At 66.6% G+C, this 457,859-nt stretch carries 414 protein-coding genes, 2 tRNA genes and 7 pseudogenes (2 of these 423 running past the window's edge); 217 read left to right on the forward strand and 206 right to left on the reverse strand.

Annotated elements, in window-relative coordinates; genetic code table 11:
- The 15 genes from atpA to AB4851_RS16025 all read right to left on the reverse strand — a co-directional run.
- Positions 1-1,259, reverse strand: the 5' portion of a protein-coding gene (gene atpA, locus AB4851_RS15955; RefSeq protein ID WP_414443535.1) for a F0F1 ATP synthase subunit alpha. It extends 283 nt beyond the left edge of the window; only the first 1,259 of its 1,542 coding nucleotides appear in the window; the start codon lies at positions 1,257-1,259; its stop codon lies beyond the left edge, outside the window.
- A 44-nt stretch (positions 1,260-1,303) separates the two neighbouring features.
- Entirely contained in the window at positions 1,304-1,843 is a 540-nt protein-coding gene (locus AB4851_RS15960) for a F0F1 ATP synthase subunit delta (protein ID WP_414443534.1), read from the reverse strand.
- Positions 1,844-1,845: 2 nt separating this feature from the next.
- Positions 1,846-2,316, reverse strand: a complete 471-nt coding sequence (locus AB4851_RS15965) for a F0F1 ATP synthase subunit B (protein WP_414443533.1) — start codon at positions 2,314-2,316, stop codon at positions 1,846-1,848.
- Positions 2,317-2,446: 130 nt separating this feature from the next.
- The gene (gene atpE / locus AB4851_RS15970; RefSeq protein WP_013696170.1) at positions 2,447-2,716 is read right to left on the reverse strand and encodes a F0F1 ATP synthase subunit C; all 270 of its coding nucleotides are present in this window, start codon (positions 2,714-2,716) and stop codon (positions 2,447-2,449) included.
- 76 nt (positions 2,717-2,792) lie between these two features.
- Positions 2,793-3,644: a F0F1 ATP synthase subunit A gene (atpB, locus tag AB4851_RS15975; protein ID WP_414443532.1), complete on the reverse strand. Its 852-nt coding sequence runs from the start codon at positions 3,642-3,644 to the stop codon at positions 2,793-2,795.
- A gap of 152 nt (positions 3,645-3,796) precedes the next feature.
- On the reverse strand, positions 3,797-4,324 hold the full coding sequence (locus AB4851_RS15980; RefSeq protein ID WP_414443531.1) for an ATP synthase subunit I: 528 nt from the start codon (positions 4,322-4,324) through the stop codon (positions 3,797-3,799).
- 255 nt (positions 4,325-4,579) lie between these two features.
- Positions 4,580-5,710, reverse strand: coding sequence for an SLC13 family permease (locus AB4851_RS15985; RefSeq protein WP_414450619.1), 1,131 nt, complete (start codon positions 5,708-5,710; stop codon positions 4,580-4,582).
- A 7-nt stretch (positions 5,711-5,717) separates the two neighbouring features.
- Positions 5,718-6,605, reverse strand: coding sequence for a ParB/RepB/Spo0J family partition protein (locus tag AB4851_RS15990; protein WP_414443529.1), 888 nt, complete (start codon positions 6,603-6,605; stop codon positions 5,718-5,720).
- A 38-nt stretch (positions 6,606-6,643) separates the two neighbouring features.
- Positions 6,644-7,414, reverse strand: coding sequence for a ParA family protein (locus tag AB4851_RS15995; RefSeq protein WP_414443528.1), 771 nt, complete (start codon positions 7,412-7,414; stop codon positions 6,644-6,646).
- A 56-nt stretch (positions 7,415-7,470) separates the two neighbouring features.
- Positions 7,471-8,160: a 16S rRNA (guanine(527)-N(7))-methyltransferase RsmG gene (rsmG, locus tag AB4851_RS16000; protein ID WP_414450620.1), complete on the reverse strand. Its 690-nt coding sequence runs from the start codon at positions 8,158-8,160 to the stop codon at positions 7,471-7,473.
- Entirely contained in the window at positions 8,157-10,127 is a 1,971-nt protein-coding gene (mnmG, locus tag AB4851_RS16005) for a tRNA uridine-5-carboxymethylaminomethyl(34) synthesis enzyme MnmG (protein ID WP_414450621.1), read from the reverse strand. The genes rsmG and mnmG overlap by 4 nt, the downstream gene beginning before the upstream one ends.
- A gap of 160 nt (positions 10,128-10,287) precedes the next feature.
- Positions 10,288-11,037: an ABC transporter ATP-binding protein gene (locus AB4851_RS16010; protein WP_414450622.1), complete on the reverse strand. Its 750-nt coding sequence runs from the start codon at positions 11,035-11,037 to the stop codon at positions 10,288-10,290.
- Positions 11,034-12,833: an ABC transporter permease subunit gene (locus tag AB4851_RS16015; RefSeq protein ID WP_414450623.1), complete on the reverse strand. Its 1,800-nt coding sequence runs from the start codon at positions 12,831-12,833 to the stop codon at positions 11,034-11,036. The genes AB4851_RS16010 and AB4851_RS16015 overlap by 4 nt, the downstream gene beginning before the upstream one ends.
- A 4-nt stretch (positions 12,834-12,837) precedes the next feature.
- On the reverse strand, positions 12,838-13,893 hold the full coding sequence (locus AB4851_RS16020) for a branched-chain amino acid ABC transporter permease (protein ID WP_414450624.1): 1,056 nt from the start codon (positions 13,891-13,893) through the stop codon (positions 12,838-12,840).
- 127 nt (positions 13,894-14,020) lie between these two features.
- A complete protein-coding gene (locus AB4851_RS16025) occupies positions 14,021-15,178 on the reverse strand; it encodes an ABC transporter substrate-binding protein (protein WP_414450625.1) in 1,158 nt (385 codons plus the stop codon).
- Between the two features lie 411 nt (positions 15,179-15,589).
- Between AB4851_RS16025 and AB4851_RS16030 the strand changes: the two genes are divergently transcribed.
- Positions 15,590-15,823 carry a hypothetical protein gene (locus AB4851_RS16030; RefSeq protein WP_414450626.1) on the forward strand — a complete coding sequence of 78 codons (234 nt, stop codon included), beginning with the start codon at positions 15,590-15,592 and terminating at the stop codon, positions 15,821-15,823.
- Between the two features lie 234 nt (positions 15,824-16,057).
- Here the strand turns inward: AB4851_RS16030 and AB4851_RS16035 are convergent, their stop codons facing one another.
- The 6 genes from AB4851_RS16035 to AB4851_RS16060 all read right to left on the reverse strand — a co-directional run bounded on the left by AB4851_RS16035 (position 16,058) and on the right by AB4851_RS16060 (position 22,923).
- Positions 16,058-17,032 (reverse strand): branched-chain amino acid ABC transporter permease, encoded by a 975-nt coding sequence (locus AB4851_RS16035; RefSeq protein ID WP_414443521.1) that lies wholly within the window; start codon positions 17,030-17,032, stop codon positions 16,058-16,060.
- A complete protein-coding gene (locus tag AB4851_RS16040) occupies positions 17,032-17,916 on the reverse strand; it encodes a branched-chain amino acid ABC transporter permease (protein WP_414443520.1) in 885 nt (294 codons plus the stop codon). Before AB4851_RS16040 ends, AB4851_RS16035 begins: the two co-directional genes overlap by 1 nt.
- Positions 17,917-18,016: 100 nt before the next feature.
- A complete protein-coding gene (locus tag AB4851_RS16045) occupies positions 18,017-19,219 on the reverse strand; it encodes an ABC transporter substrate-binding protein (protein WP_414443519.1) in 1,203 nt (400 codons plus the stop codon).
- A gap of 86 nt (positions 19,220-19,305) precedes the next feature.
- Positions 19,306-20,067, reverse strand: a complete 762-nt coding sequence (locus AB4851_RS16050; RefSeq protein WP_414451869.1) for an ABC transporter ATP-binding protein — start codon at positions 20,065-20,067, stop codon at positions 19,306-19,308.
- 38 nt (positions 20,068-20,105) lie between these two features.
- On the reverse strand, positions 20,106-20,885 hold the full coding sequence (locus AB4851_RS16055; protein WP_414443518.1) for an ABC transporter ATP-binding protein: 780 nt from the start codon (positions 20,883-20,885) through the stop codon (positions 20,106-20,108).
- A gap of 346 nt (positions 20,886-21,231) precedes the next feature.
- Positions 21,232-22,923 carry a GMC family oxidoreductase gene (locus AB4851_RS16060; RefSeq protein WP_414450627.1) on the reverse strand — a complete coding sequence of 564 codons (1,692 nt, stop codon included), beginning with the start codon at positions 22,921-22,923 and terminating at the stop codon, positions 21,232-21,234.
- A 135-nt stretch (positions 22,924-23,058) separates the two neighbouring features.
- Here AB4851_RS16060 and AB4851_RS16065 point away from each other — a divergent pair, with 135 nt between their 5' ends.
- Complete coding sequence (locus AB4851_RS16065; RefSeq protein ID WP_414450628.1) at positions 23,059-23,958, forward strand: LysR family transcriptional regulator; 900 nt, start codon at positions 23,059-23,061, stop codon at positions 23,956-23,958.
- Positions 23,959-24,186: 228 nt separating this feature from the next.
- Positions 24,187-24,717 (forward strand): class IV adenylate cyclase, encoded by a 531-nt coding sequence (locus AB4851_RS16070; protein WP_414443515.1) that lies wholly within the window; start codon positions 24,187-24,189, stop codon positions 24,715-24,717.
- An 83-nt stretch (positions 24,718-24,800) separates the two neighbouring features.
- Here AB4851_RS16070 and AB4851_RS16075 read toward each other — a convergent pair whose 3' ends face one another.
- Positions 24,801-25,292: an Lrp/AsnC family transcriptional regulator gene (locus AB4851_RS16075; protein ID WP_414443514.1), complete on the reverse strand. Its 492-nt coding sequence runs from the start codon at positions 25,290-25,292 to the stop codon at positions 24,801-24,803.
- Between the two features lie 139 nt (positions 25,293-25,431).
- Between AB4851_RS16075 and phhA the strand changes: the two genes are divergently transcribed.
- Both phhA and AB4851_RS16085 read left to right on the forward strand, forming a co-directional pair.
- The gene (gene phhA / locus AB4851_RS16080; RefSeq protein WP_414450629.1) at positions 25,432-26,343 is read left to right on the forward strand and encodes a phenylalanine 4-monooxygenase; all 912 of its coding nucleotides are present in this window, start codon (positions 25,432-25,434) and stop codon (positions 26,341-26,343) included.
- A 37-nt stretch (positions 26,344-26,380) separates the two neighbouring features.
- The gene (locus AB4851_RS16085) at positions 26,381-26,746 is read left to right on the forward strand and encodes a 4a-hydroxytetrahydrobiopterin dehydratase (protein WP_414450630.1); all 366 of its coding nucleotides are present in this window, start codon (positions 26,381-26,383) and stop codon (positions 26,744-26,746) included.
- Between the two features lie 232 nt (positions 26,747-26,978).
- Here AB4851_RS16085 and AB4851_RS16090 read toward each other — a convergent pair whose 3' ends face one another.
- Positions 26,979-27,209 carry a DUF3717 domain-containing protein gene (locus tag AB4851_RS16090; RefSeq protein WP_414443511.1) on the reverse strand — a complete coding sequence of 77 codons (231 nt, stop codon included), beginning with the start codon at positions 27,207-27,209 and terminating at the stop codon, positions 26,979-26,981.
- 107 nt (positions 27,210-27,316) lie between these two features.
- On the opposite strand from AB4851_RS16090, the gene AB4851_RS16095 reads away from it, so the two are divergent.
- Positions 27,317-28,009: a response regulator gene (locus AB4851_RS16095; protein WP_414443510.1), complete on the forward strand. Its 693-nt coding sequence runs from the start codon at positions 27,317-27,319 to the stop codon at positions 28,007-28,009.
- Between the two features lie 116 nt (positions 28,010-28,125).
- Positions 28,126-29,694, forward strand: a complete 1,569-nt coding sequence (locus tag AB4851_RS16100; protein ID WP_414450631.1) for a sensor histidine kinase — start codon at positions 28,126-28,128, stop codon at positions 29,692-29,694.
- An 82-nt stretch (positions 29,695-29,776) separates the two neighbouring features.
- Here the strand turns inward: AB4851_RS16100 and AB4851_RS16105 are convergent, their stop codons facing one another.
- The 7 genes from AB4851_RS16105 to mnmC all read right to left on the reverse strand — a co-directional run bounded on the left by AB4851_RS16105 (position 29,777) and on the right by mnmC (position 38,939).
- A complete protein-coding gene (locus AB4851_RS16105) occupies positions 29,777-30,346 on the reverse strand; it encodes an SET domain-containing protein (protein ID WP_414450632.1) in 570 nt (189 codons plus the stop codon).
- 269 nt (positions 30,347-30,615) lie between these two features.
- The gene (locus AB4851_RS16110) at positions 30,616-31,728 is read right to left on the reverse strand and encodes an NADH:flavin oxidoreductase/NADH oxidase (protein ID WP_414450633.1); all 1,113 of its coding nucleotides are present in this window, start codon (positions 31,726-31,728) and stop codon (positions 30,616-30,618) included.
- A 192-nt stretch (positions 31,729-31,920) separates the two neighbouring features.
- Positions 31,921-32,631 (reverse strand): glutamine amidotransferase, encoded by a 711-nt coding sequence (locus AB4851_RS16115; RefSeq protein WP_414450634.1) that lies wholly within the window; start codon positions 32,629-32,631, stop codon positions 31,921-31,923.
- A gap of 40 nt (positions 32,632-32,671) precedes the next feature.
- Positions 32,672-33,313 (reverse strand): MarR family winged helix-turn-helix transcriptional regulator, encoded by a 642-nt coding sequence (locus AB4851_RS16120; protein WP_414450635.1) that lies wholly within the window; start codon positions 33,311-33,313, stop codon positions 32,672-32,674.
- A gap of 515 nt (positions 33,314-33,828) precedes the next feature.
- Complete coding sequence (locus tag AB4851_RS16125; protein WP_414443505.1) at positions 33,829-34,944, reverse strand: YbdK family carboxylate-amine ligase; 1,116 nt, start codon at positions 34,942-34,944, stop codon at positions 33,829-33,831.
- A gap of 57 nt (positions 34,945-35,001) precedes the next feature.
- Positions 35,002-36,216: a cation:proton antiporter gene (locus AB4851_RS16130; RefSeq protein WP_414450636.1), complete on the reverse strand. Its 1,215-nt coding sequence runs from the start codon at positions 36,214-36,216 to the stop codon at positions 35,002-35,004.
- Positions 36,217-36,965: 749 nt separating this feature from the next.
- Positions 36,966-38,939 (reverse strand): bifunctional tRNA (5-methylaminomethyl-2-thiouridine)(34)-methyltransferase MnmD/FAD-dependent 5-carboxymethylaminomethyl-2-thiouridine(34) oxidoreductase MnmC, encoded by a 1,974-nt coding sequence (mnmC, locus tag AB4851_RS16135; RefSeq protein ID WP_414450637.1) that lies wholly within the window; start codon positions 38,937-38,939, stop codon positions 36,966-36,968.
- 30 nt (positions 38,940-38,969) lie between these two features.
- Here mnmC and AB4851_RS16140 point away from each other — a divergent pair, with 30 nt between their 5' ends.
- Both AB4851_RS16140 and AB4851_RS16145 read left to right on the forward strand, forming a co-directional pair.
- Positions 38,970-39,269, forward strand: a complete 300-nt coding sequence (locus AB4851_RS16140; protein ID WP_414450638.1) for a hypothetical protein — start codon at positions 38,970-38,972, stop codon at positions 39,267-39,269.
- Positions 39,270-39,319: 50 nt separating this feature from the next.
- Positions 39,320-39,598: an HU family DNA-binding protein gene (locus AB4851_RS16145; protein WP_006401505.1), complete on the forward strand. Its 279-nt coding sequence runs from the start codon at positions 39,320-39,322 to the stop codon at positions 39,596-39,598.
- Positions 39,599-39,688: 90 nt separating this feature from the next.
- Here AB4851_RS16145 and AB4851_RS16150 read toward each other — a convergent pair whose 3' ends face one another.
- Both AB4851_RS16150 and AB4851_RS16155 read right to left on the reverse strand, forming a co-directional pair.
- A complete protein-coding gene (locus AB4851_RS16150) occupies positions 39,689-40,999 on the reverse strand; it encodes a GTP-binding protein (protein ID WP_414450639.1) in 1,311 nt (436 codons plus the stop codon).
- A gap of 274 nt (positions 41,000-41,273) precedes the next feature.
- Positions 41,274-41,729 carry a lytic transglycosylase domain-containing protein gene (locus AB4851_RS16155; protein WP_414443501.1) on the reverse strand — a complete coding sequence of 152 codons (456 nt, stop codon included), beginning with the start codon at positions 41,727-41,729 and terminating at the stop codon, positions 41,274-41,276.
- Positions 41,730-42,097: 368 nt separating this feature from the next.
- Between AB4851_RS16155 and gspD the strand changes: the two genes are divergently transcribed.
- From gspD to gspF, 3 genes are read left to right on the forward strand one after another with little or no spacing between them, the layout of a single operon-like run.
- Positions 42,098-44,443, forward strand: a complete 2,346-nt coding sequence (gene gspD / locus AB4851_RS16160; RefSeq protein WP_414450640.1) for a type II secretion system secretin GspD — start codon at positions 42,098-42,100, stop codon at positions 44,441-44,443.
- A complete protein-coding gene (gene gspE, locus AB4851_RS16165) occupies positions 44,440-45,921 on the forward strand; it encodes a type II secretion system ATPase GspE (protein ID WP_414443499.1) in 1,482 nt (493 codons plus the stop codon). Before gspD ends, gspE begins: the two co-directional genes overlap by 4 nt.
- Before the next feature lie 4 nt (positions 45,922-45,925).
- The gene (gene gspF, locus AB4851_RS16170; protein ID WP_414450641.1) at positions 45,926-47,143 is read left to right on the forward strand and encodes a type II secretion system inner membrane protein GspF; all 1,218 of its coding nucleotides are present in this window, start codon (positions 45,926-45,928) and stop codon (positions 47,141-47,143) included.
- A gap of 136 nt (positions 47,144-47,279) precedes the next feature.
- Here gspF and AB4851_RS16175 read toward each other — a convergent pair whose 3' ends face one another.
- Positions 47,280-47,690 carry a hypothetical protein gene (locus tag AB4851_RS16175; RefSeq protein ID WP_414443497.1) on the reverse strand — a complete coding sequence of 137 codons (411 nt, stop codon included), beginning with the start codon at positions 47,688-47,690 and terminating at the stop codon, positions 47,280-47,282.
- 151 nt (positions 47,691-47,841) lie between these two features.
- Here AB4851_RS16175 and gspG point away from each other — a divergent pair, with 151 nt between their 5' ends.
- Genes gspG through AB4851_RS16215 form a run of 8 tightly spaced genes read left to right on the forward strand, consistent with a single transcriptional unit; the run spans position 47,842 to position 53,803 of the window.
- On the forward strand, positions 47,842-48,303 hold the full coding sequence (gene gspG / locus AB4851_RS16180) for a type II secretion system major pseudopilin GspG (RefSeq protein ID WP_414450642.1): 462 nt from the start codon (positions 47,842-47,844) through the stop codon (positions 48,301-48,303).
- A gap of 51 nt (positions 48,304-48,354) precedes the next feature.
- Positions 48,355-48,846, forward strand: a complete 492-nt coding sequence (locus AB4851_RS16185) for a GspH/FimT family pseudopilin (protein ID WP_414450643.1) — start codon at positions 48,355-48,357, stop codon at positions 48,844-48,846.
- 2 nt (positions 48,847-48,848) lie between these two features.
- Positions 48,849-49,259 (forward strand): type II secretion system minor pseudopilin GspI, encoded by a 411-nt coding sequence (gene gspI, locus AB4851_RS16190; RefSeq protein WP_414443494.1) that lies wholly within the window; start codon positions 48,849-48,851, stop codon positions 49,257-49,259.
- Positions 49,237-49,902, forward strand: coding sequence for a type II secretion system protein J (locus tag AB4851_RS16195; protein ID WP_414443493.1), 666 nt, complete (start codon positions 49,237-49,239; stop codon positions 49,900-49,902). Before gspI ends, AB4851_RS16195 begins: the two co-directional genes overlap by 23 nt.
- Positions 49,899-51,032, forward strand: coding sequence for a type II secretion system minor pseudopilin GspK (gene gspK / locus AB4851_RS16200; RefSeq protein WP_414450644.1), 1,134 nt, complete (start codon positions 49,899-49,901; stop codon positions 51,030-51,032). Before AB4851_RS16195 ends, gspK begins: the two co-directional genes overlap by 4 nt.
- A gap of 23 nt (positions 51,033-51,055) precedes the next feature.
- Positions 51,056-52,474 (forward strand): type II secretion system protein GspL, encoded by a 1,419-nt coding sequence (gspL, locus tag AB4851_RS16205; protein ID WP_414450645.1) that lies wholly within the window; start codon positions 51,056-51,058, stop codon positions 52,472-52,474.
- A complete protein-coding gene (gene gspM / locus AB4851_RS16210; protein ID WP_414443491.1) occupies positions 52,471-52,977 on the forward strand; it encodes a type II secretion system protein GspM in 507 nt (168 codons plus the stop codon). Before gspL ends, gspM begins: the two co-directional genes overlap by 4 nt.
- A gap of 55 nt (positions 52,978-53,032) precedes the next feature.
- Positions 53,033-53,803 (forward strand): type II secretion system protein N, encoded by a 771-nt coding sequence (locus tag AB4851_RS16215; protein ID WP_414450646.1) that lies wholly within the window; start codon positions 53,033-53,035, stop codon positions 53,801-53,803.
- A 119-nt stretch (positions 53,804-53,922) separates the two neighbouring features.
- On the opposite strand, the gene AB4851_RS16220 is transcribed toward AB4851_RS16215, so the two are convergent.
- Together AB4851_RS16220 and AB4851_RS16225 are read right to left on the reverse strand one after the other, a co-directional pair.
- Positions 53,923-55,467, reverse strand: a complete 1,545-nt coding sequence (locus AB4851_RS16220; protein WP_414450647.1) for an efflux transporter outer membrane subunit — start codon at positions 55,465-55,467, stop codon at positions 53,923-53,925.
- A gap of 248 nt (positions 55,468-55,715) precedes the next feature.
- A complete protein-coding gene (locus tag AB4851_RS16225) occupies positions 55,716-55,979 on the reverse strand; it encodes a multidrug ABC transporter ATPase (protein WP_414450648.1) in 264 nt (87 codons plus the stop codon).
- Between the two features lie 170 nt (positions 55,980-56,149).
- Here AB4851_RS16225 and AB4851_RS16230 point away from each other — a divergent pair, with 170 nt between their 5' ends.
- The gene (locus AB4851_RS16230) at positions 56,150-56,653 is read left to right on the forward strand and encodes a MarR family winged helix-turn-helix transcriptional regulator (RefSeq protein WP_414450649.1); all 504 of its coding nucleotides are present in this window, start codon (positions 56,150-56,152) and stop codon (positions 56,651-56,653) included.
- 112 nt (positions 56,654-56,765) lie between these two features.
- On the opposite strand, the gene AB4851_RS16235 is transcribed toward AB4851_RS16230, so the two are convergent.
- On the reverse strand, positions 56,766-57,710 hold the full coding sequence (locus AB4851_RS16235) for a LysR substrate-binding domain-containing protein (protein WP_414450650.1): 945 nt from the start codon (positions 57,708-57,710) through the stop codon (positions 56,766-56,768).
- A gap of 138 nt (positions 57,711-57,848) precedes the next feature.
- Here AB4851_RS16235 and AB4851_RS16240 point away from each other — a divergent pair, with 138 nt between their 5' ends.
- The 11 genes from AB4851_RS16240 (at position 57,849) to AB4851_RS16290 (ending at position 69,418) form a co-directional block, all read left to right on the forward strand.
- Positions 57,849-58,406, forward strand: coding sequence for a CidA/LrgA family protein (locus AB4851_RS16240; protein ID WP_414450651.1), 558 nt, complete (start codon positions 57,849-57,851; stop codon positions 58,404-58,406).
- A 17-nt stretch (positions 58,407-58,423) separates the two neighbouring features.
- Positions 58,424-59,161 (forward strand): LrgB family protein, encoded by a 738-nt coding sequence (locus AB4851_RS16245; protein ID WP_414450652.1) that lies wholly within the window; start codon positions 58,424-58,426, stop codon positions 59,159-59,161.
- A gap of 319 nt (positions 59,162-59,480) precedes the next feature.
- Positions 59,481-59,981 (forward strand): flagellar basal body-associated protein FliL, encoded by a 501-nt coding sequence (gene fliL, locus AB4851_RS16250; RefSeq protein ID WP_414450653.1) that lies wholly within the window; start codon positions 59,481-59,483, stop codon positions 59,979-59,981.
- Positions 59,982-59,999: 18 nt separating this feature from the next.
- On the forward strand, positions 60,000-60,998 hold the full coding sequence (gene fliM / locus AB4851_RS16255) for a flagellar motor switch protein FliM (RefSeq protein ID WP_414450654.1): 999 nt from the start codon (positions 60,000-60,002) through the stop codon (positions 60,996-60,998).
- Positions 60,991-61,437, forward strand: coding sequence for a flagellar motor switch protein FliN (fliN, locus tag AB4851_RS16260; RefSeq protein ID WP_414450655.1), 447 nt, complete (start codon positions 60,991-60,993; stop codon positions 61,435-61,437). Before fliM ends, fliN begins: the two co-directional genes overlap by 8 nt.
- Positions 61,434-62,057 carry a flagellar biosynthetic protein FliO gene (fliO, locus tag AB4851_RS16265; RefSeq protein ID WP_414450656.1) on the forward strand — a complete coding sequence of 208 codons (624 nt, stop codon included), beginning with the start codon at positions 61,434-61,436 and terminating at the stop codon, positions 62,055-62,057. The genes fliN and fliO overlap by 4 nt, the downstream gene beginning before the upstream one ends.
- Positions 62,058-62,060: 3 nt before the next feature.
- On the forward strand, positions 62,061-62,873 hold the full coding sequence (gene fliP, locus AB4851_RS16270; protein ID WP_414450657.1) for a flagellar type III secretion system pore protein FliP: 813 nt from the start codon (positions 62,061-62,063) through the stop codon (positions 62,871-62,873).
- Between the two features lie 8 nt (positions 62,874-62,881).
- Positions 62,882-63,154: a flagellar biosynthesis protein FliQ gene (gene fliQ / locus AB4851_RS16275; RefSeq protein WP_414443478.1), complete on the forward strand. Its 273-nt coding sequence runs from the start codon at positions 62,882-62,884 to the stop codon at positions 63,152-63,154.
- 16 nt (positions 63,155-63,170) lie between these two features.
- Positions 63,171-63,950 (forward strand): flagellar biosynthetic protein FliR, encoded by a 780-nt coding sequence (fliR, locus tag AB4851_RS16280; protein ID WP_414443477.1) that lies wholly within the window; start codon positions 63,171-63,173, stop codon positions 63,948-63,950.
- A 366-nt stretch (positions 63,951-64,316) separates the two neighbouring features.
- Positions 64,317-66,341: a site-specific DNA-methyltransferase gene (locus tag AB4851_RS16285; protein ID WP_414450658.1), complete on the forward strand. Its 2,025-nt coding sequence runs from the start codon at positions 64,317-64,319 to the stop codon at positions 66,339-66,341.
- A gap of 44 nt (positions 66,342-66,385) precedes the next feature.
- On the forward strand, positions 66,386-69,418 hold the full coding sequence (locus AB4851_RS16290) for a type III restriction-modification system endonuclease (RefSeq protein ID WP_414451870.1): 3,033 nt from the start codon (positions 66,386-66,388) through the stop codon (positions 69,416-69,418).
- 397 nt (positions 69,419-69,815) lie between these two features.
- Here the strand turns inward: AB4851_RS16290 and AB4851_RS16295 are convergent, their stop codons facing one another.
- Both AB4851_RS16295 and AB4851_RS16300 read right to left on the reverse strand, forming a co-directional pair.
- Positions 69,816-70,634, reverse strand: coding sequence for an anti-sigma factor family protein (locus tag AB4851_RS16295; RefSeq protein WP_414450659.1), 819 nt, complete (start codon positions 70,632-70,634; stop codon positions 69,816-69,818).
- A complete protein-coding gene (locus AB4851_RS16300; protein ID WP_414450660.1) occupies positions 70,631-71,146 on the reverse strand; it encodes an RNA polymerase sigma factor in 516 nt (171 codons plus the stop codon). The genes AB4851_RS16295 and AB4851_RS16300 overlap by 4 nt, the downstream gene beginning before the upstream one ends.
- A gap of 202 nt (positions 71,147-71,348) precedes the next feature.
- On the opposite strand from AB4851_RS16300, the gene AB4851_RS16305 reads away from it, so the two are divergent.
- The 3 genes from AB4851_RS16305 (at position 71,349) to AB4851_RS16315 (ending at position 73,485) form a co-directional block, all read left to right on the forward strand.
- Positions 71,349-72,440, forward strand: a complete 1,092-nt coding sequence (locus AB4851_RS16305; protein ID WP_414450661.1) for a catalase family peroxidase — start codon at positions 71,349-71,351, stop codon at positions 72,438-72,440.
- Positions 72,437-72,973, forward strand: coding sequence for a cytochrome b (locus tag AB4851_RS16310; RefSeq protein ID WP_414450662.1), 537 nt, complete (start codon positions 72,437-72,439; stop codon positions 72,971-72,973). Before AB4851_RS16305 ends, AB4851_RS16310 begins: the two co-directional genes overlap by 4 nt.
- A 200-nt stretch (positions 72,974-73,173) precedes the next feature.
- Entirely contained in the window at positions 73,174-73,485 is a 312-nt protein-coding gene (locus tag AB4851_RS16315; protein ID WP_414450663.1) for a hypothetical protein, read from the forward strand.
- Positions 73,486-73,495: 10 nt separating this feature from the next.
- On the opposite strand, the gene AB4851_RS16320 is transcribed toward AB4851_RS16315, so the two are convergent.
- From AB4851_RS16320 to dnaA, 5 genes are all read right to left on the reverse strand, one after another.
- On the reverse strand, positions 73,496-75,763 hold the full coding sequence (locus AB4851_RS16320; protein WP_414450664.1) for a DUF2357 domain-containing protein: 2,268 nt from the start codon (positions 75,761-75,763) through the stop codon (positions 73,496-73,498).
- A gap of 3 nt (positions 75,764-75,766) precedes the next feature.
- Positions 75,767-78,511, reverse strand: coding sequence for an MrcB family domain-containing protein (locus AB4851_RS16325; RefSeq protein ID WP_414450665.1), 2,745 nt, complete (start codon positions 78,509-78,511; stop codon positions 75,767-75,769).
- A 215-nt stretch (positions 78,512-78,726) separates the two neighbouring features.
- Positions 78,727-81,204: a DNA topoisomerase (ATP-hydrolyzing) subunit B gene (gyrB, locus tag AB4851_RS16330; RefSeq protein ID WP_414450666.1), complete on the reverse strand. Its 2,478-nt coding sequence runs from the start codon at positions 81,202-81,204 to the stop codon at positions 78,727-78,729.
- A gap of 249 nt (positions 81,205-81,453) precedes the next feature.
- Positions 81,454-82,560 (reverse strand): DNA polymerase III subunit beta, encoded by a 1,107-nt coding sequence (gene dnaN, locus AB4851_RS16335; protein ID WP_414443464.1) that lies wholly within the window; start codon positions 82,558-82,560, stop codon positions 81,454-81,456.
- A gap of 196 nt (positions 82,561-82,756) precedes the next feature.
- Complete coding sequence (gene dnaA / locus AB4851_RS16340) at positions 82,757-84,334, reverse strand: chromosomal replication initiator protein DnaA (protein ID WP_414450667.1); 1,578 nt, start codon at positions 84,332-84,334, stop codon at positions 82,757-82,759.
- Between the two features lie 419 nt (positions 84,335-84,753).
- Here dnaA and rpmH point away from each other — a divergent pair, with 419 nt between their 5' ends.
- The 4 genes from rpmH to yidC all read left to right on the forward strand — a co-directional run bounded on the left by rpmH (position 84,754) and on the right by yidC (position 87,397).
- The gene (rpmH, locus tag AB4851_RS16345; protein ID WP_004198824.1) at positions 84,754-84,888 is read left to right on the forward strand and encodes a 50S ribosomal protein L34; all 135 of its coding nucleotides are present in this window, start codon (positions 84,754-84,756) and stop codon (positions 84,886-84,888) included.
- A gap of 73 nt (positions 84,889-84,961) precedes the next feature.
- Positions 84,962-85,372, forward strand: coding sequence for a ribonuclease P protein component (rnpA, locus tag AB4851_RS16350; protein WP_414451871.1), 411 nt, complete (start codon positions 84,962-84,964; stop codon positions 85,370-85,372).
- A 94-nt stretch (positions 85,373-85,466) separates the two neighbouring features.
- Positions 85,467-85,733 (forward strand): membrane protein insertion efficiency factor YidD, encoded by a 267-nt coding sequence (gene yidD / locus AB4851_RS16355; protein WP_414443462.1) that lies wholly within the window; start codon positions 85,467-85,469, stop codon positions 85,731-85,733.
- A gap of 8 nt (positions 85,734-85,741) precedes the next feature.
- Complete coding sequence (gene yidC, locus AB4851_RS16360; protein WP_414443461.1) at positions 85,742-87,397, forward strand: membrane protein insertase YidC; 1,656 nt, start codon at positions 85,742-85,744, stop codon at positions 87,395-87,397.
- A gap of 149 nt (positions 87,398-87,546) precedes the next feature.
- Here yidC and AB4851_RS16365 read toward each other — a convergent pair whose 3' ends face one another.
- Both AB4851_RS16365 and AB4851_RS16370 read right to left on the reverse strand, forming a co-directional pair.
- The gene (locus AB4851_RS16365) at positions 87,547-87,969 is read right to left on the reverse strand and encodes a transcriptional regulator (RefSeq protein ID WP_414443460.1); all 423 of its coding nucleotides are present in this window, start codon (positions 87,967-87,969) and stop codon (positions 87,547-87,549) included.
- 371 nt (positions 87,970-88,340) lie between these two features.
- Positions 88,341-88,763 carry a transcriptional regulator gene (locus tag AB4851_RS16370; protein ID WP_414451872.1) on the reverse strand — a complete coding sequence of 141 codons (423 nt, stop codon included), beginning with the start codon at positions 88,761-88,763 and terminating at the stop codon, positions 88,341-88,343.
- 348 nt (positions 88,764-89,111) lie between these two features.
- Here AB4851_RS16370 and mnmE point away from each other — a divergent pair, with 348 nt between their 5' ends.
- From mnmE to AB4851_RS16455, 17 genes and pseudogenes are all read left to right on the forward strand, one after another.
- Positions 89,112-90,506: a tRNA uridine-5-carboxymethylaminomethyl(34) synthesis GTPase MnmE gene (mnmE, locus tag AB4851_RS16375; protein WP_414450668.1), complete on the forward strand. Its 1,395-nt coding sequence runs from the start codon at positions 89,112-89,114 to the stop codon at positions 90,504-90,506.
- A gap of 167 nt (positions 90,507-90,673) precedes the next feature.
- Complete coding sequence (locus AB4851_RS16380) at positions 90,674-91,909, forward strand: tyrosine-type recombinase/integrase (protein WP_414450669.1); 1,236 nt, start codon at positions 90,674-90,676, stop codon at positions 91,907-91,909.
- 104 nt (positions 91,910-92,013) lie between these two features.
- Positions 92,014-92,289: a hypothetical protein gene (locus AB4851_RS16385; protein ID WP_414450670.1), complete on the forward strand. Its 276-nt coding sequence runs from the start codon at positions 92,014-92,016 to the stop codon at positions 92,287-92,289.
- On the forward strand, positions 92,282-92,653 hold the full coding sequence (locus AB4851_RS16390; RefSeq protein WP_414450671.1) for a hypothetical protein: 372 nt from the start codon (positions 92,282-92,284) through the stop codon (positions 92,651-92,653). The genes AB4851_RS16385 and AB4851_RS16390 overlap by 8 nt, the downstream gene beginning before the upstream one ends.
- A 229-nt stretch (positions 92,654-92,882) precedes the next feature.
- Positions 92,883-93,203 (forward strand): hypothetical protein, encoded by a 321-nt coding sequence (locus AB4851_RS16395; RefSeq protein ID WP_414450672.1) that lies wholly within the window; start codon positions 92,883-92,885, stop codon positions 93,201-93,203.
- A gap of 12 nt (positions 93,204-93,215) precedes the next feature.
- On the forward strand, positions 93,216-93,680 hold the full coding sequence (locus AB4851_RS16400; RefSeq protein WP_414450673.1) for a hypothetical protein: 465 nt from the start codon (positions 93,216-93,218) through the stop codon (positions 93,678-93,680).
- A 185-nt stretch (positions 93,681-93,865) separates the two neighbouring features.
- The gene (locus tag AB4851_RS16405) at positions 93,866-94,537 is read left to right on the forward strand and encodes a hypothetical protein (RefSeq protein WP_414450674.1); all 672 of its coding nucleotides are present in this window, start codon (positions 93,866-93,868) and stop codon (positions 94,535-94,537) included.
- 132 nt (positions 94,538-94,669) lie between these two features.
- A complete protein-coding gene (locus AB4851_RS16410) occupies positions 94,670-94,879 on the forward strand; it encodes a helix-turn-helix transcriptional regulator (protein ID WP_414450675.1) in 210 nt (69 codons plus the stop codon).
- A gap of 10 nt (positions 94,880-94,889) precedes the next feature.
- Positions 94,890-94,985: pseudogene (locus AB4851_RS16415) on the forward strand (hypothetical protein); the annotation flags it as partial.
- Between the two features lie 35 nt (positions 94,986-95,020).
- A complete protein-coding gene (locus tag AB4851_RS16420; protein WP_414450676.1) occupies positions 95,021-95,788 on the forward strand; it encodes a toprim domain-containing protein in 768 nt (255 codons plus the stop codon).
- Entirely contained in the window at positions 95,778-96,905 is a 1,128-nt protein-coding gene (locus AB4851_RS16425; protein WP_414450677.1) for a helicase RepA family protein, read from the forward strand. Before AB4851_RS16420 ends, AB4851_RS16425 begins: the two co-directional genes overlap by 11 nt.
- 311 nt (positions 96,906-97,216) lie before the next feature.
- On the forward strand, positions 97,217-97,600 hold the full coding sequence (locus AB4851_RS16430; RefSeq protein ID WP_414450678.1) for a single-stranded DNA-binding protein: 384 nt from the start codon (positions 97,217-97,219) through the stop codon (positions 97,598-97,600).
- A gap of 30 nt (positions 97,601-97,630) precedes the next feature.
- The gene (locus AB4851_RS16435) at positions 97,631-98,062 is read left to right on the forward strand and encodes a DUF5681 domain-containing protein (protein ID WP_414450679.1); all 432 of its coding nucleotides are present in this window, start codon (positions 97,631-97,633) and stop codon (positions 98,060-98,062) included.
- Entirely contained in the window at positions 98,031-98,288 is a 258-nt protein-coding gene (locus tag AB4851_RS16440; protein ID WP_414450680.1) for a hypothetical protein, read from the forward strand. Before AB4851_RS16435 ends, AB4851_RS16440 begins: the two co-directional genes overlap by 32 nt.
- Positions 98,285-99,238, forward strand: coding sequence for a phosphoadenosine phosphosulfate reductase family protein (locus AB4851_RS16445; RefSeq protein WP_414450681.1), 954 nt, complete (start codon positions 98,285-98,287; stop codon positions 99,236-99,238). The genes AB4851_RS16440 and AB4851_RS16445 overlap by 4 nt, the downstream gene beginning before the upstream one ends.
- Positions 99,239-100,177: 939 nt before the next feature.
- Positions 100,178-101,092, forward strand: coding sequence for an integrase domain-containing protein (locus tag AB4851_RS16450; RefSeq protein ID WP_414450682.1), 915 nt, complete (start codon positions 100,178-100,180; stop codon positions 101,090-101,092).
- A 284-nt stretch (positions 101,093-101,376) separates the two neighbouring features.
- Positions 101,377-102,426: a restriction endonuclease gene (locus tag AB4851_RS16455; RefSeq protein WP_414450683.1), complete on the forward strand. Its 1,050-nt coding sequence runs from the start codon at positions 101,377-101,379 to the stop codon at positions 102,424-102,426.
- A 34-nt stretch (positions 102,427-102,460) separates the two neighbouring features.
- On the opposite strand, the gene AB4851_RS16460 is transcribed toward AB4851_RS16455, so the two are convergent.
- Positions 102,461-102,997 (reverse strand): hypothetical protein, encoded by a 537-nt coding sequence (locus AB4851_RS16460; protein WP_414450684.1) that lies wholly within the window; start codon positions 102,995-102,997, stop codon positions 102,461-102,463.
- Positions 102,998-103,192: 195 nt separating this feature from the next.
- On the opposite strand from AB4851_RS16460, the gene AB4851_RS16465 reads away from it, so the two are divergent.
- From AB4851_RS16465 to AB4851_RS16480, 4 genes are all read left to right on the forward strand, one after another.
- Positions 103,193-103,444, forward strand: coding sequence for a hypothetical protein (locus AB4851_RS16465; protein WP_414450685.1), 252 nt, complete (start codon positions 103,193-103,195; stop codon positions 103,442-103,444).
- Between the two features lie 179 nt (positions 103,445-103,623).
- Positions 103,624-104,307 (forward strand): DUF433 domain-containing protein, encoded by a 684-nt coding sequence (locus AB4851_RS16470; protein WP_414450686.1) that lies wholly within the window; start codon positions 103,624-103,626, stop codon positions 104,305-104,307.
- On the forward strand, positions 104,304-104,708 hold the full coding sequence (locus AB4851_RS16475; protein WP_414450687.1) for a hypothetical protein: 405 nt from the start codon (positions 104,304-104,306) through the stop codon (positions 104,706-104,708). The genes AB4851_RS16470 and AB4851_RS16475 overlap by 4 nt, the downstream gene beginning before the upstream one ends.
- A 317-nt stretch (positions 104,709-105,025) precedes the next feature.
- Positions 105,026-105,268, forward strand: a complete 243-nt coding sequence (locus AB4851_RS16480) for a hypothetical protein (RefSeq protein WP_414450688.1) — start codon at positions 105,026-105,028, stop codon at positions 105,266-105,268.
- A gap of 28 nt (positions 105,269-105,296) precedes the next feature.
- Here the strand turns inward: AB4851_RS16480 and AB4851_RS16485 are convergent, their stop codons facing one another.
- On the reverse strand, positions 105,297-105,467 hold the full coding sequence (locus AB4851_RS16485; protein WP_414443457.1) for a hypothetical protein: 171 nt from the start codon (positions 105,465-105,467) through the stop codon (positions 105,297-105,299).
- A 197-nt stretch (positions 105,468-105,664) separates the two neighbouring features.
- Here AB4851_RS16485 and AB4851_RS16490 point away from each other — a divergent pair, with 197 nt between their 5' ends.
- Complete coding sequence (locus tag AB4851_RS16490; protein ID WP_414450689.1) at positions 105,665-106,219, forward strand: YaeQ family protein; 555 nt, start codon at positions 105,665-105,667, stop codon at positions 106,217-106,219.
- Between the two features lie 16 nt (positions 106,220-106,235).
- Here the strand turns inward: AB4851_RS16490 and AB4851_RS16495 are convergent, their stop codons facing one another.
- Entirely contained in the window at positions 106,236-106,646 is a 411-nt protein-coding gene (locus AB4851_RS16495) for a VOC family protein (RefSeq protein ID WP_414450690.1), read from the reverse strand.
- 489 nt (positions 106,647-107,135) lie between these two features.
- On the opposite strand from AB4851_RS16495, the gene ada reads away from it, so the two are divergent.
- The 4 genes from ada to AB4851_RS16515 all read left to right on the forward strand — a co-directional run bounded on the left by ada (position 107,136) and on the right by AB4851_RS16515 (position 111,477).
- Positions 107,136-108,224 carry a bifunctional DNA-binding transcriptional regulator/O6-methylguanine-DNA methyltransferase Ada gene (ada, locus tag AB4851_RS16500; protein WP_414451873.1) on the forward strand — a complete coding sequence of 363 codons (1,089 nt, stop codon included), beginning with the start codon at positions 107,136-107,138 and terminating at the stop codon, positions 108,222-108,224.
- Positions 108,221-109,219, forward strand: a complete 999-nt coding sequence (locus tag AB4851_RS16505; RefSeq protein ID WP_414450691.1) for a DNA-3-methyladenine glycosylase family protein — start codon at positions 108,221-108,223, stop codon at positions 109,217-109,219. Before ada ends, AB4851_RS16505 begins: the two co-directional genes overlap by 4 nt.
- 150 nt (positions 109,220-109,369) lie before the next feature.
- Positions 109,370-110,983 (forward strand): glutamate--cysteine ligase, encoded by a 1,614-nt coding sequence (gene gshA / locus AB4851_RS16510; RefSeq protein ID WP_414450692.1) that lies wholly within the window; start codon positions 109,370-109,372, stop codon positions 110,981-110,983.
- Positions 110,984-111,213: 230 nt separating this feature from the next.
- Positions 111,214-111,477 (forward strand): DUF3761 domain-containing protein, encoded by a 264-nt coding sequence (locus AB4851_RS16515; RefSeq protein WP_414450693.1) that lies wholly within the window; start codon positions 111,214-111,216, stop codon positions 111,475-111,477.
- Between the two features lie 18 nt (positions 111,478-111,495).
- Here AB4851_RS16515 and AB4851_RS16520 read toward each other — a convergent pair whose 3' ends face one another.
- The 5 genes from AB4851_RS16520 to AB4851_RS16540 all read right to left on the reverse strand — a co-directional run bounded on the left by AB4851_RS16520 (position 111,496) and on the right by AB4851_RS16540 (position 116,867).
- Entirely contained in the window at positions 111,496-112,236 is a 741-nt protein-coding gene (locus tag AB4851_RS16520) for an SDR family oxidoreductase (protein WP_414450694.1), read from the reverse strand.
- Positions 112,233-113,549 (reverse strand): FAD-binding oxidoreductase, encoded by a 1,317-nt coding sequence (locus AB4851_RS16525; RefSeq protein WP_414450695.1) that lies wholly within the window; start codon positions 113,547-113,549, stop codon positions 112,233-112,235. Before AB4851_RS16525 ends, AB4851_RS16520 begins: the two co-directional genes overlap by 4 nt.
- 2 nt (positions 113,550-113,551) lie before the next feature.
- Positions 113,552-115,057 carry a UbiA family prenyltransferase gene (locus AB4851_RS16530; RefSeq protein WP_414450696.1) on the reverse strand — a complete coding sequence of 502 codons (1,506 nt, stop codon included), beginning with the start codon at positions 115,055-115,057 and terminating at the stop codon, positions 113,552-113,554.
- Between the two features lie 18 nt (positions 115,058-115,075).
- Entirely contained in the window at positions 115,076-116,305 is a 1,230-nt protein-coding gene (locus AB4851_RS16535) for a glycosyltransferase family 87 protein (protein WP_414450697.1), read from the reverse strand.
- A gap of 486 nt (positions 116,306-116,791) precedes the next feature.
- Positions 116,792-116,867 (reverse strand) — tRNA-Lys (locus tag AB4851_RS16540).
- 225 nt (positions 116,868-117,092) lie between these two features.
- On the opposite strand from AB4851_RS16540, the gene AB4851_RS16545 reads away from it, so the two are divergent.
- The gene (locus tag AB4851_RS16545) at positions 117,093-117,974 is read left to right on the forward strand and encodes a patatin-like phospholipase family protein (protein ID WP_414450698.1); all 882 of its coding nucleotides are present in this window, start codon (positions 117,093-117,095) and stop codon (positions 117,972-117,974) included.
- A 97-nt stretch (positions 117,975-118,071) separates the two neighbouring features.
- Here AB4851_RS16545 and AB4851_RS16550 read toward each other — a convergent pair whose 3' ends face one another.
- Entirely contained in the window at positions 118,072-119,088 is a 1,017-nt protein-coding gene (locus AB4851_RS16550) for a D-2-hydroxyacid dehydrogenase family protein (protein ID WP_414450699.1), read from the reverse strand.
- A gap of 401 nt (positions 119,089-119,489) precedes the next feature.
- Between AB4851_RS16550 and AB4851_RS16555 the strand changes: the two genes are divergently transcribed.
- A complete protein-coding gene (locus AB4851_RS16555; protein ID WP_414450700.1) occupies positions 119,490-120,542 on the forward strand; it encodes a LysR family transcriptional regulator in 1,053 nt (350 codons plus the stop codon).
- Positions 120,543-120,648: 106 nt separating this feature from the next.
- Here AB4851_RS16555 and AB4851_RS16560 read toward each other — a convergent pair whose 3' ends face one another.
- The 3 genes from AB4851_RS16560 to dprA form a co-directional block, all read right to left on the reverse strand.
- Positions 120,649-123,309 carry a DNA topoisomerase III gene (locus AB4851_RS16560; RefSeq protein WP_414450701.1) on the reverse strand — a complete coding sequence of 887 codons (2,661 nt, stop codon included), beginning with the start codon at positions 123,307-123,309 and terminating at the stop codon, positions 120,649-120,651.
- Between the two features lie 204 nt (positions 123,310-123,513).
- Positions 123,514-123,894 (reverse strand): thioredoxin family protein, encoded by a 381-nt coding sequence (locus AB4851_RS16565; RefSeq protein ID WP_414450702.1) that lies wholly within the window; start codon positions 123,892-123,894, stop codon positions 123,514-123,516.
- Positions 123,882-125,198, reverse strand: a complete 1,317-nt coding sequence (gene dprA / locus AB4851_RS16570; RefSeq protein WP_414451874.1) for a DNA-processing protein DprA — start codon at positions 125,196-125,198, stop codon at positions 123,882-123,884. Before dprA ends, AB4851_RS16565 begins: the two co-directional genes overlap by 13 nt.
- A 218-nt stretch (positions 125,199-125,416) precedes the next feature.
- On the opposite strand from dprA, the gene def reads away from it, so the two are divergent.
- The 4 genes from def (at position 125,417) to htpX (ending at position 128,817) form a co-directional block, all read left to right on the forward strand.
- A complete protein-coding gene (gene def, locus AB4851_RS16575) occupies positions 125,417-125,920 on the forward strand; it encodes a peptide deformylase (protein WP_414450703.1) in 504 nt (167 codons plus the stop codon).
- Between the two features lie 23 nt (positions 125,921-125,943).
- The gene (gene fmt, locus AB4851_RS16580) at positions 125,944-126,927 is read left to right on the forward strand and encodes a methionyl-tRNA formyltransferase (protein WP_414450704.1); all 984 of its coding nucleotides are present in this window, start codon (positions 125,944-125,946) and stop codon (positions 126,925-126,927) included.
- 239 nt (positions 126,928-127,166) lie between these two features.
- A complete protein-coding gene (locus AB4851_RS16585; protein ID WP_414450705.1) occupies positions 127,167-127,817 on the forward strand; it encodes a LysE family translocator in 651 nt (216 codons plus the stop codon).
- 142 nt (positions 127,818-127,959) lie between these two features.
- Entirely contained in the window at positions 127,960-128,817 is an 858-nt protein-coding gene (gene htpX / locus AB4851_RS16590; protein WP_414450706.1) for a zinc metalloprotease HtpX, read from the forward strand.
- A 60-nt stretch (positions 128,818-128,877) separates the two neighbouring features.
- On the opposite strand, the gene AB4851_RS16595 is transcribed toward htpX, so the two are convergent.
- Entirely contained in the window at positions 128,878-129,009 is a 132-nt protein-coding gene (locus AB4851_RS16595) for a hypothetical protein (RefSeq protein WP_414450707.1), read from the reverse strand.
- 293 nt (positions 129,010-129,302) lie between these two features.
- On the reverse strand, positions 129,303-131,708 hold the full coding sequence (locus tag AB4851_RS16600) for a glycosyl hydrolase 2 galactose-binding domain-containing protein (protein WP_414450708.1): 2,406 nt from the start codon (positions 131,706-131,708) through the stop codon (positions 129,303-129,305).
- On the opposite strand from AB4851_RS16600, the gene AB4851_RS16605 reads away from it, so the two are divergent.
- The gene (locus AB4851_RS16605) at positions 131,616-132,167 is read left to right on the forward strand and encodes a hypothetical protein (protein ID WP_414450709.1); all 552 of its coding nucleotides are present in this window, start codon (positions 131,616-131,618) and stop codon (positions 132,165-132,167) included. The two genes, AB4851_RS16600 and AB4851_RS16605, sit on opposite strands and share 93 nt — an antisense overlap.
- Here AB4851_RS16605 and AB4851_RS16610 read toward each other — a convergent pair.
- From AB4851_RS16610 to AB4851_RS16625, 4 genes are all read right to left on the reverse strand, one after another.
- Positions 132,125-133,084 (reverse strand): DUF1839 family protein, encoded by a 960-nt coding sequence (locus tag AB4851_RS16610; RefSeq protein WP_414451875.1) that lies wholly within the window; start codon positions 133,082-133,084, stop codon positions 132,125-132,127. The two genes, AB4851_RS16605 and AB4851_RS16610, sit on opposite strands and share 43 nt — an antisense overlap.
- A 62-nt stretch (positions 133,085-133,146) precedes the next feature.
- Positions 133,147-134,205 carry an amino acid--[acyl-carrier-protein] ligase gene (locus tag AB4851_RS16615; protein WP_414450710.1) on the reverse strand — a complete coding sequence of 353 codons (1,059 nt, stop codon included), beginning with the start codon at positions 134,203-134,205 and terminating at the stop codon, positions 133,147-133,149.
- Positions 134,206-134,209: 4 nt separating this feature from the next.
- Positions 134,210-135,577 carry an acyl-CoA dehydrogenase family protein gene (locus tag AB4851_RS16620; RefSeq protein WP_414450711.1) on the reverse strand — a complete coding sequence of 456 codons (1,368 nt, stop codon included), beginning with the start codon at positions 135,575-135,577 and terminating at the stop codon, positions 134,210-134,212.
- Positions 135,574-135,819 carry an acyl carrier protein gene (locus AB4851_RS16625; RefSeq protein ID WP_414450712.1) on the reverse strand — a complete coding sequence of 82 codons (246 nt, stop codon included), beginning with the start codon at positions 135,817-135,819 and terminating at the stop codon, positions 135,574-135,576. Before AB4851_RS16625 ends, AB4851_RS16620 begins: the two co-directional genes overlap by 4 nt.
- 656 nt (positions 135,820-136,475) lie before the next feature.
- On the opposite strand from AB4851_RS16625, the gene rsmB reads away from it, so the two are divergent.
- From rsmB to AB4851_RS16670, 9 genes are all read left to right on the forward strand, one after another.
- Positions 136,476-137,933: a 16S rRNA (cytosine(967)-C(5))-methyltransferase RsmB gene (gene rsmB, locus AB4851_RS16630; RefSeq protein ID WP_414450713.1), complete on the forward strand. Its 1,458-nt coding sequence runs from the start codon at positions 136,476-136,478 to the stop codon at positions 137,931-137,933.
- Positions 137,930-138,523 carry a DUF4390 domain-containing protein gene (locus AB4851_RS16635; RefSeq protein WP_414443436.1) on the forward strand — a complete coding sequence of 198 codons (594 nt, stop codon included), beginning with the start codon at positions 137,930-137,932 and terminating at the stop codon, positions 138,521-138,523. Before rsmB ends, AB4851_RS16635 begins: the two co-directional genes overlap by 4 nt.
- Entirely contained in the window at positions 138,513-140,918 is a 2,406-nt protein-coding gene (esaS, locus tag AB4851_RS16640; protein ID WP_414450714.1) for a sensor histidine kinase EsaS, read from the forward strand. The genes AB4851_RS16635 and esaS overlap by 11 nt, the downstream gene beginning before the upstream one ends.
- Complete coding sequence (esaR, locus tag AB4851_RS16645) at positions 140,919-141,608, forward strand: response regulator transcription factor EsaR (RefSeq protein ID WP_414443434.1); 690 nt, start codon at positions 140,919-140,921, stop codon at positions 141,606-141,608.
- Positions 141,609-141,669: 61 nt separating this feature from the next.
- Positions 141,670-141,745 (forward strand) — tRNA-Phe (locus tag AB4851_RS16650).
- Positions 141,746-142,053: 308 nt separating this feature from the next.
- Positions 142,054-142,788, forward strand: a complete 735-nt coding sequence (queC, locus tag AB4851_RS16655) for a 7-cyano-7-deazaguanine synthase QueC (RefSeq protein WP_414443433.1) — start codon at positions 142,054-142,056, stop codon at positions 142,786-142,788.
- 76 nt (positions 142,789-142,864) lie between these two features.
- Positions 142,865-143,497 carry a 7-carboxy-7-deazaguanine synthase gene (gene queE, locus AB4851_RS16660; protein WP_414450715.1) on the forward strand — a complete coding sequence of 211 codons (633 nt, stop codon included), beginning with the start codon at positions 142,865-142,867 and terminating at the stop codon, positions 143,495-143,497.
- 19 nt (positions 143,498-143,516) lie between these two features.
- A complete protein-coding gene (queD, locus tag AB4851_RS16665; protein WP_414443431.1) occupies positions 143,517-143,969 on the forward strand; it encodes a 6-carboxytetrahydropterin synthase QueD in 453 nt (150 codons plus the stop codon).
- A gap of 315 nt (positions 143,970-144,284) precedes the next feature.
- Entirely contained in the window at positions 144,285-145,151 is an 867-nt protein-coding gene (locus AB4851_RS16670; RefSeq protein WP_414450716.1) for a tetratricopeptide repeat protein, read from the forward strand.
- Positions 145,152-145,244: 93 nt separating this feature from the next.
- Here the strand turns inward: AB4851_RS16670 and rodA are convergent, their stop codons facing one another.
- From rodA to AB4851_RS16695, 5 genes are all read right to left on the reverse strand, one after another.
- Positions 145,245-146,393 carry a rod shape-determining protein RodA gene (gene rodA, locus AB4851_RS16675; protein WP_414450717.1) on the reverse strand — a complete coding sequence of 383 codons (1,149 nt, stop codon included), beginning with the start codon at positions 146,391-146,393 and terminating at the stop codon, positions 145,245-145,247.
- 11 nt (positions 146,394-146,404) lie between these two features.
- Positions 146,405-148,672: a penicillin-binding protein 2 gene (gene mrdA, locus AB4851_RS16680; RefSeq protein ID WP_414450718.1), complete on the reverse strand. Its 2,268-nt coding sequence runs from the start codon at positions 148,670-148,672 to the stop codon at positions 146,405-146,407.
- 84 nt (positions 148,673-148,756) lie between these two features.
- Entirely contained in the window at positions 148,757-149,269 is a 513-nt protein-coding gene (gene mreD / locus AB4851_RS16685) for a rod shape-determining protein MreD (RefSeq protein WP_414443428.1), read from the reverse strand.
- A complete protein-coding gene (gene mreC, locus AB4851_RS16690; protein ID WP_414450719.1) occupies positions 149,266-150,390 on the reverse strand; it encodes a rod shape-determining protein MreC in 1,125 nt (374 codons plus the stop codon). The genes mreD and mreC overlap by 4 nt, the downstream gene beginning before the upstream one ends.
- Before the next feature lie 184 nt (positions 150,391-150,574).
- On the reverse strand, positions 150,575-151,618 hold the full coding sequence (locus AB4851_RS16695; RefSeq protein WP_414443426.1) for a rod shape-determining protein: 1,044 nt from the start codon (positions 151,616-151,618) through the stop codon (positions 150,575-150,577).
- A gap of 389 nt (positions 151,619-152,007) precedes the next feature.
- Here AB4851_RS16695 and gatC point away from each other — a divergent pair, with 389 nt between their 5' ends.
- The 5 genes from gatC to AB4851_RS16720 all read left to right on the forward strand — a co-directional run bounded on the left by gatC (position 152,008) and on the right by AB4851_RS16720 (position 157,178).
- Positions 152,008-152,307 carry an Asp-tRNA(Asn)/Glu-tRNA(Gln) amidotransferase subunit GatC gene (gatC, locus tag AB4851_RS16700; RefSeq protein ID WP_414450720.1) on the forward strand — a complete coding sequence of 100 codons (300 nt, stop codon included), beginning with the start codon at positions 152,008-152,010 and terminating at the stop codon, positions 152,305-152,307.
- Between the two features lie 71 nt (positions 152,308-152,378).
- Positions 152,379-153,869, forward strand: a complete 1,491-nt coding sequence (gatA, locus tag AB4851_RS16705) for an Asp-tRNA(Asn)/Glu-tRNA(Gln) amidotransferase subunit GatA (RefSeq protein WP_414450721.1) — start codon at positions 152,379-152,381, stop codon at positions 153,867-153,869.
- A gap of 4 nt (positions 153,870-153,873) precedes the next feature.
- The gene (gene gatB / locus AB4851_RS16710; RefSeq protein WP_414450722.1) at positions 153,874-155,346 is read left to right on the forward strand and encodes an Asp-tRNA(Asn)/Glu-tRNA(Gln) amidotransferase subunit GatB; all 1,473 of its coding nucleotides are present in this window, start codon (positions 153,874-153,876) and stop codon (positions 155,344-155,346) included.
- A gap of 146 nt (positions 155,347-155,492) precedes the next feature.
- Positions 155,493-156,332, forward strand: coding sequence for a PPK2 family polyphosphate kinase (locus tag AB4851_RS16715; protein ID WP_414450723.1), 840 nt, complete (start codon positions 155,493-155,495; stop codon positions 156,330-156,332).
- A 75-nt stretch (positions 156,333-156,407) separates the two neighbouring features.
- Positions 156,408-157,178, forward strand: a complete 771-nt coding sequence (locus tag AB4851_RS16720) for an exodeoxyribonuclease III (RefSeq protein WP_414450724.1) — start codon at positions 156,408-156,410, stop codon at positions 157,176-157,178.
- A gap of 89 nt (positions 157,179-157,267) precedes the next feature.
- On the opposite strand, the gene AB4851_RS16725 is transcribed toward AB4851_RS16720, so the two are convergent.
- Positions 157,268-158,326 carry an NAD(P)-dependent alcohol dehydrogenase gene (locus tag AB4851_RS16725; RefSeq protein WP_414443420.1) on the reverse strand — a complete coding sequence of 353 codons (1,059 nt, stop codon included), beginning with the start codon at positions 158,324-158,326 and terminating at the stop codon, positions 157,268-157,270.
- Between the two features lie 221 nt (positions 158,327-158,547).
- On the opposite strand from AB4851_RS16725, the gene AB4851_RS16730 reads away from it, so the two are divergent.
- Positions 158,548-159,498, forward strand: coding sequence for an AraC family transcriptional regulator (locus AB4851_RS16730; RefSeq protein ID WP_414450725.1), 951 nt, complete (start codon positions 158,548-158,550; stop codon positions 159,496-159,498).
- Positions 159,499-159,735: 237 nt separating this feature from the next.
- Here the strand turns inward: AB4851_RS16730 and AB4851_RS16735 are convergent, their stop codons facing one another.
- Genes AB4851_RS16735 through metX form a run of 4 tightly spaced genes read right to left on the reverse strand, consistent with a single transcriptional unit; the run spans position 159,736 to position 163,804 of the window.
- The gene (locus tag AB4851_RS16735; protein ID WP_414450726.1) at positions 159,736-160,737 is read right to left on the reverse strand and encodes a M48 family metallopeptidase; all 1,002 of its coding nucleotides are present in this window, start codon (positions 160,735-160,737) and stop codon (positions 159,736-159,738) included.
- Positions 160,727-162,037, reverse strand: a complete 1,311-nt coding sequence (locus AB4851_RS16740; protein ID WP_414450727.1) for an AmpG family muropeptide MFS transporter — start codon at positions 162,035-162,037, stop codon at positions 160,727-160,729. Before AB4851_RS16740 ends, AB4851_RS16735 begins: the two co-directional genes overlap by 11 nt.
- Before the next feature lie 10 nt (positions 162,038-162,047).
- Positions 162,048-162,662, reverse strand: coding sequence for a methionine biosynthesis protein MetW (gene metW, locus AB4851_RS16745; protein WP_414450728.1), 615 nt, complete (start codon positions 162,660-162,662; stop codon positions 162,048-162,050).
- Positions 162,659-163,804: a homoserine O-succinyltransferase MetX gene (gene metX, locus AB4851_RS16750; RefSeq protein WP_414450729.1), complete on the reverse strand. Its 1,146-nt coding sequence runs from the start codon at positions 163,802-163,804 to the stop codon at positions 162,659-162,661. Before metX ends, metW begins: the two co-directional genes overlap by 4 nt.
- A gap of 312 nt (positions 163,805-164,116) precedes the next feature.
- Here metX and AB4851_RS16755 point away from each other — a divergent pair, with 312 nt between their 5' ends.
- From AB4851_RS16755 to AB4851_RS16765, 3 genes are all read left to right on the forward strand, one after another.
- On the forward strand, positions 164,117-165,340 hold the full coding sequence (locus AB4851_RS16755; RefSeq protein WP_414450730.1) for an Ig-like domain-containing protein: 1,224 nt from the start codon (positions 164,117-164,119) through the stop codon (positions 165,338-165,340).
- Positions 165,341-165,775: 435 nt separating this feature from the next.
- Positions 165,776-167,875, forward strand: a complete 2,100-nt coding sequence (locus tag AB4851_RS16760; protein WP_414450731.1) for an Ig-like domain-containing protein — start codon at positions 165,776-165,778, stop codon at positions 167,873-167,875.
- Positions 167,876-168,383: 508 nt separating this feature from the next.
- The gene (locus tag AB4851_RS16765; RefSeq protein ID WP_414450732.1) at positions 168,384-173,687 is read left to right on the forward strand and encodes an Ig-like domain-containing protein; all 5,304 of its coding nucleotides are present in this window, start codon (positions 168,384-168,386) and stop codon (positions 173,685-173,687) included.
- A 67-nt stretch (positions 173,688-173,754) separates the two neighbouring features.
- Here the strand turns inward: AB4851_RS16765 and AB4851_RS16770 are convergent, their stop codons facing one another.
- Complete coding sequence (locus AB4851_RS16770) at positions 173,755-173,916, reverse strand: hypothetical protein (protein ID WP_414450733.1); 162 nt, start codon at positions 173,914-173,916, stop codon at positions 173,755-173,757.
- 216 nt (positions 173,917-174,132) lie between these two features.
- Here AB4851_RS16770 and AB4851_RS16775 point away from each other — a divergent pair, with 216 nt between their 5' ends.
- Complete coding sequence (locus AB4851_RS16775; RefSeq protein WP_414450734.1) at positions 174,133-178,638, forward strand: Ig-like domain-containing protein; 4,506 nt, start codon at positions 174,133-174,135, stop codon at positions 178,636-178,638.
- A 374-nt stretch (positions 178,639-179,012) separates the two neighbouring features.
- Positions 179,013-183,530 (forward strand): Ig-like domain-containing protein, encoded by a 4,518-nt coding sequence (locus AB4851_RS16780; protein ID WP_414450735.1) that lies wholly within the window; start codon positions 179,013-179,015, stop codon positions 183,528-183,530.
- Between the two features lie 78 nt (positions 183,531-183,608).
- Here AB4851_RS16780 and slmA read toward each other — a convergent pair whose 3' ends face one another.
- From slmA to argB, 3 genes are read right to left on the reverse strand one after another with little or no spacing between them, the layout of a single operon-like run.
- On the reverse strand, positions 183,609-184,322 hold the full coding sequence (gene slmA / locus AB4851_RS16785) for a nucleoid occlusion factor SlmA (protein WP_414450736.1): 714 nt from the start codon (positions 184,320-184,322) through the stop codon (positions 183,609-183,611).
- On the reverse strand, positions 184,289-185,101 hold the full coding sequence (locus AB4851_RS16790) for a pyrimidine 5'-nucleotidase (RefSeq protein WP_414451876.1): 813 nt from the start codon (positions 185,099-185,101) through the stop codon (positions 184,289-184,291). The genes slmA and AB4851_RS16790 overlap by 34 nt, the downstream gene beginning before the upstream one ends.
- An 8-nt stretch (positions 185,102-185,109) precedes the next feature.
- Positions 185,110-186,009: an acetylglutamate kinase gene (gene argB / locus AB4851_RS16795; RefSeq protein ID WP_414443409.1), complete on the reverse strand. Its 900-nt coding sequence runs from the start codon at positions 186,007-186,009 to the stop codon at positions 185,110-185,112.
- Positions 186,010-186,258: 249 nt separating this feature from the next.
- Here argB and AB4851_RS16800 point away from each other — a divergent pair, with 249 nt between their 5' ends.
- The 3 genes from AB4851_RS16800 to AB4851_RS16810 are packed head-to-tail and all read left to right on the forward strand — an operon-like array spanning position 186,259 to position 188,383.
- Positions 186,259-186,516, forward strand: a complete 258-nt coding sequence (locus AB4851_RS16800) for a hypothetical protein (protein WP_414450737.1) — start codon at positions 186,259-186,261, stop codon at positions 186,514-186,516.
- A gap of 12 nt (positions 186,517-186,528) precedes the next feature.
- On the forward strand, positions 186,529-187,812 hold the full coding sequence (locus AB4851_RS16805) for an ATP-binding protein (protein WP_414450738.1): 1,284 nt from the start codon (positions 186,529-186,531) through the stop codon (positions 187,810-187,812).
- A 28-nt stretch (positions 187,813-187,840) separates the two neighbouring features.
- Positions 187,841-188,383, forward strand: coding sequence for a response regulator transcription factor (locus AB4851_RS16810; protein WP_414450739.1), 543 nt, complete (start codon positions 187,841-187,843; stop codon positions 188,381-188,383).
- A 91-nt stretch (positions 188,384-188,474) separates the two neighbouring features.
- On the opposite strand, the gene hslU is transcribed toward AB4851_RS16810, so the two are convergent.
- The 8 genes and pseudogenes from hslU to dapF all read right to left on the reverse strand — a co-directional run bounded on the left by hslU (position 188,475) and on the right by dapF (position 196,894).
- A complete protein-coding gene (hslU, locus tag AB4851_RS16815) occupies positions 188,475-189,821 on the reverse strand; it encodes an ATP-dependent protease ATPase subunit HslU (RefSeq protein ID WP_414450740.1) in 1,347 nt (448 codons plus the stop codon).
- 10 nt (positions 189,822-189,831) lie between these two features.
- A complete protein-coding gene (hslV, locus tag AB4851_RS16820; RefSeq protein WP_414450741.1) occupies positions 189,832-190,368 on the reverse strand; it encodes an ATP-dependent protease subunit HslV in 537 nt (178 codons plus the stop codon).
- A 269-nt stretch (positions 190,369-190,637) separates the two neighbouring features.
- Positions 190,638-191,054: an RNA polymerase-binding protein DksA gene (gene dksA, locus AB4851_RS16825; protein WP_414443404.1), complete on the reverse strand. Its 417-nt coding sequence runs from the start codon at positions 191,052-191,054 to the stop codon at positions 190,638-190,640.
- 566 nt (positions 191,055-191,620) lie between these two features.
- Positions 191,621-192,718, reverse strand: a pseudogene (locus tag AB4851_RS16830) (CobW family GTP-binding protein); the annotation flags it as partial.
- Positions 192,719-192,881: 163 nt separating this feature from the next.
- The gene (locus AB4851_RS16835; RefSeq protein ID WP_414450742.1) at positions 192,882-194,138 is read right to left on the reverse strand and encodes a class I SAM-dependent rRNA methyltransferase; all 1,257 of its coding nucleotides are present in this window, start codon (positions 194,136-194,138) and stop codon (positions 192,882-192,884) included.
- A 176-nt stretch (positions 194,139-194,314) separates the two neighbouring features.
- Complete coding sequence (gene xerC, locus AB4851_RS16840; RefSeq protein WP_414450743.1) at positions 194,315-195,235, reverse strand: tyrosine recombinase XerC; 921 nt, start codon at positions 195,233-195,235, stop codon at positions 194,315-194,317.
- Positions 195,236-195,246: 11 nt separating this feature from the next.
- The gene (locus AB4851_RS16845; RefSeq protein WP_414450744.1) at positions 195,247-195,957 is read right to left on the reverse strand and encodes a DUF484 family protein; all 711 of its coding nucleotides are present in this window, start codon (positions 195,955-195,957) and stop codon (positions 195,247-195,249) included.
- Between the two features lie 70 nt (positions 195,958-196,027).
- Positions 196,028-196,894 (reverse strand): diaminopimelate epimerase, encoded by an 867-nt coding sequence (gene dapF / locus AB4851_RS16850; protein WP_414450745.1) that lies wholly within the window; start codon positions 196,892-196,894, stop codon positions 196,028-196,030.
- 361 nt (positions 196,895-197,255) lie between these two features.
- Here dapF and AB4851_RS16855 point away from each other — a divergent pair, with 361 nt between their 5' ends.
- Positions 197,256-197,558: a HigA family addiction module antitoxin gene (locus AB4851_RS16855; RefSeq protein ID WP_414450746.1), complete on the forward strand. Its 303-nt coding sequence runs from the start codon at positions 197,256-197,258 to the stop codon at positions 197,556-197,558.
- A gap of 27 nt (positions 197,559-197,585) precedes the next feature.
- Here the strand turns inward: AB4851_RS16855 and AB4851_RS16860 are convergent, their stop codons facing one another.
- The 4 genes and pseudogenes from AB4851_RS16860 to AB4851_RS16875 form a co-directional block, all read right to left on the reverse strand.
- Positions 197,586-198,626: a porin gene (locus tag AB4851_RS16860; protein WP_414450747.1), complete on the reverse strand. Its 1,041-nt coding sequence runs from the start codon at positions 198,624-198,626 to the stop codon at positions 197,586-197,588.
- Positions 198,627-198,766: 140 nt separating this feature from the next.
- Positions 198,767-200,125 carry a C4-dicarboxylate transporter DctA gene (gene dctA / locus AB4851_RS16865; protein ID WP_414450748.1) on the reverse strand — a complete coding sequence of 453 codons (1,359 nt, stop codon included), beginning with the start codon at positions 200,123-200,125 and terminating at the stop codon, positions 198,767-198,769.
- A gap of 91 nt (positions 200,126-200,216) precedes the next feature.
- Complete coding sequence (locus tag AB4851_RS16870) at positions 200,217-201,140, reverse strand: hypothetical protein (RefSeq protein WP_414450749.1); 924 nt, start codon at positions 201,138-201,140, stop codon at positions 200,217-200,219.
- A 37-nt stretch (positions 201,141-201,177) separates the two neighbouring features.
- Positions 201,178-201,957, reverse strand: a pseudogene (locus tag AB4851_RS16875) (amidohydrolase family protein); the annotation flags it as partial.
- Between the two features lie 217 nt (positions 201,958-202,174).
- Here AB4851_RS16875 and AB4851_RS16880 point away from each other — a divergent pair.
- Entirely contained in the window at positions 202,175-203,434 is a 1,260-nt protein-coding gene (locus tag AB4851_RS16880; protein WP_414450750.1) for a LysR family transcriptional regulator, read from the forward strand.
- Here the strand turns inward: AB4851_RS16880 and AB4851_RS16885 are convergent.
- Positions 203,428-204,417, reverse strand: a pseudogene (locus AB4851_RS16885) (lipid A biosynthesis lauroyl acyltransferase); the annotation flags it as partial. The gene AB4851_RS16880 and the pseudogene AB4851_RS16885 overlap by 7 nt on opposite strands.
- 162 nt (positions 204,418-204,579) lie before the next feature.
- Between AB4851_RS16885 and metK the strand changes: the two are divergent.
- Positions 204,580-205,770 carry a methionine adenosyltransferase gene (gene metK, locus AB4851_RS16890; RefSeq protein ID WP_414450751.1) on the forward strand — a complete coding sequence of 397 codons (1,191 nt, stop codon included), beginning with the start codon at positions 204,580-204,582 and terminating at the stop codon, positions 205,768-205,770.
- Between the two features lie 274 nt (positions 205,771-206,044).
- Here the strand turns inward: metK and AB4851_RS16895 are convergent, their stop codons facing one another.
- The gene (locus tag AB4851_RS16895; protein WP_414450752.1) at positions 206,045-206,404 is read right to left on the reverse strand and encodes a hypothetical protein; all 360 of its coding nucleotides are present in this window, start codon (positions 206,402-206,404) and stop codon (positions 206,045-206,047) included.
- Positions 206,405-206,746: 342 nt separating this feature from the next.
- On the opposite strand from AB4851_RS16895, the gene AB4851_RS16900 reads away from it, so the two are divergent.
- The gene (locus tag AB4851_RS16900; protein ID WP_414450753.1) at positions 206,747-207,517 is read left to right on the forward strand and encodes a phytanoyl-CoA dioxygenase family protein; all 771 of its coding nucleotides are present in this window, start codon (positions 206,747-206,749) and stop codon (positions 207,515-207,517) included.
- 94 nt (positions 207,518-207,611) lie between these two features.
- Here the strand turns inward: AB4851_RS16900 and AB4851_RS16905 are convergent, their stop codons facing one another.
- The 4 genes from AB4851_RS16905 to AB4851_RS16920 form a co-directional block, all read right to left on the reverse strand.
- Positions 207,612-207,818 (reverse strand): DUF3185 family protein, encoded by a 207-nt coding sequence (locus AB4851_RS16905; protein WP_414450754.1) that lies wholly within the window; start codon positions 207,816-207,818, stop codon positions 207,612-207,614.
- A 165-nt stretch (positions 207,819-207,983) separates the two neighbouring features.
- On the reverse strand, positions 207,984-208,172 hold the full coding sequence (locus AB4851_RS16910; RefSeq protein WP_414445672.1) for a hypothetical protein: 189 nt from the start codon (positions 208,170-208,172) through the stop codon (positions 207,984-207,986).
- A gap of 139 nt (positions 208,173-208,311) precedes the next feature.
- Positions 208,312-209,229 carry a DMT family transporter gene (locus tag AB4851_RS16915; RefSeq protein ID WP_414450755.1) on the reverse strand — a complete coding sequence of 306 codons (918 nt, stop codon included), beginning with the start codon at positions 209,227-209,229 and terminating at the stop codon, positions 208,312-208,314.
- A 373-nt stretch (positions 209,230-209,602) separates the two neighbouring features.
- Positions 209,603-210,874 carry an MFS transporter gene (locus AB4851_RS16920; protein WP_414450756.1) on the reverse strand — a complete coding sequence of 424 codons (1,272 nt, stop codon included), beginning with the start codon at positions 210,872-210,874 and terminating at the stop codon, positions 209,603-209,605.
- A 384-nt stretch (positions 210,875-211,258) separates the two neighbouring features.
- On the opposite strand from AB4851_RS16920, the gene AB4851_RS16925 reads away from it, so the two are divergent.
- Entirely contained in the window at positions 211,259-211,471 is a 213-nt protein-coding gene (locus tag AB4851_RS16925) for a hypothetical protein (RefSeq protein ID WP_414443388.1), read from the forward strand.
- Positions 211,472-211,510: 39 nt separating this feature from the next.
- The gene (locus AB4851_RS16930; protein WP_414450757.1) at positions 211,511-212,542 is read left to right on the forward strand and encodes a serine/threonine protein kinase; all 1,032 of its coding nucleotides are present in this window, start codon (positions 211,511-211,513) and stop codon (positions 212,540-212,542) included.
- Positions 212,543-212,608: 66 nt separating this feature from the next.
- Here AB4851_RS16930 and AB4851_RS16935 read toward each other — a convergent pair whose 3' ends face one another.
- Together AB4851_RS16935 and AB4851_RS16940 are read right to left on the reverse strand one after the other, a co-directional pair.
- On the reverse strand, positions 212,609-214,027 hold the full coding sequence (locus AB4851_RS16935) for a coniferyl aldehyde dehydrogenase (RefSeq protein WP_414450758.1): 1,419 nt from the start codon (positions 214,025-214,027) through the stop codon (positions 212,609-212,611).
- A 41-nt stretch (positions 214,028-214,068) separates the two neighbouring features.
- Positions 214,069-215,745 (reverse strand): isovaleryl-CoA dehydrogenase, encoded by a 1,677-nt coding sequence (locus AB4851_RS16940; RefSeq protein ID WP_414450759.1) that lies wholly within the window; start codon positions 215,743-215,745, stop codon positions 214,069-214,071.
- A 218-nt stretch (positions 215,746-215,963) separates the two neighbouring features.
- Here AB4851_RS16940 and AB4851_RS16945 point away from each other — a divergent pair, with 218 nt between their 5' ends.
- The gene (locus AB4851_RS16945) at positions 215,964-217,616 is read left to right on the forward strand and encodes a GMC family oxidoreductase (RefSeq protein ID WP_414450760.1); all 1,653 of its coding nucleotides are present in this window, start codon (positions 215,964-215,966) and stop codon (positions 217,614-217,616) included.
- A 10-nt stretch (positions 217,617-217,626) separates the two neighbouring features.
- Here the strand turns inward: AB4851_RS16945 and AB4851_RS16950 are convergent, their stop codons facing one another.
- Genes AB4851_RS16950 through fliF form a run of 6 tightly spaced genes read right to left on the reverse strand, consistent with a single transcriptional unit; the run spans position 217,627 to position 224,498 of the window.
- Entirely contained in the window at positions 217,627-219,075 is a 1,449-nt protein-coding gene (locus AB4851_RS16950) for a flagellar hook-length control protein FliK (protein ID WP_414450761.1), read from the reverse strand.
- 18 nt (positions 219,076-219,093) lie between these two features.
- The gene (gene fliJ / locus AB4851_RS16955) at positions 219,094-219,555 is read right to left on the reverse strand and encodes a flagellar export protein FliJ (protein WP_414450762.1); all 462 of its coding nucleotides are present in this window, start codon (positions 219,553-219,555) and stop codon (positions 219,094-219,096) included.
- Between the two features lie 2 nt (positions 219,556-219,557).
- A complete protein-coding gene (gene fliI / locus AB4851_RS16960; protein ID WP_414450763.1) occupies positions 219,558-221,033 on the reverse strand; it encodes a flagellar protein export ATPase FliI in 1,476 nt (491 codons plus the stop codon).
- Positions 221,034-221,040: 7 nt separating this feature from the next.
- Complete coding sequence (fliH, locus tag AB4851_RS16965; RefSeq protein WP_414450764.1) at positions 221,041-221,724, reverse strand: flagellar assembly protein FliH; 684 nt, start codon at positions 221,722-221,724, stop codon at positions 221,041-221,043.
- A complete protein-coding gene (gene fliG, locus AB4851_RS16970; RefSeq protein ID WP_414443379.1) occupies positions 221,717-222,712 on the reverse strand; it encodes a flagellar motor switch protein FliG in 996 nt (331 codons plus the stop codon). Before fliG ends, fliH begins: the two co-directional genes overlap by 8 nt.
- Positions 222,702-224,498, reverse strand: coding sequence for a flagellar basal-body MS-ring/collar protein FliF (gene fliF / locus AB4851_RS16975; protein WP_414450765.1), 1,797 nt, complete (start codon positions 224,496-224,498; stop codon positions 222,702-222,704). Before fliF ends, fliG begins: the two co-directional genes overlap by 11 nt.
- A gap of 289 nt (positions 224,499-224,787) precedes the next feature.
- Between fliF and fliE the strand changes: the two genes are divergently transcribed.
- The 5 genes from fliE (at position 224,788) to AB4851_RS17000 (ending at position 227,919) form a co-directional block, all read left to right on the forward strand.
- Complete coding sequence (gene fliE / locus AB4851_RS16980) at positions 224,788-225,129, forward strand: flagellar hook-basal body complex protein FliE (protein WP_414450766.1); 342 nt, start codon at positions 224,788-224,790, stop codon at positions 225,127-225,129.
- A gap of 145 nt (positions 225,130-225,274) precedes the next feature.
- On the forward strand, positions 225,275-225,712 hold the full coding sequence (gene fliS / locus AB4851_RS16985) for a flagellar export chaperone FliS (RefSeq protein WP_414443376.1): 438 nt from the start codon (positions 225,275-225,277) through the stop codon (positions 225,710-225,712).
- The gene (locus tag AB4851_RS16990) at positions 225,709-226,041 is read left to right on the forward strand and encodes a flagellar protein FliT (protein ID WP_414450767.1); all 333 of its coding nucleotides are present in this window, start codon (positions 225,709-225,711) and stop codon (positions 226,039-226,041) included. The genes fliS and AB4851_RS16990 overlap by 4 nt, the downstream gene beginning before the upstream one ends.
- 58 nt (positions 226,042-226,099) lie before the next feature.
- Positions 226,100-227,590, forward strand: a complete 1,491-nt coding sequence (locus AB4851_RS16995) for a flagellar hook-length control protein FliK (protein WP_414450768.1) — start codon at positions 226,100-226,102, stop codon at positions 227,588-227,590.
- Positions 227,587-227,919, forward strand: coding sequence for an EscU/YscU/HrcU family type III secretion system export apparatus switch protein (locus AB4851_RS17000; RefSeq protein ID WP_414443373.1), 333 nt, complete (start codon positions 227,587-227,589; stop codon positions 227,917-227,919). Before AB4851_RS16995 ends, AB4851_RS17000 begins: the two co-directional genes overlap by 4 nt.
- A gap of 286 nt (positions 227,920-228,205) precedes the next feature.
- Here AB4851_RS17000 and AB4851_RS17005 read toward each other — a convergent pair whose 3' ends face one another.
- Positions 228,206-229,840: a rhomboid family intramembrane serine protease gene (locus tag AB4851_RS17005; protein WP_414450769.1), complete on the reverse strand. Its 1,635-nt coding sequence runs from the start codon at positions 229,838-229,840 to the stop codon at positions 228,206-228,208.
- Between the two features lie 367 nt (positions 229,841-230,207).
- On the opposite strand from AB4851_RS17005, the gene AB4851_RS17010 reads away from it, so the two are divergent.
- The 5 genes from AB4851_RS17010 (at position 230,208) to AB4851_RS17030 (ending at position 234,854) form a co-directional block, all read left to right on the forward strand.
- Positions 230,208-230,939: a PepSY-associated TM helix domain-containing protein gene (locus tag AB4851_RS17010; RefSeq protein WP_414450770.1), complete on the forward strand. Its 732-nt coding sequence runs from the start codon at positions 230,208-230,210 to the stop codon at positions 230,937-230,939.
- Positions 230,940-231,260: 321 nt separating this feature from the next.
- Positions 231,261-233,537 (forward strand): glycosyl hydrolase 108 family protein, encoded by a 2,277-nt coding sequence (locus tag AB4851_RS17015; RefSeq protein WP_414450771.1) that lies wholly within the window; start codon positions 231,261-231,263, stop codon positions 233,535-233,537.
- Positions 233,538-233,542: 5 nt separating this feature from the next.
- Positions 233,543-233,689, forward strand: coding sequence for a putative peptidoglycan-binding domain-containing protein (locus AB4851_RS17020; protein WP_414451877.1), 147 nt, complete (start codon positions 233,543-233,545; stop codon positions 233,687-233,689).
- Positions 233,686-234,351: a hypothetical protein gene (locus AB4851_RS17025; protein ID WP_414450772.1), complete on the forward strand. Its 666-nt coding sequence runs from the start codon at positions 233,686-233,688 to the stop codon at positions 234,349-234,351. Before AB4851_RS17020 ends, AB4851_RS17025 begins: the two co-directional genes overlap by 4 nt.
- A gap of 86 nt (positions 234,352-234,437) precedes the next feature.
- Positions 234,438-234,854 carry a hypothetical protein gene (locus AB4851_RS17030; RefSeq protein ID WP_414450773.1) on the forward strand — a complete coding sequence of 139 codons (417 nt, stop codon included), beginning with the start codon at positions 234,438-234,440 and terminating at the stop codon, positions 234,852-234,854.
- Between the two features lie 89 nt (positions 234,855-234,943).
- Here the strand turns inward: AB4851_RS17030 and AB4851_RS17035 are convergent, their stop codons facing one another.
- The 6 genes from AB4851_RS17035 to AB4851_RS17060 all read right to left on the reverse strand — a co-directional run bounded on the left by AB4851_RS17035 (position 234,944) and on the right by AB4851_RS17060 (position 240,886).
- On the reverse strand, positions 234,944-236,347 hold the full coding sequence (locus AB4851_RS17035; RefSeq protein ID WP_414450774.1) for an amino acid permease: 1,404 nt from the start codon (positions 236,345-236,347) through the stop codon (positions 234,944-234,946).
- A 204-nt stretch (positions 236,348-236,551) separates the two neighbouring features.
- The gene (rqpR, locus tag AB4851_RS17040) at positions 236,552-237,217 is read right to left on the reverse strand and encodes a response regulator transcription factor RqpR (protein ID WP_414450775.1); all 666 of its coding nucleotides are present in this window, start codon (positions 237,215-237,217) and stop codon (positions 236,552-236,554) included.
- Between the two features lie 9 nt (positions 237,218-237,226).
- Positions 237,227-238,066: a sensor histidine kinase gene (locus AB4851_RS17045; protein WP_414450776.1), complete on the reverse strand. Its 840-nt coding sequence runs from the start codon at positions 238,064-238,066 to the stop codon at positions 237,227-237,229.
- 426 nt (positions 238,067-238,492) lie between these two features.
- A complete protein-coding gene (locus tag AB4851_RS17050) occupies positions 238,493-239,263 on the reverse strand; it encodes a ferredoxin--NADP reductase (protein ID WP_414450777.1) in 771 nt (256 codons plus the stop codon).
- A 246-nt stretch (positions 239,264-239,509) separates the two neighbouring features.
- Entirely contained in the window at positions 239,510-240,319 is an 810-nt protein-coding gene (locus tag AB4851_RS17055) for an endonuclease/exonuclease/phosphatase family protein (protein WP_414450778.1), read from the reverse strand.
- A 3-nt stretch (positions 240,320-240,322) separates the two neighbouring features.
- Entirely contained in the window at positions 240,323-240,886 is a 564-nt protein-coding gene (locus AB4851_RS17060; RefSeq protein WP_414451878.1) for a hypothetical protein, read from the reverse strand.
- A gap of 372 nt (positions 240,887-241,258) precedes the next feature.
- Here AB4851_RS17060 and AB4851_RS17065 point away from each other — a divergent pair, with 372 nt between their 5' ends.
- From AB4851_RS17065 to AB4851_RS17105, 9 genes are all read left to right on the forward strand, one after another.
- On the forward strand, positions 241,259-242,239 hold the full coding sequence (locus tag AB4851_RS17065) for an AAA family ATPase (protein ID WP_414450779.1): 981 nt from the start codon (positions 241,259-241,261) through the stop codon (positions 242,237-242,239).
- A gap of 206 nt (positions 242,240-242,445) precedes the next feature.
- Positions 242,446-242,754, forward strand: a complete 309-nt coding sequence (locus AB4851_RS17070; protein WP_414443365.1) for a high-potential iron-sulfur protein — start codon at positions 242,446-242,448, stop codon at positions 242,752-242,754.
- A 182-nt stretch (positions 242,755-242,936) separates the two neighbouring features.
- Positions 242,937-244,250, forward strand: a complete 1,314-nt coding sequence (locus AB4851_RS17075; protein WP_414450780.1) for an MFS transporter — start codon at positions 242,937-242,939, stop codon at positions 244,248-244,250.
- A gap of 289 nt (positions 244,251-244,539) precedes the next feature.
- Positions 244,540-246,156 (forward strand): ABC transporter substrate-binding protein, encoded by a 1,617-nt coding sequence (locus tag AB4851_RS17080; protein WP_414450781.1) that lies wholly within the window; start codon positions 244,540-244,542, stop codon positions 246,154-246,156.
- A 119-nt stretch (positions 246,157-246,275) separates the two neighbouring features.
- Positions 246,276-247,286, forward strand: a complete 1,011-nt coding sequence (locus AB4851_RS17085; RefSeq protein ID WP_414450782.1) for an ABC transporter permease subunit — start codon at positions 246,276-246,278, stop codon at positions 247,284-247,286.
- Positions 247,287-247,290: 4 nt separating this feature from the next.
- Positions 247,291-248,202, forward strand: coding sequence for an ABC transporter permease subunit (locus AB4851_RS17090; RefSeq protein WP_414450783.1), 912 nt, complete (start codon positions 247,291-247,293; stop codon positions 248,200-248,202).
- Between the two features lie 2 nt (positions 248,203-248,204).
- Positions 248,205-249,200, forward strand: coding sequence for an ABC transporter ATP-binding protein (locus AB4851_RS17095; RefSeq protein ID WP_414450784.1), 996 nt, complete (start codon positions 248,205-248,207; stop codon positions 249,198-249,200).
- Positions 249,197-250,213, forward strand: a complete 1,017-nt coding sequence (locus AB4851_RS17100) for a peptide ABC transporter ATP-binding protein (protein WP_414443359.1) — start codon at positions 249,197-249,199, stop codon at positions 250,211-250,213. The genes AB4851_RS17095 and AB4851_RS17100 overlap by 4 nt, the downstream gene beginning before the upstream one ends.
- Complete coding sequence (locus AB4851_RS17105) at positions 250,206-251,354, forward strand: TraB/GumN family protein (protein ID WP_414450785.1); 1,149 nt, start codon at positions 250,206-250,208, stop codon at positions 251,352-251,354. The genes AB4851_RS17100 and AB4851_RS17105 overlap by 8 nt, the downstream gene beginning before the upstream one ends.
- Positions 251,355-251,835: 481 nt before the next feature.
- Here AB4851_RS17105 and pxpA read toward each other — a convergent pair whose 3' ends face one another.
- Genes pxpA through pxpB form a run of 3 tightly spaced genes read right to left on the reverse strand, consistent with a single transcriptional unit; the run spans position 251,836 to position 254,389 of the window.
- A complete protein-coding gene (pxpA, locus tag AB4851_RS17110; RefSeq protein WP_414450786.1) occupies positions 251,836-252,588 on the reverse strand; it encodes a 5-oxoprolinase subunit PxpA in 753 nt (250 codons plus the stop codon).
- 32 nt (positions 252,589-252,620) lie between these two features.
- Positions 252,621-253,736, reverse strand: a complete 1,116-nt coding sequence (locus tag AB4851_RS17115; RefSeq protein WP_414450787.1) for a biotin-dependent carboxyltransferase family protein — start codon at positions 253,734-253,736, stop codon at positions 252,621-252,623.
- On the reverse strand, positions 253,733-254,389 hold the full coding sequence (gene pxpB / locus AB4851_RS17120; protein WP_414450788.1) for a 5-oxoprolinase subunit PxpB: 657 nt from the start codon (positions 254,387-254,389) through the stop codon (positions 253,733-253,735). The genes AB4851_RS17115 and pxpB overlap by 4 nt, the downstream gene beginning before the upstream one ends.
- A 134-nt stretch (positions 254,390-254,523) precedes the next feature.
- On the opposite strand from pxpB, the gene AB4851_RS17125 reads away from it, so the two are divergent.
- Positions 254,524-255,060, forward strand: a complete 537-nt coding sequence (locus AB4851_RS17125) for a winged helix DNA-binding protein (RefSeq protein WP_414450789.1) — start codon at positions 254,524-254,526, stop codon at positions 255,058-255,060.
- A 58-nt stretch (positions 255,061-255,118) separates the two neighbouring features.
- Here AB4851_RS17125 and AB4851_RS17130 read toward each other — a convergent pair whose 3' ends face one another.
- Positions 255,119-255,721 carry a 5-formyltetrahydrofolate cyclo-ligase gene (locus AB4851_RS17130; RefSeq protein WP_414450790.1) on the reverse strand — a complete coding sequence of 201 codons (603 nt, stop codon included), beginning with the start codon at positions 255,719-255,721 and terminating at the stop codon, positions 255,119-255,121.
- A 20-nt stretch (positions 255,722-255,741) separates the two neighbouring features.
- On the opposite strand from AB4851_RS17130, the gene AB4851_RS17135 reads away from it, so the two are divergent.
- From AB4851_RS17135 to AB4851_RS17150, 4 genes are all read left to right on the forward strand, one after another.
- On the forward strand, positions 255,742-257,694 hold the full coding sequence (locus tag AB4851_RS17135; RefSeq protein ID WP_414450791.1) for a transglycosylase SLT domain-containing protein: 1,953 nt from the start codon (positions 255,742-255,744) through the stop codon (positions 257,692-257,694).
- A gap of 125 nt (positions 257,695-257,819) precedes the next feature.
- Positions 257,820-258,785, forward strand: a complete 966-nt coding sequence (locus tag AB4851_RS17140; RefSeq protein ID WP_414450792.1) for a complex I NDUFA9 subunit family protein — start codon at positions 257,820-257,822, stop codon at positions 258,783-258,785.
- Between the two features lie 223 nt (positions 258,786-259,008).
- Complete coding sequence (locus AB4851_RS17145) at positions 259,009-259,638, forward strand: glutathione S-transferase family protein (RefSeq protein WP_414450793.1); 630 nt, start codon at positions 259,009-259,011, stop codon at positions 259,636-259,638.
- A 58-nt stretch (positions 259,639-259,696) separates the two neighbouring features.
- Positions 259,697-260,944: a multifunctional CCA addition/repair protein gene (locus tag AB4851_RS17150; RefSeq protein ID WP_414450794.1), complete on the forward strand. Its 1,248-nt coding sequence runs from the start codon at positions 259,697-259,699 to the stop codon at positions 260,942-260,944.
- A gap of 124 nt (positions 260,945-261,068) precedes the next feature.
- Here the strand turns inward: AB4851_RS17150 and AB4851_RS17155 are convergent, their stop codons facing one another.
- The 3 genes from AB4851_RS17155 to flgA form a co-directional block, all read right to left on the reverse strand.
- The gene (locus AB4851_RS17155; protein WP_414443348.1) at positions 261,069-261,509 is read right to left on the reverse strand and encodes a flagella synthesis protein FlgN; all 441 of its coding nucleotides are present in this window, start codon (positions 261,507-261,509) and stop codon (positions 261,069-261,071) included.
- 69 nt (positions 261,510-261,578) lie between these two features.
- A complete protein-coding gene (gene flgM, locus AB4851_RS17160) occupies positions 261,579-261,911 on the reverse strand; it encodes a flagellar biosynthesis anti-sigma factor FlgM (RefSeq protein WP_414450795.1) in 333 nt (110 codons plus the stop codon).
- Positions 261,912-262,040: 129 nt separating this feature from the next.
- Positions 262,041-263,510, reverse strand: a complete 1,470-nt coding sequence (gene flgA, locus AB4851_RS17165) for a flagellar basal body P-ring formation chaperone FlgA (RefSeq protein WP_414450796.1) — start codon at positions 263,508-263,510, stop codon at positions 262,041-262,043.
- A gap of 215 nt (positions 263,511-263,725) precedes the next feature.
- On the opposite strand from flgA, the gene flgB reads away from it, so the two are divergent.
- From flgB to AB4851_RS17230, 13 genes are all read left to right on the forward strand, one after another.
- Positions 263,726-264,214, forward strand: a complete 489-nt coding sequence (gene flgB / locus AB4851_RS17170) for a flagellar basal body rod protein FlgB (RefSeq protein ID WP_414450797.1) — start codon at positions 263,726-263,728, stop codon at positions 264,212-264,214.
- A gap of 39 nt (positions 264,215-264,253) precedes the next feature.
- On the forward strand, positions 264,254-264,679 hold the full coding sequence (gene flgC, locus AB4851_RS17175) for a flagellar basal body rod protein FlgC (RefSeq protein ID WP_414443344.1): 426 nt from the start codon (positions 264,254-264,256) through the stop codon (positions 264,677-264,679).
- A gap of 74 nt (positions 264,680-264,753) precedes the next feature.
- Positions 264,754-265,521 (forward strand): flagellar hook assembly protein FlgD, encoded by a 768-nt coding sequence (locus AB4851_RS17180; protein WP_414443343.1) that lies wholly within the window; start codon positions 264,754-264,756, stop codon positions 265,519-265,521.
- Between the two features lie 35 nt (positions 265,522-265,556).
- Positions 265,557-266,804 carry a flagellar hook protein FlgE gene (gene flgE, locus AB4851_RS17185; protein WP_414450798.1) on the forward strand — a complete coding sequence of 416 codons (1,248 nt, stop codon included), beginning with the start codon at positions 265,557-265,559 and terminating at the stop codon, positions 266,802-266,804.
- A 31-nt stretch (positions 266,805-266,835) separates the two neighbouring features.
- Entirely contained in the window at positions 266,836-267,588 is a 753-nt protein-coding gene (gene flgF, locus AB4851_RS17190) for a flagellar basal-body rod protein FlgF (protein WP_414443341.1), read from the forward strand.
- Positions 267,589-267,613: 25 nt separating this feature from the next.
- Positions 267,614-268,402: a flagellar basal-body rod protein FlgG gene (flgG, locus tag AB4851_RS17195; protein ID WP_414443340.1), complete on the forward strand. Its 789-nt coding sequence runs from the start codon at positions 267,614-267,616 to the stop codon at positions 268,400-268,402.
- 18 nt (positions 268,403-268,420) lie between these two features.
- A complete protein-coding gene (flgH, locus tag AB4851_RS17200; RefSeq protein ID WP_414443339.1) occupies positions 268,421-269,095 on the forward strand; it encodes a flagellar basal body L-ring protein FlgH in 675 nt (224 codons plus the stop codon).
- A gap of 5 nt (positions 269,096-269,100) precedes the next feature.
- Positions 269,101-270,306 (forward strand): flagellar basal body P-ring protein FlgI, encoded by a 1,206-nt coding sequence (locus tag AB4851_RS17205; RefSeq protein ID WP_414450799.1) that lies wholly within the window; start codon positions 269,101-269,103, stop codon positions 270,304-270,306.
- Entirely contained in the window at positions 270,306-271,295 is a 990-nt protein-coding gene (gene flgJ, locus AB4851_RS17210) for a flagellar assembly peptidoglycan hydrolase FlgJ (protein WP_414443337.1), read from the forward strand. Before AB4851_RS17205 ends, flgJ begins: the two co-directional genes overlap by 1 nt.
- A gap of 299 nt (positions 271,296-271,594) precedes the next feature.
- On the forward strand, positions 271,595-272,347 hold the full coding sequence (locus AB4851_RS17215) for a flagellar brake protein (RefSeq protein WP_414450800.1): 753 nt from the start codon (positions 271,595-271,597) through the stop codon (positions 272,345-272,347).
- A 121-nt stretch (positions 272,348-272,468) separates the two neighbouring features.
- Positions 272,469-274,460, forward strand: coding sequence for a flagellar hook-associated protein FlgK (gene flgK, locus AB4851_RS17220; RefSeq protein ID WP_414443335.1), 1,992 nt, complete (start codon positions 272,469-272,471; stop codon positions 274,458-274,460).
- A 14-nt stretch (positions 274,461-274,474) separates the two neighbouring features.
- Positions 274,475-275,704 carry a flagellar hook-associated protein FlgL gene (gene flgL, locus AB4851_RS17225; RefSeq protein ID WP_414450801.1) on the forward strand — a complete coding sequence of 410 codons (1,230 nt, stop codon included), beginning with the start codon at positions 274,475-274,477 and terminating at the stop codon, positions 275,702-275,704.
- Positions 275,705-275,951: 247 nt separating this feature from the next.
- Positions 275,952-277,256: a solute carrier family 23 protein gene (locus AB4851_RS17230; RefSeq protein ID WP_414450802.1), complete on the forward strand. Its 1,305-nt coding sequence runs from the start codon at positions 275,952-275,954 to the stop codon at positions 277,254-277,256.
- Positions 277,257-277,289: 33 nt separating this feature from the next.
- Here the strand turns inward: AB4851_RS17230 and AB4851_RS17235 are convergent, their stop codons facing one another.
- The gene (locus AB4851_RS17235; protein WP_414443332.1) at positions 277,290-278,168 is read right to left on the reverse strand and encodes a transcriptional regulator GcvA; all 879 of its coding nucleotides are present in this window, start codon (positions 278,166-278,168) and stop codon (positions 277,290-277,292) included.
- Between the two features lie 103 nt (positions 278,169-278,271).
- Here AB4851_RS17235 and AB4851_RS17240 point away from each other — a divergent pair, with 103 nt between their 5' ends.
- The 3 genes from AB4851_RS17240 (at position 278,272) to AB4851_RS17250 (ending at position 279,957) form a co-directional block, all read left to right on the forward strand.
- Positions 278,272-278,877 (forward strand): chromate transporter, encoded by a 606-nt coding sequence (locus AB4851_RS17240; RefSeq protein WP_414450803.1) that lies wholly within the window; start codon positions 278,272-278,274, stop codon positions 278,875-278,877.
- Entirely contained in the window at positions 278,874-279,401 is a 528-nt protein-coding gene (locus tag AB4851_RS17245; RefSeq protein WP_414443330.1) for a chromate transporter, read from the forward strand. The genes AB4851_RS17240 and AB4851_RS17245 overlap by 4 nt, the downstream gene beginning before the upstream one ends.
- A gap of 181 nt (positions 279,402-279,582) precedes the next feature.
- Positions 279,583-279,957: a glyoxalase superfamily protein gene (locus tag AB4851_RS17250; RefSeq protein WP_414450804.1), complete on the forward strand. Its 375-nt coding sequence runs from the start codon at positions 279,583-279,585 to the stop codon at positions 279,955-279,957.
- Between the two features lie 167 nt (positions 279,958-280,124).
- Here the strand turns inward: AB4851_RS17250 and AB4851_RS17255 are convergent, their stop codons facing one another.
- From AB4851_RS17255 to AB4851_RS17270, 4 genes and pseudogenes are all read right to left on the reverse strand, one after another.
- Entirely contained in the window at positions 280,125-281,432 is a 1,308-nt protein-coding gene (locus AB4851_RS17255; protein WP_414450805.1) for a sel1 repeat family protein, read from the reverse strand.
- Between the two features lie 3 nt (positions 281,433-281,435).
- Complete coding sequence (locus AB4851_RS17260; RefSeq protein WP_414450806.1) at positions 281,436-283,352, reverse strand: phospholipase D-like domain-containing protein; 1,917 nt, start codon at positions 283,350-283,352, stop codon at positions 281,436-281,438.
- 163 nt (positions 283,353-283,515) lie between these two features.
- Positions 283,516-283,714: pseudogene (locus tag AB4851_RS17265) on the reverse strand (hypothetical protein); the annotation flags it as partial.
- Positions 283,715-284,019: 305 nt separating this feature from the next.
- Positions 284,020-284,097: pseudogene (locus AB4851_RS17270) on the reverse strand (IS5/IS1182 family transposase); the annotation flags it as partial.
- A gap of 248 nt (positions 284,098-284,345) precedes the next feature.
- On the opposite strand from AB4851_RS17270, the gene AB4851_RS17275 reads away from it, so the two are divergent.
- Positions 284,346-285,470, forward strand: coding sequence for a porin (locus AB4851_RS17275; RefSeq protein WP_414450807.1), 1,125 nt, complete (start codon positions 284,346-284,348; stop codon positions 285,468-285,470).
- A 269-nt stretch (positions 285,471-285,739) separates the two neighbouring features.
- On the forward strand, positions 285,740-287,101 hold the full coding sequence (gor, locus tag AB4851_RS17280; protein ID WP_414450808.1) for a glutathione-disulfide reductase: 1,362 nt from the start codon (positions 285,740-285,742) through the stop codon (positions 287,099-287,101).
- A 342-nt stretch (positions 287,102-287,443) separates the two neighbouring features.
- On the opposite strand, the gene AB4851_RS17285 is transcribed toward gor, so the two are convergent.
- Both AB4851_RS17285 and AB4851_RS17290 read right to left on the reverse strand, forming a co-directional pair.
- Positions 287,444-287,776, reverse strand: coding sequence for a DUF4148 domain-containing protein (locus AB4851_RS17285; RefSeq protein WP_414450809.1), 333 nt, complete (start codon positions 287,774-287,776; stop codon positions 287,444-287,446).
- Positions 287,773-288,075 carry a DUF4148 domain-containing protein gene (locus AB4851_RS17290; protein WP_414450810.1) on the reverse strand — a complete coding sequence of 101 codons (303 nt, stop codon included), beginning with the start codon at positions 288,073-288,075 and terminating at the stop codon, positions 287,773-287,775. The genes AB4851_RS17285 and AB4851_RS17290 overlap by 4 nt, the downstream gene beginning before the upstream one ends.
- Positions 288,076-288,410: 335 nt before the next feature.
- On the opposite strand from AB4851_RS17290, the gene AB4851_RS17295 reads away from it, so the two are divergent.
- The 4 genes from AB4851_RS17295 (at position 288,411) to AB4851_RS17310 (ending at position 291,775) form a co-directional block, all read left to right on the forward strand.
- Complete coding sequence (locus tag AB4851_RS17295; RefSeq protein ID WP_414450811.1) at positions 288,411-288,653, forward strand: hypothetical protein; 243 nt, start codon at positions 288,411-288,413, stop codon at positions 288,651-288,653.
- A gap of 273 nt (positions 288,654-288,926) precedes the next feature.
- A complete protein-coding gene (locus AB4851_RS17300) occupies positions 288,927-289,604 on the forward strand; it encodes a response regulator transcription factor (RefSeq protein ID WP_414443319.1) in 678 nt (225 codons plus the stop codon).
- 100 nt (positions 289,605-289,704) lie between these two features.
- Positions 289,705-291,018, forward strand: coding sequence for a sensor histidine kinase (locus AB4851_RS17305; protein ID WP_414451879.1), 1,314 nt, complete (start codon positions 289,705-289,707; stop codon positions 291,016-291,018).
- A 64-nt stretch (positions 291,019-291,082) separates the two neighbouring features.
- Positions 291,083-291,775, forward strand: coding sequence for a response regulator transcription factor (locus AB4851_RS17310; RefSeq protein WP_414443318.1), 693 nt, complete (start codon positions 291,083-291,085; stop codon positions 291,773-291,775).
- 92 nt (positions 291,776-291,867) lie between these two features.
- Here AB4851_RS17310 and AB4851_RS17315 read toward each other — a convergent pair whose 3' ends face one another.
- Together AB4851_RS17315 and AB4851_RS17320 are read right to left on the reverse strand one after the other, a co-directional pair.
- The gene (locus AB4851_RS17315; RefSeq protein ID WP_206125583.1) at positions 291,868-292,023 is read right to left on the reverse strand and encodes a hypothetical protein; all 156 of its coding nucleotides are present in this window, start codon (positions 292,021-292,023) and stop codon (positions 291,868-291,870) included.
- Between the two features lie 142 nt (positions 292,024-292,165).
- Positions 292,166-292,465: a hypothetical protein gene (locus tag AB4851_RS17320; RefSeq protein WP_414450812.1), complete on the reverse strand. Its 300-nt coding sequence runs from the start codon at positions 292,463-292,465 to the stop codon at positions 292,166-292,168.
- A gap of 330 nt (positions 292,466-292,795) precedes the next feature.
- On the opposite strand from AB4851_RS17320, the gene AB4851_RS17325 reads away from it, so the two are divergent.
- Positions 292,796-293,971: a porin gene (locus AB4851_RS17325; RefSeq protein WP_414450813.1), complete on the forward strand. Its 1,176-nt coding sequence runs from the start codon at positions 292,796-292,798 to the stop codon at positions 293,969-293,971.
- 242 nt (positions 293,972-294,213) lie between these two features.
- Here AB4851_RS17325 and AB4851_RS17330 read toward each other — a convergent pair whose 3' ends face one another.
- The 15 genes and pseudogenes from AB4851_RS17330 to AB4851_RS17400 all read right to left on the reverse strand — a co-directional run bounded on the left by AB4851_RS17330 (position 294,214) and on the right by AB4851_RS17400 (position 309,289).
- Positions 294,214-295,521 carry a chloride channel protein gene (locus AB4851_RS17330; RefSeq protein WP_414450814.1) on the reverse strand — a complete coding sequence of 436 codons (1,308 nt, stop codon included), beginning with the start codon at positions 295,519-295,521 and terminating at the stop codon, positions 294,214-294,216.
- A 75-nt stretch (positions 295,522-295,596) separates the two neighbouring features.
- A complete protein-coding gene (locus tag AB4851_RS17335) occupies positions 295,597-295,992 on the reverse strand; it encodes a MarR family winged helix-turn-helix transcriptional regulator (RefSeq protein ID WP_414450815.1) in 396 nt (131 codons plus the stop codon).
- A gap of 229 nt (positions 295,993-296,221) precedes the next feature.
- A complete protein-coding gene (locus AB4851_RS17340; RefSeq protein ID WP_414450816.1) occupies positions 296,222-297,061 on the reverse strand; it encodes an alpha/beta hydrolase in 840 nt (279 codons plus the stop codon).
- Between the two features lie 73 nt (positions 297,062-297,134).
- Complete coding sequence (locus AB4851_RS17345; RefSeq protein ID WP_414450817.1) at positions 297,135-298,058, reverse strand: alpha/beta hydrolase family protein; 924 nt, start codon at positions 298,056-298,058, stop codon at positions 297,135-297,137.
- The gene (locus tag AB4851_RS17350; protein WP_414450818.1) at positions 298,055-298,462 is read right to left on the reverse strand and encodes a hypothetical protein; all 408 of its coding nucleotides are present in this window, start codon (positions 298,460-298,462) and stop codon (positions 298,055-298,057) included. The genes AB4851_RS17345 and AB4851_RS17350 overlap by 4 nt, the downstream gene beginning before the upstream one ends.
- Positions 298,463-298,896: 434 nt before the next feature.
- Complete coding sequence (locus tag AB4851_RS17355; RefSeq protein WP_414450819.1) at positions 298,897-299,208, reverse strand: hypothetical protein; 312 nt, start codon at positions 299,206-299,208, stop codon at positions 298,897-298,899.
- Positions 299,209-299,320: 112 nt separating this feature from the next.
- Positions 299,321-299,842 (reverse strand): hypothetical protein, encoded by a 522-nt coding sequence (locus AB4851_RS17360; RefSeq protein WP_414450820.1) that lies wholly within the window; start codon positions 299,840-299,842, stop codon positions 299,321-299,323.
- Between the two features lie 43 nt (positions 299,843-299,885).
- Positions 299,886-300,158 (reverse strand): annotated as a pseudogene (locus tag AB4851_RS17365) (transposase); the annotation flags it as partial.
- Positions 300,159-300,324: 166 nt separating this feature from the next.
- Positions 300,325-300,567, reverse strand: coding sequence for a hypothetical protein (locus tag AB4851_RS17370; RefSeq protein WP_414450821.1), 243 nt, complete (start codon positions 300,565-300,567; stop codon positions 300,325-300,327).
- 321 nt (positions 300,568-300,888) lie between these two features.
- A complete protein-coding gene (locus AB4851_RS17375; RefSeq protein WP_414450822.1) occupies positions 300,889-302,457 on the reverse strand; it encodes an efflux transporter outer membrane subunit in 1,569 nt (522 codons plus the stop codon).
- Entirely contained in the window at positions 302,450-303,640 is a 1,191-nt protein-coding gene (locus AB4851_RS17380; protein ID WP_414450823.1) for an efflux RND transporter periplasmic adaptor subunit, read from the reverse strand. Before AB4851_RS17380 ends, AB4851_RS17375 begins: the two co-directional genes overlap by 8 nt.
- On the reverse strand, positions 303,630-306,875 hold the full coding sequence (locus AB4851_RS17385; protein ID WP_414450824.1) for an efflux RND transporter permease subunit: 3,246 nt from the start codon (positions 306,873-306,875) through the stop codon (positions 303,630-303,632). Before AB4851_RS17385 ends, AB4851_RS17380 begins: the two co-directional genes overlap by 11 nt.
- Before the next feature lie 314 nt (positions 306,876-307,189).
- Positions 307,190-307,864, reverse strand: a complete 675-nt coding sequence (locus AB4851_RS17390) for a response regulator transcription factor (protein WP_414443306.1) — start codon at positions 307,862-307,864, stop codon at positions 307,190-307,192.
- A 10-nt stretch (positions 307,865-307,874) separates the two neighbouring features.
- Entirely contained in the window at positions 307,875-308,798 is a 924-nt protein-coding gene (locus AB4851_RS17395; protein WP_414443305.1) for a LysR family transcriptional regulator, read from the reverse strand.
- A gap of 116 nt (positions 308,799-308,914) precedes the next feature.
- Positions 308,915-309,289, reverse strand: a complete 375-nt coding sequence (locus AB4851_RS17400) for a hypothetical protein (protein WP_414443304.1) — start codon at positions 309,287-309,289, stop codon at positions 308,915-308,917.
- A gap of 337 nt (positions 309,290-309,626) precedes the next feature.
- Here AB4851_RS17400 and argG point away from each other — a divergent pair, with 337 nt between their 5' ends.
- From argG to AB4851_RS17440, 8 genes are all read left to right on the forward strand, one after another.
- Positions 309,627-310,979: an argininosuccinate synthase gene (gene argG, locus AB4851_RS17405; protein ID WP_414450825.1), complete on the forward strand. Its 1,353-nt coding sequence runs from the start codon at positions 309,627-309,629 to the stop codon at positions 310,977-310,979.
- A 179-nt stretch (positions 310,980-311,158) separates the two neighbouring features.
- Entirely contained in the window at positions 311,159-311,710 is a 552-nt protein-coding gene (locus tag AB4851_RS17410) for a hypothetical protein (RefSeq protein WP_414450826.1), read from the forward strand.
- A gap of 256 nt (positions 311,711-311,966) precedes the next feature.
- A complete protein-coding gene (locus AB4851_RS17415) occupies positions 311,967-312,416 on the forward strand; it encodes a MarR family winged helix-turn-helix transcriptional regulator (RefSeq protein ID WP_414450827.1) in 450 nt (149 codons plus the stop codon).
- A gap of 106 nt (positions 312,417-312,522) precedes the next feature.
- Positions 312,523-312,894 (forward strand): DUF779 domain-containing protein, encoded by a 372-nt coding sequence (locus tag AB4851_RS17420; RefSeq protein WP_414443300.1) that lies wholly within the window; start codon positions 312,523-312,525, stop codon positions 312,892-312,894.
- Between the two features lie 365 nt (positions 312,895-313,259).
- The gene (locus AB4851_RS17425; RefSeq protein WP_414443299.1) at positions 313,260-314,804 is read left to right on the forward strand and encodes a Rieske 2Fe-2S domain-containing protein; all 1,545 of its coding nucleotides are present in this window, start codon (positions 313,260-313,262) and stop codon (positions 314,802-314,804) included.
- A gap of 73 nt (positions 314,805-314,877) precedes the next feature.
- A complete protein-coding gene (locus tag AB4851_RS17430; protein ID WP_414450828.1) occupies positions 314,878-315,915 on the forward strand; it encodes a PDR/VanB family oxidoreductase in 1,038 nt (345 codons plus the stop codon).
- 147 nt (positions 315,916-316,062) lie between these two features.
- Complete coding sequence (locus AB4851_RS17435; protein ID WP_414443297.1) at positions 316,063-316,905, forward strand: class II aldolase/adducin family protein; 843 nt, start codon at positions 316,063-316,065, stop codon at positions 316,903-316,905.
- Positions 316,906-316,998: 93 nt separating this feature from the next.
- Positions 316,999-318,312, forward strand: a complete 1,314-nt coding sequence (locus AB4851_RS17440; protein WP_414450829.1) for an MFS transporter — start codon at positions 316,999-317,001, stop codon at positions 318,310-318,312.
- Between the two features lie 82 nt (positions 318,313-318,394).
- Here the strand turns inward: AB4851_RS17440 and AB4851_RS17445 are convergent, their stop codons facing one another.
- The 4 genes from AB4851_RS17445 to AB4851_RS17460 all read right to left on the reverse strand — a co-directional run bounded on the left by AB4851_RS17445 (position 318,395) and on the right by AB4851_RS17460 (position 321,499).
- Complete coding sequence (locus AB4851_RS17445) at positions 318,395-319,057, reverse strand: GntR family transcriptional regulator (protein ID WP_414443295.1); 663 nt, start codon at positions 319,055-319,057, stop codon at positions 318,395-318,397.
- A 120-nt stretch (positions 319,058-319,177) separates the two neighbouring features.
- Positions 319,178-319,726: a hypothetical protein gene (locus tag AB4851_RS17450; protein ID WP_414450830.1), complete on the reverse strand. Its 549-nt coding sequence runs from the start codon at positions 319,724-319,726 to the stop codon at positions 319,178-319,180.
- 198 nt (positions 319,727-319,924) lie between these two features.
- The gene (locus AB4851_RS17455; protein ID WP_414450831.1) at positions 319,925-320,386 is read right to left on the reverse strand and encodes an N-acetyltransferase family protein; all 462 of its coding nucleotides are present in this window, start codon (positions 320,384-320,386) and stop codon (positions 319,925-319,927) included.
- Positions 320,387-320,512: 126 nt separating this feature from the next.
- Positions 320,513-321,499 carry a helix-turn-helix domain-containing protein gene (locus AB4851_RS17460; protein WP_414450832.1) on the reverse strand — a complete coding sequence of 329 codons (987 nt, stop codon included), beginning with the start codon at positions 321,497-321,499 and terminating at the stop codon, positions 320,513-320,515.
- Positions 321,500-321,699: 200 nt separating this feature from the next.
- Here AB4851_RS17460 and AB4851_RS17465 point away from each other — a divergent pair, with 200 nt between their 5' ends.
- From AB4851_RS17465 to AB4851_RS17475, 3 genes are all read left to right on the forward strand, one after another.
- Complete coding sequence (locus tag AB4851_RS17465) at positions 321,700-322,500, forward strand: SDR family NAD(P)-dependent oxidoreductase (RefSeq protein WP_414443289.1); 801 nt, start codon at positions 321,700-321,702, stop codon at positions 322,498-322,500.
- Between the two features lie 70 nt (positions 322,501-322,570).
- Complete coding sequence (locus AB4851_RS17470; protein ID WP_414450833.1) at positions 322,571-324,109, forward strand: amino acid permease; 1,539 nt, start codon at positions 322,571-322,573, stop codon at positions 324,107-324,109.
- A gap of 282 nt (positions 324,110-324,391) precedes the next feature.
- Complete coding sequence (locus tag AB4851_RS17475) at positions 324,392-325,297, forward strand: proline dehydrogenase family protein (RefSeq protein ID WP_414450834.1); 906 nt, start codon at positions 324,392-324,394, stop codon at positions 325,295-325,297.
- A 219-nt stretch (positions 325,298-325,516) separates the two neighbouring features.
- On the opposite strand, the gene AB4851_RS17480 is transcribed toward AB4851_RS17475, so the two are convergent.
- Both AB4851_RS17480 and AB4851_RS17485 read right to left on the reverse strand, forming a co-directional pair.
- Complete coding sequence (locus AB4851_RS17480) at positions 325,517-326,653, reverse strand: alpha/beta fold hydrolase (protein ID WP_414450835.1); 1,137 nt, start codon at positions 326,651-326,653, stop codon at positions 325,517-325,519.
- 134 nt (positions 326,654-326,787) lie between these two features.
- Positions 326,788-328,080, reverse strand: coding sequence for an NAD(P)/FAD-dependent oxidoreductase (locus AB4851_RS17485; protein ID WP_414450836.1), 1,293 nt, complete (start codon positions 328,078-328,080; stop codon positions 326,788-326,790).
- Between the two features lie 112 nt (positions 328,081-328,192).
- Here AB4851_RS17485 and AB4851_RS17490 point away from each other — a divergent pair, with 112 nt between their 5' ends.
- Entirely contained in the window at positions 328,193-328,870 is a 678-nt protein-coding gene (locus AB4851_RS17490) for a TetR/AcrR family transcriptional regulator (RefSeq protein WP_414450837.1), read from the forward strand.
- Positions 328,871-328,878: 8 nt separating this feature from the next.
- Here AB4851_RS17490 and AB4851_RS17495 read toward each other — a convergent pair whose 3' ends face one another.
- A complete protein-coding gene (locus tag AB4851_RS17495) occupies positions 328,879-329,772 on the reverse strand; it encodes a LysR substrate-binding domain-containing protein (RefSeq protein ID WP_414450838.1) in 894 nt (297 codons plus the stop codon).
- A 159-nt stretch (positions 329,773-329,931) separates the two neighbouring features.
- Between AB4851_RS17495 and AB4851_RS17500 the strand changes: the two genes are divergently transcribed.
- Together AB4851_RS17500 and AB4851_RS17505 are read left to right on the forward strand one after the other, a co-directional pair.
- Positions 329,932-330,372, forward strand: a complete 441-nt coding sequence (locus tag AB4851_RS17500; protein ID WP_414443282.1) for a DMT family transporter — start codon at positions 329,932-329,934, stop codon at positions 330,370-330,372.
- A complete protein-coding gene (locus AB4851_RS17505) occupies positions 330,369-330,848 on the forward strand; it encodes a DMT family transporter (RefSeq protein WP_414450839.1) in 480 nt (159 codons plus the stop codon). Before AB4851_RS17500 ends, AB4851_RS17505 begins: the two co-directional genes overlap by 4 nt.
- Positions 330,849-330,865: 17 nt before the next feature.
- Here the strand turns inward: AB4851_RS17505 and AB4851_RS17510 are convergent, their stop codons facing one another.
- A complete protein-coding gene (locus tag AB4851_RS17510; protein WP_414450840.1) occupies positions 330,866-331,834 on the reverse strand; it encodes a DMT family transporter in 969 nt (322 codons plus the stop codon).
- A 91-nt stretch (positions 331,835-331,925) separates the two neighbouring features.
- On the opposite strand from AB4851_RS17510, the gene AB4851_RS17515 reads away from it, so the two are divergent.
- Complete coding sequence (locus AB4851_RS17515; RefSeq protein WP_414450841.1) at positions 331,926-332,717, forward strand: AraC family transcriptional regulator; 792 nt, start codon at positions 331,926-331,928, stop codon at positions 332,715-332,717.
- A 12-nt stretch (positions 332,718-332,729) separates the two neighbouring features.
- On the opposite strand, the gene AB4851_RS17520 is transcribed toward AB4851_RS17515, so the two are convergent.
- Both AB4851_RS17520 and AB4851_RS17525 read right to left on the reverse strand, forming a co-directional pair.
- Positions 332,730-333,674, reverse strand: coding sequence for a LysR family transcriptional regulator (locus tag AB4851_RS17520; protein ID WP_414450842.1), 945 nt, complete (start codon positions 333,672-333,674; stop codon positions 332,730-332,732).
- A 94-nt stretch (positions 333,675-333,768) separates the two neighbouring features.
- Positions 333,769-333,978 carry a hypothetical protein gene (locus tag AB4851_RS17525; protein WP_414450843.1) on the reverse strand — a complete coding sequence of 70 codons (210 nt, stop codon included), beginning with the start codon at positions 333,976-333,978 and terminating at the stop codon, positions 333,769-333,771.
- Here AB4851_RS17525 and AB4851_RS17530 point away from each other — a divergent pair.
- Genes AB4851_RS17530 through AB4851_RS17540 form a run of 3 tightly spaced genes read left to right on the forward strand, consistent with a single transcriptional unit; the run spans position 333,977 to position 336,847 of the window.
- Positions 333,977-335,419, forward strand: a complete 1,443-nt coding sequence (locus AB4851_RS17530) for an NAD-dependent succinate-semialdehyde dehydrogenase (RefSeq protein WP_414450844.1) — start codon at positions 333,977-333,979, stop codon at positions 335,417-335,419. The genes AB4851_RS17525 and AB4851_RS17530 overlap by 2 nt on opposite strands.
- 52 nt (positions 335,420-335,471) lie before the next feature.
- Complete coding sequence (locus tag AB4851_RS17535; protein WP_414450845.1) at positions 335,472-335,819, forward strand: carboxymuconolactone decarboxylase family protein; 348 nt, start codon at positions 335,472-335,474, stop codon at positions 335,817-335,819.
- Positions 335,820-335,854: 35 nt separating this feature from the next.
- A complete protein-coding gene (locus AB4851_RS17540; RefSeq protein ID WP_414450846.1) occupies positions 335,855-336,847 on the forward strand; it encodes an NAD(P)H-quinone oxidoreductase in 993 nt (330 codons plus the stop codon).
- A 28-nt stretch (positions 336,848-336,875) separates the two neighbouring features.
- On the opposite strand, the gene AB4851_RS17545 is transcribed toward AB4851_RS17540, so the two are convergent.
- The 5 genes from AB4851_RS17545 to tssC form a co-directional block, all read right to left on the reverse strand.
- The gene (locus AB4851_RS17545; protein WP_414450847.1) at positions 336,876-337,157 is read right to left on the reverse strand and encodes a PAAR domain-containing protein; all 282 of its coding nucleotides are present in this window, start codon (positions 337,155-337,157) and stop codon (positions 336,876-336,878) included.
- Between the two features lie 29 nt (positions 337,158-337,186).
- Complete coding sequence (tssE, locus tag AB4851_RS17550; RefSeq protein WP_414450848.1) at positions 337,187-337,618, reverse strand: type VI secretion system baseplate subunit TssE; 432 nt, start codon at positions 337,616-337,618, stop codon at positions 337,187-337,189.
- 12 nt (positions 337,619-337,630) lie between these two features.
- Positions 337,631-338,275: a DotU/TssL family secretion system protein gene (locus tag AB4851_RS17555; protein ID WP_414450849.1), complete on the reverse strand. Its 645-nt coding sequence runs from the start codon at positions 338,273-338,275 to the stop codon at positions 337,631-337,633.
- The gene (tssK, locus tag AB4851_RS17560; RefSeq protein ID WP_414450850.1) at positions 338,272-339,618 is read right to left on the reverse strand and encodes a type VI secretion system baseplate subunit TssK; all 1,347 of its coding nucleotides are present in this window, start codon (positions 339,616-339,618) and stop codon (positions 338,272-338,274) included. Before tssK ends, AB4851_RS17555 begins: the two co-directional genes overlap by 4 nt.
- A 68-nt stretch (positions 339,619-339,686) precedes the next feature.
- The gene (gene tssC, locus AB4851_RS17565) at positions 339,687-341,069 is read right to left on the reverse strand and encodes a type VI secretion system contractile sheath large subunit (RefSeq protein WP_414450851.1); all 1,383 of its coding nucleotides are present in this window, start codon (positions 341,067-341,069) and stop codon (positions 339,687-339,689) included.
- 246 nt (positions 341,070-341,315) lie between these two features.
- Between tssC and AB4851_RS17570 the strand changes: the two genes are divergently transcribed.
- From AB4851_RS17570 to tssJ, 8 genes are read left to right on the forward strand one after another with little or no spacing between them, the layout of a single operon-like run.
- Positions 341,316-343,787, forward strand: coding sequence for a type VI secretion system Vgr family protein (locus tag AB4851_RS17570; RefSeq protein ID WP_414450852.1), 2,472 nt, complete (start codon positions 341,316-341,318; stop codon positions 343,785-343,787).
- Entirely contained in the window at positions 343,788-344,666 is an 879-nt protein-coding gene (locus AB4851_RS17575; protein WP_414450853.1) for a hypothetical protein, read from the forward strand.
- Between the two features lies 1 nt (position 344,667).
- The gene (locus tag AB4851_RS17580) at positions 344,668-345,912 is read left to right on the forward strand and encodes a glycosyl hydrolase (RefSeq protein WP_414450854.1); all 1,245 of its coding nucleotides are present in this window, start codon (positions 344,668-344,670) and stop codon (positions 345,910-345,912) included.
- A gap of 9 nt (positions 345,913-345,921) precedes the next feature.
- Entirely contained in the window at positions 345,922-347,076 is a 1,155-nt protein-coding gene (locus tag AB4851_RS17585; protein ID WP_414450855.1) for a hypothetical protein, read from the forward strand.
- Position 347,077: 1 nt separating this feature from the next.
- Complete coding sequence (locus AB4851_RS17590; RefSeq protein ID WP_414450856.1) at positions 347,078-350,638, forward strand: ImcF-related family protein; 3,561 nt, start codon at positions 347,078-347,080, stop codon at positions 350,636-350,638.
- Between the two features lie 16 nt (positions 350,639-350,654).
- Entirely contained in the window at positions 350,655-352,469 is a 1,815-nt protein-coding gene (tssF, locus tag AB4851_RS17595; RefSeq protein WP_414450857.1) for a type VI secretion system baseplate subunit TssF, read from the forward strand.
- Between the two features lie 14 nt (positions 352,470-352,483).
- Complete coding sequence (gene tssG, locus AB4851_RS17600) at positions 352,484-353,530, forward strand: type VI secretion system baseplate subunit TssG (protein ID WP_414451880.1); 1,047 nt, start codon at positions 352,484-352,486, stop codon at positions 353,528-353,530.
- 44 nt (positions 353,531-353,574) lie between these two features.
- Positions 353,575-354,219, forward strand: a complete 645-nt coding sequence (tssJ, locus tag AB4851_RS17605; RefSeq protein WP_414450858.1) for a type VI secretion system lipoprotein TssJ — start codon at positions 353,575-353,577, stop codon at positions 354,217-354,219.
- Positions 354,220-354,378: 159 nt separating this feature from the next.
- Here tssJ and glmS read toward each other — a convergent pair whose 3' ends face one another.
- The 5 genes from glmS to AB4851_RS17630 all read right to left on the reverse strand — a co-directional run bounded on the left by glmS (position 354,379) and on the right by AB4851_RS17630 (position 360,004).
- A complete protein-coding gene (glmS, locus tag AB4851_RS17610; RefSeq protein WP_414450859.1) occupies positions 354,379-356,196 on the reverse strand; it encodes a glutamine--fructose-6-phosphate transaminase (isomerizing) in 1,818 nt (605 codons plus the stop codon).
- A 92-nt stretch (positions 356,197-356,288) separates the two neighbouring features.
- Positions 356,289-357,650 (reverse strand): bifunctional UDP-N-acetylglucosamine diphosphorylase/glucosamine-1-phosphate N-acetyltransferase GlmU, encoded by a 1,362-nt coding sequence (gene glmU / locus AB4851_RS17615; protein WP_414450860.1) that lies wholly within the window; start codon positions 357,648-357,650, stop codon positions 356,289-356,291.
- A 132-nt stretch (positions 357,651-357,782) separates the two neighbouring features.
- The gene (gene ttcA / locus AB4851_RS17620; protein WP_414443268.1) at positions 357,783-358,760 is read right to left on the reverse strand and encodes a tRNA 2-thiocytidine(32) synthetase TtcA; all 978 of its coding nucleotides are present in this window, start codon (positions 358,758-358,760) and stop codon (positions 357,783-357,785) included.
- Complete coding sequence (locus AB4851_RS17625; RefSeq protein WP_414450861.1) at positions 358,757-359,161, reverse strand: dihydroneopterin aldolase; 405 nt, start codon at positions 359,159-359,161, stop codon at positions 358,757-358,759. Before AB4851_RS17625 ends, ttcA begins: the two co-directional genes overlap by 4 nt.
- A 60-nt stretch (positions 359,162-359,221) precedes the next feature.
- Positions 359,222-360,004, reverse strand: a complete 783-nt coding sequence (locus tag AB4851_RS17630) for an SDR family NAD(P)-dependent oxidoreductase (RefSeq protein ID WP_414450862.1) — start codon at positions 360,002-360,004, stop codon at positions 359,222-359,224.
- A gap of 13 nt (positions 360,005-360,017) precedes the next feature.
- Here AB4851_RS17630 and AB4851_RS17635 point away from each other — a divergent pair, with 13 nt between their 5' ends.
- Together AB4851_RS17635 and AB4851_RS17640 are read left to right on the forward strand one after the other, a co-directional pair.
- Positions 360,018-361,208, forward strand: a complete 1,191-nt coding sequence (locus AB4851_RS17635; RefSeq protein ID WP_414450863.1) for a class I SAM-dependent methyltransferase — start codon at positions 360,018-360,020, stop codon at positions 361,206-361,208.
- An 8-nt stretch (positions 361,209-361,216) separates the two neighbouring features.
- The gene (locus tag AB4851_RS17640) at positions 361,217-361,411 is read left to right on the forward strand and encodes a DUF2905 domain-containing protein (RefSeq protein WP_414450864.1); all 195 of its coding nucleotides are present in this window, start codon (positions 361,217-361,219) and stop codon (positions 361,409-361,411) included.
- A 42-nt stretch (positions 361,412-361,453) separates the two neighbouring features.
- Here the strand turns inward: AB4851_RS17640 and AB4851_RS17645 are convergent, their stop codons facing one another.
- From AB4851_RS17645 to AB4851_RS17670, 6 genes are all read right to left on the reverse strand, one after another.
- Complete coding sequence (locus AB4851_RS17645) at positions 361,454-361,675, reverse strand: hypothetical protein (protein ID WP_414443263.1); 222 nt, start codon at positions 361,673-361,675, stop codon at positions 361,454-361,456.
- Between the two features lie 223 nt (positions 361,676-361,898).
- The gene (locus AB4851_RS17650; protein WP_414450865.1) at positions 361,899-362,807 is read right to left on the reverse strand and encodes a carbohydrate kinase family protein; all 909 of its coding nucleotides are present in this window, start codon (positions 362,805-362,807) and stop codon (positions 361,899-361,901) included.
- Positions 362,804-364,084, reverse strand: a complete 1,281-nt coding sequence (locus AB4851_RS17655) for an AGE family epimerase/isomerase (protein WP_414450866.1) — start codon at positions 364,082-364,084, stop codon at positions 362,804-362,806. Before AB4851_RS17655 ends, AB4851_RS17650 begins: the two co-directional genes overlap by 4 nt.
- Positions 364,081-365,118, reverse strand: coding sequence for a LacI family DNA-binding transcriptional regulator (locus AB4851_RS17660; RefSeq protein WP_414443260.1), 1,038 nt, complete (start codon positions 365,116-365,118; stop codon positions 364,081-364,083). The genes AB4851_RS17655 and AB4851_RS17660 overlap by 4 nt, the downstream gene beginning before the upstream one ends.
- 339 nt (positions 365,119-365,457) lie before the next feature.
- Positions 365,458-367,311, reverse strand: coding sequence for an EAL domain-containing protein (locus tag AB4851_RS17665; RefSeq protein WP_414450867.1), 1,854 nt, complete (start codon positions 367,309-367,311; stop codon positions 365,458-365,460).
- Positions 367,312-367,550: 239 nt separating this feature from the next.
- Positions 367,551-368,552: a bile acid:sodium symporter family protein gene (locus AB4851_RS17670; RefSeq protein WP_414450868.1), complete on the reverse strand. Its 1,002-nt coding sequence runs from the start codon at positions 368,550-368,552 to the stop codon at positions 367,551-367,553.
- A gap of 394 nt (positions 368,553-368,946) precedes the next feature.
- Between AB4851_RS17670 and AB4851_RS17675 the strand changes: the two genes are divergently transcribed.
- The 3 genes from AB4851_RS17675 (at position 368,947) to AB4851_RS17685 (ending at position 372,059) form a co-directional block, all read left to right on the forward strand.
- The gene (locus tag AB4851_RS17675; protein ID WP_414450869.1) at positions 368,947-369,471 is read left to right on the forward strand and encodes a peptide-binding protein; all 525 of its coding nucleotides are present in this window, start codon (positions 368,947-368,949) and stop codon (positions 369,469-369,471) included.
- A gap of 361 nt (positions 369,472-369,832) precedes the next feature.
- Positions 369,833-370,909, forward strand: coding sequence for a porin (locus AB4851_RS17680; protein ID WP_414450870.1), 1,077 nt, complete (start codon positions 369,833-369,835; stop codon positions 370,907-370,909).
- A 181-nt stretch (positions 370,910-371,090) separates the two neighbouring features.
- Positions 371,091-372,059, forward strand: coding sequence for a LysR family transcriptional regulator (locus AB4851_RS17685; RefSeq protein WP_414450871.1), 969 nt, complete (start codon positions 371,091-371,093; stop codon positions 372,057-372,059).
- 99 nt (positions 372,060-372,158) lie between these two features.
- On the opposite strand, the gene AB4851_RS17690 is transcribed toward AB4851_RS17685, so the two are convergent.
- Positions 372,159-373,118: an NAD(P)H-dependent flavin oxidoreductase gene (locus AB4851_RS17690; protein WP_414450872.1), complete on the reverse strand. Its 960-nt coding sequence runs from the start codon at positions 373,116-373,118 to the stop codon at positions 372,159-372,161.
- A gap of 290 nt (positions 373,119-373,408) precedes the next feature.
- Between AB4851_RS17690 and AB4851_RS17695 the strand changes: the two genes are divergently transcribed.
- The gene (locus AB4851_RS17695; protein ID WP_414450873.1) at positions 373,409-374,305 is read left to right on the forward strand and encodes an alpha/beta fold hydrolase; all 897 of its coding nucleotides are present in this window, start codon (positions 373,409-373,411) and stop codon (positions 374,303-374,305) included.
- Between the two features lie 287 nt (positions 374,306-374,592).
- Here AB4851_RS17695 and AB4851_RS17700 read toward each other — a convergent pair whose 3' ends face one another.
- The 6 genes from AB4851_RS17700 to AB4851_RS17725 form a co-directional block, all read right to left on the reverse strand.
- Entirely contained in the window at positions 374,593-375,111 is a 519-nt protein-coding gene (locus AB4851_RS17700; protein WP_414450874.1) for a DUF2778 domain-containing protein, read from the reverse strand.
- A gap of 2 nt (positions 375,112-375,113) precedes the next feature.
- On the reverse strand, positions 375,114-375,599 hold the full coding sequence (gene tssD, locus AB4851_RS17705) for a type VI secretion system tube protein TssD (RefSeq protein WP_414450875.1): 486 nt from the start codon (positions 375,597-375,599) through the stop codon (positions 375,114-375,116).
- Between the two features lie 430 nt (positions 375,600-376,029).
- Complete coding sequence (locus AB4851_RS17710) at positions 376,030-376,224, reverse strand: DUF1289 domain-containing protein (protein WP_414450876.1); 195 nt, start codon at positions 376,222-376,224, stop codon at positions 376,030-376,032.
- Positions 376,221-376,727 (reverse strand): YbaK/EbsC family protein, encoded by a 507-nt coding sequence (locus tag AB4851_RS17715; RefSeq protein ID WP_414443251.1) that lies wholly within the window; start codon positions 376,725-376,727, stop codon positions 376,221-376,223. Before AB4851_RS17715 ends, AB4851_RS17710 begins: the two co-directional genes overlap by 4 nt.
- Before the next feature lie 39 nt (positions 376,728-376,766).
- On the reverse strand, positions 376,767-377,693 hold the full coding sequence (locus AB4851_RS17720) for a hydroxymethylglutaryl-CoA lyase (protein ID WP_414450877.1): 927 nt from the start codon (positions 377,691-377,693) through the stop codon (positions 376,767-376,769).
- A gap of 98 nt (positions 377,694-377,791) precedes the next feature.
- On the reverse strand, positions 377,792-378,748 hold the full coding sequence (locus tag AB4851_RS17725; RefSeq protein ID WP_414450878.1) for a 2-hydroxyacid dehydrogenase: 957 nt from the start codon (positions 378,746-378,748) through the stop codon (positions 377,792-377,794).
- 215 nt (positions 378,749-378,963) lie between these two features.
- On the opposite strand from AB4851_RS17725, the gene AB4851_RS17730 reads away from it, so the two are divergent.
- A complete protein-coding gene (locus tag AB4851_RS17730) occupies positions 378,964-379,608 on the forward strand; it encodes an RBBP9/YdeN family alpha/beta hydrolase (RefSeq protein ID WP_414450879.1) in 645 nt (214 codons plus the stop codon).
- A gap of 130 nt (positions 379,609-379,738) precedes the next feature.
- On the opposite strand, the gene AB4851_RS17735 is transcribed toward AB4851_RS17730, so the two are convergent.
- A complete protein-coding gene (locus tag AB4851_RS17735) occupies positions 379,739-380,167 on the reverse strand; it encodes a hypothetical protein (protein ID WP_414450880.1) in 429 nt (142 codons plus the stop codon).
- A 127-nt stretch (positions 380,168-380,294) separates the two neighbouring features.
- Entirely contained in the window at positions 380,295-381,650 is a 1,356-nt protein-coding gene (locus tag AB4851_RS17740; RefSeq protein WP_414450881.1) for an MFS transporter, read from the reverse strand.
- 95 nt (positions 381,651-381,745) lie between these two features.
- Between AB4851_RS17740 and AB4851_RS17745 the strand changes: the two genes are divergently transcribed.
- A complete protein-coding gene (locus AB4851_RS17745) occupies positions 381,746-382,705 on the forward strand; it encodes a LysR substrate-binding domain-containing protein (RefSeq protein ID WP_414450882.1) in 960 nt (319 codons plus the stop codon).
- Between the two features lie 253 nt (positions 382,706-382,958).
- On the opposite strand, the gene dapA is transcribed toward AB4851_RS17745, so the two are convergent.
- Positions 382,959-383,852, reverse strand: coding sequence for a 4-hydroxy-tetrahydrodipicolinate synthase (dapA, locus tag AB4851_RS17750; protein WP_414450883.1), 894 nt, complete (start codon positions 383,850-383,852; stop codon positions 382,959-382,961).
- Between the two features lie 127 nt (positions 383,853-383,979).
- Positions 383,980-384,177, reverse strand: coding sequence for a hypothetical protein (locus AB4851_RS17755; protein ID WP_414450884.1), 198 nt, complete (start codon positions 384,175-384,177; stop codon positions 383,980-383,982).
- A gap of 135 nt (positions 384,178-384,312) precedes the next feature.
- On the opposite strand from AB4851_RS17755, the gene AB4851_RS17760 reads away from it, so the two are divergent.
- Both AB4851_RS17760 and AB4851_RS17765 read left to right on the forward strand, forming a co-directional pair.
- Entirely contained in the window at positions 384,313-385,332 is a 1,020-nt protein-coding gene (locus AB4851_RS17760) for a sulfate ABC transporter substrate-binding protein (protein ID WP_414450885.1), read from the forward strand.
- 296 nt (positions 385,333-385,628) lie between these two features.
- Positions 385,629-389,237 carry an indolepyruvate ferredoxin oxidoreductase family protein gene (locus tag AB4851_RS17765; RefSeq protein ID WP_414450886.1) on the forward strand — a complete coding sequence of 1,203 codons (3,609 nt, stop codon included), beginning with the start codon at positions 385,629-385,631 and terminating at the stop codon, positions 389,235-389,237.
- A gap of 57 nt (positions 389,238-389,294) precedes the next feature.
- On the opposite strand, the gene AB4851_RS17770 is transcribed toward AB4851_RS17765, so the two are convergent.
- Positions 389,295-390,974 carry a Na+/H+ antiporter gene (locus AB4851_RS17770; protein WP_414450887.1) on the reverse strand — a complete coding sequence of 560 codons (1,680 nt, stop codon included), beginning with the start codon at positions 390,972-390,974 and terminating at the stop codon, positions 389,295-389,297.
- Positions 390,975-391,252: 278 nt separating this feature from the next.
- Here AB4851_RS17770 and AB4851_RS17775 point away from each other — a divergent pair, with 278 nt between their 5' ends.
- Positions 391,253-392,557: an EAL domain-containing protein gene (locus AB4851_RS17775; protein WP_414443238.1), complete on the forward strand. Its 1,305-nt coding sequence runs from the start codon at positions 391,253-391,255 to the stop codon at positions 392,555-392,557.
- An 80-nt stretch (positions 392,558-392,637) separates the two neighbouring features.
- Complete coding sequence (locus tag AB4851_RS17780) at positions 392,638-393,348, forward strand: copper homeostasis protein CutC (protein WP_414450888.1); 711 nt, start codon at positions 392,638-392,640, stop codon at positions 393,346-393,348.
- A gap of 72 nt (positions 393,349-393,420) precedes the next feature.
- Here the strand turns inward: AB4851_RS17780 and bioB are convergent, their stop codons facing one another.
- The 10 genes from bioB to aceK all read right to left on the reverse strand — a co-directional run bounded on the left by bioB (position 393,421) and on the right by aceK (position 404,825).
- Positions 393,421-394,500 carry a biotin synthase BioB gene (gene bioB / locus AB4851_RS17785; protein WP_414450889.1) on the reverse strand — a complete coding sequence of 360 codons (1,080 nt, stop codon included), beginning with the start codon at positions 394,498-394,500 and terminating at the stop codon, positions 393,421-393,423.
- 36 nt (positions 394,501-394,536) lie between these two features.
- Complete coding sequence (gene bioD / locus AB4851_RS17790) at positions 394,537-395,253, reverse strand: dethiobiotin synthase (protein WP_414450890.1); 717 nt, start codon at positions 395,251-395,253, stop codon at positions 394,537-394,539.
- Positions 395,250-396,455: an 8-amino-7-oxononanoate synthase gene (gene bioF / locus AB4851_RS17795; protein WP_414450891.1), complete on the reverse strand. Its 1,206-nt coding sequence runs from the start codon at positions 396,453-396,455 to the stop codon at positions 395,250-395,252. The genes bioD and bioF overlap by 4 nt, the downstream gene beginning before the upstream one ends.
- 138 nt (positions 396,456-396,593) lie before the next feature.
- Positions 396,594-397,937: an adenosylmethionine--8-amino-7-oxononanoate transaminase gene (bioA, locus tag AB4851_RS17800; protein ID WP_414450892.1), complete on the reverse strand. Its 1,344-nt coding sequence runs from the start codon at positions 397,935-397,937 to the stop codon at positions 396,594-396,596.
- A gap of 519 nt (positions 397,938-398,456) precedes the next feature.
- Positions 398,457-399,752, reverse strand: a complete 1,296-nt coding sequence (locus tag AB4851_RS17805; protein ID WP_414450893.1) for a dienelactone hydrolase family protein — start codon at positions 399,750-399,752, stop codon at positions 398,457-398,459.
- Positions 399,753-399,869: 117 nt separating this feature from the next.
- Positions 399,870-400,298 carry a YchJ family protein gene (locus tag AB4851_RS17810; RefSeq protein ID WP_414450894.1) on the reverse strand — a complete coding sequence of 143 codons (429 nt, stop codon included), beginning with the start codon at positions 400,296-400,298 and terminating at the stop codon, positions 399,870-399,872.
- On the reverse strand, positions 400,295-400,972 hold the full coding sequence (locus tag AB4851_RS17815) for an SDR family oxidoreductase (RefSeq protein WP_414450895.1): 678 nt from the start codon (positions 400,970-400,972) through the stop codon (positions 400,295-400,297). The genes AB4851_RS17810 and AB4851_RS17815 overlap by 4 nt, the downstream gene beginning before the upstream one ends.
- Before the next feature lie 55 nt (positions 400,973-401,027).
- Positions 401,028-402,221 (reverse strand): acetyl-CoA C-acetyltransferase, encoded by a 1,194-nt coding sequence (locus AB4851_RS17820; protein ID WP_414450896.1) that lies wholly within the window; start codon positions 402,219-402,221, stop codon positions 401,028-401,030.
- Positions 402,208-402,984: a carbonate dehydratase gene (gene can, locus AB4851_RS17825; RefSeq protein WP_414450897.1), complete on the reverse strand. Its 777-nt coding sequence runs from the start codon at positions 402,982-402,984 to the stop codon at positions 402,208-402,210. The genes AB4851_RS17820 and can overlap by 14 nt, the downstream gene beginning before the upstream one ends.
- Positions 402,985-403,025: 41 nt before the next feature.
- On the reverse strand, positions 403,026-404,825 hold the full coding sequence (gene aceK / locus AB4851_RS17830) for a bifunctional isocitrate dehydrogenase kinase/phosphatase (RefSeq protein ID WP_414450898.1): 1,800 nt from the start codon (positions 404,823-404,825) through the stop codon (positions 403,026-403,028).
- A 305-nt stretch (positions 404,826-405,130) separates the two neighbouring features.
- Here aceK and AB4851_RS17835 point away from each other — a divergent pair, with 305 nt between their 5' ends.
- Positions 405,131-406,219 (forward strand): MBL fold metallo-hydrolase, encoded by a 1,089-nt coding sequence (locus AB4851_RS17835; RefSeq protein WP_414450899.1) that lies wholly within the window; start codon positions 405,131-405,133, stop codon positions 406,217-406,219.
- Positions 406,220-406,272: 53 nt separating this feature from the next.
- Here AB4851_RS17835 and AB4851_RS17840 read toward each other — a convergent pair whose 3' ends face one another.
- The 5 genes from AB4851_RS17840 to argS form a co-directional block, all read right to left on the reverse strand.
- Positions 406,273-407,862 carry an ABC transporter substrate-binding protein gene (locus AB4851_RS17840; protein WP_414450900.1) on the reverse strand — a complete coding sequence of 530 codons (1,590 nt, stop codon included), beginning with the start codon at positions 407,860-407,862 and terminating at the stop codon, positions 406,273-406,275.
- Positions 407,863-408,102: 240 nt separating this feature from the next.
- Positions 408,103-408,885 (reverse strand): SDR family oxidoreductase, encoded by a 783-nt coding sequence (locus tag AB4851_RS17845; RefSeq protein WP_414450901.1) that lies wholly within the window; start codon positions 408,883-408,885, stop codon positions 408,103-408,105.
- A gap of 28 nt (positions 408,886-408,913) precedes the next feature.
- Entirely contained in the window at positions 408,914-409,555 is a 642-nt protein-coding gene (locus AB4851_RS17850; RefSeq protein WP_414450902.1) for a thiol:disulfide interchange protein DsbA/DsbL, read from the reverse strand.
- Positions 409,556-409,609: 54 nt separating this feature from the next.
- Positions 409,610-410,410 (reverse strand): SPOR domain-containing protein, encoded by an 801-nt coding sequence (locus AB4851_RS17855; RefSeq protein WP_414450903.1) that lies wholly within the window; start codon positions 410,408-410,410, stop codon positions 409,610-409,612.
- Positions 410,411-410,497: 87 nt separating this feature from the next.
- Entirely contained in the window at positions 410,498-412,282 is a 1,785-nt protein-coding gene (gene argS, locus AB4851_RS17860) for an arginine--tRNA ligase (protein WP_414450904.1), read from the reverse strand.
- 200 nt (positions 412,283-412,482) lie between these two features.
- Here argS and AB4851_RS17865 point away from each other — a divergent pair, with 200 nt between their 5' ends.
- Both AB4851_RS17865 and AB4851_RS17870 read left to right on the forward strand, forming a co-directional pair.
- Complete coding sequence (locus AB4851_RS17865) at positions 412,483-412,806, forward strand: DUF1840 domain-containing protein (protein ID WP_414443215.1); 324 nt, start codon at positions 412,483-412,485, stop codon at positions 412,804-412,806.
- 250 nt (positions 412,807-413,056) lie between these two features.
- Positions 413,057-413,527, forward strand: a complete 471-nt coding sequence (locus tag AB4851_RS17870) for a PAAR domain-containing protein (RefSeq protein ID WP_414450905.1) — start codon at positions 413,057-413,059, stop codon at positions 413,525-413,527.
- Between the two features lie 19 nt (positions 413,528-413,546).
- On the opposite strand, the gene metH is transcribed toward AB4851_RS17870, so the two are convergent.
- The 5 genes from metH to AB4851_RS17895 form a co-directional block, all read right to left on the reverse strand.
- Entirely contained in the window at positions 413,547-416,264 is a 2,718-nt protein-coding gene (gene metH / locus AB4851_RS17875) for a methionine synthase (protein ID WP_414450906.1), read from the reverse strand.
- Between the two features lie 79 nt (positions 416,265-416,343).
- Complete coding sequence (locus AB4851_RS17880) at positions 416,344-417,414, reverse strand: homocysteine S-methyltransferase family protein (protein ID WP_414443211.1); 1,071 nt, start codon at positions 417,412-417,414, stop codon at positions 416,344-416,346.
- A gap of 214 nt (positions 417,415-417,628) precedes the next feature.
- Positions 417,629-417,886 carry a DUF3567 domain-containing protein gene (locus tag AB4851_RS17885; RefSeq protein WP_206127732.1) on the reverse strand — a complete coding sequence of 86 codons (258 nt, stop codon included), beginning with the start codon at positions 417,884-417,886 and terminating at the stop codon, positions 417,629-417,631.
- Between the two features lie 239 nt (positions 417,887-418,125).
- Positions 418,126-419,409, reverse strand: coding sequence for a DUF3108 domain-containing protein (locus AB4851_RS17890; protein ID WP_414450907.1), 1,284 nt, complete (start codon positions 419,407-419,409; stop codon positions 418,126-418,128).
- 185 nt (positions 419,410-419,594) lie between these two features.
- Positions 419,595-420,425, reverse strand: coding sequence for an IclR family transcriptional regulator (locus AB4851_RS17895; RefSeq protein ID WP_414450908.1), 831 nt, complete (start codon positions 420,423-420,425; stop codon positions 419,595-419,597).
- 148 nt (positions 420,426-420,573) lie between these two features.
- Here AB4851_RS17895 and AB4851_RS17900 point away from each other — a divergent pair, with 148 nt between their 5' ends.
- The 5 genes from AB4851_RS17900 to rfaE2 all read left to right on the forward strand — a co-directional run bounded on the left by AB4851_RS17900 (position 420,574) and on the right by rfaE2 (position 425,692).
- Positions 420,574-421,566, forward strand: a complete 993-nt coding sequence (locus tag AB4851_RS17900; protein ID WP_414443208.1) for a fumarylacetoacetate hydrolase family protein — start codon at positions 420,574-420,576, stop codon at positions 421,564-421,566.
- 137 nt (positions 421,567-421,703) lie between these two features.
- On the forward strand, positions 421,704-422,531 hold the full coding sequence (locus tag AB4851_RS17905) for a PhaM family polyhydroxyalkanoate granule multifunctional regulatory protein (protein WP_414450909.1): 828 nt from the start codon (positions 421,704-421,706) through the stop codon (positions 422,529-422,531).
- A gap of 30 nt (positions 422,532-422,561) precedes the next feature.
- On the forward strand, positions 422,562-423,845 hold the full coding sequence (locus AB4851_RS17910) for a patatin-like phospholipase family protein (RefSeq protein WP_414450910.1): 1,284 nt from the start codon (positions 422,562-422,564) through the stop codon (positions 423,843-423,845).
- Positions 423,846-424,245: 400 nt separating this feature from the next.
- On the forward strand, positions 424,246-425,115 hold the full coding sequence (locus AB4851_RS17915; RefSeq protein ID WP_414445667.1) for a ferritin-like domain-containing protein: 870 nt from the start codon (positions 424,246-424,248) through the stop codon (positions 425,113-425,115).
- Positions 425,116-425,206: 91 nt separating this feature from the next.
- Entirely contained in the window at positions 425,207-425,692 is a 486-nt protein-coding gene (gene rfaE2, locus AB4851_RS17920) for a D-glycero-beta-D-manno-heptose 1-phosphate adenylyltransferase (RefSeq protein ID WP_414450911.1), read from the forward strand.
- Between the two features lie 19 nt (positions 425,693-425,711).
- On the opposite strand, the gene AB4851_RS17925 is transcribed toward rfaE2, so the two are convergent.
- From AB4851_RS17925 to AB4851_RS17940, 4 genes are all read right to left on the reverse strand, one after another.
- Positions 425,712-426,065, reverse strand: coding sequence for a hypothetical protein (locus AB4851_RS17925; protein WP_414450912.1), 354 nt, complete (start codon positions 426,063-426,065; stop codon positions 425,712-425,714).
- Positions 426,066-426,232: 167 nt separating this feature from the next.
- Positions 426,233-427,093 carry a type III pantothenate kinase gene (locus tag AB4851_RS17930; RefSeq protein ID WP_414450913.1) on the reverse strand — a complete coding sequence of 287 codons (861 nt, stop codon included), beginning with the start codon at positions 427,091-427,093 and terminating at the stop codon, positions 426,233-426,235.
- Positions 427,090-428,031 carry a biotin--[acetyl-CoA-carboxylase] ligase gene (locus AB4851_RS17935; RefSeq protein ID WP_414450914.1) on the reverse strand — a complete coding sequence of 314 codons (942 nt, stop codon included), beginning with the start codon at positions 428,029-428,031 and terminating at the stop codon, positions 427,090-427,092. Before AB4851_RS17935 ends, AB4851_RS17930 begins: the two co-directional genes overlap by 4 nt.
- A gap of 210 nt (positions 428,032-428,241) precedes the next feature.
- Positions 428,242-428,799, reverse strand: coding sequence for a hypothetical protein (locus AB4851_RS17940; protein WP_414450915.1), 558 nt, complete (start codon positions 428,797-428,799; stop codon positions 428,242-428,244).
- 208 nt (positions 428,800-429,007) lie between these two features.
- Between AB4851_RS17940 and AB4851_RS17945 the strand changes: the two genes are divergently transcribed.
- From AB4851_RS17945 to AB4851_RS17990, 10 genes are all read left to right on the forward strand, one after another.
- Positions 429,008-430,285, forward strand: a complete 1,278-nt coding sequence (locus tag AB4851_RS17945; RefSeq protein WP_414450916.1) for an MlaE family ABC transporter permease — start codon at positions 429,008-429,010, stop codon at positions 430,283-430,285.
- Entirely contained in the window at positions 430,282-431,208 is a 927-nt protein-coding gene (locus AB4851_RS17950; protein WP_414450917.1) for an ABC transporter ATP-binding protein, read from the forward strand. Before AB4851_RS17945 ends, AB4851_RS17950 begins: the two co-directional genes overlap by 4 nt.
- 16 nt (positions 431,209-431,224) lie before the next feature.
- Complete coding sequence (locus AB4851_RS17955; protein WP_414450918.1) at positions 431,225-432,172, forward strand: MlaD family protein; 948 nt, start codon at positions 431,225-431,227, stop codon at positions 432,170-432,172.
- Between the two features lie 193 nt (positions 432,173-432,365).
- Entirely contained in the window at positions 432,366-432,995 is a 630-nt protein-coding gene (locus AB4851_RS17960) for an ABC-type transport auxiliary lipoprotein family protein (protein WP_414450919.1), read from the forward strand.
- 40 nt (positions 432,996-433,035) lie between these two features.
- The gene (locus AB4851_RS17965; protein WP_414450920.1) at positions 433,036-434,232 is read left to right on the forward strand and encodes a VanZ family protein; all 1,197 of its coding nucleotides are present in this window, start codon (positions 433,036-433,038) and stop codon (positions 434,230-434,232) included.
- 106 nt (positions 434,233-434,338) lie between these two features.
- The gene (locus tag AB4851_RS17970) at positions 434,339-434,659 is read left to right on the forward strand and encodes a (2Fe-2S) ferredoxin domain-containing protein (RefSeq protein ID WP_414443195.1); all 321 of its coding nucleotides are present in this window, start codon (positions 434,339-434,341) and stop codon (positions 434,657-434,659) included.
- Between the two features lie 34 nt (positions 434,660-434,693).
- Positions 434,694-435,326 carry an alpha/beta hydrolase gene (locus tag AB4851_RS17975; protein WP_414450921.1) on the forward strand — a complete coding sequence of 211 codons (633 nt, stop codon included), beginning with the start codon at positions 434,694-434,696 and terminating at the stop codon, positions 435,324-435,326.
- Between the two features lie 342 nt (positions 435,327-435,668).
- On the forward strand, positions 435,669-436,976 hold the full coding sequence (locus AB4851_RS17980; protein WP_414443193.1) for a D-alanyl-D-alanine carboxypeptidase family protein: 1,308 nt from the start codon (positions 435,669-435,671) through the stop codon (positions 436,974-436,976).
- Between the two features lie 202 nt (positions 436,977-437,178).
- Positions 437,179-438,087: a D-amino acid aminotransferase gene (locus AB4851_RS17985; protein WP_414450922.1), complete on the forward strand. Its 909-nt coding sequence runs from the start codon at positions 437,179-437,181 to the stop codon at positions 438,085-438,087.
- Positions 438,088-438,120: 33 nt separating this feature from the next.
- A complete protein-coding gene (locus AB4851_RS17990) occupies positions 438,121-438,432 on the forward strand; it encodes a YbeD family protein (RefSeq protein ID WP_414443191.1) in 312 nt (103 codons plus the stop codon).
- Here AB4851_RS17990 and AB4851_RS17995 read toward each other — a convergent pair.
- Positions 438,429-439,535, reverse strand: coding sequence for a transcriptional regulator GcvA (locus AB4851_RS17995; protein ID WP_414450923.1), 1,107 nt, complete (start codon positions 439,533-439,535; stop codon positions 438,429-438,431). The two genes, AB4851_RS17990 and AB4851_RS17995, sit on opposite strands and share 4 nt — an antisense overlap.
- Positions 439,536-439,636: 101 nt before the next feature.
- On the opposite strand from AB4851_RS17995, the gene AB4851_RS18000 reads away from it, so the two are divergent.
- The 6 genes from AB4851_RS18000 to AB4851_RS18025 all read left to right on the forward strand — a co-directional run bounded on the left by AB4851_RS18000 (position 439,637) and on the right by AB4851_RS18025 (position 444,827).
- Positions 439,637-439,963 carry a DUF2917 domain-containing protein gene (locus AB4851_RS18000; RefSeq protein WP_414450924.1) on the forward strand — a complete coding sequence of 109 codons (327 nt, stop codon included), beginning with the start codon at positions 439,637-439,639 and terminating at the stop codon, positions 439,961-439,963.
- 83 nt (positions 439,964-440,046) lie between these two features.
- Complete coding sequence (lipB, locus tag AB4851_RS18005; RefSeq protein ID WP_414451881.1) at positions 440,047-440,802, forward strand: lipoyl(octanoyl) transferase LipB; 756 nt, start codon at positions 440,047-440,049, stop codon at positions 440,800-440,802.
- The gene (gene lipA, locus AB4851_RS18010) at positions 440,795-441,778 is read left to right on the forward strand and encodes a lipoyl synthase (protein WP_414443187.1); all 984 of its coding nucleotides are present in this window, start codon (positions 440,795-440,797) and stop codon (positions 441,776-441,778) included. The genes lipB and lipA overlap by 8 nt, the downstream gene beginning before the upstream one ends.
- 218 nt (positions 441,779-441,996) lie before the next feature.
- Positions 441,997-443,031: a taurine ABC transporter substrate-binding protein gene (gene tauA, locus AB4851_RS18015; protein WP_414443186.1), complete on the forward strand. Its 1,035-nt coding sequence runs from the start codon at positions 441,997-441,999 to the stop codon at positions 443,029-443,031.
- A gap of 24 nt (positions 443,032-443,055) precedes the next feature.
- Entirely contained in the window at positions 443,056-443,853 is a 798-nt protein-coding gene (locus AB4851_RS18020) for a taurine ABC transporter ATP-binding protein (RefSeq protein ID WP_414443185.1), read from the forward strand.
- Between the two features lie 95 nt (positions 443,854-443,948).
- On the forward strand, positions 443,949-444,827 hold the full coding sequence (locus AB4851_RS18025) for an ABC transporter permease subunit (protein ID WP_414451882.1): 879 nt from the start codon (positions 443,949-443,951) through the stop codon (positions 444,825-444,827).
- A gap of 226 nt (positions 444,828-445,053) precedes the next feature.
- Here the strand turns inward: AB4851_RS18025 and AB4851_RS18030 are convergent, their stop codons facing one another.
- Both AB4851_RS18030 and AB4851_RS18035 read right to left on the reverse strand, forming a co-directional pair.
- On the reverse strand, positions 445,054-447,093 hold the full coding sequence (locus tag AB4851_RS18030) for a gamma-glutamyltransferase family protein (RefSeq protein ID WP_414450925.1): 2,040 nt from the start codon (positions 447,091-447,093) through the stop codon (positions 445,054-445,056).
- Positions 447,094-447,273: 180 nt separating this feature from the next.
- Positions 447,274-448,179, reverse strand: coding sequence for a LysR family transcriptional regulator (locus AB4851_RS18035; protein WP_414450926.1), 906 nt, complete (start codon positions 448,177-448,179; stop codon positions 447,274-447,276).
- Between the two features lie 149 nt (positions 448,180-448,328).
- Between AB4851_RS18035 and AB4851_RS18040 the strand changes: the two genes are divergently transcribed.
- From AB4851_RS18040 to AB4851_RS18065, 6 genes are all read left to right on the forward strand, one after another.
- Positions 448,329-450,476: a 3-hydroxyacyl-CoA dehydrogenase NAD-binding domain-containing protein gene (locus tag AB4851_RS18040; protein ID WP_414450927.1), complete on the forward strand. Its 2,148-nt coding sequence runs from the start codon at positions 448,329-448,331 to the stop codon at positions 450,474-450,476.
- A gap of 72 nt (positions 450,477-450,548) precedes the next feature.
- Positions 450,549-451,742: an acyl-CoA dehydrogenase family protein gene (locus tag AB4851_RS18045; protein ID WP_414450928.1), complete on the forward strand. Its 1,194-nt coding sequence runs from the start codon at positions 450,549-450,551 to the stop codon at positions 451,740-451,742.
- Between the two features lie 16 nt (positions 451,743-451,758).
- Positions 451,759-452,883, forward strand: a complete 1,125-nt coding sequence (locus AB4851_RS18050; protein WP_414450929.1) for an acyl-CoA dehydrogenase family protein — start codon at positions 451,759-451,761, stop codon at positions 452,881-452,883.
- A gap of 423 nt (positions 452,884-453,306) precedes the next feature.
- Positions 453,307-454,593, forward strand: coding sequence for a dicarboxylate/amino acid:cation symporter (locus AB4851_RS18055; protein ID WP_414443176.1), 1,287 nt, complete (start codon positions 453,307-453,309; stop codon positions 454,591-454,593).
- 1 nt (position 454,594) lies between these two features.
- Positions 454,595-456,631, forward strand: a complete 2,037-nt coding sequence (locus AB4851_RS18060) for a sensor histidine kinase (RefSeq protein WP_414450930.1) — start codon at positions 454,595-454,597, stop codon at positions 456,629-456,631.
- A gap of 42 nt (positions 456,632-456,673) precedes the next feature.
- Positions 456,674-457,859, forward strand: partial view of a sigma-54-dependent transcriptional regulator gene (locus AB4851_RS18065; RefSeq protein WP_414450931.1) — the 5' portion only. 179 nt of this gene lie beyond the right edge of the window; only the first 1,186 of its 1,365 coding nucleotides appear in the window; the start codon lies at positions 456,674-456,676; its stop codon lies beyond the right edge, outside the window.

Raw genomic sequence — 457,859 nt, forward strand, 5'->3', positions numbered from 1 at the left:
TGCTTGCGCGTGGCGGCGTCGAGGTCCGAGGCGAACTGCGCGAACGCAGCCAGCTCACGATACTGTGCGAGGTCGGTACGGATACCGCCCGACAGCTTCTTCACGACGTTCGTTTGCGCAGCGCCACCGACTCGCGACACCGAGATACCGGCGTTGATTGCCGGACGGATGCCTGCGTTGAAGAGGTCGGTTTCCAGGAAGATCTGGCCGTCCGTGATCGAGATCACGTTGGTCGGCACGAATGCCGTGACGTCGCCTGCCTGCGTTTCGATGATCGGCAGCGCCGTCAGCGAACCCGTCTTGCCCTTCACTTCGCCGTTCGTGAACTTCTCGACGTACTCTTCCGAGACGCGAGCCGCACGCTCGAGCAGACGCGAGTGGAGATAGAACACGTCGCCAGGGTACGCTTCGCGGCCCGGCGGGCGGCGCAGCAGCAGCGAGATCTGGCGATAGGCCCAGGCTTGCTTGGTCAGATCGTCATAGATGATCAGGGCGTCTTGACCGCGATCGCGGAAGTATTCGCCCATCGTGCAACCGGCGTACGGTGCGAGGTACTGCATGGCAGCCGAATCCGAAGCCGATGCCGACACGACGATCGTGTACTCCATCGCGCCCGTTTCTTCGAGCTTGCGCACCACGTTCATGATCGACGAGGCCTTCTGGCCGATCGCGACGTAGATACAGACGAGATCCTTGCCCTTCTGGTTGATGATCGTGTCGATCGCGACGGCGGTCTTGCCCGTCTGGCGGTCGCCGATGATCAGCTCACGCTGGCCGCGGCCGATCGGCACCATCGCGTCGATCGACTTGATGCCGGTTTGCACCGGCTGCGACACGCCGTGACGCCAGATCACGCCCGGGGCGATCTTTTCGATCGCGTCGGTCGCCTTGGCGTTGACGGGGCCCTTGCCGTCGATCGGGTTGCCGAGCGCATCGACCACGCGGCCGATGAGTTCCGGACCGACCGGCACTTCCAGGATGCGCCCCGTCGTCTTGACGATGTTGCCTTCGCTGATGTGGCCGTAGTCACCCAGAATCACGGCGCCGACCGAGTCGCGCTCGAGGTTCAGCGCGAGGCCGAACGTGTTGCCCGGAAATTCGAGCATTTCGCCTTGCATCACGTCCGACAGGCCGTGGATGCGCACGATGCCGTCCGTCACGGAGATCACGGTGCCTTGATTGCGAACGTCGACGTTCGCTTCCAGGCCCTGGATCCGGCTCTTGATCAGCTCGCTGATCTCAGAGGGATTGAGTTGCATATTCGCTCCTGATGTTCAATTCTGTTGCGTGCCGGCTGCGGCGCTCAAGCGGTCAATGCGGCTTGCATGCTCGCGAGCCGCGCGCGGACCGAGGTATCGAGCACTTCGTCACCCACCGTCACGCGCACACCGCCGATCAGCGACGCGTCGATTTCAACCGTGGCTTTCAGCGTGCGACCGAACTTCCGTTCGAGGCTTGCGACCAGCTCGGCGAGCTGCGCGCCTTCGAGCGGGAACGCGCTGACGATGGTCACGTCCGCCGCGCCGTCACGCGCGTTCTTCAGTGCGTCGAATTGCTCCGCGATTTCAGGCAGCAGCACGATGCGATGATTGTCGACCAGCATCCGCACGAAGTTCTTCGCTTCCGCACTGCCGGCGAGCGGCGACTTCACCGCGGCGAGCAGCAGTTCGGCGACCTGTGCGCGCCCGACCTTCGGGTTCGACGCGACAGACAGCACTTCGGGCAGTTGCGCAACCTGGGCCAGCTCTCCTGCGAGCGTGGACCAGGCGGCGACGTCACCAGCCTCGGCCACGCGAAACAGCGCTTCTGCGTAAGGGCGGGCAATGGTTGCAAATTCGGCCATGATCAGAGCTCGGCTTTCAGTTGAGTCAGCAGTTCGGCGTGGGCCGCCTGATCGACTTCGCGCTTCAGGATCTGTTCGGCGCCCTTGACCGCCAGCGTCGCGACATCCGCGCGCAGCAGTTCACGAGCCTTCACGATTTGCTGTGCGGCATCGGCTTTCGCCTGGGCAACGATGCGAGCGGCTTCCGCCTGCGCATTCGTCTTGATTTCTTCGGCAACGGCGAGCGCGCGCTTTTCAGCGTCGGCGATTCGCTGCTGGCCGTCGGTGCGAGCCTGCGCGAGTTCCTGGTCCGCGGCCTTGTGTGCCGCTTCGAGTTCCGCCTTGCCCTTTTCCGCGGCGGCCAGGCCGTCGGCGATCTTCTTCGCGCGTTCGTCGAGTGCGTTGATCAGCGGCGGCCACACGAACTTCATCGTGAACCACGCGAGGATCAGGAACACGACCATTTGCGCAAACAGGGTTGCGTTGAGATTCACGGTGTTTCCTTAGTCTGCTATCCGGGAAAATGAAACGGTGAGGCGCTCATCGAGTTGCATCCGATCAGCGCCCGGGATCTCCGTTCCGCCCTGCGCCCGCTATGTGCAAGCGCAAAATTTCCGGTGAACCTTAGCCTGCGAGCTTCGACAGGAGCGGGTTCGCGAATGCGAACAGCATTGCCACACCAACACCGATCAGGAATGCAGCGTCGATCAGGCCGGCCAGCAGGAACATCTTCGTTTGCAGCGGGTTGATCAGTTCCGGCTGACGTGCGCAGGCTTCGATGTACTTGCCGCCCATCAGGCCGATACCGATACAGGCGCCGACGGCACCCAGGCCGATGATGATGCCGATACCGATTGCGGTCAGACCCTGAATGTTGGCGATGAAAGCTTGCATGATCACTCCTATTTGAAAAGACTTGGAACTAGAGATTTAAAAAACCGAAAAACGAAACTGCCTGCCCGTCACGCACTCAGTGCGTTTCGTGCGCCTGGCCGAGATACACCAGCGTCAGCATCATGAAGATGAATGCCTGCAACAGAACAATCAGGATGTGGAAGATTGCCCAGACGCTGCCCGCGATCACATGGCCGACGAAACCAAGAACCGTTGCATCGCCGCCGAAGCTCCAGATACTGCCCAGCAGCGCGATCAGCAGGAACACCAGCTCACCTGCGTACATGTTGCCGAACAGCCGCATGCCGAGCGAAACGGTCTTGGCGATGTATTCGACGATGTTCAACGCGAGGTTGGGGATCCACAGCGCCCAATGCGCGCCGAACGGTGCCGACACCAGCTCGTGGGCAAAACCGCCGACGCCCTTGATCTTGATGCTGTAGTAGATCATCAGGACGAACACGCCCAGCGCGATGCCGAGGGTGCCGTTCAGGTCCGCGGTCGGGACGATGCGGTGATAGGAGATCACGCCGGACAAGCCGAGCAAGTTGATCACGCGGCCCGGCAGGTCGACCGGCAGGAAGTCGAGGGAGTTCATCAGCAGCACCCAGACGAACACCGTCAGCGCGAGCGGCGCGATGAACGTGCGGTTGCCGCGAACCACGGCCTTCGATTGGTCTTCGACCATTTCGACGACCATTTCGATCAGGCACTGGAAACGGCCCGGTACGCCCGGCGTTGCCTTGCGTGCTGCGAGACGCAACACGAGGATGGTCACGAGGCCACACACGATCGACCAGAACAGCGTGTCGAGATTCCATACGTGGAAATCGACGATCGACGTCTGATGCGCGGTGGAGAAGTTCTGCAAGTGGTGCGCAATGTACTCGGACGGATCCAGAGCGTGCGTGCCTTCGCTAGCTGCCATAGTCGTTAATGCACCCAAATTGTCGAAAATCGTTGTTTTACGTATTACCGCAAAGATTTATTGCGGGAACACGAGAGCGCAACTTCCGGTCAGACCTGCGATACTTGCTTATGCTGCATCGCAACGTGTGTTCCGGTTTGCCGCAAAATGCCTTACCGCCAGGCGAGCGCGAGCCAGTATGTCTTCAGCGCAACGAGGTAGGTGACGAGAAGCGGCACCCAGTGCACGTCCGGAAACCGGACCGCCACCGCGGTGAACATCGCGATCGTCAACCCCAGCTTCAGCGCCTCGCCGAACATCCAGCCCATCACCGTGTTCGCGCCGCCGAACCGCAGTCTCGCTGCGAACACCGCACTCGGTACCCAGCCAATCGCTCCGCCCAGCAATGCCGATTGCGCAGCAGCACCCGGCGACTTTGAAAACAGCCACCACGCCAGCGTTGCAACCAGGGACAAGACCATTTGCGCGATCACCACCCGAAACGGGGTGACACGCGATGGCCGACTCACATCCGGACCGAACAGCGCTTGCGCCTCGGCCCGTGTGAGCGGAACGATAGTGTTATCTTGCTGCTCGACATCCCACTCGTCTGCCCGTGGGACGCCGTGCTGCTGCCCGGCAGCGACATGCTGCGCGTGGGGATGTTCGTCGTGCCTGTTGTTCGGCGCCTGACTCGCCATCGCCATCTTCCGCAAAATCGCCGTAAGCCTTCAGCTTTCCACAAGCTTTCAGGGCTACCGTGCTAACAAATCCCGGCGATTGTAAGCGATAGCCGCACGCGATTCAAGGTTTTGGACGCGACAAAAACACGATGAAAACGACATGCGACGCACGGAAAATCGCGTCATTTTCTGACGTCTGATAACAGTTGAAAGAAAAAGCCCGCAGCCGGCTTTCCGCGCAATGTCGGCCGCCCGGATCGACCGCGGCTTATCTCAGACGAGATGCAGCCACAACGCGCCAAGCGCGTACGCGATCAAGCCGAACGGCACGCAGACCAGATGAAACGGCCCCCAGATGCCGGGCGTTTTCGCGAGCCGCACCGCGATCAGGTTGGCGAGCGAGCCGATCGCAAAGCCAAACCCCCCCACGCTGACGCCGAACGCGAGCGCGCGCCAGTTGCCGCCGAACTCCGAAAGCAGGATCGCGGCCGGCACGTTGCTGATGCCCTGCGACAGCACGGCGCCCGCTGTATAAAGGCGCAGCGGGGCATCGAGCCCGAGTTGCGCGACCGCGCCGTGCACGGCCGGCAGCGCCGCCGCGCCGCGCAGCACCACGAACATCAGCACGAAAATCAGCAGCAGCAGCCAGTCGATCCGCAGCACGGCGTCGCGCCGGGTCGCGGCCAGCACCAGCGCCACCGCGATCACGCCGGGCACCGCGAAGTGCAAATCGGCCGCCACCACGAACGCCGCGAACAGCACCGCGGCCGTCAGCGCGAGCGGCCGGCGCACCGGATTCGGCTCGCTGTCGCCCGAAAAATCGAGCGGTTTGGCGCGGAACAGGCACGCGGCCAGCACCAGCAGCATGGCCATCGTAATCAACGCGAGCGGTGCCAACTCGATCACGAAGCGACCAAATGACGCACCACTGCGCTGCCAGAGAAACAGGTTCTGCGGGTTGCCGAGCGGCGTCGCGATCGAGCCGGCGTTCACGGCGATCGCCAGGCAGATCACGAGGCGCTTGATCGGCAGCGGTGTGAGCCGCTGCAGCGACACCACCAGCGGCACGGCGACGAATAGCGCCACGTCGTTGGTCAGCCAAGTGGCGAGCACGGCGGCGAACACGATCAGCAGGATCGCGAGCGAACGCTCGGTGCGCACGCGATGCACGATCCGATGCGCGAGCCACATCAGGAAGCCCGACAGTTCGAGCGCCTTGGTCACCATCAACAGGCCGGCGAGCGTCGCGACCGTCTGCCAGTCGACCAGGCCAGCGAGCGCAGCCAGCGGCTGCGGCCGCGCGATCTGCAGGATCACCAGCGCGACGACGAGGATGGACAGCACCGGCTCGCTCGCGACGAACGCGAGCCATTTGCGCGGGGCCGCCCCGCTCACCTGATTCATCGGCACCTCAGGCGGCGATATTGCCGCGCAGGCGCAACAGGATGCCTTCGAGCGCGTCGAGATCACCGAAGTCGATCGTCAATTGCCCGCGGCCACGGCGGCCCAGCTTGATCTTGACGTTCGAGGCGAGCATGTCGGACAGCTCCTCCTCGAGCCGGCGCGTATCGCGGCCGCCATCTTCCTTCGACTTGGCCTTCAGCGTCGGCGCTTCCTTGGTGGTGTGCGCAACGAGTTTCTCGGTTTCGCGCACCGACAGGCGGCGGTTGACGACCTGATGCGCCAGCGTGATCTGCGTGGCGGCATCGACGGCCAGCAACGCGCGCGCATGGCCCATGTCGAGGTCGCCGGCGAGCAGCATGGTCTGCACCGGCGTGGCCAGGTTCAGCAGGCGCAGCAGGTTCGACACGGCACTGCGCGAGCGGCCCACCGATTCGGCGGCCTGCTCGTGCGTGAAGTCGAATTCGTCGAGCAGACGCTGGATGCCATGCGCCTCTTCGAGCGGATTCAGATCCTCGCGCTGAATGTTCTCGATCAACGCCATGGCCGCCGCGGCCTGGTCGCTCACATCCTTGATCAGTACCGGCACTTCCTTCAGGCCGGCCAGACGCGAGGCGCGGAAACGCCGCTCGCCCGCGATGATCTCGAAGCGGTCGACGCCGACCGGACGCACCAGGATCGGCTGCATCACGCCCTGCGCGCGAATGCTCGACGCCAGCTCCTGCAGCGCGCCCTCGTCCATCCGCGTGCGCGGCTGGTATTTGCCGGCCTGCAATTTGTCGAGCGGAAGCGTATTGGGCGCCCCCTCGATCTTCACGGCTTCGGTGATGTCGGCGCTGCCGCCGAGCAAGGCTTCGAGCCCGCGTCCCAGACCTTTCTTCTTTGCTACCGCATTCATCGACTTTCCCTCGTTCGATAGTCCGCTGGAACGACGCGTCAAAGCGCCTGCACTCGTTCGATCATCTCGGCGCCGAATTGCAGATACGCCTGCGCGCCACGCGATGCGCGATCGAACACCACGCCCGGCAGCCCGTAGCTGGGCGCCTCGGCGAGGCGCACGTTGCGCGGGATCACCGTATCGAACACCTTGTCGCCGAAGTGCGCCTTCAACTGGTCCGACACCTGCTGCTGCAACGTGATGCGCGGGTCGAACATCACGCGCAGCAGACCGATCACCTTCAGCTCGCGATTCAGGTTCGCGTGGATCTGCTTGATGGTGTTGACCAGATCGGACAGGCCTTCGAGCGCGAAGTATTCGCACTGCATCGGGATCACCACGCCGTGCGCCGCGCACAGGCCGTTCAGCGTCAACAGCGACAACGCCGGCGGACAATCGATCAGCACGAAATCGTATTGATCCTCGATCTTCTCGATCGCGGCCTTCAGTTGACGTTCGCGGTTCTCGACGCCGACCAGCTCGATTTCCGCACCGGCCAGCTCACGGTTGGCCGGCAGCACGTCGTAGTCGAGCGACTCGGGGCGCACGCGCGCCTGCTCGATCGACACACCATCGACGAGCACTTCATAGACGGTCGATTCGCACGTCGCCTTGTCGATACCGCTACCCATGGTGGCATTGCCCTGCGGGTCCAGGTCGATCAGCAGGACACGCTGTTGCTGGGCTGCGAGGCTCGCGGCGAGATTGACCGTCGTGGTCGTCTTGCCGACCCCACCCTTCTGGTTGGCCACACAGAAGATTTTTGCCATCGTTGGTTTGTCCCTCAATCAAAACATCGGATGCGGCGTAGCGCACCCTTCATCATTCAATGTGCTTCGGCAACGCCGACTTCGATCAGATGTCGCTCGGCATCGAGCGCCGGCACCGCAAGCCGGAAAATCTGGCGGACTTGCGCGCCTTCAGGGAGGCGAGCCATTTCATCGTCCGGCTGGACGCCCTTCATGGCCCAGATCGCTCCGCCCGGCGCCACCAGGTGCCGCGCGAGCACGACGAAATCCGACAGATCGGCAAACGCGCGGGACACGATCACGTCGAATTGGCCCGGCACTTCATGGCCGGGGCGCAGCGTCTCGACGCGGCCGGTGACCACCGACAGGTTCGCGAGCTTCAGCTCGGCCTTGGCCTGCGTCTGGAATGCGGACTTCTTGTGGACGATATCGTTGAGCGTGACCTGCCAGTGCGGGAACACGATGGCCAGCACGATGCCGGGCAGGCCACCGCCCGAACCGACGTCGAGCGCCGTCCTCGCCTTCAGCTCGCGCAGATGCGGCACGATCGACAGCGAATCGAGGATGTGCTGAATCATCATCTGCCGCGGGTCGCGAATCGCGGTCAGGTTGTAGACCGCGTTCCACTTGCCGAGCAGTGCGACATAGTCGAGCAACTTCGTCACCTGTGCCTCGTCGAGCGCGATATCGAGTGAGGCAAGCCCTTCGGTCAGCAGCGCATGAAGCGTATCGCGGGAGCCCCCCGCCATCGGGTTACGCCCCGTCATTGCTGCGTCGGGACGTTGTTGCCCCCTGCTTCACCGGGCGTCAAGCCGGCTGCCGTACCGCGACGGCCGAGGCCGCGCTTCAGATGCACCATCAACAGCGAGATCGCAGCCGGCGTAATGCCGGAGATCCGCGATGCCTGGCCAACCGTTTCGGGGCGATGCTGCTCCAGCTTCTGACGCGCTTCGAACGACAGGCCGCGCACTTCCGCGTAATCGATGCCTTCCGGCAGGCGCGTGTTCTCATGCGCCCCGTTGCGCTCGATCTCGCCGGCCTGACGCTCGATATAGCCCTGGTACTTGATGCCGATCTCGATCTGCTCCTCGATCTGGGCGAGCAGCACCGGATCGTCGGCCAGGGCCTCGGTCGGTCCGCATTCACCACCGCGCAGCCCGCACACGCCGGCATAGCTGATACCCGGGCGGCGCAGCAATTCGGCGAGGCTGTATTCGTGATCGATGGCCTTGCCGAGCAACGCTTCCGCTTCATCGGCCGGCAACGTCTTCGGTGTCACCCAGGTCTTGCGCAGGCGTTCTGTTTCACGTGAAACAGCATCGCGCTTGCGGCAGAACGCATCCCAGCGCGCGTCGTCGATCACACCCAGTTCGCGGCCCATTTCGGTCAGGCGCATGTCGGCGTTGTCTTCACGCAGGCTCAGGCGGTATTCGGCGCGGCTCGTGAACATCCGGTACGGCTCGGATACACCTTGCGTGACCAGATCGTCGACCAGCACTCCAAGGTAAGCCTGATCGCGACGCGGGCACCACGCGTCCTTGTCCTGTGCGTAGCGGCCAGCATTGATGCCGGCCAGCAGACCTTGCGCAGCCGCTTCCTCATAGCCGGTCGTGCCGTTGATCTGGCCCGCAAAGAACAGCCCTTCAATGACCTTGGTTTCCAGCGACGCCTTCAGGCCGCGCGGATCGAAGTAGTCGTACTCGATCGCATAGCCGGGGCGCAGGATATGCGCGTGCTCCAGCCCGCGCATGGAGTGCACGAGGTCGAGCTGCACGTCGAACGGCAGGCTGGTGGAGATCCCGTTCGGGTAGAACTCGTTGGTGGTCAGCCCTTCCGGTTCCAGGAAGATCTGGTGCGAATCCTTCGAGGCGAAACGGTGGATCTTGTCTTCGATCGACGGGCAATAGCGCGGGCCGACGCCGGCGATCACGCCCGTGTACATCGGCGAGCGGTCGAGGCCGCTGCGGATGATGTCGTGCGTGCGCTCATTGGTATGCGTGACCCAGCATGGCATCTGGCGCGGATGCATCTCGGCGCGGCCGAGGAACGAGAACACCGGCACCGGATCGAGATCGCCGGGTTGCTCTTCGAGCTTCGAGAAGTCGATCGAGCGGCCGTCGATACGCGGCGGCGTTCCGGTCTTGAGGCGGCCTTGCGGCAGCTTCAATTCCTTGAGGCGCGACGACAGCGTGACCGCCGCCGGGTCCCCTGCCCGCCCACCGGTGTGGTTGTTCAGGCCGACGTGGATCTTGCCGTCCAGGAACGTGCCCGCCGTCAGCACCACGGCGCGTGCGCGGAAGCGGATGCCGATCTGCGTCACGGCGCCCACCACGCGCTCGCCCTCGACGATCAAATCGTCAACGGCTTGCTGGAACAGCCAAAGGTTCGGCTGGTTTTCGAGGCGGCTGCGGATCGCCTGCTTGTAGAGCAGACGGTCGGCCTGTGCACGCGTGGCACGCACGGCCGGGCCTTTCGAGGAGTTCAGGATTCGGAACTGGATGCCGGATTCATCCGTGGCGATGGCCATGGCACCGCCCAGCGCATCGACTTCCTTGACCAGATGGCCCTTGCCGATCCCGCCAATCGACGGGTTGCAGCTCATCTGTCCGAGCGTCTCGATGTTGTGCGTCAGCAGCAGCGTTTTCACGCCCATACGCGCGGACGCCAAAGCGGCTTCCGTACCGGCATGACCGCCGCCAACGACGATCACGTCAAATTCAGTGGGATAAAGCATTGCGGATTTCGCGTCAGAACGATCGCGAACCTAGAGAGAAGTATGGGGCGGATTATAGCGGGTTCGCTTTTGGCCCGAATATCGTCCGAACGGACGAGGCTCAAAAATCGCTGTGTTTCACGTGAAACACGCCGCATTTTTCCAACAGGGCGGCCACCGATCAGCCCGGTTTTCGGGCCAACCCGAGATAGCTGTCGATGACGCGGGGATTCTGCGCCAAGTCGGAAGCCGGCCCGTCGAGCACGAATTCGCCGGTTTCGAGCACATAACCGTGATCGGAAATCTGCAGCGCCGCCCGTGCGTTTTGCTCGATCAGAAGAATGGCGACGCCTGTGCCGCGCAGTGCGCTGACGATGTGGAAGATCTCCTTGATTATCAACGGCGCCAAGCCAAGGCTCGGCTCGTCGAGCATCAACAGATCGGGCTTGCCCATCAGCGCGCGGCCCAGCGCAAGCATCTGCCGTTCGCCGCCGGATAGCGTGCCGGCCGCCTGCCTGCGTCGCTCCTTCAGGCGCGGGAACAGCGCGAACACGGGGTCAAGTTGATCGAGATAACGCGCCTCGCCCGCCTGCTTGCGGCGATATGCGCCCAGTACGAGGTTGTCCTCAACCGTCATCGAGCCGAACAGCTCGCGCTTTTCAGGCACCAGACACATGCCGCGCGCGACGCGCTGCTCGACGGGCAATGTCTCCACCGCTTCGCCGCAATAACGCACCGCACCGCTCGCCCGCCCGGTGGCCGGCAACGCGCCCATGATCGCGTTCAGCAGCGTCGACTTCCCTGCCCCGTTCGGGCCAATCACGCTGACGATCTGCCCCGCCGCGACGCGAATCGACGCGCCGTGCAGCGCCTCGACCTTGCCGTACCGCACCGAGAGGCCGTCGACTTCGAGGATCGCGGTCGCCATCATTCCACTCCACCGAGATACGCTTCGAGCACTGCAGGATCGCTCCGGACTTCGTCGGGCACGCCTTCCGCGATGCGCGTGCCGAACTCCATGACGACGAGCCGATCGGCCAGATTCATCACGAAATCCATGTCGTGCTCGACCAGCAGCACGCTGATGCCCTCGTCGCGCAACCGGCGCAGCAGTTCGGCCAGCTGCTGTTTCTCCTGGTAACGCAGCCCGGCGGCCGGTTCGTCGAGCAGCAGCAGCGTCGGATCGCAGCACAGCGCGCGAGCAATTTCGACGATCCGCTGCTGCCCCAGCGCCAGGCTGCCCGCCTCCTCGTCCATCTGCGCGCCGAGCCCGACTCGCCGCAATTGCGTAGCCGCCTCGGCCAGCAGGCGTGCTTCCTCATGCGCGTTGAGCCGCGCGATGCTGCGCCAGACCCCGGCCGAGCCACGCAGGTGCGCGCCGATCGCGACGTTCTCCAGCACCGTCATGCTTGGCAGCAGCTTCACATGCTGGAAGGTGCGGCCGATCCCGCGCCGCACGATTTCACGTGAAACCATCGAATCGATCCGCTCACCACGGAAGCGAATCGTGCCGCCTGTCGCGCGCGAGACGCCCGTGACCAGGTTGAACGTCGTGGATTTGCCCGCGCCGTTCGGGCCGATCAGGCCGACGATCTGTCCCGCTTTGACCTCGAAACTGATGTCGTTGACGGCGACCAGGCCGCCGAACGTCTTGCGTATCCGCTCCACTTCGAGCAGCGGCTCGCCGAGCGCAGGCTGCGCGCGACGCGGCAACGGTTCGGCCGATTCCAGCGCCCTCGCCCGTTGGCCGCGCGACGGCAACCAACCGGCCCAGCACCGCACGAGAAACGGCCATGCGCCATCGCGCGTCGTCTGCAACAGCACCACCATCAGCACGCCGAACACGATGATCTCGAAGTTGCCGTCCTGGCCGAGCAGCCTGGGCAGCAGCGATTGCAGCCAGTCCTGAAGCACGGTGAGGATGGCCGCGCCGAGCAACGCGCCCCAGACATGCGCGGCACCGCCCACCACGGCCATGAACAGGAACTCGATGCCATGGTTCAGCCCGAACGGGGTCGGATTCACGGAGCGCTGCAAGTGCGCGTAGAGGAAACCCGACACGGCCGCCAGCACGGCCGCGTAGACGAAGATCGTCACGCGCATCCAGGCGGTATTTACGCCCATCGCCTCGGCCATCGCGGCACCGCCGCGCAGCGCGCGGATCGCCCGGCCGGGCCGGCTGTCCAGCAGATTGCGCACCGACACCACGGCCGCCAGCACCACGAGCCAGATCAGGTAATAGAAGCTGCGTCCGGTGTCGAACGTGAGGCCCGGCACGTGCAGCGCCGGAATGCCGTTGATGCCGTCGTACTTGCCGAGCCACGCCAGGTTGCCGAACAGGTAGAACAGCGCGAGGCCCCAGGCGATCGTGCCGAGCGGCAGGAAATGGCCCGACAGCCGCATCGTCACGGCGCCGAGCACCAGTGCGATAAGTGCCGTCAACACCACCCCGGCGGCCAAACCGAGCCACGGCGAGAGGCCGCAGGCGGTGCTCAGATAGGCCGTGGCATACGCACCGATGCCGACGAACGCGGCCTGCCCGAAGCTTGTCATGCCGCCGATGCCGGTCAGCAGCACGAGGCCGATCGCGACGATCGCATCGAGGCCGATGGTGTTCAGCAGCGTGATCCAGAACTCGGGAATCCGCAGCGCCCCGGGCAGCACCGGCAACGCGAACAGCACGAGCACGAACGCCACGAACAGGCGATGGCGATGCAGCGTCTTCATCGCGTCAGCCCTCCTCGTCCTCGCCCTGCGGCGACGTCAGGCTGCGCCAGAGCAGCACCGGAATGATCAACGTGAACACGATCACCTCCTTGTACGCGCTGGCCCAGAACGACGAATACGATTCGAGCAGGCCCACCAGCACCGCGCCGGCCGCCGCGAGCGGGTAGCTGACCAGCCCGCCGATGATCGCGCCAACGAAGCCCTTGAGCCCGATCAGAAAGCCCGAGTCGTAATAGATCGTCGTCAGCGGCCCGACCAGAATCCCGGACAGCACGCCGAGCGCCGACGACAACGTGAACGCGAGCCGCCCGGCCTGGGTCGTGCCGATCCCGACCAACTGCGCGCCGAGCCGGTTCACCGAGGTCGCGCGCAGCGCCTTGCCCGAGATCGTGCGGCCGAAGTACAGGGCCAGCGCGGCGATCATCGCGAGCGCCGTGACGATCACCACCACGCTCTGCACCGAGATCGTCTGCGTGCCGAATGCGAGCTGCGCATCGGAGAACGCCGCCGTGCGCGAACCTTCCGCGCCAAACATCACGAGGCCCAGCCCCACCATCGCGAAATGCACCGCAACCGACACGATCAGCAGCACCAGCGTGCTCGCCTCCGCGATCGGTTGATAGGCGAGCCGATAGACGAACGGCCCCATCGGCACGACGATCGCCAGCGTCAACGCGATCTGGGCCAGCATCGGCAACGCCGTTGCGGCCATTGCATGCGCCACGGCAAACACGGCGACCGGCATCAACACGCAACGCCCGGCCAGCGTCGTCAACGTGCGGCCGAGCGCATGGCGGCGTTCGCGATGCCGGATCAACGCGGCCACGTCGAGCACGAAGCAGGCGATGCCAAGCACGACGAGCAGCCAGCAGGTCGCCGGCACCTTCTGCGTTTGCAACGCAGCCAGCGTCAGCGCGCCAAAAGCCACGAACTCGCCCTGCGGGATGAAGATCACGCGCGTCACGGAAAACACCAGAACCAGCGCCAGCGCGAGCAACGCGTAGATCGCGCCGGTCGTGATGCCGTCCTGCGCGAGAATCAGCGCTATCGAAAGATCCATGCGATCGAATCCGGTTGGGTCGGAAATCGGCGATAGAAACGGCAGCAAACACGGAAGCGAATACAGGAATCGCCCGCCAGGCAAGGCGCGCACCGCAATGTTTCACATGAAACATCGCGGCAGCCGATCAATCGGCCTGGAGCTTCCACTTGCCGTCGACGATCTGCACCATCACGCGGGCGCGGGCATCGAAGCCGTTGTGATCGGCCGGCGTGGTGTTGAACACGCCGTGCGACGCAGGCAGGTTGCGGAGGTTTTCGAGCGCCGTGCGCAGCGCTTCACGGAATGCCGGCGTGCCCGGCTTGCCGGCCTTCAGCGCCTCGGGAATCGCCCGCTGCAACATCAGCCCGGCGTCCCACATATGGCCGCCGAAGGTCGACAGCGAGCCGGCACCATACGCAGCCTCATAGGCCGCCTTGTAGGCCAGCGCGGGTGTCTTCACGGCGTTCGAATCGGGCAATTGGTCGGCAACCAGCACCGGGCCGGCCGGCAGCAGTTCGCCGTCGCAATCCTTGCCGCAGACGCGCAGGAAATCGTTGTTGGCCACGCCATGCGTCTGATAGACCTTGCCCGCGTAGCCGCGCTCCTTGAGCGTCCTGGCAGGCAGCGCGGCCGGCGTGCCGGCCCCGGCGATCAGCACCGCGTCGGGCCGCGTGGCGAGCAGCTTCAGCACCTGCCCGGTGACCGAGGTGTCCGGGCGGTTGTAGCGCTCGTTGGCGACAACGCGAATGCCGTTCGCGGCGGCCGCCGCCGTGAACACGGTCGACCAGCCGTCGCCGTAGGCATCGGCGAAGCCGATAAAGCCGACCGTCTTCACGCCGTGCTTGGCCATGTAGCCCGCGATCGCGTCGGCCATCAGCCGGTCGTTCTGCGGCGTCTTGAACACCCACGCGCGCTTCGCGTCCATCGGCGCGATGATCTGCGCGCTGGCGGCCAGCGAGATCATCGGGGTGCGGCCCTGCGCGGCGACGTCGATCATGGCCAGCGAGTTCGGCGTGATCGTCGAACCGACGATTGCATCGACGTGATCCTCGTCGATCAGCTTGCGGGTGTTCTGCACGGCGCGACTCGAATCCGATGCGTCGTCGAGCACGATGTAGCGGATCGCCTGCCCGCCGATTGTTTTCGGCAGCAGCGCGACCGTGTTCTTCTCGGGGATGCCGAGCGACGCACCCGGCCCCGTGGCCGACACCGACACGCCCACCGTCACCTGCGCCACCGCAGCCGTCACGCCGCATGCCAGGCCCGCCGCCAGCAGCGTCAGCGTCCATCGCTTGATCGTCATGCCCTGTCTCCCCGCGTTGTTCGTTCTGGTCGATATCATCGTGCCGGCCGTCGCCCTGCTCTCGGCGCAATCGACGGCCATCGTTCGGCGCGACGGCCCATCGCGCGGGCAATAAAAAGGCGCGTTACGAAGCACGCGCCCTGTTCGATCGATCGCCGCTGTCACGATGCCGGCCGGCTTTGCAAAACGTTCGACGCAGCGACCAGCAGATCGCAGATGGATCACGTAGCGACCGCTCCAGCGCCTCGCCACGGCCCTCGCGACACGCGCCGAAGATCTTCCCATCGGCGGCCCGGCAAGCCCGCGCCAACCCGTCTCCGCCATCCGCCGAGGCACCCTGCCGGATCACGCCCACGACGAATCCGGAGCGATGCGCAGACACACCGGAAACCCCACGCGTTACCCAATCGAATGGTTCGCGAAAGCGAGTGTAGCGGCCGCCACGCGCGCGCGACAAACCGGGTAAACGGCAAGAAGCTGAAACCGGAGAACGAGCGAAAACGGGGGAAATTCAGGGAAACGAAGAAAAAACGGAAGGGGAACGAAACAGGAAGGAATGCCGGAAAACCGGATGCGCAAACCGCCGCGCCAAATGAAAAAGCGCTGTTGGATTCCGTCCAACAGCGCTTTGGGGCCGGGCACTGAGTGCCTCGATTGTCTCCTCGTTCTCCACCTGCAAAATCGGGTTCGCGGTGCAGCAGAACAGGAACGAAGATTAAACAAGCGTGGAATTACGAGCAACCTAGCATTTACCCCTATGGTGCATCGCCGCACGGAAATTGGGCACAATTCCCGGCAACGAGGCGTCCATTTGACGGGCGTTCGCGGCCGTTTAACGCGGCACGCACCGCGCGCCAGTCGCCGCTTTGACGCTGCGCATCACGACGTCCGGAGCGGCTTCACGCGCGCCACGATCTCGCCGACGATACCGCGCCGGAACGCCAGCACGCAGGCGATGAAGATCAACCCGGTGACGATCGAGGTCGATTCGCCGAGCGAGCGGAACCAGTCCACGCCGGTGACCGAGGCGAGCCAACTGCCGATGTCGCCGAGCCGCTCCTCCAGCGCGACGATCAGCGCCGCGCCGAGCAAGGGGCCGAACAGCGTGCCCATGCCGCCCACCAGCGTCATCAGGATCACGAGGCCGGACATGGTCCAGTACGCGTCGCCGAGCGTCTCGAAGCCGAGCACCACCACCTTCAGCGCGCCGGCCAGCCCGGCCAGCGCCGCCGACAGCACGAAGGCCAGCAGCTTGAAGCGGTCGGTGTCGTAGCCCAGCGAGATCGCGCGCGGCTCGTTCTCCTTGATCGCCACCAGCACCTGGCCGAACGGCGAATGGACGATCCGCACGATGCCCATCGCCGCGAACGCCACCACCACCAGCACCACGTAGTACAGCGTCAGGTCCTGCGACAGATCGAGCAGGCCGAACAGCCGGCCGCGCGCCACGCCCTGCAGGCCGTCCTCGCCGTGCGTGAACGGCGCCTGCAGGTAGACGAAGTAGATCATCTGCGCGAACGCCAGCGTGATCATCGCGAAATAGATGCCCTGCCGGCGAATCGCGAACAGGCCCACCACCAGCCCCACCAGCGTGGCCGCCGCGGTGCCGGCCGCCACGCCCAGCTCGGGCGTGAAGCCGAGCGTCTGGATCGTGTAGCCGGTCAGGTAGCCGGCCGTGGCGAGGAACATCGCATGGCCGAACGACAGCAGGCCGGTATAGCCGATCAGCAGGTTGAAGGCGGCCGCGAACAGCGCGAAGCACATCACCTTCATGACGAACAGCGGATAGGCGCCGATGAACGGCGCGCACGCGAGGCCAATCAGCAGCAGGCCGTAGAGCACTTTTCTCTGCATCATCTTTCCTTGCCGAACAGGCCCGCCGGGCGAACCAGCAGCACCAGCGCCATGATCACGAACACCACGGTGGCCGATGCCTCGGGATAGAACACGCGCGTGAAACCCTCGATCACGCCGAGCAGCAGGCCGGTGACGATCGAGCCGAGGATCGAACCCATCCCGCCGATCACCACCACGGCGAACACGGTGATGATCATCGATTGCCCCATCAGCGGCGAGACCTGGATCACCGGCGCGGCCAGCACGCCGGCGAACGCGGCCAGCGCCACGCCGAAGCCGTAGGTGAGCGTGATCATGCGCGGCACGTTCACCCCGAACGCCTCGACCAGCTTCGGGTTCTCGGTGCCGGCGCGCAGGTACGCGCCCAGGCGCGTCTTCTCGATCACGAACCAGGTGACGAGGCACACCGTCAGCGAGGCCACCACCACCCAGGCGCGGTAGTTCGGCAGGTACATGAAGCCGAGATCGGTCGCGCCGCTCAGCAGCGCCGGCACGTCGTACGGTTGACCCGACGCGCCGTAGATCGAACGGAACACGCCCTCGATCACCAGCGTCAGGCCGAAGGTCAGCAGCAGGCCGTACAGGTGATCGAGCCGGTAGAGCCAGCGCAGCATGGTCTTTTCGATCAGGATGCCGAACAAGCCGACCACCAGCGGCGCGATCGCCAGCATTGCCCAGTACGGCAGCCCGAAATAGTTGAGCCCCATCCACGCGAGCATCGCACCCAGCATGAACAGCGCGCCGTGCGCGAAATTGATCACGTTGAGCAGCCCGAAGATCACCGCGAGCCCCAGGCTCAGGATCGCGTAGAACGAGCCGTTGACGAGGCCGAGCAGCAACTGGCTCAACATCGCCGACAACGGAATGCCAAAGATGTTCATCGAATCTGCCGTCTGTTAGGGGTGCGCAACACATGCGCCGCCGGCTCACCGTGGTGGCCGGCGGCGCACGCGCATCACCGGACGCTGCGAACGAGCCGGCTTACTTCCACAACGCGCAGCGCGATTCCTGCTTGGTGCCGTAGGCCTGATCGCCCGGGATCGTCGCAAGGATCTTGTAGTAGTCCCAAGGTTCCTTCGATTCCGACGGCTTCTTCACTTCCATCAGGTACATGTCGTGGATCATGCTGCCGTCCTGGCGCACGTAGCCCTTCGCGTAGAAGTCGTCGATCTTGGTCTTCTTCAGTTGCGCCATGATCTTGTCGGCGTCGGTCGAGCCCACCGCCTGCACGGCCTTCAGGTAGTTCGTCACCGAGGAATAATCGGCGGCCTGCAGGCTCGACGGCATCTTCTTGGTCTTCGCGAAATAGCGCTGCGCCCACTTGCGCGAGGCGTCGTCGCGGTTCCAGTACCAGCTGTCGGTCAGCACCAGGCCCTGCGTGGTGTCGAGGCCCAGGCTGTGGATGTCGTCGATGAACACCAGCAGCGCGGCGATCTTCATGCTCTTGGTGATGCCGAATTCCTTGGCGGCCTTGATCGCGTTGACGGTGTCGCCACCCGCGTTGGCCAGGCCGAGGATCTGCGCCTTCGAGGCCTGCGCCTGCAACAGGAACGACGAGAAATCCGACGCCGACAACGGATGGCGCACCGCGCCGAGCACCTGCCCGCCGTTGGCCTTGACCACGTCCGAGGTGTTCTTTTCCAGCGCCTTGCCGAACGCGTAATCGGCGGTCAGGAAGAACCAGGTCTTGCCGCCCTGCTTCGTGACGGCCGAGCCGGTGCCCTTGGCGAGCGCCATCGTGTCATAAGCGTAATGCACCGTGTACGGCGTGCACTGCTCGTTGGTCAGCGTGTCGGCGCCGGCGCCGATGTTGATGTACACGCGCTTCTTCTCGGCCGCGACCTGGTTCATCGACAGCGCCGTGGCCGAATTCGTGCCGCCCACCAGCAGGTCGAGGCCGTCGCGGTCCATCCACTCGCGCGCCTTCGAGGCGGCGATGTCGGCCTTGTTCTGGTGATCCGCATACACCAGCTCGATCGGCTTGCCGTTCACCTTGCCGCCGAAATCCGCGATCGCCATGCGGATCGCTTCGAGGCCGCCCTGCCCGTCGATATCGGCATACAGCCCGGACAAATCGGTGATGAAGCCGATCTTCACCGCATCGGCCGCGTGCGCCGGGCCGGAAGCGGCCGCGGCGGCGAACGCGGTGACGAGACACGCGCGCGCGAGGGTCCTCAGTTTCATTGACGTCTCCTGGTGTGATGCATTTGTGGTTGTGGTTGTAGAGCGCGACCGCCGCCGCGCGTGGCGGCCGCGGCGCGCCCGGCACGTCAGACGCCGAGCAGCGCGTGCAGCACGGGCATCTTGCCTTCGAGTTGCGCCGCCTCGAAATGCTCGACGATGCGGCCATGCTCCATCACGTAGAAGCGGTCGGCGAGCGGCGCGGCAAAGCGGAAGTTCTGTTCGACCATCACGATCGTGTAGCCGCGCGCCTTCAGCGCGACGATCATGCGCGCGAGCGTCTGCACGATCACGGGCGCGAGGCCCTCGGAAATCTCGTCGAGCAGCAGCAGGTTGGCGCCGGTGCGCAGGATGCGCGCCACCGCCAGCATCTGCTGCTCGCCGCCCGACAGGCGCGTGCCCTGGCTGTGCCGGCGCGTCGCCAGGTTGGGAAACAGCGTGTAGATCTCGTCGAGCGACATCGCGTTCTCGCGCGGCCCGACCGCCGGCGGCAGCAGCAGGTTCTCCTCGCACGACAGGCTGGAAAAGATGCCGCGCTCCTCCGGGCAATAGCCCACCCCGCCGTGCGCAATGCGGTGCGTGGGCAGCGCGATGGTTTCGCGGCCCGCGATCCGGATCGAACCGCGCCGCCGGCCCGTCAGGCCCATGATGGCGCGCAGCGTGGTGGAGCGGCCCGCGCCGTTGCGGCCCAGCAGCGTGACCACCTCGCCGCGCCCGACCGTCATCTCCACGCCGTGCAGGATGTGCGATTCGCCGTACCACGCTTCGAGATCGTGGATCGCCAGCGCCGGCACCGCCTGCGCGTCGACCACCTTCATCGACGCATCGAAGGCCGCGGCCTCGCCGTGCATCGAGCCGGCCAGCGCCGGTTCCCGCCGTTCGCCCGCGCTCATCCGTGCGCCCCCGTCAGCGCCGCGTCGGCGCTGCCCATGTAGGCCTCGATCACCAGCGGATTCTTCGATACTTCGGCGTACGCACCTTCGGCCAGCACCTCGCCGCGTTGCAGGACGGTGATGGTGTCGGAGATGCCGGCGATCACGTTCATGTTGTGCTCGACCATCAGGATCGTGCGCCCGGCCGATACTTTCTTGATCAGTGCGGTGACGCGATCGACGTCCTCGTGGCCCATACCCTGGGTCGGCTCGTCGAGCAGCATCAGTTCGGGCTCCATGGCAAGCGTGGTGGCGATCTCCAGCGCGCGCTTGCGGCCGTAGGCCAGCTCGACGGTGCGCACATGCGCGAAATCGGTCAGGCCGACCTGGGTCAGCAGATCCATCGCGCGATCGTCGAGCCGGCGCAGCGACCGCGCGCTGCGCCAGAAATGGAACTCGCTGCCAAGCGTGCGCTGCAGGCCGACGCGCACGTTCTGCAAGGCAGTCAGATGCGGGAATACCGCCGAGATCTGGAACGAGCGGATGATGCCGCGCCGCGCGATTTGCGACGGCCGCTCGCGCGTGATGTCGAGGCCGTTATAGACGATCTGCCCGGCGGTGGGCTTCAGGAATTTGGTGAGGAGATTGAAGCAGGTGGTCTTGCCCGCGCCGTTCGGGCCGATCAACGCGTGGATCGAGCCGCGCCGCACCCGCAGGTTGACGCCGCCGACCGCGGTGAAGCCGCGGAATTCCTTGGTCAGCCCGCGCGTCTCGAGAATCGTGTCGCCGAGAATCATGTCCGCTTCCGTCCGATATGACGCGAAACACCGCAAAAATCTCGCACGAGCCACTGCGCCGCCGCACGTCGATGCGGCCTGCCCCCGAGCCAGGCGCCGGCATCCGGTATCGACGCGCGTGCGTCGGCACGCATGCCTGCTGCGCAGCATTGTCGCGCCGTTGGTGCAGTGCATTCATCGGGATTTGCACTGAGAGATCGCGTTATGCGCGGGCGCGCCGGTTGCGATGGCGCGCCGCGGCATTGCCGGAAACCTCGATTGCGGGACGGATTGTGGTGGGCTATCGCGGGCGCGTTCAGCGTTCAGCGTTCGGCGTTCGGCGTTCGGCGTTCGGCGATAGCGTCAATCAGACGGCAGCGACCGACGACGCGATAGCCCCCGTCGGCGCGATCACGTTCTCGACAGCGGCCCCGCCACGCCGGTCCGCTCGAATCATCTCGCTCGCGCGTTCGGCGATCATCAACGTCGGCGAATTGGTGTTGCCCGACGTGATCAACGGCATCACCGATGCATCGACGACGCGCAACCCCGCCACGCCACGCACGCGCAGGCGGCTGTCGACCACGGCCTGCGGATCGTCGGCGCGGCCCATCCGGCAGGTGCCCACCGGATGGAAGATCGTGGTGCCCACCGCGCCGGCCGCCTCGGCCAGTTCGGCCTCGGTTTGATAGCGCGTGCCCGGCAGGATTTCCTCGGGCCGGTAGCGCGACAGCGCCGGCGCGGCCGCGATGCGGCGCGTCAGGCGCAGCGCGTTGGCGGCCACGCGCCGGTCTTCCTCGGTCGACAGGTAGTTCGGCGCGATGTGGGGCGCCGCGAACGGATCGGACGACGCGATATGGATGCTGCCGCGCGAGCTCGGCCGCAGGTTGCAGACCGATGCGGTGAACGCGTCATAGCGATGCAGCGGCTCGCCGAAACGATCGAGCGACAGCGGCTGCACGTGATATTCGAGATCGGCGCGCGCCATCGACGGATCGGAGCGCGTGAACACGCCGAGCTGCGACGGCGCCATCGCCATCGGCCCGCTTTGCCGCAACAGGTATTCGGCACCGATCGCGAGCTTGCCCCACCAATGCGCCGACAAGGTATTGAGCGTGCGTACGCCCGACACGCGAAACGCGCTGCGCAACTGTAAGTGGTCCTGCAGATTTTCGCCGACGCCGGGCAGATCGCATTGCACCTCGATGCCGAGCGCGCGCAGGCGCTGCGCGTCGCCGATGCCGGACAGCTCCAGCAGCGCCGGCGAATTGACCGCGCCCGAGGCCACGATCACCTCGGCGCGTGCATGCGCCACGAACGCCTGGCCGCCGCCGCGATACGCCACGCCACGGCATCGTGCGCCCTCGAACACCAGCCGCTCGGCCTGCGCGCCGGTGATGATGGTGAGATTCGGGCGCGACAGCGCGGGCCGCAGGAACGCCTTCGACGCGTTCCAGCGCACGCCGCGTTTCTGGTTCACCTCGAAGTAGCCGACGCCGGTGTTGTCGCCACGGTTGAAATCGTCGGTGGCCGGCACGCCGGTTTGCTGCGCGGCCTGCGAGAACGCTTCGAGGATCTCCCAGCGCAGCCGCTGCTTCTCGACGCGCCACAAGCCGCCCGCCCCGTGCGCGTCGCTCGCGCCGCCGTGATGATCCTCGCTGCGCCGGAACACCGGCAGCACCGCATCCCAGGCCCAGCCCGCGTCGCCCGTCAGGCGCGCCCAATCGTCGTAATCCTCGCGCTGGCCGCGCATGTAGATCATGCCGTTGATCGACGACGACCCGCCCAGCACGCGCCCGCGCGGATACGACAGCGCGCGGCCGTTGAGGCCGGCTTCCGGTTGTGTCTTGTAGAGCCAGTCGGTGCGCGGGTTGCCAATGCAGTAGAGATAGCCGACGGGGATATGGATCCAGTGATAGTCGTCCTTGCCGCCGGCTTCGAGCAGCAGCACCGACACGTCGGAATCCTCACTAAGGCGGTTCGCCAGCACGCAGCCTGCCGTGCCCGCGCCGACGATCACGTAATCGAATTCACCTTCGAGCGTGCGGGGGGATGTCACGATCTGTCTCCTTTCGTTTTTGGCGCTGCACGTGCGGCTTGCCGGCAGCGAATGCATCGAAGCGTACCCGCGCGCCGCGATTCGAATCCAATGAGTTATGCTGAACAGCTTTATAAGCCGCGCTAATATCGCTCGATGGATCTGATCCTGCTCCGTGCGTTCGCCACGGTGGCCCGCGAAGGCAACCTGACGCGCGCCGCCGCCCGCCTGTGCCTGACGCAGCCCGCCGTCAGCCTGCAGATCAAGCATCTGCAGCTAACGCTCGGCGTGGTGCTGTTCACGCGTACCTCGCGCGGCCTGGTGCTCACGCGCGACGGCCAGGCGCTGCTGCCGCACGCGGAGCGCGCGCTGTCGGCCGCCCACGACGTGCAACGCGCGGCCAGCGCGCTGCGCCAGGAAGTGCGCGGCCGGCTGCGGATCGGCACCGTGCTCGACCCCGAATTCCTGCGTTTGGGCGGCTTTCTGCGACAACTCGTCGAAACCTATCCGCAGATCGAAACCGAGCTGCGCCACGGCATGTCGGGCTGGGTGCGCGAGGCCGTGCGGGCGCGCGAGCTCGATGTCGGCTATTCGATCGGCCGCCCCGACGACGACGATCCGCTCGACGGCGTGCTGTTCCACACGCTGACGCTGACCCGCTACCAGTACCGCGTGATGGCGCCGGCCGGCTGGAAGGAGCGCGTGCAGCGTGCCCGCGACTGGCGCGCGCTGGCCGCGCTGCCGTGGATCTGGACGCCGCCCTCCTCGGCCCATCACCGGCTGCTGTCGCGCCGCTTCGCCGAGGCCGGCGTGCAACCGGTGAAGGTGGCGGAGGTGGATCAGGAACCGTCGATGCTCGATCTCGTGAAGTCCGGCGTGGGTTTGTCGCTGGTACGCGATTCGATCGCGCTGCGCGAGGCGCATGCCCATGCGCTGGTGATCGTCGAGCCGGTCAGCGTGCCGACCGAGCTGACCTTCATGACGCGGGCCGATCGGCGCGAGGAACCGGTGATCGCCGCGGCACTGCGGCTGGTCGAGCAACAATGGGCCGGATAGCGTCGAAGCCCCGTCGGGCGGCGCTCCGCCTGCGCGTTATCAACAATTTCCTCACCTTTAAACGGTGAGGATAAAAAACAAAAACCACTCACCGTTCCGGATTTTTCCTCACCTTTCGCGGCGCGCGTTTGCCCTGCCGTTCGTCAGGCGTCACGCCACGGACCCGGAGTTTTTGTTAGATTCATCACCCACCCAGGCGATTCGATCGCCAAGACCGAGGAGAACTGCATGGCACGCAACATCGAGATCAAGGCCCGCGTCAGCGACTTTGACGCCCTGCGCGACAAGGCGGCATCGCTCGCCACCGACGCCCCGCTGTTCTACCGTCAACAGGATTTCTTCTACGACGTGCCGCGCGGCCGGCTCAAGCTGCGCCGCTTCGACGACAACACCCCGCCCGAACTGATCTTCTACCAACGCGACGACCGCGACGGCCCGAAGGTGTCGTACTACACGCGCAGCCCGGTCACGAACCCCGAAGCGATGCACGCGCTGCTGGCCACCGCGCTGACCACGCGCGGCATCGTCAGCAAGGAACGTCACGTCTATCTGGTCGGCCGCACGCGCATCCATCTGGATCGCGTCGACGGGCTGGGCGATTTCATCGAACTGGAAGTGCTGCTGGCCGAGGATGACGAGGAAGCCGGCGGCGAGGCCGAGGCGCACGAAATGTTCGCCAAGCTCGGCGTGCCGGCCGAGGCGCTGGTGGCGGTGGCCTATGTGGACCTGCTGAACGCGCCGGAGGCGGCCGCCGCCTGAACCCGGCAACAAGGCAATAAAGCAGCAAGGCAATGACCGGGTGGGGCCGCCCCCGCCCGGTGCCACGATCCGGCGCGCCCCGCTCAGGCGGGCGCCGCGCCCGGCTCCAGGTGCGACAGCGGCAGCGGCCCGTTGCGCTTGAAGGTGGTCAGCACGATGTTCGAGCGCACGCTGTCCACGCCCGGCACGCGCATCAGCTTCTTCATGACGAACGACGACAACGCGTTCAAATCCGGCGCCACGATCCGCAGCAGATAATCCGCATCGCCCACCACCGCGTGGCATTCGAGCACCTCGGCCAGCAGGTCGATCTCCTGCTGGAACTGCTCGATGATCGAATCGCCGTGATGCTTGAGCTTCAGGCTCGTGAACGCGGTCACGCCCAGCCCGAGCCGCTCGGGGCGCAGCACCACGCGATAGCCGTCGATCACGCCGGCCGATTCGAGCCGCTGCAGGCGGCGGCCGATCTGCGATGGCGACAGCGGCACCTGCTCGCCGAGCTGCTGGTGGGTGGCGCGGCCAAAGCGCTGCAGCACGTCGAGCAGCGCCAGATCGAAGTGATCGAGTTCTAACATGAAAATTCTCCGCACGAATTCCGATTTAGATGCGCGATTATCGCATTAACTCGTGATTTCACGTCGAGATTGCGCCCATCCCGCGCGTTGTCCGCTCTACACTGGCATCCATCGTCACCGCTTGAACAGAGAGCCAGCCATGTCCACCGTCGTCACCGCGAAGCTGCAGGAGCAGTTCGACGCGGGTCTCGAAACCCGCGCCGATTTCACGATCGATCAGCCGCTCGAGCGCTACAGCCGGGTGGATCACGCGGTGTGGGCAACGCTTTACGCACGTCAGACCGCCCTGCTCGAAGGCCGCGCGGCCGACGCGTTCGTGGCCGGCATGAAGCGCCTGACGCTGCCGGCCGATCGCGTGCCGTCGTTCGAGGACGTGAACCGCCAATTGAAGCCGGCCACCGGCTGGGAAATCGTCGCGGTGCCGGGCCTGGTGCCCAGCGACGTATTCTTCGCACACCTTGCGAATCGCCGCTTTCCCGTGACCTGGTGGATGCGCCGCCCCGACCAGCTCGACTACCTGGAAGAACCGGATTGCTTCCACGATCTGTTCGGCCACGTGCCGCTGCTGATCGATCCGGTGTTCGCCGACTACATGCACGCCTATGGCCAGGCCGCGCTGGCCGTGGCCGACGATCCGGCCGCGCTGGCGCTGCTCGGCCGGCTCTACTGGTACACCGTGGAATTCGGCCTGATCCGCAGCCGGCAGGACCCGGACACCTTGCAGATCTACGGCGCGGGCATCGTGTCGAGCCGCGGCGAATCGGTCTACAGCCTCGAAAGCGATACGCCGAACCGGATCGGCTTCGACCTCGATCGCGTGATGCGCACCGCCTATCGCATCGACACGTTCCAGAAGACCTACTTCGTGATCGACGATTTCGAGCAGCTGTTCGCGCTGGCCAAGGTCGATGCGCGCGCGCTGGCCCGCCGCCTGGCCGAGTTGAGCGAACACCCGGCCGGCGCGGTGCTCGATGGCGACCACGTGTTCCATCGCGGCACCGGCGAAGGCTGGGCCGAGCATGCCGATACGAGCGATCGCGTCGCGGCCTGAAGCCCGATCAAATCGGGCATCGCGCAAATATGGAAGAATGACCGGATCGGCGCGCCGCCCCTGGCAGGCGCGCCCCATCCGCAAACGAGGCCATCCCATGATTCACAAGCTCACATCGGAAGAACGCAAGACGCAGCTCGCCACGCTGCCCCATTGGTCGTCCATCCCCGGGCGCGACGCGATCCAGCGCAGCCTGCGTTTCGCCGACTTCAACGCGGCGTTCGGCTTCATGACGCGCGTCGCGATCAAGGCGCAGGAAATGGATCACCATCCCGAGTGGTTCAATGTGTACAACCGCGTCGACATCACGCTGTCCACGCACGATGCCGACGGCCTGACCGAACGCGACATCGCGCTCGCGCGCTTCATCGATCAGGCCGGCAGCGAGGCCCAGCTCGGTTGATCAGGGGACCGAACCTTCGCGCCCAACCCGACACCTTGCCGACAGGCACCTGACATCCCCAAGACAAACTGCACGGGCCGCCATGCGAGCGTCATACTGATACGGTCCCGACGTTCCGCATCCTTCATACGAACCGGCGCGTGGCAAGGTGCAAAAACAGAACGCGCGTCAACGCCGAAGCGTGGACGCGCGTTTCTTGATTCAGAAAGATTGCGCGAAGCGGTGCCGGCTGTCAGTTTTCCAGGCCGTTCGTGAGGCGCGTGTAAGACTCCCAGGCACGACGTGCGATGGGGTCCAAACCTTCCAGTTTCAGTGCGCCTTGCCGCTGTACAATCAGCAACGCATACGGCCTGGAAAGCGCGCTCGCTTCTTCGCACAATCTGAGTTCGTCGCCGCTGGACGGCGAACGGGCGCGCCAGAAATTGATCGCGGCTTCGAGTTCGTAGATCGAGATGTCGGACATAGTTGGAATTTCGTTCGCTAGCCGCCTTGCTGTCGTCGGCCACGCGACATGCTGTTGGAAACGGCGTCGTGCTGTCCCACCCAACCCATTGTACTTGAGCGAATCTCATGCGACTCCTCCTCATCGAAGACGACCGCCCCATCGCACGCGGCATCCAGAGCAGTCTCGAACAATCCGGCTTCACGGTCGACATGGTTCACGACGGCATTTTCGCCGAGCAGGCACTCGCCCAGAATCGCCATGAGTTGGTGATCCTCGATCTGGGCTTGCCCGGTATCGACGGCATGACGCTGCTGTCGCGCTTCCGTCAGACCAATCGCCACACGCCGGTGATCATCCTCACCGCCCGCGACGAGCTGAACGATCGCGTGCAGGGCCTGAATTCGGGTGCCGACGATTACATGCTCAAGCCGTTCGAACCGGCCGAACTCGAGGCGCGCATCCGCGCCGTGATGCGCCGCAGCGGCCCGCACAGCGACATGCCGCGTCCGGAAGTCTCGCTCGGTGGCGTGCGCCTGTCGGGCGTCGATCGCCGCATCTTCAACGACGACAAGCCGCTCGAACTGTCGCCGCGCGAATTCGCCGTGCTCGAAATGCTGCTGCTGCGCCACGGCCGCGTGGTCAGCAAGGCCCAGTTGCAGGATCACCTGACGCACTTCGGCGGCGATCTCGGCGACACCGCGATCGAAGTCTATGTGCACCGCGTGCGCAAGAAGCTCGAACAGTGCCGCGTGGAAATCGTCACGGTGCGCGGCTTCGGGTACCTGCTGCAGGAAATCCGCCAGCCGGCCAGCGTCTGACGCCCGGCCGCCCCGGGAGCGCAGGCGGCATGCCCGCCGCGTTCATGCCGGCACGCTTGCGAACACCACGCCCGGCCCTTTCGCCGGGCGCTTCTTTTTGATGGTTGACCGACGCGATGTCCACTGACCCGGCCGCTTCCAGCCTGCGCCGCTCGCTGCTGCGCCGCCTCGCCGCCCCGCTGTCGATGCTGGCGCTGATGAGCGGCCTGATCGCCTATTGGCTCGCCTGGCAGTACACGCAGCACGTGATCGATCGCTCGCTGGCCGATCTGGCCACCGCCATCTCCAAACAGATCCAGATCGCCGGGCCGGACGCGCCGTTTACCGTGCCGCCGCTCGCGCAGGCGATGTTCTCCGATCCGGCCGAGCAACTGATCTACCGCATCAGCGACGGCGAGCACGAACTCGCCGGCGATCCGCGCCTGCCGCTGCAAGGCACCAGCGTGCGCCGCATGCACTACGCCTACGTGTTCGAGGCCGATTACGAAGGCCAGGCCGTGCGCGTGGCCCAGGTGCGTGTCGAGCAGACCGACAACGGCAATCCGATGATCGTCGAGGTCGCGCAGCCGGTGCGGCACCGCTACCAGATCGCCGCCGAATTCCTCGTGGCGATCATGATGCCGTTGCTGTTGCTGCTGCTGGCCGGCTGGGGGATCGTCTGGCGCGTCGTAAACCAGCAGTTGGGGCCGCTCACGCATCTGGCCGATTCGCTGAACCGGCAGACTCACACCTCGCTCGAACCGGTCGACGAAACCGACGTACCGCTCGAAATCCGCCCGCTGACGAGCGCCATGAACGCGCTGCTCGGCCGCCTGAAGACGGCGCTCGATGCGCAGCGCAAGTTCATCGCCGACGCCGCGCACCAGTTGCGCACGCCGCTGACGGCCGTGAAGCTGCATGCCGAGCAGGCCGCCATTGCGCGCGATCCGCAGCAGACGCTGACCGCCGTGCACGAACTGCGCGCGGCAGCCGATCGCGCGGTGCGGCTGTCGAATCAGTTGCTGTCGCTGGCGCGCGCCGAGCCTGGCGAACAGGCGGCCCGTTTCGTGGAAGTGGATCTGGCCGCGCTGGCGTTCGAGACGGGCGCCGAATGGGTGCCGCGCGCGCTCGCCGCGCACGTCGACCTCGGCTTCCAGACCTGCGACGACACCGCCGCCGCATCTTCTCCGGACTGCCAATCGATTCACGGCGACGACGCGGATGCCGACGACCTGCCGCCCGACGAATTCGACCTGGCCAATGTGGAGCCGCTGATGGTGCGCGGCAACCCGGTGCTGCTGCGCGAGGTGATTGCGAACCTGCTCGACAATGCACTGAAGTACGTGCCGCTCACACGCCCGGACGGCGCGCGGATCACCGTGAACGCCGCGCAGGTCACGCTGCCGAACGGGCGCATCGCGGGCGAGATCGTGGTGGAGGACAACGGCTCGGGCGTGCCGCAAGGCCAGCAGGCGGACCTGTTCAAGCGCTTCTTCCGTGGCGATGCGCAGAGCGGCAACGGCGTGGAAACGGGTGCGGGCCTCGGCCTCGCGATCGTCTACGACATCATCGCGATGCATGACGGCGACGTGCTGTATGCCGATGCGCCGGAAGGCGGCTCGCGCTTCATCGTGCGGATTCCGCTGGCGAGCAAGCCGGAGGCGGCTGCGGCCAAGGCCACCGATTCGCCGGCACAACACGGCTGAACGCTGAAAATCGGCCCGCAAAAACGCATGACGGCGCATCGCGCGCCGTCATGGATTGATTGACTGTCAGCCGCCCGGGCGCTTACTTCTTCTTCGCGCCCTTCTCCTTGCGCTCGGCCTTTTCGGCTTTTTCGGTCTTCTCGGCCTTCGCTTCCTTCTCGGCCTTGGCCTTCTTCGACTTCTTCTTTTTCTTCTTGTCCGAGTCGTCGTTGACGGCCAGCAGCGTGCCGCGGCAGGTGCTCGCGCCGCAATGGCACGCGTACTCGCGCTTCAGTTCCTTGGTCAGCTTCTCGTCGATCACGAGGCCGTAGTCGTAGAACAGCTCCTCGCCGGCTTCGAGGTCGCGCAGCGCGCGGATATGCACACGGCCGGCGGTTTCCTCGGCTTCGCAGTTCGGCGCGCAAGAGTGGTTGATCCAGCGTGCGCTGTTGCCGTCGACCTTGCCGTCGATCACGTCGCCGCCTTCCAGCGCAAAGTAGAACGTGTGATTCGGATCGCTCGGATCGTGCGGATGACGGCGCAGCGCCTCCTTCCAGGAGATCCGCTCGCCTTTGTATTCGACCACGCGCTCGCCCGTCTTGATCGGCGCGGCCGCGAATACGCCCTTGCCGTGAACGCCGGAACGGCGCACGACGATCCTGCGTGAACTCATCGATGAATCCTTGTGAAGACGATGGATAACGCGAAGGCGGCGGCAAGCCGGCCGCCGTCCGCATGCGGCGCGCGATCTGCGTCGCGCGCGCGGAGCCGTCGAAGCGACGCGCCCGCGACGGGCCAACCGCATGCTACACGTTCGCGCTTGCTTCGTTCAACCGATCATGCGCGAACGGCATGGATCGGCGCGAATCGACACGACAACAGGCAGCTTGTCGTGTCGATCCGGCCCGCGTTGCGCGGGATGATGGGGAGGTGCGGCAGGCTTCAGCGCTGGCCGAACGCCACGTCGCCGAACAACGCCTTCTGCTCGCGCGGCTGCGAGCGCCAATACTGCGGCGGAGCCGTCACGGTCGCGCCGAGTTCCGCGGCCGCATGCCACGGCCAGCGCGGGTCGTAGAGCATCGCGCGGGCCAGCGCGACGAAGTCGGCATCGCCGTCGGCCACGATCTTTTCGGCCTGCGCCGCTTCGGTGATCAGGCCGACCGCGAATGCCGGCAGGTCGGCCGCATGACGCACGGCGCGCGCGAACGGCACCTGATAGCCCTGCGACAGCGGGATCTTCTGCAGCGGCGACACGCCACCCGACGACACGTCGATCCAGTCGCAACCGCGCGCCTTCAGCGCCTTCGCGAATTCGATGGTTTCGTCGAGCGTCCAGCCGCCGTCCACCCAATCGGTGGCCGATACGCGCACGCCCACCGGCCGGTCGGCCGGAAACGCGGCGCGCACGATATCGAAGATCTCCAGCGGGAAACGCATGCGGTTTTCGAGCGAGCCACCGTATTCGTCGTCGCGCCGGTTGGCCAGCGGCGACAGGAACTGATGCAACAGATAGCCGTGCGCGGCGTGCACTTCGAGCGCGTCGACGCCGAGCCGCGCGGCACGCCTGGCGGTAGCCTCGAACGCGCGGCGCACGCGATTCAGCGCGGCCGTGTCGAGCGCGAGCGGCGGCGTTTCGCCTTCCTTGTGCGGCACCGCCGAGGGCGCATGCGGCAACCAGCCGCCGTCCGCCACCTCGATCAACTGGCCGCCTTCCCACGGCGCCTGGCTCGATGCCTTGCGGCCCGCGTGGCCGATCTGCATCGTGACGCGGATCGGCGAATGCTGCCGAATGGCGGCCAGCAGCGGCACGTAGGCGGCCTCGGTGGCGTCGTCCCACAAGCCGAGATCGCCCGGCGTGATGCGGCCATCCGGTTCGACGGCCACCACTTCGGTGCACAGCATCGATGCGCCCGACAGCGCGAGGCTGCCAAGGTGAATCGTGTGCCAGGCGGTGGGCTCACCGCGTTCGGCCGAGTACTGGCACATCGGCGAGACGACGATGCGATTCGGCAATGTGATGCCGCGCAGGGTAAAGGGAGAAAACAGGACGCTCATCGCAGGCTGGCTCGCTACAAGGGGGCGGAAGCGATCGAGGTTAGCACGCAGCGCACAAGGCTGCTGACGCCGCTCCGGGGAGGCGACCGAGGCCTGCCCCTGTCGAATGGCTGACGAAGCCGCCAGCGGCCCCTTGAAGCAAAACGGCACGCGCTGGCGTGCCGTTTCGTGAGGGATGCCGAGGATCGTCGTTCAAAGCCCGACCGCGCCGAGCCATTCCGAGAACATGCGCGCGGCGGCCGGCATGAGCACGGGGCCATGCAGCGCCGTGGCCGCACGCAACTGCCTGGCATCGACGCCGGACGCCGAGCCGATTTCGCTGGCATGGCCGATCAGCCAGGCCTCGAAGGTTTCGGTCGATATTTCCGGGTGGCATTGCAGCGCGAGGACATGCTGCCCCCACGAGAACGCCTGATGCGCGCAGTCGGGCGTGGCGGCCAGATGGATCGCGCCGGGCGGCAGATCGAACGTATCGCCGTGCCAGTGCAGCATCGAGGTGTGTTCGCCGGACAGATGCCGCAGCGGCGACGCTTCGCCGGCCGCCGTCAACGTGAGCGGCGCCCAGCCGATTTCCTTCACCTTGCCCGGATAGACCCGCGCACCGAGCGCTCGCGCGATCAGTTGCGCGCCGAGACAGATGCCGAGCGTCGGCAACCCGGCCTCGATGCGCCGGCGGATCAGTTCGACGAGCGGCGCGGTGGTCGGATAGAGATCGTCGTCGTAGGCGCTGATCGGCCCGCCGAGCACCACGAGCAACGACGGCTCGCAGGCGTCGAGCACCTCGACGCGCGACGTGCCGACATCGACATAACGGACACGCCGGCCGCGTTCGCCGAGCACGCGCTCGAAGCTGCCGAGATCCTCGAAGTGGACGTGGCGGATCGCCACGACTTCTGCATTCATCAAACCGGGCTCCGTCTGGCGCGCCACGCGCGGCGCCTTTTTACAGCTGCGCGAATATCTTCCAGGTTTTCTTCTGCGTCAGTGCGTCCGCTTCTTCATGCACGGTGCAGTCGAGGCGCAGATCGCTGTCGGCCATCGTCAGGTCGAGCAGCGAGCAACGGTACGATGCCTTGCGGCCGGTTTTACCCGGCTGAAAATGCTTGCAGGTCACGCACATGCGGTGTTGCGGCGCCTGGCCGGCCACCTGCAGCTCGCGCATGACCTTCAGCAGCGCGCGGTACAGCGCGCCTTGCTCGTCGCCGCCGAGCACGCCCACGGCCTTCGACAGAAAATCCGGCCATTGCAGCGCCTTCTTGGCCGCGGTGCGGCCGCGAGCGCTGAGGCGAACGGCGAGTGCGCGGCCATCGTCGAGCGCACGGCGCTTTTCCACGAGACCCTTGGTTTCGAGCGTGCTGACCGCATCGCTGGTGGTAGCCGCGGTCAACTGGGTTTCCCGGGCGATCTCGCCGAGACGCATCGGGCCCTTGCGCTGCAGCAACAGCACCAGGATTTCACCTTGCGTCGGCGTCAGACCGGCGCCTTCCGCCCAATTCCATGCTTCGCTTCGCATGGCCGTACTCAATCGCAACAGGCTGTGGGTCACACGACCCGCTGCCTCGTTCCCGTAAACACCTTCGCTCATAGTCTTTTCGCTGTTGCCGGCCTCGGTTCGAACCGACGGCCTTTGTGGGGAGATCCGTGTCCAGCCTGCCATCGAGAATCGAGATGCAGTGTCCGGAACGGCGCACCGATGCCCGTTCACCATGACTGATACGCCATGAACCGGCCTGCGAACGCGATGCTATCCGGCACTGTCGTTCGCAAAGCCGACATTCTATGCGAGAGCAGAAAATCGCACAGCTAAGTTATCCAAATAAGTCTGTGGATAAAACCCGGATAACCGAAGCGTTTCGCTGTGCCATTAAGAACGACTCTCATGTGCACGTCGGGCGACTGCTTTCAATCGACAAACAACGGTGTGCCGGCGGGGGAAGACGCGATCGTGCGCGAGACGCGCAGAGCCTTGAGTTTGCTGGGAAAGCGCCGGTTATCCACAAGCGCCCGATGAGAATTACTTCAGACTACTACATTTGTTCGACCGGCCCGAAAGCCGGTCGGACTTTCTGCCGCAGATACCAGCGGCGGAAATAGTCTTTTTCACTCGCGCCAGCGCAAACATTGCTGACGAACTGTCTCGTTAAGCGACTTTTCCTGCTTGAACACGGTGCGCAACCACGATGCGTCATTTACACGCGCCTTCGCCTGCGCGCCGATTTCGTCGAGCGCGGCACGCGAGCCGAGCGCGGCCGCATGCGGTGCGAGACGGTCGAGCGTATCGAGGATGTCTTCGGCGATGGTGCGGCGCTCGCCCGTTTGCGGGTTCACGCAGGTGCCGTCCAGACCGAAGCGGCAGGCCTCGAACCGGTTGAACGTGTAGACCAGGTAATCGTCTTCGGACAGCTTCAGCGGCTTGTCGAGCAACAGGTAGCGCGCCAGCGTCTGGATGTAGCAGGCGATCGCCGCGGCGCGATCGACCGACAGCGGCGTATCCATCACGCGAACCTCGATCGTGCCGAAGCCCGGCTTCGGGCGGATATCCCAGTAGAAGTCCTTCATGCTGTTGACCACGCCGGTGTTGACCATCTTCGAGAAGTACTCCTCGAAGCCATCCCAGGTCAGCGTGTACGGCGCGCGGCCCGACATCGGAAACGCGAACACCGAATTCAGGCGTGCTGAATGAAATCCGGTATCCACGTTCTGCACGTACGGCGACGACGCCGACAGCGCGATGAAATGCGGGATATAGCGCGACATCGAATGCAGCAGGAACAACGCGCTGTCGGCATCGGGGCAACCGATGTGCACGTGCTGGCCGAACACCGTGAACTGCTTGGCCAGATAGCCGTACAACTCGGACAGATACTGGAAGCGCGGCGCGTCGTAGATCTGCCGGTCGCTCCATTGCTGGAACGCGTGCGTGCCGCCGCCGGCGAGACCCACGTTGAGCTGGTCGGCCGCCTTCACGAGCACGTCGCGAATCGTGCGCAATTCGCCGAGCGCCTGCTCGTGCGAATGGCAGATGCCGGTCGACAGCTCGATCATGCTTTCGGTGATTTCCGGCGTGATGTTGCCGGGATGCGGCTCGTTTTCGATCAGCCGCATCAGGTCCGACGCCGCTTTGGTCAGGTCGTAGTTGTGCGTGTTGACGATCTGGATTTCCAGCTCGACGCCGAACGTGAACGGCTCGGAATTGTTGAAGGTTTCGAGTGCCATGGCAAATTCCGGATAACGGGTTGGGTGCCGCCGCGATCGTGGCCGCGACGGCGCCGATCAGTTGTCGTCGCGCCGTTCGCCCACCGCCGACAGGCTGCGATAGACGAAGGCCGGACCGACGAGCTGCAGCAGCACGATCGAACACATGACGACCGCGCGCAGGTGCGGATCGAAGTTCGGATAAGACTGATAGGTGTCGTCCACCAGCAAGTAGGCCAGCGCCGACATCGGCGCCAGCGACAAGCCGAGCGCCACGCCCTGCTTCACGTTGATGCCGCTCTTCTTGGCGAACGCCACCACGCCGATCAGCTTCGCGACCAGGCGCGTGGCGATCAGCACCAACGCGATCAAGCCGCCCGTGGCGAGGTCGTGCCAGGTGAACGAAGTCAGCGTCAGCACGAACAGAATGACGGTCAGCAGCCAGCCGGCCGTGCCGAAATGCTCGGGCCAGAGTTGCGGACGCACCTCGAGATTCTTCACGACGATGCCGGCCAGCAGCAAGGTCAAGACGGTCGACAACTTGAGCGCCTGCGCGACCGCGATTGCCAATACCACCAGGCCGAACAGCGCGACGAACGAATGCTCGTCACGCATGACCGGCGCGATGTGACGGAACAGGTAATTGCAGGCGCGTGCGAGCAGGTACGCGAGGATCATCGAACCGGCGATCAGATACAACGGTTGCAGGATCGTCGCGAACACGTTGCCGAATTCCTCCTGGTGCAACCAGCTCGTCAGCAATTTCGTCAGGACCACCGAATACACGCTGTTGAGCGCCGTGAGCGTGAGCAGGCGTTGCGACACCTGCCCTTCCGCGCGCAGTTCGGTCTTGAGCTGGATCGCCATCGCCGGCGAGGTGGCCACCGCGATGGCGGCCAGCACGATCGACACCATGGCCGGCACGTTGAGCACCAACAGCACGGTCAGCACCAGCGCGAAGGTCAGCGTGGCTTCGGCCACGCTGGTGGCGATCAGCCAGGGGTTGCGGCGAATCCAGCGCAGGTCGAGCCGGCTGCCGAGTTCGAACAGCAGCAGCCCGAGCGCGACGTTGATCAGCAGGCGCGCGGTATTGCTGGTGCTGGCGTCGATCGCGCCAAACCCGGCCGACCCGGCGATCAGCCCGATGACGGCGTAGCCGGTGACGCGCGGCAGGCGCCACGCACGGTAACAGAGTTCGCCACAGAGGCCTGCCGCGAACAGCGCGATCCCGGCCCAGAACACGGCATCGGGAACAAACGGCCAATTCGGTAGAAACGAGAATGCCGACTTCATCGAGGTGAATTCTCCTATGCGAAGGCAACCGGCTGCGACGCTGGGTCGAGCGTATCGAACGAAATGGCGCGCTGGCTTGGCTGGTTGCCCCGTTGTTGTTGGTCTGGATCAGGGCGTCATGACACGGGATTTCCCGAATCGCGACGCATGAGGACGCTGCTCGGGAGATGGCCGATCTGACTGCCGGCCTGGCGTGATGGAAACAGCGCGATCTCATCCTCAGATTCCGATTCGCTAGAACTGTTCCTGATGTGCCGCGCCGGTGGCATTCCGGTGCGGCGCAGTGGTGTCCGATTGTGCCACATCTATTTCGCACCGGATCGGATTTATCCGAAGCCTGGCCGCTCGGTAGATGCCATGGGTTTATAACCACAGGTTTACTTGTATGTATACGTAGTAGTAGTTAACAAGGGCATCGATTTTCTGTGGATAACCCCGGTAAACCTCACAGATTCATGGGCTTGCCAAACTCAAAAACCCCGCACAGCCTGTGCGCTCGCACAGCGATTCACAGAACAACTTTTGCTGTGCTGTGGGGCGAACCCAAGTTACCCCGTTTACGTCCACTGTGGTTACACAGGGAACTCACGGGGAAATCACGCGCTTATCCACAGATGCCGGTGGATAAGCTGCCGCGCACAGGTGCAGTTTTCGGGGCGGCTGTGCCGGATCGGGCTGTGGCAAACGGGAATGGGTGAAGATGGAAAGCCGGCGTGCCGCACCATTGGCGCGGCCGGAAGGTGGGGATCTCAGCCGGCGCGGCCCTGGCGCAGGGCGCGGAGCAGGAAGCGTGCGGGGTCGATGGCTTCGGCCAGTTCGCGTTCGATCGGCCAGGGTTCGCCGTCGAGCTGCGAGGCGATCAATTCTGCGCAGAGCGCGGCCCAGATGAAACCGCGCGAGCCGAAGCCGAACGCCCCATAGAGGCCTGCCGCGCGTGGCACATCGCGTGCCTGCGCGCCGGACAGCGAGGCGGCTTGGGCTGCCGCTTCGGGCTCGTCGCCAAGCTCGCCGGTCATCGGCAGACGATCGCTCGCCACGCAGCGGAACGCGACGCGGCCCGCCAGCGCGGCCGGATCTGCAATGACATCGATATCGACGTGGCTGCATGGCAGCAGTGCCGCGAGCCGGGCGAGATTGTCTCGATGATCGCCGGCGCGCAAGGCTGGGTCCGCGTCGTCGGGATCGTAGGTCGCGCCGGTCAGCGCGGTGCCGTCGGCGAACGGGATCAGATAGCCGTCGCCAATCACTGGCAGCGCAACGTCAGGGGCGACGCCGGCCGGCAGCAGGCTCAACTGGCCGCGCACGATCTGCACCGGGGCATGATGCAAGCGCGCGACGCGGGGCGCATCGGCCGCGTTGGCGACGATGGCCACGGATGCCTCGGCCAGCGTTGCGCCCGCCGCATCGACAGCGCGCCATCCGCCGCCGTCGCGGGGCACGAGCTGCGCGACGTCCACACCGTGCAGGCGCGTCAGCCGCTCGCCGGCCATCGCGCATGCGGCACGCGCAAGTGCCGCCGGATCGAGCGAGCCGCCGTGCGGAAAGAACCATCCGCCATGAGCAACATCGGTGCGCAGGCGATCGGCTGCTTGCTCACGCGTGAGCAAGACGGCCAGTGTTTCCGGCATGTCGAGCGCGTCGGCCGCGGCCTGCATGCGAGCGAATTCGTCATCGTCGCAGGCCAGTTGCAGCAAGCCGTTCGCACTGCGCGAGAAGTCGTGATCGGCCGCCTCGAACGCGCGCCAGCGCGACAGCGCATACAGATAACCGGCGCGCGACAGCCTTGCGCCGAAGTTGTCGTCGATCGCGACGAGCGGATGAAACACGCCGGCCGGATTGCCCGAGGCTTCGCATGCGACAGCGTCGTGGCGCTCGATCAGCGTGACGTGCCAGCCGCGTGCGGCAAGACGTTCGGCGAGCGCGCTGCCGGCCAGCCCCGCGCCGATCACGATTGCGTCGCGGGTGCTCGCGTCATGCGCGCGCGGTGGCTCGTGACGACGTACCTTCCAGCGTGGCGCGAAGGTGCCCGCGCAGGCTTCCTCTCGACACGAAAAGCCCGCATTTTGCAGGGCCTTTCGCATTTCATCGTCGATCGTATCGACGGTGAACGTTGCGTTCTCATCGGCCAGTTTGGAGAGCGCGCGACACGTCATGGCCGCGCCTGCATTCCGATTGTTCCGGACTGCGAAGGTATTGACATGGAACGCATCGGCGCGCAACACGAGCGACGACAGCATCGCCTCGGTGTCGCCGAACGCGAGCGTCAAGATCACACGCCCGGCATCGAGTTCGAGCCGATGCAGGCCCGGGGTGAGCATTGGCCACGTATCGACGAGCGTATCGATCAAGCATTCGACACCCGCTTCCCTATTGGTTGCGCTCGCAACCAGATATTTGGCAGCCCGATGCAGATCCTCGCGTGAAAACGGGTGCGACTCGATTGCTACGTAGTGCAGACGTTCGCCGCGCGCCGGATCGGCACGCCAGGCGGACCAGGTGGAGAGGAACTGCAATCCGGCGCCGAAGCCGGTTTCGACGATCGTGAAGCTGCGCCGGCCGCGCCAGCGTTCGGGCAGCCCGTTGCCGTGCAGCAAGCCGCTGCCGGCTTGCGCTGGCGCAGGGTGCGCATCGGCCGCGGCAGGCTGCAACTCGCCGTGAAACGATGAAACGAGCGTGCCGTTTTCAAGGCGCTGAAGCGTGGCAGGGATCAGTCGGTCGGTCATGCGAAACAATCGAAATGGGCCGGCATCGCCGTGGAAGCCCCGCCCCGCCTGGCGTTGGCAAAAACCAACGTCATTGCGCAAGGCTGGGTTCGCACGCTTGACAAGGCCGGGCGGTGCGCTGCAAAAATGCGGGCAACGGCGCTGGAATCCGGCAAAATCCGGATGAAAATCTTTGAAACCCTTGTCGTTATTGGGTTTGCGCTGCGCTATCATAGCAAGCGCCGTAAAGCGGAAGCGCCTCAGGCGCCTTCGCTGTTACGAGGCGCGGCGCAGTCCGACTGCGCCCTGCCGTCGCCGCGAACTGCGATGCTACGGTGGGCGCACTTATAATCGGCGCGTCTGCGCTGTTCGTGTCAACCTAACCTGAGAAAGGAACCTTAATGAACAAACAGGAACTGATCGACGCCGTCGCCGCACAGACGGGCGCCAGCAAGGCACAAACCGGCGAAACGCTGGACACGCTCCTCGAAGTGATCAAGAAGGCCGTGTCGAAAGGCGACGCGGTTCAGTTGATCGGCTTCGGCAGCTTCGGCTCGGGTAAGCGTGCAGCACGTACCGGCCGCAACCCGAAGACGGGCGAAACCATCAAGATTCCGGCTGCCAAGACCGTCAAGTTCACGGCTGGCAAGGCATTCAAGGATGCAGTGAACAAGCGCTAAGTTCTGCGTTTGTTAACGGAAAAACCCGCCTTCCAGGCGGGTTTTTTTCGTCCCCGGCATCACGGCCCGGGGTGCGGCGACGCATCGCGTTCAGTGGCGATGGACGATTTCACCGTCGTGATCATGACCATGATCGTCGTCATGATCGTGCTCCTCGATGTCCCACGCAGGGAACGGATCGGGCAGCGCGTGCCAGGCATCGGGGCCGGCCGCGAATTCGATTTCGTCGAGCAGGCAGGCGTCGAATTTCGCACGCCACGCGTTCGTATCGAGGCCCACGCCGATCAGCACCAGTTCCTGGCGGCGGTCGCCGATTGTCGTGTCGTCCGGATCGCCATGCCAATCGGCGGCGATTTCGTCGAGCAGCGACGGATCGTCGTCCGGCCATTCGCTGCGATCCTGCGCGGCCCACCAGAGCCCCGCCGGCCCATGACGGCACACGCCGCCGGCCTGCGACAGCGAGCCGCCGACATCATGGCGCGTCGCCAGCCAGAAGAAGCCCTTGCTGCGCAGTACCCCCTTCCACTCGTCGTGCAGCAGCGTCCAGAAACGCTGCGGATGAAACGGCCGGCGCGCGCGATACACAAAATGACCGATGCCGAATTCGTCGGGCGTGCCATGCGCATGGGCGCCGTCGCAGGCGTCGCTGCAATCGCCGTTGTGGCGATGTTCGAGCGAGGTGAGCCAGCCCGGCGCGTTCGCGGCGGCCTCGAAATCGAAGCGCCCGGTGCCGATCACCTCGGACACCGGCACGACGCCGAAGCGGCTCACCACCTGATGCGCACGCGGATTGAGGCTGGCGAGAATCCGTTGCAACTGCGCGAGTTGATCCGCTTCCACCAGGTCGGCCTTGTTGATCACCAGCACATCGCAGAATTCGATCTGCTCGATCAGCAGTTCGACCAGTTGGCGATCGTCGTCGCCGGCAGTGGCCAGGCCGCGATCGGCGAGGCCTTGGTCGGAACCGTAATCGCGCAGGAAATTGAACGCGTCGACCACCGTCACCATCGTGTCGAGCCGCGCGACATGTTCGAGCGAATCGCCGTCGTCGTCGACGAACGTGAAGGTTTCGGCGATCGGCATCGGTTCGGCCACGCCGGTCGATTCGACCAGGATCGCGTCGAAACGGCCCTCGGCGGCCAGCCGGCGGATTTCCACCAGCAGGTCGTCGCGCAGCGTGCAGCAGATGCAGCCGTTCGACATCTCGACCAGCCGTTCCTCCACGTGCGACAACGCCGCCTTGTCGTCGACGAGCGCGCCGTCGATATTGACGTCGGCCAGGTCGTTGACGATCACGGCAACGCGCAGGCCGTCGCGGTTGGCGAGCACGTGGTTCAGCAGCGTGGTCTTGCCGGCGCCGAGAAAGCCGGACAGCACGGTAACGGGCAACGGCGAGTTCATGGCGATGGATACCCCGGAAAAAGACGAAAGCAGCCGAGCGCGCGCAGGCGTGGCGGCATGAAAGCCGCATTGTGCATCAAACGCGCGGGCGGGCGGGGACGCCGGGCTGGCTGGGGAGCATCGGCAGAAGAAGCGGGAGAGGAAGCGGCAGAAAGAAACGGGCTGAACGAAGCGGATGAAACGAGGAATACGGCAGGCGAAATCGGTGGGTGGCTACCGGCAGACGGCGGCTCGGCGGTGCGTTCGCACTGTGGCCGTACCGCACCGCTCGCCCTCAGTGCGGCTCGTTCGCCGTCGGCAGCAGACGCCATTTGGCCAGGATCGCCGCGATCTGCCGAGCGTATTTATCGCGCAACGACGGCGTTTCGGAGTGGTAAGCACCTACCGCGGCCCAGGTGTTGCCGAACTTGTTCATCTTCTGGCGCAGGTGCCACGCCGCGATGTAGACGTTCTTGCACGGCTGCATCAGCGTGTCCTTGGTGATCCCGTATTGGGATAGCCGCGACAGATGGATCGAGTTGATCTGCATGATCCCGTAATCGGTCGAACCGTTCGCATTCCGGTTGATCGCGTCGGGTGTGTTGTGGGATTCCTGCCACGCGATGGCGCGAAGGATCAGCGGATTGACCTTCTGATACTTGGCGGCCTCGTCATAACAGTCGGCATGCGCGGGGGCGCTGAAGCCGGCTGCGGCAAGCCACGACACGAAGAGAAAACACCTAATTTGCATTAGGAAGCCTTCAAATAGCTGAAAAAACGGGAAATCGGGGCGGGAAAACCCCCAACGCGGAAAGCGGGCGCAGGCGCTGCGCCGCCCGTATCATACCGGTGCCCTGGCGCATCCCGCCACCGTCCGCAGCGGGTGTTGCGGGCAGCGAACACGGTTTTTTCCAGGGCCTTTTATTTGGAATTCTTGCGAAAACTTGCCGAAAGAAATACGACTCGCAGCAGCCGGGATGATCTGGCTGAAAAAAGCGAGAGGTCTCTCGGACCAATGTGATATTTCGGACACGAAAAGCTGATAATGTCCGTTTTTTGTTTTCCGCAATCACGCTCTACCGTCTGATACGGCCTTACCCGGCATCGACTACCCACCTCATGACAACCACTCGTTTTGCTATGCGGCGCGCTGCAAAAGCGCTCGTCGTCGCCGGAATCGTCGCGTCCCAGATCGCGGTCGCGCACGCCCAGGTCACGCTCAATTTCGTCAATGCCGATATCGATCAGGTGGCCAAGGCCATCGGCGCGGCCACCGGCAAGACGATCATCGTCGACCCGCGTGTGAAGGGGCAGTTGAACCTCATCTCCGAACGATCGGTGCCCGAGGATCAGGCGCTCAAGACGCTGCAATCGGCGTTGCGCATGCAGGGTTTCTCGCTGCTGCAGGACCACGGCGTCCTGAAGGTCGTGCCGGAAGCCGACGCCAAGCTGCAGGGCGTGCCCACCTATATCGGCAATACGCCGCGCGCCACCGGCGACCAGATCGTCACGCAGGTGTTCGAACTGCATAACGAATCGGCCAACAACCTGCTGCCGGTGCTGCGCCCGCTGATCTCGCCGAACAATACCGTGACGGCGTATCCGGCCAACAACACGCTGGTCGTCACCGATTACGCCGACAACGTGCGCCGTATTGCCCAGATCATCGCGGGCGTGGACGGCGCGGCCGGCAACCAGGTCGTGGTGATGCCGCTGCGCAACGCCAACGCGATCGACGTGGCCAGCCAGCTCGGCAAGCTGCTCGACCCGGGCTCGATCGGCAATACCGATGCCACGCTGAAGGTCAGCGTCACGGCCGATCCGCGTACCAACGCCATCCTGCTGCGCGCCTCGAACGGCTCGCGGCTGGCCGCGGCCAAGCGGCTCGTGTCGCAGCTCGACGCGCCGAGCGGCGTGCCGGGCAACATGCACGTGGTGCGGCTGCGCAATGCCGACGCCGTGAAACTTGCAAAAACCTTGCGCGGCATGCTGGGCAAGGGTGACAGCAGCAGCTCCAGCTCGACGAATGACGCCAATTCGTTCAATTCGGGCGGCGGCTCGGGTGGCGGCAGCAACTTCTCGACGGGCACGTCCGGCACCGCTCCGCTGCCGTCGGGTTCGTCCTCGCTGGGCTCCGGTTCCGGCTCGGGCAGCAGCTTCGGCGGTGGCGGCAGCGGCAGCGGCAAGAACGACGGCTTCCTCAGCAGCGACAAGGACAAAAGCGACGACAACCAGCAGGGCGGCATGATCCAGGCCGACGCCGCCACCAATTCGCTGATCATCACCGCGTCGGACCCGGTCTACCGGAACCTGCGCGCCGTGATCGACCAATTGGACGAGCGTCGCGCGCAGGTCTATATCGAGGCGCTGATCGTCGAACTGAATTCCACGACCTCGGCCAACCTGGGCATCCAGTGGCAGGTCGCGAACAACGCGCTGTACGCGGGCAGCTCGCTCGGCACCAACGTGTCGGGCCTCGGCAACACCATCACCGGCCTGACGTCCGCGGCCGCGACGGGCTCGGCGAGCGGCATCAGCGGTGGCGCTGCAGCGGCGGCCTCGCTCACGCCGGGCCTCAATATCGGCTGGCTCAAGAACATGTTCGGCATCACCGGCCTCGGCGCGCTGCTGCAGGCGTTCTCCGGGTCGAGCGACGCGAACGTGCTGTCCACGCCGAATCTGGTCACGCTCGACAACGAGGAAGCCAAGATCGTGGTCGGCCAGAACGTGCCGATCGCCACCGGCTCGTACTCGAACCTGACGAGCGGCAACAGCAACAACGCGTTCAACACCTTCGACCGCCAGGACGTGGGCCTGACGCTGCACGTGAAGCCGCAGATCACCGAAGGCGGGATCCTGAAGCTGCAGATCTACACCGAGGATTCTGCGGTGCTGCCGAGCACCTCGAGCAGCGCCAGCACGATCGGCGTGCCGACCTTCACGAAGCGTTCGATCCAGTCCACCGTGCTGTGCGACAACGGCGAGATCATCGTGCTCGGCGGCTTGATGCAGGATAACTACCAGGCCGGCAACAACAAGGTGCCGCTGCTCGGCGACATCCCCTGGATCGGCCAGTTGTTCCGTTCGGAAGGCAAGCAGCGCTCGAAGACCAACCTGATGGTGTTCCTGCGCCCGGTGATCCTGAGCGATCAATCCACCACGCAGGCGATTACCGCGAACCGCTACGACTACATCCAAGGCGTGCAGGGCGCGTACAAGTCGGACAACAACCTGATCAAGGATCGCGACGATCCGGTCACGCCGCCGATGCCGATCGGCCCGAGCGACGGCGGTTCGCCGGCCGCGAACCTGTTCGACCTGTCGCGCATGACGCGCCGTCCGGGCTATCCGGCGAATCCGGCCAGCGCGCCGGCCGCCACCGCGCCCACCTCGGGCGTGGCCGCGCCGGTGGTCCAGCCGGTGCCCACCCAGGGCGTGACCACCCAGCCGGGAGCGCAGCCGTGAACGACGCCGTCCGGGACGCCCAGAGCGACGCCGGCCCGTCGGCGATCGCCGCGCGCCTGCTGCCCTACGGCTTCGCGAAGGCCGGCCAGATCCTCGTCGCGCAGCAGGACGGCGAGGCGATCGAAGTGTGGATCAGCGATCGCACGACCGATGCGGCGCTGGCCGAGGTTGCCCGCAATTTCGGTGCGCTGACGGCGCGCCGCCTGCCCGCCGACGAGCTTGCCCAGGCGATCAACACCGCCTACGCGCGCCAGGACGGCAGCGCGGCGCAGGTGGTGGGCGAGGTGGAAGGCGAGGTCGATCTGTCGCGCCTGATGCAGGACATCCCCGAGGTGGAGGACCTGCTCGAATCGGAAGACGATGCGCCGATCATCCGCATGATCAACGCGCTGCTGACGCAGGCCGCGCGCGAACAGGCGTCGGACATCCACATCGAGCCGTTCGAGAACGCCTCGGTGGTGCGCTTCCGCGTGGACGGCACGCTGCGCGACGTGGTGCGCCCGAAGAAGGCGCTGCACGGCGCGCTGATCTCGCGGATCAAGATCATGGCGCAGCTCGACATCGCCGAGAAACGCCTGCCGCAGGACGGCCGGATCACGCTGCGGGTGGGCGGCCGCCCGGTGGACGTGCGGGTGTCGACGCTGCCGACCGGCCATGGCGAGCGCGCGGTGCTGCGCTTGCTCGAAAAGGATTCGAAGCGCCTCAATCTCGAAGCGCTCGGCATGGGCGGCGATACGCTCAGGCAGTTCGACAAGCTGATCGCGCGGCCGCACGGCATCGTGCTGGTCACCGGCCCGACCGGCTCGGGCAAGACCACCACGCTCTACGCGGCGATGTCGCGGCTCGAAACCGCCACCACCAACATCATGACGGTGGAAGATCCGATCGAATACGACCTGTCCGGCATCGGCCAGACGCAGGTGAACGAGCGGATCGGCATGAATTTCGCACGTGCGCTGCGTTCGATCCTGCGTCAGGACCCGGACGTCATCATGATCGGCGAAATCCGCGACCTCGAAACCGCGCAGATCGCCGTGCAGGCCTCGCTGACGGGCCACCTGGTGCTGGCCACGCTGCACACCAACGACGCGGCGTCCGCCGTCACGCGTCTGACCGACATGGGCGTCGAGCCGTATCTGCTGGCGTCGTCGCTGCTCGGCGTGCTCGCGCAGCGGCTGGTGCGTCAGCTGTGCCCGCATTGCAAGGCGCCGCGCGAGGAAGACGGCCGCATCCGCTATCACCCGGTCGGCTGCGAGAAATGCGGCCATTCGGGCTATTCGGGCCGGCGCGGCGTGTACGAGCTGCTGACGCTCGACGACGACATCCGCTCGCTGGTCCACCGCAACGCACCCGATTCGGAGATCCTCGCCTCGGGCCGCGCCCGTGGCATGCGCACGCTGCGCGACGACGCGGAGCGCTGGATCGAGCAGGGCAACACGTCGCTCGAGGAAGTGCTGCGCGTGACAGGAGGCGCATAGCGCGATGCCGGCATTCCGTTTCGAAGCAATCGACGCAGGCGGCCGCCCTCAGAAAGGCGTGATCGAGGCCGACAGCGCGCGCGCCGCGCGCGGCCAGTTGCGCACCCAGGGCCTCACGCCGCTGGTGGTCGAGCCGGCCGCCAGGCGCACGGCCGGGCAGCGCAAGCAGCGCCTGTCGATCGGCCGCAAGATGTCGCAGCGCGAGCAGGCGATCCTCACGCGTCAGCTCGCCAGCCTGCTGACCGCCGGGCTGCCGCTCGGCGAGGCGCTGGCCGTGCTGACCGAGCAGGCCGAGCGCGATTACATCCGCGAACTGATGGCGGCGATCCGCGCCGAGGTGCTGGGCGGCCATTCGCTGGCCAGCGCGCTGGCGGAGCACCCGCGCGATTTCCCCGAGATCTACCGCGCGCTGGTCGCGGCCGGCGAACACACCGGCAAGCTCGGCCTCGTGCTGTCGCGCCTGGCCGACTACATCGAGCAGCGCAACGCGCTCAAGCAGAAGATCGTGCTGGCCTTCACCTACCCGGGCATCGTCACGCTGATCGCGCTCGGCATCGTCACGTTCCTGCTCAGTTACGTGGTGCCGCAGGTGGTCAACGTGTTCGCGAGCACCAAGCAGCAGTTGCCGGTGCTGACGGTGGTGATGATGGCGCTGTCCGCGTTCGTGCGGAACTGGTGGTGGGCGATCCTGATCGGCGTGGCGCTGGTGATCTGGGCCGCGAAGGCCACGCTGTCGCGCGAAGGCCCGCGTCTCGCGTTCGACCGCTGGCTGCTCGGCGCGCCGCTGGCCGGCAAGCTGGTGCGCGGCTACAACACGGTGCGCTTCGCGAGCACGCTGGCGATCCTGACCGCGGCCGGCGTGCCGATCCTGCGCGCGCTGCAGGCCGCGGGCGAAACGCTGAGCAACCGCGCGATGAGCCGCAACATCGAGGACGCCATCATCCGCGTGCGGGAAGGCACCTCGCTGTCGCGCGCGCTCAATCACGTCAAGACGTTCCCGCCGGTGCTGGTGCACCTGATCCGTTCGGGCGAGGCCACCGGCGACGTCACGACCATGCTCGACCGCGCGGCCGAAGGTGAGGCGCGCGAACTCGAGCGCCGCACCATGTTCATGACGAGCCTGCTCGAACCGCTGCTGATCCTGGCGATGGGCGGCATCGTGCTGGTGATCGTGCTGGCTGTGATGTTGCCGATCATCGACCTGAACAACATGGTGCAGTGAGGCGGCGGCAGGCAGGCGGAACGCGTGGAGCAAGCAAAACGGGCCGCACGATGCGGCCCGCTTGCGGAATGAACGGCAGGCCCTGATGCGGGCTGCCCCGACGGCAACGCCGGGGTGGCATCAGGGCAACGGCGGCTCAGCGAACGTAGATGGTGGCGCCGGGCGCGTTGGCCGGCAGGAAGATTTCGGTGTGCGCACCGTTGCGGTCGATCACGATCGAGCGCGCGCGGACTTCGGCGAGCTTGGTGCCCTGCATGATGTTGCTGCCCAGCGTGATCGCGCGGGCCGGGTCGCCGCCCGCGCCAATGATCGCGGCGGCACCCTGACGCAGCGAGAGGATGCCGAACAGGTGGATGTCCTGTACCGGGTTGTGCGTGAGCTGCCCGCCGAACAGCGCGGCAGCGTCCTCCGTGCGCAAGGGTGCGCGCGCGGCGGCGGCGGGTAGTGGGGCCTGATGCGCCGAGAGCGTGATGGCCCAGTAAGTGGCCGTCGCGCACAAAGCCGCGAAGAGGGCGAGGGAGAGGATCCGGATCGAGAGCGCGTTCATGCGGGCTATTGTACGGACGATTATGTGAAATTTGCGTTGGGTGAAAGCCCGAAGCAGGGGCCGTCTTACAATGCGGCTTCGCTGCGCGGGCGGTGTGCCTGCCGGCGCCATTCAATATTGACTGACTGTTTTTGAAAGAGAGGTTTCACCCATGCAAACGTGGATCAATCGCCGCCCGCAAGCCGCGCATCGCCCGAACGGCCAACGCGGTTTCACGCTGATCGAGATCATGGTCGTGATCGCGATTCTCGGCATTCTCGCGGCGCTGATCGTGCCGAAGATCATGAGCCGCCCGGACGAAGCGCGCCGGGTCGCCGCCAAGCAGGACATCGGCACCGTCATGCAGGCGCTGAAGCTGTATCGCCTCGACAACGGCCGCTACCCGACCCAGGAGCAGGGCCTGCAGGCGCTGACCGCCAAGCCCACCACCGATCCGGTGCCGAACAACTGGAAGGACGGCGGCTATCTCGAACGCCTGCCGAACGACCCGTGGGGCAACCCGTACAAGTACCTGAACCCGGGCGTGCACGGCGAAATCGACGTGTTCAGCTACGGCGCCGATGCGAAGGAAGGCGGCGAGAACAACGACGCCGACATCGGGTCCTGGCAGTAACGTCCCGCCCGCGCGGCCGATCGATACCGTTCCTTTTACCCTTCGTTTGTCATGCGAACCCCCGGCACTGCCCTGCTGCGTTCTCCGCCCCGGCGGATGCACGGCTTCACGCTGCTCGAGATGATGGTCGTGCTCGTGATCGCGGGGATCCTCGTGACGGCGGCCACGCTGACCATGCGGCGCAATCCGCGCACCGACCTCCACGAGGAAGCGGTGCGCGTCTCGCTGCTGCTCGAAAGCGCCGGCGACGAGGCCCAGGTTCGCGCCCGGCCGATCGCCTGGCAGCCCACCGAGCACGGCTTCCGTTTCGACATCCGCAGCCAGGACGGCTGGCGCACGCTGCGCGACGACCTGTTGCGCCCGCGCGACTGGGATGGCGGCGTGACCGGCGCGAGCATCGATTACCCGGGTTCCGATACACAAGTGAACCGGATCGTCTTCGGCACCGAACCGATCGACGTGCCGGTGCGCGTCACGCTCTATTCCGCGATCGGCAGCGCGACGATCGTCGGCACCGGCAACGGCCGCTACGAGGTGCGCTGACCATGTCCGCCCGGCTCACCCCTGCACCGCGCCGCGCCTCGCGCGCACGCGGCTTCACGATGATCGAGGTGCTGATCGCGCTGGCCATCATCGCGATCGCGCTGGCCGCGTCGATCCGCGCGGTCGGCACGCTCGCCAGCAATGCCGGCGCGCTGAACGACCGCCTGCTGGCAAGCTGGAGCGCCGACGACGTGCTCGGCCAGCTGCGGCTCGCGCACGCCTGGCCCGAGGTCGGCGAGCAAACCTTCGATTGCTCCCAGGGCAATCTCGAACTGAGCTGCACGCAGCGCGTCAAGACCACGCCGAACCCGGTGTTCCGGCGCGTCGAGGTGTCGGTCAGCAAGACCGGCGAGAAAGGCGTGCTCGCGCAGATGGTGACGGTGGTGGCGAATGAAACCAATCGTTCGCTCTGAGCGCCGCGCGCGCGGCTTCACGCTGATCGAGCTGCTGATCGCGATCGCGATCATGGCGGTGCTCGCGCTGCTGTCGTGGCGCGGGCTCGATCAGGTGATCCGCGGCCGCAATCACGTGGAAGCGGTGATGGAGGACGAGCGCACCTTCGCGCAGATGTTCGACCAGATGCGCATCGACGCGCGCCGCGCCGTCAGCGACGACGAAGCCGGCCAGCCGGCCGTGCGCGTGTCCGGCAACACCTTGCAGATCGTCCGCTATTTCGACACGCCCGGCGGCGCTCCGCGCCTGCAGATCGTGCGCTACCTGATCGCGTCGGGCCGCGTGGTGCGCCACGCCTCGCCGCCCATTTCCGACGCGCGCGTGCTGCGCGGCATGCTCGGCAGCGACAGCCTCGACGGCTGGAGCAGCGTGCCGCTGATGCGCGGCGTCGGCTCGATCACGGCGCGCATCTACGTGCCGAAGGTCGGCTGGACCATCAACATGCCGAGCGCCGACGACGCGCTCGCCAAGAACAACCAGGCGATGAAGCAGCCGATCGTCGGCAACGGGCCGCCCGAGCGTTCGGTCACGGGGCTCGAGGTCGGCATCGGCGCCACCTCGCTGCACAAGCCGATCCGGCGCGTGTTCCTGATCGGGGAATGACGATGCGCACCTTCCGGCCGCTGCCGCCCTCCTCTGCTGCCTTGCCCGCCCGGCCCGGTGCACGCCGCCAGCGCGGCGTCGCGATCATCAGCGCGCTGCTGGTGGTGGCGCTTACCGCGATCCTCGTGTCGGGCATGCTCTGGCGCCAGCAGGTGCAGATCCGCCGCATCGAGAACCAGCGCCTGCTGATGCAGGCGCAATGGGTGGCGCGCGGCGCGCTCGACTGGACCCGCATGATCCTGCGCTCGGAAGGCGACACCTCGCCCGGCGTCACGTACCTGGGCGGCATCTGGGCGGTGCCGATCGCGAAGACCCGGCTGTCCGATTTCCTCGGCAAGATCGGCGTCACCGATGTCTCGGGCGACGACGACACTTATCTATCCGGCGACATCGAGGACGCGCAGGCGCGCTTCAACCTGCGCAACCTGGTGACCACGCCCGCGCCCGGCGTGCTGCAGCTCAACGCGTCGGCGATCGGCACGCTCAAGCGCTTGCTGACCTCGCTGTCGATCGATTCGCAACTGGCGCTGCGCATCGCGCAGCAGATGCGCGCCGCGCTGCGCAATTCGGCCACGCGCTTCCAGATGGCCAACGCGCCCGGCACCGCCGGCGTGCCGGTGCCGACCGGCGGCAATACCAATTCGGGCCAGCCCGACCCCGGTTTCGAGGACGACGACGGCGGCACCGACGCGAGCCACGGCGCCTCGCCGATCGTGCCGATCAGCGTGGCCTCGCTGCTCGACGTAAACGGCGTGACGCCCGAGGTCGTCGAGCGGCTGCGGCCGTTCGTGACGGTGCTGCCCACCGTCACGCCGGTCAACCTCAATACCGCGCGCGCCGAGGTGATCGCGGCGCTGCTGCCGGGGCTGTCGGTGTCGTCGGCGCAGACGCTGGTGGCGCGCCGCGAGAACGTGTTTTTCCGCAACGTCGGCGACGCCCAGCTCGCGCTGCAGGCCACCGGCGTGCCGAATACGCTGCTGGATCCCACCCAGATCGACGTGACCAGCAGTTATTTCATCGTTCACGGGCATATTGAGCACGGGCGCGCGGAGATCGACCGCAATTCGCTCGTGTATCGCGATTCGATGACGCACACCACGCGCGTCGTGCGGATATCCGATCAGCTATAACAACGCCATCCGGGAGAGGTGTCTTGAGCACGTTGATTGTTGTTTTGCCGCCGCGCGAACCGGCCGTGCCGCTGCCGGAGTGGCAATGGCCCGAATTGTCGTTCGCGCTCGTCGACAAGGCCGGCCATACGCAACGCGCGGGCCGTGCATCGCTGGCGTCGCTGCCGCATGCCGCCGCCACGGTGCTGGTGGTGGCCGCGCGCGACCTGCTGCTGCTGGCCGCCGCCGTGCCCGCCGTGAAGGGGCCGAAGCTGCGCCAGGCGCTGCCGAACATCGTCGAGGACTACCTGATCCAGGACCCGCAGGCGTGCCATATCGCCGTCGATCCGGTTGCGTTGCCCGATGGCCGGCGCGTGCTGGCCGTGATCGACCGCGAGTGGTTCCGCTTCGCGATCGAGGCGTTCAAGGCGGCCGGCCATCGCGCGATCCGCGCCGTGCCGGCCACGCGCTGCCTGCCGCTGCCCGACGGGGCGCCGCTCGCGCCCGCCGCCGAGCCGGTGCCGGCCGCCGGTGAGGATGACGATGCGCACGGCATCACCGAAGCCGCCGTGATCTCGCCGGCCGAAGCGCCGGCGGTAGTGGCGGCCCACACCGGCGCGAACGGCGAGCCGCTGCGGGTGCCGATCGTGGCCGCCATCGTGGCGCGCATCGATTCGATGCCGGTGGATGCGGCGCTGTCGATCGCGGCCGCGCCGCGCGTCGAACTCGCCATCGCGCGCGGCCTGCTTGGCGAAGGGCTGACCGCGCCGGCCGCCTCGGCCGGTTCCACGCTGGCCGCGCTGACCGCCGGGGCACCGTTCGAGCTGTATCAGCTCGGCGCGCCCGGTGCGGAGCCGCAACTCGCCTCGATCACCCCGCAGGCCGCGCCCGACGCGATTCCGGGCACCACGCCGCTGCCGTTCGACGCGTTCGCGCGGCGCGCGCGCGAAGCCCGCTTCAACCTCTGCCAGTTCGATTTCGAAGCGATGCCGTGGCGCTTCGACCGGGCCACCATTTCGCGCCTGAAGCTGCCGGCCGCGCTGGCGGCCGTCACGCTGGTGATCGCCGTGATCGGCATCAACATCCACTGGTGGCGGCTGGCGCACGAGCGCGACGCGCTGTCGGCGCAGATCACCGAAACGCTGCTGACGGCGTTCCCGAAAACCACCGTGGTGCTCGATCCGCCCGCGCAGATGACGCGCCAGATCGACCAGTTGCGGGTGGCGGCCGGCGAGCTGTCGCCGAACGATTTCCTGGCGCTGGCCAGCGGCGTGGCGCGTTCGCTCGGGCCGCTGCCGGCCAACGGCATCGCCTCGCTCGATTATCACGACCGCCGGCTCGACGTCGGCTTCAAGCCCGAGGTGAAGGTCGATCCCGATTTCGGCACGCGCCTCGCGCGTAACGGCCTGACGGGCGAGATCGACAGCAGCACGGGCAAATGGACCATCCGGAGCGGATCATGAAGGCGGAGTTGACCGAAACCCTGACCCAGTTCTGGGACGAGCGCAATTCGCGCGAAAAGATGTTGCTCGGCTGGGGCGGTGCGTTGCTGGTGGCGTACGTGCTGTATTCGCTGCTGTGGGCGCCGGCGCAGGACAACAGCGAGCGCATCGCGCACGCGCTGCCGGCGATGCGCCTGCAACTGGCGCAGATGACCGAGCAGGCCAACGAGGCGCGCTCGCTGGCCGCCGCCGCGCAGGGCGTCGCGCCCACCGGCGTGGCGCTGCGCGACGCGCTGAACGGCTCGCTGACCGACCACGGCATCACCGCCGCGCAGGTGCAGGTGGTGGGCAACGGCGTGCAGGTGCAGTTGAAGAACGTGGCGTTCCCGATCTGGACGCAATGGGCCGACGACGTGCGCAAGCAGTTCAAGGTACAGGTGGGCGAGGCGCATGCCACCGCCCTGAAGGAAGACGGCCAGGTGGACCTGACCGTCGTGATGCAACCGTCGAGCGTCAACAAGTGAAACCCATGGAAGCACGCAACCCAGCCCGCGGCATGATGTCGGGAGCGGTAAGCCAATGAGCTTGTGGAGGCGAATTCGCGCGGCGCTGCCGTGGTGCCTGACCGGCGTGCTGGCGATCGGCGTGGTGATCGTCGCGCTGCTGCCCGCCGCGTGGGTCACGCCGCAGTTCTCGCGCGCGACCGGCGGGCACGTCAATCTGGTCGATCCCGACGGCTCGCTGTGGCACGGCTCGGCCACGCTGCTGCTGGCGCCGGGCAGCGACCGCAGCACCTCGACGCTGCTGCCGGGCCGGATCGAATGGCGCACCGCGTTCTGGCCGCTGTTCACGGGCCGCGTGCAGATGCAGATGCGCCAGACCCAGGCGATGCCCGATCCCGTCACCGTCAACGCCACGCTGCGCGGCGCGACCGTGTCGGCCGGCGCGATGGCCGTGCCGGCCTCGCTGCTGGCCGGGCTCGGCACGCCGTTCAACACGCTCGACCTGCAGGGCGACGTGCGGATCGACTGGAGCGACTGGCGGCTGTTCGGCCAGGACGTGTTCGGGCGGCTCACCGTCACCATGCACGACGTCAGCTCGCGGATCTCGATCGTCAAGCCGCTCGGCTCGTATCGCGCCGTCTGGCAGGCACAGGGGGCGAACTCCACGCTCGATCTGTCCACGCTGAACGGGCCGTTGACGCTGGAAGGGCACGGCACGTTCGCGGGCGCCACCTCGGTGTTCAACGGCACGGCCGAGGCCGACGAAGCGCATCGCGAGAACCTCGCGGGGCTGCTGAACCTGCTCGGCAAGCCGATCGGCCCGGGCAAGGTCACGCTGACGTTCTGAGCAGGATGCGCCCGGCGGTGCAAGGCGGCCGGGCGATGCAAGAGGAAAAGACAGGAACACGGCGCGGCGGTGCGCAGGCCGCCGCGCCCGGCCTCACCGGGCCGACGTCATGCGGGCGTTCAGCCCTTGGCGGCCGACGCCGACGAGGCGGCCACCGGCGCGGCAGCCGGCGTTGAAGCCGAGGCCGGTGCGGGTGCGGCCACGCCGCCCGTCTCGCGATCCATCTGCGAGACGTCCCATCCGCCGCCCAGCGATTTCACGAGATTCACCGACGACACCATCCGGCTGCCCGACAGCGTGACGAGCTTCTGCTCGGCCGTAAACGCCGTGGTTTGCGCCGTCAGCACGCTCAGGAAGGCCACGGTGCCGGCCTTGTACTGGTTCGTGATGATGTCGAGCGCGTGTTGCGCCGATTCCACGGCCTGGCGCTGCACGACGATCTCGTTGGCGAGGATGCGCTGCGAGGCGAGGTTGTCCTCGACGTCCTGGAACGCGGTCAGCACGGCCGCGCGGTATTCGGCGACGGTCTGGTCGTAGCTGGCGCGCGCGGCGTCGGTTTGCGCGGCGCGCAGGCCCGCGTCGAACAGCGTGGCGGCCAGTTGCGGGCCGACCGTCCAGACTCGCGACGGCAGCGAGAACAGTTGCGACCAGGCCGAGCTTTGCACGCCGCCGGTGGCCGACAGCGTGAGGGTCGGGAAGAACGCGGCGATGGCCACGCCGATCTGCTCGTTGGCGGCGGCCGCGCGGCGCTCGGCGGCGGCCACGTCGGGCCGGCGTTCGAGGATCACCGACGGCACCACGGCCGGGGTGGCCGGCGGTTCGGCCGTCAGCGGCATCGGCCCGAGCGCGAAGCTGGAGGCCGGCACGCCGATCAGCGTGGCGATCGCATGCTCGAATTGCGCGCGGGCGATGCCGTTGTCGATCGCGGCGGCCTGCGCCGACTGGAGCTGGGTTTGCGCCTGGATCACGTCCGAGCGCGCGGCCACGCCCTGCGCATATTGGTTCTGCGTCAGTTGCAGCGAGCGCTGGAAGGCGGCGACGGTGTCGTCGAGCAGCTTCTGCGCGGCGTCCGTTTCGCGTAGCTGGAAGTAGGTTTGCGCAAGCGTGCCCTGCGCCGACAGTCGCGCATTCGCCAGATCGGCGGCGGCGGCCTGCTGGCCGGCCTTCTCGGAACTGACGGTGCGGCTGACCTTGCCCCACAGGTCGGGCTCCCACGAGGCGTCGAGGCCGGCGCTGTACGCGGTGCTGTTGCTGCGGCCGGTGGTGAAGCCCTGCGTGGAGCCGCCGGGGCTGGACGAACGGGTGCCGCCGAAGGTGGCGCCGAGCGTCGGGAAGTAGGCCGCGCGGGCCTGCGCGACCTGCGCGCGGGCCTGCCGGTAGGCTGCGGCGAATTGCGCGATCGACTGGTTGGCGGCGTCGAGCTTGGTCATCAGGTCGTCGAGCTGCGGATCCTGATAGACGCTCCACCACGCGCCGCGATCGGTGCGGTCGTCCGGTTGCGCGACCTTCCAGCCGTCCGGCGCTTCCTTGTACGCGGCCGGGATCGACACGTCGGGGCGATGGTAGTCGGGGCCGACCGCACATCCGGCGAAGAGCGCCGCGACGGCGGCGGACACGGCGATGCGCAGCGCATGACGTGACCGCGAGGGGAAAACTGGCTGCATGGACTGGATTCCTGTCTGGGCGCCGCCCGCTCGCGGGCCGGCGAACGATGCGGCTACCGGCGCGGCGGCGGCCGGCCTGGCCGGAATGGTAACTGACGAATGCGGCAAAAACGAACCGGAAAGCCGTAAGGGTAAAGGCTGGGTGCGTGCGCAGGTGTTACCGGGAGGGAGGGCGTGGTTACAGGCGATTACGGCGCAGAAAGGTCGGCCGGCGGGGCGGGCCGCGCCGGCGGGTGGGCGTCAGCGCGTCAATGTACGGGATGGGGCGGCTGCGGCGGTGTGACAAGCGCGAGTAGGCGCTGCCACGACGACGGCTCGTCGGCCGTCGCCTTGCCGTCCCGCGCGCGCTGGCGCCGCTGCTCGAACCAGGCAAAACCGAGCGCCGCCAGCGAGCCGCCCGGCAGCACCAGCATCGCCACCATCAACGCGAGCTTCCAGCCGCGCGGCGAGCGGGCGAGCAAGGGACGGGCGTAACGGCGCAGGGCGCTGGCGATCGGGATCAGGAACGGCATGACGAACTTCCTCGGCGAATGGCTCAAAGGCGGTTCAGGCAAGAGTGGGCTGGGTGCTCGCGGATGTCTGAAACGAAAGAATGATTGCCTGAAATAATATTGACCATGCAATCAATTTTCAAGATACTGGGCGAGAATTTATCTCGGAAACAACACTTTTCGCCCGCGCGATGACCCTCCTTTACGATCCCCGCAGCATCGATTTGGAAACGAGCGTCGGTTTCTACCTGACGCGCGCGCGGCAGGCGTTCGTCGAGCGGATGGATCACGCGCTCGCGCCGCTCGGGCTGACCGCGCAGCAGATCGGCGTGATGTTGATGCTGGCGCGCGGCGAGGCCGGCACGCCGCTCGAACTGTCGCGGCGGCTTTGCTACGACAGCGGCTCGATGACGCGCATGCTCGACCGGCTCGAAAAGAAGGGGCTGCTGGAGCGCCGGCGCAGCGCGGCGGACCGCCGCGTGATCGAGCTGGCGCTGACCGAGCGCGGCGCGCAAGCCGCGCAGGCGCTGCCGGGGCTGGTGGCCGGCGAGCTGAATGCGCAGCTGACGGGTTTCTCGGCCGACGAGTTGCACACCATGACCTCGCTGTTGCAGCGTTTCATCGCGAATACGCCGGAAACGGCCGCTGCGGCGGCTGTGACGTTGACCACGCCGGACGCGCCCGTCGGAGCCTGAGAAGCATCGAATCCCGGCTGCTGGCCTGGCCGTAATCGACCGTTTTCCCGCTGGTTCATCCTTGCCACGGCAGCAATCGACCTGACATGGGCCTGGCGCCGTATCGCCGCGCTTATCGCCGCCCGCCGTCCTGCCCCCAGATCCGCAGGCTGTCGAACGCCAGATCGCTGCCCGGATCGGCCGGGCCGACCTCGCGCGCCACCTCGAGCCAGGCGCGCGCCGCATGCGACAGGTATCCGCGCTTGAGCCAGCCCACCGCGATCGACCACTGGATTTCCGGTTCGACGATCGGCCGGCAACTGAACTGGGCCGGATCGAGCCGGCGGCAATACGGCTCGGGCAGCAATGCGATGCCCACGCCGGCATGCACCAGCGCCGCCATGAAATCCCAATGCCCGCTGCGGCTGACGATCGACGGCGTGAAGCCGGCCTGCGCGCAGGCGTCGAGCACGGCCTGGTGCAGCGCGAGCGCCTCGGCGTAGAACACGAACGGTTCCTCGGCCAGATCGGCCAGCGCCACCGTATCGTCGCGATCCCAGCGCGCACCGCGCCGCGCCACCAGCCAGAGCGGCGCGCGCACCATGCGCAGCACGTCGAACACGGCCGGATCGACCGGCTCCAGCACCCCGCCCAGTTCGAGTTCGCCGGCCGCGAGCGCCGTCTCGATGGTGCGCGCGCCCTGCTCGTAGAGCTTCAGTTCGATGTTCGGATAGCGCTGGCGGAACGCCGCGATGGCGGGCGTGAAGGCGGCGCCGCCGAGCGGCGGAATGCCGATGGTCAGCTCGCCGCGCCCCAGTTCGGCCAGATCGTCGAGTTCGGCCTGCAACTGCGCCTGCGCGGCAAGCACGTCCTGGCCGCGCTGGTAGACGATCCGCCCGGCGTCGGTCAGCGTCATCTGGCGGCTGTCGCGCAGCAGCAGCGGCGAACCGACCTCGTCCTCCAGCGCCTTGACCATCTTGCTGATGGTCGGCTGGGTCACGAACATTTGCTCGGCCGCCGCCGTGAAGCTTTGCTGGCGGACCACCTCGACGAAATAACGCAGCGCACGCAGTTCCATCACGCCTCCGGTGAACGTCAGGGTTCCCGGCCGGGGAATTCCGATCCGGAATGGTTTTGATGGGAACAAGTCATTTTATTTATGACAGCGCCAATCCTATACTCGCCCCATCCCATCGATCAAGCCGCACCCGACGTCATGCCGAAGTTCACGCCCGCCACCGTTTCATCGGCGCCCGCCGCCGAGCCGACCGCCCCCGTGTGCTCGGCTCCGGCCGGGGCGCTGCGGCGCGGGCTGCGCATCGTCTGGCAGGCCGGCGCGCTGGCCGCGCTGTGGGCCGTGCTCGATCAACTGGTGCGGGCGTTCTCGCTGCCGATTCCGGCCGGCATTCTCGGCATGGCGGCGGTGCTCGCGCTGCTGATGTCGGGCCGCCTCGCGCCGGCTGCGGTGAAGGACGGCGCGAACTGGCTGCTCACCGACATGCTGCTGTTCTTCATCCCGGCGACCGTCGCGGCCGTGCAGTACGGCGGGCTGTTCCGCGCCAACGGCTGGCAGCTTGCGCTGTTGCTGGTGGTCGGCACGGCGTTCGTGATGTGCGTGGTGGCGCTGGCCGTCGAGCAGGCCGCGCGCCTGGAACGGCGGCTCGAACGCGGTCGACGCGCGCGCGCGGCACGCCAGATCCGCAAGACCCGTGAAATCCGCCAGGCGCGGGAGGCCCGCGAAGCGCTTGCCCAGCGCGCCCGGCCCGCTGCCTGAGCCGCCCGGAGCCCGTCATGAGATTCGATCTCGTCGATCTCGTCGATTTCTCCGCACTGTCGCCGGCCGCCAACGCCGCGCTCTCGGCCGCCTGCTTCGTCGTGACGATCGCGCTCTATCTCGGCGCGAAGCGGCTGTACCGGGCGCGCAAGACGCTGCTGTTCTCGCCGCTGGTGGCGGTGCCGGTGCTGCTGGTGGCCGCGCTCGCGCTGACCGGCCTGCCCTATCCCGTCTACTTCCACGACACGCGCTGGCTGATGTGGCTGCTCGGGCCGGCCACCATCGCGTTCGCGGTGCCGATTCACGAATACCGGCACCTGATCCGCCGCCACTGGCTGTCGCTGTCGGTGGGCGTGGTGGTGGGAATCGTCGCGGCGGTCGGTGGCTCGCTGCTGCTGGCCAAGCTGCTGCACCTGTCGCCCGAACTGCAGCGCACGCTCGTCACGCGCTCGATCTCGACACCGTTCGCGATCGCCGTGTCGGACCGCCTGCACGCGCCGCACGACCTGACCGCGCTGTTCGTGATCGTCACCGGCGTGTGCGGGATGCTGATGGGCGAATTCATGCTGGCCGTGCTGCCGCTGCGCTCGCGGCTCGCGCGCGGGGCGCTGTTCGGCGCCGCCGCGCATGCGATCGGCACCGCCAAGGCGCGCGAGATCGGCGGCGAGGAAGGCGTGGTGTCGAGCCTGACGATGATGATCGCCGGCGTGGCGATGGTGCTGATCGCGCCGCTGCTCGCGCATTTGCCGATGTAGGTGTGCGCGGCGGGGTTGGGCGGGTGCGGGTTTTGCCGCCCGGCCCGTCCATGTCACCGGATCGCGGCCGATTTACGGCTGACTCCCCGAACGCCCCGTCCAACCACCCGCCCGCCCCGCCCCAGCGAGCCCGAACGCCCGCCCCGCCTCGCTCCCGCAACCCGCCCCGCTTCCGCGCCCACGGCCTTCATCGGGGCTGCCGCGCCCGCCCCGGTTCGACAAACCGGCGAGATAGGCGCAAATCCCCCCTCTGTTCGTCACATCGCGCGACCGGTTGCCCCCTGACAATCCGGCTACGAGTCAACCAGTACGCACGCCCATGGCCACCACCACCGCATCCGCCGCATCCGAACGCCCGCCCACCGGCAAGTTCAAACGCATCATCCTGTTCGCGCTGATCGGCATCGCCCTTGCCGCCGCGGGCGGCGCCGGCGCGTGGTTCTTCCTGTCGAAGCATCCGGCTTCGGCATCGAACGTTCCGCCGTCCCCGCCGCCGCCGCTGGCGACGCCGGTGTTCTTCCCGCTCGAATCGATGACGGTGAACCTGCAATCCGACGACGGCCTGCATTACCTGCGCGTCGGCCTGACGCTGAAGCTGACCGACGCGACCGCGCAGGAATACCTGACCCAGCACATGCCGGAGATCCGCAGCCGGATCCTGCTGGCGCTGTCGAACAAGCATCCGGAAGACCTCGCGTCGCTGGACGGCAAGCGCGCGCTGGCCGACGAGCTGCGCAAGCTGATCGAACAGCCCACGCAGCCGGGCAATCGCAGCGCTCGCGTCGACGAGGTGCTGTTCACCGATTTCGTCGTCCAGTAACGCCGCCAAGGGAGCGCCATGGGCCACGAAGAATTCATGTCGCAGGAGGAGGTCGATGCCCTCCTCAAAGGCGTAACAGGCGAAATCGACTCGAGCGACGAACCCGTCGATCGGGCCAGCGTTCGCCCGTACAACCTGGCGACGCAGGAACGGATCGTCCGCGGGCGCATGCCCGGCATGGAGATCATCAACGATCGCTTCGCGCGTTTGCTGCGGGTCGGCATCTTCAACTTCATGCGCCGTACGGCCGAAATTTCGGTCAGCCAGGTGAAGGTGCAGAAGTACAGCGAATTCACGCGCAACCTGCCGATCCCGACCAACCTGAACCTGGTGCACGTCAAGCCGCTGCGCGGCACGTCGCTGTTCGTGTTCGACCCGAACCTGGTGTTCTTCGTGGTCGACAACCTGTTCGGCGGCGACGGACGGTTCCATACCCGGGTCGAGGGCCGCGATTTCACGCAGACCGAGATGCGCATCATCAGCAGGCTGCTGCATCTGGTCTTCGAGCATTACACGGCGGCCTGGAAGAGCGTGCGGCCGCTGCAGTTCGAGCACGTGCGCTCGGAGATGCACACGCAGTTCGCCAACGTCGCCACGCCCAACGAGATCGTGATCGTCACGCAGTTCTCGATCGAGTTCGGCTCGACCGGCGGCACGCTGCACATCTGCATGCCGTACTCGATGATCGAGCCGATCCGCGACGTGCTGAGTTCGCCGATCCAGGGCGAGGCGCTCGAAGTGGACCGCCGCTGGGTACGCGTGCTGTCGCAGCAGGTGCAGGCCGCCGAGGTCGAATTGGCCGCCGATCTGGCCGAACTGCCGACCACGTTCGAACGGATCCTGAACCTGCGGGTGGGCGACGTGCTGCCGCTCGACATCGGCGACGCCGTGACGGCCAAGGTCGACGGCGTGCCGGTGATGGAATGCGGTTACGGGATTTTCAATGGGCAATACGCGCTGCGGGTGAACCGGATGATCAGCGCAAGCGACACGATGAAGGAAGGTGGATATGACTGAGCTGAACCCGACGCCCGACAGCGAAAAGAAATCCGGCGCCGATGCGGCGGCCGACGATGCCGGCCTGGACGACTGGGCGGCCGCGCTCGCCGAACAGAACGATCAGCCGATCGAGGCCGGCGCGACCGGCGCCGGCGTGTTCCAGCCGCTGTCGAAGGCCGCGTCGACCGCGACCCACAACGACATCGACCTGATTCTCGACATTCCCGTCAAGATGACCGTCGAGCTGGGCCGCACCAAGATCGCGATCCGCAACCTGCTGCAACTCGCGCAGGGTTCGGTGGTGGAGCTGGACGGCCTGGCCGGCGAGCCGATGGACGTGCTGGTCAACGGCTGCCTGATCGCCCAGGGCGAAGTGGTGGTGGTCAACGACAAGTTCGGCATCCGGCTGACCGACATCATCACGCCGTCCGAGCGCATCCGGAAGCTGAACCGATGAACGCCGCAACCGCGCCCGTCGCGCCCGTCGCGCGCGCCGTGCCGGTGGTGCGGGCCGTGCGGCCACGCATCGCGGGTGTGGCCGCCGCCGCGGCGCTGGCCGTGTCGGCCCTGGCTCCGGCCATGGCAGGCGCGGCCGACATGAACGCCGTCAACCACCCCGCGGCCTACGCGTCGGGCGTGGTGGTCGGCTCCGCGGTGCCCTCGCTCGGCGCGGGCGCCGTGCTGCAAACCGTGGTCGGCCTGGCCGTGGTGATCGGCCTGGTGTTCGGCTGCGCCTGGCTCGCGCGCCGCTTCGGGTTCCAGCCCGCGCGGCGCGGCGGCGCGCTGAAGGTGGTGGCGAGCGTGGCGGTGGGCGGCAAGGAAAGCGCCACCGTGGTCGAGATCGGCGACACCTGGCTGGTGCTGGGCGTCGCGCCCGGCAACGTGCGGCTGCTCCATACGTTGCCGGCCGGTTCGACCGAGGCGGCGGGCGCGAGCGCCGGCAACGCACCGCAAGGCCCGGGCAACGCCCCGCCGGCCGACGACGCGCTGGCCGGCTCGTTCGGCGAGCGCTTTCGCAGCGCGCTGGGCGGTGAAGTCGCCAAGCGGCTGGGCGGCCGAGGCCGCAAGGATTCCTGAGATATGACGCTGTTTCGATCGATCGCGCGGATTGCGCAGCGGGCGCGTCGCGCCCCGCTGGCCGTGCGCGCGCTGACGCTGGCCGCCGTGCTGCTGCCGCTGGCGGCGCTGACGCTGCCGTCGCTGGCCCACGCGCAGGCGCAGGGCCTGCCGGCCTTCAATACGAGCCCTGGCCCGAACGGCGGCACCACGTATTCGTTGAGCGTGCAGACCATGCTGCTGCTCACGATGCTGTCGTTCCTGCCGGCCATCGTGCTGATGATGACGAGCTTCACGCGCATCATCATCGTGCTGTCGCTGCTGCGCCAGGCGCTCGGCACCACCACCACCCCGCCTAACCAGGTGCTGGTGGGCCTCGCGCTGTTCCTGACGCTGTTCGTCATGTCGCCGGTGCTCGACCGCGCCTACAACGACGGCTACAAGCCGTTCTCGGCCGGCACGCTGCCGATGGATCAGGCGGTGCAGCGCGGCCTCGCGCCGTTCAAGACCTTCATGCTCAAGCAGACCCGCGAGACCGATCTCGCGCTGTTCGCAAAGATCGCCAAGGCGCCGCCGATGCAGGGCCCGGAAGATGTGCCGCTGCCGCTGCTGGTGCCCGCGTTCCTGACCAGCGAGCTGAAGACCGGCTTCCAGATCGGCTTCACGATCTTCATCCCGTTCGTGATCATCGACCTGGTGGTGGCGAGCGTGCTGATGTCGATGGGGATGATGATGGTCTCGCCGACCACCATCTCGCTGCCGTTCAAACTGATGCTGTTCGTGCTGGTGGATGGCTGGCAACTGCTGATCGGCTCGCTCGCGCAAAGCTTCACCTAGGAGCGGCGATGACTCCCGAAACCGTCATGACGCTGGCCCATCAGGCGATGATGATCGGCCTGCTGCTGGCCGCGCCGCTGCTGCTGGTGGCGCTGGTGGTGGGCCTGGTCGTCAGCCTGTTCCAGGCGGCCACGCAGATCAACGAAACCACGCTGTCGTTCATCCCGAAGCTGATCGCGGTGGTGGTGGCGATGGTGATCGCCGGGCCGTGGATGCTGTCCACGCTGGTCGACTACACGCGCGACATCCTGATGCATGTCGCCACGCTCGGCGTCAGTTGAGCGCCGCGCCCCGCCGATGTTCTCCGTTACCTACGCGCAACTGAACGTCTGGCTGACGGCCTTCCTGTGGCCGTTCGTGCGCATCCTCGCGCTGGTCGCAACAGCACCGCTGATCGGCAACGCGGCGGTGCCGGTGCGCGTCAAGATCGGCGTGTCGGCGTTCGTCGCGATCGCCGTGGCGCCCGCGCTCGGGCCGCTGCCGCAGGCTACGGTGTTCTCGGCCGAAGGCATCTGGATCCTGATCAACCAGTTCCTGATCGGCGTATCGCTCGGCTTCACGATGCAGATCGTGTTCGCCGTGGTGGAGGCCGCCGGCGATTACATCGGCCTGCAGATGGGCCTGGGCTTTGCCACCTTCTTCGATCCGCACGCCGGCACCACGCCGATGCTGGGCCGCGTGCTCAACGCGTTCGCGATGCTCGCGTTCGTGGCGTTCGACGGGCATCTGCAATTGATCGCGGGCATCGTCGAATCGTTCTCCAGCGTGCCGGTGTCGGCCGACCTGCTGCATCCGGCGGGCTGGCGCGTGATCGTCGGGGCCGGCATCAACGTGTTCTCGATGGGGCTGCTGCTCGCGCTGCCGGTGGTGGCGGCGCTCTTGATCGCCAACCTGGCGCTCGGCATCCTGAACCGCGCCGCGCCGCAGATCGGCATCTTCCAGGTGGGCTTTCCCGTGCTGATGCTGGTCGGGATGCTGCTGGTGCAGTTGATGGTGCCCAACATGATTCCGTTCTTCTCGCGCCTGTTCGACAACGGCTACGAGATGATGGGCCGCGTGGCGGCGGGCTTCCGTTAAAATTCGGCTCACGTTGTGCAAACCGGCCCCGCGGCCGGCCATGCCCTTCCCCGTGTTCCGCCCTCCGCTCCCTGCTTCGCCCGCTTCCATCGGGCGCGCCGCGAACGCTGCCTGGCGGGCGCGGCGAAGCGCCGCCGCCGGCCGCTGCGCCGGCCCGGTTTCACACCCCAGAATGTTCGTCCGGCCGCCCGGCCCGCTCGGCGCTTTTCGCGCGCCCTGACGCGCCGGGCGCGACCCTCGGTCCACCGTTCCCGCCGCGCCCGCCCTGCCCGCGCAAGCCGTGTTCGCCACACGGCGCGCCGGCCATCGCGGCATGTCGCGGCAGATGCCGGGGAACCCCGAGCCGGCGCGCCACTCAAGCTTGATATGGAAAACACGATGCAGAAGATCGAATCCGCCAGTCCCGAGGCCCGCTCCGCGGATCTCGCGGAGGACAACCTGGCGCGGCTCCGGGCGCTGTTCCCCGAGGCCGTCACCGAAGGCCCCGACGGCGCCGCGCTCGACCTCGACGTGCTGCGCGCGCTGGTGGGCGAACGCACCGTGGGCGAGGCCGACGAGAAATACGGCCTGGCCTGGCACGGCAAGCGCCGCGCGCGCCAGCTCGCGCTGACACCCTCCACCGGCACGCTGCGGCCCTGCCGCGACGAAAGCCTGAGCTGGGACGACACGCGCAACCTGATGGTCGAGGGCGACAACCTCGAAGTGCTCAAGCTGCTGCACAAGAGCTACGCCGGCTCGGTCAAGCTCGTCTATATCGATCCGCCGTACAACACCGGCAAGGAATTCGTCTACCCGGACAACTTCACCGACAGCCTGCGCCACTACCTCACGCTGACCGGCCAGGCGGCCGGCGGCGTCAAGGTCAGCAGCCACACCGAGGCGAGCGGCCGGTTCCATACCGACTGGCTCAACATGATGTACCCGCGCCTGAAGCTCGCGTTCGACCTGCTCGCGCGCGACGGCCTGATCGCCGTGCATATCGACGAGCACGAACTGCCGGCGCTGGTGCTGGTGATGCGCGAGATCTTCGGCGAGGAGAACGAACTCGGCGTGGCGGTGTGGGACAAGCGCAACCCGAAGGGCGACGCGCGCGGCATCGCGTATCAGCACGAATCGATCGTGCTGTTCGCGCGCGACGCCGAATGGCTCTACGAGCACGCGCCGCTCAAGCGCCCGAAGCGCAACGCGCAGCGCATGCTCGACGCCGCGCACGACGCGATCGCCGATACCGCCACCATCGCCGAGGCCACGCAGGCCTACCGCGCGTGGCTGCGCACGCAAACCACGCTGTCGGGCGGCGAGGCGATGTACGACCGGCTGTCGCCGGACGGGCGCGTCTACCGGCTCGTGTCGATGGCCTGGCCGAACAAGAAGCGCGCGCCGGATGACTACTTCATCGCCCTGACCCACCCCGTTACCGGCAAGCCCTGCCCGGTGCCCGAACGCGGCTGGCGCAACCCGCCCGCCACCATGCGCGAGCTGCTCGACAAGGGCTTGATCGAATTCGGCGCGGACGACACCACCCAGCCGCAGCGGATCTATTTCCTCGACGAGAACCTGCACGAGAACGTGCCGTCGATCCTGCCGTTCGGCGGCTCCGACGACGCGCGCCTGAAGGCGCTGGCGATCCCGTTCGACCTGCCCAAGCCCACCGATTTCTCGGCCGCGCTGGTGGGCTGGCTCACGGGCGGCGACGACCTCGTGCTCGACTGCTTCGCCGGCTCCGGCACCACCGCGCACGCGGTGATGGAAGCCAACGCCGCCGACGGCGGCCGCCGCCGTTTCGCGCTGGTGCAACTGCCCGAGCCGCTCGATGCGTCGAGCAAGGATCAGAAGGCCGCGGCCGAGTTCTGCGCGAAGCTCAAGCGCCCGGCCAACCTCGCCGAGATCACCAAGGAACGGCTGCGCCGTGCCGCCGCGAAGATCGTCGACGCGCATCCCGAGGCCGCCATCGACGTGGGCTTTCGCGTGTTCCGGCTCGATTCCACCAACGTGGTGGAATGGGACCCGCGCGGCGCGAACGTGCAGCAATCGCTGCTGGATGCGGTCGAACACATCAAGGCCGGCCGCACCGACCAGGACTTGCTGGCCGAACTGACCATCAAGCTCGGCCTCGATCTGTGCGCGCCGGTGGACACGCTGCCGATCGCGGGCAAGCAGGTGCACGTGATCGCCGGCGCGATCGTCGCGTGCTTCGCGGCGCGCATCGATCGTTCGGAAGCCGAAGTATTGGCGCAGGGCATCGTGGGCGTGCTCGATGCGGTGGATGCCCCGCCCGTGCACGACGTGACCTGCGTGTTCCGCGACGGCGCGTTCGTGGACGACGTGGCCAAGGTGAACCTCTCGGCGATCCTCGAACAGCACGGAATCCGTTCCGTCCGGAGCTTGTGATGGCGCGCAACACGTTCGACGCGCAGGCCGCGGGCGCGCCGATGATGGAACTGCATTTCGAGGCCGATCTCGATTACCAGATCGAGGCGGTCAACGCGGTGTGCGACCTGTTTCGCGGGCAGGATGCGCATCGCGCCGCGTTCAGCGTGGATGCGGCTGAAATTGGCGACGGCGCCACCAGCGCCGCGCGCCAGATGCCGATCGGCGTGGCCGAGACGGCGCTCGCGGTGGGCAACCGGCTGGCGATCGACGAGGCCGCGCTCGCGCGCAACCTGGCCGACGTGCAGGTGCGCGGCGGCCTCGCGCCGTCGGGGCCGCTGGCGTCCACCGATTTCACCGTCGAGATGGAAACCGGCACCGGCAAGACCTATGTGTACCTGCGCACGATCTTCGAGCTGCATCGCCGCTACGGCTTCACGAAGTTCGTGATCGTGGTGCCGTCGGTCGCGATCAAGGAAGGCGTGCACAAGACGCTCGACATCACGCGCTCGCATTTCCGCCGGCTCTACGACGGCGTGCCGTTCGACTATTTCCTGTACGACTCGACCAAGCTCGGCCAGGTGCGCCGTTTCGCGGCCAGCGCGAACGTGCAGATCATGGTCGCCACCGTGGCCTCGATCAACCGCAAGGACGTCAACAATCTCTACAAGCCGAGCGAGAAGACCGGCGGCGAGAAGCCGATCGACCTGATTCGCGCGACGCGGCCGATCCTGATCGTCGACGAGCCGCAAAGCGTGGACGGCGGCCTCGAAGGCCGCGGCAAGGAGGCGCTCGACGCGATGGCGCCGCTCTGCACGCTGCGCTATTCGGCCACGCACGCGGACCTCTATCAAATGGTCTACCGGCTCGATGCGGTGGATGCCTACGAGCGGCGTCTCGTCAAGCAGATCGAGGTGGCGTCGGCCACGGTGGAAGATGCGCACAACAAGCCTTACGTGCGGCTCGTATCGGTCAGCAACCGGCGCGGCACGATCGCCGCGCGGGTGGAACTCGACGTGGCCGCGCCGTCGGGCGTCGAGCGCCAGACCGTGACGGTCGGCGACGGCGACCTGCTCGAACGCGTGACGCGCCGCGCCGTGTACGCCGATTACCGGATCGGCGAGATCGACACCACGCGCGGCAACGAATTCGTCGAACTGCGCTACCCGGGCGGCGAGGCGTTCCTTGCGGTGGGCGATGCGCACGGCGACGTCGATCCGCTCGCGATCCAGCGCGAGATGATCCGCCGCACGATCCGCGAGCATCTCGACAAGGAGCTGCGCCTGAAGCCGCTCGGCGTCAAGGTGCTGTCGCTGTTCTTCGTCGACAGCGTGGAGCGCTACCGGCGCTACGAACCGGGTGGCGTGGCCGTCAAGGGGCCGTACGCGGCGATCTTCGAAGATGAGTACAAGCGTGCGGCGCGGCTGCCGCTGTACCGCGCGCTGTTCGCGAACTTCGATCCGGCGACCGACGTGGAAGCGGCGCACGACGGCTATTTCTCGATCGACCGCAAGGGCGGCTGGACCGAAACCAGCGACAGCAATGCGAGCGGCCGCGAGAACGCCGAGCGCGCCTACGGGCTGATCATGCGCGAGAAGGAGCGGCTGCTGTCGTTCGCCACGCCGCTGCGCTTCATCTTCTCGCACTCGGCGCTCAAGGAAGGCTGGGACAACCCGAACGTGTTCCAGATCTGCACGCTGCGCGACATCCGCACCGAGCGCGAGCGGCGCCAGACCATCGGCCGCGGGCTGCGGCTGGCCGTCGATCAGCGCGGCGAACGGGTGCGCGGTTTCGACGTCAACACGCTCACCGTGGTCGCGACCGAAAGCTACGAGCAGTTCGCCGCGAACCTGCAGCGGGAGATCGAGGCCGATACCGGCATTCGCTTCGGCATCGTCGATACGCACCAGTTCGCCGCGATTCCGGTGACGAACGGCGACGGCACCGCCGCACCGCTCGGCATGACGCGCTCGGCCGCGTTGTGGGCGCACCTGCACGAGGGCGGCTTCATCGATGCCCAGGGCAAGGTGCTCGATACGCTGAAGATCGTGCTCAAGGGTGGTGTGCTGCCGTTGCCCGAGGCGTTCGAGCCGCTGCGGCACCGGATCGTCGAGTTGCTGCGCAAGCTGTCGGGCCGGCTCGACGTGCGCAACGCCGACGACCGCCGCCTGCTCGCGCTGCGCACCGACGCGAACGGGCAACCGGTGGTGCTGGGCGAGGCGTTCCAGGCGCTCTGGAGCCGCGTGCAGGCCCGCACGACGTATCGCGTGAGCTTCGATGACGCCGCGCTCGTCGAGGCCTGCATCGCGGCGCTGAAGGCCGCGCCCGAGGTGCCGCGCGCGCGCTTGCAATGGCGCAAGGCCGACATCTCGATCGGCAAGGCCGGCGTGGAGGCCACCGAAACCGCGTCGGCCGGCACCGTGGTGCTCGACGAGGGTGACGTTGCACTGCCCGACCTGCTCACCGAATTGCAGGACCGCACCCAGCTCACGCGCCGCACGCTGGCCGCCGTGCTGACCGGCAGCGGCCGGCTCGATGCGTTCCGCATCAATCCGCAGGCGTTCATCGCGCTGGTGAGCGACGCCGTGAACCGCTGCAAGCGGCAGGCGCTGGTCGACGGCATCGCCTACAAGCGGATTGGCGACGGCGTGGTTTGGCCGCTCGCGCGCTTCGTCGACGAGCCCGTGACCGGCTATCGCAAGGATTTGCGCGAGGACGCGCGCAAATCGATCACCACGGCCATCGCCGTGGATTCGGCGGCCGAGCGCGCGTTCGTGGATGCGCTGGAGGCTCGCGAGGCCGTGACGCTGTACGCGAAGCTGCCGGCCTGGTTCCGCGTGCCGACGCCGCTGGGCGACTACCGGCCCGATTGGCTCGTGCTGGTCGAGCAGGCCGGTTCGCCGAGCCAGTGCTATGTGGTCGAGATGGACAGCCGCACCGACGATGCCGAACTGCGTGGCCGCGAGCGCCGCAAGATCGGCTGCGGCGAGGCGCATTTCAAGGCGATTGCCGGGGCGCAGGGGCCGGTGCATTTCGTGCGGGCCCGGACCGTGGATGATTTGCTGGGGGTGACGGGGCAGCGGTCGTTCGGGTTTTAGGATTTCGAGCTTGGATGGCTGTGGAAGGCCGGCGCGACGGAATGTTGCGCCGGCCTTTTTTCATGGGCGAGTGGATGCCGTCTCGTTGCCCACACAGCATTCGGAACCGGTTGTGCACGCACTTATCCACGCCGGTGGCTATCCCCACCGGTTCTTAGCTTTGCGTATACACAAGTAGTAGTAGTTAACAAGGGGCGTCTGCCGCTGTGGATAACCACGTTTACGCCTTTTCGATCAGTGCTGTGCAGCCCGCACAACTGTGCCGGAGCGATGTGAACAGTCACAGGAAACACAGAACAACTTTCCGCACAGGCTGTGCAGATCCGTGTTTTACCCAATCTGTCCACAGGCTATCCGCTGTGATTTCCTGTGCGGCGCGTCGGCCGACGCGGTTGTATCAGCCGCGCACGACGGCCAGCGCGCTGCCGAGCGCCGCGTCGTCCACGCCGTGGGTCGGCGCGATCAGCGCGTAGTTGTAGCCCTGGTGCGAGCCGTACTGCGCGAGCAGCGCGCCGTCGCGACGCGAGCCGTTCTTCAGCAGCACGCGCTCCGAGCCGCCCGGCGGGCGCACGTAGAAGCTGACCGCGTGGCCGGTGTCGTCCTGATAGAGCACCATCGCCGACGGGCCGTCCTCGGTCGCGAACAGGCGGCCGCCCACCGGCTTGAAGCCGGCCTTCGACAGATCGGGCAGGCGGATCGCGCTGCCGACCGAGCGGTCGAGCCAGGCCTGCAGGTCCGCCGGCTGGTGCGTGACGACGTCCACCTGCGCGCTGCGGTCCACCACCAGCCGGTAGGCGGCCAGCGCGTCGCCCATCGGCTTGATCGTCGCGGAAGCCGGCAGCAGGGCGCCGTTGTTGCCGTTGGCGTTTTGCGCCAGCACCGGGCCGCTGTCGATCTGCCAGCCGCGCATCATCCAGCCGGCGCCGCCGCCGAGCCCGACGCACAGGAACAACGCCGCCGCGATCGCGCCGCGCATGCGCAGCCGCGCGTGGCGGTTGGCGCGAAGCAGGGCCGGATCGAGTTCGCGGGTGGGCGGCGGCAGCGGCAGGCCGTCGAGCGCGGCGCGCAGCGCCTGCGCGTCGCGGCGCCACTGGCGCATTTGCTCGGCGCGCTGCGGATGGTGGTCGAGCCAGCGTTCGACGGCAGCGCGCGAGGGCGCGTCGAGGCGGCCGTCGACATAGGCCTGGAGATCGTGGTCGTCGGGCGGAATGTTCATTTCATCAGTCGCAGCGTGGGAGCGGGGGATTCGCCGTCGCCGAGCGCGCGCAGCGCGGCGCGGGCGCGCGAGAGGCGCGACATCACGGTGCCGATCGGGATATCGAGCAGCTCCGCCACCTCGCGGTAGCTGAAGCCCTCGACCGCGACCAGCAGCAGCAGGCTGCGCTGCTCGGTCGTCAGCTTGCCGAACGCATCGAGCATCGAGCGTGTGACCACTTCGTCCTCGGCCGACGGCCATTGCGGCTCGTCTTCGCCGCCGAGCCGGCCGAGCAGCCAGGCGTAGCGCTTGGCGCTGCGGCGCGAATCGAGGAACTGGCGGTAGAGAATCGTAAACAGCCAGCTGCGCAGCGCGGCCGGCTCGCGACGCTCGCTCCAGTGCGTCAGCGCACGTTCCATCGACGCCTGCACGAGATCGTCGGCGGCGTGGACGTCGCGGGTCAGCCAGAGTGCGAAGCGCCGCAATCGCGGCAGCAGTTCGCGCAACGAATCGTCGAGATCGGCAGTGGACATGGTGGGCCGTCGGGCGGCGCGGGTGGATATCTGCGTGAGACGCCGGCCGCTCGACTTTATTCCATTTCGAGATAGGGTTGAGGGCGGCGCACCGGTTTGACGCCTGCCGCGAAGAAATTTCGGGTGGCGAGGGAATAAAGCGTCTTGCCGTTCGTCTTATGCGCGTCCCCCCTAAACGACTTCCAGGTCAGGAGCGAAACTGATGGCGCATCCTCCCCCCAATTCACCGACCCCGCCGAGCGGCGGCAACGCCTGGCGCTGGTTGCTGATCGGCGGCGTGGCCGCGGCTGCCGTGGCCGCCTTCGCCTATACCGGCGGCTGGATTACGCCGCATCGGCTGACGGCCGATCGGATCGTCAACGGGCTGCAAGGCCCCGGCGACCCGCACCCCGGCTTCCGCCGCAACCACGCCAAGGGCATTTGCGTGACCGGCAGCTTCGAGAGCAATGGCGACGGCGCCGCCTGGTCGAGTGCGCCGTTCTTCGCGGCCGGCGTCAGCACGCCCGTGGTGGGGCGCTTCGCCGTGCCCGGCGGCAATCCTTATGCACCCGACACCAGCGTGCCGATCCGCAGCCTCGCGCTGCGCCTGACCGCGCCCGACGGCGCGCAGTGGCGCACCGGCATGAACGCCATGCCCGTGTTCCCGGTGGCGACGCCGGAGGCGTTCTACGCCCAACTGGTGGCCACCCAGCCCGATCCGGCCACCGGCAAGCCCGATCCGAAGAAAGTTGGCGCGTTCTTCGCCTCGCACCCCGAGACCGCCGCGTTCCGCGCCTGGGTCAAGACGGCCAAGCCCAGCGCGAGCTTCGCCACCGAGAGTTACTACGGCATCAACGCGTTCTATTTCGTCGATGCGCAGGGCGCGAAGCACGCGGTGCGCTGGCGCGTGGTGCCGGAGCAGCAGGACGGCGCCGTGGCGAGCGGCCCGAACGTGCTGCAGCCCGACCTCGAGGAACGGCTCGCCAAGGGGCCGCAACGCTGGCACTGGCTCGTGACGTTCGCCAACCCGGGCGACCCGGTTGACGACGCCACCAAGCCGTGGCCTGCCGACCGCAAGACCATCGACCTCGGCACGTTGACGCTCAACCAGGCCGAGGCGCAGGACAGCGGCCCGTGCCGCGACATCAACTACGACCCCACGGTGCTGCCGCGCGGCATCGAGGTGTCCGACGATCCGCTGCTGGCGGCGCGCTCGGCCGCCTATGCCGTGTCCTACCGCCGACGCACCAGCGAGGAAGCTGCCGTGCCCGGCTATGCGCAACCCAAGGCTCCGGCCGCGACGGAGGGCAAATGATGAAGAACGCTAACGGGTTCAATCCGATCGCGCGGCTGCTGCACTGGCTGATGGCCGCGATGATCATCGCGATGCTGTTTATCGGGGTGGGGATGGTCAATTCCGTGTCGCTGCGGCACGCGATGCTGATCGCGATCCACAAGCCGCTCGGCATCGCCATCCTCGTGCTGGTGATCGTGCGGCTGGTGGTGCGCTTCACCAACCGGCCGCCGCCCTTGCCGCAGGATCTGCCGGTGTGGCAGAAGGCGGCTGCGCATCTGTCGCATTGGGTGTTGTACGGGCTGATGCTGGCGATGCCGCTGATCGGCTGGGCCATGCTGTCGGCGGGTGGGTATCCGGTGATGCTCGGCGGTGGCGTGCAGCTGCCGGCGCTGATGGGGGCCGATCCGGTGGCGTTCGCGTGGCTGCGCAATGCGCACGAGGTGCTGGCGTTCGTGCTGTTTGCCGCGGTGGTGGGGCATTTGGCGGCCGCGCTGTTCCATGGGTTGATCCGGCGCGATGGCGTGCTGGGGAGCATGGTGCGGGGGCGGTGAGGTTCTTCGGGCTTTCTTGGCCCTTGCCCTGTATCGATCGCACGCCCGCTTTTGCGGGCGTGTTTTTTATTTATGGCGTCGCGGCTCGCCGCGGCTTCATGGACGGGAATGAATGGCCGGTTGGCCGGGTCGAAGGGGAGCGAACGAACCGGCCGGGTGACCGGTAGGCAGGATGGCTTTCTTCACGAAGGAGTGAAACCGTGGCGGTAATGGCTTGCAGGCATCATGGGCGCAGCGACGGCGAATACGTCACGAAGACGCTGGCCGCGTGGATCAACGACCGGTCGAAGTGGCGCGATGCGCCGAACGTGGTGCTGCTGCGCGCGATGGATGACACGATCGAGTTTCCGTTTTTTGCGATTGAGAATGAAGTGGCGGCGTTGATGGAGGAGTTTGGTGGGGTGGGGCAGGGGGAAGGGGTTTACCAGTTCGCGGATGAACGGCGGTTCGATGCGCTGATGGGGAGGGTGACGGCGGCTTGTTTGCGGTGTTTGGGGGAGATGGGGGAGTAAGGCGGTGTATTTATTGCGACAGGTCACGCCAAAGCACGCTTATCGGTTCGCCATAGGATATCCCTAAGCTACGCGCATACTGCTCGATCGATTTCGCCGACATGTGAGATGTGGGATGGTGGCTGCCTAACCATGTGAGCTGAATACACCAGTAGCTTTCTTGCGGCTGCCAATATCCCATCGCCTTCATTGCCGTTTCGGAGACTCGTTCGGCATCCGACACAATTCGCGCCAACGCAATATCATCTGTCGAGGGGCAATACAAAAGTAAGATTTGGCTTTGCAAGAGCTCAGCATCGACACTAACGCCGCCATGCCGTCCTTCGGCACGCACGTTGTAGATTTTATGCGAACGAATCCAGTCCCAATGGGTTTGGTTCTTTACATACCCAAGTAGCACGCGCATGTCGGGCGGTGGCGTAGAGAGCACGCTAGGCATTGCGTCGAAGTTGGACTCGCCATATGTATCTTGTAACCAATACCGGCCACGTTCGTGTCTTGTGAGACGAGTCGCGACGTGATCCAAAACATCATTGATGAACCGACTGAGCGGTATGGTTCCACTGACATGGCCGCTATCTGTGGGTCTTAAGACGAATGCGCCAAGACCCGGGAGCAGTTCGTGATATTCGAGGAACTGATGCTTTTCAGCTTCGGCGTCGCCGCCGGGATAGATTACATATGCGCCTGCTGTGCGATGAATTGCATCACGGTACGCATGCATTTTCAGTAGATCCGCTCTGAGCACGCCACCGCGATTGAGCATTACCTCGCCGTCACCCACACCGTGACTATCCTCCGGATCATCACCGAAGATCTCCTTAACGAAATCAACGCGATACTTGGCATCGAAGTGAATAACGATGGGGTCAAAGCTCGATGGCTCTTCGTTCGCGGGGCTGATAAGTAGCGAATAGTCTGGCCGCATCGGGCGAGTCCACGAGCCAACGCGCTTTTTATCGCGGTTAAACGTGCGATTGAAGCAAAGTTCAACTTGAATTTTTCGATCGAAGCGCTCGACGATCCCCTTAAGAACGGTTTCGACGCCGGTACGAATGCCTACGGTCAGACCATTGGCTTCGTATCTCACCAACGGGCTCATATCGAAAGGTTGGCCTATCGCTGCGCCGACGATCTTTGATAGCTGAATAAATGCCCAATATTCATACAAGGTGGCAACGTCACGTTGGCCAGCATCAAAGTCATCGGCGTTGCGTTGCCACGAAAGTCGAGCTGCGAACTCGATCTCGATGTACGCCTTGAAGATGTCTCGATAGCCCTCTCGCTTCTGGAGGACCTGATCGCTTGCAGGAAAGTGCGTGAGTCGCCCAACGTCGGCAAATACATCGTGCTGCAGTGTTTCTTCAAGTTGTGACATCACAGCGAGGATTTCTCGGCGTCCACGCGCCGTTGCCGGTGTTGTCTGTGCGTTCTCTAGCCCGCGATCGATATCGCCCAACATCTGCAGCCATTGCTCAAGAGAAAATTTAACAAAGCGATTAGGCGGCGTATCGTGCGTGGGCGTCGTCTGCACTCGTTCTATGTGTGAAGGGATGACCGCAATCGGGCCGCTGGGCCATGCTGACCGCGGCCCACTTTTCGCAAGTTGCCGCAGTACTTTTGAATCGGCACGCATCCCTGCACTGGACCGGACAACCTCGGTGACGGGTTCCCAAGCGACATGCGGTCGTCTGACCACTTCGCGCAGAGCGCCTTGAAAGCTCTCGTTTTCAAATAACGCGCGCAGGAACGTGAAGCGTTGATAAAGCGTGATGGCGTCTCGGGTTTCATCGATCTCGAAATGCGTATCGCTGACAGCGAATCGGTCCATGACGAGTTCAGTCATCTGTTCGGCAATATCACGGAGCATCCAACGATACTCGGATCGGTAGGCCAATTTGCGAGAGCGAACCTCAAGCTCGAGCTCACCAAGGATGCTATCGCCTGCACGCAGGACAACACGTATTAGGCCTGTCGATAACCCTGTACGAATACGTCCAGCATGGCCCTCAACCGTATCGGGTTGAAACATTTCTTCGGGGTCAGTGTTCACGCTAAGGGCGCCGGTACAGACATCCTTCCAAACATATCGATACTCGGTGCCCTCCAACAATTCCAGCTTACTGGTGAGCGAATCGGTGCTAGATGCATTGTCTTCGATCCAAAGCACATCTCTGCGAGCGTTGCTTGCTTTCGGCAGCACGGCGATGCAAAGGCGTGCCGTTGGCTTACCTGTTGAGTTGAGTAACGCAATCGAAGTTTCTAAGACAGCGTGCACAATTTATTCCGTGAAGCTTGCGAATTGATTGGCTTTCAAGTTTCTCAACATGCGCATGGTCTTGGCGTAGGCGATGGGCAAAGCAGCACCTTGCTCCGGTACTTCGTCAATCTTGAGCGCTGAGAGATTTGTATCACTTACGTTTTCGTTGGGTAGATCGCGGCAGAAATGCGCGATGGACAATAAAGGCAGTTCCAAACGCCGACGAGATCCATGCAATCTTGGTAGGATTTTTTGCATGACGATGCGGTCCATTATGGCGTAGGTATCGATGTCGCCAGCCCGCTCAAGGATGGCGGCAAAACGCATTGCCTCGTAGAACACGCGATGGCCAAACTCCAAGTTATACCGGGTGAGTGATGCGTGAAGTTGCCGCAAGCGCTGGGCGATACTAGATGCGATGTCGCCGCGGTTGGTTTGATGCCATGAGTCGTCACTGGAAATCGTAAGTAGTCCTCTCACCATCGATTGATCACCAATCTGGCAAGATTGTGGTTTGACTGCTTCGAGTGAGAGGTCGTCGGATGCCACTCTAAATTCGAACGTATTCGCCCGATCGAGTACCTTCGGCGAAAACATGTAGGTTGTTTCGTCGATGTTAACCGTGCCGATGATCCAGACATTTTTAGGGAACGGAATTTTGCGCTCGCCGTCGTTATGAAGCTGCCATCCACTGTCGGCTCTTCGAGAAAGATTCGGAAGACAGGGTTTGCCAGACTCCATGCCAGAAAGCACGTCGGAGAAATAGCGTTCGACATGGGCGAGGTTCATTTCATCGAGCAGCAGGACGTAGGGATGTTGAGGATCCGACGCGGCCTCTAGGATGAATTCCAGTGCGTCAGGCACCGTCCACGCAGGTTTTCCGTCAATCCCACGTTTCAACGCGTCTTCATAACCGAACAGCGATTCCGCCCCTGTCCAGTCAGGGCGAACCGCAGCGACGTGAAGCCGTCCTTCGCCCAGCCATTCGCCAAATCGGATCGCGATTTGCGTTTTTCCTGAGCCGGATAGGCCGGTGAGAATCACCAACGGCTTAGCTAGCAGGCTCGAAACGAAAGAGGCGACGAGGTGTTCGTGCTGATCGCCAAACTGAACGCCACTGTTACGCAACGCATCGCTGAATGCCGTAACAGACGCCCGGAGATCCGCGTTAATAGGAAGGGGCGTGTTGTTGATCGCGGTCTCTTCGATGATCGATACTGGCTCCTCATCAGACGAGCCGACGACGCGATTGTAGATATCAACAACATCGTCAAGATCTTGTCGCAGTTTGGCTTTGGGTAGAGGCTGGGCCACGTCGAAAGCTGAGCGGACAAACGAGCTGCCGTACCGTTCGGGCCTGCGCCCGTATTGTTCTTTGAACCAGTTTGTTACCGTGGGCGAATTGCCGAGTTCGCCCCAGGTCAAGCGGGCCGCGCCTTCTTCACTGATGCCGTAACAGAGAAGAAGCCTCTGTTGTTCACGATAGAAAAGTAGTACCGGATAGATCCCTTCGGACACGGATTGCCCTTCGCCGAGGAAAGCGATCCAAGGAATTCTCGCAAAGTTGCCTTTACCGAAGCTGACGCGAACCCTCAAGTTTCGATATTTCGACGGATAGCCTTGTGTGCCGAGCTCTTTTCCTTCTTGCGCCTGTGCAAGAAATCGATCGATCAGTGTGCTGATGTCATCGACCACCTCGTCTTTAGCGATGATGTCAAAGCCCAAACGCCGGAGCAGACGAAAAGCCGAGGACGCTTCGCCACCCGAAAAGCTAGCGCGATCTAAGGGTTCGCCGGTAGCGTGTTTAACCGCGAGTGACATGACCAGCTTCGGCGGAAAGCGCTTGCCGTTGTAGATCAAATCGTAGCCGGTGGATTCCGCGTCGATGGGGACGCCGTCGTGACTGATTTCGTCGAGTGCACGTTGGACATGTTCGGCTGCGACGGCATCGGTGGTAGCAGCAAAGGTTTCGCTTCGCCATTCGTCTTTAAGCGGTGGTACGTAATAGTCCAACTGCTTGGTTCCCTTCTCTGCTTCTAGACGTGCGCGTATCGCATAGAGCTCGCGATCGAGCTCGACAGTATTCATGCGATTGATATCTCTAGCAGCGCGTTGCGAGAAGTGTCGTGCGACCGTTTTTCGATCGTTTTGGCTGAAAATCCGCTCAAACGTATCTGGAAACAGCAAGAAGAGGATCATGTGACGAAATTGACGCGATTCCGAATCCGGGACTCGCTGCAGCCATTCGTCGAATTTCCATGGGTCGTCCAACAACGCATGCTGCTCGCCTTCGCTAAGTGCTCGGAAGCGACGCAAGGCGTTGATGACGAATACAAGCTCACGCCATTGATTTTGGTTGAAGCCAGGGCCTGCGCTGCCAACGCCAGCAAGAACGTCGTCGTCTAGCCAGCGCGTGTCCAAGGGAACGGGCTCTCCGGATTGCTCCCAAATGGACTGTATCGTTTTTTTCTTGTGTGCTTGCGTGAGACGGCTAGGACACAGGTATAGCAGCCACATCATTTCAGCAACCAACTGCTTTGCACTCGCATCCACTGATGAGAGTTGCAGTTCAAGTTTTTCGAGAAATTTCCGGTCACTTGGATCCGGATTTTTGACGAAGTGCGTGTCGAGTTGTTCTAGGGTGTTTGCGGTCCACAAGCGACGATCTGATAGTACCGAACCCTGGCCAATCAGCGCGATATCACGCCAATGCGCTGCTGCTTCGAGGATGGAAGTTGGATCGTCGTCACCGCAGTACCTGCTCATGCTAGCCCCGAGTTGTTGGAAACGATGGTGAGCATCTCAATTTTCACCATGACCGAATTGGCTAGCGGAAGCGTACTTTAAATTTGGAGATCATGGAACTCAATAGGGTCAACAAGCAAGAAGATCTGATTTTTAACGGACATTAAAAACAACTCCCCCCAAAACAAAAAAAGCTCCCGAAGGAGCCTTTTCCGAAGGAGCCAACCGCACCCCCCTCAAATATCAATATTCCCCGCCCGCAACGCATTCGATTCGATGAAAGCCCGACGAGGTTCCACCTCATCCCCCATCAGCGTCGTAAAGATCCCATCCGCAGCAATCGCATCCTCGATCTGCACGCGCAACAAGCGCCGCACATTCGGATCCATCGTGGTTTCCCAAAGCTGCTCGGGGTTCATCTCGCCCAAACCCTTATACCGCTGCTTCGAAATATTCCGCTCCGCATCCGCCATCAACCAGGCCATCGCACCCTTGAAATCCTTCACGGCCTGCGAGCGCTCGCCGCGCTTGATCAGCGCGCCTTCGCCGATCAGATCCTTGAACGTATCCGCGGTGCTGACGAGCTGCTTGTAATCGGCCGTGAGCAGGAATTCCTCGTCGATGACCGACACCCGCACGTTGCCGTGGTGCGGCCGCTCGATGCGCAGCGTCCACTTCTCGCGCACTTCGTCGTGCTTGGCGATCACGCGCACTTCGTTCTTCAGCGCATCGCCGGCGAGCATCGCGGCCTGCAGCGTGGCCGCCGAGGCAATCGCGGCATCCTCGCTCGCGAGATCCACCAGCACGCCGTCCATGATCGCTTCCAGCGCCGCCGGGTCGTACAGGCGGCCCAGGCGGCTCACCACCGCGCGCGACAGCAGATACGAGCGCGCCATCGCGCCCAGCGCATCGCCGGAAATCGCCGCGGCGTCGCCGCCCGGTTGCAGCTCCGAGCCGTTCAGCGCCAGCCGCAGCATGTGCGCGTTGAGCTCGCCTTCATCCTTCAGGTAACGCTCGTCCTTGCCGGCCTTCACCTTGAAAAGCGGCGGCTGCGCGATATACACGTAGCCGCGCTCGATCAGCTCCGGAATCTGGCGATACAGGAAGGTGAGCAGCAGCGTGCGGATGTGGGCACCGTCCACGTCCGCGTCGGTCATGATGATGATGCGGTGATAGCGCAGCTTGTCGAGGTTCAGGTCTTCCTTGCCGAGGCCGCAGCCGAGCGCGGTCACGAGCGTCATGATCTGTTCGGACGACAGCAGCTTGTCATAGCGCGCCTTCTCGACGTTCAGCACCTTGCCGCGCAGCGGCAAAATCGCCTGGAACTTGCGGTCGCGGCCCTGCTTGGCCGAGCCGCCGGCGGAGTCGCCCTCCACGATGTAGATCTCGCACTTGGCGGGATCCTTCTCCTGGCAGTCGGCCAGCTTGCCGGGCAGGCCCACGCCGTCGAGCAGGCCCTTGCGGCGCGTCATCTCGCGCGCCTTGCGCGCGGCATCGCGCGCCCGTGCGGCTTCGACGATCTTGCCGCAGATGATCTTCGCGTCGTTCGGCGTTTCGAGCAGGAAATCCTCGAGCGCCTTGGCGACGACCTCCTCCACCGGCGCGCGCACTTCGGACGAAACGAGCTTGTCCTTGGTCTGCGAGCTGAACTTCGGCTCCGGCACCTTCACCGACAGCACGCACGACAAGCCTTCACGCATGTCGTCGCCCGAGGTATCGACCTTGGCCTTCTTGGCGATCTCGTTGTCGGCGATGTACTTGTTGATCACGCGCGTCATGGCCGCGCGCAGGCCGGTCAAATGGCTGCCGCCGTCGCGCTGCGGGATGTTGTTGGTGAAGCACAGCACGTTTTCGTTGTAGCTGTCGTTCCACTGCATCGCCACTTCGACACCCACGTTGTCCTTCTCGCCGGTGATGTGGAAGATCGTCGGGTGCAGCACGGTCTTGGCCTTGTTGATGTATTCCACAAAGCCCTTCACGCCGCCCTCGAACGCGAAATCGTCTTCCTTGCCCGAACGATGGTCGGTCAGGCGGATTCGCACGCCGTTGTTCAGGAAGGACAGCTCGCGAATGCGCTTGGCCAGGATGTCGTAGTGGTATTCCACCGTGCCGAAGATGGTCGGATCGGCCATGAAATGCACTTCGGTGCCGCGCGTTTCGGTGTCGCCGGTCACGGCCATCGGCGAGACTTCCACGCCGTCGCGCTGTTCCAGCACGCGATCCTGCGCGACGCCGCGATGGAATTCCATGAAGTGCTTCTTGCCGTTGCGCTTGACGACCAGGCGCAGCCAGCTCGACAGCGCGTTCACGCACGACACGCCCACGCCGTGCAGGCCGCCGGACACCTTGTAGCTGTTCTGGTCGAACTTGCCGCCCGCGTGCAGCTCGGTCATGACGATTTCGGCGGCGCTGCGCTTCGGCTCGTGCTTGTCGTCCAGCTTGACGTCGGTCGGGATGCCGCGGCCGTTGTCGGTGATGGAGATCGAGTTGTCGGCGTGGATCGTGACGTGGATGTCGTTGCAGTAGCCGGCCAGCGCTTCGTCGATCGAGTTGTCGAGCACCTCGAACACGAGGTGGTGCAGACCGGTGCCGTCCGACGTGTCGCCGATATACATCCCGGGCCGCTTGCGGACCGCCTCCAGACCTTCGAGGATCTGGATCGACGAGGCGCCATAGCTGCTGTTATCGGGCTGCGAATTGTGCTGTTCAGTCATGGATGTCTTCCGGTTCTGCTGGCCGCCACGAAGTGCTGCGGCCGGGTACTGCCGTCAGGCAGGGGCGGGTGCGCTCGCGAGCCGTTTTTCTGTTGTTTTCATGCTGTTTCGGGGTACGAAACACGCGGGAAACGCTTGAAAAATCGCGGAAAATTTCCGCGTTTCGGCTGGCCGGGGGTACGCCCGCAAATGCCATAAAAACGCCAAAGGGGCGTGGCGCCCCTTGGTGTGTCCGGTGTGTCGCGTGCGTCAGATGCGCATCGGCATCACCACGTACTTGAATTCGCCGACCTCGGGAATCGTGATCAGCGCGCTCGAGCTGGCGTCGCCGAGGCTGACTTCGATGTTGTCGACCTTCAGGTTGGCGAGCACGTCGAGCAGATACGTGACGTTGAAGCCGATGTCGACGGTATCGCCCTGGTAGGCGATTTCGAGTTCTTCCTGCGCCTCTTCCTGATCGGCGTTGGTCGACATGATCTTCAACTGACCCGGGGCGATGATGCAGCGCACGCCCTTGAACTTGTCCGAGGTCAGGATGGCCGCGCGTTGCAGCGAGCGCTGCAGCTCTTCGCGGCCGATCGTGAAGGTATTCTTGTGGCCCTTCGGGATCACGCGCTGGAAATCGGGGAACTTGCCCTCGACCAGCTTCGACACCAGTTCGACCTGGCCGAACGTGAACTTGGCCTGCGTTTGCGCGATGTCGATCTTGACTTCGTCGTCGATGTCTTCGAGCAGGCGTTGCAGTTCGAGGATCGTCTTGCGCGGCACGATCACTTCCTGGCGCGGGAAGGCGCCGCCTTCGATCTTGATCGACGAATAGGCGAGGCGGTGGCCGTCGGTGGCCACGGCCATCAGCAGGTCGCCATCGACCACCAGCAACATGCCGTTCAGGTAGTAGCGGATGTCCTGCTGGGCCATCGCGAAATAGACCATGCCGAGCAACTGGCGGAAGGACTTCTGCGGCACGGCCAGGCTCGCGCCGAAATCCTTCGACTGGGCCACGGTGGGGAATTCGTCGGCGGCGAGCGTTTGCAGGGCGAAACGGCTCTTGCCCGATTGCACGGTCAGGCGCTTGTCGGCCAGCGACAGCGTGACCTGCCCGTCGGGCATCGCGCGCAGGATGTCGAGCAGCTTGCGGGCGGCCACGGTGGTCGCGACCTGCTCGCCGCCCACGCCGAAATCGGCGCGCGTGGTGATCTGCAGTTCGAGGTCCGTCGACAGGAACGATACGTCGGAACCGGTCTTGGTGATCAGCAGGTTCGCGAGGATCGGCAGCGTATGGCGGCGTTCGACGATACCGCTTACGGTTTGCAGCGGCCTGAGGAGGGTGTCTCGTTCGGTCTTGACCAGTTGCATAGGGTTCCTTCGTTGAATAAACGGCCTGCAAGCCACGCAACGCCCGCCTGGGCGGCCCGCTGCCTTCCCGCCGCCCGGGCGGTCAAAAACCTGTATTGTGCCTCAAAACAGAACCGCCCCTTTTAAATTCACCCGGATCGGCGTATGGATCGCGCGCGCGTGCGAGCCGCCGGCAGCGGCGCGCAAGTTGGCGCGTTTATCCCTTCAGCGTCTGTTCGAGCACGTGCAGCTCGTGGTTCAACTGCGCATCCTTGCTGCGTTCGTCGGCGATCTTGCGCACCGCGTGCAGCACGGTGGTGTGGTCGCGCCCGCCGAACAGCTCGCCGATTTCGGGCAGGCTCTTCTGCGTCAGTTCCTTGGCCAGGTACATCGCGATCTGCCGCGGCCGCGCGATGTTCGCGGGGCGCTTCTTCGAGTACATGTCGGCCACTTTGATGTTGTAGAAATCGGCAACGGTCTTCTGGATGTTCTCGACCGAAATCTGCCGGTTCTGCACCGTCAGCAAATCCTTCAGCGCTTCCTTGGTCAGCTCGATGCTGATCTCGCGGCCGTGGAACTTCGAATACGCGAGGATCTTGCGCAGCGCGCCCTCGAGCTCGCGCACGTTCGAGCGCAGGTGCTTGGCGACGAAGAAGGCCACGTCTTCCGACAGGTTCACGCCTTCCGATTGCGCCTTGCGCATCAGGATCGCCACGCGCATTTCGAGTTCGGGCGGCTCGATCGCCACGGTCAGGCCGGAATCGAAGCGCGAGATCAGGCGGTCGTCGATGCCCGAGATTTCCTTCGGGTAGGTATCGCTGGTGATGATCACCTGCGCCTTGTTGGCGACCAGCGCCTCGAACGCGTAGAAGAATTCTTCCTGCGTGCGCGACTTGCCCGAAAAGAACTGAATATCGTCGATCAGCAGCAGGTCGAGCGAATGGTAGTAACGCTTGAAATCGTCGAACGCCTTGCGCTGGTAGGCCTTCACGACGTCGGACACGTATTGCTCGGCGTGGATGTAACGGATTCGCGCGCCCGGCTTGTCGAGCAGCAACTGATTGCCGATCGCGTGGATCAGGTGGGTCTTGCCGAGGCCGACGCCGCCATACAGGAACAGCGGGTTGTACGACACGCCGGGGTTGTCGGCCACCTGGATGGCCGCGGCGCGCGCGAGCTGGTTGGCCTTGCCGGTGACGAAGTTGTCGAAGGTCAGGACCGGGTTCAGCTTGGAGCGCTCGTAGGTCGAATCGGCGGCGTCGCCGGCCGCGGGGCCGTTCGCGCCCGGCCGCCAGGTGCGGCGGCCGGCGGCGGCCTCGTGGGCGGTCAGGCTCGGCAGGTCGAGATCGGCGGCGTCGTCGGCATTCAGCGCGGCGGCTTGAGCGGCAGCCTGCGCCGCCGCCTGGGCGGCCCGGATCGCGGCCACGGCCGGATTGACCGGCGCTTCGGGGGCCGGTGCGGCAGCGGGCATGACGGCGACGGGCGCGGCTTCGGTGGCCGCCACCGACGGGCGCGGGGCGACCGCCGGCGCGGCGCTGCGGGCGCCGGCCTTCGGGTCCAGCACGAACTGGACGTCGACCGGCGCGTTCCAGAAATCGCGGGCCAGATCGGAGATCCGGCCCGAGAACTGGCTCTTCACCCAGTCGAGCTTGAAGCGGTTGGGGGCGGCAATGGACAACGTGTTCGCGGCGGCGTCGAAGGCCACCGGCGCCAGCGGTTTTATCCACGTCACGTACTGCTGGGGCGTCAATTCACGCTCCAGCAGGGCGGAACAGTGTTGCCAGAAATCATTCATCTAGGTGCTGTCGTTCTTGGGTTGCACAGCGGCACGAGGCCGCCCTTGTTGCGGATCGGCAACAAGGCCCGGTGCGGCCGAGCGAGCATGCTCCGGAGGCACGTGCCACAAGGGTTTCGGGCGCAGGACGAGCCGGAGCGGTGTGCGGGATTCTTGGAGGTAAGGCGAGATTCTAACGCCAAACGCGGGCGTCGCGGGAGTTATCCACAGGGGTGCGCCACTCGGTGGGGTGAGGGTGGGGATTGCTGCGCAGGGGGCGGGAACGGGGCTAAAGTATTGACCGCTCACAGAAAAACGGATTAAATAGCGGGTTCCGCGAAAACCAATCCTAGATTTTCGGCGATTGCGTTCGCCCGGTGGCCTGAAGGATCGGGCACGCGGTCCCTGATTACCGACATTCTCGACCAAGTGAGAGCAACATGAAACGTACCTACCAACCTTCCGTGACGCGTCGTAAGCGTACCCATGGTTTCCGCGTCCGCATGAAGACTGCAGGTGGCCGCAAGGTCATCAACGCACGTCGCGCGAAGGGCCGCAAGCGCCTCGCCATCTAAGGACGGGCGAAGCGCCGTGTCCGCCGTCAGCGGCGATGCGGGCAACGCAGTCGCAAGCCCCGGCATCGATCCGTTGCAGGTGGGCGCGACCTTCCCGAAAGCCGCGCGGCTTCTGAAAACGGATGAGTTCTCATCCGTTTTTCGTTTGCGCCCCTGGCGGCGCAGCGCGCACTTCGTGATCTACGGCAAGCCGGTGGGTGGCGACGCCCGCCTCGGCCTCGTGATCGGCAAGAAGTTCGCGCCGCGCGCGGCCACGCGCAACCTGGTGAAACGCCTCGCCCGCGAGGCGTTCCGCCAGCGGCGCGCGGAGTTCGCCGGCTGGGATTTGCTGCTGCGGCTGCACACGCGTTTCGACAAGAAGGCGATGCCGAGCGCGGTTTCCGCGCCGCTCGCCGCGCTGTGCGAAGGCGAGATTCGCGAGCTGCTCGACAAGGCGGCGCGCGAGGTCGCCAAGCGCGGCCCCGTCAAACCGGCGGGCGCTTGAACCGCGCGCCGGTGAGCTTTTCCGATGGCCGGGCCGGGTGTGCCTCGCGGGCATGCCCATCCGGTCACATGACGGCGCGCAAGCGCCGAATGCTATGCAAACGGTATTGATCGCATTGCTGCGTGTCTACAAGGCTGCCTTGAGTCCCTTGCTCGGCAGCCGTTGCCGTTTTTACCCTTCCTGTTCGGATTACGCGCGCGAGGCAATCCAGTATCATGGCGCCGCGCGCGGCACGTACTTGGCCGCGAAGCGTCTGTGCCGCTGCCATCCGTTTTCCGCCGGCGGCATCGATCTCGTCCCGCCGGCCCGTTCCGGTGCCAGCGCTACCCACGAAACTGAAGCGCCGTCCCATCGACTCTGAGACAACGCATGGATATCAAACGCACCGTCCTATGGGTGATTTTCTTCATGTCAGCGGTCATGCTGTACGACAACTGGCAGAGAGCCCATGGGGGCCAGTCGATGTTCTTCCCGAACGTCACGAAGACCCAAGGCGCGTCCTCGACCGACGCCAGCAGCGGCGCCTCCGCAGCCAGCGGAACGGCAGCGCTGCCGGCCGCCTCCACCACGGCGCCGGCGAACACCGCGCCGATCGCGCAGGCGCAGCTGGTGCGCTTCTCGACCGACGTCTATGACGGCGAGATCGACACGCGCGGCGGCACGCTGACCAAGCTGACGCTGAAGAAGGAAGGCGACGGCAAGCAGCCCGACCTGTTCGTCACGCTGTTCGACCACACCCAGGATCACACCTACCTGGCACGCACCGGCGTGACGGGCGGCAACTTCCCGAACCACAACGACGTGTTCACGCCGGTGGCCGGCAATCCCACCGCGCTGGCCGCGGGCCAGGATTCGATGAAGCTGTCGTTCGAGTCGCAGGAGAAGGGCGGCGTGAAGGTCGTGAAGACCTACACCTTCACGCGCGGCAGCTATGTGATCGGCGTCGACACCAAGATCGACAACGTCGGCACGGCGCCGGTTTCGCCGACCGTCTACATGGAAATCGTCCGCGACAGCACGCCGGTGGAAACGCCGCTGTTCTCGCACACCTTCCTTGGGCCGGCTGTCTACACGGACCAGAAGCATTTCCAGAAGATCACCTTCAGCGACATCGACAAGAACAAGGCGGATTACGTCAGCTCGGCCGACAACGGCTGGGTGGCGATGGTCCAGCACTATTTCGCGTCGGCCTGGATTCCGCAGCAGGGCGTGAAGCACGATATCTACGTCGAGAAGATCGATTCGCTGTATCGCGTGGGCATCAAGGAGCCGGTCAAGACGATCGAGCCGGGCCAGTCAACCGACGTTTCGGCGCGCCTGTTCGCCGGTCCGGAAGAAGAGCGCGTGCTGGAAGGCATCGCGCCGGGCCTCGATCTGGTCAAGGATTACGGCTGGGTCACGATCATCGCCAAGCCGCTGTTCTGGCTGCTGCAGAAGATTCACAGCTATGTCGGCAACTGGGGCTGGTCGATCGTCCTGCTGACGCTGCTGATCAAGGCCGTGTTCTTCCCGCTGTCGGCTGCCAGCTACAAGTCGATGGCGCGCATGAAGGAAATCACGCCGCGCATGCAGGCGCTGCGCGAGCGCTTCAAGGGCGATCCGCAGAAGATGAACGCGGCGCTGATGGAGCTGTACAAGACGCAGAAGGTCAACCCGTTCGGCGGCTGTCTGCCGGTGGTGATCCAGATCCCGGTGTTCATCTCGCTGTACTGGGTGCTGCTGGCGTCGGTGGAAATGCGCGGCGCGCCGTGGATTCTCTGGATTCACGATCTGTCGCAGCGCGACCCGTTCTTCATCCTGCCGGTCCTGATGGCCGGCGCGATGTTCGTGCAGACGCGCCTGAACCCGACGCCGCCGGACCCGGTCCAGGCCAAGATGATGATGTTCATGCCGCTGGCGTTCTCGGTCATGTTCTTCTTCTTCCCGGCTGGCCTCGTGCTGTACTACGTCGTCAACACGGTGCTGTCCGTGGCGCAGCAGTACTACATCACGCGCGCGCTGGGCAACAAGAAGGCGGCCTCCTGATGTAACGGGCTGCTTGCCCGCCCCATGACAAGAACCGCCCGGTGTCAGAACCGGGCGGTTTTTTCATGGGTGTTCGAAACGGGTGAAGGGCGGAGGCGACGCCGTGTCGCGGCGATCACATGCCACGCGTGTCGCGCGGCGGTGCAGAATCACCGGTCGGACGAATCGCCGTAGAACTGTTCGATCAGCTCCTGCACCAGGTAGCGGTGATGCGGCGAGAGCGCTTCGATCTTGGTGGCCAGCTCGATCGTCTCTTGCGTGGGCGGGTAGGTGGCGTCGCGTGGCAGCGGCTTCGGTGTGTTGCGCGCGGCGACCGACGGCGGCGGCCCGTAGTGGAGCCAGTGCGCATCCACGCGCAACCAGCCGGCGAGCGTCGCAAGCTTGTCGGCTGTCGGGATCGTGCGGCCGGTCAGCCATTTGTGCGCCGTTTGTGGCGAGACGGGCTGCTCGCCGTGATGGCGCAAATTGAAATGCAACGCGAGTTCGGTCGCGCCCGCTACCTTTTCAGGGCTGCGCATCAGGGCGAACTTCAGGCGTTCGGAGAACGCCGATTTCTCGTCGGGCGTCGGCATGCGCCAGATTGTGCAATCGGGGGCCGATGCCTCCGACAACCAGTCACGTCATATTTATCTCAAATGCGTGTTGATTCAACCGGGGCGTCGCGCGTTCCGGTGCTCGCGTTATCTCGGAAATGCTTGTATACAGTGAGCGACAGCATTCCGGCGTCATGCGCAATCGTATTGCTGGTTGCTGGTAATTTAGCGTGTTTGGGAGAATCGGCTACGATTGATCAGAGCTAAGGAGCCGCGATGCCGAACGTTCTTCTGGGCGCCAGCCTTGTCTCTAAATGCAACTAACAGCCAATCCGCGAGGCGCTGGCCGAAACCGGCCAAATTGTGACATCGGGTCGCAGTTCGCAGCGGATGGCCGGCTCGTCGGCCTCTCAGCGTTGTGGTGGCCCGCCATAGAACTGTTCGATCAGCTCCTGCACCAGATAACGATGATGCGACGACAGCGATTCGATCTTGGTCGCCAGTTCGATGGTTTCCTGCGTCGGCGGATAGCGTTCGTCACGTGGCAACGGGCGCGGCGTGCTGAGTGCATTGCTGGTGGGCGGCGGCCCGTAATGCAGCCAGTGCAGATCGACGCGCAACCATTCGGCGAGTGTCGCGAGCTTGTCGGCGGTCGGAATCGTGCGGCCGGTCAGCCACTTGTGCGTGGTTTGCGGCGACACCGGATGCTCGCCGTGATGGCGCAGGTTGAAGTGCAGGGCAAGTTCGGTCGCGCCGGAAAGTTTCTCGGGACTGCGTAATAGCGCGAATTTGAGGCGTTCTGAAAACGCCATTTTTTCTTCGAGGGTCGGCATGCGCAGATTGTGCAATCGAGGCGATGGCGCAATGACAACCGACTGCGTCATATTTATCTCATTAGGCGCCGGAATGCGGCGGCGGGTGCAGCCGAGATTGACCATGATTATCTCGTAAATAAAAGCATGTGGACGAGATTCGGGATGTACGACCCGATTCGACGATGGACGTTCTGATGATGAAATAGCCTGATCGGGCGAAAATGGCCTGCCGGCAATCGCAGGCGAACCCGGCCCGGTGCGACGCGCTCCGGCCTCGGAGCGCTTCCGGCCGCCACGCTACAATGCGGGCGTTCCAGCGGCGTCCACGGCGATGCCGGCCCGATCCTCCTTGCCTTCGACTTCTCCATGCCCGTCACCGATTCCGATCCGATCGTCGCCATTGCCACTGCTGCCGGCCGAGGCGGCATCGGGGTCGTGCGCGTGTCGTTCGGCCGCGCCGGCTTGGTGGCGGCCGAAGCGTTGATGCGCGCGGTATGCGGGCAAATTCTGGCGCCGCGGCACGCGAGCTACGTGCCGTTCCTCGACGTGGACGGCGCCGCGCTCGATCGCGGCATCGCGCTGTATTTCACCGCGCCGAATTCCTACACCGGCGAGCAGGTGCTCGAACTGCAGGGGCATGGCGGCCCGATCGTGCTGCAACTGGTGCTGCAACGTTGTCTGGACGCGGGCCGCGAGCACGGCCTGAGGCTGGCCGAGCCGGGCGAATTCACGCGTCGCGCGTTTCTCAACGACAAGCTCGATCTCGCGCAGGCCGAGGCCGTGGCCGACCTGATCGAAGCCAGTACCGAGGCCGCCGTGCGTTCGGCGGGGCGTTCGCTCGACGGGGTGTTCTCGCGCGAGATCCATGCACTTGTCGACGACGTGATCGGCCTGCGGATGCTGGTCGAGGCGACACTCGATTTTCCCGAGGAAGAGATCGATTTCCTCGAGGCCGCCGACGCGCGCGGCAAGCTCGCGCACATCCGCGCGCGGCTCGTGCAGGTGCTTGGCGAGGCACGCCAGGGTGCGCTGCTGCGCGAGGGGATGTCGGTGGTGCTGGCGGGGCAGCCGAACGTCGGCAAGTCGTCGCTGCTCAACGCGTTGGCCGGCGCCGAACTTGCGATCGTGACACCGATCGCCGGCACCACGCGCGACAAGGTGGCACAGACGATCCAGGTCGAGGGCATTCCGCTGCACATCATCGATACGGCCGGGCTGCGCGAGACCGACGACGAGGTCGAGAAGATCGGCATCGCGCGCACCTGGGGCGAGATCGAGCGCGCCGATGTCGTGCTGCATCTGCTCGATGCGCGCACGGCGCTGGGCGACGACGATCGCGCGATCGCCGGGCGTTTTCCCGCCAATGTGCCGGTAGTGCGCGTGTTCAACAAGACGGACCTCAGCAACGAGGCCGCATCGGTCGCGCATCTGGCCGGCGAGGCCGATCTGAGCGAATTGCGCCTGTCGGCGAAGCGCGGCGACGGCATCGATCTGTTGCGTGCGGAGTTGCTGCGCATCGCGGGTTGGCAGGCCGGTGCCGAGAGCGTGTATCTCGCGCGCGAGCGGCATCTGGTCGCGCTGCGCGCGGCGCAGGCGCATCTGGCGCAGGCCGCGGCGCACGCAGAACAGAACGCGCAGGCGCTCGATCTGTTCGCGGAGGAGTTGCGGCTCGCGCAGGAGCAGTTGAATTCGATTACCGGGGAATTTACGTCGGATGATTTGTTGGGGGTGATTTTCAGCCGGTTCTGTATCGGAAAATAACCAGTCACCCAAGGTTGTCCAAGGTCATCTAGACATCCCCTTGAAACTATTGTGAATGCTAGGAACTGTCGCCCAGCGTTGCCCAAGGTTGTCTATTGACATCTAGGTCTTGATGGTACACATTTCGGTACACGCTCTCGTTGTGTCCCAATTGATGTGTACCAACCATGCCGAAGATCGCCGTTCCCCTGAATGACACCCGCATCAAGGCGCTGAAGCCCAAGGCGGCGCGCTACCGGATTTCAGACGGTGGTGGCTTGGTGCTTGAGGTCATGACGTCGGGCTCGAAGGTCTGGCGATACCGGTACACACTGCACGGCGAACGGCAGCCGATGGTCACGATCGGGGACTACCCCGCGATCACGCTGCAGGATGCGCGCGAGAAGGCCCGCCGCTACGCTGAGATCGTCGCCAAAGGCGTTTCCCCTATCGCCGATGCCAAGAAGGACCGCGGTGCTGTGAAGCGCTTCGATACGGTCAAGGCGTTTGGCGAGGATTGGTACACAAGCCAGGTCGCGCCGATGTCGGTGGAATACGCGCGAACGATCAAGCGGGCGCTCGAGAAGGACATCTACCCGGCTATCGGGAACAAGTCACTGCCCGATGTGACGCCGGGGGATGTGCTGGTCATCTGCGACAAGATCAAGGCGCGGGGCGCTCCCAAGATGGCGCTCGCCACCCGCAACGTCATCAAACGCCTGTTCGAATACGCGATTGCGCGCCAGCTCGCCACATCCAATCCAGCTCATGCCGTGGTCGCTCGATTCGTGGCGACGCAGGACAGTCGTACCCGCGTCCTGTCGCCCGACGAGGTTGGCACGGTTCTCCGGGCTGTCTACGCGTCCGACATTCGCCGTACTCTCAAGCTTGCGATCCACCTGCTGATCTTGACGATGGTTCGGAAGTCCGAACTGATCGAGGCGCGCTGGTCGGAGTTCGACCTCGACGCCGGCATCTGGCGCATTCCTGCCGACCGGATGAAGAAGGATAAGGAGCACTGGGTCTACCTCTCTTCGCAAGCAGTTGCGATGTTCCGCGAACTGTACGAGCAGACGGGCAATCACGAACACGTATTCCCGACGACGCGCGGCCGAGGTGACCAGCCGATCGCCAAGAGCACGCTCAATCAGGCAGTGCGTTCGCTCAGTCTCGACGTCCAGCACTTCGTCTTGCATGACTTCCGGCGTACTGCGTCGACGCATCTGCACGAGATGGGCATGTCATCCGACGCGATCGAGAAGGCGCTGGCGCATTCGATCAAGGGCATCAAGGGCGTCTACAACCGGGCGGAATATGCCGAAGAGCGCCGGAAGATCCTGCAGCTGTGGGCCGACTTTGTCGAGTCGCAGGTGGATGGACAGCGGAAGGTAGTGATCGGCGCTTTTGGCGCCACTGCAGCATAGATTGCATGACCGTTGCCTGACGGGTATCAGGCGAAGCGGCAGTCAAGGTGTTGGAGCACCGAGACCGCCTGACCAAAACACGGCCTATGAAGGAGGTCCGTACCATGGCTACACTCGATTCTACCGAATACGTCCTGATAGACGGATTTCAGCCCGTTTCTATCGATGACATCGAAGACACTGCAAGCATCGCCTACGAGCAGGCTGAGGCGATGAGTGCAATCTTTCGCAGCATTTCTCGGCTGACGACCGACCGCGACATCAAGGCGTTATGTGAGCATGGCGCTTTGCAAGCTGACCTACAAGCGAACGACATCGATGTGATTCGCGAGAGAGCAGTAAAAGCGGGTCTCGACGCACGCGGGGTTCGTCATGGCTAACGCCAACTCTAGCCCTGTCTTGACGCACAAGTCATTTGCTCGCGAGCCCGTCGAAAACAAACCCCACCGCGGCAGATTTCCGAAGTCAGTGGTGCTGCTCGAGAACGTGCGGCGCTCGCGTCGAGAAGATGAGGCGGCCCTACGTGCATGGGCGATTGAGAGCGGCAATGCGTCCTGGAGCCTTGACCGAGTACGCCAAGAGAAGCGATTGAGCGACGCGAAAGACCTGCTTGAGGAGCGCAATGACGATGCTTGGCAAATGATTAAGCAGCTGGAAACTGATCTCGCTGCACTGATTTATGAAACGTCCCGGTTGAAATGCCTGCTTGTAGAGCGGCAAAGCAGCGCGCTTTCTCACGAATGATGGAACCTAACGCCCGTCCCTATTCCACGGCCTGAAACCACTGCGCGCCGCACCGTCGTCGCGCTCCTTCTTTGGAACTGCTCATGCGAACTGAGCGTTACGAAATTCGCGACCGCGCTTATGGCGTTTGGCATCGCGCGCCATCGATTGGTCGTTATTTGCGAGCTGATCAGGCGGAATCTCTGACCATGGCCGACCTCGACTCGGTGCTGTTCACCGAATACGATCATTGGGGAAAACACCGCTCGCACTCGTCGAGGTCGCGCGTGACATCGGGCAGGAAAAGCCGACGAGCGTGCTACAGCAGCTCGCGCGGCTCGCTAACGTGCCGGCCTACGTCGCGCTCTACCGGCCAGCCCTGAACGTGAACCCGTCGAATCCGAACTGGGATGACATCGAGAGCTTCCGTGTTCGCCGCTTATGGCCTCAACCGGAACCGAGCTGGCGCATTCTTTCGCCGAGCGAGTGGGCGCGCGCGCTGGTGCAGATCCGTGGCTGGCAAATGCGACGCTTTGAGGCTAGCGCCGCTGCGAACGACGACAGCTACTGATCGAGGGCGAGCATGGAGGGGATCAGAAGAATTAGTGTCGTCATCAAGGTAATCGCTGCGATCTGGCTGCTTGGTTTCACATGGGCTGCAGTCGAAGCGGCGATCGGCACGGACGTCCTGTTGACCAACCAGCAGAAAGCCGAGGTCTACGAAAGGCAGACCGGAAAGCGCCTAGATGTAGAAAGCCTCAAGCATCCGCCAGTGCAGCCTCACGAAGACACTGCATTTGACAGGTATATCGCCGGCGATCTTCTCAAGGGCAGTGCGGAAAGGGCGTCGACTGGCGAGTTGCTGGCACGCCTTGATCAACGAGATCACATCCTGAATGAGTATTTCTCGACGCATCCGGCCACAATGCGCGTGCATCATTGGGGAGCCTGTCAGGCATACGCGATCGCCGGCGTGGTTGGCGCCGCTATGATTGGCTCCATCGGCTGGATCGTCGCCGGCTTCGCGATGAAGAGGCCGGCCATATGAAACAGGACTTGCGATAGCGTAAGCCGCATCGTCGTAGTTCAGCCGTGCCTAGCCCGATGAGCGAAAGCGGAATTCCCTACTCCGTTGGCGCGGCTCCTCTAAGGGCCTCGAATGAGGGCGTAATGCACATAGAAGGCCTCGAGAAGAGCGTATTAGATCGGTTAGCGCAAGCTGCTGAGTGGTTCGTGTCACATCTGACCATTTCAGAGGGCCGGTCGGAAAGCGACATCGAACTGGCGTTACAAGCTATCGCCGAGACTGCGGTAAACGATGACGGTCTTGCGGGCACCGGCTTGCTCATGGCCCGAGAGTTTTTTTCCGACGACTTGCACTATTTTTCGGAAGATCCTGAGAGGCTCAAGACCGACATTCCGGTGCCATTTGATCCTCCGCTCGAGATTGGCGAGTACGCGCTGCTGTTTGGGCTGTACCTTGCACGCGCCGGCATCAGTTGCGTGATTGACAACTCACCGAAGCAGCATTTGCTCGGAGCAATTGTGTTGGCCGATGTAGTCGAGGCTCAATGTTATTGGATTGGTTCTCGTGGACTGGCGGGTTGTCGAAATCCGGAGCCGCGCCTGCTAGAAGCCCATCGAGTACTGCAAAAACGCATGAATGAATCACTCATTCGCGACGAGAGGAGCGACTCTGCTCGCCGTGCTGCGAACGCGAGGCATGAGAAGCCAGGCGGCTCTCGCGATAAGGCCGCCCAAATCCGCGCCGCTTGGGCAGCCGGCAAATATTCGACTCGAGATATCTGCGCCGAGCAGGAGTGTGCCGCCTTAGAAATGTCTTTTTCGACAGCGCGTCGGGCACTTCGTGGTACCCCAGACCCGACTAGAAACACCAAAAACTAGGCTATCCGCTGCGCGCATGAGCTAGTCGCTGCGCGCACAGGTAGTCCTCCTATCCTCGGGAAATTCTTAATCTCCGGACATGTCTGGTTGGACGCTATACGGCGTAGCTAGACAATCTTTAAGGAGAAAGAGATGTCGATCAGCAGCCAAGGACTTCGTCCTGCCCAAGCCGCCAAGAAGCTCGGTATCGGTCTGTCCACGCTCTGGTTAAAGGCCAAACACGAATCAAACTTCCCCAAGCCGATAAAGCTGGGGCCAGCCACCACGATTTTTCTGGAACACGAGCTCGACGCTTACATCGAGAGGTGCATTGCTGAATCGCGCAAGCAGGCTGCGGCGTAAGGCGGCATCAATGCGCAGCGAAATCGACCGAGCCCGTTCCGCCCTATTTCATATCGACGCTGGTTGCGATCGCGAAAGCTGGGTGCGAATCGGCATGGCTGCCAAATCTGCCGGCCTAAATCTCGCGGACTGGATCGACTGGTGCGCGTCGGGCAGCAACTTCGGGGGGAATCCGAGGCGCGATCCGTCTGGCGTTCGTTCAAGCCGACTGGCGGCATTGGCGCTGCAACGCTGTTCCGTCAAGCACTCGGCGCTGGCTGGTCAGATTCGGCATTGGTTCAACGTCCGGCGCCAGTGCCAGTCCGCCAGCGTGAACCCGATCGCGAGATCCGCCAAACGCTTGCCCCTCAATGGCTTACCTACTGGCAGTCATTGGGCGCTGTGCGCGACGTAGGCCGCGCCTATCTCGAGGAGCGTGCGTGTGTGCTGCCGCCCTTTGAAGGGGATCTGAGGTTCGATCCTGCCGCGCGTCATCCTTCCGGCTATGCCGGGCCGTGCCTCGTTGCCTTGGTCACGGACGCCCTGTCGACTGTTCCCATCAGTCTGCATCGCACGTGGGTCAAAGCCGATGGTACGAAGGCCGACGTTAACTCGCCGAGGATGCTGCTCGGTGGGCACCGCAAGGCTGGCGGTGTGATTCGCTTATGGCCCGACGAAGCCCTCACGCTCGGTTTGGCCGTTGCCGAAGGCATAGAAACCGCGCTCAGCCTCGCTCGCGTGTTCAAGCCAGTATGGGCGTTGATCGATGCAGGTAATCTCGCAAAGCTCCCGTTGTTGCCTGGGATTGACGCTCTCACGATCGCCGTCGACGCTGATCTTGCAGGAGAGCGCGCCGCCGTATCCTGCGGAGAGCGCTGGGCGCTGGCGGAACGCGATGTCACCCTTGTGGAGGCCAGTTATGGGGCGTGATCTTAACGACATCGCAACTGAGGGCGGCACCGAGGGCATGCGTCTCGCCGTGGCGAACGGCCGGCGCATCGCGAAAGCTTCTGAGCGTGACACCCAACCCGGTGACCACGCACATGTGCTGGCGGACGATCTGCCGTTGAATGTTGTTTTTGCCGACGATCTGTCTGAAGAATTTACGCCGCCCGACGAACTCGTCCAAGGACTGCTGACAGTCGGCGGTGGGAGCGTTCTCTACGGCGACTCCAACAGCGGCAAGACTTTCCTTGTGATTGACCTGGCCGCGGCCGTCGCGCGCGGCGTGGAATGGATGGGCAAGCGCACGGAAGCCGGCATGGTGGTCTACCTGGCCGCCGAATCGCCCGCATCGGTGCGCAGTCGTCTGCAAGCCTACCAGCGGCACCACGGCGTGCGTGTGCCAAATTTCGCGATCGTTCAGAACCCGCTGAACCTGTTCGAGAACGATGCCGATACCTCGTCGATCATCGCCACGGTCCAGCGCCTCGAGGCGCAGCGTGGGCAAAAGGTCCGGCTGATCGTCGGGGACACGCTCGCGCGGCTCAGCGCTGGTGCCAACGAAAACGCAGGGCAGGACATGAGCCGAGTTATTGAGCGTTTTGACCGAATTCGCAACGAGTGCGACGCGCATTTTCTGTTGATTCATCACTCCGGCAAAAACGCGGCGTCTGGTTCGCGCGGATGGTCGGGCGTGCGCGCTGCAGTCGATGCGGAAATCGAAATCACGGATTCGCCGATCGGCCGGTGCGCCGAAATCACCAAGGTTCGAGACCTTGGAACCAAAGGCGAGCGCATCGGATTCCGACTCGATGTCGTCGAACTCGGCGTGACGAAGTGGGGCGCATCGGCTACGACCTGCGTCGTTGCACCCGAGAGTGCGCCGGCCACGCCAATCAAGTGCAAGAAACTCGGTCCGGTCGAGGGCGCTGTGCAAGAGTTCTTGCGAGCCCGCAAGGTCGGGGCAAAGGCCGCCGAGATCGCGAAGCATTTCGACGGCGAGTACGCGCGGACCTCGGTTTACCGTGCCTGCAAAACGCTTGCCGAAGCGGGGGTATTCCACCACACCGCGGGCATCTACGCGTTCGCAGGAGGTATCCAATGAGAGCACCGATTTTGTCTCGCGAGGGGCAAAAAGCACGGAATTTCCGAGCATCCAGCTTTTGTCTCGTCTGGATCGCGAGACACGCGAGACAAACCGACAGGCGCGCCATGGTGGCATTCATCGGAATGACCGCCAGCATTGAGTTTGGGCGGAACCCTTGAATGTCCGTCTGTCTCGTTTGCTCCGAGAGACACGCGAGACAAGGCCAACTGCAGTTTTGTCTCGTTGTCTCTTCTTCCCTTTAGGGAAGAGACACGCGAGACAAGACAGGGTGCGCGGCGCTTTTCTGAAAATTCAAACGGAGGTGGAACGTGATCGATGGACTGGTGAGCGGAAAGCTGTTCGGTACAGCTATGAGCCGGCAGGGACGCAACGGTGGGACGTTCGTGACGTGCAAGGTGCGCGCCGCGGTGGACGGTGGTGAGGCGATGTTCGTGAACGTGATCGCATTCAGCACGACGGTGGGTGATGCGCTATTGGCGCTCGAGGACGGTGACTCGGTGGCGCTGGCCGGCGCCCTAACGCCGAAGGTGTGGACGGATAAGCACGGAGATACAAAGCCGGCGCTCGACATGGTGGCCCACGCGGTGCTGACGGCCTACCACGTGAAGCGAAAGCGCGCCGCCGTGCAGGGCGATGGTGGCGGCCAGGCGGCGCGTGGACCGGCATTGTCGGACGACCCAATCGATTTTTGACCGTGAATTTTTCAGGGGATTTACAGCGCAATGAGCGGCGGACAGTTCAAAAAAGGGCAGAGCGGCAACCCGGCGGGAAAGCCAAAGGGCGCGTGCGATAAGCGCACGGCACTCCGGGAACTGCTGCAGCCGCATGCTGCCGCCCTGGTGTCGAAAGCGGTTGAGCTCGCCAAGGCGGGAGATACAACGGCGCTTCGAATCTGCATCGACCGGTGCATTCCGGTGATGAAGGCAAAAGATGAGCCGGTTGATTTACCCGCACTGACTGGTTCTCTGGCGGAGCGAGGAGATGCCGTCCTGCGTGCAATGGCGGCCGGGACGATTACGCCCGATCAGGCGAACGCAGTCATGCAGGTTTTGGCAGCACAGGTGAGGATCGTCGAGGCCGACGAACTCGAAAAGCGAATCTCAGCTTTGGAGGTAAAAGACAATGGCAGCCAGCAATCTCAAAGCGCGCGTTGAGCGCCTTGAGCAACAACATGGGGGTGCGGAGCCTCTGATCGTCGTGATTCGACATTTTGGTGAATTCGAGCAAGGCCGTGGCGTTGTCGTCGACGGCATGTTCTATCCGTGCCCGATGGAAGTGGATGTCGATGAGCTCGAGCGCAAGGTGATAGCCGACGTGAATAGCGGCGGCGCGCGCCGCCTGATTGTCGTGGAGCGTGCCGAACCCATGGAGATCGCATGAGCACGACTCCAAACTCCCCCGATCTCGCCGTGATCGCATGTGGTACCGAAGGCCAGGCGATCACTGCAGCGGGCTTGTTGCCGGTTGCCGAGCCTGCTGCCGGCATGGACATTGGCGAAGCGCTTCGAGGAGCACTCCGCATCCGTCAACTGGTGGATGCTGCATTCGATGAAATCGAGCGGGCCATGGTGACACACGCACGGCCTGCGTTGACGTTCTCGGGCGGCAAGGATTCTCTGGCATGCCTGTACCTGCTGCGCCCATGGTGGGACCGCATTACGGTGCTGTGGGCGAATGCCGGCGACCCCTACCCGGAAACCATCGAACAGATGGAGCGCATCTGGCAACTCGTCCCGCACTTCGTCGAAGTTGCCGGCCCCGGCTACATCCGCGCACACGGGCCGGAGCAAACCTATCCTGCCGACATGATGCCGCTGACTGCGACGGTGATGGGGCGTGAAATCGAGGCTGCCGCGCCCCGCTTCAGGATTCATTCACGGTTCGACTGCTGCACGAGCAATTGGTGGCTGCCGCTCCATCTCAAGATTAACGAGCTGGGCGTTGACCTGATGATTCGTGGCGACCGCGATAGTGAGGCGCTGACGAACCCTTGGGTCCGCGGCGGGAAGAACCCGAACGGTGGCAGCTACCTTCTTCCGCTCCGCCACTGGTCGAAAGATGACGTATTCGCGTATCTGCGCGCGGAGGGCGTCGAAATACCGCGTTCGTACGCATACGGCATGGGCTCCCTCGATTGCCTTCACTGCACGGCATGGCTCAACGAAAGCGCGGGCAAGCTACGCTATCTACGCGACTTCCATCCTGAGGCTGCAGTCGAGTATGAACGCCGCTTGCGACTGATTCACAACGAGCAAGAGCGGCACATGCGCTTGACCAAGATTGCACTTGGTGAATTACAACCGGCGGCCGGCGAAGGGAGCGGCGATTGACGACCTGCATGAACCCCGCGGCTAGGGAGTTACCGAATATGTTTATGCAACTGTCGCATGTGTACCGCTCGGCTCATTGTCGGCAACGCACGACATCGTCTCGAAACTGCAACATGCGGCATTGTGACCGGTGGTGGCGTCACTTTGCGAATCGCGTGGCAAAGCGATGCGCGTCTGGAAATGTTGTGTGCGTCACTCTGTAGACGTGACTGCCATTCCCGGGAGGCTGCTGGCGATGGCTGAAAATTCGTTGCCAAGCCGAGTGGTCATTGCTAATCTCACTGCACACCTCGCCCAGGTTAGGGCATCGACTGAAGTACACCGAGCTTGCTCGGCAATTGCGTGAAAAGCCTGCTATGCGGGCATGGTGACCTAGCTGGTCGCCCTTTGAATTTCTTAAGAGCGGTACCCATACCCAAAATCCGTCCGCAGTTTCGTGATGGATTTGTGACTGCTTCGCTGTACAGCGATGCCCCATCGCCTTTGCTTTCTGCGAAAGGCGTGATCTGCAATCCCCGTATGCCGCCCCCGCGGCACTGACTCCGTGACGTGCGCTTCCCAGCGCTAACGCCGTGTCTTGTTGCGCCCATCTCAATTGTCCTCGTGACGATGGGCGGCGCGCTCGAGCACAGCGTCTTCTATCTCGTGCCGACTTGATCGGCACGCATCCCTTCGCGCGGTCGGGGCATTGGCGTCCCCCGATCGGTCGCACAGCCAAAACACGGATCAAACGGGGGAAGCGTCCTCCTGCCGCGTGTCGACCCTCGTCGGGTCGATGCGCGCCAGGCTGCGTCGGCTTGCTGACGTAGAACGCTCTCGATCTCACCAGGCCGAGGCTCGTGCCCCCGTTTGTTGTCTCCCGGCTGCGTTCCCGCAGCTCCGTCCAACGGCCAGGGAGACGACTGGGGTCGAGCCTCACGTCATGGATATGGGGTGTGCATGTCACAGCAGTCACTCACGGCCGACCTGTGCCGTGCCGCGCGCCGTGCGCGTGGCAAACAGGCAAACCTGACCTACAAAGGTCGGGCGCTGGCGCTCGCGCGTTTCGCGAGCTTTATCTGGCAAGCGGGGTTCCAGGTTCACACGACTGGGCAACTGAAGGAGAAACACCTAGCTGCTTGGGTCGACGACATGGCGGCGCGCGAATGTTCAAAGCGAACCATCGCGAACAACCTAGCGCACGTCCGTACTGCCTTGGAGGGCATCAAGCGACGGCCGTTCGCCGACAAGATGAGCAATGCCGCGTTCGGCATCGCAGGGGCGAGCCGGGCCGGTACCAAGCGACCGATGGATGCGGAGGCGTTTGAGCAGTATCGACGTGCGGTCGATGCTATCGACCAGGGGGTCGCGATTGTTCTTGAGCTGCAGTTGGAGTTCGGGCTCCGCGCCGAGGAGGCGGTATGTAGTGTCAGCTCCCTGGCTGACTGGCGCCGAGCCCTGGCCAATCCGATCGGCGATAGTTTCGTGACGATCTTCCGTGGAACGAAGGGCGGCAAAGCACGACGCAGCCCACCTTTGGTGAGGGAGCGCGCCGCCGCACTTGTGGAACGGGCTATCAGGTTTGCTGCCGACCATAACGGTCGACTGGTTCGAAAGTCGGATCTCATGCGGGCGATGAACCGATATCACTACGTTGTGCGCAAGGTCGGTATGACCGATGAGCGCGCACCGCATAGCCTCCGTTACGCATACGCGACCGAGCATCTAGAGCGGCAGAAGGCGGCCGGCGTATCGCGCCGGGAGGCGGCTGCGGGTGTATCAACATGGCTCGGCCATGGGGGTGGGCGGGGAACGTGGGTAGAGCAGGTTTACGGGCGTCAGGCGTTGACCGGTATGGAGGTGGAACATGCATAGGCATGTAGACACGCTACCGCTCGTTGGACACTCCAGATGGAAGCAGATCGAGCCTTTTGTTGGTGTCTGTCGGGAGACGTGGCGACAGCTCTACTTGGCCGGACGGGCGCCTCAGCCGATTCAACTATCTCCGCGGTGCACGGTCTGGAAGAACAGCGAGATTCATCGATATCTGGCTGACCCACTTGGCTATCGTTAAGTGGGTGTCTCGGAAATGACCTTGATGCTTTAATAGGAAGTGATGTTAGATAGAATCGAGAATCCCACGACGCCCACAACTAAGTATGAAATTTACTGACCTCGATATCGATTTCCGCAAAGTTACTCCGTCTCAGTTTGAGGAGCTTTGTTATGACCTGGTGAGCAGGAGTGGATTCTATGCGCTGAAGTGGCGTCGCGGAGGGGCAGATAGCGGCCGAGACATCGAGGCGACGTTGCGACTGCACAATGCAGTAGTGGGAACTATCGAAGAGCGGTGGTTTTTCGAATGTAAGCACTACACATCCGGTGGAGTGCCGCCCGACGACTTAACATCGAAAATTGCGTGGGCGGATGCGGAGCAACCGGACCATCTTGTGTTCTTCATGTCGTCGTACCCGACCAATCCAGCCCGCGACTGGTTGAAGAAAATTGAGGTTCAAAAATCGTATCGAGTGCATGTTGTTGAGGAGAAAGATCTTAAAGATCTACTCTTGGCATTCCCCGATTTGGTGGAAAAATATTTTGCCAGTGCAATTGTTCGGCTTCTTCGTTCGATTCAAGACACATGGGTAGCACATGGACTGCCGCCTGATTCTGGGGCTATAGATCGTGTGTTAGGAGAGTTGGACATTGCGAACCTTGCACTACAGGACGTTGCATTTCTTTGGGGGGCATGTCTCCGTGCGAAATCTGATACACCAACACTCTCGAGGCGGATTCTTAGTCTCAAGCCGTACATCATAGGTTTGGCTGGAGCAGATCGCTCGGTCTTCGATGGAATCGTAATGTCGAAGGAGAAAGGGAAAATTGCTGCGGAATTTACCTTGATCTATAGGGCTCATGTTAAAGAGCATATTATGATCGAATCTGATTTTACGAAAAATGGCTCGACGTATGAGGGAAGATACTCCTTGGCTCTATTGACTACTGGCGAGGTGATTGAAGTCCTTTCGTCTAAGGACGGCTCATTTGGCCCTCTGGTTGTGGCGTGGGGCGATGGGAAAGATTTCTTTGTACCAGTGCGAGACAGGCTTCTTTCCGGAATACATTTTGATCATGATGCGGAGGATATGCCGGACGGTGCTGAAGTCTCGCAGTCACATGATCAAGTGGATCTCGGGACGTTATATTGATCGGAAGACCATGGGCAATGAGAGTTTGTGCAGATTAATGCTGCTGATTCAATACTGTCCCAAGGTGGCGCGCGATCACGGTGGGCGCATTGCCGACGTCGACGAGTTCTGCCCACGAGTAGACGTGATGGCCTTTTTCCCGTGCGAGTCGGAAGTGCTTGCCGGTATCGTTCGTAATGACTACGGCACCCGCAGCCAACGCGACGAGGAACGCATCTGTGCGGTTCTTCGGGATTGCTTTGCCGGGCCGTTCGGTGACCTTGATCGACTGTAGCGTCTGGACCGTGCCTTCGTCTGCCCAGTAGCCGTGATCGAAGCCAGAGTAGCCATTGCTTGATCCATCCGGGCCGGCAAAGCCGAAGATGCCGCGTTCAGTCGCAGCGGCGAGAAGCCGTCGGCACAGATCCTTCTCGGCCGCTGTTGTGTTGCCGCTCTGGATGCCTTGCTGGTACTCCGTGGCGAGATCCGGCGTTACCGCTAGAGTGAACTCGCTATCAGCGAGCGCGGTCGCAGGGTCGATGCCAGCTCGAGCCAGATCGGCCAAGGTGTTGTTGTCGAAGTAGACGTTCATAGGGCGGCTCCTCGAATGCGATGGGGTACATGGTAGGCCACATTTTCCTGGTGACGGGCACCGGCGAAACAGGTTTACGAATCATTGATACTGTTAGCCGGAGATGCTGGTCATGCTCTACCCGTGTTGACAGTGGCCTTGCTCGGAACGTGGCCGAACTGCATCGTTGATGCCTTCTATTCCCGGAGAAATGCCATGGAAGATATTGAGGTTGGAAACATTCATCTGTCTTGCCATTACATGGGGCGCGAATTGGACGCCGCGGTGAGGAAGATCGACGGCAAGTACCGGATTGCCTACCAAGTGGTCAGAAACAGCCCTTTGGCTATGGCGGGTGAGCCGGTTATGGTCACTGTGGAGGCAGCCGGGGCGTTTGTGTCACGCGAGGAAGCACATGGGGCCGCATTCGACAGCATGAGGGCCGCGATTGACCAAGGACGGGCATGAGCCTGGATGGGCCGCTAAACGAACCGTAGCGACACACCTCAGTCCCGCTGAAGTAGCGTGGTTGGGCGGGAATGAGCTGCTATAGCGCGGTGGGAGGACGGTCGGCGAATTTAGGTAGAATTGGATCGCTTAGGGACCGGGTATCTCCCGGCGGGTCAACTTTTTGGAGGGAGGGGGTTATGCAGCTTACCGGCATCGGCCTATACACCTTCCATGAGGCGGCTCTGCTGACGAAAATACCGGTCAGGGACCTACGCCGCTGGCTGGATGGATATTCCTACCGGGACAAGAAGCACGAGTCGATTTCCGTTGATCCGCTCTGGGAAACGGCGCTTGCTGGCGATGACCTCGACGGCATCAGCTTTCATGACCTTCTTGAAGTTCGGTTCGTACATGCGTTCCGCGAGCACGGCGTCAGCCTGCAGACGATTCGTGTCGCGAGCCAGCATGCACGCGCGCTTTTCAATACGGACTACCCGTTCACCTCACAGCAGTTCCGCACTGATGGTCGAACGATTTTTGCATCGGCCATTGAGGAGACCGGGGAAACCGAACTGCTGGATTTGGTGAAACAGCAGTATGCGTTCAGGAAGATCATTGAACCATCGCTGCGCACCGGTATCGAGTTTGGCGCCGACCGCTTGGCCGCCCGCTGGTACCCGGCTCCGCGTAGCAAGGCGATCGTGCTAGACCCGGCCATCGCCTTTGGCAAGCCGATCGTCACGCATGGTTCTGTCAGGACATCGATCCTCTCCGAGGCGTTCAACGCGGAGGGTGACAAGAACCTCGTCGCGAGACTCTACGAAGTGCCCGTTGCCGCAGTCGATGCGGCCGTCGCCTTCGAAGAAAGTCTGGCTGCGTGAAGTTCTTCGTCGACAACAATCTTCCTCCTGCCCTGGCAAGGGCCCTCCACGCATTGAGTGATTCCCGCGGGCACTCTGTAGTGCATCTACGGGAGAAATTCGACCAAGACTGCAGGGACGAGGTCTGGATCAACGCGCTGTCGATAGAGGGCGGCTGGTCGGTGATCACTCACGACAGGCTGAACAAGGGATTGGAGCGCGAAGTGCTGAGCCGGGCTGGGCTGATCGTTTTCTTTTTGGACAAGAGTTGGTCGAAGCGCACTTTCTGGGACATATCCCACACCATCGTGCGCTGGTGGCCGAGGATTATCGAGCAGTCAGAGGGGATGCAGGGCGGAGCCGCATTTAAGGTCCCCTACAGTTTCTCCGGCAAAGGGCGATTCGAGCAGGTCAAATTGTAGCGCGGGTATTCGGTCGCTCGATGTCGAGTGCCATGTGGATAACTTGGCGGCTTTGCGTTTTAGGTACACACTACGGTACACAAAGACCCTGTTAAATCGACGGGGCCTTGCCCTATATGGCGCTGTGAGAAATTGCTAGGTTCTGTATCGGTCCGCGTCGCCAGCCTGCCTTCAGCGCGTTTCGCATCCGCACCACCTGCTTCGCAATCCCGTCATGCCGCGCGCCATCGAATGCTACGGTGTTCGATCACCCGCCATCGACGAGAGCCCGCATGCCCCCTTGTTCACGACTGCTCGCCGGCTGCCTGGCGTGCGCATTGTCCGCCGTCGCGCTGCCGGCGCTTGCCCAGCTTGATTCGGAGACCTATTCATCGGCTCATGGCGCGGGCGGTTTCATGCGCGTCAACAATCGCGAGGATTATCTGCGCGCGGAACGCCATCAGCAGGAAGAGCTGCGCTACCAGCGCCAGCATGAGGAAACGATGCGCGAGGAGCGCATGCAGGAAGAGCGCGTGCGTCAGCAACGCATGGATGAGCAGCGGATGAACAGCAACCATTGAAGCGGGGCGCGATCGCAGCCCGAACGCCTCAATGCTCGCGCCGCCAATGCTTCCACGGATGCCGCCAGTCGATATGCACCGCGTGCAGCGCGCGCGGATGCCGCCGGCGATGTTCCTGCCACAGCTCGTCGGAGAACAATGCCGCGACGATCACCAGCGGCAGCACGAGAAAAATGCCCAGGATCACTTGCTCGACCACGATTGCCTCCGTGCGGCTGACGGGCAGCGTAGCGCCCTGCTTTTTATTCTAGGCAGCGCACGAGCGGCGCGTCGTGGATTTTCTCGTATGGCGTGCCACCGTCCATAGCCTTCACCGCGATTTCGGGCGCACGCCGCGCGCATTCGGTATCATCACGCCCCGACCGAACCTTTCGCCCGCACGCGGCACGACACCGGATGGCGCTCAAATCGACGATCTACAAGGCTGAACTGCAAATTGCGGACATGGACCGGCACTATTACGCCGACCACACGCTGACGGTGGCCCGTCATCCCTCCGAGACGGACGAACGCATGATGGTGCGTATCGTCGCGTTCGCGCTGCTGGCGCGCGAGCGCCTCGAGTTCGCCAAGGGCCTGTCCGACACGGACGAGCCGGACATCTGGCAAAAGGACCTGACGGGCGCGATCGAGGCCTGGATCGACGTAGGCCAGCCGGATGAACGGCGCATCTCGAAGGCCAGCGGCCGTTCGGCCCAGGTGGATGTGATCGCCTACGGCGGCCGCACCTCGGATATCTGGTGGCAGGGCGTGCGCAGCAAGGTGGAACGCCTGCGCAACGTGCGCGTGCTGACGTTGGCCGACGGCGCCGCCGAAGCGCTCGGCACGATGGCCGAACGGACGATGCGGCTGCAATGCACGATTCAGGATGGCTCGGCCTGGCTGTCGAGCGCGTCACACGATCCGGTCGCGGTCGAATGGACCGTGCTGAAGCCGCGCGCCGGCGAGTAACGCTTTTCCTTCCTCGCTACACCGCGCGCGGCGGTCCCTTCAATTCCACGCGATTTCCCTCGGGGTCGGACAGATAGATCGATGGCCCGTAGCCGTCCGCGCCATAGCGCTCGGCCGGCTCGTCGGGCGCGGCGCCGTGCGACGTGAGGTGAGCGCGCAGTGCGTCCGCATCGAACGGCTCGACGCGCAGGCACAGGTGATCCATGTTGCGGCCCGCGCCCGGCATGCCGCTGTCCGCGCGGTCGATCGGTGCGTTCTGCCTCAGCAGGTCGATCAGCGTGCTGCCGGCACGCAATTGCATGAGCCCGAGATCAGGCTGTTCCTTCTCGAGATGGCAACCCAGCACGTCGCAGTAAAAGCGCAGCATCGACGGCATGTCGACGACGCGCAGCACGACGTGGTCGATGCCGAGAATCACGGGTTTCATGAGGCGCGTCTCCTGTTTCAGGCATGGAGCGATCGAGTCTAGTCGATCACGCGCGGCGCATCGAGTCGGCCATTCGGCCAGCTCGACGGACATGACGCGATGCGCGCAAAATTCCCGCAGCGATGAACAACGGTGTGCCCGAACGATGGACGAAAAAAAGCCCGCTCTAGTGGAGCGGGCTTAATCCATATCAGGAGGAGACATGGAGGAGACAGTTCCAACTATACACAGGCCGATGGTGCGTCGCAATAATTCGATTGCAAAATATCGTTACGGAGTCAATGTGTCGCAGCGCTTCGGCTGTTTCGCGCGCTGCGGCAAAGGGCTGCGAATTTGGGTGTAGTTCTCGCTTAATTGACGTGCGGTGTGGCGCGGCGCTGCATCCGTTCGCACCCCGTTAGTTCTGCCGAATGACAGCGCAAGATTCCGGCAGGCAGCGCAGGGCGTGCCACGTAGAGTGCATACCGTTCTCACTGTTTTCGCGAGGCGATCATGTCTTCCAAGTACCCGACCGACGAATCCCGCTGGGCCGCCCTCGTCGCGCGTGATGCCGGGGCCGACGGCGTGTTTTTCTACGCAGTCCGCACGACCGGCGTGTTCTGCCGTCCGAGCTGCGCGTCGCGCATGCCGCGTCGCGAGAACGTGGCGTTTTTCGACGCGCCGGCAGCGGCGCGCGAAGCGGGCTTCCGACCCTGCAAGCGCTGTCAGCCCGAACGCGCGCCGCGCGAAGTGGAGATCGTGCAGCGCGCCTGCGCCGTGCTCGACGCGAGCGATCGCGCGACGCTGGCCGAGTTGAGCGCGGCCGTGCATGTGAGTCCGTTTCATTTGCAGCGCCTGTTCAAGCGGGTGGTGGGCGTGACGCCGCGTCAATATCAGGCGGCGCGCCGTGGCGCTGCACTGCGCGATGCGCTCGAAAGCGGCGCGCCGGTCACGCGCGCGGCGGTCGATGCCGGGTATCAGTCGTCGTCGCGTGTGTACGAGGCGGTGCCGCGCGAGCTCGGCATGGCGCCGTCGGTGTTCCGGCGCAAAGGCGCGGGGCTGCGCATCGAGTACGCCACCGCGCCCACGTCGCTCGGCCAGGTGCTGGTGGCGGCCACCTCGCGCGGCATCTGCCGGATTGCGTTTGGCGACGCGATAGCGCCGCTCGTCGACGATCTGCGCACGAGTTTCGCGAACGCCGAATGCGTTGCCGCGCCGGAGCGTCTGGCGCCGTTCCTGAGCGAGATCGATGCCTACCTGCACGGCACGCAGGAGCGCATGACGTTGCCGCTCGACATCAGCGCGACGGCGTTCCAGCAGCGCGTCTGGGAAGCCCTGCAGCAGATTCCGTATGGCCAGACGCGCAGCTATACGCAGATCGCCGAGGCGGTCGGTTCGCCGCGTGCGGTGCGGGCCGTGGCGAGCGCCTGTGCGTCGAACCCGGTGGCGCTCGCGATCCCGTGCCACCGCGTGATCCACAAGGACGGTGCGCTGACCGGCTATCGCTGGGGCACCGCGCGCAAGGCGGCGCTGCTCGCGGCCGAGGCACGGCAGGCGTCCGGCGAGCCGGCCGCGCTGTCGCTCGACGACGCCGCATGACGCGTCGCGCCGCGGCTGCATCCGCCTCCGCGCTGCTCGCCATAGGCGGGCCCAGCGTTGCAGGCGTGGGCGCGGGCGATGCCGCGCGCGTCGAGATCGCGTTGCCGTTCCGGCCGCCGTACGACTGGCCGCGCCTGTTGCGTTTCCTGGCCGGGCGCGCGATTCCCGGCGTCGAGACCGTCGCCGACGGCGCGTATCTGCGTGCGATCGACTATCGCGGCGCGAGCGGCGTGTTGAGCGTGCGCCGTCATCCCACGCGCCGCTGCCTTGTTGCGACGATCGAGGGCACCGCTGCGTTGCGCGCGGACGACGCGCTCGCGGCCCGCTTGGCCACCGTCTTCGACGTGCGGGCCGACCCGGCCGAGATCGGCGCGCATCTGGCGCGCGACGCGTGGTTCGCGCCGCTGGTCGCGGCAGCGCCAGGCTTGCGCGTGCCGGGCGCGTGGTCCGCGTTCGAGCTTGTCGTGCGCGCGATCGTCGGCCAGCAGGTCAGCGTGAAGGCCGCGACGACGATCATCGGACGATTGGTGCAGCGCGCCGGCGAGCCGCTTGCCGCACCGCCGCATCCGGCTGTCGGCTGGCGCTTTCCCGAGCCGGCCGCGCTGGCCGCCTGCGATTTCGACCGGATCGGCATGCCCGGCAAGCGGATCGCCGCGCTGCAGGGCACGGCGCACGCGGTGTCCGCCGGCGAGGCGCCGATCGACCTCGCCGCCGGCACGGCCGATTTGACGCAACGCCGTGCGGCGCTGCTCGCGCTACCCGGCATCGGCCCGTGGACGGTCGAATACATCGCGATGCGCGCCTGGCGCGACCCGGACGCGTGGCCCGCCACCGATCTCGTGCTGATGCAGTCGATCATCGCGCGCGATCCGTCGCTCGACCGGCCGTCGAGCCAGCGGCGGCGCAGCGACGCATGGCGCCCGTGGCGTGCCTATGCGGCCATGCATCTCTGGAACGAAATTGCCGACCGGGCGGGCGGCGCGCGCGGCGGCTGAGGGCGCTGGAAGGCAAGCCAGGCTTGGCTGTGCCGGGAATCGGGGTGGGCTCAAGCGGGCGTGTCGGCGAGATGTTAAAGTGCCCGCTACCGTCAATCCCGGCGGGCGGTGCGCGTGGCAGCAAACCGCCATGCCTGCTTCCGAGCATCCATGTCGAACAAGATGACTTCCAGCCACACCGACTTGCTGCAGCAACGTCTCGCCGTGCTGGCTTCCGGGCCGACGCGCGAACGTCTGGTTGACGGCCTGCGCGGTATTGAAAAGGAAAGCCTGCGCGTGACGCGCGACGGCATGATCGCGATGACGCCGCATCCGCGCGCGCTCGGTTCCGCGCTCACGCATCCCGCGCTCACGACCGATTATTCCGAGGCGCTGATCGAGCTGATCACGCCGGCCGAACCCGATGTGGCGATCACGCTGGCGAGCCTCGACACGCTGCATCGCGAAGCGTACGCCGCGCTCGGCGACGAGATGCTCTGGAACGAATCGATGCCCGGCACGCTGCCGGCCGACGATCAAATTCCGATCGCCGAATACGGCAGCTCGAACATCGGCCGCCTGAAGACCATCTACCGCCGCGGCCTCGCGTATCGCTACGGCCGCACGATGCAGTGCATCGCGGGCATTCACTACAACTACTCGCTGCACGAGGATATCTGGCTGCGTTTGCGCGAGCATGCGCAGTCGGCCGCCGCGCCGGTCGATTACCAATCGGCGCGCTATCTCGCGCAGATCCGCAATTTCCGCCGCACCAGTTGGCTGCTGATGTACCTGTTCGGCGCGTCGCCGGCGCTCGACAAGGCGTTCCTGCGCGGGCGGGACAGCGCGCTCGAGGCGTTCGACGCGACCACGCTGTATCGCCCGTACGCCACCAGCCTGCGGATGAGCGATCTCGGCTATTCGAACACCACGGCGCAGTCGGCACTGGTGGCCGACTACAACTCGCTCGACGGCTATCTCGACGCGCTGTCCAAGGCCGTCAGCGAGCCGTATCCGGCCTATGAGGCGATCGGCACGCATCGCGACGGCGAGTGGATCCAGCTCAACACCAACGTGCTGCAGATCGAGAACGAGTTCTACTCGACGATCCGTCCGAAGCGCGTCACCTATTCGGGCGAGCGGCCGCTGCATGCGCTCGCGTCGCGCGGCGTGCAGTACATCGAGGTGCGCTGCCTCGATATCGATCCGTTCGAGCCGACCGGCATCGCCATCGATACCGCGCGCTTCATGGATGCCTACCTGCTGGTGTGCGCGCTCGACGACAGCGCGCCGCTCGAATGCGATGCCTATCGCGAGGCCAATGCGAACTTCGGCCGCGTGACGATGGAAGGGCGCAAGCCGGGGCTCGAACTGGTGCGCGACGGTGCGGCCGTGACGATGCGCGACTGGGCCGAGGACGAGTTCGCGAAGATCGAGATCGCGGCGCGCGTGCTCGACGAGATCCGCGGCGACGATGCACACGTGCGTGCCGTGGCCGCGCAGCGCGTGAAGCTCGACGATCCCGAGCAGACGCCGTCGGCGCGTGTGTTGCGCGAGATGCGCGAGCGCGGCGAATCGTTCCTCGATTTCGCGCGCCGGCAAAGCGCGGCGCATGCCGAATACTTCCGTGCGCGGCCGCTCGATGGCGAAGCGGCCGCCGCGGCGCGAGCACTGGCCGACAAGTCACTGGCCGAGCAGGCCGAGCTGGAAGGCAAGGACGGCGGATCGTTCGATGCGTTCGTGGCCGCTTATCGCGCTTATACGCTGAACCGCTTCAGCGTTTGAACTGAATCGGGTTGGGCCGATCGTTGCGTTTGCAACGATCGGCATGCCTGCGAATCGCGGGCTGCATCGTCCTTGCGCCGTCCGGCGCGCAGCGTTCCTCATTGTCGAATGGCGCGTGCCGCGAGTCGCGGTAAAGTGCGACAGCCGCGTTCGCATGATTCACCGGATTGCTTTGCCGGATGCGCAGACGGCACCGACAAAAAGCGGCCGAACCGGCCCGGGGGACCACGATGAAACGATGCCTGATTGCGATCCTGCTCGGCGTACTGGCCGCGCCGGCCTTCGCCTACCAACCCGATCCCGACGAATCGCAACTGCGCGAGCATCACCATTACACGAACCGCGACGGCCAGGCCGTGCACTCGCCGGCGCATTCGCGCAACGGGCGCGCGCCGGCCGGTGCGAGCGCGCATTGCGGCGACGGCACGTACAGCTTCAGCCGGCATCGGTCGGGCACCTGCTCGCGCCACGGCGGGGTGGCGGAATGGGAGTGAGGGGCGTCCCCGCCTGGCCTACAGCGAAGCGCGCTTGAACAGAAAGCGCGGCAGCGAGCGGATCACGAGCATGATGAGCGCCCAGAAGCGCGGCGTGTAACACACGTCCCGGCGCCGAGCGACCGCCGCGACGATATCGCCGGCCACCTTGTCCGGCATCGCGACGAGCGGCCCCGGTAGCGGCAGGCCTTCGGTCATCGGTGTGGCGACGAAGCCCGGCTTGATCGTCACGACATGCGCGCCGGCCTTGAACAGCCGCGCATTCAGCCCTTCGCAGAACGCGGTCAGCGCGGCCTTCGCGCTGCCGTACACGTAGTTCGACGGACGCCCGCGCTCGCCGGCCACCGACGAAATCACCGCAAGCACGCCGCGCCGCTGCGCTTCGAGCAGGTTGGCGATCGGCGTGAGCAGCGCGATCACCGACACCGCATTGCTCATCAACTCCTGCACCGTCAGCGCGGCATCGGCCTGGCAGGCGGCCTGATCGGGCAGCGTGCCCGGTGCGACCAGCACGATGTCGGGCGCACCGAGCGCTTCGGCGCAGCGCGCGAGCATGTCGCCGTGCCGATCGACAGCGGTGATGTCCAGCACGAACGTCGCCGCGAGCGCCGCGCCGCGCGCCGTCAGATCGTCGGCCACCTGCCTCAGGCGCTCGCCGTTTCGCGCGACCAGAAAGAAGCGCGTGCCGTCCGTGGCCCATCGGCGTGCACATGCATGAGCGATCGCGGACGTCGCGCCGATGATGAGGATGTTCTTCATGTTTGCGTGGTTCGTTGCCAGAAGCGCGACAGGATCGCCGGATCGCGATGCCGTTCGAGGTCCTGCCAGTGCGGATAGGCCGCGCGAAAATCGGCGCCCGACATCTGCGCGTCCTTCGCCGGATAGAGGCGCCCGCCCGCTTCGCGCACGATGGCGCCGAGCGTCGCGAACAGCCGCGCGTTGATGGCGTCGCGTTGCGGAAAGTCGAGCGCCAGCGAGGTGCCTTCGAGCGGAAACGAGAGCCGCCCGGGCGACGCCAGCGCGCCGCACCGCTTGAGCACCGCGAGGAACGAACCGGTGCCGCTGCGGGCAATGGCGTCGAGCAGCGCGCGGATCGCGTCGCGCGCCACGGCCGCCGGCACGACGCACTGGAACTGCTGGAAGCCCGCGCGGCCGTAGATGCGGTTCCATTCGAGCAGGCTGTCGAGTGGGTAGAAGAACGTGTCGAAGCCGACCGTCGAGCGCACTTCGTCGGCGGCCTGCTTGCGGTAGTACAGCGCGTTGAACGCGCGCAGCGTCAGCCGGTTGATCGGCGACACCGGCAGCGTGAACGGCACGCTGCGCTTCTTGCGCGCGTCGAGGCGCAGCGGGCCGCTCGTCGCGTGATCGCCGATCATGTAGATGCCGCGCCCGAGTTGCGCGCCGCTCGCCTGGCAGTCGATCCATGCCACACCGTATTCGTGCAGCGGATCGAGCCGCTCGGACAGATCGAAGAACGCGTCGAGGTGGCCGAAGCGGATCGCGTGCGTATCGATGAGGCTCGAGCGCACCGGCATCAACTGGATTTCGGCCCAGACCACGATGCCCGTCAGCCCGAGGCCGCCGATGGTCGCCGCGAACCAGCCGGGGTTTTCGTCGGGCGCGCATTCGATGAGGCTGCCGTCGCTGCGTGCGAGCAGGAAGCGGCGCACATGACGCCCGAACGTGCCGCGCAGATGATGATTCTTGCCATGCACATCGTTGGCGATGGCGCCGCCGAGCGTCACGTATTGCGTGCCCGGCGTGACCGGCAGCATCCAGCCGCGCGGCACCGCAGTATTCAGGATGGCTTCGAATGTCGTGCCGGCTTCGGCGCGCAGCACGCCGTTTTCCCAATCGGCCGAGATCAGGCGGTCGAGCGCGATTGTCCGCAGGACGTGATCCGAGGCGGCGAGGCAGCTATCGCCGTAGCTGCGTCCGTTGCCGAACGCCAGCGTCGTGCCGTGTGCCTGCGCGAGTTGCGTCCACGTCGGCTGCACGCCGTCCCGCCAGGCGAGTGCGTGCGGCGTTTGCGGAAAGTACGGATAGCGGCCCCACGAAAGCGTGCCCGGCATGGCTACCATGCGGCAAAGAAGATCGCGCCGAACAGCACGGCGATCACGAGGCTGACGCGATCGCGCGCGGCGAACACGATCGGATCGTGATGCATCTGGCCGCGATGGGACACCATCCACATGCGGCTGATCCAGTACAGCAGCAGCGGGCACGCCAGCCAGATCGTCTGCGGCGAGCGATACAGTTCCGCCGTGCGCGCGTCCTGGATATACAGCGCGAGCACCAGCACCGCGAGATATCCCGAGGACGTGCCGAGCGACGAGATCAACGGCAGGTCGCTCGCCAGATAGCCGCGCCCGCGCGTTTTCTCGACGCCGCGCGCTTGCATCGCGTGCAGTTCCGCATAGCGCTTGGCGAGCGCGAGGCTCAGGAAGATGAACATCGAGAAGCCGAGCAGCCAGAACGTCAGCGGCACGCTGACGGCCGCCGCGCCCGCGATGATCCGGGCGGTGTACAGGCCGGCCAGCACGACGACATCGACCATCGCCTGCTTCTTCAGGAATAACGAGTAGGCGAGCGTCAGCACGTAGTAGCCGCCCAGCACGCCGACGAAGCGGATCGGCAGCGCCAGCCAGGCGATGCCCGCAGCCGCCGCGAGCAGCAGCGGCGCGAGCAGGGCGCCGTGCGCGATCGGTAATGCGCCCGATGCAAACGGCCGCTTGCGCTTCATCGGATGATGGCGGTCGTCCTGCAGATCGAGCAGGTCGTTGAGCAGATACGCGCTCGACGCGCACATGCCGAACGCCAGGAATGCCAGCAGCGCCTGCAGCATCAGCACCGGGTCCGACATCTTGTGCGCCGCGAACACGGGCACGAAGATCAACAGGTTCTTGAGCCACTGATGGAAACGCAGTGCGCGCACCCAGGCATCGAGCACGGGCGGCCGCGAACGGATGACCAGTTCGACGTTGCCGTGCCGATGCGCCTGCCGCTCCAGGCCGCGCGACGGGTTGACGAGATGCGCCGTATACGCGTTGCGCCATAGGGTGAGATCGGTGCGCGCGTTGCCGATGTAATCGAAGCCGTGTTCGCCGAATTCGGCTACCAGCCGGTCGCGCTTGCCGTGCGATTCGCTGGCGGCCACCACGCACTCGAAGATGCCGAGGTGATCGGCGATCTGTTGCGCCTGGCGAGCGTGGCCCGACGTCGTCAGCACGAGCGTGCGGCCTTGTTCGTGCTGGCTGCGAAGCCAGTCGAGCACGATGCCGTCGTAGGGCAGCACCGTGACGTCGATGCTCACCTGCTCGGCGAGCCAGGCCGCCAGCGCCGCCTTGCCGCCACGCAGCAGCGGCATCACCGCTTCGACGGCGCGATGCGGCGTGGCGCGCAGCAGTGCGCAGCCCGATTCGACGAGCAGGCCGGAGCGCAACAGCGTGCCTTCCAGGTCGACGACGAGCGGGCGGGCCAGTGCTGGATCGGGGCGCAGTGCAATGACCGTCGACGTTGCCGCCGCGCTCGCATCACGTGCGTCGTTGGCAGCCGGTTCGATCAGCGTGGACGGTTGCATGGGCGCTCCCCGCGCGGTTCAGTGCGCGCTGCCGGCAGCGGCAGGCAACGCGGTATCGACGGTCGGCATCATGCGTTCGACGCGCATCGCTAGGCGCGTGCGCCGCACCGCGACGAGCAGCAGCGCCCAGAACACCAACGGGCCGAAGCCGATTTTCAGATGATCCTCGGACAGATTGCCGAGTGCCGGATACAGCCACGCGACGACGAGGATCCACCGTTCCCCGCGCAGCCAGCCGTGTTTTACCGACGCGGCGGCGAGCAGCGCCAGCGGGATGCCGAGCCACACGCCGTCGTAGTTGTACATGTATGGGCTGATCAGGAAGGTGCCACCGACCAGCGCCGTCGCGCGCACTTCGAGCGCCTTCGAGTGACGCCACACCCAGCCGACCGCGGCGAGCGCCAGCACGGCTTGGCATGCCTGTGCGATATAGGCCGGGCCGATTCCGACGTGGAACACGCGCAGCGAGGCGAACAGGCTGGCCATCTGCTTCCACGGCAACCTGCCGCTGGCGACAGCGGCGTTTGCGTGGGACAAGCCCTCCAGGAACGGATGCACGATCCCGACGCCGAACACGCCGATCGAGATGGCCGTGAAGATCGCGGCCGTCACGCCCGCGGCGATGAACGCCGTCCACATGCCGGCGCACGCGAGCGCGACCGGAAACAGAATGGCGAGATGCGGCTTGATCGACAGCAGGCCGATGAACACGCCAGCGAGTACGGGGCGCGTGTTCAGGGCGAGCAGCGCCGCGAGCGCAAGGCTGGCCGTCAGCGCCGCGTTCTGTCCTTGCGCCGCGTTGAGCCACAGGCCGGTAAACGCGAGGATCAGAACCAGCGAATTCGGTACCGATGCCATCGTGCGGCGGATCAGCAAGACGAACAGCAGCGTCGTGATCGCTTCGAAGATGACGTAGCCAACCGGGCTCGACAGCAGGGCGAACGGCCAGACCATCAGCAGGAAGTTCGGCGGATAGAACCACGGGCCGGTGAGTTGCGCGTGCGGCGAGATCAGTTGAAACGTATTCGCGTAGGCGTTCCAGTCGTAGGCCTTGAGCGGCGTACCGGCCAGCGTCAGATGGGAGGCTACCCAGAACGCCTGAAAGTCATAGCCGATCGGATGCCCGTGCTGCTTCCAGCCGTCCATGGCCGACACGACGACCCCGAACGCCTGCACGACGAGCAGAATCGTGCCGGCATAGGCGAGGAGGCGGGAGGCGTTGAAGAAGCGCTGTGGCGAGCTGGCCATGGTAAAGATCGGGGGATTTGCCGACCCGTATGATAACGGCTGGTCTTGGGGAATCTTGACGGAGTTGTGTCTTGTTGGATTACAAGAAGGTAACGCCGGAGCTGCCTCGCCTGGATTAACTGCTGTCGAGAAACAGCGCGATTATTTGCGGGTATTGGATGTTTTTAATCCCATCGATGGCGCAGGCGTGAGGCGCCTGGGACGGGCGCCTGCGGGGTGCGGGCGGGTATGCCCGGATGATCGCGTGAGCATTGTCGCGGGAGTGCCGGTTATTCGCCGATTTACCCTATTCGCACCGGTATGGGGAGGGCGCGTAATTGACGATATGGGAATGGCGGGCCTGAGCGATTTATTAGACTAGACGAATAACTTCAAAGTCGATTGAGACGGGATGTGGGCTGATGGCCTTGGCGCGTGATTCGACTGTCCCGGGACCGCCAAAGCAAAAAGCCCGGTCAGCTTTCGCTAACCGGGCTTCCAAATGCTTGGTGGGGCGTGAGTGACTCGAACACTCGACCTACGGATTAAGAGTCCGCTGCTCTACCAACTGAGCTAACGCCCCCAACAGAAGAAAGATTATGCACAAGCTTTTGAGGCTTGTCTACCCCTTTCTCGCTTTTCCTTCAAAAAAGTGCCTCGCTCCGCCCAAGGCCCACCCGACCTGCCCGCGGCGGCTCCGCTATCATGACGCCCGGCAGACAGGCAGGGGCCAAGCCCAGGGCCAATCGGTCATTCACCCTCGCCGCAGCCGGCCCCGGCACGGTTCACCAAACAAGGAGCCCCCGCGATGTTCGATCAAGTGGTATTCGCCGGTGGCGGCAACCGCTGCTGGTGGCAGGCGGGCTTCTGGGACATCGCGCAACCGGCGCTGGCGATCCGTCCGCGCGTGATCACCGGCATCTCGGCCGGGGCGGCCACGGCCTGCATGCTCTACACGCGCGATTCGCAATGGGTCATGCGCTATTACCGCGAGGCGCTGCGCGACAACACGAAAAACGTCTACTGGGGCAACCTGTTGCGCGGCAAGCCGGTGTTCCCGCATTACCGCATCTATCGTCAGGCGCTGGTCGACATCTACGGCGAGCCGTTCGCGCGCCTGGACGACGCGCCCGAAATCCGCATCGGCGTCTCGCACGTGCCGCGTTGGCTCGGCGCGCGCAGCGCGGTGGCGGCTGGCCTGGTGGCCTACAACATCGAAAAATACGTTCGCAAGACGCTGCATCCCACGCTCGGCCAGTCGCTCGGCTTCCGGCCGGAATTCGTGCGGGCCCAGGCCTGCGCGGATGTCGACGAGTTGGCCGACCTGATCCTGCAGTCGTCGTGCACGCCGCCGTTTACGCCGGTGCTGCGCCGCGCGGGGCGGCCGGTGCTCGATGGCGGGATGGTCGACAACGTGCCGGTGGGCGCGCTCGATCCCGCGCCGGGCAAGGTGCTGGTGATGGTGACGCGCCGCTATCCGCGCCCGCAAAGGTTCACGGTCGCGCACGGCGAACAGACGCGGCTCTACGTGCAGCCGTCGATCAAGGTGCCGATTTCGAGTTGGGATTACACGAGCCCGGGCCAGATGCAGCACGCCTACGATCTCGGCCGCCGCGATGGCGAGCAGTTCGTTGCGGCGATGGTGCGCGAACGCGAGCAGATGGCGCAGCCGGTGGCCGTGGCGTCCTGAACGCGCGGCACAAGCCCGTCGCTCAAGCGCCTGCACCGTCGCGTGGCGCTTCCCGAGTCACGAAGGGAAGCGCCCGCCCGCGACGATCAATCCCGCATCACCGCCGATTGCGCCCACCCACCAGCGCATCGGGATTGGCCACGCTCGACATGTCGCCCGAATCGAACGCGAGGATATTGCGGAATGCGGCGCCGAAATACAGCTCGTAGCTCTCGCGTTCGACATAGCCGATATGCGGCGTGCAGATCACGTTTTCCATGCGCAGCAGGCTGTAGCCCTGCAGGATCGGCTCGCTCTCGAACACGTCCATGGCCACCATGCCGGGTCGGTTTTGCGCGAGCGCATTGACGAGCGCACTTTCCTCCAGCAGCTCGGCGCGGCTCGTGTTGACGAGCAGCGAAGTGGGCTTCATCCGCATCAGGTCGTCCTGCTTGACGATACCGCGCGTCTCGTCGTTCAGGCGCAGGTGCAGCGTCAGGATGTCGGCTTGTTCGAAGAACGCTTCGCGGCTTTCAGCGGCGGTGTGGCCGTCGGCGCGCGCGCGTTCGAGCGAAGGCTCGCGGCCCCAGACCAGCACGTTCATGCCGAACGCCTTGCCGTAGCCGGCGATCATCTGGCCGATCTTGCCGTAACCCCAGATGCCGAGCGTCTGGCCGCGCAGCACCTGGCCGAGGCCGAAGTTGGGCGGCATCGCCGAGGTCTTGAGCCCCGACTGTTGCCAGGCGCCCTGCTTGAGGTTGGCGACGTACTGCGGAATGCGGCGCTGGGCGGCCATGATCAGCGCCCAGGTCAGTTCTGCCGGCGCGACCGGCGAACCCGTGCCTTCGAGCACGGCAATGCCGCGCTCGGTGCAGGCGTCGATGTCGATGTGGCTCGATGCCTTGCCCGTCTGGCTGATCATGCGCAGATGCGGCAGCTTCGACAGCAGTTGCGAGGTGACGTGAGTGCGCTCGCGGATCAGGACGAGCGCTTCGACCTCGGTGAGCCGGCTGGCGAGCTGGCCGAGGCCGCGCACCGTGTTGTTGAAGACCTTGACCTCGTGGTCGGCGAGCAACTCGAAACAATTGAGCTTGCGGACGGCGTCCTGATAGTCGTCGAGGATGGCTATTTTCATGGAGTAGTCGAGAACGGCACGGAAAGCGGGATGCGCCGGGCACCGCCATGGCTGTGTGGCAGGCCGGCGGCCCGAACGGGGGCGGGCCGTCATGATCTTATGACGCGCGCCGGCCAGGTGTATCTCTTTTTAACAGCTTGTTACGGGGCGGCGGTGCGGCGACGCCCCGGATAGGGCGCGCGCGACTGTTGACTTGGACGCGCGAATCGGCTTGTTCGCGGTGAATTGTTTCCGGAATCAGAATAATTAGATGAATCTCAATGTAAGGTGCCCCTTAATCGAACATTTTTTGTCGAAATCCCGCACTCCGATGGCAACTCTGCACCAAATTCGCTGTCGTAGGAGAATTACGCATTTGCTACACAATTTTGAAGCTGTAAAGCACAGCGGCGGGAGTGGTTATGGATCATCTGCAGTCGATGCGAGTGTTCGTCAAGGTAGCGGATCTGGGCAGCTTCGCGCGAGCGGCCAGCGCGATGGATATCTCGAATGCCGTGGCCACGCGCCACGTTGCCGATCTGGAGGGGCGGCTCGGCACCCGTCTGTTGAACCGGACGACGCGCAGCCTTTCCCTGACCGAATCCGGCCAGGTCTATCTCGAACGCGCCCGCCAGATTCTCGATGAGCTGGAAGACGTCGAGCAGATGGTCGTGGCGCGCAACCACGAGCCGGTCGGCACGCTGCGCATCGTCGCGCCGGTGGTGTTCGGGCTGCACAACCTCGCGCCGGTGCTGCAAAGCTACACCCAGCGCTATCCGAAGGTGATCCCCGATCTCACGCTGGTCGACCGGCAGGTCGATCTGGTCGAGGAAGGTTTCGATGTCGGGGTGGTGATCGCGCGGCAGATGCGCAGCGCGAGCATCGTCACACGGCGCCTCACCACCGGCTGCATGACGGTGTGCGCGACGCCGGCCTATCTGGAAAAGCACGGCACGCCGACGCATCCCGAGCACCTGATGGAACACCCGTCGCTGAGTCTGCCCGCCGAATACTGGGGCGATGAGCGCGTGTTCACGGGGCCGGACGGCGAAGTGCGCGTGCGGCCGACCAACGTGATCGTCGCGAACAACACCGAAATGCTGCGCCAGTTCGCGCTGCTCGGCATGGGCGTGGCGATGCTGCCCAGCTACCTGATCGGTGGCGACACGGCGCGCGGCAAGCTGGTGCGCCTGCTGCCCGACTATCGCCTGCCGCAGATCGAAATCAACGTCGCCTACCCGAGCCGCCGCCACCTGCCGGCCAAGGTTCGCACCTTCATCGACCACCTCGTCGAGCACTTCAGCCAGATGCCGGACACCGCGCTGGGGGAGCAATGGGGCGTCAATAGCGGCTTGCAGCCGCCGTCGGAGGGTGCGCCTGCGCCGCAAGGCCTGCAACGCTCGCCGGCCGGCCCGTCGATGCCGGCGCCGTTGCCGAAGAGCCGTCCGCGCACTACTGCGCCGTCGCCGCTCTGATTTCGAGGCGCAGCAGATAAAAAGCGCGCTGTCCGTCAGGACAGCGCGCTTTTTTCATTCGGGCGCCGCCGCCCGCCCGGGTGGGCGAGACGGCGGCGCTACCGCATCACGACGACGCGGTCTTGCGAGCCGGCGCCTTCTTCGCGGCGACCTTCTTGGCCGCGGGTGCCTTCTTCGCTGCCGGCGCTTTCTTGGCGGCAACCTTCTTGGCCGGTGCGGCAACGGCGGCCGTATCGTCACCGTCCTCGTTCGCGGCGGCGGCCGAGGACGTCTTGGCTGCGGCCTTCTTCGCGGCGGCGCCCGGCTTCGGCTCCTTCTTCTCGAACTCGAAGCCGATCTTGCCGTCCGGCTGCTTGACGAGGAACGCCTTGAAGTTGCGGCCCGTGCGCGACGACTTGAAGTTCGGCAGCAGATCGGTGCGGCCGTCGGTCAGCAGCTTGGCCATCTGCTCGCGCGCGATTTCCTGTTGCAGGATCACCTTGCCCGAACGGAAGTCGCAGGTTTTCGGATTGGCGACCGAGTTCTCGCAGATGAAGCTCATGCCGTGCTCGAACACGCGGCCTCCACACTTCGGGCAGGCGCCCACCGGCTCCTGCGCCGAGAAATCGGGCGCTTCGCCATCCTCGCCGCCCTGATCCTGGCCGAAATCGAACTCGAGCTTGTAGTTCTTCGTGTCTTCGTCGAACGACAGCTTGAGAATGGCCGAGAACGGCCGGCCCATCTTGCTGCGGAAGCCCGACAGCGGCCCGATCGTCTTCTTCTGGAGCAATTCCTCGACTTCGGGGATTTCGAACTGGCGGCTGCCCGGGATCTTCGAGATCGAGAATTCGCACTGCGTGCAGGCGAAGCGGCGATAGTTTTCCTTCACCTGGCCGCCGCAATTCGGGCACGGCGTTTCCAGCGTCGCGTAGTCGCCGGGGATCGTGTCCGAATCGTATTCCTTGGCGCGCTTGACGATGGTTTGCGTCATGCGGGCGATTTCCTGCATGAACGCATCGCGCGGCAGGTTGCCGCGTTCCATCTGCGAGAGCTTGTATTCCCACTCGCCGGTCAGTTCCGGTGCGGTCAGTTCCTTCACGCCGAGCCCGCGCAGCAGCGTGGTCAGCTGGAACGCCTTGGCGGTCGGGATCAGTTCGCGGCCTTCGCGCACGAGGTACTTTTCACCGAGCAGGCCTTCGATGATCGCCGCGCGCGTGGCCGGCGTGCCGAGGCCCTTGTTGGCCATCGCCTCGCGCAGCTCGTCGTCGCCGACCAGCTTGCCCGCGCCTTCCATGGCCGACAGCAGCGTGGCTTCCGAGTAGCGTGCGGGCGGCTTGGTCACGAGCGCGTGCGGCGCGATCTTGTCGGTCTTGACCTTCTCGTCCTTCTGCACCGGCACGAGGTTGGCGTCGGCGCCTTCGGCGTCGCGGCCATAGACCTGCAGCCAGCCCGGTTCGACCAGCACCTTGCCTTCGGTCTTGAAGTGATGGCCGGCCACTTCGGTGATGCGGGTGGTGATCTTGTACTCGGCCGCCGGGAAGAACACGGCGAGGAAGCGCTTGACCACCAGGTCGTAGAGCTTCTGCTCCGGCTCGGACAACGCCTTCGGCGCCAGCAGGGTCGGGATGATGGCGAAGTGATCGCTGATCTTCGAGTTGTCGAAGATCCGCTTGTTCGGCTTGACCCAGCCCTTGTCGAGCACCTGCTTGGCGTGCGGCAGGTAGTTGTTGCTTTCCTTCAGCATCTCGAGCGTCTGGCTCACGGTGTCGAGGTAATCCTCCGGCAGCGCGCGCGCGTCGGTACGCGGGTAGGTCAGCACCTTGTGCTTTTCATACAGCGCCTGCGCCAGGCCGAGCGTGTTCTTGGCCGAGAAGCCGAACCGGCTGTTGGCCTCGCGCTGCAGGCTGGTCAGGTCGTACAGCAGCGGCGAGAGCTGCGTGGACGGCTTCGATTCCTCGTTGACCGAACCGATCTGCCCACGGCAGGCAGCCACGATGGTGTCGGCGGCCGGCAGGCTCCAGAGGCGCGAATCGCGCTTCTCGGGATCGTGCTCGTCGCGCTTGAACTTCGGGTCGTACCAGCGGCCTTCGTAGAAGCCCCCGGCGCAGACGAATTCGGCGCGCACTTCCCAGTAATCGCGCGACACGAATTGACGGATCTTCTCCTCGCGCTCGACGACGATCGACAGCGTGGGCGTCTGCACCCGGCCGACGGTGGTCAGGAAGAAGCCGCCGCCCTTGCTGTTGAACGCGGTCATGGCCCGCGTGCCGTTGATGCCGACCAGCCAATCCGCTTCGGAACGGCAGCGCGCCGCATCGGCGAGCGGTTGCATGTCTTCGTCGGAGCGCAGCTTGACGAAGCCGTCTCGGATCGCCGCCGGCGTCATCGACTGGAGCCAGAGGCGCTGGACCGGCTGCTTGGCTTTCGCGTGCTGCGCGATCAGGCGGAAAATCAGCTCGCCCTCGCGCCCCGCGTCGCATGCGTTGATGAGACGGTCGATGTCCTTGCGCTTGATCAGCTTGGTCAGCACCTTCAACCGCGATTCGCTCTTGGCGATCGGATTCAGGTCGAAATGCGGCGGAATGACGGGCAGATGCGCGAAGCTCCACTTGCCTCGCTTGACCTCGTATTCCTCGGGCGCGGCGATTTCGAGCAGGTGGCCGACCGCGGACGACAGGACGAAGTCGTCGTTTTCGAAATATTCGTCATGCTTGGTAAAGCCGCCCAGGGCGCGCGCGATGTCGTTCGCGACAGAGGGCTTTTCCGCAATGATCAGTGCTTTGGACATGACTCGAGTGGGTTGGAGAGACCGGATGGGCCGAATGACGGCCCTTTTACGTCGGCTTTATAGCACACGGCGCAGGGTCGACACCCGGCTCGTGTCAAAAGCGGGTCATCATAAGTGGGGGCCGATACACCCGCAAGCCCGCCGAAATGCCAGGCGGGGCGGGCATCGACGGCCGATGTCGGCCGCCGGACGAAAATTTCGGGGTCAGACGGCAACGTCGAGCAGATTGCGCAATTTCGGCGCGTGGGCGACACCGGGGATCGCCGTCAGGTCGGTCAGCATCCGTTCCACGATACCGCCATGCGGCAACACCGTGCCGAAAAAGCGCACGGCGTTCGCATCCTCGATCAGCAGGGTCGGGAAGTTCTCGACGTCGAAATCGTCGAGGCGATCGGCGTGCGTCTCGATGTCGATCCAGACGAAACAGGCTTCGGGATGGGCGGCGGCGAGCCGCTCGAACACCGCGTCGTAATCGCGGCAGGTGCCGCACCATTCGGCGCACAGGCAGGCGACGAGCAGCGCATCGGGGTTGCGGAGGCGCTCGGCGATCCGATCGGCGTCGGTGTCGAGATTCAGCGCGGGCATTGCGGTTCCTTGCTCGGTGACGATGGCGCGGACTGCGCCCTGTCGCCGGAATGTAGCACGGGGCGGGCAACCGGCGCGGCGGCTGCATCGGCGGCGGCTGGCGCGTCGAGGCGCTGGACACGGTCGCCGGGCAGGCTGGCCACGCGACCGGCCAGTTCGAGCTGCAACAGCAGGTGCGGCAGGCGGCTTGCGCTGACGCCGGAGCGCGCCGCAAGCAGATCGGCCGGTACGGGGCCGTGGCCGAGCGCCTCGAGTATGGCGAGCGCGGCGGCTGGCAGCGGTTCGGGCGGACGTGCGGCGGCCGAGCGGTTCGGCGGCCCCGACGCGTCGGGCTCGGGCGTCGCCCCGGCAGAGCGCCGTGCACGCCGAGGCGGTTTCAACTCGCGGGGCGGCGCCGCGGCGTCGCCTGCCGCCTCGATGCCAAACTCTTCGAGCACGTCGGCCGGCGTTTCGACGAGCTTCGCGCCGTCGCGGATCAGCGCATGGCAACCGCGCGCGAGCGGCGCGTGGATCGAGCCGGGGATCGCGAACACGTCGCGCCCCATTTCATTGGCCACGCGCGCCGTGATCAACGAGCCCGAGCGCGGCGCGGCTTCCACCACCAGCACGCCGTCGCACAGCGCGGCGATCAGCCGGTTGCGCTGCGGGAAGTTCGCGGCGCGCGCCGGCGTGCCGAGCGGCCATTCGGACAGCAGCGCGCCGTGTCCGACGATCTCGTGCGCCAATGCATGATGCGCGGCCGGATAGACGCGATCGAGCCCCGTGCCGACCACCGCGACGGTGCCGGCCGCGCCGCCGAGCGCGCCGCGATGCGCGGCGGCATCGATGCCGCGCGCCAGGCCCGACACGACGACCAGCCCGGCATCGGCCAGCGAGCGCGCGAAGTGGACCGCATCGATGCGCCCCTGCGCCGTGCCGAGCCGGCTGCCGACGATGGCCACGCCGCGCCGGTGCAAGTGCGCGGGATCGCCCTTTACATATAGCAGCGGCGGCGGATCGTAGAGCGTGGCGAGCCGGGGCGGATAGGCCGGATCGTGGCGCGTGATCACGTGGCCGCCCGAGCGGGACAGCCAGTCGAGCACGGCGTCGAGTGCGTCGTCGGGCTGGCGGCGCGGCGCCAGCACCGCCTGCGCGGCGGCCTCGCCGGCAATCGCCGCCAGCGCGGCATGATCGGCGCCGAACAGCGCATCGATCGAATCGAACGCGCGCAGCAACGCCTCGCCGGCGGCGGTCGTCAGGCCGGGCGCGGAGGCCAGATGCAGCCACACGCCAAGCGTTTGGCGGTTGGGCGGCGCGGGGTTCATGGCCGCCGCCCGAGCCACGGCCAGCGATGCGCAGGCCGCCATGTTAAAATTTTCGCCATCCGAAATAAACAGAGCGATCGCGCGCACCCGCCCGCGGCGTTGGGCTGCGCGAGGCATTCCGCGCGACTCGGAGCCTCATCTTCCGGGTATCGCGACGGGCCGGCCAGTCGGCCGAATGGCCGAGCCGCCCGCCCCAACCGCTTTTCGAAACGAACATCATGGCGCTTCTGAACATCCTGCATTACCCCGACAAACGGCTGCACAAGGTGGCCAAGCCGGTCGCGGAGGTCAACGACCGCATCCGCCGGCTCGTCGACGACATGGCCGAAACCATGTACGACGCACCGGGCATCGGCCTCGCGGCCACCCAGGTCGACGTGCACGAGCGCGTGATCGTGATGGACACCTCGGAAGACAAGAACGCACTGCAGGTCTTCATCAATCCCGAGATCGTCTGGTCGAGCGACGACAAGCAGGTCTACGAGGAAGGCTGCCTGTCGGTGCCGGGTGTCTACGACGAAGTGGAGCGGCCCGATCACGTGCGCGTGCGGGCGCTCGACCGCGACGGCAACGCGTTCGAGCTCGAATGCGAGGGCTTGCTGGCGGTCTGCATTCAGCACGAGATGGATCACCTGCTGGGCCGCGTGTTCGTGCAGTATCTGTCGCCGCTCAAGCAGAACCGCATCAAGTCGAAGATGAAGAAACTCGAACGCGAGATGTGACGCGCGTGACCGACCGATCCCCCATGACTCATTCGTTGCGCGTCGTCTTCGCCGGCACGCCGGAATTCGCTGCTTCGGCGCTGGCCGCGATCCACGAGGCCGGCTTCCCGGTGCCGCTGGTGCTGACCCAACCCGACCGCCCGGCCGGCCGCGGCATGAAGCTGCAAGCCAGTGCGGTCAAGCGCTATGCGCTCGATCACGGCCTGCCCGTCGCGCAGCCGCCGTCGCTGCGCCGCAACGGCAAGTTCCCGGCCGAGGCTGCCACCGCCGTCGACACGCTGAACGCCACGCCGCACGACGTGATGGTGGTCGCCGCCTACGGCCTGCTGCTGCCGCAGGAGGTGCTCGATATACCGCGCCACGGCTGCATCAACATCCACGCATCGTTGCTGCCGCGCTGGCGCGGCGCCGCGCCCATTCATCGCGCGATCGAAGCGGGCGACGCCGAAACCGGCGTCACGCTGATGCAGATGGATGCCGGGCTCGATACCGGCGCGATGCTGTCCGAAGCGCGCACGGCGATCGCCGCCGGCGACACCACGGCCTCCCTGCACGACACGCTCGCGGCGCTCGGCGCGAAGCTGATCGTTGAAGCGCTCGTGCAGCTCGAACGCGACGGCGCGCTCGCGTCGACGCCGCAGCCGGCCGACGGCATCACGTATGCCGAGAAGATCGGCAAGCACGAGGCCGCGCTCGACTGGCGTGAGCCGGCCGGCACGCTGGCGCGGCGGATTCGCGCGTTCGACCCGTTTCCGGGCGGCGCGGGCACGCTCGACGGCACCGTGCTCAAGCTGTGGGCGGCCGAGGCCGTCGAAGCACATGGCGCGGCCGAGCCGGGCACGATCGTCGAAGCGGGCGCCGACGGCGTCGTGATCGCCTGCGGCAGCGGCGCGTTGCGCGTCACGCAGTGGCAGAAGCCGGGCGGCAAGCGCCTGCCCGCACGCGAGTTCCTGGCCGGCGCGCCGCTTACGGCCGGACAGCGTTTCGCGCTGCCCGAGGCGGGTTGAGCCGCCGCATCGAGCGCGCGGGCGGCGGCAGCGTGGCGTCTCAGGATTGAGACAGCACGCGTATCACGCCGTTTTTCCCGTTTCGGTACGGTTTCGCACCGTTTTTTCGATGTTTTTCGTGGTTTGCCGATCGATCGGAAGCGATCGCCGTTCAGGCGATGCGGCGTTTCAAACCTGCGCTGCCGTTCCTGCGACGCGCGTAGAATGATTCACCCACGTTCGCTGTCTCGATTCTCCCCATGCTCGGCATCACTCATTTCGGCGTGTTCCTGCTCGCCGCGTTCCTGTTGAACATCACGCCCGGCCCCGATACGGCCTATATCGTCGGGCGCAGCGTCGCGCAGGGCCGTGGCGCGGGCATCGTCTCGGCGCTCGGGATCGGTACGGGCTGCCTGGTCCACACGCTGGCCTGCGCGTTCGGGCTGACCGCGTTGATCGCCGCTTCGCCGATGGCGTTTACGGCGGTCAAGTACGCGGGCGCGGCCTATCTGATCTATCTCGGCGTCAAGCTGCTGCTGGCCCGGCCGGAAGCACCCACGGCGCAGTCCGCAGCCGAAGCGCCCGCCGCCGCGCCGGCTCGCTCGTTGCGCCAGCTTTACGTGCAGGGCGTCGCCACCAACGTGCTCAATCCGAAGGTGGTGCTGTTCTTCATCTCGTTCTTCCCGCAATTCGTTGCCGCCGACAGCGCGCACAAGACGCTCGCGTTTCTCGCGCTCGGCGGCGTGTTCTCGTTGCAGGGCCTGATCTGGAGCGTGGTCGTGGCGTGGGTGGCCGGCAGCGTCACGCGCCGGCTGGCCGGCAATTCGGCCGTGAAGGTGTGGCTCGATCGCGTGGTGGGCAGCGCGTTCGTCGGCCTCGGCCTGCGGCTCGCGGTGGCGACCCAGCGCTGATGCATCACGGCGCGTGCTGATGCGCGCCGTCGTTGCGGGGATTGAATTTTTCCGGCGCGTCCCTATCTAACGAATCGCTTACAATCGTCCGGCGGCACATTTTGAGATGCCGTGGGACAGGATTTCGGTCAAGGAGTCGACTATGTTCAATTGGGTCAAGACGGCAATGCTGATGGCCGCGATCACGGCCCTGTTCATCGCGATCGGCGGCGCGATCGGCGGGTCGCGCGGGATGGTGATCGCGTTGCTGTTCGCGTTGGGCATGAATTTCTTTTCGTACTGGTTCTCGGACAAGATGGTCCTGCGCATGTACAACGCGCAGGAAGTGGACGAAACCAGCGCGCCGCAGTTCTACCGCATGGTGCGCGAACTGGCCACGCGCGCGAACCTGCCGATGCCGCGCGTCTACCTGATCGACGAAGCCGCGCCGAACGCGTTCGCCACCGGCCGCAATCCCGAACATGCGGCCGTGGCGGCCACCACCGGCATCCTGCGGGTGCTGTCCGAGCGCGAAATGCGCGGCGTGATGGCGCACGAGCTGGCGCACGTCAAGCATCGCGACATCCTGATCTCGACGATCTCGGCCACCATGGCCGGCGCGATCTCGGCGATCGCGAACTTCGCGATGTTCTTCGGCGGCCGCGACGAAAACGGCCGTTCGACCAACCCGATCGCCGGCATTGCGGTGGCGCTGCTAGCGCCGATCGCCGGTGCGCTGATCCAGATGGCGATTTCGCGCGCGCGCGAATTCGAGGCCGATCGTGGCGGCGCGCAAATTTCGGGCGATCCGCAGGCGCTGGCCACGGCGCTCGACAAGATCCACCGCTACGCCTCGGGCATTCCGTTCCAGACGGCGGAGGCGCACCCGGCCACGGCGCAGATGATGATCATGAACCCGCTGGCCGGCGGTTCGATCGCCAACCTGTTCAGCACCCACCCGGCCACCGAGGAGCGCGTCGCGCGCCTGATGGAAATGGCGCGCACCGGGCGCTTCGACTGAAGTCGAATTCGGCCTGAACCACGGGGCGGCCCGCCATCGCGCGGCCGCCCCGTTTTGCGTTCAGTGGCCGAGCGAGAACGTGCCTTCGGCGTCGGGATGATCCTGCGCGTAGGCCTTCGCTTCGTCGGAGACGGCGAGGAAGTACGTCAGCACCGCCGACAGCACGTACATGCCGGAGAAGATCCAGATCACGCCCTCGACGAAACAGCGTCACCACCAGCGGCCCCAGCCACACGCTGATGCCCGCGCCCAAACCCAGGATCGACAGCGCTGCCCCCTTCTCCTTCGGGCACAGTTGCGGCACGAGCCCCGACAGCGGCACGAAGCACGCGAGCGTCGCGCCGTACAGCACGCCGAACAGCGAGATCATCGCGAAATCGCCCTTGAACAGCAGCGGCATGTAGACCATCAGCGGCACGGTGATCGCCGAGCCCACGCCGCCCGCAAAGCCGATCCAAAAATACGGCGCATCGCGCGCGACGCGCTCAATCGTAGAAAACCGGCGCGTACGCGTTGATCGCGCGAATCTCGCCGGCCGGCTTCGGCAGCGCATCGATATCGATGCTGCCGGGATGTCGCGGCACCAGCGGCACCACCACCGGCTCGCGCGGCGCGAGATGAAACCCGTCGCGCACGGCGCGATAGTGACGGTCCGCCACCTGCACGAAGCGCGCGAAACGTTGCGCTTCGATGCGCAACTGCCAACCGTCGGCGGACCGTTCCAGCGCCACCGTCAGCCCGAGATCGTGACGCTCGCGGGCCGAGCGGTCGGGCAGATGAAACGCCTCGGCGAGCAGCGCGCCGGTGTCGCGCGCGCGCAGGCTGGCGAGGGTCACGTCGTGCGCGCGCGGGCCGAACCGGTAGGCGTGCGTGAAATCGAAGAACTGCCCGAGGCACTGCGCGGCCGACACGCGCTGCGTGCTGCGCGCGGGCAGGTCGATCTCGCATTGCGCCGACGCTACCGTCACCGCGCCGTCGCGCAGGCACACCAGATCGAGACGCGCGGCGATCGGTTCGGCGCGCTCGTTGATCAGATGCAGATCGAGCCCGTTCAGGCCTTCGTCGGTGATCGCGAGCTGCACCGGCTGCCACGCCTGCGCAAGCCCGTGGTAGGCGCTTTTCGGTGCGCCGTGCGCATCGATCACGCCCCATCCCGCGCCGACACGCAGGTCCTGCCATTGCCACACGATGCCGCCGCCGCACGCCGAACCGGCGCGCCGCCACTCGGCGAACACCTCGCGCATGACGTCGGCCACCACCGCGCGCGACAGATCCAGATAGCGCGGTGAATCCTCGTAGCGCAGGCGCGCGGGATCGACGTCGTAGAGCGTGCGCAGATAGTGGTCGCGCACGTCGTCGAAATCCCAGCCCGCGCCGGGGTCGCGCGGCACGGCGCGTTTCCAGCGCGGGTCGTGCGCCTGATGCGTGCCGAGCGCGTCGAGCGCCACGTCGTCGGGCACGTTCGCGAATGCAAGGCATTCGCCGGCGAAGCGCACATTGGCGCGTCGCGCGTCGTCGAGCGGGCGCAGATAGGCGCCCACGCCGTAGTAATGCGTGATGCCTTCGTCGGTCGAGAACGGCCATGCGCCGCCCGACGGCGAGTTCGTCACGTAGACGGTATCGCCGCGTTCGCGCGCGGCGATACCGGCCAGTTGCGACGTGAACAGCGCCTGCATGCGCAGGGCTTCGGGCAGGCCGAACATCGCCGCCTGCTGATCGACCTCGCTGCCGCCGCACAGCACGGCCAGCGACGCGAAGCGGCGCGTGCGAGCGAGGAACTGCGTGGCCTCGCGCTCGACCGAGGCGACGAACGCGGCATCGGCCGGATAGTCGAAATTGGCGAACGCGAAGTCATGCCAGATCAGCACGCCGGTGCGGTCCGCGATCTCGAAGAACGCGTCGGACTCGTACAGCATGGTGCCGCCTACGCGCAGCAGATTGAGGCCGGCGTCGCGCGCCAGCGCGAAGCTGCGCGCGAGCGTGTGCGGCTTGCCCGTCAGCGTGACGAGATCGGCGCTGGTCCAGCATGCGCCGCGACAGAACACCGGCACGCCGTTCACGCGCAGCGTGAAGCCCCGGCCGTCGGCGCCGCGATCGACGTCGATGCTGCGAAAGCCGACCTCGCCAAGTGCATGCGTGTGTGGCGCTGCGTCGCCGCGTGTGCTCAGTTCTAGCGTCAGCGCGTGCAGCGCGGGCGTGCCGTGGGTATGCGGCCACCATTTCTCGACGCGTGCGATGCGCAGTTCGCCGTGCGCGTGGCTGGCGTCGTCCCAGCTCAGATCGGTGAGGCGATCGCCGCAGCGCAGGCGGGCGCGCAAGGTGTGCTTCGCCCGCGTATCGAGAAAGCGGATCGCGACCGACACGATGCCGTCGTCGCCGTCGAGGCGCGTCGTGCAATCGACGTGCTCGATCGCGTCCGGTGTGGTGGCCAGCAGCTCCACCGCGCGCCACGGCCCTGCCGCCTGCACGGTCGGGCACCAGCCCGGCATGTGGCCGAGCAGCGTGGTGCGCACTGCGCGCAGGCTCGACGGCGACGCGAGGCGCGGCCGCCAGCGCGCGCGTCCGCGCTTCGCGGCCAGCGCGCCCGCCAGCGAACGGAAGCACAGCGTCAGCACGCTCGCCGCATGCAGGCTTACGTCGAGATCGTGCGCGACGAACATCGAATCGCTGTCGAGTTGCTTCGTATCGTCGAGCCAGACCTCGGCGATCGTCGCGAGGCCGTGCAGGCGCAGCCGTCGCGTGCCGTCGCCGGGCAGCGCGACGCGGAACCAGTGATCGTCGTAGGCGAAGGCCGGGGCGTGCTCGATGTCGAGCCGCCCGGCCGCCCGCCACGCGCCGGCCACCGTGCCGGGCACGGCGGCGGCGAGCCAGTCGCCGTCGGCGGGCAGCATCGACGGCGCGGCGAACGCGCCGGCCGGCGTCGACAGGCAACGCCAGCCGGTATCGATCCGCACGGGCCAGGGCGAGGCGCTGTCGGTATCGGCATTGGCATCACCCCCGACATCGCCCTTGCCCTCGGCGTCGACATCACCATCGCCATCGGCCGCGACATCGACATCGGCATCGGCATCGACATCGACATCGACATCGACATCGACATCGACATCGACATCGACATCGACATCGACATCGACATCGACATCGGCATCGACATCGGCATCGACGTCGACGTCATCCTCGGCACCGGCACCGGCACCGGCCGCGACATCACCCCCGCCCTCACCACCTCGCGAAAGCGACATCGACGCCTCGATCGTTTCGATATCGGTCAGCCTGATCCGCACGGCGTCTCCTGGCAGGCGCGCCGTCACTGCACGAGGGCGGCGAGCGGCGGCAGCGTGTTGTCGTAGGCGTGTTCGAGGTGGTCGAAACAGTCCTCGCAGAGATCGCGCCGCTTGCGGGCGATGGCGCGCATCAGGCGGAACTGCATGACCATCGCCTCGGACGCGATGGCCTGCGCCGCAGCCGGAATCGAGCCGGGAATATCGAAGCCCTGGTCGGACAGCCAGGTCAGGTACTTCGACAGGAACTCGAAGTTCGCGCCGAGCTGCCGCATCAGGTTGAACGTGTACGGATGGAAATACGTCTCGCCGCGTTCGAGCAGCGTGTCGAGATGCGCCGGGAACGCCGCGCGCCAGCGCGCGATCGGGTTGACGGCCGGTCGCCGTTCCAGGTGCATGGCCAGCAGCGCCGCCGATTCCTCGGCAAGCTGGCCGCCCGCGAGCGGGCTGCGCGTCTGCTTGGCGAACTCGACGTACGGGAACAGCAGATCGTCCCGGCCGGCGAATTGCGGCAGCTTGCGGAACACGCCGTCGTAATCGTCGCCTTCCACGAGGTGATAGCCGGTGTTGTGGAAATAGCCGCAGCGCCGCGTGGCCGGATCGATGAAATCCACGCCGATGGTGGTTTTCGGATGGGTGCGCCGGTACGAGGTGGCGCGCGTGTCGGGCAGGTAGAAGCCGTCCACCTCGGCGAGCACGGTGTTGCCGCGCTGCGTCTGCGCGAGCACGTGGGCCTCGATCGAATCGTAGATCGCCAGCTCCTGCACCTGGGTGCCGTACAGGCGCTCGATGTCCTCCAGCGGAAACTTGAAGAACGTGAACTGGTCGCCCTCGAAATCCTGCGTGACGGTGAACGCGAGCGCCGCGCGCGGGTCGAGCCCGAAGCCGTGCAGCAACTCGATCCACAAGTCGACGTAGCAATTGGTTTCCTGCCAGACGCGCTCGCCCTGATGCAGCGCGTGCGAGGCGTGCCGGCGCAGCGGCATGGCCGCGCCGGCCGGCGGCTCGGCGATCGCGGGTGACGCGAGGGGCGCGTGGACGACCGGATTCATGCGCTTTCTCCGGCCAGACGCGCGCCCGGCGTGCCCGCCAGGCCATCGATGCCGAGCGTCACGCAGGCGGCCGTATCGCCCCACAGCAGCGCGCGCACTTCTTCCGGCCAGGCCTGCACGTCGAGCCCGTGATGACGGAACAGCGCCAGCGTGATGCGCTCCATGCCGAAGCCCACGCAGGCGGTGTGTGCGACCGAGCCGTCGGCGCAGGCGATGCGCCAGATCTGGCCGAAGTGCTCCATGTGATAGTTGAACGACAGGCAGGCGGTCTTCTTCTCGTCGCTCGACACCGGGATCAGCAGTTCGAACTTGAGCGCCTGGGCGCGCTGGCTGTCGGCGACGATCTTGCCGCCGCGGCCGAAGAACGGATCGTTGGCGAGATCCACCTCGAGCGGCAGGTTCAGCAGCTTGACGAGCAGCGAGCCGCGCTCGATCCAGCGCTGACGGAATTCGAGCACCTGATCGCCGCTGCCGATCCGCACGTATTCGCGCTGACGGAACATCTGCATGCGCGCCGGATCGAGCGACGGCTCGTGGCGGAAGCAGTACGACATCACGTCGACGGTGCGGCCGTCGGCGGGCAGCGGGCCGCGCTTGGCGATCACCGGGTAGATCGGGTAGCAGGCGGCCGGCGTCAGCACGATGCGGGTGGGCTGCTGCTGATCCATCCAGGCCGTGTCGCGATCTTCCGGGCCGGCTTCCATGGCCTTGTCGAGCGCCGTCAGCAGGCGGCGCTGGCCCATCTCGTTGCCGCAGAACGCATGCACCGTGCCGGCCAGATCGGGGAAGTTCTTCAGGTATTCGCTGTCCTCGAAATCGGTGCGGCGCATCGCGGGCGGAAAGCGCAGCAGTTCGGCCTGCTGATCCGCGCCGAGGTGCGTGATCGCCACGCTCAGGCGCTCGATCACGTCCTCGAACACCTGGCTGCGGCCGTACAGGCCGTCCTCGCCGGTCTCGATCAGGAGGCCCGAGGCCAGCAGCGCGTCGCGCAGGCCGGTGGCCTCGATTCGCGGGCCGGCGGCGAGTGCGGCGTCGTCGATGGTCATGGTGTTCATCGTGTTACCCCTTCGCGTGGGTGGTCGGGCGCTGCGCGAGCAGGAGGCTCGCGGTGTTCTGCGCGATGCGGTCGTTGTTGATCATCAGCGGCGCGGAGTGCAGGTCGCGCAGGTGGCGCCCGACGCTGAACGGCGTGCCGTTCTTGTAGCCCGCCATGCCGCAGATCATCAGCACCTGCTGCACGACCTGCAGGGCCGTTTGCGAGATGGCGGTCTTCAGCGTGTTCATGTCGGCGGCGAAGCCGAGCATCGCGGAGAGCGGCGCGTCGTCGTCGGCCGGGCCGCGCGCGGCCCGGTGCTCCGCGTGCTCGGCCTGGAACGCGGCTGCGAGGCGCGCCTGCATCATCTGCAACAGGCCCACCGCTTCGGCCAGGCGCAGGCCGGCGGGCGGCACCGAGCCGGGCTTGGCGCGCGCCTGGGCGCGGAAGAACGCCTTGGCGCGGTTCACGGCGTCGCCGGCGATGCCGGTCCATACGGCGGCCCACAGCGTGTGCGAGACGGGCAGCATGGTGCGGTCGGCGATCTCGGCGAACGGCGTGGCGAGGATCTGGTCGACGTGGCCGGTGGCGACCAGCGCGAAGCCTTCGCTGCAGGTGCCGCGCATGCCCATCGAATCCCAGCCGTTGCGCTTGTCGAGCCGCGTCTCGTCGCGCAGCGCGACGATCAGCACCTGGTCGGCGGCCGGCGCGTCGGCGGTGCGCCGCGCGGTGACCAGGATCGCGTCGGCGTGCGCGCCGTAGGAGATGGTCGGGCAGGCCTTGTCGATGCGAAAGCGCGTGCCGTCGAGTTCGACCGAGCAGGCGCTGGTGCGCATGCTGCCGCCGATGTTTTCTTCCGAGGTGGCCGACGCGAGCAGCCACTGGTGTTCGACCAGCTTGCCGAGCAGCGTGCGCTGCCAGGCGTTGCCGCTGGCGTGGCGCTCGATGCAGGCCACCTGGATCTGGTGCATCGCGTAGACCATCGCGGTCGATGCGCAGCCGTGCGCGAGCGTTTCGCAGATCTCGCCGACCTCGGCCAGCGACAAGCCCGCGCCGCCATACGCGGCCGGCACCAGCGCGGACAGCAATCGCTCGCGGCGCAGCGCCTCGAACGCCTCGAACGGGAAGCGCGCCTCGCGGTCGATGGCGTCGGCGAACTGGGCGGCGAGATCGGCGCAGCGTTGGGCGGCGGCGCGCCAGTCCGGCTCGGGCGACGCCAGCGATGTGCTCGATGCGGACAACGGAGAGAGCGATGCAACGGCGGGCGGTGCGGATGGCAGGATCTGCTCCACCCGTTCCGCTGCATCCGGCAGATCGCTGGCCGTGGCCGCCGCCAGCGCGGCCGAGCCGGCCGGGTCCGCCGCTGCCGGCTGATGGATCAGCGGCGAGTTCATGCGGCGGCCTTCTGCAGTTCGGCCACGGCGGCGGCCAGCGAGTCGATGCTCGAGAACAGGCGGCGCGTGAGCATGCGGTCCGGCACCTCGATGCCGAACTCGTCCTCGATGGCGAGCATCAGGTGGACGGTGGCGAGCGAGGAGAGGCCGGCGGCGTAGAGATCGGTGTCGTCGGCGAGCGTATCGACCGGCACGCTCAGGCGGGCGGATTCGGAAAGGATGCGGCGCAATGCGGTTTTCATGGAACGAGGTCCCCGATTGAGGTGGTGCTGCTGGTGCGTTCGGGGGTTCGAACCGTGTCGTGCCGCAATCCACCAACCCCGTGGCATGCGCTGGCTCCAATCCCCGCTGGTCATGACCGCGTCCGGCGGCCTGGCGCTCGCGTCGTGCGCGGTGCGTCCGGCTGGGTGGCCGTCATGCGGTGCGCGTCGGGGCCGGTCCGTTTTTCGACCGCCGTGCCCTTCGATGCTCCGTGGTTTCTATTAGACGAATCGCAGCGAGTTCGCGTCCGTGCGATTCCGCACCGAACCACAGGGGCGGCCGGGGCGGCTCGGGTATGAGGAATCGGGGTTGTCGGGTGGTGGCCCGGTGCCCGGCACGGCAACGCGTGCGGGTTCGGCATACGAGCCCGGCATACGAGCCCGGCATACGTGCCCGGCACGCGAGGCCGGCATATGAGCGCGGCACGCGAGGCCGGCATGCGAGCCTGGCATATGAGCCCGGCACATGAGCCCGGCACGCGACGCAGGCATACGAGGCCGCCGGCCCGGCCCGCCGGTTTGGCGCATTGCCCCGGCCCGCGCGGGAATCCGCCGCGGCGGCGCGCTACAATCCCCCGTTTGACGCCATTCGTCCGCCGCGCAGCCCGCTCGGCGCCGGTGCGCACGACCCGTACCCGATGACCCAGCCTCGCACCCCCCGCCCGTCCCGTCCGCGTCACGCCAATCCGGGCAAGCCCGCCCGGCCGGCACCGGCGCGCACGCCGCACGCGCCGGCCTCGCACCTGTCCGCGCTGCACCTGCCGCCCGATTCGCTCGGCTTCGCGCTCGACGGCGCCGCGCAGGCGCTGGTCGCCGTGTCGCACGGCAGTGCGTTGCCCGCCGCGCTGGCCGCGGTGCAGGCGGCCCAGCCGGCGGCGGCGCGCGGCCTGTCGCGCGGCGCGATTCAGGACATCGCCTACCGCACGATGCGCCGGCGCGGCACCACCGACTGGCTGATCGGCACGCTGGTCAGCAAGGCGCCGCCCGAGCATGTGCAGGCCTTGCTGGCCTGCGCGCTGGCGCTGCTGGTCGACGAAGGGGCCGATGCGGCTTACGCGCCGTTTACCGTGGTCGATCAGGCGGTGACGGCGCTTGGCGCACGCCGCGAATTCGGGTTCGCGAAGGGCCTGGTCAATGCGGTGCTGCGTCGCTTCCTGCGCGAACGCGCGACGCTCGCCACGCAATGGCAGGCGGTACGCGAGGCGCGCTGGAACTATCGCGACTGGTGGATCGACGCGGTCGAACGCGCCTGGCCGAACGACTGGCAGGCGATCCTCGCGGCCGGCGACGCGCCCGGCCCGCTGACGCTGCGCGTCAATGCGCGGCAGACCAGCGTCGAGGCCTATCTGGCCACGCTGAACCAACACGGCATCGCGGCGCAGGCGGTCGGCCGGCATGCGGTGCGGCTCGCCGCGGCGTTGCCGGTAGACCGGATTCCGGGCTTCGCGGAAGGCGTCGTGTCGGTGCAGGATGCCGGGGCGCAGCTCGCGGCCGAATCGCTCGGCGTGCGCGACGGCATGCGCGTGCTCGACGCCTGCGCGGCGCCGGGCGGCAAGACCGGCCATCTGCTGGAGCTGGCCGAGGTGGACGTGGTGGCGCTCGAAAGCGATGCGTCGCGTGCCACCCGCATCGGCGACAACCTCGCGCGCCTGAAGCTCACGGCCGAGGTGCGGGTGGGCGATGCGGGCGACCCGGCCGCGTGGCACGACGGGCAGGCGTTCGACCGGATCCTGGCCGACGTGCCGTGCTCGGCCTCGGGCATCGTGCGCCGTCATCCCGATATCCGCTGGCTGCGCCGCGAGACCGACGTGGCCGCGCTGGTGGCCGAGCAGCGCCGCATCGTGCTGGCATTGTGGCCGTTGCTGAAACCGGGCGGCGAATTGTTGTACGTGACGTGCTCGATCTTCCCCGAGGAAGGCGAACAGCAGGCGCGCTGGTTTGAAGCGGCGGTTCAAGATGCGGTACGATTGGACGCGCCCGGGCAACTGCTGCCTCGGGCCGCCGCGGGCCGGTTGCAGGACGATGCCGGTCACGACGCCGACGCGCGGCCGGCCGATCACGACGGATTCTTCTACGCGCGCTTTCAGAAACGGTGACGATCTCTCGCCTCCTTCCACTTCGGTTCGCGGCCGCGCTGCTGGTCGCGATCACGCTGTGCCTCGCGGCCGCCGCGCCCGCCGCCCATGCCGATCCGGTCAACGTCCAGCGCGCGTCGCTGCAATCGGACGGCAACGGCTGGGCGCTCGACGTGCGCTTCGAGTTCGAGCTGAACGCCAATCTCGAAGATGCCGTCAACAAGGGCATTCCGCTCTACTTCACGACCGATTTCGAACTGAGCCGCGCGCGCTGGTACTGGTTCGACGAACAGCCGGTGTCGGTCACGCAAACCATCCGCCTGTCGTTCCAGCCGCTCACGCGCGAATATCGCGTCTCGACGGGCGGCCTGCAGCTCGGCTTCCCGACGCTCAAGGATGCGCTGGCGGTGGTGCAGCACGTGAGCTCCTGGCACGTGATCGACCGCACGCAGGTGCAGGCCGGTGAAACGTACACGGCCTCGGTGCGCATGCAGCTCGACACGGCGCTGATGCCGAAGCCGTTCCAGGTGGACGCGGTGAACAACCGCGACTGGACGCTCGTGTCCGACTGGAAGCGCTTCACGTTCACGGTGACCGATCGTGCGAAATAGCCTGAGCCGCTTCTTCGGCAAGAGCCTGCTGATTCGCGTGCTCGTCTCGACCGTCGCGGTCACGGCGCTGCTGCTGCTGGTGCTGCTCGCCGCCGCGAGCGCCAACACCGAATTCTTCGACCGCTATTACTCGTGGCTCTACACCGCGAACATCCTCGTCGCGATCGTGTTCCTGCTGGTGGTGCTCGGGCTCGGCGGGATGATCGTGGTGCGCCTGCGCAAGGGCAAGTTCGGCACGCGGCTGCTCGCCAAGCTGGCGATCTTCTTCGCGCTGGTGGGCGTGGTGCCGGGCGGCATCATCTACATCGTGTCGTATCAGTTCGTCTCGCGCAGCATCGAGTCGTGGTTCGACGTCAATGTGGAGACGGCGCTGACGGCCGGCCTGAACCTCGGCCGCGGCATGCTCGACGCCTCGCTGTCGGATCTGCAGAACAAGGCGCGGCTGATGTCCGAGCAACTGTCGAGCGCCGATGCCAACACCAACGGCACCACGCTGACGCTGCTGCGCCTGCGCGACCAGTTCGGCGTGCAGGACGCCACCATCGTCGAGCCGGGCCACAACGGCACGGGCGCGACGCCCGATCTGCACATCGTCGCGCAGGCCTCGGGCAATTTCGCCGCGCTGATCCCCGACGACATGCCCACGCCGCTGATGCTGGACCAGGCGCGCGAGCACAGCGGCTACGCGGCGATCGAAGGCGAGGTGGACGGCGATCCGCGCGCGCGCGGCGCGAAGGGCGCGCTGCGCCTGCGCGTGGTGCAGCGCATTCCCGATTCGTCGACGGCGCTGCTGCGGCCGGTCGAGCGCTATCTGCAACTGACGCAGCCCGTCTCGCCCACGCTTGCGCGCAACGCCGACGCCGTGCAGCGCGCCTACCGCGAGTACCAGGAAAAATCGCTGGGCCGCAGCGGCCTGCGCAAGATGTATATCGGCACGCTGACGCTCGCGCTGTTCCTGGCCACCTTCATCGCGATGATGATCGCGCTCGCGCTCGGCAACCAGCTCGCGCGGCCGCTGTTCCTGCTGGCGCAGGGCACCAAGGAAGTGGCCGAAGGCGACTACACGCCCAAGCGCGAGCTGAAGACGCGCGACGAGCTCGGCTTCCTCACGCAGTCGTTCAACGCGATGACGCGCCAGTTGTCCGAGGCGCGGCTCGCGGTGGAGCGCAACCGCGTCGCGCTCGAATATTCGAAGTCCTACCTCGAAGGCATCCTGGCCAACCTGACGGCCGGCGTGTTCGTGCTCGACCGCCAGTTTCGCCTGACGATCGCCAATCGCGGCGCCGAGCGGATTTTCCGCCAGCCGTTCCAGTCGCAGATCGGCACCGTGCTCGATCAACTGGCGGTGGTCGCCGAGTTCGGCGCGATGGTGCGCAAGGCGTTCGCGGATCGCGAGGCCACCGGCCGTGGTGGCGAGGATCGCGGGCACTGGCAGCAGCAGTTCGCCGTGACGGTGCCGGGCGAGCCCGAGCCGCTCACGCTGCTGGTACGCGGCACGCGTCTTGCGTCGGCCGTGGCGGGCGAGGCCGACGATCCCCAGACATCCGGCTACGTGGTGGTGTTCGACGATATTTCCGACGTGATCTCCGCGCAGCGCTCGGTGGCCTGGGGCGAGGTGGCACGACGGCTCGCGCACGAGATCAAGAACCCGCTCACGCCGATCCAGCTTTCGGCCGAGCGCCTGCAGATGAAACTCGCCGACAAGCTCGCGCCGGCCGATGCCGACATGCTCAAGCGCGGCGCGACCACCATCGTCAACCAGGTGGCCGCAATGAAGCGCATGGTGGACGATTTCCGCGATTACGCGCGCACGCCGCCGGCCGTGCTCGGCAATCTGCAGCTCAACGATCTGGTCAGCGAAGTGCTGACGCTGTACGGCGTGGGCGAAGGCAAGAACGTGATCGTGGTCGAGCAGGGGCCGCTGCCGGTGATCCGCGGCGACGCCACGCAACTGCGTCAGGTGATCCACAATTTGCTGCAGAACGCGCAGGATTCGGTCGCCGATGTCGCGCAGCCTCGTGTGTGGCTCGAAACGAGGGCAGTAGAATATGGCGACCCCGATGCGAGCGGCATGCGGCGTATCGCGGTGCGGCTGGGTGTATCCGACAACGGCCCGGGTTTTTCGGCGCGCATCCTGACACGCGCGTTCGAGCCTTACGTCACGACGAAGGCGAAGGGCACGGGCCTCGGGCTCGCAACAGTGAAGAAGATCGTGGATGAACACGGTGCGCGGATCGATCTGCGCAACCGCATGCAGGGTGAAGTGGTCGAGGGCGCGCAGGTTTCCATCCTGTTCCTGCAGCTCGCCGACGACACCACGGGCTCCGAGGGCGGAGCGAACAGCGGAACGGCACCCGCCAAGACAAAAGCAACAGTGCAGACAAGGGCAGCGTAAATGGCAACCATCCTGGTGGTAGATGATGAAATGGGCATCCGGGAATTGCTCTCGGAAATCCTCGCGGACGAAGGACACGTCGTCGAGTTGGCGGAGAACGCGCAGGCCGCGCGTGACTATCGTCAGCGGCTCGCGCCCGATCTCGTCCTGCTCGACATCTGGATGCCCGATACGGACGGCGTCACGTTGTTGAAGGAATGGGCGAGCCACGGGCAACTGACGATGCCCGTGATCATGATGTCCGGGCACGCGACGATCGATACCGCGGTCGAGGCGACCAAGATCGGCGCACTCGATTTCCTCGAGAAGCCGATCGCATTGCAGAAGCTGCTGAAATCGGTCGAGCACGGCTTGGCGCGCGGTGCGGCGCCGGTGCAGCCAAGCCCGGCGGCGAAGCCGGCAGCCGGCCCGGCGGCGGTGGCCTCGGCCGCCGCGCTGCCGACGCTCGGCGAGGAAGTGCAGGTGGCGCTCGGTGCGTCGGGGCAGGCTGCCGCGATCCCGTTCGACATTCCGTTGCGCGAGGCGCGCGATGCGTTCGAGCGGGCCTACTTCGAGTACCACCTGGCACGCGAGAACGGCAGCATGACGCGCGTCGCGGAAAAGACGGGCCTCGAACGCACGCACTTGTATCGCAAGCTCAAGCAGCTCGGCGTCGAACTCGGCAAGAAGCCTCCGGAAGGCGGCCTCTGAATTTTTTGCGAAAAGGGCTTGATCTGCAGTTACGGTCTGGCTATACTCTCTCTTCTTCGTTGGCCCGGTAGCTCAGTTGGTAGAGCAGCGGATTGAAAATCCGCGTGTCGTTGGTTCGATTCCGACCCAGGCCACCAAATTCGAAAAGGTCCAAAAGCTTCACGGCTTTTGGACCTTTTCCCTTTGGAAGCCCCGGGGTTGCCCCCGCCTCTTCCAAACGTGCGCCGCATCGGTCATGCCGCGCCCGCTATGCCCGGCATGCGCCGCCACGCGGGGCGCGCGCCGGGCGAAACGGCGGGCTGCATGATAAAATCCCTGCCGACTCAAAGACTTGAAGGACTTGAGACGCTGGTTTTCCGCGCCGCAAGTCCTTTTTTGTTTGTCGCTCGCACCGCCCGATCCCGCGCGCGGCGCCGCGGCGGCTCCTCTCTACTCGGAGTACACGGTGATTCGGACAGACGCCAAGGGCGGCGCGCTCGTACTGTTTTCCGGCGGCCAGGATTCGGCAACCTGCGTGGCCTGGGCGCTCGAACGTTATCCAACCGTCGAGACCCTCGGTTTCGATTACGGCCAGCGCCACCGCGTCGAGCTGGAATGCCGCGAAGGCGTGCGCGAAGCGCTGCGCACGCGCTTCCCGCAATGGGCGAACCGGCTCGGCGAGGATCACATGATCGACCTGTCGGTGCTCGGCGCGATCAGCGATACCGCGATGACGCGCAGCATCGAGATCGAAACGGCCGAGAACGGCTTGCCGAACACCTTCGTGCCGGGCCGCAACCTGATGTTCATGACGATCGCGGCCGCCGTCGCCTATCGTCGCGGGCTCAAGGTGCTGGTCGGCGGCATGTGCGAGACCGATTTCTCCGGCTACCCCGATTGCCGCGACGACACCATGAAGGCGCTGCAGGTCGCGCTGAACCTCGGCATGGATACCCGCGTCGTGCTCGAAACGCCGCTGATGTGGCTCGACAAGGCCGACACCTGGCGGCTCGCCGAGCAGCTCGGCGGCCAGGATCTGGTCGAACTGGTGCGCGTCGAAACCCACACCTGCTACGTGGGCGAGCGCGCCGAACTGCACGACTGGGGCTTCGGCTGCGGCGCGTGCCCGGCCTGCAAGCTGCGCAAGCGCGGCTACGAGGCCTATCGCAACGGCGAGCAGGTCACCGAGGCGCCGGCCTGACGGCCGGCACCGCACAACGCGCGCCGGGCAGGCGCGCAGCAATGGAAACGGCGGCAAGCCGCCGCACGATGAGCAGATGACGTACACGGTCAAGGAAATCTTCTACACGTTGCAGGGCGAGGGCGCGAATGCCGGGCGTCCGGCCGTGTTCTGCCGGTTCGCCGGCTGCAATCTGTGGACGGGCCGCGAAGCCGATCGCGAATCGGCCGTGTGCCGGTTCTGCGATACCGATTTCGTCGGCACCGATGGCGAGAACGGCGGCAAGTTCAAGACGCCCGACGCGCTGGCCGACCAGGTGGCGGCGCTGTGGCCGGAAGGCGAGGCGAATCGCTTCGTCGTCTGCACGGGCGGCGAGCCGATGCTGCAACTCGATCAGGCGCTGGTCGACGCGCTGCATGCGCGCGGCTTCGAGATCGCCATCGAGACCAACGGCTCGCTGCCGGTGCTCGATACCATCGACTGGATCTGCGTCAGCCCGAAGGCCGATGCGCCGCTGGTCGTCACCCGGGGCCACGAGCTGAAGGTCGTGATCCCGCAGGACAACCAGCGCCTGGCCGAGTACGCGAAGCTCGATTTCGCCTACTTCCTCGTGCAGCCGATGGACGGCCCGTCGCGCGATCTCAATACGAAGCTCGCGATCGACTGGTGCAAGCGCCATCCGCAGTGGCGCCTGTCGATGCAGACGCACAAATACCTGAATATTCCTTGAGCCGCGAGCTTCACTCATCGTGCTGATTACCCGAAAACTCGAATTCGACGCGGGCCACCGCATCCCCGATCACCGCAGCCAGTGCCGCAACCTGCACGGCCATCGCTATGTGCTCGAAATCACGCTGCGCGGCGATCTCGTCGATACGGAAGGCGCGCCCGACCGCGGCATGGTGATGGATTTCGCCGACGTCAAATCGCTGGCCATGGAGCACCTGGTCGGCAAGTGGGATCACGCGTTCCTCGTGTATGCGCGCGACGAGCAGGTGCGCGGGTTTCTCGAACAGATGGCCGACCACAAGACGGTCGTGCTCGACCGCATTCCCACCGTCGAGAACCTCGCGGCGGTGGCGTTCGACATCCTTGCGAATGTGTACGACGCCCATTACGGCATCAACCTGCGCCTCGAACGCGTGCGGCTCTACGAAACGCCGAACTGCTGGGCCGACGTCGAACGCAATCCGGCGCGCTGAGGCGCCGCTCGCCGGCCGGGCGCGAGGCCCGGCACGCGCTGTTGTCCGCCTTCGTTTCGCCCTCCTTCCCGTCGCTTTCCCGCACGCCGTTCGCCCTGTCGAGCGGCGCTTCGCGTCCCCCGAACGCACGCCCGGCGGCGCATTTCTGACCACGGTATGATCGTCGCGCGCGCGATGCGCGCGGCGGCTCACGGGCGGCCGCGCGCCGCGCAGCGAACACGCTTTTCCCGATACAACAACGATTCCGCCACACGGGTGACGGGGCAACCGGCCGCGCGCGCCATGCGCCTTGCGCGGCCAGCAGGAGAACAGGACATGAATGGCTCAGGCAAGCGGACGGTGCGCGTCGCGCGCGCGGTGGCGGCATATCTGGCGTTGAGCGCGGCCGGCGCCGCGCTCGTGACGAGCGCGCCGGCCCTGGCGGCCGATACGGCAAATGCAACCGGTGCGGCGAACGCCGCCAGCATGGCGAACGCCGCCGCCAGCGCACCGCGCTCGACGCCGCACGCGAAGCTGCGCAAGCCGGCCGCGCCGTCGAAGGCCACGGCGGCGGCCGTCGCCGATTACAACGCCGGCGATCTCGACGCCGCGCTTGCGGGCTTCAAGCGCGCGGCCGGCCACGGCGACCGGCTCGCGCAATTCAACTACGGAATGATGCTGCTCAAGGGCGAAGGCGCCACGGCCAACGTGCCGGACGGCCTGCACTGGCTCAATACGGCTGCCGGGGCCGGCATGACGCAGGCGCAGTACGTCCTCGGCACGATGTACGACAACGGCGATTTCGTCGCGCGCGATCCCGCCGCGGCGCACGGCTGGCTGCTGAAGGCGGCGCAGCAAGGGCACGTGGAGGCCGAGCTGGCGCTCGCCAACCAGTTCCTCGACGGTCGCGGCACGCCGCGCGACAACCATCAGGCGTTTCTCTGGTATCGCAAGGCGGCCGACGCCGGCGAGCCGACCGCGCAATACGTGACGGCCTCGTTCTACGAACGCGGCGGCGATGGCGTTGCTGTCGACCTGAACCTCGCGCGCGTCTATTACGCGGCGGCGGCCGTGCATGGCGACGATGTCGCCGCGCTCAAGTATCAGGAAGTCAGCACGGCGCTGCGTGCGCAGGTGGCGGCCGGAGCGTCGGGTGCTTCGGGCGCATCGGCGGCTTCGGCGCCGCAAGCGGCATCGCAATGAACGAGCGGCGCACGCAGCGCCGCCGGCAGTAACGAAAAACCCGGCGTGATGAACCGACGCCGGGTTTTCGCTTGAATGGCGGGTGAGCGCGCGTCAGGACTTCATCAGGCGCTTCTGCCGCCCGACGCTCATGATCATGCCGATCGCGATGCCGAGCGTGGCGAGCGCGGTGCCGCCGTAGCTCATGAACGGCAACGGCACGCCCACCACGGGCAGCACGCCGCTGACCATGCCGACGTTGACGAACGCATAGGTGAAGAAGCCCAGCGACAGCGAACCGGCCAGCAGCCGCCCGAACAGCGTCGAGCCCTGCGCGGCGATATACAGCCCGCGCGCGATCAGCAGCATGTAGAGCGTCAGCAGCACCAGGCCGCCCGCCAGCCCGAACTCCTCCGAATAGACGGCGAAGATGAAGTCGGTGTGCTTCTCGGGGATGAATTCGAGGTGCGCCTGGGTGCCCTTCAGGTAGCCCTTGCCGACCGGCCCGCCCGAGCCGATCGCGATCACGGCCTGGATCGTGTGGAAGCCCTTGCCGAGCGGATCGGAGGTCGGATCGAGCAAGGTGCAGACGCGGTGCTTCTGGTAATCGTGCATCAGCGGCCAGACCACCTGCGGCTGGCAGATCTTGCTCTCGAACGTGGCGATCGCGGCCACCGCCACCACGCCGGCGATCAGCACCGGCACGATCAGCTTGAACGACAGCCCCGCCAGATAGATCACGAACAGCCCCGCGCCGAACACCAGCATCGCCGTGCCGAGGTCGGGCTGCTTGGCGATCAGGCCCACCGGCACCAGCAGGATGCCGAACGCGAACAGGTAGTCGAACCAGCGGATGCCGCCTTCGCGGCGCTGGAAATACCAGGCCAGCATCAGCGGCGTGGCGATCTTGAGGATCTCCGAGGGCTGGACCACCACCCCGACGTTGAGCCAGCGTTTCGCGCCCTTCTTGGTCATCCCGAACACGGCGACGGCCACCAGCAGCGCCACCCCGAACGTATAGAGCGGCACCGCGAAGCGCATCAGCGTTTGCGGCGGGATGTTCGCGATGATCCACATCAGCACGAACGTCAGCATGATGTTGCGCAGTTGATCCTCGACGCGGCCCGGCATGTCGATCGCGGCGCTGTAGAGCGTGACGATCCCGACGCAGAGCAGCAGGAACACGAACAGCGCGAGCGGGCGATCGAAGCCCGCGAACATCTGTTTGGCCTTGTCGAGCCAGGCGCGCTTGTCGAATTGCATGCCTTTCTCCGTTAGTGGGTGCCGGCGGCGGCCCGCGCGGCGGAGCGTTCGTCGCGGATCGCGGCGGGCGCGCTCGCGCCGTTGGCCGGCGTGCGGTGCGGCTTGCGCGGCAGGTGCCGCATCTGCGTCGCGCTGACCGCGCTGGCGGCCTCGGATGCGGCCGCCGCGCTGGCCGGCACGGCGCTGCCGGGGGGCGCGTCCGAGGCGGCGTCGGCGGCGCTGGCGCCCGAGGCGGCGCTGGCCGCCGCGGGCGGCACCGGCTGCGGCAGTGCGGTGAAGCCCATCGCAACCTGCACCGGCTGGGTGGCGTCGCCCACCACCGGCGCGCTGACCGGCTCGGTGGCCGAGGCGGCGGCGGCCACGGCGGTGGCTTCGTTGGTCGGATTCTGGCGCTCGACCAGATAGAAATCGAGCACCTTGCGCGCGATCGGGCCGGCCGACTGTGCGCCCCAGCCGCCGTTCTCGACGATCAGCGCGAGCGCGATCCGCGGGTGATCGGCCGGTGCGTAGGCAGTGAACAGCGCGTGGTCGCGCAGGTGTTCGGCGAGCATGTGGCCGTGGTAGTTCGCGCCCTGCAGCGAGAACACCTGTGCCGTGCCGGTCTTGCCGGCCGCCGTGTAGGGCGCGCCGCGGAACAGCTTGTACGCGGTGCCGGACGGGTTCTCGATCACGTTCTCCATGCCGCGCTTGACCACGTCGATGTTCGACTGCTTGAGCGGGATCACCTCGCTTTCCTTGGGCACCGTCAGGTGCCGCTGGCGCGAGATCGGATCCTCGATTTCCTTGACCAGGTGGGGCTTCATGACCACGCCGTTGTCGGCCAGCGTGGCCACCGCGTGCGCGAGCTGCAGGATCGTGAACGAGTTGTAGCCCTGGCCGATCCCGAGGCTGATGGTTTCGCCGTCGTACCACTTCTGCAGCGCCGCCTTGCGGAACGTCTTCTTCTTCCAGTCGGGCGACGGCAGCACGCCGCGCGCCTCGCCCTGCACATCGATGCCGGTGATCTGGCCGAAGCCGAACGGCTTCATGAAGTTCGCGATGTTGGTCACGCCGAGGTCGTGCGCCAGCATGTAGAAGTAGGTGTCGTTCGACACCATGATCGCGCGGTTCATGTCGACCCAGCCTTGGCCCGAGCGCACGTCGTTGCGGAACGTGTGGCCGCCGAACGTGTAGTAGCCCGGATCCTGGAAGCCCCAGCCGGGCGTGCGCTTGCCGAGTTCGAGGCCGGCCAGCGCGACGAACGGCTTGTAGGTCGAGCCGGGCGGGTAGACGCCGTGCAGCGGGCGGTTCAGGAGCGGCTTGTCGGGCGAGTTGTTCAGTTCGTCCCAGGTCTGCTGGTCGATGCCGTCGACGAACGAGTTCGGATCGAAGCTCGGCGACGACACGAAGGCCAGCACGTCGCCGGTGGCCGGCTCGATCGCGACCAGCGCGCCGCGCTTGCCGGCGAACGCCTGCTCGGCCACCTGTTGCAGGCCGATGTCGATCGACAGCACCAGGTTGTCGCCGGGCGTGGCCTGGGTGCGCGACAGCGTGCGCACCGGCCGGCCGCCGGCCGTCACCTCGACTTCCTCGAAGCCGGTGATGCCGTGCAGCTCGGTTTCGTAGCTCTGCTCGACGCCGATCTTGCCGATGTAGTCGGTGCCCTTGTAGTTGTTGGCGTCCTTGCGTGGATCGTAGTGCTCGGGATCGCTGTCGTTGTCGTCGCTCATCGCGTCGATGCGATCCTGGTCGCGCTTCGAGATCCGGCCGATATAGCCGATCACGTGCGCCGCCGTCGGCCCGAGCGGGTATTGGCGGAACAGCCGCGCGCGCACCTCGACGCCGGGGAAGCGCCAGCGCTGCGCGGTGAAGCGCGCGACTTCCTCGTCGGTCAGGCGGGTGCGGATCGGCAGGCTTTCGAAGTTCTTCGAATCTTCCTGGAGCTTCTTGAAGCGGCGGCGGTCGCGCGCGTCGATCGGAATCACGTCCGACAGCGCGGTGATGGTGTTGTCGAGCGTGTCGTTCAGCTTCGACGGCGTGATTTCGAGCGTGTAGGCCGAATAGTTGCGGGCCAGCACCACGCCGTTGCGGTCGGTGATGATGCCGCGGTTCGGCACGATCGGCGCCACCGAGATGCGGTTCTCGTTGGCCTGCAATGCGTACTTGTTGTGCTGCCAGACCTGCAGATAGAAGAAGCGCGTGGCGAGCAGCCCGAAGCAGACGAACACGAACAGGCCCGCCGCCGCGACGCGCAGGCGGAACTTCGAGAGCTGTTGCTGGGTGTCCTGGAATTCGGTCATGCGGATACGGGGTAAGGCGCACGCGCCGCGACGCCCGGGATCGGATCGGCAGGCAGGCGGCGGCGCGGCAACGTCATGGTGACGTCAGATGGGCCGCGTGTCGTCCGGATCGACCGGGCGGCGTTGCGGCATCAACAGCAGGGGGCTCACGAACGGCCAGAGCGCGGCCTCGACGAAACCGTCCACGAGATAGCTCCAGCCCGGGAACGCGGCGCCCATGATCAGGCGGATCACGAACGGCACGAGCTGCGCGAGCACCAGCAGCGGCATCACGTAGAACGCCTGCACGCCGAGCGAGAGCCACAGCACGCGGCGGTGGATCGTGATCGCGCCGTACGAGAGCAGCGTGTAGGCCAGCGCGTGTTCGCCGAGCAGGCCCGCGTCGTGCACGTCCATCAGGATGCCGAGCAGGAACGCCACGCCCATGCCGACCTTGCGCGGCTGGTGGATGTTCCAGAACAGCAGCACGACCGCGACGAAATCGGGCACGCCGGGCAGGCGCCCCCACGGCATCAGGTTCAGCAGGAACGCGACGGCCAGGCTGAAGATGATGAAGGTCGGGTTGACCGGCTGCAGGATGTATTGCGGACGGCTCATGGCTGCGTTCCCCGGGACGGCGCGGCGGCGGGCGCCGGTGCGGGCTTGGCGGCGGGGGCAGCGGCGGGCTTGGCGGCGACATTGGCTGCGGCCGGGCCGGCGCTGCCGTTGGCCGTGGCGCCTGCCGTGGCGACGCTGCCGGGCTTGCCTGCGGGCGCTGCCGGCTTGTCGGCCGCCGCCGTGGCTTCCTTGGTCGCCGTCTTGGCCTTGTCGGCGGCCTTCGCCCCCTTTTTACCCTTGCCGTTCTTGTCGGTGGCCGCTTCGGGATCGACCGGACGCGGCGGCACATCGGATTGATAGTGCAGCACCAGCATCTCGCGCGCACCGCGCACGGCGGCCACCGGCATGCAGACCACATGCGCGAACGCGGTATCGCCCACCTTGTCGACGCGCGCCACCTTGGCCACCGGCAGGCCCGGCGGGTAGATGCCGTCGAGGCCGCTGGTGACCAGCTCGTCGCCGACCATCAGGTCGGCGCTGGTCGGCACGAAGCGCAGGTCGAGCGAATCGCCCTTCGGCGTGCCGTAGATCACGCTGCGCAGCCCGGTGCGCAGCACCTGCACCGGAATCGCGAGGTCGCGATCGGTGATCAGCGTGATTTCGGATTGCAGCGGGAACACGCGCGTGACCTGGCCGACCACGCCGTCTTCGGTGACCACCGGCGCGCCGTTCTGGATGTCGTCGTGCGAGCCGTGGCCGATCACGACCTTCTGCGAAAACGGATCGCTGGTGTCGTACTGGATCTCGACCGGGGTGGCCTGCGCGGCGATGCGCTGGCGCAGGCCGAGGATCGCGCGCAGGTGCATGTTGTCGGCGGCGAGCAGCGCCGACTGGTTGGCCTGCAGCGAGAGCTTCAGGTTGCGGTCGTTCAGTTGCTGGTTGTCGTGGCGCAGCGTGGCGTTGCTCGCGGCCAGATCGGCGGCGCCCATGAACAGGTCGCGCGGCACGAGCGCGGCCCGCTGCAGCGGGTACAGCGCAGTGCCAAGAATGCCCCGGACAATTTCGAGCGAATTGAAACGCGCATCCGACACGAGGAGCGCGATCGCCAGCGCAACGAAGAAGATCAGCCGCGCGAGCGCTGACGGACCTTGCTTGAAGAGGGGCGGCGGACTGTATTCCATGGTCGGCGCCGGGCGGCTTGATCGGTTAAATGATTCTCAGACGCGAAAAACGCGCGGCGGTTCGGCCAATGTTACAAGCCGGAGCGTCACGCGCGTGCGTCGGTGGCGGCTGCATGCCGGGGACGGGGTTGTCCGCCGGCCCGGAGCTGCGCGCACGATGCGCGGCGCGGCCCCGGAGCGGGGTTTACTCGTACGAGAAGATGCTGCCGAGCTTGTCCATGCGTTCGAGCGCCATGCCCGAACCACGCACCACGCAGGTCAGCGGATCTTCGGCGACCAGCACCGGCAGGCCCGTTTCCTCGGCCAGCAGGCGATCCAGATCGCGCAGCAGCGCGCCGCCGCCGGTCAGCATCATGCCGCGCTCGGCGATATCCGCGCCCAGTTCCGGCGGGGTTTGTTCGAGCGCAATCTTCACCGACGAGACGATCTGGTTCAGCGGATCGGTCAGTGCTTCGAGGATTTCGTTGCTGGAGATCGTGAAGCTGCGCGGAATGCCTTCCGACAGGTTGCGGCCCTTCACTTCCATTTCCTTGACTTCGGAGCCGGGGAACGCCGAGCCGATTTGCTTCTTGATCGCTTCGGCGGTTTGCTCGCCGATCAGCATGCCGTAGTTGCGGCGGATGTAGTTGACGATCGCCTCGTCGAACTTGTCGCCGCCGACGCGCACCGAACCCTTGTAGACGATGCCGCCCAGCGAGATCACGCCCACTTCGGTGGTGCCGCCGCCGATGTCGACCACCATCGAGCCGGTGGCTTCCGACACCGGCAGGCCCGCGCCGATCGCGGCGGCCATCGGCTCCTCGATCAGGTAGACCTGCGAGGCGCCGGCGCCGTGCGCGGCTTCCTTGATCGCGCGGCGCTCGACCTGGGTCGAACCGCACGGCACGCAGATGATGATGCGCGGCGAGGGCGAGAACATCCGCGACTCGTGCGCCGTCTTGATGAACTGCTTGATCATCTGCTCGGTGACGGTGAAATCGGCGATCACGCCGTCTTTCATCGGCCGGATCGCCTCGATGTTGCCCGGCACCTTGCCGAGCATCTGCTTGGCTTCCTTGCCGACGGCCTGGATCGTCTTCTTGCCGTTGGGGCCGCCTTCCTGGCGGATCGACACGACGGACGGCTCATCGAGGACGATGCCCTTGCCGCGCATGTAGATGAGGGTGTTTGCGGTGCCGAGATCGATCGCGAGATCGTTGGAGAAGTAGCTGCGCAAAAAACCGAACATTCAGAATCCTGTCTCGCTCTGGGCCGCCCCCGCGCTGACATGGCGCGCAAGGGTGGCGGCGGAAAAAATAACAGCCTCGGATCGGGCGGGCATGGCCGCCGCTGGAACGCGAAGCTGCGGGTGCAATCTACCGGGACCGTCGCGCGCCCCGCTTGGCAGGCGGCTGAGCTTGCAGCCGGCTTGCAGCTAACGGTTGCCGTGCGAGGGGGATGGTCCGGGGCTGGGTCGAACGCGTAATGATACCTTATAATTTCTGGGTATTTGAACCCAAACGGACCGTCAATTCACCGCTTCGTACCCGATTTTGAGGGTTCGAACGAGTCCTCCAACCCCCTGTTGCGGCGCGGCTTCCAATGCGTCGCGCAAGCCCAGTTTTCCCGGTGAAACGCATGGCTTTGACCCTGAACGATGTGAAACGCATCGCGCACCTGGCGCGGCTCGAAATCGCCGATGCCGAGGCCGAACACACGCTGATCCAGCTCAACGATTTCTTCGGCCTCGTCGAGCAGATGCGCGCCGTCGACACACGCGACATTGCGCCACTGGCCCATCCGATCGAGCAGATCCAGGCCGTCGAGCAGCGCCTGCGCGAGGACGTCGTCACCGAGCAGGTGAATCGCGACGAGAATCAGCGCGCCGCGCCCGCCGTCCAGGACGGCCTGTTCCTCGTGCCCAAGGTGATCGAATAAGCGCGGCCGGCCAGCGCCGTCCCGGCCCGCGGCCCGCCGCAGGCCCCCCAGAATCCAGGAATCCTCCCGCAATGCACGCAAAAAGTCTGACCGAACTGCGCGCCGCGCTCGACGCCGGCCAAACCTCGGCCGTCGAGCTGGCGCAGCTCTACCTGCAGCGTATCGACGCGGCCGGCGAGCTCAACGCCTTCGTCCACGTCGATCCGGAGCTGACGCTCGCGCAGGCGCGCGCCGCCGACGCCGCGCGCGCCGCCGGCCACGCCGGCCCGCTGGCCGGCCTGCCGATCGCGCACAAGGACGTGTTCGTCACGCGCGGCTGGCGCTCGACGGCCGGCTCGAAGATGCTCGCCAACTACACGAGCCCGTTCGATGCCACCGTGGTCGCGCGGCTCGCCGCGGCCGGCATGGTCACGCTCGGCAAGACCAACATGGACGAATTCGCGATGGGTTCGTCCAACGAGAATTCGGCGTTCGGCGCGGTCAAGAACCCGTGGGATCACCAGGCCGTGCCGGGCGGCAGCTCGGGCGGCAGCTCGGCCGCCGTGGCCGCGCGCCTCGCGCCGGCCGCTACCGGCACCGATACCGGCGGCTCGATCCGCCAGCCGGCGTCGTTTACCGGCATCACCGGCATCAAGCCGACCTACGGCCGCGTGTCGCGCTACGGCATGATCGCGTTCGCCTCGTCGCTCGACCAGGGCGGCCCGATGGCGCAAACCGCCGCCGATTGCGCGCTGCTGCTCAACGCGATGGCCGGTTTCGACGAACGCGATTCCACCAGCCTCGAACGCGACGATGAAGATTTCGGCCGCTACGTCGGCCAGGGCTGGACCCCGGACGCACCGGCCGACAAGCCGCTGGCCGGCCTGCGCATCGGCCTGCCGAACGAATATTTCGGCGATGGCCTGGCCGCCGACGTGCGCGCCGCGATCGACGCCGCGCTCAAGCAGTACGAAGCGCTCGGCGCCAAGCTGGTGCCGGTGTCGCTGCCGAAGACCGAGCTGTCGATCCCCGTGTATTACGTGATCGCGCCGGCCGAGGCGTCGTCGAACCTGTCGCGTTTCGACGGCGTGCGCTACGGCCATCGCGCCGCGCAATACCGCGATCTGCAGGACATGTACAAGAAGTCGCGCGCCGAAGGCTTCGGCCCGGAAGTGAAGCGCCGCATCATGGTGGGCGCCTACGTGCTGTCGCACGGCTATTACGACGCCTACTACCTGCAGGCGCAGAAAATCCGCCGCATCATCGCGCAGGATTTCCAGAACGCGTTCGAGCAGTGCGACGTGATCATGGGGCCGGCGTCGCCGAGCGTGGCCTGGGATCTCGGCGCCAAGGGCGACGATCCGGTCCAGATGTACCTGGCCGACATCTACACGCTGTCGGTGAGCCTGGCCGGCCTGCCCGGCATGAGCGTGCCGTGCGGCTTCGGCGCCGGCGCGAACGCGCAGCGCCCGGTCGGCCTGCAGATCATCGGCAACTATTTCAACGAAGCCCGGATGCTGCAGGTCGCCGACGCGTTCCAGCGCGCGACCGATTGGCACAAGCAAGTTCCGGCAGGAGTCTAAGAACATGGCCCAGTGGGAAGTCGTTATCGGTCTGGAGACGCACGCGCAACTGTCGACGGCGTCGAAGATCTTCTCCGGCGCGTCGACGCAGTTCGGCGCCGAACCCAACACCCAGGCCTGCGCGGTCGATCTCGCGCTGCCGGGCGTGCTGCCGGTGCTGAACCGCGGCGCGGTCGAGCGCGCGATCCGGCTCGGCCTCGCGGTGGACGCGGTGGTGGCGCCGCGCAGCATCTTCGCGCGCAAGAATTATTTCTACCCGGATCTGCCGAAGGGCTATCAGATCAGCCAGTTCGAGATCCCGGTGGTGCAGGGCGGCAAGGTCACGATCCAGGTGCCGGCCAATGAAAAGGCCGGCAAGGAAGCCTATTCCAAGGTCATCAACCTGACCCGCGCGCATCTGGAAGAAGATGCCGGCAAGTCGCTGCACGAAGATTTCGCCGACATGACCGGCATCGATCTGAACCGCGCCGGCACGCCGCTGCTCGAAATCGTCACCGAGCCGGAAATGCGCAGCGCGGCCGAGGCCGTGGCCTACGCGAAGGCGCTGCACGCGCTGGTGATGTGGCTCGGCATCTGCGACGGCAACATGCAGGAAGGCTCGTTCCGCTGCGACGCCAACGTGTCGGTGCGCCCGGTCGGCCAGGAGAAGTTCGGCACGCGTGCCGAAATCAAGAACCTGAACTCGTTCCGCTTCCTCGAAGAGGCGATCAACTACGAGGTGCGCCGCCAGATCGAGTTGATCGAGGACGGCGGCGAAGTGGTGCAGGAAACCCGCCTCTACGATCCGGACAAGCGCGAGACGCGCTCGATGCGCAGCAAGGAAGACGCACAGGATTACCGCTATTTCCCCGATCCGGACCTGTTGCCGGTGGTGATCGATCCGAAGTGGATCGAGCGCGTGCGCGGTGAAATGCCCGAGCTGCCGGCTGCGATGCAGCAGCGCTTCGTCGAGCAGTACGGCGTGACGGCCTATGACGCCGTGGTGCTGACCGCCAGCAAGGCGATGGCCGCCTACTTCGAGGCGGTGGTCGCCCGGGCCGGCGCCGCCAACGCCAAGACGGCCGCCAACTGGCTGATGGGCGACGTGTCGTCGCTGCTGAACCGCGAAGGCATCGAGATCGACGCGTGCCCGGTGTCGGCCGCGCAGTTCGCGCTGGTGCTGCAACGCATCGCCGACGGCACGATCTCGAACAAGATCGCCAAGGAAATCTTCCAGGCGATCTGGGACGAACAGGCCACCGACGAAGCCGCGGCCGATCGCATCATCGAGGCGAAGGGGCTCAAGCAGATCTCCGACACCGGCGCGCTCGAAGCGATCATCGACGAGGTGCTGGCCGCCAACGCGAAATCGGTCGAGGAATTCCGCGCGGGCAAGGAGAAGGCGTTCAACGCGCTGGTCGGCCAGGCGATGAAGGCGACCAAGGGCAAGGCCAACCCGGCCCAGGTCAACGAACTGCTGAAAAAGAAGCTCGGTTGAGCATCGCGCGGCCGATGGTGCGGCTGCGCTCGCGGGCCGCTGCCGGGCAGGCTGCCGGCGGCGGCCCGTTGCGTTATGCTCGTCGGCTGGTGTCGCGGCGGCTCGCGCGGCATGCAGCCCGAACCCTGTTCCGCCCGGAGGCATAGATGGCCAAGCAAGCATCGCTCGACGATTTCCGCGTGCCGTATCACACCGATGAAAAAGCGGCGGCCGGCTTCCGGCTCGACCGTTTCGAGGCCGGCGACAAGCCGTTCTCGGCCGGCTCGAAAGAGGCGGACCGCGCGCGGCTGTCCGAAGTCTCGGTGCAGATCGATGCCTTGCAGGACCGGCTCCACACGCAATCGCGCAAGCGCCTGCTGCTGGTGTTGCAGGGCATGGATACCAGCGGCAAGGACGGCACGGTGCGCGCCGTGTTCCACGAGGTCGATCCGCTGGGCCTGCGCGTGGTGCCGTTCAAGGCGCCCACCGCCGTGGAACTGGCGCACGATTTCCTCTGGCGCGTGCATGCGCAGGCGCCGGCCGCGGGCGAGCTGACCATCTTCAATCGCAGCCATTACGAGGATGTGCTGGTGCCGCGCGTGATCGGCGCGATCGATGCCGACGAATGCGCGCGCCGCTATCGGCAGATCCGCGAATTCGAAACCATGCTGCACGAATCGGGCACCACCATCGTCAAGTGCTTCCTGCACATCTCGAAGGACGAGCAGCGCAAGCGCCTGCAATCGCGCATCGACAACCCCGACAAGCACTGGAAGTTCGACCTGTCCGACATCGAGGCGCGCAAGCACTGGGATGCCTACCAGGCCGCCTACCGCGACGCGATCGCCGCCACCTCCGCGCCGCACGCGCCGTGGTACGTGATCCCGGCCGATTCCAAGACGCACCGCAACGTCATGGTGGCCGAATTGCTGCTGCGCGAGCTGGCCGCGATGAAGCTCGACTATCCGGCCGCCAAACCCGAACTGAAGGGCGTGACGATCGAGTGAGTCGAGTGACCGCCGGCTGGCCGGCCGCCTCGCTTGCTCCCCTCCCACTTACCGAACACTGAACGGAATCACATCATGCTGCGTGTCATCACGGCGAATTTGAACGGCATCCGCTCGGCCGCGAAGAAGGGCTTTTTCGACTGGCTCGGCGATCAGACTGCCGATTGCGTCTGCGTGCAGGAAATCAAGGTGTCGGCCGACGACCTGCCGGCCGAATTCGTCGCGCCGCACGGTTTCCAGGGCTATTTCCACCACGCGCAGAAGAAGGGCTACAGCGGCGCGGGCCTCTACACGCGCCGCGAGCCGGACGACGTGATCATCGGCTATGGCAGCAGCGAGTTCGACGCCGAGGGGCGCTATGTCGAGGCGCGCTTCGGCAAGCTATCGGTGATTTCGGTCTACGTGCCGTCCGGGTCGAGCGGCGAGGAGCGCCAGCAGGCCAAGTACCGTTTCATGGACGAATTCATGCCGCACCTGGCCGAGCTGAAGGCGAAGCGCGAGGTGATCCTGTGCGGCGACGTGAACATCGTCCACAAGGAAATCGACATCCGCAACTGGAAGAGCAACCAGAAGAACTCGGGCTGCCTGCCGGAAGAGCGCGCGTGGCTGACCAAGCTGTTCGACGACGTGGGCTACGTGGACGTGTTCCGCACGCTCGACCCGCGCCCCGATCAGTACACGTGGTGGAGCAACCGCGGCCAGGCCTACGCGAAGAACGTCGGGTGGCGCATCGATTACCAGCTCGCGACGGCCGGCGTGGCCGGCACGGCCAAGCAGACGACGATCTTCCGCGACATCAAGTTCAGCGACCATGCGCCGCTGACGGTGGATTACGACTACAAGTAAGGCGCGCTTCCGCTCATCAAGGGCACGTAAAGAAAAACGCCGCCGGGATCGCACCCGGCGGCGTTTTTTCATCGGCGGTGCAACAGCCTTTACGCAGCCGGCTGCAGCGAGGCGTTGTCGATCACGAAGCGGTACTTCACGTCGCTCTTGAGCATGCGCTCGTAGGCGGCGTTGATGTCCTGGATCTTGATCAGTTCGATGTCCGACACGATGCCGTGCTCGGCGCAGAAATCGAGCATTTCCTGCGTTTCGGCGATGCCGCCGATCAGCGAGCCGGCCAGGCGGCGGCGCTTCATGATCAGGTTGAACACCTGCGGCGACGGGTGATCGTGCTCCGGCGCACCGACCAGCGCCATCGTGCCGTCGCGCTTGAGCAGGTTCAGGAACGGGTTCAGGTCGTGGGTGGCCGCCACCGTGTTGACGATCAGGTCGAAGCTGTTCAGGTGCGCGTTCATTTGCGCCTCATCCTTCGAGATGACCACTTCGTGCGCGCCCAGGCGCTTGCCGTCTTCGATCTTCGACGGCGAGGTGGTGAACAGCACGACATGCGCGCCCATCGCACGGGCGATCTTCACGCCCATGTGGCCGAGGCCGCCCAGGCCGACGATGCCGACCTTCTTGCCGGGGCCGGCGCCCCAGGTGCGCAGCGGCGAGTAGGTGGTGATGCCGGCGCACAGCAACGGCGCGGCGGCGGCCGGATCGAGCGATTCTGGCACGCGCAGCACGAACGCTTCGTCGACCACGATCTGCGACGAGTAGCCGCCGAACGTCAGGTCGCCGGTGACGCGGTCGTTGCCGTTGTAGGTGCCGACCCAGCCGTTTTCGCAATACTGTTCCAGGCCTTCGCCGCAGCTCGGGCAGGTGCGGCACGAATCGACCAGGCAGCCGACGCCGACCAGCTCACCGGTCTTGAAGCGCGTGACGTCCGGGCCGACGGCGCTCACGCGGCCGACGATTTCATGGCCGGGCACCACCGGGTACACCGAGTTCTTCCATTCATTGCGGGCCTGATGCAGATCCGAGTGGCAGACGCCGCAGTAGAGGATCTCGATCTGGACGTCGAGATCGCGCAGTTCACGGCGCTGGATTTCGGTGGCGGCGAGCGGGCTGGTCGCGCTCTGCGCCGCGTAGGCGTAAGTCGTGCTCATGGGAGGGCTCCTTACTGTTGAATTCGGAACGCTTCGCCCGGCTGCCGACGCGGCGGTCGGGTGCGAAACGGGTTCCCATACTAAGGATGCGGGGTGCCGGCCGATATACCTGAAGGTCTTGAAGCGTTGCCTAATGCTCTCGAATTGTGCGGGTGCAGCACGCAGTGGACGCCCGCAATGCTAGATTGCAAGCCTGATCCTATTGCGGCGGCGGATGGCTCATGAGCTTCGTACCCTTGATTCCGGATGGCGACCTGCGCGTGCAGCAGCGCATCATCGAACTGCTCGGCCAGCTCGCGCCGAGCGACGGCGTCACCGACGCGACGCTCGAAGGCGTGCGCTTCATGCGCGTCAGCACCACGCTGCCGCGCTGCCCGGTGCTGTACGAACCGAGCATCGTGATCGTCTGCCAGGGGCGCAAGGTCGGCTATGTCGGCGAGCGCACCTTCGTGTACGACGAGCGGCAGTATCTGGTGCTGTCGGTGCCGCTGCCGTTCGAGTGCGAAACCTATACGGCGCCGCACGGGCCGTTCCTGGCGATCACGGTGCGCATCGATCTGGGCGTGATCGCCGAGCTGGCGATGCTGCTGGAGGAAACCCACGGCGCGGCCGTCAGCGAGCCGGACAGCATCTGCTCGACGCCGCTCGACGCACCGCTCGCCGACGCCGTGCTGCGCCTGCTCGAAGTGCTGCAATCGCCGCACGACACGCGCGTGCTCGGGCCGTCGATCATGCGCGAGATCGGCTACCGCGTGCTGACCGGCGAGCAGGGCGACGGGATTCGCGCGGCGCTGGCCCAGCAGCATCATTTCGGCCGGATCGCGAAGGCGCTGCGGCGCATTCACGTCGATCTCGGCGGCGAGCATTCGGTCGACGTGCTGGCGGCCGAGGCCGGCATGAGCGCGGCGGTGTTCCACGCGCATTTCCGGCGCGTGACGGGCACCTCGCCGATGCAGTACGTGAAGGCCACGCGCCTGCACCATGCGCGGCTGATGATGGTGCAGCAGAACGTGAGCGCGAGCGTGGCGGCGGCGCGGGTCGGTTATGTCAGCGCGTCGCAGTTCAGCCGCGAATTCAAGCGGATGTTCGGCCGCAGCCCCGGCGACGAGGTGCGCTGGGTGCAGTCGGCCAACGGCGCGGTGGCGAGCGATGCGACGGTGGAGGTGGAGTGACGAGGCGGTGAGTGCGTGGTGACCGACGCTGCTTGAGGGCGGCGCCGATGCCGCGCGAGGCAGGGGCAAGAAGTGGCGTCGAAGCCTGGGTGGAAGCCTCGATGAAGCCGCCTCACACCGGCCAGGCGGCCCGCAACCGGGGCGCAAACCGGCCCTCAGCGCCGTTCTGAAACCGGCCGCATCGCACTGATGCCGGCGTAGGGGGCGGCAATAACCCGACCGGGGCCAAACCAGCCCTCAACGCCGCTCCGAAACCGGCCGCACAGCACTGATGCCGGCGTAGGACGGCAACAACCCGACCGGCTTGCGGATCGCCTTTGCATAGGTCGGCATCCAGTCGGCCAGCCGTTTGAGCAGATCCTGCCGGCGGTGCCTGCTGTACGGGTGCGCGTAGATGAATCCATGCTTGCGGTCGCCGCGCGTCGCGACGGCCAGCTTGTCCCACAGCGTGATGGCCGCGCGCGGATCGAAGCCCGCGCGCGCGGCGATGTCGCCGCCGATCACGTCGGCCTCGGTTTCGTCGGTCGCGCCGTAGCGCAGCGTGGCCAGCCGCTCGGCGATGTCGGGCTGCGCGGGCAGCGGCTCGGTCAGGCCGTACAGCGAGGAGATCGGGTTCGTGCCGAGCGTGGCCGGCACCTGCATGTCGCCCAGCCCTGCGCGTGCGTGCTCGCGCAGCGCATGCGCGATTTCGTGCGCCACCAGCACGCCGAGTTCATCGTCGTTCGGATGGAGCCGCGCCAGCAGCCCGCTGTCGACCAGCAGCTTGCCGCCCGGCAGGCAGACGATGCGGGTGGTGCGGGCGCGCACCACGTTCACTTCCCAGTGCCAGCCCTTCACGCGTTCGTTCCACTTCACCGCATACGGCGCGAGCCGGTCGACGTCGGCGCGCAGCCGTTTCACGCGCGGGTCGCCGGCCGGCACCAGCGTGCCGGCGCGCGCCGCGGCCTGCACCATCTGCTGGTATTGCGCGGCCGTGATCTGCTCGAGCATCGGTGACGACACCAGGTTGCGGAACGCGAACGCGTTGCCGTAATGCACGCTGCGTGGCGGCGGCGCGTAGGCCGCGACCGGGCCGCCCGCGTGGTTCGCGCCGTTGGCGGCAGCCACCGCGTTGGTGGTGGCATGCGTGCCGTGCACCGGCTCGCCGGCCGCGAACGCCTGCCCGGCCGCGCAGGCCAGCAGCGCGCCGGCCAGCAGCGCGCCGGCTCGCCCGAGCGCGGCCGCCAGTTCAGCTCGCACGGGCCGCTCCGCTCTGCCCGCCGCGCCACGGCGCGACCTTGAACAGCAGCAACATGCCCGGAATGCCGAGCGCCGCGCACACCAGGAAGTAATCGAGCCAGCCGATCTGCGCGACGATGAAGCCGCTCGACGCCGAGGCCAGCGTGCGAGGCACCGAGGCCAGGCTCGTGAACAACGCGAACTGCGTGGCCGTGTAGCGCGGATCGGTGGTGCTGGCGATATAGGCCGTGAAGGCGGCCAGCGTGAGGCCGGTCGAGAAGGTTTCGAAGCCGTAGACGCCCGCCATCAGCACCGGATCGGGGCCGGCCTTGGCGAGCCACGCGAAACCGAGCGTCGAGACGATCTGAATCAAGCCGAAGATCCACAGCCCGCGCGCGATACCGATCTTGACGAGCCAGACGCCGCCCAGGATGCCGCCGGCCAGGCTGGCCCAGAACGCGGTGGTCTTGGCGAGCACGCCGATCTGCGTCTTGTTGAAGCCGATATCGAGGAAGAACGAGGTCGACAGCGTGGTCGCCATCGTGTCGCCGAGCTTGAACAGGAAGATGAAGCCGAGCACCAGCAGCGCGTTGCGCCAGCCGCCGCGTTGCAGGAATTCGCTGAACGGCAGCACCACGGCTTCGCGCAGGTTCTTCGGCGGCGTGCCGCGCACTTCAGGCTCGCGCACGCACAGCGTCATCGCCATGCCCGGCAGCATGAACAGGGCCGTGACGATGAACACGAGGCTCCACGGCAGGTGATCGGAGAGGATCAGCGACAGCGAGCCGGGCACCAGCGCGGCGATCTTGTAGGCGTTGACGTGGACGGCATTGCCGAGCCCCTGTTCGGCATCATGCAGCAGCTCGCGCCGGTAGGCGTCGATCACGATGTCCGAGCTGGCGCCGAAGAACGCCACCAGGGTGGCCAGCGCGGCCACGGTCCAGATCGAATCGCGCGGCGAGACGAAGCCGAGCGTGCCGATCGCCACCGCCACCAGCAATTGCGTGACCAGCATCCAGCCGCGTCGCCGCCCGGGCCGCCAACCCGGCAGGCGGGGCACGAAGCGGTCCATCAGCGGCGCCCAGAGGAACTTCCATGTGTAGGGGATCTGGATCAGCGCGAACAGGCCGATTTCCTTCAGGTTCACCCCTTCCGAGCGCAGCCACGCCTGCACCAGGTAGATCAGCGTAAACAGCGGCAGGCCCGAGGTGAAGCCGAGAAACACGCAGATCAGCGTTCGCCGGTTCAGGAACGCGCGCCAGCCGGGATGATCGTCGTGTGCGGCCAGCGCCGGCGTGTCGCGCTGCTCGGAAGATGTCATGAAAAGATCGTCAGAGTGGGGCTCGCTTGACGCGATAGACCGCAAGACTACCACGCCAGTTCGCGCCCCAGCGGACCGGCTGGCCGCCGTGCAGCACGGCCCGATCGAGAATTTCGACGCCCACTTCGGGCGCGAGCGCCTCGAAATCCTTGATCGTCAGCACCCGCACGTTCGGCGTGTTGTGCCACTGGTGCGGCAGCGATTTCGACACCGGCATGCGCCCGCGCAGCACCGACAAGCGATGCGCCCAGTAACCGAAATTCGGGAATGACACGATGCACTCGCGGCCCACGCGCACGGTTTCGCGCAGGATCGCGGCGGTCTGGTGGATGGTCTGCAAGGTCTGCGAGAGGATCGCGAAATCGAAGCTCTGATCCTCGAACAGGCGCAGCCCGTCTTCCAGGTTCTGCTGGATCACGTGCACGCCGTTCTTCACGCAGCCCAGCACGCCCGCATCGTTGATCTCGATGCCGTAGCCGCTCACTTCGAGTTCCTCCGCGAGCAGCGCCAGCAGCGACCCATCGGCGCAGCCGAGGTCGAGCACGGTGGAGCGCGGCTCGACCCAGCGCGCGATCGCGCGGAAGTCCGGCCGGGCCGAAAGCATCGTCAAGGCTTGCTGGTTCATGCGCCCACCTCCGCGGCAATTCGTTCGTAATAGGCGCGCACCACGTTGTGATAGCGCGGGTCGTCCAGCAGGAACGCGTCGTGCCCGTGCGGGGCATCGATTTCCGCGTAGCTGACGTCGCGGCGGTTGTCGAGCAGCGCCTTGACCAGCTCGCGCGAGCGCGCCGGCGCGAACCGCCAGTCGGTCGAGAAGCTGGCCACCAGGTATTTCGCGGTGGTCTTCGCCAGCGCGGCGGTCAGGTTGCCCTCGAAGGCCTTGGCCGGATCGAAGTAGTCGAGCGCGCGCGTGATCAGCAGGTAGGTGTTCGCGTCGAAGTATTCGGCGAACTTGTCGCCCTGGTAGCGCAGGTACGACTCCACTTCGAATTCCACGTCGAAGTTGAAGTTGTAGGCGTCGAGCGCGCCGTCGACGCGGCGCAGCGCCCGGCCGAATTTCTCGGCCATGTCGTCGTCCGACAGGTACGTGATGTGGCCGATCATGCGCGCCACGCGCAGGCCGCGACGCGGAATCACGTTGTGCGCGTAGTAGTTGCCGCCGTGGAAATCGGGATCGGAGAGGATCGCCGAGCGCGCCACCTCGTTGAACGCGATGTTCTGCGCCGAGAGCTTCGGCGTCGAGGCGATCACCATGCAGTGCGCGACACGATCCGGGTACATCAGGCTCCAGGCCAGCGCCTGCATGCCGCCGAGGCTGCCGCCCATCACCGCGGCGAAGCGCTCGATGCCGAACGCATCGGCCAGGCGTGCCTGCGCGTTGACCCAATCCTCCACCGTCACCACCGGGAAGCGCGCGCCGTATTGCGTGCCGGAGGACGGATCGACGCTCATCGGGCCGGTCGAGCCGAAGCACGAGCCGAGGTTGTTCACGCCGATCACGAAGAAGCGGTTGGTGTCGAGCGGTTTGCCGGGGCCGACCATGTTGTCCCACCAGCCGGTGCTGCGCGGATCGTCCGCGTACAGCCCCGCGACGTGGTGCGAGGCGTTGAGCGCGTGACACACGAGCACCGCGTTCGAGCGCGCGGCGTTCAGTTCGCCGTAGGTCTCGACGACAAGCTGATAGTTGCCGAGCACGCTGCCGCTCTGGAGCCGCAGCGGTTCGGCGAAATGCATGGTCTGTGGAGCGACGATGCCGATCGATTCCATTCGTTCCGCCTTATGACTGGGCGGCTAAATGGCGTCGGCGAAGCGCGGAGTGAAAGATGCGCGGCTGACGACCTCTTTAGCCGCATTTGTAATGAACCCGCGGCCTGGTGGCTGGGGTTCGCGCGCCCGCAATCGAGTCAGCAAATCGGCGCGTCATTCGAGTGTTCCGTCTCGCCCCGCTGTCGCGGCGACAAGTGGCCGCAAGTATAGCGGATTTCGCCAGGAACCATCGGCCGGCCCCGGTGCGCGGCCAAGTTGGTTTGTCGAACGCAATGTTGGACTCAGGTCAAGCAACGGGCGCGTCCAGTCGGGGTGCGGGGATCGAGCGTCTGTACATTACGCAGCGCCTTTCCCGCGGATGAGGCGCCGGGGCCCTCCCTATCGGAGTTCGGCGCATGCGGCATCGATACGCATGGTCGCCGTGCGCGATGGTCCGAATCCTTTCTCCGTACCGTTGATCCCGGGCTCGTCGAGCCGTTCCGCTTCGATTCGCGCGAAAGGGTGCGCGCTATGCGATCGCAGTTGGGTGCGCAGCGTTGGATCGTCACCGAAATCCGTTTCAGAGAGGTTCAGATCATGGCAAATCAATCAGCATTCAAGCGGCCGTCACGCCCGACCATCGACACCGTGACCGACAACGTGGAACCCCACACCGGGGTGATCGATCCGGCCGGGTTGACCAACGACCCGCGCCCGGTGTTGAGCGGGCACGGCGACGCCGGCTCGATCATCCATGTTCGCGTCGACAGTTTCGAAGTGGGGATCGTCGAGGTCGGCGCGGGCGGAACGTGGACGTATCAATTGCCGCAGCCGTTGCCGGACGGTTTGTTCCGACTGTCGGCCCGGGCGAGCAATGCGGGCATGCTGAGCGTGCCGTCGCAGCCGTACATGATCGAGGTCGACGTGACCCCACCGTCGGCGCCGACCATCGATCACGCGTCGGCCGACAGCGCCGCGACGCTGTCCGGTCGTGCGGAGCCGTATTCGAAGGTCGAGGTGTATGCGGACAAGACCTTGCTCGGCACCGTGACGACCGGCACCGACAGCCGATGGACATTCCCGCTGCCGGACGGCATCGCGGCCGGCCACCACGCGTTGACGGCCACTGCCACGGATTCCGCGGGCAATGTGAGCCAATCGTCGGCGAGCTTCGACTACGCCGTCGGGTCGGCGCAGTCGGCCGCCCACGCGGTGGTGGACGAAGCGGAGCGCGACAGCGGGGAGCATCCCGATGATCGGCCGATCGACGACGGCACGGCGGCACGGCCGACCAGCGGATCGTCGATCGCGCCGACGATCGACTCGGGCGACAACACGACGAAGCTGTCGTTGGCGGACGTGCTGTTCCCCCTCGGTCATCAGGAGCTGTTTCGGGCGGATGGCGGCGCGCGGGCGCCCGGCATGCCGGAACTCGCGTCGGGCAGCCATGAAGGGCGGCCGGTGCCCGACGGTGTTGGCTACACCGGCGCTCACAACGCCGCGCAGGATATCGACCTGATGGTGCAGGCCGCGATGCCGCCGACGCCCATGGCATAACCGGCCCGGCGCGCTGCACGATGCGGCATGGCCCGGTCTTCGCGGATGCGAAGGCCGGGCCATGTCATTCACGCGGGTGAATGCCGCGTTGAAGCTGCCGGTGTCGAGTGTCGCATCGTCGCATCGAGCCGTCGTGCCGTGCGAGTCAGGCCGAGCAACGGCCGCGACCAGTCTGGATGCATAGGTCGCACGTCAATACATCCAAATCTCTTCGTTGTGCCGATCAACATTGATTGACCTATATCAGGGTTCAGTGCGCGCGCCGCCGGTACGCATGTGCGCCATGCGTAAGGATCTGGGTTCTTTCCTCCAAACAGCGACCCCGGGCTCGTCGAGCCGTTCCGCCTCGATTTGCGCGACAGGCAGCACCGCGGCACAACTGCAGTTGTGCCGCGGCCTTGGATCTTCACCGAAATCCGTTTCAGAGAGGTTCAGATGATGGCAAATCAATCAGCAGTCCAGCGGCAGTTGCACCCCACCATCGACACGGTGATCGACAACGTCGAGCCGCATGCCGGCGTGATCGGCCAGGCCGGGCTGACGAACGATCCGCGCCCGGTATTGAGCGGGCGCGGCGAGGTCGGCTCGATCATCCACGTTCGCGTCGAAGGCAACGAAGTGGGCACCGTCAAGGTCGCACCGAACGGCAAGTGGACGTATCAATTGCCGGAGCCGCTGTCGGACGGCTTGTGCCGTCTGTCGGTTCGGGCCAGCAATTCGGCCGGGTTGAGCATGCCGTCGGAGGCGTACATGATCGAGGTCGACACGACCGCGCCGCCGCCGCCGACCATCCATCAAGCGTCGTCCGGCAGCGCCCCGACGCTGTCCGGCCAGGCGGAGCCCTATTCGACGGTCAACGTGTATGACGGCAAGACCTTGCTCGGCACCGCGACGACAGGCGCCGACAGCCAATGGACGTTATCGCTGCCGTCTGGCATGGCGGTCGGCCACCATGCGTTGACGGCCACCGCCAGGGATCCCGCGGGCAATGCGAGCGAATTGTCGGCGAGCTTCGACTGCACGGTGGAGGGCAGCATTTCCGAGAATTTCGACTCGTTGCCGGCAGAAATATATTTGCACTTCGCCGGCCAGCACACGTCCACGCGCTATTTCGATGTGACCCGTCTGGATTCTCCCGGGCTCAATGCCGTCATCTTGCATGAGGGCTTGTTGACCGGGGCAAATGTCGCGATGCCGGGCGTCCCTGTCAGCGAGCGCCCGCCCACACGCGCACTGGCGATAACCGACAGGGTGCGGCTGGATCTGCATGACGGGCGGTCTGCCACGCGTATGTCGTTCGACCTGGGCGACGTGACGACGAACGAGGTGGTCAAGCTGTATTTCTACGACAAGAGCGGCAACCTGATTTACACGTCCCCGGGGTACACGGCCGAAGGCGGCCTGCATCAGCGAATCGATATCGACGTCGGCAAGGAATTCACGCGCGTCGAAATCAACGAGGAATGGCGGTCGGACAACATGACCATGAACTGGGTGGACAACATCGTCTTCTCCGGTACGGAGGTCGGCCCGAGCGATCGCCCCTTGCTCTCCGATCAGCCGGACCCGCAAGCGCTCGCCAGTCATGTCGCGGACGCCGGCGAGAACGGCGGGGCGGTATTCACCGTGGGCGATGTCGCCCATTTTTCCGGCGCTGGCGCGGGGGCGCATGGCGGTGTGGGCAACGACGCACTGCAACTGACGAGTGTGAATCAGGTGCTCGATGTCACTGTGTTGAACCGTGGCGCGACCGACACGATCAGCGGTATCGAGATGATCGACCCGACCGGCACGGGCGACAACACGTTGCGCATGTCGATGGGCGACATGCTGAATCTCGGCCACCCGGATGCATTCCGCCAGGATGGCTACTCGCAGATGCGGGTGGCGGGCAACGCGGGCGACCGCGTGGAGTTGGCCGGCATTCCCGATCTGGCGGCTGGCGGTTGGGATGGCGCGGGCAATTTCGTGATCGGCGGCGAACCGTATGCCGTCTACCGGAACGACACGCTGAAGGCCGAGCTGTTCGTGCGCGATGGCGTCGAGGCGAACAGCGGTTCGTCGATCGTGCCGGTGATCGACCCGGTCGAGCGGAACGCATCCCCGGGCGTGACGGATGCCGGCGGCCCGGCGCTGAAGTCGGCCGAGTTCACGTTCGATTTTGACGGCACGATCGGCGGCACGAAGGCATCGACGCGGTCGATCGCCGCGTTGTTGGACGGGATGGATCACAACGAAAGCGACGGGGGTTTCCATGTCGATCACGGGGCCGGCGACAACACGCCGAAACTGTCGTTGGCGGATCTGCTGAATCCAAGCCATCCGGATCTGTTTCGAGCGGATGGCGGCGCACACGTAGCGGTGAAGCTTGGCGCGAGCGACGACGCACAGGTGCCCGGCATGCCGGAACTCGCGTCGGGGAGCAACGAATGGCGGCCGGTGCCTGACGGTGTTGGCTGCACCGGCGCTCACAACGCCGCGCAGGATGTGGACCTGATGGTGCATGCCGCGATGCAAACCACGGCCATGGCCTAACTGCTCGACGCGCCGCATGGCGCAACTAGGGCTCGGTCTTTGCGAATGCTCAGACCGAGCCCTTGTCGTTTTATGCGGGCGAATGCCGTGAAGTCGCTGGCTTCGAGCGTCCGGCGGCCCGGCGAGCCGTCATGTTGTACGCGTGATCGTTCCCGCAATGCAAGTTGGGGTCGAAGTAAATTGCCGAATCCATTGAGTTATAAAGCGCAATGCTCGATTCAGGTCAAGCAACGGTCGTGTCTGATCTGGATGCATATGTCATACGCCTGTACATTACAAATGTCTTTCGTTCTGCCAATGAAGATCGATTGATCCATGTCAGGATTCGGCGCACGCGCCGTCGTTACGCATGGCCGCTACGCGTAACCACTTGAATCCTTCCTTCCAAACTGCGATCCCAGGTTCGTCGAACCGTTCCGCCTCGATTTGCGCCACAAGCGTGTCGCTGTGCGATTCGGCACGCGCCCGCGGATCTTCATCGAAACTCGTTTCAGAGATGTTTTAGATCATGGCAAATCAACCTGCAGTCAAGAAACCGTCCCGCCCAACCATCGACACCGTGACCGGCAACGTCGGGCCGCATGCCGGTGCGATCGATCCCGCCGGCCTGACCAACGACCCGTGCCCGGTGTTGAGCGGCCACGGCGACGTCGGCGCCATCATCCACGTCCGCGTCGACGGCGAAGAAGTCGGCACGGCCGAGGTCGGCCCGGATGGCACGTGGACGTATCAATTGGCGCAGCCGCTGCCCGAAGGCCAATGCAGCCTGTCGGTGCGGGCGAGCAATTCGGCCGGGCAGAGCGTGCCGTCGAAGGCGTACAAGATCGAGGTGGATGTCACCCCGCCGTCATCGCCGGTCATCGATCACGTGTCGCTCGACAGCCCTGCGACGCTGTCCGGCCATGCGGAGCCGCATTCGACGGTCGACGTGTATGACGGCAAGACCTTGCTCGGCACCGTGACGGCCGGCGCCGATGGCCAATGGACGTTCCCGCTGCCGGACGACATGGCGGACGGCAAGCACGTGTTGACGGCCACGGCGAGCGATCTCGCGGGCAATGCGAGCGAGGCGTCGTCGAGCTTCAACTACGTTGTCGGGCAGCCGATCGCACACGCGGTGGTGGACCAAGCCGGGCGCGACAACGGGGAGCATCAGAACGATTTTCTGACCAACGACGGCACGGCGGGCCGGCTGATCAGCGGTCACATCGAGGGGGCGCTCGGCGCGGACAACCGGGTCCAGGTCTCGACCGATGGCGGGCGCACGTGGCAAGACGCGCTGATGAAGGCGAACGGAGAGTGGGTGGCGATCGATCCGAATGCGCACACCGGCAATTGGACGATCCAGACGCGCGTGGTGAACGCTGCAGGCGAGCAAGGCGAGGAGGACAGCACGTCGGTCACGCTGAGGGCCGCGACGACGATGCCGACCGATGTGTCGTTCGATAGCGACGCTGGCAAGATGACGGTGAAATTTTCCCCGGAGCAGCTCGCGCCGGGTTCGAAGCTGTCGCTGATGATCGACGGCCACCTGTCCGAACACGTGCTGAGCGCGTCGGAACTCGCCTCGGGCGTGGCGACGTTCGATGCGCCGGTAACGGACGCGAAGCAGGTGGTGGCGGCCGTGGTCGATGCGGCCGGCAATATCTCGCCGTATCACGGAGTTGAGCGCGTCACGACGGAGAACAGCGTTTCCGAGAACTTCGATTCGGTGAATTCGGTATTCTTTTACAAAGCTTCCGACAGCGTGTCCACGCGCTATTTCGATGTGACCCGTCTCGACTCGGCCGACTCCGCCTGGTTTGAAGGCCTGCAGGAGGATATCAATCTCATAGGTACGGGCGGCAGTCTTGCCGATGCGCCAACCTCGCGCGTACTGGTGATAACCGGCAGGATGCGGCTGGACCTGCATGACGGGGTATCTGCCACGCGCATGTCGTTCGACCTGGGCGACATGACGACGCAGGAGGTCGTCAAGCTGTATTTCTATGACAAGAATGGCAACCTGATTTTCACGTCCCCCGAATACACGGCTGACGGCGGCCTGCATCAGAAGATCGATATCGATGTCGGCCAGGAATTCGCGCGAGTCGAAATCAACCAGGAATGGCAGTCGTACTACAACACCGCGAGCTGGGTGGACAACATCGTCTTCACCGGCCCCGGCAGTACGGATGAGCGCCCCGTGACCATCGATCCGGCGGCCGAGCAGGCGCTGATCGGTGATGCGGCGCACTACGGCAGCAGCGGCGGCACGGTATTCACCGTGGCCGATGTCGGCTATTTCTCGGGTGCCGGAGCGGGTGCGCATGGCGGTGCTGGCGTCGACACGCTGAAGCTGACGGGCGCGAATCAGGTGCTCGACGTCACGGCGCTGAACAGCGGCGCGACCGACAAGCTCAGCGGTATCGAGGTGATCGACCTGACCGGCTCGGGCGACAACACGTTGCGCATGTCGATGGCCGACGTGCTGAATCTCGGCCACCCGGATGCGTTCCGCCAGGACGGCTACTCGCAGATGCGGGTGACGGGCGATGCGGGCGACCGGGTGGAGCTGGCCGGCATTCCCGATCTGGCGGCGGGCGGCTGGGCCAATGCAGGCACTTTCGTGATCGGCGGCGAGCAGTATGTCGTCTACCGGAACGATGCGCTGAAGGCCGAATTGTTCGTGCGCGAGGGCGTCGAGGTAAGCAGCGGGTCGTCGATCGTGCCGGTGATCGACGCGGTCGAGCAGAGCGGATCGCCGAGCGTGTCGGGACACGCGGCCGCGCACGCGCAGGTGACGGTCTACAGTGGCGATACCGCGATCGGGACGGCCACGGCGGGCGCGGACGGCACATGGACGCTGACGCTGCCCAGCGGCATGCAACCGGGCGCGCATACGCTGACGGCGAGCGTGACGGATGCCGGCGGCCTGGCGCTGAAATCGGCTGATTTCATGTTCGATGTGGCAGGCGAGACAGCCCCCGCGCCTGGCGACCCTGAGGTGCCCTCGGCTCCCGAGGTCCCCGAAGTGCCCGGGAATCCCGGCGGCCAGAAGCAGGATAAACCGCCGTCGCGCCCGACCATCGACACGGTGACGGACAACGTCGAGCCGCATACCGGCCCGATCGGCCAGGCCGGGTTGACCAACGACCCGCGCCCGGTGCTGAGCGGGCACGGCGAAGCCGGCTCGATCATCCACGTCCGCGTCGACAACAACGAAGTGGGCACCGTCAGGGTCGGCTCGAACGGAATATGGACGTATCAACTGCCGGAGCCGCTGCCGGACGGCCTGGCCCGTCTGTCGGTGCGGGCGAGCAATTCGGCCGGGCAGAGCATGCCGTCGAAGGCGTACATCATCGAGGTCGACGTGACCCCGCCGCCGCCGCCGACCATCGATCACGCATCGTCCGGCACCCCGGCCACGCTGTCCGGCCATGCAGAGCCGTACTCGACGATCGACGTGTACGACGGCAAGACCTTCCTCGGCACCGTGACGACCGGCGCCGACAGCCAATGGACGCTCTCGCTGCCGGAAGGCATGTCGGTCGGCAATCACACGTTGACCGCCACGTCCCGCGACCCCGCGGGCAATGTGAGCCAATCGTCGGCGAACTTCGACTTCGTCGTCGAGCCCGAGGTGCCGACCGCCCACGCGGTGGTGGACGACGCGGGGCGCGACAGCGGCATATCTCACGGCGATTGGCTGACCAACGACGGCACGGCGGGCCGGCTGATCGGCGGACACATCGAGGGTGTGCTCGGCGCGCACGACCGGGTGCAAATCTCGACCGACGGCGGGCGTACGTGGCAAGACGCGCTGATGAAATCGAACGGCAAGTGGGTGGCGGTCGATCCGAATGCACACACCGGCAACTGGACGATCCAGACGCGCGTGGTGAACGACGCCGGCAAGCAGGGCGAGCAGGACAGCACGGCGGTCACGCTGAAGGACTCGACGGCGATGCCGTTCGACGTGTCGGTCAATCACGACTACGGGTCGGTGACGGTGAGATTCTCCCCGGAGCAAGTCGCAGCCGACTGGAAGCTGTCGCTGATGATCGACGGCCGCCTGTACGAACACGTTCTGAGCCAGCAGGAGGTTGCCTCGGGCATGGCGAGCTTCTATGCGCCGGTGACGGGCGCGAAGCAGGTGGTGGCGGCCATGGTCGATACGGCCGGGAATATCTCGGCGTATCGGGGTACCGAGCACTTCAAATCGGAAGGCACCATTTCCGAGAACTTCGAGTCGTTGTCGAGTGACTCATATTTATACCGGCAGGGGGCTACGGCGTCCACGCGCTATTTCGACGTGACCTGTCTCGACGTGCTTAGCGGCGTTTGGCGGCAGGGTTTGTTGACGGGTAGAGATGTGGCTGGGTGGGACGGCGCCGTTATTACCGAGGTGCCGACCTCGCGTGTGCTGGCGATAACCGGCAGGGTGCGGCTGGATCTGAAAGATGGGATGTCTGCCACGCGCATGTCGTTCGACCTGGGCGACATGACGACGCAGGAGGTCGTCAAGCTGTATTTCTATGACAAGAATGGCAACCTGATTTTCACGTCGCGCGAATACACGGCAGCAGGCGGCGTGCATCAGTACGTCGATATCGATGTCGGCAGGGAATTTGCGCGCGTCGAAATCAACAATGAATGGCGATCGGCCGACGACGGCATGAACTGGGTGGACAACATTGTTTTCACCGGCTCCTTCGGTACGAGTGATCGCCCCGTGACTCGCGATCCACTGACCTGGCAAGCGCTCACCGGTGATATGGCGTACTACGGCGGAAGCCAGGATACGGTATTCAACGTGTCCGATGTCGGCTATTTCTCGGGCGCCAACGCGGGTGCGCATGGCGGTGTGGGCAACGACACACTGCGACTGACGGGCGCCAATCAGGTGCTCGACATCACGGCGTTGAACAGCGGCGCGACCGACAAGATCAGCGGTATCGAGGTGATCGACATCACCGGCTCGGGCGACAACACGTTGCGCATGTCGATGGCCGACGTGCTGAACCTCGGCCACCCGGATGCGTTCCGTCAGGATGGCTACTCGCAGATGCGGGTGACGGGCAACGCGGGCGACCGGGTGGAGCTGGCCGGCATCCCCGATCTGGCAGCCGGCGGTTGGGCCAGTGCAGGCAATTTCGTGATCGGCGGCGAGCAGTATGTCGTCTACCGGAACGACGCGCTGAAGGCCGAACTGTTCGTGCGCGATGGCGTTGCGTTGAGCAGCGGGTCGTCGGTCGTACCGGCGATCGATTCGGTGGTGCTGAACGGATCGCCGAGCGTGTCGGGACACGCGGCCGCGCAGGCACAGGTAACCGTCTACGACGGCGATACCTCGATCGGGACGGCCACGGCGCGCGCGGACGGCACATGGACGCTGGCGCTGCCCAGCGGCATGCAGCCGGGGGCGCATGCGCTGACGGCGAGCGTGACGGATGCCGGCGGCCTGGCGCTGAAGTCGGCGGAGTTCCCGTTCGATTTTGGCGGCACGATCAGCCATCCGGCGCCATCGTCGCGGTCGCTTGCGGGGTTGTTCGACGGGATGAATCACGATGCGAGCGACAGTACCCATGCCGATCACGGTGCGGGCGACGCCACGCCGAAGCTGTCGTTGGCGGACGTGTTGAGCACCAGCCATCAGGAACTGTTCCGGACGGATGGCGGTACGCAGGTGCGCGGCACGCCGGAACTTGCGGCCGCGAGCAACGAAGGGCGGCCGGTGCCTGACGGTGCCGGCCACACCGGCGCTCACAACGCTGCGCAGGATGTGGACCTGATGATGCAGGCCGCCATGCAAACCACGCTCATGCCATAAGCGCTCGACGCGCCACATGAGGCAACCGGGCCCGGTCTTCGCATTCGCGAAGACCGGGCCCTTTCGTTTATGCGGGCACCGCGTTGACGTTGCCTGCTTCGAGCGTCTCGTTGGTGCGACGATTCATCATGTTGCGCGCGCAATCATTACCACTGCGGAAATCGTTAATCACAAAAATCACCGGTTGAGTCAACTGCGTGCAGCGCAATGTTCGATTCAGGTCAAGCAACGGCCGTGTCCAGCATGGATGCCGGTATCGCCCATCTATACATTACAAAGCTCTTGCATCGTCACGCATGGCCGCTATGCGTGACGATGCCTTCCCAACCGCGACCCCGGGCTCGTCGAGCAGTTCCGCCTCGATTTGCGCCGCCAGCGTGTTGTTGCGCGATTCGGCACGCGCCCCGGATCTTCATCAAAACCTGTTTCAGGGATGTTTTAGATCATGGCAAACCAATCTGCAGTCAAGAAACCGTCGCGCCCGACCATCGACACCGTGACCGGCAATGTCGGGGCGCGTACCGGCGTGATCGGCCAGTCCGGGCTGACCAACGACCCGCGTCCGGTGTTGAGCGGGCACGGCGACGTCGGCTCGACCATCCACATCCGTGCCGAAGGGCGCGAGGTCGGCACCGCCCAAGTCGGCTCCGACGGAACGTGGACGTATCAATTGCCGCAGCCGCTGTCGGACGGCTTGTGCCGTCTGTCGGTGCAGGCAGGCAATTCGGCCGGCCTGAGCATGCCGTCGAAGGCGTACACCATCGAGGTCGAGGCGGCTGCCACGACGACGCCGATCATCGATCACGGATCGCCCGGCATCCCCGGGACCGCCCACGCGGTGGTGGACAAAGCGGGGCGCGACAGCGGGGCATCTCACAGCGATTGGCTGACCAACGACGGCACGGCGGGGCGGCTGATCAGCGGTCACATCGAGGGGGCACTCGGCGCGGGCGACCGGGTGCAAACCTCGACCGACGGCGGGCGTACGTGGCAAGACGCGTTGATGCAGTCGAACGGCAAATGGGTGGCGATCGATCCGAATGCGCACACCGGCAACTGGACGATTCAGACGCGCGTGATGAATGGCGCAGGCACCCGGAGCGGGGACAGCACGGCGGTCGTGCTGAAGACCTCGACGGCGATGCTGACCGACGTGTCGTTCGATGGCAACGGCGGCATGATGACCGTGAAATTCTCCCCGGGGCAGGTCGCGCCGGGCTACAAGCTGTTGCTGATCATCGACGGCCGCATGTATGAACATGCGTTGAGCGCGACGGCGCTCGCCACGGGTTTGGCGAGGTTCGATGCGCCCGTCATGGGCGCGAAGCAGGTTTCAGCGGCCCTGGTCGATACGGCCGGCAATATCTCGTCGTACAGGGACGATCACGCCGCGACGCTCAATGCACCGACCGAGCAAGCGCTCACCGGCACGATCGCGCGCTACGGCGCAAGCGGTGACACGGTGTTCACCGTGTCCGATGTCGGCTATTTTTCGAGCGTTCGCGCAGGCGCGCATGGCGGTGCGGGCGTCGACACATTGAAGTTGACGGGCGCGAATCAGGTGCTCGACGTCACGGCGCTGAACAGTGGCGCGACCGACAAGCTCAGCGGTATCGAGGTGATCGACATCACCGGCTCGGGCAACAACACGTTGCGCATGTCGACGGCCGATGTGCTGAATCTCGGCCACCCGAATGCGTTCCGCCAGGACGGCTACTCGCAGATGCGAGTCACGGGCAATGCGGGCGACCGGGTGGAACTGGCCGGCATTCCCGATCTGGCGGCCGGCAGTTGGGCCAGTGCAGGCACTTTCATGATCGGCGGCGAGCGGTATGTGGTCTATCGGAACGATGCGCTGAAGGCCGAGCTGTTCGTGCGCAATGGTGTCGCGGTGAGCGGCGGATCGTCGATCGTGCCGGTGATCGATTGGGTCGAGCAGGGTGTATCGCCGGGCGTGTCGGGACACACGGGCGCCCATGCACAGGTGACGGTCTACCACGGCGATACCGCGATCGGGACGGTCACGGCGGACCCGGACGGCTCGTGGTGGCTGGCGCTGCCCGGCGGTATGCAGCCGGGGTCGCATACGCTGACGGCGAGCGTGACGGATGGCCGCGGCGTGGCGCAGAAGTCGGCCGAGTTCACGTTCGTTCTCGACAATGAGACCGCGCCGGTGCCCGACGATCTGCCGTCGCGCCCGACCATCGACACCGTGACCGACAACGTCGAGCCGCATACCGGCCCGATCGGCCAGGCCGGGCTGACGAACGACCCGCGCCCGGTGTTGAGCGGGCGCGGCGACGTCGGCTCGACCATTCACGTCCGCGTCGACAACAACGAAGTAGGTACCGTCAGGGTCGGCTCGAACGGAACGTGGACGTATCAATTAACGCAGCCGCTGCCGGACGGCCTGGCCCGTCTGTCGGTGCGGGCGAGCAATGCGGACGGGCAGAGCGCGCCGTCGGAGGCGTACATCATCGAGGTCGATGTGACGCCGCCGCCGCCGCCGATGATCGATTCCGCGTCGGCGGGCACTCCCGCGACGCTGTCGGGCCATGCGGAGCCGTATTCGACGGTCGACGTGTATGACGGCAACACCTTCCTCGGCACCGCGACGACCGGCCCCGACAGCCAATGGACGTTCCCGCTGCCGCCTGGCATGTCGGTCGGCAATCACACGTTGACGGCCACGGCCAGGGACCCAGCGGGCAATTTGAGTCCGTCGTCGCCAAACTTCGACTACGTCGTCGGGCCGACCCAGCCGACCGCACACGCGGTGGTGGACGACGCGGGGCGCGATACCGGGTTGTCGCACAGCGATTGGCTGACCAACGACGGCACGGCGGGCCGGCTGATCGAGGGGCACATCGTGGGTGTGCTCGGCGCGAGCGACCGGGTGCAAACCTCGACCGACGGCGGGCGCACCTGGCAGGACGCGTTGATGAAGTCGAACGGCAAGTGGGTGGCGATCGATCCGAACGCGCACACCGGCAATTGGGCGATCCAGACGCGCGTGGTGAATACCGCGGGCGAGCAGGGCGAGCAGGACAGCACGGCGGTCACGCTGAAGACGTCGGTGCTGATGCCAACCGACATGTTGGTCAATCACACCATCGGCTCGGTGGCGGTGAGATTCTCTCCGGAGCAGGTCGCAGCGGACTGGAAGCTGTCGCTGATGATCGACGGCCGCCTGTACGAACACGTTCTGAGCCAGCAGGAGGCTGCCTCGGGTGTGGCGAGCTTTTATGCGCCGGTGATGGGCGCGAAGCAGGTGCTGGCGGCCATGGTCGATACGGCCGGCAATATCTCGTCGTATCGTGGTGTCGAGCACTTCCAATCGGAAGGCACCATTTCCGAGAACTTCGAGTCGTTGTCGAGCGACTCATATTTGTTCAGGTATGGGGCTACGGCGTCCACGCGCTATTTCGACGTGACCTGTCTCGACGCGCTTGGCGGCGTTTGGCGGCAGGGTTTGTTGACGGGTAGAGATGTGACTGCGTGGGCACCCTCCGTTATTGCCGAGGCGCCGACCTCGCGTGTGCTGGCGATAACCGGCAGGGTGCGGCTGGACCTGAAAGATGGGATGTCTGCCACGCGCATGTCGTTCGACCTGGGCGACATGACGACGCAGGAGGTCGTCAAGCTGTATTTCTACGACAACAATGGCAGCCTGATTTACACGTCCCGCGGGTACTCGGCAGCAGGCGGCGTGCATCAGTACGTCAATATCGATGTCGGCAGGGAATTTACGCGCGTCGAAATCAACAATGAATGGCGATCGGTCGACGCGGGCATGAACTGGGTGGACAACATCGTTTTCACCGGCTCCTTCGGTTCGGGTGATCGCCCCGTGTTCGGGGACTCGCCGACGCGGCAAATGCTCACCGGTGATATGGCGTACTACGGCGGAAGCCAGGAGACGGTATTCAACGTGTCCGATGTCGGCTATTTCTCGGGCGCCAACGCGGGTGCGCATGGCGGTGTGGGCAACGACACACTGCAACTGACGGGAGGGAATCAGGTGCTCGACGTCACGGCGCTGAACAGCGGCGCGACCGACAAGATCAGCGGCATCGAGGTGATCGACCTGACCGGCTCGGGCGACAACACGTTGCGGATCTCGATGGCCGATGTGTTGAATCTCGGCCACCCGGATGTTTTCCGCCAGGATGGCTACTCCCAGGTGCGGGTGACGGGCAACGCCGGCGACCGGGTGGAGCTGGCCGGCATTTCCGGTCTGGCGGCCGGCAGTTGGACCGGCGCGGGCAATTTCGTGATCAACGGCGAGCAGTATGTCGTCTACCGGAACGACGCGCTGAAGGCCGAACTGTTCGTGAACAATGCGGTCGCGGTGAGCGGCGGATCGGCGGTCGCGCCGGTGATCGACTCGGTCGTGCTGAACGCATTTCCGAGCGTGTCGGGACACGCGGGCGCGCTGGCGCAGGTGACGGTCTACGACGGCAGCACCTCGATCGGAAAGGTCACGGCGGGTACCGACGGTTCGTGGTCGCTGGCGCTGCCCACCGGCATGCAGCAGGGTACGCATACGCTGACGGCGAGCGTGACGGATGCCAATGGCCTGGTGCTGACGTCACCCGAGTTCACGTTCGATTATGGCGGCACGATCAGCCGCCCGGCGCCATCGACGCGATCGATCGCCGAGTTGTTGGACGGGATGGATCACGACGAAAGCGACGGGGGTTCCCATGTCGATCACGGTGCCGGCGACAACCCGCCGAGGCTGTCGTTGGCGGACCTGCTGAACCCTGGCCATCAGGAGCTGTTTCGGGCGGGGGGCGGCGCACCGGTGCGCGGCATGCCGGACCTCGCGGCAGCGGGCAACGAAGGGCGGCCTATGCTCGACGTTGCCGGCTACCCCGGCGCTCACAACGCCGCGCAGGATGTGGACCTGATGGTGCATGCCGCGATGCAAACAACGCTCATGGCCTGAGCGCTCGACGCGCTGCATGAAGCAGCAGGGCCCGGTCTTCGCGAAGGCGCAGACCGGGCCGTGTCATTAGGTCGCCGAGTCAAGCCACTCGTGGAACGCGATGTTGGATTCAGGTCAAGCAGCGGCCGTGTTTGGCCCAGGCACAGGTGTCGCACGCTGTACATTGCAAACCCCTTACGTGTGCCGAACTCATCTCGGGGTTCGGCGCACGCACCGTCGGTACGCATGGCCGCTATGCGTGAGGGTTATCTCCCAACTGCGACCCCGGGCTCGTCGAGCCGTTCCGCCTCGATTTGCGCCGTCAACGTGTTGCTGCGCGATTCGGCATGTGCCCCGGAGCTTCATTGAAATCTGTTTCAGGGAGGTTTTGGATCATGGCAAATCAATCTGCAGTCAAGCGACCGTCCCGCCCGACCATCGACACCGTGATCGGCAACGTCGGGGCGCGTACCGGCGCGATCGGCCAGTCCGGGCTGACCAGCGACCCGCGCCCGGTGTTGAGCGGACACGGCGACGTCGGCTCGACCATCCACATCCGTGCCGAAGGGCGCGAGGTCGGCACCGCCCAAGTCGGCTCGGACGGAACGTGGACGTATCAATTGCCGCAGCCGCTGTCGGACGGCTTGTGCCGTCTGTCGGTGCAGGCAGGCAATTCGGCCGGCCTGAGCATGCCGTCGAAGGCGTACATCATCGAAGTCGAGGCGGCCGCGACGACGCCGATCATCGATCACGGATCGCCCGGCATCCCCGGGACCGCCCACGCGGTGGTGGACAAAGCGGGACGCGACAGCGGGGTATCTCACAACGATTGGCTGACCAACGACGGCACGGCGGGCCGGCTGATCAGCGGTCACATCGAGGGGGCGCTCGGCGCGGGCGACCGGGTGCAAACCTCGACCGACGGCGGGCGTACGTGGCAAGACGCGTTGATGCAGTCGAACGGCAAATGGGTGGCGATCGATCCGAATGCCCACACCGGCGACTGGACGATCCAGACGCGCGTGATGAATGGCGCAGGCACCCGGAGCGGGGACAGCACGGCGGTCGTGCTGAAGACCTCGACGGCGATGCTGACCGACGTGTCGTTCGATGGCAACGGCGGCATGATGACCGTGAAATTCTCCCCGGGGCAGGTCGCGCCGGGCTACAAGCTGTTGCTGATCATCGACGGCCGCATGTATGAACATGCGTTGAGCGCGACGGCGCTCGCCACGGGTTTGGCGAGGTTCGATGCGCCCGTCATGGGCGCGAGGCAGGTTTCAGCGGCCCTGGTCGATACGGCCGGCAATATCTCGTCGTACAGGGACGATCATGGCGCGACCCTCGATGCACCGACCGAGCAAGCGCTCACCGGTACGATCGCGCGCTACGGCGCAAGCGGTGACACGGTGTTCACCGTGGCCGATGTCGGCTATTTTTCGAGCGTTCGCGCGGGGGCGCATGGCGGTGCGGGCATCGACACGCTGAAGTTGACGGGCGCGAATCAGGTGCTCGACGTTACGGCGCTGAACAGTGGCGCGACCGACAAGCTCAGTGGTATCGAGGTGATCGACATCACCGGCTCGGGCAACAACACGTTGCGCATGTCGCTGGGCGACGTGCTGAATCTCGGCCACCCGAACGCTTTCCGCCAGGATGGCTATTCGCAGATGCGGGTGACGGGCAATGCGGGCGACCGGTTGGAGCTGTCCGGGATGAGCGGTCTGGCGGCTGGCGGTTGGGCCAGTACAGGCACTTTCATGATCGGTGGCGCGCAGTATGTCGTCTATCGGAACGACGCGCTGAAGGCCGAGCTGTTCGTGCACGATGGCGTCGCGGTGAACGCTGAATTGTTGGTCGTCGCACCGGTCATCGACTCGATCGTGCTGAACGGATCGCCATGCGTGTCGGGACACGCGGGCGCGCAGGCGCAGGTGACGATCTACGACGGCAATGCCTGGATCGGAACGGTCACGGTGGGCACGGACGGCAGGTGGTCGCTGCCGCTGAGCGGTATGCAGGCAGGGTCGCATACGTTGACGGCGAGCGTGATGGATGCCAGCGGGCTGGCGCTGAAGTCAGCCGACTTCGCGTTTGACGTCGATGCGCCAGCACCCGTGCCTGATGCCCCGTCGGTGCCCGAGATTCCTGGCGGATCGGAGCAAGACGGCCTCCCGTCGCGCCCGACCATCGACACCGTGACCGACAACGTCGAGCCGCATACCGGCCCGATCGGCCAGGCCGGGCTGACCAACGACCCGCGCCCGGTGTTGAGCGGGCACGGCGACGTCGACTCGATCATCCATGTCCGCGTCAACAACACCGAAGTGGGCACCGTCAAGGTCGGCCCGAGCGGAACGTGGACGTATCGATTGCCGGAGCCGCTGCCGGACGGCCTGGCCCGTCTGTCGGTTCGAGCGAGCAATGCGGACGGGCAGAGCGCGCCGTCGGAGGCGTACATCATCGAAGTCGACGTGACGCCGCCCTTGCCGCCGATCATCGATCAGGTGTCGTCCGGCCCGCCCGCCATACTGTCGGGCCATGCGGAGCCGAATTCGACGGTCGGCATATATGACGGCAACACCTTCCTCGGCAACGCGACGACCGGTGCCGACAGCCAATGGACGTTCCCGCTGCCGCCTGGCATGTCGGTCGGCAATCACACGTTGACGGCCACGGCCAGGGACCCTGCGGGCAACCTGAGCCCGGCGTCGCCGAACTTCGACTACATCGTCCCCAGTGTGCCGACCGCGCACGCGATCGTGGACGACGCGGGGCGCGACAGCGGGGTGTCTCACAGCGATTGGCTGACCAACGACGGCACGGCGGGCCGTCTCATCGAGGGGCACATCGAGGGTGTGCTCGGCGCGAACGACCGGGTACAAATCTCGACCGATAGAGGGCGCACATGGCAGGACGCGCTGATGAAGTCGAACGGCAAGTGGATTGCGGTCGATCCGAACGCACACAATGGCAATTGGGCGATCCAGACGCGCGTGGTGGACACCGCAGGCAAGCATGGCGACGAGGACTACAGCACTGTGGTCACGCTGAAGACTTCGGTGATGATGCCGATCGATGTGACGTTCGATGCCAACGCCGGGCTGGTGACGGTGAGATTCCATTCGGAGCAGGCCGCCCCGGACTGCAAGCTGTCGCTGATGATCGACGGCAGTCTTTCCGAATATGTGTTGAGCCCGCGGGAGATCGCCATGGGTTTTGCGCGGTTCTCTGCGCCGGTACAGGACGCGAAGCAGGTTTTGGCGGCGCTGGTCGATACGGCCGGCAATATCTCGTCATATCACGGTGTCGAGCGCGTCATGACGGAAAACAGCGTGTCCGAGAGTTTCGACTCGTTCCAGAAACCCGTGATGTTTGACGATCATTTGACGAGCGTGTCAACGCGCTATTTCGACGTGACGAGCCTGCGCTGCAATGATTTCCATTATTGGACGGAGGGCTTGTTGGCGGGTTCCGAACTCTATGTGCCGCATACCTCTCTTACCGATCGTCCATCCTCGCGCGTACTGGTGTTCAACAGCGGGATGCGGCTGGACCTGCATGGAGGGGTGTCTGCCACGCGCATGTCGTTCGACCTGGGCGACGTGACGACGAAAGAGTCCGTCAAGCTGTATTTCTTTGACGAGAATGGCAAGCTGATTTTCACGTCCCCTGCGTATACGGCTGCAGGCGGCCTGCATCAGAGGATCGATATCGATGTCGGCCAGGAATTCGTGCGCGTCATAATCGACCAGCAATGGCGAAACAATCCCGACGTCATGTGCTGGATGGACGACATCGTCTTTACCGGCCCTGGTGGTACGGAGGATCGCCCCGTGACCGTCGATGTGCCGGCCGAGCAAGCGCTCACTGGTGAGATGGCGTACTACGGCAGCAGCGGGGGCACGGTATTCACCGTCGCCAACGTCGGCTATTTTTCGGGCGCCGGCGCGGGTGCGCATGGCGGTGCGGGCACCGACACCCTGCAATTGACGGGTGCGAATCAAGTGCTCGACATCACCGCGCTGAACAGCGGCGCGGCCGACAGGATCAGCGGTATCGAGGTGATCGACATCACCGGCTCGGGCGACAACACGTTGCGCATGTCGGTGGCCGATGTGCTGAATCTCGGTCATCCGGACGTCTTCCGCCAGGACGGCTACTCGCAGGTGCGGGTGGATGGCAACGCGGGCGATCGGGTTGAACTGGCCGGCATTCCCGATCTGGCGGCCGGCGGTTGGGCCGGCGCGGGCAATGTCGCGATCGGCGGCGAGCAGTATGTCGTCTACCGGAACGATGCGTTGAAGGCCGAGCTGTTCGTGCGCGATGGTGTCGCGGTGAGCGGCGGATCGTCAGTCGCGCCGAACGCATTTTCGAGCGTGTCGGGACACGCGGACGCGCCGGCGCAGGTGAGCGTCCACGACGGCGATATCTCGATCGGGACGGTCATGTCGGGCACGCACGGCCGATGGTCGCTGCCGCTGCCCGAGGACATGCAGGCCGCTACGCACACGCTGGCGGCGAGCGTGAAGGATGCCAGCGGCCTGACTTCGACGTCACCCGAGTTCACGGTCGATTATGGCGGCACCATCAGCCGCCCGGCGGCCTCGACGCGATCGATTGCCGGGTTGTTCGACGGGATGGATCACGACACAAGCGACGGGCATTCCCGTGTCGACCACGGGATCGGCAGCAGCACACCGAAGCTGTGGTTGGCGGACGTGCTCGGCGCGGGCCATCAGGATCTGTTTCGATCGAATGGCGGCGCACGGGTGCCCGGCATGCCGGAACTCGCGCCGGGAAGCGACGAAGGGCGGCCGGTGCTTGACGGTGTTGGCTACACCGGCCACCACGCCGCGCAGGATATCGAACTGATGGTGCAGAACGCGATGCAAACCACGCTCATGGCATAACCAGCCCGACGCGCCGCACGGTGGACACGGCCCGGTCTTCGCGAATGCGAAGACCGGGCCGTGTCATTGACGCGTGCGTTACCGCAGAATCAGTTGAAGTTGTTCGTCGGCACGCTCTTCCGGCGCCGTCGCAAAGCCACTGCCCGCGTAGCGATGCCAGCGGCCCAGCACGTACGAGATCAGCAGGCTCGCGCGCGTGGCCGGGTCATACCCGGCCGGCAGCGGCGCGCTGGCGGGGGTGCCCGGCGCATCGCCGTCGCGCGTGTTCGATTCGAGCAGCGCGATGCGCAGGCATTGCCGCACCGAGGCCTCGACGCGCTCGATCATCCGCTCGATGCGCTCGGCCAGCCGCTCGTGCTCGCCGACCAGCGCCTCGCCCGTCAGTACGCGCGTCATGCCTCGATTCTTCGCCGCGAAACCGAGCAGCATCAGCGCGATCGCGCGCGCCTGCAACACGCCGTCCGGCTCCTTCTCGACGATCTGGTTGATCAGGCCGAAGAGCGTGCTCTCGATGAATTCGATCAGGCCTTCGAACATTTGCGCCTTGCTGGCGAAATGGCGGTACAGCGCGGCTTCGGAGATATCGAGCCGCGCGGCCAGGGCGGCAGTGGTGATTTTTTCGCGCTTGGGCGCTTCCAGCATGGCGGCCAGCATCTGCAGGATCAGCACGCGGCGTTCGCCGGGCTTCGGGCGCGTGCGGCTGCGTTCGCCTGCGCTCCCGGTGGGCGGGGCGCTGGCGGCGGTGGTCTCGTCGCGGTTTACGGCCGCGTCGCGCGGGTCAGTCGGTTGCATTTTTGTCGCCCCGATCGTGTGCTCAGTCGCAGCGATTGTAGCGAAGCAATACGACGATCGACATAGTGCGGCTTGCCGACTCGGGGCAGATGCTCGGGCAGGTGCCCGGTGATCCAGATGGTGCGGATGCCGAGCCGCTTGTAGCGCTTCAGGTGGCTGCGCGTATCTTCGACGAGGATCGCGTCGGCCAGCGAAGCGTGCGCGTCGCGCATCGCCTCGCGCAGCATCGACGCATCGGGCTTCGCGCGCCAGGCGCGGCGGCCGCGCATGTGCTCGATCGCGATCACGCGCTCGAACAGCCGCTCGATGCCGAGTTCGGCCAGCACCGCGCGCGCGTAGCGTTCCGGCGCGTTGGTCAGCACGATCTTGCGGCCCGGCAGGGCGGCGATCCGGCGAGCCAGCCCGCGCTCGGCGCGCAGCATCGACGGCAGATCCGCGAAGGTGTGCACCACCTTGAGGAAATCGTTCGGATCGATCGGATGATGGCGCGCCAGCCCCAGCAGCGCTGCGCCGTAGCGTTTCGTGTACGCGGTGCGCAGATGATCGGCCTGGGCGCGGTCGACCTGGAGGCTGTCGATGATGTACTGCGTCATCGCGGCGTTGATGGCCGGGAAGATCGCGTGCGAGGCGTGGTGGAGCGTGTTGTCGAGATCGAACAGCCAGACCGGCCGCCCGGCGAGCGGGCGGGTGCGGCGTGCCCGGCGTGGCCGGGCCGGCGCGAGGGAGGCCACCGCGAGGACTTCCGCCGGCCCCGGCGGGTTGGCCCGGCCGGCGGGCAGACGGCCGCTCAATGCGAGCGGATCATCGTGCCGAACGGCTGTTCGGTCAGGATTTCTAGCAGCACCGAGTGCTCGATGCGGCCGTCGACGATGTGCACCGACTTCACGCCGCTCTTGGCGGCGTCGAGCGCCGACGAGATCTTCGGCAGCATGCCGCCCGAGATCGTGCCGTCCTCGAACAGCGCGTCGATTTCACGCGCCGACAGGTCGGTCAGCAGGTTGCCTTCCTTGTCCATCACGCCCGGGATGTTCGTCATCATGACGAGCTTCTCGGCGTTCAGCACCGTGGCCAGCTTGCCGGCCACGAGGTCGGCGTTGATGTTGTACGACAGGCCGTCCTCGCCGAAGCCGATCGGCGAGATGACCGGGATGAACGCGTCGTCCTGCAGCGCCTTCACCACGGCCGGGTTGATCGCCTCGACCTCGCCCACCTGGCCGATATCGATGTACTGACCGGGGTTGTCGCGATCCGGCATCATCAGCTTGCGCGCGTGGATCAGGCCGCCGTCCTTGCCCGTCAGGCCCACCGCGTGGCCGCCGAAATGATTGATCAGCGTGACGATGTCCTGCTGGACTTCGCCGCCCAGCACCCACTCGACCACTTCCATGGTTTCTTCGTCGGTGACGCGCATGCCCTGGATGAACGTGCCCTGCTTGCCGATCTTCTTGAGCGCCGTGTCGATTTGCGGGCCGCCGCCGTGGACGATCACCGGATTGATGCCGACCAGCTTCAGCAGAATCACGTCGCGCGCGAAGCCCTGCTTCAGGCGCTCTTCCGTCATTGCGTTGCCGCCGTACTTGATCACCACGGTCTTGCCGTGATATCGGCGAATATACGGCAGCGCCTGCGCGAGGATTTCGGCTTTCAGCGTAGGAGCGATCTGCGAGAGGTCGAGAGGATCGGACATGGCTCAGACTCGTGTTCGGGGCGGTTGATACTGAAACGGGACGGGCGAAACACGGCGAATTGTACACAACTGGCGCAGTGCAGCATGCGGTTTTTGGCCATTTTGGCCATTTGGCCAAAGCCTGCTGCGACTCGGGTTTTGCGTGATTTTTCTGCGACAAAAGGGCGCAATCGAAGGCGATCCGCCGAGGCAATCTCGCCCGCCCGCGCTATGCTTGACGGATTCCTTTCCGGAGCCGCTCACGCCACCATGCCACGCTTCGCAACCGCCGTACCCGCCTCGCGCCGCTGCCCACAGTGCACCGCCGCGTTCGATTGCGGTGCGGCTGCGGCGAGCGGGGCCGCCGAGGCCGAGCCGTTCGCCTGCTGGTGCGCGGCGCTGCCGCCGCTCGCGGCCCCGGCCGGCCGGTGCCTGTGCCCCGAATGCCTGGCGGGCGCGCTCGCCAGGCAGGTGGCGGCCGCCCCGTGCGGCCCCGGCTGGAAGGGCCATAGCGACGCGACGGAGTAAACTGCGCCGATCATGCAACGAATCACCACCACTGGCCGCGTCAATCTCGGCAACCTGTTCTGGCTGCGCACGCTGGCCATCGTCGGCCAGCTCGTCACGGTCGCCGTGGCGCAGGCCTTTTTCGGCGCGAACCTGCCGCTGCCGGCCATGCTGAGCGTGATCGCGCTCGAGGTCATGTTCAACGCGCTGACCTGGCTGCGCGTGCTGCGTGCCCGCCCCGAAACCAATTTTGAACTGATGGGCCAGCTGTGGGTGGACATCGGCGCGCTCACGGCGCTGCTGTTCCTGTCGGGCGGCACCACCAATCCATTCGTCTCGCTGTACCTGCCCTCGCTGGCGATCGCCGCCGCCGTGCTGCCTTGGCACCTGATGGTCTGGCTGGCGGCGTTCTCGGTGGCCTGCTATTTCGCGCTCGGCTTCAATTCGGTGCCGCTCAATCTCGACAATCCGGCCAACCTGTTCGATTACTACCGCGCTGGGCAGGGCGTGAACTTCCTCGTGTCGGTCGGCCTGATCGCCTGGTTCGTGGCGCGCATGTCGAACGCGCTGCGTCAACGCGATGCGGCGCTCGGCGAGGCGCAGCAGCGGCTGCTGCGCGACGAGCGGGCCGTCGCGCTTGGTGTGCAGGCGGCCACCGTGGCCCACGAAATGGGCACGCCGCTGTCCACCATCGCGATGCTGACCGAGGAATTGCGCGACGCGGCGCGCACCGATGCCCGGCTCGCGCCGTACGACGCCGACCTCAAGGTGCTGGAAGAGCAGATGACGCAGTGCACGTCGGCGCTGGCGCGGCTGCGCAGCCGTGCCTCGGGGCCGGCCACGCGCGAGAACGTGGCCAACTGGCTCGACACGTTCGGCCGTCACTGGCGGCTGCGCCATCCGCATGTCCAGTTCGAGCAGGTCGGCGAGAGGCCGGCCGGCGCCGAGCTGGAGGATACGGTGGCGATCGGCCAGATTCTCACCATCCTGCTCGACAACGCGGCCCGCGCGAGCCGCGACCGCGTGACGCTGCAGGCAAGGCTCACGCGCCAGTCCGATCGCGACACCATCGTGTTCGAGGTGGTCGACAACGGCCCGGGCATCCCGCCGTCCCTGCGGGAATCGCTCGGCACGGCGCCGGTGGACAGCACCCAGGGCGGCAACGGCGTCGGCCTGTATCTGGCGTTCAGCGCCGCCGCGCGCCTGGGCGGCACGATCGAATTGCTCGACGCAGCACCGCGCGGCACGCGCGCGCTGCTGCGGCTGCCCGCGCTGCGCGGTGCCGTTTCGCCGGTGGAACCCGTGCCGGCCTCATAACCTATCGCTGACACAAAGGAGAACAACGATGAGCGACAACCATTTTCTGGTCATTGACGACAACGAAGTTTTTGCCGGCACGCTGGCCCGAGGGCTCGAACGGCGCGGCTATCAGGTGCAGCAGGCGCATTCTCGCGATGCGGCACTGAAGCTCGCGAGTGCGTCGAAATTCGAGTTCATCACGGTCGACCTGCATCTCGGCGAGGATTCGGGGCTGTCGCTGATCGCGCCGCTCTGCGACCTGCAGCCCGATGCGCGCATCCTGGTGCTGACCGGCTATGCCAGCATCGCCACGGCCGTGCAGGCCGTGAAGGACGGCGCGGACAACTATCTGTCGAAGCCCGCCAACGTCGAATCGATCCTCGCCGCGTTGCAGACCAACGCCACCGAAGTGCAGGCCGAGGACGCGCTCGAGAACCCGGTCGTGCTGTCGGTCGACCGCCTCGAATGGGAGCACATCCAGCGCGTGCTGGCCGAGAACGGCAACAACATTTCCGCCACGGCGCGCGCGCTGAACATGCACCGTCGCACGCTGCAACGCAAGCTGGCCAAGCGGCCGGTGCGGCAATAACCATCACCGTCGGCGCGCCGGCTCGGCGCGCCAAAACGAAACGGGCGGCCCGCTTGTGCGGGCCGCCCGTTTTGCCTGGCCGGCGCGACGCTTACAGCACGTAGCGCGACAGATCCTCATCCCGCGACACTTCGCCGAGCGCGCGGTCGACATAGGCCGCATCCACCGTCAGCGCTTCGCCCGCGTGATTGCCTGCCGCGAACGACACGTCTTCCAGCAGCTTCTCGATCACCGTATAGAGGCGCCGCGCGCCGATGTTTTCGGTTTTCTCGTTGACCGAGTAGGCGATCTCGGCGAGGCGGCGGATGCCGTCGTCGGCGAATTCGAGCGTGACGTCCTCGGTGGCGAGCAGCGCCTGGTATTGCTTGACGAGGCTGGCGTCGGTGGCCACCAGGATCGATTCGAAATCTTCCACCGACAGCGAGTCGAGTTCGACGCGGATCGGGAAACGCCCTTGCAGCTCGGGGATCAGATCGCTCGGCTTCGACAGGTGGAATGCGCCGCTTGCGATGAACAGCACGTGATCGGTCTTGATCATGCCGTACTTGGTGTTGACCGTGGTGCCTTCGACCAGCGGCAGCAGATCGCGCTGCACGCCCTGGCGCGACACTTCGCCGCCGCCACCGCCTTCGTTGTTGCGCGATGCGATCTTGTCGATCTCGTCGAGGAACACGATGCCGTTCTGCTCCACGTTCTGCACGGCCCGGGTCTTCACTTCCTCATCGTTGAGCAGCTTGCCGGCTTCCTCGTCGGTCAGCAGCTTCAGCGCTTCCTTGATCTTGACCTTGCGGCGCGTTTTCTTGCCGCCGCCGATGTTCGAGAACATCGAGCGGATCTGCTCGGTCATCTCTTCCATGCCCGGCGGCGCCATGATGTCCATGCCGGCCTGCGGCTGCTCGATGTCGAGCTCGACTTCCTTGTCGTCGAGCGCGCCTTCGCGCAGGCGCTTGCGGAAGGTCTGGCGCGTGACGTTGTTGTCGTCGTTGGCGGTGTCGCCGTTCGAGCCGAAGCCGACCGCGCGCGGTTGCGGCAGCAGGATGTCGAGGATGCGATCCTCGGCCAGATCCTGCGCCTTCGAGCGCACCTTGCGCATTTCGGTTTCGCGCGTCTGCTTGATGGCGATTTCGATCAGGTCGCGCACGATGCTGTCCACGTCGCGGCCCACGTAGCCGACCTCGGTGAACTTGGTCGCCTCGATCTTGATGAACGGCGCATCGGCCAGCTTGGCCAGACGGCGCGCGATTTCGGTCTTGCCGACGCCCGTCGGCCCGATCATCAGGATGTTCTTCGGCGTGATTTCCTGGCGCAGCGGCTCGGCCACCTGCTGGCGGCGCCAGCGGTTGCGCAGCGCGACGGCCACGGCCTTCTTCGCCTTGTTCTGCCCGATGATGTGCTTGTCGAGTTCCGAGACGATCTCGGCAGGGGTCATGGTGCTCATGTCGGCGTCCTTACTCGATCGTTTCGATGATGTGGCTGTGGTTCGTGTAGATGCACATGTCGCCGGCGATCGTCAGCGCCTTCTTGACGATCTCGCCCGGCGACAGCTCGGTGTTCTCGGCCAGCGCGCGCGCCGCGGCCTGGGCGTAGGAGCCGCCCGAGCCGATCGCGCAGATCCCGCCTTCGGGGTCGAGCACGTCGCCGTTGCCGGTGATGACGAGCGTGGTGGTCTTGTCGGCCGCGATCAGCATGGCTTCCAGGCGGCGCAGCATGCGGTCGGTGCGCCAATCCTTGGCGAGTTCGACGGCGGCGCGCGTCAGGTTGCCCTGGTGCTTTTCGAGCTTGGCTTCGAAACGGTCGAGGAGCGAGAACGCATCGGCGGTGCCGCCGGCGAAACCGACCAGCACCTGATTGTTGTAGATGCGGCGCACCTTGCGCGCGCCGCCCTTCATGACGATGTTGCCGAGCGTGACCTGGCCGTCGCCGCCGAGCGCGACCTGCTCGCCGCGCCGCACGGAAACGATCGTCGTGCCGTGATATTGCTCCATCTGCGTTCCTTCAGAGAATCCGGGGAGGACGCGGAGGTGCAGGCGCACCGCCGCCCTGGCGACACGCGGCGCAGCCGTCGGGCGCGCCGCGCGTATTCAGACCATGTTAGGGCACGCGCGGCGATATCAAGAGTGGAATTCGGCGAAGCGGGCGCACGGGAGCATGCCGCGAGGCGTGGCGGGCGCACCAAAACAAAAAGCGCGCGGCAAGCCGCGCGCTGTTTCGAAGCAGCGTGAGTGGGCGCGGGGAGCCGCCGCGCCGGGCGGGATCAGTCGCCGAACAGCTTCTGGCGCAGCTCGCGGCGCTCTTGCGCTTCGAGCGAGAGCGTGGCGGTCGGGCGGGCGATCAGGCGCGGGATGCCGATCGGCTCGCCGGTTTCCTCGCACCAGCCGTAATCGCCGGAATCCACGCGGGCCAGCGACTGCTGCACCTTCTTCAGCAGCTTGCGCTCGCGATCGCGCGTGCGCAGTTCGAGCGCGTGTTCTTCCTCGATCGTCGCGCGGTCGGCGGGATCGGGAACGATCACCGTTTCGCGCAGATTCTCGGTCGTCTGGCCTGCATTGCGGAGAATGTCCGCCTGCAACTGTTCGAGCCGATTTTTGAAGAATGCGAGCTGATCGGCATTCATGTAATCCTTGTCGCTCATCTTCAGGATTTCGGCTTCGGTCAAGAGTTTGTTCGTCATCTGCTTGCTTCTTCAATGTGCGGCAAATCGAGAGAGATTGCCCGCACTTTGGGATTACCCGCAACGGCCGTTGTCATGGTTTGCCAATCATTTGCCGTGTCGGGGCCGAAAGCCTCCGGTACCGGTTCGCTCAGGTACCTCCTGGTGCCGGCCCGCTTGCTGCGTCGCGTGTTCCGCTGCCCGCTCGAGGCCGGCCGGCGGTGGCGATGCCGGTGTTGCCCGATAAGTCATGCAAGAACCGGGCCTGATGCTGCCACGTCCAGTGGGCACGTATTGTAACTGAATCGCTCCGCAGTTCCGCATAGGGGGGATTCCGCGGTCGCGCCGCCCGGATATCCCAAAAATATAACCTGCGGAACGCGAAAAAGCGATGACGCGATCAAATCATGTGCCTGCCCTGTAAAAACGACAATGACGCGAACGTTCGGGCGCGTTGAAAGGCGAGGGAAAGGCGGCCGGCAATGGCCAGGCGGCAGCGGTGGAACGCGGAAGGGGGCGGGTGGGCTACGGCGGGAATTCAACTGCGCCGGCCGGCGCCGCGAGGGGGCCGGCCGGGTGCTCCTGCGTTATGCGAGGCAGGCGTCGAGGCCGTCGGTGATCAGGTCTTGCGGCAGGTCGATGCCGATGAACACCATCTTGCTGGTCTTCTTGTCGACCGGCAGCCATTTCGCGGCCAGATCGCTGCCCATCATCTGGTGCACACCCTGGAACACCACCTTGCGATCCACGCCCTTCATGTACAGCACGCCCTTGTAGCGCAGCAGGCGCTCGCCGTAGATCTGCAGGATGCCACCGAGGAAATCCTCCAGCTTGTTCGGATCGAACGGGCGATCGTTGCGGTAGACGAACGACTTGATCTTGTCGTCGTGGTGCGCGTGATGGTGGTTCTGATGAGCGTGGCCGTGATCGTGATCGCAATGGCCGTGGTCATGATCGCAGTTCGCGTGATCGTGGCCATGGTCGTGACCGTGGTCATGATCGTGATGCGCGTGATCGTCTTCCACCAGGAAATCCGGATCGATCTCGAGCTTGGCGTTCAGGTTGAAGCCGCGCAGATCGAAGATTTCCTTGATGTCGGCTTCGCCGAAGTTCACCTGGCGGATCGCCGCGCGCGGGTTCATGTGCATCAGGCGGTGCTTGAGGCCGGCGAGCGTGGCCTCGTCGACCAGATCGGCCTTGGTGACGAACAGGCGATCGGCGAAGCCCACCTGGCGCTGCACCACTTCGTGCTCGTCGAGCTGCGCATTGGCGTGCTTGGCATCGACCAGCGTGATGATCGCGTCGAGCAGGAAATCGTCGGCGATCTCGCTGTCGATGAAGAAGGTTTGCGCGACCGGGCCGGGGTTGGCCAGGCCGGTGGTTTCGATCACGACGCGGTCGAAATCGAGCTTGCCTTCGCGCTTGCGGGCGGCCAGATCGCCGAGCGCGCGCGCCAGATCGCCGCGAATCGTGCAGCAGATGCAGCCATTGCTCATCTGGATGATCTGCTCGTTGCTGTCCTGCACGAGGATTTCGTTGTCGATGTTCTCTTCGCCGAACTCGTTCTCGATCACGGCGATCTTCATGCCGTGCTGTTCGTTCAGGATGCGCTTGAGCAGCGTGGTCTTGCCGCTGCCGAGGAAGCCGGTAAGGATGGTGACGGGAGTGGCCATGTCGATCGCCTTGTTTGGGAAACGGGGTCAAAGCCGGGACGGCCCCGGCGCAATGCCATTGCGGCGCCGGCTTGCCGCCGCGCCTGCATAACCACTAATTGAAACATAGTTGTCAAGACCGCGCGCCTCGACCGTTCGGCCATATACGCGCGGCGGATTCCGCAGATCGGGGCGCTCAGGCGATTTGCAACAGCAGGCCCTTCAGGTATTCGCCTTCCGGGAACGCCGTCAGCAGCGGGTGATCGACGCCCGCGCCGAGCCGCTTGAGGATGCGCGCATCGACGCGCGCGTCCGCGGCCGCGCCAGCCACGATCTTCTGGAACAGATCCATGTCGATCGCGCCCGAGCACGAATAGGTGAACAGCAGGCCGCCCGGACGCAGCAGCCGGAAGCCGCTCAGGTTGATGTCCTTGTAGGCGCGCGCGGCGCGGTCCACGTGCTCGCGCGCCGGCGCGAACTTCGGCGGATCGAGCACCACCACGTCGAAGCGCTCGCCTTCGTCGGCCAGGCGGCGCAGCGTCTTGAACGCGTCGGCGTCGAGCCAGGTGGCGCGCGCCGGGTCGAGGCCGTTGGCGGTGACGTTGCGCTGCGCCAGCGCCAGCGCGTCGCCCGACGAATCGATCGACACCACGCGGCTGGCGCCGCCGGCCAGCGCCGCGAGCGAGAAACCGCCGGTGTAGCAGAAGCAGTTCAGCACGTCGCGCTCGCGCGACAGCTGGCCGACCAGCGCGCGGTTGTCGCGCTGATCGACGTAGAAGCCGGTCTTGTGGCCGTTCGGCACGTCGACGTGATACCGCACGCCGTTCTCGCGCGCGATCAGCGTGGGCGGCGGCGCGTCGCCGGCCAGCACGCCGGTGATCTGCTCCAGCCCTTCCTTCTGACGAATCGACACATCCGAACGCTCATAGACGTTCGGGCAGCCGGTGGCGGCCGTCAGCGCGGCGACGATCGCCTCCTTCCATGCCTCGACGCCGGCCGCCATGAACTGGCAGACCAACTGGCCGCGGCGCTCGGTGGCCGGCGCCGTGGCGTCGGGCGACTGGCCGAGCGGCAGCGCGTGCGGCAGGCCGTCGTCCACGTAATAGTCGACCACCAGGCCGGGCAGGCCGTCGGCCTCGCCGAACACCAGGCGCACCGCGTCGGTGCCGGTCACCATCGTCTGGCGGTGTGCCACGGCGCGCTGGACGCGGCGCTTGAAGAACGCGTGGTCGATCGGCTCGGCTTCGTCGAAGCTCCAGACGCGCACGCGAATCTGCGAATGCGGGCTGTAGGCGCCGCGCGCGAGAAAGCGGCCGTCGTGCGAGCGCACGATGACGGTCGCGCCGGGCGCGGGCGCCTTGCCGTCCACGCGGTCGATCGCGTTGGCATAGACCCACGGATGGCGGCGCAGCAGGGATTTGTCTTTCGACGGTTTGAGCGTAACGGTTTGCATGTCGGTATCGATTCGGGCCGCGCGGGGCGCGGCGGTCAAGCAGGTGAAAACACGGGCGCGGGGCGCAAAACAGTGCAAAACGGGTGGGCGACGGGCGCAGGAACGGGTGCCGAACCCGCGCAAAACCGGCGCACGGCCGGTGCGCCGGACTCGGCCCGCGCCGGCCGCCGGCGGCGTCAGTCGCGCTTCTTCGCGCGCGGGTGGGCGCTGTCGTAGATCCGCGCCAGATGCTGGAAGTCGAGCGAGGTATAGACCTGGGTGGCCGAAATGCTGGCGTGGCCCAGCAACTCCTGCACCGCGCGCAGGTCGCCGCTCGATTGCAGCACGTGAGTGGCGAACGAATGGCGCAGCACGTGCGGATGGACGTTGGCCGGAATGCCGGCGGTGAGCGCGGCGCGCTTGACGCGGTCACGCACCACGCCGGGCGCCATCCGGTTGCCGCGCACCGACAGGAACAGCGGGTGCGGATCGGCGCGCACCCAGCCGTCGCGCAGCGCGAGCCAGGCGTCGAGCGCGTCGAGCGCCTTGCGGCCGACCGGCACCTTGCGCTCCTTGCCGCCCTTGCCGAGCACGGTGACTTCGGCCTCGGCGCGGTCGAGCCAGCCGGCCGACCGGTAGCCGCCGCCCTGGGCGTAATGCACGTCGAGGCCGACCAGCTCGGCGAGCCGCAGCCCCGACGAGTAGAACAGCTCGACGATCGCGCGGTCGCGCACGCCTTCGGGCGTGTTGGGGAACGGCGATTCCATCAGCGCGGCGGCGTCGTCCACCGACAGCGCCTTCGGCAAGGTCTTCGGGCGTTTCGGCGCGCGCACCGTGGCGACCGGGTTGGCCGGCATCTCGACGCGCAACGCATACCAGCGATAGAACGCGCGCCAGGCCGACAGCCGGTGCGCGATCGAGCGCGCCGACAGGCCGCCCGCATGGGCGCGCGCCACGGCGCCGCGCATGTCGGCGGCGCCCAGGCTCGCGAGCGGCCGGCCGTTCGCGAACGCGACGAGCGCGTCGAGTTCGTGCGCGTAGCCGCGCAGCGTGTGCTCCGACAACTGCCTGATGTGCTGCAGGTACGACAGGTAGGCGGCGATCGGATCGTCGGTCATGGCGATGCCGCTCAGTGCGGCAGCAGGCGCGTGAGCGCGGCGCTGGCGAGCGAGCCGATGCGGGCCAGGAAATCGGTGCCCATGCCGTCGTGGAAGCGGCGCGTGTCGGGCGAGCCGAGCACCAGCAGGCCGAACGCGTTGGCGTCGTGGTCGGCGCCGGGCGGGCGCAGCGGCACCAGCGCGATCGATTCGGGCGAGCCCGAGGCGGCAGCGGTGCTTTCCCCGCTCTCGGCCGAAGCCTCGACAGGCGCGAGCCACTGCGCGGCCTCGAAGCCGGTGTTGGCGCCGCAATACGGCGTGGTCAGGCTGTTGGCGAACAGGCGCACTTCCTCGCCGACGTGGCGCGCGAATTCGGCCTGCGAATAGGCGTCGGCGACATCCCAGATCCGCAGCGCCGTTTGCGGCACGTCGAACACCTCGGCCAGGCCGCCGGCGATCGCGCGCGGCAGCGCGTGCGGGTCGCGCTCGGCGATCACGCGGGCGTTCCAGCGGTCGAACTTCGCGGCCAGGCCGTCGTTCTCGTGGCCGTAGCGCAGCAGTTCGGCCAGGCGCCGGTCGAGCAGCTTGTTCTTGTCGCGCAGCATCTCCATCTGCCGTTCCTGCAGGGAGATCGCGGCTCGACCGTGCGGGCTCGCGAGCTTGACCGTCGCCAGCAGTTCGGCGTGCCGGGCGAAGAATTCGGGGTTGGCGAGCAGATAGTCGGCGACGTCGCGTTCGTTCATAAAGCGTTCGGTTCCGGTGCGCTGGGGTTCGGGAGCGGGGGGATCGGGGCGGTGGGCCGGGTGGGCGGGCTCAGACGGCCAGTTCGATCGCGCCGTCGAAGACGGTCACGGCGGGGCCGGCCATCGTCAACGGGGCGGTGTCGTCGCGGGCGCCGTCCCAACGGATCGTCAGGGTGCCGCCGTGCGTGTGGACGGCAACCGGCGAATCGAGCACGCCGCGCCGGATGCCGGCCGCGACGGCCGCGCAGGCGCCGGTGCCGCAGGCGAGCGTTTCGCCCGCGCCGCGCTCGAACACGCGCAGCTTCACTTCGCTGCGCGAGACGATCTGCATGAAGCCGGCGTTCACGCGCTGCGGGAAGCGCGCGTGGCGCTCGATCGCGGGGCCGTCGACCAGCACGGGGAACGCTTCGACATCGTCCACCAGTTGCACCGCGTGCGGATTGCCCATCGACACCGTGGAGATCCAGCGCGTCGCGCCGTTCACGTCGAGCGGGTAGAGCGTGTCCGCGCCCTCGCGGCGGGCGTCCAGCCCGGCCGCGTCGAACGGCACGCGGGCCGGCTCGAACACGGGCGTGCCCATGTCGACCACCACCTCGCCGTTCTCCTGCATGGTCAGCGTGATCACGCCGTGCTGCACCTGCACGCGCACCGTGCGCTTGTCGGTCAGGCCCTTGTCGCGCACGAACTTGAGGAAGCAGCGTGCGCCGTTGCCGCAATGCTCGACCTCGCCGCCGTCGCAATTGAAGATCCGGTACTTGAAATCGACGCCATCGAGGCTCGGCCGCTCGACCAGCAGCAGTTGATCGGCGCCGATGCCGAAATGGCGGTCGGCGAGCGCGCGCACGCGCGCCGGCGTGAGGCCGAGGTCGCCGGCGGTGCCGTCGAGCACGACGAAGTCGTTGCCGGCGCCTTGCATCTTGGTGAACGGAAGTTTCACGGTATTCCAGGGTTGCCTGTCGGACGGGGCTGGCGGGGCGCGATCGAGCCGGGCGGCGCGCCGGGGAGGCGCTGCGCCGGGTACGCCGCGCGCGCTGCGTCAGCCTGACCGTGAATGATACATGGACTGCCGGGCGGGAATGGGGGCGGGGTAGCGGGCTTCGGGGTGCGAATCAATGACGGGGGATTTCATCGGCAAGCCGGCCGGACGGCCAGCGAACGAGACACTATCGCGCAGGGTTATGAGATGGCGGTGCTTGCAGAATCGTTGTTTTCTTGGCGAGGATCTTCTGGACGCCGGATGTCAATCGTGGCATCGGCCGACGTTCTTACCTCGCGACTATCACTGAACCGGTACCCGAATGACACGCATGCTCAACCCCCCTCACCCCAGCGAAACCTTGCGCGACGACGTGTTGCCCGCACTGGGCCTGTCCGTCACCGAAGCCGCGGCGCAACTCGGCGTGACGCGCGCGGCGCTGTCGCGCGTGCTCAACGCCCGCGCCGCGATTTCCCCCGAAATGGCCCTGCGCATCGAAGGCTGGCTCGGCGTCGAGCGCGGCGGCCGCGCCGACCTCTGGCTGGCCGAGCAACGGGCCTACGACCTCGCGCAGGCGCGCGCCAAAGGCATGCCGAAGGTCGAGCGCGCCCCCCATCCGCAATGAAGGCCGTGCCCGCCCGTTGGCGCTACATCAGAACAGATGGTCGATGCCGATCGTCACGGCCGTCTGGCTCGGCACGCCGTTCGGGTTGAGCGTGCTGACCACCGAATGGCGATACGAGGTGTAGTCGGCTTCCGCGTACAGCGTGGTGCGCTTGGACAGCAGATACGCCAGCGAGACGATCGACAGGCCGCGCCGGCTCGCCTTGTCGGTCGACACCGTGGTCTGGTAATAGCCGCCGTAGAGCACCATCGTCGATTTGATGTTCCACGACAGGCCGCCGAAGGCGTTGTTGGTCACCTGGTGCGGCGCGCCCTGCGTTTGCAGATCCTCCGACATGAAGCCGCCCGACAGCTCGACCGGCCCGAGCCGGTAGCTGGCCCCGCCCATGTAGTAGGTGTCGCCCGCGTAGTTGGTGCCCGACAGCACGCTGCGGTGCCCGTACACCCCGCCGAGCGAGGCCGGCCCGAGCGTGTAGGTGAGGCCCACCGCGTGCGCCGCGCCGCTGGCGAAATTGCCGGCCACGCCGCCGAACGAGTTGTCCACCTCGAACAGCACGTTGCCGAAGTGGTTCTTGTACTTCACGTCGTTGTTGTTGCGCGTGCCGTCGGACGCCTGCGTCAGCGGCAGGATCGGCGTGAAGTGGAAGTGGAACGGATCGTAGTAGCTGATGATGTCGTGCGCGATCGTGTATTGCCGGCCGAAATCGAGCGAACCGTACTTCTTGTTGCCCAGGCCGACGAACGATTGCCGCTGGAACAGCGTGTTGGTGGTGTTGTCCAGTTGGCCGTTGCCGACGTTGAAGCCGCTTTCCAGCAGGAAGTGCGCATCCCAGCCGCCGCCCAGATCCTCGCGGCCCCGGAAGTCGAGCTTGTTCGAACTGAAATAGCCGTTCGAATTCATCGTGTAGATCGTGCCGCCGCCCTTCGCCGCGTTGGTCTGATAGCGAATCCCGCCATCCACCGTGCCGTACAGCTGCACGCTCGACTGCGCGTGCGCCGGCAGCATCACCGTCAGCGCCGTGCTGGCCGACAGGCCCATCCCGAGGTGTCTCCAAACCCTTGTCTTCACCGTGTGTCTCCGTGTTGTCACGCCCCATCGGTGCGCCGCGACGCGACACCGCATTATTATTCGCAGGGCTAATTAATTTCGCAGCGTATCGGGCTGCGTTTGCTGCACCGACGCCCGCCTGGGCGCCGGTTGGTGCGAGGTCAGTGGCCGGCGTGGCCGCCTTCGGCCCGGTCGAGCCGCGCGAGCGGCGCGGCGTCGGGCTGGAATCCGGCTTTCAGTTCACGCCGCAGCGCGGTGCGGTCGAGCGCTTTCTCCCAGTTCGCCACCACGATCGTCGCGACGCTGTTGCCGACGATGTTGGTGAACACGAAACCGCTCGACATCGCCTTGTGGATGCCGAGGATCAACGCGATCGATTCGACGGGAATCGTGTTCGAGGCGGCCAGCGTGGCGGCGAGCACCGCGATCGCGGCGCCGGACACACCGGCCGCGCCCTTCGAGGTCAGCAGCAGCACCAGCAGCAGCACGAGTTGGTCGTGCCAGCTCATCGGCGTGTTGGTGGCCTGCGCGAGAAACACGGCGGCGGCCGCGAAATACAGGCAGGTGCCGTCGTGGTTGAACGTGTAGGCGGTCGGCAGCACGAGGCCCACGACCGATTTTTCGCAGCCGAGCCGTTCGAGCTTGTCGATCAGTTGCGGGAACACCGTTTCCGACGAGCTGGTGCCGATCACCAGCAGCAGTTCCGCGCCGATGTAGCGCATCAGGCGCAGCAGGCTGAAGCCGTTCAGCTTCGCGATCGGCCAGAGGATCAGCACCAGGAACAGCGCGCAGGTCAGGTAGAACTCCAGCACCAGCTTGCCGAGCGACAGCAGCGTGCCGAAGCCGAACTTGCTGACGGTGAATGCGATCGCACCGAACGCGGCGAGCGGCGCGACCTTCATGGTCAGGCCGATGATCCAGAACAGCGAGCCGGCGGCCGAATCGATCAGGTCGAGCGCGGGCTTGGCGCGCTCGCCGATCGCCGCCAGGCCGAACGCGAACAGCACCGAGAAGAACAGCACCTGCAGCACGTCGCCGTTGGCGAACGCGCTGATCGCCGTGTGCGGGATCACGTTGAGCAGGAATTCGCTGGTGGTCACGACGTGGTGCGCCTTCGCCACGTAGGCGTCCACGGCCGACGAATGCACGCTGTGGATATCCACGTTCATGCCCACGCCCGGCTTCAGCACGTTGATCACCACCAGCCCGAGCACCAGCGCGAGCGACGTGACCACCTCGAAATAGAACAGCGCCTTGATCGCCACCCGCCCGACCTTGCCGAAATCCTTCACGCCGGCAATGCCGCTGCACACCGTGCAGAAGATGATCGGGCCGATCAGCATCTGGATCACGCGGATGAACGCGTCGCCGAGCGGCTGCAGGTTGATGCCGAACTTCGGGAACACGTAGCCCGTGGCAACGCCGAGCGCCATGCCGGCGATGACCTGGAACGACAGGTCGCGGTAGAACGGGCGGCGCCGGCGGGGCGCGGTGGCGGTGGACTTGCCGGGCAAGCTCATGGTGTCTCCTGGTGGTGCGGCGGCGAACTGGGGCTCGCTCGACATGCGAAAAGCGTGATACCGATGCGGGTACGAAGCGGGGCGGCGCGGGTCAGCGCGCCGTGTCGCCGAGGATCGCGTAGCTGTCGGCGAAGATCTCGTCGACGCTCAGCGTGCGCGGCAGCAACTGCTGCGCCTCGCAGGCCGCGATCGTTTCCTGCAGCGGGCCGCGCAGCGCCTCGTAGCCTGCCAGAAGCTTGTCCGGCTTACCGGCGCTGGTGCCGCCATTCGCGGCGGCGGCGGTCGCCTTGCCTTCGCACAGCAGCTTATACACCGCGCGAATAGCCTCCGGATGCGCCTCGGCCGCGGCCTGTGTGACCGTCACCACATGGTTGATCGGCACGAAACGGTGCTGCGCGTACCAGGCCTGGTCGGCGGCGGCGGCGTCGGGGATCAGCGGCGCGAAATCGGGATCGTCGGGCAGATCGTTGCCGAAGATCGCCGCGTCCAGCTCGCCCGCGTGCAGCATCGCCAGCATCTTCTGGTCGGCGGCAGCGCGGCGCACGAACGACGGCTCGCGGTATTCCTCCAGGTGCGCGCCCTCGAACGTGACCCATTCGATCTGTTCGAGCGGCACGCCGTAGGTGCTGGCGAGGATCGCCCGCACCCACATGCCGGTGGTCTGCGTGTAGGCGCGCACGCCCACCTTCTTGCCGGCCAGGCGGCTCACGTCGAGTTCGCCGTGGCGACGGTTGTAGATGATGCAGCCTTGCTGGAACCGCGCGGCGATCACGAACGGCAGCAGCACCAGCGGCTTGCCGTAGGCCTTCGCCTGCAAATAGGTGGCGATCGCCAGTTCGCTGACGTCGTAGACCTGGCGGCGCGCCATCGGCGCGAACGCGCGGTGGATCGGCTCGACGTCGTCGAACACGAGGTCGACGGCCGGGTCGCTCAACGCACCGGTTTTCAGCGGTTGCGTGTGCGGGTAGGTTTTCAGCGCGGTGATCAGGCGCGGGGCGGGCGAGGTGCGGGTCATCGTCGGATTCCGGAATGCAGGCGTTTCGGGCTCGCGCTCAGCGCGACAGCGCCGGGTAGACGGTCAGCGCCGTGCCGCCGAAGATCGCCTCGCGCGCCGGCGCGGGCAGCATCGCGAGGCTGTCGCGCGCATCGGCCAGCAGTTGCGGCAGCGAACCCTCGGCGGCCGGGAAGTTCGAGCCCCAGGCGATGCGGTCGGCGCCGAACGCGTCGAGCACGCGCGGGAAGAATTCGCCCGGCGTCGATGCGCCGCGCGAGGCCTCGGCGATGGTGCGGTTGGTCAGCTTCAGGTACACGCCGCGATGTTCGGCCAGGCTGAACAGCGGCGCGGCCGCTTCGTACGGGGCGCCGCCGGCCAGGTCCGGACGCGCCAGGTGATCGAGCAGCACGCGGATCTCCGGGAAGCGCGCCAGCATGTTCAGCAGCGCCGGAATGCCCTGCGCCGTCATCTGCAGGCAGATCGACACGCCGTGGCGCTGCGCGTAATCCCACACCGGGAACGAGCGCTCGTCGTCGAGCCAGCCGGCCTGGCCCGGCATGGTGCTGCCGGTGGTGAACAGGCGCAGGCCCGACAGGCCGGCGTCGAGCCAGCGCTGCAGTTGCGAGACGGCGTCGGCCGCGAGCACGTCGATCGAGAACACGCCGGCGAAGCGGTCCGGGTGCGCACGCACCGCGTCGACCACATAACTATTGTCGTTGCCGTACACCGTCGATGCCTGCACCACGACCGCGCGGTCGATACCGGCCGCATCCATCGATTCGAGCAGGCCGGCGTAGGTGACCGGGCGCTTGGCCGACCACTCGGATTGATGGCCGCCGACCGGCGCGAGCGGATAGCGTTGATTATCCGGAGAAATGGCGTGGGTATGGGTATCGATGACGACGGACATGTCCGGTCTCCTGATTGAAATCGGTGTGGAACGAATGGCTGCCACTGTAAGGCGGATGGCGTCGCGGGCCGCAATATGTAGTGAGGCCTGGCACATAAATTTTGGTTAAGCTAGGGGTTTCCACAGAGATGACCCAGGGGGACGGATGGCGATTCGCGAAGACGATCCGCACGACGACGACCTGTCGCGACTGCGGCGGCTGTTCCTGTTCGACGCGGTGTGCGAGGCGGGCGGCATCGGCCAGGCCGCGGCGCGCGCCGGACGCACGCAGCCGGCCGTCAGCCTGGCGATCGCCAAGCTGGAAGCCAGTTTCGGTGGCCAGTTGTTCGTGCGCGGTTTCGGCGGCAGCGAGCTGACGGCTGACGGCGCGATCCTGCAGCGGCGCGTGCGGCGCATGCTCGACCAGATCGAGGGCGGCATCGCGGCGCTGGTGGGTGAGGCCACGGCGAGCAAGGCCGGCACGGCTGGCGCGGCCCATGCGGCGAACCTGTGCCGCCACCTGACCGACGCGCAGGTGCGCTGCCACATCGCGATTTCCGAAGCCGGTTCGGCGGCCGAGGCGGCCCAGCGGCTCGGCATCTCTCAGCCGGCCGTGCATCGCGCGGCGCGGCAACTGGAGGAAACGGTCGGCGTGTCGCTCTACCGGCGCCGCGTGCACAGCGTGGCCGCGAATCCGGCCGGCATCGAATTCGCGCGCCGCCTCAGCGTGGCGCTGGTCGAGATCGCCCAGGCGCGCGAGGATCTGGCCGCCGCGCGCGGCCAGCTCACCGGCAAGCTGGCGATCGGCCTGCTGCCGATGTTGCCGCCGCGCCGCGTCGCGCGGGCGATCCAGCGCTTGCGTGCGCGCTATCCGGCGGCGCGCGTGACGGTCGACGAAGGCTCGTACGAGCGCCTGTCGCGGGAATTGCAGAACGGCGCGCTCGACGTGATCGTCGGCGCGCTGCGCGAGCCGCGCGTGACGGGGCTGCTCGGCGAAACCGAGCTGTTCGCCGATCCGTACGTGATCGCGGTGCGCAAGGGCCACCGGCTGGCGCTGCGCAAGCGGGTGGCCACGCGCGACCTGGCGGCGTACGAGTGGGTGGTGCCGCAGCGCAACGTGCCGCGCCGCACCGTGATCGATGCGCTGCTCGCGCAACTGACGGTGAAGCCGCCGCTGGTGGTCGAGACGAGCTCGCTGGCGATGATGGTGGCGATGCTGGCGGAGAGCGATTGCATCACGCTGCTGCCGCGCTCGCAGATCGACGAGGCGTTTCCGGGCAGCGAGATGGCCGCGCTGGAGCTGGAAGCCCCGGAGGCGCGGCGCGTGGTGGGCTATACGCTGCGCGCCGACTGGCTCGGCACGGCGGTGCAGCAGGCGTTTCTCGGCTACCTGCGCGACGAGTGCGCCGCGCGCGTCGCTCAATAAAAGCCGGGCTGGCCTTCGGGGCGCGTCTTGAAGCGCTTGTGGACCCAGTAATACTGCTCGGGCATCAGCAGGATCTGCTCTTCGAGGAAGGCGTTCATGCGGCGCGCATCGAGATCGTCGTCGCCGGTGGGGTAGTTCTCCCACGGCTTGAATACGCGCAGCCGGTAGCCCTTGTAGTTCGGCAGCACCTCGCCGATGAACGGCACCAGTTGAGCGCGGCCCGTCATGGCCAGGCGGCCGACGGCGGTCAGCGTGCAGGTGGGAATGCCGAAGAACGGCACGAACGTGGAGTTGCGCAGGCCGTAATCCATGTCGGCGCCGAGCATGACCGGCTTGCGGTCGCGCAGCCAGCGCAGCACGATGCGCGCGCTGTCGGCGCGGCCGGCCATTTCGGCGTCGAAGCGGCTGCGCGCGCGCTTGGCCTCGGCTTCGATCACCGGGTTGGAAAATGGTTGGTACAACGAACCGCAGGTACGTTGCAACTCATGATTGATCCAGACCGAGCCCGCCTCGATGCCGACGAAATGAAAGCCGAGCAGCAGCGTGGGCGGCATGTCCGGATCGGTCAGATCGATCGCGCTGTCCACCTCGATCAGCTTGGCGAGCTTCTTCTCGGAGCCGAACCATTGCACGCTGCGCTCGACGTAGCTGCGGATCGCATGACGGAAATGCTTGCCGGCGATTTCCTCGCGCCGCGCGTCGCTCCATTCAGGAAAGCAAAGTTTCAAATTCGTATGTACGATGCGTTTTCGCCTGCTCGGAATGCGATAGAGCAGCCAGCCGAGGCCGTCGCCGAAGCGCGCCGTCACGCCGTAAGGCAGTACTGCGAACAGCTTCAGCACAAGCAGTGCGAGCCGGGTGGCGAGGCGCCCTAGCATGCGCATGCTCCATGCGCTTGCGCGGCAGGCGGGAAAGGATGGGAATTCTGAAGGATCGTGAGGGCCGGCACGTCGGGGCTCTTGCGTGACTGATGAATAAAGTCGCTATAATACGGGCTTCGCCGAGTTAACTGACAACTTGCGGGGCGAAGCCGGCAGGGCCAAAGCGCTCATCCGGATCAAGAAATCCGCTAAAGCGTCGCCGCTTCAATCGCTTCCGAAGCTGGCTACGTGAATGCAACCGTAACCACACAGGAGCTGACTCAAGTGGCAAACGACTTCTTCTTCACGTCCGAATCCGTATCCGAAGGTCATCCGGACAAGGTCGCCGATCAAATTTCCGACGCTATCCTCGACGCGATCCTCACGCAGGATAAATACTCGCGCGTGGCCGCCGAAACGCTGTGCAATACCGGTCTCGTCGTGCTGGCGGGTGAAATCACCACCACCGCCAACATCGACTACATCCAGATCGCGCGCGACACCATCCGTCGCATCGGCTACGACAACACCGATTTCGGCATCGACTACAAGGGCTGCGCGGTGCTGGTCGCCTACGACAAGCAATCGCCGGACATCGCGCAAGGCGTCGATCGCGCACACGACAACAACCTCGATCAGGGCGCGGGCGACCAGGGCCTGATGTTCGGTTATGCGTGCGACGAAACGCCGGAACTGATGCCGCTGCCGATCTACCTGTCGCACCGTCTGGTCGAGCGCCAGGCCAACCTGCGCCGCGACGGCCGCCTGCCGTGGCTGCGTCCCGACGCGAAGTCGCAGGTCACCGTCCGCTACGTCGACGGCAAGCCGCATGCGATCGACACCGTGGTGCTGTCCACCCAGCATTCGCCGGACATCGACCTGCCGCAACTGCGCGAAGCCGTGATCGAGGAGATCATCAAGCCGACGCTGCCGGCCGAGCTGATCAAGGGCGACATCAAGTTCCTCGTGAACCCCACCGGCCGTTTCGTGATCGGTGGCCCGCAAGGCGATTGCGGCCTGACCGGCCGCAAGATCATCGTCGATACCTACGGCGGCGCAGCCCCGCACGGTGGCGGCGCGTTCTCGGGCAAGGATCCGTCGAAGGTCGACCGTTCGGCCGCCTACGCGGGCCGTTACGTCGCCAAGAACATCGTTGCCGCGGGCCTGGCCTCGCGCGCGCTGATCCAGGTGTCGTACGCAATCGGCGTGGCCGAGCCGACCTCGGTGATGGTCAACACGTTCGGCACGGGCAAGGTGTCCGACGACGTCATCACGAAGCTCGTGCGCGAGCATTTCGACCTGCGTCCGAAGGGCATCGTGCAGATGCTCGACCTGCTGCGTCCGATCTACGAAAAGACGGCCGCCTACGGCCACTTCGGCCGCTCGGAGCCGGAATTCACGTGGGAAGCGACCGACAAGGCGCTGATCCTCGCCGAGGCAGCCGGCGTCGAGCCGGCCGTGGCGCAAACGGCGTAAGCCGCGCCACGCTGGCCGCGCGCTTCGGCGCGCAAAGAAAACCCCGGTCCAGGCCGGGGTTTTTTGTTGCTGCGGGGATGGGCTGCGTGTCGTCGGCGCGGCGGGAGGCTTTACCGAAGCATGGCCGGATCGCGCGATACGCTCGATTCGGGCCGCCTGAGCGCTGGCGTGTCGATGCGGATGGCAGACGCTGAAGCGGCCGACCAGGCTACCGCAGCCGAGCATGCCGCCGAAGGCCCCGCGTACCCGCCTCAAGCCGGCGGGCGACTTCGCTTCAGCGCGCGCCGAACGCGAACCAGCCTGCGCTGGCCAGCAGGCGACGCGGGCGGTTGACGCGGCGGCGCGGCCCGTTCGCGCGGCGCAGCGTCAGCAGGCGCAGCGACGATGGCTTGCGCAGCAGCGCCGGCAGGCCGAGGCGGCGCGTCTTGGCGTGGGCGCGCATCGCGGCCAGGAAGTTGTGCAGCCACGTGCGCAGGCCGCTGCCGAGGCGCGGCGCGGACGGCGTGACCGCGCGGCTGGCCAGGGCACGCGTGCGCGCCTGATGGTGGCGCAGCGTGCGGACGATCCGGCGCGGCTCGAGCGGCGCAAGACGCTTGGCGGCGCGGGTCAGACGGGAGGTGAGGCTGAAAGACATGACGATGTGACTTGGCTCGTAAAGGGCCGGATCGCTGACCGCTTCGGGTGGCCGGATTCCGACGCCTGAGTAAAAGTGGCCCCTGGCGACCTGCCGCTGCATGGTAGCGGATGCCAAAAAAGACCGCGCCAGTCGAAATGACAGGCCGCGACAGGCTACCGGCGCTCCGTGATGCCAGGAAGTCGTGCAGGTCCGATGCCGTTCGCGGGGTTAGTCCGTGCGGGCGGCACGACAGTTCCGAGGCACCCGTGAAAAAGGGCCGGGCGTTGCCCGGGCCCGGGTTCCGCCGAATCGTGCGCCGTCATACAATCATCGATTCATCAAAACGACACCGAGTCGACCATGTCCTCACAGCAGTCCGAGATGATTCGCGCGCAGATCGCAGCATTGCGCGAGCACGGTTACGTGATCGCCCGCGGGCTGGTCGCGCCGGAAACCTGCGCGGCGCTGAAGGCCGAGGCCGAGCGCGAGTTGCACGAGGCGGCCGAGCCGCTCGAATTCGAGGCCGACCTGCGTTATCCGGGCGCGCCCGAATCGAAGGATGCGCCGGGCGGCAAGACGGTGCGCCGTCTGCTCGACGCGCATGGCCGTTCGCCGGCGTTCGCCGAGCGTGCCACCGCGCCCGAGATCGCCGCCTGGATGCAGGCGTATTTCGGCGAGACGGCACTGCTCTCGCGCGTGCATCACAACTGCATGATGACCAAGCATCCGATGTACGGCAGCCTGACCGGCTGGCATCGCGATTTTCGTTATTGGGCGTTCGAGCGGGCCGATCTGGTGTCGGTCTGGCTCGCGGTGGGCGCCGAAACCAACGAGAACGGCGCGCTCTGGCTCGTGCCCGGCTCGCATACGGCCACGTTCGGCGCCGAGGCGTTCGACGACGCGAAGTTCTTCCGTGGCGACCTGCCGGCCAACCGGGCCATGATCGACCGCGCCGTGTGCCCCGAACTGCAACCGGGCGACGTGGTGTTCTTCCACTGCAATACGCTGCATTCGGCCGGGCAGAACCGCAGCGATCGCGTGAAGTTCTCGCTCGTCTACACCTATCACGGCGAGAGCAACCGGCCGGTGGCCGGGTCGCGCTCGGCGTCGAAGCCGGACGTCAGGCTGTGAGGTGACGTGCAGCGCGCGTGTCGCGCATCGATAAAAAAAGCAGCCCGAATCGGCTGCTTTTTTTCATGGCGCGGCGCTGGGTGGGGCGGCGCGTTCAGCGTCTGCCGCCCGGCATCGCCAGGCCGATCAGCCCGGCCAGCGTCGCCACGGCGCCGCCTGCGACGAGCAGGATCGTCTTGGTGGCCGGCGAGCCGGTGAACAGGCGCGACAGGCTGTCGTTGAACGAATGGAAGGACTGGCCGCCGAAATACAGCAGCACGAGGCCGCCGACAATCAAGGCAACCGAGATCGCTCGGGTCATGGATTTCCTCGCAGGAACGCATCGTCAGGACGCCGCAGTGTAGCGGCACCGGGATGCGCACGTCCATGTCCGGCCCGGCGTGACGGCCGCGAGAGCGAAGCGGGAAAGCCACGGCGCGCGCCGCCAGGGCCGCGCGCCGTGCATGCGCGATGAGCCGCTGCCGCGCTAGATCAGCGCGGGCAAGCCTTCCACCAGCAGCAACGCGACGCCCACGCCGAGCATCGCGCCAATCACGCGCAGCAGGTTGTGCCGGACGTGATGCGTGCCGCAGGGAACCGCGCCAAGGAACAGTGCGCCGGCAAGCGCCATCGGAATCAGAAGAATGAAATCGCCTACGGTGAAGTAGCCCATGATTGTCTCCCTCCTCGATCGAATCCGCTCATCGTGATGCGGGCGGTTGATTCGAGTATAGGCAAGGAAAACTCACATTTCGCATTCCAGATTGTTACCGATTCGGGGAAAGACTTCCCGGCGCACAGGTACGCGCGCCGCCCTATCGTTCGCTTTCCGAAATATTACCGATGGCTTTCTTGTTCGGCATCGCTCGATCGGGCGCATGGCGGAACACCAGCACCAGGCCGGCCAGGATCGCGGCCATTCCGGCGATTTCGAGCCGGCCCGGCAGGTTGCCGAAACCGATCGCATCCATCAGCGTGGTGACCACCGGCACGAGGTAGAACAGGCTCGTCACGTTGACGGCGTCGCCGTCGCGCATCAACCGGTAGAACAGCATCTGCCCGGCCACCGAGATCACGATGCCGAGCCACAACACTGCGACGACGAACGGCCAGCCGGCCTCGAATGCGAGCGCGCCGGCCGGCGCGAACGGCACGCAGGCGAGGCTCATCGCGAGGCCCACGGCGTTCTGCATCGCCAGGCCGTCGGCGGGCGCGACGCCGCTGTGCTTTTGCAGCAGCGCGCCGGCGGTGATCGTGACGAGCGCCGCCAGCGCGATCGCCACGCCGGCCAGCGAGACGCCGCCGCCGTCGAGGCCGTGCCAGACCACCAGCGCCAGCCCGGTCAGCGCGAGCAGCAGGCCGGCCAGGCGCGGCGCGGACCAGCGCCGCTCCACCAGCGCCAGCGTCAGGATCGGCTGCGCGCCGAGCAGCGTGGCCAGCATGCCGGGCGTGATGCCGTGCCGGAGCGCGAACAGGTACGTGATCGAATAGCCGCCCATCAGCGTGCCGATCAGGGCCGTGATGCGGCGCCCGCCGCGCGGCGGCAACCATCGGCCGCGTCGGCCGGCGATGGCCGCCAGCGCGAGCGAGGCCACTGCGAAACGCGCGATCAGGAAGGCCAGCGCCGAGGCATGGCGCACGCCGAGTTCGGCGAAGATGGCGCCGCTGCTCCAGAGCAGGACGAACGAAGAAGTGGTGAAGTGCGCGACGAACGCGCGTTGCAGAAAACGCATGGGAGATCCCGTGTCGATCGGAGTCGGCGACGGTCGCGCGCGTGCCTGCGCCGCGCGAAGCGCGAGCGTGGGAAACGGGCGGAACCGGTGAGTGAAACGTGCCGGCGCGGGTCAGCCGCGCCGGGCCGCGCGAAGCGGCGGGGGCGCGCCGAGGCGCGGCGGATCGACAGGGGGAGGGGGCGCGGCTTGCGCACGCACGAGCCGCCGCGCCAGAGGCGGCAGGCAATCGATGACGTGGACGGGCGCGTGAGGCCGCATGTTTCGGAAACCGTAGTAAATCGGACGAATCGCTACGTTAGCGCAGCGCGCGGTGCGCCGCAAGCGTGGCGCGTGCCGGCGGGCGGCGTTGCGCACCGCTGGCCGCGCAACCCGATCAGGCCGCCCCGGCGCGTTCGCGCGTGCGCAGCCAGATCGAGGCAAGCAGGCCGAGCGCCAGCAGCGCGCCCACCAGCGTGGTCACGCCGGCCCAGCCCGAGCCGCTCCAGGCATGCCCGCCGAGCGAGCCCATCACGCTGGAGCCGATGTAGTACGACAGCAGATACAGCGCGGCGGCCTGCCCCTTGCCTTCCTTGGCGAGCCGTCCGACCCAGCCGCTCGCCACCGAATGGCCCGCGAAGAAGCCGAACGTGACGCAGGCGATGCCGGCCGCGATGGCCGCCACCGGCGCGAGCAACGTGAGCGCGACGCCTAGCGCCATCATCACGATGCTGCCGATCAGCACGCGCCCGCGCCCGACCGAATCGGCCATGCGCCCCGACCACGGCGACGCGAACACCCCCACCAGATACACGATGAAGATCGCGCCGATGGTGGCCTGATTCATCGAATACGGCGGCGCCAGCAGCCGGTAGCCGATGTAGTTGTAGAGCGTGACGAAGCTGCCCATCAGCACGAACGCCATCAGGAACAGCGCGGGCAACTCGCGGCGGCCCGTCAGGTGCCGCGCGAGCGCGCTGCGATGATGCGCGAGGCCCAGCCCGCGGCGCGGCGTGAAGTGCCGCGACGGCGGCAGCAGCGCGCGGAACGCGAGCATCGAGGCAAGGCCGAGCACGCCGATGCCGGCCACCGCGATGCGCCAGCCGAACAGCTCGGCCAGCACGCCGGTGATCACGCGCCCGGCCATTCCGCCGATCGCGGTGCCGCCCACGTACAAGCCCATCGCCAGCCCGAGGCCGTCGGGATGCACTTCCTCGGCGAGATAGGCCATTGCCACCGCCGGCACGCCGCCGAGCGCGAGGCCCGTCAGCGCGCGCAGCACCAGCAGTTGATGCCAATGCGGCACGAACGCGGCGGCCAAAGTCAGCAGCGAGGAGAGCGTCAGCGACAGCGTCATGAGCCGGTGTCGGCTCAAGCCCTCGGACACGAAGCCCGCCACGAAAATCGCCAGCGCGAGCGCGGCCGTTGCGAACGACAGCGAGAGGCTGCTCTGCGCGGGGCTGACGTCGAACGTCGTCGAGAACTCGGGCAGCAGCGGCTGCACGTAGTAGAGCAGCGAGAAGGTGGTGTAGCCGGCGAACAGCAGCGCGATGCTCGCGTGCCAGTAGCCGCGCGTGCCGCGCTCGAGATAGGGCGGCACGGAAGGGGGCGGGGCGGCCTGCGCGGAGCGGCTGGCGGCCGGCTCCGGCGACCCGGGCGAAGCGGTCACGCTGATTCTCCAGACAACGAACAAACCGCAACGATACGCCGGTTGCCGCGATTGCGCCCCCACGAGAAGCGGTTGCGCGTGCATGCAGCGGCGTTCGTGTTGCAAACAACGTCACGCAATAGGCATGTTTTTGTGTTCTGCTGACCGTCACGATAGTCGGGTTATGATGATGCACGCCGGTCTGTTTTCCGGTGCGGCCGGTCAAGCCCCGCGTTTCGGGGCGCCGCGGCCGGATCGCGGCAAGCGCCGTGACGTGATTGGGCATCGACGCAATTCCATCGAAGTGCGAATCGATTGACAACGGAGTCGTGTTTTCGCCCTTGGGCGGCGCATTCCAGTATTCGCGGCCGGCACACCGGCCGGTTTTAGAAGCGGGGAAACATCATGCATGTCGGTTCGATTGTCTGCACTACGCATATCGCCGTTCCGAAGGGGGCACGTGGCATCGTCCAGCGCCTTCTCGGAGACATGGCGATGGTGACCTGGTACGCGGGCGTGCCGGGCGATTCGAAGGAACTGAACACCGAACCCTTCTTTCTCGAGGACCTGATCGATACCGGCGAATCGGTGTTGCCCGCGGGCGCGGCGATTCACTGAGATCTCGTCAAGCGCTGCCGCGCGGGGCACAATGCCGGCATGCACGACGACTCCATCGAACCCACCCCGGCCGGCGCCAGCGCCGGCCTTCCTTTTACGGGCCTCACGCCCGAGCGCGTGCTCGATGCGCTCGACAGCGTGCTGATGCCCGCCGGCCTGCGCACCGACGGCCGCCTGCTCGCCCTCAACAGCTACGAGAACCGCGTCTATCAGGTCGGCATCGAAGACAGCCCGCCGATCGTCGCGAAGTTCTACCGGCCGCAACGCTGGTCCGACGCGGCGATTCTCGAAGAACACGCGTTCGTGGCCGAACTGGCCGCGCGCGAAATTCCGGCCGTGCCGGCGCGCACGCTCGACGGCCACACGCTGCACGCGTTCGAGGGTTTTCGTTTCTCGGTGTTCGACCGTCGCGGCGGGCGCGCGCCCGAACTCGACCGGCGCGACACGCTCGAATGGCTCGGCCGCTTCATCGGCCGGATTCATGCGGTGGGCGCGACCGAGTCGTATCGCGAGCGGCCCACGCTCGATATCCGCAGCTTCGGCTACGAGCCGCGCGATTACCTGCTCGCGCAGGACATGATTCCCGCCGAGTTGCGCGCGGCCTACGAAACGGTGGTGTCGCTGGCGCTCGAAGGCGTCGAGGCCGCGTTCGAGCGGGCCGGCGACGTGCGCCTGCTGCGCGCGCACGGCGATTGCCATCCGAGCAACGTGCTGTGGACCGATGCCGGCCCGCACTTCGTCGATTTCGACGACAGCCGCATGGCGCCCGCGATCCAGGATCTCTGGCTGCTGCTGCCCGGTGATCGCGCCGGCGCATCGGCGGCGCTGGCCGACCTGCTGGCCGGCTATGAGGATTTCTGCGAATTCGATCCGCGCGAACTGCATCTGGTCGAGGCGCTGCGCACGCTGCGGCTGATCCACTATTCGGCATGGATCGCGCGGCGCTGGGACGATCCGGCGTTCCCCGCCGCGTTCCCGTGGTTCAACACGCATCGCTACTGGGAAGAGCGCGTGCTCGAACTGCGCGAGCAGATCGGCGCGATGCAGGAAGGGCCGCTCTGGCCCGTCTGATTCCGAGTGCCAGGGCAGGCCGTTGCGCATGCAACGGTCCTGTCCACCACATCTGAATACCCCCGCTCAGAACCTCAACATCAACTTGATCAGCCCTGCGAAGCGTTTGCCATAGGGCGGCGAGAGCAGGTTGCGCGCGTTCAGGCGCGATTGCGTCAGCACCGGCTTCATCTTCGAGAACGTCACGAAGCCGTCGTAGCCGTGATACGCGCCCATCCCGCTCGCGCCCACGCCGCCGAACGGCAGCGTGCCGCAGGCGATATGCATCAGCGTCTCGTTGATCGACACGCCGCCCGAGATCGTGTGTTGCATGACGCGCTCGATGCTCGCGCGCGATTCCTCGAACAGATACAGCGCCAGCGGCCGCGGCCGCGCGTTGATATAGGCGATCGCCTGATCGAGCGTGTCGTACGGCACGATCGGCAGCAGCGGCCCGAAAATCTCCTCCTGCATCAGCGGCGACGCATCGGGCGTGCCGGTGATCGCGATCGGCGCGAAGCGGCGCATGGCCGGATCGGCGCTCGCATCGGTCAGCGGGTGCAGCGTCGCGCCGGCGGCCTGCGCCTCGGTGGCGAGCCGGTCGAGCCGCGCGAAATGCCGCTCGGAGATGATCGAGGTGTAATCGGCGTTGCGGGTGAAATCCGGATACAGCTTCGCGACGCGGGCGCGGGCCCGCGCGATGAATGCTTCCTCCTTGCCGCGCGGCACCAGCACGTAGTCGGGCGCGATGCAGGTCTGGCCCGCGTTCAACGTCTTGCCGGCGACGATCGCATCGACGGCATTGTCGAAGCGTGCGCTCGGCCCGACGATGGCTGGCGACTTGCCGCCCAGTTCGAGCGTGACCGGCGTCAGGTGATCGGCAGCGGCGCGCATCACATGGCGGCCGACCTGCGTGGAGCCGGTAAACAGCAGATGATCGAACGGCAGCCGGCTGAACGCCGCGCCGATCTCCGCATCGCCGTTGACCACGGCCACGTGATCGCGCGAGAACGTCTTCGAAATCAGGACTTCGAACAATTCGGAGGTGCGCGGCGTCAGTTCGGACATCTTCACGATTGCGCGGTTGCCGGCCGCGAGCGCGCAGATCAACGGCCCGGCCGCGAGCAGCACCGGGTAATTCCACGGCACCACGATGCCGATCACGCCGAGCGGCTGCGGGATCACCGTGGCGCGCGCCGGCATCAGCCACTTGTTCATCGGCTTGCGGCGCGCGCGCATCCAGCGCTTGCCGTGGCGCAGCGCCTCGTCGAGTTCTTCCTTCGCCATCCAGATTTCGGAGAGCAGCACTTCCTGCTTGGCGCGGTGGCCGAAATCGGCGTTGATCGCCTCGGCCAGCGCGTCGGCGTGGTCGATCAGCATCGTGCGCAGCGCGCGCAAATGCCCCGCGCGCGCGTCCCACGACGGATACGGCGCGCGCAGATAGGCGGCGCGCTGGTCGTGCAGCAACGCGTCGAGCGTGGCGAGGCCGGGCAGGTCGTTCTTCATCGTCTCCTCCTGTTCTTGGCTGGCGGGATGGCGGCCGAACCTCAGGCCGGGAACGCGCGCTCGATCAGCGCGGCGTGGTCGAAACGGGCGGGCAGCGTGCCGTAGACGCGCCCCGATTCGTGGCTCGCCGCGCCGAAGCGTGTGGCCTCGAACGCATCGGCCACGGCCTCGGGTGCATGGCGGTGCAGCAGCGCGGCCTGGGCGATCAGCGCGATGCGCTGCGCGATGCGGCGCGCGGATGCTTCGCGTTCGTCGGGCGGCAGCGCGAACGCGCGCGTCAGTTCGTCGAGGGCGCGCAGCGCATCGGGATGCGCGGCCAGATCGGCGCGCCAGGCGCTGATCAGCGCGGCGGCCGCGTCGGGCTCGCGTTCGATCGCGCGCAGCACATCGAGGCACATCACGTTGCCCGAGCCTTCCCAGATCGAGTTGACGGGCGCCTCGCGATAAAAGCGCGCCATCGGGCCGGTTTCGACATAACCGTTGCCGCCCCACACCTCCATCGCCTCGCCGGTGAATTCGAGCGCGCGCTTGCAGACCCAGAACTTCGCGGCCGGCGTGACGATGCGACGCCAGCCGCGCGCCTCCGCCGATTGGCCGTCGTCGTGCTCGACCGCATCGGCAAGCTGCATGAACAGCGTGCTGGCCGCTTCCGATTCGATCGCGAGATCGGCCAGCACGTTGCGCATCAACGGCTGCTCGGCGAGGCGCTTGCCGAACGCGCTGCGATGGCGCGCATGGTGGATCGCCTGCACGAGCGCGGCGCGCATCAGCGCGGCGCTGCCGATCACGCAATCGAGCCGGGTGAGGTTCGCCATCTCGATGATGGTCGGCACGCCGCGGCCTTCCTCGCCGATCATCACGCCGTAGGCATCGAGGAATTCCACTTCGCTGCTCGCGTTCGAGCGGTTGCCGAGCTTGTCCTTCAGGCGCTGCACCTGCACGGCGTTCTTGCGGCCGTCGGGCGCGAAACGGGGCACGTAGAAGCACGAGATGCCGGCGTGTTCGCCGGTGCGCGCGAGCACCAGGTGCGCGTCGCATTGTGGCGCGGAAAAGAACCACTTGTGACCGACCAGCCGATACGGCTCGCCGCGCCCGCCCGCGCCGAGCGGCCAGGCGCGCGTCTCGTTGCTGCGCACGTCGGAGCCGCCCTGCTTCTCGGTCATGCCCATGCCGATCATCATCGAGCGCTTGTGCGCGAGCGGCACGTCGCGCGGGTCGTGCTCGCGCGTGTAGAGCTTGTCGCGCAGCGTGTCGAACAGGGCCGGTTCCTTTTGCAGCACGGGGATGCTCGCGAACGTCATGGTCAGCGGGCACAGCGAGCCGGATTCGAGCTGCGCATGCAGGAAATAGCTGGCGCAGCGCGCGGCCATCGCCCCCGTGCGCGGTTCGGCGAACGGCAGCGCATGCGCACCCTCGGCGCGTAGCAGTCCCAACAATTGGTGCCAGCTTGGATGGAATTCGAGCGCGTCGATGCGTTCGCCGCGTGCGTCGTGCGTGGCGAGTTCAGGCGTGTGGCGATTGGCGAGTTCGGCGAGTGCGAGCGTGTCGGGCGTGGTGAGCGTGGCGCCGTGTTGCGCGAGCGCCGTTCGATGCCAGCCCGCGCCGTGCCGTTGGACGGCGGCCGCGAGCGCGGCGTCGGTTTCAAACGCGTTGTAATCGGCGAGCGGCGGCGCCTGATTCGTGACTCGATGCGTGGCCGTCAGAACCTGCTGATCCATTCCTGTGTCTCCCATTTCGCGGGAGGCGGCTGCATCGAACCGCGCTCCGTCGCGCGAGGCGAATCCGGCCATCTTAAGGCGGGACGCGGCCGGCGTTTAGAGGAATCGCTCTTGATTCGATGCGCCGCGCCGCGCGCCGCGTTCCTACAATGCGCGGACATTACAAGCGAAAAACGACCCGAAGCCGGTCGCTGTCCATGACATGAAGGAGACATGACATGCAGTACGACTATCTCATCGTCGGTGGCGGTTCGGGCGGCGCGAGCCTCGCCGCGCGCCTGGCCGACGCCTGCCCCGACGCGACCATCGCGCTGATCGAAGCGGGCGGCAGCAATCAGCGCAACCTGCTCGTCAACATGCCGGTGGGCATCGCCGCGCTGGTGCCGTTCAAGATCGGCACCAACTACGGCTACGAAACCGAGCCGCAGCCGGGCCTCGGCGGCCGGCGTGGCTACCAGCCGCGCGGGCGCGGCCTCGGCGGATCGAGCGCGATCAACGCGATGATCTACACGCGCGGCCATCCGCTCGATTACGACGAATGGGCGGAGCTGGGCTGCACCGGCTGGGGCTGGAACGACGTGCTGCCGTACTTCCGCCGCGCCGAGGGCAACCAGCGCGGCACCAACGCCTGGCATGGCGGCGACGGCCCGTTGACGGTGTCCGACCTGCGCTTCAAGAATCCGTTCGCACAACGATTCATCGATGCGGCGCACGCGGCCGGCTATCCGCTCAACGACGATTTCAACGGCCCCGAGCAGGAAGGCGTGGGCTTCTATCAGGTCACGCATCGCGACGGCGCGCGCTGCAGCGTGGCGCGCGCCTATCTGTACGATCGGCCGCGCGCGAACCTGTCGATCCTGACCGGCGCCACGGTGCTGCGCATCGGCTTCGACGGCAAGCGCGCGACCGGCGTGACGCTCGCGCGCGGCGGCAAGGTCGAAACGCTGGGCGCGCGCGCCGAGGTGATCGTCTCGGCCGGCGCGTTCAATTCGCCGCAATTGCTGATGTGCTCGGGCATCGGCCCCGCCGACGAACTGCGCCGCCTTGGCATCGAGGTGGTGCACGATGCGCCCGAGGTCGGCCAGAACCTGATCGACCACATCGATTTCATCATCAACAAGCGCGTGAATTCGTCGGAGCTGGTGGGGGTGTGCGTGCGCGGCATCGCGAAGATGACGCCGCAAGTGCTGCGCTGGCTGCGCAAGGGCGACGGCATGATGTCGAGCAACGTGGCCGAGGCGGGCGGCTTCCTCAAGAGCGAGCCGGGGCTGGACCGGCCCGACCTGCAACTGCATTTCTGCACCGCGCTGGTCGACGATCACAACCGCCACATGCACTGGGGCTTCGGCTATTCGCTGCATGTCTGCGCGCTGCGCCCGAAAAGCCGCGGCACGGTGGCGCTGGCGAGCGGCGACGCGCGCGATGCGCCGCGCATCGACCCGCGCTTTTTCAGCGATGCACGCGATCTCGACCTGCTGCTGACGGGCGCGAAGGCGATGCGGCGGATTCTCGCCGCCGAGCCGCTGGCCTCGCAGGGCGGTCGGGAGCTGTATACCGATCCTTCGGACGACGATGCAACGCTGCGCGCCACGATCGTCGCGCACGCGGACACCATCTACCACCCGGTCGGCACCTGCCGGATGGGCAGCGATGCGCGCGCGGTGGTCGATCCGCAATTGCGGGTGCGGGGCGTGGAGGGCTTGCGGGTGGTGGATGCGTCGGTGATGCCGACGCTGATCGGCGGCAATACCAATGCGCCGTCGGTGATGATCGGCGAGCGCGCCGCGGAATTCATCGCGGCGGCCCGCCGGGGCGGCGCGGCGCCCGAGACGATCCGCGCCAGGCCGTCGGCCGTCGCGGCCGGCAACTGAACGGAGGCGCTTACGCGAACGTATCGACCATCCCGACGCGCTGCTGCGTCGCGGCGCTCGACGTGCTCGCGGCAACGCCGGCCAGGGCGTCGGCGCCCGAGCCCGACGCGCCGTATACCGCGCCGCCGCGTCGCGTTGCGCTTCCGCCCGAGGATTGCTGTTGCGCGTCCTGCTGCGCGAATCCGGCGCCGCCATCGCTGACGTTCGCGCTGCCCAGGCTCAGGCCGTTCGATTCCATCGCTTCACGCAGTTTCGGCAGCGCGGCCTCGACGGCCTCGCGCACTTGCGGATGCTGCGACACGAACAGCGCGTGCGCATGATTCTCGGCGACGCTCAACACCACCTGGAGCGGGCCGAGATCGGGCGGGTTCAGCGTCAGCGAGGCGCTTTGCTGATGCGCGCTCGAGAGGAACACCACCTTCTGGCTCAATTGGTCGGTCCAGTCCTGCGTGCCGACGCGTGCGGCGAGGCTCGCTTCGGTGGCGCTCGCGCCGGCCGTGGTGGCGGTGCTCGTCTGCGACAGCGGCGAGGCCTGCTGCGCTGCGGCGGCGGCCAGCGCCGATTGCGAGGCGCTGGTGTCGGCCTGCGCGAGCATGGCGTCGGTATGCGTGCCGGTGGTCGCGCTGCCGGCCGTGTTCGAGGCGTTCGCGGCGGCCGCGAATTCGGACGGTGAGACGGCGGTGGTCGGGTTGCGGTCGGTGGCGGCGTGGGCGATCGCGGCACTCGCGTTGCCGTTGCCGAGTTGCGCGCCGGCATTGTTGCCGGTGGCGCCGTTGCCCGCGTTGGCGTCGTGGGCGGCCGGGATCGCGGCGGCGGCCGCGCCGCCGTTGGTCAGGCGATCGAGCGCCGCGTGCAGCGCGTCGGCGATGCCGTTGCCGGTGGCGGCGGTGGCATTGGCCGTGGCGTTGGTGCCGGCGGCCAGTTGCGCGGCGGCTGCCGCCTTTGCGTCGGTGGCGCTGGCCGTGGCCGCGCTGGCGGCATTGGCGGCCAGTGCGTTGGCGGCGGCGGTGGCCGCGGCGCTCGCGTCGGCGCTGCTGCCATTGCCGGTGGTGCCGTCCTGGCGCGCCTGCAACTGCGCCTGGATCGCGGCGGCGGCGGCGAGCGCGGCGGCATCGGCCGGCGTCGTCGCGGCTTGCGACGCGTCCTGGGTGTCGTCCGAGCCGTTGCTCTGATCCGATTTGCCGTGATGGCCGCGATGGCCATGCACGCCGCCGACGCCGGTGTCGGTGCTGCCCGTGTTGGACGCCTGAGCCTGCGCCGCCGCCGCGGCATTGGCTGCCGCGTTCGCGGTGCTGCTGGCGGCCGGCTTCGGCTGCTGTTGCTGCTGGCTCGCCACGCTGTGCTGCAGCGTCTGCGAGAACGGCGTCGAAGCCTGGCTGGCGGCGTCGTTGCTGCGCGTGCTCTGGGTCACGGCGCTGGCGGCGTCGAGCAGCGATGCGGTCAGGGAAAGAGCGGGCATGGCGGTGTCTCGGTCGAATTATTCGGAAGCGTGCGCGGCGTCGGCGCGCATGCGCAGCATCTTCGCCGCGTGCTCGTCGGCGTCGCGCTGCTCGCGTTTCGCGGCACGGTGCTCCTCCTGCTTGACGCCGCGGGCCTGCAGGATTTCATACGAACCGACCGTGCGCTTGCGGTCCTGCCACGCCGGGCGGGCCACATCGAGGCGCGCGTCGGCGGCGCCGACGATCCGGCGCTGCTGGCCGATCGCCGCGTCGAGCGTGTCGATGAACGACTGGAAATTGCGCATCTTGCCGGCGGCCATGCCGGACTTGGCCTCCTCGGCGAAGCGCGCGTGGTATTCGTCGCGATAGCGCATCAGTGCATCGAGCTGCTCCTGCGCCGAGCTGCGGTCGCGTTGCGCCTGGCCGAGCTGCTTGGCGGCGTTGTCGAGTTCTTCCTGGGCACGGTCCAGCAGGATTTGCAGCGGAAAGCTTGCAGCCATCGTCAGCCTCCTTCGGCGGGGAACAGGGCATCGAGCGCGTCCATGCACGCGTCGAACGGCGCGCATTCGCGAAAGCCCTGCTGAAGAAACGATTCGATGCGCGGATACAGTGCGATCGCGCGATCGAGGTGGGCGTCACGGCCCGGCGCGTAGGCGCCCACCGCGATCAGGTCGCGGTTGCGCTGGTAGCGCGACAGCATCTGCTTGAAACGGCGCACGCGGTCGAGGTGGTGCTCGTCGATCAGCGCGGTCATCGCGCGGCTGATCGATTGCTCGATGTCGATCGCCGGATAGTGGCCGGCCTCGGCCAACTGGCGCGACAGCACGATGTGGCCGTCGAGAATCGCGCGCGCCGAATCGGCGATCGGGTCCTGCTGGTCGTCGCCCTCGGTCAGCACCGTGTAGAACGCGGTGATCGAGCCGCCGCCCTCGGGGCCGTTGCCGGTGCGCTCGACCAGCGCCGGCAGCTTGGCGAACACCGACGGCGGGTAGCCCTTGGTGGCAGGCGGTTCGCCGATCGCCAGCGCGATCTCGCGCTGCGCCATCGCGTAGCGCGTGAGCGAATCCATCAGCAGCAGCACGTGCTTGCCCTGGTCGCGGAAGTATTCCGCCAGCGAGGTGGCGTAGGCCGCGCCCTGCATCCGCAGGAGCGGCGAGACGTCGGCCGGCGCGGCCACCACCACCGAGCGGGCGAGGCCGTCCTCGCCGAGGATCTGCTCGATGAATTCCTTCACTTCCCGGCCACGCTCGCCGATCAGGCCGATCACGATCACCTCGGCGCTGGTGTAGCGCGCCATGGTGCCGAGCAGCACCGATTTGCCGACGCCGGAGCCGGCGAACAGGCCCATGCGCTGGCCGCGGCCCACCGTCAGCAGCGCGTTGATCGCGCGCACGCCGACGTCGAGCACATGGTGGATCGGCTCGCGTTCGAGCGGGTTGATGGTGGGGGCCGACAGCGGCGCGTCGATGTCCGCGCCGAGCGGGCCGAGCCGATCGAGCGGACGGCCCGAGGCGTCCACCACGCGGCCGAGCATCTGCCAGCCCACCGGCAGGCGTTTCGCGCCGGCCAGCGGATCGGCGATCGGCGCGCGCTCCAGCGGCCAGACGCGCGCGCCGGGCAGCACGCCGGCCACGGCGGTGGTCGGCATCAGGAACAGCCGGTCGCCGGAGAAGCCCACCACTTCGGCTTCGGCCACCGGCAGCGTGCTGCCGGCCGGCAATTCGATGATGCATTCGGCGCCCACCGACAGCCGCAGCCCGGTCGCTTCGAGCACCAGGCCGGCCGCGCGCGTCAGGCGCCCGCTCGGGCGCAGCGGCAGCGCGCGTGCGCCGAGTTCGCGCATCGCGTCGAGCTTGCCGCGCCAGTGCGCGACGTGCGGATTGGCCGCCAGCGCCGCAGCAGCAGCCGCCGATGCAGCAGCGGCCGCGGCCTGGGCGGCGGCGGAAGCTTTCGGGGCGGTGTCGGCGGCGCGGGTCATGATGGGCTTACCACTCGCTCGAATGACCGAGCGCGGCGGCCACGCGCTCCCAGCGCGTCGGCAGGGTCGCGTCGATCTCGCCCGAGGCGGCCTGCGCGCGGCAGCCGCCGCGCTCGATGGTCGGATCGACGCGCACGGTCCAGCCGCGCGTGTCGAGTTCTTCCTGCAGATAGGCTTCGACCACCGGCAGATCGGCGGTGCCGACGATCAGTTGCGGTGCGCCGGTCAGCGCCGGCTCGGCGGCCAGCGCCTCGCGCGCGGCGGCCAGCACGGTGCTCGGATCGAGCTGGACGTGCTGACGCAGCACCTGCTGGGCAAGATCGAGCGCCAGTTGCGCGAGATCGTCGGCCAGCGCGTCGCGCGCACCTTGCAGCGCCTCGTCGAACGAGCGCGCGAGCGCCGCGAAATGCTCAGCGGCAATATGCATTTCGGTACGGCCCGCCTCGATGCCGGCCGCGTAGCCGGCTTCCTGGCCGGCGTGATAGCCGAGCGCGTGGCCTTCGGCCTGGCCGCTCGCCATGCCCTCGGCATGCGCGGCGTCGCGCACGCGCTGCAGTTCGGCGGCCAGCGCGGCGGCGGCGGCTTCGCTGTTGTCCTCGGGCGGCGGGGGCGGCTTCGGGTCGAACGAAGCCATCTCCCACCGCTGATAGGCGGTGAGGGTGGCGGCGCTGCTGTGCGCGCGCTCAGACATACGCGTCTTCCGCCTTGCCGCCCAGCACCACCTGGCCGTTCTCGGCCAGCGTGCGGACGATCGTCAGGATCTTGCGCTGCTGCTGCTCCACTTCCGACACGCGCACCGGGCCGCGCGCGTCGAGATCCTCGGCGAGCAGTTCGGCCGCGCGTTGCGACATGTTGGCCAGGAACTTCTGGCGCAGCGGCGGTTGCGCGCCCTTCAGCGCGATGATCAGCGTTTCCGACTCGACTTCCTTGAGGATCAGCTGGATCGCGCGATCTTCCAGGTCGAGCAGGTTCTCGAACACGAACATCTCGTCGATGATCTTCTGCGCCAGGTCCGGGTCGTAGGACTTGACGTTCTCGATCACCGATTCCTCGTGCGTGCTCGTCATGAAGTTCAGGATTTCGGCCGCCGTGCGGATGCCGCCCATCGGGCTGCGCTTGAGGTTGTCGCTGCCCGACAGCAGGCCGGTCAGCACCTCGTCGAGTTCGCGCAGCGCGGCCGGCTGGATGCCGTCGAGCGTGGCGATCCGCAGCAGCACGTCGTTACGCAGCCGCTCGGTGAAGCACGAGGCGATTTCGGAGGCCTGGTCGCGGTCGAGGTGGACGAGGATGGTCGCGATGATCTGCGGGTGCTCGTTCTTGATCAGCTCGGCCACCGCGCCCGAGTCCATCCACTTGAGGCCCTCGATCCCGCTGGTGTCGCTGCCCTGCAGGATTCGGTCGATGATCACGCCGGCGCGGTCCTCGCCGAGCGCCTTGGTCAGCACCGAGCGGATGTAGTCGCCGGAGTCGAGCGACAGCGCCGAATGCTTCTCGGCCTCGCCCACGAACTCCTTGAGCACCTCGTCGAGCTGCTCGCGCGTGACGTTCTTCAGCGTGGCCATGGTCACGCCGATCTTCTGGACCTCGCGCGGGCCCAGGAACTTGAACACCTGCGCCGCTTCTTCCTCGCCGATCGACATCAGCAGCAGCGCGCTTTTCATCAGGCCTTCAGCGCTCATCGCTCACCCAGTTTTTCACGACGGCCGCGACGATCTTCGGATCCTGCTTGGCGATCGAGCGTGCGTATTCGAGATTGCGTTCGTAGCGGTGCTTGTCCGCCTCGAACGGGAGGAGGGCCGGATCGTCCGAGGCGCCGCCGGCGGCGTTCGATTCGAGCGCCGGCAGGCCGTCGAGCGCGGGCTCGTCGGGGCCGCCCAGTGCGGCCAGGCCAGGAACGGCGGCCGGTTCGGGCGGGGGGAACGCCCGGCGCATCGCCGGGCGCACGAACATGAAGTACAGCGCGGCGGCGGCGGCGGCGATGCCCAGCCACTTGGCGATGTCCTTGGCCATCGCGATCATGTCCGGCGTGCGCCACCACGGCACGTTGGCCAGCGGATCGGCGATTTCGGTGAACTGGCTGTTGACCACGTTGACCGAGTCGCCGCGCTTGGCGTCGAAGCCCATCGCGTCCTTCACGAGCTGCTGGACCTGCGCGAGCTTGTCGGCCGTCAGCGGCTGCATGGTGACGTGACCCTTCGCGTCGGCCACCGGCAGGTTGTTGACCACCACCGCCACCGACAGGCGCTTGACGCCGCCCGTGGCCTGCTCGACGTGACGCACGGTCTTGTCGAGTTCGTAGTTGGTGGTCGAATCCTTGTGGTCGCTGACCGGCGTCGGCGGCGTGCCGGCCGCGCCGCTGGCGCCCGTGATCGGGGCCGAGGCCGGCTGCGGCGGCGTGTTCGACAGCGCGCCCGGCACCCCGCCCGCGCCGCTTTGCGACATCTCGGTCGAGCTGGAGGTCTGCTGGCTGCGGATCGCGGCCTGCTGCTGCGCGCCGTTCGGGCTGTAGCTTTCCGAGGTTTGCTCGGTGTGCGAGAAATCGATGTCGGCGCTGACCTGGGCGCGCGTGTTGCCGGCGCCGAACATCGGCGCGAGGATCGTGTCGATGCGTTTCTCGGTATTGCGCTCGACCTGCTGCACGTACTTGAGCTGGTTGGCGTCGAGGCCCGAGGCCGACGACTGCTGGGTCAGCAGGTTGCCGTCCTGGTCGACGATCGTGACGTTCTTGGCCGGCATGTCGGGCACGCCCGAGGCCACCATGCGGGTGATCGCGAGCACCTGGCCGTCGTCGAGCACGCGGCCCGGGTACAGATCGACGAACACCGAGGCGCTCGGCGCCTCGCGGTCGCGCACGAATACCGACGGCTTCGGGATCGCCAGATGCACGCGCGCGCCGCGCACGGCGTTGATCGATGCGATGGTGCGTTCGAGCTCGCCTTCGAGCGCGCGCTGGTAATTGACCTGCTCGGCGAACTGGCTGATGCCGAACTTCTGGTTGTCCATCAGCTCGAAACCGACCGAGCCGCCCTTGGGCAGGCCCATCGCGGCCAGCTTCAGGCGCGTTTCATGCACCAGATTGGACGGCACCAGGATCGCGCCGCCGCCATCGGTGAATTGATACGGAGTATTGGATTGCTGCAGTGCAGTAATGATGGCGCCGCCGTCGCGATCGGACAGGTTGCTGTACAGCACCTTGTAATCCGGGGCGCGGCTCCACAGCACCAGCGCGACGATGGCGGCGATCACGAGCGCCGTGATGATCACGAACGGCAGCTTGGGATTGGTGCGCATCCGCGACAGGCCCGAGAAGCCGGACAGGCGCTCGGCAAAGCCGCCCAGACCGAAGTCGGCAGCGCCTGCGCCAGCGCCCGGCAGCGCGCCACCGGGCATCGCCGCGTTGGGCGACGTGCCGGCGACGGCGGTGCGCGCGTCGGGGTTGATCAGCGAATTGGCCTGCGAATCCATGCTTCGGGGTTCTCCACAGCGGCTGCCGCTCGGCCGAGCGGACGGACAATGACACGATGCGATTATTCCGGCTCGCGCCCACCCCCCATCGGCCGAAAAGAACCGAGTTTTACCCGTACTTCACCGGCTTTGCCGCCGGGGGCGCTTGCTATCCTTGCTCGCAATCCGGCATCGCGCCGTTTTGCTGCCCCCTCGGGGCGGCCGTCGCGAACCACCGGGGCCGGATCGGGCGTGCCAGCCTGCCGGCCCGGCGCCGGTCCGTCACCCCGACTCTTTCTGCGGAGACTTCATGACTGCGCCCGTCAACGGAATCGCTTCGGCGCTCCAACAAATGCAGGCGATGGCCGCCCAGGCCACCGGCAGCGCCAGTGCGGCAGCCACTGGCGCCAGCAACGGCGCGGCCACGGCCAGCAGCTTCGCGAGCGCGCTGAAATCCTCGCTGGACAAGATCAGCGACGCGCAGGCCACCTCGGCCAACGAGGCCAAGGCGTTCGAACTCGGCGCCCCGAACGTGTCGCTGAACGACGTGGTGGTGGACGCGCAAAAGGCCAACATCGGCTTCCAGTTCGGGCTTCAGGTCCGTAACAAGCTGGTCAGCGCCTACAACGACATCATGCAGATGTCGGTCTGAACGCCCCTCTTTTTGCGTCCGATACGGCCCGCGCTCTAAAGCTTTCCTCGCCCTTACCGATAACGCCGTTATTACTCTGCGTTACACGTGCCGTTTCGACGGGCGTCGCGTAACCCGTCACGATCGCACCAACAGGAGGGCCGTCATGTTTTCCCCAGGACACGCTGGAGCCAACGCCTACGCGCGCGTCGGCGTCGAGACAGGGGTGATGGGCGCGTCTCCGCATCGCCTGATCGCCATGCTCTACGAGGGCGCCCGCAAGGCGATCGCCCATGCACGCCTGCACCTGAGCGCCGGCAACGTCGGCGCGCGCGGCGACGCGATCGGCAAGGCCATGCGGATCGTCGAGAACGGCCTGCAGGCCTCGTTGAACGTCGAGGCCGGCGGCGAGATCGCCGGCCGGCTCGACGCCCTTTACGCCTACATCGTGCGCCGCCTGCTCGAGGCGAACGTGAAGGCCAGCGATGCGATGCTCGTCGAGGTCGACGGGTTGCTCGCCACGCTGGAGGAAGCCTGGAGCGGCATCGCTCCGGAAGTCGCACGCATGATGGCATCCCAAGCCCAGCCGGAAATCGCACGATGAATCGCAAGGCAGCCTACCTCGCCCTCTATGAGGCTATCGCGGATGTATCCGGCCAGATGCTGACGGCCGCCCGCGGTGCCGACTGGACGGCGGTCAATGGGCTGCAGAGCGAGTATCAGGTGCTCGTCGACGGCCTCCGGGTCGCCGAGGAAGGGGTGCTGCTCGATCAGGCCGAACGCGGCCACAAGTACACGCTGATCCGCCGCATCCTGGCCGACGACGCGGCGATTCGCGATCTGGCGAGCCCCGAAGTGGCCCGGCTGTCGGCGCTGTTCGACGGCGGCCGCTCGACGCGGGTGCTCAAGGATATCTACCAGGCACGTCGCTGAACGCGACAGGCGGCCGTCACTCTCACGACGCCGGCGTGATGCCGCGCGCAAGCTCACGATGACCGGGATCGACGCCGTTACCGCTGCCATGCTTGTCAGCCGGATCGACAGCCTGCTCGAAGGCGTGTCGGCCGGCGCGCCTGCCGCTTCGGCCGCGCAGGTCGGCGTGCCGGCCGGTGCGCCCGGCACCGCGACGCCCGCGCCGCTGCCGTTGCCGGCCACGACGCCGCCCGCTCCCTCCGCCCAGACCGCACTGTCGAACGTCGCGCTGACGCTCGACGCGATCTCCCGTTTCGGTGGCGACGCCACGCCGGTCGTGATCGGCAGCGTGCCGCTGCTGACCGGGCCGCAGATCGCGGCGCTGCTGATGCCGGCGGCGGCGGATGGCGGGGCGGCTGCGCAGGCTGGAGCGGGGGCGGCCGCGGCCGGTTCGGCGGGTGCGGGGAATGGCGCCGGCTCGGCATCGAGCGCCGCGACGGCGGGCGCCGGCAATGCCGGCGCGCAAGGGGCGGGTAATGCTGCGGGTGCCGGCAACGCCGCGAATGGCGCAGATGGCGCCGCCAACGCCGCGCCCGTTGCCTCGGCGGCGGCGAACGCGGCCGTGGCGGCGCTGGCCGCCGCGTTGGCGCGTGCGGTGTCCGACAGCGGCCTGTTCTACGAATCCCATCTCGCCCAGTGGCTGGCGGGCCAGCGCCCGGTCGCCGATCTCGCCGGCGAGCCGCAGCAGCAATTGACGCGCGATCCCGGCGCGCGGACTCCGGGCGGCGGTGCTCCGCCAGGGTCCTCGGGCTCGGCATCCTCGTCTTCCACATCTTCCGCGCCGGCTCAGGCGGGTGGCACGGCCGCCGGCCAGGGCACGCACGGCGCGCCGGCCGGCCAGTTCGGTGCGAGCGGCGCGTCGGCCTACGCGTCGCTGGCGGCCGACAACGGCGCGAACCGCCTGCTCGACGCGCTCTCGAACCCGCCCGGCGCGGCCGATGCCGGCGCGACCAACGCCAACAACGCGGCGGCGATGGCCACCGTCCACCCGGCCACGTTGCCGCTGGTGCGCCAGCAGCTCGATCTGCTGGCCACCGACCAGTTCCGGTGGGCCGGCGAGGCATGGCCCGGCGCGCGGCTCGACTGGAGCATCGAGCCCGACGCCGGCGGCGCGCAGGGCGACGATGGCCAGCTTGCCTGGCGTACGCGGTTGGTGCTGTCGCTGCCGTCGCTCGGCGCGGTGGATGCCGAACTGGTGCTGACCGGCTCGCAGGTGGTCGCGCGCTTGAGCGCCTCCAACGAGGGCGCGGCACGGCTCAACGCCCACGGTGACCAGTTGCGTCAGCGCCTGCTGGTTTCGGGGCTGGAGCTGGGCGGCCTGTCGATCCGCGCCGTGGACAGCGCGCCCGATGCGTTCGACACCTTCGCGTCGCGCGCCGCCGCGGCGGCCTACGGGCAGGCCACCGCCGCGCGTGGCGCACCCGCGGCACCCGCGCCGGGGTCCCGTCCGCTCGGCGATTTCGATGACATCGACGAGTTCGGCTTCCTCGACGACGGAGCCTGGCTGTGAGCGCCGACCGGCGCAAGGGCGCGGCCGCGCTCGTCTACGACCCGAACGGCGGCGACAGCGCGCCGCGCGTGGTCGCCAAGGGCTACGGGCTGGTGGCGGAGATGATCGTCGCGCGGGCGCGCGAGGCCGGGCTGTACGTGCATACGGCGCCCGAGATGGTGTCGCTGCTGATGCAGGTCGATCTCGACGACCGGATTCCGCCCGCGCTGTATCAGGCCGTGGCGGAACTGCTGGCCTGGCTCTATTCGCTCGAACGCGCCGCGCCGCGCGAGGACGGCCAGCCCGACGACGGCAGCGCGTTTCCGGCGCTGCCGCAGCCGAAGCGGTGAGGGGCTGAACTGCCGAACTGCCGAACTGCCGAACCGCCGAACCGCCGAACCGCCGAACCGCCGAACCGCCGAACCGCCGAACCGCCGAACCGCCGAACCGCCGAACCGCCGAACCGCCGAACCGCCGAACCGGGGGTATTGCCGGGCGAATGGCGCGGCTTCAAGGCCGTTCAACCCGCGCGGCGGCTCGCGCAGACGCACCGTTACGCTTCCCCCGCCGCATCGCTCGCTTTATATCCCTCGTTTCACATCCGCTGCTTCCCTTTCCTGCTGCAAATTCGCCGCCTCAAGACCGCACCGCCGCCCCGCTGCTGCCCGCCGCCGGCGCCGCCGGGCGCTGCGCGCCGCGCCCCGGATGATGCAGCGCCAGTTCCTCGGTCAGCAGATCCTTGCGGCGCGCGTGCTGATCGAGCAGCAGCGCGCGGTACGGCTCGACCATCGCGTCGCGTTCGAGCGGCGAGCGCACCAGCATCAGCGCGTAGGTGCTGGCCATCCGGCGCGCGTTGTCGAGCATGCCGAGGCTCGTGTCGCGCAGCGCGCGGTACGGCGAGCCGTCCGGCAGCGGCACGCTCGACAGCGCCGCGTAAAGGTTGTTCCAGCGCGGCACGATGTCGGTCATCACGCGGTTCGACACGGCCAGGCGCTCCGCGTCGGAGCCCATCGGCTCGTGCTGCAGCGCCACCAGCGCGGTGCCGATCTCGGCCGAAGCGTTCGTCGTCGCCATGTATTCGCGCGCGAAGCGCAGCTCCAGCACGCGCTCGTGGCCCGGATGCGCGAGCGGGTAGGCCAGCGCGATCGCCATCAGTGCGCCGACGCCGGCCGCCAGGCTCACCTGCGCGCCGGCCGTGGCCTCGCGCGTGGTGGTGTCCAGCGGCGGCGCGAGCGCCAGGCCCACCGCGAAGCCGGCGACCAGGCCGCCGAGATGCGCGGCGTTGTCGATCATCGGATGCGTGAAGCCGTTGTAGAGGCAGTAGGCGACGAAGCCGAGCGCGAGCGCGCGTTGATGGTCGTGCACCAGCGCCGGCAGCTCGCGCCGACGGCGCAACAGATAGGCCAGCACCGCGCCGAACACGCCGAGGATCGCGCCCGACGCGCCGGCCGAGCACTGCATCGCGTCCCACGTCACGCTCGTCATGCTCGCGAACACCCCGGCGAACAGATAGAGCGCGACGAAGCGCTGGCTGCCGTAGAGCCGCTCCGCGAGCGGGCCGAAGCGCGCCAGCACCAGCATGTTGACGGCCAGATGTACCGCGCCGAAGTGTTCGAACGCGCCGGTCAAGAGCCGCCACCAGTCGCCGTCGAGCGTGTCGGGGCCGTAGTTCGCGCCCCACGCGATCATCGCCGGCACCTCGGGCTTCAGCGGCGAGACGCCGCTCGCCACCATCGCCGCGTACAGCAACAGGTTGAGCGCGATCAGCCCCCAGGTGGCCCAGGCGACCGGCTGCGCGTGCATCCGGTCGGCGTAGCGGGCATGGGCATCGAGCTCGGTCGAGAACGCCGAGGTGACCTGCATCGGCAGGCGGCCCGCGATCCATGCGGCGCTGTCCGCGTCGGCCGCCAGCAGCACCACGCTGAGCACGCCGTCCGGCGTGTGCAGATCGAAGAACACGCGCTTGCCGGCGCTGCTGGCGTCGAAGATCTGCGCGCGCGGGATCGCGAGATGAAACGGCGCGGTGTTGAAGAGCCCGCCGGATTGGCCGTCGAGCGACAGCCCGGCGCCGTTCGCCTCGAAGCTCAGCGTGCCGCGCCCCGGAAAGCCTTCATGACGCGGGCGCCGCAGCGAATCGTGCGGGCGCGGCTGGACGGAAAAACGAATTCGGCAGGTATCGGCCGGCGTGGCCGTGGCGTGAGCAGCGTGCGTAGCGGGAGGGACGGCAGGCGCATGCGGAGGCATGCCTGGCGTCGATGCGATGTCGTTCATGAAACGCTGGCCCCGATTATCTTGTTGGTTTTTTCGATCCGGACGCCATGGAAAGCCATGCCGCGCAAGGCGGCCGGCGACGCGCCCCGGTGATTCCCCGGCGGGTACGCGGCACGTTCGGATGAAGTCGGATTCTAGCGCTGTCGTAACGTTTGCGCGTGGCGAAAATGCATCGGAATGCGAAATTTTGGGTATCCGATATAACGGCGCCGCGCGGCTGCGGCGGCTGCGCTTTACAGCGTTGTCAGCGTGACGCATTGAGTCTGTCACATTGTTGTGTAATGATAGCGATTCTCATTTAAATCGAACTGGGTGGCCGGCGATTGGAATCGCGGGCCACCCTTGTTGCATTGGCATTGGAGTCAGCTTGAACGCGCCCGAATCGATCGAATCCACGTTGCCCGCGGGCGTTGTTACCACCACGCCGTATGCCGCGCCTGCGCGGCCGCTGGCCGACGCCGATCTGGCCGCGCGGCGTCAGCGTTCGCGGCGCGCCACGTTCATCAAGTGGCTGCGCAAGGTGCACGGCTGGGTGGGGCTGTGGGGCGCGGTGATGGGCTTGATGTTCGGCGTGACCGGCTTCGTGTTGAATCACCGTGCGCCGCCGCTGCGGATCTCGCCGGGCGCGCCGAGCGTGACGGAAGTGCAGTTGCCGCTGCCGGCCGCCGCGCCGAAGACGCCGGCTCGGCTTCAGGCCTGGCTGACCGATGAACTGAAGTTCGACGGTGGCCGCTCGCGCATTCGCAAGGAGCCGGCGCAGGCTGTCAGTTGGGGCGATCGCAGCGTGATGCAGCCCGAGCGCTGGGAGATTTCGCTGTTCAAGCCGAATGCGAACGTGACCGCCGAATACTGGGTCGGCAACAACTTCGTGTCGGTCAAGCGCAGCGACAACTCGCTGATGACGACGCTGACCAACCTGCATCGCGGCGTCGGCATGAACATCTTCTGGGTGCTGCTGGTCGATACGATCGCCGGGGCGATGGTGCTGCTGTCGCTGACGGGCGTGCTGCTCTGGACCGAGCTGAACAAGCGCCGCACGATCGGCGCGGTGCTGGTGGGCGGTTCGATCGTCGCGGCGCTGGTGGCGGGGTTGAATTGAGCGTGGTTCGGGTGGGTTGGTAGGCGCGAGGATGAAAAAAGCCGGTTGGAATGACCGGCTCAGACTGCAGACAAAGCCCAAGGCCCCGCCTTGGGCTTTGTTGTTTCAGGGCTTCATGCTGAAGAAGTCTTTTGGGCAACTCGCCTGGATCGGCGGTCGATCCAGGCAATGATTTGCGGCGTCGCGAGCGGATAGACCGCTACGCGCCGGTGAGGCCGCAGGTCGCATTGACGGACATCATCTCGAAAATTTCAATACGACGTTTCCATTCGTCAGCGCAATCGCACGTCGCATGTCGTGTGGTCGCGATATCAATCGCTCATGCCGAAGAATGCGTTGCCGCGGCGTTCCTCCCCGCCCGTTCCCCAACCATCCAAACTGACCTTGTTGCCGTTCGCCTTCCCGTTTCTGCGAAAGCGGCGGAGTGAGGCCAAGGCGCCCGAGCGATTTACCGACGAGCACGAAATCCATCGGCTGTTGGCCGAGTGCGAATCCGGTGGGGCTTATCTCGTCAGTCGCAAGGGAATGTGGCACGGCGGGATTCATGTCACGGAAGCCGGTGCAGGGGAGCGGCTGGATCTCGACGCCGGCGTGCGTTGCATTGCCGATGGCGAATTGATTGCCTTTCGCGCCGACAAGGCCTATCCGCTCAGCACACTGACGTCTGGCGACAGCGAGTCACCTGCTCACGCGGCCTACAGCACGGGTTTCGCGCTGGTACGGCACACGATGACGTTTCCTCGCGACAGCACGTTGACGTTCTACAGCCTCTACATGCACCTCATGTCGGACGAGGACTATGCAAATTTTCCGGAACGCAACAAGCCGTCCTATTGGCTGCGGCAATGGCGGGTAACGGAGTATGCGCGGGACACGCCGTCGCGGCGCCGCAATGGGCCACGCACGGATGCTTCTCAGCAAGGCCTGCGCGTACGCCGTGTGCCGAACGGTGCGTCGATCGGCATCGTGCCGCAGGGCGCCATCCTGATTCTCGGCAAGCGAAAGACCGTGCATCGGCACAGGTGGGCTCAGGTCGAGGATCTGCCTGGCGCTGTGCTGTACCCGGCCGAAGCCGGCGGTTACGTCGAGCCGGCATGTGCGATCGGCGGATGGGTGTATCTCGGCGAGGAAAACGGTGGCACGGTTATCGAAGCGTCCGTGGCCGATTCGACATTCGATCGCGTGGTCGTGGCGATCGACCCGGAATCGAAGTGCGGGATTCCGATCAAGGCGGGCGATCCGGTCGGCCATCTCGGACGTTACGACTCGCTGACGCAGTGCACGGGCGCAACCCGGATGGTGCATGTCGAGGTGTTCTGCGGTGAAGACATCGAGTCGTTCATCGAGCAGGGCTGTGCCTGGGTCAATCGATACGGTCCCCATCGCGAGGATTGGGCTGAACTCGGCCTGCCTGCCGATCCTGCGTTACTGAGGATCGGCCCGGGCACCGTGCTCTATAGGCAAACCGGCGACGGCAAGTTTATCCCGGGGGCCGATCCGTTGTTGAACAAGACCGATGCGGTTCAAGCGTATGCCATCGCGCAATTGGCGCGTGATCCGGCGCGTCGAATACCTGAACCGCATCCGCACCCCGACCCGGGCTTTCCTGTGAGTTGGTGGCATGTCGATGGCGTCAATGCGTTGGAACATCCGATCGATGGCTGGGTCCGCGATTTCAATTTTCCTGGAGGTCGGGTAACGCGCGAGTTTCCGCAAAAATGGGTGGATTTCCAGTGCCTGTCGGATGCGCACGATTCCAGCCATACGATTTTTGCGAACCCTCAAGCGTGGTTCGATTATGCGAGCCAGGCCGGGGTTGCCGATCCTGCGGCGCAATCGAAACTCAGCCCGTTGATGCGTCAGGTCCATGACGCATTGTTTGCGAAGGGCGACGGCATGCGCGCGGCCGATGCGCTGTGCCAGTTGACGCGAATGGAGCATGCCGGCTATCCGTGGGGGGCGCGGGCCGCGTCCAGGCTGATTGTTCGCCACGAAAGCGAGTGGGCGAACCCGTCGAAATGGGCGCCGCTGATCAATGTTGTGGAGCAAGAAACAGGATCAAGGCGGCAGCATGAGGAGGAATTGGCGCGAATTGAAAAGCTGGTTTGGTGGGATGAGGTGCGTGCGGGCGTAAAGGGGTTTCCGGATTCAAACGTGTTTCATCTTCATCCGATTGGGTTGGTGGGGAATTTCGTTCGGCCATGTGATTGTTTCGATAAATTCAAGAAAATATCGAGAATCATTCTCAGACATGAAGGCGGTTATTCCAATCAGGCGAGTGACAAAGGTGGTGCAACCAACCATGGTATTGCCTGGAGGACGTGGCAGGCTTTTGCAATGGAAGACCTGGGTATCGAGCCGACTGTCGACAATCTTAAAAGTCTGACGGCCGAGCAGGCCGAGGAAATATATTTCAAAAGATATTGGCAGGCGCGCGGCTTCTGTGGGCTGGATGACATGTCTGTCGCTTTGATGATTTACGACTGGACGATTACGTCGGGCGGGGCAGTCAAGGAGATTCAGAAGATTTTGAATGAGAAATATGATTCGAAACTCAAGATTGACAGGGGGATGGGGGGGAAACTATTTCGGCATTGAACGATGTGTCGAGTCAGGAAGTATTGCTTCAGGATGTTGCCGAAATTCGAAGGCGCTATTACGAAAATCTGGTGCGAAATGATTTATCTCAGAAGGTTTACCTTCGAGGATGGATTAATCGTGTGGAAGACTGTTTGGCAGCGGATATATGAATTTAAAAACTCAGATCGGTTGGTCGGTACTTTTGATTTTTGTGACGATGGCGCCTGTATTTTCTATCGCCGACACGACATCACTGGCCGGAAAGTGGAAATCTGTCGACTACTTGATTGATGGTGGCGGGGATGGGCCTTGGTTTTCGATGTCGTTCAAGAGAAAGGGGCGCGACATAACAGGGGCCTATTGCTACATCGCACAATCGGGAAATCGGATTGACTGCGATCCTGGTGGGGATTCGAATGTCGGGGGCCGCGTGAGTGCGGATCGGCGTTCCGCGATCGTTGATTTTTATTCGTTCTTCGGGGCTACGGGGGGCAGGGCTGAAATCAAGCTCGATGGCGAGTATTTGGTGTGGCGTGTGTTGAAGCTGCCGGAGGGCGGCGATTACTACGTTCCGTTGAATGCGAAGATGTTCCGGGATATTTCGTCGGAGCTTCATCCAGGGGAACGGGTGGTGGTGGTTGACAAGGCTTTTTTCTATAAGGAGCCTGATATTCGTAGCAAGGGGCGAGCTTATGTTGTCAAGGGGGATTATTTGAAGTTATTAAAAATTTCGCCTGATTTCAAATTTTGGAAGGTGAGGTTTGATGCTGGAAATGGACGCAGATCAATTGTTTGGGTCGAATGTAGTGCGATTGACTCTTGTGTGAAGTGATATGTGGGGTTAGGCCGGAGATGTTATGCTTAGGAAATGGCGGGCGGTGGTTTTGAATTTGGCATTAGTGGGAGAGGTGCATGCCGATGAGCCCATCGTTATGTCATACGTTCGAAGATGTCTACTTTAGCTGTGTGTCGAACGAGAAAATTATATCGATTTGTGCTTCTGGGAATTTTTCTCCTGAGAATGGCTATGTGCAATATCGATTTGGAGCTTCGAATAAAATCGAGCTGGAATATCCGGCGCAGGTGGTTCCCCCTCTGGCGCAATTTCAGATTAGCCATATTTATGGAGGTAATTTAAATTTCATACATATAAAATTTAAGTCGGGTGTGTATGATTATGTTGTTTATAAGGGTTTCCCTAGTGGGGTGTATGTTCTGAGGGAGGGGCGTCTGGTTGTGAACATGGCTTGCGACCGAGGTGTGTCTGCGGGTTTAAACGAGAATATGTTTAATGGCTTGATTACGGTTCCTCCGGTAGCCGGAGTCGATGATTGAGCGCGAAGCCACGCCACCCCCAATCAAAAACGCCCGCAAGACACATAAGGCGCTCGCGGGCGTTTCGCACAACAACCGGCCTTCTCCCGTCAGCTAGCCCCACCGTCCTGCGCGATCTTCGCATTCCGCCGCGAATACACGAAATAGATCACCAGCCCGATCACCAGCCAGATGATGAACGCCTTCCAGGTCACCGCGCTCAGGTTCAGCATCAGGAACAGGCAGGCGGCCACCGCCAGGATCGGCACGAACGGCACGCCCGGGCAGCGGAACGCGCGCGGCAGATCCGGGCGCGTGCGGCGCAGCACGATCACGGCGATCGACACCATCGCGAACGCGGCCAGCGTGCCGATGTTGATCAGCTCGGCCAGCACGTTGAGCGGCACCAGCGCGGCGATCAGCGCACAGAACAGGCCGATCACCCAGGTCGCGATGAACGGCGTCTGGAAGCGCGGATGCACGCGCGACAGCACCGGCGGCAGCAGGCCGTCGCGCGACATCGCGTAGGTGATGCGGGTCTGGCCGTAGGTCATGACGAGAATCACGGTCAGCATGCCGAGCACGGCGCCCAGGTCGATGAAGCCCGCCACCCACTTCTGGCCGGCCACTTGCAGCGCGTACGAGATCGGGTGCGTGATGCCGGCGTATTGCGCCGACGGCACGATGCCGGTAGCGATCGCCGCGACCGTCACGTACAGCACCGTGCACACCGCCAGCGACGCAATGATGCCGATCGGCAGGTCGCGCTTCGGGTTCTTCACTTCCTCGGCGGCCGACGACACCGCGTCGAAGCCGATGAACGCGAAGAACATCACGGCCGCCGCGCCGAACACGCCCGACCAGCCGTGCGGCATGAACGGCGTCCAGTTGGCCGGCGTCACATGGAACACGCCCACGGCGATCACCAGCAGCACCACCGCCACCTTGATGAGCACCATCAGGTTGTTCACGCGCGTCGATTCGCGAATGCCCACCGACAGCAGCGCCGTGATCGCCATCATGACGGCGAACGCGGGCAGGTCGAACATCGTGTGCACGCCGGGCACCGAGCCGGGCGCGGCCGTCAGCACGGTGGGCAGCACCACGCCGAAGCCCTTCAGCAGCGATTGCAGGTAGCCCGACCAGCCGACCGACACCGCCGAGGCCGCGAGGCTGTATTCGAGCATCAGATCCCAGCCGATGATCCAGGCGACCAGCTCGCCGAGCGTGGCGTAGGAATAGGTGTAGATCGAGCCGGCCACCGGAATGGTCGAGGCGAATTCGGCGTAGGCCAGCGCGGACAGGCCGCAGGCGATGGCCGCCACGATGAACGAAACCATCAGGGCCGGGCCGGCCTGCACGGCGCCGGTGCCGGTCAGCACGAAGATCCCCGTGCCGATGATGGCGCCGATGCCGAGGAACGTGAGGTCGACGGCGCCGAGCGCCTTCTTGAGCCCGGCGCGTTGCGCGCCGGCGATCATCTGGTCGACGTTTTTCTTGCGAAGAAGTGACATGCGGATGGTGTTGGACGTGAGTCGCACGGCTGACTGCGGCCGAGAACGAGGGTTGTATTGAGTAGAACCCGGCATTTTATCCGATCCCGATCGGTTGCCCTATTCGGGTTGCACCTATTCGTCCAATGAAAACAGGAGCTTGCGCGCGGGGAGCGCGCTTCGGGGCGTCGGGATCTGCGGGCTTGGGCGCGGGCTTCGGGCGCGTCAAGCGCCGGGCGGCGGGGCGGGCGGCGTCATGTCGAGCAGCCGGTTGCTCATCGCGTAGAACGTCAGTTCGGCGTTGTTCGACAGCTTCATCTTTTCGAGCAGCCGCGTGCGGTAGACGCTGACCGTCTTGACCGACAGCGACAGCGTGACGGCGATGTCGGTCAGGCGCTTGCCCGAGGCGAGCATGCAGAGCGTTTGATATTCGCGGTCGGACAGCTTCTCGTGCGGCAGCGGCTCGTTCTCGAACGAGACGTATTCGGCCAGCGCCTCGGCCAGCGCGAGGCTCACGTACTTGCGGCCGGCCGCGACCTGCTGGATCGCGGAGATCATCTGCGCGGCGTTGACCGTCTTCGACAGGTAGCCGGCCGCGCCGGCCTTCAGCGCGCGCACCGCGTATTGATCCTCGCGGTACATCGAGAACATCAGCACCGGCGTGGACGGCAGCTTGAGCTTCAGGCGCTTGAGTACCTCGATGCCGTTCATGTCGGACAGCGAGATATCGAGCAGGATCACGTCGAAATTGCCCTTGTCGGCGGCGGCGAGCGCCTCCGCGCCGGTTTCGGCCTCGGCCACCTCGCGCGCGACGCGGCGGTCGATCAGCAATTGTCGGATGCCTTGGCGGACGATCGCGTGGTCATCGACGAGCAGCAGGTTCAGCGCCATCGTCGTGCCTCAGGACACCGAAGCCTGCGCGGCCGCCACCGGCCGCCCGGCCAGCGCGGACCACGCGAAGCGCGCCCGGAGCAGCGTGCCGCCGTTCGGGCGCGCTTCGATCGCGAGCGCGCCGTCGAACGCCGCGCAGCGTGCCTGCATGTGAAGGAGGCCGCGGCCGGTGCGATCGCTGTCTTGCCCTGCGTCGCAACGGAATGCTTGCGTGCCGAAGCCCGCGCCGTCGTCGGCGATGCTCAGTTCGAGATGAGTGGCGGTGGCGTCGAGCCGGACGTCGGCCGAGCGTGCGTTCGCATGGCGGGCGACGTTGGCGAGCGCTTCCTGCGTGACGCGCAGCGCGGCCAGCGCGCCGTCGCCGGTCAGTTGCGCGAGCCGGGCGTCGGCGGCGCAGACCACGCTGGTGCGCAGCCCGGTGCGTGCGCCGAACGCGCCGACCCAGCCCGACAGCGTGCTCACCAGCCCGGCGTCGAGTTGCGGCGCGGCGTTGTCGAGCGCGCGGCGGTACGACTCCATGGCCGCGTCGAGCGCCTGCTGCGCGAGCGCCAGTGCTTGACGGCAGCCGTCGGGGGCGTCGTCGGGCAACCAGGTGTCGAGATTGGCGAGGGCGAAGCGCGCGCCGGTCAGGTCGGCGCCGAGGCCGTCGTGCAGCTCGCGGGCCAGGTGGTGGCGTGCGTGTTCGTCGGCGGCGGCGAGTTCTGCCGACAGGTCGGCCAGGTGCGCGCGGTGGGCGGACGACGGATCGCTGGCAGGAGACATCGGGTCGGCAAGCAAGGAGGCGCATGCCGGACGGCCGTCCGGTGCGGGTACGGCGTTCGCGGAAAATGCGATACGCGACCTGTCCATGCGACTCCTTGCAGCTAAAAATGAGGGTTGATTCGGACTACCAACCGTACGTACCGATGGCAGATGCCGGCTGTACTGAGAAAGCCATGCGGGTAACAAAATTTACATTTTGTAATATCTGTTTTGACCCTTCGCAAGTTTGATACGAAAGGTCAAAACGCAACGGATATTAACTCAGAATAAATGAGCGAGGCGCGCCGGACGGGGCAGTTGCCGAGGAAATAACTGAAAATCTGATGGTTGGTGTCAGAAAAATCCGACAGGATATTTCACGCAAAAAAACAACGTTTCGTAGCGTTGACAACGCAGAAATACGACGGTTTTTTAACGTTCAGGTGAGAAACTGTAACGGCAGGATAAGTCGAGAAAATAAAAAACCGGAGCCAGGCTCCGGTTTTTCGTGTGGCAAACAGCCGCGGCTTCGGATCAGTCCACGAATGCGCGTTCGATCACGTAGTGGCCCGGCGTGCTGTTCTTGCCTTCGACGAGGCCGGCCTGCTTGAGCAGTTCGGTGGTGTCCTTCAGCATCGCGGTGCTGCCGCACAGCATCACGCGGTCGTTCTCGGGCGAGAACGACGGCACGCCGAGATCGCTGAACAGCTTGCCGGTGGCGATCAGGTCGGTGATGCGGCCCTCGTTGTCGAACGCTTCGCGCGTGACGGTCGGGTAGTAGACGAGCTTGTCCTTGATGATGTCGCCGAGGTATTCGTGGCCCGGCAGATCGTGCTTGATGAAATCCATGTACGCCAGCTCGCCCTTCAGGCGGCAGGTGTGCGTCAGGACGATCTTGTCGAAGCGTTCGTAGATATCCGGATCGCGGATGATCGACATGAACGGCGCGAGGCCCGTGCCGGTGGACAGCATCCACAGCGTCTTGCCGGGCAGCAGGTTGTCGGCGACCAGCGTGCCGGTGGGCTTCTTGCCGATCAGGACCGGATCGCCCACCTTCAAATGCTGCAGGCGGGAGGTCAGCGGGCCGTCCTGCACCTTGATGCTGAAGAACTCGAGGTGCTCTTCATAGTTCGGGCTGACGATGCTGTAGGCGCGCGCGAGCGGCTTGCCGTCGACCTCGAGGCCGACCATCGTGAATTCGCCGTTATTGAAGCGCAGGGCTTGATCGCGGGTGCAGGTGAAGCTGAACAGCGTATCGGTCCAGTGGTGGACGGACAGGACGGTAGCGGTATCGAATTTGCTCATGGAATACGGATACGAGACGGAAAACGAGGGCACCGGCCCGATCCGCAGACCGGCCGATGGCGGGCATGTCGCTCTCGAAAGCGCAGGCCTACCCGTTAATAGACGTTTGGAGAACCCCGTATTTTACCCTGCTTGGGAGAGCAACGCGCTTGACCCCGGCGGCGGCGCGGAAATGCAACGAAAAACTTCGCGATCCTGTCGATTCGGGCGAGATGGCAACGGCGGCCACCGGCGGGCGCCGGTGGCTCAATCCACGCGCAGGCGCGCGACGTAGGGCAGGTGATCGGACAGCCAGGCGGTGTCGCCGGTGGGGGCGCGCCATTCGAGCGGCGTGAAGCCGCGTACGAACATCTTGTCGAGCGCGAGCGCGGGCGAGAAGGCCGGAAACGTGCGGCCCGATTCGCCGAGCAGCGTGGCCACTTCCATCAGGCCGATTTCGCCGAACAGCGGCACCGAATCGTTGCGCCAGTCGTTGAAGTCGCCGGCCAGCATCAGCGGGCCGTCCTGCGCGTGATGCTCGATCCAGTGAGCGATCCAGGTCATCTGGCGCAGCCGCGCCGCGCGCGTGAGCGCCAGGTGCGCGCACAACAGCGTGATCGGCGCCGCGCCGGCCAGCGTGGCGCGCGCCACCAGCAGGCCGCGCCGTTCGAAGCGGTGCGCCGAGATATCCCAGCGGCCGCCGAGGTCGAGCGGATGCGGCGAGAGGATCGCGTTGCCGTGCCGCCAGGACGGCTTGAACACGTTCGGGCCGAGCGCGATCTGCCAGTCGAGCGCGCGTGCGATTTCAGTGGCCTGGCAGTGCCAGACGTCGTCATCGGGATCGTCCATCGGCGAGCCGAAGCCGGCCGCCAGCACCGGGCGCGGCATGCGGCGCGCCATCGCTTCCTGCAGGAAATAGACATCGGCGTGGGTCGATTCGACCCAGCGTCGCATCGCGTTCCACGCGGTGAAGCCGAGCGGCGAGCGCCCCTTGTGCAGGTTCCAGCTGACCGCGGTGATCTCGTTCGGCGCCGATTGCGGTTTGGCGAACGGCAGGGCCTGGGAAGCGGCGTGCATGACTCAGTCCTGTTGCACGACGTGGGCGCGCACTTGGTAAAGCAGGTGCGCGTTCTTGTCGGCCGGCGCCCAGTCGGTCCAGGTGTCGGCATGGACGGCGAGGCCCGGATGATTGGCCGAGATCTGGCGCGGCGCGAGCGTGCAGCCGTCGCCGTCGTCGAGCGTTTCCTGGGCGTCGAGCTGCAGCGTGACGGTGCCGCCGTCGACGTAGAGCGGCGCGACCGTCACGGTGCGCGTGCGCTCGGGCCGGACCTTCGCGACGATCGACGCGTCCTGGCCGGTGCAGTTGGCCGGCAGCGTGACGGGGTAGGTGTGGGTGTCGGTGCGCGACTGGCCGACCGTGGTGGTGCGCTGGAACGTGTCGACCGTCTGGCCGTCGTGCTGCACGCGGATTTCCCAGGCGATCGATTGCGGCGCGCTGCTGGCGGCGGGGCTGCCCGGCGCGGCCTGGGCCTGCGCGGCCAGCGGCGCGGCGGCGAGCAGGCCGGCCACGGCGGCGGCCGAGGCAGCGGACCACGCGGCACGGCGAACCGAAGCGGAAACGGAGAAGCGGGGCAACGAGGACATCGAACGCACGAGCCAACCCGAAACGCTTTCGACCCGCCGCGCGGCATTCGGTTTCACGCCGCGCGCGGTGCGCGTGCGGCCAGCGACGGGGGCGGTCAGCAGCGAAAGCTCGGTCATCGGCAATTCCTCGTGAAGCCGGCGGCGCGGCGGCGGACGGCCGGCGCGCAACGCGGTGAATCGTCGATGATACGCGCGCTCGCCGCACCGTGCAGCGCCTGCCGGTTTGGCAGCAGACGCCGTCGAGTGCTGGCTTGCGCGGGGCTTTTGTCTGCCCAACACTGGCTGCGTGGGGTCTGATGCCGCGTGCCGCGCAGCAACGGCGGCAGCGGTGGCGAGCCCGGGGCAACCGGGCGTGGCGAGTGGAGGTATGCGATGACGACGGCGATGGTGAAGCAGGAATTGGCGGTGGCGTCGTTCAGCCGGGTCTACGATCTCGAACAGATCGAGACGGCGCTGAACGATCTGAACGACGGCGCGAGCGAGGCCCTGCGCGCCACCTACGAGAAGATGCTGAAGACGGGCAACCTGCGCTTTTGCGTGAAGCCCACGCGCATGCCCGCGTTCGACGCGCTGGCCGAGGCGCTGCCGAATTTCTCCGGCCCGCTCGACGACGTGCGCAAGCAGGTCGCGCTGTGCCTCGAAACCGAGGACCGGCTCGAACTGATGCCGATCCTGCTGCTCGGTGCGCCCGGCATCGGCAAGACCCACTTCGCCAAGGCGCTCGCGCAGATGCTCGGCACCGCGTATCACTACGTGCCGATGAGTTCGCTGACGGCCGGCTGGGTGCTGTCGGGCGCGTCGTCGCAATGGAAGAACGCGAAGCCGGGCAAGGTGTTCGAGGCGCTGGTGAACGGCAGCTATTCGAACCCGGTGATCGCGATCGACGAAATCGACAAGGCCGGCAACGATGCGCAGTACGACCCGCTCGGCGCGCTCTATGCACTGCTCGAACACGACACGGCGAGCAGCTTCGTCGACGAGTTCGCCGAGGTGCCGATCGATGCCGGCAACGTGATCTGGATCGCCACCGCGAACGATGCCGCGTCGATTCCCGAGCCGATCCTGAACCGCATGAACGTGTACGAGATCGCGTCGCCCGACGAGGCCGGCGCACGCCGCATCGCGCAGACGATCTACGGCGAGATTCGCGGCACGCACGCGTGGGGCCGGCGCTTTCCCGAGCAACTGGGCGAGGACGCGCTCGCGGCGCTGGCCGCGGTGCCGCCGCGCACCATGCGCCGCGCGCTGCTGCACGGTTTCGGCGCGGCGCGGCTGGACGGCCGCGATGCGGTGCGCGCCGACGACATCCGCGCCGACGACGGCATGCCGAAGCGGCGGCCGATCGGCTTCTGACCGTGCGGTTTGCGTGGTGGGTGAGGCGATGAAGATCGCGCGGCTTGCAGGCGCATGACGTTGAAAGCGCACTGCAAGCCGCGCGGCTTTCGCGCTGGTTTATCTTCGGCATTCGGCAGCGCAAATGCCATGCGGGAACGTTATGCTTCGGCCGTGCCGCCGTCAGAGCGGCCGTCCCCCATACCGAGAAGCTGGAGCACGTCCCCATGAAAACGTCCCGTCGCAGTTTCCTGATCACCAGCATCGGCACGATGTCCGCGCTGGCGCTGTCACGCGAAGCCTTCGCCGCGCCGCTGCTGTCCGAAACCGATCCGACCGCCGTGGCGCTCGGCTACAAGGCCGATGCGTCGAAGGTCGACAAGGCCAAGTTCCCGAAATTCGCCGCCGGCCAGGATTGCGCGGCCTGCTCGATGTACCAGGGCAAGAAGGGCAGCACGTCGGCGGGCTGCATCGCGTTCCCGGGCAAGGACGTGGCCGCGAAAGGCTGGTGCAGCGCGTTCACGAAGATGGCCTGAACCACCGATCAAGCCAGGCGGCGCGCGCGCCGCTTCGCAGCGAACCCGGCCGGCTCCCGCCCGCCGGGTTTTTTTACGCCGCTTGTAATCGCTTCCATCGCTCCCCTACACTCGCTGACACCACGGCCCCGCCTCCGCACATGCGCGGCGCGCGCCGGGCAACCACGACCAACGGGAGACGCATGGCCTCGGCAACCGACAAGACGCAACCGGCCCACCCCACTCGCCCGGGCGGCGCTTCGCCCGGCCGCCGCGCGGTGATCGCCGCCGTGATCGGCAACGCGCTCGAGTGGTACGACTTCACCGTGTTCAGCTTCATGGTGGTGGTGATCGCCGAACTGTTCTTCCCGACCAGCAGCGAATACGGCTCGCTGCTGCTGACCACCGCCACGTTCGGCGTGGCGTTCTTCATGCGGCCGATCGGCGGCATCGTGCTCGGCCTCTATGCCGACCGCGCCGGGCGCAAGGCCGCGCTCTCGCTCGTGATCCTGCTGATGACGGGCGGCATCTTCGTGATCGCGGCCGCGCCCACGTATGCGGCGATCGGCATCGGCGCGCCGTTGCTGATCGTGTTCGGGCGGCTGTTGCAGGGCTTTTCGGCCGGCGGCGAATTCGGCAGCGCCACGGCGATGCTGATCGAGGCGGCGCCGCCGTCGCAACGCGGCTTCTACGGCAGTTGGCAGATGTCGAGCCAGGCCGCCGCGCTGCTGGCGGGCGCGCTGGTCGGCACGCTCGTCACGCATGGGCTGTCGCCCGAGGCGCTGCGCGGCTGGGGCTGGCGCGTGCCGTTCGTGCTCGGGCTGCTGATCGGCCCGATCGGCTATTACCTGCGCCGCCATCTGGCCGATTCGGACGCGTTCGTCGCCGCGCGCGGCAGCGCGCGCCGCGCCACGCTCGGCGAGGTGTTCTCGCAGCACGGCCGCGAGGTGCTGTGCGGGCTCGGCTCGGTGATCGCGCTGACGGTGACGATCTACGTGCTGATCAGCTATCTGCCGACGTTCGCCGTCAAGCAACTGAAGCTGCCGTACGCCGAATCGTTCTACGCGGTGATCGTCGGCGGCCTGCTGCTGACGGTGCTCACGCCGCTGGCCGGCGCGTGGTCGGACCGCATCGGGCGCAAGGCGCTGTCGCTGGGGTCGCTGATCGCCACGCTGGTGCTGATCTACCCGCTGTTCATCTGGCTCGACGCCGCACCGAGCGTCGGCCGGCTGGTGCTGGTGCAGGCGATCCTGTCGATCACGCTGTCGGGTTACTACGGGCCGTTCGGCGCGATGCTGGCCGAGTTGTTCCCGGCCAACGTGCGCTCCACGGGGTTGTCGCTTGCGTACAACGTCGCCGTCATGCTGTTCGGCGGATTCGGCCAGTTCATCGTCACCTGGTTGATCCGCGAGACGGGCACGCCGCTTGCGCCGACCTATTACGTGATGGCCGGCCTCGCGCTGTCGGTGGTCGCGGTGGCCTGCATGCCGCGCGTCGCGCCGGGCGGCGAGCGCTGAGGCAGGGCGCGTCCTGTCATTTCTTGCACGGTTCGGCGCGGGTGTTCCACTGTGCCGGCAAGTGTTCCGCGCGCGCGGCGCGTTGTTTAGCGATTCGACGAAACGCAGCGGCCTGCGCTGCCGCGTCGCAGCAGGCCGGGCGCGCCGCGCGCAAGCACACCGGAAATCGGCGGGCAAGCACGGGCCAAGCGTTTGCCAGCGCATTTTGGCCAGCTTGTTCGCGGCGCGTAAGCTCAAGTAAGATCGCCGCACGCTGGCTCCAGCCAGCACGAGACCTGGAGATACCACAATGAAATCCAATCGTCTGTTGCACGTCGCGATCGCGACCGTTGCAGCGGCAACGTTCGGCGTCGCCGGCGCGGCACATGCGCAGATCCCGAACAAGACGCTCGTCTATTGCTCGGAAGGCAGCCCGGCCGGCTTCGACTCGGCCCAATACACCACGGGCACCGATTTCTCGGCCGCCACCTTCACCATCTACAACCGCCTGGTGGAATTCAAGCGCGGCGGCACCACGGTCGAACCGGGCCTGGCCGAATCGTGGGATGTCTCGCCGGACGGCAAGACCTACACGTTCCACCTGCGCCACGGCGTGAAGTTCCAGACCACCGAGTACTTCAAGCCCACGCACGAATTCAACGCCGACGACGTGCTGTTCACGTTCGAGCGCATGCTCGATCCGAACCAGCCGTTCCGCAAGGCCTACCCGGTCAGCTTCCCGTACTTCACCGACATGGGCCTCGACAAGCTGATCACCAAGGTCGAGAAGGTCGATCCGTACACCGTCAAGTTCACGCTGTCGGAGCCGAACGCGCCGTTCATCCAGAACATGGCGATGGAGTTCGCGTCGATCCTGTCGAGCGAATACGCCGACCAGTTGCTGAAGGCGGGCAAGGCGCCCGACATCAACCAGAAGCCGATCGGCACCGGCCCGTTCGTGTTCCGCAGCTACACGAAGGACGCCACGATCCGCTACGACGGCAACCCCGACTACTGGAAGAAGGGCGACGTGAAGATCTCGAAGCTGATCTTCTCGATCACGCCCGATGCCGGCGTGCGCGTGCAGAAGCTCAAGCGCAACGAGTGCCAGGTCATGAGCTATCCGCGTCCGGCCGACATCGAGACGCTGAAGGCCGATTCGAATATCGCGATGCCGTCGCAGCCGGGTTTCAACCTCGGCTACCTGGCCTATAACGTTCAGCACAAGCCGCTCGACAACCTGGCCGTGCGCCAGGCGCTCGACATGGCGATCAGCAAGAAGGCGATCATCGAATCGGTGTACCAGGGCGCGGGCCAGGCCGCCGATGCGCCGGTGCCGCCCACCCAATGGTCGTTCGACAAGAACCTGAAGATGCCGGCGCAGGACACCGCGAAGGCCAAGGCGCTGCTCGCCAAGGCCGGCTTCCCGAACGGCTTCGAGATCACGCTGTGGGCGATGCCGGTGCAGCGTCCGTACAACCCGAACGCCAAGCTGATGGCCGAGATGATCCAGTCCGACTGGGCCAAGATCGGCGTCAAGGCGAAGATCGTCACGTACGAATGGGGCGAGTACATCAAGCGCGCGCACTCGGGTGAGCAGGACACCATGCTGATCGGCTGGACGGGCGACAACGGCGACCCGGACAACTGGCTCGGCACGCTGCTCGGCTGCACGGCGATGAACGGCAACAACTTCTCGCGCTGGTGCGACAAGTCGTTCGAGGCGCTGATCCAGAAGGGCCGCGTGACCAACGGCCAGGATGCGCGCAGCAAGATCTACATGCAGGCGCAGCAGATCTTCGCGCAGCAGGTGCCGTATTCGCCGATCGCCAACTCGACCGTCTACCAGCCGACCACCAAGAACGTGGTCGACCAGCGCATCGAGCCGCTCGGCTATATCCGCTTCGACGGCGTGAGCGTCAAGTAAGCATCGCTGGTTCGCCACGTTGACGTTGCTGCACCATAATTGATCCGGCGACGGGGGGCTCGGCCCCTCGTCGCCGGTTTGCATTTCATCCCCACGATTTCAGACACCCGAGACCCGCCATGTTGCGATTTGTGTTGCGCCGCATCGGCATGGTGATTCCGACCTTCATCGGCATCACCATCCTTGCGTTCGCGCTGATCCACCTGATACCGGGCGATCCCATCGAAGTGATGATGGGCGAGCGCGGCGTCGATCCGGCGATGCATGCCGAGGCGATGCACCGCCTCGGCCTCGACCAGCCCCTCGCGATGCAGTATCTGCACTACATCGGCCGTGCCCTGCACGGCGACCTGGGCCTGTCGATCATCACCAATACGAGCGTGATGGACGAGTTCCTCGCGCGCTTCCCGGCCACCGTCGAGCTGTCGATCTGCGCGCTCGTGTTCGCGCTCGTGATCGGCCTGCCGGCCGGCGTGATCGCCGCGCTGCGGCGCGGCACGGTGATCGATCACGGCGTGATGGGCACCGCGCTGACCGGCTATTCGATGCCGATCTTCTGGTGGGGCCTGATCCTGATCATGGTGTTTTCGTCCGCGCTCGGCTGGACCCCGGTGTCGGGCCGCATCGCGGTGGAATACGACATCCCGCACGTCACCGGCTTCATGCTGATCGACGCGCTGCTCGCGACCGACGAAGGCTCGTTCCGCTCGGCGGTGAGCCACCTGATCCTGCCGTCGATCGTGCTCGGCACGATTCCGCTGGCCGTGATCGCGCGCATGACGCGCTCGTCGATGCTCGAAGTGCTGCGCGAGGATTACATCCGCACCGCGCGCGCCAAGGGTTTGTCGCCGGCGCGCGTGGTGGTGGTGCACGCGCTGCGCAACGCGCTGATCCCGGTGGTGACCGTGATCGGCCTGCAGGTCGGCACGCTGCTGGCCGGCGCGGTGCTGACCGAAACCTTGTTCTCGTGGCCGGGCGTGGGCAAGTGGCTGATCGATGCGATCAGCCGCCGCGACTACCCGGTGGTGCAGGGCGGCATCCTGCTGATCGCGACGCTCGTGATCATCGTCAATCTCGTCGTCGATCTGCTCTACGGCGTGCTCAACCCCCGCATCCGCCATACGAGGTAATCCGATGAGCGAACTCCCCGACGCGCTGCCGTCGGTCGCCGCTGGCGGCCGCACGCTCGCGCTGCAAGAATTCTGGCGCCACTTCGCGCGCAATCGCGGCGCGGTGGCGGCCGGCCTGATCGTGCTGCTGATCGTGCTGGTGGCGATCTTCGCGCCGCTGGTCGCGCCGCACAGCCCGATCGAGCAATACCGCGATTTCGTCAAGATCCCGCCCGCCTGGCTCGACGGCGGCAACTGGCGCTTCGTGCTCGGCACCGACGAAGCCGGCCGCGACATCCTCTCGCGGCTGATGTACGGCGCGCGCATGTCGTTCTGGATCGGCCTGGTGTCGGTGGTGCTGGCGCTGATCCCCGGCGTGGTGCTCGGCCTGGTGGCCGCGTTCTTCCAGCGTTGGGCCGACACGCCCGTGATGCGCGTGATGGACGTGCTGCTGGCGCTGCCCTCGCTGCTGCTGGCGGTGGCGGTGGTGGCGATCATCGGCCCGGGCCTGACCAACACCATGTTCGCGATCGCGATCGTGGCGCTGCCCGGCTATGTGCGCCTGACGCGCGCCTCGGCGCTCGGCGAGTTGCAGAAGGAATACGTCACCGCCTCGCGCGTGGCCGGCGCCGGCACGCTGCGCCTGATGTTCTCGCAGGTGCTGCCGAACTGCACCGCGCCGCTGATCGTGCAGGCCACGCTGGGCTTCTCGTCGGCGATCCTCGACGCCGCCGCGCTCGGCTTCCTCGGCCTCGGCGTGCAACCGCCGGCGGCCGAGTGGGGCGCGATGCTGGCCTCGGCGCGCGACTACATCGACAACGCCTGGTGGATCGTCACCATGCCGGGCCTCGCGATCCTGATCTCGGTGCTGGCGATCAACCTGCTCGGCGATGGCCTGCGCGACGCGCTCGACCCGAAACTGAAACGGATGGCCTGACCATGAGCGACCTTTTGACCATCCGCAATCTTGCGGTGAATTTCAACGGCCTCGCCGCCGTCGACGGCATTGATCTGTCGGTCGCGCCGGGCGAGGTGGTGGGCGTGGTCGGCGAGTCGGGCTCGGGCAAGAGCGTGACGATGATGGCCCTGATGGGCCTGGTCGACGCGCCCGGCATCGTCAGCGCGGACGAAGTCACGTTCAACGGCGTGGATCTGCTCAAGGCCAGCGCGCGCCAGCGCCGCCGCATCATCGGCAAGGACATCGCGATGGTGTTCCAGGACGCGCTGTCGAGCCTGAACCCGAGCTACACGGTCGGCTATCAGATCCGCGAGGTGCTGAAGCTGCACGAAGGGCTGCGCGGCGACGCGCTGAAGAAGCGCGCACTCGAATTGCTCGACCAGGTGGGCATTCCCGACGCGAAGAACCGCATCGATACGTTCCCGCACCAGATGTCGGGCGGCATGAACCAGCGCGTGATGATCGCGATGGCGGTGGCCTGCAACCCGAAGCTGCTGATCGCCGACGAACCCACCACCGCGCTCGACGTGACGATCCAGGCACAGATCATGGATCTGCTGGTGACGCTGCAGAAGGAGCGCGGCATGGCGCTGGTGCTGATTTCGCACGATCTGGCCGTGGTGTCCGAGGTCGCGCAGCGCGTGGCCGTGATGTACGCGGGCGAGATCATCGAAACCAACCGCGTGCCCGACATCTTCGCGTCGCCGCACCACCCGTATACTGAGGCGCTGCTCGCGGCGATTCCCGAGCACAACGTGGGCGCCGAACGGCTGGCCGCGTTGCCGGGGATGGTGCCGGGGCGCGACGACCGGCCCACCGGCTGCCTGTTCGCGCCGCGCTGCAAATACATGGTGGGCGCGTGCCACGAGGCGCGTCCGGCGCTGGTGGAGCTGGCGCCCGGCGACGCCGCGATGCGCGCGCGCTGCATCAAGCCGTTGAATCTTCAAGCGCTCGAACCGTCGGGAGGTGCACGATGAACGCAGTCCACGCACAGCCGCGCGCGGCAGACCGCGACGACGTGGTGCTGGCCGCCGACGGGCTGGCCAAGCATTACGCGGTGCGCCGCGGCATGTTCGGCCAGGCTACCGTCAAGGCGCTCAACGGCGTGTCGTTTACGCTCGCGCGCGGCCGCACGCTGGCCGTGGTCGGCGAATCCGGTTGCGGCAAATCCACGCTGGCGCGCCAGCTCACGCTGATCGAGGCGCCCACCGCCGGGCAGTTGCGGATCGACGGCAAGGACGTGGCCGGCGCGAACCGCGACGCGCTCGCCGCGCTGCGCCGCCGCGTGCAGATGGTGTTCCAGAACCCGTTCGCCTCGCTGAACCCGCGCAAGACCGTCGAGCAGACGCTCGGCGAGCCGCTCGCGATCAACACGCCGCTCGGCCCGACCGAGCGCGCGGCGCGGATCGCCGAGATCATGCGCACGGTGGGGCTGCGCCCCGAGCACGCCAAGCGCTATCCGCACATGTTCTCGGGCGGGCAGCGCCAGCGCGTGGCGATCGCGCGCGCGATGATCCTCGAACCGCAGATCGTGGTGGCCGACGAACCGGTGTCGGCGCTCGACGTGTCGATCCAGGCGCAGATCCTGAACCTGTTCATGGATCTGCAACAGCAGTTCGGTACCAGCTACGTGTTCATCTCGCACAACCTGTCGGTGGTCGAGCATGTGGCCGACGACGTGATGGTGATGTACTTCGGCGCGGTGGCCGAACTGGGCGACAAGGCCAGCATCTACGCCCGGCCGCGTCACCCGTACACGCGCGCGCTGATGTCGGCCACGCCGGCCATCTTCGAGTCGGACCGGCGCATCCAGATCAAGCTGGAAGGCGAGTTGCCCTCGCCGCTCAATCCGCCGTCGGGCTGCGCGTTTCACCAGCGCTGCCCGTATGCGGTCGAGCGCTGTCGTGCCGAGGTGCCCGCGCTGCGCGAGGTCGATGGACGGCAGGTGGCCTGCCATCGCGCCGAGGAGGTGGGTGACGGTAATGCCTGAAGCCAGGGCGGCGGCGCAGCGCGGTTCGGTATCGGCCGCGCGCCGGCCGCAGTCGGGCGGCCAGCGCAACGCGCGCGGGCCGCGACGGGCCACGCCGCGCCGTGCCAGGGCGGTGGCCGGCGTCGTGCTGGCGGGCGCCTGCCTGCTGGCCGGCCTGGCCTGGCCCGGCGAGGCCGCGCAGGCGCAGGGCGTCGGCGCCCATGCGCCGTTGAGCGGCGCGCGGCTGCCGCCTTCGCTGTCGTTGCCGGGTTTCCATTCGCCGCCGCCCAATCCCACCGTGTCGAGCGGCACGGTGCGCGTGCAGCCGGCGCGCATGCCGTTCTACGTCGCCACGCGCGGGCGCACCACCATCTACCTGCTCGGCACGCTGCATGTGGGCGACCCGATCGACTACCCGCCCGGCCAGCCGTTTCGCCAACCGATCCTCGCCGCGCTCGCGGTGTCGCCGGTGCTGGCGCTCGAACTGTCACCCGACGACCTGCTCGAATCCGCCGACGACGTGTCGAAGTTCGGCGTGTGCCGCTACCCGTGCCTGCCGAAGCTGCTGCCCGAGCCGCTCTGGCAGCGCCTGTCGGGCCGGCTGCGCGGCAACCCCGCCGCGCTCGACGGCATTCGCCGGATGCGGCCGTGGCTGGCCGCACTGGTGGTCGAAACTTACGATTCCATTTCCGCCGGGTTGCAGACCGAATACGGCACCGAGGCGCAGCTCCAGAACGTGTTCCTGAAGAAAAAGGGCGCGCGCGTGGTGGGGCTGGAAACGCTCGCCGAGCAGATGCGGGCGTTCACCGGGCTGACGCTGGCCGAACAACGCGAAATGCTGGCGCAGGACATCGTGCAGACGCCGGCCCAGAACGCCGACGACGTGAAGGCGCTGCACCGCCTGTGGCGGATTGGCGACGCCGACGCGCTGGCCGCCTGGGCCAGCGCCAAGACCGAACGGCTGGCGCGCTCGCGGCCGGTGGCCGACGCCATCGACGGCAAGATCCTCTACGAGCGCAACCGCCGCTTCGCCGCGCGCTCGATCGCCTTGGCCGGGCCGAACCGCCCGCTGTTCGTGGCGGTGGGCGCATTGCACCTGGGCGGCCCGAAAGGTGTGATCGAATTGTTAAAGCGGCAAGGTTTTCGTGTCGACGCGTACTGATGATGGGGAAAACCCACAGTCTTACCGATTTTTCGTATTTGGAGATTGACATGAAACATTGTCAAAACTATTCTCCAATCCACACCGGATTTAAATCCGAAAAGACAAGCACTACGGGGTAGCAGCACCATAAAAAGCGCGAGGATGGCATTGCCGGCACGTATTGACGTGCCGGCAACGGCCACCGGCAGTACGCGAGGCCAATGAACAAAGAACTACGAGGCACGCGAAAGCGTGGTTGGAATTGGGCGTTCCGCCGTACGGCCGGGGTTGCAAGACCGGCGGCGGCGGACGTATTTTAGGTCCCGATTCTGATTCGGTAATTGATTCCGACATTATTGAATGACACGATTTTGAATGACGTCATTCAATTGATCCGATTCACGGTTTATTTAAAACGTGAATTAAAAAAGTAAAGCGCCCGGGGGCGCTTTTTTTATTGGTGCCGCCGCTTCGGTGCCGCGACCGCGCCTCGCGGCGGTCAGGCGTGGGCCGTGCCCGGCGCCGTCAGCATCACCCCGGCCTGCTCCAGCGCCGCGCGGATTCGCTGCGCGAACGCCAGCGCATGTGGGCCGTCGCCGTGCAGGCAGACGGTTTGCGCATTGAGCGGCACCCATTCTCCCGTTACCGCCTGCACCTGCCGGCCACGCACCATTTCCAGCGTGCGCGCCAGCATCTGCGCTTCGTCGTGCACCAGCGCGCCCGGCTGGCTGCGCGGCACCAGCGAGCCGTCGGCACGATAGCCGCGATCGGCGAACACTTCCTCCACCGCCGTCAGCCCCGCTTGCCGGGCCGCTGCCACGAAGCCGCTGTTGGCCAGCCCGAACACGGCCAGCGACGGATCGAAATCGCGGATCGCGGCCACCACCGCTTCGGCGATCTGCGGATCGCGCGCGGCCTGGTTGTAGAGCGCGCCGTGCGGCTTCACGTGGGCGAGGCGGCCGCCTTCGGCGCGTGTGATCGCAGCCAGGGCGCCCAATTGATAGAGGACGCCGGCGTAGATCTCGCTCGGCGGCAGGTCCATCTCCTTGCGGCCGAAGTTTTCCGGGTCGAGAAAGCTCGGATGCGCGCCGATCGCAACGTGGCGCTCGACGGCCCAGCGTACGCAATCGCGCATCGCCGGGGCGCCGCCCGCGTGCCAGCCGCAGGCGATGTTGGCGGAGGTGACGAGATCGAGCAGCGCCTCGTCGGCGCCGCAGCCCTCGCCGAGATCGGCGTTCAGATCGATATGCATGATGGTCTCGTCGTCAAAAGGGGGAGGCCGGTTCAGGCGGCCCGGGTGTAGGCCCGGTCGACGGTCGCGGCCGCCTGAAGCTGGCGCCGGTGCGCTTCCTCGCGCAGTTCGATCGCCACGTCGATCTGGCGCAAATAGGCGCGCTCGGCCGCCAGCGCGTCGCGGGCCGCCTCGGCGGTGGCCGGCACGAAGCGGATCGGCAGGTTCAGCCGCGCCTGCGCGAGCTTCGAGAGGTCGGCGCGGATCACCGTGCCGATCTGCGGATAGCCGCCGGTGGTTTGTGCGTCGTGCATCAGCACGATCGGCTGGCCGTTCGGCGGCACCTGGATCGTGCCCGGCAGCACTGCGTGCGACAGCAGCTCCTCGCGCGATTCGCGCGCGAGCGCCGCGCCGGCCAGACGATAGCCCATCCGGTTGCTGTTTGCCGTGACCTGCCATTCCTCGTCCCAGAACGCCTGCTGCGCGGCGGTGGCGAAATCGCCGTATTGCGGGCCGGGCAGCACGCGCACCGGCAGCGCGCGGGGCGCATGCGGGTGGGCACGGTGGGCGCGGCGCGGCGCCTCGCCGAACGCGGGCAGCGCCAGCGAGGCGCACCAGGCCGGCGCCTTGACGCCGAATTCGCGGGCCTCGGCCGCCAGGCAGCCCGGCAGGTTCGCGCCGAGCGGGCCGACCGGCAGGCGATCGCCGTCGCGCAGCGCGCGCCCGCCGAGGCCACCGAAGTGCGAGGCCAGATCGGTGCTGCGCGAGCCGAGCACCGGCAGCACGTCGATGCCGCCCGCCACGCACAGATAGCCGCGCATGCCATGCTGGGCGGCCGGCAGCGTGAGCGTTTCGCCGGCCGCGACCGGCAGGCTCCACCACGAATGCACGGCGCGCTCGCCGAGCGTCGCGCCGAATTCGGTGCCGGTGAGCGCGACCCGGGTGGCGCGCGGAAAGCGGAACGCGGCCGGGCCGAACGTGATTTCGATGGCGGCGGCGTCGGGCCGGTTGCCCACCAGCCGGTTGCCGACCTCGAGCGCCAGCGTGTCGAGCGCGCCGCCGAGCGCAACGCCGAGATGGCGGAAGCCGCGGCGGCCGGCGTCCTGCACCGTGGAGAGCGGGCCGGCGCGCAGGACTTCGATGCCGGCGGAGGCGGAGCGAGCGGTCATGCGCCGTGCACCTCCGACACGCGGAACCGCACGCGGTCGCCCGGCTGCAGCAGCGTGGGCGGGGTGCGTGCAGGGTCGAACAACGCCAGCGCGGTGCGGCCGATCAACTGCCAGCCGCCGGGCGCCGAGGCCGGATAGATGCCGGTTTGCGTGCCGCCGATGCCGACCGAGCCGGCCGGCACCTCGATGCGCGGCACGGTGCGGCGCGGTGTGTGCAGCGCGGCGTCCAGCCCGCCCAGGTAGGCGAAGCCGGGCTGGAAGCCGAGGAAGAACACCACGTAGTCGCCGGCGGCGTGGCGCTCGGCCACTTCGCGCGGCGCGAGGCCGGTGTGGGCGGCCACCGCCGCCAGATCGGGGCCCGCCTCGCCGCCGTAGATCACCGGAATCTCCACCTCGCGGCCCGGCGCGGCGGCCGGGTCGGCCTCGCGCCAGGCGGCGTCGATGCGCGGCGTCAGCGCGGCGGCCGAGGTTTCGACCGGGTCGAACACGATCGTCAGGTTGTTCATGCCGGGCACCACGTCGACCACGTGCGGCCACGTGCGCGCGGCGGCGGCCATCGCCCAGACGCGCCGCTGGCAGTCGAGCGTGGCGGGCGGCGGCGCCTCGCAGCAGACGGCGGTATCGCCAAGCGGATAGAGACGGGGAGCGGTCATGGAAGGCTCGCGGGCATCGGTTCGGGGCGATGATACATCATCGACAAATTGTCGATAATTTATCGATAAGAATTTTGCAAAGCGACCGGGCCGCCCGCCGATCTGGCGTACACTGCGGCAGTTTTTCGTCCTCCATGGTTCCCGACGTGACCGACCTCCCCCAGCGCCATCCGACCCAGATCGTCTCGGCCGAGCATCTCGTCTCGAACGAAAGCGTCGAGTTGTCCGAGCTCGAATACGGGCTGATCATGGCGGGCAACGCGTTCAACCGCTGGATGGTGCGCTGCATGGCGGCCGCCGGCGCGAAGGACATGACTGCCATCGAAGTCTCGCTGCTGCATCACGTGGGCCATCGCGACCGCGCGAAGAAGCTGGCCGACATCTGCTTCGTGCTGAATATCGAGGATACCCACGTCGCCACCTACGCGCTGAAGAAGCTCGCCGCGCGCGGCTACGTGGTGGGCGAGAAATCGGGCAAGGAAGTGCTGTTCTCGGTGACGCCCGAGGGGCGAGCACTGTGCGAGCGCTACCGCGAGGTGCGCGAGCGCTGCCTGATCGACACGCTGCGCGACAGCGGCCTGACCAACGCCCAGATCGGCGAGGCCGCGCAGTTGCTGCGCAGCGCGTCGGGGCTGTACGACACGGCGGCGCGGGCCGCCGCGTCGCTATGAGGCGGGCTATGAGGCAGGCTATGAAGCGGGTAATGAGAGCAGCGAAGAAAGCGGCGGATCAGCCGGTCGAGCCCGACCGGTACGCATAGCATTCGGTGACGATCCAGTCGAGCGGGCGATCGTGCGATTCGCGCGGCAGCGCGTCGAGCGCCGACACCTCGTAAGCCACGCCGATCGTGACCGGCAACGCGTCGTTCGGCCAGGCGGCCAGCGTGCGATCGTAATAGCCGCCGCCGTAGCCGAGCCGAAAGCCCCGCTTGTCGAAGCCGACGCACGGGATCAGCAACAGGTCGGGCACCACGAGCGCGCCGTCGGCCGGTTCGGGGATGCGGTGATGGCCGGTGCGCATCGGCGCGTCGGGCGTCCAGGTGCGAAACGAGAGCGGTGTGTAGGGCTGCGCGATGACCGGCAGCGCGGCACGTCGACGCGTGTCGTCCGACAGCCATTCGGCGATCGCGTCGCGCGCGTCGAACTCGCCCGGCAGCGGCCAGTAGAAGCCCACCGTCAGCAGCGGATGTTTGCCGAGCAGATCGAGGATGCGGTGCGCGAGCGCGTCGTTCGCAGCCTTGTCGAGATTCGCTTCGCGACGCAACGGCGAGAGCGTTTCGCGCAACGTTTGCTTGCGATTTGCGACAGGGGGGCGTGCTATGCTTTCGCTCACTTCGTGCTCCAGTCAAATCGATGTCCATCAGCCTCGTCCGAGTATATCGCGCGACCGCCATCACGCTGTCGGCGGTGGTGTTGGCCGCAGGGGCGGCTGCTTGCGCCGCCCAGCCCGTCGACGACGTTTCGTCGAACGACGACCAGATCTTCATCCAGTTGCGCGAAGCCGCGCGTGCGAACAATCCCGCGCGCGCCGCGCAGCTTGCCGCGATGATTCCGAATTATCCGGCGCCCACCTATCTCGACTATTTCCAGATCAAGCCGCAGTTGTTCGACGCGTCGGGCCACGCGCGTCTCGATGCGCCCGACGCGCCGGTACTGAGCTTCCTGCAGCGCAACGACGGCCAGGCGATCGCCGACCGCATGCGCAACGATTACCTGCTCGTGCTCGGCGCGCGCCACGATTGGCGCAATTTCGACGAGCAGTACAAGCGCTTCGTGCTCGACGACGATACCCAGGTCAAGTGCTACTCGCTCGAATCGCGCGCCTCGCGCGGCGAGAACGTGGCCGACATGGCGCGGCACCTGCTGGTCGATCCGAAGTACTACGGCGATGCCTGCGTCGACCTGATCTCGGCGCTCGCGCTCAATCACCAGTTCTCGTCGGACGACGTCTGGGCGCAGGCGCGGCTCGCCTACGAACAGAACTACGTGAACGTGGCCGGCAAGATCGCCGACGTGCTCGGCCCGCGCCCGGCCGCTCTCGACCAGGCCGCCAGCGCGCCGCCGCTGTTCCTCGCGCGCGGTGTCGGCAGCGACGCCACCTCGCGTCAACTCGCCTTGATCGCGATCACGCGCATGGCGCGCAACGATCCCGACGCGGCCGCCGGCATGATGGGCACGCTCGGCCAGTTCTCGAAGTCGGAGCAGGCGATCGCCTGGGGCGAGATCGGCCTGCAGGCGGCGGTCAAGCGCTCGCCGATGGCGGTGCAGTATTACAAGCAGTCGGTGGGTGCGCCGCTGTCGGTGCAGGGCTACGAATGGCGCGTGCGCGCCGCGCTGCTGGCCGGCGACTGGCCGATGGTGCGCTGGGCGGTCGAGCAGATGCCCGACGAGCTGCGCGCGCAACCGTCGTGGCTGTACTGGCACGGCCGCGCGCTGAAGCAGGCCGGTGATGCGGCCGGCGCCAGGCGCGATTTCGATCAGGTGGCGGGCCGCTTCGATTTCTACGGCCAGTTGTCGGCCGAGGAACTGGGCCAGCAGACCGTGATCCCGCCGCGCACCACCGTGAGCGACGCCGAGGTCGATGCGATGAGCCAGGTGCCCGGCTTCGGGCTGGCGCGCCGCTTCTACGCGCTGAACCTGCGGCTCGAAGGCAACCGCGAATGGAACTGGCCGCTGCGCGGCATGACGGATCGCCAACTGCTGGCCGCCGCCGAGTATGCGAAGCGCATCGACATGCTCGATCGCACCGTCAACACGGCCGACCGCACCACGGCGATGCACGATTTCACGCTGCGCTACCCGTCGCCGTACCGGCCGATCGTCGAGCGCTACGCGCAGACCAACGGCCTCGACATCGAATGGGCCTACGGGCTGATTCGCCAGGAATCGCGCTTCATCACCAACGCGAAATCGTCGGTGGGCGCGGGTGGCCTCATGCAGTTGATGCCGGCCACGGCGCAGCTGGTGGCGAAGAAGCTCGGCATGGGCGGCATCACGCGCGCGCAGATGCACGACATCGACACCAACATCCAGCTCGGCACCTGGTATCTGTCGGACATCTATCAGAAGTTCGACAACTCGGCCGTGCTGGCCACGGCCGGCTACAACGCCGGCCCGGGCCGGCCGCGCCAATGGCGGCAGGCGCTCACGCAGCCGGTCGAGGGCGCGATCTTCGCGGAAACCATCCCGTTCAACGAAACGCGCGATTACGTGAAGAACGTATTGTCGAACACCACCTATTACGCAGCGCTGTTCGAGGGCAAGCCCGAATCGCTGAAGGCGCGGCTCGGCTTCGTCGCGCCCTGAACGCGGCATCGCGCTCGATGGCGGCTCGAGCGCCAGGTGAGGCGCGCGGCCGCGCTTGGGTCGCACGGCTCACGGTTTGATGGCCTCGATGGCGCGCGTTTTCGACATCTGACGGAGGCTCGCTCATGGATCGTCCCATCGTCGCGCTCGTCGGCGGCACCGGCTTCATCGGCGCGCGGCTCGTCGCCGCGCTGTTGCGCGACGGCTGCACGGTGCGGATCGCGGCGCGACGCCGCGAGCACGCACGGCATCTCGCGATGCTGGCCGTGGAGATCGTCGAAGTCGGCGGTTTCGACGCCGGCTCGCTCGCGCGCTTCGTGGCCGGCGCGGACGCGGCCGTCAATCTGGTCGGCACGCTGCACGGCGGCCATGGTCATCCCTACGGTGAAGGTTTTCGCGCGGCGCACGTCGCGCTGCCCGGTGCGTTGGCCGCCGCCTGCGTCGAGACGGGCGTGCCGCGGCTGGTGCACGTCAGCGCGCTCGGCGCCGATTCGGGCGGCCCGAGCATGTACCTGCGCTCGAAGGGCGACGGCGAGGTCGCGCTGCATGCGGCGGCCGACGCCTCCGGCGGGGCGCTGGCGGTCACGGTGCTGCGGCCGTCGGTGGTGTTCGGCCCCGGCGATGCGTTCCTGACCACCTTCGCGCGCCTGCAGCGGTGGTTGCCGGTGCTGCCGCTCGCGATGCCCGACGCGCAGTTCCAGCCGGTCTACGTCGGCGACGTCGCGCAGGCGCTGCGCATGGCGTGCAGCCTGCGCGAGGCGCGTGGCGCGACCTACGAACTGGGCGGCCCGCGCGTCTACACGCTCGAACAACTGGTGCGCTATTGCGGCGCGCTGACCGGGCGCGCGGCACGGATCGTGCGGCTGCCCGATGCGCTCGCGCGCGTGCAGGCGGCCGTGTTCGAGCGCCTGCCCGGCGAGCCGCTGATCACGCGCGACAACCTGGCCTCGATGCGCGTGCCGAACGTGATGCACGGGCCGCTCGCGCCCGAACTCGGCATCCGGCCGGCCAGCATCGAGGGCGTCGCGCCCGGGTATCTCGGCGCGGGCGTCGGCGGCACGCGGCACGACGCCTGGCGCTCACGCCGTTAATGGTGGAGGCTGCCGCCGAGCCGAGCCGAGCCGAGCCGAGCCGAGCCGAGCCGAGCCGAGCCGAGCCGAGCCGAGCCGAGCCGAGCCGAGCCGAGCCGAGCCGAGCCGAGCCGAGCCGGCCGGCCGGCCGGACCGCGTCGGCCTGCCCGGCAGCACGCTGCGCGCGTTCGCCGCACCGCCCGGCGCCTTCCCCTGAATCCTGAACGAACCGCACGAGGCAAGCATGCAACTGATCATTGGTGACAAGAACTACTCATCCTGGTCGATGCGGCCGTGGGTGCTGATGCGCCATTTCGGGATCGCCTTCGACGAAACGCTGATTGAACTGCGTACGCCTGCGACCGATGCGCAGATCCGCGCGGTGTCGCCGTCGGGCAAGGTGCCGTGCCTGATCGACGACGCCGGCCACGCGATCTGGGATTCGCTCGCGATCGCCGAGACGCTCGCCGAACGCCATCCGGCGCAGGCGTTGTGGCCGGCCGATCCGGCGGCCCGCGCGCGGGCGCGCTGCGTGTCGGCCGAGATGCATTCGGGCTTCATGGCGATGCGCAGCGAAATGCCGCTCGACATCCGCGCCACGCTGCCGGGCCGCAAGCTGTCGCCGGCCGCGCTGGCCGACGTGGCGCGCGTCGATGCGCTGTGGCGCGACTGTCTGGCCGCGTCGGGCGGGCCGTTTCTGTTCGGTGCATTCACGATTGCCGACGCGATGTACGCGCCGGTCGTGCTGCGCTTCGTGACCTATGCGCCGCCGCTGTCCGAAATCGCGGCCGGCTATGTCGAACGGATGCTGGCCGATCCGGCGGTGGCCGCCTGGGCCGACGACGCGCGCCGCGAGACGCGCGTGTTCGACTGACGATGCAACGCACGCGCGGCGGCCGTCGGCGGCTGTCCGGGCGTCATGGAGGAGCAGGATGAAGATTTATGCGGTGGGCGGCGCGATCCGCGACGAACTGCTCGGCATGCCGGTGCAGGATCGCGACTACGTGGTGGTGGGCGCGACGCCCGAGCAACTGGCGGCGCAGGGCTACCGGCCGGTCGGCAAGGATTTCCCGGTGTTCCTGCATCCGCGCACGCACGAGGAATACGCGCTGGCGCGCACCGAGCGCAAGACGGCGGCCGGCTATCACGGCTTCCAGTTCCATTTCGCACCCGATGTGACGCTGGAGGAGGATCTCGGCCGGCGCGACCTGACGGTCAACGCGATGGCGCGCGAGGTCAGCCCGGACGGCACGCTGACCGGCGAGGTCGTCGATCCGTTCGACGGCCGCGCCGATCTGGCCGCGAAGCTGTTCCGCCATGTCGGGCCGGCGTTCGTCGAGGACCCGGTGCGAATCCTGCGCGTTGCGCGCTTCGCGGCCCGCTTCGCCGATTTCACCGTCGCGCCCGATACCGTCGCCTTGATGCGCGCGATGGTGGCGGCCGGCGAGGTCGATGCGCTGGTGCCCGAGCGGGTGTGGCAGGAAGTGGCGCGCGGGCTGATGGAGGCGAAGCCGTCGCGGATGTTCGCGGTGCTGCGCGAATGCGGCGCGCTCGAACGCATTCTGCCCGAGGTGGACGCGCTGTTCGGCGTGCCGCAGCGCGCCGACTATCACCCCGAGGTCGATACCGGCGTGCACGTGATGATGGTGGTCGATTACGCGGCCAAGCACGGCTATTCGCTGCCGGTGCGCTTCGCCGCGCTGACGCACGATCTCGGCAAGGCCACCACGCCGGAGCATGTGCTGCCGCGCCATATCGGACACGAAGGGCGCAGCGTCGATCTGCTCAGGCCGCTGTGCGACCGGCTGCGCGTGCCGAACGAGTGTCGCGATCTGGCGCTGCTGGTGGCGCGCGAGCACGGCAATCTGCATCAGGTGATGGGGATGGGCGCAGCGGCGCTGGTGCGCCTGCTCGAACGCGCCGACGCGCTGCGCAAGCCGGCGCGCTTCGCCGAGATGCTGCAGGCCTGCGAATCGGATGCGCGCGGCCGGCTCGGGCTGGAGGCGCAGCCGTATCCGCAGGCCGAACGGCTGCGGCGCGCGCTGGTGGCGGCGCGGGCCGTGGATGCCGGACAGGTGGCGGCCGGCATGAAGGGCAACCCGGAAGGGATCAAGGACGCGGTGCACCGTGCGCGGGTGGCGGCGGTGGCGGGGGAACTGGGAGTGGGCGAAGAGGCGTGACGCCGAGGCCAGGCCGGGCAGCGCCCGGCTGCTGCCCAACCTGCGGCCCAACCTGCGGCCCAAAACAAAACCGGCGCGGGCAGCCCAGGCTGCCCGCGCCGGCGGTCATTTCAGCGAATCGGATTCAGCGAACCGGCGCCGAGACGCGGCCGTCCGGGCCGTACAGGCCCGCGCGCGGCGGTTGCGCGCGCAGCACCTGCAGGGTGCGCTCGTTGTAGTCCATGCGGATGCGGATCAGCATGCCGTTGTTCAGATTGGCGTGACGCACGCGCTCGGTGGCGTCGCGCAGCAGGCGCCAGCGGCTCGCGACGCTCGGGTCGCGCTCCGAGGCGGCGTCGATGCCGGCGCGGCCGGCCGGATAGCCGAGAGCCACGAGCTGGGTGTCGCGCAGCTTTTCCAGCGTGGCGAGGCGTTCGACCAACTCGGTCTTGCGCTCGATGATGCCGGGCAGCGCTTCGGCCGGCGACGCCGCCGTCAACGCCTGTTGCTCGTAGGCGAGCAGCGACGCGAAAGCCTCGACCGTCGCGTGTTCGTCGTTGATCGTCGCCAACAGTGCTTCTTTCATTGCGTCTCGCTCAAAACGCCGACGTGCGGACCATCCGCGCGCCGATTGCCGTCGCCCACCGCCGGCCGGTCAGCCGAGCTGGGGCGGCGTGCGCAACAGTTCGCTCGCCGTCTGCAGGATGCCGTCGGCGATCTTGCCGGTGTCGATCGACAGCGAACCGTTGCTGATCGCGTCGCGGATCGACTGGACTTTCGCGGTGTCGATGTCGGACGAGCCGGACGCCGCGAGGGATTGCAGGTTGGTCGACAGGGACGACAGGTTCACGTTGGCGTCGCTGCTGGCGGAGGCCGTGTCGGTCGCGGCGGACGCGGCCGGAGCGGCGGCGCTGGCCTGCGTGCGCGACGAAGCGGCGTCGGTGGACGCCGGGCGGACATTGGAGGCGGAGGAGGAATCGATTTTCACGATGGGCTTTCCTGAACGATTTGAGCGAGATAACGGCATCGCAGGGCCGAACTTTAGCGCTCGATCCTCAGTAAAGGCTTTCAGAAACAAAACTTTGCAATCTTTCCGGCTGCCTCGGCCGAGCCGCCATCATAAAGGAATCTCGACCGTCCCCGAGTCCTTCACCACCCCCATCACGATCTGCCCCTCGGCCATCCGCACCCGCACCTGCTGACCTGGCCCCGCATTGTTCAGCACACTGCCTTCCGACGAAATCGAAAACCCATGACCCGCCACCACCACGCGCACGGTCTGGCCGATGCTGACCGCCGAGGCGCTGCGCAGCATGTCCTGGCGCAGCGGCAGCCCGAGTGCCACGCGCATCAGGGCGGTGCCGCCGACTGCCTGTGACGGATCGGTGACGATCGCCAGCGGCAGCATGGTCAGGTCGCCGTCGCGCGGCGTCAGGTCGGCCGCCGTCAGCACGTCGCCGGGCGCCAGCGCGCGGGCGGCCACGTAATAGGTGCCCTGCACCGTGATCTTCGATTGCAGGAACAGCGTCCACGGTTTCGCACCGGCGCAGCGCACGCCGACCGTGGTGCGGCCCCACAGACGCGCGCCGGGCGGCAGAAACGGTTCGAGCGTCGTGCAGGCCGCCAGCCCGCGCGGGAACGCCGGCGAGACGGTGACGGTCGCCTTGCCGGGCAGGCCGGCGGTCTGCTGGCGCAGGAACGCGAGCGCGGCCTGGCGGATCGCCTCCGGGTCCTGCTGGCCGTCGGCGACCGGCGCGGCCGGTGCTGCGGCTTGCGGCGCGGCCCCGGTTTCGGCGGGTGAGACCGGTACGGCGGACGGGTGTGCCGACACGCGCAGGATGCCCGGCCGGGCATAACGCATCGCGTTCGTGGCGGGCGGCGCGTCCTGCGCGACCACCGGGGCGACCTGCTGCGCGCGGGCGGCGGCCGACGGGGCCGGCGCGGCGGGCGCGCGATAGACGGCGGGCTGGTAACCGGATTTGACCGAGGCAGGGGCCGGCGCAGCGGGGGCCGCCGGGGCGGTTTGCAGCGCGGAGGCCGCCGCCGCGCGACGGGCGGCAGCGATGCCGGCGGCATAACCGGCCGCGTAACCGGCCTGAGCGTTCGGCGCGGCCGATTGAGTGGCCGATTGAGCGGCGGCCGGGCTCGCCTGCGGCATGGCGGCGCGGTTGTCGGGATACAACGGCGGCTCGGCCATCGGCGCCGTGGCGGCTGCGCGCATCGCGGCGTTGCCGCCCGTCACCACGCCGGTCGCGGCGTTCGGATCGCCGCTCAATACGATGTCGTGCGACGGCGCGCCGCCCGAGGCGGCGCTGCCGCCGCCGTAAGCGTTGCGCAAGTCGGCCGAACTGTAGGCGTTCAGGCTCGACGGGCCGCGCGGCGCCGGGTTGGCGATGCCGTGCGCGGTGGCGTTCGACAGCGCCGCTTCGGCCGATTCGCCGCGGCCCGGGATCACGATCATCCCGTCGCCGCCGGCCGTCTGGGCCAGCGCGGCGGCCGGCAGCAACACGGCCAGGCCGAGCGCGGCCGCCATGCGGCGTGCGGCGCGTACGCCGAATCCGCGCACACGGCCAGATGCTGTCGCCATCGCCGCCTCCTGAAAACCGTTGGTACGGATCGCATTCTAGGGAGACGGTCCATCCGACAAACGATGAATAGAGGGGGGCTTTGCCGGTTATTCGTCCGATTGCCGCTTGCGTCTCGCGCCTACGATGCATGTCATCGAAAAGCGTCTCTGTGCCTGCCGCGTCCTGCGCGTCGTGGCGACGGGACGCCGCCCCGCTTCCGATGGAGGAATGCCCGATGCTGGACAAACTCGATTCCGAATTCGCGTTCAACCGCCAGGCGCTCGACGTGCGCGCGTACCGGCAGGAACTGCTGTCGTCGAACATTGCCAATGCCGACACGCCGGGCTATCAGGCCCGCGACGTCAATTTCGGCGCGGCGCTGGGCCGCGCGCTGTCGCACCAGAGCGGCCAGACCGGCGCGGACAACGCGTCGCGGCTGCCGATGACGCAACCGGCCGGCGTGACGAGCGGCATGACGCTGGTGTCCACCGAGGCCGGCCACATGAGCGGCAAGACCACCCTGAGCGCCACCGGCGGCCCGAGCGACGACTACGGCCGCGTGTCGTACCGCATCCCGCGCCAGCCGTCGCTGGACGGCAACACGGTGGATCTCGACGCGGAACGCGTGCAGTTCGCCGACAACACCATTCATTACCAGGCCGGGATGACGGCGGTCACCGGCCAGATCAAGGCGATGCTCGCCGCGATCCAGTCGGGCAGCTAACCCGCCGCCCGTCACCCAAGCCGCACACGAGGAACTCCCATGCCTTCGCTGATGAATATCTTCGACGTCGCCGGTTCGGCGATGTCCGCCGAATCCCAGCGCCTGAACGTGACCGCATCGAACCTGGCGAACGCGGACAGCGTGACCGGCCCGGACGGCAAGCCGTACCGCGCCAAGCAGGTGGTGTTCGAGACCCAGCCGATCGGCGGCGCGCGCACCGGCTCGGGGCAGGGCGTGGGCGGCGTGCAGGTCAAGCAGGTGATCGACGATCCGACGCCGATGAAGACCAGCTACGACCCGTCGAACCCGACGGCCGACGCGAACGGCTACGTGACGCTGCCGAACGTCGACCCGGTGCAGGAAATGGTGAACATGATCTCGGCCTCGCGCTCGTACCAGGCCAACGTCGAGACGCTGAACACCGCCAAGCAATTGATGTTGAAGACTTTAACGATCGGCACCTGAAGGCCGACGCTCTCCGCGTAATCCCGTAACTGACATAGCGATCCGCGAGCGCATTCGCGAAAGGCAACCCGGACATGAGTACCCCCATCAGCGGCAGCGGCACGACCGTCACGAACACGCCGACCGACACCATGAACGCCAACTCGACGGGCACGTCGGCGGCGGATCTGCAACAGACGTTCCTGACGCTGCTGGTCACCCAGTTGCAGAACCAGGACCCGACGAGCCCGGTCGACAGCTCGCAGATGACCTCGCAGCTCGCGCAGATCAACACGGTGAGCGGCATCGCCCAGCTCAATTCGTCGCTGACCTCGCTGTCGTCGCAGATCACGGCCGGCCAGTCGACCCAGGCCGCCCTGCTGGTCGGCTCCAACGTGCTCGCCCCGGGCAGCACGCTGAACGTGTCCGGCGGCGCCACCACGGCGTTCGGCGTGCAACTGACGACCGCGGCCTCGAACCTGACCATCACGGTCAAGGATTCGACCGGCAAGGTGGTCAACACCGTCAACGAAGGCGCGCAGTCGGCCGGCACGGTGCCGCTGACCTGGACGCCGACCGATTCGACCGGCGCGCCGCTGGCCGATGGCGCCTACACGATCAGCGCGACGTACACGGATTCGACCGGCGCCACCGCCAACGCCACCACCATGACGGTGGCCCAGGTGCAGGGCGTGGTTCGCCAGGCCGACGGCTCGGCAGGCCTGGCGCTGTCGAACGGCTCGACCGTCGGCCTGTCCGACATCGGCGCGATTTTCCCGTCGGCGTCGTCCTCGGCTTCGAGCGGTTCGGGTTCCGGCTCCAGCGGCTCGGATTCGTCGAAAGACTCGAACGCTTCTTCCTAATCGATTGATCCGGCCACAGGCCGACGGAGACCAACATGGGTTACCAACAGGGTTTGAGCGGTTTGCAAGGTGCGTCGAACGATCTCGACGTGATCGGCAACAACATCGCCAACGCGAACACGGTCGGCTTCAAGGCCGCCACGGCGCAGTTTTCGGATTTGTACGCGAACTCGGTGTCGACCGCGGTTGCGAACGGCATCGGTATCGGCACGCAGCTCGCGGCCGTCGCGCAGGTGTTCCAGCAGGGCTCGCTGACGAGCACGCAGAACCCGCTCGACATGGCGATCTCGGGCAACGGCTTCTTCCAGGTCAGCAGCAACGGCACCACCACCTACACGCGTGACGGCGAGTTCCACGCCGATGCGAACGGCAACATCGTCAACTCGGCCGGCGCGAACCTGATGGGCTACGGCGTGAACGCCGACGGCACCATCAACACCGCCTCGCTGAAGCCGCTGTCGGCGCCGCAGGGCAACATCTCCCCGCAGGCGTCCACCGCGATCACGGGCCAGTTCAACCTGAGCCAGACCGACACGACGCAAACCACCACGCCGTTCAACTACACCGATTCGACCAGCTACACGCTGCGCCAGCCGGTGCAAACGTACGATTCGCTCGGCAACCAGCAGAACGTCAACCTGTACTTCGTGAAGTCGACCACCACGGGCACCTGGGAGGTGTACGCGGGCGCCGACAACACCACGCCGACCGACATCGGTTCGATGACGTTCGACAGCTCGGGCAAGCTGGTCAGCTCGACCAGCGCCGCCACCGGCGCGGCCACCACCTCGCTCGGCAAGTTCTCGCTGAGCGTGCCGAACAGCACCGGCGCAGTGACGCCGCAGGCGATCTCGCTGGACCTGTCGACCTCGACGCAGTTCTCGACCAGCAAGAGCGCCTCGTCGAACCTGGTGGCCGACGGCTTCCCGACCGGCTCGCTGACCTCGTACTCGGTCGGCACGGACGGCACCGTCAGCGGCATCTACTCGAACGGCAAGACGATGACGCTGGGCCAGGTGGTGGTGGTCAACTTCAACAACCCGAACGGGCTGACCAGCGTCGGCGGCAACCAGTACATCCAGACGACCGCCTCGGGCGTGCCGCAGATCGGCGTGGCGGGCACCACCAACCACGGCTCGCTGAAGGGCGGCACGACGGAAGCGTCGACCACCGACCTGACCGGCGAACTGGTGAACCTGATCACGGCGCAACGCGATTACCAGGCGAACGCGCAGACGATCAAGACCCAGCAGACCGTCGATCAGACGCTGATCAACCTGTAACGCGCGGCGCGCGATTTCCTGACGGACGACCATGGACCGACTGATTTATACAGCGATGACGGGCGCGGGCCAGGCCCTCGACCAGCAGTCCACGATCGCGAACAACCTCGCGAACACGTCGACGACGGGCTTTCGCGCGCAACTCGCGACCTACCGGGCCGTGCCGATGAATTTCGGCGAGGCCAGCAACCCGGATACCACCCGCACCTTCGTGCTCAGCTCGACGCCGGGCGCCGACTACTCGGCCGGCCCCATCACGCGCACCGGCAATCCGCTGGACGTGGCGGTGGAAGGCCCGGGCTGGCTGTCGGTGCTGGCCAAGGACGGCAGCGAGGCCTACACGCGCGCCGGCAACCTGCACGTGGACGAGAACGGCCAGCTGGTGAACGCCTCGAACCTGCCGGTGCTCGGCCAGGGCGGCCCGATCGCCGTGCCGCCGAACGCCAAGGTGACGATCGGCGTGGACGGCACAGTGTCGGTGCTGGCCGCCGGCGACCCGCCGCAGGCCGTGGCGATGGTCGATCAGCTCAAGCTGGTCAACCCGGACCCGAACACCATGACGCGCGGCGACGACGGCCTGTTCCGCACCAGCGACGGCAATCCGGCCGATCCCGACCCGACCGTGCAGGTGGCGGCGGAATCGCTCGAAGGCAGCAACGTCAATCCGGTCAGCGCGATGGTGTCGATGCTCGACAACGCGCGGGCCTTCCAGTTGCAGACGAACCTGATCAAGAGCGCCGACCAGAACGAACAGTCGGCCAACCAGATCCTCACTTTCAGCTGAACGCGGCGTCTCCAGGAGAATCACAGTGAACCGCTCTCTTTACATCGCCGCGACCGGCATGAATGCGCAGCAGGCGCAGATGGACGTGATCTCGAACAACCTCGCGAACGTGAGCACCAACGGCTTCAAGGGCTCGCGCGCAGTGTTCGAGGATCTGCTGTATCAAACCGTGCGTCAGCCCGGTGCGAACTCGACCCAGCAGACCGAACTGCCGTCGGGCCTGCAGCTCGGCACCGGCGTGCAGCAGGTCGCCACCGAGCGTCTCTATACGCAGGGCAACCTGCAGCAAACCGGCAACTCGCGCGACGTCGCGATCAACGGCCAGGGCTTCTTCCAGGTCCTGATGCCGGACGGCACCAACGCCTACACGCGCGACGGCTCGTTCCACACCAACGCGCAGGGCCAGCTCGTCACGTCGAGCGGCTATCAGGTGCTGCCGGGCATCACGGTGCCGCAGACGGCCACCTCGATCACGATCGGCTCGGACGGCGTGGTCACGGTCACGCAGCCGGGCAATGCCACCTCGACGCAGATCGGCGCGATGCAGGTCGCGACCTTCATCAACCCGGAAGGCCTGCAGGCGCTCGGCCAGAACCTGTTCGCCGAAACCTCGTCGTCGGGCGTGCCGAACGTCACGACGCCGGGCCTGAACGGCGCCGGTTCGCTGAACCAGGGCTATGTGGAATCCTCGAACGTGAACGTGGTGCAGGAACTGGTCAACATGATCCAGACCCAACGCGCCTACGAGATCAACAGCAAGGCCGTGACGACGTCCGACCAGATGCTGCAGACCGTCACGCAGATGAAGAGTTAACGAGCACGGCAGGTTGTCATGAAGCAGGTTCGCCCTTTCCGTTTTGCCGCACTCGCCGTCCTGGCCGTGTGTACCGGCTGTGCGCAGATTCCGCACCCGCCGCTCACGCAACAGCCGATGACGGCGGTGCCGCCCGTGCCGCCGCAGATGCAGGCCCCCGGCTCGATCTTCAACCCGGGTTACGCGGGCCGGCCGCTGTTCGAGGATCAGCGGCCGCGCAACGTGGGCGACATCCTGACCATCATGATTGCCGAGAACGTAAACGCCACCAAGTCGTCGGGCGCCAACGCCAACCGCGGCGGCAGCACCGACTTCAACGTGCCGACCGCCGGCTTCATGGGCGGCCTGTTCAACAAGGCGAACCTGTCGGCCACCGGCAGCAACAAGTTCACCGCGACGGGCGGCGCGACCGCCGCCAACACGTTCAGCGGCACGATCACCGTGACCGTCACCAACGTGCTGCCGAACGGCAACCTGATGGTCAGCGGCGAGAAGCAGATGCTGATCAACCAGGGCAACGAATACGTGCGCTTCTCGGGCGTGGTCAATCCCACCTCGATTTCGGGTGCCAACTCGGTGTTCTCGACCCAGGTGGCCGACGCGCGCATCGAATACTCGGCGAAGGGCTACATCAACGAAGCTGAAACGATGGGCTGGCTGCAGCGTTTCTTCCTCAACGTCGCGCCGTGGTGACCCCGATGCCCCGCCGTTCCAACCTCCGTTTTTCATCCCAGCCGCGCGCCCCGCGCCTGGCGCGCCTGCCTTATCTGGCCTGGCTCGCGCTGGTGGCGCTGGCCTGCGCGATGCTGCTGCTGCCGGCTCGGCCGGCGCATGCCGAACGCCTCAAGGATCTGGTGCAGATCCAGGGCGTGCGCGACAACCCGCTGATCGGCTATGGCCTGGTGGTGGGCCTCGACGGCACGGGCGACCAGACCACCCAGACGCCGTTCACCACGCAGACGCTCGCGAACATGCTCGCGAACCTCGGCATCTCGATCAACAACGGCACCTCGACGGGCGGCGCGGCCTCGCTGTCGAACCTCCAGCTCAAGAACGTTGCGGCCGTGATGGTGACCGGCACGCTGCCGCCGTTCGCGCGGCCGGGCGAGGCGATCGACGTAACCGTATCGTCGCTCGGCAACGCCAAGAGCCTGCGCGGCGGCACGCTGCTGCTGACGCCGCTGAAGGGCGCGGACGGCCAGGTGTACGCGCTGGCGCAGGGCAACATGGCGGTGGGCGGCGCGGGCGCGAGCGCCAACGGCAGCCGCGTGCAGGTCAACCAGCTCGCGGCCGGCCGCATCGCCAGCGGCGCGATCGTCGAGCGCTCGGTGCCGAACGCGCTGGCGCAGATGAACGGCATGCTGCAACTGCAACTGAACGACATGGATTACGGCACCGCCGAGCGCATCGTCACGGCGGTCAATTCGAGCTTCGGCCCCGGCATCGCCACCGCGCTCGACGGCCGCACGATTCAACTGACCGCGCCGTCCGATCCGGCGCAGCAGGTGGCGTTCATGGCCCGCCTGCAGAGCCTCGAGGTCAGCCCCGATCGCGCGGCCGCCAAGGTCATCCTCAACGCGCGCACCGGCTCGATCGTGATGAACCAGATGGTCACGCTGCAAAGCTGCGCGGTCGCGCACGGCAATCTGTCGGTGGTGGTCAACACGCAACCGGTGGTGTCGCAGCCGGGCGCGTTCTCGAATGGACAAACCGTGGTGGCGCAGCAGTCGCAGATCCAGCTCAAGCAGGATAACGGCGCGCTGCGCATGGTGACCGCCGGCGCGAATCTCGCCGACGTGGTCAAGGCGCTGAACTCGCTCGGCGCGACACCGGCCGACCTGATGTCGATCCTGCAGGCCATGAAGGCCGCCGGCTCGCTGCGGGCCGACCTGGAGATCATCTGATGGCCAATCTTCCGAATGCCAATTCCGCCGACCTGACCCAGCGCTTCGCGCTCGACCTGCAGGGCTTCGACGCGATGCGCCAGCAGGCGAACGCGTCGCCCGGCACCGGGCTCAAGCAGGTCGCCACCCAGTTCGACGCGATGTTCGCGCAGATGATGCTCAAGAGCATGCGCGATGCCACGCCGCAGGACGGCGTGTTCGACTCGAACACCTCGAAGCTCTACACCTCGATGCTCGACCAGCAGCTCTCGCAGCAGATGGCCAAGCACGGCATCGGCGTGGCCGACGCGCTGATGAAGCAACTGATGCGCAACGAGAACCTCGGCGGCGCGCAGGGCGGTGCGGCCGGCGGCGCGGCGGGCGCGGGCGGCATGAGCGCCGCGATGAACGCGATGGGCGACGACGAGGGCGGCCTCGCGGGCAGCAATGCGCTGGCGCAGGCGCTGGCCAGCGCGCGCGCCAACAACCATTTCGGCGGCAACGGCTATTCGGCCGAGAGCGCGCTGACGCCGCCCGTCAAGGGCAATGGCGCGTCGCCGGATCAGGACCATTTCGTCGGCAAGGTGGCCGATGCGGCGCAGGCGGCCAGCGCCGCCACCGGCATTCCGGCGCGCTTCATCGTCGGCCAGGCCGCGCTCGAATCGGGCTGGGGCAAGCGCGAGATTCGCGGCCGCGACGGCCAGTCGAGCTACAACGTGTTCGGCATCAAGGCGACCAAGAACTGGACCGGGCGCACCGTGTCGGCCGTCACGACCGAATACGTGAACGGCCAGCCGCATCGCGTGGTGGCGCAGTTCCGTGCCTACGATTCGTACCAGCACGCGATGACCGACTACGCCACGATGCTGAAGAGCAACCCGCGTTACGCCGGGGTGCTGAACACGGCGAGCACGCCGGAAGGCTTTGCGAACGGCATGCAGCGCGCCGGTTATGCGACCGACCCGCACTACGCCAAAAAATTGATCTCGATATTGCGTCAAATCGTGTAAAGCGCGCAACGTGCTGGCGCTTTATGTCGCGGTACGCAACGTGAACGCACAAATGACCGAGGGTTAACCCTTAATTTATTGGTAATTCGGCAACATTTTCTACGCGTTTTCAGGTATATCTCCTGTTGAATTTACTTTTAGCCAAAGAATTACGAACGATTTCGATCTACACTCTGCGCTGACGCTGCGGGCCGTTCGAGGTCCGCGTCGAGCAAGCCGCGGCCGTGCATGCCGCCGGCACTCCGTGCGACCGGGCAAGCCGGCGCCAGGCAGAAGATGACATCCGGCAAGCCAACACCATGAACACCGAAGCACAGACCGCCACGTCGGAGGACGACGATTCCCTTCCCGATTACGGACGTCGCAACCCGCTCGAAATTGGCGTGCAGTTGCGCAACCTCCTGAATCGCGGGGATTTCCTCACGGTCCGCTATGCGGGCGGGCAGCTCGTCACGCGCATTCTCGCCGTCGATGTGCGCGGCGGCGCGTTCACGTTCGACTGGGGCGCACTCGAAGCGCAGAACGCCCAGTTGCTGGCCGCCAAGCGCGGCGCGTTCGAGGCGCTGCCCGACGGCGTGCGCGTGGAGTTCTCGATCGGCACGCCCACCCAGGTCGATTACGAGGGCCGCCCGGCGTTTCTCGCGGCGTTCCCGGAAGTGCTGTATTTCGTGCAGCGCCGCGAGTATTTCCGCGTCGATGCGCCGATGCTCGACCCGTACATCGCGCGCGGCACGCTGCCCGACGGCGATTCGTTCACGTTCGAGATCGACAACATCTCGCTCGGCGGCATCGGCCTGCGCACCACCGACGAACGCGCGGCCGCGCTCGATCCGGGCGTGACGCTGCCGGACGTCGAACTGAGCCTGGCCACGCACGGCAAGCTGTCGCTCGATCTGCAACTGGTGTCGATGCGCAGCATCGACGTGCCGAACGGGGTGCGCCGCTATCAGGCGGGCTTCCGTTTCGCGTCGCTGCCGGGCGCTGCCGAGAACACGCTGCAACGTCTGATCACGCAACTCGAAGTCAAGCGCCGCCAGCTCGCCCGGGGCTGACGCACGCCGCTTTCCGGCCCGAGGGCCGCCGCCGAAATTCGCGCGCGCGGCCTCAATTTCCGCCGGCTGCGGCCGTTATACCGGGTGTCCCTTTCCCGGAGGCCGTGCGCGGCCGGCATTCATGTCCAACAATCTCCTGAACATTGGACTCAGCGGCCTCAACGCTGCCCAATGGGGTATCAACGTCACCGGCCAGAACATCAGCAACCAGGCGACCGCCGGCTATTCGGTCGAGCGCCCCGTGTATGCCGAAACCGATGGCCAGTACACGTCGAGCGGCTATCTGCCGAGCGGCGTGTCGACCGTCACGGTGCAGCGCCAGTACAGCCAGTATCTGTCGGCTCAACTGAACGCGGCGAACACCACCGGCAGCGCGCTGAGTTCGTATTCGTCGCTGGTCGCCACGCTGAACAACTACGTCGGCAGCCCGACGGGCGGCGTGGGCGCGGCCATCTCCAGCTATTTCACCGGTCTGCAGAACGTCGCCAACGGCGCCGCGAGCGCGGCGACCCGTGCCACCGCGTTCAGCGCCGGGCAGACGCTCGCGGCCCAGTTGTCCTCCGCCGGCGCGCAATTCGACGCGCTGCGCACCCAGGTCAACTCGCAACTGCAGAACTCGGCCACCCAGGTCAACGCACTGACCTCGCAAATCGCCCTGCTGAACCAGCAGATCGCGGTGGCGGGTTCGTCGGGCCAGCCCCCGAACCAGTTGCTCGACACGCGCGACCAGGCGGTCGCCAGCCTGTCGCAACTGGTGGGCGCGACGGTCACCACGCAAAGCGACGGCAGCTACACGGTGACGATCGGCAACGGTCAGCCGCTGGTGCTCGGCAACACCAGCTACCAGATGACCACGGTGCCGTCGGCATCGGACCCGAGCGAGCTGTCGCTGGCCGTGCAGAGCAGTTCGACGACCACCGGCGGCACGCCGCAGGTGCTGGCCGACAGCACGGTGACGGGCGGCTCGATCGGCGGCGCGCTGCAGTTCCGCAGCCAGACGCTCGACCCGGCCGAAGCGCAGCTCGGCGCGATCGCCGTCAGCTTCGCCGCGCAGACCAACGCGCAGAACGCGCTCGGCATCGACGCGAACGGCAAGCCGGGCGGCAACCTGTTCACGGTGCCCGCGCCCACCACCATCACGAACCTGAACAACACCGGCACCGGCGTGCTGTCGGCCAGCTTCGACAACGCCCAGCAGCCGCCGAACAGCGATTACACGCTGTCGTACGACGGCACCACCTACACGCTCAAGAACAAGACCTCGGGCGATGTGGTGGGCACGGCCACTTCGCTGCCGGCCACGCTCGGCGGCCTGAAGCTGTCGGCCACCGGCACCATGAACGCCGGCGATTCGTTCACCATCGAGCCGACCCGCGGCGCGCTGAACGGCTTCGCCGTGGCGGCCACCGACGGCTCGGCGATCGCCGCCGCCGCCCCGGTGACGGCCAGCGCCAGCGCCAGCAACACCGGCAGCGGCAAGATTACCCAGGGCACGGTCACGGCGGGCTATCAGATGCCGTCGTCCACCACCACGCTGACCTACAACTCGGCGTCGAAATCGCTGACGGGTTTCCCGGCCGGCACCACGGTAACCATCGGCACCACGCCGCCCACCACGGTGACGATCGCCGACGGCACGACGCAAGTGCCGTACGACCCGACCCAGGGCGCGACGCTGACCATCACCAGCACGGTTCAGCCGCCGCCGGCCGGCGTCATGAACAACGTGTCGGTCACGCTGTCGGACACGCCGTCCAACGGCGACACCTTCACGATCGCCCCGGGCGGCGCCTCGAACGACGGCCGCAACGCGCAGTTGCTGTCGTCGCTGGCCACCTCGAAGGCCTTCGACGGCGGCACCACCACGCTGACCACTGCCTACAGCAGCTACGTCAACAACGTCGGCAACACCGCGGCGCGTCTGAGTGCGGCCAGCTCCGCGCAGACCGGCGTGGTCAGCCAGATCACCACCCAACAGCAATCCGTGTCGGGCGTGAACCAGAACGAGGAAGCGGCGAACCTGGTGCAGTACCAGCAGATGTACCAGGCCAACGCCAAGGTCATCCAGACCGCCCAGACCCTGTTCACCACGCTGCTCGGCATCTTCAACTGACGGAATCGATCATCATGCGCATCGCGACTTCGCAGTTCTATACGCAGAACATCGAGTTGATGAACAACCAGGAATCCCAGATCTCCACCCTGTATCAGCAGGTGGCGAGCGGGAACCTGCTGTTGACGGCGGCCGACAATCCGCTGGGGGCCGCGCAGGCCGTGCAGCTGTCGGCTTCGTCGGCCACGCTGTCGCAATACTCGACCAACCAGTCGACCGCGCTGAACGCGCTGCAACTGGAGGATTCGACGCTGAGCAGCGTGACCAGCACGCTGAACGCGATCGTGCCGAAACTCAGCAACGCGATCAACGGCACGCTGTCGGACAGCGACCGCGCCGCGCTCGCGGCGCAACTGCAAGGCCAGCGCGACACGCTGCTGAACCTGGCGAACACCACCGACGGCGCCGGCAACTACATCTTCGCGGGCTTCCAGAGCACGGCGCAGCCGTTCACCAATTCGTCGGCGGGCGGCGTGAGCTTCTCGGGCGACACCGGCCAGCGCAACGTGCAGATCTCCGACACGCAGAGCGTGTCGCAGGGCGACAGCGGCGTGAACGTGTTCCTGTCGGTGCAGGCGGTCGGCAGCGTGGCGGTGCCCGCCGGCGGCGCGGGCAACACCGGCTCGGGCACGGTCGGCACGGTCACGGCCGGCAAGCCGGGCGACCCCACCAACAACGACAACTTCACGATCACGTTCGGCGGCACGTCGGCAGCACCCACCTACACGGTGACCGACAACTCCACCACGCCGCCGAGCACCGGCACGGCGCAGACGTACACGGCCGGCACCGCGATCACGGTCGGCAGCCAGAGCCTCGTGATTTCGGGCAAGCCGGCGCCGGGCGACACGTTCTCGCTGACGCCCGCCCCGCAGGCCGGCACGGACCTGTTCGGCGCGCTCGATTCGGTGATCGCCGCGCTCAAGCAGCCCGCCGGCAGCGACGCCACGGCCAACGCCACGCTGCAGAACTCGATCTCCACCGGCATGGCGAAGATCCAGAACGCGTTGACCAACATCACCACCGTGCAGGCGTCGGTGGGTGGCCGCGAATCCGAGGTGAAGGCGATGCAGACCGTCACCGCCAACAGCTCGACGATCACCACCAACGCGCTGTCGGACTTGTCGCAAGCCGACATGCCGACCGCCATCTCGCAGTTGCTGCAGGTGCAGAACGCGCTGACGGCCGCGCAGAAGGCGTTCTCGTCGGTGGCGAACCTCTCGCTGTTCCAGTATCTGAACTGATCGACGACACGCGGGCGGCCCGGGCAACCATGCCGGCGCCGCTCGCGGTGCTTATCAGGCTTCTCCGCGTTTTCCGCTTCTCTGCGCTGTTCCCCCGCCGTTCCTCCCCTCGCAGTCTCCCCGGCTTGTCAGGCCCGTTTCCGCTTCGTACACTCGCGCCTGATCCGCATCCGGCGCGCCGTGCCTGGCCGCCGTCCCCCATGTCGCGATGACGACACGAAACCGACAACCGAGAGGAGAGCCGACGATGGCCGATTCCTATTTCCCGCGCTGGCGCGTCGCGGCGCGCGGCGCCGATGGCGTGGTGGCGCCCGACGAGCGGCTGGCCTGGCCGCAGATGGTCGCGATGGGCGTGCAGCACGTGGTGGCGATGTTCGGTTCGACCGTGCTCGCGCCGCTGCTGATGGGCTTCGATCCGAACCTCTGCATCTTCATGTCGGGCATCGGCACGCTGCTGTTCTTCGTGGTGGTGGGCGGCCGGGTGCCGAGCTACCTTGGTTCGAGCTTCTCGTTCATCGGCCTGGTGATCGCCGTGACCGGCTACGGCGGCACTGGCATGAACGCCAACATCCCCGTCGCGCTGGGCGGCATCATCGCCTGCGGGGTGGCCTACGGCGTGATCGGGCTGGTGGTGTCGGCGATCGGCACGCGCTGGATCGAGGCGCTGATGCCGCCTGTCGTGACCGGCGCGATCGTCGCCGTGATCGGCCTGAACCTCGCGCCGATCGCCGTGAAGGGCGTGAGCGGCAGCACGTTCGACAGCGTCATGGCGCTCGTCACCGTGTTGTGCGTGGGCGGCGTGGCGGTGTTCGCGCGCGGCATGATGCAGCGCCTGCTGATCTTGATCGGGCTCTTGATCGCCTATGTGATCTACGCGATCGTCACCAACGGCATGGGCCTCGGCAAGCCGATCGATTTCGCGGTGGTGGCGCATGCCAATTGGTTCGGTATCCCGAGCTTCACCGCGCCGGTGTTCGAGCCGCGCGCGATGCTGCTGCTGGTGCCGGTGGCGGTGATTTTGGTGGCCGAGAACCTCGGCCACCTGAAGGCCGTCAGCGCGATGACGGGCCACAACCTCGATCGCTACGTGGGCCGCGCCTTCCTCGGCGACGCGCTCGCCACGGTGGTGTCGGGCAGCGCCGGCGGCACCGGCGTGACCACCTACGCCGAGAACATCGGCGTGATGGCCGTCACACGCATCTATTCGACGCTGGTGTTCGCGGTGGCCGCGCTGATCGCGATCGGGCTGGGCTTCTCGCCGAAGTTCGGCGCGTTGATCCGCACGATTCCGGGGCCGGTGCTGGGCGGCGTGTCGATCGTCGTGTTCGGGCTGATCGCGGTGACGGGCGCGCGGATCTGGGTCGTGAACCGCGTGGATTTCTCCGACAACCGCAACCTGATCGTGGCGGCCGTCACGCTGGTGCTGGGCGCGGGCGACTTCTCGCTGAAGCTCGGCAGCTTCGCGCTCGGCGGCATCGGCACCGCCACGTTCGGCGCGATCATCCTGTACGCGCTGCTGCGGCGCGAGAAGGAGCCGGGGCCGGTGGTCTGAGCGCTGGCTCAGGGCTCCTTCGTTTCGGTTTCCTCAATGGCGTGACGCCTGCGCGTCGAGCCACGCGCAGAACTTCGCGACCACCGGCGGCGCGTCGCGCGCCGCGATCCACCAGTAGCTGCGGGTGGCGATGCGCGGGCCGTCGAGCGGCGTGACGAGCCGGCCGCCGGCCAGTTCGTCGTCGATCAGCGGCAGCGGGCCGAGCGCCACGCCCAGGCCGTCCACCGCGGCCTGCAACGCCAGATAGAAGTGGTCGAACGATTGCTTCTTGCGCCCGCGCATCGGCGTGTCGGCGGCGGCGAACCAGTCGCGCCACGCGCTCGGTCGCGTATCCGAATGCAGCAGCACGTGGCGCGCCAGATCGTCGGGCTGCGCGATCGGCATGCGCGCGAGCAGCGCGGGCGTGCAGACCGGCAACAGCGTTTCGTCGAGAAAGTGCCCGACCGCGCGGTTCGGCCAGCGGCCGGGGCCGGTGCGGATCGCCACGTCGTACTGGCCTTCCAGCGTGTCGAGCGGCGCGTTCGAGGTGGACAGCTTCAGTTCCACGTTCGGCATGTCGCGCTGGAAGCGCGAGAGGCGCGGCAGCAGCCACTTCATCGCCAGCGTGGGCAGCGCGTTGATGCGCAGCACGTGGGCGGGCGAGGTGTCGCGCATCTTCTCGGTGGCGAGCGCGATGCGATCGAACGCGTCGGAGACGGACGCCAGGTAGCGGCGGCCGTCCTCGGTCAGGCGCACGCGCTTGCCGTGGCGGTGGAACACCGGCCGGCCGAGCCAGGTTTCGAGCGCGGCGACCTGCCGGCTGATCGCACCGTGAGTCACATGGAGTTCGTCGCCGGCGGCGCTGAAGCTTTCATGGCGGGCAGCGGCTTCGAAGGCCCGAAGCGCCGGGAACGGGGGCAGTTGGCGTGTCATGCTTGTGAGTGTAGATCACAAGGCGCGGGCCGAGAAATCGTTTTGCCGAGGCCGCCGACCGGCGTAATCTCGCCGCATCGATTGCCATCATTCAGGATTCCCCATGTCTTCACCCGTCTCGCACGATGCCCCGCCGCGCGCGGTCGGCATCGCCGAACTGTTTTTCGGTTTTCTCGGCCTCGGGCTGGTGTCGTTCGGCGGCGCGCTGCCGTTCGTGCGGCGCGCCGTGGTGGACGAGCGCCGCTGGCTTACGCCCGAGGAATTCACCGACCTGCTCGGGCTGTGCCAGTTCCTGCCGGGCGGCAACGTGATCAACATGTCGGTGGCGATCGGCATGCGCTTTCGCGGCGTGCCGGGCGCGCTGGCCGGGCTGCTCGGGTTGATCGCGGGGCCGACGCTGGTGGTGGTGGGGCTCGGAGTGATCTACGCGAAGACGCAGGGCGACCCGCGCGTGCAGCACTTGTTCGGCGGCCTGGCCGCGGCGGCGGCGGGGCTGCTGGTGGCGATGGCGATCAAGGTCGCCAAGCCGCTGCGCCATGTGCCGGCCGCGGCCGGCGTGGCGCTGCTGGCGTTCGTGGCGATCGCGCTGGTGCGGCTGCCGCTCTTGACCACCATGCTGGTGCTGACGCCTGTCAGCATCTGGCTCGCCTCGCGCGGGCACATGCAGGTCAAGGCCGGCGCGGCCGGCAAGCAGGGAGGTGCGCGATGAGCGACACGCTGGGCGCACTGGCCGCCATCTTCTCGCAGCTTTCGCTGCTCGCGTTCGGCGGCGGCAACACGATTCTTCCCGAAATGCAGCGGCAGGTGGTGGAGGTGCATCACTGGATGCCGGCCTCCGAATTCACGGCACTGTTCGCGCTGGCGCAGGCCGCGCCGGGGCCGAACATGATGATCGTGTCGCTGGTGGGCTGGCACGTGGCGGGCTGGTCGGGGCTGCTGGTGGCGTCGCTGGCGAAGTTCGGGCCGTCGTCGGTGGTGACGATGCTGGTGCTGCACGCCTGGGAGCGCTTTCGCGATCGGCCGTGGCGGCGCTACGTGCAGCAGGGCATGATGCCCGTCACGGCCGGGCTGGTGGCGGCCAGCGCGCTGCTGATCTCGCAGGCCTCGAACGGCACCGCGCTGCAATGGGGGATCACGGCCGCCTGCGCGGCGCTGGCCTGGCGCACGCGGGTGCATCCGTTGTGGCTGTTGGGTGGGGGTGCGTTGATCGGGTTGGCGAGCGCGTGGTTTTGAGGGCGGCGTGACGCCGCGCGGGGGGCGATGCGCGGCGCGAGGCGGGCGGTACGATGTGAGCGGTTCGGCGCGTGCAGGCCGACGCATGCCGTTGGCCGTATCGCCCTATCGCTCTTTCGCGGTGCGTTGCCCCGTTTCGCGTAACCGCCGTGCACCCCTTTTCTCACCGTTCGAGGCCCCGATGAAGATCCATCCCGCGATTCCGGTTCTGCGCAGTTTCTCCGAGGCCAAGGCCCGCGAGTTCTATGTCGACTTCCTCGGCTTCGCGGTGTTGTGGGAACACCGCTTCGAGCCGGGCCTGCCGCTTTACATGGCGCTCAAGCGCGGCGATCTCGAACTTCACGTAAGCGAGCATCACGGCGACGCCACGCCCGGCTCGACGGTGTTCGTGCCGATGGCGGGCATCGACGCTTTGCATGCCGAACTGATCGCGAAGCACTACGGTTTCGCGCGGCCCGGCATCGAGACGCAGGCGTGGGGGCGCGAACTGACGGTGGCGGACCCGTTCGGCAACCGCCTGCGCTTCACCGAACTGAACGGAAACCGCGCCGCATGACCATCCGCACAATCGAAGAAGCTGTTGCGAAATTAGTGTTTTGGCCTGTTGATTTTCCGACGCGGTGTTAACTTTCTGTCTTGTTTGGCCGGACAGGAAGCCATGCCTAAACCAGCGGGTGGGCGTACACAGAAAGCCCAAGGCGCTCACGCAAGCGGATCGTTTCATCACGCATCTTTTCCATGAGCGATCAGCTTCCAGATCACGTCTGTCGTATAGCGACGCTTTCCCAGTACGCTGTCGAGCAACGCCAGCGGACGAGGTTCGTAGATATCGAGTAACGGAAAGACATCGCCTCGATTGAAGTTCCGCGTCGTATCGGCCTGAACCCCCGGGCGAATCTGGGCACACCACACGCCGCCCTCAGGGCAGCGTGCCCCCGCTCTCGCTGTCGTTCCGATCGGCAGGCGTACGCGCGTCGCTGTCGGCTCATCCGCCGACGATGTCTTCGAAACAGCAGTGGACAGCGGCAAGCCGGTTGCGGGGTCGAGATGCTTGGCCTTCGCAAGCTGGTCGAGCAGTTCTTCCGACGGCTTGGGCGGCGGCACTGCAACGTCCTGCTCTTTCTGCCACTGGAACGTGCCGTCCCATGCCGGCAGCTTGGCCGGCGGCAATGGGACGATCTTGTCGATGTCCGGGACCTTGGGGTTGCGGCCGTCGTTGCGATCGATGAAGTTCCCGATCAATTTGTACCGGCGGGATCGCTCCGGATCACCGGGTAAAGCGAGGTAATACAATCCGTCGGTCTCAGGAGGGGCCCCAAATCCTTCCTCAAGCGTCAAGGCGGCCAGCGTATCTCCCCCCGCCACTGCCATCTGAAAAGCTTTTACAGCTTCTGGAAAGAGCTTGTCAGTTTGAAGATCCATACCCAAGGTGTCAGCTGCATCTGCGTGCCCTTGTTCGGCGGCACATTGGCGCATCTGTCGAGCGACGTCGGGTGCCCTATCTATCGGAGCCAGCAGATTGCCAATGTAGGCCTGCGCCTCCGGGCTACCCATGTCTGCTGCCTTGCGAAAGTATCGTCGTGCCGCGTCAGCGTCCTGCTTCACGCCATAGCCCAGTTCAAGGTAATGCCCCATATCGTAATACCCACCCGGCACGCCGGCCTTGATCAGTTGATCCACCAAGTCAATCGTTTCGACATCCGGGTACGGCGAATCTGCATAGCCTTGCGAAACTAGACGTTGTAGATTTTGATTCGCTTTGTAGTGACCGTAAGCGGCAGCGATCCGGTAATAGCGTGCGGCGCTATTGAAATCCTTTGGACCGTCCTGCTTCTCAAGATACAGGCCGTATTTAAAAAACTCGTCCGCCTGCGGGTCGAGCGGCGGCAGGCGATCTGCCTGGTGTACACAGGCGAAGGCGAGATTCGCGCGGACACCGTTGATATCGGATTGCGAAGACAATTGGTTATCCTTTTTCGAGCAGGCCAAAAGCAGTGAAATGATGGAAATCGCGATGAAGATTATTTTCATGTCTCAGTCCACTCGAAGTCGGCTCGTTGACGTCCGCATGAAACCAACCAGCGACGATACTGGCGTCAGACCTTTGGCTTGATTAGTAGCATTCTTCTTGATGACATTCCCCCATGCTTTAAATGCCTCACCAGGCAAATCCTGCGCCCCCATCCCATTCGTATGCATCTCCCACAACCTCCTCCGCAAAGCCTGCGTCACACCAGAATGTTCATGGCAGATATTCAACTCACTATCCACTTCCATACTGCGCAAATTCACATTTGCCGAACCATGCGTGAGGAACACATCGTCCACGATCATGATCTTGCTGTGCACGTACACCGGCATCCACTGCTTGGCCGGTGAATCCGGCGCCACCAGCGTACAAACATGTACTTTCAAGCCCGGAATGTCTTGAGGCAGGATCGGCTTTTTTTCATCGGCGTTGTCCTGAAGCTTCTGCTTCGCTTCCTGGAGTTTCTTTCTCGCGGCGTCCTGCCGTACCGGACCACTGGCGCCATGGTCGTAATGCGCCACCGCGACCTCGTTGACGGCACGCTGCACATCGATCCCGAGTTGCTCGCCACGCTCCAGCCGCGCCACGTTGGGCATGGTGTCCGCACGTCCGAGACTATCGAGCATGTCGTACGTCGTACCCGTGCCCATTCCCACCGCGTCGTCGGTCGAGTTCGTCACCACAAACAGATACAGCGGGCCATGCTTGCCGGGATCGCGCCCTGCAGATACGTGCGTCTGCGCAACCGACTTGATCTTCGCGGCAAGCGGTTCCCACCGGAAATACTGGTTCTCGATGTAGATAAACTGCGTGGCGTTATTGGCCGCCTGCAAGTAGAGCGCCTCGATGTTGCGCACGCCTTCCTGCGACTGCGTCCGGACGATCTGCGCCATGAGCGGCGTGCCCAACTCCGGCCGAACTTTCAGCTGTGCGGCCAATGCCTTGCGTTTGCTCAACAGATCGACATGCGCATTGCGCTGCCAGGCGCGGCAGAAATTCACGTTCAAATGTTCGAGAATCGGCCCGGTCACCCGCGCGGACATATCCTGGCGCGGCGTTTCCCCATTGCGGCCAAATCGCGCGTGCATGCGCGCGTAGCTGTGCGCATCGTTATCCCAATAGGCGTCGAGGGTGTTATGCCCCATCACGAAGCCAACGGCCTGACTCGGCGCCTCGTAATCAACCAGCACCGTCTTTTGGTGATGCGATGGACCGAGTCCATATCCGCCGATCACCCCCAATTTTCCGACGTTGATATCCGAACGGAATCTCGACTCGCGGTACATGATTTCCAGCCGATCAAACAGGGAAAAGTCGCGCGTGACCACCTGAATGTTCTTCCACGGCTTCGCGCTCGCGCCTTGAGCATCGGGTCGAGTCGAACGCCGCAAAGATTCGGAGAATTCCCGTTGTGCCGGCGACGGCGTGATACGAGCCAGGTAATACCACTGCCGGTCATATTCGAGCTGGGTCGTGTTCTCGTTTTGCGTGAACGCGCTGCGCACCAGGTCATATCCCGGGTTCGGATTTTCCAGCTTCTGCGCCACCGCAAACGTATCGGCCCAGCACAGAATGCGGACCTTCACGCCTTCGCGCGCCTTCTGGATCAGCAGGTCACCAATGCAGAGCGAATCGCCGCCGCCCCGCCGGAAATACATCGATGGCTGAAAGCCCCAGCAGATATAGTCGATCGAATGCCTGGCTGCCAGAATCGCGTCGTACAGCGCGCCGAATGCCTCCTCTCCGTTGACAAGCGGCTTGTAGGACGCCGGTACCGGATGAAACTCGGCAACGCTGCCCGACTTCTTGCCGGTTCCGCGCGGGCCCGCCGGGATCATGTCGAGAAACCACGGCAGACACAGCATCGCGGACGATGTCTCGTTGCGTGCAATCGGCACCACGATTTTTGAAGGATTGGCCATGGTCAGTCGTCGGAGGAGGCGTTTGAACGCAGGTTGAGCAGCGCGTTGCATCGTTCGCGATGGGCTGTACGGGGTCGCCCGCAGGCGTGATGCCGGCGTCCGTGCTGTTTTCGTGATGATGGAAACCCGGATTCGGCAGTTCGCCATTGCCCGGATCGACCCGGTATTCCATGTCGGGATCGACCGGGGCGATGATGAATCTCGCGGGCCGGCCAATCACCTGATCCATCGGGACACCGCCAGCCAGGCTCGTGAATTCGATGTCGTAGCGATACAGCTCGCTCACGCCGTCCCATGGAGAACGGCGCCGGATGTGGCGCGAGCTTCAACGTATAGGCTTGGGTAGGCAGGATCGACGACATGCGAAACGCCTCCGGGCAGGGTCAAGCAAGCGATACGAACGGCGCAGCCGAACCCTTGCAACAGCGGTGGCTGACGTTTGAGAGGGGATTGATCTGATTGGCGCCGGGCCGCGAGAGACATGAGGCTTTACGTGTTGCGTCACCGGCAGCAGCGCAAGAGGCTAGCCCATTGGAAATGGCAAAAACATCAGCAACGAACTAAAAGCGGATTGGAAAATTCTTATTTTTCGTTGTGGTTATCGAATCGCGGGCCGCTGAAACATTGGACATGTGACCTTGCTCGCGTTCCGCAAATCCCATACGCCGCTCAGGACGACCGCGAGCGGGATGCCTTGCGCGTCGACGATGAGGTGGTGCTTGCTGCCGAGCTTGCGCCGGTCCGTGCCCGCAGCCACCCTAGGCCGCGCCTGCCTGACGCGCATCCTCGCGCGTCGCAATCCGCACGCGCCCTGATCGTTGCGCGCGGGCGACAGCCGAGCCCGCCGTCGAGCAATTCTTTTTTGTTCCTTACATTCGTCACTTTATGATGCGGCCCACGCCGTCCGCGCCAGAAGCGCGCGATGCGCATCCGGTCCGCCAGCGCGGCGCCGGACCACAAATACACCGTCAACGATAAAGAAAAGGATCGCTCATGAAGCAGACCAAAATCGCGGGATTGGTTGGGGGCCTGATGCTGGCATTCGTCGGCACGCAAGCACACGCACAGAGCTCGGTCACGCTGTGGGGCGTCGCCGACGTCAGCCTGCGTTACCTGACGAACTCGAACGCGAAGAACGACAACCGTCTCTACATGACCAACGGCGCGATCACCAACAGCCGCTTCGCGCTGAAGGGCACCGAGGATCTCGGTGGCGGCCTGAAGGCGATCTTCAACCTTGAAAGCGGTTTCGATCTGCAAAGCGGCGCCGGCGCCTCGCGCCTGTTCAACCGTGCGGCCTACGTGGGCCTGTCGAGCCAGTACGGCACCGTCACGCTGGGCCGCCAGAAGACGCTGCTGTTCGATCTGCTGGCCGATACGTTCGATCCGCTGACGGTCGGCAACTACTTCGAAAACGCATGGCTGCCGGTGTCGCTCGGCGCGGGCCTCTATGCGGACAACTCGGTCAAGTACAACGGCAAGTTCGGCGGCCTGTCGGTCGGCGCGATGTATTCGTTCGGCACCGACACCACCACCCCCGGCGTGAACGGCTTCTCGGGCCAGATCCCGGGCCACATCGGCGCGGGCAGCATGTACGGCTTCTCGCTCGGCTACGCGTTCGGCCCGTTGAACCTGGTCGCCGACATGCAGCAGAACAGCGACAACACCAACCACAAGCAGACCATCTTCCACGCGGGCGCGGTCTACGCGTTCAGCACGCTGAAGCTGTATGCGGGCTACCTGCGCTCGAAGGACGACACCGGTTTCGTGGATTCGACGCTGGCACAGCAAGCCGTGGTGCCGGGCATCGCCTCGCTGAAGGGCACCGGCCGGATCGACGACGGCCCGTACGCCGGCGTGGCCTGGCAAGCGACCCCGACCGTCACGCTGACGGGCGCGTTCTACTACGACCACGGCCGCAACGAAACGGTCTCGACCGGCGTGCTCGGCACCGGCAACCGCTATGCGGTGGTCGGCGTGGCCGAATACGCGCTGTCCAAGCGCACCGAAATCTACGGCACCGTGGACTTCAACAAGGCCACCGGCGCGGCAACCGTCGAACTGCCGGGCCGCAACAACCAGACCGGCATCTCGATCGGCCTGCGCAACATCTTCTGATCCCGGCCGGCCTCGCGCCGGCTCGATTCAGGCACCGGCTTCGGCCGCTCCGCCCCGGTTTTGCGCGATGCAGGTCGCGCCGGCACCGGGGCGGTGTCGTTTACGTCCTCGTTTTCCCGTTTCCGCCCCCGTTTCGGGTCCGCTTTGCGCCCCGCTTTCGCCGTCCATGTCTGTCTCACGTAGGGACACCGACCGGCTCGCGGGCACGTCGCACGCGTGCCGCCAAAACTTGCTATCGTGCCTGCTCGACAATATGGGGGAGCGTTTCGATGGACTACGACTATGACCTGTTCGTGATCGGCGCCGGCTCCGGCGGCGTGCGGCTCGCGCGCATCTCGGCATCGCTCGGCGCGCGCGTCGGCATCGCCGAGGTGGAGCAGATCGGCGGCACCTGCGTGCTGCGCGGCTGCATTCCGAAGAAGCTGCTGGTGTACGCGTCGCACTTCCCCGGCGAAGTCGAGGACGCGGCGGCCTACGGCTGGACCTTCGGCCCCGGCGAATTCTCGTGGCCCACGCTGATCGCCGCCAAGGATCGCGAGATCAACCGGCTGTCGGGCATCTACGTGAAGCTGCTGGCCGATGCCGGCGTGACGATGCACGAAGGGCGCGCGACGATCGTCGATCCGCACACGGTGGAGATCGCCGGCAAGCGCATCACGACGAAGCACATCGGCGTGGCGACCGGCTCGTGGCCGACGCTGCCGCAGATCCCCGGCATCGAGCACGCGATCACCTCGCGCGAGGCGCTCGATCTGCCCGACCTGCCCAAGCGCGTGGCGGTGGTGGGCGGCGGCTATATCGCGGTGGAGTTCGCCGGCATCTTCCAGGGCCTCGGCTCGCAGGTGGACCTGTTCTATCGCGGCGACGAAATCCTGCGCCACTTCGATCACGACCTGCGCCGCGTGCTGCACGAGGAAATGAGCAAGCACGGCGTGGCGATCCACACCCATGCGCAGGTCAATTCGATCGTGCGCGGCGCCGATGGCGCGTTGACGCTCGACATCGGCGGCACGCCGCACGGCCCGTACGACGCGGTGCTGTACGCCACCGGCCGTCATCCGAACACGCAGGGCCTGGGCCTCGAACAGGCCGGCGTGGCCTGCGAATCGAGCGGCGCGATTCATGTGGATGCCTACTCGGCCACCAACGTGCCGTCGATCCACGCGATCGGCGACGTGACCTCGCGCCCGCAACTGACGCCGGTGGCCACGCGCGACGGCGCGCTGCTGGCCGCCAACCTGTTCGGCGCGCAGCGCGTCGAGGCGGACCATCGCGCGATTCCGTCGGCGGTGTTCAGTCATCCCGAACTGGCGACCGTGGGCCTGAGCGAGCATGAGGCGCGCGCCGAGCATGGCGAGGTCGACATCTACAAGACCTCGTTCCGCGCGCTGAAGCACACGCTGACGGGCCGCGATGAAAAGATCTTCATGAAGCTCGTGGTGGCGCGCGATTCGCAACGCGTGCTCGGCGCGCACATGATCGGCCCGGATGCGGCCGAAACGATCCAGGGCATCGCGATCGCGGTGCGGATGGGCGCGACCAAGGCGCAGTTCGATGCGACCATCGGCATCCATCCGAGCGCGGCCGAGGAGTTCGTGACGCTGCGCACGAAGTCGCCCGATCCGGCGTGACGGTGTAATCAGCGAGGGCGGGGCGCGTGGTGCGCGCGCCGCGTCGTCGAGCGTGTCGCGTGACCGGTGTTCCGGCACGCGGCCTGTCGACAATGATTCGCATGACGAGGTATGGAGCGCGGCGGGCAAGTCGGGCGGCGGCCCCGGCGTGTTGCGTAGCCAGTGTTCCGGCACGCGGCCTGCCGATCACGCCTCGCATGACGAAATATCGAAGGCGGCAGGCAAGTCGGGCAGCGGCCCTGGCGTGTTGCGTGACCGGTGTTCCGGCACGCAGCCTGTCGACAATGATTCGCATGACGAAATATCGAGGGCGTCAAGCAAACCGGGCGGTGGCCCTGGCGTTCAGCGCGAGCGCGCGGGATCGGGCGAATTCGCCGCCAGCGTGCCGCCGCAATCGCGCCGGTATTCGTTGAGCAGCCTGCGGCGTGCGGTGCGCACGGCGTCGGGGAAATCGCTGCCGTTGACCTGGGTGGGCGAGAAGCCCACTGCTTTCAATTCGGCCAGCTCGCGGGTCACGTCACTGCGGGTCAACGCGTGCGAGCGCATGGCCTGCGGCGTGGCGAACGGGTAGCTCGCGCATTGCCCGGCCGTCAGGGGCAGCGCATGCGCGGCCGCGCCGGCGGCCGTCAGGCCCGCCGCGGCGCCGGCTCGCGCGATGCGCGCCGCCGTGTTCACGAGGCCGCGCCCGTGTGCTTGACGCAGTCGCGCTGGTATTTCTGCGTCAGCTTTTGCTGGGCGGTGTCGATGTCGTCGGGGTAGGTGTTGTCGTCGCCGGCCGAGGGCTGGTAGCCGACCGATTCGAGTTCCGACAGCTCGTTGACGATCTGCTTGTGCGTGACCGGCGCGCTGGTCTTCACGAACGGGTAGTCATGGCATTGCTGCGTCGTCAGCGGCGCGGCGTGGGCGGCGACGCCGACGGCCATCAGGCTTGCACACAGCAGGGCACGTTTCAGGTTCTTGATTGGCGTGTTCATGGGTTCGCTCCTTGATCCGGGTTGGGCCGACGGTATCGGTGCCGGCCGGGTTGTCCGATCCGGCGTGGCATCGCCGAGATCACGGAATGCAGACTAGTGGAGGGCGTTTGTCGAAACGGTGGAGCGGACATGAAACTTCCTTCATCGTCGCCCCCGCCCGCTCGCTGAAATAACTTTCACGTGTCTGCCAGCGTTGCTTCAGGTGCGCTCGCGTATCGTTCGGAGCGTGATGGAAGCAGCGGCTGAAACCGCCGGCGCGCTCGGGCAAGCTCGACGAAACCTCAAGCATCCCGAAGCATCGCCGGCCCGGACCCCAGGCAGACGAGGAGACGAGCGTGAACGTGCGAACCATCGGATCAATCGGATTGGCCGCCGTCGCGCTGTGCGTGAGCGCACTGGCCGACGCGAAGGTGCAGGGCAGCGGCGGCCCGGTGGCCGATGTGGTGCTCGATCACGCGAGGGTCGAGCGCCAATATCGCGCGATCGAGGACGCGCGCCGCCGCGCGGCCGGCAATATGCGACGCAACGTCGCACAAGGGTGGCCCGGCGCCGGCGCGCTCGCGGTCGACCCGGGCTGACCCCGGGCCGACATGTGGCGTGCGCGACACGCCGCGCGCGATCGATGAAGGGCGGATGAACCGCGCCGGCCATGGCGCGGCGGCGGCGCGTGCACGCCGCATGAAGAATCTTTAATGAAGCCGATACCCTTTTGCCACGCGCGCGCGTGTAGCCTGCGCCGAGAGCCGTCGACGCACGACGGCCGCTCAACGCCCGGGTCGGATATGGCAACATCGCTCTCTTCTCATCACGAATCGCCGGTGCCGCCTTCCCTCGCGGCAGGCGGGACGACAATGTTTCGAGTCCTGACTATCGAAGACGATGACATCACTGCGAATGAAATCGTCGGCGAACTGAAAGATCGCGGCTTCGCCGTGGAATGGGTCGCCAATGGCCGCGACGGCATGGCGCGTGCGCTCACCGAGGATTACGACGTCATCACGCTCGACCGCATGCTGCCGGGCGTCGACGGCCTGACCATCGTCACCACCATGCGCAGCATCGGCGTGCGCACGCCGGTGCTGATGCTCAGCGCGTTGGGCGACGTCGACGAACGCGTGCGCGGCCTGCGGGCCGGCGGCGACGACTACCTCACCAAGCCGTTCGATCCCGAGGAAATGGCCGCGCGTCTCGAAGTGCTGCTGCGCCGCAGCCGCACCGCGCCGGCCCAATCGGAAACCACGCTGTCGGTCGGCCGGCTCACGCTCGACCTGATCGGCCGCAAGGCGATGCGCGACGGCGTGGAGATCGCGCTGCTGCCCACCGAATACCGCGTGCTCGAATACATGATGCGCAATGCGGGCCAGACCATCACGCGCACCATGCTGTTCGAGGCCGTGTGGGGCTATCACTTCGATCCGGGCACCAACCTGATCGACGTCCACATGGGGCGCTTGCGCAAGAAGATCGATCCGTCCGACGCCGCCCCGATGATCCAGACCGTGCGCGGCGCCGGTTACATCCTGTCGTGAGCCATCCATCGTGAGCGAACAAGCAAGCCGCGCGTCCGGCGGGTCGGGTGCGCTGCGCTGGTATTCGAGTACGTTCCGGCTGGTCATCGTCTATGCGGTGATGTTCTCGGTGTCGGTGATGCTGCTGCTCGGCGTGATCGCCTCGCGCACCACGCACGACATGAAGAGCGAAACCGACGTCGTGATCGACTGGCAGATGATCTATTTCGATTCGATGGCCGACGCCGATCTGCCGGGCGCGATCCATCGCCGGCTCGAACACGAGCGCATGCACACCAATTACTACGGGCTGTTCGCGCCGGACGGCCGGCACGTGGCCGGCGACGTGCTCGAATTCCCGGCGGAGCTGGCCACCGACCGCAACGGCCAGACGCTGTCGCACACGCTCAAGATCGCCGGCGACCAGGTCGCGCCGGTGGTGCGCGCGATGGCCGAGATGCGGCCCAACGGTTACCGGCTCGTGCTGGCGCGTGACCTCACTCATATCCTCGCCATTCGCACCGCCATCATCAACGCGCTGGTGGTGGGCGGCGTGCTGTGTTTCGGCGCGGGCCTGCTCGGCGGGCTGGTGCTCAGCGTGCGGCAGATGCGGCGCATCCGGGCGATCCGCCAGGTCACGCAGCACATCGCGCGCGGCGATCTCGCGCAGCGCCTGCCGGTGGGCGGGCGCGACGAAATCGACATGCTGTCGCATCTCGTCAATCACATGCTGGCCGAGGTCGAGCGGCTGATGCACGAGGTCAAGGGCGTGTGCGACGGCATCGCGCACGACCTGCGCACGCCGCTCGCGCACGTTCACACGCTGCTCGCGCATGCCGCCGAACGTGCCGGCACCTATGATGATGCGGCGCTCGCGAGCCTCGTTTCGCGCGCGCGCAACGAAACCGACGCGCTGCTCGGGCGCTTTCGCGCGATGCTGCGGATCGCCGAGATCGGCTCGCTGCAACGGCGCGGCGGTTTCGGTGAAGTCGATCTGCAAGCGCTGGTGGTGGATGTCGGCGATCTGTTCGAGCCGCTCGCCGAAAGCCGCGAAATTCATTTCGAAGTGCTGACCGAGCGCGTGACGCCGGTGCACGGCGATCGCGCGTTGCTGTTCGAGGCGCTGACCAACCTGCTCGACAACGCGCTCAAGTATTCGGCCTCGGGCGGTATCGTGCGGCTCGAAGTGCGGCAGCGGCTGCAAGGCCCGCAGATCGACGTGTGGGACGACGGCCCCGGCATCGCGCCCGACGAACGCGAGGCCGTGCTCCAGCACCGCTACCGCAGCACCCGCACGGGGCATCAGGCCGGCTACGGGCTGGGCCTGAGCATCGTCTCGACGGTGATCAACGTGCACGATTTCACGCTGCGCATCGGCAGCGCCGACCCGGGCACGCGCGTGACCATCGAATGCTGGCCGAGGACGCTGGTATGACGCCGTTCTCCATCGCGCGAGTTTCTTTACCGCTGATCTCGTCACGTGCGGGGGGCCGCTGATCGTGCGCATCCTGCTCGTGACCTCGCCACATCCGGAAGCCGCATGGCTGCACAAGGCGCTGCAGGAAAGCGGCCACAGCCTGCAACGCGCCGACGACCTGCGCGACGGCCTGTTCCTGGCCTCGCAGGAGGCGTTCGACGCGATCGTGACGACCGCGCTCGAACCCGGCAGCGATGCCGCGTTGATCGATGCGCTGCCACGCTTCGTCGCCGATGGCGGCGGCGCGGCGCTGGTGGTGCTGCTCGGCCAGGCGTCGGCCAGCGAGCGGATTCGCGCGCTGCGCGCCGGCGCCGACGCATGCTTCGGCGCGCCGTATTCGTTCCTCGAATTGCATGAACGCCTGCAGGCGCTGCAACGGCTCGGCGTGCCGCGCGAAGCCGACGGGCCGCTGGCCGCCGCGGCTGCCAGCTCCACGTTCGACACGCTGTCGCGCGAACTGAAGGACGGCAAGCTGCGCCTGGCCGTCACGCGCCGCGAATTCCTGCTGCTCGAATGCCTGATGCGCAGCCCCAACGCGCCGGTGCCGCGCGATCAACTGATTCGCTACGTGTGGCAGGACAAGGAGGACGTCGATCCGTCGAGCGTGAACCTCGTGGTGTCGCGGCTGCGCCGCAAGCTCGCGCGCCATCTGCCCGACGTGAAGATCGATACCGTCAGCCGCTACGGCTATCAGGTGACGCTGCCGGACGCCTGACGCGCGCGTTGCACGAAGAAAACCGCCTCGCCACCAACGACAAGGGCGCACTGCCAGCCGGCAGCGCGCCCTTGTTGCATGGGCCGCGATGATCAGGAGCCGAAGAACGGCACGCAGAAATCGGGCGGCCCGACGCAATCGCCGGGACCATTGGGGCGCGCGGCGGCGCAGCCGGACAGCATGGCGCCGGCGGCCATCGCGACGAGCGCGAGGCGGGCGGTGCGAACGAGCAGAGGACGAAGCTTCATGTTGGGCGAGTGGGGCGATGACGGCAGCGAGGAGCGGGAGGCGTGATGCGAACGCGGTGCCTGCGGGCCGGCCGGCGCGTGCGAGGGGTGGTGCGAGGGATGGTGCAACACGCGCGGAAGGCCGGCCGTGCAGCGGCGTGCATCAGTGTGCATAGAGCGTCGAATTCAGATACTTGAGCTGGCCGTCCTGTTCGGCATGCACCAGCTCTCCATACACCTGGGCGCGGGTCATTTCATGGGTCGGCTGGCCGTACGGCTGCGCATAGGTCTGGGTGCCCGACTGCGCCGTCCAGGTGCTTGCGGCGCCGCCCGGCACGCCGTCCTTGCTGGCGGCGGGCACCCTCTGCGTGGTCGTGGCGGCCTGCCCTGAGACTGTGTTGGCAAAGACGGGGACGGCAAGCGCGGCAAGCAGCGCGGTGGCGACGATCTTCGCGGAATTCATGTTCGTTATCCTCATGATTGATGACTGGGTTCATCCCCGGCGCAATCTTTCTTGCGCTGCGCGTCGGGTTGACAAGAAGCATAGAGGGGGGGCGATAGCGGTTCGGCATACGCAACGTGAAAAGAAATTCATGCGTGGCGGCCAAGCTGTCGGGAACGACATGAATCGCGGGTATCGCGAAGATGAAAAAGGCTTCATTTTTCAGGGCATTTTCATAACCGCCCTGTCACGCGCACTGCCTAAATTGTGCGCCATCGCACCGCGTACGGATCGGCCATTCCACACGCGGCTAGCGGTGCGAGAAGACCGACCCACTCTAGCGAAATCATCATGAAGAAATATCTGGCAATCCCGGCGGCGCTCGCGTGCCTGCTTTCGACCGCCGCTCATGCGCAGAGCAGCGTGACTCTCTACGGCACGATCGATGCAGGCCTGGATTACATCAGCAACCAGAAATCGGGCAATGTCAGCGGCCCGTCCTACAGCGTGCAAAGCGGCAACGTGAGCACCTCGCGTTGGGGCCTGCGCGGCAATGAAGACCTCGGCGGCGGCCTGTCGGCGGTGTTCACCCTCGAAAACGGCTTCAGCGTCAACAACGGCAAGCTCGGCAACGGCGGTGACGAGTTCGGCCGTCAGGCCTTCGTCGGCCTGTCGAGCAACCAGTGGGGCACCATCACGCTGGGTCGTCAGTACGACTTCCTGGTGGACTACGTCGCGCCGCTGTCGGCGACCGGCTCCGGCTTCGGCGGCAACATCGCCGACCACCCGTTCGACAACGACAACCTCGCGAACGACACGCGCATGAACAACTCCATCAAGTTCCGCAGTGCGAACTACAGTGGATTCTCGTTCGGCGGCGCCTACGCCTTCAGCAACATGGGCGGCGGGATGTCGAACAACAACGCGTACAGCGTCGGCGCCGCGTATGCGAACGGCCCGGTCAGCCTGGGCGTGGGCTACCTGCAATCGAACAACCCGGGCGGCGTGAACACGCCGGCCAACACGGGCGGCGCGCTGAGCAGCGCGGATGGCGATTCGATGCTGGTGGGCGGCCGCTGGCGCACCTTCGGCGCGGGCGCACGCTACGCGTTCGACAAGGCCAGCGTCGGCTTCGTCTACACGCGCACGATCCTGAACAACCCGAACGAAATTTCGGAAGGCGGCTCGTACGGCAGCGTCAACGGCCAGTTGCTCACGTTCAGCAACTACGAACTGAATGCGCGCTACTTCCTGACGCCGGCCCTGACGCTGGGTGGTTCGTACACCTACACGCAAGGCCGCTTCGACAACGCCGGCCGCACGCTGGCGCCGAAGTGGAACCAGTTCATGCTGCAGGCCGATTACGCGCTGTCGCGCCGCACCGACCTGTACCTCGAAGGCGTGTATCGCAAGGTCAGCGGCGTGGATGGCGTGTCGGTGCTGGGCCAGGCCGGCATCTTCAACTTCGCGGCGTCGAGCAACAACCGCCAGGCTGTCGTGGCAGCCGGCATTCGTCACAAGTTCTGACCGGTCCTCGCCGGTTGAAGCAGGCCGGGCGGCGCGTGCCGCCTGGTCTTGCGCGAGGATCGATCGATTCGCGCGCTTAGGTGGCGGCGTGTCCGGTCGAGCGACCGGGTGCGCCGGTAGTGCGGTTTCCGTCTCTCTTGTTTTGCCGGCGGTAGTGGTGCGGCGAGTGGATGGCGGTGATCTTTCGACCCCGTGACGCGGTTGCGTCATGGGGTTTTTTTATGAGAGCGGGCGCGTGTCCCTCAGCGCTTCATATACCGCTGCGCCAACGCCTCATACAACGGCGGCGCAAAAAACTTCGACGTCTGGCTCGCAATCAACGCCGTCGCCATCAGCGAAATCACCAGCGCGTGCCCGTTGATCATCTCGATGACGATTACGAACGCCGTGATCGGGCTTTGCGTGACGGCGGCGAGATATCCCACCATGCCGAGCGCGATCAGCATCGGCAACTGCATCTGGCCGAACACGAGGTGCAGCGTGTTGCCCACGCCCGCACCGATCGCCAGCGACGGCGCGAACAGCCCGCCCGGCGTGCCGGGCAGGTAGGAGCCGATCATCGACGCCATCTTGATCAGCGGATACACGGCCGACACCTGTGCGTGCCCCTCCAGCATCCCGCGCGCCTCGGCGTAGCCGCTGCCGAACGTGTGGCCGCTGCTGGCCACGCCGATCACCGCGATGACGAAGCCGCATACGGCGGCGAACTGCACGGGCCGGTTCTGCCGCAGCGCGAGCAGCCGCTCCGGCATCCAGCGCGGCGTGTTGAGCAGCAGCCAGCAGAACAGCCCGCCGAGCGTGCCGGTCAGCAGGCCGACCAGCACCACGGCCACCGCGAGCAGGTTCGGCAGATGGCCGTCGATGGCGATGGTGCCGAAATAGACGTAGTTGCCCTGCAAGGCCAGCGAGACGACGCCCGCGAAGATGATCGCGGTGATCAGCACGCCGCTGGTGCGCTGCTCGAAGCTGCGCGACAACTCCTCGATGGCGAACACCACGCCGGCCAGCGGCGCGTTGAACGCGGCCGACAGCCCGGCCGCGGCGCCGGCCAGCGCGAGCTTGTGCTCGATCGCCACGCCGGAAATGCTGCGCAGCCGCGCGGGGTAGAAGCGCCGCATCGAATACATCAGCGACGCGCCCACATGGATCGTCGGCCCCTCGCGGCCGATCGTGAAGCCGCCGAGGATGGCCAGGAACGAGATGCCGATCTTGCCGACCAGGATTCGCAGCGTCAGCAGCCGGGGGCCGAGCCCGCGCACGTCGTGCAGGCTGGCGATCACCTGCGGGATGCCGCTGCCTTCCGCGCCGGGGAACCAGCGGCGCGTCAGCCACACGCCGAGCGCCGACACGGCCGGCGTGACCAATAGCGGCAGCCAGAAGTGCGCGGCGTGCATGCGCTGGAACAGGTCGTAGCCGAAATCGATCAGCCGCGCATACAGCACGGCCACCAGCCCGGTGGCCACCGCCCCCATCCAGAACAGGCCGAAGTGCAGCCATCGGCGTCGTCCGCGCACGATCGTGCGGCGGTCGAAAAGGGTAGGTAAGCGCATGGGAGGGGCCGGCCGGGAAAAGAGGCATATTGTGACATAAATGTCTGGCCGGGCCGGCTGGGTATGGCTTGGGGGTCAGTCTTCTCGGTTCGAGAAGACCCAGCCGAATGCGCCGTAGAGTGCTTTGTGCTGCGCGGCGAGGTCGAGCAGGCAGCGCTCGCCCTTGCGCGTGAGGTGGACCTGCACGAGCCGCCGGTCGGCGTCGCTGGCGCGTCGCTCGACCAGCCCGGCGGTTTCGCAGCGGGATACGAGTGCGGCGGTGCCGTTTGGCGCGGCCTGCAACCGTTCGGCCAGTTCGCCGACGCTGGCCCAGGTGCGGCCGGGGAAGCCGCGAACATGCAGCAGCAACTGGTATTGCAGGGTGGTGATGCCGGCCGCGTTGGCGATTTCCTCGGAAGCCCGCAGGAATTTGCGTAGTTCGTGGCGGAACGACGACATGGCTTCCAGGTCCTGCTTGTCGGGCGGGGTCATGCGGGGGCGCCGGGTTTGCGGCTGGTGGCGGTGCGGTTCATGGAGGGTTCGTTGCGGCGTCGGTCGGGGTGCGTAGTGTATCGAGGCTTGGCGGGGCGGAGCATGGGGATGCCCGCCCGAGTATTGGCGAAGGTGCGCGTGGAAATCAACGACCTGCATGTCGTCGCTTGCATCGCGACCTCGGCCAACGTGATTGCATCAATCCACTGACGATGCCCATTCCTTGCGTTCAGGGCGTATCGTGCCGATCGATAAAGCGCGTCGTATCGGAGAAGCTGGGCGAGAGAAAGCGCAATGCACGCGAGAACGCGCCGATGATGATGCGATGCCCTGCTCGGTCGTACATGATTTCTTCCACCTGACCGCCTTTCTCGCGTATGCGGGCGGTGAGCCGGTCGGTATTGCCAGGGTCGACGATTTTGTCGTTTCGGCCTGCGATCAAGAGCATCGGCGGTGCGGTTCCGCTGACGTGGTTGATGGGTTGCGTCACGGCAAGGCCGCCCGGATTCTCGAAGATTTTTTCCAGTATCGGATCTTGCAAGGGAAGGAAATCGTACGGGCCGGCCAACCCGACGGCGCCGCGAATATCGCGCACCGGGTCGAGGCCGACTGCACCCAGCCAGCGTGGATCGAGCGCGAGCATGGCGACACTATACGATCCGGCCGAATGCCCGACCAGGAACAGGCGCGAGGGATCGCCGCCATACTGCGCCGCGTGGGCGCGCGCATAGGCGACCGCGTGGGCGGAATCTTCCAGGAAGTCGGGATAGCGCGCTTGCGGGTAGACGCGGTAATCCGGCACGAACGTCACGTAGCCGTGACGAGTCAGGGCGGCCGCGACGAAGCCATAGTTTTTCTTGCTGCCTTCCTGCCAACTACCGCCATACAGAAACACCACGACCGGCCGCCCCTTTCCGGCGTGCCGTTCGGCATCCCTCGGCGTATAGACATCCATGCCCTGACGCGCATCGCTGCCGTATTTGACGTCATGCGCAATCGTCAGATCGTGACCTGCCGAAAGCGCATTCAAGCTGCTGACGCAGGCGTTCAAGCCCGGGAGCAAGGCCATCACAATCAATAGACGTAACGCGCGTAAGGGCGAGCTCGAGGGCGCACGATCGCGCTTTGTCTGATGCAGGTGATTACCGTGCTGCCGGCGGAGAAAACTGCAAGGCATCATGAATTTCCTTTTTCAATATCGGCCACACGGGCGAGGTCAATGACACTTCGTCCAGATGCCCACCGTCCGGCACCACGATCAACCTGGCCTGGCCGTGAGCCTTCCGTACACGCGACACATAGTCTTGCGCGAGCGCAGGCGGCGCGATCGTATCGTCCGCACCATTGATGGCAATGACACGCGCCGTGCCGGATGGCAGCGCAGCGGGAGACGTGTCGGAAAAAACATCGTTTCGCCTGTCGTCGGGCGAGCCGGTCAGTGCCGCCACATCGACCCTGCATGCCTGGCGAATCGCATTCGCATCGCGCTCGAGATCGCCGAATCCGCCGAGGCTGATGACGGTCGGAATGGGGAGCGAGACGGGAACATGCAGGCCGCTGTGCTGAGGCAAATGCGAGCGGTTCGCCGCCCACAGTGCGAGTTGCGCGCCCGCCGAATGCCCGATGGCAAGCACGCGGCTCGCATCGAGATCGAGGGCGGACGCCCGGCTGCGCAATAAATCGATGGCAGCGCCCATGTCCTGGTACATGCCGGGATATCCGCCGCCGGGTTCGTCGACGCGGCGATATTCGACATTCCACGCAGCAATGCCGTGTTCGGCCAGGCGTGCAGCGATCGCCCCCATTTGCGGCAGTCCGCCGTATCGGCTTTGCCAGCATCCCCCATGAACCAGGATGGCGACGGGAAACGGCCCTGCGCCTCGCGGGCGATAAAAGGCGACGATCTGGGACGGCGCGGGGCCGTAGTGAAAAACGGTCGTGGCGGGCGGCGCGGTTATCGCGAGGTAGGCATCCAACGACATCGGCGCTGCCAGACAGCGATTGGCAAATAGTGCCGCCAAGGCCAGCGTTTGAAGCAGGCGTTTGAATCCGTGCGCCGTTTTCAAGCGACGTCCCCCGGCCGAGGATCGTACGTGGACCAGACAATCCCTGCGATCAACAACGCCTGGAAGGGCAGGCGCGCCAAGAGCAGACCGGGTGGAACCGATGGAAAAAGCGCCGCGTGCTGCCACATATAGACATTGGCGGGCGTCACGGCCACGGTCAGCAGGGCAAGGCCCCAACCTGCGTAGCGTCGTGTAAGCCGCGAGACGAGACCGATCACGCCGAGCAGTTCGAAGAAACCACTGATGTAGACCATCGCGTACGGCGACGGTATGGACGGTGGGACGATGCTTGCGAACGCATCGGTAAACATGAAGTGGCAGACGCCGCCAATCGAAAACCAGAGCGCGACGAACCCGAGGACCAGACGTCGGGGCAAGGGGCTGCGGAAACGGTAGTCGGGCATCCTGAGGCACGCTTATCAGATGACGGTGGCGAACATCGTGCAAGTCACGGTCCCGGCATGATTGCACGTTTCGCCCCCCGCTTCGCCCTCCGCTTTGCGCCGTCGTGTTGATGTCGTTTCGGGCGATAAGGCGGTCGGGCCGACTCCCGTTCACAGAGCGGCACGTGTCACTCCAGTGCTGCCGCCATGAGCAATCCTTGAGCCTATGCCGAGGTTTTGACCTGTCAGCCAAGTCCCCTTCGTATCGTATTCAGTCCTTGGCCACCGCGTTGCCGAACGTCAGCAATGGCCGATGACGCAACGCCGGCTCAAGGCGATCGAGTGACCATTCGCAGTCGCCTATCAGTTCTTTAGGTATCGCTTCCTGTCGGGCAAAACAAGACAGAAAGTTAACATTAAATCGAAAGCAGTCGATCGCTCAACTGAAAGGCCGATCATCTTCGCAAACGGCTGCCGTCAGGGTTGATCGCTTCTTGGTCTTTCCTGGTCGGATAATAGGGTTTCTTGGACTCGAGTCCGTAAAACAAGATGCCGTGAATCCCGTTCGCATCTGCCTTGCTGATCGGACGCGACCAGATCTCGCGAAAAGCTGCGTCGAGCAGATCAGGGCTTTCGCGGCAATAGACCTCGTCAATAAACGCGATGTTCGTTCCCTGAGGAAAGATCAGCAAAAATTGATCGTCGGCTGCTGCGAATATGTCGTACACGCAATTTTCTGCGCTATCGATGACCTGAATATTCTTCACTGCGCTCAACTCCAGAAGGTCCAATTCTCTTTGAGATTGTCAACGACATCGAGGTGCACTATCGACAGTGCTCTCCTGGACGAATGCGGCCTGTGTAAGCAACGGCCTGCCTCTATCGGGCCGGCATGGAATATCGGTCCCAGCCTCGGTCCTCGATTCCAGTAACTTGTGCCAGGGAGGCACGAAGCCTATCAAGGCCTTGGCGGTCATATTTAGTCGGTCCAAATTTTCCGAAATATACTTCTTGGAGTGTGATTGTTTCCCAGGCATTGCCCTTGCAGATTTCGAGAATCAGGCCCGATGAAGATCGCCTGCATTGCAGCCAATAATCCTGTTCTATCCTCTGGAATTTGGAGGATGCAATAAATCCAAAAAAGTATACGTTGCGGCAAATTATTTTTTCATTGATGCGGGCGCTCCAATAAACCTTTGTGAAGGCAATGAGGAGGAATGAGATTGTTGAAATAATTAAAATTAAAGCGCCGGCATGGGTTGAGAAAAATCCTGCGACGCCACTGAGGAAAATTAAAAGAAGACAAATGCCCCATCCATTTGCCACCATAAACCCCCATCCCGGCGTCTGCTGGAATTCAATGTCCTCGGCGCAATCCTCTAGTTGTTCAATGTCATTCATTTTTAGTCATATAAGTTGAATTTTTAGAGAATATTTCCTTATAAAAACAGCCGGCGCGACGCCCTCGTTGCATCCGCCGGTAAACGGCTTCCCATGGCGGAAAATTAGTCGGTATCAACCGCCACGGCGCGCCTGCGCGGGCTCGCCAGCGCAACGCGTTGTGCGGCTCTCGCAGTTCGTATTGCCGCTGCAGCGCATCCGCGTTTATCAAGGTCGGTTCGGGCGCCACGAATTCCCATTTTTCATCCGTTATGTCGCTTGGGTAGGGGCTGCGCTTTTTCGTCCCGCTTCGCGCCAGGTGAGCCAGGAAGTGCATGACACGCTCTCGGCCAAACATCGGAACGACTCTCGATTTTAATAACTGCCAGCTCGTTATCGAGGTGCGCTCGCTCACTGGAGGCGCTCGTAGGCAAATCATCTTAATCGGGCAAGATATCAGGCGACCAACTCGTTGTCGAAGGTTGGAAGTGGATGCTTATGCATTACTTCCTCGAAACCAAGGGGTTGCGACCACGAATTTTTCCGCATCTGATGGCGAGGCGAATGGGCCGACCAACCTTCCCCCAATGTCGGTTCCTGGGTGTTGTGCCCTCGACCATCTCCTGTTCGTCCAGATACGTTTCACCGTTGCGAAACTCCAGTACATCGACAATTCGCTTGCCGTCCTCGCTATAAAGCTTGAACACACTTCGATAACCTTGCGCCTGTATCGGGAATTCGTTCATTCGTGGCTCCCCCCACACATTCATAACAACGCCAGCAACCCACGGCTCAAGAACCATGAAGCTGCGTATTCTGCCCCGTCCGTTGGATATCGAGCGGAGTGAGGCTGGAGCAAACATGGCCGTCAAGTCAACGGACGGAATTGTTATCGATCCGGAGGCGGATGTCGAACGACCACTACTGGCGGCGGATTCAACTGCTAACCACCATAAAGGCAGAGAACAAAGCCACTCACATCAACCCGACCAAAAAAAAGCGTCCACCGAAACCGGCGGACGCCCAAAAGCGCGGCACGCACCACACATGCCGCAGGAGGGGGAAATTCAGATTCGTGTAGCGTCTCGCGCGCCGGTCGAGTTCGAGTTGGAAGGCGCCGCAGACGAAGCCGCCACCGGCACGGCGGCAGCCACGCCCGACGCCGCCGCAGGCGCGGCACCGGCAGCAGCGCCGCCATGCGCATCCGCCATCGCGGAGCCGCCGCCGCCCTCGCCAGACCACCCGCCGCCAATCGCCGCAATCAAGCCCACCGCCGCCAACTGCCGGCGCGTATCCAACTCCAGCATCGCGATCTTCGTATTCAGCTCGGTGGTCTGCGCCGTCACCACATCGAGATAGCTCACCACCCCATCGCGATACCGCGACATCGAAAGCGCCAACGTCCGCTCCGCTGCATCGAGCGCTTCCTGCTGCCGATCCGCCTCGTCGCCAAGGTGATGCGTGAGCGCCAGGTTGTCCTCCACCTGCTGACAAGCCTGCAACACCACCGCGCGATACTTCGCGCCGTTCTCGGCCAGCTTCGCGTGCGCCTGATCGGTGATCGCCTGGCGGCGGCCGCCGTCGAACAGCGTCAGCATCAGGCTCGGCCCGATCGACCAGATCTCGTTCGGCGCACTGAGCCAGTGGCCCAGCCCCGAGCTTTGATAGCCGCCCACCAGGCCGAGCGTGATGTCGGGGAAGAACGCGGCGCGCGCCACGCCGATCTGCGCGTTGGCGGCGGCCATGCGGCGCTCGGCGGCGGCCACGTCGGGCCGGCGTTGCAGCAGCGTGGCCGGCAACCCGGCCGGGATCGACGGCAGGTGCGCGGTGCTCAGGTCGGCGGCCAGCGAGAACGACGAGGCCGGCACGCCGGTGAGCGTCGCAATCGCATGCTCGTAAAGCGCGCGGCGCGCCCGCACGTCTTCGGCCGAGGCGCGCGCGGAATCGAGCTGCGTCTGCGCGCGCGACACGTCGAGATCGGACGCGATACCGCCCGCGTGGCGGCTCATGGTGAGCTTCAGCGCGTGCCGGTAGGTGTCGATGGTGTCGGCCAGCAGCTTCTGCTGCTGATCGAGCCCGCGCAGGCTGAAGTAGGCGCTGGCGAGGCTGGCCTGCAGGCTCAGGCGCACCGAGGCCAGATCGTCGGCGCTGGCCTGCGCGGTGGCGCGGCCGGCGGCCACCTCGTTGCGCACCTTGCCCCACAGGTCGAGGTCGTAGTCGAAGCCGGCTTCCAGCGTGTTGTCGCCATAGATGTCGGGCTGCGTCGCGCCGCGCAGCGGGCGCGTGTTCGACGCGCGGTTGCTGGAGATGCCCGCGCCCAGGCCGAGGGTCGGGAACAGCCCCGAGCGGGCCTGATCGAACAGCGCGCCGGCCTCGTCGTGACGCGCCATCGCGGCGGCCACGTCGGGGTTGGCGGCGGCCACCTGCACTTCGAGCCGGTCGAGCACCGGATCGCGGAACGCCTTCCACCAGCCGTCGCGTTCGATGCGGTCGGCGGGCCGGGCCGTCTGCCAGCCGCCCGCTTCCTTGAACTGGGTCGGCAGCGCGGTGGCGGGCGCGTGATAGGTCGGCGCGAACGAGCAGGCGGAGAGGAACGCGATGCCGGCCAGCACCGCGCAAAGCCGGCGTTTAACCATGCGCCTGCTCCGTCGAAGTCGAAGCTCCGCCCGGCGTGCTCAGCCTCACCGGATCGCCCGACGACAGCGAATCGGGCGGGTTGTCGATCACGCGGTCGTCGGCGTCGAGGCCGGTGGCAATCTGCACGTGCGTGCCGAGATCGGTGCCGATCGTCACATTCTTCAGGAGTGCGTGATTGTCCTTGCCGATCACCGCGACCTGCAGGCCGTTCTGGCGGAAGATCAGCGAGCTGGCCGGAATCGTCAGCGTATGGCCATCCTTCGGCAGGGCGAAATGCACCTCGGTGTATTCGCCGGGGATCAGCTTGCCGTCGCTGTTGTCCACCATCAACTGCACGAGCAGGGTGCCGGTGGAATCGGCGATCGAATCGTCGGTGTCCACCAGCGTGGCCTGGAACGTCTGGCCCGGATGCTCGGGCACGGTCAGCGTGGCGTGCATGCCGGCATGGATCGCGGCGGCCTCGCTCTGCGGCACGCTCACGTACACGCGCAACTGATGCACGTCCGACACCGCGAACAGCTCGGGGCCGGTGCCGCTGCCGGCCGAGATCAACTGGCCGATGTCGGTCTTGCGCGCGGTGACCACGCCGTCGAACGGCGCGGTGATGCGCTTGAAGCCTTCGAGCGCTTCAAGCCTGCCGACGTTGGCCTGCGCGGCGGCGACGATCGCCTGCTTGGCGGCGAGGTCGCTGGTCTTCTCGTCGGTTTCCTGTTGCGACACCGAATCCTGCTGCAGCATCTTGGTCCAGCGCGCGGCGGTGGACGCGGCCAGCTTCTCGTTGGCCTGCGCGCTTTGCAGATCGGCGCGCGCCTGCTGGAGCTGCTGGTCGAGTTCGGGCGTGTCGATCAGGCCGAGCAACTGGCCGGATTTCACGTGCGCCCCGATGTCGGCGTACCAGGCGTGCAGATAGCCCGACACCTGGGCGTGGATCGGCGCGTTCTCGAACGCCGACAGATGGCCCGGCAGCACCAGCGCCGAGCCGTCGCCGCCGGTGGACGGCGTGTAGGCCACCACCGTCGGCACCGCCTGCGTGGCGGACCAGGTCGTCATCTGTTGCTTGGCATGCAGGCGGCCGACGATGCCGCTGGCCACCACGCCGATCGCGACCAGGGCGGCGATCGCGGCGACGAGCTTGAGGTTGGGCAGCCGTTTCGGCGACTTGATATCGATCTCAGTGGACATGCTTGGCTCCGGACGCGGAATGGGAGGAATCGCGGGACGCGTCGTGCTTGAGCGCATCGCGGCGGTGCACGAGGCTGAACACGACAGGAACGAAGAACAGCGTGGCCAGCGTGGCGCAGGCCAGGCCGCCGATCACGGCGCGGCCGAGCGGGGCGTTCTGCTCGCCGCCGTCGCCGAGGCCGAGGGCCATCGGCGCCATGCCGATGATCATCGCCAGCGCCGTCATCAGCACCGGGCGGAACCGCGTGAAGCCGGCTTCCATCGCCGCCACCAGCGCGTTGCCGGTTTCGGCGAGCCGCTCGCGCGCGAAGCTGACCACCAGGATCGCGTTGGCGGTGGCCACCCCCATGCAGAGGATCGCGCCGGTCAGCGCGGGCACCGACAGCGGCGTGTGCGTGATGAACAGCATCCAGACGATGCCGGCCAGCGCGGCGGGCAGCGCCGAGACGATCACGAACGCATCGGCCCACGAGTGGAAGTTCACGACGATCAGCAGGTAGATCAGCGCGATCGCGCCCACCAGGCCCAGCAGCAGGCCGGCGAACGCATCGTTCATGGTCTGCACCTGGCCGCGCAGCGTGACGGTCGAGCCCTTCGGCAGATCCTTCGCGGTGGCCTTGATGATCTGGTGGATGTCGGTCGCCACCGCGCCGAGGTCGCGGCCCTGGGTGTTCGCGTAGATGTCGAACAGCGGCTCGATGTTGTAGTGCGACACCACCGCGTCGCCCATCCCGCGCGTGACCGTGGCGAGGCCGCCGAGCAATTGCGACTGGCCGCTCGCGCCCGTCACCGGCAGGTTCTGCAGCGCCGACAGCGAGGTCATGCGGTACTGCGGCGTTTGCGCGACGATCGGGTAGGACACGCCGTTCTTCGGGTTGAGCCAGTAGGTCGGGTCCACCTGGCTGGTGCCCGACAGCGACGCCACCACCGAGTTCGTCACGTCCTGTTCGGTAATGCCGAGCTGATCGGCGCGCGTGCGGTCCACCGCCAGCGTGAACTGCGGATAGGTGGTGGCCTGCTGGATGCGCGGGTCGGCGACGCCCGGGATCAGGCGCAGCTTGCGGAACAGTTCCTGCGCGTACTTCAGGTTCGCGGCCTGGTTCGGGCCGGCCACCTGCAGGTCCACCGGCGCGGGCGCGCCGAAGTTCAGGATCTGGCTGACGATGTCGGCCGGCAGGAACGAGAACGTGGTGCCCGGGTAATCGCGCGGCAGCCGTTCGCGCAGCGTCTTCACGTAGTCGGCGGTGGGCGCGTGATCCTTCGACAGCGAGATCAGGATGTCGCCGTCCTGCGGCCCGATCGTGCCGCTGTTGTTGTACGTCAGGTTGATACCGCTCTTCGGCAGGCCGATGTTGTCGATCACCTCGCGCAGTTGCGACGGCGGAATCGTGGCGCGGATGGTGTTCTCGATGCGATCGAATTCGGCGGCGGTTTCCTCCACGCGGGTGCCGACCGGCGCGCGCACGTGCAGCGAAATCTCGCCCGAATCGATGGTCGGGAAGAAGTTCCGGCCGAGCCACGGCGCGAGCAGGAACGACACCGCCACGATCGCGAGGAAGCCGATCACGAACGGCTTGCGGCGCGTGAGCGCGAGGCCGAGCAGCACGCGGTAGCTGCCGCGAATGCGCTCGAAGCGGTGTTCGAACGCGCGCTGGAAGCGCACCAGCGGGTTGCGCGACGGCGGCGCGTGATGCTGGCCGCCGTGCGGGTCCATCATCGCGGCCAGTTCGCCCGAGGCGTGGCCGCCCGAGGCGTGCGGCTTGAGCAGGTATTGCGCGAGCATCGGCACGAACGTGCGCGACAGCACGAACGACGAGATCATCGCGAAGATCACCGCCTTCGCCATCGGCACGAACAGGAAGCGCGAGATGCCGTCGAGCATCAGCATCGGCACGAACACGATGCAGATGCACATCAGCGACACCAGCGCCGGCATCACGATCTGGCGTGCGCCGTCGATGATCGCGGTGCGCGTGTCCTTGCCCTGCTCCAGGTGCCAGTTGACGTTTTCGATGGTCACCGTGGCATCGTCCACCAGAATCCCCACCGCGAGCGCGAGCCCGCCGAGCGTCATCACGTTCAGCGTTTCGCCGGTGGCGGCCAGCAGCGCGATGGCCGACAGCACCGCCAGCGGGATCGAGGCCGCGATGATCAGCGTCGAGCGCCAACTGCCGAGGAACAGCAGGATCATCAGCGAGGTGAGCGCGGCGGCGATCACGCCCTCGCGCGCCACGCCGCTCACGGCGCCCTTCACGAAGGTGGATTGATCGCCCAGCGTGACCAGCTTCAGGCCCGGCGGCAGCGTTTGCTCGATCAGCGGCAGCTTCGATTTCACCCCGGCGATGATGTCGAGCGTGGAGGCCGAGCCGTTCTTCAGGATGCTCATCAGCACCGCGCGGTGGCCGTCCACGCGCACGATGTTGGTTTGCGGCGGGAAGCCGTCGCGCACGTGCGCCACGTCGCGGATGTAGATCGTCGTGCCATCCACCGACTTGATCGGCAGATCGTTGATCGCATCCAGCGCCAGCGGGCTGTTGTTGAGCTTGATGTTGTATTCGAAGCGGCCGATCTTTTCCGTGCCGGCCGGAATGATCTGGTTCTGCTGCGCGAGCGCGTGCGCCACGTCCTGCGCCGACAGGCCCTTCGATTGCAGCGCCTGCGGGTTCAGGTCGATCTGCACCTCACGGGTCTTGCCGCCGTAAGGCGTCGGGATCGCCACGCCGGGCACGGACAATAACTGCGGGCGGATGAAGTTCTCGGCGGCATCCTCGAGCTTCTGTTCGTCGAGCGTGTTGCTGGTCAGCGCGATTTGCAGCACCGGCACCGTCGAGGCGTTGTAGTTCAGGATCTGCGGCGGCGTGATGCCGGGCGGCATCTGCTTGAGCACCGTCTGCGACACCGAGGTGACCTGCGCCGTTGCCGTGCGGATGTCCACGGTGGGCTGGAAGAAGATCTTGACGATGCCGAAGCTGCGGAACGATTGCGATTCGATGTGCTGCACATCGTTGACGGTGGTGCCGAGCGTTCGTTCGTAGTACGTCACGATCCGTCCGGACATGTCGTCCGGCTGCAGGCCTGAGTAATTCCAGATGACACTGATCACCGGAATGCGGATGTCCGGGAAGATGTCGGTGGGCGTGCGTAATGCCGCAAGCGGGCCAGCCAGCAAGATCAGCAGCGCCAGCACGATGAACGTGTAGGGCCGGACAAGGGCGAGCCGGACGATTTTCAGCATGTGATGCTGCTCCGTAGAAAGCGTCGTTCGGTGGGTTGGCGCGGGCGCCGCCGCATGCGGGAAAACACGGACAGGCGCCGACGACTGCATTCTGGGGAGGCCGCCCTAACAGCCGGTCGCTAAAAACATGAAAGAAGTTTCATGGCGGCGGCGCGGGGTGCGGCAGCGGGCGGCGCGCTGGCACGCGAACATGAAGCGGGGATGAAATCGAGCGTGAAAAACGCTGCGATAACGTCGCATGGCGGCGTTCGACAAGATGGTTGTGTGCGCAACCGGACAGCGGAATGCCGTGCGAGCGGCGCAAAAAATGCCGATCAGCCGAGCATGTAGCCCGCGCCGCGAATCGTGCGGATCAGCGGCGCTTCGCCGGGCTTGTTGATCTTGCGGCGCAGCCGGCCCACGTGCACGTCGATCAGGTTGGTGCCCGGATCGAAGCGGCAACCCCACACGCCCTCGAAGATCATCGTGCGCGTCAGCACGCGGCCGGCGTGACGCATCATGAATTCGAGCACGCGGAATTCGGTGGGCAGCAGGTCCAGCTCGTGCGCGCCGAGCGCCGCGCTGCGGCGCACCAGGTCGAGCTCGATGCCGTTGGCGCGCAACACCGTTTCGGCGTGTGCGTTGCGCGGCCGGCGGCGCATCAGCACTTCGAGCCGCGCCACCATCTCGTCGAGCGAGAACGGCTTGACGAGGTAGTCGTCGCCGCCCGCGCGCAGGCCGGCGATGCGCTGATCGACTTCCGACATCGCGCTCATGACCAGCACCGGCGTGTCGAGGCCCACGCCGCGCATCGTCGAGAGGATCGTCAGCCCGTCGAGATCGGGCAGCATGCGGTCGAGCGTGACGGCGTCGTACTCGCCCGCCATCACCTTGGCGATGCCTTCGCGGCCGGTGCGCGCCACGTCGACGGTATGGCCCTGCGCGTTCAGTTGGCGCGCGATGCTGTCGGCGATCAGGACATCGTCCTCGATCGTCAGGATTTTCGACATGTGAGACGCGTCAGGCGACGGCGCGCAAGGGGGCGGTGCGGTCCGCGCCGCGATAGCGGCCCACCGAGAAATCGATGAAGCTGCGCACCTTCATGGACAGATAATTCCGGCCCGGATAAAGAATCGAGATGTTGCGCGGGCCGCCGTTGGCCGCGTAGTGGTCGAGCAGCGTGACCAGCTCGCCGCGTTCGATATCGGGTGTGACGAGCGGCTCGGGCAGCAGCGCGATGCCCATGTGGCTCAGCGCCGCCACGCGCACCATCGCGCTGCCGCTGGAGGCCAGCGCCTGGCCGGTGTAGACGCGGCACACGCCGTCGTGATCGGCGAACTCCCAGGTGCGCGCGGCGCCGTCGGACACCGTCAGCAGGCTGTGGTTGTTCAGCGCGGCCGGGTCGGCCGGCGTGCCGTGGCGCGCCAGGTATTCGGGCGAGGCCACCAGCACCTCGCGCACCGTGGTCAGCGAGCGCGACACCAGCGTGGCGCTGACCAGCCGGCGGTCGTCGGAGAAGCAGACGTCGTAGCCGCCCTCGACCATGTCGATGTGGGTGTCGAAGGTGGTCACGTCGAAGCCGACGCGCGGGTGTTGCAGCCGGTAGCCGGCCAGCAGCTCGCCCAGGCCGCCGGCCGCGAAGCTCATCGACGCGGCCACGCGCAGCGTGCCGCGCGGGTCGCGGGTGGCGCGCACGAGGTTCGATTCGACCTCGTCGAGCTTTTCGATGATTACGCGGCAGCCGTCGAGATATTCGCGGCCGGCCTCGGTCAGCGACAGGCTGCGCGTGGTGCGGTTCAGCAGGCGCATGTTCAGGTGCGCCTCCAGCATGCCGACGCTGCGCGTGACGGCCGCGGCCGACATGCCGAGCTGACGCGCGGCGAGGTTGAAGCTTTCGAGATCCACTACACGCGTAAAGACGCGCATCGCCTGGAGCTGGTTCATGGTTGTACGGGCAACATTTGCGGTGCGTTCATGATCGGTGGGGCGCGTTAACAACACCGCGCCCGGAACATGAAGCTTTTTTCAGAATCGCGGCGGGGTGAGGGCCGCGGGCCGGCTCAGTTGGGCAGGCTGGTGGCCTCTCGCGCATCTTCCAGATGGCGGCCGAGCGATTCGTGCAGGCGCTCCAGGCTCAACGGCGGCAGCGCGAAACCGCTCCAGCCCAGGCCCGTGTGGCGCAGGAACAGCACCGCGCCGCCATACAGCGCGTGCTGCTCGGTGTACCAGCACGGGTCCATCTCGACCACGTACTGCTCGGAGCGCAGCGGCGCTTCCGGCACCGGCGGCTGCATCGAGGCGCGCAGCAGGCTCAGGTACTGGATCACGGCGTCCACGTCGGCCGGATCGAGGATCACCGAGGCTTTGTCGATCGACACCAGCACGGCGCTCTTGCCGTACTCGTTGATCAGTTCGATGCTCATCGGACGCGTCATTTCCGGCTCCCTGTCCAGGTCACGATGCAGCGATTATCGGACCGCGTCCTGGCTCCATTTCTGAAACAACCGTATCGCCGGATGAAACTTTGTTTAAGGAGAACGGGCGGCCCGGCGCGCGGCGCCGATCGGCGCATGAGCGGCCGGCGGTGCGGAAATTGGCGAAAATCCGGTGAAAAATGCGCGGGCGGGGCCGATTTCGTGCGATTTCGGCCGATTTGCCCCGGTTTCGAACGGTTTCCCCGGGCCGCGACAAAACTTGCCTCATAATCAGGCACCGCCGATACTTACGGGTTACGCGCATTCCCTTTCGATCACGATTTAACGGTTTTCCGTCATGACCACGATTCTTGAAAATCTCCCGACTGGCCAGAAGGTCGGTATTGCGTTCTCCGGCGGCCTCGACACCAGCGCGGCGCTGCACTGGATGCGCATCAAGGGCGCCGTGCCGTACGCATACACCGCGAACCTCGGCCAGCCGGACGAAGAGGACTACGATTCGATTCCGCAGCGTGCCCGCGAATACGGCGCCGAAAACGCCCGCCTGATCGATTGCCGCGCGCAACTCGTGGCCGAAGGGATCGCCGCGCTGCAATCGGGCGCCTTCCACATCTCCACGGCCGGCGTCACGTATTTCAATACCACCCCGATCGGCCGCGCCGTGACCGGCACCATGCTGGTGGCCGCCATGAAGGAAGACGGCGTCAACATCTGGGGCGACGGCAGCACGTACAAGGGCAACGACATCGAGCGGTTCTACCGCTACGGCCTGCTCGTCAACCCCGATCTGAAGATCTACAAGCCGTGGCTCGACCAGCAGTTCATCGACGAACTGGGCGGCCGTGCCGAAATGTCGGAATTCATGACGAAGGCCGGCTTTGGCTACAAGATGTCGGCCGAGAAGGCCTACTCGACCGATTCGAACCTGCTCGGCGCGACGCACGAAGCGAAGGATCTCGAAAGCCTCGATTCGGGCATCAAGATCGTCAACCCGATCATGGGCGTGGCGTTCTGGCGCGACGACGTGAAGATCGCCGCCGAGGAAGTGACGGTGCGTTTCGAGGAAGGCCGCCCGGTCGCGCTGAACGGCGTGGAATTCACCGACCAGGTCGAACTGCTGCTCGAAGCGAACCGCATCGGCGGCCGCCACGGCCTCGGCATGAGCGACCAGATCGAGAACCGCATCATCGAGGCGAAGAGCCGCGGCATCTACGAAGCCCCGGGCCTCGCGCTGCTGTACATCGCCTACGAGCGCCTCGTCACCGGCATCCACAACGAAGACACCATCGAGCAGTACCGCGAAAGCGGCCGCCGCCTCGGCCGCCTGCTGTATCAAGGCCGCTGGTTCGATCCGCAGGCCATCATGCTGCGCGAAACGGCGCAACGCTGGGTGGCGCGCGCCATCACGGGCGAAGTGCGCATCGAACTGCGTCGCGGCAACGACTACTCGATCCTCAGCACGCGTTCGCCGAACCTGACCTACGCGCCGGAGCGCCTGTCGATGGAGAAGGTCGCCTCGACGTTCTCGCCGCGCGACCGTATCGGCCAACTGACGATGCGCAACCTCGACATCACCGATACGCGCGACAAGCTGCGCGTGTACGCGCAAGTCGGGCTGCTGACGCCGGGCGAGACGTCGGCGCTGCCGCAGATCAAGCAGGACGTGCAGGACAAGAAGGCCGGCGAGTAAGCGCGGCTGGCGGTATGCAGTACCCCGGCCCGGCGGCGCGCGTGAGAGACGCGCCGCCGGGCCGGTTCGCGTGAGGTTGCGGCACGGGGTGTGCGCCGCTTTTTTACGCGGCGTCGCGGGTGCGCGCGGCGCGTTGCATCAAGCTGTCCGACTCCAATCACAATCCAATCGAGGCCGCGATGTTCACCCTGCATCCCCCGTTGTCCTTCTTCCAGCGACTTGCCGTGTGGTGGTCGTACTTCTGGCGCATCACGCTGGCGACCTTGCCGATCTGGCTCGGCGCGATCGTGCTCCTGTTGGTGTTCTACCTGACGGCCCGGCATGGCATGGTGCCGAAGCTCGGGGAGAACGGCGCGTTCGGCCTGGCCATGCTGGTGATATTCGGGCTGGTGGCGGCGGTCGTGGTGCTGAGTCTGCCGATCGTCGGTTACATGACGCGCCGCGCATTCGCCAAGCATGGGCTCACGGTGCCGGAGCGCTACAGCTTCCGGCAGGCGGTGATGCTCGGGCTGACCACCTGGGGCTGGGGCATCGTCGTATCGCTCGCCGGCAACCTGCTCGCGTATCCGTTCAAGCATGTGGTGGCGGCCTCGCCGGGCGCGATGCTGCTGCTGCAGCTCGTCATGCTGTGCGTGGGGTGGCTCGGTGCGATGTATGTCGTGATGCCGCGTCAGGCGCGGCGGCTGCGGATTCAGACCGGCGACCCGGCGGTGCTGGCAGAGATGCTGTAAGGGGTGGAGGCCGGGGCGCTTCGGGTTTCTCGTGCCGCCGCGTGCCGCCGGTGCCTTGGAGCGAGCCCGTGGCGCTGCAACGGTTCGGAGTCCGGCTTCAACACCGCGATGCGGCCCCGAGGCAGCGCTGCGGCACGTCGTAGCGTGCGAGTCGAATGTCAAATCGTTTTGACGTTGCCCGACGTCGCGTGTAACGTCGGCGTAACTTCACCCTTGTCCGTCGACGGCGCCCACGGTGGCGTCGACGTGTCGATCCATGCTTCCCGATTGCTACTGCATCCAGTTCAGGCGCGCGGCCAACGCGCTGACCGGCATCTACGATCAGGTGCTGCGCCCCACCGGCCTGAAGGCCACGCAATTCGCGCTGCTGCGCGTGCTCGCGCGGCTCGAATCGGCCACCTTCACCGAGATCGCCACCATCACGATGCTCGACAAGACCACCATCTCGCGCAACATGAAGGTGCTGATCCAGTCGGGCTGGGTGACCGTGTTTTCCGAGGGCGATGCGCGCTTCAAGGTCGCGCGCCTGAGCGAAAGCGGCACGGCCAAACTGCGCGACGCGGAGCCGCACTGGCAGGCGGCGCAGGCGCACGTGGAGGGCGACGTGCAGCAATACCTGCAGGGCACGGCCAGCAAGCAACTCGTGCTGGCGCTCGAAGCGCTTCATCAACCTCGGCCGGACGCCGACGCCAACCCGGCGGGTTAACCCGGCCTGTCGAAGCGCGGCGGCGCTGCCTAATATCGGACGGATGGGCGGCGGCCGGCATGCCGGCGCTCGCCACCGTTGGCGCACCGCGCCGGGAGGAGACACCATGTCCGATTCGCCACCGCGCGTCGTCGCCACCGACGCCGCGCGCCAGTTGATCCAGGAACTGAGCCGCAAGCACGGCCAGTTGATGTTCCACCAGTCGGGCGGCTGCTGCGACGGCAGCGCGCCGATGTGTCTTCAGGAAGGCGAACTGATCGTCGGCGGCGGTGATGTGCGCCTCGGCGAGATCGAGGGCATGGCGTTCTACATGAGCGACTCGCAGTACGCGTCGTGGCAGCACACGCAACTGATCATCGACGTGACGCCCGGCATCGGCGGCATGTTCTCGCTCGAAGGCACCAGCGGCCTGCGCTTCCTGACGCGCTCGCGGCTGTTCACCGAAGACGAACTGAGCCGGCTCGACGCGGTGCGCTAGCATCGCGGCCGTCCGGCGGCCCGAGCAGCCCAGCGCCCGGGCGTCACCCTCGGCGGCAGGGGCGGGCGGTGCCCGCGTGACGACCCCGAGCCGCCGTCGCCGCCGTTTCATCCTTCCCCGCTTTCTCTCCCTTCCTCCACGTTGTTCCGCGCCGCAGCGCCGTCGCGTTGCCGCGCCTTGCACCCTCCCGCACCAGCGCTCCGCCGCCGCCATTCACCACGGTCGGCGCGCGCACGCCAAACGCGATCTCGGTGTTAACCCATACAGACATTCCGGATTCAGAACACTACGCTCTGTATACAGAGTTCAGAGTTCAAAAGAATTCGAGCGGCACGATCCCCATCAATCACTGGAGGAAGCAAGTCATGAGCGTCAAATCGGACAAACTGGAAGAGCCGCGCACCGCGGGCGGAGCCGCGCCGGTTGCCAGGAAACTGATTCCCTACGGCGGCTACTACACGAACAAGATTCCCGATCACGATCCCGAGCTGACGGAAACCGGGCCGGGCACGCCGACCGGCGAATTCATGCGGCGCTTCTGGCACCCGGTGTGCATGTCGCTCGAACTGACCGATACGCCGCGCTTCCTGAAGATCCTCAACGAGGAACTGGTGGCGTTCCGCGACAAGAGCGGCGCGGTGGGCGTGCTGCACGCGCACTGCGTGCACCGCGGCGCATCGCTCGAATACGGCTCGATCCAGGAGCACGGCATCATGTGCTGCTATCACGGCATGGTGTTCGACGTGGACGGCGCCTGCCTGCACGTGCCGTTCCCGAAGGGGGAGGAGAAGGAGGCCGAGAAGTTCGCCTGCTCGATCCGCCAGGGCGCCTACAAGGCGGTCGAGCGCAACGGCCTGGTGTTCGCCTACATGGGGCCGCCCGAGGACGAGCCGCCGTTCCCCGAATGGGAAGGCGACTTCACGGTGATGGACGGCGACGAGCTGGTGCCGTACAGCAACTTCCAGCATTGCAACTGGCTGCAGGTGCAGGACAACGCGGCCGACAACTACCACACGGCCGCGCTGCACGCGGGCAAGAGCGTGGTGGATGGGCACTTCCAGGGCACCACGTTCGACGAGGTCGGTGCGGCCTCGATGGAAGTGGCGCCCGACATGAACTTCGTGCCGGTGCAGGGTGGCCGCAGCCTCGCCTGCGCGGGCGCGCGCCGCGTCGACAAGGATCGCCTGTTCGTGCGCGTGCAGCATCAGGTGCTGCCGAACCTGAGCCTGCACGCCTACACGTCCGAGGACGGCTCGCAGAAGAAGCTGTTCAGCCGCTTCCACATCATCCGCTGGACGGTGCCGGTGGACGACGAGAACAGCAAGATGATCGGCTGGCGCGTGATGGGGCCGGGCATCGACACGCGCGGCGTGGGCAACAAGGCGCTGGTGGGCTACGAGTCGATCGACTTTCTCGAAGGCCAGGTGGCGATGCGCCGCCCCGAGCGCTTCGGCCAGTACAAGCTCGACGAGCTGCCGCCGATCCCGCCGAACCACCGCGAGCGCGCGCACTACAAGCAGGCGCAGTACGCGCCGGGCGACTACGAGGCGATCATCAGCCAGCGCCCGATTGCCGTGCATGCGCTCGAACATCCGACCCGCTTCGACGCGGGCCTCTACCAGTTCCGCAAGATGCTGCGCGACGCGGTGCGCGGCACCAATCCGCCGTCGTCGGCGCAGGGCTTCACCGAATGGTTCCGCGAGCTGGCCGGCGCGCCGAACAGCTATTGCTCGGGCAACGTGTTCGAGATTGCCGAGGGCGAAACGGTCGAAGAAGAAGTGGCGCGCCGGCGCAAGGTGCTGAAGTCGGTGGTCGAGATCCTGACGCAGAGCGAACCGATGAAGGGCGCCGAGCGCGCCGAGTTCGTGCGGGGCCGCTTCGACGATCTCGAGCAATCGCTGAAGCGCTGACACGCCGGCGCCTTACCGGCGGCGCGCTCGCCGCGCGCGAGCGCGCCGCCTGCCAAGCACAAGGAAACACCGCATGGAAACCGAACTGGAAGCCGCATTGGCCCCCGCGCAGGAGGCGGCCGAGTCCGCGCGCGACGCGGCCGCCGACACCCTCGACGTGAGGGTCAGGCAGGTGCGCTACGAAGGGCGCGGTATCAATTCCTACGAACTGGTTAGCCCGGGCGGCGCGCCGCTGCCGCCGTTCGAGGCCGGTGCGCATATCGATGTCCATCTGAAGCAGGGCGTGATTCGCCAGTATTCGCTCAGTAATGCGCCGGGCGAACGGCACCGCTACGTGATCGCCGTGCTGAAGGACGAGAACGGCCGCGGCGGCTCGCGCGCCGTGCACGAGCAACTGCGCGCCGGCGACATCGTGACGATCAGCCGGCCGCGCAATCACTTCGCGCTGGCGCGCGACGCCGCGCGCGTCGTGCTGATCGCGGGCGGCATCGGCGTCACGCCGATCAAGGCGATGGCGCACGAACTGGACGCGCGCGGCATCGCGTACGACATGCACTACTGCGCGCGCAACGCCGAGGCCGCCGCATTCGGCCCCGAACTCGACGCGATGCGCCGCGCCGGCAAGCTGCACGATCACTACGACGAAGGGCTGGACCACCTGCGCTTCGACGTGAAGCAACTGCTGAAGCGCCACATGCCCGGCACGCACGTGTATTACTGCGGCCCGGCCGGCTTCATGGCGGCCTGCGCCGAAGCTGCCGCGCACTGGCCGGCCGGCACCGTGCACTTCGAGCATTTCAAGGCGCCGGAACGGCCGAAGGCCGAGGCGGGCGGTGGCGATTCGGCGGCTGGCGAATGCGAGGTGACGATCGCGAGCACCGGGCAGGTGGTGATGCTGAAGGCGGGCGAGAGCCTGGTGGATGCGCTCGGCGCGGTGGGCATCGCGGTGCCGACCTCGTGCTGCGCGGGCCTGTGCGCGACCTGCAAGCTGCGCTACCTCGAAGGCGAGGTGCAGCACAACGACACCATCCTCGACGAGGACGAGCGCCGCGATCACCTGACCGCCTGTGTGTCGCTGCCGGCCGGCAAGCGGCTCGTGCTCGATCTTTGAGTATGAATGTGGTTCATGTTTGTATGAACAGCGTTCGTTTGTCAACGCAAGTCGCGCGACAGACGACAACGGTATCGGCGGCGCAGGGCAGGCAGTGGGAGGCCGCGCCGCATCTCGTCACCCCACTATGTCGAAGGAGGCAATCTCATGTCCACAGTCGCCGAACGCCCGGCCGAATCGATCGTCAAGCCGGGAAAGGTGTCGATCTACCAACCCGATCAGGAAGGGTTGATCTTTCCCGAACTGCCGACGTTCGAATCGCACGCGGCGCATCGCCAGCACTTGAAGGAGCGGCTCGTCGCCGCCTGCCGCGCGTTCGCGCAGCACGGCTTTGATTACGGCTTCGCCGGCCACCTGACGATTCGGGATCCCGAACATCCGGGCCTGTACTGGACCAACCCGATGGCCGTGCATTTCGCGCAGGTGAAGGTGTCGAACCTGATCTGCGCCGACCACACCGGCCGCGTGGTGGAAGGCGAATACGCGATCAACCGCGCGGGCTTCGTGCTGCACGCCGCCGTGCACGAGCAGCACCAGGACATCGTCGCGATGTGTCATGCGCACACCGTGTACGGCACCGCGTTCGCCGCGCTCGGCAAGCCGCTCGCGCCGATCTCGCAGGACGCCGCCGCGTTCTTCGAAGACCACGTCGTGATCGGCGAGGAAGCGGGCAAGGTGGCGGTGGAAGTGAAGGGCGGCAACAAGGTCGCCAACGCGTTCGCCGGCGTGAAAGCCGCGATCCACCAGAACCACGGCCTGCTGACGGCGAGCCGCCACAGCATCGATGCCGCCGCGTTCTGGTTCATCGCGCTCGAACGCTGCTGCCGCCAGCAACTGATGATCGAGGCGACCGGCGTGGTGCCGAGGGAAGTGAAGCCCGAGAGCGCACGCTACAGCCGCGAACACGTGGGCAGCGAATACATCGGCTGGCTCCACTTCCAGACGCTCTGGAACGACCTGGTCGCGACGCAGCCGGACATGTTCGACTGATTCGCGCCGGTCGACCCCCACACCGGCCGGCGGAGACGCTCCCAAGATGGCGCCCGCCCGGCCGGCATTTGCCAGGCCCCTCAGGAGACAACCATGAGTTCCCCCAGCCCTGCCGCGTATATGGAAGGCGGCGAGTCGTCGGCGTTCGCGAAAGCGACCGTCCGGCTCGTGCCGTTCCTGTTCCTCTGCTATCTCGCCGCGTACCTGGACCGCATCAACGTCGCGTTCGCGAAGCTCCAGATGCTGACCGATCTCGGCTTCAACGAAGCGATCTACGGCTTCGGCGCCAGCGTGTTCTTCATCGGCTATTTGTTGTTCGAAGTGCCAAGCAACTTGATGCTGCTGCGCGTGGGGCCGCGACGCTGGATCGCGCGGATCATGGTGACCTGGGGGCTGCTGTCGGCCGGCATGATGTTCGTGCACACGGCCACGCAGTTCTACGTCATGCGCTTCCTGCTCGGCGTGGCCGAGGCCGGCTTCTTTCCGGCCATCGTGCTGTACCTGACGTACTGGTTTCCGCCGTCACGCCGCTCGAAAGTGACGGCGCTGTTCATGACCGGCATTCCGATGTCGGGGGTGGTTGGCGGGCCGCTGTCGGGCTGGCTCATGACGCAGCTCGGCGGCGCGCACGGCATGGCGGGCTGGCAGTGGCTGTTCCTGCTGGAAGGCGTGCCGACCATCGTGCTCGGCGCGATCGCGTTCTTCTTCCTCGACGACAAGGTGGCCGACGCCAACTGGCTCGATGCCGATCAGAAGGCCGCGATCGAGCGCAAGCTGCGCGAGGAAGCACCCAAGGGCGCGCTGCAATCGGTGCGCGAGGGCCTGTTCAGCGCGAAGATCCTGCTGGTCAGCGGCATCTACTTTTTCTACACGATGGGGCTGTACGGCGTGAGCTTCTGGCTGCCGACGCTGATCAAGTCGAGCGGCGTGTCGAACCCGCTCAACGTCGGGCTGCTGACGGCGATTCCGTATGCGGCCGGCGCGATCGCGATGGTGCTGGTCAGCCAGAGCTCGGACCGCAGCGGCGAGCGGCGCTGGCACCTGATCGTGCCGGGGCTGGTGGGTGCGCTCGGGCTGGGCCTGAGCGTGGCGTTCGCGCATTCCACCGCGCTCGCGATGATCGGCCTGACCATCGGCACGATGGGCGTGATGACGACGATCTCGCAGTTCTGGGTGCTGCCGCCCGCGTTTCTCGGCGGCGCGGCAGCGGCCGCGGGCCTTGCGCTGGCGAACTCGGTCGGCAGCATTTCGGGCGTGGTCAGCCCGTCGCTGATCGGCGTGATCAAGAACGCCACGGGATCGGCCGGGGCCGGCGTGCTGGTGCTGTCGGCGAGCCTGGTGGTGGGCGGGGTGCTGGTGCTGCTGGTGCCGCCCGCGCTGGTAAATTCGCGTCGCATGCGGGCTTGAGGGCAAATCAGCGGAAGCGTTGTTTCGACGCTTCCCGATGCCGATGCGCCGGCGGGTTTCGTGCCCGCCGGCGCGTTGGCGTTCAGGCCACCGCTTCGGCCATGTTGTGCACGAGGTTCTCGCGCGCATATTCGGTGTGCTGGCTACTGAGCTTCGCGGCCAGTTCCTCGTCGCCCTGCGCGATCGCCTCGGCGATCGCCGCGTGCTCGTCCCAGACGCTCTTGCGCTGGCCGGCCACCCGATGCACGGCGCCCATCACGCGGCGCAGCAGCATCCAGTGCAGTTGCGCGTTATCGACGATCAGCGGGTTGCCCGAGGCGGCGTAGATCGCGCTGTGAAAGGCCATGTCGGCCTCGATCATCGCCTTGATGTCGTCGCCCTTCGAGAGCTTGCGGCCGGTGGCGATCAGCGCCTTGTCGAGCTTGACCCGCTTGCGCGCCGCGAGCCGGGCGGCGAGGCTGTCGAGCGCGCCGCGCAGTTCGTAGAGATGGCCGATGCGTTCGGCGTCGAGCGGCGCGACCTGCAGGCCGCGCCCCGGCGCGTCTTCCACGAGGCCGTCCTTCTTCAGCAGGCGGAACGCCTGCAGCACCGGCGAGCGCGACACCGACAACTGCTCGGCGATTTCTTCCTGGACGATACGGGTGCCCGGCGCGATCGAGCCTTCGGTGATGGCGTCGCGCAGCACGCGATAGACCTCGTCGACGTAATCGGTGCGCGCCTGGATTTTCAAGAGTTTCGCTGGCATGGTCACGGCATCTATGGATACAGAATACCGTTAGCTTACCAGCACGGAAGAGGGGCGGCGGCGGGGTGTTGCGCGCAAGCGCAGGCGGGCGGTTCGGCGGGGCGTGGCGGGCTTGCCGCTTCAGTTTGCCGGAAGGCAGCAGAACCAGGCGGGCAGGTCGTTCGCGCCGGCCGGCGCGGCGTGCAGGCGGCCCGGCTTGATGATCGCATCCGCTTGGCACGCGGCGCGCACCGCGTCGAGGCAGCGCGCGAGGTCGCCGCCGCGCGCCTGCTGCACGAACACCAGCGCGGCGGCTGCGCGGAAGCGCCGCGCCTCGGCCACCGCGAAGCGCATGTCGTCGAGCATCCGGCCGGCCTCGCCGCCGCGCGCGTCGCGCACGAAGATCGACAGCAGGCCGGCCGCGGCGCGCGCGAGAATCCATTCGGCCTCGACGCCGCCGAGCGAATCGCGCTCCAGCGGCACGTACGACAGCGTTTCGGGGTCGGCGAAGCCGGCCTGCGCCTGCAACGCCGCACGCGCCGCAGTGGGCACGCCGCCGTGCGCCCACTGCGCCAGCGGCGCGGCCGGGCGTTGCGTACGGGCGAACGAGAAGCCGGTTTCTCCCAGCAGCAGCGGTTCGTCGAGGTCGGTGCTCGTGGAGCGGCCAAACAGGCAATCCGGCATCTTCATCGCGCGTCCTCGGCGGTGGGCGAATCGTGGGGGAGCAGAGCGGCGTGGATTGTCTTGAGGGATCGGTGAAATCGTCTACCGAATGCCGAACTCTGTATCCAGAGAATATCGGGGCGGGGGCGCGGCGCACATCGGGAGAAACACGCAGCGCCTATGCGACGTGCCCGCGCCGGCGCGATGCTTCTCGCTGAGGCTCGCCTACATCTGCTGCCGATAAACCAAAAATCCCGACTTGTTCGCCACCTGGTCGTACAGCTTCATCGCCGTCGCATTGGTTTCATGAGTCTGCCAATACACGCGCTCGACGCCGTCGCGCCTCGCCTCGCGATACACGGCCTCGATCAGCGCGCGCCCGACGCCCTTGCCGCGCGCCGCATCGAGCGTGAACAAGTCCTGCAGATAACAGATCGGCCCGGCCAGCGTGGTGTGACGGTGGTAGAGAAAATGCACGAGGCCGACGATCGCGCCATCCAGCTCCGCCACCATCGCCCGCATCGGTTCGTAGCCGTCGAAGAAGCGCCGCCACGTCAGGTCGGTGATCTCGCGCGGCAGCGCGGTGTCGCCCGAGCGGCCATAAAACGCGTTGTAGCCATCCCAGAGCGGCAGCCACGCTGCGAAATCGGTGGGGCGTGCGTCGCGGACAACGAGTGAATCGTTCATGAAAAAGCGCTCCTGGGCGGCATTCGATGGCAGGCCAGTATAGGAGCGCGTCGCGCGTTTGATGAGCACCAGCCGGTGGCGAATTCATGGAGCCACGCGAGAGTCGGCGATGCGCCGGCCACCGCCTCAACCGTGCCCGCGATGCCGGCGCAAGGTCTCGGAAGGTAGTTCTCCGAACTGTTCGCGGTATTCGTTCGAGAAGTTGCCGAGATGCCAGAAGCCCCAGCGCGTGGCGGCCTCGGTCACGGTGTCGGCGCGCTGCAATTCGCGGCGCGCATGCCCGAGCCGCACCGCGCGCATGTACGTGAACGGATTGACGCCGAGCGATGCCTCGAACGCGTATTGCAGCGTGCGGCGGCTCGCGCGCAATCGCACGCACAATTCGGCCACGGTCAGCGGGCCGTCGGGCGACCCCTCCACCAGCTCGCGCACGGCGCGCACCAGTTGCCAGTGGCGCGCGGTGCGATGCGTGAGGTGGGTGCGCGTGGCGGCAGCGGCGTCGTGCGCGAACGGGTCGGGCAGCACGTCGGCCAGCCCGAACACGGCGCTGCTCTCCAGCGAGGCGGCCACCTGCGGGTCGTCGAGCAGCGTCGGCGTGTCCTGGATCGCCGACAGCATCTGCGCCAAGGTGGTGCGAAATGCGTCGAGCCGCAGCGGCTCGGCGTTGCGGATGCCGGCGCGGCCGGCCAGCCGTTCGCCGATCTCGCGCAGTTGCTCGCGCACGCTGTCGCTGCGCGTGTCGGCGGCGGTGATTTCGAGGTTCACCACCAGGTGCCGGTCCGGCGACAGGAATTCGAAACCGTTGCTGCCGGAGAACACATGCAGCGCGTCGCGATGGCTTGTCTCGCCGCACAACAGCGCATGCCCTTCGAGCTGGAACGGAATGCCCACGGCGATGCGGTCGCGCGCAACCTCGCCACGCTGATAAACAGTGCGGTTCAGGCGCTCGACATGGATGCGCACGCTGCCGGCGGCAAACGAGGTGATCGAGCCGTCGAAGCTGCCGCGCGAGATCTGGCAATAGCTCTGGTTCCAGGCGTCGAGCAGCGACGCCTGCTCCTCGACGCTGCGGCAGGTGTGGGTGGCAACGGCAGTGGTGAGATCGAAACCCATTTCTGAATTGGCTGTCGCGTGAGGGCCGCATTCCGTGAGGCCCAGTGTAGGCCCGCCAAAATAGACGAGCAGCCGCACACGCCATGCCCGCACCGTGCGGCCGACTATTTCGGATTGCCATCGACATTTTGCCAATTCTGGATAGTCGCGCCATTTCGGTGCGCCTACCGTGTTGCCATCACCACATCGGGAGGCATCGAATGAGCATGGGCAAGCAAGGCACCACCCCGGCCGGGCGCGAGCGGCTGGCCGGCAAGGTGGCGATCGTGTCGGGCGGGGCGACCGGAGCCGGCGGCGCGGCGTCGCTGCTGTTCGCGCGCGAGGGCGCGCAGGTGGCGGTGATCGATCGCAACGTGGAGGCCGGCGAGGCGGTGGTGGCGCGCATTCGCGACGAGGGCGGGGTGGCGGAATTCTTCGCGGCCGACGTGTCGCGGCGCGACGCCGTGGACGCCGCCGTGGCCGGCGTGGTGCAGCGCTTCGCGCGCATCGACGTGCTGTTCAATCACGCGGGCAGCATCGTCGTCAAACCGTTCCTCGACACGACTGATGAGGACTACGACTGGCTCATGGACGTCAACGTGCGCAGCATGTTCATGATGACGCGGGCTGTGCTGCCGCACATGCTGGAGGCGGGGCGCGGCTCGATCGTGTGCACCGCGTCGATCTCGTCGGTGGCGGCCACGCCGCTCGAGGTGCTGTATTGCACCACCAAGGGCGCGTGCGCGATGTTCGCGCGGGCGATCGCCGTGGAATATCGCGACCGCGGCATTCGCTGCAATGCCGTGAATCCGGGCTTCATCAACACGCCGCACGGGCAGCGCGAGATCAGCGCGCTGGCGCAATACGGGTTCGACGCGAGCGAGGCGGCGCTGTCGGCGCAGCAGGGGCGGCTGTGCGCGCCCGAGGAAGTGGCGCAGGCCGCGCTGTTCCTGGCGAGCGACGATGCGTCGTTCGTCAACGGCGCGCACCTGTATGTGGACAACTGCTTCACGGCGGCCTGAGCGCAACGACATCGGCTATCGGGCATCCCGCGCGCGGCAAGGTCGCTCGCGTACATGAAAAGGATTCGTCATGGACATCAAACACACGGCCACCCCGGCCGGCCCCGCTGACGACGACGTCAGGCTGCTGCACCAGATGGGGTACGCGCAGGAGCTGTCGCGCCGGATGGGGGCGTTCTCGAACTTCGCGGTGTCGTTCTCGCTGATCTGCATCCTGTCGGGCGGCATCACGTCGTTCCAACTGGGCCTGTCGGCGGCCGGCGGCGCATCGATCGGGCTGGGCTGGCCGCTCGGCTCGCTGTTCGCGATGGTGGTGGCGGCCGCGATGGCGCAGATCGCCTCGTCGTATCCGACGGCCGGCGGCCTGTATCACTGGGGCTCGATTCTCGGCGGCAAGACCTGGGGCTGGCTCACCGCGTGGCTGAACCTGCTCGGCCTGGTGTTCGTGGTGGCCGCGATCAACTACGGCACCTACGATCCGTTCTTCAAGACGCTGATCGCGCCGCTGTTCGGCGTGTCGCCCGATTCGCTCGGCTGGGGCGCGCAAACGCTGTTCCTCACCGTGATCACCGCGTCGCAGGCGCTGCTCAACCATCGCGGCATCCGCCTCACGAGCCTGATCACCGATTTGTCGGGATACCTGATCTTCGTCGTGACGATCCTGCTGGTCGCCGCGCTGCTCTACTACTCGCCGGTCAAGCTCGACCTGTCGCGCCTGACCACGTTCACCAACTTCACCGGCACCGACGGCGGCATGTGGCCGAAGCAGACGATGGCGATGGCCTTCCTGTCCGGCCTGCTGCTGACCGCCTACACGATCACCGGTTTCGACGCCTCGGCGCACACCTCGGAAGAAACCCGCGACGCGTCGCGCAACGTGCCGCGCGGCATCATCGGCTCGGTGTTCTGGTCGACCACCTTCGGCTACGTGATGGTGTGCTCGTTCGTGCTGGTCATGCCGAACGTGGCCGACGCCGTCAAGCAGGGCACCGGCTTCTTCCAGGCGATCCTCGCGCCGATTCCCACGCCGCTGCGGCTGGTGATCGAGCTGCTGATGTTCTTCATCAACTACGTGTGCGGGCTGGCCGCCGTGACCTCGACCTCGCGGATGATGTACGCGTTCGCCCGCGATGGCGGCCTGCCGGGCTCGAAGTGGCTGCGTCGCGTCAACGCGCTGCACCGCACGCCGGGCACGGCGATCTGGGTCTCGGCGATCCTCGCGATCCTGATCACGTTGTACGGTGATGCGTTCAGCGTGTTGAGCGCCGGCAGCGCGGTGTTCCTGTTCATCTCGTACGCCATGCCGATCGCGGCCGGCATCTTCGCGGAAGGGCGCACCTGGACGCAGAAGGGGCCGTTCCAGCTTGGTTGGCTGTCCAAACCATTCGCCGTGGCGGCCGTGATCGGCGCGCTGGTGCTGGCCTATGTCGGCATCCAGCCGCCCAACGAGAAGGTGATCTACGTGATCGCGGCGCTGCTCGTGCTGCTGCTCGGCGTCTGGTATCTGGGCGGCGTGCGCAAGAGCTTCGCCGGGCCGCCGCTGGGCGGGCTGTCGAAGGAGCGCGAGCTGGCGCTCGAAGGGATGGAAGAGCGGCTCGGGGAGCAATGAGCGCGGGCCGCTCGGCACGCTGCGGCGGCGCGTGATACGATCGCGGCACCTGCGGGCGCTGCCTTGCCCGCCGCTTCACCCCGTTTATATTGCACAGCTGAACACCGCCACCATGTACGCAGCAGCCTGGCCTCCCTCGACAACGCACTGACGCCGGCGCCGATGCCTTCACCGCATCGGCCTGGCAGTCCTGCCTGACGGTATTGCACCGTCCGGTGACCGCGCCCCGGTTCGACCTTCCATGGTCGGGCTCCGGCGCATGCGTTTTCACGAGACCCAGACATGCGTATTTTCAATACGATGGCCGTGCGCGCCATCCCGTTCGTTCCTCATTGGTTGATCCGCAAGATTTCCCGCCGCTACATCGCGGGCGATACCTTGCATGACGCCGTTCCGCGCATCCGCGCGCTCGATGCGGCCGGCTTCGACACCACCATTGACGTGCTCGGCGAAACCGCTTCCACCGCGGCTCAGGCCGATGCGATGACGCGCGACTATCTCGACCTGATCGCGGCGCTCGGCGCGGACGGTTTGCACGCCGAACTGTCGATCAAGCTGACCGCGCTGGGCCTGCTGCTCGACGCGCCCGGCTGCGTGGCGCGCGTCGAGCGCGTCCTGCACGCGGCCGCCCGGAACGGCCTGCAAGCCTGTATCGACATGGAGGACGTGAGCTGCACGCAGCGCACGCTCGACCTGTTCGCGTCGCTCGAAGCGGCGGGCCATCCGGTCGGCATCGCGGTGCAGGCGTATCTGCGGCGCACGCGCGACGATCTGCCGGCGCTCACCGCGCGCCGCAGCCGGATGCGGATCTGCAAGGGCATCTATGCCGAGGCGGCGTCGCACCTGGTCGAAGGGGCCGCGCATGATCGCCGCGCGATCAACGGGCCGTTCTTCGAGCATGTGGTGGCGGCGATCGAGGCGGGCGCGTTCGTCGGCATCGCCACGCACGACGTGCAACTGATCGAGCGATTGGTGGCCTGGATCGAGCGCGAGCGCATCGACGCCTCGCGCTTCGAATTCCAGATGCTGCTGGGCGTGTGCGAGCCGTTGCGCGACCGGCTGCGCGAGCGCGGCTTCCGGGTGCGCGTCTACGTGCCGTACGGGATCGACTGGTACGGCTACAGCGTGCGTCGGATCAAGGAGAACCCGCGTATTGCGGGCTACGTGGTGGCGGCGTTGTTCCGGTAAGCACGGGCGCTCGCATGTGACCGCCCGCTCCGGATGAATGTGCCGCCGCCCGCGATCGGCGCGGCGGCGGCGCATCCGGCCAACGCCGCGATGGCCGTCGCCTGCGCGAATGCCGTCGGCGCCGCAACGGGGCGCGCGGTCACGTTACGGAACCGGCTTCGTTCTGCTGCGCAAGTGCCACGGCCAGCGCAAAGGCATCGATCGGGACCCCGAAACACTTCATTGCGCCGGCTCCGCCAGGCCCTTCAGCAGCACGGCATGGAACTGCGCCGGGTCCTGCATCTGCGGTGCATGCCCCGCATCGGGGAATTCCACGAGACGCACGTGCGGGATCACCGCGGCCGCCTGCTTGGCCAGCACCGGATAGTTGCCGAGCGTCGGGCGGATCTTGGCCGGTGCGTACTCCTTGCCGATTGCCGTGTTGTCCTTGTCGCCGACGATCAGCAGTGTCGGCGTCTGCAGTTGCGGCAGTTCGTAGACCACCGGCTGCGTCAGGATCATGTCGTACAGTAGCGCCGAATTCCACGCCACGCGCGCGCGGTCGGGGCCGCGATACATGCCGGCCAGCATCTGCACCGACGGCTCGTAGGCCTCGCGCCATTGCCCGGCGAAGTAGGTGGTGCGCTCGTAGTTGCGGATGCGCTCCGCGCTCGTGTGCAATTCCCGTTCGTACCACTGATCGACCGAGACGGGCGGCACGCCCTTCGCGCGCCAGTCTTCCAGGCCGATCGGATCGACCAGCACGAGCTGCTGCGTGGCGTCGCGGTAGGTCAGCGCGTAGCGGATCGCCAGCATGCCGCCCGTCGAGTGGCCGATCACCGTGGCTTGCTCGATGCCGAGCGATTGCAGCAGCGCATGGGTGTTCAGCGCGAGTTGCTGGAACGAGAACTGATAGCTGTCCGGCTTGCTCGATTTGCAGAAGCCGATCTGGTCGGGCGCGATCACGCGGTAGCCGGCGTCGCTGAGTGCCTTGATGGTCGGCCCCCAGGTCGCCGCGCAGTAGTTCTTGCCGTGCAGCAGCACGGCGGTGCGGCCGTTGGCCTTGCCGGCGGCGGGCGGCACGTCCATGTAGGCCATCTGCAATTCCTGGCGCTGCGAATGGAAACTGAAATGCGAGACCGGATACGGGTAATCGAAGCCTTCGAGTTGCGCGCCGTAGACGGGGCCGTCGTCGGCCTTGGCCGCGCTGGCGGCGTGAGGTGCGGCGGTGGTGGCCGGTTCGGCGGCTTGAGCCGACATCACGAGGCCAGCGGACAGCAGCGGCGCTGCCGACAACAGCAGCGCGGCCCGCGGCAGCCGCCGCGCGAAACGCGGTGAACGAACGGCACGGGTGAGCAGGCGAGGGAAGATCGTCATCGGGGCATCCGGGAGCGTGAAGCGCACAGTGAAGCACAAAGCACAGGAATCCCGATTGTTGCCGCGCGACCGTTTCCCCCGCTATGGGCCGGCGGGTGAATTGACCTTCAAGCGAAACAGGAAAATGGCACCGCTCAGGCGAGCCGGATCTTCGGTTGTGCCAGCCCGTTCATGCGCTCGGCCGCCCACAGCAGCGACGCCCTGCCGAACCCGTGCAGCGCCTGCTGATGACGCCGGTACAGCATCACGTGGCTCAATTGCGCGAGGCGCCCACGAATGTTGCCGCCCTTGAACAGGCCGAACTGGCCAAGCGTGCCGAACGCATCGTAATTGGCCAGCGACACCAGCGAGCCGAAGTTGCGGTAGGCGAACGGCGGCAGCGTGCCGCCCGCGAACCAGCCGGGCAGCACGGCGGCCAGGTGCTCGGCCTGCTGCGTGGCGACCTGCGCGGTGGGCGGCAGCGGGCGTTCTTCGCCGTCGAGTTGCAGGCTCGCGCAATCGCCCAGCGCGAAGATGGTTTCGTCGACACGCGATTGCAGCGTCGGGCCGACGATCACCTGGTTCGAGCGCGTGGTGTCGAGGCCCGCCAAGCCGGCCATGAAATCGGGCCCCTTGACGCCGGCGGCCCACACCATCAGGTCGGCCGGCACGAAGCCGTCGTCGCCGTGCTGATAACCCGCTTCGGTCGCGCCCGTGACGCGGGTGGCGGTCATCACGCGAAAGCCCATCTTCGTGAGCACGGCTTCGGTTTGATCCGAGATGGCGGGCGGGAACGCGGCCAGCACGCGCGGGCCGCTTTCGATCAGCGTGAGTTCGAGCCGGTCGCGCACGGTCGGATCGCCATAGCCGGACGCGATTTCGAGCAGCCGGCTCATCTCGGCGGACAGCTCGACGCCGGTCGCGCCGGCCCCGACGATCGCCATGCGGAACGCTTCGTCGCGCGCGATGCTCTTGAACAGGCGCGCGCGCAGGATCTCGTTGAAGCCGCTGGCCTGCTGCTGGCTGTCGATGAAGTGGGCGTGCTCGGCCACGCCGGGCGTGCCGAAATCGTTCGCATGACTCCCCAAGGCCAGCACCAGCACGTCGTAGCCGATACTGCGCGCCGGCAGCACGCATTCGCCGTTCGGCCCGAGCAGCTCGGCCACCTCGATGCACCGGCGTTCGCGATCCAGGCCGCGCATTTCGCCGGGCTGATAGGTATAGCCATGCGAGGCCGCATGCGCGATGAAGCTCACTTGCTGCTGGTTCACGTCGCGCGTGCCGGCCGCAATGGTGTGCAGCATGGGCTTCCAGATATGTGTCGGACTCCTGTCGAGCAGCGTGACGTCGAGCGTATCGCCGCCGCGCGCCTGCTGGCCCAGCTTGGTCGCCAGCAGGATGCCGGCGATCCCCCCTCCTACAATCACAACGCGCTTGGATGTCTTCACGGATTGATTTAATTCAACAGTTGATGAATTATGCGAATCCTATCGATGCGTATCGGCTGCGTCAAACTTTCGCGGCGCTTAAATATATTGTGAATTTCGAAACAAACGAAGGATGAAGGCAGTGAAGGACGTGGATAGCGCGGCGCACGAAGCGGCCGCGGAAAACAACAAACGCGCACGCGGCCGGCCGGTGGCGCGCGCGTCGGTGGGGCGCGAGGCGATCCTGCGCGCGGCGCGCGGCACGTTCGCCCGGCGCGGTTTCGACGCCACCAGCGTGCGGGAGATCTCGCGCGAATGCGGTGTGGATGCGGCGCTGATCGCCCATCACTTCGGCGCGAAGGAGGCGCTGTGGCTGGCGGTGGTCGAGCATATTGCCGAGCACACTGAAGCATTCGTCGCGGCGCTTCGCGCACTCGACGGCACGCCGCTGACGGCGCGGCAGCGGCTGGAGCAGGCGATCGCGCTGCTGGTGCGGGAGGTATTCGCCGAGCCCGATCTGGGCATGTTCTTCTCGACGGCCGCCACGGCGCAGGGCGATCGTCTGGATGTCCTGATCGACAAGCTGGTGCGGCCCTGCCGCGACGCGCTGGTGCCGCTGCTGGCCGACGCCGCGCGCGCCGGCGACATCGCGGTGGCGGACGCCGACCTCAGCTTCTTCATGCTGGTCAACGCGATCAGCACCACGGTGTCCTACGAACACTTGCTGACCGCCTTCACGCCGTTGCCGAAGCAGCGCGAGCGCTATCAACAGGCGGTGCTGGCCACGGCGATGAACCTGCTTGGCGCGTGAGCGCGCGTTCAGGCCTTCGTCTTGAACAACTCCTTGCCGACGAAATCGATGAACACGCGCAGCTTCGGTGCGAGATGCTTGCTCGACGGCCAGAGCACGCGGAACGTGCCGTGATGCACGACATACGGTTCGAGCACGGCCGTCAGCGCCTTTTTCCTCAGCGCCTCGCGCACTATGAAATCGGGCAGGCACGCGATGCCGCGCCCGGCGTGGGCTGCGTCGTACAGCGGCTCGATCGTGTTCGACGTCATCGCCGCCGGTAGCTGCGCCTCCAGGTCGGCATCCTGCCAGTCGACCGGCCAGGCCTCGCGGCGCCCGGTGCTCGGCAGGCGGTGATGCAGGCACGCGTGCTGCAACAGGTCGCGCGGCGTGCGCGGCGCGCCGCGTTCCGCCAGATAGGACGGCGCGGCCACCAGCAGCAGCCGGAACGCGCCGATCGGCTTGGACATCAAACGCGAATCGGCCGGCTCGCCGGTGCGAATCACGGCGTCGAAGCCTTCGTCGATGATGTCGACCAGCCGGTTCGAGAAATCGACATCGAGTTCGATCTCGGGGTAGCGCTTCATGAAGCGGTTCAGCATCGGCATGACGAGGCTGCTGACCAGCGGCACGCTGATGCGCAACCGGCCCTGCGGCGCACGGCGCGTTTTGGAGAGTTCCAGTTGCGCGGCTTCCACCTCCGACAGAATGCGCCGGCTGCGCTCCAGGAACAGCGCGCCTTCGGCCGTCAGCGTGACGCTGCGGGTGCTGCGATGGAACAGGCGCACGCCCAGTTGCGCCTCGAGGCGGCTCACGCTCTTGCCGACCGCCGACGGCGACACGCCGAGCAGGCGGGCCGCCTCCGAAAAGCTGCGGGTGTCCGCGACCTGAACGAAAAAGCCGATGCTCGTCAGCGAATCCATGCGCCGCCCCGATTTGAGAAGGTTTGTCCGATATCTTCGGAACTCTAGCCGGTTTTTTTTCAGCCGGCGCGGCGATACGCTTCAGGTCGGCCGGTTCGCTTCATTCATCCGGCGCCGCGGGCCGGCCGTGCGGCGCCGGTCGACGTTCGATGTGACCACATGAAACTCGTTTCCATCCTGCTGGTGATCGTGGCCGGCATGGGCCTCTCGGTGGAGGCCGCCCTGCTCGGGCCGCTCGGCCGGGAGGTCGGGCATTACTGGGCCAGCCTGTGCCTGTTCGGCGTGGAAGCCGCGCTGATGTACCTGATGATGCTGTTCTGGGGGCCGCGCAACCCGGCGCCGTTCCTGCGCGCGCCGGGCTGGCAACTGACCGGCGGCATCCTCGGGCCGGGCTATGTCGTTGTCCTGACCATCGTCACGCCGGTGATCGGCATCGCCATGACCATGACCGGCATCCTGGCCGGGCAGGTCGGCAAGAGCCTGCTGATCGATCACTACGGCTGGCTCGGCGCGCCGCGGCGGCGCGTCAATGCGCGCAAGTGCATCGCGCTGCTGTTCGTCGTCGCCGCGCTGGTGCTGATCGCGGGAGGTCAATCATGATCGTGATCCTGATGGTGGTGCTGGCCGTGATCGGCGGCGCGCTGCTCAGCGCGCAGGTGGCGGTCAACGGCCGGCTGGCGGCCGAGCAGGGCGCGATCCGCACCACGTTCCTGACGTTCCTGGTCGGCACCGTGTTCTGCGCGATCCTGGTGGTGCTGTTCGAGCCGAAGCACGCGCTGACGCTGTTCGACGTGCCCAAGTGGCAATTGCTCGGCTCGTTCCTCGGGCTGATCTACGTGCTGACGATGGCGTTCGCGGTGGGGCGCATCGGCACGGCCGTGGCAACCGTCGCGGTGATTCTCGGGCAGTTGCTGATGTCGATCCTGATCGACAACTTCGGCTGGATGGGCAACCACGCGATCCCGTTCTCCACGTCGCGCTGCCTCGCGGCGGTGTGCCTGGCGATCGCGCTTTACTTCATTTACACCAGCAACGCGACCGAAGTGGAGGTCGCCAAGGAGAAGTCGAGCGCGTGATTCGTCGCGCGCGCCGCTCACAATTGGCGTGCGCCGCGCGAGCGGTTCGCGCCGGATCGCATGAGCCGCGCGAGCCACGGTGCGATCCATGCCTCGCCATTGACGATCACGAGCCCGGCCATCACCAGCACCGCACCGGCGATGAACGCCGCGCTCGGGCGCTCGTCGAGCAGCAGCACGCCCCACGCCACGCCGAAGATCGGCGTCATGAACGACAGCACGCCGAGGCGCGCGGCCAGATAGCGGCGCAGCATCGCGAACCAGATCAGGAAGCTCGCGAAGCAGACGAACAGCGTCTGGAACGCGAGGCTCGCCCAGAGCGCCGAGGTGCCGTGGAAGTGCATCTCGCCGAACAGCCAGGCGGCCGGCAGCAGAATCAAAAATGCACCGGACAACTGATAAAACAGCGTTTGCGTGGCCGGCGCCTCGCTCATGCGGCTGATGCGCACCGCCACGGTAGTCAGCCCCCACGCCACGCCGCCGCCCAGCGCGAACAGGTCGCCGAGTATCCATGACGTCATGCCGTGGTGGCCGCCGTCGAACAGGCTCGGCGCCAGGAACGCCAGCGCGATGCCGAGAAACGCCAGCGCCAGGCCGCTCCATTGCAGCCGGCTCAGGCGCTCGTCGGGCAGCCGCAGATGCAGGCCCAGCGCGGCGAACATCGGCGCGGTGTAGAGGAACACCACGACATGCGAGGCGCTGGTGCGCGCGAGCCCCTGCGCCACCAGCAGGAATTCGGCGGCGAACAGCACGCCGACCGCGAGCGCGGCCGGCAGCATCCGCCCGCGCAGCCAGGGCTCGCGCGCGACGAAGCGCCCGTAGAGCCACACCAGCACCGCCGCCGCGCCCGAGCGCAGCGCGACCTGGAGGATCGGCGCGGCATCGGCGGCCGTCAGCTTGATCGCCACCTGCTGAAAGCTCCAGATCAGGCAGAGTGCGATCATCATCAGCGTGGCGCGGGTGTCGACCGCTTTCCTCATGGCCATGATTCCGAAGTGTGAGGCTGACAGTATTGGCGAACCCGTTTCGTGCGATATAGTGCAAAACTGACATTCAATCGTGCGAGAACGCCAGAGCATGAAACGCGGTATCCCGCATCCGGCCGCGCACGTGCGCGTGCCCCCGTTCACCGACACCATGCCGGTGCCGGTGTTCTTCCGCACCGAGCACATGCCGGCGCATGGCCGGTATCCGGAGCTGTGCCATCCGTGGGGCGAATTCGTCTATTCGTTCAGCGGCATCGCCGAGGTCACGGTCGGCGCGCAGCATTTCCTGACGCCGCCGCATCTGGGCCTGTGGATCGCGCCCGAAACCGGGCACACCGGCTTCAACCATCACGAGGCCGTGCACTGCTCGGTGTATATCCGCCGCGACCTGTGCCGGGGCATGCCCGACAGCGCGTGCGCCGTGATGGTGACGCCGCTGCTGCGTTCGATCCTGGAGCACCTGCGCGACGACACGCACGCCGGCGGCCATTCGCCGAGCCGCGCGCGGCTGTTGCGCGTGCTGGTCGATCAGTTGCTGATGTGCCGGACCACCGGCAGCTTCGTGCCGCGCACCGACGACGCCGAACTGAGCGCCGTGCTCGGCTGGCTGCGGGACGATCCGGCCGACAACCGCACGCTGGCCGAACTGGCGGCGCGCGTGAACCTGACCGAGCGCACGCTGATGCGCCGCTGCCAGAGCGAACTCGGCATGTCGCTGACGGAGTGGCGGCAACGGCTGCGGCTCGTGACCGCGCTGCCCTTGCTCGGGCAGGGGCAGAGCGTGGAATCGGTGGCGTTGGACCTGGGGTATGCGTCGTCGTCGGCGTTCATCGCGATGTTCCGGCGGCTGACCGGGGCCAGCCCGAAACGGTTCGTCGGCTAAGTCCCGCCGGACTCAAGCCTTCTCGTCGGGCGCGATGCCCAACTCCCGCGCGTATTGGTTGAGCGGCTCGCCGACCTGCGTTTTCAGCACGTCGATAAAGCGCTTGATCTTCGCATCGACGAATTGCCGCGACGGATAAACCGCGAACACGCCGCGCTGCGACGTGCGGTATTCCGGCAGCACGCGCACCAGCGTGCCGCGGCGCAGGTCCTCGATGGCGGAGAACGCCGCGATCACGCCGATGCCCGCGCCGTCGCGCAACACGGCGGCCATCGCGTCCATGTCGTTGACGCCGAAGTGCGGCCCGGCCGGGCGGAACGTCGCCTGGCGATCCGGGCCTTCCAGCTGCCACTCGTCCGCCGCGTAATCCACCGTCGACAGCAGCACACACGCGTGATCGACGAGATCCTCGGGCCGTTCGGGCGCCGGGTGCGCGGCCAGATAGGCCGGGGACGCCGCGAGGATGCAATGGCTCGCGCCGATGCGCTGGCTGACGTAGGCCGAATCGGGCAGCGTGCGCGCGATCACGATCGCCACGTCGAGCTGTTCTTCGAGCAGGTTCGGAAAACGTTGCGACAGCAACAGGTCGACCGATACCTCGGGGTGGGCCTCGCGATAGGCCAGCACGGCGCGCGCGACCAGCCCGCGCCCGAGGCCCGGCACGGCATGCACGCGCAGCAGGCCGCGCGGGTCGGTCAGCGCGTCCTGCGCCTCGGCCTCGGCGTGCGCGATGTCCGCCAGGATCGCCACGCTGCGCTCGTAGAAGCGGCGGCCCGCGTCGGTCACCGAGAGGCGGCGCGTCGAGCGTTGCAGCAGGCGCGTGTTGAGCCCTTCTTCCAGCACTGTCACGGCGCGCGAGATGTTGCCGACGGTGGTGTCCAGATGGTTTGCGACCGCCGTGAAGCTGCCCATTTCGACCACCTTCACGAACATCGACATGTTGGAGAATTTGTCCACGCCTCGGCTTCCTTTTGGGTTGGCATTCCACACGGATGCGGCGCGATTCGGGCCGCCATGCGGCATGGTAAGGCAAGCGCAAAACGGGTGTCGATCAGCGCCGCAAGCCGGAAAGCCAGGCCGTTGTTGGGTTTCCGGCGATTTTTCCGCGCCTGCCGCCGATTTTCCCTCCAGCGCGAAGATTGATTTCATTGTGATGCCCTGTATCGCATCGGACCCGCTCCCTACACTGGGTTCCGTCGTCGAGCCCCGCTCGAATTTGATTAGCGATCCTGCCCAGGTTCACATCGAGGAAATCCATCATGAATGCCACTTACACGCCGCTGCACCTGTTCATCGACGGTGCGTGGATCGGTGAGAACGAAGGCGGCCGCGCCACGGCGCCCGTCATCGATCCCGCCACGCAACGGGAACTCGGGCGTGTGCCGCTCGCCACTACCGCCGATCTCGACCGTGCGCTGCAAGCCGCGCAACGCGGCTTCGACGCGTGGCGGCGGGCCGTGCCGGCCGAGCGGGCGCGGGTACTCAAGCGTGCCGCCGAGCTGATTCGCGAACGCAGCGAGCGCATCGCGACGCTGATGACACTCGAAGAAGGCAAGCCGCTGCACGAAAGCCGCGACGAGGTGCTGCGCGCCGCCGATTACTTCGAATGGTTCGCGGAGGAAGCGCGCCGCATCGATGGCCGCGTGGTGCCGTCGAACCGCCCCGGCGTGCAGCAACTCGTGAAGAAGCAGGCGATCGGCCCGGTGGCCGCGTTCACGCCCTGGAACTTCCCGGCCATCACGCCGGCGCGCAAGCTCTCGGCCGCGCTCGCGGCCGGTTGCAGCGTGATCCTCAAGCCCGGCGAGGAAAGCCCTGCGACGGCGCTGGCGCTGGCGCGTGCGCTCGACGATGCGGGCTTGCCGCACGGCGTGCTGCAAGTGGTGTTCGGCGTGCCCGACGACGTGTCGAAGCACCTGATCGCCTCGCCCATCATCCGCAAGGTGACGTTCACCGGCTCGGTGCCGATCGGGCGATTGCTGTCGCAACGCGCGGCCGAAGGCGTCAAGCCGATCACGCTCGAACTGGGCGGCCACGGGCCGGTGCTGGTGTTCGAGGACGGCGATATCGAGAAGGCGGCCGTCGATGGCGCCGCGAACCGCTTTCGCGGCACCGGTCAGGTCTGCATTTCGTCGACGCGCTTCCTGATCCAGCGCGACGCCTACGAGCGTTTCGCCGAACGCTTCGTGCAGGCCGCGAACGCGCTGAAGATCGGCAACGGGCTCGATGCCGACACGCAGGTCGGCCCGCTGGCGAACCCGCGACAGCTTGCGAAGATGGAAGAACTCGTGGCCGATGCCGTGGCGCGCGGCGCGACCGTGCTCGCGGGCGGCAAGCGCATCGACGGCCCCGGTTACTTCTTCGCGCCCACCGTGCTGGCCGACGTGCCGATGGACGCCCGCGTCATGCACGAGGAACCGTTCGGCCCGATCGCCGTGCTGATGCGCTTCGATGCGCTGGCCGACGGGTTGGCCGAAGCGAATCGCCTGCCGTATGGCTTGTCCGCCTATGCGTTCACGAGCAACGCGCGCACCGCCATCGACGTGGCCGACGGCCTCGACGCCGGCATGATCGGCATCAACCAGTATCGGATCGTCTCGACCGAGTTGCCGTTCGGCGGCATGAAGGAAAGCGGGCACGGCTCGGAAGGCGGCGCCGAAGGCATCGAGTATTACGTCACGCACAAGTTCATCAGCCAGGTCTGATCGCACGTAACTTGCGCCGCCGCTCCCTCGAACATTAATAAGGATTCCTGTCATGTCGAATGCCGATTTCACCAGCCCGCGCGAAGCCGCGCGCGCCTTTACGCCGAAGCTCGCCGAATTCGTCGACGCGGTGCTGTTTCCCGAGATCTGGGGCGATGCCGCGCTGTCGCCGCGCGACCGGAGCCTCGTCACCGTTGCCGCGCTGATCGCGGGCGGCCACGCCGACGAACTGCCCGCGCACTTGCGCCGCGCGGTGGCCAACGGGCTCACGCACGCGGAGTTGAGCGCGGCCATCACGCACCTCGCGTTCTATGCCGGGTTTCCGGCCGCGATCTCCGCTTCGGCTGCGGCGCAGGCCACGCTGGGCACATCCGGCACCGCGCCCCAGTCGGCCGAATGAGCGGCCCCTCCATTCAGAACCCACGGAGATTCACCATGAAAGCCATCCATTTCGAAACGTTCGGCGAGGCCGACGTCCTGCAACTGAGCGACGCGCCCACGCCCGAGATCCGCCCCGACGACCTGCTCGTGCGCGTGCATGCCGCCGGCGTCAATCGCGCCGACCTGACCCATCGTCGCGGCGGCTACGGCCGCCCGAACTTCGGCGACTCCACGATCATGGGGCTGGAGATCGCCGGCGAGGTGATCGGCGTCGGCGGCGCGGTGCAGGGCTACGCGATCGGCGACCGCGTGATGGGCGTGGTGGGCGGCGGCGCGTATGCCGAGATTGCACGCATCGACTGGCGCATGGCGATGCCGATTCCCGACGCGCTCGACTACGTGCACGCCGCCGCGATCCCCGAGGTGTTCGTGACCGCGCACGAGGCGCTGCTGCACTTGGGCGGCCTGCGGCGCGGCGATTCGGTGCTGATTCACGCGGCAGCAGGCGGCGTGGGTTCGGCTGCCGTGCAACTGGCCTATGCGACCGGCGCGACCGTGCTGGCCACCGCCGAGGCGTCGAAACACGAGCGCGTGCTGCAACTGGGCGCCGATCACGTGATCGACTACCGGAGCGAGGATTTCGCCGAGGTGGTGGCGAGCCGCACCAACGGGCGCGGCGTGGACGTGGTGGTGGATTTCGTCGGGATGCCTTACTTTTCCCGCAACGTGGCCTCGCTGGCGCATGGCGGGCGGCTGATCCAGGTCGGGATTCTCGGTGGCGGCGGTGAGGTCAGCGTGGCGCTGGAGCAGATTCTGTATCGGCATCTGCGCATCATCGGCACGGTGATGAAATCGCGTGCGCAAGAGGAAAAGCACGCGATGGTGCGGCGCTTTCGCGAGCACTGGCTGGCGCGGTTTGCCGGCGGCGCGAGCCTGGAGCCGGTGGTCGACAGCACGTTCGAACTGGCGCGCGCGGCCGATGCGCATCGCCGGATGGAATCGTCGGAGAACGTCGGGAAGATTATTTTGACGATGGGGGCGGTGTGAGGGGGGAACGTCGGGGTGCTGGGGGCGTTCAATCGCCGTCATAGATCGTCGAACGTGCGATGACGCGGTTCGTACCGGACGGGCAGCGGCACATGATGATGTCGCCGTCGCGCACGCTTGGCATACCGCTTATTCCCCAGTTCTTCGCGGTGCCGACAATCGGCCCAGGATGGCCGCATTGCGGGCACGACGCGAGCCCCAGATGGCGAGCAAGCGGCTGCCCGTTATCGGACATCGAATCGTCGCCATCGAGTACGACGCCGCCCGTCGTGGTCATGTTGCCTTTGAGCGCCAGCATTTTATTCATCATGTTTTCTCTCGGAGTGCGGTTGAATCCAATCAGTATCGATCGAGCGCGGCCTGCAACATCCATAGCCGCGTCCTGCCATCGGGCATGAAATCCGTGCCGTAGCGCACCAGCCCCTCGCGATGTAAATGGCAGGCCATCGTGAAGCTGAGCAACATGCCGGGCTCCGGTGAGTGAACTTCAATATCGACTTTTTTCAGACGTGGCTCGTAGGCTAGCAATGTGGCCTCGATTGCATGCTGCAACCGGTGCGTGGAGGACGGGAGATGCCGATAGATTTCCGATAAATCGTCGAGCCCATAATCCGGCAAATGCGCAAGCGACCCACGCCGGCTGTTCAGGATGCATTCGATGTTGTCGCGCACCGACAGAAAGGTTTGATCTTCCGGCGTGAAATCATCAACGACGGCGCCATCCGCGAAATGCCCCGTGATGCGCTCGAATAGCCCAGGCCCTACCCACATCGCCGTTCCTCCTTAGCGTGCCAGTTGTGCGATTGCGGCGATGAACCATCGATCCGCGATTAACCAGACGAGCCCTGCTGCGATACCTGCCACAGCGACCCCGATAAGCGGCGAAATGCGCTGCCGACGCGTCTGCGAGGCGTTGACCACGATTGCATCGGCCGACAGGCTGACTGCTTGGCTTTCGGCCGTGATTCCCAGGCGCGTGTCGATGGCCCGCATCAGCGCGGTACGCGCGGCCTGGCCATCGATCGAAAATCGACCGACGAACCCGAGCCCGAGTATTGCTGCAAAGATCGACAGCAGCAGCGGAGCAGCCTGGGGATCGCGCAAGCGCTGCTCGATACGCTGGATCAATTCCGAGCCGGCGTCGTTGCTCGCAAAATGGGCGACCTGTAGCGGTTCGTGCTCCCAGGCATTGCGCGTGTCGCCGGTCAGGCGTTGCAATACGGCTTCGTCGAGCAGCGCGCATTGCGCATAGCAGGCGTCGTCGATCATGTCGCGAGCCAGAGCCTGCCGCTTCAATTCATCGCGTAGCCGGGCGATCAATGCATCGCAGCGCTCGCGTAGCGTGTCGAACGACAAGGGCTCTTGGTCCAACGTCGCGACCATCAACGCCGTATCGCGCAACGCGATCGGGAGTGAGCTGGCCATCATGATGGCAGCACCGCATACAGTTCGAGCGCGACATCCTCGATCGATGTCGGTACGTAGATCTGGCATGCGCGCGCATCGATCATCCGCTGGAACGCGGGATCGCTGCTGTCCAGTGCAAAGTACTGAGTCTCGATGCGCACCGGAATGGCCGCGGGCAATCGCGACATCGAGCGCAAGTCGATGCCCGACAGCGCGGAGTTGACGATCTGCTCGACTTCGTCCGGTGCGCCGATCTTGCAGAGGCGCGGCATTTTTTCCGCGAGCACATGGGCGGGCATCGATGCCTGAACCGACAGGTAGTAATCGGCGCCTTCGGTGAGGCGTTCGTCGTTGATCCGGCCCACCCAGGTCGTCGTGCGCACGTGTTCCAGTGCGATCGGCACGACGCGCGACGGAATGACGGCATCGAGCAGCGTGCGAATCAGCGATTCGAGCTCAGCGAACACCGGCTTCGGCGCGTGGTGGTCGTAAAGCGGAATCGCTTGCAGCGTCTCGGTCGTCGAAAACGTCAGCAGCGATCCGGCCAGTCGGGCCAACACCGCATACAGGCGCTCGGGATGCTGGTTCGGCGCTTGAGCGAGGCGTGCCAATTCGGGCCACGTACTGTTGACGTTGTTCAGCAGCCAGAACAGCGCCACATCGGACACCGCGAAATCGGCTATCTGGTCCGAGCGTTGCTTGCGGCGCAAAGCGAGGCTGGCGCTTTTGGCTGAAAGAATGTCGGACAGACTTCGCGCGCATTGCATCAGTTGTTCGTTGGCGGATAAAAACAGACACGGCGGCACGAAGGCCGTATCGGGTTCGAAGTGGCCTTGCGGGGAGCGCACGAGGCGCGCGATCGGACAAGTCACGTAATCGCCCGATGGCTCGAAATCGAACAGCAGCGTGACGAGATGGCGCTCGACGCTGATCTCCTCCTTCCCGTCGCCATGCAGGTCGGTCACGGGCTTGTATTCACGGGTTACGCGCCGCGGCCGAGCCGGTTTTTCGTCCGGTTCGACGCAGTTATTGCCCTGGGTATCCACGAGCGCCACACCGACGAGTACCGTCACGGTATCGAGCGATGCCGGCACGTCGTCGAGATTGCGAGCCGACGGCAGCCAGTCGGCGGTTTCGCTGTCGATCAGGGTGCCGTCCGGCAGGCGCAGCGCAAGCGTCGTGCATTGCAGACGGCTGACGGCCAGGGCCTGGCTATCCAGTGCGACATCGATGACCCCCCAGGCATCGGGGCTGGCGATGCGGGCGACATTGTCGCGGGCATACTGTTCCCACAGCGCCTGCTGCTGAAAATGCTGGGGCGTCATAAAAATCCCCTTGGCCCACAGCGGTCTGGTTATTTTCATCGCGTAGCTTGATTCCGTCTAAAAATGTCCGTTGAAAACGCGCATGCGCGTTTATGTCGGCGTGGCGGTCACGATTTTGCCTTTGGCATTTGCGACGCCAGCGACAGATTGATATCGATCCCTTCGACCTGGAAATGCGGGACGATAAAGAGCTTGATGCGAAAGAATCCGGGGTTATCGTCGATGTCTTCCACGATCACTCGCGCTTCGCGCAATGGGTGCGCCGCTTGCAGATCTTCGCCGGGCGCAGTCATTTCCGTGACGAGCGATCGGATCCATGTATTGAGTTCGATTTCGAGCAAGCGCCGATCGCGGGTCGTGCCGATGTTTTCGCGCTGAATCAGCTTCAAATGGTGCGCGATGCGCGACAGCAGGAAGATATACGGCAGACGCGCATTGATGCGACTGTTGGCCGATGCGTGCCGAGTGTCGTAATCGCGAGGCCGTTGCGTCGAATGCGCGGAAAAGAAACACGGATCGTCGTGATTGCTGGTGTATGAAAGCGGGATCAGACCCAGATCGGCAAACTCGTGTTCTCGCGTTTCGGAAATCAGTGCTTCGGTCGAGATCCTGGCGAGTCCGCCCGTACCGAGTTCGTACCGAAGAACCGGTAGCGTATTGATCAAGCCGCCCGCCTGCGGGCCGCGAATTTGCAGGCACCAGCCATTGCGCACGAAGCTTTTCACCAGATTGGCTGCGAACGCAAACGCCGCACTGGTCCACAGATAACCGCTCGTGCCGGCTTCCCGCACGTTTTCGGTGTAGTTGAACGCGTACACCGGCGCCGTATCCGGGCCATACGGCAGCCGCGCCAGAAAACGCGGCAACGTGAGGCCGACGTAGCGCGCATCTTCCGTGTCGCGAAAGCTTTTCCATTTCAGGTACTCGGCCCGATCGAACCAACTCGCCAGATCGCGAATGCCCGCGACCGCTTCCATCGAGGTCTTGTCGAAGAAAGCGGGCGATACCGCACCAATGAACGGCATGTGGGTGGCGGCGGCGACTTTCGACAGATTGCGCAGTAACGCAATGTCGGGGGCACGATGATCGAATTCGAACGCCGAGACGAGCGCGGCGATGGGCTCGCCACCCGGCATGTCGTACTCCTCGATATACGTGAGCCGGAACAGGCCGCTTTGGACAATGTCCGGGGCATCCTCGAAATCCTGGCGGAGCATTTCCATCGACACATCAAGCGTTTCGATTTTCACGTTCCGGCGAAAATCCGTGTGGTCGATCAGAAAGTCGAGACCACGCCAAGTCGATTCGAGTGCCTGAAATGCGGGATGGTGCAGGATGGCATCGAGTTGCCGGCCGATCTGCTCGTCCAGATGCACGAGACACCCGTCGAGCAGATCTTGATCGATTGGCTCATCCGAACTGCATAGGGGACGTGCGTCGGATACGACGGTTGCCTTAATAGGACCATCGCTCTGGAAGCCTTTGCTCATTGTGGATGGTGGTGTGTTGATCGGGCATCAGCAGAGCGCTGACATATAGCACGCCAATCATCTCAAAAATATGGAAATAAATTTCCAATCACCAAGCCTTGATCAAAAACAGCATTGCGGCGAATAAGACGGAGCGCCGGTTTCACAAAAATGAGGGTTCCAACTAGCATTCCGCCTTTACCCGACGTTTCACATCACGATCATGACGGCTGTGCCGCAGGATTTCAGGACGGGAGTAAAACAATAATGGCCAGCCTGTTTGATGATGCAAAACAGTTCGTATCCAATTTGACGACCGTGCCGGGGCGGCAGACGTATTTCCTGGATGTACCCAGCGCCGACGATGCGGCCGAGCTCTCGCTCGTCTCGTTTGAAGCCACCGAGAAGTTGGGCATGCCCACCGAGGTGCGGATCATCTTGACGCATCCTCGGTCATTGGCACGAACCGACTACCTGAACCGCGACGCCGTGTTTTCGATCGTGCCGGCAATGGGCAGCCCCAAAGTCTTTTCGGGATTCATCGCGCGGTTGTCGACGTTGCAAACGACGAAGGATTTCACGAAATACGAAATCGTTCTGAAGTCGCATTTCGCGCGCCTTGCGGCTGTGACGACCAGCCGAATCTACCAGCACCAGACAACCCCGCAGATCATCGAGGCGGTGTTGCGCAGCCACGGTCTGGAAGGCTTTCAGTTCGCGTTTCAGTTGCGCCGTGAATATCCGAAGCATTTGTTTCGTTTCCAGTACAAGATCGACGATCTGTCGTATGTGCAGATGCTGATGCAGAAGGCGGGCATCTACAGCTATCTCGTCGAAACCGAGCACGGCGATCAAGTCGTGTTCGCGGACGATGTCGATCACTATCTTTACGAGCCGGAGCTGACCGCACCCTATCGCGAGGTGGCGGGGCTGGAGTCGTCCGGCGTCGAGGCAGTCACGGCGTTGAAGACGCACGCGGTGACGGTGCCGCAATCGTTCACCGTGGCCGACTATCACCCCGAGCAGGCGTGGGAGCGGTTCAAGGACGAGGCCAATGTCGCGCCACAGGATTCGACCACCTACGGGAAGCCGTATGTGTACGGCACTCATCATCTCGACCAGGACGGTGCGAAATGGGAAGCGCAACTGCGTCATGAAGCGGCGATTGCATGGCAGGTGATCTACGAGGGCGACAGTACGGTGATGGCGTTGCAGGCCGGACGCGTGCTGTATATGGATGCCGCGTTGGCCGATGCGCCCGATGGTCAGCTTGTCGTCGAAGTCACGCACCAAGGCGCGCGCGACCGTTCGTATGTCAATCGCTATCGGGCGATTCCAGCGGATCGGCGCTTCCGGCTCCAGTTCGAACCGGACCATTGGCCAAAAATTGCCGGCACGCTCAGCGCGCGGGTGACCTCGCCGGACAAATACAAGTATGCATACCTGACTGCGGCAGGCTGCTACACGGTGCGCTTCGATGTGGATTTTGCCGACTGGCCGTCGGGTGGCGAGAGCGTGCCGCTGCGGTTGGCCAAGCCGTTTGCCGGGAAGCTGCAGACGGGCTTCCATTTCCCGGCGCTGGATAACGACGAGGCGGTGATTTCGTTCCGGGACGCGGACCCTGACAAGCCCGAGATCATCGCGTTTCATCACCACAGCCAGGCGCGAGATCTGGTGACGAACGATCGTCGCTGGCTTTCGCGTGGCGTGTTGCGCTCGCAGAGCAACAACAAGCTGCGGATGGAGGATTGGGCAGGCCAGGAAGGGATCAAGCTCAGTACCGATCATTCGGGAAAATCGCAGCTTAATCTTGGGTATTTGGTCAACCAGAAACTGGAGTATCGGGGCGAAGGCTACGAACTGCGCACATCGGGTTATGGCGTGGAGCGCGCTGGCAAGGGATTGCATTTCACGGCGTACGACCGTCCAAGCGCAACGGGCAAACAGCTCGACATGCAGGAGACCATCGCGCAATTGGAGCGCGCGCTGGTTTTGGCGAAATCACTGGCGGATTCTGCGCGTAGTGCCAACGCGGCATCAGCCGATACCGATGTTCAGCAGCAGATCAAGAATGACTTCGATGGCTTGAAGAAGCCTGGGCTGTTGATGAGCACGCCAGCGTCTGCGGGGATCGTAGCGGGGCAAGGTGTGCAGGTTGCAGCACAAGACAATATCAGCGCAGTGGCGGGGAAGAACGCCGATATCAGCGTGATGAAGCGGTTCACCGTAGCTGCGGGTGAGTTGGTGTCGATGTTCGCGCAGCAACTTGGTGTGAAGATTTTTGCGGCGAAGGGGCCGGTGGAGTTGCAGGCGCAGAGCGACGCGATGTCATTGATCGCTAGCAAGGACGTGGCGGTATCGAGCGTCAACGGCACGGTTCGAATCAGCGCGAAACAGGAATTGGTTCTGGAGTGTGGCGGTGCATTTATCCAGTTGAAGGACGGCAATATCACGCTGGGCGGCCCGTCAGATCTGTTCTTCAAGGTCATTACGATTCAGAAGAAGGGCGCGCAGAGACTTTCAACCGCAGTTCCGCCATTGCCGGAATCCATGGGGGCGTTTGACGAGGCCTTTGTCGTGCATTGGGCCGGATCCGGCATTCCCGCTGCCAATACGCGTTATCAGATGTTCTCCGGGGGCAAGATGATTGCCGAAGGCATGACCAATGAGCATGGTGAAACGTCGCTGGCGCAGAGTCATGTTCCGCAAGATGTTTTGATCCAATTGAGGGATAGCTAAATGGCGGAAGACAAACACGCAGGCTATGCGGAATCTTATATGACGCAGAAGTCATACACAACGCGTGCACGTGTGGAGCGTACCGTCTGTGACGTCCATGTCCCACCGGCTTCGGATTCGATCATCGGAAATTGCGAGTATTACTACAGACCCTTGCAATGCGCGTATACGGAAACGGTCGAGAAGGTCACGGCGAGTAGCGCTTGGGCCACCGTGAAAGCTTTTGCAACGTCTTGGGACCCATGGACTGATAAGGAGGTTGCTGCCCGGTTGTTGTATCAGCGACAGACACTTATTCAGCCGGAATGCACCTCATCCGATTGGTCACGACATAGCAATTTCATGATGCGGCATATCGGCTGCGGGCATAAACCTCCCAGCTATTACGTCAGCTACGGTTACTACTATTGCTCGAACTATGGGGCGAAATTATTTCCAAAGCTCAGCCCCGCGGGGCAGGCATGGCTTCGTAGTGCGCGGTGGTATCTGCAAAAAAATATGGAAAGTGGACTTCAGCAAAACATGCAGGGGAACACCATCCAGATGCGCAGCGCAAAGCCAGGAAACGGCAGCTTCAAAATGTCGGTTGCCCAATTTCAGATCGAACTGGATAGCGAAACCTTCAAGAGCTTCGCGTTCAGGACGCATCCGCTTGCCTATCTCGATGGAGGGCTGGCTGATTTGCTTGTTCCAGACATGAAGGAAATTACGGGCGGCCCTGATTTGGAAGAATGGTTTGACCCGAGAACCTATGGGCAGGTAATAGACAGCGGTATGGTGGTTTTTCGTGAAAACATTGGCAAAGCGTGGGATGCCACCAAATCGGATGTCGACGATCCGGTGGGGCGCGCGCTCGGGCGGCTGATGGGTAAGAAGTGATATGCGAACGATTAAGCGAAAGATAATCATCCTCGGCGGCCTTCTTCTGGTTGCCATTATATGCGGGTATCACGGTATGGCGAATCCAGGCTGGAAGACGATTTCAGCGACGTTCATGAAGAATGACAAGCCGTATGGAGGCGGCAATGCCCGGATCAACGGGAACGAGGTTATCAGCCTGAAAATTGCAGATCCGATAATTACGTTCAAGCCGGCTGAGCAACTTGAGAATCCGCAGGTTGCGGAGCCGACTGAAGCATGGATGAGTAATGCTGCTGAAACTCTAAATCGCAATACGGTTAGTTTTTTTCGCGGCACGATCGATGGTGGTTTGGTGCGCTATTTTCATCAATCTGGACAAGATGCTGCATGGTGGTATTCGAAGGATTGGAGCACGCAATATATCAGCACCGACTGGATGGACTACAAGCTGGCTGATCCTGAAAAGGGACCTGCTCCCCACATCACGAAGCTTTGGCGTTCGCGCGACGGCGGCAAAAACTGGACACAGCTCGACTGGCCGGAAAATCACAACATCGGTGATTTATTTTTCCTGGATTCCGATCGAGGATACGCAATCGGTTGGGGGCCGCATGTGTGGCGTACTGCGAATGGCGGGAATACCTGGAAAGAAATTAAAGCTCCGATTCACGCCACCGATCACGATGCCCCGCGCAAGACTTTCGACGGAGTGCATTTGGGGGCGGACGGCGTGTTGCGCGTGGCCTACTACGTGCGAGACGGCAGGGACGATGGGCAGGCTGGCAGCGTTGTCGATCGGCTGACTTGGAATAGCGATACGTTTGAGCCTGACATGAAGCTTCCAAATCAAGTAGTTGTTTCGCTCCAGTCCGAACAAGTGCCGCCAAATCAAGCCTATTCGGTTTATGCCCTCTCTCGGCTCGGGCCGCCACGCAACTGGAAGGATTTGAGTGACGACGGGAAGCGAACCGGTGCGGTATCGACCTGGGCTAATCACGGTAATCAGGCAGCGGAGCAACGACATACCTTCGATGCCCGCCTGATGCTGGATGGGTTCAGCGTGGGCCGGCGTGGGGTGCTGCTGGTGTATGCGACGGATGCCTCTGGCGATGGTGCGCCGCGTGACATGACGCTTGTCAGCAGGGACTACGGTAAATCGTGGGCCGAGATAGACGACGGCATCACGCAAGGTGTGTATTTCGACGCCGCTACTAATACGCAGTATGGCTTGTATGGCTATACGTTAAAAAAGCGAGTCTGGTAGGCGAAAGGTATGTCTTGGCCTATTCCTGTTTTCGTCCCCGTAAAACTTCCTGAACCGGTTTCCTTACGTGTGTGGCTGCCTGCGCTCGTTGCCATCGCTTCGAGCGCGGCGGGGGCGGTGCTGCTCCTGTGGCCGCATGGCAAACCAACACAGGCGATCCAGTTTTGGATTTTGCTGATCGGCGCGCCTCTGGTGGCATGTGGTTTCGTCCTTGGTTGGAGACTCAACCGTTGGGAAACCGATCAATTGGTCGCGGATGAAACCGAACGCGAACAGACGCGACTGATGTCGCTCTGGAAACAGTGGTGTCGTCGTCGAGTCAAGATTGCTCGGGCCGTGGCATTTCTGCCCATTGACGAGACGGTCGCGTCGCTCGCTGATCCCAACGTCGATCTTCCCGTGAACGCTCAGAGATCGGCTGGTTTGAGCTGGCTAGAAAAGGGCGAAGCTCGCCGTGCCTGCTTTCTTTCGCTGGTTGCTGAATGTTTTGCCGATGCCCTCCGAGGACGACGCGAGATGACGCTTACGCTGATGCTGGCCGATGTCCTGCCCGAACAATTCGAAGGTTGGGCAACCAGTACACACAGTGTTTTCACGCGCGCGATACCGGATGTCGCATTCAAGGTCGAAGTTCGACCGGTGGTCGGTTGTGACACATGGCTCACGCAGCAGGTCGATTGCCTTTATAACCTACCGCAACTCATCATCGCGGCCCAGCTCTGGCCCGGCGATGAAACAACGCTCGATTTCAGCGAAGGAGCGGCAGCTTTATTGATCGATCCGGATGCGTCGCAACCGAATCATGTTTTCCGCTCGATGACGACCGCCGCGGCCACGCTTGACGCAGGCCTTGCGCAGCTTGTGCAGATGCAGGTTGCGCCCGACCGTATCACGCACGGGTGGTTGACAGGATGCACGGATGAATCTGCCGCGATCACCGTGGCACTGACAACCGATCCTAAAAAGCCGCTGATCGAGCGCTCACTCGATCATATCGTGGGGCGGCCTGGTCCCATCAGCAGTTGGATCGTATTGGCGACTGCACTGGAAGCGTCGCAGGCTGGAGGGGCGCATCTGGTTGCCTGGCGTGAGCCGGAAGATGAGTCACTGCACCTTTGCATGGTTACCCATGCCGAACCTCAAGCCTCGCGCAAGGAATATTGAGTTGACGTTGAAGAAGCATATTCGGGGCCGCTGCTTGCTTGCCGCTACCGTGATTACCACTGTGGTCGTGGTGATCTTGCTGACGGTCGATCTCAAGGATCTGGAAGCATGGTTTATCCGATATCGACCGACTTTGATCGGCGTCGGTCTATTTGTTGCCGGTGCGTTGGCGTTTAGCTTGCCGAGACGCAAGCAGGTGCAGTTGACCCTCCAGCAAGCATCCCGAGCACAGGCGCTTGAACCGCCCGCACTCACCGATCCGGTGGTTGCTGCCGAGAAGCGCCGTGCAGGGCAAGCCATCACCCGCGCTAAGGACTTGCGCTTCCAACTGAAGCAGATTCGTCGCTGGTTCCGCTGGGCCTACACTCGTCCGTGGCTCTTGGTGACCGGAGACGATGCCGTGGTTGGCCGACTACTGCCTGAACTCGTCGAACATGGCTGGTTGCTCACGGACGATGCGGTGCTGCTCTGTGGGAGCGTTGGCCCGGATGGTCGTCCTGATGAATTTTGGTTGCGGCAAATTCGCAAGCTCCGGCGTACTCGCCCACTTGATGCGATTGTTTTGGCGTTGGATGGCGCGATGCCAATGCCCAACGCGGTACGGGGCACGAGCCCATGGAGCGTTCATCTTGCGCGGATTGCCGATCTGCTGCGCTGGTCTGCACCTGTCTATGTGCTTGACCTTGCTGGAATCGATCCGGTTCGGCGTGAAAGCACGCCCGTCACGGGGTGTGAATTTTCCCGATCAACAGAGGTAGCCGCAATCGAAGCTGCATTGCTCGAATTGCGTGATCGCTTGTCGGACGAAAGTGTGCATCGACTGGTGCATTGCTACGATGATCGTTATGCGACGGACCTGTCGGTCAGGCTCGATACCCGTAGCGCACTGCTCGCGCGATGGATAGTGAATCTGTCAGGCTGGCAGCGTCACCCATTGCCAATTGCTGGCGTATTCTTCGCACCTTGGCCATCGCCTGGCTTGGATAGCGCGCAGTTGCCGCTGTGGGCTCATCTCTCCGATGCCACCAAACGTACTCGGGGTCGCCGCGTCGGCGTGCATCCGATTACGGTCTTGTCGACGATCGCGCTGGCTGTTATCGGGGTGTGGGGCGTCGGCATGCTGATTTCGGGCATCTCGAACACCCGTGAAGTGGCATCGACGCATGGTGTGCTGCGCACGCTCCAGCATGCTTCAGACACGGCAACTCGTCTGCGCGCGTTATTGGCACTTCAGCAACGCATCGTGTTTTATGAAGCGCATGCTCAGCATCCACCGCTTGTTTCCCGCTTCGGCCTGAACCACGACCAGGACATGCTCGATGCACTCTGGAAGCCCTACGCACGCGAAGTCCGTTCGCAGCTCATCGCACCGGTGCAGCAGGATATCGAGGCGCAACTGGTCGATCTGATCCAGATGCCGACGACCGAGCTCGACGACCAGACCAACCGCCTGGCGCTCGACGGTCATGCCGCGCTGAAAACCTACCTGATGATGGCGGAACCCGCGCGAGTCGATGTGGCGTTCATGACGCCGCAACTCGTGCGTCACTGGAATGGCGGCAAAGGGCTGCCACCCGGTGAAAAGCTCGATCTGTCGCAACGCCTGCTGTCGTTCTACGCGCAGCACTTGAGTGCCCATCCCGACTGGCGCATCGCGCCACGGGAAGCGCTGATCGGCGACGCGCGTCAGGCGCTGCTGGCCGTGATCGGCGTGAAGAATTCCGAGGACACGATCTATCAAGGCATGCTCGATGCCGTCGGGCGCAAATATTCCGACCAGACGCTGGCATCGCTCACGCCAGGCACTGATACGCGGGGCTTGCTGCGGACCACGGCGAGTGTGCCCGGCATCTATACGCGCCAGGCGTGGGACGGCACGATCGAGGCCGCGATCGATGCGGCGGCCAAGAGCAACGGGGTGAGTGCCGATTGGGTGATTGGTGCGGCGGTTACCGCGAACGCACCGTCGAATGCGTCACCCGACGCACTACGTGCGGCACTGCGGGCGCGTTACTTTGCCGATTACGCAGAGCATTGGCAGACGTTCATGAACAGCATCGCGAGCGAACCCGCGACAAGCTTGCCGTCCGCCATCGCGCAGTTGAAGCTGATTGCCGATGCACGTCAGTCACCCGTCATCGCGCTGATGAAATCGCTCGAATACCAGGGGGGCGCGGGTGCGGTTCGGACTTCGCTGTCCGATACGCTGGTGAACAAGGCACAAAATCTAATCGGCAAGAAAGACGACACCGCGCTAGCAGCGGCCCCTGATCCGGCGGGGCCGCTGGGCGCATCATTCGGCCCGGTTTTGCGGCTGGTGGCACAGGGCAATGCCGCGTCGGGGGCGAGCAGCGATCTGAGCCTGCAGCGTTTTATCGAGCGCGTAACCTCGCTGCGCCTGAGGCTGCAACGGATCGCAGACAGTTCCGATGCCAATAGCGAGGCGCAGCAGGTCGCTCAAGCGCTGTTTCAGGGCAAGAATTCGGAGCTGGCCGATACGCTGGGTTATGCGCAGTTGGTGGCCGCGAGCCTGGGCGAGCAGTGGGCCGGGATGGGGCAGGCGTTGTTCGTGAAGCCGGTCGTGCAGGCCACGCAGACAGTCCTCGAACCTGCGCAAGCCAGCCTGAACGACGCATGGCGTCAAACCATCGTCGCGACCTGGAACCGCTCGTTCGCGGGCCGCTATCCGTTCGCGAACACCGCCAACGATGTGTCGTTGCCCGAATTGTCGCGTTTCCTGCGGCCGCAAGGCGGGCTGATCGGCGCGTTCCTCTCGACGCAACTGGCGGGCGTACTGACGCTGCAAGGCGATCAATGGGTGCCGGCATCGGGCGGCAACGGGGCGGGCAACGCGGCCCGCACGGTCGATCCGGCGTTTCTCGATGCGATCAACCTGCTGCAACGGATCGCCGCGCACCTGCTCGCACAGGGCGAGCCGCAGTACACGTTCGAATTGAAGCCGGTGCCCGCGCCCGGCGTTACCGATACGCGCCTGACGGTCGACGGGCAGACACTGCACTATTACAACCAGCAGGAAGCGTGGCAGACGCTGACCTGGCCATCGAGCGAGCCGCAGAAAGCCGGCACGCGCCTCGAATGGCAAACCGAGCAGTCCGGCACGAACCTGAACCTCGAATTCGGTGGGCGCTGGGCATGGGTGCGGATGCTGGAGCGTGCGCGTGTGATGCCGGTGGATAGCGCGACCTACCAATTGACCTGGCAAGCGACGCCCCGCGCGTCGGATGCGAAGCCGGCTGCCGAAGACCACAAAGCCGATCAGCCGGATGACCCGGACACCCTGACCGCACAAGGGCCGCTCGTCGTTGCGCCGGCGTCGCTCACGCACCCGCTGACCTACTTGATTCGGACCGATGTGGGTAAGGGGCCGCTGGCGTTGTTGGCGCTGCGCAATTTCGTGTTGCCGACGCGCATTTTCATGGGGCGCGGCACACCGTCTCGCGCGAGCGGCAACGCTGCCATGCCGCCGCCATTGCCGCCCGCCGCACGGGCGGCTGCGCGCCGGGCAGCCGTTGCCATTCCGAGCGGCCCGGCGCCGCAATGACACGACAGGACAGACGATGACGAACGCGATCAAGGACAACGAGGTCCTGCGCTATTACGAGGCGGAGATGCGCTATCTGCGCGAAGCCGGCCAGGAGTTCGCCCATGCATTTCCGGACCGGGCGCGCGAGTTGGGCCTGGATCGCCGCGGTGATCGCGATCCGCACGTCGAGCGCCTGCTTGAAGGTTTCGCATTCCTGATGGGACGTTTGCGTCATAAGCTCGACGATGAGCTGCCCGAATTGACCGAAGGGCTCGTCAGCATGCTGTGGCCGCACTATCTGCGGATGATCCCGTCGCTGTCGATTCTTGAGCTCAAGCCGGACATGGGCGCGTTGCAAAAGCACGAGCGGCTCGACGCCGGGCTCGAAGCGACGTCCGGGCCGGTCGCCACGGGCGGCGCCGACGGCTCGGCCACCCACATCGAATGCGTGTATCGCACGACGCAGCCGGTTGATCTGTATCCGTTGTCGCTGACCGAAGCCAGTGCCCGGGCACGTGAGGATGGCCGCTCGGTGATCCGCTTGCGCTTCGCGATTCAGCCGCAGGCCCAGCGCGAGCAACTCCAGGTGCCGCGTGTGCGCCTGTATCTCGATGCCGATCGGCCCGTCGCACTGGCGTTGCACGCGGCACTGACCGCGAAACCGCTGGCGTTGCAGGTGCGCGTGCCGGGATATCCGGCGGAGCGCCCCGGTGCACCGCTGGAAATGAGGCGCCTACGTCTGGAGGCTGCGGGGTTCGCGGCGAACGAGCGGTTGTGGCCCAAGGCCGACAACGCGTTCGGCGGCTACCAGTTGCTGCTCGAGTATTTCACGTTCCCCGAGAAGTTCATGTTTGTTGATCTGCTCGGACTCGACCTGCAGGCGATTCCGGCGGCTGCGCCGTATTTCGATGCCGAGGTGGTGCTGGAAAAACCTTGGGCGGACGATATGCGATTCGACGCCGACAACATCCGCTTGTACTGCACCCCGATCATCAACCTGTTTCCGATCGAAGCCGATCCGGTCAAGGTCACGCAGTTCGAGACCGAATATCGAGTGCGCGCACGCGATCAATATGGTCCGCAAGTGGATATCTACTCGGTCGATGCGGTGCAGGGGATCGAGCGCGGCCGTCGTTTCGAATACACGCCGTTTGCGGCCTTCCGTCATCGCGGTGGAATGCTGCGGCATCAGATGCCCGAGCGGTATTTCCACACCCACATGCGCCGTGCGCCATCCGGGCGCTTCCATACGCAGTTGGTGCTGGGCGGCCATGCGTGGGACAGCGCAAGCGCAATGCCGCAGGAAACGCTGTCGCTGCGCGTGACGGGCACCCATGGCATGTTGCCTCGCAAGGCGCTGCGCGACGCCAGTATCACGCGGATGCGCGCGGGGTTCACGAATATCCTGTCGGTGCGCAACCTGACCCCGCCCACGGCGCCGGTCTACCCGCCGACCGGGGACCGTTTCCAGTGGCGGGTGCTATCGCATCTCGCTCCCAATTACCTGTCGCTGCTCGATGCCGAAATTCTGCGTGGCTCGCTTGCGTTGTACGACTGGACCGATGGCGAACTGAATCGTCGGCGGATCGAGGCGATCATCGATGTGCGTCATCGCCCGCTGCAAAAGCTGGTGAAGGGCGGCTTGATGCGCGGCGTCGAGATCGTCGTGACGGTCGACAGCGGGCGCTTTGCTGGCACGGGTGACCTCGAACTCTTCGGTGCGATGCTCAACCGGTTTCTGGGCCTGTACGCGACGGTCAATCTCTATACGAAGTTCGTGATGGTGCAGCAGCCTACCGGCCAACGTGTGGAATGGCCGGATACCAAGGGCGAAGGAGCGCCGTTGTGAACACGCCGCAGCGGATGCCGACGGCGTTGCCGCCCGCCCAGTCGAATCGACCGTTGTTGCCGATGCTGCTCGATCAGGCCCGGCGCATGAATTTCTATCGCTTCTGCGCGTTACTCGAATTGGCCGAGCCGGAAGCCGCGCCGTTGGGTAGCACGGATTCCCCCGCCACCGACCCGGTGCGCTTTCGTTCCCGTGCGCATCTGGGTTTTCCGGCGCGCGAGATTGACTGCGTCGAATTCGACGATGATCGGCCTGATGCACCGCCCGTTGTGCGCACGACGTTTCTCGGGTTGTATGGCGTCGATGCGCGGATGCCCGCGTACTTCGTCGACGAGATCGCGAAGAATCGTGACGGCGCCGAGCCGTTGGCGGCGTTCCTGGATCTGTTTCATCACCGAATCACGACGCAGTTTTATCGCATCTGGCGCAAATATCGTTATCCCGCTGGTTTCAGGCACGACGGGTTCGATACGGCATCACGCGGGCTGTTGAGCTTGGCGGGGCTGGGGTTTCGTTCGCCCGATACACGCATGCCCAATGGCGGATTGCCGGCCGAAATCGACACGCGCACGCTGCTGTCGATGCTGGGTCTCGCCGTCGAGAAAACCCGTACCGCCGAGGGCTTGGCGAGCGTACTGCAACACGCGGTGCCGGACGCAACCATCGCGGTCGAGGAGTTCTATCCGGTGTGGCGCATGGTCGATGATGTCGAGCCGGCGGCGTTGGGCGAACAGTGTTTGCTTGGACGCGGTTTTTACGATCGCTCGAATACGCTGCGGATCGTGATCGTGCCACGCACCCGTGAAACCGTTGCCGCATTGATACCCGGAAGGCCGGCATATCGCCGGATCATGGCCTTGCTGCGCTTCTATCTGGGCTACGAGAGCGAGGCGTTGCTGGAGATGCTGGTGGCGCCGGAATTGATGCCGGCACCGTTGCTGGCCGCCGGGCAGGCAAACCTGGGGCTGACCACGCAACTGGCCGCCCCCGCCACGACCGGCAACCGGCAACCGACGCGCGTTCAGCTCGGAGGTTGGGACGGTGCGACGGAACGCGATTGAATCCCACCCGGCATTCGGCAGGATGTCGAACATGGAACACGAACATGCAGCACGAGCATCATTTGACGACCCCGATCCAGCGCAATCTGCTGCTGGCCGGCGCGATCTTGGCGCTTGTTGCCACTGCGGGTTGCGGGATGGGGCAGGCCGTGGCGAACAATACGGTGGAGGCGGCCAAATGGGTATTTACGACGCGGGTGAGGACGATGAATATCGATCTCGTCGCGCGCTCCGCACTCAATACCAGCGACACGGGCCAGCCGTTATCGACCGTGGTTCGGCTGTATCAGTTGAAGGATGCGCGAGCGTTCAACCAGCTCGATTATGTGCAGTTGCAGACCAACGATCTGGCGGCACTCAAGGCGGATGTGCTCGCGACGAAAGACGTCGTGCTGCGCCCCGGCGCGAGCGTGAGCCTGAGCGAGCCGATGCACGAAGACGCGCGGGTGGTGGGGGTCGTCGCGTTCTTCCGTGAACCGGGCCATGGCGCGGTGTGGAAATTGACGGTGCCGAAGCAGCAGTGGAAGAAAACCGATCCGATCAAAATCGAAGTGCGGGACAACATGCTGGCGTTGGCGGGCGCCGATCAGGCACCTGTCACACGCGCCTCGCCAAAACAAAGTCTGCCGGTCACGCGGGAGAGGTCGCCGGTCGCGGGGAAACAGGCTGGTGTGGACGGGGAGGGGTGACCCTCATGCCGCGGCGAAAACGGCAGACGGCGCGGCAGGGGTAGAGGCCAGGGCCGAAGCCCCAGCCCGTCCGCTCGATGGATTCATTCCGCGACAGTTGATTCGGAATGTTCCATCGAAAACCGGTGATCGCCATCGATGGCGCTTTAATTAAAACGATTACTCCACCGTCACCGATTTCGCCAGATTCCGCGGCTTGTCCACATCCGTCCCACGCGCACAGGCCGTGTGATACGCCAGCAACTGCAACGGCACCACGTGCAGGATCGGCGACAGCGGCCCGTAATGCTCAGGCATCCGAATCACATGCAGCCCTTCGTCGTTGACGATATGCGTATCGGCATCGGCGAACACATACAGCTCGCCGCCGCGCGCGCGCACTTCCTGCATGTTCGACTTCAGCTTTTCCAGCAGCGTGTCGTTCGGCGCGACCGTCACCACCGGCATCGCTTCGGTCACGAGCGCCAGCGGCCCGTGCTTCAGTTCGCCGGCCGGGTAGGCCTCGGCGTGGATGTACGAGATTTCCTTGAGCTTCAGCGCGCCTTCGAGCGCGATCGGGTAATGCAGCCCGCGGCCGAGGAACAGCGCGTTTTCCTTGCGCGAGAACTCTTCGGACCACGCAATGATTTGCGGCTCCAGCGCCAGCACGCTGTTCAGCGCGGCCGGCAGGTGGCGCAACTGGCGGATGTAGTCGGCTTCGCGCGTCGCATCCACATGGCCGCGCAGCTTGCCGAGCGTCGCGGCCAGCAGGAACAGCGCCACCAGTTGCGTGGTGAACGCCTTGGTGGAAGCCACGCCGATTTCGGTGCCGGCGCGCGTCAGGAATTGCAGCTCGGTCAGGCGCACCATCGCGCTGGTCGCCACGTTGCACACGGCCAGCGTGTGCTTGTGGCCGAGCGATTGCGCATGCTTGAGCGCAGCCAGCGTGTCGGCGGTCTCGCCCGATTGCGAGATCACGACGATCAGTTGGCGCGGGTTCGGCACGGAATCGCGGTAGCGGTACTCGCTGGCGATCTCGACTTGCGTGGGGATCTTCGCGATCGATTCGAGCCAGTACTTGGCGGTCATGCCCGAATAGGAGCTGGTGCCGCAAGCGAGGATCAGCAGGCTGTCGATCTCGGCGAACGCGGCGGCAGCGCTGTCGCCGAACAGCGACGGGTCGAACGCTTCGATCGGCGGGATCGTGTCGGCGATCGCGCGCGGCTGCTCGAAGATTTCCTTCTGCATGAAGTGGCGATACGGGCCAAGCTCGACGGCGCCGCCGTAGGCGCTGACCACCCGCACTTCGCGCTCGGCGCGCGCACCGGCGCGGTCGACGATCTTCACGCCCGTGAGCGACAGTTCGCACACGTCGCCTTCTTCCAGGAACGTGTAGCGATCGGTGCTGCCGGCCAGCGCGAGCGCGTCGGAGGCGAGGAAGTTCTCGCCGTCGCCGAAGCCCACCACCAGCGGCGAACCCTGGCGGGCGCCGACCACGGTGTGGGGCTGATCCTTGTGGATCACGGCGATCGCGTAGGCGCCGTGCAGTTGCGCGACGGTCTCGCGCACCGCGGCGAACAGGTCGCCGCGATACAGGCTGTGCACGAGGTGGGCGATGACTTCGGTGTCGGTTTGCGAGACGAACTCGTAGCCCTTGGCGCGCAGCCCTTCGCGCAGCGTTTCGTAGTTCTCGATGATGCCGTTGTGCACGATGGCGACGGCATCCGACGAGAAGATCGGGTGCGCGTTGTGCGTGACGGGCGCGCCATGCGTGGCCCAGCGCGTATGCGAGATGCCGGTGAAGCCTTCGAAGCCGGCGTCGCGCACCTGGGCGTCGAGATCCGCCACGCGCGCGGTGCTGCGTGCGCGCTTGGGCGCGCCGTTCTCGAGCACGGCCACGCCACACGAATCGTAGCCACGGTATTCCAGCCGGCGCAGACCTTCGATCAGCACCGGAACGATATTACGTTGCGCAACTGCGCCGACAATGCCGCACATGACGATCGATCCTCCAAATGATGAAGGCGCAGTTCAGGTGCGCCTTCGAAACGTTCAAAACCGGGTAAGCAACAAGGCTGCGGGCGCCTGCCTCAGCCCTTCTTCTTGGTGGGGCGCACGTAGCCGGATTTCTCCGTCTGCTTCTTGTCGTTGAGCACCAGTTGGCCCTCGCCGACATCCTTCCAGACGGTGGTGCCGGCCGCGATCGTGACGCCGCGGCCCACGCGCACCGGCGCGACGAGCTGGGTGTCGGAGCCGACGAACACGTCGTCCTCGATCACGGTGCGGAACTTGTTCGCGCCGTCGTAGTTGCAGGTGATCGTGCCGGCGCCGATGTTCACGCGCGCGCCGATGTCGGCATCACCGATGTAGGTCAGGTGATTGGCCTTCGAGCCATGGCCGAGCACGGCGTTCTTGATCTCGACGAAGTTGCCCACGTGCGACTCGTCGGCCAGCGACGCGCCGGGCCGCAGCCGCGCGTAGGGGCCGACCACGGCCTGCGCGCCGATCTGCGCGCCTTCGATGTGGGAGAACGCGTCGATGCGGGTGCCCGCGCCGACGGTGGCGTTGCGGATCACGCAGTTCGCGCCGATCGACACGCCATCAGCCAGCACGACCTTGCCTTCGAACACGCAGTTCACGTCGATCGAGACATCGCGGCCACAGTCGAGCGTGCCGCGGATATCGATGCGCGCCGGATCGGCCAGCGTCACGCCGTCGACCAGCAGCGCCTCGGCGCGATTGCGCTGATGGATGCGTTCGAGTTCGGCGAGCTGCGCCTTGCTGTTGACGCCGAGCGTTTCCCATTCCTCGTCGGGCTGGGTGGTGATCACCTCGAAGCCGGCCTCGATGGCCTGCTCGACCACGTCGGTCAGGTAGTACTCGCCCTGCGCGTTGTTGTTGCCGAGCGCGCCGAGCCACATCGCGAGCTGCGCGGTGGGCGTGACGATGATGCCGGTGTTGATTTCGGCGATCTTGAGCTGCTCGGGCGAGGCATCCTTCTGCTCGACGATGCGCGTGACGTTGCCGGACGCGTCGCGCACGATCCGGCCATAGCCGGTCGGATCGTCGAGCGTGACAGTCAGGATGCCGTAGCGGGAGTCGGTGGCGGCGTCGGTCAGGCGCTTGAGCGTGCTGGCGCGCGTGAGCGGCACGTCGCCGTACAGCACCAGCGTGGGCACGGCCGGATCGAGCAGCGGCAGCGCCTGCCGGACCGCGTGGCCGGTGCCGAGCTGTTGTTCCTGCAGGGCGAATTGCACGTCGGGCGCATCGACCGCGGCCTTGACCGCGTCGGCGCCATGGCCGACCACCACCACCAGGCGCGACGGCGCGAGCGTGCGGGCGGTATCGATGACGTGGGAGAGGAGTGGCTTGCCAGCCAGGGGATGGAGCACCTTCGGGAGCGCCGAGCGCATCCGCTTACCGGTGCCTGCCGCCAAAATCACGATATTCATGGCGCCCGCATGTGGAGTGTTCAGAATTGAGAATTCTAGCATGCAGGTTGCCGGCGAACGGCGGCCGGATGGCCCCGATTTTGCCGCGAAACGCCCGCTGGGCGGGCCTTTCGCGGCAATCGTGAACCATCGTTACAGATCGTCGAACTGGACGATCGAGATCGCTTGGGCGCCGCCGGCCGGCGCGGCGGCATCGGTGCCGCACGGGTCTTCGTCGAACGCGATGTCGCCGTCCGGGTCGGCCTGGCCGCTCGCGCGCAAACCGGCGAACGGATACAGGCTGGTATCCATCAGGTGCGACGGCACCACCTTGGCGAGCGAGTTGAACATGTTCTCGACGCGGCCCGGGAAGCGCTTGTCCCAGTCGCGGATCAGCGCCTTCATCTCGGCGCGCTTCAGGTTCGGCTGGCTGCCGCACAGGTTGCACGGGATGATCGGGAATTCGCGCAGCTCGGCGTACTTCTCGAGATCGGTTTCCTTCACGTAGGCAAGGGGACGGATCACGATGTTCTTGCCGTCGTCCGATTGCAGCTTGGGCGGCATGCCCTTGAGCTTGCCGCCGTAGAACATGTTCAGCAGCAAGGTCTGGACGATGTCGTCGCGGTGATGGCCGAGCGCGATCTTGGTCGCGCCCAGTTCGCCCGCCACGCGGTACAGGATGCCGCGCCGCAGCCGCGAGCACAGCGAGCAGGTGGTCTTGCCCTCGGGCACCAGCCGCTTGACGATGCTGTAGGTGTCCTGGTTCTCGATGTGGAACGGCACGCCGACCTGCCGCAGATACTCGGGCAGGATGTGCTCGGGGAAGCCCGGCTGCTTCTGGTCGAGGTTGACGGCCACGATCTCGAAATCGATCGGCGCGCGCTCGCGCAGGCTCATCAGCACGTCGAGCATGGCGTAGCTGTCCTTGCCGCCCGACAGGCAGACCATCACCTTGTCGCCGTGCTCGATCATGTTGTAATCGCCAATCGCCTGCCCGACCTGGCGCACGATGCGCTTGTGCAGCTTGTTGTTCTCGTAGGCGGCTTTCTGTTCGCGGCGGGTCAGCACGGGGCGGCCGGCTTCGGCGGCCTCGACGGCGTCGTGTTGTTCGGGGGTATGGGGCGCATTCATGCTCGCTCCTCGTCCTTGATGCGGAAGACTTCGACGCCCACTGCGTCGCAATCGGGGTAGGCGTCCGGTTTTTCGGTGGAGACGCGCACCGCGCGCACGGCATCGTGCGCGAGCAGGCGGGCGGCGATCGAATCGACCAGCGTTTCCTGCAAATGGATATGGCCGTCGGCGATGCAATGCGCGACGGCCTGCTTCATCAGATCGTAGTCGATCACTTCGCGCAGCTTGTCCTGCACCGGCGTGGTGAGCGACAGCGGCACGAACACGTCGATGTTGATCACGACGCGCTGCTCGCCGCGCTTCTCGTGCTCGAACGCACCGATCCGCATGGAAACCTCATGGTTGCGCAGGTAAAGCCTGCGGCAGTCGGCGAGCCTGGGGTGCAGGAGGGCGGAAAACATGGTCGTTCCAGTCAAAGGGGCGTGCGAACACGCGAAATCGGGGCGCCGGGCGAGCGCCTGTCAGGGTTGTCGGCCGTCGGGCGGGGCGAGATGCTCGCCGCCGTCCACCGTGAGCGTGGCGCCCGTCACGCCGGCCGCGCCGGCCAGGTAGCAGGCTGCCTCGGCCAGCTCGTCGGCGTGCGGCGCGCGCCCGCGCACCAGCGCCGCGACCCGCACCTTCGGCGCCAGCGCCAGCGCCTGGGCGACCGTCGCGCGGTGCAGCGCGGCCTGCGCCAGCGCATGCGAGAGCCGTTGCGGCGCGGGATGAACCAGCGCGTCGTCGAGCAGATGGATCAGCGCCGCGCGCAACGTTTCGTCATCGCGCGCGGCCTCGGGCGTTGCCTCGGCCAGCGCGCGGCCCAGCACCACCGGCGCCGCCACCTGCCGCGCGTACGCGGCCAGCAGCGCGCCGTAACCAGCGCTGGCGGCGTCGTCGGCCGGGGCCGCCGCCGGATCGGGCGTGGCCTGGCAGACGATGCAGCCGGGCCGGCCCAGCGCATCGATGCAGGCCGGCACGAGCGACGCGGCGCCGCGTTCGTCCGACAGATCGGCCAGCAGCACCGCCGCGCGACGCCCGAGCGCCTCGACTTCGGCGGCGAGCCGCGCGGCGGCCGGGCGGGCCGCCTCGGCCTCCACGGCCAGCGCGACGTCCCAGCCCCGGCGCGCGAAGCCCAGCGCGAGCGCGCGGCCGATCTCGCCGGGGCCGCCCGGATGGGCGGCGCCCGTGATCAGCGCGACCCGTGCGCCACGCGCTGCGGGCGCGGATTGTGCTGCGCCGGCGGAGGTTGCGGCGGAATCGGTCATTTACAATGCCGGGATGAACCCGAAAGCTCACGAACCCGCTAGTTTACCCGTTCCCGGCCCCGACGCGCTCGCGCAGTCGGAAGCGCTCGCCGCGTCGTTGCGCGCGGAGATCGCGGCCATCGGCGGGTGGATGCCGTTTTCCCGCTTCATGGATCGCGCGCTCTACGCGCCCGGCCTCGGCTATTACAGCGGCGGCGCGCGCAAGTTCGGCCGGCGCGGCGACGACGGCAGCGATTTCGTGACCGCTCCCGAACTCTCGCCGCTGTTCGCGTACACGCTCGCGCGCCCGGTGGCCGAAGCGCTGGCGGCCAGCGGCACGCAGCGCATCATGGAGTTCGGCGCCGGCACCGGCAAGCTCGCGGCGGGGCTGATCGCCGCGCTCGACGAAATGGGCACGCCGCCCGAGCGCTACGAGATCGTCGAGCTGTCGGGCGAGCTGCGCGAGCGCCAGCGCGACACCGTCGAGGCGCTGCTGCCCGAGGCGCTGGCGGCGCGGGTGGTCTGGCTCGATGCGCTGCCCGAGGCGTTCGAGGGCGTGGTGGTCGGCAACGAGGTGCTCGACGCGATGCCGGTGCGGCTGGTGGTGCGCGGCGAGGCGGGCTGGCAGGAACGCGGCGTGGCGGTGAACGCCGAGCGCGCGTTCGTGTTCGAGGATCGCCCGCTGCGCGACGCGGCCGATATCGCGCTGCTCGAGCCGCTCGATCTGCCGGCCGGCTACCTGAGCGAAACCCACGCGGCGGCGCGCGCCTTCACGCGCACCGTCTGCACCATGCTTCGGCGCGGCGCGGCGTTTTTCATCGATTACGGTTTTCCGCTGCGCGAGTATTACCACCCGCAGCGCGGCGAGGGCACGCTGATGTGCCATTACCGTCACCGCGCGCACGGCGATCCGTTCGTCTGGCCGGGCCTGCAGGACATCACCGCGCACGTCGAGTTTTCCGGCATCCACGAAGCCGGCGTGGCGGCCGGCGCGGAATTGCTCGGCTATACGTCGCAAGGGCGGTTCCTGCTCAACGCGGGCATCACCGATGTGCTGTCCGAACTCGATCCGTCCGACGCGGCGCGCTTCCTGCCCGCCGCCAACGCCGTGCAGAAGCTGATCTCCGAATCGGAGATGGGCGAGCTGTTCAAGGTGATCGCGTTCGGGCGCGGCATCGACGGCCTGGAAGCGTTCGCGCGCGGCGAACGCTCGCACGCACTGTAGGGGGCGCGATGTTCCGTTGGCTGCTGGTGTCGTTCGTGGCGGTGATGCTGCTGTCGCGCTCCTGGCCGTGGCTGTCGAAGCTCGGCGTGGGCAAGCTGCCGGGCGACGTGACGTTGCGGATCGGCTCGCGCAGCTATCCGTTCCCGTTCATGTCCACGCTGGTGCTGATGATGATTCTCTCGGTGATCGCCAAGCTCTGGTGACGCGGCGGCGCGCCGCTCGGGCGCGCCGCGAGCTCCTTTCGATCAATGCGACAACTCGCCGACGATGCGCCGGACCAGTGCCTCCGCGTCGTCGAGCGCCTCGCGCTCGCTCGCGCGGACGGTGTCCGTTTCGTATTCGGTGTTGTCGGGCAAGTCGCCGTCCGAGCGCGACAGGATCACGTAGCCGCGAAAGCGGCCCCCTTCCGCCGCGCGGGTATAGGCGTTCGCCGTATAGCCGCGGGCCGTCATGCGGATGCCGTTCATGAAGGTCTCCCGGAGAGTGGGAGCGTTCATCCTAGCATCGCGCGCGCGGTGGTGCAGAAGGCGATGTCGGTGCGTTGTCGAGGCGGCCGCCGCAAACCGAATGCCTTGCCTGGCGGGCGATTCGAGCGGATCGACGGAAGCGGAAGCTGGCAGCCGGAACGGCTTGAAGCAGGGCCGGAACGCGCGGTTCTCGCGCTACGCTCCGGCCCCTGGCGCGGGTGACTCAGGGCGCCAGCAGCGCGACGACCTCGTCGAGCGTCGGCGCGTGCGCGCCGGTGTGACGGCAGGCGGCCGCGCCCGAGGCCAGCGCGAACGCCAGGTGCTCGGCCCAGCCGCGCTGCGGCGCGTTCATCAGGCTGACGATCAGGCCGCCGATCGACGCATCGCCCGCGCCCACCGTGTCGGCCACTTCGACGCGCGGCGGCTGCGCCTCGAACACCGCCTCGCCCGCGTACAGCGTGGCCGTTTGCGCGCCGCGCGTGACCAGCACGGTGGCGGCCGGGTTCAGCGCGCGCAGGGTCGCGATCGCCTCGGTCTCGTCGCCGTCGAACAGGTGCCGCAGATCCTCGTCGGACACCTTCACGAGATCGGCCAGCTTCACCATTGTCTCGAGCGTCGGGCGGTAGCCGGCCGTCATCAGGTTGCGGTAGTTCGGATCGAAGCTGATCTTCACGCCCTGCTCGCGCAGGCGCGCGGCCAGCGCGATCAGCGTGCCGGCGAGCGGCTCGCGCACCAAGCTGATGCAGCCGAAGTGCGCCCATTGCAGCGGCGCTTCCCAGCCGGCCGGCAGCGCGGCCGGATCGAACGCCAGGTCGGCGCTGTTCTCGCCGATGAAGAAGTACGACGGCGGTTGCGTCTCATGAACGATCGCCAGCAGCGGCGGGCGCTCGACGCGCTGCAGGAAGCGCAGGTCGAGGCCGGCCGCCTCGCTCTCGCGCCACAGCACGTCGGAGAAGCAATCGCGCCCGAGCGCGCCCACCGCCGCGCTCGGCACGCCGAGCCGCGCCACCGCGCGCGCCACGTTCCAGCCGGCGCCGCCAGGCACCGAGGTCCACTGGGCTGCGCCGTGCCGGACCATGTCGGTCAGGATGTCGCCGGCCGACACGAAATGGGGAAACGAGGCGCCGCTCATTGTGCGATCTCCTTGCGATGCGGGATGGCGGCGCCGTTCGCGCCGGGCAATGCGTTGAGCACCTCGTAGCAGGCGCCCATGGTGTGATAGTCGGTCTTGCCGGCCGGGCTTTTCTCGTCGCTGTACTTGCGGTTGTCGCAGGTCAGGATGCGATACCAGGCGCCGTAGCGGTGATCGACGAAATGCTGCCAGCTATAGCGCCAGATCTCGTCGTAGCAATCCCAGAAGCGCTCGCTGCCGGTGCGCTCGCCGAGCAGCGCGGCGGCGGCGAAGGTCTCGGCCTGCACCCAGAAATACTTGTCGTGATCGCACACCGTGTAGTCGGGGCCGAAGCCGTACACCAGGCCGCCGTGCTCGCTGTCCCAGGCGTGCGCGAACGCGGCGTCGAACAGCTCGATCGCGCGCGGCAGCAGCCAGTCGAGCGGACGGTGCCGTTCGAGGATCAGCAGCAGCTTGGCCCATTCGGTCTGGTGGCCGGGCTGGAAGCCCCACGGCCGGAAGATGTTGGTGCTGTCTTCCTTGTTGTAATCCCAGTCGATCGACCAATCGGCGTGGTAGTGCTCCCACACCAGGCCCTGCGACAGCGCGGCCTGGCGCTGCGTGATGTGGGTCGCCACCCGTTCGGCGCGATCGAGGTAGCGCACCTCGCCGGTGGCCTCGTAGGCGGCCAGCAGCGCCTCGGTGGTGTGCATGTTGGCGTTCTGGCCGCGATAGCCGGACACCTGCCAGTCGGGCGTGGCGTCGTCCTTGTAGAGGCCGCCGGGCGCATCCCAGAAGTGCCGTTCCATCAGATCGAAGGTGTGCGCGACCAGCGCGCGGCCTTCGTCGACCCCGGCCATCACCGCATGCGCGGCGGCCAGCAGCACGAACGCGAGGCCGTAGCAGTGGCGGGTGCCGTCGCGTACCGCGACCTTGCGGCCGTCGCGCCATTCGAGCTCCCAGTCGTAGCCTTCGTTGACCGGGTCCCAATGCGCGTCGCGCAGGAAGCGCAGGCCGTGGCGCACGTAATCCTGGTGTTGCCGGCCGCCGAACTGGCGGTACGCCATCGCGTAGTTGAAGACGAAGCGGCAACTGCTGACGAGGTGGCGCGTGGTGCGGTCGTAGATCGTGCCGTCGTCGCGGAAGAAATGGAAGAAGCCGCCCGTCTCGTCGTACACGGTCGGGGCGTAGAAGCGCAGCGTGTGCTCCACGTGGGAAAGCAGGAAACCGGCGTCGCGGAAATTCGCGACGTGCGGCGCCGGCGTGTCCGGCGCGAGCGGCAAGGCGGGTGTCGTCATGAGGCGATGGCGGGAATGTCGGGGGTGTCCGTGGTGAAGAGGCGCGGCGTCAGAGCCGCGACGGAACTGCTCGCGCGTTCGATCAGCCGCACGGGCAGGCGAATTTCGGTGTGCTCGGGCGCGTCGGCCAGCAGCAACTCGACGCCGCGGCGGCCCAGCGCTTCCTTGTCGACGGCCAGCGTCGTGAGCGGCGGCGCGGCGTGGGCGGCGCCGAGGATGTCGTCGAAGCCGACGAACGCGATGTCCTCGGGCACCCGCAGCCCGCGCGCGAGGCATACGCGCATCGCGGCCAGCGCGGCGGCGTCGTTGAACGCGAACACGGCGTCGGGGCGCGGCGCGCTGCCGTCGAGGATGCGCTCCATGGCGCGTGCGGCGCCGGTGTCGGGGTCGAGCCCGGCGTCGATGGTGACTTCGAGCGCGGGATCGAACAGCAGGCCGGCCTCGAAGAACGCGCGGCGGAAGCCGAGCGCGCGCTGCGCGATGCTGTGGTGCGCGAGCGAGCCGCCAATGAACGCGATCCGCTGGCGGCCGGTGTCGAACAGGTGGCGCATCGCCTGCGAGGCGCCGGCGGCGTTGTCGATGTTGACCGAGCGCAGGCCCGGTGCCCACATGTCGATCAGCACGAGCGGGCGGCCGGTGGCGGCCAGCGCGTCGATCGTCTCGGGCTCCATGAAACCGGCCACGGCGATCGCGTCGGGCGCGTGCGGGCGCATCTGGCGCAGCACGTCGTCGGTCGGGCCGACGGTCAGCAGCGCGGGCACGATGCCGCGGTCGCGGCACGCTTCCTCCACGCCGTGCAGCACGTGCGAGAAGAACGGCGTCGCCGCGAAATTGTTGTGCTGGCGGTGCAGCAGGAACGTGAGCCGGCGGATGCGCGGCCGCAATTGCGCCGGATCGTAGCCGAGCTGCGCGGCCACCGCGACGATGCGCTCGCGCGTCGCCTCGGACAGGCCGGGCTGGTTTTTCAGTGCGCGCGAAACCGTGCCGATCGATACGTTCGCCGCTTGAGCCACATCGCGAATAGTGGTGCCCATGCTCGCCAGACCAAAGTGTTTAGGGTGCGAGCGATTGTATAGTAAAAATTTCGGCTGAAAATGTGCGGGGATGCCGGAGAGAAGTCGGTGAATACCCGTAAATTAGGGGTTTATTCGGAGATAAACGGCGTGCACGTGTTTATGACGTTTGCTAAACATGTGCGAGGGAAGTGAACACGGAAAGGCGGTCGAAATCCGCGCGGTGCGGAGCGGAAAGCGACGCGTCGGCCGGCGGTGCGGCGCAGGTGTCGAGCGATTCAGCCGACGGAGCGGCGCAGGCGTCGAGTCGTTCGCCGACAGTGCGGCTCAGGCGCCGAATAGTTCGGCCGGCAGTACGGCTCAGTCGTCGAGCGGTTCGGCTGGCGGCGGCCCGGACGGCACGGCCTTCGGCTGCTCGCCGTGCGCGCGCAGCCAGGCGCGGCCTTCGTCCACGTCGATCTCGTAGAGGTGCCCCGGATGATGCTTGGCGCGGCGCTTGGCCAGCGCGGCCACCGAGGCGATCTCGTCGCTGCGGTAGCGGCGCGTGCCGGGCACGCGCACGCAGCCGATCGCCATCGTCACGAAATCGAAGAACGCCGGATTGCCGCGCCGGTCCTCGCCGTGGATGCCGCCCGCGAGCCGGTCGGCATGGGCGTAGAAGCGCTGCGCGCCCTCGTCGAAGCGGTCGATCGCGCGTTGCGCGCGCGCCTGCCAGTCGTCGCTCTGGAACAGCACCAGGAAATCGTCGCCGCCCACGTGGCCGAGGAAGTCGCGGGTCGGATCGCACACGTCCGCCAGCACGGCGGCGGCGAATTTCAGCACCTCGTCGCCCTGCCAGTAGCCGTATTGATCGTTGAACGGCTTGAACTGGTTCAGATCGACGTAGCAGGCATGGAAGGCCGCATCCTTGCCCACCAGCCGCGCGATGTGCGAACTGATCGGGATGTTGCCGGGCAGGAACGTCAGCGGGTTCGCGTAGCGCGCGGCCTCGACGCGTACCTCGGTCACCGCGCGCACCAGGCTCTCGCCGGTGCCGAGGCCGGCGTAGCGGCCGTGGTCGGTGATGATGAAGCCTTCGGTCAGGTAGCGCTGGTCGTGGTTGGCCAGCAGCGTCGTCAGTTGCTCGACCGTGGTGGCGTTGTCGACGATCAGCGGCGTGTCGTTCGCCAACTGCAGGCACGGCCGCTTGCCGAACACCTCGCGGTGATACGGCAGCGCGTAGCGATCCATGAAGCCGCGGCGGTTGATCAGCGCGATCGGCCGCTCGTTCTCGACCACCGCCACCGCATGCAGATCGGGCCGGCGCTGGAACAGTTCGAGCACCTGGTTGTTGGTCGCGTGGCTCGGCAGCGCGGGTGCGATCACGCGCATCTTGTCGGTGACGGTCGCGTCCGGCCGCGTGCCGGCGGTGGTGCGCGCCACGCCCGGGAACACCGCGATGTGCGAGGCGCGCAGTGCGTCGCGGGCGGCCTCGGCGGTGTGCTCGGCCGGTACGTAGGCCGGGCGGCCGAGGAAGAAGCCCTGGCCGTAATCGATGCCGAGATCGCGCACCACGATCAGGTCCGCCGCGCATTCGATGCCTTCGGCGATCAGCAGCCCGCCGGTGGCCGCCGAAAAATGCTGCATCGCCTTGACCGCCTCGAACTTGCGCGGGTCGCTGGCGATGCCGTCGATGAAGAAGCGGTCGATCTTGACGATGTCGGGCCGCAGCCGCACCCAGGCGCTCATGCTGGCGTTGGCGGTGCCGTAATCGTCCAGCGCGAACGACACGCCCGAGCCACGCAATTCGGCGAGCGCCGCCGGCAGGCCGGGCAGGTCGCTGGCCGGATGCTGCTCGGTCAGCTCGATCACGATGCGGTTGGCCGGCATGGCCGACAGCACGCGCTCGCGATGCCGTGCGAGCTGCACGATCGCATGCGCGCTGAAATTGACGAACAACTGGCCGTCCCGGCCGGTGGCGGCGAAGCCGTTCACGCAGGCGGTGGCCGCGGCCAGTTCGAGTTCGAGCGAGCAGCCCTCGCGCGCGGCCTGCGCGAACAGCGCGCCCGGCATTTCGAGCGGCGAGCCGGCCGGCCCGCGCACCAGCCCTTCGTAGCCGATGATGGCGCCGCCGGAAATCGCGACGATCGGCTGGAATTGCGCACTCAGCGCGCCGGCGGCAAGCAGGTCGGCGACGCGCGCCGGTTCGGCGACAACGGAGAGGGGCGGAGGCATGAGGGGGACGGGCAGACGAGGGCAGGCGGGCGTCGAGACACACAATTTAACAATCGCCACCGGCCCCGGAGCAGTGAATTTTTTATGACGGCTCCGGCGTGCCGGCCCGTTCGCGTCGGGTACGAGGCCGGGCCTTCGCACCGGCTCGCGCAAAGGCCCGATGCACCCATAGTCATTTTATTTTTAGTTATTAAATGACTATGGGTAATAGAAGGCGTGCGGCAAATTTCGGGGTGCGATCAATGCCGGCCGGCGTGGCCCGCGTCGTCGAGGCTGGTGTCGCGCGCGCCCCAGCGTTGCGCGAGCGCCGCGCACACCATCAACTGGATCTGGTGGAACAGCATGAGCGGCAGCACGATCGCGCCGACCGCATGTGCGGCGAAGATCACCTTCGCCATCGGGATGCCCGACGCGAGGCTCTTCTTCGAGCCGCAGAAGATGATCGTGATGCAGTCGGCGCGATTGAAGCCGAGCCGCTTGCTGACCAGCGCCGTGATGCCCAGGGCGATCGCGAGCAGCGCCACGCACACCAGCAGCAGGCCGCCTAGCGCCGCCGCCGGGATCTGGTGCCAGAGGCCTTCGTTGACGGCCTCGCTGAACGCCACGTACACCACCAGCAGGATCGAGCCCTGATCGACGAACTTCAGCACGCCGCGGTTGCGCTCGATCCAGTTGCCGATCACCGGACGCAGCAACTGGCCCGCCACGAACGGCACCAGCAACTGCATGACGATGCTGCCCACCGTGCTCCAGGCCGAATGGCCCGCGCCCGACTGGGTGGTCAGCATCGCGCCGACCAGCGCCGGCGTGATGAAGATGCCGAGCAGGCTCGACGCCGACGCCGAGCACACGGCGGCCGACACGTTGCCCTTGGCGATCGAGGTGAACGCGATCGACGACTGCACCGTGGACGGCAGCGTGCAGAGGAACAGCACGCCCGCGTACAGCGCCGGCGTGACGAGCGGCGAGAGCAGCGGGCGCAGCGCGAGGCCCAGCAGCGGGAACAGCGCGAAGGTACTCAGCATCACGACGATATGAAGCCGCCAGTGGGTTGCGCCGGCCACGATCGCCTCGCGCGACAGCTTTGCGCCGTGCAGGAAGAACAGCAGGCCGATGGCGATGTTGGTCGCCCAGTTGGCGGCGTGCGCGACCTGGCCGCGACACGGCAGCAGGCTGGCGAAGACGACGGTGCCGACCAAAGCCAGCGTGAAATTGTCGGGAAGAAAACGGGGACGGGCCATCGGCATCTCAAGAACGGAAACGGAGGAGCGGGTGCGAGGCGCGCCGCCGTGGTCTGTCGGCCGACGCGCTCCGGCGCGTATTGTCCCGGTTGCCTATTCAATAGGCAAATTCATTTCGAGAATCGATTGATGAAAGACAATCATAAGAAATCGCATTCCACCATCCCTTTTTTACGCAAAAACCTTTCAGGAAAACCCTATCGTGGCGGCCTTGAAGATCCTTGAAAAACTTACGAAAAATCTCGAAAAAGGCCGGGGTAACACGGTGTTACATCGGTGCCGCCGGCCTAACATTTTTCGGCTCGACACAAAAACGGCATGCCCATAAATTACTGCTGAAAGCTCACGTCCTAAATAGGGAACCAGCAATACGCGGTCAGTGAGCGCACAAGGGATGACGAACGTGGATCGGGCAAAACGGAATATCGGGCGATGGATGGCGGGCGCGGCAGCAGCGCTGTGCGCCTCGCTTGCGTTCGCCCATCCGCACGGTGGCCCGGGCGGTGGCGGCGGTGCGCATCGCGAATTTGCGCACGGCGGGGCGGGTGCTCCGTACGCACAGCCGCGCATGGGCGTGAGCAGCGGCGGGCCCCGCTGGGGGCTGCGGCCGGTGACGGCGCCGTCGTACGGCCAGCGCGACGGGCACGAATACGGGCACGGTCAGGCGCACGTCTACGGCCGCGAGTCGGGCCAGCAGGGGCGGTATGCGCCCGTCAATCCGTATCGCCCGATCAGCGCCAACGCCGAATCGATGCAGCGCCCCGGTTCCAACTACGCGCCAATGCGCAGCGGGTCGATCCGCGCCGACGTCGCGCGCTACAACGAGGAACGCGGCGGCCGTCCGGTGCCGCAACCGCGCGAGCAGGAAGGCGGCGGCGCGCGCAACACGTTCTTCTCGTCGTTCTATCGCAACAATTGATGCGGCCGGCCGGGCTCTCCGGCCGTGTCGCGCTGTCTGTTTTCTCTCCCCCCAGTTCCTTCCTGATAACGCCCTTGTCGGCGGGCTTTTGCACGCCTGCTGACGCGTAGGCGCCACCGTCGCGCCGTCTTTCGTTCGCGGCGCTTCGCGCGCTTCGCTGCTTGCGCCATCTTTCGCACCTCGTCGGTGGGCCGGCACCTGCACCCGCGCCCGCGGCAATCGCGACGCCGCTATACCGAACATAAGTCCGCCCATTTTTGACCGGCTTATCGGTCCATGAAGATGGCCGTGCTTCACCGTGCGCATGCAGCCCAAACAACGATACGCGCACCGGTTCCCAACGAATTGATTCGGAGATCTCATGAAGTCTTTCGCTCGCCGGACTGCGTCCGGTGCTGTCGCTTGCGCCGCGTTCGCGGCCTGCTTTTCGGTTGCCGCGCCCGCACGGGCACAATCGAGCGTGCAACTGTATGGGCAGGTCGACGCCTGGGTCGGCGCGCAGAAATTCCCCGGTAACGAACGCGCATGGGGCGTGCAGGGCGGCGGCATGTCGACTTCGTACTGGGGCCTGCGCGGCACCGAGGATCTGGGCGGCGGCTACCGGGCACTGTTCACGTTCGAGGATTTTTTTCGCCCGCAAAACGGCAAGTACGGCCGCTTCGACGGCGATACGTTCTTCGGCCGCAATTCCTACGTCGGCCTCGAAACGCCGTACGGCACCGTGCGCGCCGGGCGCTTGACCACGCAGTTGTTCATCTCGACGATCCTGTTCAACCCGCTGATCGATTCGTACGAGTTCTCGCCGATCGTCTATCACGTGTTCCTCGGCCTGGGCACGTTCCCCACCTACACGACCGATCAGGGCGTGGTGGGCGATTCGGGCTGGAACAACGCGGTGTCGTACACGTCGCCCGATTTCAACGGCTTCAGCGCGAGCGCGATGTACGCGCTCGGCAACCAGGCGGGCAGCAACGGCGCGAAGAAATGGAGTGGCCAGATGCAGTATTACCGCGGCGCGTTCGCCGCGACGGCCGTGTATCAGTACGTCAACTTCAACAACAGCCCGACCGACCTCGGCTCGCTGGTGGCCGGCATGAAGAGCCAGAGCGTCACGCAGCTCGGCGTCAGCTACGACCTCAGGTTCGTGAAGCTGTACGGGCAGTACATGTATACGAAGAACGACATGCAGACCGGAAGCTGGCACGTGAACACCGCGCAGGGCGGTGTGTCGGTGCCGGTCGGCGCGGGCAGTGCGCTGGCCTCGTACGCGTATTCGCGCGACGCGGGCGGCCTCGACCAGACGCATCAGACCTGGGCGCTCGCCTACGACTATCCGCTGTCGAAGCGCACCGATCTCTACGCGGCCTATATGTTCGATCACCTGTCGAATCAATCGACCGGCTACACGTTCGGCGGCGGCATGCGCGTGCGCTTCTGAACGCCGATGCGTGTACGGCACGCAACACCCGCTCGGCATTTTTTGCCGTTGCCGAGCAGTTCTGTAGCGAAACTGGGGAATTACGCGGCGTTTTGCGTTTGTTGACCTTTTGCCTTGCCAGCCTTTGCTACAGTCGCTTCCAATTGAGCCTATTGAAGTCAACTGGATCGCGAGCTTTGGTATGGATACCCTCGTCAGCATGAATGTGTTTCGCTACGTCGTCGAAGTGGGCAGCTTCGTCGGCGCGGCGGAGCGGATGCAAATGTCCGCTGCGATGGCGAGCAAGCACGTGATGCATCTTGAGCAGCAGCTCGGCTCGCGGCTGCTGCATCGAACCACCCGTCGCGTCGCGCCCACCGAAGCCGGGCGCGAGTACTACGAGCGCCTCGTGCAAGCGCTGACCGAACTCGACGAGGCCGGCCAGGCGGTCGGCGCGGCGAGCATCGTGCCGCAGGGCCGCTTGCGCGTGACCACGCTGTCGGCGTTCGGCCTGCGCCACGTGATGCAGGCCGTGACCGGCTACGCGGCGCGCTACGCCGATGTGACCGTCGAGATCACGCTGTCGGATCGCGTCGTCGAACTGATCGACGAAGGCTACGACGTGGCCGTGCGCGCCGCGCCGTTCGGCTTGAAGTCGTCGTCGCTGGTCGCGCGCCAGATCGCCACCGCGCACATTTTGTTGGTGGCCTCGCCGGCCTATCTGGAAGAACACGGCACGCCGGCCACGCTGGCCGATCTCGAACACCACAACTATCTGCGTCGCGACAGCGGCCCGACCTCGATCGATTCGCTCGCGTTCGAATCGGCCGCGGCCTCGCGCGTGACGCTGTCGGGCAACCTGATCATCAATCACCTCGAAGCGCTGCGCGTGGCGGTGCTCGACGGCAGCGGCATCGCGATGCTCGGCACCGAGGTGATCGGCGACGACATCGAAGCCGGCCGCCTCGTGCCGCTGCTGCTCGACGTGATGCCGCCGCGCGAGCTGCCGATCTACGCGGTGTACGCGAGCCGCCGGCATGTGTCGGCGAAGGTGCGCTCGTTCGTCGATTTCCTGGCTGACCGGTTCTCGGGGCAGTCGCTGTGCCCGACCGTCGACGCCTATCTGGCGGAGGCCGCCGCGCCGCGTTTGAAGCGCGTCGCGGTGAGTTGAACACTGCGCGGTTGTTCCGCACGCAGTCGTGAATGAAAAAACCGGCCTCGCAGCCGGTTTTTTTATCGCATCGCGCGAGCCGAAGCGCCGAGCGCCGGTTCAGATGCGAATCCCGAGCCGCGCCTTCGCGTCGTCGTATTCGCGCGCGAGCCGCGCGACCAGATCGCCGACGCTTGGTACGTCGTCCATCAGGCCGACGCCCTGGCCCGCGCCCCAGATGTCCTTCCAGGCCTTCGCCTTGTCGCTGCCGAAATTCATCTTCGACTTGTCGGCTTCGGGCAGCGCGTCCGGGTCCAGCCCGGCGTTGACGATGCTTTCGCGGATGTAGTTGCCGTGCACGCCCGTGAACAGGTTGGTGTAGACGATGTCGGCCGATTTCGCGTCGACGATCGCGCGCTTGTAGCCTTCCACCGCGTGCGCTTCCTGCGTGGCGATGAAGCGCGTGCCCATGTAGGCGAGGTCGGCGCCCATCGCCTGAGCGGCCAGGATCGCGCCGCCGTTGGCGATCGAACCCGACAGCACGATCGGGCCGTCGAAGCGCTTGCGCACCTCGCCCACCAGCGCGAACGGCGAGGTGGTGCCCGCATGGCCGCCCGCGCCGGCCGCCACCAGGATCAGGCCGTCCACGCCCGCTTCGAGCGCCTTTTCGGCGTGGCGCAGGTTGATCACGTCGTGCAGCACGATGCCGCCGTAGCTGTGCACCGCCTGCACGATCTCGGGCGACGGCGCGCGCAGGCTCGTGATGAAGATCGGCACCTTGTGATCGACGCAGACGCGCACGTCGTGTTCGAGCCGCACGTTCGACTGATGGACGATCTGGTTGACCGCGATCGGGCCGATCACCGCCTCCGGATGCGCCTCGCGATGCGCGGCCAGGCCGTCCTCGATCTGCGTGAGCCATGCGTCGAGCAGCTCGGCCGGGCGTGCGTTGAGCGCCGGGAACGAACCGACGATGCCGGCCTTGCACTGCGCGAGCACCAGTTCGGGATAACTGACGATGAACATCGGCGAGGCGATGACGGGCAGCGACAGGCGCTGGAGGACGGCGGGCAGGGCCATGGTGGGAGTCTCCTGGATCGTCTTGCGCCTGCGTGTTTCGCGGGCGGCTGCATGAGTGTAGCGAGGCGGCGCGGCGCGTGTCGGGCACGGTGTGCAGGACGATGCACGCACCCGTGCGTGCCGGTCGTCGCATATTAATACGAACGGTCGTGCGATTGTAGAGCGATGCATCGAACGTTCGTATCGAATGAGTGTTCGGGTTCTACGGTTTGCGTGGGCTAACGCCTGTTCGCGCCGCACCCGGCTCCTACAATGGCGGCTACCACCACCCGATCAGTGAGACTATCGCCATGTCGTTTGACGAGTTTGCATCGTTCAATGTGACGGTGGATGACGTCGACATTTTCGGCGTCAAGGGCGGCTCCGGGCCGCCCTTGCTGTTGCTGCACGGCCATCCGCAGACCCACATGATCTGGCATCGCGTCGCGGCCGCGCTGGCGCGCCGCTTCACCGTGATCGCCACGGATTTGCGCGGTTACGGCGCGTCGTCCAAGCCGAAGGGCGACGCCGCGCACCTCACGTATTCGAAGCGCGCGATGGCGGCCGACCAGGTCGCCGTGATGCGCCACTTCGGCTACGAGCGCTTCTGCGTGTGCGCGCACGATCGCGGCGCGCGCGTCGCGCACCGCATGGCGCTCGATCATCCCGAGGTGGTCGAGCGCGCGATGCTGCTCGATATCGCGCCGACGCTCGCCATGTACGAAAAGACCGATCGTGCGTTCGCCACCGCCTATTTCCACTGGTTCTTCCTGATCCAGCCGCCGCCGCTGCCCGAGACGCTGATCGAGGGCAACCCCGACGCGTACGTCGAGCGCGTGATGGGCAGCCGTTCGGCCGGCCTCGCGCCGTTCGCGCCGGCCGCGCTCGATGCCTACCGGCAGGCGCTGAAACAGCCGGGCGCGGTGCATGCGATGTGCGAGGACTACCGCGCGTCGGCCACCATCGATCTCGACCACGACCGCGCCGATCTCGAACGCGGCACGCGCGTGGCCTGCCCGTTGCGCGTGCTGTGGGGCGCCGAGGGCACGGTGGCGCGCTGCTTCGATCCGCTCGAGGAATGGCGCGCCGTGGCGCGCGACGTGAGCGGCCGCGCGCTCGAATGCGGGCATTACATTCCGGAGGAAGCGCCGGGGGTGTTGCTGGAGGAGATTCTGGCGTTCTTCGAGGCGGGGGAGGGAGGCGGTTGACGCTGCCGGGATCGATGGCATTTCAGTGGTTGCTGATCTCCGAGTTTTTCCACGGGCAGCGACGGCGTCTCCATATCGATCGTATCAATAGATATTCGACTATTGTCATGATCACGCCGGCCATGAGTGCCAGGACGGAATCAAATAGCTCGATATCCCGAAATCCAAGTGATTCGGCAATGAAAAACGAATAGCTGTCGTGCCACGGCGGATAAAAAAGCAGCGCGCCATAAATGTACCTGACGGATATGAAAAACAGGCCGCACAGCAACGTTGCCTGGAGAAACCTACGGACAAGAACGGCCATTGGCGATCACCTCTATCCAACCGTAAGCGTTTATCCCGGAGTTGCCGGCAGGTAGCGTGCTGGTGTGCAGAAGTGCTTGCCGTATTCGCGAGAAATCGGCGTAACTTGGCAAGGTGACGCATCCGAGCGATGCACCTCGCCCCCCTGCCGGATGCAGCCGGAATTGCCCGCGCTTTACCCCATCCACCCATGTCCAATCGTCGATGAGGCCGTCGTCTCGATAAAGCGCGAACCACTCGTCGCGATGCGATGGTTTTCCAAGCAGAGCGTTGGTCGTATCTTTAAGCCACGCTTCGGTGCGTGAGCGAATGCCTCCGGTCGGACGATCGACGATCCAATACTTTCCAGCAGGAATAGGGCCATTGTTGAGGACGGCTGTGCAGCCGCCACGGTTGCGGTAAACGCTGTTGCCCGAGAAAGCCATGAACGTCCCCACGCCAAACAGGGTAAGCGGCTCAAGCGGCGCATTGCCGACAACGAATTTGCCTTGTAGCGCCATGATCAGGACCGGTCTCTCCAGCTATCCGTGAACTTGATGTTGCCGTCGGTATAGTGCCAAGTGATGCGGTCATACAGCAAAGACACCGATTCGACGTGGTTGAGTCGGGACATGTCGTCGAATTTGGTGTTTGCCATTCCAGGATTGATGCCGGTGACCTTCACGCCCTCCATGAGCATGATGAAGTACACCTCTTCCTGGCCTGCATCGTTGATCCGGTACCACTTGAGCTCGGCGGATTGCAGTGTCTGGCCTCTGGAGACGGCTTTGTACAGGTAAGGACTGGATGCGTCGAATTCCTTTTCGATATGTATCGGGGCATGAGTGCGACAACCCGTGATATCGCCGGTCTTGTTGTCCACTGGAAGGTTGATTCCGTGACCGAATCCAATGACTTCGATGCTTCCTTCGCGATCCTGAACCGTGACCGAGCCGGCGATTTTCGCGCCGCCATCATCCTTTAGCCACATGTATGCCGGGATTGCCATGTTTTATTGGTCGAGGTTGATTGGGGTTGGCTAAATTACCCCAAATCCAAACGATGACGTTTGAAAGAAACCGCTTGGGTGATTCAACTCAAACAGCGTGCAGGCATGTCCCTGCCGCCGACGCGGTTCGCTTCCCGGCAAATGCGTTTGCGCCGCACATGATCCCCGAAACGCGAGCAAGTTTTCCGTGCACCGTTTCGCTCATCGGCGCCCATGATGCGAGGCGCGGTATGCCCGCAGCGATCTAGCGGAAACGGGCGCGCAGCACAGTGCGGCGCGTGGATTTCGATCTGTAGGGAAACTCCCGATGCCGACGCAAAATCGGTGCTCGTATGATGGGCTCATCGTTGATCACGTCAACGGGATTCGACTCTGAGCGCCGTTCAACAATTCTTGGTTGAACGGCTTTTTTTTGTTCGGCGCGCGCGGCTCACCGCTCATCGAACCACCGCCCCTCCACCCGCCTCAACACCTCCCGCTTCCCGTCCGCATCCAGATCCCGCCAGGCCGCGATTTCGTCGAGCGTGCGGCGGCAGCCGGTGCACCAGTTCGCTTTCGCATCGACCTGGCACACGCCCACGCAGGGGGACGCCACCCCGGCCACCTCGGCGCCGTCGCGGCTCACGCCGGCTCGCGCAGCGCCACGTCCACCACCGGCGCGCCGGTCAGGTCGGCCAGCTCCTGCGGCGACAGCGTGAACACCGCGTGCGGATGCCCGGCCGCGGCCCACAGCGCATCGTAGGCGAACAGGTCCGCGTCGATCAGCATCACCGGCTTGACCAGATGGCCGATCGGGCAGACGCCGCCGATCGCATAGCCGGTGTTCTCGCGCACGAACTTCGCATCGGCGCGGCCGATCTCGCCGACGCGCTCGGCCACCTTCTTCTCGTCGACGCGGTTCGCGCCGCTTGCCACCACCAGCACCGGCGCGCCGTCGGACTTGCGCCGGAACAGGATCGACTTGGCGATCTGCGCGACGTCGCAGCCGAGCCCGGCCGCGGCTTCGGCCGAGGTGCGGCCGGTTTCGTCGAGCACCACCACGCCCTTCGCGTGGCCGCGCTCGATCAACAGTTGCGCGACGCGGCGCGCGGATTCGGGAAGCTGGTCGGCTGGGGTCGGAGTCGGCATGAGTCGGTCGTTATGAAGAGTGAAAGGGCGGGGAGGCGATCAGGCGCTGGCCGCTTGCGCGTCGCCGCGCTTGGCGAGCAGCGCGCGGCCGGCGCGCGAGGCGTTGGCGCGGCCGAGCGCGCGCGAAATGAAGTCGCCGGCCTCGACGACTTCCATCAGGTCGATGCCGGTCTCGATGCCGAGGCCCTGCATCAGGTACAGCACGTCCTCGGTCGCGACGTTGCCGGTGGCGCCCTTCGCATACGGGCAGCCGCCCAGGCCGGCGACGGAGGCGTGGAAGATCTCGATGCCTTCGAGCAGCGCGGCGTAAATGTTGCCGAGCGCCTGCCCGTAGGTGTCGTGGAAGTGGCCCGACAGCCGCTCGCGCGGGAACACCCGGGCGACGGCGGCCAGCACCGCGCGCGTCTGCGCGGCGGTGCCCACGCCGATGGTGTCGGCGATGTCGATCTCGTCGCAGCCGAGCGCGGCGAAGCGCTCGACCACGTCGATCACGGCGGCCACCGGCACCTCGCCCTGATACGGGCAGCCGAGCGCGCACGACACGCTGCCGCGCAGCCGCACGCCGGCCTCTTTCGCGGCCCGCGCGACCGGCTCGAAGCGCGCGATGCTCTCGGCGATGCTGCAGTTGATGTTCTTCTGCGAGAACGCCTCGCTCGCCGCGCCGAAGATCACGACCTCGTCGGCGCGCGCGGCCAGCGCGTTCTCCAGGCCCTTGAGGTTCGGCGTCAGCGCGGAATAGAGCGTGCCGGGGCGGCGCGCGATGCCGGCCATCAGCTCGGCGCCGTCGGCCATCTGCGGCACCCATTTCGGCGACACGAACGACGCGGCTTCGACGTTGCGGAAGCCCGCGTGCGAGAGCCGATCGACCAGCGCGATCTTCACGTCGGTGGGCACGAAGGTCTTTTCGTTCTGCAGACCGTCGCGCGGCCCGACCTCGACGATCTTCACGGCTGTGGGGGTGGTCATGCTTGTCTCCATCGTTCGGTGGCGCACGCGGTACGTGCGCCGGGTGCGATTGGCGGGCCGGCGGCGGATCGCGCCGCGCGGCCCGGCGGGTGCGGCGGCTAGTAGCCGCGCGCGAGATCGATGATGCCGGTGACGGCGTCGCCGCGCTCGAACGCGCGGATCTTCGCGGCGATCTGCGCGACCGCGCCGTCGCGTTCGGTTTCGGCCGAGACGTGCGGCGTGATCGTGATGCGCGGATGCGCCCAGAACGGATGCTCGGCCGGCAGCGGTTCGGTGTGCAGCACGTCGAGCAGCGCGCCTTCGAGCTGGCCCGAGGCGAGCGCGTCGAGCAGGTCCGGCTCGACCAGATGCGCGCCGCGCGCGACGTTGATCACGAACGCGCCGGGCGCGAGTTGCGCGAACACGCCGGCGTGCAGCGCGCCGTGCGTGTCGGGCGTGCTCGGCAGCAGGTTGACGAGCACCTTGAGGCCTTGCGAGAACGCGTCGAAGCCGGCGTCGCCGGGGCGCGGGCTGCCGTGGAAGGTGGTCACGCCGTCCAGCGATTTCGCGCCGCGGCTGAAGCCGCGCACGGTCAGGCCGAGCCCGGCCAGGGCGCGCGCGACCTGCGCGCCGAGCACGCCGAGCCCGAGCACGCCCACCACGAACCGCTCGCGCGGGTGCGCATCGAGCGGCTGCCAGCGGTGCTCGCGCTGGAGCGCGGCGTAGTCGTCGAAACGGCGCAGATAGCGCAGCACGCCGTAGGCGACGTACTCGATCATCTGCTGGCCCATGCCGGTATCTTCGAGCCGCACGAGCGGCACGCCGGCCGGCAGCGTGCCCGGTTGTTCGCGTTCGAAGTCGAGCAGCGCGTCCACGCCGGCGCCGAGATTGAAGATCGCCTTCAGGCCCGCGCGCGGCGCGAGCAATTCGGCGGGCGGGCGCCAGACCATCGCGTAGTCGGCGGGGGCGGCGTCGCCCGGTTGCCAGGCGCGCAGCGTCGCGCCGGGCAGCGCGGCTTCGATGCCGGTGCGCCAGTCGGCGAACGAATCTTGGGTGTCGTGGAACAGGATCTGCATGAGTGCTTGGGTGCTGGCAGGTTGCGCGAGGGTGCGCGAAGCCGGCATCTGGCCCCGTCGCGCGGGAAACGGCCATTTTACGGCGTCGAGCGGCCCGACGCCGCAGCGTCGAAATTGCAAAGCAGGAAAAATTGGTTCGCCGCCCGCGAGGCGCGGCCGACAATCGGTGCGTCAAACGATCGGAAACGGGTTCGCCCGCAAGCGAGGGGGAAGCGATGTCCATCTGCAGCAAATCGACGTGGCCGCCGCGTGTGGTGACCGTGCCCGGCCTGCACGGCAGCGAGGGAGCGCATTGGCAAAGCTGGCTCGAACGGCAGTTCGCGCGCTCGCTGCGCGTGGAGCAGGACGACTGGGAGGCGCCGCATCTGGTGCGCTGGGCCGGCGCGGTGCGCGACACGCTTGCGCGCGAACGCGGCCCGGTCGTGCTGGCCGCTCATAGCTTCGGCTGTCTCGCGACGGCGCATGCGCTGTTGCGCGGCGATCTCGCGCTCGACCCCTCGGTAGTGGCCGGCGTGCTGTTCGTCGCGCCTGCCAGCCCGCAGAAATTCGCGTTTGCCGGTGCGTTCGAGGCACGGCGCCTGCCGGTGCCGTCGATCCTGATCGGCAGCGAGACCGACCCATGGATGACGCTTGGCGACGCGCGCGAGCTGGCGCGCCAGTTCGGCAGCGCGTTCGTCAATCTCGGCGACGCCGGGCATATCAATACCGCGGCCGGCTTCGGGCCGTGGCCGCGCGCCAAGTATTTCATCGATACGCTCGTGCATTGCGCCGCGCCGCTGCGGTTTCGCGAGGCGCGTGAAGAGGCGCGGGGCGATGTGCTCAGGGCGGCGGGGGAGCGGAATTTCGCGTTTGCGGTTTGAGGCGGGGGACGGGGATTGGATTGGGGACGGGTGGCCTGCGGGCTGCCCGTTTTGCTTTGGGGGTTGCGTTGTTTGATTGCAGATAATCAAATGTATCGGCCATTTTCTGCAAAAAAATAACGCAACCGACTCACCCCCGCGACGGCCTCGATCCCGAATTCGGCGCCGGCAACTGGCTCGGCGGAATGTTCGACGGCGGGCTCGCGTTGCCATTTCCGTCCGCGCTCGGTGCATTCCCCGGCGGCGGGGCCGGCGTGCCGGGGTCGCCCGGGCCGCCCGGCGGCGGCGGTGCGGGTGGCATGGCGCCCGATGCCGCGTCGTCGCTCGGCGGGTAATGCACCACCGGCGGCGCGAGCGGCGGCTGGCCCGAGGCCGGCGTGGGCGCGGCGCTCGATGCCGCCGACGCATCGCCGTTGAACGCGCTGGCGTTGCCGTCACCGCTGGCGGGCAGGTTCGCCGCCGCATCGGACGACGTCGAGGAGCCGTGATGCGAATCGTCGCTGCAGGCCGCAAGCCCCAGCGCGATCAACAGGACGGACGCGGCAGCCGGTCGGAACATCGATTACCTCCTTGGCGGGTTCGCCGGCGCGCGGGCAGCGGCGCGGGCGGGGCGCACAGTATGGCCCGCCGGTGCGACGGGCGTGTGAAGCGCGTATGAAGCGTCCCGCCGCCCGATCCTCGTCGCCTCAGCGGGCGGCCGCGCGAGGGAAACACGGCAGCGCGAGCAGCACGACCGCGGCGGCGGCCAACCAGACGAGTTGCCAGCCGCCCCATGCCAGCAAGGCCGGGATAGCCAGCGGCGTCAGGAAATAGCCGGCGTAGACGACCGTATTGGCCATGCCGAGCGCGGTTCCCGCGCGCTGCGCGCCGGCCATCGTCGCCAGTTCGGCGTAGGCCACGCCGTGCCAGGCGGAAACCGCGATGCCGGCCGCCACCAACAGCAGCGCGGCGAGATCGATGGTCAGCGCCGAACGCGCTTCGCTGGCGGCGAACGTGGCCGCGACGAGCGCCGCGAACAGCGCGAGCGCCAGCCCGACCGTGCCGCGCACGAACGCGCGCCGGTTGCCGCGCCGGTCGGTCGCGCGTCCGCTCCAGACGCGCGACACCATGGCGCCAAGCTGGATCGTCACCATCGCGATGCCGATGCGCGCCGTGCTGAAGCCGGCGAAATCGTGCAGGAACACCGTCGCGAAGCTGAGGATGGCGAACTGCGGCGCGCAGAGCAGCCCGATGCCGAGGACGAGACGCCGCAGCGTCGGATCGCGCAGGGATTGAGTGGCGGAGGCACTGGCGGCATTGACGGCTCCAGTGGTTCTGGTGGTCTCGGTGGCCCCAGCATTCCCAGCATTCCCAGCATTCCCAGCAGACCCAGCAACCGGCGTCACCTCATCCCCAGGCGGCTCATGCAGCCAGCGCCACGTCAGGAGCGCCGCCAGCGCCACGAACCCGCCCAGCACGCCGAACACGGCCGCGAAGCCCGCGTGCGCGGCCAGCGGCGGCAGCAGCGCCGCGCCGAGGCCGCCGCCGAGCGGCACGGCGGTCTGCCGGATGCTCATCGCGAGGCCGCGTTCGTGGTCGCGGAACCAGCGCATCACGGCCCGGCCGCTCGCGCCATTGACGCTGCCGCCCGTCAGGCCGGTCAACGCCATGGCGGCAACCAGCCACGCGAGCGGCGGCGTCCAGCCGCCGTGCGGCACCATGCCGGCCGCCATCGTCGCCAGCATGGCCGCCATCGCGGCCAACCCGATGAGCAGCACGCGACGGTCGCCCCAGCGGTCGGCGGCCAGCCCCCAGGGCACCTCGAACACCGCCACGCCCAACCCGAGCGCACCGATCACGATCCCGAGCGCGCCGTTATCGAGCCGATATGCGCTGCGCAGCGAGATCGCGGTAGTCGGGATGCCGGCCGCCGCCGCCGAGAACGCCACGTTCGCCAGCACGCCGACGGCCAGCACGCGCCAGCGATGCGCCTCGCCGCGTTCGGCGTGCGCGGCCCGCGCGAGCGGGGCTCGGGCAGGCGTCGAGAAAGAGGAGAGGCGCATGGTGCGGGTCCGGGAGTGGTTGACGCCGTCAGTGTCGCCTCGTAGATTCATGCTGAAAATCAGAAAGTTTTGTTTGAATCGTTCGATAAATCAGGATGATTGCCATGTCGCATACGAACTTCGACATCGCCGCGCTGCGCAGTCTGGTTGCCGGCATCGATCTCGGCAGCTTCGCGAAGGCGGCCGATCGGGTGGCGCGTTCGTCGTCGGCGGTCAGCGCGCAGGTTCGCAAGCTCGAGGCGCAGGCCGGCGCGCCGCTGTTCCGCAAGGCGGGGCGCGGGCTGGCGCTGACCGACGCCGGCGAGGCGATGCTGCGTTATGCACGTCGGCTGATCGAGCTGAACGACGAGGCCGCCTCGGCGGTGCGCGGCGCGACGCTCGACGGCTGGGTGCGGATCGGCATGCAGGAGGATTTCGGCGAGAGCCTGCTGCCCGACGTGCTCGGGCGTTTTGCGCGCGCGCATCCGCTGGTGCGCATCGAGGCGCGCGTGGCGCGCAATACCGAACTGCTGGAACGGCTCGACGCGCGGCAGCTCGATCTCGCGCTGGTCTGGGGCGACCCCGCGGCCACCTCGGTGGCGGCGCGCGAGGGCATCGAGGCCGAGCTGATCGCGATGGCGCCGATGTGCTGGGCAGGCGCGGCCTCGCCCGCCGCGCGGGCCGCCGCCGACGCGTGGCGCGAGAACGGCGAGCCGTTGCCGCTGGTCGCGTTCGACCGGCCCTGCGCGTTCTTCGCGGCGGGCTCCGCGGCGCTCGATCGCGCCGGTTTGCGCTGGCGGATCGCCTTCACGAGCCCGAGCCTGGCCGGCTTGTGGGCGGCGGCCGCGGCTGGGCTGGGCGTGACGGTGCGCACGCGTTACGGGCTGCCCGCAACGGTGCGGCCGCTCGATGCCGCCGCACATGGCTTGCCGGATTTGCCGCCGTTGCCGCTGGTGCTGCTGCGGCGTGCCGAATCGCGCACGCCGACCGCCGAGCAACTGATGCGGATCGTCCGGCAGGCGGTGAGCCGCGCGGCGGATTCGACGGAAGCTGCCGAGGATTCACTGGCGGCTTGAGCGGGGCGAGCGAATCGATGATCGGCGCACCGTGCATGCCGACATCGCAGGCCCTCGGCAGGTGGCCGGCAACGATCGGCAAGACGCGATCATCAACCGGCAGCGACTGCCACCGCCGGGCAACGATCGGCACACGCGGCTATCAACCGGCGGTGCCCACCACCGTCGGGCAGCGATCGGCAAGACGTGATCATCAACCGGCAGCGCCTGTCACTGTCCGCCACAGTCCGATCACCACCCGCGGCCTCACCACTCACACCCTCCTCAATCCCGCCTCCACCGCCCCGATCACCCCCCGCATCCGCGCACGCAGCCCATCACTGGCCGGCACGAACGGCAAGCGCAAGCCGTCCGCGCAGCGCGCGTGCGCCGCCAGCGCCGCCTTCACCGGCGCCGGGTTCGGTTCCTCGAACAGCACCCGCACCAGCGGCTGCAACGCCACCGCGATCCGCCGCGCGCCGGCCCAGTCGCCCTGATGCACGCATCGGTAAGCCCGGACGTGCCACTCGGGGAACAGATGCGCAGCGCTTACGATCGCTCCGTGCGCGCCCACGCAGAGCGCCGCGAAGTTCTGGTTGTCGTCGCCGGAGAACACGCGCAGCGGTGTCTCATGGACGAGCCGCATCATCCGGTCGATCGAGCCGCCGCATTCCTTGATGCCCGCGATGCGCGCATCCTCGGCCAGCGCCTTCAGCGTGTCGAGTTCGATGTTCACGCCGGTGCGATACGGAATGTTGTAGACGAGCATCGGCAGATCGGCGGCCTGCACGACGGCCTCGAAGTGACGGCGGATGCCGTCCTGCGTCGGCCGCACGTAGGTGGGCGGCGTGACGAGCAGGCCGTCGGGCGCCAGCGAGGCCAGTTCGCGGGCGCGCGCGACGGCACCCCGCGTCGCGCTGTGCGACAGGCCCAGCACGATCGGCACGCCCGGCGCGGCGGCGCGCAGCGTCGCGAATACGGCGGCCTGTTCGGCGTCGTCGAGCAGCGCACCCTCGCCGGTGGTCGCGCAGGCCACGAAGCCGGCGATGCCGGCCTCGACGTAATGCCGCGCGAGACGCGCGAGCGACGCGTGATCGATAGCCTCGCCCTCGCGCGACGTGAACGGTGTGACGATCGGCAGCCAGATGCCGGAAAAATCGATGGACATGCAAACCTCGGTGGGAACGTGGTGAAGGAAACGTTCCGCCGGCGGGCGCCGGACCGGGGTATGAGACGGGCCTGGAGGCCCGAGAGAGTTCCCGTCCGGCTTTCGCCTGACGGGACGCGACTCCCCGTCAGTCGAGAAGTCGTTTTTTCAGTTTCAACACGGTTGCGCGCGCAATCACGGCCTCGGCCGCATCGAACGAGCGGGCGAGGGTGGCAGGGCGCGGGAACGAAGGCATCGCGAACGACGACATGAACGTGAACCGTGAAGAAACGAGCCGCAATCTTAGCATCGGCCTTCGCGCGTTGACCAGCGCGAACCATGCCATCGGCTCTCCACGCCCAAGCCGCCAAATGACTTTTGGTTGTGACCTAAGCACGAAGGAGTCTTAGGGCGCGCGCGCCGGGCTGGCTACAATCGCCGCTTACCAATGGCTGACAGACCACACAGGGGATAGGACTCGATGAATCAGACGCAAGGGATCGGCCGCTGGCTGATCGCGGGGGCGGCGGCGATGCTGGTCACGGCCGCACCGGCCGCGCACGCGGACACCGCGTTGCTGAACGTGTCGTACGACGTGACGCGCGAGCTGTACAAGGACATCGACGCGGGCTTCATCGCGGCATGGAAGCAGAAGACCGGCGAGACGGTCTCGATCCGCCAGTCGCACGGCGCGTCGAGCGCGCAGGCGCTGTCGGTGCTGCAAGGCCTGCAGGCCGACGTGGTGACCATGAACCAGCCGAACGACATCGACCTGCTGGCCGATCGCGGCCAGTTGCTGCCGAAGGACTGGCGCAAGCGCCTGCCCGACAGCAGCTCGCCGTATTCGACCACCATGGTGTTCCTGGTGCGTCACGGCAACCCGAAGCAGATCCACGACTGGAGCGACCTGGCCAAGCCCGGCGTGCAGGTCGTGATCGCCAACCCGAAGACCTCGGGCAACGGCCGCTATGCGTACCTGGCCGCCTGGGGATACCAGAAGCTCAAGGGCGCGAGCGACGCGCAGGCCGTCGATTTCGAGAAGGCGATCTTCCGCAACGTGCCGGTGCTCGATTCGGGCGGCCGCGGCGCGACCACCACCTTCACGCAGCGCGATATCGGCGACGTGCTCGTCACGTTCGAGAACGAAGTGGCGCTGATGGATGCGGGCGCGAACGGCGAGCAGTTCGACGCCGTCTACCCGTCGGCCAGCATCCTGGCCGAGCCGCCGGTGGCGATCGTCGACAAGGTGGTGGACAAGAAGGGCACGCGCAAGGTCGCGCAGGCCTACCTCGATTACCTGTACTCGCCGGCCGGGCAGGAGATCATCGCGAAACATCACCTGCGCCCGCGCGACGCGGCCGTGCTCAAGCAGCACGCGGCCGAGTTCAAGACGCTCAAGACGTTCAGCGTCGAGCAGATCTTCGGCAGTTGGGACAACGTGCAGAAGACCCACTTCGCCGACGGCGGCACGTTCGACCAGATCATCGTCGACCGGAAGTAAGCGCCGGATCGCAGCAGACGGCAGCACGCAGAAGGACGCGGAAAGACGAGAAGGCGGGAGCGCGCAGGCGCTTCCGCCTTTTTCATTGGTGCGTTGCAGCAACCCCGAATGCACAAAGCTTGAGCGAAATTTCACTCGATATCGATTGAAAACCTCGGTGAATTTTCTCGAATCGGCCGATCGGCCGGGGGATCAGGAAAAACATTTCTCGCGGGCGGGCAAAAAATAGCGAAAAAACCGCCGCGCCCCGGCCACGCCGAACCGGCGCGCCGGCGCCGACATCCGGAGACAGCCCCATGACCGCCCGATTGCCCACCGAAGGCACGCCCGCCCTCGCCGATTACCAACTCACCGACAACCTCACCGCCACCCACGGCCGCGTGTTCCTGACCGGCACCCAGGCGCTGGTGCGCCTGCTGCTGATGCAGCGCCAGCGCGACGCGGCGCGCGGCGTCGATTCGGCCGGCTTCGTGAGCGGCTATCGCGGCTCGCCGCTCGGCATGGTCGATCAGCAGATGTGGAAGGCGCAGGCGCTGCTCGACGCGGCCCGCGTGCGCTTCCTGCCGGCCATCAACGAGGAACTGGGCGGCACGGCGGTGCTCGGCACGCAGCGCGTCGAGGCGGATGCCGAGCGCACCGTCGAGGGCGTGTTCGCGATGTGGTACGGCAAGGGCCCCGGCGTGGATCGCGCCGGCGACGCGCTCAAGCACGGCAACGCGTACGGCGCGTCGCCGCACGGCGGCGTGCTGGTGGTGGCGGGCGACGATCACGGCTGCGTGTCGTCGTCGATGCCGCACCAGAGCGACTTCGCGCTGATGGGCTGGCAGATGCCGGTGCTCAACCCGTCGAATCTCGCCGACATGCTCGAATTCGGTTTGTACGGCTGGGCGCTGTCGCGTTTCTCGGGCGCATGGGTGGGCTTCAAGGCGATCTCGGAGACGGTCGAATCGGGCTCGACGGTTGATCTCGATGCGCTCGTCACGCACTGGCCCGAGCCGCCGCCGTTCGACGCGCCGGCGGGCGGCCTGCACAACCGCTGGCCCGACCTGCCGAGCCTGACGATCGAGGCGCGGCTCGCGGCCAAGCTCGACGCGGTGCGCCATTTCGCGCGCGTGAACAGCATTGATCGCTGGATCGCGCCGAGCCCGCACGCGAGCGTCGGCATCGTGACCTGCGGCAAGGCGCATCCGGACCTGATGGAAGCGCTGCGGCGGCTCGACCTGAGCGCCGCCGATCTCGACGCGGCCGGCGTGCGCATCTACAAGGTCGGCCTGTCGTTTCCGCTCGAAACCACGCGGCTCGAGCGCTTCGTCGAGGGCCTCGACGAGGTGCTGGTGATCGAGGAGAAGGGGCCGGTGATCGAGCAGCAGATCAAGGAGCATCTGTACAACCGAAGCTCGGGCGCGCGGCCGCGCGTGATCGGCAAGCACGATGCTGCCGGCGCGCCGTTGCTGTCCGCGCTCGGCGAGCTGCGCCCGTCGCGGGTGCTGCCGGTGTTCGCCGACTGGCTGGCGCGGCATCGCCCGGCGCTCGACCGTCGCGAGCGCGTGGTGGACCTGATCGCGCCGGCCATCCTGTCGAACGCGGCCGACGCGGTCAGGCGCACGCCGTATTTCTGCTCGGGCTGCCCGCACAACACCTCGACCCGGGTGCCGGACGGCTCGGTCGCGCAGGCCGGCATCGGCTGCCATTTCATGGCGTCGTGGATGGAGCGCGACACCACCGGCCTGATCCAGATGGGCGGCGAGGGCGTGGACTGGGCCGCGCACGCGATGTTCACGCGCACCCGCCACGTGTTCCAGAACCTCGGCGACGGCACCTACTTTCATTCCGGACTCCTGGCGATCCGGCAGGCGGTGGCCGCGCGCGCCACCATCACCTACAAGATCCTCTACAACGACGCGGTGGCGATGACCGGCGGCCAGCCGGTGGACGGCAGCCTGTCGGTGCCGCAGATCGCGCGGCAGGTGGAGGCCGAGGGCGTGTCGCGTTTCGTGGTGGTGTCCGACGAGCCGCAAAAATACGACGGCCTGCGCGACGCGTTTCCGCGCGGCACCAGCTTCCATCATCGCGACGCGCTCGACGCCGTGCAGCGCGAGCTGCGCGACACCGACGGCGTGACGGTGCTGATCTACGACCAGACCTGCGCGGCCGAGAAGCGCCGCCGCCGCAAGAAGGGCGAGTATCCCGACCCGGCCCGGCGCGCGTTCATCAATGAACAGGTGTGCGAAGGATGTGGCGATTGCGGCGTGCAGTCGAATTGCCTTTCGGTCGAGGCGGTCGAGACGCCGCTCGGCCGCAAGCGCCGCATCGATCAGTCGTCGTGCAACAAGGATTACTCGTGCGTGAACGGCTTCTGCCCGAGCTTCGTGACCGTCGAGGGTGCGGCGCTGAAGAAGGCGGCCGGCATCGCGTTCGACGAGGCCGCGCTGGCCGAGCGCGTGGCGGCGCTGCCGTCGCCCGCCGCGCGGCTCGAGGCGGCGCCGTACGACATGCTGGTGACGGGCGTGGGCGGCACCGGGGTGGTGACGGTGGGCGCGCTGATCAGCATGGCCGCGCACCTGGAGGGCAACAGCGCGTCGGTGCTCGATTTCATGGGCTTCGCGCAGAAGGGCGGCGCGGTGCTGTCCTACGTGCGGATCGCCGCGCGCGACGCGTGGCTGAACCAGGTGCGCATCGACACGCAGCAGGCCGACCTGCTGCTGGCCTGCGACATGGTGGTGGGCGCGAGCGCCGAGGCCTTGCAGACGGTGCGCCACGATCGCACGCGCATCGTCGTCAACACCCACCCGATCCCGAACGCCGCGTTCGTGCGCGATCCCGACGCGAGCCTGCACGCCGATGCGCTGCTCGACAAGATGCATCATGCGGCCGGCGCCGCGCGCGTGTCCGAATGCGATGCGCAGGCGCTGGCCGCGCGGTTCCTCGGCGATTCGATCGGCGCGAACATCCTGATGCTCGGCTTCGCGTGGCAGCACGGGCTGGTGCCGGTGTCGCTGGCGGCGCTGATGCGCGCGCTCGAACTGAACGGCGTGGCGGTGGCCGCGAACCGGCTGGCGTTTTCGATCGGGCGGATGGCGGCGGGCGATCCGGCCGGGCTCGAGGCGTTGTGGCAGGCGCGTCATCCGGTGCGGGCCGCCGCCGCGCCGCGCACGCTCGACGCGCTGGTAGCGGATCGCGCGGCGCGGCTCGATGCTTACGGCGGCCGGCGCGTGGTGGCGCGCTACCGCGCGCTGGTGGACGCCGCGCGCGCCACCGGCGACGCGCGGGTCGCCGAGGCCGTGGCGACCGCGTTCTACCGGCTGCTGGCCGTGAAGGACGAATACGAGGTGGCGCGGCTCTACAGCGACGGCAGCTTCCGCGCCGCGCTCGGCGAGCAGTTCGACGGCGTGGCCGGTCGCGATTACCGGATCGATTTCCATCTGGCGCCGCCCGCCACCACGAAGGCCGTTCACGGCGAGCGCCCGAAAAAGCAGCGTTTCGGCGCCTGGATGTGGCCGGTGCTCGGCGTGCTGGCGCGCTGCCGCGGCCTGCGCGGCACGCCGTTCGATCCGTTCGGCCGCACCGCCGAGCGCCGCATGGAGCGCGCGCTGGCCGACGATTACGCCGTCACCATGACGCGTGCGTTCGCGGCGCTTGCAGCAGGGAACGCGGGCAAAGAGGGCAAAGAGGGCAAGGACGGCAACGCGCAGGCCGTGGCGGCGCTCGCCGCGCTGCCCGCGAAGGTGCGGGGCTACGGGCCGGTGAAGCTGGCGGGCGTGGCCGCGATGAAGCGCGCCGAACCGGCGCTGGCCTTGCAGGCGGGCATCGAGGCGGCGACGAGCGCGGCGGTCGCGCAAGCGATCGACGCGATCAAGGGCGCGGGCGCGTTGCGCGCGATTCCGGTGGTGGTTGCGGCGAAGTAAGCCGGAGGCGCGCGGCTAAAAAACGACGGCCGCGCGGGCAACGCGCGGCCGTCGTGCTCAGGTCAGCCCTTTCTTGCGCGTCGTCAGCGCCGTCTCCGACAGGTCGATTTCGCGCATCAGCTTGGCGAGCGTCACGTCGTTGATCTTCTGCTCGGTGCGGATCCGGTACAGCGCCGCGCGCTCGGCGCGGATCGCCGCGAGCTTCATCTGCAACTCCATGCGTTCGGCTTGCTTGGCTTCGGCGCGCAGCGTGGCGGCGTCGTCGCTGTCGTCGTCGTCGAGGCTATCGAGGCGGCGGCGGTAGAGATCCATGACGCGCGCGGTGATGTCGGTGCAGCGCGCGGCATCGGCTTCGTCGAGATCGGCGATCAGCGTGTCGTGGGTGGCGTCGATCGCGCGGATCGCCGCCTGCGCCGCCGTCGCGCGCGCCGCGCGTTCCTCGCGCAGGTGCGGGTTCGGGGTGGAGCGCAGGCCGCGCAGCAGCAGCGGCAGGCCCGCCACCGCCACCAGCAGCGAGCAGAGGATCACGCCCGAGGCGATGAAGATGGCGGTGTCGCGCCCGGCCAGCGGCGTGCCGTTGCCGAGCGTCACCGGCAGCGACAGCACGCCGGCCAGCGTGACCGCGCCGCGCACGCCGCCCACCGTCATCAGCGCGAGGGTGCGAAAGCCGGGCATGGCGCCGGCCATGCCGCGCCGCGCGGCGCGCCGGCTGGCGATCCAGCGCAGCAGCCAGATCCAGGTGAAACGGATCGCGTACAGCGCGGCCAGCATCGCCAGCACGGAGCCGATCATCGTGGCCACCAGCGCGTCGCTCTGGTGGTGCGCCGACACCAGCGCGCGGCCGATGATCTGCGGCATCTGCAGGCCGAGCAGGATGAACACCATGCCGTTGAACACGAACTCGATCATCGACCAGGTGCTCTCGGCGCGCACCCGCGCGGCCACCGTGCTGCTGCGCGAGAAGCTCGTGTAATTCATCATCATCCCGGCCGCCACGGCCGACAGGATGCCCGACAGCCCGAAATGCTCGGCGATCAGGTACGAGGCGAACGGGATCAGCAACGTCATGACGATGCCGGGCGCCGGGTCACCTTCCTGCGCGGCGTTCAGGAAGCGCGTCGACAGCAGGCTGAACAGCCAGGCCAGCGCGGCGCCCGCCGCCAGGCCACCGGTCGCGACCAGCACGAAATCGAGCGATGCCTCGCGCAGCGAGAACACGCCGGTGAGCGCGGCGGCGATCGCGAACTTCAGCGCCACCAGGCCCGACGCGTCGTTCATCAGCGCCTCGCCTTCGAGGATGTGCATCAGTTGCGGCGGAATCCGGCCCTTCCCGGCGATGCCCGACAGCGCCACGGCGTCGGTGGGCGACAGCACGGCGGCCAGCGCGAACGCCACCGGCAGCGGCAGCCCCGGCACCAGCCAGTGCGCGAAGTAGCCGACCGCCACCACCGTGATGAACACCAGCCCGAACGCCAGCATCAGGATCGCGCGTCGTTGCAGGTACAGCTCGCGTTTCGGAATCCGCCAGCCGTCGGCAAACAGCAGCGGCGGGATGAACAGCAGCATGAAGATTTCAGGATCGAAGCTCACATGCAGCTTCAGGCGCGGCCAGGCCAGCAGCGCGCCGATGACGATCTGCATGAGCGGCAGCGGCGGGCGCCAGGGCAGCAGGCGGATCACGATGCCGGACAGCGCGACCGCGAGCAGCAGGATGAGGACGGTGAAGACGATTTCCATCGATAAAGTCGGGTTCTCGTAAGGCGGGGGACCGGGCGAGTGTAGCGCGCGAAGATGAACGGCGTCGTGCCGATGCGCACCGAATTGGTGCTTTCAGGATCACGGCGCGGTGCATCGAGTCAATGGCGGCGCGGCTTTGCCCGGTTTTTGCCAGTGAGCACGGAGCTTGCTTATACCTGACGACAACACGGCGAAATGACCGAGGGTGCAATGATGAGCAGCGGATCGATAACGGGTCGCGTGCCGGCAACGGCGGCGGCCATCAGGAGGGACGTCGCATGTTGACCATGCAGCAGGAACGGCCGCTGGCGATGACGGCCCCGGTGTCGTCGGGTTCGCCCTACCGGTTCGAGCGCGAGGTGACGTCCGGCTTCGAGCGGGCGGCGTCGAGCCACCGCGATCTGGCGCTGTCGAGCATGTTCCAACCGATCTTCAGCCTGTCGCACCAGCGCGCCGTGGGCTACGAGGGGCTGCTGCGCGCGCACGATGCGCTCGACCGGCCGGTGTCGCCGCTCGACGTGTTCGGGCAGGCCGCGCGGCGCGGCGAGGCGATGCAGGTCGACCGGCTCGCACAGGCGCTGCACCTCGAGAATTTCTCGCTGCTCGGCGCCGAGCGCGAGTGGCTGTTCCTGAACGTGCACCCGGGCGTGCTGACCGACCCGTTCCAGGCCGCCGCGCTGCTCGCGAACCTGAAGCGGCTCGACATCTCGCCGCGCCGCGTGGTGCTCGAAGTGCTGGAGCAGCGCGCCGACGATCTCGATCGGCTCGCCGAGGCGGTGCAGGAATTTCGCGGGCACGGCTTCCTGATCGCGCTCGACGATTTCGGCGCCGGCCATTCGAACATCGAACGGATCTGGCAACTGAACCCGGACATCGTCAAGCTCGATCGCATCATGCTGTCGCACGCGCAGCATCGCAGCGGGCAGATCGCGATCCTGCACGGGCTCGTCACGCTGCTGCACGAGGCCGGCAAGCTGGTGCTGATCGAGGGCATCGAAACCGAGCACGACGCGCAGGTCGCGCTCGCCTGCGAGGCCGATTTCGTTCAGGGCTATTTCTTCGGCCGGCCGGCTGCGGGGCTGACCGACGGCGCTGCCGCCTCGGCCTGCATCGGCGAGCTGACCGAGCGTTACCGCCTGCAGACCGAGGCGCGCGAGCGGCGCGACGCGCAACGCATCGCGCCGTACCTGCGTGCGTTCGAACGTGCGGCCGAGCGGCTCGCGGCCGGCGAATCGCTCGACGAGGTGTGCTGGAACTTCCTCGCGCTCGACGACGCGGCGCGCTGCTTCCTGCTCGACGCGCATGGCCGTCAGGCGGGCCGCAACGTGGTGCTGCGCGCCGACCGCGCGTCGCACGAGACGCGCTTCCTGCCGCTCGCCGACGCGCAGGGCGCGAACTGGCTGCGGCGGCCGTATTTCCGCGCGGCGATCGCCGAGCCGCAACGCGTGCATGTGACCAAGCCGTATCTGTCGATCAACGAGGCGCTGCCGTGCGTGACGCTGTCGATCGCGGTGCGGGTGGACGATGCGGTGCGCGTGCTGTGCGGCGATATCGACTGGCACGAGGGGGCGTGGGCCACCTGAGCTGAGGCCGGCGCGGGGCGAGGTGCGGGGGGCTTCTCGGTTACGATGCCGGTTCCGCCGACCCAACCGGAGCCGCCTCCATGCCTGCCGCGCCGATCCTCCTCGAAGTCATCGCCACCACGCTGTCCGACGCGCAAACCGCTGCGCGCTCGGGCGCGGATCGTATCGAACTCGTCACCGGCCTGGCCGAAGGCGGCCTGACGCCGAGCATCGGGCTGATCGAGGCCGTCACGGCCGCCGTGGCGATTCCCGTCAACGTGATCGTGCGCCCGCATGCGCGCGGTTTCGTCTATGCGCCGGACGAACTGGCGATCCTCGAACGCGACACGCGCGCCGCGGTGGCGGCCGGCGCTTCGGGCATCGTGTTCGGTGCGCTGAACGCGCAGGGCGATATCGACACCGCCGCGCTGGCGCGCATCGTCGAGGCGGCCGGCGGCAAGCCGATCACGTTCCATCGTGCGTTCGACGTGTCGCGCGATCTCAACGCCGCGTTCGATATCTTGCTGAAGACACCGGCCGTCACGAACGTGCTGACTTCGGGCGGGCACCCGTCGGTGCTGGCCGGGCGCGATGCGGTCACGCGGCTTGCGCGACGCGCCGTGGGGCAATCGTGTGAGGTGCTGGCCGGCGCGGGGCTGACGGTCGACAATCTCGGCGAATTCGTGCGGATTACCGGTGTGCGCGCCGTGCATCTCGGCTCGGGCGTGCGCGAGCGCGGCGAGACCTGGGGGCCGGTGGATGCGAGGTTGGTGGCGAAGGTGCGGGCGACGCTGGATGGGGCGGGGCGCTAGGGCCGTCCAAGAAACAAAACCGGCGCACCCCAACCGCGGTGCGCCGATCCCATTCAAGCCAAACAGAAAAACTCAGTTCGCCACCGGCCCCGGCGCGTGCGCGCACTTCACCGCGTCGGCCGCCGCGTCCACCGGCATCTGCTGCGCCGCTTCCGCGCGCATGCCGAGCCGCGCCAGCAGTTCGCGATCCTTCTGCGCCTGCGGGTTGCTGGTGGTCAGCAATTGATCGCCGTAGAACATCGAGTTCGCGCCGGCCATGAAGCACAGCGTCTGCATCGAATCGTCGAGCTGCTCGCGGCCGGCCGACAGACGCACCATCGCCTTCGGCATGGTGATCCGCGCCACCGCGATGGTGCGCACGAATTCGAGCGGATCGAGCGGTGCGGTGCCTTCGAGCGGCGTGCCCGGGATCGCGACGAGGTTGTTGATCGGCACCGATTCCGGGTACGGGCTCATGTTCGCCAGTTGCGTGATCAGGCCGGCGCGTTCGCGGCGCGATTCGCCCATGCCGATGATGCCGCCGCAGCACACGTTGATGCCGGCGTCGCGCACGCGGTCGAGCGTGTCGAGACGGTCCTGGTAGGTGCGCGTCGAAATCACCTGGCCGTAGAACTCGGGCGAGGTGTCGAGGTTGTGGTTGTAGTAGTCGAGGCCGGCTTCGGACAGCGCTTCGGCCTGGCCGTCGTCGAGCATGCCGAGCGTCATGCAGGTTTCGAGGCCCATCGCCTTCACGCCACGCACCATCTCGGCCAGCGGCTCGATATGACGCTCCTTCGGGCTGCGCCACGCGGCGCCCATGCAGAAGCGCGTCGCGCCGTTCGCCTTGGCGGCGGCAGCGGCATCCAGCACGGCGCCGACATCCATCAGCTTGCTGGCCTTCAGCTCCGTTTCGTGATGCGAGGACTGCGAACAATAGCCGCAATCTTCCTCGCAGCCGCCCGTCTTGATCGACAGCAGGGTGGAGAGCTGGATCGCGTTCGCGTCGAAATGCTCGCGGTGCACCTGCTGCGCGCGGAACAGCAGATCGTTGAACGGCAGTTCGTAGAGCTTGACGACGTCGGCGACGCGCCAGCGCGGCGAGGTCGGCGCGGCAATGGTCACGGCGTCGGGCGTCTTGGCGGCGTCCGTGGCGGCGGTGTGGGCTTGAGTCATGGTCGGGAGTCCTCGGTAAGTGCGGGGAGCGAATGGTTACGGCCGCGCGGCGCGCAGCGCCGTCAGCAGCCGGTCGATGTCGAGTGCCGCGGCGGCCTGGTCGGGCGCGGGCGGCGTCATATGGGCGATCTCGCCGATCAGCGGCACGCCGTGTTCGCGGTCGAGCCACTGGGCGACGGTGGCGATATTTTCGTCAGCGTACAGCATCGCGGGGTCGACGCGATTCGCGACCCAGCCGACGATGCGCAGGCCGCGCGCGGCAATCGCGTCGGCGCTCAGCAGCGCGTGGTTGATGCAGCCGAGCCGCACGCCCACCACCAGCACCACCGGCAGTTGCAGCGCAACGGCCAGATCGGCGGTGTCGCCGGTCGGGCCGAGCGGCACGCGGAACCCGCCCACGCCTTCCACCACCACGATGTCGGCCTGCCGGCAGGCCTGCGCGTGGGCGGCGAGGATCGGCGCGATGTCGAGCGTCACGCCTTCCTGCGCGGCGACGATATGCGGCGCGGCGGGCGCCTTCAGCATGAACGGCGTGCGGATCGCGGGCGGCAGCGCCACGTTGGCGGCGGCGTCGAGCTGGTCGGCATCCTCGTTGTGCAGCACGCCGTCGCGTTCCTCCGCGCCGGCCGCGATCGGCTTCATGGCCGCCGCGCGCAGGCCGTGCCGCGCGAAGCCGTGCAGCAGCGCGGCCGACACGAAGGTCTTGCCGATCTCGGTATCGGTGCCGGTGACGAAGCAGGAGAGCGCGCTCATGCCGCCGCCTCTGCCAAGTCGGCACCGGCCTCGGCCAGCGCCGCTTCGAGCCGCGCCAGATCCTCGAACGAATGCGCGGCCGACAGCGACACCCGCAGCCGCGACGTGCCGGCCGGCACGGTGGGCGGCCGGATCGCCGGCACCCACAGGCCATGCGCGTCCATCGCGCGCATCGCGGCCAGCGTGGCGTCGTTCTCGCCGATCACGAGCGGCTGCACGGCGGTGGCCGAATCGATCGGCTGCCAGCGCGTGTTGCGCAGGATCGTTCGGGTACGCTCGATCAGCGCGGCCAGATGCGCGCGGCGCGCCTCGCCTTCGTCGCCGCCGATCAGCGCGAGGCTGGCCGACACGGCGTGCGCGACCGATGGCGGCGCGGCCGTCGTGAAGATGTAGCTGCGCGCGCGCTGGATCATCCATTCGATCAGGGTTTCGTGGGCGATCACGAACGCGCCTGCCACGCCGGCCGCCTTGCCGAGCGTGCCGACGTAGATCAGGTTCGGCGAGCGCAGCGCGTACGCGGCCGGCGCGCCGCGCCCTTGCGGGCCGAGCACGCCGAAGCCGTGCGCGTCGTCGATCACGAGCCATGCGCCGTGCGCCTCGGCCAGCGCCATCAGGCGCGGCAGCGGGGCGATCGTGCCGTCCATGCTGAACACCGTGTCGGACACGATCAGCTTGGTGTCGGCCGTCGAGGCCGCGAGCAGCGCGGCCAGCGCGTCCACGTCGCCGTGCGGATACACGTGGATGTCGGCGCGCGAGAGCCGCGTGCCGTCGATCAGCGAGGCGTGGTTCAGCGAATCGGAGAAGATCGCCGCGCCGCGGCCCGTCAGCGCGGTCAGCGCGGCGAGGTTCGCCATGTAGCCGGTGCTGAAGTAGAGCGCGCGCGGCGCGTCGCAGAAGCCGCCGGAGAACGCGGCCAGCTCGTCCTCGAGCCGTGCGTGGGCGCGCGAATGGCCGCCGAGCAGGTGCGAGCCGCCGCTGCCGGAGCCGTAGCGGCGCGCGCCTTCGGCGAACGCCTCGATCAGCGCCGGATGCGCGGCCAGGCCCAGGTAATCGTTGCTGGCGAAGCTGACGATCTCGCGGCCGTCCACCGTCATGTGCGCGCTGCACGCCGTGTCGGCGATGCGGCGCACGCGGCGCAGCCCTTGCGCGTCGATCTCCGCCAGGCCGCGTTCGAGCGTGGCGAGCAGGTTGGGTTGGCTCATGCGCGCACCTCCGTGAGCGTGGCGTCGCGCGTCGCCCGGGTTTGCGCGGCGAGCAGGTTCGGCGTGCTCATGCGCGCACCTCCGTGAGCGTGGCGTCGCGCGTCGCCCGGGTTTGCGCGGCGAGCAGGTTCGGCGTGCTCATGCGCGCACCTCCGCGAGCGTGGCGTCGAGCGTCGCTTGCGTTTGCGCGGCGAGCCAGTCGAGTTCGCCGTCGTCCAGCACATAAGGCGGCATCAGATAGACGCTGGTGCCGATCGGGCGCAGCAGCAGTTCGCGCTTGAGCGCCTGCTCGAAGAAGCGGCGCGAGAAGCCGCGTGCCTGTTCGGCGTCGAGCGCCACGTCGAACGCGAAGATCGTGCCGCGCTGGCGCAGATGGCGGATCTCGTCGCGCTCGCCGAGCGGCGCGAGCGCGGCGGCCAGGCGCGCGGACTTGCGCACGTTGGCGGCCAGCACGTCGTCGCTGGCGAACAGGTCGAGCGTGGCGAGTGCCGCGCGGCAGGCCAGCGGGTTGCCGGTGTACGAATGCGAGTGCAGGAAGCCGCGCGCGGTGTCGTCGTCGTAGAACGCCTCGTAGATCGCGTCGCGCGACAGCACCAGCGAGAGCGGCAGGTAGCCGCCGCTGATGCCCTTCGACAGGCACAGGAAGTCGGGCCACACGCCGGCCTGCTCGCAGGCGAAGAAGGTGCCGGTGCGCCCGCAGCCCACGGCGATCTCGTCGGCGATCAGGTGCACTTCGTAGCGGTCGCACAGCGTGCGCAGGCCGCGCACGTACGACGGATCGTGCATCGCCATGCCGGCCGCGCATTGCACGAGCGGCTCGACGATCAGCGCGGCGATCGTGCCGGCGCGTTCGGCGAACAGTGCTTCGACATCGGCCAGCGCGCGCGCGGCCACGTCCTCGGCGGTCTCGCCGGGGGCGGCCTGACGCGCGTCGGGCGAGGCCGCCACGTGCGCATGGCGGATCAGCGGGTCGTAGGCATCCTTGAACAGCGCCACGTCGGTCACGCCGAGCGCGCCGATCGTCTCGCCGTGATAGCCGTTCGCCACGCACACGAATTCGCGCTTCTCGCCGCGGCCGGCGTTGCGCCAGGCGTGGAAGCTCATCTTCAGCGCGATTTCGACAGCCGAGGCGCCGTCCGAGGCGAAGAACGCGTGGCCGAGCATGTGCTGCGTGAGCGCGGCCAGCCGTTCGGCCAGCTCGATCGCCGGCTCGTGCGTGCAGCCGGCCAGCATCGCGTGTTCGAGCGTGTCGAGTTGCGCCTTCAGCGCCGTGTTGATGCGCGGGTTCGCATGGCCGAACAGGTTCACCCACCACGAGCTGATGGCGTCGAGGTAGCGTGCGCCGCTGCGGTCGTACAGCCAGGGGCCGGCGCCGCGTGCGACGGGGACGAGCGGCATGCGCTCGTGGTGCTTCATCTGCGTACAGGGGTGCCAGACTGCGCGCAGGCTGCGCGCAACCCAGTCATCGGTGTGTGTGCTCAAAACGGCTCCGGAACGGGACGCGGCGCGGCGGGATTCGGGCGGGCGGCGCCCAAGGCTGCCGCGCGGGCGAATCGGCGATGGCGGCCGAGGCGCGTCGGGCTCGACGGCGGCCGCGCACGCGCCTGCGTGCAAAACCAAAACGGGCCAGAGATTAGCGCGATTCCGGGCCTGGCGCAGCATCGGTTACAAACCGGCAAAGCCTTGTCCGGCATGGTTTCGGCGATGTTTCGGGATGCTGGCGACGGTTCGGGTGTGATGTCTCGAAAAGGCCGGAGATAGCGACGGCAATCCGCGTGCATTCGATCGACGCAAATCGGGCGATGCGGGGAGGGGGGAGCGTTGGTGAAAAGGGGATGGATCGACCGTCGCCCGCGTGGGCGACGTGCGCAATGAAAGCTTCGAGAAAGGATTGATGGGCAAGACGAGGCGCGGCCGGGAAAGGCCGCGCGAGGAAAGCGATACGAAACGGTGCGAAGGTGCGAAGCGGAACTGAACGCGAGCCGAGAAGCAGCGCAGGCGTTAGCGGCTGGCCAGCGGACGCGCCACGACCGGATCGGTCGGCACGACGGCCTGCGCCGTGGCGGTGGCTTCGTTGCTGCGCCAGACCACCGAATTGTCGACCGCGTACAGGCGGCACGGGCCGGTACCCTGCTGGCGGCAGTTGTCGAGCGCCAGCGCCATCGGGTCGTCGCCGCCTTCGGCCCACGACCACGCGCCTTCCGACGACACGGCGAACGCGCGGCTCGGATGCTGGCTCAGGAAGTGGCGGTAGCCGTCGCGGCCGGCCGCATCGAGGAACGGCACGGCGTTCACGGCGTCGATCGAGGCGTAGCCCGAGGCGGACGGCGTGTGCGGGCAGGCCACGGCGTACAGCACCGTGGTGGGCATATGCAGTTCGGCCAGGAACGCGTTGACCGACGGCCACCACACCGGCACGCCGTCGCGATCGACGATCAGGCGGTGCGCATCGTCCTTGTAGACGCCGTAATCGACGAACAGCGTGCTCGCGCCGTGCGACACGTACGCTTCGCGCAGCTTTTCGACCAGTGCCGGCGACCAGACCGAATCGTTGTCGCCGTACATCCACAGCGACGGCACGCGGGTTTGCTCGCCATACGAATCGAATGCGCCGACCAGGTTCTTCTGCCAGCCGTCGCAGAGGTCCTGGCGCAGGCCGCCCGAGAAATTGATGATGCCGCGCACGCCCTTCGCGGCGACGGTGCCGTAGGCCAGCGAGACCAGCCCGCCGTGCGAGGTGCCGGCCACCACGATGCGGTTCGCATCGACGTACGACTGTTTGGCCATGTAATCGACGGTGGCGCTCACGTCGCTCGCCTGCGCCATGCCGTTGCGCTCGACGTCGCAGCCTTCCTGCACGTAGGTGCCGCCGGAGCCCGCGAAGCCTTCGCGGTTCGGCGCGACCACGGCGTAGCCGCGACGCACGAACTCGCGGGCGAACGCGATCGGCCGGCTGCGCGGCTGGTCATGCAGATCGCCGGGGTTCTTGCCGTGATTGAAGACGACGAGGGGGAACGGGCCGGGGCCGTTCGGCTTGAAGACGGTGGCTTCGAGCATCACGGAGCCGTTGTGATCGGCCGGAATCCGGATGATCTGCTCGTTCATGTCGGCCGTGACTTGCGGTAGGCCCGGTTCGTTGTAATCGAAACGTTCGGCAGCGGCCAGCGCGCCCGCAACGTTTGAAGACGAAACGCCGGCCGCCGGCACGGACGTTTCGGGCGTGGCAAGCGTGCCGGCCTGGGCGGCCGACAGCACGCACGCCGCCATCCAACCTGCAAACACCTTGCTCCACGCCATGTCGTGACCTATGACCCGATTCGTTTGAAACCGGATCCATCCTAGCCCGACAAATTCAGCTTGTGCAACGCAGTAAAAACCCTTTCTTTATCTGCGTTCCGTGACGGCAGCGTGAAATCAGCGTTCGCTTACATCGCCGTCGATATAGCGCCAGATTCCGTGTTCGTCGCGGGAAAAGCGGCTGGTTTCGTGCAGGCGATGGGCGCGCGAGCCTTGTTTGAAGCGCGCCACGAACTCGACGAGCGCGTGGCTCGAGTCCTGTTCGACGTGACGTTTGATGTCGAGGCCGAGCCAGCGCGTGCCGCTTTCGCCGTCGAGATCGGCGGGACAGGTGGCCGGGTCCCAGGTGGCGCGCAGGTAATCGGTCGCACCGAGCACATAGGCGGTGTAGCGCGAACGCATCAGTTGCCACGCGTTGGGGGCCGGCGTGCCGCCGTCGATCAGGGGGCCGCAACAGGCCGTGTATTGCGGTGCGCGCTCGGGCTTGCGGCTCGGTTGCGCGCCGCCGCACGGGCACGCCGCCGGGCGCTCGGGCGACTGGCTCACCACGCGAGTTCCTCGCCGTCGTACTGGAAGAAGCGGCCGTTGGACTTGGCGATGTCGGTGGCGGCGTCGGCCAGCACGCGGCGCATGCCGGTCACGCTGGTGTCGGCGTCGAGCGTGGCGGCCTCGCCGCCCATGTCGGTGCGCACCCAGCCCGGATGCAGCGACAGGCAGGCCGCCTCGCGCGTTTGCAGCGCGGCGGCGCGCACCACGTTGTTGAGCGCGGCCTTGCTGGCGCGATAGAGCCAGCCGGTGGTGCCGCGCATGTCGCCGGTGCTGCCCATCTGGCTCGACACGAACGCGAGCACGCCGCGCGCGTCTTCCACGAGCGGCAGCAGGATCGGCAGCAACTGCATCGGGCCGAGCACGTTGGTGTGCATCACGGCGTCGAAGTCGGCCGCGTCGACGGTTTCCACGCCTTGCGTGCGCGGGCCGTACACGCCCGACACCACCACCGCGGTGTCGAGCCGTTCGCCGTCGAGCTTCCAGCCGAAGCCGGCGAGCTGGGCGGGGTCGGTCACGTCGAGCGCGTGGGCCGTGGCGCCGAGCGCGCGCAGCGCGTCGAGCGAGGCGGCGTCGCGCGCCGTGGCCAGCACGTTCCAGCCGTCGTGCCGGTATTGACGGACGAATTCCCTGCCGAGGCCGCGTGAGGCGCCGACGATCAGGACGGTTTTCATCAGAAGGGCTCCTTGCCGGCGGGGCACGCGCCCCGCCCGGTGAATCGGATCGGGTTCAGATCAGTTCGACGGCCATCGCGGTGGCTTCGCCGCCGCCGATGCAGAGGCTGGCGACGCCGCGCTTGCCGCCGCGTGCGCGCAGCGCGCCGAGCAGCGTGACGAGGATGCGTGCGCCCGAGGCGCCGATCGGGTGGCCGAGCGCGCAGGCGCCGCCGTTGACGTTGACGCGCTCGTGGGGCAGCCCGTGCTCGCGCATCGCGGCCATCGCCACCACGGCGAACGCCTCGTTGATCTCGAACAGGTCGATATCGGCCGGCCGCCAGCCGGTGCGCTCGAACAGGCGCTGCAGCGCGCCGACCGGGGCCGTGGTGAAGCGCGACGGCGCCTGCGCGAACGTGCTGTGGCCGACCACGCGGGCGATCGGCGTGGCGCCGAGCCGTTCGGCCGTCGACGCGCGCATCATGACGAGCGCGGCCGCACCGTCGGAGATCGACGAGGCGTTGGCGGCCGTCACGGTGCCGGTCGGGCCGAACGCGGGGCGCAGCGTGGGGATCTTGTCGGGGTTCGCGGTGAACGGCTGCTCGTCGCGCGACACCACGGTGTCGCCCTTCTTGCCGGGCACGGTGACATCCGCCATCTCCCAGGCGAACGCGCCGCTCTCGTTGGCGTGCCTGGCGCGGGCCAGCGATTCGATTGCGTAGGCATCCTGCGCTTCGCGCGTGAAGCCGAATTCGGCCGCGCATTCGTCGGCGAAGGTGCCCATCAGGCGGCCCTTGTCGTAGGCGTCTTCGAGGCCGTCGAGGAACATGTGGTCGAGCACCTGGCCGTGGCCCATGCGCATCCCGCCGCGCGCCTTCGGCAGCAGGTAGGGCGCGTTGGTCATGCTCTCCATGCCGCCCGCCACGACCACCTCGGCCGAGCCGGCCAGCAGCATGTCGTGCGCGAACATCGCCGCGCGCATGCCCGAGCCGCACATCTTGTTGATCGTCGTGCAGCCGGTGCCGAGCGGCAGCTTCGCGCCGAGCGCGGCCTGCCGGGCCGGCGCCTGGCCCTGGCCGGCCGGCAGCACGCAACCCATCAGCACTTCGCTCACCTGCTCGGGCGCCACCCCCGCGCGTTCGAGCGCCGCCGCGATCGCGGCGGTGCCGAGTTGCGGCGCGGTGAGCGAGGCGAACACGCCCTGGAAGCCGGCGATCGGCGTGCGAGCCGCCGCGGCGATGACGACGGGGTCCTGATCAGCAGTTGTCATGCTTGGTCTCCTTCAAGGTAGCCGCGACTTGCTCGACGACATCGGTGAGCTGGGCCGCGTCGGCCGTCACCATGTCGTTGTCGTTCTCCTCGCCGCGCGCGCGCCCGGCCGACAGCGCATCGACGCAGCGCTGGTAGACGCCCGCCTGCTCGTCGGGCGACGACACGGCCATGCCGAGGTTGCGCATGCGGCCGTCGTGCACGCCGTACACGAGGCCGTGCACCGTCAGCGGCTGGCCGCGCGACCAGGCGTCGTTGACGATGGTGGTGCGGCACACGTTGACCACCTGCTCGATCGCGTTCAGTTCGATCAGGCGGCGATAGCGCGCCTCGCCCACCGGCCATTCGTCGAGCAGCGCGGCGTGGCGGTCGCGCACGTCCTGCACGTGGTGCAGCCAGTTGTCGGCCAGGCCCACGCGGCGGTTGTTCAGCGCGGCGTTGACGCCCGAGCAGCCGTAGTGGCCCACCACCATGACGTGCTTGACCTTCAGGATGTCGACCGCGAACTGCAGCACCGACAGGCAGTTCAGATCGGTGTGGACGACCACGTTGGCGATGTTTCGGTGAACGAACACTTCGCCGGGCGGCAGGCCGATGATCTGGTTGGCCGGCACGCGTGAATCGGAGCAGCCGATCCAGAGATATTCCGGCGCCTGCTGATCCTTCAGGCGCTCGAAGAATTGCGGATCGTCGGCGAGCTTGCGCTTGACCCAGGCTTCGTTGTTGTCGAACAGGTGGGAGAGCGGGTGAGTGTTGGCGTTCATCGCGGTGGTCCGTGCTGGGGAGTGGATATCGGGGCGTCGTCTTACGCGGCGCGTGGCGCTCTGCCGGGCCGCGCGAAGCGCGCCGGGTAGCGCACGCTGAAGCGTAGCGACGGGTCATAAGGAAAAAAATCAGGCAATTCGCCGCGCGTCACGCGGTCCTGGCTGTCCTGCCAGAGCGCCGTCTCGAAGAAATCCGGATGCTGGGCCAGGAACGCCTCGCGCACGCGCGGGTCGCCGAGCAGGAACGGCCGGTAGGTTTCGGGGAAGATGTCGCGCGGGCCGACCGAGTACCACGGCTCGTCCGACATTTCGTCTTCCTCATGACGCGGCGGCGGCACGCGGCGCACCGCGCAATCGGTCAGGTATTCGATCTCGTCGTAGTCGTAGAACACCACGCGGCCGTGGCGCGTCACGCCGAAGTTCTTGTAGAGCATGTCGCCGGGGAAGATGTTCGCCTGAATCAGCTCCTTGACGGCATTGCCGTATTCCCTGACGCCGTGCGCGACCTCGGCGTCGCTGCCGTGCTGGAGATACAGGTTCAGCGGCGTCATGCGGCGCTCGATGTACAGATGCCGGATCACCACGCTGTCGCCCTCGTATTCGAGCAGCGACGGCACTTCCTGTTCGAGCTCGCGCAGCAGCGCGTCGTCGAGCCGCGCGAGCGGCAGCGCGACGCTCGAATATTCGAGCGTGTCGGCCATGCGCCCGAGGCGGTCGTGGCGCTTCACGAGCTGGTACTTCTCCATGATGCGTGCGCGCGAGGTGTCCTTCGGCGGCGGGAAGCGATCCTTGATCACCTTGAACACGTACGGGAACGACGGCAGCGTGAACACCAGCATCACGAGCCCCTTGATGCCCGGCGCGACGATGAAGCGGTCGCTCGAATGCGAGAGGTGATGCAGCAGGTCGCGGTAGAACAGGTTCTTGCCCTGCTTCTGCAGGCCGAGCGAGGTGTAGATCTCGGCCTTCGGCTTGCCCGGCATGACCGTGCCGAGAAAGCCGGCGTAGGCCGACGGGATATCCATGTCGACCAGGAAATACGAGTGCGCGAAGCTGAACACCACCTGCAACTGCTCGCGGCGCAGCAGCGCCGTGTCGAGCGCGAGCGCGCCGCTCTCGGCATGACGCACCGGCACCGCGAACGGCAGCGTGCGATCGCCGTTGATGATGCGGCCGACGATCCACGCGCTCTTGTTACGGAAAAACAGTGAGGACAGCACATGGATCTGGAAGTTGGCCGCCTCGTCGAACGCGCCGAATTCGTCGTCGATCGCGTGCATCAGGCAGGCCGTGTCGCGCGCCAGATCCTCGAACGGCGGCGCGAGCTGGAAGTTCGTGACGATCCGTTCGAGCGTGGCGGCCAGGCCGTCGCGCGCCGGGTAGTAGGCGCGATAGGTGGGCTTGGCGGCCGGCGCGGCGTTCTCCAGGTACTCGGTCGAGATCGCCGGGCGCACGAAGATGAACGCGTTATGGAAATACGAGCGGTGCAGGATCTTGCAGCACACCGAATTGAAGAAGGTTTCCGCGCACTCGGGTTGCAGGTGCGTGGTCAGCAGGCCGATGTAGTGGAGCTTGATCTGCTGCCAGACTTCGTCGTCGATGGTTGCGGCGTCGTATTCGTCTTCGAGCAGGATCACGCATTCGCGCACGCGCGCGTCGTAGGACGTGATGCGCTCGCGCGCCAGCGCCTGCAGGCCATGCCAGTCACGGGCCTCGAACCGGGCTTTCGCTTCAATGGCCGCATCCCGGAAGATCCGGTAATGGCGATCGAAGTTTTCCAGCATCGTCTGGGCGACATCGAAACCGATTTGCGACGATAGCAGTTTGGGAAAGTGGTGCATGGGCCGTCCGTGCTCGTGGCTGGGCGAGCCGCCATTTTACCGCCGCGCCGGGCGGAAACCTAAGGCGCGCGCGGCCGTGACGGGGGCGGTACGGGGCCGGATCGGCGAGGTTCGCGGCGGATGCCGGCATCTTCCGGCAAGCGGCCGGGTTCGGGGGCGATCGTGGCGGGAAATATTTTTGCCGCGCCGCCGCGTTTGCCGACGGCCGAGGCGCCGCCCGAACGGCGCCGCACCACCCGCGCTAGAATCGACCCACTCCCCGCCGCCGATTCCGGCGCAAGCCCGCACACCACAGACGAGACGCCATGAACGCCCTGGAACACCAACTCGACTACCCGTTCGCCGACACGCTGCCGCCCGCCGGCGACTTCCTCGAAGTCGCGCCGGGCGTGCGCTGGTTGCGCATGCCGCTGCCGTTCTCGCTCGATCACATCAACCTCTGGCTGCTGCGCGACGAGATCGACGGGCAGGCCGGCTGGACTGTGATCGACTGCGGGATCGCGTCCGACGACATTCGCCGCCACTGGGAGCAGGTGTTCGATGCGCACCTCGATGGCCTGCCCGTGCTGCGCGTGCTCGTCACGCATTGCCACCCCGATCACCTCGGGCTGGCGAACTGGCTGTGCGAGGGCGGCGACCGCCACCGCTGGCAGGTGCGGCTCTGGATGACGCTCGGCGAATACCTGTTCGGCAACGTGATGGCGGCCGGCAACGGCTCGAACGCGGGCGGCCCGGCGGCGGCCGAGCACTTCGCGCGCCACGGCCTGACCGACGAGGCCAAGCTCGACACGCTGCGCAACCGCAACAGCTACTACTCGAACCTGGTGCCCGCGGTGCCGGCGCGCTACCGCCGGCTGCGCGACGGCGACACGGTGACGATCGGCGCGCGCCGCTGGGAAGTGGTGGCCGGTTTCGGCCATTCGCCCGAACACTGCGCGCTGCATTGCGCCGACGACAAGCTGCTGATCTCGGGCGACATGGTGCTGCCGCGCATCTCGACCAACGTATCGGTATTCGATCTGGAGCCCGAAGCGAATCCGCTGCGGCTCTACCTCGATTCGCTGGCCCGCTACGAGCCGATGGCCGAGGACACGCTGGCGCTGCCGTCGCACGGCAAGCCGTTTCGCGGCGTGCGCACGCGCATTCAGCAGTTGCGGGAGCATCATGCGGCGCGGCTCGACGAAGTGCGCCAGGCTTGCGCCGAACAGCCGACGAGCGCGGCCGACATCGTGCCGATCATGTTCCGCCGCCGCGAGCTCGACGTGCATCAACTCACGTTCGCGCTCGGCGAGGCGATCGCGCATTTGCACCTGCTCTGGCTGGACGGCGAGCTGGTGCGCGAGACGGGCGGGGATGGGGTATTCCGGTTCCGCAGCGCGGGCGCGCCGCGCTGAGGACCGGCAGACGGGCGGGAGGCGGACCACGATCCGCCGCCCGCCCGAGAGACTTACTGCACCGACACGTCGCCGAAGTTCTGGCGGCCGAACGGGCTGACGTGATAGCCGCTCACGTTCGGGCGCGTGATGGCATAGGCGGTCGGGTAGCCGAGCGGAATCCACACGGCCTGATCGTGGATGATTTTCTGCGCCGCTTCATAGGCCTTGGTGCGCTTGGCCACGTCGGCGGTGTCCTTGCCGTCGGCGATCAGCTTGTCGAGCTGCGGGTCGCAGTAGCGCGCGAAGTTGATGCCCGACTTCACGGCGTTGCAACTGAACAGCGGCGACAGATAGTTATCCGGATCGCCGTTGTCGCCGGCCCAGCCCATGAACAGCATGTCATGCTGGCCGAGCTTGGCCTGCTTGATCAGCTCGCCCCATTCGATCACCTTGACCTCGGCCTTCACGCCGATCTTCGCGAAATCGGCCTGCAGCAGTTCCGCGCCGGCCTTCGGGTTCGGGTTCAGCACGCTGCCCGTCGGGCGCACCCAGATGGTGGTCGAGAAGCCGTTCGGGAAGCCGGCCTGCGCGAGCAGTTGCTTGGCCTTGGCCGGATCGTACGGGTAGGCCGAGATCGACTTCGCGTAGCTCCAGGTGTTCGGCGGATACGGGTTCACGGCCGGCGTCGCGGTGTTGTCGAACACCACCTTCAGGTAGGTCGTGCGGTCGAACGCCAGGTTCAGCGCCTCGCGCACCTTCGGGTTGTCGAGCGGCTTGTGCTCGGTGTTGAGCGCGACGAACGCGGTCATGAACGCGGGCGTCTGGACCACCGTGACGGCCTTGTCGCCCTTCGCGGCGGCCACGTCCTGCGGCTTCGGCGACAGCGCGATCTGGCATTCGCCGGCCTTCACCTTCTGCGCGCGCACGGTCGCGTCGGGCGTGATCGCGTAGATCAGCCGGTCGACCTTCGGCTTGGCGCCCCAGTAGGTCGGGTTGACGTCGTAGCGGATCACGGCATCTTTCGTGTAGCTCTTGAGCACGAACGGGCCGGTGCCGATCGGCTTGGCGTTCAGGTCCTGCTGCTTGCCGGCCTTCAGCAACTGGTCGGCGTACTCGGCCGAGTAGATCGACGCGAAGCCCATCGTCAGGATCGGCACGAATGTGGCGTTCGGCTCGTTCAGCTCGAACTTCACCGTGTGGTCGTCCACCTTCGACACCGCTTTCACGAGCTTCACCAGGCCCATCGATTGCGCGTGCGGGAAGCCGCTCGCGCCGGCCACCTTGTGCCACGGGTTGTCGTTGTCGAGCATGCGCTCGAACGTGAACACCACGTCGTCGGCGTCCAGCGTGCGGGTGGGCTTGAAGTAGTCGGTGGTCTGGAACGCCACGTTCGGGCGCAGATGGAACGTGACCGAGCGGCCGTCGGCGCTGACGTCCCACTTGTCGGCCAGTGCCGGCGTGACCTTCTTGGTGGCTTCGTCGTACGACACCAGCGTGTTGAAGATCACGTCGGCCGATGCGTTGGTGGTGACGAGCGAGTTGAACTGCACGACGTCGAAGCCATCCGGGCTCGATTCGGTGCAGACCGTGAGCGGCTTCGCGGTGGCGAGGAGAGGGGCGGCGGCGACGAGCGCGGCGGCGGCGAACATCGTGAAACGCATGAGATCTCCCACGGGCTTGGTCTGTTATCGGCTGGCGCGGCGGCTCGCGGCCGGGCGCCGGGCAACTAGGATACCGTCAAAGCGGGCAAGGTGTGAAAGCATGTCGGAAGGCGCGCGGCGATCGCGGCGCGGCCGCCGTGGCGGCGGAGATGACGGTTGCGGACGCATCGGGATCGGCGCCGGGCCGGCCGCGCGCTGTTGTTTTCCGGTGCATCGGGGGGCGGGCGGTGGCCGTGCCCGTTATTCGCCGGGCCGGCCCGGCGTGCGCGGCTTGCGCGGCGCCTTCTCGAACACGCGGTCGTAGAGCCAGCGCGGCGCGACGTGCAGAATTTTCGCCACCACGCCCATCTGCCACGGGATCACGCGGAACGCGTCTTGCGCCGCGATCGCGCGCAGCGCGCGGTCCGCGAAGCGCTCGGCGTCCATCAGGAACGGCATCGGATACGGGTTGTGCTCGGTCATCGGCGTGCGGATGTAGCCGGGCGCGATGGTCACCACGCCGACCTGCGAGGGCCGCAGCTCGACGCGCAGCGCTTCGAGGTACTTGAGCGCGGCCGACTTGGAGGCGCTGTAGGCGCCCGAGCCGGGCAGCCCGCGCACGCCGGCCACGCTCGCCACGCCGACCAGCGTGCCGCGCCGCCGCGCCTTCATCTCGGCGACGAACGGCTCGAAGGTGGCGACCATGCCGTAGTAGTTGATATCCATGATCTCGCGGAACGCCGCGAGATCGCCTTCGCCGGTGATCGCGCCCTTGCTGATGCCGGCGTTGGCGATGACCACGTCGGGCCAGCCGTGCTCGGCCACGAAGGCTTCGGCGGCGCGCTGCAACGCCTCGGCGTCGCGCACGTCGGCGGGATGGATCGAAACGGGGAGGGCGGGATATTGCCGCGCGAAATCGGCGAGCGCCTCGGCGCGGCGGGCAACCAGCCCGAGCGTCGCGCCCTGCCGCGCGTAGGCAGCGGCGAGCGCGAGCCCGAGGCCGCTCGATGCGCCGGTGATGAAGACCTTGAGTGGAGCGGTCATGCCGGCGTCCCGAGCGGTAGGAGGGGTTTTACAGCTTCTTGTCCTTGACCTGCTGGACGATCCAGTCGAGCACCGGCGCCGTGCCTTCGATGCTGCCCGTGTACGACGGCCCCGACTTGTACTTGCCCTGGATCACGACCGTCGGCACGCCGTCGATCGCATAGCTCTTGGCCAGTTCGCCGGCCTGCTTGACCTGGCCTTGCACGCTGAACGAGTTGTAGGTGGCCAGATACTTCTGCTTGTCGATGCCTTGCGTGGCCAGGAAATCGGCCTGCGCCTGCGGCGTCAGCAGATAGTTCTTTTCCTTGTGGATGGCGTTGAATACGGCCGGCGTGTCCTTCTCGGCCACGCCGAGCGCGTTCAGCGTGTAGTACATCCCCGTGTGCGGCAGGAAATCGTCGCGGAACGCCACCGGCACGCGCTTGAACACGATGTTGTTGCCTTGCTTCTTGACCCACGCCTCGAGCGTCGGCTCGAATTCGTAGCAGTGCGGGCAGCCATACCAGAAGAACTCGATCACTTCGACCTTGCCGGCCGGCGCCGACACCGGCTGCGGCGACTTCATGATTTCGTAGTCCTTGCCGGCGACCGGAGCGGCCGACGCGGCCTGCGCGACGAGGCCCGCCGCGAGACTCAGGGACAGGAACAGCGTGCTGAGCAGTTTTTTCATGTTGGGGTTTCGAACGGTTGCGTGGGGCCGGCCGCGGCCGGCCGGCTTGCTGGCTTACTGTTTCGTGAAGCGGATCACCGCGGTATCGACACCGGCATCGGACAGCCGCTGGCGGGCGGAGTTCATCTCGTCGAACTTGTTGAACGGGCCGACCCGCACGCGATAGTACGTGACGCCGCTGACATCGCGCTTGGAGACCTTCGACTCGAAGCCCTGGAAGCCGAGGCGCGCGCGCTGCTGCTCGGCGTCGGATTCGGTCTTGTAGGCGCCCACTTGCAGGAAGTAGCCGCTGTTGGCGTCGGCCGGGTTGGCGGCGGACGGCGTCGAGCCGGCCTTCGGCGGCTGCTGTTGGGCGGTTTTCGGCGCTTGCGTGCCCGTGCTGCTGCCCGGGTTGGCGGCCGTGGCCGGCGCTTGCGGCTTCTTCGCGGGCGGCGGCGTGACCGGGTTGTTGTCGGCCGGCTTCGGCGCGACGGCCACGCCGTTGCTGTCCGACGAGGACGAACCGCTGTTCGTGCCCGGCACTTCGACGATCTGCGGCTCGGGCAGCAGCGGCGGCTGGGTCTGGTTCGCGGCTTGGCCCGGCGCGGTGTTCGGCGGGGCCGGCTGGGCGGCTTGCGGCGTGACCGGCTGGCCCGGCGTCTTGCCTTGCAGCGCGCGGTTCGGATCGAATTGCGGCTGGCTGGCGCCGCTGTCGGCGGGCGGCGCCACCTTCGACACGAACGGCGACGGCGCGCGCGTGATGTAGAGCGCCACCACCACGGCGATCGCGAGGCCGACAATCAGGCCCAGCACGATGCCAAGAAAGGTTCCCCCGGCTTGTTTCGACGGTTTCGACGTGCGGCGCGGTTTTGCCATTGCTTGAGTCACCTGCTAAAAGAAGTCGTGAAACGGGATGGGTGGCGCGGCCGCGCGAGCGCACGGCCGCCGATGCCGGCCCGGTGCTTACATCTTGTTCGGCGACGACACGCCGAGCACCGCGAGGCCGTTCGCCAGCACCTGGCGCGTCGCGGCCAGCAGCGCGATGCGTGCGGTACGCTGCGCTTCGTCGTCGACCAGAACGCGCTCCGCATTGTAGAACGAGTGAAACTCGCCCGCGAGGTCGCGCAGGTAGAACGCGACCGCGTGCGGGGCCAGCTCGCCGGCCGCGTGCGTCAGCATGTCGGGGAATTCCGCCAGCTTCTGCAGCAGCGACATGGCGGCCTTGCTGTCGAGCAGGGAGAGATCCGCGCTGCCGAGGATCGACTCGTCGGCGCCATGACGCGATTTCCACTCGTTCAGCACCGAGCAGATCCGCGCATGCGCGTACTGCACGTAATACACCGGGTTCTCGTCGTTCTGCTTCAGCGCCAGGTCGATATCGAACACGAATTCCGTGTCAGCCTTGCGAGAGATGAGGAAGAAGCGCACGGCATCGCGGCCGCGCGTGATGGTGGCTTCGTCGAGCTGCTCGGGGGAGGTTTCCGAGCCCGGCGACGCGCCGCCCGACCATTCGATCAGGTCGCGCACCGTCACGTAGCTGCCGGCGCGCTTCGAGATCTTCACTTCCTGGCCGTCGCGCATCACCGTGACCATCTTGTGCAGCACGTAGTCGGGATAGCCCTTCGGGATGCCGAGGTGCAGGCCCTGCAGGCCGGCGCGCACGCGCGCGATGGTGCCGTGGTGGTCCGAGCCCTGGATGTTGATGACCTTGGTGAAGCCGCGCTGCCACTTGGCGACGTGGTAGGCGACATCCGGCACGAAGTACGTGTAGGTGCCGTCGGTCTTGCGCATCACGCGGTCCTTGTCGTCGCCTTCGTCGGTCGTGCGCAGCCACAGCGCGCCTTCCTGCTCGTAGGTCATGCCGGCATCGACCAGCGCCTTCACCGTGCTCTCGACGCGGCCTTCCTGATACAGCGACGATTCGAGGTAGTACTGATCGAAACGCACGCCGAACGCCTTCAGGTCGATATCCTGCTCGCGGCGCAGGTAGGTGACCGCGAACTTGCGGATCGCCTCGATATCCTCGATGTCGCCCTTGCCGGTGACCGGCTCGCCGTCGCTGGCCTCGACGGTGGCGCCGGCCAGGTATTCGCGGGCGATGTCGGCAATGTATTCGCCGTTGTAGGCCGCTTCGGGCCAATCGGCGTCGCCCGGCTTCAGGCCGCGCGCGCGGCACTGCGTGGACAGCGCCAGGTTGCCGATCTGCACGCCGGCGTCGTTGTAGTAGAACTCGCGGTGCACCGCGTAGCCCTGGGTGGCCAGCACGTTGGCCAGCACGTCGCCGAGCGCGGCCTGGCGGCCGTGGCCGACGTGCAGCGGGCCGGTGGGGTTGGCGGAGACGAATTCGAGCAGCACGCGGCGGCCGGCATCGTGTTCCGAGCGGCCGAAGGCCTCGCGCTCGGCGAACACCGCGCCGATCACGGCCTGCTTCGAGGCGGCGGAGAGGCGCAGGTTGATGAAGCCGGGGCCGGCGATTTCCGCGGCCTCGACCAGCCCGGCCGCGGCCGGATGCGTGCCGATGGCGGCGACGATCTTCTCGGCCAGTTGGCGCGGATTGGTGCCGAGCGGCTTGGCGAGCTGCATCGCGACGTTGCAGGCCGCGTCGCCGTGCGCGGCGGCCTTCGGGCGCTCCAGCGTGATCGCGGGCGTGACGAAGGCGGCTTCGGCGTCGCCTTTCAAGGCCTGGACGACCTGCGTCACGCAATCGGCGAGCAGGGTTTCGAGAATGTGTTTTTGGGCAGGCAGCATGCTGTCGGGAAGGGTCGTTGTCGGCGGCCGCGGGAGGCCGGCCGGCGGCGCGCCCGGCGGCGCGCGTTTCAGGGATCGCTGAATTTTAACAGGTGCTAATATGCCGCTCAGACGCAAAGCGTCGGCGCGACCCATTTACCCCCGCGCCAGCCGGCCGACGAGCCGGCAAGCACAACAAAAGCTGAAAGGATATTGCGATCATGATTACGTTCAAGAGCAAGGCGGCACAGGATCTCGACGTGCTGAAGGACTTCGCGGTGTATGTACTGGGCATCGTCGGCAAGCCGCTCGGCGAGCGCGGTGTGATCACCCACGACGAGCTGGACGGCGCGATCGCGAAGCTCGAGGCGGTGACCGACCAGGCCCGCCGCGCCAGCGCCGAGCACGGTGGCCATTTCCACGAAGAAGATACCGACCACTCCCACCACGAAGTCGCGCCGAGCGTCGCGCAACGCGTGGCGCCGTTCCTCGGCATGCTGCGCGCGGCGAAGGCGCAGAACGCGGACGTGCATTGGGGGTTTTGAGGCGCTTTGCCCGACCTCGCGGGGTGCCCGATGCGGCGCCTCATCCAAACGAAGCCCAGGTTTATCCCTGGGCTTCGTCGTTTACGGCGCGTTTCTCGGTACGTCGCTGGCCTCCCGCCTTGGGTGATGTGCGTGCAATCGCCGCAGATCGTGAAAAATCAGAAGAATCCCATGGAAGTGTGATGCCGAATGTCGAAAGCTCCCGGTCTTGAACGTCAGCCTCGGGAGGCCATCAAGCGTGAAGCGATATATGCTGAAAAAAGGCGACACATCGTCGAGCGGCGGCATCGTCGTCGAGGGTATCGATGGCTGCATGCACGAGGGAACGCCGCTGACCTTCGTCGGGGCGCGGGTTTTCTGCCACGCGTGTCAGTCGGTCGGGACGATCGTCGCGCAAGGGCCGCGCTGGCCTGACCACAAACACGGCAAGGAGCAGGCGCTCGAAGGCGATCGCTGCGTTTGCCAATGCTCGCCGTCGCCGGTCATGGTCGCGTCGCAGAGCGAGCGCTTTCATGAGATGGACGTGCATGCCGTCGCTGCCCTGGGCTACGATGCTGCCGGCCAAGCGACTGCTCCGGCCTATCGCAGCCACCACGACGAGCAGGTGCGGGTTCTGGATATGCGGGGATCCGCCGCCACCGGCGTGCCGTATCATGTCGTCACGATTCACGGCACGGGATCGATTCGCAACGCGCGGCCGGGCTGGATGGCCGTCGAATGACGCCAGCCCGGCCCGGTTCTTACAGCAACGGCGCCAGGGCCCGCCGCGCATCCTTCTCCGACAGCGACATCCGCGCCGCGAAATCGGCCACCTGATCGTTGCCGATCTTGCCGACCGAGAAATACGTGCTGTCGGGGTGCGCCAGATAGAAGCCCGACACGCTCGCCGCCGGCAGCATCGCCAGCGATTCGGTCACGCTCATGCCGATCTCCTCGGCGCGCAGCACGTCGAACATCGCCTGCTTGACGAGGTGGTCCGGGCAGGCCGGGTAGCCCGGCGCCGGGCGGATGCCGGTGTATTTCTCGGCGATCAGGGCTTCGTTGTCGAGCGTCTCGCCGGCCGCGTAACCCCACAGCTCGCGGCGCACGCGCGTGTGCATCGCCTCGGCGAACGCTTCGGCGAAGCGGTCGGCCAGCGCCTTCAGCATGATCGCGCTGTAGTCGTCGTGATCGGCCTCGAACTGCTTTTCCTTCGCCTCGACGCCCAGCCCGGCCGTCACGGCGAACAGGCCGATGTAGTCTGCCACGCCCGATTCCTTCGGCGCGATGAAATCGGCCAGCGAGCGGTTCGGGCGCATCACGCCGTCCACCACCGGGCGCACGCTCTGCTGGCGCAGGTTGCTCCAGCGCATCGCGACTTCGGTGCGGCTGTCGTCGGTGTAGATCTCGATGTCGTCGTCGCCCACGGTGTTGGCCGGCAGCAGCGAGATCACGCCGTTCGCGGTCAGCCAGCGGCCCTGGATCAGGCGCGAGAGCATCGACTTGCCGTCCGAGAACACGCGTCGCGCCGATTCGCCGACGATCTCGTCGTTGAGGATCGCCGGGTACGGGCCGGCCAGGTCCCAGGTCTGGAAGAACGGGGCCCAGTCGATGTAGTTCGCCAGCTCGGCCAGGTCGTAGTTCTTGAACACGCGGCGGCCGATGAACTTCGGCTTGACCGGCGTGTAGCTCGACCAGTCGACCTTGGTCTTGTTGGCGCGCGCCTCGGCCAGCGTGACCATCGGCGTCTGCTTCCGGTTCGCGTGCTGGTCGCGGATGCGGTCGTATTCGCTCTTGAGGTCGTCGAGGTAGCGCGTGGCGCCCTCGTCCGACAGCAGGCTCGACGCCACCGACACCGAGCGCGACGCATCCGGCACGTACACCACCGGGCCTTCGTAATGCGGCGCGATCTTCACGGCGGTGTGCACGCGCGAGGTGGTCGCGCCGCCGATCAGCAGCGGGATCTTCTTCACGCGGAAATAATCGTCGCGCTGCATTTCGGATGCGACGTAGGCCATTTCCTCCAGGCTCGGCGTGATCAGGCCCGACAGGCCGATGATGTCCGCGCCCTCGACCTTCGCCTTCGCGAGGATCTCGTTGCACGGCACCATCACGCCCATGTTGACCACTTCGAAGTTGTTGCACTGGAGCACCACCGACACGATGTTCTTGCCGATGTCGTGCACGTCGCCCTTGACGGTGGCGATCACGATCTTGCCCTTCGCGCGCACGTCGCCGCCCGCTTCCGCGAGCAGGCGCTTTTCTTCCTCGATGAACGGGATCAGGTGCGCCACGGCCTGCTTCATCACGCGCGCCGATTTCACGACCTGCGGCAGGAACATCTTGCCCTGGCCGAACAGGTCGCCCACCACGTTCATGCCGTCCATCAGCGGGCCTTCGATCACGTTGATCGGGCGGCCGCCGGCGGCGTGAATCTTGGCGCGGGATTCTTCGGTGTCCTCGACGATGAAGTTCGTGATGCCGTGCACCAGCGCATGCGCGAGCCGTTTCTCGACCGGCTGGTTGCGCCATTCGAGGTTTTCTTCCTTCTTCGCGGCGCCCGTCTTGAACTTGTCGGCCACTTCGAGCAGGCGGTCGGTGGCGTCGTCGCGGCGGTTCAGCACCACGTCTTCCACGCGCTCGCGCAGGTCGGCGTCGAGATCGGCGTACACGCCGAGCTGGCCCGCGTTGACGATGCCCATGTCCATGCCGGCCTGGATCGCGTGATACAGGAACACGGTGTGGATCGCCTCGCGCACCGGATCGTTGCCGCGGAACGAGAACGACACGTTCGACACGCCGCCGCTGATCTTCGCGTACGGCAGGTTCTGCTTGATCCAGCGGGTGGCTTCGATGAAGTCGACCGCGTAGTTGTTGTGCTCCTCGATGCCCGTGGCGACCGCGAAGATGTTCGGGTCGAAGATGATGTCCTCGGGCGGGAAGCCGCATTCCTCCACCAGCACCTGGTACGAGCGCGTGCAGATTTCGGTCTTGCGCTCGTAGGTATCGGCCTGGCCGGTTTCGTCGAACGCCATCACCACGGCGGCCGCGCCGTAGCGGCGGATCAGTTTCGCGTGGTGGATGAACGGTTCCTTGCCTTCCTTCAGCGAAATCGAGTTGACGATCGCCTTGCCCTGCACGCATTTCAGGCCGGCCTCGATCACGTCCCACTTCGACGAATCGATCATGATCGGCACGCGCGCGATGTCCGGCTCGGACGCGATCAGATTCAGGAAGCGGACCATCGCCGCCTTCGAATCGAGCATCGCCTCGTCCATGTTGATGTCGATCACCTGCGCGCCGTTCTCGACCTGCTGGCGCGCGACCGCGAGCGCCTCGTCGAACTGGCCGTTCAGGATCATCCGCGCGAACGCCTTCGAGCCGGTCACGTTGGTGCGTTCGCCGACGTTGATGAAGAGGGTGCCCTGGGTGACGTTGAACGGCTCGAGGCCGGCAAGTCGCATGGTGTGGTCGGTCATGGCGGTGCGGGTGCGTATCGTAGGGGGCGCGGTTCGGCGCCCGCGCATCAGGCGGCGCGGGCGGGGGCGAGGGCGTGACTCAGGCGGCTTCGTCTTCGCTGTAATGCGTCGGCCAGCGGCGCGGCTTCACGTCGGCCAGCGCCTTGGCGATTTCGGCGATGTGCGCCGGCGTGGTGCCGCAGCAGCCGCCGGCCAGGTTCACGAGGCCGGCCTGCGCGAACTCGCGCAGCAGGCTCGAGGTGACGTCGGGCGTTTCGTCGAAGCCGGTGTCGGCCATCGGGTTCGGCAGGCCCGCGTTCGGGTAGCAGGACACGTAGGTGTCGCACAGCTTGGCCAGCTCGGCGATGTACGGGCGCATCAGCGCCGCGCCGAGCGCGCAGTTCAGGCCGAACGTGAGCGGGCGCACGTGGCGCAGCGAATTCCAGAACGCCTCGACGGTCTGGCCCGACAGGATGCGGCCGGATGCGTCGGTGACGGTGCCCGAGATCATGATCGGCAGCAGCTCGCCGGTGTCCTCGAACAACTGGTCGAGCGCGAACAGCGCGGCCTTCGCGTTCAGCGTGTCGAAGATCGTTTCGACCAGGAACAGGTCCACGCCGCCGTCGAGCAGCGCCTTGGCCTGCTGATAGTACGCATCGCGCAGTTCGTCGTAGGTGACGTTGCGCGCGCCCGGATCGTTGACGTCGGGCGAGATGCTGGCCGTTTTCGGCGTCGGGCCGATTGCGCCCGCAACGAAACGCGGCTTGTCCGGCGTCGAGTACTTGAGCGCGGCCTCACGGGCGAGACGCGCCGATTCGACGTTCATTTCCACGACGAGATGCTCCATCTCGTAGTCGGCCTGCGCGACGGTGGTGGCGCCGAACGTGTTGGTTTCGACGATGTCGGCGCCGGCCGCGAAGTATTGATCGTGGATCTCGCGGATCGTGTCGGGCTGCGTCAGCGACAGCAGCTCGTTGTTGCCCTTGATGTCGCGATGGAAATCGGCGAAGCGCGGGCCACGATAGGCGGCTTCGTCGTATTTGTATTGCTGGATCATCGTGCCCATCGCGCCATCGAGGATCAGGATCCGGCTTTGCAGCAGCGCGGGCAGGTCGGCGCCGCGCGTGTAGGGCGCGGCGGGGGCGAGACGGATGGACGGCTTGGTCGGCATGGCGAGCGGGCGGCGATGTCGGGAAAACCGCCATTGTAGCGGGTGCGCGGCTGCGCCGCCCGGCGTGGCGGACAATTGCGCGCCCAATGAAAACCCCCGCGCGGCAAGCCGGGCGGGGGTTCGGTCGTGCAGTGCGGAGGCGCGGGGCAGGCGGGAGAGTGCGGCCGCCCGGCCCGGCATCCGTCGCGCGCCGCCTTGGCGGCGCGCGAACCGGCTAGTGCAGCACCACCGGCTGGGTCATCAGGCTGTCGAACTGGCCGAGGAATTCATCGACTTCGTCGAGCGAGGGCTCGTCCTCGATCAGTTGCCGGACATGGTCGCGGAAACGTGCCGCCAGTTCGCCTTCGATAAAGATCTCGCGCTGCGCATTCTTGTCCACAATCTCGTAGCCGCCCGAATTCATGGCGTGGTGACCGAGCTGCGGAGGAAATTCGACTACGCAGTAGTTGGGGCTGTTGTAGATCATTTGCATGGCGGCACTCCTCTTCGCTGTGGCTTTCAGGCCGAATGCTCCAAAGATGGGGCGGGCCTGGCCGGTTTCAAGGGGTTGGCGCTGCACGCCCGCGTGTGGCTTTGGGCGCAATCGGTTAGAGACCGATTTCGATGAAACGTTTCCGATTCTCCTCTCGTCTGCGAGTCACGTTGCAAAACATTGTCAACAGTGTGTCGCAAGTTTACCGGGAAGCAAAAAAACTTGTGGGTCGGTCGAAATTACCGGGATGGGGAGGCGGGCGTGGAGGCCGGTGCGGCGGCGGGCGGGGCTTCGGTGGCGGAGGTCATCGATGCCGGCGACGCAGCCGATGTGGGCGACGCAGCCGAGGCGACTGGCGAGTCGGATGCGGCCGACGCCGGTTCCGGGGCCGAAGCCGGTTCGGCATCCGCCGCCGCCGATTCGTCATACCCGAGCCCGATCGTCGGCGCGCCGCGCCCCTGCCACAACAGTTCGATCTCGGTGCCGTTCGGCTCGGTCTGCACGAGCCGCACCGGCAGCCAGTCGAGCGACGGCGCGAGCCAGATGTCGATGCGACGCGTATCGCCCGCGCGCCGCGGCAGGCGGCGGAAGTGGCGCGTTTCGAGCGACGTGGTGGCGGTGCGGATGGTTTCGTCGCCGATCGTCACGATGGGCCAGGTTTCGCCGCTGTTGTTGTCGATCACGAAGAATTCGCGCGCGACGCCCGGCTTGTAGACATCCGGCGCGCCGTGCACGAGGCCGGACAACTGCATCAGCAGGCTGAAGCGGTCCTGTGTGCCGTCGGCGAGCTTGAGCGAATCGGGCGTGCGCGTGAACACGATCTGCCTGGTCTGACGATTGAAGATCGCGATGTCGGCCGGGCGGCGGCCGCGCTGCTCGGTGTAGCGGTCGGGCGCGACGCCGAACGCGTCGAAGCGGCCGAGGCTCTCGTACACGTAGGGGCCGACGAACGGCACGGGGATCTCGATGCGCTGACGGTAGCGGCTGCCGTCGTTGACCCAGTGGATCGTCGCGGTGCCGTTCAGGTTGCCGTTGAAGTACGCGCCGTAGCGCAGGTCGCCCGATGGCGGCGGCACGAACTTCGCGCCCGGCGCAGCAGTGGGCGCGGCTACGGCGGCGCTGGCGGCACTGGCGGCCGAGGCGCCGGTGCCCGAGCCGCTCGCGGCGGTGCCCGGTGCGGCAGGCGTGGCAGACGCAGTGGTGATGGGCGAGGGCTGCGCGGTGGTCAATACCGGCGCGTCGTCGTGCGCCGGCGCGGGTGCGGGTTTTGCCGCCTTGGCTGGCGCGGGTCGGGCTGCCGGTTGCGGCGCCGGCTTGGGCGCCCGCTCGATCGGCTGGGGTTTCAGCAATTCGACTTCGACGGGCGTGTCGTCGCGCGCGTCGGGGTTGGCGGGCGCGCGATAGCCGGCGAACCACAGGCCCGCCAGCGCGTGCAGCAGCACCACCAGCGCGAGCGTCAGCACGATGCGCAGCGTGTGGCGCGGCTTCGGGCGTGACGAGTCGGACGGGAACGGAGCGGGCATCGATCGGGAGCGGGTTGGTTGCGGAAGGGATGAATGGGATGAACGGCGGTACGGCAGCGAGCGCGGGAGCAAGCGGCGTGCCTCGCAGGCTCGGGCCGGGCGGGCCTGTTGCCTGCCGATCGGACAGCGCATCGCGACGATCGTTCGCCGACCCGCCCGCGCAGGTGATTCAGCGCAAGCCGGGCTCAAGCCTCGCGCGGCGTCGCGCTGTAACCGATTTCGTACGACAGCTTCTGCGCGCATTCGCGCAACGCGAGATCGATCTCGCCGCCCCACGCCACATCGAATCCGCCGTCGTGACCCAGCGCGATCAGGCCGAGCGACAACTCGCCGAGCGAATCGAACACCGGCATGCAGAACGCGTGGATGGTGGGCAGCAGCACGCCCTGCACGCGCGCGGCCTGATGGGTGCGCACGTCGGCCAGCAGCGCCTCGACCTCGGCCATCGTGCGCGGGCCCTCGCGATGCGCGGCGCGGCGTGCGTCGGCCAGTTCGCGCTCCATCATCGCGCCGGTCTTGCCGCGCGGCAGGTAGGCGGCGAACAGCAGGCCGGTGGCCGAGCCGAGCAACGGCATGACGTCGCCGAGCTTCAGCGACGCCTTGGCCGGATGGCTCGATTCCATCCAGTGCACCACGGTCGGCCCCTGGTTGCCCCACACGGCGATGCCGACCGTCAGGTCGCGTTCGTCGCGCAATGCGGCGAGCGCCACGCGCGCGAGCTTCACGCCGTCGACGCGCGCAAGCCGCGCCAACCCCAACTGCAACGCGAAGCCGCCGAGTTCGTAGCGCCCCGAGACGGGATCCTGCGCGACCACGCCGAGCCGCTGGAAGCTGACCAGATAGCGATGCGCCTTGGCCGGGCTCATCTGCGCGCGCTGCGCGAGGTCGCGCAGCATCATCGCGCGCGGCTCCTGCGTCAGCACGTCGAGCAGCCGGAAGCCGACCTCGATCGACTGGATGCCGGAGCGGACTTTTTCCTCGGCGGGGTCGTCGGTCAGGTCGTCGTGGTCGGACATGGGCAGCGTGCAGGGCGAAAAGAGGGAGAAGGGGGAGAATGCGGGGCAGGCACGGCGCGCCCGGCGGGCTGGCCGCGCGGGCTTCGCCGCACAGATTCACCATCGTAAAATAGATTCCCTCCATCGTCACTACACGGTATCCAGCACCATGAAACTCGCTTCGCTGAAGGACGGCACGCGCGACGGCCAATTGATCGTGGTGTCCCGCGACCTGCAAACGGCCGCGATCGCCGACACGATCGTGCCGACGCTGCAGCGCGCGCTCGACGACTGGGCGTTCCACGCGGCGCAGCTTCGCGAACTGTACGACGCGCTCAACCACGGCCGCGCCCGTCGCGCGTTCGCGTTCGAGCCCGCCGACTGCATGGCGCCGCTGCCGCGCGCCTACCAGTGGGCCGACGGCTCGGCCTACCTCAATCACGTCGAGCTGGTGCGCCGCGCGCGCGGCGCCGAGATGCCGCCCGAATTCCACACCGATCCGCTGATGTACCAGGGCGGCAGCGACGATTTCCTCGGCGCGCACGACGACATTGTTTGCGCGTCGGAGGAATGGGGCATCGATTTCGAGGCCGAGGTCGCGGTGGTGACGGGCGACGTGCCGATGGGCACGCGTGCCGACGAAGCGCTCAAGAGCGTGCGGCTCGTGATGCTCGTCAACGATGTCTCGCTGCGCAACCTGATTCCGGCCGAACTCTCGAAGGGCTTCGGCTTCTTCCAGAGCAAGCCGTCGACGGCGTTCTCGCCGGTGGCGGTCACGCCCGACGAACTCGGCGAGCACTGGCGCGAAGGCCGCGTCGATCGGCCTCTGCTGGTGAGCTGGAACGGCAAGCGCGTCGGCCAGCCCGAGGCCGGCGTGGACATGGCGTTTCACTTTGGGCAACTGATCGCGCACGCGGCGAAGACACGCAACCTGCGCGCGGGCGCGATCGTCGGCTCGGGCACCGTCTCGAACCGCGATGCGAAGCGCGGCTATTGCTGCATCGCCGAGAAACGTTGCCTGGAGACCATCGAGCACGGCGCGCCGCAAACCGACTTCATGCGCTACGGCGACCGCGTGCGCATCGAGATGCTCGACGCGGCGGGCAAGTCGATCTTCGGCGCGATCGAACAGGCCGTGTCGCCGCTCGACGGGCAGGCCTGAGGGCCGCCGCGCCCGCCAGCGGGTGCGTAAACCCCGGCCCGCGCGGCCGCTCACGCTGCATCCATGCGCGCTATGATCGAAACTTGCGCGCGCGTGCGCCGCTGGTTTTCATCGAACCCGTCACGAAGGATGGTTGCATGACCGATATGCCCGGCTCCAATCCGTTTTCCGGTTTCGCAGGTTTCAACCCGTCCGAGATGCTCGACCGGATGTGGGACATGATGCGGATGTCGCCGTTCGGCGCGGGCGTCGGCGCGGCCACGCCGCCCGGCATGCCGCCGTCGCTGTCGGCGATGTCGGACATGATGTCGCCGCTGTCGAGCGTCGAGGAACTCGACAAGCGCATCACCGATCTGCGTGCCGTCGAACAGTGGCTGAAGCTCAACCTCGGCATGCTGCAATCGGCGATCCAGGCGCTCGAGGTGCAGCGCGCGACGCTGGCCACGCTGCGTGCGTTCGGTGCGCTCGCGCAGGAATCGATGGCGGCGGCCGAGGCGGCCGTCGCGAAGGATGCGCCCGAGCCGCCGCCGGCCGCGCGGCCGTGGGGCGCGCCGCCGCCGAAACCGGCGGCCGAAGCCGAACCGGCCGCTCAGGCCGATTCGGCCGCCGAAGGCGCGACGCCGGGGGCGGTGCCCGGTGCGGAGGCCTTCGATCCGTCCAACTGGTGGAACCTGCTGCAATCCCAATTCAATCAGATCGCCAGTTTCGCGGCGTCCCAGCCGGGTGCCGCCGCGGCGCCGTTCTCGCCCGCCGCTTTCACTGCCGCCGCCGGCCAGGCCGCCGCACCTGCCGGTCCGGCCAAGGCGGCGGGGCCGGCCAAGGCGGCGCCCGCCTCGCCCGCGCGCAAGCCCGTCACGCGCCGCGCCGCGCCGGCCAAGCCGCGTGCGGCCGCCGCAGCGTCGAGCGCGGCCCCCGACGACGCACCGCCGCCCGCGTCGAAACCCGCTCGCAAACGGAGCGTCTGATGCGCTCCGCGCTGATCGACTGAGGCGCCGATGCGGCTCGCGCTCGTGCTGATGGGAGGCGGCGCGCGTGCCGCTTATCAGGCCGGCGTGCTCGCCGCGCTGGCCGAGATCGCGCGCGAGGCCGAACCGGCGCGCCGCGACTTGCCGTTCTCGATCGTCTGCGGCTCGTCGGCCGGCGCGATCAACGCCGCCGCCGTCGCCAGCCACGCCGACGATTTCCCGCACGGCGCGGGCCGCCTGCTCGCGTTCTGGGAGCACCTGCGCGCCGAGATGATCTACCGCACCGACTGGCTCGGCGTGGCCGGCGCCGGGGCGCGCTGGCTGGCCGCGATGAGCATCGGCTGGGCCGCGCACCAGTCGCCGCGCGGCTTGCTCGACAACGTGCCGCTCGCGCATCTGCTGCAGCGCGAACTGAACGTGCACCGGATCAACCAGATGCTCGGCACGCGCCGGCTGCATGCGCTGTCGGTCACGGCGCTCAGTTATACGAGCGGCCGGCATCTGACGTTCTACGCGGGCAGCGAGCCGATCCATGCATGGCGGCGCGCGCAGCGTACGGCGCGGATGGTCGATCTGTCGGCCGCGCATCTGCTCGCTTCGTCGGCGATCCCGTTCGTGTTTCCGGCGGTGCCGCTCGTGATCGATGGCCGCGTCGAGTATTTCGGCGATGGTTCGATCCGCCAGATCGCGCCGCTGTCGCCGGCGATCCATTTCGGCGCCGATCGCATCGTGGTGGTGGGGGCGGCCGCCGCGCGGCCCGAGGTGCCGGTGGCGAACGGCGAGATCGCGCATACGCATGGCTATCCGTCGCTCGCGCAGATCGGCCAGCAGGTGCTGGCGAGCGTGTTTCTCGATTCGATCGGCACCGACATCGAGCGGATCGAGCACATCAACCGCGTGGTCGAGCACCTGCCGCGCCAGGTCGAGCCGGAAAGCGGCTGGCGGCATGTGGATGTGCTCGCGATCGCGCCATCCGAGCGCATCGAGTTGATCGCAGCCAAGCATCTACGGCGACTGCCCGCCACGGTGCGCGCGCTGCTCGGCGGCATCGGCGGCAATCGGCCGGCCGGCGCGTCGTTCGCCAGCTATCTCTTGTTCGAGGCCGAATTCACGCGCGAGCTGATCGCGCTCGGGCGCGCCGACGCGATGCGCCAGCGCGACACGCTGGCCGCGTGGATCGCCTCGGCCGGTGCGCAGAACGGCGGCGCGGCGCCCGGCATCGGCAGGTCGGCCGCCAGCCGCGCAGGGTCGCCTTTCGTCACACCAATCGGTTCGATATCCGAACGAAATCCCGGCCCGCGCGAGGGCCGATAGCGGCGTGTGCGGGGTGTCTTTTTAGCGACTCTTTGCCGCATCCATGTCGCGGATCCGTCACAGGTGCGTGCTATCATCGCCGACGCCGAAATCATCCAGACGGGTGCTGGCGGCGCGATCCGTCCCTGACGCTTGCGCGCACGGTCCCGACAACGACAGCCGGCCTTGAGCCGGCCTTCTCTCAGGGTGCGTGCGAAGCTCGATGGGTTCGGGCGTCGCACGTATCGCCCCACAAGCGGTTGCGCTGCCGCAAATAAATGTGCCGATGCGCTTGCATCCGGCGCTCGGTTTAGCGCGTAAAATTACCGTTTCGTCAGGTGAGCGTCCGAATTGTGGTCGCTCGGCCCAACAGTCACGTTTTGAAGTCGCATTGCGCAACAGGGGTGGGACCATGAACACCATGCTTTATCCGGAACTCTACAAATCGCTCGAAGCCGTCCGCTGGGACATGGAGAAGGACATCCCTTGGGATCGGTTCGACGCGTCGCTGCTGACCGACGAGCAGGCCAAGACGATCAAGATGAACGCGATCACCGAATGGTCGGCATTGCCCGCCACGGAGATGTTCCTGCGCGACAACCATCACGACAGCGATTTCTCGGCCTTCATGAGCGTCTGGTTTTTCGAGGAGCAGAAGCATTCGCTGGTGCTGATGGAATACCTGCGCCGCTTCAAGCCGGAAATGATGCCGACCGAAGCAGAACTGCACGCGGTGCGCTTCGAGTTCGATCCGGCGCCGCCGCTCGAAACGCTGATGCTGCACTTCTGCGGCGAAATTCGTCTGAATCACTGGTATCGCCGTGCCGCCGAATGGCACACGGAGCCGGTCATCAAGCACATCTACGAAACGATCTCGCGCGATGAAGCGCGTCATGGTGGCGCCTATCTGCGCTACATGAAGAAGGCGATGGTGAACTGCGGCGACGTCGCGCGTTCGGCATTCGCGAAGATCGGCGTGCTGATGGCGTCGGCGCGTCGTACCGAAAAGCCGCTGCACCCGACCAACCTGCACGTGAATCAGGCGCTGTTCCCGCGCGACACGATCCAGTCGCGGCTGCCCGATCCGGAATGGCTCGAGCGCTGGCTCGACGAGCAGATCCGCTTCGACGGCGATTGGGAAAAGAAGGTGGTCGACCGTATCCTGCACAACCTGTCGATCCTGTTCGAGCGCACGTTCGCGACGGCGCAGGAATTGAATCGGTATCGCAAGGAAGTCACGGCTCGCCTGCAAACGCCAACGCCCGACGCCGGCGCGACGCAAGCCGCCTGACGCGGCGCCGTTCGCCGCCCGCCAAGGCTGCCAAGCCCGCCATTTCGCGCGGGCTTTTTTTATTCTTCCGCTGACCGGAGCCGAAATCCCGATGCCCGCCGCCTTCGAACGCAAATTCATCACCCGCGAGGCGCTTGCCGCGCTGCGCCCCACGCTGAACGCGCCCGTCGTGTTCACCAACGGCGTGTTCGACATCCTGCACCGCGGCCACGTCACCTATCTGGCCGATGCGAAGGCGCTCGGTGCGTGCCTGATCGTCGGCGTGAACAGCGATGCGTCGGTGCGCATGCTCGGCAAGGGCGACGATCGCCCGATCAACCGTCAGGAAGATCGCATGGCGTTGCTGGCCGCGCTCGAGTGCGTGGATTGGGTGGTGGGTTTCGAAGACAAGACGCCGATCGACCTGATCGCGGCGGTGCGGCCCGACATCCTCGTGAAGGGCGGCGATTACGACATGGATGCGCTGCCGGAATCGGCGCTCGTACGCGGCTGGGGCGGCACGGCGCTGGCGATTCCGTTCGAGTTCGAGCGCTCGACCACCTCGCTGCTGAAGAAGGTGCGCGCGCACCAGGCTTGAGTCCGGAGCGCGCAGCGCGTCAGGCGTGAGGGGCGGAGGCGGCGGACGTGGCAGGGGCAGCCGACGTGGCGGCGCTCGCGGCGGGCGCCGATGCGGCATCCGACGCGCCCGTCGCCGTCGCGGAAGCCGCTTCTGCAGACGATGCCCCGAGCAACATCGATTCGACCGACGGCGAGGCAATCGGCCCGCCCACGGCCGGCGCTTCGGCGGCCTGCACGGTAGCGGCGACGCGCAGCGCCTGCGGGTGCACCTGCTGCGTCAGATGAGACGGCTCGCGCGGCCCGGCCGCCGGTTGCGGACCGAACAGGCCTTGCTGCGCCGCCAGGGCGATCAGATTGGCCACCACCAAAATCGAGATAATCCAACGTAGCATCGCCCCAGCTCTCCTTCGACCGTCAGTCGTTCGTGTGCCCGGCCCAGTCCCGCGCCCGGCATGTTCCGCATGGCTCCGTGTTGCTCGATATTGCTTGGTATTGTCTGCTGCTAGTTGCTGTTGCTTGGGTCCTGCTTGCCCGGTGAATCGTCCGCGCGGTGGCCCGGTCAGGCCGTGCCGCGTTGTTGCGGCGTGGCGCAGGCTTCCGCAGCGATTCTCGCCAGCCCCGACAGTACCAGCGCATCGTGCCGTGTGTGCGGCACCGTCAGCGCCTGCGCGACGGCGTCGGCGGCGCCGCCCGACAGCAGCAGCCGCACCGGCTGCGCGCCATCGTTCGACAGGTCGCGCCAGGCGCGTTCGATCAGCCCGGCTTGCGCATACAGGCAGCCGGCCGACAGCGAATGTGCCGTGTCGACGGCGAACGGCAGGCGGCCCGGCGCACTGCCGAGTTCGCCGACGAGGCGCTGCGCCGTGTCGGTCGACAGCGTCGGCAACTGCGCGGTGTGCTGGCCGAGCGCGCGCATCATCAGCGCCCAGCCCGGCGCGATCAGGCCGCCGGTGAAATGGCCGTCGGCGTTCAGCGATTCGAGCGTGGTGGCGGTGCCGAACGTGGCGATCAGCAGCGCCTCGCCCGGATAGGCCGCGCGCGCGCCGATCAGGCCGCACCAGCGGTCGCTGCCCAGTTGCGACGGCGTGGCATAGCCGTTGGTCACGCCGCATTGCGCCTCGCGCGCCGCGACGCGCGTGCGCGGCAGGCCGGGCCAGCGCGCCTCGATCAGCGCGTCGATGCGCGCGCCGAGCGCCGCGCCGGCCACGTTCGAAACCCACGCGCCGCGCGGTGCGGGATGCCCGGGCCAGGCGGGAATCGCCGCCGCATCGACCGGCGCGGCCACCGTGGCCTCCGAGGTTGTGTCGGCTTCGCTCGCATGGTCGAACGCCGCCGTCGCGACGATCCGGCCGCCCGCGTCGGCGAGCGCCCATTTGATCCGGCTGTTGCCCGCGTCGACGAGCAGCGCCAGTTCGCTCATGGCGCGACCTCGCCACCGATGCCGCCATGGCCCACGGCACCCACCTCACCCGATGCGCGCAGCGAAATGTCGCCGGCCGCGATCGCGCGTTCGCCGTCGGGCGTGTCGAGCAGCAACTGGCCGGTTTCGTCGATGCCGATGGCGATGCCGCGCGCCACTTCCCGGCCCTGTTCGAGCAGCACCACCTCGCGGCCCGCATGCGCGTGCAGCGCGGCCCAGCGTTGCCGGAACGGCGCGAGGCCGGCCGCCGAGAAATGTTCGAGCGCGGTGGCGAGCGGGTCGAGCACGGCGGCCAGCGTATCGGTGAGGTTCGCCGACGGGCAGGCGGCCGACAGCGCGGCGGGCGGCAACGCGCCGGCCAGCGCCGCGTCGCGCGCGCGCAGCGCATCGACTTCGGCGGCCACGGCTTCGGCGCCGCGCACGTTGATGCCGAAGCCGATCACGATGGCGGTGGCGTCGGCGGTATTCCAGACGGTTTCGACGAGAATCCCGCCGAGCTTGCCGAGCGGCGTGTCGCGGTCGGTCAGCAGCAGGTCGTTCGGCCATTTGAGGCGCACGCGCTGGCCGCGCAGCGGCAGCGTGCCGAGGCCCTCGGCGAGCGCGACGCCCACCGCGAGGCTCAGGCCGGCCAGCGCATCGACCGGGCGCGGCAGCACGCAGCCGACCGAGCACAGCAGCGCGTTGCCGGGCAACGCGAACCACGGGCGGCCCTGGCGGCCGCGGCCGGCGGTCTGTTCGTAGGCCACGCGCACGATCGGCCTGGGCAGCGCGGCGCGCGTGCGCGGCAGCGTCTTGAGGTGCGCGGCGAGGTCGGCGTTGGTCGAGCCGGTGGCGTCGACGATGTCGAGCGGCCAGGGTTCGGGGGCCGAGGCGGGAAGCGCGTGCGCACGCGCCGGATCGATCCGCGCGTCGTCGGGAAGGGGCGTGGAGGCTGTCATGGCGGCTATTGTACGAGAGCCGGCGCGCACGGGATCGATCCGGCGCGTGTCGCGCCGACGGCGCCGACCCAGGCGGATGACGGGGTGCCGGCGCACGCGGCGAGGCGGGCGGGCCGAGGGTGATCCGGCGCGCTGAAACGACGGGGCTGGATCAGAAGACTCGAACGCGGCGAGGCCGAGGCACGCTCGCCTCACCGTCTTCCGTGCCGCTTAAGGCGCGCTTGCCGGCTGCTTCAGCGCACGCGCGGCTTCGAGCCACGGCGCGTGATACGCATCCTCGTCGCGCGTCACGCCGCGATTGCCGAACACGCGCGCCTTGTCGAGTTCGAAGCGGGCTTCGCGCACGGTCGCGGCCGTCGCCCCGTCGTGCGCCGCCGGATCGGCCTCGGCGGCGGTTTCGAGCCAGCCGAGCCCCTCGTCGCGCAGGCCCGTATCGTGCGAGCCGAGCAGCGCGGTGCCGAGCGCGACCTGCGCGTCGCCGCGGCCGTCGCGCGCCAGTTCGCGCAACTGCTGCATCGCGCGTGGCTCGCTCGCCTGTGCCACCCTCGCGCGCCATGCCTCGATCTGCACGCGATCGGCGCGGCTGGCGCTGCCGTCCCAGCCGGCGGCCGCCACGCCCGCCGCCAGCAGCGCGGCCACCAGCAACATGCCGGTGGTCGGCAGGGTGAAGCGAGCCGCGCGGGCGAAACCGTGCGTTGGGGCAGTGGAGGCGGCCGTCGATGCGCCTCCCGCGTTGAGCGTGGTGAAACTGCGCATCGTCGTCTTCATTGCGTCAGGTCGATTGCGTGGTTCAGGTCGGGCGACGTGACCCTGTCGATGTCGGCCGGGAAGCGGCTGACGAGCGCCTGCATGGCGGCGGACGGCGAATCGAAGCGCATCGGAATGTCCTGTCTGTTTTTTGGGGGCGGAATGAACGGCGTGCGGATGCCGTTGGCCGGAACCGAGTTCAAGTATCGAAAGCGTTCGTGACGTCGAAATGAAATCCGGCGGATCGAAAGCGGGAAGATTTCCTCGGGCGCGTCACGGCCGATCAGCTTCTGGCGCGCGCACAGATGGGGTTCGATACAATGGCCGCTGTCACTTTTTTCGAGACGGCCGTTCCTTGGACTTCCAGACACCACCGGGTTTGTCGGTCGATGCCGGCGGCGGCGACAAGACCGTGCGCCTGTCCGGGCAATGGACCGCGCTGGCCCTCGCACGCAATCGTGGCGCCGTGGTGCGGCGCGCGGAAAAGCTCGCGCGCGAATTGTCGAGCGGCGGCGCGCAGGACGGGCCGGGCGGCCGCTGGGATCTCTCGGCGATCGAGCGGCTCGACCACGTCGGCGGTCAGGCGCTCTGGCGCGCATGGGGCCGTCGGCTGCCGGCCGGCGTGGCGCTCACCGCCAACCAGAGCACCATCTTCGAACGGATCCAGCGCCTCGACGAGGCGCGCGAGGCGCCCGAGCCGGTGGTGCGACACGATCCGATCACGCGCTTCGGCCTGTCGCTGATGCAGTTCGGCGAGCATCTGTATGGCGGGATCGGCATGTTCGGGCGCGTGATCCTCGATTTCGGCTCGATCCTGCGCCGTCCCAAAACCATGCCGTGGACGGAAATCTCGGCGAACGTCTACAACGCCGGGGCCAAGGCGCTGCCGATCACCGCGCTGGTCGCGTTCCTGATCGGCATCGTGCTCAGTTACCTGTCGGCGCAGCAGCTTCAGCAGTTCGGCGCGAACCGCTACATCGTCAACATCCTCGGGCTGTCGGTGATCCGCGAGCTGGGGCCGGTGTTGTCGGCGATCCTGGTGGCCGGGCGCTCCGGCTCGGCCATCACGGCGCAGATCGGCGTGATGCGGGTGACCGAGGAACTCGACGCGATGCGCGTGATGGGCATTCCGCACGGGCTGCGGATCGTGCTGCCACGGGTGGTGGCGCTCGGCGTGGCGATGCCGCTGCTGGTGATGTGGACCAACATCGTCGCGCTGTCGGGCGGCGCGCTGGCGGCCAAGCTGGTGCTCGGCATCGACGTCAATTTCTTCGTGCGCTCGCTGCCGAGCGTGGTGCCGATCGCGAACCTGTGGATCGGGGTCGGCAAGGGCGTGGTGTTCGGCATGCTGATCGCGCTGGTGGGCTGCCATTTCGGCTTCCGCATCAAGGCCAATTCGCAGAGCCTCGGTCAAGGCACCACCACCTCGGTGGTCAGTTCGATCACGGTGGTGATCCTCGCCGACGCCGTGTTTGCGATCCTGTTCCAGAACGTGGGGCTCGGATGATGAACGACAGGCCGACTTCCGCCGATCAAGCCGATGCAGCCGACGCCGGCACCGCCGCCGCCGCGATGCGCACGGCCGCCGAGGGCGACGGCGCGCCCGACTACGTGATCGAAGTGCGCGACTTGACCAAGCGCTACGGTCGCAACGTGATTCACGAACATCTCGATTTCGACGTGCGGCAGGGCGAGATCGTCTCGATCGTCGGCGGCTCGGGCTCCGGCAAGACCACGCTGGTGCGGCAGATCCTCGGGCTGGAGCGGCCCACCTCGGGCACCGTGCGGGTGTTCGGCCAGGACCTCGCCGCGCTCGACACCGATTCGGCACGCGTGATGCGCAGCCGCTCGGGCATGCTGTTCCAGCAAGGCGCGCTGTTCTCGTCGCTGACGGTGTTCGACAACATCGCCCAGCCGCTGCGCGAGCTGGGCCGGGTGCCGCAGGATCTGCTGCACGAGATCGTCATGCTGAAGCTGGAGATGGTGGGCCTGCCATGCAAGCATGCCTCGAAGATGCCGTCGGCGCTGTCGGGCGGGATGATCAAGCGCGTCGGCATCGCGCGCGCGATCGCGCTGGAGCCGGAGCTGCTGTTTCTCGACGAGCCCACGGCCGGGCTCGACCCGCGCGCCTCCGACGAATTCGTCGACCTGATCGCCACGCTGCACCGCACGCTGGGCCTGACCGTCGTGATGATCACGCACGATCTGGATACGATGGTGGCGCTGTCGACGCGGGTGGCGGTGATCGCCGACCGCAAGGTGCTGGTGGCCGCACCGGTGGAGGAGGCGGCCAGCGTCGATCACCCGTTCATCAAGGAATATTTCCTCGGACTGCGCGGCCGTCGTGCGCTGCAGGCGTTGCCGCCCGAGCGGCGTGCCAAGCTGCCGAAGGCGGCGCTCGAGCCGGCGCTCTCCAGCGTCGAGCTGTAACTGGAAGGAATCGCGAATGGAAAACAAATCACATGCATTCTGGGCCGGGCTGTTCACCCTGGGGCTGCTGCTCGCGATCATCGCGACCGTGTTCTGGTTCAACGTCGACCGCTCGGTACGGATTCCCTACGATCTCGTCGCGCGCACCAACGTGACGGGCCTGTTCCCCGATGCGGACGTGCGCTATCGCGGGCTGGGTGTCGGCAAGGTGGCGTCGATCCATTTCGACCGGACGCACCCGGGCGAGATCGACATCCGCATCCTGGTCGACAAGGACGCGCCGATCACGCGCTCGACTTACGGCAGCCTCGGCTTCCAGGGCGTGACGGGCATCGCGTTCGTGCAGCTCGACGACACCGGCACCGATCCCGCGCCGCTGCCGACCTCCGACAAGGCGATCGCGCAGATCCCGCTCCACCCGAGCCTGCTGGACCAACTCCAGAAGCGCGGCGACGGGCTGCTCAAGCAGATGGAAGTGGCCGCGCAGGCCGTCAACGCCATGTTGTCGCCGCAGATGCGCGAGCAACTCGAATCGACCGCCAAGAGCGTGCAGCAGGCCGCCGACGGCGTCAGCACGCTGACGCATTCGCTCGAACCGGTCACGGCGCAGTTGCCCGAAACCACCCGTCGCATGAATCAGGCGCTGGCGTCGGCCGATGCGCTGCTCGCGCCGCGCGGCCCGCTGGCCGCCAACCTCGACCGCGCCGGCCGGGCGGCCGAACAGGCGGGAACTGCGCTGACCTCGATGAATCAGACGCTGTCCGAACTGAATGCGAGCGTGCGTTACGAGACGCTGCCGCGCGTCAATGCGTTGAGCATGAACATCGGCGATACCTCGCGCACCGTGCGCGATGCGGCCGATGCGTTCACCCGTAACCCGCGCAGCCTGCTGTTCGGCGCCAGCGCCGGCCTGCCGGGCCCGGGCGAGTCGGGCTTCACCTGGCCGCAACCGGCCGGCCGTTGAACGTGCGGGCGGGGCAGGTGGCGTGCCGCCGTGCCCGTAGCCTGTCGAGCACCGGCTGCCGCGTACGGCGTCGAACCACGCTCCGCAATCCGTCACCGAAACCAGGCCGTTGCCTCGTGCGGCGGCCCTAGCAACCGACGGCCGTCACGACGCGGCCACCGTCAAGGCAATCACGACCATGCAGGAATCCGCGATGTCACGCTTCTCTCCCGTCCTGGCCCGTCGCTGCGCCGCGCTCGGCGCCGCCTTCGCGTTCACGCTGCTCGCCGGCTGCGCGAGCGACGCCGCCCGCATGTCGAACATCCGCTACGACCTCGGCCCGCTCGATCCGTCCACGCTGACGGCGTCGCCCGCCTCGGGCACGGTGATCAAGGTGCTCGACGTGCGTGCGCCCGATGCGTTCGACACCGACAAGTTCGTCTACCGCCTGGCCTACGTCGATGCGCAGCGCATCGACACCTATCGCGACAGCCGCTGGACCGCGCCGCCCGCGCAACTGCTGACGCAGCGCCTGCGCGCCGCGCTGTCGGCGCGCGGCGCGGTGCTCGACGGCGGCGACGCGGTGCGGGCGGCGGTGCTGCGCGTCGAGCTGAACACGTTCGAGCAGGTGTTCGACGGCCAGTCGCAGAGCCACGGCGAGGTATCGGTGCGCGCCACGCTCACGCGCGACGGCACGCTGCTCGGCCAGCGCACGTTCGTGGCGCGCGCGCCGGCCAGTTCGCCCGATGCGGCGGGCGGCGCGAGCGCGCTGGCGGCCGCCAGCAACGATCTCGTCACGCAGATGGTGGCGTGGCTCGCCGTGCAGGCCAGCGGGCCGCAATGACGCGCGCGCGGCCGGCTTCCCGTCGCACGGAGCCGCCGCGATGACGCCCGTCGCTGCGCCGTCGCGCGGGCCGTCGTCGCTGGGGCGGCGGCTGTTCGCGGCCTATGCGGCGCTGGTCGTCTATGCCTCGCTGTACCCGTTTCTCGGCTGGCGCTCGCTCGGCGTCGGCCCGTTCGATTACCTGTTCGCGCCGATGCCGCGCTACTGGACGGGTTTCGACGTCGTCACCAACGTGATCGGCTACCTGCCGCTCGGTGCGCTGGCCGTCGCCGCGCTGTACCCGCGCGTGAAGGGCGTGCCGGCCGCGCTGCTGGCGACGCTGCTCGGCACGCTCGTGTCGGGTTCGATGGAAGCGCTGCAAACCTACCTGCCGACGCGCGTGGCGTCGAATCTCGATCTCGGCGCGAACGCGCTCGGCGCCTTGCTCGGCGCGGCCATCGCGGCGCCGGTCGTGCCCGCGCTGGTCGAGCGCGGCGTGATGCGGCGGCTGCGCGACACGTGGTTCGAGCGCGACGCGGCCACGCCGATGTTGCTGTCGGCGCTCTGGCCGTTCGCGGTGTTGTTCCCGTCGCCGTTCCTGTTCGGCATCGGCAGTTGGCCGAGCGAGCTGTGGGACCGCGCCGACCTGTCGATGCGCGACGCGCTGCTGGCCTGGGCGCCGGCGCACTGGCGGCTCGACATCTGGCCCGACGCGCTCGACGCGCGCCTGTCGGACAGCGCCTGGGAAGTCGTGCTGGCCGGGCTCGGCCTGTATGCGGCGCTCGCGCTGGCGTCGCTGACGATGCGCCGCCAGGCGCCGCGCATGCGGCTTGCTCTGGCGTTCGTGGCCGTGGTGTTGATGCTGAAGACGGCGGCCACCTTCCTGCAGTTGCGCAGCGGCCTGTCGTTCGACTGGGCGACGCCGGGCGCCTGCGGCGGCATTGCGGCCGGCCTGGCGGCGGCGCTCGTTTCGCTGCGGCTGCGCGCGGTGTGGCGGGCGACGGCCGCCGCCGTGGCGCTGGCCGTGTCGCTGCTGCTGGTCAACCTGTTGCCCGCGAATCCGTTCTTCGACTACGCGCTGTCGGGCTGGAGCCAGGGCCGCTATCTGCACTTCAACGGCATCGCGCGCTGGCTCGCGTGGAGCTGGCCGTACGCGGCGCTGGTGTGGCTTGCGTGGCACGCGGAACGTGGCTGGCTCGGGCGGCGCACGCGCCGGCGCGCGGGCGATGGCGATGGGCAGGACGGTGGTTCGCGGTGAGGGCGGTGGCGGCAGCAGGCGCGGCCACCGCTCGCTATAATCGGTCCTCCCGACACCTACCCAATTCAGCCGGCGGCGCACGACGCACGCGGGCGGCCCCCACATCATGAACGCCAGCTACTACCAGCACCACGTGTTCTTCTGCCTGAACCAGCGCGATCCCGGCGCGGACCGTCCGAGCTGCGCGAACTGCGATGCGCAGCACATGCAGGAATACGCGAAGAAGCGCGTCAAGGAACTGGGCCTGTCCGGCGCGGGCAAGGTCCGCATCAACAAGGCCGGCTGCCTCGACCGCTGCGAGGAAGGCCCGGTGATGGTGGTCTATCCCGAAGGCACCTGGTACACCTACGTCGACAAGCAGGACATCGACGAGATCGTCGAATCGCACCTGCGCGACGGCAAGGTGGTCGACCGCTTGAAGATCTGAGCGCACGCGCTTTTCACCCGTATCCGGACGCCGCATGAACGCCCAAACGCAGAAATCCCTGATCGACGGCCCGGTGGGCCGCATCGAGATCGCCGTCGATTTGCCGCCCGACGAGGTGCCCGTGCGCGGCATCGCGCTGGTCGCGCATCCGCATCCGCTGTTCGGCGGCACGATGGACAACAAGGTCGCGCAAACCCTGGCGCGCATCTTCACGCAACTCGGCTACATCGTCACGCGCTCGAACTTCCGCGGCGTGGGCGAGACCGAGGGCACCCACGACAACGGCCAGGGCGAAACCGACGACCTGCTCGCGGTGCTGGCCCACATGCGCGCGCAGCCGGGGCAGGAGACGCTGCCGCTGGTGCTGGCCGGTTTCTCGTTCGGCACGTTCGTGCTGTCGCATGTGGCCAAGCAGTTGCGCGAGCGCGGCGACGCGGTCGAGCGCATGGTGTTCGTCGGCACGGCGGCGAGCCGCTGGGCGGTGGCCGAGGTGCCCGAGGACACCATCGTGATTCACGGCGAGACCGACGACACGGTGCCGATCGCGTCCGTCTACGACTGGGCGCGGCCGCAGGAGCTGCCGGTGGTGGTGATCCCCGGCGCCGAGCATTTCTTCCACCGCAAGCTGCATATCCTCAAGCGCGTGATCGTCGACGCCTGGCGTTGACGTGCCCCGGCGCGAGGGCTTGCCGGCTTGCATCGGGCTGACGGCGCGGCGCCTTTCATCTGTTTGTCGCATACGACAGAAACGGCTTACGGCGGCTTCGGCCCGCCGCGCGCCCGTATAATGGCCGGGTTTGCCCGCGTCGCGCGGCACCCTCGGCGGTGCGCGCGGCAGCGTCCCGCGACGCCGCGTCACCCACGCGCCGCGAACCGCCGCTGCCGCCGCCTGTCCAACTCTGCGCGCCGTGTCAGGCTCCGCCCAGGTGCCGGCCGGACCGCTCGCCGTCCCGGTTCCCCGATCTTGCGCCCCGTGCGCAGCACTTTCTGCCATCAGCCTGAATCGATCATGCGTTTGTCCTCCGTAGGCCTCAAGTCTCTCGCTTCCTCCACCGCCTTCGCTGCTGCCGCGCGCAATATCGCGCTCGGCGTCGTGGTGCCCGCCGCGCTCGTGACGACGGTTGCCGTCGCGCAGGCCAAGCCTGCCAAGAAGGCGGCCGCGGCAGCCGCCGCCGCCGCTGCGGCGCCCACCGGCGCGCCGGCTACCTTCATGCCGGGCGCGGTGCCCCCGCCGGGCGTCAACGCGCGCTCGTGGGTGCTGGTCGACGCCAGCAGCAACCAGGTGCTCGCTTCCGGCAACGCGGACGAACGCGTCGAGCCGGCCTCGCTGACCAAGCTGATGACGGCGTACCTGGTGTTCGAGGCGCTGTCGACCAAGAAGATCTCGATGGAGCAGATCGTCACGCCGAGCGACGCCGTGCGCCGCGTCGGCACCGACGAATCGCGCATGTTCATCGAAGCCGAGAAGCCCGTGTCGGTGCACGACCTCGTGTACGGCATGATCATCCAGTCGGGCAACGACGCCGCCATCGCGCTGGCCGAGCTGGTCGGCGGCAGCGAGTCGCAGTTCGTCAACCTGATGAACACCGAGGCGCAGAAGCTCGGCATGACCGGCACGCATTTCGCCGACGTGAACGGCATGCCCGATCCGCAGCACTACACCACCGCCGGTGACCTGGCCAAGCTGTCGGCGCGCCTGATCCGCGATTTCCCCGATTACTACAACATCTTCTCGGTCAAGGAATTCCGCTACAACAACATCACCCAGGCGAACCGCAACCGCCTGCTGTGGACCGACCCGACCGTCGACGGCCTGAAGACGGGCCACACGCAAGCGGCCGGCTACTGCCTGATCGCCTCGGCCAAGCGCGCGCTGCCGGGCGCCGATGGCGGCACGCGCCGTCTGGTGTCGGTGATGATGGGCGAAACCAAGGAAAGCGACCGCGTGGCCGACAGCATGAAGATGCTGAACTACGGCTACAGCGCGTTCGACGCCGTGCGTCTGTACAAGGGCGGCCAGGCCGTGGCCACGCCGCGCGTGTACAAGGGCAAGGACAACGCGGTGCAGGTCGGCGTGCAGAAGGATCAGTTCGTCACGCTGCCGAAGGGCGTGGGCGACACGATCAAGCCGCAGGTCACGCTGAACACGCCGCTGATCGCGCCGCTGGCCGAAGGCCAGCAGGTCGGCACGGTGCAGTTCGTGGCCGACGGCAAGACGGTCGCGCAGTTCCCGGTCGTCGCGCTGCAGGCGGTGCCGGAAGCGGGCCTGTTCGGCCGCATCTGGGATTCGATCCTGCTGATGTTCGCCAAGAAGTAAGCACGAGCGGGGCGGTGGCCGAGGGCTGCTGCCGCGTCGTGATTTCGCCGTCGGCGGTAAGCTGTCGGCTCGGGCTGGCCGCGAAGCCTTGCATTCCGGTTTCGCGGCCAGCCTTTGCATTCGGCCGCTGTATTTGGCCGCTACATCGCACCCCGGCGGCGCGCCATCGTGTCGAACGCCTCATCCACTTTCGTTGATCGCCATGAGCCAAGCTGATTTCGACCCCGTCGTCTATCTGAGCGTCAATGCCGAGGAGCAGCGCGTGCCGCTGTCCGAGGCGCGCGTGCCGGTGCTCGATCGCGGTTTCATCTTCGGCGACGGCGTGTACGAGGTGGCGCCGCTCTATCTGCACGAGGGCACGCGCCGGCCGTTTCGGCTGCCGCAGCACCTGGCGCGGCTCGACCGCAGCCTCAAGAAGCTCGACATCCCGAACCCGCGTGACGACGCCGGCTGGCGCGCGCTGATCGACGAGCTGCTGGCGGCCAATGCCGACAGCCTCGGCGATGCGCATGCGAAGGTCTATCTGCAGATCACGCGCGGCGTGGCGAAGCGCGGCCACGCGTTCCCGGCCGGTATCGTGCCGACCGTGTTCATGATGGTCAGCCCGATGGAATTGCCCGGCAACGAGATCCGCACCACCGGCGTGCGCTGCGTGACGGCCGAGGATCGCCGCTGGCTGCACGCCGACATCAAGGTCACCTCGCTGCTCGGCAGCGTGCTGATGGCCCAGCATGCCGCGCAGCGCGAGGCGTTCGAGACGATCCAGCTGCGTGACGGCAACCTGACCGAAGCGTCGTCGTCGAACGTGTGGGTGGTCAAGAACGGCGAACTGCTCGCGCCGCCGCGCAGCAACAAGATTCTCGAGGGCGTGCGCTACGCGCTCGTCGAGGAATTGGCCGAGGAATGCGGGATTCCGTTCGTCGCGCGCGAGATCAACGAAGCCGAACTGCGCGCGGCCGACGAGATCCTGCTGACCTCCGCCACCAAGGAAATCCTGCCCGTCACGTCGCTCGACAATCTGCCGGTGCAGGACGGGCGCCCGGGCCCCGTGTACATTGCGCTGTACGAGGCCTACCAGCGCGCCAAGTCGCGCGAGCTGGCCTCCGCCTGAGCGCGTTTTTATCGATTCTTTCTGGAGAAGCTTATGACGACCGACCCGACCAAGACAGTCGAACTGACTGGCGCGATCGATACCAGGAAGGACACGTTGCTGGAATTCCCCTGCGATTTCCCGATCAAGATCATGGGCAAGGCCCATCCCGAATTTCGCGACACGATCTTCAAGGTCGTGGCCGTGCACGACAATGAAATCGATCTGGAGAAGATCGAGGAGCGCTCGTCGAGCGGCGGCAACTACACGGGCCTGACGATCACCGTGCGCGCCACCAGCCAGCAGCAGCTCGACGACATCTACCGCTCGCTGACCGGCCACCCGATGGTCAAGGTCGTGCTTTAAGCGCTGCTTTCCGGCGTGTCGGGGTGGCGGCGTCGGCCGCCGCGCCGCGCCGCCGGTTCGGTTTGCTCGCCAGCGTCACCCCCCGCTGTCTCCCCCGCCGCATTGTTCGTTTCATCCTCCCCCGATTTTTCCCGCTGCACCGCCTCCAACTGCGCATGCCCATCGTGCTGCCCGTGCCGCGCCGCGTGCAGCGTATCGAGGCGCGCCCAATCCGCCTCGAATGTGGCCAGATGTTCGAGGATCCAGTTGCGGAACGCCTGCACGCGCGGCAGGTTCAGCCGGTTCGGCTGACACACGAAATAGCAGTGCCACGGGCTCGGCCCGGTGATGTCGAACAGCCGCACGATGCGGCCCGCGGCCAGCTCGCTGGCGGCGATCGAGCGGCGCACCAGCGCGATGCCCTGGCCGTCGATGGCCGCCTGCACCAGTTGCGACGAATCGTGGAACAGCACGCCGCGCTTCGGCTCGGTCAGCCGGTCGAGCCCGGCCGCGTCGAACCATGGGCGCCAGAGCTCGTCGTCGGAGCGCAGCAGCGGGTAGTGCACCAGATCGGCCGGCGCCTTCGGCAGCACGCCGCCGTTCAGCGTGGGCGCGCAGGCCGGGAAGAACAGCTCGTCGAACAGCTTCTCGACGTGCAGCCCCGGGTAGACGCCTTTGCCGAAGCGGATCGCGAGGTCCACGTCGTCGCGCGTGAAATCGGTCAGCGAATTGGTGGATTGCAGTTCGAGATCGATATCGGGATGGCGATCGATGAACGAGCCGATGCGCGGCGTGATCCAGCGCGCGGCGAACGACTGCAGCGAGGACACCACCAGACGGTTGCGCCGGTCGGTCGCGCGCACGTCGAGCGTGGCGTCGTGCAGGATGGTCAGCGCCGCGCGCACCTGCAGCGCGTAGCGCTCGCCGGTGTCGGTCAGCGCGAGCCGCTTGCCGTTGCGGGTGAACAGCGGCACGCCGAGTTCTTCCTCGAGCGAGCGCACCTGGTGGCTGATCGCGCCGTGCGTGACGAACAGCTCGTCGGCCGCGCGCGAGAAGCTCTGATGGCGCGCGGCGGCCTCGAAGGCGCGCAGGGCATTCAGCGGGGGCAGTTTGCGTAGGTCCACTTGCTAATTTTTCTCACAAGAACGTGAAAACGTATCGTTTTGCGTAAACCCTTGATGTGCCTAGGATTGTAGTCATTCCAATGTGATTTCCGGAGCGCATCATGAGAGAAATTTCGACGAACTTCGTGTTCGAGATCCAGGCTGGCGAAACGGTGCCGATGGTGGTGGCGCACAGCACGCGCCTGACCGTGCAGGGCGCCACGGTGTGGGCCACTCGCAGCGAGGACGTGGACGACTACTTCCTGGCCCCCGGCGCGACGCTGCGCCTGCGCCGCGGCGAGCGCCTCTGGCTCGGCGTGGAGGGGCCGGCGTCGGCGCAGGTTGCGTTCAGCGTGGTGCCCTCGCCGTGCCAGGCGGCGCGCTCGGCGCTGAAGCGCCTGGCGAACTGGGTCTCGACGCGGCTGCACGACGGCTGGCGCGTGGTGTGAGCGCGGTGTAAGCGTGACTCGGGCCAGATCGGGCCGTGTACGAGGCCCGGCGGCGCGGGGCGGTTTTCGGTAAACTAGCGCCCATGTCAGCGCCGCCGGTCACCCACTTGTCCCCCCATTCCATCGATTCCGGCAGTGCCGCGCCGTCCGAAAACGGGGCCGCACTGCCGTCGCTCGTGGTGCGCTGGCTCGGCAGCGCGCCGTACGCGCCCACCTTCGATGCGATGCGCGCGTTCACCGATGCGCGCGGCGCCGATACCGCCGACGAAATCTGGCTCGTCGAACACCCGCCCGTCTACACGCTCGGCCAGGCCGGCGACCCGGCGCACCTGCTGGTGGCCGACAGCGGCGTGCCGCTGGTCAAGGTCGATCGCGGCGGGCAGATCACCTATCACGGCCCCGGCCAGATCGTCGCCTACCTGCTGGTGGACCTGCGCCGCCGCAAGCTGATGGTCCGCCCGATGGTCGAGCGGATCGAGCAGGCCGTGATCGAGACCCTCGCGGCGTATAATCTCGCGTCGGTCCGCAAGGCGGGCGCGCCCGGTATCTACGTGGAATCGGGGCCGCATGCGGGCGCAAAGATCGCCGCGCTCGGCCTGAAAATTCGCAACGGATGCAGTTATCACGGGCTCAGTCTCAATGTCCGGATGGATCTCGCTCCGTTTCTCGCGATCAATCCGTGCGGCTACGCGGGACTCGAGACGGTCGACATGGCGGCCGTCGGCGTGGTCGCCGACTGGCGGAACGTGGCCGATACCCTCGTGCGCCGTCTGACCGCCAACCTTGACGGCGCCCCCGCCGCCGTATTGCCGCAGGCACTGGAACACACGAATGACTGACGTAATCGCAACTCCGGCATCGGCCGAATCGGCCGCCTACGATCCGACCGCCAAGCAGAAGGCGCAGGCGAAAACGGCTCGCATCCCGATCAAGATCATCCCGATCGAGAAGCTCAAGAAGCCCGACTGGATTCGCGTCAAGGCGGCCACCGGCAGCTCGCGCTTCAACGAGATCAAGACGATCCTGCGCGAGCACAACCTGCATACGGTGTGCGAGGAAGCGAGCTGCCCGAACATCGGCGAATGCTTCGGCAAGGGCACCGCCACGTTCATGATCATGGGCGACAAGTGCACGCGCCGCTGCCCGTTCTGCGACGTCGGCCACGGCCGCCCCGATCCGCTCGACGAGAACGAGCCGGGCAACCTGGCGCGCACCATCGGCGCGCTCAAGCTCAAGTACGTGGTGATCACCAGCGTGGATCGCGACGATCTGCGCGACGGCGGCGCCGGCCATTTCGTCGAGTGCATCCGCCAGGTGCGCGAGCAGTCGCCGGACACCCGCATCGAAATCCTGACGCCCGATTTCCGCGGCCGTCTCGACCGCGCGATCGGCATCCTGAACGCCGCGCCGCCCGATGTGATGAACCACAACCTCGAAACGGTGCCGCGCCTCTACAAGGAAGCGCGCCCCGGTTCGGACTACGCGCATTCGCTGAAGCTGCTGAAGGATTTCAAGGCGCTGCATCCGGATGTCGCCACCAAGTCGGGCCTGATGGTCGGCCTGGGCGAAACGCCGGAGGAAATCCTCCAGGTGATGCGCGACCTGCGCGATCACAACGTCGACATGCTGACGATCGGCCAGTATCTGCAACCGTCGGAGCACCACCTGCCGGTGCGCGAATACGTGCACCCGGACGTCTTCAAGATGTACGAGGAAGAGGCCTACAAGATGGGCTTCACGCATGCGGCGGTGGGCGCGATGGTGCGTTCGAGCTACCACGCCGATCTGCAGGCGCACGGCGCGGGCGTGGTCTGAAACCCGCTGCTTGGCCGATTTGACGAGAACCCGCCGCGAGGCGGGTTTTTCGTTTTGGGGCGCGGCTGTCGCGTCATTGCCGGCGGCATCCGCTTCAGCGCGAAATGCATAGCGTCAGCAGCGTCAATTGCATCGCAGGAATCGATAGAACCGCGTGGGCATGAAGTCTCTATAGTCGGGCGTTTTCGAACCACCGCATCCGACCCGAGAGGTAAGCCATGCCGCGTTTCCGTTCCGTCCGCACCGTCCTGACCCTCGCGCTTGCCGGCGCCGTTGCCGCGCTGACGCTCGCCGCCGCCCCGGCGCGGGCCGCCGACAAGGAAGTGGTGATCGCGTATCAGGACATGGTGGTGCCGTGGCGCTATGCGCAGGCGACGGGCGAGGTGGAAAAGGCCACCGGCTATAAGGTTACCTTCCGCAAGCTCGGCAGCGGCGCCGACGTGATCCGCGCGCTCGCCTCGGGCTCGGTGCAGCTCGGCGAGGCCGGCTCGGCGCCGATCGCGGCGGGCTTGTCGCAGGGCGTGGATCTTTCGCTGTTCTGGATTCTCGACAACATCAACGACGCCGAAGCGCTGGTCGCGCGCAACGGCTCGGGCGTCAACAGCGTGGCCGACCTGAAGGGCCACAAGATCGGCGTGCCGTTCGTCTCGACCTCGCACTTCCACGCGCTGGTCGCGCTGCAGCAGGCCGGCGTCGATCCGAACTCGGTCAAGATCCTGAACCTGCGTCCGCCCGAAGTGGCGGCGGCGTGGGCGCGCGGCGACATCGACGCGACCTATATCTGGGATCCGGTGCTGGCGAAAGTGAAGCAGAACGGCAAGGTGCTGATCACGTCGGGCCAGGTGGCGAAGGCCACCGGCAAGGCGACGTTCGACGGCTTCGTCGCCACGCGCCGCTTCGCGCACGACAACCCCGAATTCGTCGCGCGCTTCGTGAAGGTGCTGGCCGCGGCCGACGCCGATTACCGCGCGCATCCGAACGCCTGGGGCAAGGGCTCGGCGCAGGCCGCCGCGGTGGCGAAGGAGTCGGGTGCGAATGCCGACGACGTGCCGGCCAGCCTCGCGCTGTACGCATTCCCGTCGGCGGCCGAACAGGCCTCGACGACCTGGCTCGGCGGCGGCGCGCAATCGGGCGCGGCGAAATCGCTGGCGGCCACGGCCGCGTTCCTGAAGTCGCAGGGGACCATCCAGGCGGTGCTGCCCGATTACTCGGTCGGCGTCGATCCGCAATTCGTGAAGGCCGCCGCGCACTGAGCGCGAGCTAAGGAGGAACGCGCGATGAGCAGGCTCGATATCCGGCGGCTGTCGGTCGCCTATCCGGGGGAGCGCGGGCACGGCGACACGCAGGCGCTGGTCGACGTCGATCTGTCGATCGACAGCGGCGAGTTCGTGGTGGCGGTGGGCGCATCGGGGTGCGGCAAGACCACGTTGCTGAACTGCATCGCGGGCTTCGTTGCGCCGACCACCGGCGAGGTGCGGCTCGATGACGAGCCGGTGCTCGGGCCGGGCGTCGAGCGCGGCGTGGTGTTCCAGAAATACGCGCTGCTGCCATGGCTCGACGTGCTCGGCAACGTCGCGCTCGGGCTGCGCTTTCAGGGCGTGGCGCGCGCCGAACGCGAGGCGCGCGCGCGGCAGATTCTTGCGCTGGTCGGGCTGGAGCGGCATGCGCGCTCGCGCGTGTACGCGCTGTCGGGCGGCATGCAGCAGCGCGTGGGCATCGCCCGCGCGCTGGCCGGCGACCCGCGCGTGCTGCTGATGGACGAGCCGATGGGTGCGCTCGACGCGATGACGCGCGAGTCGATGCAGGAACTGGTGCTCGACCTGTGGGCGCGCACCGGCAAGACGGTGTTCTTCATCACGCACGACGTGGAGGAGGCGCTGTTTCTCGGCACGCGCGTGGTGGTGATGACGCCGGGGCCGGGCCGCATCGCCGAAACGCATGACTTGCCGTTCGCGCGGCGCTTCGTGCAGACGCGCGATGCGCGCGGCGTGAAGTCGTCGCCCGACTTCATCGCGTGGCGCGAGCGTCTGATCGGTTTGCTGCACGGGCGCACGAGCGCGAAGGAGGCCGCATGAGCGCGCACGACGACATCGCGCTGGAGGCCGGTGCGCCGCCGCACCCGGACGATCGGACGCGCTCGCGCACGGTGACGTGGCAGGCGCAGCCGCGCATGGCCGCCGGGCAGGGGCGTGCGGCCGATGCGGCAACGCGGCCGGCTCTGCCCGTTGCCCCCACGACACCGCGCCGCCGCACCGCGCATCGCGGCGCACGACGCCCCGGCGAAGGGCCGACGGCCGCGCTCAGTGCGGCATCGGTGGCCGGGCTGGCGCTGCTCTGGTGGGCCGCCACGTATTTCGGCTGGGTGCCCCCGCTATTTCTGCCGTCGCCGGCCGCCGTCTGGCAGGCGTTCGTCGAGGCCTGGCGCGGGCAGCTTCAGGGCGGCGTGCCGTTGATCGAGCATCTGGGCTGGAGCGCGCTGCGGGTATTCGGCGCGTTCGCGCTGGCGGCGCTGTTCGGCATTCCGGCCGGCATCCTGATGGGCGTGAGCCGCGTCGCGCGCGGCCTGCTCGATCCGCCGCTCGAGTTCTATCGGCCGTTGCCGCCGCTGGCCTATTTGCCGCTGGTGGTGATCTGGTTCGGAATCGACGAAACCGCGAAGATCGTCGTGATCTTCCTGGCCTGCTTCGCGCCGATCGCGATGGCCGCGCGCGCCGGCGTGCGCAGCGCGACGCACGAGCAGATCGCCGCCGCGTATTCGCTGGGCGGCAGCCCGTTGCAGGTGGTGCGTCACGTGGTGCTGCCGGCCGCGTTGCCGGAAATCCTGACCGGGCTGCGGATCGCGATCGGCTTCGGCTGGACCACGCTGGTGGCCGCCGAGATGGTGGCGGCCACGGCCGGGCTCGGGCAGATGGTACTCAACGCGTCGAGCTTCCTGCGCACCGACGTGGTGGTGATGGGGATCGTGCTGATCGGCGCGATTGCGTGGGGGTTCGACCTCGCGATGCGCGCGCTGGAGCGGCGGCTGGTGCCGTGGAAGGGGCGCGGGTAGGGCGATGGCCGTGAGGTTTGGCTGCGCGTGATCGGGCCGCTTTGTTCGGTGGCTTCGTTGTCCGCTTTGGTTGTTGCGCCGCCGCTTCGGCTCGTACCTCCGCTATCGCTGTCTGACGCGGTGGCTGGCGCCGCTGCGAAGCGGGCTGCCGCTGCGAGGCTTGGCGGCTTGCGATCGCGCCGCCTTGCGCGATCGCTCTGGTGTCCGCTGTTGTTGCCGCTTCCCCTCAATCCCCCGCCGCCACGCCTTCCCGTCTCGGATCGGCCCCGCCGATCCACAGCGATTGCCCGTCCACCGTCACGCGCTGCAAACCGGTCAGGTCCGAGTTCAGTTCGGTCACGACGACCGTGTGGCCGCGCCGCTTCAAGCCATCGATCAGCGTATCGGACACACGCCCTGCTTCCACTTCGGTCGGCCCGTTGCGCGAGCCGAGGTTCGGCAGCGCGATGGCCTGCTGGATCGTCATGCCCCAATCGCCGATGCCGATCAGCGTCTTCGCGACGCTCGTCGCATCCGCGCCGCCGAGCGCCAGCGCAACGCGGCGCGTGCCGCGCTCGAACACCAGCTCGGGCGCGAGCGAGGCGCGCGCACGCTTGCCGCCGTCGAGGCGGTTCGCGAGCGGCCGGCCGTGATCGCGCGGCTGTCGCGAGAAGCCCGTCAGCGCGTCGTTGAGCAGGAAGCCGCGCACCATCAGCCGCGCGCCGAACGGATCGCCCAGGCTCGACGACATCGACACCACCGCGCCGTTGCGATCGACCACGCTCAGTTCGCTCGCGGCGGGCGGCGGCGAGAGCGCGTCGGCGTCGTCGCCGAACGCGGTGGCCAGCGAGGAGCCGGGCGGCACGCCCGCGTCGGCGTGGCCGAGGCTGGTGTCGCCGAGCCGTTGCAGGCGTTGCGCCAGATAAGTGGGGGCGATCAGCCGCTGCCAGTCGCCGGCGGGCGCGGGTACGCGGTCCGGGTCGCCGACGTAACGCGCGCGATCGGCATAGGCCAGGCGGCCGGCCTCGCTGAACAGGTGCGCGGCCTGCGGCGTGGGCTCGACGCCGAGCGCGGTGGGCACCGGCCGCTGCGCGCCGATGCGCTGCCAGTCGGGCAGGCCGTCGAGCAGGCCGAGCATCTGGGCGACGGCGATGCCGCCCGACGATGGCGGCGGCATCCCGCATAGCGTCCACTTGCGGTAATCGCTGCAGAACGGCGCGCGCGGCACGGCGCGATAGCGCGCGAGATCCTGCGGGTTCAGCAGGCCGGGGTTGGCCGACTGGCTCACCTTCGCGGCGATGTCGCGCGCGAGCGGCCCGCCGTAGAACGCGTTCGCGCCGCCGGCCGCGATCTGCCGCAACGCGGCGGCCAGCGCCGGATTGCGCAGCAGCGTGCCGGCCGCCTTGGGCCGGCCGTCCTTCTCGTAGAAATAGTCGCGCGCGGCCGGATCGTTGCGCAGCCACGGGTCGCGCGCGATCTGCGCGGCCAGGCGCGGGCCGATCGAGAAGCCCTGCGTGGCGAGCCGGATCGCCGGCTGGAACAGCCGCCGCCACGGCAGCTTGCCGTGCGCATGGTGCGCGAGTTCGAGCATCCGCAGCATGCCCGGCACGCCCACCGGCCGGCCGCCCGCCGCGCTTTGCGCGGGCGGCAGCAGCTTGCCGTCGCGGTCGAGGAACAGGTGTTCGGTGGCGGCGGCGGGGGCCATCTCGCTGCCGTCGTAGGCGTCGGTGGTCTTGTCGTCGGCGTAGAGCAGGAACGCGCCGCCGCCGATCCCCGACGATTGCGGCTCGACCAGCGTCAGCACCAGTTCCGCGGCGATCGCGGCGTCCACGGCGCTGCCGCCGGCCTTGAGGATCTCGTCGCCGGCCTGCGCCGCGTACGGGTTCGCCGCGACGATCATCTCGCGCTGCGCCGACCAGCCCGGCTTGTCGTTCCAGCCGCTGGCCGCCTCGGCCGTGCGCACGCCGAAGGCCGGCGGCGCGGCGGCGGCGCTCGCGGATGCCGCGCCGGCCGCCTGCGCCGACGTCGCGCCGGAAGCCGACGCAGCGGCCGCGCTGCCAGGGCCCCCTGCACCGGCGCTCGAACACGCGGCAAGCGCCGCGAGCAGCGCGGCGGCGGCGAACGGGGCAACGCGATGGGTGAGGCGGTGGAGCGGGGCATACGGGCCAAACAGGACAAACCGGCCAAACCGGGCAGACGGGTCGAGCGGCACGCGCACGGCGGCGCGTTGCGCGGCGGCGGGCGCGCGATGCAGGCGGGACGGGCGCGGGCGAAGCCGGTCGGTCATCGTGTACCTCGGGGAGAGCAGCGGTGTCGAAGGATGCGCCGTCGCGCGGCGCGGCCCGCTCGCGCGCCGGTCGATTGCGGATCGGGCGCCGCTCGCGGGCCGGCTATTGTCGCTGCCTGCCCACCCGCCTGTCATTCGTCGAATCCCTCGAATCGTGCCGTGCCACCGCGCCGCCGCGCCTCACTCCGCCACGCGCCCCGATTGCCGCGCCGCGTCGAGGATGAAATCGATGAACGTCGAGGTCGCGCGCGTGTGGTGCCGGTTCGGCATGTAGAGCATCGCCATGCGCGTGCCGAAGATGCTGAGTCGGTACGCGTCGAGCGTGGTCACCACGGCGCCGCGCCGCAGATCGTCCTGGATCACGTAGTCGGGCACGATGCCCACGCCGAGCCCGGCCAGCACGGCTTGCCGCAGGAACAGGAAGTTCTCGGAGATCAGCGTCGGCGCGAGCAGCACCTCGTGACGCTCGGCGCCGAGGTAGGCCGCGATCCGCAACTGCCGCCCGAGCACGGTGGCGGTGATCAGCGGCGCGCCGGCCAGCGCGTCGAGCGTGGCCGGCATGCCGTGCGCGGCCGCGAACCCGGGCGACGCGCAGGCGACGTAGCGCACCGCGCCCATGTCGCGCGCGACGAGGTTCTGCGGCGGCTCGGCCATCACGCGCACGGCGATATCCACCTCGTCGCGCAGCAAATCCTCCACGCGATTCTCGAACACCACGTCGAGCACGATGCCCGGGTATTGCCGCTTGAACGCGATCAGCCAGTCGGACATCACGATCTGCCCATAGCCGCTCGGCACCGACAGCCGCACGCGCCCCTGCAGCGCCTGCCCGAGCGTGGCCACGGTTTCCTGCGCGGCCAGCAGCTCGTGCTGGATGCGCCGGCCGTGCTCGACCAGCCGCAACGCCACTTCGGTCGGCTCGATGCGCCGCGTGGTGCGCCGCACCAATTGCAGGCCGACCGATTTCTCGAGCTGGTTGAGCCGGTAGCTGACGTTGGCGCGGCTCATCTTGAGCCGTCGCGCGGCGTTGCTGAGGTTGCCGGCGTCGAGGATCTCGACGAGCAGCGTCAACGCGTTGATGTCCATGGCGGGGTCCGATGTGAGGGGAATTGTCAAAAGATATTTGACAGCTTGTAAAGGGAACTGGGAATTGTCAATTCGACTCGATCAATCGAGAATCCCAACACGACTGTCGGGCCGCTCGCCGGCCCGCAGGTCACTACTCAGGAGACGCGATGACCGATTCGAATCCCTCCGCCGCCGCTTCGGCTTCCCCCACCGGCACCGTGACGCGCGAGCGCCGCGACGCCGTGCTCGTCGTCACGCTCGATCACCCGCCTGTCAACGCCCTGTCCACCGAAGTGCGGCGCGGCCTGCTCGACGCCATCGAGGCGGCCGCGGGCGACGACGCCGTGGAGGCGGTGCTGCTGGTCGGCGCGGGCCGCAACTTCATCGCCGGCGCGGATATCCGCGAATTCGGCAAGCCGCCGCAGCCGCCCGCGCTGCCCGACGTGTGCGGCCGCATCGAGAACAGCGCCAAGCCGGTGATCGCCGCGCTGCACGGCGCGACGCTCGGCGGCGGGCTCGAAGTGGCGCTGGCCGCGCATTACCGGATCGCGCTGCCGGGCGCGCTGCTCGGCCTGCCCGAAGTGCTGCTCGGCCTGTTGCCCGGCGCGGGCGGCACGCAGCGCACGCCGCGCCTGATCGGTGCCGCGGCGGCGCTCGATTTGATGTTGAGCGGGCGCTGTGTCGATGCGCCGGCCGCTTACGTGATGGGCCTCGTCGACCGGCTCGCGGTCAGCGACGACACGCTGGCCGAAGGGCTGGCGTATGCCCAGGCGCTGCTCGCGAGCCGTGCGCCGGTGCGTCGCACGCGCGACGCCGACGGCCTGGCCGATCGCGCCGCCGCGCAGGCCGCGATCGACGCGGCGCGCGCCGAGCTGGGCAAGCGTGCGAACGGGCTGTTCTCACCGCAACGCATCGTCGAGGCTGTGGAAGCGGCACTGACGCTGCCGTTCGACGAGGGCATGGCGCGCGAGCGGCAACTGTTCCTGGCCTGTCTCGACAGCCCGCAGCGCGCGGGCCTGGTTCACGCGTTCTTCGCCGAGCGCGAGGTGGCCAAGGTGCCGGGCGCGCGCGACGCGGCGGTGCGCCCGATCGAACGCGCGGGCGTGATCGGCGGCGGCACGATGGGCGCGGGCATCGCCGTGGCCGTGCTCGACGCGGGGCTGCCCGTGGTCATGATCGAGCGCGACGACCGGGCGCTCGCGCAGGGCCGCGCGCGCGTGGCTAAGGTGTACGACGCGCTGGTCGCGAAGGGGCGGCTCACCGATGCCGCGCGCGACGAACGGCTCGCGCGCCTGAGCGGCAGCACCGTGTACGACGCGCTGGCCGATGTCGATCTCGTGATCGAGGCCGTGTTCGAGGACCTGGCCGTCAAGCAGGCCGTGTTCGAGGAACTGGCGCAAGTCACGAAGCCGGGCGCGGTGCTGGCCACCAACACGTCGTATCTCGACATCGACGCGATCGCCGCCAGCGCGGGCGAGCGCGCCGGCGACGTGATCGGCCTGCATTTCTTCTCTCCGGCCAACGTCATGAAGCTGCTCGAAATCGTGGTGCCCGCGCAGGTTCGCCCGGACGTGGTAGCCACCGCGTTCGCGTTCGCGAAGCGGCTGCGCAAGGTGGCGGTGCGCGCGGGCGTGTGCGACGGCTTCATCGGCAACCGGCTGCTGGCCGTGTATCGCGGCGCAGCCGACCTCGTCATGGAAGATGGCGCGTCGCCGTACCAGATCGACCGCGCGATCCGCGAATTCGGCTTTCCGATGGGGCCGTACCAGGTCATCGATCTGGCCGGCGGCGACATCGGCTGGGCCACCCGCAAGCGTCGCGCGGCCACGCGCGATCCGGCGCTGCGCTACGTGGCGATCGCCGACCGGCTGTGCGAGCGCGGCTGGTTCGGGCAGAAGACGCAGCGCGGCTTCTATCGCTACCCGGACGGCGCGCGCACCGGCCAGCCCGATCCCGAGGTCGAGCAGATCGTGGCCGACGCGCGCGCGGCCAAGGGCATCGTGCCGCGTGAGTTCAGCGACGACGAGATCGTGCGCCGCTATCTGGCCGCGATGATCAACGAGGCCGCCAACGTGCTGCACGAGGGCATCGCGTTGCGCCCGCTCGATATCGACGTGGTGCTGGTGCACGGCTACGGCTTTCCGCGTCATCGCGGCGGCCCGCTCCATTACGCCGACACGCTCGGCCTCGACACGGTGCTGGCCGATATTCGCCGCTACGCCGAGGAAGATCCGGCGTTCTGGAAGCCGTCGCCGCTGCTGGTCGAGCTGGCCGAACGCGGCGCGCGCTTCGAGAGCCTGAATTCGAGAGCCTGAATTCGAAAGCTTGAACCGGGCCGGCCGAACGCCGGCCTTCCCCCTGCATTTCGCCTCACCGGAGACAACCCGATGAACCTCGATTTCTCCCCCGAAGAAGAAGCGTTCCGCGCCGAGGTGCGGCGCTTCCTGGCCGACGCGCTGCCGCCCGAGCTGTCGGACAAGGTCAATGGCGGGCGGCGCCTGACGCGCGACGACATGGCGCGCTGGCACGCGATCCTGCACGGCAAGGGCTGGCTGGCCAGCCACTGGCCGCGCGAGTACGGCGGCCCCGGCTGGAGCGTCGCGCAGAAGTTCCTGTTCGACAACGAATGCGCGATCGCCGGCGCGCCGCGCATCGTGCCGTTCGGCGTCAACATGCTCGGCCCGGTGCTGATCAAGTACGGCAGCGAGGCGCAGAAGCGCCACTGGCTGCCGCGCATTCTCGACGGCTCCGACTGGTGGTGCCAGGGCTATTCCGAGCCGGGTGCCGGCTCCGATCTGGCGTCGTTGCGAACCAGCGCCGTGCGCGACGGCGATCACTACGTCGTCAACGGCCAGAAGGCCTGGACCACGCTCGGCCACTACGCGAACATGATCTTCTGCCTCGTGCGCACCGCCACCGACGTGCGGAAGCAGGAGGGCATCAGCTTCCTGCTGATCGACATGAACACGCCCGGTGTGGAAGTGCGGCCGATCGTGCTGCTCGACGGCGAGCACGAGGTCAACGAGGTGTTCTTCACCGACGTGCGGGTGCCGGTCGAGAACCTCGTCGGCGAGGAAAACCGCGGCTGGACCTACGCGAAATTCCTGCTCACGTACGAGCGCACCAACATCGCCGGCGTGGGCTTCTCGGTGGCCGCGCTGGAGCGCCTGCGCGCCGTGGCCGCGACGCGCATCAAGGGCGGCCGCCCGCTCGCCGACGATCCGCTGTTCGCCGCGCGGTTCGCGCGCGTCGAGATCGAACTCGAGAACATGAAGACCACCAACCTGCGCGTGCTGGCGGCCGTGGCGGGCGGCGGTGCGCCGGGCGCGGAAAGCTCGATGCTGAAGATTCGCGGCACCGAGATCCGCCAGGAGATTTCGTCGCTGATGCGGCGCGCGATGGGGCCGTACGCGATTCCGTTCCCCGACGCGGCGCTGGAAGCCGACGAGGCCGAACCGCTCGGTCCGCCCGAGGCGGCGAGCGCCGCCGCGCAGTATTTCAACAACCGCAAGCTGTCGATCTACGGCGGCTCGAACGAGATTCAGAAGAACATCGTCGCCAAGACGATCGTCGGACTGTAACGGACACGGAGGTCCCATGGATTTCACGCATAGCGACGATCGCCGGATGCTGGCCGATTCGCTGAATCGCTTCATCGACGAGCAATATGCATTTCCGGTGCGCGACCGCATCGCGCGCTCCGAGGCCGGCTACAGCGACGAGCTGTGGCGGCGCTTCGCCGAACTCGGCGTGATCGGCGCGCTGTTCGCCGAGGCCGACGGCGGCTTCGGCGGCGCGGGCTTCGACATCGCCGTGGTGTTCGAATGCCTCGGGCGCGGGCTGGTGGTCGAGCCGTTCCTCGGCGCGCTGATGGCCGGCCGGGCGATCGCGGCCGGCGGCGGCGCGGCGCAGCGCGAGCGGCTCGCGGCGCTGATCGACGGCAGCGCGAGCGCCGCGTTCGCGCACGGCGAGCCGGATGGCCACTACGAGCCGCACCTTGTGCGCACGCGGGCCGCCGCGCACGGCGACGGCTGGCGGCTCGACGGCGCGAAGGCGGTGGTCGAGCATGGCGCGCAGGCGGCGTTCTTCGTGGTGTCGGCGCGTCTCGATGGCGCCGACGACGACGCGGCCGGCCTCGCGCTGTTCGTGGTGCCGCGCGAGGCGGCCGGCGTGAGCGTGCGCGACATCGCGCGCATCGACGGCGGCCGCGCGGCCGAACTGCGGCTCGACGGCGTGACGCTCGACGCCGCGGCGCGCCTGTCCGGCGACGGCGCCGCGCTGCTCGAACACGTGACCGGCCTCGGCCTGCTCGCGCTCGGTGCCGAGGCGGTGGGCGCGATGGACGTGGTCAAGGCGCAGACCATCGAATACCTGCGCACGCGCCAGCAGTTCGGCATGCCGATCGGCGGCTTCCAGGCTTTGCAGCATCGCGTGGCTGACCTGCTGCTCGAAATCGAGCAGGCGCGCTCGGCCGTGATCAACGCGGCGGCGGCGCTCGATGCGCCACGCGTGACGCGCGAGCGCGCGCTGTCGGCCGCCAAGCTCACGGTCGGCCGCACCGGCACGCGCGTCGCCGAGGAGGCGATCCAGCTGCACGGCGGGATCGGCATGACCTGGGAACTGCCGCTCGCGCATTACGCGAAGCGGCTCGTGATGATCGATCATCAACTGGGGGACGAGGATCATCATCTGGCGCGGTATATCGGCTTGGGTAAACACTGAGGCGCCGCCGCACATTCGGAGCCGCCTGGCGGCGGCTCCCTCCCTTCGATTCCTTCTCCCCCCGACACAATTCTCCCCACTCGTCCGGATTGCCGGACGCTCCGCTTTCCGGATTTCCGGAAACCCGGATTCCCGCGCGCCAGCCGATTCATAAAAACATAAACGAATCAACGGCCTAAGCTTGTTTAGCACCCTGGCATCGAGCTTGCGTATATCTGCCACAAGGCCAGCCTTGGCCGGACAACGACAGCAGCAAGGAGACAATCGATGGTGCCCCACCCAATTCCTTTCCCCCGGATGGTCTAAGGCCGTTGCTTGTTGCGACGCGGCCGCCGCGCGGGCTCATGGCTTCCCCTGACGCTCACCCGCGCGCGTGATGCCGATTCTCAAGGCTCACTTCCCCTTCTGGAAACTGGACTCATCGTGAAGAAGAAACCGTTCTACAAAGTGCTCTACGTGCAGGTGATCTTCGCCATCGTCGTCGGCGTGATCCTCGGTCACTACTACCCATCCCTCGCGATCGACATGAAGCCGCTCGGCGACGGCTTCATCAAGCTGATCAAGATGGTCATCGGCCCGATCATCTTCTGTACCGTCGTGAGCGGCATCGCCGGCATGCAGGACATGAAGAAGGTCGGTCGCGTCGGCGGCAAGGCGCTGCTCTACTTCGAGATCGTCTCCACGTTCGCGCTCGTGCTCGGCCTCGCCGCCACGCACCTGCTGCGTCCGGGCGCGGGCTTCAACATCGACCCGGCCACGCTGAACGGCAAGGAAGTGGCGTCGTACGCCGCCAAGGCGCACGGCCAGTCGACCGTCGACTTCCTGATGCACATCATCCCGAACACGATGTTCGACGCATTCGGCCAGGGCGAAATCCTGCAGATCCTGCTGATCGCGCTGCTGTTCGGCAGCGTGCTCGCGAATCTCGGCGAACGCGGCAAGGCGGTCACGGACTTCATCGAAGGCACCAGCCGCGTGCTGTTCGGCATCGTCCACATCGTCACCAAGCTCGCCCCGATCGGCGCGTTCGGCGCGATGGCGTTCACCATCGGCAAGTACGGCGTGGGTTCGCTGGTGCCGCTGCTCAAGCTGATCGGCACGTTCTACCTGACCTCCGTGGTGTTCGTGGTGGTGGTGCTCGGCGCGGTGGCCCGCTTCACGGGCTTCTCGGTGCTGCGCTTCGTTGCGTACATCAAGGAAGAGATGCTGATCGTGCTCGGTACGAGCTCGTCGGAAGCGGCGCTGCCGCAACTGATGGAGAAGCTCGAGAAGGCCGGCTGCTCGCGTTCGGTGGTGGGCCTGGTGGTTCCGACCGGCTACTCGTTCAACCTCGACGGCACCAACATCTACATGACGATGGCCGTGCTGTTCATCGCCCAGGCGACCAACATCGAACTGACCTGGATGCAGCAGCTCACGCTGCTGGCGGTCGCGATGCTGACCTCGAAGGGCGCGAGCGGCGTGACGGGCGCGGGCTTCATCACGCTGGCGGCGACGCTGGCCGTGGTGCCGACCATCCCGCTGTCGGGCATGGTGCTGATCCTCGGTATCGACCGCTTCATGAGCGAGTGCCGCGCGCTGACGAACATCGTCGGCAACGGCGTCGCCACGATCGTCGTGTCGGCCTGGGAAAAGGAACTCGACCGCAACAAGCTGCGTGCGGCGCTGAACGGCGAAGTGTCGGTCGGCGACACCACCGCGAAGGTTTGAGATGAAGCATGACGCAGCGGCGCGCGAACAGCCGCCGCTGCCCGGCGGGGCCGGTTCCGGCGGCGCTTCGGCGCGCGGCGGGGCCGGCCCCGCCGCATTTGGGCCGGGCGGCTATGCCACAATAGGCGATTCCCATTTTCCGGAAATCGCGAACGTGAAGCGCCGCCTGCTCGTTCTGCTCGTGCTCGTCGCGCTGCTGGCCGCCGCCTGCGCGCTGACCTGGACGATCACCTGGCAGCGCGGCGTCGACGATCTGCGCCGCAACGCGGCGGTGCGCGTCGATCGCACCACGAGCGCGCTCAAGAGCACGCTCGATCGCTACGAATCGCTGCCGTACCTGCTCGGTGGCCACCCGTTCGTGCAGGACGTGCTGGCCAACGCGAACATTCCCGGCTATGTCGAGCGCGCCAACCGCTACCTCGACGACCTCAATCACCACGCCCACGCCACCACGATCTACATCATCGGTGCGGACGGGCATTGCGTGGCCGCCAGCAACTGGCGCGACCCGGACAGCTTCGTCGGTGCCGAATACCGGTTCCGGCCGTATTTCCTCGATGCGATCAAGGGCGGCGTGGGCCGCTTCTTCGGCATCGGCACGGTATCGCACGATCCCGGCTACTACATCTCGCAACCGGTGCGCCGCAACGGGCGCATCGTCGGCGTGGCCGTGGTCAAGCTCAACCTCGAATGGTTCCAGGGCGCCGATGCGTCCGAGCCGCTGGTGGTGGCCGACGATCACGGCGTGATCTTCCTGTCCTCGGTGCCGGCCTGGAAATACCACACGCTCAAGCCGCTGACCGGCTCGGTGGCCGATTCCATTTTCGCCACGCGCCAGTACGCGCAGCAGCCCGTCACGCCGGTGCCGATCCGAGTGGAGAAGGTGCTCGGCAGCGACGCCGAGATCGTGCGGATCGGCAAGGGCCTGCGCGCGCCGCGTTACCTCGCCACGCAGCGCCGGCTCGGCGAACCCGATTGGCAACTGGTCACGCTCGCGCCGATCGAGCCGGTCGACACCGATGCGCGCAACGCCACCGTGGTGACGGCGTTCGGCTTCATCTCGCTGTGCCTGCTGGCGTTCTACTGGCGCATGCGCCGCGCGCGCGTCAACGAAATGATCCGGGGCCGCGCGCTGTTGCAGAACGCCTATGCCGAACTGAATCAGCGCGTGGCCGAACGCACCGCCGATCTGTCGCAGGCCAACGAACAATTGCAGAAGGAAGTGGGCGACCGGATCCGCGCCGAGCTCGAACTGCGCGCGGCGCACGACGAACTGGTGCAGGCCAGCAAGCTCGCCGCGCTCGGCCAGATGGCGGCCGGCATCACGCACGAACTGAACCAGCCGCTCGCGGCGCTGCGCAGCTTCTCCGACAACACGCGCGTGCTGCTCGACCGCGGCGAGCAGGGCGCGGCGCGCGAGAACCTCGAAGCGATCGCCTCGCTGACCGAGCGGATGGGCAAGATCACCAATCAGCTCAAGCTGTTCGTCGGCCGCGCGCGGCCGCGCAACGAGCGCGCGCTGGTGTCGCGGGCGCTCGGCAACGTCGCGTCGCTGCTGCGCGAGCGCCTGCAGGCGGTGACGCTCGACGTGCAAATCGACGACGCGATGCATCCCGGCCAGGACGGCCGCTTCGATCCCGCGCTCGAATATCCCGACCTGATCGCGATCTGCGAGGACTTGCGCCTCGAACAGATCCTGATCAACCTGCTCGGCAACGCGCTCGACGCGGTGGCCGGCGTGCCGTCGCCGCGCATCGCGGTGCTGATCGAGGCGTCGGCGGGCAGCATCGCGATCACGGTGGCCGACAACGGCCCCGGCGTGCCGCCCGAACTGCTGCCGCGCCTGTTCGAGCCGTTCTTCACCACCAAGGAAATGGGGCGCGGCCTGGGCCTGGGCCTGGCGATTTCCTCGTCGATCGCGAGCGATGCCGGCGGCGCGCTGGTCGCGCGCAACGCGCCCGAAGGCGGCGCGGTGTTCGTCTTGACGCTGCGCCGCGCCCGCACGCATCATCCGCAGGCTTTCGCCGTCGGCCGCTAGCGCGGCGCCGTCCGCAATATCGATTCACATCGGGTGACACACATGGCGAACCGCCTCCAGGTTATCTATATCGAAGACGACGAACTCGTGCGTCGCGCGGCCGTGCAGAGCCTGCAACTGGCCGGGTTCGACGTGACCGGGTTCGGCTCGGCCGAAGCGGCCGAGAAGGCGATCCTCGGCGAGCGCGTGGGCGTGGTGGTGTCCGACATCCGCCTGCCCGGCGCGAGCGGCCTCGAACTGCTCGCGCAATGCCGCGAGCGCGCGACGGACGTGCCGGTGATCCTCGTCACCGGCCACGGCGACATCACCATGGCCGTGCAGGCGATGCGCGACGGCGCCTACGATTTCATCGAGAAGCCGTTTCCGGCCGAGCGTCTGGTCGAGACGGTGCGCCGTGCGCTCGAACGGCGCGAGCTGGTGCTGGAGAACCTGGCGCTGCGCCGCGAGCTGGCGGTGCAGGGCGTGGTCGCGCCGCGCATCATCGGCCGCAGCCCGGCCATCGAGCAGGTGCGCCGGCTGATCGCGAACGTCGCACCCACCGACGCCTCGGTACTGATCAACGGCGACACCGGCGCCGGCAAGGAGCTGATCGCGCGCAGCCTGCACGAAATGTCGCCGCGCCGCGACAAGCCGTTCATCGCCGTCAATTGCGGCGCGCTGCCCGAGCCGATGTTCGAATCGGAGATGTTCGGCTACGAGCCGGGTGCGTTCACGGGCGCGGCCAAGCGGCGGATCGGCAAGCTCGAATACGCATCGGGCGGCACGCTGTTTCTCGACGAGATCGAGAGCATGCCGCTGGCGTTGCAGGTCAAGCTGCTGCGCGTGTTGCAGGATGGCGTGCTGGAGCGGCTCGGCGCGAACCAGCCGATTCGCGTGAACTGCCGCGTGGTGGCCGCCGCCAAGGGCGACATGAGCGAGCATGTGGCGGCCGGCACGTTTCGGCAGGACTTGCTGTATCGCCTGAACGTGGTGACCATCGCGCTGCCGCCGCTGGGCGAGCGTCGCGAGGACATCGTGCCGCTGTTCGAGCACTTCATGCTGGATGCCGCCGTGCGCTACGGCCGGCCCGCGCCGCACCTGACCGACCGGCAGCGCGAAGGGCTGATGCAGCGCGACTGGCCCGGCAACGTGCGCGAGTTGCGCAACGCGGCCGACCGCTTCGTGCTGGGCGTGACCGAGGGCGTGCTGGAGACGGGCGGCGCAGCCGAGGCGCGCGACGTGGCGGGCG

This window comes from Burkholderia sp. 22PA0099, from assembly GCF_047497165.1.
In the GTDB taxonomy this organism is placed as follows: Bacteria; Pseudomonadota; Gammaproteobacteria; order Burkholderiales; family Burkholderiaceae; genus Burkholderia.

Coding starts and splice junctions, on each gene's coding strand:
- AB4851_RS15960 (WP_414443534.1), bottom strand. CDS start 1,843: ATGGCCGAATTTGCAACCATTGCCCGCCCTTACGCAGAAGCGCTGTTT.
- atpE (WP_013696170.1), bottom strand. CDS start 2,716: ATGCAAGCTTTCATCGCCAACATTCAGGGTCTGACCGCAATCGGTATC.
- atpB (WP_414443532.1), bottom strand. CDS start 3,644: ATGGCAGCTAGCGAAGGCACGCACGCTCTGGATCCGTCCGAGTACATT.
- AB4851_RS15980 (WP_414443531.1), bottom strand. CDS start 4,324: ATGGCGAGTCAGGCGCCGAACAACAGGCACGACGAACATCCCCACGCG.
- AB4851_RS15985 (WP_414450619.1), bottom strand. CDS start 5,710: ATGAATCAGGTGAGCGGGGCGGCCCCGCGCAAATGGCTCGCGTTCGTC.
- AB4851_RS15990 (WP_414443529.1), bottom strand. CDS start 6,605: ATGAATGCGGTAGCAAAGAAGAAAGGTCTGGGACGCGGGCTCGAAGCC.
- AB4851_RS15995 (WP_414443528.1), bottom strand. CDS start 7,414: ATGGCAAAAATCTTCTGTGTGGCCAACCAGAAGGGTGGGGTCGGCAAG.
- rsmG (WP_414450620.1), bottom strand. CDS start 8,160: ATGACGGGGCGTAACCCGATGGCGGGGGGCTCCCGCGATACGCTTCAT.
- mnmG (WP_414450621.1), bottom strand. CDS start 10,127: ATGCTTTATCCCACTGAATTTGACGTGATCGTCGTTGGCGGCGGTCAT.
- AB4851_RS16010 (WP_414450622.1), bottom strand. CDS start 11,037: ATGATGGCGACCGCGATCCTCGAAGTCGACGGCCTCTCGGTGCGGTAC.
- AB4851_RS16015 (WP_414450623.1), bottom strand. CDS start 12,833: ATGAAGACGCTGCATCGCCATCGCCTGTTCGTGGCGTTCGTGCTCGTG.
- AB4851_RS16020 (WP_414450624.1), bottom strand. CDS start 13,893: ATGGATCTTTCGATAGCGCTGATTCTCGCGCAGGACGGCATCACGACC.
- AB4851_RS16025 (WP_414450625.1), bottom strand. CDS start 15,178: ATGACGATCAAGCGATGGACGCTGACGCTGCTGGCGGCGGGCCTGGCA.
- AB4851_RS16030 (WP_414450626.1), top strand. CDS start 15,590: ATGGTTCGCGAAAGCGAGTGTAGCGGCCGCCACGCGCGCGCGACAAAC.
- AB4851_RS16035 (WP_414443521.1), bottom strand. CDS start 17,032: ATGCAGAGAAAAGTGCTCTACGGCCTGCTGCTGATTGGCCTCGCGTGC.
- AB4851_RS16040 (WP_414443520.1), bottom strand. CDS start 17,916: ATGAACATCTTTGGCATTCCGTTGTCGGCGATGTTGAGCCAGTTGCTG.
- AB4851_RS16045 (WP_414443519.1), bottom strand. CDS start 19,219: ATGAAACTGAGGACCCTCGCGCGCGCGTGTCTCGTCACCGCGTTCGCC.
- AB4851_RS16050 (WP_414451869.1), bottom strand. CDS start 20,067: ATGCACGGCGAGGCCGCGGCCTTCGATGCGTCGATGAAGGTGGTCGAC.
- AB4851_RS16055 (WP_414443518.1), bottom strand. CDS start 20,885: ATGATTCTCGGCGACACGATTCTCGAGACGCGCGGGCTGACCAAGGAA.
- AB4851_RS16065 (WP_414450628.1), top strand. CDS start 23,059: ATGGATCTGATCCTGCTCCGTGCGTTCGCCACGGTGGCCCGCGAAGGC.
- AB4851_RS16070 (WP_414443515.1), top strand. CDS start 24,187: ATGGCACGCAACATCGAGATCAAGGCCCGCGTCAGCGACTTTGACGCC.
- AB4851_RS16075 (WP_414443514.1), bottom strand. CDS start 25,292: ATGTTAGAACTCGATCACTTCGATCTGGCGCTGCTCGACGTGCTGCAG.
- phhA (WP_414450629.1), top strand. CDS start 25,432: ATGTCCACCGTCGTCACCGCGAAGCTGCAGGAGCAGTTCGACGCGGGT.
- AB4851_RS16085 (WP_414450630.1), top strand. CDS start 26,381: ATGACCGGATCGGCGCGCCGCCCCTGGCAGGCGCGCCCCATCCGCAAA.
- AB4851_RS16090 (WP_414443511.1), bottom strand. CDS start 27,209: ATGTCCGACATCTCGATCTACGAACTCGAAGCCGCGATCAATTTCTGG.
- AB4851_RS16095 (WP_414443510.1), top strand. CDS start 27,317: ATGCGACTCCTCCTCATCGAAGACGACCGCCCCATCGCACGCGGCATC.
- AB4851_RS16100 (WP_414450631.1), top strand. CDS start 28,126: ATGTCCACTGACCCGGCCGCTTCCAGCCTGCGCCGCTCGCTGCTGCGC.
- AB4851_RS16105 (WP_414450632.1), bottom strand. CDS start 30,346: ATGAGTTCACGCAGGATCGTCGTGCGCCGTTCCGGCGTTCACGGCAAG.
- AB4851_RS16110 (WP_414450633.1), bottom strand. CDS start 31,728: ATGAGCGTCCTGTTTTCTCCCTTTACCCTGCGCGGCATCACATTGCCG.
- AB4851_RS16115 (WP_414450634.1), bottom strand. CDS start 32,631: ATGAATGCAGAAGTCGTGGCGATCCGCCACGTCCACTTCGAGGATCTC.
- AB4851_RS16120 (WP_414450635.1), bottom strand. CDS start 33,313: ATGAGCGAAGGTGTTTACGGGAACGAGGCAGCGGGTCGTGTGACCCAC.
- AB4851_RS16125 (WP_414443505.1), bottom strand. CDS start 34,944: ATGGCACTCGAAACCTTCAACAATTCCGAGCCGTTCACGTTCGGCGTC.
- AB4851_RS16130 (WP_414450636.1), bottom strand. CDS start 36,216: ATGAAGTCGGCATTCTCGTTTCTACCGAATTGGCCGTTTGTTCCCGAT.
- mnmC (WP_414450637.1), bottom strand. CDS start 38,939: ATGACCGACCGACTGATCCCTGCCACGCTTCAGCGCCTTGAAAACGGC.
- AB4851_RS16145 (WP_006401505.1), top strand. CDS start 39,320: ATGAACAAACAGGAACTGATCGACGCCGTCGCCGCACAGACGGGCGCC.
- AB4851_RS16150 (WP_414450639.1), bottom strand. CDS start 40,999: ATGAACTCGCCGTTGCCCGTTACCGTGCTGTCCGGCTTTCTCGGCGCC.
- AB4851_RS16155 (WP_414443501.1), bottom strand. CDS start 41,729: ATGCAAATTAGGTGTTTTCTCTTCGTGTCGTGGCTTGCCGCAGCCGGC.
- gspD (WP_414450640.1), top strand. CDS start 42,098: ATGACAACCACTCGTTTTGCTATGCGGCGCGCTGCAAAAGCGCTCGTC.
- gspF (WP_414450641.1), top strand. CDS start 45,926: ATGCCGGCATTCCGTTTCGAAGCAATCGACGCAGGCGGCCGCCCTCAG.
- AB4851_RS16175 (WP_414443497.1), bottom strand. CDS start 47,690: ATGAACGCGCTCTCGATCCGGATCCTCTCCCTCGCCCTCTTCGCGGCT.
- gspG (WP_414450642.1), top strand. CDS start 47,842: ATGCAAACGTGGATCAATCGCCGCCCGCAAGCCGCGCATCGCCCGAAC.
- AB4851_RS16185 (WP_414450643.1), top strand. CDS start 48,355: ATGCGAACCCCCGGCACTGCCCTGCTGCGTTCTCCGCCCCGGCGGATG.
- gspI (WP_414443494.1), top strand. CDS start 48,849: ATGTCCGCCCGGCTCACCCCTGCACCGCGCCGCGCCTCGCGCGCACGC.
- AB4851_RS16195 (WP_414443493.1), top strand. CDS start 49,237: ATGAAACCAATCGTTCGCTCTGAGCGCCGCGCGCGCGGCTTCACGCTG.
- gspK (WP_414450644.1), top strand. CDS start 49,899: ATGACGATGCGCACCTTCCGGCCGCTGCCGCCCTCCTCTGCTGCCTTG.
- gspM (WP_414443491.1), top strand. CDS start 52,471: ATGAAGGCGGAGTTGACCGAAACCCTGACCCAGTTCTGGGACGAGCGC.
- AB4851_RS16215 (WP_414450646.1), top strand. CDS start 53,033: ATGAGCTTGTGGAGGCGAATTCGCGCGGCGCTGCCGTGGTGCCTGACC.
- AB4851_RS16220 (WP_414450647.1), bottom strand. CDS start 55,467: ATGCAGCCAGTTTTCCCCTCGCGGTCACGTCATGCGCTGCGCATCGCC.
- AB4851_RS16225 (WP_414450648.1), bottom strand. CDS start 55,979: ATGCCGTTCCTGATCCCGATCGCCAGCGCCCTGCGCCGTTACGCCCGT.
- AB4851_RS16230 (WP_414450649.1), top strand. CDS start 56,150: ATGACCCTCCTTTACGATCCCCGCAGCATCGATTTGGAAACGAGCGTC.
- AB4851_RS16235 (WP_414450650.1), bottom strand. CDS start 57,710: ATGGAACTGCGTGCGCTGCGTTATTTCGTCGAGGTGGTCCGCCAGCAA.
- AB4851_RS16240 (WP_414450651.1), top strand. CDS start 57,849: ATGCCGAAGTTCACGCCCGCCACCGTTTCATCGGCGCCCGCCGCCGAG.
- AB4851_RS16245 (WP_414450652.1), top strand. CDS start 58,424: ATGAGATTCGATCTCGTCGATCTCGTCGATTTCTCCGCACTGTCGCCG.
- fliL (WP_414450653.1), top strand. CDS start 59,481: ATGGCCACCACCACCGCATCCGCCGCATCCGAACGCCCGCCCACCGGC.
- fliM (WP_414450654.1), top strand. CDS start 60,000: ATGGGCCACGAAGAATTCATGTCGCAGGAGGAGGTCGATGCCCTCCTC.
- fliN (WP_414450655.1), top strand. CDS start 60,991: ATGACTGAGCTGAACCCGACGCCCGACAGCGAAAAGAAATCCGGCGCC.
- fliO (WP_414450656.1), top strand. CDS start 61,434: ATGAACGCCGCAACCGCGCCCGTCGCGCCCGTCGCGCGCGCCGTGCCG.
- fliP (WP_414450657.1), top strand. CDS start 62,061: ATGACGCTGTTTCGATCGATCGCGCGGATTGCGCAGCGGGCGCGTCGC.
- fliQ (WP_414443478.1), top strand. CDS start 62,882: ATGACTCCCGAAACCGTCATGACGCTGGCCCATCAGGCGATGATGATC.
- fliR (WP_414443477.1), top strand. CDS start 63,171: ATGTTCTCCGTTACCTACGCGCAACTGAACGTCTGGCTGACGGCCTTC.
- AB4851_RS16285 (WP_414450658.1), top strand. CDS start 64,317: ATGGAAAACACGATGCAGAAGATCGAATCCGCCAGTCCCGAGGCCCGC.
- AB4851_RS16290 (WP_414451870.1), top strand. CDS start 66,386: ATGGAACTGCATTTCGAGGCCGATCTCGATTACCAGATCGAGGCGGTC.
- AB4851_RS16295 (WP_414450659.1), bottom strand. CDS start 70,634: ATGAACATTCCGCCCGACGACCACGATCTCCAGGCCTATGTCGACGGC.
- AB4851_RS16300 (WP_414450660.1), bottom strand. CDS start 71,146: ATGTCCACTGCCGATCTCGACGATTCGTTGCGCGAACTGCTGCCGCGA.
- AB4851_RS16305 (WP_414450661.1), top strand. CDS start 71,349: ATGGCGCATCCTCCCCCCAATTCACCGACCCCGCCGAGCGGCGGCAAC.
- AB4851_RS16310 (WP_414450662.1), top strand. CDS start 72,437: ATGATGAAGAACGCTAACGGGTTCAATCCGATCGCGCGGCTGCTGCAC.
- AB4851_RS16325 (WP_414450665.1), bottom strand. CDS start 78,511: ATGAGCAGGTACTGCGGTGACGACGATCCAACTTCCATCCTCGAAGCA.
- gyrB (WP_414450666.1), bottom strand. CDS start 81,204: ATGACTGAACAGCACAATTCGCAGCCCGATAACAGCAGCTATGGCGCC.
- dnaN (WP_414443464.1), bottom strand. CDS start 82,560: ATGCAACTGGTCAAGACCGAACGAGACACCCTCCTCAGGCCGCTGCAA.
- dnaA (WP_414450667.1), bottom strand. CDS start 84,334: ATGAATGATTTCTGGCAACACTGTTCCGCCCTGCTGGAGCGTGAATTG.
- rpmH (WP_004198824.1), top strand. CDS start 84,754: ATGAAACGTACCTACCAACCTTCCGTGACGCGTCGTAAGCGTACCCAT.
- yidD (WP_414443462.1), top strand. CDS start 85,467: ATGCAAACGGTATTGATCGCATTGCTGCGTGTCTACAAGGCTGCCTTG.
- yidC (WP_414443461.1), top strand. CDS start 85,742: ATGGATATCAAACGCACCGTCCTATGGGTGATTTTCTTCATGTCAGCG.
- AB4851_RS16365 (WP_414443460.1), bottom strand. CDS start 87,969: ATGCCGACGCCCGACGAGAAATCGGCGTTCTCCGAACGCCTGAAGTTC.
- AB4851_RS16370 (WP_414451872.1), bottom strand. CDS start 88,763: ATGCCGACCCTCGAAGAAAAAATGGCGTTTTCAGAACGCCTCAAATTC.
- mnmE (WP_414450668.1), top strand. CDS start 89,112: ATGCCCGTCACCGATTCCGATCCGATCGTCGCCATTGCCACTGCTGCC.
- AB4851_RS16380 (WP_414450669.1), top strand. CDS start 90,674: ATGCCGAAGATCGCCGTTCCCCTGAATGACACCCGCATCAAGGCGCTG.
- AB4851_RS16385 (WP_414450670.1), top strand. CDS start 92,014: ATGGCTACACTCGATTCTACCGAATACGTCCTGATAGACGGATTTCAG.
- AB4851_RS16390 (WP_414450671.1), top strand. CDS start 92,282: ATGGCTAACGCCAACTCTAGCCCTGTCTTGACGCACAAGTCATTTGCT.
- AB4851_RS16400 (WP_414450673.1), top strand. CDS start 93,216: ATGGAGGGGATCAGAAGAATTAGTGTCGTCATCAAGGTAATCGCTGCG.
- AB4851_RS16410 (WP_414450675.1), top strand. CDS start 94,670: ATGTCGATCAGCAGCCAAGGACTTCGTCCTGCCCAAGCCGCCAAGAAG.
- AB4851_RS16425 (WP_414450677.1), top strand. CDS start 95,778: ATGGGGCGTGATCTTAACGACATCGCAACTGAGGGCGGCACCGAGGGC.
- AB4851_RS16435 (WP_414450679.1), top strand. CDS start 97,631: ATGAGCGGCGGACAGTTCAAAAAAGGGCAGAGCGGCAACCCGGCGGGA.
- AB4851_RS16440 (WP_414450680.1), top strand. CDS start 98,031: ATGGCAGCCAGCAATCTCAAAGCGCGCGTTGAGCGCCTTGAGCAACAA.
- AB4851_RS16445 (WP_414450681.1), top strand. CDS start 98,285: ATGAGCACGACTCCAAACTCCCCCGATCTCGCCGTGATCGCATGTGGT.
- AB4851_RS16450 (WP_414450682.1), top strand. CDS start 100,178: ATGTCACAGCAGTCACTCACGGCCGACCTGTGCCGTGCCGCGCGCCGT.
- AB4851_RS16455 (WP_414450683.1), top strand. CDS start 101,377: ATGAAATTTACTGACCTCGATATCGATTTCCGCAAAGTTACTCCGTCT.
- AB4851_RS16460 (WP_414450684.1), bottom strand. CDS start 102,997: ATGAACGTCTACTTCGACAACAACACCTTGGCCGATCTGGCTCGAGCT.
- AB4851_RS16465 (WP_414450685.1), top strand. CDS start 103,193: ATGGAAGATATTGAGGTTGGAAACATTCATCTGTCTTGCCATTACATG.
- AB4851_RS16470 (WP_414450686.1), top strand. CDS start 103,624: ATGCAGCTTACCGGCATCGGCCTATACACCTTCCATGAGGCGGCTCTG.
- AB4851_RS16490 (WP_414450689.1), top strand. CDS start 105,665: ATGGCGCTCAAATCGACGATCTACAAGGCTGAACTGCAAATTGCGGAC.
- AB4851_RS16495 (WP_414450690.1), bottom strand. CDS start 106,646: ATGAAACCCGTGATTCTCGGCATCGACCACGTCGTGCTGCGCGTCGTC.
- AB4851_RS16505 (WP_414450691.1), top strand. CDS start 108,221: ATGACGCGTCGCGCCGCGGCTGCATCCGCCTCCGCGCTGCTCGCCATA.
- gshA (WP_414450692.1), top strand. CDS start 109,370: ATGTCGAACAAGATGACTTCCAGCCACACCGACTTGCTGCAGCAACGT.
- AB4851_RS16515 (WP_414450693.1), top strand. CDS start 111,214: ATGAAACGATGCCTGATTGCGATCCTGCTCGGCGTACTGGCCGCGCCG.
- AB4851_RS16520 (WP_414450694.1), bottom strand. CDS start 112,236: ATGAAGAACATCCTCATCATCGGCGCGACGTCCGCGATCGCTCATGCA.
- AB4851_RS16525 (WP_414450695.1), bottom strand. CDS start 113,549: ATGCCGGGCACGCTTTCGTGGGGCCGCTATCCGTACTTTCCGCAAACG.
- AB4851_RS16530 (WP_414450696.1), bottom strand. CDS start 115,057: ATGCAACCGTCCACGCTGATCGAACCGGCTGCCAACGACGCACGTGAT.
- AB4851_RS16535 (WP_414450697.1), bottom strand. CDS start 116,305: ATGGCCAGCTCGCCACAGCGCTTCTTCAACGCCTCCCGCCTCCTCGCC.
- AB4851_RS16545 (WP_414450698.1), top strand. CDS start 117,093: ATGTTCGATCAAGTGGTATTCGCCGGTGGCGGCAACCGCTGCTGGTGG.
- AB4851_RS16550 (WP_414450699.1), bottom strand. CDS start 119,088: ATGAAAATAGCCATCCTCGACGACTATCAGGACGCCGTCCGCAAGCTC.
- AB4851_RS16555 (WP_414450700.1), top strand. CDS start 119,490: ATGGATCATCTGCAGTCGATGCGAGTGTTCGTCAAGGTAGCGGATCTG.
- AB4851_RS16560 (WP_414450701.1), bottom strand. CDS start 123,309: ATGTCCAAAGCACTGATCATTGCGGAAAAGCCCTCTGTCGCGAACGAC.
- AB4851_RS16565 (WP_414450702.1), bottom strand. CDS start 123,894: ATGCCCGCGCTGAATCTCGACACCGACGCCGATCGGATCGCCGAGCGC.
- dprA (WP_414451874.1), bottom strand. CDS start 125,198: ATGAACCCCGCGCCGCCCAACCGCCAAACGCTTGGCGTGTGGCTGCAT.
- def (WP_414450703.1), top strand. CDS start 125,417: ATGGCGCTTCTGAACATCCTGCATTACCCCGACAAACGGCTGCACAAG.
- fmt (WP_414450704.1), top strand. CDS start 125,944: ATGACTCATTCGTTGCGCGTCGTCTTCGCCGGCACGCCGGAATTCGCT.
- AB4851_RS16585 (WP_414450705.1), top strand. CDS start 127,167: ATGCTCGGCATCACTCATTTCGGCGTGTTCCTGCTCGCCGCGTTCCTG.
- htpX (WP_414450706.1), top strand. CDS start 127,960: ATGTTCAATTGGGTCAAGACGGCAATGCTGATGGCCGCGATCACGGCC.
- AB4851_RS16600 (WP_414450708.1), bottom strand. CDS start 131,708: ATGCTGCCCGCCGACGGCGACTGGCTCGCCGCCGCCGTGCCCGGCACG.
- AB4851_RS16610 (WP_414451875.1), bottom strand. CDS start 133,084: ATGCCGCTGCGCCGGCACGCCTCGCACGCGCTGCATCAGGGCGAGCGC.
- AB4851_RS16615 (WP_414450710.1), bottom strand. CDS start 134,205: ATGAACACCATGACCATCGACGACGCCGCACTCGCCGCCGGCCCGCGA.
- AB4851_RS16620 (WP_414450711.1), bottom strand. CDS start 135,577: ATGAACTCGCCGCTGATCCATCAGCCGGCAGCGGCGGACCCGGCCGGC.
- AB4851_RS16625 (WP_414450712.1), bottom strand. CDS start 135,819: ATGAAAACCGCATTGCGCCGCATCCTTTCCGAATCCGCCCGCCTGAGC.
- rsmB (WP_414450713.1), top strand. CDS start 136,476: ATGACCCAGCCTCGCACCCCCCGCCCGTCCCGTCCGCGTCACGCCAAT.
- esaR (WP_414443434.1), top strand. CDS start 140,919: ATGGCAACCATCCTGGTGGTAGATGATGAAATGGGCATCCGGGAATTG.
- queE (WP_414450715.1), top strand. CDS start 142,865: ATGACGTACACGGTCAAGGAAATCTTCTACACGTTGCAGGGCGAGGGC.
- AB4851_RS16670 (WP_414450716.1), top strand. CDS start 144,285: ATGAATGGCTCAGGCAAGCGGACGGTGCGCGTCGCGCGCGCGGTGGCG.
- rodA (WP_414450717.1), bottom strand. CDS start 146,393: ATGCAATTCGACAAGCGCGCCTGGCTCGACAAGGCCAAACAGATGTTC.
- mrdA (WP_414450718.1), bottom strand. CDS start 148,672: ATGACCGAATTCCAGGACACCCAGCAACAGCTCTCGAAGTTCCGCCTG.
- mreD (WP_414443428.1), bottom strand. CDS start 149,269: ATGAGCCGTCCGCAATACATCCTGCAGCCGGTCAACCCGACCTTCATC.
- mreC (WP_414450719.1), bottom strand. CDS start 150,390: ATGGAATACAGTCCGCCGCCCCTCTTCAAGCAAGGTCCGTCAGCGCTC.
- AB4851_RS16695 (WP_414443426.1), bottom strand. CDS start 151,618: ATGTTCGGTTTTTTGCGCAGCTACTTCTCCAACGATCTCGCGATCGAT.
- gatC (WP_414450720.1), top strand. CDS start 152,008: ATGGCTTTGACCCTGAACGATGTGAAACGCATCGCGCACCTGGCGCGG.
- gatA (WP_414450721.1), top strand. CDS start 152,379: ATGCACGCAAAAAGTCTGACCGAACTGCGCGCCGCGCTCGACGCCGGC.
- gatB (WP_414450722.1), top strand. CDS start 153,874: ATGGCCCAGTGGGAAGTCGTTATCGGTCTGGAGACGCACGCGCAACTG.
- AB4851_RS16715 (WP_414450723.1), top strand. CDS start 155,493: ATGGCCAAGCAAGCATCGCTCGACGATTTCCGCGTGCCGTATCACACC.
- AB4851_RS16720 (WP_414450724.1), top strand. CDS start 156,408: ATGCTGCGTGTCATCACGGCGAATTTGAACGGCATCCGCTCGGCCGCG.
- AB4851_RS16725 (WP_414443420.1), bottom strand. CDS start 158,326: ATGAGCACGACTTACGCCTACGCGGCGCAGAGCGCGACCAGCCCGCTC.
- AB4851_RS16730 (WP_414450725.1), top strand. CDS start 158,548: ATGAGCTTCGTACCCTTGATTCCGGATGGCGACCTGCGCGTGCAGCAG.
- AB4851_RS16740 (WP_414450727.1), bottom strand. CDS start 162,037: ATGACATCTTCCGAGCAGCGCGACACGCCGGCGCTGGCCGCACACGAC.
- metW (WP_414450728.1), bottom strand. CDS start 162,662: ATGAACCAGCAAGCCTTGACGATGCTTTCGGCCCGGCCGGACTTCCGC.
- metX (WP_414450729.1), bottom strand. CDS start 163,804: ATGGAATCGATCGGCATCGTCGCTCCACAGACCATGCATTTCGCCGAA.
- AB4851_RS16760 (WP_414450731.1), top strand. CDS start 165,776: ATGATGGCAAATCAATCAGCAGTCCAGCGGCAGTTGCACCCCACCATC.
- AB4851_RS16765 (WP_414450732.1), top strand. CDS start 168,384: ATGGCAAATCAACCTGCAGTCAAGAAACCGTCCCGCCCAACCATCGAC.
- AB4851_RS16775 (WP_414450734.1), top strand. CDS start 174,133: ATGGCAAACCAATCTGCAGTCAAGAAACCGTCGCGCCCGACCATCGAC.
- AB4851_RS16780 (WP_414450735.1), top strand. CDS start 179,013: ATGGCAAATCAATCTGCAGTCAAGCGACCGTCCCGCCCGACCATCGAC.
- slmA (WP_414450736.1), bottom strand. CDS start 184,322: ATGCAACCGACTGACCCGCGCGACGCGGCCGTAAACCGCGACGAGACC.
- argB (WP_414443409.1), bottom strand. CDS start 186,009: ATGTCCGATCCTCTCGACCTCTCGCAGATCGCTCCTACGCTGAAAGCC.
- AB4851_RS16800 (WP_414450737.1), top strand. CDS start 186,259: ATGCCACGCTTCGCAACCGCCGTACCCGCCTCGCGCCGCTGCCCACAG.
- AB4851_RS16805 (WP_414450738.1), top strand. CDS start 186,529: ATGCAACGAATCACCACCACTGGCCGCGTCAATCTCGGCAACCTGTTC.
- AB4851_RS16810 (WP_414450739.1), top strand. CDS start 187,841: ATGAGCGACAACCATTTTCTGGTCATTGACGACAACGAAGTTTTTGCC.
- hslU (WP_414450740.1), bottom strand. CDS start 189,821: ATGAGCACCATGACCCCTGCCGAGATCGTCTCGGAACTCGACAAGCAC.
- hslV (WP_414450741.1), bottom strand. CDS start 190,368: ATGGAGCAATATCACGGCACGACGATCGTTTCCGTGCGGCGCGGCGAG.
- dksA (WP_414443404.1), bottom strand. CDS start 191,054: ATGACGAACAAACTCTTGACCGAAGCCGAAATCCTGAAGATGAGCGAC.
- AB4851_RS16835 (WP_414450742.1), bottom strand. CDS start 194,138: ATGCAAACCGTTACGCTCAAACCGTCGAAAGACAAATCCCTGCTGCGC.
- xerC (WP_414450743.1), bottom strand. CDS start 195,235: ATGACCGACGATCCGATCGCCGCCTACCTGTCGTACCTGCAGCACATC.
- AB4851_RS16845 (WP_414450744.1), bottom strand. CDS start 195,957: ATGAACGAACGCGACGTCGCCGACTATCTGCTCGCCAACCCCGAATTC.
- AB4851_RS16855 (WP_414450746.1), top strand. CDS start 197,256: ATGACACGCATGCTCAACCCCCCTCACCCCAGCGAAACCTTGCGCGAC.
- dctA (WP_414450748.1), bottom strand. CDS start 200,125: ATGAGCTTGCCCGGCAAGTCCACCGCCACCGCGCCCCGCCGGCGCCGC.
- AB4851_RS16870 (WP_414450749.1), bottom strand. CDS start 201,140: ATGACCCGCACCTCGCCCGCCCCGCGCCTGATCACCGCGCTGAAAACC.
- AB4851_RS16880 (WP_414450750.1), top strand. CDS start 202,175: ATGGCGATTCGCGAAGACGATCCGCACGACGACGACCTGTCGCGACTG.
- AB4851_RS16895 (WP_414450752.1), bottom strand. CDS start 206,404: ATGTCTTTCAGCCTCACCTCCCGTCTGACCCGCGCCGCCAAGCGTCTT.
- AB4851_RS16900 (WP_414450753.1), top strand. CDS start 206,747: ATGTCCTCACAGCAGTCCGAGATGATTCGCGCGCAGATCGCAGCATTG.
- AB4851_RS16905 (WP_414450754.1), bottom strand. CDS start 207,818: ATGACCCGAGCGATCTCGGTTGCCTTGATTGTCGGCGGCCTCGTGCTG.
- AB4851_RS16915 (WP_414450755.1), bottom strand. CDS start 209,229: ATGCGTTTTCTGCAACGCGCGTTCGTCGCGCACTTCACCACTTCTTCG.
- AB4851_RS16925 (WP_414443388.1), top strand. CDS start 211,259: ATGCATGTCGGTTCGATTGTCTGCACTACGCATATCGCCGTTCCGAAG.
- AB4851_RS16930 (WP_414450757.1), top strand. CDS start 211,511: ATGCACGACGACTCCATCGAACCCACCCCGGCCGGCGCCAGCGCCGGC.
- AB4851_RS16935 (WP_414450758.1), bottom strand. CDS start 214,027: ATGAAGAACGACCTGCCCGGCCTCGCCACGCTCGACGCGTTGCTGCAC.
- AB4851_RS16940 (WP_414450759.1), bottom strand. CDS start 215,745: ATGGATCAGCAGGTTCTGACGGCCACGCATCGAGTCACGAATCAGGCG.
- AB4851_RS16945 (WP_414450760.1), top strand. CDS start 215,964: ATGCAGTACGACTATCTCATCGTCGGTGGCGGTTCGGGCGGCGCGAGC.
- AB4851_RS16950 (WP_414450761.1), bottom strand. CDS start 219,075: ATGCCCGCTCTTTCCCTGACCGCATCGCTGCTCGACGCCGCCAGCGCC.
- fliJ (WP_414450762.1), bottom strand. CDS start 219,555: ATGGCTGCAAGCTTTCCGCTGCAAATCCTGCTGGACCGTGCCCAGGAA.
- fliI (WP_414450763.1), bottom strand. CDS start 221,033: ATGACCCGCGCCGCCGACACCGCCCCGAAAGCTTCCGCCGCCGCCCAG.
- fliH (WP_414450764.1), bottom strand. CDS start 221,724: ATGTCTGAGCGCGCGCACAGCAGCGCCGCCACCCTCACCGCCTATCAG.
- fliG (WP_414443379.1), bottom strand. CDS start 222,712: ATGAGCGCTGAAGGCCTGATGAAAAGCGCGCTGCTGCTGATGTCGATC.
- fliF (WP_414450765.1), bottom strand. CDS start 224,498: ATGGATTCGCAGGCCAATTCGCTGATCAACCCCGACGCGCGCACCGCC.
- fliE (WP_414450766.1), top strand. CDS start 224,788: ATGACTGCGCCCGTCAACGGAATCGCTTCGGCGCTCCAACAAATGCAG.
- fliS (WP_414443376.1), top strand. CDS start 225,275: ATGTTTTCCCCAGGACACGCTGGAGCCAACGCCTACGCGCGCGTCGGC.
- AB4851_RS16990 (WP_414450767.1), top strand. CDS start 225,709: ATGAATCGCAAGGCAGCCTACCTCGCCCTCTATGAGGCTATCGCGGAT.
- AB4851_RS16995 (WP_414450768.1), top strand. CDS start 226,100: ATGACCGGGATCGACGCCGTTACCGCTGCCATGCTTGTCAGCCGGATC.
- AB4851_RS17005 (WP_414450769.1), bottom strand. CDS start 229,840: ATGAACGACATCGCATCGACGCCAGGCATGCCTCCGCATGCGCCTGCC.
- AB4851_RS17015 (WP_414450771.1), top strand. CDS start 231,261: ATGCCGAAGAATGCGTTGCCGCGGCGTTCCTCCCCGCCCGTTCCCCAA.
- AB4851_RS17025 (WP_414450772.1), top strand. CDS start 233,686: ATGAATTTAAAAACTCAGATCGGTTGGTCGGTACTTTTGATTTTTGTG.
- AB4851_RS17030 (WP_414450773.1), top strand. CDS start 234,438: ATGAGCCCATCGTTATGTCATACGTTCGAAGATGTCTACTTTAGCTGT.
- AB4851_RS17035 (WP_414450774.1), bottom strand. CDS start 236,347: ATGTCACTTCTTCGCAAGAAAAACGTCGACCAGATGATCGCCGGCGCG.
- rqpR (WP_414450775.1), bottom strand. CDS start 237,217: ATGGCGCTGAACCTGCTGCTCGTCGATGACCACGCGATCGTCCGCCAA.
- AB4851_RS17045 (WP_414450776.1), bottom strand. CDS start 238,066: ATGGACAGGTCGCGTATCGCATTTTCCGCGAACGCCGTACCCGCACCG.
- AB4851_RS17050 (WP_414450777.1), bottom strand. CDS start 239,263: ATGAGCAAATTCGATACCGCTACCGTCCTGTCCGTCCACCACTGGACC.
- AB4851_RS17055 (WP_414450778.1), bottom strand. CDS start 240,319: ATGCACGCCGCTTCCCAGGCCCTGCCGTTCGCCAAACCGCAATCGGCG.
- AB4851_RS17060 (WP_414451878.1), bottom strand. CDS start 240,886: ATGTCCTCGTTGCCCCGCTTCTCCGTTTCCGCTTCGGTTCGCCGTGCC.
- AB4851_RS17065 (WP_414450779.1), top strand. CDS start 241,259: ATGACGACGGCGATGGTGAAGCAGGAATTGGCGGTGGCGTCGTTCAGC.
- AB4851_RS17070 (WP_414443365.1), top strand. CDS start 242,446: ATGAAAACGTCCCGTCGCAGTTTCCTGATCACCAGCATCGGCACGATG.
- AB4851_RS17075 (WP_414450780.1), top strand. CDS start 242,937: ATGGCCTCGGCAACCGACAAGACGCAACCGGCCCACCCCACTCGCCCG.
- AB4851_RS17080 (WP_414450781.1), top strand. CDS start 244,540: ATGAAATCCAATCGTCTGTTGCACGTCGCGATCGCGACCGTTGCAGCG.
- AB4851_RS17085 (WP_414450782.1), top strand. CDS start 246,276: ATGTTGCGATTTGTGTTGCGCCGCATCGGCATGGTGATTCCGACCTTC.
- AB4851_RS17090 (WP_414450783.1), top strand. CDS start 247,291: ATGAGCGAACTCCCCGACGCGCTGCCGTCGGTCGCCGCTGGCGGCCGC.
- AB4851_RS17095 (WP_414450784.1), top strand. CDS start 248,205: ATGAGCGACCTTTTGACCATCCGCAATCTTGCGGTGAATTTCAACGGC.
- AB4851_RS17100 (WP_414443359.1), top strand. CDS start 249,197: ATGAACGCAGTCCACGCACAGCCGCGCGCGGCAGACCGCGACGACGTG.
- AB4851_RS17105 (WP_414450785.1), top strand. CDS start 250,206: ATGCCTGAAGCCAGGGCGGCGGCGCAGCGCGGTTCGGTATCGGCCGCG.
- pxpA (WP_414450786.1), bottom strand. CDS start 252,588: ATGCATATCGATCTGAACGCCGATCTCGGCGAGGGCTGCGGCGCCGAC.
- AB4851_RS17115 (WP_414450787.1), bottom strand. CDS start 253,736: ATGACCGCTCGCTCCGCCTCCGCCGGCATCGAAGTCCTGCGCGCCGGC.
- pxpB (WP_414450788.1), bottom strand. CDS start 254,389: ATGACCGCTCCCCGTCTCTATCCGCTTGGCGATACCGCCGTCTGCTGC.
- AB4851_RS17125 (WP_414450789.1), top strand. CDS start 254,524: ATGGTTCCCGACGTGACCGACCTCCCCCAGCGCCATCCGACCCAGATC.
- AB4851_RS17135 (WP_414450791.1), top strand. CDS start 255,742: ATGTCCATCAGCCTCGTCCGAGTATATCGCGCGACCGCCATCACGCTG.
- AB4851_RS17140 (WP_414450792.1), top strand. CDS start 257,820: ATGGATCGTCCCATCGTCGCGCTCGTCGGCGGCACCGGCTTCATCGGC.
- AB4851_RS17145 (WP_414450793.1), top strand. CDS start 259,009: ATGCAACTGATCATTGGTGACAAGAACTACTCATCCTGGTCGATGCGG.
- AB4851_RS17150 (WP_414450794.1), top strand. CDS start 259,697: ATGAAGATTTATGCGGTGGGCGGCGCGATCCGCGACGAACTGCTCGGC.
- AB4851_RS17155 (WP_414443348.1), bottom strand. CDS start 261,509: ATGAAAGAAGCACTGTTGGCGACGATCAACGACGAACACGCGACGGTC.
- flgA (WP_414450796.1), bottom strand. CDS start 263,510: ATGGCGACAGCATCTGGCCGTGTGCGCGGATTCGGCGTACGCGCCGCA.
- flgB (WP_414450797.1), top strand. CDS start 263,726: ATGCTGGACAAACTCGATTCCGAATTCGCGTTCAACCGCCAGGCGCTC.
- flgC (WP_414443344.1), top strand. CDS start 264,254: ATGCCTTCGCTGATGAATATCTTCGACGTCGCCGGTTCGGCGATGTCC.
- AB4851_RS17180 (WP_414443343.1), top strand. CDS start 264,754: ATGAGTACCCCCATCAGCGGCAGCGGCACGACCGTCACGAACACGCCG.
- flgE (WP_414450798.1), top strand. CDS start 265,557: ATGGGTTACCAACAGGGTTTGAGCGGTTTGCAAGGTGCGTCGAACGAT.
- flgF (WP_414443341.1), top strand. CDS start 266,836: ATGGACCGACTGATTTATACAGCGATGACGGGCGCGGGCCAGGCCCTC.
- flgH (WP_414443339.1), top strand. CDS start 268,421: ATGAAGCAGGTTCGCCCTTTCCGTTTTGCCGCACTCGCCGTCCTGGCC.
- AB4851_RS17205 (WP_414450799.1), top strand. CDS start 269,101: ATGCCCCGCCGTTCCAACCTCCGTTTTTCATCCCAGCCGCGCGCCCCG.
- flgJ (WP_414443337.1), top strand. CDS start 270,306: ATGGCCAATCTTCCGAATGCCAATTCCGCCGACCTGACCCAGCGCTTC.
- AB4851_RS17215 (WP_414450800.1), top strand. CDS start 271,595: ATGAACACCGAAGCACAGACCGCCACGTCGGAGGACGACGATTCCCTT.
- flgK (WP_414443335.1), top strand. CDS start 272,469: ATGTCCAACAATCTCCTGAACATTGGACTCAGCGGCCTCAACGCTGCC.
- flgL (WP_414450801.1), top strand. CDS start 274,475: ATGCGCATCGCGACTTCGCAGTTCTATACGCAGAACATCGAGTTGATG.
- AB4851_RS17230 (WP_414450802.1), top strand. CDS start 275,952: ATGGCCGATTCCTATTTCCCGCGCTGGCGCGTCGCGGCGCGCGGCGCC.
- AB4851_RS17235 (WP_414443332.1), bottom strand. CDS start 278,168: ATGACACGCCAACTGCCCCCGTTCCCGGCGCTTCGGGCCTTCGAAGCC.
- AB4851_RS17240 (WP_414450803.1), top strand. CDS start 278,272: ATGTCTTCACCCGTCTCGCACGATGCCCCGCCGCGCGCGGTCGGCATC.
- AB4851_RS17245 (WP_414443330.1), top strand. CDS start 278,874: ATGAGCGACACGCTGGGCGCACTGGCCGCCATCTTCTCGCAGCTTTCG.
- AB4851_RS17250 (WP_414450804.1), top strand. CDS start 279,583: ATGAAGATCCATCCCGCGATTCCGGTTCTGCGCAGTTTCTCCGAGGCC.
- AB4851_RS17255 (WP_414450805.1), bottom strand. CDS start 281,432: ATGAAAATAATCTTCATCGCGATTTCCATCATTTCACTGCTTTTGGCC.
- AB4851_RS17260 (WP_414450806.1), bottom strand. CDS start 283,352: ATGGCCAATCCTTCAAAAATCGTGGTGCCGATTGCACGCAACGAGACA.
- AB4851_RS17275 (WP_414450807.1), top strand. CDS start 284,346: ATGAAGCAGACCAAAATCGCGGGATTGGTTGGGGGCCTGATGCTGGCA.
- gor (WP_414450808.1), top strand. CDS start 285,740: ATGGACTACGACTATGACCTGTTCGTGATCGGCGCCGGCTCCGGCGGC.
- AB4851_RS17290 (WP_414450810.1), bottom strand. CDS start 288,075: ATGAACACGCCAATCAAGAACCTGAAACGTGCCCTGCTGTGTGCAAGC.
- AB4851_RS17300 (WP_414443319.1), top strand. CDS start 288,927: ATGTTTCGAGTCCTGACTATCGAAGACGATGACATCACTGCGAATGAA.
- AB4851_RS17305 (WP_414451879.1), top strand. CDS start 289,705: ATGTTCTCGGTGTCGGTGATGCTGCTGCTCGGCGTGATCGCCTCGCGC.
- AB4851_RS17315 (WP_206125583.1), bottom strand. CDS start 292,023: ATGAAGCTTCGTCCTCTGCTCGTTCGCACCGCCCGCCTCGCGCTCGTC.
- AB4851_RS17320 (WP_414450812.1), bottom strand. CDS start 292,465: ATGAATTCCGCGAAGATCGTCGCCACCGCGCTGCTTGCCGCGCTTGCC.
- AB4851_RS17325 (WP_414450813.1), top strand. CDS start 292,796: ATGAAGAAATATCTGGCAATCCCGGCGGCGCTCGCGTGCCTGCTTTCG.
- AB4851_RS17330 (WP_414450814.1), bottom strand. CDS start 295,521: ATGCGCTTACCTACCCTTTTCGACCGCCGCACGATCGTGCGCGGACGA.
- AB4851_RS17335 (WP_414450815.1), bottom strand. CDS start 295,992: ATGACCCCGCCCGACAAGCAGGACCTGGAAGCCATGTCGTCGTTCCGC.
- AB4851_RS17340 (WP_414450816.1), bottom strand. CDS start 297,061: ATGGCCTTGCTCCCGGGCTTGAACGCCTGCGTCAGCAGCTTGAATGCG.
- AB4851_RS17350 (WP_414450818.1), bottom strand. CDS start 298,462: ATGCCCGACTACCGTTTCCGCAGCCCCTTGCCCCGACGTCTGGTCCTC.
- AB4851_RS17360 (WP_414450820.1), bottom strand. CDS start 299,842: ATGAATGACATTGAACAACTAGAGGATTGCGCCGAGGACATTGAATTC.
- AB4851_RS17370 (WP_414450821.1), bottom strand. CDS start 300,567: ATGAACGAATTCCCGATACAGGCGCAAGGTTATCGAAGTGTGTTCAAG.
- AB4851_RS17375 (WP_414450822.1), bottom strand. CDS start 302,457: ATGGTTAAACGCCGGCTTTGCGCGGTGCTGGCCGGCATCGCGTTCCTC.
- AB4851_RS17380 (WP_414450823.1), bottom strand. CDS start 303,640: ATGTCCACTGAGATCGATATCAAGTCGCCGAAACGGCTGCCCAACCTC.
- AB4851_RS17385 (WP_414450824.1), bottom strand. CDS start 306,875: ATGCTGAAAATCGTCCGGCTCGCCCTTGTCCGGCCCTACACGTTCATC.
- AB4851_RS17390 (WP_414443306.1), bottom strand. CDS start 307,864: ATGTCGAAAATCCTGACGATCGAGGACGATGTCCTGATCGCCGACAGC.
- AB4851_RS17395 (WP_414443305.1), bottom strand. CDS start 308,798: ATGAACCAGCTCCAGGCGATGCGCGTCTTTACGCGTGTAGTGGATCTC.
- AB4851_RS17400 (WP_414443304.1), bottom strand. CDS start 309,289: ATGACGCGTCCGATGAGCATCGAACTGATCAACGAGTACGGCAAGAGC.
- argG (WP_414450825.1), top strand. CDS start 309,627: ATGACCACGATTCTTGAAAATCTCCCGACTGGCCAGAAGGTCGGTATT.
- AB4851_RS17410 (WP_414450826.1), top strand. CDS start 311,159: ATGTTCACCCTGCATCCCCCGTTGTCCTTCTTCCAGCGACTTGCCGTG.
- AB4851_RS17415 (WP_414450827.1), top strand. CDS start 311,967: ATGCTTCCCGATTGCTACTGCATCCAGTTCAGGCGCGCGGCCAACGCG.
- AB4851_RS17420 (WP_414443300.1), top strand. CDS start 312,523: ATGTCCGATTCGCCACCGCGCGTCGTCGCCACCGACGCCGCGCGCCAG.
- AB4851_RS17425 (WP_414443299.1), top strand. CDS start 313,260: ATGAGCGTCAAATCGGACAAACTGGAAGAGCCGCGCACCGCGGGCGGA.
- AB4851_RS17430 (WP_414450828.1), top strand. CDS start 314,878: ATGGAAACCGAACTGGAAGCCGCATTGGCCCCCGCGCAGGAGGCGGCC.
- AB4851_RS17435 (WP_414443297.1), top strand. CDS start 316,063: ATGTCCACAGTCGCCGAACGCCCGGCCGAATCGATCGTCAAGCCGGGA.
- AB4851_RS17440 (WP_414450829.1), top strand. CDS start 316,999: ATGAGTTCCCCCAGCCCTGCCGCGTATATGGAAGGCGGCGAGTCGTCG.
- AB4851_RS17445 (WP_414443295.1), bottom strand. CDS start 319,057: ATGCCAGCGAAACTCTTGAAAATCCAGGCGCGCACCGATTACGTCGAC.
- AB4851_RS17450 (WP_414450830.1), bottom strand. CDS start 319,726: ATGAAGATGCCGGATTGCCTGTTTGGCCGCTCCACGAGCACCGACCTC.
- AB4851_RS17455 (WP_414450831.1), bottom strand. CDS start 320,386: ATGAACGATTCACTCGTTGTCCGCGACGCACGCCCCACCGATTTCGCA.
- AB4851_RS17460 (WP_414450832.1), bottom strand. CDS start 321,499: ATGGGTTTCGATCTCACCACTGCCGTTGCCACCCACACCTGCCGCAGC.
- AB4851_RS17465 (WP_414443289.1), top strand. CDS start 321,700: ATGAGCATGGGCAAGCAAGGCACCACCCCGGCCGGGCGCGAGCGGCTG.
- AB4851_RS17470 (WP_414450833.1), top strand. CDS start 322,571: ATGGACATCAAACACACGGCCACCCCGGCCGGCCCCGCTGACGACGAC.
- AB4851_RS17475 (WP_414450834.1), top strand. CDS start 324,392: ATGCGTATTTTCAATACGATGGCCGTGCGCGCCATCCCGTTCGTTCCT.
- AB4851_RS17480 (WP_414450835.1), bottom strand. CDS start 326,653: ATGACGATCTTCCCTCGCCTGCTCACCCGTGCCGTTCGTTCACCGCGT.
- AB4851_RS17490 (WP_414450837.1), top strand. CDS start 328,193: ATGAAGGCAGTGAAGGACGTGGATAGCGCGGCGCACGAAGCGGCCGCG.
- AB4851_RS17495 (WP_414450838.1), bottom strand. CDS start 329,772: ATGGATTCGCTGACGAGCATCGGCTTTTTCGTTCAGGTCGCGGACACC.
- AB4851_RS17500 (WP_414443282.1), top strand. CDS start 329,932: ATGAAACTCGTTTCCATCCTGCTGGTGATCGTGGCCGGCATGGGCCTC.
- AB4851_RS17505 (WP_414450839.1), top strand. CDS start 330,369: ATGATCGTGATCCTGATGGTGGTGCTGGCCGTGATCGGCGGCGCGCTG.
- AB4851_RS17510 (WP_414450840.1), bottom strand. CDS start 331,834: ATGGCCATGAGGAAAGCGGTCGACACCCGCGCCACGCTGATGATGATC.
- AB4851_RS17515 (WP_414450841.1), top strand. CDS start 331,926: ATGAAACGCGGTATCCCGCATCCGGCCGCGCACGTGCGCGTGCCCCCG.
- AB4851_RS17530 (WP_414450844.1), top strand. CDS start 333,977: ATGAATGCCACTTACACGCCGCTGCACCTGTTCATCGACGGTGCGTGG.
- AB4851_RS17525 (WP_414450843.1), bottom strand. CDS start 333,978: ATGATGGATTTCCTCGATGTGAACCTGGGCAGGATCGCTAATCAAATT.
- AB4851_RS17535 (WP_414450845.1), top strand. CDS start 335,472: ATGTCGAATGCCGATTTCACCAGCCCGCGCGAAGCCGCGCGCGCCTTT.
- AB4851_RS17540 (WP_414450846.1), top strand. CDS start 335,855: ATGAAAGCCATCCATTTCGAAACGTTCGGCGAGGCCGACGTCCTGCAA.
- AB4851_RS17545 (WP_414450847.1), bottom strand. CDS start 337,157: ATGATGAATAAAATGCTGGCGCTCAAAGGCAACATGACCACGACGGGC.
- tssE (WP_414450848.1), bottom strand. CDS start 337,618: ATGTGGGTAGGGCCTGGGCTATTCGAGCGCATCACGGGGCATTTCGCG.
- AB4851_RS17555 (WP_414450849.1), bottom strand. CDS start 338,275: ATGATGGCCAGCTCACTCCCGATCGCGTTGCGCGATACGGCGTTGATG.
- tssK (WP_414450850.1), bottom strand. CDS start 339,618: ATGAAAATAACCAGACCGCTGTGGGCCAAGGGGATTTTTATGACGCCC.
- tssC (WP_414450851.1), bottom strand. CDS start 341,069: ATGAGCAAAGGCTTCCAGAGCGATGGTCCTATTAAGGCAACCGTCGTA.
- AB4851_RS17570 (WP_414450852.1), top strand. CDS start 341,316: ATGGCCAGCCTGTTTGATGATGCAAAACAGTTCGTATCCAATTTGACG.
- AB4851_RS17575 (WP_414450853.1), top strand. CDS start 343,788: ATGGCGGAAGACAAACACGCAGGCTATGCGGAATCTTATATGACGCAG.
- AB4851_RS17580 (WP_414450854.1), top strand. CDS start 344,668: ATGCGAACGATTAAGCGAAAGATAATCATCCTCGGCGGCCTTCTTCTG.
- AB4851_RS17585 (WP_414450855.1), top strand. CDS start 345,922: ATGTCTTGGCCTATTCCTGTTTTCGTCCCCGTAAAACTTCCTGAACCG.
- tssF (WP_414450857.1), top strand. CDS start 350,655: ATGACGAACGCGATCAAGGACAACGAGGTCCTGCGCTATTACGAGGCG.
- tssG (WP_414451880.1), top strand. CDS start 352,484: ATGCCGACGGCGTTGCCGCCCGCCCAGTCGAATCGACCGTTGTTGCCG.
- tssJ (WP_414450858.1), top strand. CDS start 353,575: ATGCAGCACGAGCATCATTTGACGACCCCGATCCAGCGCAATCTGCTG.
- glmS (WP_414450859.1), bottom strand. CDS start 356,196: ATGTGCGGCATTGTCGGCGCAGTTGCGCAACGTAATATCGTTCCGGTG.
- glmU (WP_414450860.1), bottom strand. CDS start 357,650: ATGAATATCGTGATTTTGGCGGCAGGCACCGGTAAGCGGATGCGCTCG.
- ttcA (WP_414443268.1), bottom strand. CDS start 358,760: ATGAATGCGCCCCATACCCCCGAACAACACGACGCCGTCGAGGCCGCC.
- AB4851_RS17625 (WP_414450861.1), bottom strand. CDS start 359,161: ATGTTTTCCGCCCTCCTGCACCCCAGGCTCGCCGACTGCCGCAGGCTT.
- AB4851_RS17630 (WP_414450862.1), bottom strand. CDS start 360,004: ATGACCGATTCCGCCGCAACCTCCGCCGGCGCAGCACAATCCGCGCCC.
- AB4851_RS17635 (WP_414450863.1), top strand. CDS start 360,018: ATGAACCCGAAAGCTCACGAACCCGCTAGTTTACCCGTTCCCGGCCCC.
- AB4851_RS17640 (WP_414450864.1), top strand. CDS start 361,217: ATGTTCCGTTGGCTGCTGGTGTCGTTCGTGGCGGTGATGCTGCTGTCG.
- AB4851_RS17645 (WP_414443263.1), bottom strand. CDS start 361,675: ATGAACGGCATCCGCATGACGGCCCGCGGCTATACGGCGAACGCCTAT.
- AB4851_RS17650 (WP_414450865.1), bottom strand. CDS start 362,807: ATGAGCGGCGCCTCGTTTCCCCATTTCGTGTCGGCCGGCGACATCCTG.
- AB4851_RS17655 (WP_414450866.1), bottom strand. CDS start 364,084: ATGACGACACCCGCCTTGCCGCTCGCGCCGGACACGCCGGCGCCGCAC.
- AB4851_RS17660 (WP_414443260.1), bottom strand. CDS start 365,118: ATGGGCACCACTATTCGCGATGTGGCTCAAGCGGCGAACGTATCGATC.
- AB4851_RS17665 (WP_414450867.1), bottom strand. CDS start 367,311: ATGCCTCCGCCCCTCTCCGTTGTCGCCGAACCGGCGCGCGTCGCCGAC.
- AB4851_RS17670 (WP_414450868.1), bottom strand. CDS start 368,552: ATGGCCCGTCCCCGTTTTCTTCCCGACAATTTCACGCTGGCTTTGGTC.
- AB4851_RS17675 (WP_414450869.1), top strand. CDS start 368,947: ATGACGAACGTGGATCGGGCAAAACGGAATATCGGGCGATGGATGGCG.
- AB4851_RS17680 (WP_414450870.1), top strand. CDS start 369,833: ATGAAGTCTTTCGCTCGCCGGACTGCGTCCGGTGCTGTCGCTTGCGCC.
- AB4851_RS17685 (WP_414450871.1), top strand. CDS start 371,091: ATGGATACCCTCGTCAGCATGAATGTGTTTCGCTACGTCGTCGAAGTG.
- AB4851_RS17690 (WP_414450872.1), bottom strand. CDS start 373,118: ATGGCCCTGCCCGCCGTCCTCCAGCGCCTGTCGCTGCCCGTCATCGCC.
- AB4851_RS17695 (WP_414450873.1), top strand. CDS start 373,409: ATGTCGTTTGACGAGTTTGCATCGTTCAATGTGACGGTGGATGACGTC.
- AB4851_RS17700 (WP_414450874.1), bottom strand. CDS start 375,111: ATGGCGCTACAAGGCAAATTCGTTGTCGGCAATGCGCCGCTTGAGCCG.
- tssD (WP_414450875.1), bottom strand. CDS start 375,599: ATGGCAATCCCGGCATACATGTGGCTAAAGGATGATGGCGGCGCGAAA.
- AB4851_RS17715 (WP_414443251.1), bottom strand. CDS start 376,727: ATGCCGACTCCGACCCCAGCCGACCAGCTTCCCGAATCCGCGCGCCGC.
- AB4851_RS17720 (WP_414450877.1), bottom strand. CDS start 377,693: ATGACCACCCCCACAGCCGTGAAGATCGTCGAGGTCGGGCCGCGCGAC.
- AB4851_RS17725 (WP_414450878.1), bottom strand. CDS start 378,748: ATGCAGATCCTGTTCCACGACACCCAAGATTCGTTCGCCGACTGGCGC.
- AB4851_RS17730 (WP_414450879.1), top strand. CDS start 378,964: ATGTCCATCTGCAGCAAATCGACGTGGCCGCCGCGTGTGGTGACCGTG.
- AB4851_RS17735 (WP_414450880.1), bottom strand. CDS start 380,167: ATGTTCCGACCGGCTGCCGCGTCCGTCCTGTTGATCGCGCTGGGGCTT.
- AB4851_RS17740 (WP_414450881.1), bottom strand. CDS start 381,650: ATGCGCCTCTCCTCTTTCTCGACGCCTGCCCGAGCCCCGCTCGCGCGG.
- AB4851_RS17745 (WP_414450882.1), top strand. CDS start 381,746: ATGATTGCCATGTCGCATACGAACTTCGACATCGCCGCGCTGCGCAGT.
- dapA (WP_414450883.1), bottom strand. CDS start 383,852: ATGTCCATCGATTTTTCCGGCATCTGGCTGCCGATCGTCACACCGTTC.
- AB4851_RS17755 (WP_414450884.1), bottom strand. CDS start 384,177: ATGGCATGGTTCGCGCTGGTCAACGCGCGAAGGCCGATGCTAAGATTG.
- AB4851_RS17760 (WP_414450885.1), top strand. CDS start 384,313: ATGAATCAGACGCAAGGGATCGGCCGCTGGCTGATCGCGGGGGCGGCG.
- AB4851_RS17765 (WP_414450886.1), top strand. CDS start 385,629: ATGACCGCCCGATTGCCCACCGAAGGCACGCCCGCCCTCGCCGATTAC.
- AB4851_RS17770 (WP_414450887.1), bottom strand. CDS start 390,974: ATGGAAATCGTCTTCACCGTCCTCATCCTGCTGCTCGCGGTCGCGCTG.
- AB4851_RS17775 (WP_414443238.1), top strand. CDS start 391,253: ATGTTGACCATGCAGCAGGAACGGCCGCTGGCGATGACGGCCCCGGTG.
- AB4851_RS17780 (WP_414450888.1), top strand. CDS start 392,638: ATGCCTGCCGCGCCGATCCTCCTCGAAGTCATCGCCACCACGCTGTCC.
- bioB (WP_414450889.1), bottom strand. CDS start 394,500: ATGACTCAAGCCCACACCGCCGCCACGGACGCCGCCAAGACGCCCGAC.
- bioD (WP_414450890.1), bottom strand. CDS start 395,253: ATGAGCGCGCTCTCCTGCTTCGTCACCGGCACCGATACCGAGATCGGC.
- bioF (WP_414450891.1), bottom strand. CDS start 396,455: ATGAGCCAACCCAACCTGCTCGCCACGCTCGAACGCGGCCTGGCGGAG.
- AB4851_RS17805 (WP_414450893.1), bottom strand. CDS start 399,752: ATGGCGTGGAGCAAGGTGTTTGCAGGTTGGATGGCGGCGTGCGTGCTG.
- AB4851_RS17815 (WP_414450895.1), bottom strand. CDS start 400,972: ATGAAAACCGTCCTGATCGTCGGCGCCTCACGCGGCCTCGGCAGGGAA.
- AB4851_RS17820 (WP_414450896.1), bottom strand. CDS start 402,221: ATGACAACTGCTGATCAGGACCCCGTCGTCATCGCCGCGGCGGCTCGC.
- can (WP_414450897.1), bottom strand. CDS start 402,984: ATGAACGCCAACACTCACCCGCTCTCCCACCTGTTCGACAACAACGAA.
- aceK (WP_414450898.1), bottom strand. CDS start 404,825: ATGCACCACTTTCCCAAACTGCTATCGTCGCAAATCGGTTTCGATGTC.
- AB4851_RS17835 (WP_414450899.1), top strand. CDS start 405,131: ATGAACGCCCTGGAACACCAACTCGACTACCCGTTCGCCGACACGCTG.
- AB4851_RS17840 (WP_414450900.1), bottom strand. CDS start 407,862: ATGCGTTTCACGATGTTCGCCGCCGCCGCGCTCGTCGCCGCCGCCCCT.
- AB4851_RS17845 (WP_414450901.1), bottom strand. CDS start 408,885: ATGACCGCTCCACTCAAGGTCTTCATCACCGGCGCATCGAGCGGCCTC.
- AB4851_RS17850 (WP_414450902.1), bottom strand. CDS start 409,555: ATGAAAAAACTGCTCAGCACGCTGTTCCTGTCCCTGAGTCTCGCGGCG.
- AB4851_RS17855 (WP_414450903.1), bottom strand. CDS start 410,410: ATGGCAAAACCGCGCCGCACGTCGAAACCGTCGAAACAAGCCGGGGGA.
- argS (WP_414450904.1), bottom strand. CDS start 412,282: ATGCTGCCTGCCCAAAAACACATTCTCGAAACCCTGCTCGCCGATTGC.
- AB4851_RS17865 (WP_414443215.1), top strand. CDS start 412,483: ATGATTACGTTCAAGAGCAAGGCGGCACAGGATCTCGACGTGCTGAAG.
- AB4851_RS17870 (WP_414450905.1), top strand. CDS start 413,057: ATGCTGAAAAAAGGCGACACATCGTCGAGCGGCGGCATCGTCGTCGAG.
- metH (WP_414450906.1), bottom strand. CDS start 416,264: ATGACCGACCACACCATGCGACTTGCCGGCCTCGAGCCGTTCAACGTC.
- AB4851_RS17880 (WP_414443211.1), bottom strand. CDS start 417,414: ATGCCGACCAAGCCGTCCATCCGTCTCGCCCCCGCCGCGCCCTACACG.
- AB4851_RS17885 (WP_206127732.1), bottom strand. CDS start 417,886: ATGCAAATGATCTACAACAGCCCCAACTACTGCGTAGTCGAATTTCCT.
- AB4851_RS17890 (WP_414450907.1), bottom strand. CDS start 419,409: ATGCCCGCTCCGTTCCCGTCCGACTCGTCACGCCCGAAGCCGCGCCAC.
- AB4851_RS17895 (WP_414450908.1), bottom strand. CDS start 420,425: ATGTCCGACCACGACGACCTGACCGACGACCCCGCCGAGGAAAAAGTC.
- AB4851_RS17900 (WP_414443208.1), top strand. CDS start 420,574: ATGAAACTCGCTTCGCTGAAGGACGGCACGCGCGACGGCCAATTGATC.
- AB4851_RS17905 (WP_414450909.1), top strand. CDS start 421,704: ATGACCGATATGCCCGGCTCCAATCCGTTTTCCGGTTTCGCAGGTTTC.
- AB4851_RS17910 (WP_414450910.1), top strand. CDS start 422,562: ATGCGGCTCGCGCTCGTGCTGATGGGAGGCGGCGCGCGTGCCGCTTAT.
- AB4851_RS17915 (WP_414445667.1), top strand. CDS start 424,246: ATGCTTTATCCGGAACTCTACAAATCGCTCGAAGCCGTCCGCTGGGAC.
- rfaE2 (WP_414450911.1), top strand. CDS start 425,207: ATGCCCGCCGCCTTCGAACGCAAATTCATCACCCGCGAGGCGCTTGCC.
- AB4851_RS17925 (WP_414450912.1), bottom strand. CDS start 426,065: ATGCTACGTTGGATTATCTCGATTTTGGTGGTGGCCAATCTGATCGCC.
- AB4851_RS17930 (WP_414450913.1), bottom strand. CDS start 427,093: ATGAGCGAACTGGCGCTGCTCGTCGACGCGGGCAACAGCCGGATCAAA.
- AB4851_RS17935 (WP_414450914.1), bottom strand. CDS start 428,031: ATGACAGCCTCCACGCCCCTTCCCGACGACGCGCGGATCGATCCGGCG.
- AB4851_RS17940 (WP_414450915.1), bottom strand. CDS start 428,799: ATGAAGACGACGATGCGCAGTTTCACCACGCTCAACGCGGGAGGCGCA.
- AB4851_RS17945 (WP_414450916.1), top strand. CDS start 429,008: ATGAAATCCGGCGGATCGAAAGCGGGAAGATTTCCTCGGGCGCGTCAC.
- AB4851_RS17950 (WP_414450917.1), top strand. CDS start 430,282: ATGATGAACGACAGGCCGACTTCCGCCGATCAAGCCGATGCAGCCGAC.
- AB4851_RS17955 (WP_414450918.1), top strand. CDS start 431,225: ATGGAAAACAAATCACATGCATTCTGGGCCGGGCTGTTCACCCTGGGG.
- AB4851_RS17960 (WP_414450919.1), top strand. CDS start 432,366: ATGTCACGCTTCTCTCCCGTCCTGGCCCGTCGCTGCGCCGCGCTCGGC.
- AB4851_RS17965 (WP_414450920.1), top strand. CDS start 433,036: ATGACGCCCGTCGCTGCGCCGTCGCGCGGGCCGTCGTCGCTGGGGCGG.
- AB4851_RS17970 (WP_414443195.1), top strand. CDS start 434,339: ATGAACGCCAGCTACTACCAGCACCACGTGTTCTTCTGCCTGAACCAG.
- AB4851_RS17975 (WP_414450921.1), top strand. CDS start 434,694: ATGAACGCCCAAACGCAGAAATCCCTGATCGACGGCCCGGTGGGCCGC.
- AB4851_RS17980 (WP_414443193.1), top strand. CDS start 435,669: ATGCGTTTGTCCTCCGTAGGCCTCAAGTCTCTCGCTTCCTCCACCGCC.
- AB4851_RS17985 (WP_414450922.1), top strand. CDS start 437,179: ATGAGCCAAGCTGATTTCGACCCCGTCGTCTATCTGAGCGTCAATGCC.
- AB4851_RS17990 (WP_414443191.1), top strand. CDS start 438,121: ATGACGACCGACCCGACCAAGACAGTCGAACTGACTGGCGCGATCGAT.
- AB4851_RS18000 (WP_414450924.1), top strand. CDS start 439,637: ATGAGAGAAATTTCGACGAACTTCGTGTTCGAGATCCAGGCTGGCGAA.
- lipB (WP_414451881.1), top strand. CDS start 440,047: ATGTCAGCGCCGCCGGTCACCCACTTGTCCCCCCATTCCATCGATTCC.
- lipA (WP_414443187.1), top strand. CDS start 440,795: ATGACTGACGTAATCGCAACTCCGGCATCGGCCGAATCGGCCGCCTAC.
- tauA (WP_414443186.1), top strand. CDS start 441,997: ATGCCGCGTTTCCGTTCCGTCCGCACCGTCCTGACCCTCGCGCTTGCC.
- AB4851_RS18020 (WP_414443185.1), top strand. CDS start 443,056: ATGAGCAGGCTCGATATCCGGCGGCTGTCGGTCGCCTATCCGGGGGAG.
- AB4851_RS18025 (WP_414451882.1), top strand. CDS start 443,949: ATGGCCGCCGGGCAGGGGCGTGCGGCCGATGCGGCAACGCGGCCGGCT.
- AB4851_RS18030 (WP_414450925.1), bottom strand. CDS start 447,093: ATGACCGACCGGCTTCGCCCGCGCCCGTCCCGCCTGCATCGCGCGCCC.
- AB4851_RS18035 (WP_414450926.1), bottom strand. CDS start 448,179: ATGGACATCAACGCGTTGACGCTGCTCGTCGAGATCCTCGACGCCGGC.
- AB4851_RS18040 (WP_414450927.1), top strand. CDS start 448,329: ATGACCGATTCGAATCCCTCCGCCGCCGCTTCGGCTTCCCCCACCGGC.
- AB4851_RS18045 (WP_414450928.1), top strand. CDS start 450,549: ATGAACCTCGATTTCTCCCCCGAAGAAGAAGCGTTCCGCGCCGAGGTG.
- AB4851_RS18050 (WP_414450929.1), top strand. CDS start 451,759: ATGGATTTCACGCATAGCGACGATCGCCGGATGCTGGCCGATTCGCTG.
- AB4851_RS18060 (WP_414450930.1), top strand. CDS start 454,595: ATGAAGCATGACGCAGCGGCGCGCGAACAGCCGCCGCTGCCCGGCGGG.